This window comes from Neobacillus bataviensis, assembly GCF_019969725.1.
In genome coordinates, this window is the sequence record NZ_JAHXYW010000001.1 from 519,043 (window position 1) to 980,415 (window position 461,373).

The window sequence follows — 461,373 nt, forward strand, 5'->3', positions numbered from 1 at the left end:
AAATTGTCATATTCACTTCCTATTTTGTTTAAAAGTTGCAAGCACGGTTCGAGTAAGAATTTCAATTCCGTCTAATAATGATTCCCGGTGAAATTTCATATTTGGATGATGCAAGCCAGGCTGTAAATCACAGCCTAACCCCAGCATGGCTGCTTTCAGATGAGGGCGCTCCTTTGTATAATAATGAAAGTCCTCCGCACCTGGCGTTACCACCGGCGCCTTAACCTGCTCCTCACCCAATGTTTCCGCAATCGCTTGAACCATAATCTGTTGGGCTTCTTCATTTAACACTGCTGCATACACTTTTTCTTGATGGTCAAAATCAATTTTAACCTCATAAAGTGCAGAAACTCGCTCTAAAATATGGTCAACTTTTTTAACCAACGCATTCATCGTTTCATTGGTTTGGGCCCTCAAGTCTAAGTGGAATTGGGCCGATCCAGGTATGATGTTACTGTTTTCACCGCCAGCGCTGACCTGCGTCATTTTAACAGAATAAGAGTCATACGGATTTAAACGGATTCCCTTTAACTGCTCGATTATGGTTCCAACCACTTCAATCGCATTCACCCCTAAGTCAGGCCGCGCTCCATGGGTATCAAAACCTATGATTCTAGCAGAAACAGTTTCCGCTGCCCCATGTAAAATACCAGGTGATGCCGTCCCTTTCGAAAGCTCATGAATAGGACGTAAATGGACGCCATATAAAAAATCAATGTCATCCACAACTAGTTTTTCGATCATTTTTATAGCTCCATTGCCCATTTCTTCTGCAGGCTGGAAAATTAATTTTAAACGCCCTGGCAAATCGACCTGTATTTCTTTTAATAAAAGCAGCATCCCTAAAACCATGGTCATATGGGCATCATGACCGCAGGAATGATTGGCTTGAAACGTCCCGTTGACCTCCTGCCATAACGAATCCATATCAGCGCGGACTCCAACGGTCAAAGAATCCTCTTTTCCATTCCCCCATTCACCGACAACACCGGTATGGTCTGGAAAAATCCTGACAAGACATCCGTTTCTTTGTAAAAAATCGGCGATGTATTCAGTTGTTTTTACCTCCTTCCAACTTAGCTCCGGATGCTCGTGTAGATGGTCAAATAACTGAAAAATAATGGGCCTTAATTTTTCCAACGTTTTTTTCATGATCATTCCCTCATAACTTTGTCTAGTCTTGAAGATGGACTGTCTCTTTTTTAACCGTTAACTCCTGAAGTGTATCCTCCTGCACGTCAACCCCTAATCCTGGCTTACCGCTTAAGTGAACGAAAGGAATTTGATATTCCAAATTGCCAATGTCCTTACTAAATAATAATGGACCAGTCAATTCGGTACTGGTGATATTTTTTCTAGCCATAGCAGTATGATAGCCGGCTGCCGAACCGATGGAAGATTCGACCATCGATCCTACTTGGCAGGAGATTCCTGCATATTCTGCCGTTTTAGCCATATGGATCGCTGGATAGATTCCTCCAGATTTCATTAATTTTATATTGATTTTATCGGCCGCATTTTTCTTGATAATTTCATGAAGATGCGAGCCATTATGAACACTTTCGTCTGCCATAATTGGGATAACCGTTTTCTTTCTAAGCTCTGCGAGCCCATCGATGTCTCCCATATTGATTGGCTGCTCTAGCCAAGAGATACGCAGCGGTTCAAGTAATGGAAGGGCCTGAGCTGCGGTTGAATAATCCTTCCAGCCTTGGTTGACATCCACTCGAATTGGGACCTCATATCCTACCGCATTTCGAACAGCTTTCACCCGTTCTAAATCCATATATAGGTCAAAACCAACTTTTAATTTTAAGGAGCTGTACCCTAGAGCAACAGCATGTTTCGCTTTCTCGGCCATAATTTCAGGTTCTTCAATACTTAACACTTTTGCAAAAGTGAGTTCGTCATGAAATTTACCACCGATTAATTCGTATATAGGCTTGCCCGTATATTTTCCCATTAAATCATAACAAGCGATATCAATCGCCGCTTTTGCTGCCGGATTAGCGTGAATGCGGCTCTCCATAATGTGATGGATTCTTTCCATCGCAAATGGGCTCTCACCCTTAATGGCTGGCAATAATTGATGTTTTAAAATTTCAATCGCGCTAAAAAAGGATTCTCCAGTTACATGTTCATCCGGAACGGCTTCTCCATACCCGATTAAACCATCATCCGTTTCAAGCTTCACAATAACGGAAGGCATGTAATCAAAGGTTTGATAAGAAATTATAAATGGTGTTTTTAATGGCAAGTGGATGCCAACGATGTCTGCTTTAATAATTTTCAAGATGATCTCCCTTTCGTTTTAACGACAATGTCGTTAAGATGTCGTTAATTGTTAATATAATAATATGCTGTAAATTCACAAAAATCAATATTTTTATAAATTCAGCATATTACTTAATTTCTCCGTGATATTATATAGCGCACGAGGACGCCCTTGATCATATGGCTGCTCTTCACCGGTAATGTGTAAATATTTTTGTTCAAGGAATCTTTTTATTATCCGTTCCGCTGACCGCCTGCTTACGGCAAAATAATCAGCTAATTCCTGGGCGGAAAAAGAACGAAATTGATTGATTCTCAGAAAATCAAAAAACCTTAGCAAATTCTTCGCCGTCATTTTCAGTTGTTCAGCTAACAATTGAATTTCTTGATCCTCGTTTTTTAACGTATAATGTTTTTCATTTTCAAATAATGGCCCAATTAATTTTTTATCTTCATCTAATAGATAGACAGTTGTCTTTTCCGATGAATGTTTTTCAGTAAAATACAATGCTTGGTTTGCATGGTTTTCCGCATCATTCATGGTATAACCGTATCCAATTCCGATTTGTATGGATGATTTTATTTTCCCTTCAAGTTCTAAGATATTTTGCAATCGCTCTTTCTGAACAGCTTCCAATGATCCTCTATTGGTATAGATGAGAAAAGGCTGGAAATGATCGTGTGACACCCTTGCATTTAACTGTCTTGCCATATCGTGTAAATGTTGTAGGATTTGGAGTCTAAACACTTGTTCATCCGGATGTGATGGATAGTTATTAACTTTAATGGAAAGAACAGCAATTTGTGAATCTTTAGTTTTCTTTAGCCTTGTCAACGATATGGACTTTTCCAATGATTCTTTTAAAGTTTGTTTAGGCTGAACCATATAAATCGATGGGATACCTAATTTCTGAAGATCTTCATATACTGCGTGAATGCTAGTTAACGCAAATTGTGTTTTTTTCTCTTTATAAAGCTCAGCGTGAAACTGTACAAATTGCGAAAAATCAAATGATGACTTCTCTTCCTCAAAGTTAAAAATCCAAGGATAATCTTTTATAAAATTAGGTCCATTTGAAATCTGTATTTCTTTTAATACATTTTCAATGAAATCCTGCTTCGGTAAATCAATCGAAATCTTTTCCAGCGGTATCTTTTTATGAAAATAAATGGAAAATAATGATAACGAAACCACAAACTCGTGAAAAGGAACATAAGTTGCCACTAGTTTGTTCTCGTTTATTTTTCGTTGACCAAAATAAAAGGCAATAGCTCCAGAAAAAAGTAACGTATCAACCTCTTTTCCTGCTTTATCAATCAAATGGTCAATTTCCCAAGGAGATTCATAGGTATAGTCGACAAACGATACTTCTGGAAATAATGGATAATATTCAGAAATGGCTTCGATAAATAAGTTTGATCCTAAAACACCAATGACGAACATATTTACAACCCCTATGTAAACTTGAACACTTTTTTAAACAATAGTATACCATGGTTATGTGAATCAGTGACGATATAAAAGGAGTTACAGGCTAAATAGGGCTCCAAATAATTTGAAAGCCCTTAGTTTTTTATTTGTAAGGAAAGAATTTGATTGCTTTGAATACCGAAGTGGAATGTATAAGCAGAGGAATTTTTAAGTAATTTTCGGAGCGATAGGATGTTTACTAATAAAATGGATCAATGCTTGATTGAATTCTTTAGCCATTTCTACCTTTGCAAGATGACCCGCTTTATTAAAAATAACTAGGTCAGAATCGGGGATTTGTTTTTTCATACTTATCGGGATTGTAACGGGGATTATCGCATCATAACGTGCTCCTATCACCAGCGTTGGTACTTTTATTTCCGCTAATAAAGAGCGGTTATCTACACCAACAATGGCATCAATAGTTTTAAACATTCCTTTCACATTGGATTTTAAACATTTTTCTATATGTCTAACATTCTCCATGCTCCAAGTTTTAAAACAACTTCTTACTGCGATCATTTTTCGCATAAAAGGTGGAACTAAAAGGGATTGCATTTTAATTAATTGTCCAAAGATTCCTCCTAAATGATTGGAAAAGTATGGTGTTGTACAGGCAAATACTAAGGTTTTACATTTCTCAGGAGCTTGACGGTAAATTTCTTGAGCAACAATTCCTCCCATAGAATAACCACAAATGTGCGCGCTTTCAATATTAAGGAAATTCAATAGAGTTAATACATCCTTCGCAAAATTAACTATGGAAATTCCTTCATACGTATGATTATTGCCATGACCTCTTAGATCAGGAATAATGAGTTCATATTGGTTAGCTAACTCGAATTGTTTAAACCATGCCTCTTTGCAGGAAGAAAAACCGTGAAGCAGAACTAATGGCTCTCCACTGCCCATCCTTAAAAATGGCATTGGATTATTACCCGTTATTGCTTTCTCCAATGGCAATACCCTCCTTTACTAAGGATTTTTCATTTTATTTCCAAGTTATGTGCTTTTTTTATAATTAGACCTTATATGTGTAAAATACATATATGATTTAATCAGCATTATTGAAATTCCATTGGCACTCCCTATTTATAATTGTACTTTCTGTGTTAATAGGGATTGTCCGCTATTTTTGGATGGAGAGATTAAAAGAGCGATTCTCAACTGAGAATCGCTCTAAAACGTTTGTTTCTAAGATAAAAATGATCATTCAATATTTAAAAGACTTTGTTATGATTTCCCATTGTTCCTCGTCAGTAAGTTCACGGTAATCTACTTTTATCGTATAAATTAGATTTTTTAAAGGTTTAATCAAACAATTTCCCATATCAAATTCCCCTCTCCTAGTACAATATTAGCACCTTTTATTACTCCTCTGAATGTACTAAGTTGTTCTTAAAAGCCATTTTGATAGTCTAGGTTTGTTTTAAAAGCGTTGTTTGCATTCACCTATAATCACTATAATTTCAAACGCTTTCAAATGCAACGTAATTTTACGAAATTTCAGAAATTCACCTTTTGGCAATGAGAAAAACCCGCTGTCCCTTTTCAAGCTTTAATTAACAAATTTCTCCTCCAACCACTGTTAGATCTTTTTCATTTAAAATAGCTGCTTCAATGGATAGTTCAAGTCCCTTTACAATCAAATCCAGACTCATACTTGGTTGTCCGGGATTTCGGACAATTTGTTCCGGCAAAAATGGAATATGGATAAAGCCGCCCCGGATGTTCTTTCCGCTTGTATCCAAATAATTCATTAAACCATAGAAAATATGATTGCAGACGAATGTTCCAGCCGTATTCGAAACGGCAGCAGGAATTCCGTTTTCGGTCATATTTTTTACCATTGCTTTAATTGGCAGATTGGTAAAGTATGCAGATGGCCCACCTGGAACAATCTCTAAGTCGATTGGCAGATTATTCTCGTTATCTGCGATTCTTGCATCATCCACATTGATGGCTACCCGTTCCGGAGTGATCGTGGACCTCCCTCCTGCCTGACCCACGCAAATGACAAGGTCTGGAGTGATTCATCAATTGCCTCAATAAGCCTGGTAACTGCCTTGCCGAAAACCGTAGGTATTTCCCATGTAATAACATCATAGCCTCTAATTACTTTTCCATTTAATTGCCTTACTGCTTCAAGCGCGGGATTGACAGGCTCACCGCCAAACGGGTCAAAACCTGTAACCAGTATCTTTTTCATTGCCATTTCCCTCTCAATTAGTCTTGAGTTACTAATTCTTGGATACGTTCTTGATGGGTGTAGACATTAAATCCGTTTTCACGAATAAAGCCAACTGCGGTAATTCCAAGGTCATCCGCCAGACTTAAGGCAAGATTCGTTGGGGCAGATTTCGATAGGATTATGCCCACTCCAATCTTAGCTGCTTTTAGCAAAACCTCCGATGAGATTCGGCCGCTAAAGGCTATAATTTTATCCTTTAGTGAAATTTTATGGATAATGCAATAGCCAAAAAGTTTATCCAAGGCATTGTGCCGTCCAATATCAGTTCTTGAAATGATGATTCCTTCCTTGCTGCATAAAGCAGCATTATGCACGCCCCCTGTTTGCTGAAAATGTGGAGAGCTTTCCTGAAGCTTCTCCATCAATTTGCGGCATTGATGAGGTGTAATCGTCAAATTTGATCTGACGGTTTTTGCCGTTTTGACATCATTATGAAAGTAAAACTGACGCCCTTTCCCACAACAGGAACCAATAAATCGCTTCGAATGAAAATCTTTTTGTATTGAATGTTGGTTAATTAGATCCACATAAGCGAATCCCTTATCCTCATCGATGTGAAGCGATTTGATTTCTTGATAGCTCCGAATCACTCCTTCAGAAGCTAAAAACCCAACCACCAATTCCTGCAATTCAGAAGGGGTGCATACCATTGTGGCAAACTCGTCACCATCTAATATGATCGTTAATGCAGATTCGATAGCTATGTCATCCTCAGCCTCAACAAATCGCTGTCCATTATACCTGATAATGTTTTGCGAGGTAGTGATTTCATTTATCACAGCTCTTTCTCCTTTCCATTAGTATTAACCTACTTCTGTTTCCAGGTCGGGAATTGGATTTTCCAGGTAATCTGTATCTTTTCTAGCATTATATCTCTCTGCTTTTTCAACATTAACCGTGATATTGTAATCCGGAATTCCGGCAAATTTCTCATACCGGCCGCGCGGGAGCAAGAAGTTTCCTTCCGGGAAGTGAACTTCAATATTCCCTGGTGCAATTTCAACGAATTTTGCTTTGCCTTGGAATACGCCAAAACCGTTATATACAACAATTCCTTCACCTTCCGCGATGCTCAGCTTTTTGGCATCAACTGAATTCATGAGAACGTCATACCGGCCAGCACCGTTTAACGGATCTACCTCGTTATATACCATTGAATTAAACTGCTTGCCGCGGCGGGAAGTGACGATAAATTGTTCAGGTTTTTTATTTAAATCTGGAATCTCAACTGGAATCAATGTTCCCTTTCCATCAGAGGTCGGACAAATCCCGTCCTCACATAACCATGCGCCGCCCCACTGGAAGGAGTCTCCCTGGTTTTTCAATTGTTGGATGCCTTCATAATCAGGATTTGCTTTTGCGATTTCTTCCCGGACGGCATAACCATTGGCAAAATTAATCGAATGGGCCGATTCGGGTTTGACACGCTTGGCAAGATCAATATAAATTTTCCATTCTGCTCTTGCTTCTTCGATTCTATTTTTATTGCCGGGTATCTCAGGCGAGAAATATACCATCCGTTCCGTTGATGTACTCGTGCCGCCATCCTCCTGCTCGTATCGTGTTTTTGCCGGCAATACGATAACCGCCTCTTTAGCATCAACCAAGGTCGAGGTGTTTAAAATAATGTCCTGGTGAACACGTACCTCCAATTCAGATAATGCTTTTTCAATAAAATCAGGGTCCGGCATCGTTTCTAAAAAGTTCCCACCGGATAAGTAATACAGCTTGATTTTTCGCTCGTGATCATCCGGGAGCACAATGTTTTCCAGTGTTATCCCCACGATATCTCCCTGCCACGTTGGAAGTTCAAATCCCCAAAGCTTTTCGATTCTTTCTACGTTAATAGAATCCCAGCCGCCGCCAGGTAATACAAATGGATCTGCACCCATCTCGCCGCTTCCTTGTACACTAGAGTGACCACGGAACGGCATCAGACCGGCATGCTTTCGTCCAAGATGTCCCCGAAGCAGGGCCAGGTTTGCCACTTGAGAGATATTGTCTGTTGCAAAGGAATGCATCGTAAGCCCAAGTGCCCATGCATACACAGCATTCTTGCTTTTGGCTAAAATCTCTGCCAGCTCGATAATTCGTTCCTTTGGAACACCTGAGGATTCAACGATGGATTCCCAGCTTTGTTCTTGGACCTTTTTCTTTAGCTCTTCATAGCCATGTACATGAGCCTCAATAAACTCATGATTAATCGCTGAGCCATATTGGTTCTCTTCCATTGAAAACCAATGTTTCATAATCCCATGCATGAAGGCGATATCACCGCCAATGTTGACTTGATAGAAATCATCCGCGATTTTTGTTCCAAACAATGCCGATTCCGGGTTTGAAGGAATCCAATATTGATCCATCGCTGGCTCCCGATACGGATTTACGACAATGATTTTGGTTCCTTTTTTCTTGGCCTCAAGCATATATTTGGAGGATACAGGGGAGGAATTCGATGCAACACTTCCCCAAAATAACAAGACATCAGTGCCAATCCAATCTAAATAATTGCAGGTGGAAGCCCCTACTCCTATAGAACGCTTTAAAGCGGTTTTACTTGGTGCATGACATATCCGGGATGCATTATCGATATGATTGGTCCCGAGAAAACGGGCCACCTTCCCTGCCACATAATAGCTTTCATTTGTTATCCCGCGTGCCGTCAGATAAAAAGCATATTGTTTTGGATTTAACTTACGCATTTTCAGCGCAATCATTTCCATCGCTTGATCCCATGTGAGACGCGAAAATTTCCGTTCCCCTTTTCTCCGGATTAACGGATAGGGGATACGTCCGAGCTTCCGAAGCTCAGAACTGTCAAATTTCCTTAATTCGTCAATGTCTGCATGAAGAATTTCCGGCTTAATCGCTGGCATCGTATTGAGCCTTAACACATTTAAGCGGGTTGTACAAACATGCGGCCCTGTTAATGTCTGGTCATATAAACCGGAAACGCCAAGCGCACAGCCATCACAAACCCCTTTGGTGATAATATTGGCTGCATAACCGAAATTATCTTTATTCTCCCAAGCGACTTTCATAGTATCACGAATATGTTTTGGTTTTATTTTACCGAGACCAAACGGAATGGGACTTACCCAGTGTTTTGGTGCCGGCACCATTGATTTTTTCTGCGGCCCCGGATGCAATGTTTTCCCCATAATACGGTCCTCCTCTAAATATCCTAAATTCCAATAAAAAACCACCTGGGAAAGAATTCATCGCATAAAAGGATGAATGCTCCAAGGTGGTTAGCCTCATACAGGTTCGCTGCCAACTACCAACAAACTGTCATTCGGTAAAAGTTATTAATTAAATTTATTCACGAAACTCCTATGCTTCCTGTTAAACTTGTAAACGATAAATCTTCTTAATATTCACAACTTGTTCACAATTGATGGTTTTTATATTACCATGGAAGCGTATTCAATTCAAGTCATAAACAAACCAAACTCGCTCTCTTGAACTGGCTCCCTTCATTGTTAGAATGAGTCCAACAATTCGGGTGCAATTCAAGATTGGCGAGTTTTTCATTTTCGACCTATTTTAAAGTTGGAGCCAAAGCAACCTCTGGTGATGTAACCTTATCATAAAAATCGACAAATTTATCACGGTCTTCACTATCACGGTACGCCATAGCGACACGTGGATGCTCGTTCAAGACACCAGAAATCATATAAGGAATAATATAGCCCCACTCCCACTTTTGACGCATTTCGAGCATATGCTTTTCGATGATGCCAAGAACTGGCTTAAGCTCATAGCTTGGTTTTTGGATGTAGCTGACCAAAAGCTCTGTGTTGCAGTTACCAGCTGCACGGCCCATGCCATAAACGGAAGAATCCAAAAATGTAACGCCATTTCGAATTGCCGTCAAGGTATTAGCGAATGCCAGCTGCATGTTGTTATGGGTATGGATACCAAGCTGCTTGTTAGGAATCAACTCTTTGAACTTTTTCACTTGGTGGTCAATATCCACAGGATCTAGGCTTCCGAAAGAATCAACGATATAAACAACATCGACAGGACTCTCTTTCACCAATTGAAACGCTTTAATCAGCTGTTGTTCCGGTACACTGGATAGCGCCATGATGTTTAAGGAAGTCTCATAGCCCAAATCATGAAACATTTGAACAAGCTCTAAGCCTTTATCTACTTCGCGGATATAGCACGCTACCCGAATCATATCTAAAACGCTTTGTTCTCTCGGAAGAATGTCGTTTGGATCAACCCGTCCAATATCAACCAAAGCAGAAAGCTTTGTAAACTTTTTCTCAGGAATAATTTCTTTCAGGAAGTTATCGTCAAGAAATCTCCAAGGATTTGGCTCAGTCGCTTTAAGCAGCTTTGGAGAATTTTTGTAGCCAATCTCCATGTATTCAACACCGGCTTCACTTAGGCCATTATACAAGTCTTGAACAAATTCGACACTGAAGTCCCAATTGTTAACCAAGCCTCCGTCTCGAATAGTACAATCTAAAATTTTGGTGCGTTGTTCCATGATCGTTTTTCCCCCTGTTTCCATCAATTAAGAATATTATTTTTAACTTTCATGCTTTTAAGTACTAAAATAACTTATGGTGTTTATATCATAGTTTGTTCAGATAAGTCAATCTATTTACCTAAAATACTCCCTCTGAATCTAGTATGTATGTGTAATGGAATAAAAAAACTGCCCATCATTTTGAGCAGTTCCATTCTATTAATTACAATAATTAACCCGCCAGCTGCAGATTAACCTCGGTCAACGTTCATTCAATCACCTTACTATGGCAGCTTATAAATAGTCATTTTTCGGTGATTTAATATTAATTCGTGTGTTTAACTCATTAGCCAATAGCAATATAAAGTCTTTGCTAAGATTTAACTTAATAGCAGAATTAAATGCTTCTAGCAAATGTTCAGTGCTTAGGTTTTGCATATGTGTCTCACTCCACTTTACTCAAATACCTTCTTTCAATTAAAAATATAAGAAAGGAATACTAAGTTGTAAAATGTCATCAGCCATTGGAACTCATTGTTTATTTTTCAAAAACTTGTGCAATTAAGAATGTGGTTTCTTTTAGATTTGTACTTTATTTACTAGGTGCAACAAGTATTCGCACGCTATCTTCTAATCGTTCAGCAATATTGTGATGAGTTTTCCTAGCTTGTTTTAAATAGTTGTCTGTGACAGCTTCCCAAGCATTAAATGCTTCATTTGTATATTTAGTGAATGACTCGCTATTTTGTTCAACAAGCTTTTCTGATCTTTCCATTAAATCAAAGGCTGTGTTAATTGGAGTTAAATAAAGCTCCTCTAGTTTACTAGCTGCTTCACTTACTTGTCCTTTTAAAGATTCTGTCACTTCTTGAATAGCTTCATTTGTTTTAATAATAGAGTTTTGGAATAAGCCATTACGCAAATCACTATTAAATTTTGTCGCTTGCTCAAAGAGACCCTTTAACGTTTTGCGGTAAACTCCATTGAACTTTGTTGTTTCCTTAATAGCTTTTAAGTAAAGTTCTTGGCGCTGTGCTCTATATTCTCTTGTACGAGTTACTGCACTTTCAATTTGATCCCAAAATGTTTCAATAAATGACTCTGTAACATAACTTGTTTCTTTTTGCTGCTCTACTTTTTGAATTTCAACTTTTGCAACCTCTACTTTTGGAGCCTCTACCTTTTTAACTTCATTTTTTACGACATCTTCTTTTTGAATTACCTTTTGGGCCATCATTATTCCTCCTCATTTACTTTGTAAATTTCTCTATTTTATCCTCTAATTGAAAAAAGAGGTATGTAGAGTTCAAGAATACTAGGTCACGATTATGTTTTACAAAATTACTATATATGTATTTTACACATATAGGTCATGTTTCGTCAATTGCACATCAACAATAAAATAATTAAATTTTATTAATATTATAAAAAATGGGTTTTGAACAATTCTAAAACCACCATGCTTTTATTGACTATATTTTCACTTCACGAAAAGTCACATATATATAACCTATATGAGACACCCCTTATGCATATTACTACCATTTAAACCTTAGAAATCTATTTTGAATGTTTTCATTATTTCGGGAACTACGTTGTTTATGAAATAATTTACTTGTAAATATCTGTGGGGATTTTCCGATTGAATAGGAATAAATGATATTATTGTCTCCCACCAATTTTACTTCCGTTTTTCCGGGATTACCGAAGTCCAGGATATTAAGTTACTTGTTTACTTTTTGGCATTATTATTATCAGAACTGAACCTAACTCTTGATCATATATTAATAAGGGGTGATTGAAATGGATAACCATCTTGAGCAATCATTTGATATTCGTTTTTTGAAAATTGGCCAGATGATCAATAGTGGCGTTCTGCAAATTGGTGTTGGGGCTGGTAAAGCTCAGCGAGTCGCTCCTGTTGGATATACAACAGTTGGAACTACATTAGTTCCACTTACAGGTCCTATTGAATTTGCTGTCCCCTTACAAGCAGCTGTTCGTCAGAAATCTTGCAAGAAGTAATAAACAGTGGGAGGTATTTGTTATCCCACTGTTTTTGTTTTTTTAGTAAAATAAAAAACCAGGCAAGATGCCCGGTTCCTGGTTTAGAAAAAATCCTGTATGGTTTACTTTATAGGTTTGTCCTCAAGCAGGTCCTCATAAATCTCATTGTATTTCTTGGCAGACTGCATCCAGCTATAATCTTGACTCATCGCATTTTGCACTAAGCTATTCCAAGTTTCCTTTTGTTGATAAAAATAAATCGCTCTTCTAATTGTATGCAGCATATCATGAGCGTTAAAATTCTTAAATGTGAATCCGTTGCCGCCACCAGTACTTTCATTATAAGAATGCACCGTATCATTCAATCCGCCTGTTTCTCTAACAATCGGGATGGTTCCGTACTGAAGGGCAATAAGCTGCCCTAATCCGCAAGGCTCAAACTGTGAAGGCATTAAAAACAAATCAGCCCCCGCATAAATTTGATGTGCCAACGCTTCATTAAAGCCTAAATAGACCCTTACCTTTTCTGGAAATTCTTGCTCCATTCGACTAAAGAAGTTTTCAAATTGATGGTCTCCGGACCCAAGAACGATGAATTGGACATCCTCCTGCAGCATGCTGTGAAAAACATGGTGGACCAAGTCTAACCCTTTTTGTGCGGTTAAGCGGGTTACCATCGCCATTACGGGTGTGTTTTCCCTTTCCGGCAGTCCGAAATATTTCTGCAGCTCTTTCTTATTTGCCGCTTTACCCTCTATTGAATCTAGATCATAGGAAACCGCGATATCTTTGTCAGCTCTGGGATTGTAGGCAACGTCGTCGATGCCATTTACGATGCCAACAAGCTTATCGCTGTGCTTTCGTAAAAAGCCATCAAGTCTTTCGCCAAAATAGGGATACTGAATCTCCTCTTTATAGGTCGGACTTACAGTTGTTACGATATCAGATGAAACAATTCCGCCCTTCATAAAGTTAACATTTCCGTAGAACTCCAGCTGCTCGCTGTTAAAATATTGATAACTTAATCCTAACAAATTACTCATAACTTCATATGGGAAAATCCCCTGGAACTGCAAATTGTGAATCGTAAATACCGTTTTCATGTCCCTATAAAGCGGATTGAAACGATACTGGGCGTCCAATAAAAAATTCACCATGCCTGTGTGCCAATCATGACAATGAATCACATCAGGGAAGAAATCAAGATGGGGAATGCATTCCAATACTGCCTTCGAGAAAAAAGAAAATCGTTCCCCATCATCATAATGGCCATATAGAGTATCACGATAAAAATAATATTCGTTATCAATTAAATAATAGGTAATCCCGTCATGCTCGAAGGAATAGATGCCACAGTATTGACTGCGCCAACCGAGCTGCACATAAATCGCCTTTTGAAATTGAAATGATTTTCTCAGCTTATCTGGAATTAAACTGTAATTTGGCAGTATAACGCGTACATCTGCCCCTAACTTTTTTAACGCTTTAGGCAATGCACCCGCTACGTCTGCAAGACCGCCTGTTTTCACAAACGGGACACACTCAGAAACTGCAAATAACACTTTCACTTATCCTCAACGCCCCTCTTGAACTGTACCTTTACCTACTATATAAGGTGACACTAAGGTTCCTGTCAAGTGTACACTATTTTCAATCCTGACATCTTTATCGATAATGACTCCATCCAGTACACAATTTTCACCAATTTGACACTTCTGCATGATGATGGAGTTTCGAATCACAGCGCCTTTTCCAACTTTAACAGAACGGAAAAGGATGCTATTCTCCACTTCCCCTTCAATTACGCATCCATTTGCAATCATTGAATTGGCAACCTTGGCTTCCCTCTTATACCGTGTTGGCGGCTCGTCCTTTACCTTCGTGAAAATTGGTTCTTCCTTTGAAAATATTTGCTTCCAAACGGCCGGCTGCAGCAAATCCAAACTATTTCGATAATAGCTTTGAAGCGAGTCAATAATCGCAATAAAGCCTGTACATTCATACAAATTTATTTTAAAGTTATGACGTTTATCATGTACTACATCAAAAATACTGTAATATCCTTGATTCTTGTATTTTTCAAAAAGGGAAAGCAATAAATCTTTGCTCAAAATATAGGTTTCCAGCGATTTCCCATTATTACATACTTCCGTAATATCCGCTTCCGTTTCAATATGATGATCCAATATTTTACAGAAATCAATAGTTCCAATTGTGTAGCAATTGGTGATGACAACGTACTTTTGCTTACTGCGTAAGAAATAGGTGATATTTTTCGAGAAATGTGCAAATGACCCAAATCGTTCGTACCGGGATTTTCCATCTGGCGTGAACATAAACAAACCATCACGCTTTCTGTCCAAATCCCATTGCTTTCCAGATCCTAAATGGTCCATTAAAGACCGTATCTCATGTCCGGTGAAAATCGCTACATTCGTAATCCCAGAGTTCACCATATTTGATAACATAAAGTCAATTAAACGATAACGTCCTGCAAAGGGAAGAGACGCTAAGGTACGATGTGCAGTTAAATTCTGAAATGTATCAAACTCATTGGTTGCATTGATAATGCCAAGCATGGAACATGACAAAGTATCCTCCTACCTTTCCTATTAAGTTTTTGTGACTAATCTTCATCAGCAAACAAAATTACAGCATCTTTGTTATGTGAGGGACGAATAATAGCATTATCTTCCACCACCATACCTGGTGCGACAATCGCTCGCTCGATCACTACATTTTTTCCGACACGGGCGTTCGGCATGACAACAGAGTCCTGAATAATACTGCCTTTCTCCACTGTAACGCCTTGGAACAAAACTGAATGCTTAATCGTCCCTTCTACAATACAGCCCTCATTAATCAATGACTCCTCGATTTGAGCGGTTGGAGCAATATATTGAGGCGGCTGATTTGGATTCACAGAATAAATTCTCCAATTACGATCATAAAGATCCAGGTCCGTATCCTCTTTTAATAAGTCCATATTGGCTTCCCACAAGCTTCCTACCGTACCGACATCCTTCCAATAGCCTTGGAAAGGATAGGCCACGACCCTTTTCTTTTCTTCCAGTAATAAAGGAATGATATCTTTGCCAAAATCATTGCTTGATTCAGGATTTTTATCATCCATCTCTAAAAACATTCTTAAAACCGGCCATTTAAAGATGTAGATTCCCATCGATGCTAAATTGCTTTTTGGCTCTTTCGGTTTTTCCTCAAATTCAATAATTTCTAATTCCTCATTGGTATTCATAATTCCAAAGCGGCTGGCTTCTTCCCAGGCAACCTCAATAACGGAAATCGATACATCTGCTTCTTTTTCGATATGGTAATCAAGCATTTTGGAGTAATCCATTTTATAAATATGGTCGCCAGAAAGGATTAGAACGTATTCTGGATTGTATTGTTTTAAATAATTTAAATTTTGGTAAATGGCATTTGCCGTACCTTTATACCACCTGACGCCTGCCGTTTCCGAATAGGGAGGCAATACGGTAACCCCGCCATTAATTCTATCTAAATCCCAGGCACTGCCAATCCCGATATAGGAATGTAAAACCAGAGGCAGATATTGGGTCAATACACCTACTGTATCTATTCCTGAGTTTGTACAGTTGCTTAACGGAAAATCAATGATTCTATACTTGCCTCCAAATGAAACGGCCGGCTTGGCCTTATTTCTTGTCAATGCACTAAGACGGCTTCCCTGACCGCCTGCCAGTAACATTGCTACGCACTTTTTTTTCTGTACCATTATTTATTTTCCCCTTTCTTGTTTTCACTGGTCGTAAGATGGATATACCAAAAGGCGGGATGGTCATCTCCAGATGGCAAGGCTGATTATGAAACGGCTTTTCAATTGTCTTGATTTTCTTTTTATTAACCCTGCCGGAACCACCAAATACTACCGCATCACTATTTAAAATCTCATTGTAATAATTGTAGGAAGGAACTCCCACTTTATAGTTTTCATAAACAACCTCTGTAAAATTGCAAACCATAATAAGAATATTGTCTTCAATTTTCCCTTTTCTAATAAAGGAGAAAATACTTTGATCCTTATTGTCTGCATCAATCCACTCAAAGCCCTCATTATCATGGTCCAGTTCCCACAATGGTTTTGAACGTTTATACAGGTGCATCAATTCTTTAAAGTAATCATGGATGTAGCGGTGCATCTCGAATTCGTGTAATTCCCAATCTAAATCCTCTAAATCCTTCCATTCATCAAACTGACCGAACTCTCCGCCCATAAACAAGAGTTTTTTGCCAGGGTGTGTCATGAAATACCCAAACAATAAGCGAAGCTGGGCAAATTTCCGCCAATAATCACCCGGCATTTTATTTAAAAGGGATTTTTTGCCGTGAACCACCTCATCATGTGACAATGGCAGGACGAAGTTTTCTGAAAATGCATACAGGAGGGAGAAGGTGACTTTATCATGCAATTCCTTACGATTCTGGGGCTCTGCTGACATATATTTTAAAATATCGTTCATCCACCCCATATTCCATTTATAGTTAAAGCCTAAGCCGCCTTCATAGGCAGGTGAGGTTACTAGCGGCCAATCTGTCGAATCTTCCGCCATCATCAAAATGGCTGGATTGGCATTAAAGACAATCTCATTCAGCTTTCGCAGAAACGATACGGCAAATTCATTTTTTTGATACACGCCCCCGGCATGCCAGTACAGCATATTGGCAACTGCATCAATCCGAAAACCGTCAACGTGGTAGTATTTCATCCAGAATAAGGCGTTCGAAATCAAGAAGCTCCGCACTTCAGGTTTTCCCAAATCAAAATTGGCTGTTCCCCATATTTCATTCTCGCGTACGTATGTATCTTCATATTCATATACAGGCTGCCCATCAAACATATACAAACCATGGGCATCCCTGCCATAATGTCCTGGAACCCAATCAAGGATGACCCCTATACCACTTTGATGGCATTGGTCGATAAAATACATTAAATCATGCGGTGTACCAAAACGACTTGTCGGTGAATAATATCCGGTTCCTTGGTAGCCCCAGGAACGATCATAGGGATGTTCAATTATAGGCATGATTTCAACATGAGTAAATTTATGCTCAAGGACATATGGGATCAGATCCTCAGCCAGCTCTCGGTATGAATAAAACTCCCCATCGTCCTTTTTCTTCCAAGAACCTAAATGCACCTCGTAAATGGTAAGTGGTTCTTCATAGACACTTTTCTTTCGTTTATTTTTAAACCACTTTTGATCGTTCCAATCATATCCCTCAATGTTGTAAACGATTGATGCTGTGTGCGGCCTGAGCTCAGAATAAAATCCATAGGGATCTGCCTTTAGGATCGTATCTCCCTCAGCAGTTATTATTTGATACTTGTATATCTCGTGTTCCAGTAAACCTGGAATAAATAATGACCAAATTCCTTCTTCATTTAGTTTTGTCATACCATGCCGGCTTCCAACCCAATTATTAAAATCCCCAACCACGTTGACCTCGGCGGCATGGGGAGACCAGACAGAAAAACGAGTACCCTTAACTCCATTCTGTATTTCAAGATGCGCCCCAAAGACCTTGTAGCATTCATACAAACTTCCTTCGTGAAAAAGGTGGACATCATAATCTGTTGGATGTGTTAAGGTCACAATTCTCACCTCTATGCTGCTGAATTTTCCATCTCCATAATCAAACGCTCTAATTTGTAGCATGTTAAAAGAAGCTGCCCATTATTCTGGACAGCTTTGCAAAATCAAACGATTAAAATAAAATGGTTGATAAAAAAACCACAGTGGTTACGGTAATCATGCTAAGCAAGGTAGACAGCAAAACGACTTGAGCGGCATATTCTGGATGATTTCCATATTCTAGAGCAAATAAAGCACTATTTCTTGATGTTGGGAAGGAGCTGGCAATAAACAACGCCTGTGCTGTAGTTCCATCTAATTTTAAAAGAAAAATAATAAGTAATGCGATGGCCGGTGAAAGAATGAGACGGCCAAATAAACTTAGAAACAGCGGCAAAGAAAATTTGCTAATTTTTATATAGGCACTTTGAGCACCAAGCGTAACGAGTGCTACGGCCAGAAAAGCATCAGAAGTATTGCTGATTGGTGTCCATAGAAAATCGGGTAATTTTATATGAAGGGTGTGGAGAATCAATCCCAATAAAAAAGCATAAATAACTGGATTTTTTAAAAACTTCTTTATAGCTATAATTCCACTTTGATCAACGGAAACCGAATTTATCAGCCCATAGGTGTAGGTAAGTAAGTTCTGAAAAATCATGACCACAATTTGAATGGACGCACCCAATGGACTATGCTGGAAAACAAGCTGGCTTACTGGTAGCCCAAAGTTTCCAGAATTGTTAAGGACCACGCTATTTTTGAAGGTCGACGACAAGCCGTTTTCAAATTTGGCTGCTTTCGAAATCACTGCCGTAATAAGCATTAAACTACTGCATTGTATTAATAAAAAGCTCAATACATGGACAAGTGTTTTTCCGCCAACATTTGTTTGATAAATATTTACAAAACTAACACAAGGCATCAAAAAATAGTTATTTAATTTAGATAATGTATTCATATCAAACTGAAATTTTCGATGTAAAAATACTCCAGCCCCTATTAACGTAAAGACTGGTAAAATGACATTTATTAATATAAGAAAAAATACTTCCATAATATTCCCCTTCTGTTATTCCCCATTAATGAAATATAGTCCAAGAACCCTCAAGTGGAGAGCTCTTGGACTATGGCAAATTTGTTAAAAAGGAATAATGGTCAAAATTACAGCAACTAAAATCATAACTGCTGATGATGCGCAGGCCCATTTTAGGAATGAACGCTGCAGGTCTCCGAAATCTTTACCAACCATTCCCACCAATAAATACGTAGATGGAACTAACGGACTTAACAGGTGAACAGGCTGCCCTAGAAGAGAAGCTCGTCCAATTGCGGCTGGATCGATTCCATATACGCTCGCAGCTTTAGCAAGTAAAGGCAAAACTCCATAGTAGAAAGCATCATTGGACATAAAAAACGTAAATGGTGCACTAATGATAGCAGTAATAATGGCGATGTGTGGACCTAAAGCACTTGGGATATGAGAAATCATAATGTTGGCCATTCCATCCACCATTTTTGTCCCAGAAAGAATCCCTGTAAAAATCCCTGCTGCAAAAACCATTGAAACAACAGACAAAGCATTATCAGCGTAGTGCATGATTCGTTCTTTTTGTTCTTTTAAATTTGGATAATTGATCGTAATGGCAATGGCAAAGCCTATCATGAACAATACGGTTGATGGCAGTACCTCTTGAATAAGTGCAACTAACAATAGAATAGTAAGTAAATAGTTTACGATGATTAATTTTGGACGCTTTAAGTAGTCATCCGCTGTTGTAGCAGCTATTTCTGAAAGAGTGCTATAATCGATTTCTAGGACACCAATCCGTTTCTTTTCTTTTCGTCCAAGGAGGTATGCCATAAACAATACAAACAACACACCGCCAACCATACTTGGGATTACGGGAGTAAAAATATCGCCCATTTCAAGATGTAAGGCTGTCATCGCTCTTGCAGTTGGTCCGCCCCATGGAAGAAGGTTCATAACTCCTGATGATGATACAGCGATTCCAGCCAGTACCAATGGTTTCATTCCGATTCGCTTATACAAAGGAAGCATAGCAGAAATGGTAATCATATAAGTAGTTGTTCCATCACCATCAAGAGAGATTAATAGCGCAAGGACGGCTGTTCCTATTGCAATTTTTACCGGATCCCCTTTTACTAGTTTCAAGATTGTCGAAATGATAGGGTCAAATACCCCTGCATCGATCAATATCCCGAAAAAGAGAATCGCGAACAGGATCATGATTCCTGTCGGTGCCACGCTTTTAATCCCCTCAAGCGCCATTGGCCCCATTTCTTTTCCGAATCCGCCGATTAAGGCAAATACAACCGGTACCACCATTAAGGCGATCATCGCTGAAAGACGTTTTGTCATAATTAATACCATAAATACAATAATCATTAAAAATCCTAAAGTTGCTAACATCGTCTTCACCCCTTTTGTTTGTAAATTAATAATAATCAAAATTTTCTAGAGTGAAAACGTTTGCAAAATAAAGTTATTATTGTAAATAAAGATGTATTTTGTACATATTGTTCACGGATATAAGAAAATCGTAAGCGCCCGTTTAGCGCACGACAGGCCTGGAGCGCTCCAACTGAGATAAAGGAAACACGAAGAGCGTTAGCGCATTCGTGCTTGACTTATCGTAGGGCGGAGAGCGAAGGACACTAGTCGCTGGGCGCTGGAGCTGGACAATTCTCAAAGTCGAATTTTACATTTTTAAATAGGATAATATTTTCTTTCCGGTCTTCCGACGATTCCATAGACCACTTCCGCCTTGACTTCCTTTATGGATGACAGGTATTCCAAATAGCGGCGCGCTGTGATTCGGGAGGCTCCAATTTCATTTCCCACCTCTTCGGCAGAAAGGCCTTGGTTTTTAACCTGTAGAACGTTTTTCACCTTACTTAGTGTAATTTCATCAATTCCTTTTGGCAATCCAGCTTCCTTACCTAGCTTTTCAATTTCTTTATTTCCAAAAAGAAGGTCCACATATTTTTGGTTTATTTCCTGTTCTGAATTTAAAAGAGAGTGCTTTTTGATAAAATCGAGAATGACTTCGTCAAATCTTTCTCTGTTTACTGGTTTTATCAAATAGTTTTCGACTCCATAAGCCAACGCTTTTTCAATGAACGCTTTATCGGTTGCTGCTGTTATCATAATTATATTTACTTTTGGGAATTGCTCGCGGACAATGGGAAGCAAATCAGAGCCGAGCATGTCGGGCATGTACACATCCAATATTAATAAATCCGGTGCATTTTCCTCCAGTAATTGAAGCGTCTGACTGCCATTCAATGCTTTTCCAGCCACTTCAATTTCCTTAAATTTTTTTAAAAATTTTTCGTGGATATCAGCGATCCGAAAATCATCTTCTGCAATAACCGCTTTTATCTTATTCAACTTTTTGACTCCTCTCGTATTCCTTTGGAAGGTATACCGTAAAGACCGTCCCACTTTCAGGATTACTTTGAACTTCAATCATACCATTCATTTCAGTCACAGCCTCTTCTGCATTTGCAAGTCCAAATCCCCTAGGCTCAACTCCAGTCTTTGAAGTAAAGCCCCTATTAAATAGGAGTGGAATTTCTTTCTCACTAATTCCTTTTCCATTATCGGCAATCTCAAAAATGATATCACTTCCGATATCGGTCGTGAACAATTTTACGGTAGGAGATTCTTTACCGTAGACAGCTTCAAAGGCATTATCAATTAAGTTCCCCAGTATAATGATCAGGTTCGAAAGTTTAATATGGGCTGGTAATTCCTCTAAAAAGCTGTCAGCAACAATTTCAAAGTTTATTTTCTTTTCCGAAGCTTTTCCTAGTTTTCCTAATAGAATCGCCTGAACCTTGGTATCTCTAATATGGTTAAAAACAATAGAATTCTGAATCTGCAAACTTTGCGTTTCCGTTTGGATCATCTCGATTGCCTGTTCATATTCGCCGAGCTGAAGCAATCCCATTAACACATATAATTTATTGGTAAATTCATGTGTCTGGGCCCGTAAATCTTCCGAATAACTTTTTACTTCTGATATGGTATTGACCATTTGCTCAATCTCGGTTTTATCCCGGAAAGAAGCTACGACTCCACTAATTCCCGTTTCATCAAAGAGCGGTGTGCAATTGACGATGACGGTTTTATTCTTCCAGACCATTTCTTTATCCTCTTGCGGATTTCCCGTTCTTAGTACCTCATATAGGTAGTCTGAAGGGAACAGCCCGTCCACCTGCAAATGGCGGACAGATCCGTTAATATGTAAAAGTCGTTTCGCTGGCTGATTCATCATCGTGATGAATCCATCTTTATTGATGGCCAGAATTCCTTCCTTAACACCATGTAGGACGGCGTTCTTTTCTTTATAAAGTGACGCTATCTCATAGGGTTCAAGACCCATTGTATCCTTACGGATGTTTCGCCCAAGGAGAATGCTGCCAATAAGCGAAATAATAAGGGCAAAAAGTGAAACAAGAAGCACCTTGGAAAGAGTGTTCATAATTTGCTGCCTTACATCCTGTAGTAGGAAACCTACAGAAACGATTCCGATTACCTCTCCCTTTTCGTTAAAGATAGGAGATTTCCCTCTAATCGAAGGTCCAAGTGACCCATTCGCTTTGGAGACATAATATTCTCCTTTGTTAAGGGCTCTTTCATTATCTCCACCCCTCATTTTCTTCCCAATCTTAGAGGTTATTGGATGTGAATATCTAATACCTTCTTTGTTTCCAATGACAACAAATTCCGCCCCCGTCTCTTTGCGGATCTTCTCTGCAATCGGCTGAATCGTTTTAGATGGATCGGATGTTTCGAATGCTGAAATAATGGGAGGGATAAATGAGACCGTTTTCGAGATTTCCAATGCCATCCGGCCCTTATTTTCCTCTATTTGTTTACTTTCCATATAGCTAAAGAATACGGTCAATAGCAGAATCAACAATAAACCCAACGATAGGACCAGCCCAAATATTTTTGTTTGTAATAATATTTTTTTTGTTTTCAGGCAGCACACCTCCTTTTGAATCTGCATGGATTATGTTTAAAAACCATTATATCCTTAATTGCTGGAAAATTGTTTGTAAATGTTTTCATTAATAAAAAAAACGGCAGCAAACGGCTACCGTAAAATCTTACCTTCATACAATGGACCTTGAACCACTTTTTTGAGTTGTTAATGAATGGTTTATCGTTTCTAATGATGCTTCTAACCGCTCTTTGGCTTCTGAATTTAATTCATAGCGGTTATTTCCTAATTTATTAATTTGATTGTCTAAAATAAATACCCCTTTTAAAATATTGGTTGCTCCCAAAGCAGCAAGTACAGGTTTTAGGGCATAATCAATCATTAATAAGTGACCAAAAGTGCCGCCGACCGCAATTGGTAAAACAGTCTTACCCTCAAGGCCGCTTTGCGGCAGGAGATCCAAATACGTTTTTAATACTCCTGTGAATGATGCTTTATAAACCGGTGTGAGAATTACGATAATATTTGAATCCTCAACCTTCAGATTCGCTTTTTTAATTTCTTCACTATCAAACTTCGCCAGAATTAAATCTTCTGCCGGCAAATGGCGGACATTTATGATTTCCGGAGTTGTCTGTACTCCATGGAAATAATTTAAAACATCATGTAATACACCATTTAATCTCGTTTCCTCTGATGGGCTTCCAGAAATAATTGTAACGTTACTCATTCGTTCGAACTCCCTTTCATAAATAATTTTTTAAATCCAAATTAAACTTAGTTCCGTTTTTGATTAATTAATTGAATCGACCCAAAATCGCTATGAGGATGATTAAGTGAATGGAATCTTTTATATTCGTCTTCAAGTTGCGTCAAGGATAATTCAAAAAGATGTTGATCATCTTTCTTATAGACATTAAAAGCAATGAGTTTGTCGATTAAATTTTTCCGCTTATTTTCCACAGCTTTTCGAAGAATCTCTCCCAACTCAATCACTCCTATATATAGACTTTAAATTCCATCCTTTATAAAAATGGCTGATACTAACATTTCAGTAATTTAGATTTAACAATTCTCTTGATGTTTCAAATAAATAATACGCCGCTTTTATAAGCGCAGATTCATCAAGAGTGAATGCGGGATGGTGCCATTCCTCGGTCCCATTTGTACCAAAAAAAGCAAATGTTCCTGGAATCTCTTGAAGATAGTAGGAGAAATCCTCACCAGCCATAGAGGGTTCCGGATCGATAATATACAACGACTGCTTTTCGGCAGATTTCTTGGCAACCTCTGTGACTGTCTTATGATTGCTAAGTGGCGGCGGTCCTGCAAACCAATCAATTTCCACTTCGTGTGAAAAAGCTCCGGCAATCGCTTCGACAATGTTGTAGAACCTCGACTTTACTTCTTCTCGGATATCCTGATCAAAGGTTCGAATTGTTCCCTCCAGTTTTACTTCCCCTGGAATGACGTTCCACGTACTGCCGCCGATTATCTTCGTCACACTCAGTACGGCACTATGAAGCGGGGACACATTTCGACTGACCACGGTCTGAAGAGCTGTAATAAGATGGCCGGCAGTGAGGATTGGGTCCTTTCCATTTTGCGGTATGGCGGCATGACTTCCTTTTCCATACAGAACAATTTGAAATCGATCTACTGCTGACATTAGTGGGCCTTCTTTTAGACCAATGGTGCCAACAGGCAGGTCTGGTTTATTGTGCAGGCCAATAATCGCCTCAACTCCATCAAACTGTCCGTCATCTATTACCTGTTTAGCGCCTCCTCCTAATTCCTCTGCTGGTTGAAAGATCAAGCGTATGGTTCCATTTAGCTCAGACTGATGTCTTTTTAAAAGACGAGCCGCACCGATAAGTGCCGCTGTATGAAAGTCATGACCGCAAGCATGCATGACCCCTTTATTTTTTGAAGCATATGGCAGGTTCGTTTTTTCCTCAATTGGAAGTGCATCAATATCCGCACGTACCGCCACAATCGGACCAGGTTTCCCTCCTTTTATGTCAGCAAACACACCTGTTTTCAACTCCGTTCTCCGGAGCGGGATGTCTAGTTCTAAAAGCCATTTTTCAATGGACTCCGTTGTTTCAAATTCTTGTTTCGATAATTCCGGGTATTGATGCAAATGACGACGAATCGATATCAAGTACCGCTCAAATTCCTCCTGATTCATAACAAAAATTCCTATCCTATAAATCAAATCGATAGCATTTTACTAAAATATCATTGTTCATAAATTCTTTCGTTCGATCACGCTTAAACCCTAGCCATTCATACAATCGAACCGCTTTTTGCATTTTATCACCGGTGTGCAAATACAATTTATCGGCTCCCTGCGACTTTGCAAAATCTAGACTCGCTTTCAGTAATTCCTGGGCGATGCCGCGCCCCCGCGCCTCTGGATGAACAGCCAATAAGCGAACGATCGGGGAAAAAATTTGTAATTCCGGTCTTTGATAGGCCTTTTCTGATGACAGAAATAACTGTAACGTACCGAGTATTTTGTCATCGCTTTTCGCAATCAAAATCTTTTCCACGTCAGGATTGTCTACAGATCCCTTAATATTTGTTAAATAGGCCTCCCAAACTTGAGGATTTGCATAAGCATCCTCATACTGCTGATAGCTCCCCACTAATAAGTTACGAACTTTTTCTTTTTCATCTTCCACTAATTCTTCTATAATAATTTGGTTAATTGCCATAATCGACACCTTCTCCCAATTTAATTAGTATTTAATTCACCCGTTCTTTTAAAGGGGAAAAAAAAGAGTCACTAGAAATGCGCTGCAAGAATCGACGGGTCCGTTCTTCCTTTGGAGCATGAAAAATTTCTAAGGGTGTACCTTCTTCTACAATCACTCCTCCATCCATAAACAAAACACGATCCGAAACTTCCCTTGCAAAACTCATTTCATGTGTGACCACGACCATCGTAATCCCTTCCTGTGCGATTGTCTTAATAACGTAAAGCACTTCGCCGACTAATTCAGGATCAAGAGCAGACGTAGGCTCATCAAACAGAATGACTTTAGGATTTAGCGCCAGCGCCCTCGCGATTCCTACCCGCTGTTGCTGACCGCCTGATAATTGGGATGGATAGTGATGTAATTTATCTTTAAGACCTACTTTTTCCAGCACCAGTTCGCTTCTGTATCGGGCATCCTTTTTCTTCACTCTTTTCGCGACGATCAGCCCTTCCATTACATTTTGCAACACCGTCTTATGGGCAAATAAATTATAGTGTTGAAAAACCATCGCCGATTGTTTTCTAATAGACAACATCTCCTTTTTCGTTGCCTTTTCGGTATTGACTTGTATATTTCCAATTTGAACCATGCCTCCATCAGGCTTCTCCAAAAAATTTAAGCATCTAAGCAGCGTCGTTTTTCCCGAACCACTTGGACCAAGAATCGTTACCACCTCGCCTTTTTCGATCCTCAAGTTAATCCCTTTTAACACATCCGTTTTATTGAATGATTTTTTTATTCCATTTAAATTAATCATGATACGCCTCCTCGACTATACGATGTCACCCTTTTTTCAAGTAAAAAAGAAATTCCCTCTACCATAACCGTAAGTCCCCAATAGATGATTCCTGCCGCGATAAAAGCCTCTAAAAATTTCAGATTCGTAGAAGCAACGATATTGGCGGCACCCGTCAATTCTTTCTCTGAAACGAGAAACGCAATAGAGGATGTGTGTAAAAAACCGACAACTAGATTAGTAAAATTGGGAATAGACTGCGCCAAAGCCTGTGGAAGAACGATTCGGAACATCGCTTGAAACTTTGTCATCCCCACAGAGTAAGCAGCTTCCAATTGACCAGTCGAAACACTAATGATTCCTGAGCGGATAATTTCAGATAAATAGGCACCTGCGGCTAACGACAAGGCAATCAAAACAAATAAAATAATCGGTATTTTGTTTGTTTGAATGTTTAAATCAAATTTGGATGACACCTGATCAATAAATAATGGGATTCCATAATAAATGACCATAATGTGCATGATGATTGGCGTACCTCTAAAAAAAGAAACATATCCATTCGCTGCCTGATGCAGGAACCTTATTTTATATATCCTGACTTGTGCCACGGCCAATCCGATTAAAAAACCGACCGCCAAGGGAACAAGGGTTAATATTAGCGTAATGGGAATAGACTTAATGATTTCTTTAAAAGCGGTCCAGATAAAAGGAATATCGATCGTCATGTATATCCCTCCTTTTTAGGCAGCTGCTGATAGATCAGCTTTCTGATAACGATTGAAATATTTTTCCATTTTTTTAAATACCTTTTCAAACAATAGAACAACAGAATAATAGATAATCGAAAGAGATATATACACTTCCAGCGCATGGGCGGTTGCTGAAATCAACGTATCTCCTCTCCCCATCATATCCATCACACCAATCGTGAACGCGAGTGAAGTATCCTTTAATGAACCGATAACGGAGTTAGCCACATTAGGAAAGGCAATCCGAAGTGCCTGTGGCAAAACGATTCGAAAAAAGTTCTGAGTGCCGGTCATTCCTACTGAATAGGCCGCTTCCGTTTGCCCTTTATCAACCGCACGTATGGCTCCTCGAAAAATTTCTGAAAATCCAGCTCCATTACTAATCGCATAAGTAATGATTACGAAATAAATAGCCTCCAGTTTTGAAATATCAATATTGATAATCTGAAGGACGGCAGGTAACCCATAAAATACAAGGAATAATTGGATTAGAATTGGTGTCCCGCGTATAAAAGAAACATATAAAATGACCAATTGATTTAAGATAGGTATTTTAAACAGCCTCGGTATAGCGGCTGCTACACCGAGGATAAGTCCTAGAAAAATTGATGCTGCTAAAATCTGAAGAGTTACCCCTAGATAATGAAATAATGTCGGTATAAATTCGATAATTAATGAAGGATCAAATGCTTTCCCCATTTATTAACCACCTCCAAACACTAACTTCCAACTTGTTAAAAGTTGACTGTGTAGTCAGCTCCCAGCCATTTTTTACTCAATTCACTGACTACGCCTTCTTTTTTAAGCTCAACGATTGCTTCGTCGATTCTCTTTTGCAGTGGTGTTTCATCCTTTCTAAGAAGGAAAAAAACTTTTGAATTCAAGAGCGGTTCACCGACCACTTTTTGCTGGGCATCCACAGACTTATTAAGGAAATCTACAGAGAATGGTGTTGTAATCGTGGCATCTGCCCGGCCAGTTTTAAGTTGGTTAATCGTTGAATCTGGCCCATTACCTGCATAGACAATCTCAATTCTAGCGTTATTTTCCTTGTTATACTTTTCTAAGAAAACAGCGGAGTTACTGGTTGCACTTACGATCGCTTTTTTCCCTTTTAAATCTTTAATCGAGTGAATATCATTATTATTTTTATTGACCGTTACATGTAGTGGAAAAATATTATAAGGTTCGTTATTAAAAAGAAACTTCTTTTGTCGTTCTTCATTCACTTCCATTTGGTGGGCGATAAAATCAATTTTATTTGTTTCTAAGCTAATTAAAAGATTAGAGAACTCCATTGTTTTGAATTCAAACTGATATTCTGGCAGCTTTTCATCAATCTTCCGAACTAATTCCACATCATAACCGGTTAATTTTCCATTCTTATCAATAAAGCAGACATTCGGAAACTGCGTGCCTGTGCCGACTATAATTTTTTGAACCTTTGTTTCACCTTTAGTTGTTTCGGAGCTTGCCTTGGAAGTGTGATTTGTTTCTTGTGAAGAGCATGCACCGAGCGCTAGAGTTAGCAGTACCGTTATTAAAATCGTTAATTTTTTCTTCATATCACTTGCACCTACCCTTTATATTTGCATTAATTTCTATTTGTTTAGTCGGAATTATTTCAATATTTTATGATTAAATTTTTCTAGCACTTTCTCGATATGTTCGATTCCTACTTGTGTGACTCCCTCATATACCTCATCTTTGCCAATTTCAACCACTGGAACATGACGGACACCATACTTGACTTCCAAAACATCTCTGCGATCATCATGGTGGGTAACATCTATTGTTTCGTATTTAATTCCCTTGTCTTCTAAATATTGTTTTACCTCTCCGTAATAGTGGCACCCTTCTTTTGCCCAAACCACAACAGTTAATTCTTTTCCCATTTTATATTCCTCCTATAATTTTCATATATTTTTAATAAAATAGGCTCCCTATTAAAGATAGATCATCTTTTAATAGAGAGCCTCTAGTTGACTAGCCGGCAGATATTCTGATTGTAATAACTATTTTTATTTAGTTTTATCATTGTGTAATCACCTTTTTTGTATAAAGGTTTTCCGGAAAAGGAATTCCTAGGTTTGCGCGTAATGTGTCAGCTTCGTATTCGGTTCTAAATAGTCCGCGTTTTTGCAAAATCGGCACTACATGATCCACAAAATCGTTCAATCCATTTGGAACTGCTGAACCAATAATAAATCCATCAGCACCTTCTTTTTCAAACCATTCCTGAATGAGGTCCGCCACTTTTTCCGGAGTTCCAAAAAATGCAGGTTTTGGTGTTGTTTCTCTTAAAGCTACTTGGCGGAGCGTTAAATTATGTTCCTTAGCTTGTTTTTTTATTCGATTAGTATGACTTTGGAAGCTATTTTGACCTAAGTCTCCCAGATCAGGGAACGGTTCATCAAGTGGATATTGTGAAAAATCGTGATGCTCAAAATATCGGCCCAAATAATCCAGCGCTTTATCAACTGAAACCAAATTAGCAATTTCCTGATATTTTCTTTCTGCCTCTTCCTCTGAATCCGCAATGATTGGTGCGATTCCTGGCAGGATGACGAGTTCCTCCGGATTACGTCCGTATGCTTTTGCTCTATTTTTGACATCCCGATAAAATTCTTGTGCCGCTGCTAATGTTGGATGGCCTGTAAAGATGGCATCTGCTTCTTTTGCTGCAAGGTCTTTACCTGCATCGGAGGAACCAGCTTGAAATATGACCGGTCTGCCTTGCTTTGATCTGCCGATATTAAGCGGGCCTTGCACGGAGAAAAATTCCCCTCTATGATTCAATTGATGTAATTTATCTTGATCAAAGAATACTCCAGTTTCTTTATCCCAGACAAATGCATCATCCTCCCAAGAATCCCAAAGTCCTTTGGCTACCTGCAAATATTCAGCTGCAATCCGGTATCTTTTGGCGTGATCAGGATGTTGTTCAATCGTTTTGCTAAAGTTAAGAGCCGTTTTTTCAAGTGGGGAGGTAACCACGTTCCATCCAGCCCGGCCCTGGCTGATATGGTCAAGCGACGAAAATTGCCTTGCAACATTGAACGGTTCACTATACGAGGTGGATAATGTACCCACGAGACCTATTCTCGAAGTGACCGCAGCAAGGGCAGACAAAATGGTAAGTGGTTCAAAACGATTTAAAAAGTGCGGAATAGACTTCTCGTTAATATGCAAACCATCTGCGATGAAGACTAAGTCAAATTTACCCTGTTCTGCTTTCTGTGCCTGATTGGTATAAAATTCCAAACTTACACTTGCATCTGGTTGAATATTGGGATGCCTCCATCCAGCAATATTTCCGCCAACACCATGAATAATTGCACCAAATTTTATTTGTTTTGGATTAGGCATTTAAGATCCTCCTTATTAACTCCGAGTTATTTTATAGGAATACTTCTATTGTTCTTGTGCTTTATCCTACCATTTAAAAATTGGAAATTCTATACTTTATCTGATAGAAAAATTTATTGTTTTCATTCGGAAATTCTATCAATCTAACTTACACCATGGCTAATATGCTGTTGAACAAAACGTTGGCACTCCTCTATAATTAGCTCCTTGTCATGGTCCAAAGATGCCACATGATAGGAATTTTCCAGAACAATCATTTCCTTTCCTGCAGACCCTATATGATTCATAATATAATCTGTATTTTCCGGCGGAACGACATGATCGACAGCGGACTTAACACCTAAAACTGGACATTTAATATCCGGAATTATTGCTGGTGTTATGTCCATTAAAGTTTGCAGTTGATGAATGGCTTTAATAGGTACTTTTTCGTAAGTGATTTCATTAGCATCTTTTGCCTTAATATCCGGATTTCCTTCATCAATAAATCTTGGAATGGCTTTTCCCCTTAAATGGTCATAAGACGGAAGCGTTAAAGCTGGATTAACCAAGATAATACCTTTTACATCCGGATATTTATAAGCAAGCCAAAGCGCCAGGGTCCCACCCATTGACTGGCCTAATACAAAAATGCTGCTGCAATGCTGGGCTAATTTTTGATATCCCTTTTCCAAAGATTCAAACCACTCTTCGTGTGTGCAATTCTCTAAATCATAATAATGGGTTCCATGCCCTTTTAATCTTTGTGCCAAAACCGAATACCCCAATTGTGCAAGTTTTTCGCCAACGTAATGCACACTTTGTGGAGTACCGACAAATCCATGTGAAATCAGAATCCCAACATTGCTTTCCTTATAAAAAAATTCTTCTGCCCCCTTAATAATAGGAAATCTTTCTTCCATCATTTTCACCCTCCTTTTACTTCAATCCGACTAAACACATTAACTAAGTTGGAATTAGAATAAGAAAAAGGAATTTTTTATTCGGTTATAAAGAAATAAATTGATTGTATTAAGATTCCACCGCAGTGGCTTCCGTTTCCCAAACTGTACTTGAAACCATTTCCTAGCTTGTTTCACAAGTTTTAATGAATCTACTTTATTTTTGGGCGTATTCTTTATTTGGCGTCTCCTTGATATCCTCTTCTGCTTGGTATAACGGGCTTAATAGCTGAAAGGATCGAATTCTTTCTTCATCTTTTTCAATCGGTGTATGTAAAATGAATTCATCCACCTGATAGTTTTTGTGAAGCTGATCTAAGATTTCTTTCACCAAAACAGGGGTTCCTATAATAATATCGGCTTCTTGCTCCGTGATTTCATATGGTTCACCCGCCTGCTTTCCGAACACTTCTGCTTGTTCAAGCGATTGTAATGTCACCGAGCGTCCGCTTTGCAGATGGACTTTTACAATTTTTCTATTGTCTACGAGCGCTTCTGCTTCAACATGGGTAGGAGCGGCAATAACCGCCAGTGAAATGATGAATTTTCCGTTAGGAAAACCTTGCCGATAGGCATTTGCCGCATTTCGAAGTATTCTATCATCACTATTGATAAATTTGGCAAAGACGAATGAGATTCCTAGACTTGCAGCAAGTTCTGCACTATTTACACTTGCACCAAGCAGAAAAATTTCAGGTTTTTCATGGGGAATGGGAGTTGCTTGGATTCCGGCAAGCGGGTGATCATCTTCGACAGAATTTTCAATTATTTTTTGCAATAACGAAATCTTTTCACTAAAGTCATGCACATTATTGACTGTCCCAAATTGTAAGGCTTTGGTTGACAATGGAAGCCCGCCTGGTGCTTTTCCTATGCCAAGGTCAACTCTTCCTGGAGCAAGTGTCGATAAGACATGAAAGTTTTCTGCAACTTTATATGGACTATAATGCTGCAGCATTACTCCACCTGAGCCAACTCGAATAGTGTTTGTTCTTGCCAATAGGTATGAAATCAATACTTCGGGTGAGGAACCTGCCACTTGGTCTGAATGATGATGCTCTGATACCCAAAACCGTGAATAGCCCCATTCTTCAGCTTTTTGCGCCAAGCATACGGTTTTCTGTAATGCATGAGAAGCGGTGGTTCCAGGAAATACTGGGCTCTGATCTAAAATACTTAGTTGATAACTCATTTAATTTCGCCTCCGTTTCTATTCCGATATTACCAATTGGAAAAGTATGTTTTATTTTAATTGTTGTTTATCCTATCACTGAAAATACTGAACTGGCAATACTTTTACTGATAGGAAAATATAGATTATTGATAAAAAAATTCTATCAAAAAAATTTTGTTTGTTTATTCTCTCTACAGTGGTATTATCTTTCCTCCTTGAGCATCATCTTTCAGAAATTCATTCAGTCTTTTTGTTAGACCGCCATGGCCAAAGCGAATAAATTTATGTTTATTTGGCTCGTGCATCTCATCTTTGACAAAATCTAAAAACGCCAAGAGCTGAATTCTTCGGCAATATATATTGTCAATTCCATAGTCATAAAACCACTGATCGATCGTATTGTATATCCCTCGATTGACTCCGTACTGTTGATTACACCAAATAAAAAATGGAAAATCCGGCAAGTTGAGAAACCTGCTGGCAGCTAAGGAACCTACAGTCTTTTTAAATGTTCTGACCGAATTTTTACTTTGAGGTTTCATAAACGTCAACTCCTTATTTACATATAACCAACAATATAAACCCGAATAGTCGGAATTATAGTTTTACTATTCCCTGTTTTAAAATTCGCGGGCTGTTTTATTTAATTGAGATTAATCCTATCACCCAGAAGATGGTAATGGCAATATGTTAACTGATAGAAAAAATCAATCAACAAATAGGAATAATTAATCACATTTGATGCTTTGCTTTTCAAATTCTTTAACAGATAAAAGAATATCATTCCATAGCTGTTGATTTTCGAAATTATTATTTAAGTAGGCGGCATAAATATGCTGATTCAAATAAATAAAATGTGAAACATCGATTTCGATTAGCTCCCCTTGCTCCAATTCTTTTTTTACGCATAGGTAAGGTAAAAATCCTATGCCATTTTTGCTTAGGATGATCGATTTTGCCACTTCAAGATGGTCCACTAAAAATTCAATATTGGGTTTTACATTAGCCACTTCAAATAATTTGTGAATCCGATTCCAGTCAAAAGCACCACACTCGAAAAATACCATCGGTTCCATGGCCAATTGCTGGATAGAAATATTTTTTAGAGAATGAAAGGAGTGATCCGGATAGACAACTAATCTGACGGAATTATTTAAGAGCTCATGCTTTTGAATTCCATGATGTGATATCTCCTTTAAAAAGGCGATATCGACCTGTTTCTGAAGAAGTTTTTCCAGCAATACTTCGTTTGGCGCTGAGATAAATTTAAATCGCAGCTCTGGATGGGATCTTTTCAAGAAAGGTAGGGCAAACGGAATAAAGTATTGTGAGGTAATAATATTTGCCCCTATGACAATTTCCTCTGGATTATCTTCGTTTTTCAATAGTTTCTTTCCTTGATTGTAGGTTTTTATGATTTGCTCTGCATATGGAATAAAGGCTTTTCCTTCTTCCGATAATGTCAAGCTTCTCCCCTTTCGTAAAAATAATTCGATGCCTAAATCCCGTTCCAATGTTTTAATTCTCGCAGTAACGGTTGGCTGAGATAAATAAAGAGCTTCTGCAGCTTTATGGATACTTTCTAAATGAACCACGTACATGAACGCTTCTAGATGATCGATATTCAATTCTTCCAACCCCTTTCCTGATTTAATTATTTACCGAAGCCAATAAAAAAGGCCCCTCAACACACGAAAATGTTGAAGAGCCTTTGGACGACCAATCGGCAGATATGATTAATTAATAAGTTTTCTAAATTTTACTCCAATTAATCCAATGTGTAAAGTAAGAATTTATAAAACATTCTATTATGGCACGCGATTAAGTTGGAACATATTGTTCATTAAAAAAATAAGTTTTCTGTAATATTATTAACTTAATAACTACAAAAATATTTCCTATCAAATAAATCTATCAATATCGGGGGGAGTTTTATGCTTAAGAAGGTTATCTCATCATTATTAACGTGCACATTCATCCTTGCTGGAAACTTTCCTATTTCAATTTTAGAGCCGGAAGAAGTGGAAGCTTCAACCTATAACAATTTAGCGCAGCGCCCATTTATGGGCTGGAGCAGCTGGAGTTCAATTCGCAAGAAGCCGACAGAGGAAAACATTAAAGCAGCTGCTGATATTATGGCAGCAAAATTTAAGTCGCACGGCTACGAATATGTCAATCTTGATGATTACTATCAGCTTGATTGGACGACAACCGTGGACAAGTATGGCAGATGGGCTGTCGACCCTAAGAAATTTCCAAATGGCATGAAGGCAGTTGGGGATTATATCCACAAAAAAGGATTAAAATTTGGTCTGTATGTCACTCTTGGCATTCCTAAAGGGGCGATTGATCAAAACACCCCAATTGAAGGAACACCCTACCACGCAAAAGATATCGTTGACCTGAGTAAAGGGCAAAAAGTAAGTTTTAATTTTGACAATATGTATGCGATCGATTACTCAAAACCAGGAGCGCAAGAATATATCGATTCTTGGGCAAGGCTGTTTGCTTCTTATGGAGTAGATTACCTTAAGATTGACGGAGTTCGCAACCAGGACATTCCTGATATTGAAGCATGGGCAAAAGCTTTGAAGAAAACAGGGAGACCGATTCATGTGGAGTTATCCAATAACTTGGATATCAACCATATTTCGACCTGGCAGCAGTTATCCAATGGCTGGCGGACTGATCACGATGTCGAGGCCTACGGCACACCAACAAACACCAATTGGAAAAAGGTGTCCAGAAGATTTAGTGATGTCGCAAATTGGCAGCCTCATGCTGGGCCAGGCGGTTGGAATGACTTGGATTCATTAAATGTGGCTAACGGAAGTAAGGATGGTTTAACAGAGGAAGAAAAACGTTCGTATGTTTCTCTCTGGGCCATTGCCGCATCCCATTTTGTGATTGGGAGCGACCTGTCAAAACTAGATGACTATGGAATCAGTCTGCTAACAAACGATGAAATTATTGGGGCGAACCAAAGTGGCATAACAGGGAAACGGTTATTCAAAACCGAAGATTTGCAAGTATTCTATCAGAAACTGCAAGATGGTTCATACAACATCGGGCTCTTTAATACTGGAACATCAACTCAACAGGTAACTGTTAATTGGTCAGATTTGGATATTGATGGACCAGCTTTGGTTCATGATATGTGGAGCCATCAAGATTTAGGAAAAAAGGACTCTGGATTCACAGCTAGTCTTGCCAGTCATGATTCCCGGATGATTCATGTAGTATCGGCTTCATCCCCTGCAGTTTCTCCTAATAGCGGGGAAATCGAGGTGGACCCGTCCAATGTTTCGTTGAACTGGGATGCCCAAGCCGGTGCAGACAGCTATCATGTTCTAGTAGCTGCAGATCCTATTTTTAAAAACATTGTATCTGATCAAACCATTTCTTCGCCGTCAATCGATTTAGCTGACTTGGAAACCGATACTCGCTATTACTGGAAAGTATCTTTTGTTTCAGAAGGAACCGAAAAACAGATTGGCATCTATTCCTTTCATACCAAAATGACAACAGCGCCTGATTCACCAGACTGGGTATTAGCCAATAGGAAAAATAAAGATTCTATTACACTTTCCTGGAATCCCACATTCGGGACGGCTTCTTATACAGTCTATCGAAAGGAAATTAACCGTTTAGGACTCAGCAGCAGTTACAAACCAATCGCATCGAATTTAACAAATCCGAACTATGTCGATAAGACTGCACCACAAAGGAAGGGCACACACTACTCGTATGTTGTTACAGCCAAAAATGCTATCGGCGTGAGTGAGAAGTCTCCTGAAGCTCAGACAGACAAACTATCATTTTCAACTTATCTTGCTGTTCTTCTAATAGGTTTTATTTTAGTAATTTCATTAACAATCATTGCAATTGTTATTAAAAAATATAAAACATCTGGACGAAGTAATTTTAGAAAACCGAAAAATTTTGGTCAAGAAGAGGTATGGGACTAACAATTTAAAGAAAAAAGAGTTCGGACCATTGTTCGAACTCTTTTTTTTATAAAACCAATACATACTGGATATGATTGGGCGAAATGGCTGTTACGGCATGAATATGATAGCCAATACTGAGTAATTGAGATAGAGTTTCAGAACAATTGAATCTCGGCGGCTCTGTCGGTGCATGAAAGCTTTTATATAGGCCAATAAATTGGTTATTTGCCGTGCAATGCAGCAATATGACATGTTTACCAGTCCACGCCTGACCTATTATGGGTTGGGGTTGGGTATCTCTATAGTTCATCAATAAAAACACCTTCATAGTTAGATAAACTATTTTATGAAGATATCCTTGTCTATGGTTCTGAAAAAACATAGAATGTTATTTTTTTTCATTTATAATCAGTTTGACTATGACCAAAATATCTATTGCATGACTTGTTCATTTATTAAATAGGACACGAATCGAATCAAGTGACTGATTTAAGATATCTTGCAGCTTCTTTAAAAATGATTGCCCCTCATCAGATTGCATAAATGTCGAGATTTTTTCTGAAGTAGCACTTAATTGTTCTTTTACTTGGTTCCAGTCAATATCCATGTCCTTAAGATCATTGAAGAAGTCTACTAGCATATCTAACTCTGAATCTGTTAATGTAATCCCTAGCTCTGTAGCAGCTTCTTCAATTAATGCACGCAAATCAGATTCTGTTTTCGGTTCATTCTTGGAAATTTCATCTTTGACTTTTCCCATGAGAGCAGCAGCATTATCCGCTCCTATAGAGTCACCGAGCTGTGCAGTTTTCACCATTTCTTCATTCGCCGCTTTTTTGACTTCTTCAGGAATTTCTTTATTGGTTGTCGCTTCATAAGCTTTCATAATTCCTGTTAATGCAGCTGTTCCTGATACAGAATATGGAGCGGAAACGTGAATGGTTGCATCCTTTACACCTGCTGTAATCAAGGCATTTGTATACATTTCATCCGTAACCCAAGTAATATTGTTCGTTTGAACCTTTAACCCGGAATCTTTAGCACCGATTGTTATACTTGCTGATGAAATGGCACGGTTACCAATTTGCGCCTTGGGAATAAACTCCCCTAAATATTCATGCTCTTCTTTATTGGATACAGTAATAATTTGTACGTAATCCGATACCTCTAACTCTGATAACATTTCATTTTTTTGCTGTTCTGTTAGGTTTTCTCCTAAAGTAACAATGACATCTCCTTCTGATGCGTCTGCAAAACAGATTGAAGGTACAGAGAATAGGATTATTATGACAAGAAACATTGCCTGTAATTTTGGTTTCAAAATAAAGACCTCCTTTTTACATGCAATTTTTCACATTAGAATGTTTGACGATAATTCGCATTTTTCAATACCTAAACATTCCACGTGGTTGCAGAAATGGAAAAATTGGCTTTGCATTATCTTAACATAGAGGTTTGAGATTGCATTAAAAGAATTGGTAACATTTATTCTAATAAAATTAAGATTCTTACATGGTAAATAATAATATTACAACCATAAGATTAAACCACAAAAATCTTAATAAATATGACTTTTGTTTTGCGAAGAAAGTTCTTGCTTTTTCATACTCGTCTCTTTGGGGAAATGTTAAAAGACAGAACTGATTGCATCCAGTTCTGTCTCTCTCTAAATAATATATCTTGTTATGCAGGCAATTCTACAATAAACGTAGTCCCTTCATTCTCTTTACTTATCACCTGAATGGAACCGCCATGCAGATCGACAATCGTTTTGACGATGGATAATCCGAGACCCGTCCCGTCGATTGTTCGGGTACGCGCCTTGTCCGCACGGTAAAAGCGCTCAAAGCTCTGTTCTATTTCAGAATTACTCATCCCTATTCCTGTATCCTTAAACGTCACGTAAACAAATTGCCCTCTTTGTTCAAGTGAAAGTTCTATATTACCATTTGGCTTATTGTATTTAATCGCATTAGATAATAGGTTATCCCACACCGTATTCAGTAAGGATGGATCGCCGACAATTTTTATATCTGGCAGAGAGTAACTAAGCATAATCTCTTTCTCGCTTACTGCCCATTGGTAATGTCGTACCAATTCCTTAATTTGCCCGCCAACATTAAATCGTTTCTTTTTTACGATATCCTCATTTCGATCTAATGAAGCGAGAAGCAATAATTGTTTTGTTAAGGTAGACAGCCTCCTAATTTCACCATTAATGATTGATACATACTGTTTTCTATCTTCTAGACTTATGAGTTCATTTTCTAAAAGGCAGGTGTATCCTTTTATATTCGATAACGGCGACTGGATATCATGAGATATATTAGAAATGAATTCCTTTCTCATCTCATCCATTTGTTCTAATTTCCTTGCCATTTGTAAAAAACTTTGTGAAAGCTCTCCTAACTCATCATGGCGGTTAATTTCCAGTTCAACATTAAAACGACCGTTTGCCAGTGATTTTGTTGCTTTAGTCAGGGTGGATATCGGTTTAACTAAGTACTTCGTATTAATAAGGACCATCACAATGGACAACGTAATCGACAAGACCAGGATCCAGCCAAATAGAACATGCATCTCGCCGAAAAGAAATTTTATATCAGGCCGCACAAATAGAGCAAAGGTTTTTCCGTTAAATCTCAAGGGAACCCCAATGGTATTCTTTAGTTCATTGGCAAAAAAGCCTGTCACAAATGTTTGCTGTGGAAAATCAAGAATCCCGTGAAAAACATGACCGTTTAAGACATACTTTTCAGTTGAACCTGACAGACTTTTGTCCCTGAATGGCTCGCCAAAAAAAGTTCTGTATCCCAGAGGATCGACGAGGCATATTTGGTATCCCACTGAAGAGGTGCTATCCAAATACTCTTTCAGGTTAATCTCAGGATGTTTTTCAGCAAAGTCAGCAATGTCCAGCGCGACTTTTGTATTTTTTCTATCATTAAAAGGCTTTAGCTTTTGTTGATAATAGATATTGGAGATGATAAAAGCCAAGATAAAGCTAATCAACATCATGCCAATGGTGATAACAATAAATTTCACATAAAGGGACTTCATGTACGTTGGACCTCCAAAAGATATCCCACACCGCGTACTGTTTTTATTTGAAAATCATCTGTCAACTTATAGAAACGCTCCCTTAATCTTTTAATATGGACATCAACTGTTCTTTCGTCCCCTTGAAAATTCAATCCCCAAATCTGTTCAATGAGATGTTCTCTGGAAAACACCTGCTTAGGATTCGAAATGAAAAAAGCTAATAGTTCAAATTCCTTTAGGGGTAAAAGAAAGGTTCGGTTCCCAATCTGAACCTCATAGCTCCTTTTGTTGATCGTCGTACTGCCAATGCGCAGAATCGATTCATCTGCTTGATGATCATATCGCCGTAACAACGCTTTAACACGATAGCTTAATTCCTTAGGTTCAAAAGGCTTAATAAGGTAATCATCCGTGCCAGCTTCAAATCCTTGCTCTTTGTCCTCAATTTGATTTTTGGCCGTTAAAAGAATGACAGGAATATCGTATTGTTTTCGAATTTCTTTCGTTAGGGCATAGCCATCCATGAAAGGCATCATCACATCGACGACGGCCAGATCACATGCTGCCTTCTTTAATATTTCCAGCCCTTCCATCCCATCTTTTGCCTGGAATACTTGATAACCCTGTTCAGATAAATGAATCGTTACAAGCTGTAAAACATTGATATCATCATCAACAATTAAAATATTGGTCATGAATGCTTCTCCTATAAAAATGAAAATGTCTACAAAAGATTAAACGACACTTTGCAAAATCTGTCCATCACTCATTTTAATGACATGATCGGCAAATGAAAGCATTTCTTCGTCATGAGTGACCATTAACGTCATTATGCTTAGTGTTTTCGTTAAATTTCGGATTAACGCCATCACATCTTTAGAACGTTTTGAATCCAAACTTGCCGTAGGTTCATCCGCGAAGAGAACCTTTGGTTGATGAATTATGGCACGGGCAATGGCAACTCGCTGCCTTTCCCCGCCGGATAAAGAGGACGGATAGGCGTTTTTGCGATGGTCCATTTCCACTAATTTTAGTATTTTGTTAATTTCCTTTTTATGTTTACGTTTATTGATTTTTGATTCTGATACCTCCAACATGAGCATCAGTTGTTCTTCAACGGTGAGAAAAGGAACCAGATGGGCAAATTGAAAGACAAAGCCAAATTGAGTTGCCCGGATTTTTCGCACTTGTTCTGAACTCATTTTCGCTATATTATTTCCTTCGAATAGGACTGCTCCGTCCGATGCGGGCTGAAGACCTGCCGCTATGGTAAGGAGTGTGCTTTTACCAGATCCGGACGCTCCAACTAATGCTGTTACCTCTCCTTCCCTAAGAGAAAGATTCACTCCCTTTAAAATCTCTTCCTCCACTTCACCATTTATAAACGTTTTTCGAACTTGATCGATTGTAAATATCGTCATTTTATCCCTCTCCTTGCTGAATCGCTTGTAATGGTTCTATCTTTTTAATCTGAACACCGGAAAGCGTAGCTCCCATAAAACCGATTACTAGGAAGACAATCGATAATTGTACGGTTGTTTCCTTGGTTAAATGGAAAGGCATTCCTTCAGGCGCCGCCAGATTAAACAATTGGCTCAGGGTAATCGACAGACCAAGCGCAATGATGGTGATCAACACCATTTGGGTCCACATCATTTGAAACAAAGCGCTTGTTTTCACACCAATGGCTTTTAAAATACCATATAAACCAATTTTTTGAACATTCATCATGTAGAAAAAGATCGCAAACAACATTCCGCTAATCACAACTAAAAACCAAATAATCATATTCAGAGACATCTGTTCTGCTTTATAACTCGGAATGGTATTAAGGAACTGATCCTTTGAAAAAGCTTGTAGACCAGTGTCTTGTTTTGAATCTCCCGGTATGAAAATAAGTTGCATTTGGTTAGTCCGGTAAATTTCTTGGTAGTCCTCCATATTGATATACGCGACGGGTGCATGGCTGTATTTACTGTGATCTACAAAGCCTTTTACAATAAACTTGCCATCGTACTGGTTATTCGTTAACGTATCACCAATTTTTATCCCATCCTCTTCCATAGAACGGTCCAGTACGACTTCTCCTTTTTTTACATGTTGAAACCACTTCGATTCGGTTGACGTAACAAAAGCGACGCTTCGCTGCTTATCATCAGGTTCATTCAAAAAACCCATTTGAATTGAAAAGGCTGCAGCGGTTTGGTGTTTGTCTAGTATTTTCTTTTGGGTGCCGCTATTAATTCTTGATAGATTATAGGTTTCGTCTGCTTCTTTCGTCATATAAAAGTGGCCATTTGGCAAATCTTTAATTAAGGCTGCATTATCTTGGGATAAACCGTTTGCTAAACCAGAGATGATAAACGTTAATAAACTAACCAGAAAAACGATGGAACCTAAAATCAAAAACCTTCCTTTATTTTTCTTCATTTCTTTCCAAGCAATGTTCATCTTCTTCATACCCCCAAATTCCTCTTTGACATCCTTAGTTTATAATCCGTTTGTGAACGGACGATGAACAGGAAATGACATTTATCTTTAGATTTTCTAGCACACTGAATTAGGTATGTAAAAAGGATTGGCGGTAGAATTCGCCAATCCTTTTATCTATGTGAAAACATCTTATTTTTGGACAAGCATAAGATGAAATAACGATCATTTCTACTGAAAGGGATGTTCAGCCGTGACTTATAATAGATTTAGACTAACCGCTTCACTATATGCCTTAATGTCCATTAGTTTTTGGGGAGTCTCATTTGTATCGACCAAGGCGGTTCTTGGAAAGCTTGACCCCTATTCATTACTCGTTCTTCGTTTTGGAATAGGAGCCTTATTTCTTCTGTCGTTATTACTCATACAGCGTATCCGGCTAAAAGTCTCGATTCAATATATTCCCCATTTAATGATATTGGGCATTCTTGGGGTATTTGTGCATCAAGTCCTACAAGCGACGGCATTGCTGACGATCAATGCGTCTTCTGCTGGATGGCTCATTTCACTTTCCCCCATCTTTACGGTTATCTTGTCCATTCTCTTTTTGCATGAGAAGATGAGTATGACTAAGGCTGCGGGTATGGTGCTGGCTATAACAGGTGTGTTGCTGGTCACAACGACAAGAAGTGGACAATCCTTTCACATTACCCTGAACATTGGCCTTTTTCTCATGATTCTGAGCACATTGAACTGGGCTGTTTATTCGGTGCTAATAAAATCTTTAAAAATTCCTTATTCCCCTCTTTTAGTGACATTTTATTCTAGTTTACTTGGCTTGATTCTTACCACTCCTTTTATCATCCGGAACAGAGGGTGGGAATCCCTTTCACTCCTAACCCATACTGAGTGGGCGCACTTATTGTTTCTGGGGGTTTTTGTTTCTGGCGTTGCCTATTGGTATTGGGGGAAGGCACTTGAAATATTAGAAGCTTCAAAGGTTTCGATGTTTTTATATTTAGAGCCTCTCTCTACTTTAATTGCAGCGGTTTTGCTTTTAGAGGAAAAAGTTTTATTCATAAGTGCTGCCGGAGGAATCATAATTATAATTGGAGTCATTGTCGTTAATGGTCAGCTTGTGCCTCTGTTGTTCAGCCTCTTTAAGAATAAACGCCCATAGGAGGATAGCTTTATGACTTTGACAAGTAGGATTAGGAATGTGTTGGATCCCTTAAAATGCCCATCAAAAGCCGAGTTGAAAAAAGCTTTATTACAATTAGATCTGAAACTTGATGATCTTGCTGGCTTACCGGAACCATCCGAGGGAAAGCCTTACAATAGGAAGCTTCTTTATAAAAATGAAGAAGTCGAGATGCTCGTGATGAATTGGTCTCAGTTGGAATGCGCCCCCCATGATCATGGCAATTCCCACGGCTGGATACAAGTCCTCTCCGGCACCTCCCTGAATTCGGTTTATGAGGTGAAAGGAAATGGCCTGCCATTTGAATTGTTCCATGAATACCATCATAAAGGGAAACATTTTTATGCACCGAAAAAAGCCATCCATAAAATGAAAGCTTCTAACTATACCAATTTGGTCACTCTCCATCTTTATTCCCCTCCCATTACCGGTATGATTGTCTATGATTTAAAAAAATGTGCGGCTTGCGTTGTTTCTGACGACTGCGGAGCATGGTGGCCTGACGAACAATATCAGAAAGTAAAAGAGATAAAACTAAAGATTGATGCTGTATTTGATAAATGACTAGGAGAAGAAGGCAACTACACGAGCTTTAAGGGCACCCCAATTGTTCAACACGACAAACAATTGGGGTGTCTTTTTATCGAGAATCGTTCATCCGATATGAACGATTCTCTCTTTTGCTGCCAGATACTCTTGATATAGCTTGTCAACGAATTCTCCTGCACCAGTGACCTCATTAATGACTCCGATTCCCTGGCCGGATCCCCAGATTTCCTTCCACGCTTTCGGCTTTGATGATCCATCGGAGAAACTCATCTTAGATGGATCGCTTTCTGGAAGGGCCTCAGGATCCAATCCAGCTTTCCGGATGGATGGAGCCAGATAGTTTCCATGGACACCTGTAAACAAATTACTATAAACAATATCGTCAGATGTAGAATCAACGATTGCCTGCTTATATTCATCAACAGCATTCGCTTCATGGGTCGCAATGAAAGGCGATCCAATATAAGCAAAATCAGCCCCCAGCGCTTGGGCTGCTAATACCGCATTACCATTGGCAATCGAGCCGGACAAGGCAAGGGGACCGTTGAACCATTGGCGGATTTCTTGAATCAATGCAAATGGGCTCTTCACGCCAGCATGACCGCCAGCACCGGCAGCAACAGCAATCAACCCATCTGCCCCTTTCTCGATTGCCTTGTGTGCAAACTTGTTATTGATCACATCGTGCATCACAATTCCACCGTAACTATGTATGGCGGCATTAACATCCTCACGAGCCCCAAGGGAAGTAATAATGATCGGAACTTTATACTTCTTACACAATTCCACGTCATTCTCGAGCCGATCATTAGACCTGTGCACGATTTGATTAATCGCGAACGGGGCAGCAGGCCGGTCCGGATTCTGTGCGTTGTACGCTGCCAGTTCTTCTGTGATTTCTGCTAACCATTCATCGAGCATGGATGCAGGCCTGGCATTTAGTGCCGGCATAGAGCCAACAATTCCTGCCTTACACTGTGCAATGACTAGTTTCGGATTACTTATGATAAAAAGAGGTGCGCCGATTACAGGAATACGCAACCCTTTAAGTATTGATGGAATATTTGACATGATCACATTGCCTCCATTTGAAAATTTATTTTCTTAATACTGATGCTGTACTAAACTGACCATCCGTTATGATTAATGCATTTAGCTGTCCTCCAAAAGCACATCCTCCATCGATGCCGATTACTCGGTTCGGACCAAAATATACATTATTATGATTATGTAATCTTCTAGTTGGTGTATGGCCGAAAATGATCGTTTCACAACCTTTATACTCATAAATAAATTCATCACGAAGATTGAGAAACTCAACTTTGGTCGTGCTTTCCAATCCTTTTTTTGGATTAATTCCTGCGTGAACAAAAATCAATTCTGACTCCTTTTTATATAATGGGAGCGATTGTAAAAAGGAAATTTGTTTACGAAAACAATCTATGATGGTGTTTCTTACTTCATTTTCTTTTATTTGGTTATGCAGCAATTGAGAATATTCAACACTGTCCATTCCAAGTCTTTGCAGGCAGCTATTAATCGTAGCCATTCCGCCAATTCTGCCATAGTAGAAAATGATTTCTTTATCATCCAGCCATCGTAAAAATAAATCATCATGATTGCCTAGTAATGCCGTTGCACCTTGGCCGCACCAATCTATTACCTTATCTACTACACCCATACTATCTGGTCCGGAGTCAATATAGTCTCCTAGAAAAATAACTTCATCTGGTCGAGCTTTGGTCTTTTGCAAAAGAAGATCAAGCTCCGTTGAACAACCATGAATATCCGATATGACTATTTTCCTCATTTTTCACCTCTCTTAAAAATTGCTAATTTATTGAAAAAAAGGGTGAACCATAAATTAACTTTGATTTATTATTTCAACATAATAGGCATGAATTCCTCTGAATTTTCTAATTTTTATTTAGGAATCGATGTTTACATTTTGAACGGGGCCTTAGTAAAAAAATAAAGATGAGGCACGTAAGCCTCATCAATGCATAATATTTATTGAAATCCTTGGCGCTCCAAATCAAGGAGTTGTATCTTCATCTCTAATCCGCCTCGGTAGCCGGTCAACGAGCCATTTTTTCCAACAACACGGTGGCATGGCACGGTAATTAACACCGGATTAGCACCAATTGCCGCGCCAACTGCTCGAACAGCGGCGGGTTTATGGATATTGTTTGCAATGTCAGAATAGGATTTTGTCTCTCCAAACGGAATATCACAAAGTGCGTTCCAAACAGCGACTTGAAACTCTGTACCATGAATATCATACGGGACAGAGAAATTTTTTCGTTTCCCCTCAAAATATTCCATTAATTCGGCTGCATAAGGCACTAGCTTTTCCCGATCCTCCACGAGAGAGCTGCCTGGAAATCGTTTTCCTGCCCAAGCAACCAACTCCTCAAACGGTTTATTCTGTGAGCCAACGAAACAAAGTCCTTTCTCTGAAGCCGCAAGATTTAATTTCCAATCTTTAAATATAAACTGTGACCAATATATGGGGGTTTTAATTTGAGCCTTCATTTTTGAGGTACCTCCGAATTACTTTGAAATTGTCGATATTGGGCAGGAGTGTATCCTATCGCTTTTTTAAATAAGGTAACAAAATAGGGGATATTAGGTATCCCTACCGCTTTTCCAATCTCAGCAATTGCTAGGTCAGACTGAAGCAATAAATTTTTCGCTGTATTTAATCTGATATGCTGGATATATTCTACAGGAGTTATGTTGGTAATCCTTTTAAAAGTCCGATGCAAATGATAGGGGCTACCATGGCTCATTTCTGCCAATGTTTCTAGCGTCAGCTTTTTAGGATAATTCTTATCAATGTATTCTGTAATGAACGCAATCCATTCGTTATCAGGTAATCGCTCATTTGTCGGCTTGCATCGTTTACACGGACGAAAATGGGCCGATAGTGCTTCTTCTGCGTTTTGAAAAATTCGGACATTTTCCTTTTTAGGAATGCGCGATTTGCATGAAGGCTTACAGAAAATCCCTGTGGTTTTAACAGCATAGAAAAAGTGATTATTATACGATGCATCGTTACTGATTATGGCATGCCACTTTTCATCGGTTATCATTTCACCGTTTGAATCCTCATTTTTCATATTGTCCTCCACCAGCGTTTTGTTAATATCAATATAACTCTTTTTCGATTTAAAAAAAGCATATTTGGATATAAAAGCAAGATAATGAAATTAAAAACGCACTGGCGGAAATTTCTCCAGTGCGTTTACTTAGAATATTAAAGTTTTTTCTTCATTTGAACCTTAAATTCCAATCGTTCAATTCAGATCTAGAGGCCGTAAATTTTCTTCAATTTCTTTTCGACTAGGCTCTAAAAATGGCGGTAATGCTAAATTTTGACCCATTGTTTCCATAGGTTCATCGGTTGCAAACCCTGGTGTATCGGTTGATAATTCAAACAAAATACCATTTGGCTCTCTGAAATATAACGCTTTGAAATAAAAACGCTCTACCTTGCCTGAATTTGGCAGACGGTTATCCTTTAGGCGCTGAGCCCATTGATCGTATTCTTCTTCATTCGGAACCCGAAAAGCAACATGATGGACTCCTCCACGGCCTAACCGAGTTCTTGGCAAATCGGGCCTTGTCTCAATATGAACTTCTGCTCCGCTGCCTCCTTCTCCAGTTGCATAAACCAGGATTTCTGGGAACTCCCCTTCAAGAGATGGATAAGAACCGACAAAACGAAAACCCATGACTTCCGTAAGGACTCCAATCGTTGGTTCAGAAATTCCAACAGTAAGTGTTACTGGCCCTAAACCTATAATGGCATGTTCTGTTGGAATATCATCCCGCTGCCAAGGAATACCTCCTCTTACACCTTTTTCACCGTTATCTGCAACAAGCATTAATCGAGTTTCATCAAAGTCTCTGAAAGCTAAAGTATCACGTTGAGCTCTTTTTTCAATTTCACCATGTTCAATTCCATAGTGGCTAAAACGTTCCTTCCAAAATTCCAATGAATTTGTACTTTTAACTCTTAAAGCGACTGTAGAAATTTCAGAAGTTCCTCTGTAAGAATTTCCAAGTCCAGGGATGTCAAAAAAGGTGATCTCCGTACCAGGTGTTCCTTCTGCGTCTGCATAAAATAGATGGTATGACTTTGTGTTATCCTGATTGACTGTTTTTTTCACCAGCCTCATTCCTAAAATTTTCGTATAGAATTCATAATTTTTTTCGGCTTTCCCGGTCATAATTGATATATGATGTAATCCTAATAGTTCCATTATTTTCACTCCTTCTTAGATATTTATTTTATTTTTTCGTTTTAGATTTAGTAATTATTTAACTCGAATTAAAATATCTTGAATATGAGATAATAATAATACGAATAAACTTTTGTGTCAATAGGTATTGATTCTTTTTATTCAATTTCATTAAATGAAACGACAAAAAACGTTCCAATCTTTGTTTTTCGATAATAGATTTGCTCATAAATACTCAACAAAAGGGAATATCCATCGGATTTCATAAGAAAGTGACGATGAAAACTCAGCATACCTTGAAAGGAAAGTAAAAAAAGATATTGAATTTATAAACCTATACAGGGAAAAACCCTATTACAAAATCGGAAAGGTTGTGAGTTTATGAGACTTCTGAATGTACAGCCTAAGAAAAACTTCAGCTACATCTTCGTTCAATTTCCAGGAATGAACATGAATGTCCCAATGCTCTCGAACGATGAGGGAAAGGCGGTGAATGATGATGTTGCTTTATGTATCCAATTAACTAGCAAAGGGAAGGTTGCTGATTTATATCTCGTCCGCACCCAAAGTATTAGACCCTTTGACTTTGAAGAAATTGGAGCAAAAGCAATATTTCGAGTCATCAAGCAACAAGAAATCTCTTCAGACTCACAAACGAACAAATCCGAAGAATTCGTCACGTTTATCACGGATGAAGCAGCGGTTGTCCAGAAGAAATCGGAGACAGGCTATCACTTCGTCTTGGTATTAAATAAACGTGAAATCGGGATTGTCGCTTCGATTGAAGAAGAAGTTCTTCAGACGGAGATGAATTTATCGCAGCTTAACGAGAAAGTAGAAGTGCGCAATATGGAACGCACTGTTAGTAAAAAAAATAAGGCTGTCCTAGAAAGGAGAGTCAAAAAGAGGATTTTCTTGGGAGGCAGTGTCTTCCAGTCTGATGTAGTTCTTGATCAAATCCGAATACTTTTGGAGGGCGTAAAAAGAAAAGTTATAGTATTTTCTCCTGCCGCGTTAGATTTCATCGGTCCAGGTGATCAGAACCATCCAATTTTAATTATGAGGAGGTGTTGATTAGCATTATCCATTACGGAATAAAAACTTCATATTATTAATAATATCGAAACACAAGGATTAATAGGATAATCCTTCTCGATAAAATATAAATGAGAAAAGAAATTAGGAAAGGGACAAATAAGTGAGAAATTTAATATAGAGACTTAACCATGGGGTTAAGTCTTTTTTACTTTAATTGAGTACTAACAAAAATCCCGCTTACCATGAAGCGGGCTTTCTGTTATGAGGTTTGAGGACGAAGCTTTGATTCTCGTTTTTTCCTTAATATTCTTTTTTCTATATAATAGGTAGGAATGATGATGGCTGCCCATATTGCAAAATAGTTAAGGACGACGAGAAATGGATTGCTGCTGCCCCCATGTCCCTCTTTTCCATGGAATTTTCCTTCACGAAAATCTCCGTTAGGCGGTGCTTGATTTGTATTCGTTGTCGTTGTATTCCCTTGGTTCGTTGTGTTCCCATTATTGGTTGCCTGCTCACTTTGCTGCATTTGTTTCGGCATAAATTCACCGTTGCTAGGCGTTGCAGTTGAGGCAAACCATTGAATTCCACCCGCCAAAATAGCAAGGGATAGAATAACTGATGCTAAAACACCCTTCCTAAGTTTTCCTTCCTTCGATTTAAACGCTTTTTTACAAATACTCATGATCCATTGCCAATGTACCCCAACATGTAGACCAACTAAAGCTAATGTTACATCAGCAAAAAAACCGTGAAGTTCACGGATTGTATGACTTCCTTCAATGGCGAGACTTGGTAAAACCACCCTAGAAATAAGTATCCCTGTTACAATGACAGCTGCCATTGAAATTAAAAGGAGGATATTTAATAAGAAACTAAATCGCGTTTTTTTTGGGAGTATTGGATCTAATATTTTTTTGGTTGTATTGATCACCCATTGGTAGTTCAAACCTATATGGACAAGGATTGCAACTCCTATTACCAGACCAGCTATTTCATGAATCGGTAAACCGTCTAATACTCTTGGATTCATTAGAAGCACAAACGTAATAGCCATCAACAAATCAAGGACAATTTTTGTATAATTCTTTTTCATAATTAATCCTCCGAATTTAAATAGTAACCTTTAACTGATTCCCATTATATTTGGATAACCTTAAGATAAACTTAAATTCAAAGTTAATTTTCGGTTAAAAAAGTGAATTAAAGGACGTTATGTGACTGAAACTTGGGTCAAAAGAGGATTTCGGTAACGCAGAAAGGGTCTACGTGACTGAACTCTTAAACAAAAGTGGATTTCGGTAACGTAGAAAGGTGCTACGTGACTGAATACGGAATCAAAAATGGATTTGGGTTACGTAGAAAGGTGCTACGTGACTGAACATCGAATCATAAGTGGATTTCGGTAACGTAGAAAGGGTCTATGTGACTGAATACGGAATCAAAAATGGATTTCGGTAACGTAGAAAGGGTCTATGTGACTGAACATCGAATCATAAGTGGATTTCGGTAACGTAGAAAGGGTCTATGTGACTGAAGACCGAATCAAAATTGGATTTCGGTATCGTAGAAAGGGTCTACGTGACTGAACACCGAATCAAGAGTGGATTTCGGTATCGTAGAAGGGATCTACTACGAAACTGAATCTAAGATTGTAAAGTTTTCTGCCCTCGCAGCAAAAAAAAGCGACTTTATTGTCCGCTAATTCCGGAATAAAGCCACTCTTTTGGAAAATAATTACTTAAATTTAATACACATCACGCTGGTAGCGCCCTTGACCCTTCATATCATCCAGATAAGCCTGAGCTTCATCACGAGTCATGCTTCCTTCCTTTTCTATTACGGTAAGAAGCGCTTCGTGGACGTCTTTTGCCATATATTGCTTATCTCCACAAACGAAGAAGTAAGCTCCACTTTCCAGCCAAGCATACAATTCCTTACTGTTTTCAAGCATTTTATGCTGAACATATACCTTCTGTTCAGAATCACGAGAGAACGCAGTATCTACTCTTGTCAATACTCCATCTTTTTGATATTTCTCTAACTCATCTTGATAAAGGAAATCTGACGCTGCATGCTGGTCTCCAAAAAACAGCCATGATCTGCCAGGAGCTTTATTCACTGCACGTTCCTCGATAAAGGAACGGAATGGGGCAATTCCTGTACCAGGACCAACCATAATGATATCTTTCTCTTGGGACTCTGGAAGATGGAAGTGTTTATTTGGCTGAACAAATACTGAAAGCGTATCCCCTTCTTGAACACGTTCTGCAACTAAAACTGAACATACCCCTTTTCTCTCGCGGCCGTGAGCTGTGTACCGAACTGCGCCGATCGTTAAATGCACTTCACCAGGATGAGCGGCAATGCTGCTGGCAATGGAATAAAGACGCGGAGTCATTTTTCTTAAAAGTGAAACAAACTCTTGTGCTGAAGCTTTCCATGGACCGAAATCACGGAACATATCAAGCAGATCGCGACCATTGGTATATTCTTTCAGCTGATTCGCATTTTCCACTAACACAAGCTTTTTTAGCTCTTCATTTTCTGTAAAGTCAGCTGCCTGTTGCAGGATTTTTTTCGATAATAGTGTGATTTCAAAATAAGATGTCAAAGCTTCTTTAAGTGGAAGTGTTTCACCCTGTTTATTAATGATTACACTTGCTTCTTCATCCCACGCCATCTCGTCTATTAAAGAAGCCACTAGTTCTGGGTCATTCATAGGAACAATACCAAGGGCATCACCTGGGACATAAGAAAGGCCTGATCCCTCTAATGATAGCTCAATATGACGCGTTTCTTTACTAGAACCTGCTCCATTTAAATTTACATTGTTGAGAACTTTCGCTTGAAATGGATTCGTTCTTGAAAATGGTGCTGCCGTTTTATCTTTTGGGTTTTCTAAAGTAATTTGCATAATCCTCACCTCAAAAAGTTTGCATTAAAAATTTTGTTAGATTATCATTCAAATTTTTGTTCGGTCCCCATTTGATCATTCAATTGCATTAAATAGGCATCCATCAACAGTATCTTATACATTTTCTAATAAAACAACTAATATATTCACATTTCCATTAAAAAGCTATTATTCTTATTTTACAACTAGATTTTTTAATTGAATGTGTCCTACATCACATCAGTGCTTTTGACTTTTCTTTTACTATACTTCCGCAAGTGTGTTCTTAATATCATAGTCCTTTTTCTTTTCCTCAAGCCATGTTGAATACTCTGTTTCAATTTTTTGCTCCAGTAATAACTCTTTGATTTCCGCCTTACTAACATCATAATTTGCTTCTTTTGCTTCCTTTTTAGCCTCTACCTTAATTATATGATACCCATATTCGGTCTTCACTGGGTCACTAATTTGGTTTACAGGGAGCGAAAAGGCAGCATTATCAAATTCTGTTACCATATCACCTTTTGAAAAATATCCAAGCTCTCCGCCTTGATCCTTCGTACTATCATCAGTGGAGTATTCTTTCGCTAGTGCCGTAAAATCACCGCCATTCTCAAGCTTTTGTTTGACTTCCTTGGCAGTCTTTTCATCGGCAACGAGGATATGGCTTGCTTTTACTTGCTCAGCCTGGGCAAACGAATCTTTATTCTCCTCAAAGTAGGTTTTTATTTCCTCTTCCGTAATCTTGATTTCCGGTTCGAGTAACTTCTTAATCGTCAGGTAATTTTTCATTTCTTCTTTAACTGCTGAAAGTTCAGTATTATTGCTTTCTAGAGCCGAGTTAAAAGCCTCCTCGCCTCCATATGATTCTTGTAATTTTTCAATCTGTTTATTTACATCACTTTCAGAAACGGTAATTTTTTGGTTTGTTGCCTCTGAAGCAACAATTTTATTTGCAATTAATTGGTCAACCGTTTCTGAACCATATTGTTTTACCATTTCATTATATAAATCATTTTTTGTTATAGCCTTTCCATTAATCGTTGCAATGGCATCGTCTTTTTTCAGAGCAAAACTAAGTATAATTGCTGATGCTGCAATTACTGCAATGATAACTAGTAAAATCTTTTTATTTTGTTTTATTAACGACATACCTTAAGTTCTCCCTTTCTTATTTGATTTCTATTTTTCTCTTACATCAATTGATAGTCTTATAATGAAGGGGATTCCTTAAGTTTCACTTAATAAAAATGGAGACAGAAAAAAACTGTCCCCCCAAAAAGAGACAGTTAATGTTTCCCAATTTTAGCGATTAAGGTTTTGCCTAAATGAGCAGTAACAATCCATTAAGGTTTTGCCTGCAATATTAGTAGCAATCCTTCATCTACTGATTTAATTATATTAATGATTATTCATTACATTGTTAACTTGTTTTAGTGTTAAATATCCAATTTGCGGGTACCAATCCATTTTACCATTTCAGGATCTCTATGTGAAAAGAACAAGCTCTCTTTCGTATCTAACGCAGCAATCCTCTCCATATCCTCAATGCTTAATTCAAAGTCAAAGATAGTAAAGTTCTCGATGATTCTATCCTTACGAACAGACTTTGGAATCGCAACGACTCCTTTTTGTGTCAACCAACGTAAAATCACCTGGGCAACGGATTTATTATATTTTTCCGCTATTGATACTAAAATTTCATTCTGGAACATGTTATTTCGTCCTTCAGCAAATGGGCCCCATGACTCGATTTGAACATTGTTCTCTTTCATAAATTTAGCATTTTCTATTTGCTGGTTGAACGGATGTGTTTCAACCTGATTAACAGCAGGGATTACGTCATTATGAATGATTAAATCAATCAACCGGTCTGGATGAAAATTACTTACTCCGATAGCCTTGATTTTACCTTCACGGTACAATTCCTCCATAGCACGCCAAGAACCGAATACATCGCCATATGGCTGATGAATTAAATATAAATCCAAATAATCCAATTGCAGTCTTTCCAGAGATTTAGCGAATGCTTTCTTCGTGCTCTCATAGCCAGTATCCTGAATCCAAAGTTTCGTGGTAATAAAAAGTTCTTCTCTTGGCACGCCACTTCGTTTGATCGCTCGGCCGACTGCTTCTTCATTTAGATAAGAAGCAGCGGTATCAATCAGACGATAGCCAGCTAGAATAGCCTCATACACACTTTGTTCGCATTCTCTTGCATCTTGAATTTGATAAACACCGAAGCCTAGAATAGGCATCTCAACACCATTGTTCAAAATTACTATTTGCATACAACATTCTCCTGTTTTATTTATATTTTCTGCTTTTATTTGCCCACTCTACTTGCGTATTCTCCTGGGTAGCGATCTCCCGCAATCTCAATCTTCGAGAGCGCATCATTCAAATCACTTAGTTCCTTAGGAGTCAGCTCTACTTCAGCTGCACCAAGATTTTCTTCCAGACGCTCCAATTTACGCGGGCCTGGAATTGGAACAATCCAATTCTTTTGGGCAAGCACCCAGGCTAGGGCGATTTGAGCCGGCGTTAAGTCTTTTACTACAGCAATGTTTTGGATCAATTCGACCAAAACCTGGTTCGCTTCGAGATTCTCCGGCTTAAAGCGAGGTACAATGTTGCGGAAGTCCGAGTTTACGAATGTAGCATTCTTATCAATTTTTCCGGTTAGGAATCCTTTTCCTAGCGGACTGAATGGAACGAAGCCAATTCCTAGTTCTTCGAGCACAGGCAGCAGTTCTTCTTCAGGACTTCTCCACATCATGGAGTACTCACTTTGAATGGCCGTCAGCGGATGAACGTCGTGTGCCCGGCGAATTGTTCCTACTCCTGCTTCAGAAAGTCCCCAATGCTTCACCTTGCCTTCCGTGATTAGGTCTTTGACGACTCCCGCTACTTCCTCAATTGGCACACTTGGGTCAACACGATGCTGATAGTAAAGATCGATCGTATCAACTTTAAGGCGTTTAAGCGAGCCTTCGACTGATTGCCTAATGCGCTCCGGTTTGCTATCAAGCATCTGCTTGCCGTTTTCCATTTGGATACCGAATTTTGTGGCGATGACCACCTTTCCCTTAAATGGTGCTAGGGCTTCGCCTACCAGCTCCTCATTCACAAATGGACCATACACTTCGGCGGTATCGAAGAAATTCACGCCCTGATCAATCGCCTTATGGATTAGGGAAATCATTTCTTTCTTATCTGCCGCTGGGCCATAACCATGACTCATCCCCATACAACCGAGCCCTATCGCAGAAACTTCTAATCCACTTTTTCCTAATTTGCGCTTTTGCATTATTTATCTTCCTTCCTTTTCTATTTTCAGTTGATGTTCATTTGTTCTTTCTACTCACTTATTATCCATCAAAGAAAATCATAATCGGTATCCCATTCGTCGCAAAAGATTGCCTAATCCTCTCACAACCACTTACGCATATAATAACGAGGCATTATAATAGAAATATGAAAACAATGAAATTAGGAGGATCGTATGTCTGAAAATTTATTTAAACAGCAGGATGAACTCGCTAAGCTTATTGAACGCCATTCAGGCATGGACGGTGTTCATGCTACCGATATTCCCTCTTTATTTTTCATTCGAGAGTCTAATGTTACCGAACCAGTTTACAGAGTATACAAACCTTCCCTTTGCATTATCGTTCAAGGCGTGAAGGAGGTATCTCTTGCGCAGGAACGCTTTCGGTACAGTCCTGCCGATTACCTGGTTGCATCCGTTGACTTGCCGGTTACCGGCCAAGTAATAGAAGCTTCCTCCAACGTTCCGTATTTAGCTATTAAGCTTGAATTTACACCAAGTCAAATCTTAGAGGTATTGAGTGATTCCGAAATTCGGGTTGGCCCAAAAGAAAGTGCAAAACGAGGTATGTTTGTCAGCAGGGTCGAGCCTTCTTTGTTGGATGCAGTAATCAGATTAGCTTTATTACTAGAAAATTCTAAGGATATACCGGTACTTGCTCCTCTTTTCAAAAAGGAAATTCTCTATCGGGTTCTGCAAGGGCAGCATGGATCTGTATTGGGGCAAATAGCAATAGAAGGAAGCTCTACTTTTCAAATTAGTGATGTTATCCAACATATCCTGGATAACTATGAGAGGGCTTTTCGCATTGAGGAACTTGCGGAAATAGCAAACATGAGTGTTTCTTCACTTCATAGACATTTTAAAGAAGTAACCGCGATGAGCCCGATACAGTTCCAAAAACAACTGAGACTGCAGGAAGCCCGTCGCTTATTATTATCCGAGTCAACAGATGCCGCTGATGTGGCATTCCGAGTAGGCTATGAAAGTCCATCGCAATTCAGCCGTGAATATTCCCGTATGTTTGGTTTTCCACCTAGAGAGGATATTAAGCGCCTTAGGGGGAAATATGACGATAAGATAAATATAAATGCATGAATCCATGCTCTTATGGTTAGACGAAATTCCATATCTTATTAAACAACATTAAGGAAATCCAAATGAAAAAAGAAATCGAGAGGAGAATTTTATGACAGAAACAAGTACAAAAAAAACTTCCTCAAAAAAGAAGAGAAAGATAACACATTTTCTCGACAATTTAAATTTCTTGCGTTTACTTAAATTAATCTTTCTTATTTTCCTATCCCTACTAATTGTCTATCTCTATTATTTGCATACAAAAGGAATTTTGATTTCCAATTTAACCTTACTGTGGAAATTACATAAGAAGGTTATTATGATTATTTTCGGGTTTGTATCATATAGTTTGGGTGTTTATTATTTGGGTTTTAGGAAAGGGAGAAAAGGCTAAAAGGAATGCAAATAAAAAGGGACGAATTGTCCCTTTTACGATTTTTTGCAAGATAACCCCCACAGCATCTGCTCTGGGGGTTATCTTATTTTTATAAAGCAATATAATTCCTATTTTTATTTATTACAATAGCAGCTACCTGTTGAATATTCAGCGGGTTGGCGAACGATTCCATTTTAGAATTATCGGACCAGGATTTTGCATTTCCGGCCCATGTATTGGTTGTTCCACAATAGGTTACTTGCCCGCCATGGCGGACAAATGTCTGTGCCCATTCCAACAAATTTTGTGGATGGTCGCTATGGAGAAAATCAGGTATGGACATCCCTAATTGTTCTGCAATCGTTGTTTCCGCCTCAGGATTGCCAATCATGGTTGCCAGTCTTCCTTTAATTAATCCATTCACACCCTCTCCATTAAAAAACATTGTCACTGGAGTTCCGTACCGCTGCAGGTATACCGCGGTCACAAAAGCTGAAAAGAAGTTAGGGTAAACCGATGTCTCAAAATTTGAAAAGCCGTTTCCTGCACTGTCTGGACCAGAAGATACATGTATTAAAAGTGGCTGCTGACTTTGAGCAGGTAAAAAATAACTCACTATTTCCCCTCCCGAAATTTAGCCTATTGCATTTTATGTGAATAGCTAATCATGGGTGTTTGGGAAAACTCTATTAATTGGATTCTTGTTATGAGTTATTCTTCACATTTAATTCAATAATTTGCACTAGTTCCTCAATAATATCGTTCAGTTTCATCATGCTTGTATCTTTCTTAAGAATATTAGAAGTTTTATACAGCAATATTTCCTCTTGCTCACTCACAAAAATGCCCCCATTCTTAAAATGATGAACTTTTCATTCCTAATGACCTTTAATACTCATATATGTAATTTACAGATATTATACATCATGCTACTTGTATATGTAAATTACATATATAAAATTTTTGCAAGAATTCAGAATAATGATAAATATCAAAAAAGGCCACTAATCAGTGACCTTTCATCAAGACAAAAACATGAAGTTAGTTAATTCCCTGCTCAATCATGGCATTTGCTACCTTTAAGAAACCTGCTATATTGGCACCGACAACCAGATTTCCTGGGGCATCATATTCTTCTGAGGCTTTCATACTCTTACTATATATATCTTTCATAATCACTTGTAATTTCATATCCACTTCTTCTTGTGTCCATGCTAACCTTGCACTATTTTGGGCCATTTCTAACGCTGAAACTGCAACACCACCTGCATTTGCAGCTTTGGCAGGTGCGAATAAAACATTATGCTCCATAAAAGTATCAATGGCTTCTAAGGTGGTAGGCATATTCGCTCCTTCTCCGACAGCCTTTACCCCATTCAAAATTAACAGTTCTGCTGCTTCCTTATTTAACTCATTTTGAGTTGCACATGGTAATGCAATATCGCATGGGATCGTCCAGATTTTTGAACATCCTTCTTGATATACTGCATCTGGATGTTCCTTGACGTACTCATTTATTCTTTTATTCTCTACTTCTTTTATTCTTTTAACCGTATCCAGGTTAATGCCATTTGGATCATACACATAGCCGTTTGAATCGCTGCATGCTAACACTTTAGCACCGAACTGTATGGCTTTTTCGATTGCATAAATCGAAACATTCCCCGAACCAGATACAACAACCGTACTTCCTTTAAAGCTTAATCCCTGAGAATTCAGCATTTCTTCTACAAAGTATACCGTTCCGTATCCTGTCGCTTCTTTCCGTCCTAAGCTTCCTCCATAACCAATGCCTTTTCCTGTCAGTACTCCTGCTTCATAAGCACCTTTTAACTTTTTATATTGTCCGAACATATAACCGATCTCTTTAGCCCCAACACCAATATCACCAGCAGGAACATCGATATCCGGCCCGATATGTCTGCTTAGCTCTGTCATAAAGCTCTGGCAAAAGCGCATAATTTCTAAATCAGATTTACCCTTTGGATCAAAGTCTGAACCGCCTTTTCCGCCTCCAATTGGCTGTCCTGTTAGTGAGTTTTTAAAGATTTGTTCAAAACCGAGAAATTTTATGATGCTTGCGTTAACAGAAGGGTGAAACCGCAGCCCTCCCTTATATGGTCCAATCGCACTACTAAACTGAACACGAAATCCACGATTCACTTGTACATTCCCTCTATCGTCCACCCATGGGACTCTGAAGATTATCATTCGCTCCGGTTCCATCATTCTTTCTAAAACTGCTAGTTTAATATAGATAGGATTTTTCACTAAGACAGGTACTAAAGAGTCAAGGACTTCTCTTACAGCCTGCTGAAATTCCCATTCATTTGGATTACGCAGTTGAACACTATTAATTAAACGATTGACGTATTCCTTTACAATTTGTGTTTGATTCTCTTCCACTCTTTCCATCATTTTCATATGTTTTCAGCCCCAGGTTAGTTTTAAAATTAAGAAAATTCCTTTTCTTCAATATGTTTTCATTTTATAATTTATTAATTAATAGTTACAATCTTAATATTCGATGAAATGCATGCGTTTTACGCATTAAATGGAGTGATTTAAAAATGGAGACAAGGCAAATTCAGTATTTCATAGAGGTGGCAAAAAGAGAGCATGTTACAGAGGCAGCAGACGCCTTGCATGTTGCCCAATCATCCGTAAGCAGACAAATTTTCAATTTAGAAAACGAATTGGGGGTAAAACTTTTTATACGTGAGGGAAGAAGTGTAAAGTTAACTCCAATAGGAAGAATTTTTTTTGAAAGAATGAAGCAAGTATGGAATCTGATGGAGGATGCAAAGCGAGAAGTAGAAGAAAATTTAAATCCTGAAAAAGGAACCGTTCGAATTGCATTCCCAATAAGCATGGCGGCCCATACCTTGCCGTTCATCATTTATGCTTTTCGCACCAGGTACCCAGAAGCAAAATTTCAAATGAGCAATGCCCTTTATTATGATTTAATAGACGGTGTTATAAATGGTGAATTTAATTTGGCCATGATTGCCCCCATGCCCAATCCGGAAAAAGAAAAAAAAATAAAAGGTGCTACTCTATTTACGGAAAATATCGTTGCTCTCATCCCTCTTCATCATCCGTTATCTGATCGGAAATCGATAAGGTTACGAGACTTAAAGGATGACCCATTTTGTGTTCTTCCGGAAGGATTTGTTTTTCGCGAACAGGTTGTTGGGGCTTGTAATGATGCCGGTTTTCCGCCCCAAATCGCCTTCGAAGGAAAAGATATTGATGCATTAAAAGGATTAGTCTCAGCAGGTCTGGGTGTAGCTTTGATGCCTGAGATGACTTTGGTGGATAATACACCCCGCTCCACTGTCATGATCCCATTATCTGATGAGAATCTCACACGATCAGTCGGTGTCATCTACCCTGCCCAACGGAAACTTCTTCCTACCGAAGCCTTGTTTTATGATTTCCTGCTTGAAACCTATGAACGATTACATGAATTTAAAAAATGAATGAACTTAAAAAGGAACCTGAGTCAGGTTCCTTCAACTATACTTTTCGCCGCTTTTCTGGCTCTCAAAAATCGGACTACATTTAAAACAATGGTTTTTAAAACAGCATACGTTGGGACAGCCAAGACCATTCCAAGTACGCCTGCCAGATTGCCTGCAGCCAAAAGAATAATGATAATGGTTGCTGGATGCGTATCCAATGATTTCCCTAAAATCATCGGAGACAGGAAGTTCCCTTCAATTTGCTGGGCAACTAGGATTACGACGATTACCAATAAAGCTTTAGTAGGTGAATCAAAGAATCCGACGAGCACTGCCGGCGCACCGCCAATGATCGGCCCGACATATGGGATTATGTTGGTGAAGGCTACAATCAGCGCCATGATTAATGCATAGCGTAAACCGATAATTAAGTATCCAATAAAGGCTAATGTACCGACAGCCAGGGCAACCACCACCTGCCCCTGAATGTAGGCGGATAGGGTCTCTCCTGTTTCTTTTAAAATTTTTAAGCTCTCATCCCTGTAATCGGAAGGAATGAACTTTGATACTGCTCTAGGAAATTTTTGTCCATCCTTAAACATATAAAATAATAAAAATGGAACTGTCACAAGAATAATCGCAATATTAGTGACGATGCCAAAAAAGCCGAGAAGGATGTTAGTCAATTTGTTTGGAAGTGTATTGGCATACGCCAATAACCGCTGCTGAACATTATCAATCATTTCACTTTGCTGGTTCCTAAAGTTTTTAAACTCTGAAGACTTGATTACATCATTAACATAATCAGTCGTCTTATGAGCAAATCCAGGGAGATCATTGGCAAGCTCTGTCGCCTGTTTGGAAACAGCAGGGACGAGGCTTCCGGCTGCCAAGACAAGAAGACCAGCAAACACAACATAAAGGACCAAAATGGCTGCTACCCTAGGGAGTTTTTTACGTTCCAGAAAATTCACAACCGGATTCAAAAGGAAATATAGGAATCCAGTGATGAGAATTGGAAAGAAAACCGTCGAAAAAAACACCCCTATAGGCTTAAACATAAATGAAATCTTGGTTGAAACGAAAATAATCGACAAAACAAGCAAAATTTGAATCAGCCAGAATTGTATTTTAGATTTTGACACGGATATGTACCTCATGCTTCAAATATTTGGATAAAGTATATCAAAATCTTGGAGAAATATACAGTAAATATCAAAGTTTTTATTGAAGTCCTACCTACATTTATAAAAATTCAAATAGATAATTAAGAAAAAAGCCAATTCTTTCTTTATAAATAGAAAGTAAATCGGCTTTTTATTTTGAAGTTAAGTCCTTACTACTTTTTCCTCTATGCTTACTTCATTTTCCTTTTTTCTAGAAGATAAATTTGCTAACGCACCTGGAAGGGCAATCATCGCCGGCAAAAAGATTGGAAGAAGCACAAAGCAAAGTACAATCAGTCCTGTAATAACTGCTACAGCTAACTGATATAAAACCATAATTCCAGCAGGCATTAGTGTCGCAAAAGTGCCTCCTAGTATAATGACGGCTGCAATAATGACTCCGCCTATATGTCTAGAAGCCACCACGATGGCGTCTTTCTGTGACATATGAGGGTATTCCTTAAAGCGCATCATTAAGAATATACTATAGTCTACTCCCAAGGCGACAATAATGATAAAGGAGAAGAACGGAACGAAGGAAGATACCCCTTCATACCCCTTCAAATCTATGAAAATATAGTTAATCACGAACATGGCTGCATAGTACGCTCCCAAAAGGGATGCCGTGATGAATACCGGTGTCCAGAAAGATCTTATAACAAAGAACAACACGAGCAATACTCCGATAATGACGATCGTTGTCGTTCTATTCAAATCCCTGCTCAATATATCATTCGTATCATTTGTAGTCGCGCTTGGTCCAGCTGTACCAAACTTGGCATCGGAAAGCTCTGTTCCTTTAAGTCCATTGGAAACCGTTGCATTTATTTTATTAATGGTACTTAAAGCTTCTGGAGAATAAGGATCCGCTTTTAAAACAACCAACATTTTTGTAATCTTTCTATCATTGGACATGAAAGCGTCTAATGATTTTTCAAAGTCCTTGTCCGTCAAGGCTTCTTTCGGCATAAAGAAAGTTTTATTTCCTTTATATTGCGTTAAGAAACCGTTCGTTTGCCCGAGCCCATCAGATATTTGCTTAAGCCCGCCGTTTACATCCGATAGTTTTTGCCCAAAGACACTGAAACCATTGAGCCCGTCTGCCAGCTGCTGCTGACCCGATTTCATTTGGCCAAGACCATCTGTTACCTTGTTCATATTTGTTACGATTGTGCCTATTCCTGAAGAAGTTTTGCCAAGTCCACCTTCAATATCTTTCAAGCCAGCTGCCATTTGTGATAAACCACTGCTCATGCCTGAAAGATTTTTATTGGCTTCTGCAAAACCGGCCGTTACGGTATTGTAATTATCATTTAATGCTTTAATACCTTCAGGCGTAATTTGACTCAAATTTGATAATGAGTCATCGATTTCTTTCTTTAATGCCTGGTAATTCTCATCACTATTGGCATTTGCATCACTCTGACCAAGCTTTGTTACCAATGATTGCATTTGTACCAGCGAATCTTTTACATTAAGAAGTTTCTGCGCATCAGCTTGGTATTGGGTCCCCATCCCTTGGAAACCAGCCTGCATTTTTTTATAATTTTCAGCTAACACGGCAACACCGCTGCTCATCTTTGAAAGATTTGTTTCGATGTTTGCTATACCATTGCTGATTGTTTGTGAATTACTTGACCCATTATCGATACCAGCTTGTAATTGCTTTAATCCATTGGTTAAGGCGTTCATCCCATCTTGAAGCGTTGCTGTACCCTCAACCATTTGAGTGACCTTCGAAAAGTCAGCTGATCCGAGCTTTTCTTGCGCCTGCTTTAAGCCATCATTGATTTGATCCACACCATTTTGCGTTTTGGAAATGCCATCCGTAACCGATCCCATTTGACTATCGACATAAAAACCATCAATTGGTTTCCCTTGAGGCTGTGTAACCGAAGAAACCTGCTTCACTCCCTTAATAGCCTTGATGCTTTCCGTTACGTTATCAACAACTGCAAGCGATTCATTATTATTTAATGCTGAACTATTTTCAATGACAACAGTCGCAGGCATTGCCTGGCCCTTGCCAAAATGGTCCGCAATGATATGAAAGCCCTTTGTAGAAGGATAGCGATTTCCAAGTTCTCCAATTGTATCAAAGTTAAGCTTTTGTTGGTGGAAATACACCATTGGCCCCAGGATTAAGACGATAAGGATCACCGTTATGAATGGACGCTTTGTCGCAAAAGTTGATGTTGCTCCCCAGAATTTGTTTTCCTTATGCCCGCCGCCTGCATTCTTGGACGGCCAGAAAAGTTTATTGCCAAGAACTTTCATCATGAAAGGTGTTAAAGTCAGAATTTCTAGCAATAGGATCGTTACACCGATTGCTACAACCACACCAGATTTATAGATTGGTGACTCCGCAAAAACAAGGGCAAGGAATGCAATAAACACCGTGAGAATACTATAAGCAATCGTCTTTCCTGCCGTTTTATAGGTTCTGATGATGGATTCATCTATCGAATGCCCATGGGATAGTTCCTCCCTAAATCGATTAAACAGAAGGATATTGTAATCCGTTCCGATACCAAAAAGGATAAGCACTAAGAGCATTTGGGTGAGACTTGTAATCGGAAATCCTGCCTTATCAATTAATTGAGCGGCAATTCCCATGGAAACTAGATAGGAAAAGGCCACCGTTACTAAGGAAATCAAAGGCGTTACTACTGACCTAAACGCAATAATTAGCACAACTAAAATAAAGATTACGGTCAATGCAGCGCTCTTCTCAACTCCGGACACAGAAGCTTTTAGATAATCATTATTGATAAAATCTTCCCCGCTAAGATAGTACTTAACAGGTACTTTTTTAAGTTTGCTATCAAATTCTTTTTTAATATCATCCACTTCTCTTGATTTCTTATCAAGCTTAAAACTCACCATAAGAGTCGTGCCATCTTTAGAAACCAAAGAGCTTTTTGCTTCTGGCGTACTAAAAGGATCAATCATATCGGTAATACCAAGCTCTTTGCGGCTATCGCTTATCAATTTTACCTGATCCCCGATTTTTTTCATTTCTTCTTTAGAGATTTTATTTTTATCATAAAATACGATAAGGTTGTTCGTACCCTTGATAGTATCCATCTTTTTGAGGATGTTGTCCGCTATGACCGAAGGGCTTCCATTTCCCGTTCCTTGCTGTCCTTTTTGCCGCAGGATGGCATTGATGTCAGGCTGAATGACTGTAAGCAATATTGTTGCAATCAGCCATAAAGCAAATATAGCCCAACGGCCTTTTATGATTGATCTCACCTTACTTGTTCCCCTCCTATTTTGTTTAACATGTTTATTTTTCCTGTTGGTCTACTTTCAGAAAAAACAAAACATCATCGAATTCCCTCTTCACATTAGTCACTATAACAAGGGAATAGGAAGGGTTCAAAAAGCAAAATAGAACGAGTGAATCAAAATAATACATTATTGTCATTTTGTATTATTACAACATGACTTGGTTGAAGATTTCGAACAGCTCCTCTTTCTTATAATTATATTCTTTACTAACCCAATTCTGTAAGATGGTTATAAAGGAAGTGGCATATAAGTCACACATGACCTCAGGATACTTCGACTGATTGATTTTTGTTGAAATTGGATCATTCTCTGTTTTTGAATGTTCACGTAAAATATCACTGGCAGTTTTGACCATACTTTTGAAAAAGATATGCCCATCCGATCCTAATAACGTATTTTCAAATAACACAAAATGTTCATCTACATAATCGACCAGTAATTTAAACGTGTCAGTATTACATTCTTTATTTAATTTAATAATCTCTTCAGATAAATGATAAATAAAATCTCTTAGCAGGCTGTATTTATCTTCATAATACCGATAAAAAGATGTGCGATGAATTAACGCATCATCACATATATCTTGAATCGTGATATGTGAGAATCGTTTCGTTTGTAAAATGCGCATAAAACTTTGTATAATTTGGCGCCGTGTGCGCTCAGTCGTATAGTTCATAGTACACATCCCTTTCATGAATTCAAAAGCTATTATGCTCCCATACTGGAGTAATTTCTGTAATAATTTCATTATTTAATATATGTTGCAGCTCGTTTTTCTTTTGTTTGGCTACTGTTACTTGATGGAGATCAGAAAAGAAAATGTAGGATTGATTTTTATATAGCTGACCTTCTCTTGCTGTTGGGTCATGTAAATCAAAAAACAATTCTACTAGTTCATCATAAGATACTTTCCACGGATTAAACCATAATTCTACTATCTTTACATTTGAGTCTTTTAGATATCCTGTTCGAGCCTTTTCAATCCCACGAAATCCTGTAATAAATGCTTTTTGACTAAAAAATTCGCTTGCACCAAACACTGCTCTTTCCATTTAATATCGCTCCTCTTGAGCGATAAGCCTTCTTCCCATTCAAAAAACCTCTCTTTGTTTAAAAGAGAGGTTAGTATGATGAAATACTTTCCTCTCATCTTTCAAAGGTTTATACCTTTGCAGGAATTAGCACCGTTTCAAGTCAATAGTTTGACTGATGGTTGCCGGGTTTCATAGGGCCTGTCCCTCTACCACTCTGGATAAGAAGTTTATCGCTATTTATTTTTAATAACAATAACACCCACTGAACTGAAATTCAAGTAAAAAATCTCGGGGATTGCCTTCAGCGGAATGGATCAAAAAGGCAGGAAATGATTGTTATACTACGTACACAAACCCACTAAGCACACTATTGAAGAACTTTCAATATAGAATCTTTATGTTCCATTACATATTTTTCCATATGAAATTTCCTTATATTTTAATATTTTTTTTTGCAATTTTAATTATTCGGATAATTCCTTTATCCTATTCATAATGAATTTAAAATCTTTAAATTAAGGACATAAAATAAAGGAGCGAAGGAGACATTTTATGTGGATTATAACTCTTTATTCAGATTTAAATATTACCTTGTTTGAAATGGAGACAGAAGAAGAAGCAAGAGAGGCATTCAAAAAAATGAAAGGCTGTAAAATTCTTTCAGAAATTGTTTACTTCAATTATCCCCAGCTAGGTACTAATTGAGGTAATTTTCAGGATAAAATGATCCATTTTTATAAAAAAGCCATTCTTAAACCGGAAGATTGGATAAATAGGGAGAATATGTATGAAAGCAAAATTTTGTAGAGAATCAAGAGTTATACGAACAAGTCGTGTATTTCCAAATGACGTAAACAATCACAATACATTATTTGGGGGACGATTATTGAGTGATGTGGACCAGGTAGCGTCTATTTCCGCTGCTCGACATAGTCGCAGGGAATGTGTTACTGCTTCAACCGATTCAGTTGACTTCTTATGTCCTATTCACACATCAGATTCAGTTTGTTTTGAATCCTATGTGACATGGACAGGTACATCATCCATGGAAGTTTTTGTAAAGATTATTGCTGAAAATTTAAAATGTGGAGAACGTAGAATTGCAGCTACTGCTCTACTAACCTTTGTTGCACTTGATCAGAATAAACGTCCGGCACATGTTCCCCAGGTCATTCCTGAAACAGAAGAAGAGAAAAAATTGCACGAAACTGCACCAGAGAGAGCAAAAATGCGTAAGGAAAGAAAACAAAAGAGCAAAGAATTAGCCACTTTCTTAACAACAAATTAATTAGCTTAGCTTTGTAGCCAGGTTGGACAGTAGACTTCACGGGCGTTAAGTCATTTAATGAGCTGCCTGGTTGTTCCTTCTTAATGGCTATGTTAGATTAGCACATTGATTTCCTATTAATCAAAATGGTGGCAAAAAAAAAATAAAAAAACCCTTATTGTATAAGAAATTTACAGAAATAAGGGTTTTTTAGATTCATATTTATGAATACAGCAGCGCCAGCATATGACTGGAAGTGATCTTCGCCTATAGATTCACGAGAGGAGTCTGGCAAGCCGGAGAAACGTCCCCCGTGTTACCTTACCTTTTCTCTAGATAAAGCAGTTTTAAATTGTTCGATTAGAATAGGAACGATTTCAAAGGCGTCGCCAACGATTCCATAATGGCAGTTTTGAAAAATGGGGGCTTCTTTGTCCTTATTAATGGCAATGATTAAGCCGGAATTTTTCATTCCCACAATATGTTGAATCGCACCGGAGATCCCAATTGCAAAATAAATTTTCGGCGTCACGGTCACACCGGTCTGCCCTACTTGATGTGCGTGTTCAATCCAGCCGGCTTCCACCACATCCCTACTGGCACCGACCGCTCCTCCAACGGTTTCCGCCAATTGGTGAATTAACTGAAAGCCCTCGAAGCTCCCTAATCCTTTTCCGCCGGCAACAATGATGTCCGCTTCGTCGATTCTTACTTTTTTAACGGTTTCCCTTACAATTTCCAAGACTTTTGTACGAATATCTTCTTCCTTTAAGGATATAGTTTCTTCCACGATCTTCCCTGTTCTTCCTGGCTGAGAAGGCAGCGCCTTCATGACCTTGGAACGTACAGTCGCCATTTGCGGCCGGTATTTTTTACATAAAATGGTCGCCATAATATTTCCGCCAAATGCCGGTCTGCTCGCTAAGAGTAACCCTGTTTCCTCTTCCACATCCAGTTCGGTCGTATCCGCCGTCAAACCAGTCGGCATATCGGTGGCGACCGCGCTTGCCAGGTCTTTTCCCGTTGAAGTGGCACCGAAAAGGATAATTTCTGGTTTATATTTTTCCGTACAATCCAGCAGCGCCCTCATGAAGGATTCGGTTCGATAATGCTTAAAGATGGGTTGGTCATAGACATATACTTTATCTGCTCCAAATTCAAATACGGTTTGTGTTAAATGTTTAACATTTTCCCCGATTAAAATGCCGGCCAATTCCACTCCCCGTTTGTCTGCCAACTTTCTTCCAGCACCCAATAGTTCAAGAGAAACGGAAGCAACCGCTTCATCCTTCTGTTCGATGAAAACCCAGACTCCTTGGTAATCTTGGAAATCCAATTACTTTTCCCCCTTCACTTCAAACAGTTCTCGCTTTTCGAGTACGACAGAAAGCAACTGCTCCACTTGCTCCCGTGGGTTGCCTTCAAAGAAAGTTCCCCCTGCTGGTTTTTGCGGAGCCCATACTTTAGAAACAATCGTTGGGGATCCCTTCAAACCTAGCTGCTTAATATCAACCCCTTCCAGGTCATCAACAGACCAGATATGCGGTTTGTATCTAGCAGCTTTAATCATGTTTGGAAGCGGAGAATACGGCACTTCATTGATTGTTTTTTCAACAGAAAACAAACACGGCAATGTGGACTTGACGACTTCATAACCGTCCTCCAATTTACGGTGAACAATGGCATAACCTTCTTCTTGATTGATTTCCTCTACTTTATTTACAGAAGTCAGCGGTGGAATATCAAGCCTTCTTGCAATTCCAGGTCCGACTTGCCCGGTATCACCGTCGATGGACATTTTACCGCAAATAATCAAATCCACGGGCCTCGTCTTGGCAATTTTTTCAATCGCCTTCGTCACGGCATAGCTCGTTGCCAATGTATCCGCACCCGCAAACCGTCGGTCGGTGATTAAATAGCCCTCATCAGCGCCTATTTCAATACACGTTTTGATCGCGTTAACCGCTGGTGGCGGCCCCATCGTGACAACGGAAACGATTCCGCCATACCTTTCCTTTAGACGAACGGCCTCTTCAACCGCGTGTGCATCATATGGATTCAAGATTGCAGGCGCTGTCCTGCGGTCCATTGTATTTGTTTTTGGATTCATCTTAATAATTTTGGTGTCAGGTACTTGCTTGATACAGGCTACAATATGCAGCATTTTACCCCTCCCTATACTTGCCAGCTGTTTTCGGCTAGTAAGCCTTTTTACGCTCGTTTACTATTACTTTATTTATTGAGATGTCCTAACATTCGAAATTTCTGACAAATATCTCTATAAATAATGCTAATAAAGACCAAAACAAAAAAACGCACGAGTGGCAGAGAGGAGCCATACTTGAAAAATTTAAATAATTTTCTGTTCTGCCACTTGAGGGATTTTTTGCCTGCGGGATATAACGAAGTAAACAGCAATCAAGCCGATTAATTCACCAGTCGAAGCTGCAATAGCACCTGCACTGCCATTTAGTGCCGGATTCCAAAATACTAACGGAATAATTACGAGGACCACAGTGACCATATTAAAAATTTGCGGTTTTAATAGAGACTTTGTACTTTTTTGAAGCATAAGAATGCCCCCAAAGTAATCCACCCAAGGGAAGACCATCGTTTTAATGATAAAAAATTTCAATACACGCAGACTTTCAGCTGCCAATGTCATGTCAGCACCAAGCAATGTTCTCATAAACCAAGGGCCGGCAGCTGTAAAACTAAGAATTGCCAGCAAAACAGATGGAACGATACTGAAAACAATCACGCATTTTATAACCATTCGTTTGTCTTTTTCATAGAATTGCAAGACAATCTGATGAGTGTACATAAAAAAGCTGAGTATCAAGTTGGTAATGCTAAAAGCCAATGCGAAGGAGGCAATCCCTAAATGTACATCTTGAATTTTGCCAAGGAATGCGTAAATGATCGGAATTAAAATTGTCTGGAAGGATAAATAAATAACTAACGGAAAATAAAAATTAGAAATTTCTTTTTGTCTCAATGTTGTTTCCGTTTCCTTTTCGTTTTCTTTAACAATCGAATTCCCCCGCCAGACACTTATGAAGCACTCGATTCCCATACCTGCTAAAAAGATAATCGCACCTGCGGCACTTGTATTTGCATGATTAGATAAATTCAAATATGCGGCGACAGCAAACATACCTGCCAGCCGAACAACAACGCCAAAGGTTAACCATTTTGTTTCCAGCTTATTAATAATCATTCCCTGATATAAACAGCGGAGGCCGGAAACTAAGATGACGCCTGAAAGAACGAGAAAGGTTACCCTCAAGGAGGCCATAGAATCCGCTTCGGCATTAAAGCCATATATAAACACCAAGTCTCCAAGCCGAGTGAGACCAATTAATGCACATAGGGCTGTTATTGCAAGTGAAACTTTGATAAAAAAAGCCGCAATTTTGTTGAAGGAAGCTTTCCCTTTTGCTAAAGCTGAGCTCGTTTGCCTAAAAACTAAGAGCGGCCGTTCAAGGATTCCAAATAAAGAAAAGGCAATAGCGTAATTGGCAATAATGACCTCGGCATGGTCGGCCCGGCTTAAGGTTCCATTTATAATGACATGAGAAATGGACGTTAGACTTGCGGATACGGCCAATGGAATAAAAAATATTAGTATCCTAATAAAACTGGAATCCTTCAATATCTTTGACAAAGTAAATTTTTCACCCCTTTTCCCTTTCATCTCCATTTTTTTACAGGGTCATTTATTTTTATCACGAGTTCCGAAATAATATGACTATTTTAGCTTTTTAAATTCGATTGGAGAAAAACCCGTGTATTTTTTAAAACTGCTGCTAAAATATTGGGGATTTGAGTATCCTATCCTTCCTGCTACCTCATAGGTCTTCAAATCTGTTTTTTGAAATAACTCCATCGCCTTCTCCATCCTCGTTTCAAGGAGAAAATCCCCAAAGTTGAAGCCTTTCTCTACTTTGAAAAGATTACTTAGATAGGCCGCGTTCACATGAACTTCTTCTGCCACTGTTTGGAGACTTAAATTGGCCACATGGTAATTGTCACGAATAAATTCAATCGCCTTGTTAACCAATGTGTGCTTTCGATTTCCATTTAGCCTTTTTGCAAAGTCAGCTAAATCGGAAGCAATTATTTTAATTTCGGAAAAGATCTCATCGATGGTCTGCAATTTTAATAGCCTGCTCTCGAAATTTCCGAATTTTGTATAGTCCCAGTTTTTTGCTATTTTAGATGATTCATAAAAAATTAATCCAATAAGCCTAACCGCGAACAAAACCATTTCCTGCAGGGATACTTTTTTATTAGTCAGAAGTTCATTTTTGGCATTCTCTAATAGCTCCGTCACTTTTTCCGGAAGTCCCAGGAAAATATATCTAAAAAAATCTTCTTCAATTTTTAGGTGTTCAGCCACTTCTGCACACTCTAAAGTTTCAATTTCTTCAATGGAATAAGCTCGATTGATACCTACCATATGACGAAATTCCATCGCTTTTACTGCTTCTCGAAAGGCGCAGCTAAGGTGTGCCAATTCATGATTGATTCTTCCCCTTGTAATCGTTATGGTCGTATGAAGGTTTTCTTGTACTGTTGAAAGGAATTCACTGGTTATACTGGTTATTGAATGTGTAAAATCCTCTGCCAGTAATGTGGAACCAAATAGAAAGACAGCAAAATGCTCCGTTTCAGCGTTAACAACACGGCCTTTAATTTTATAATGATCAAGGATATTTCTGCAGTACTCCATAATACAGTCCTTCACTGTCTCCATTTTGTGGAGGGAGCCAAAATCTGTTTGGTCCAGTTTGACATACAGTACCGCAACAATGGTCTCCTTAGGCTCCATTCCTACTATACTTAGCTCTTTAACTATTTCATCAATCGTCAGTTCGTTAAGACTTAACCTTTTAAGTAATTGCTGCTGGAAATAATATTGACTTTCGGTGATATAATTTTCTTTCCTCAGTTCCAGCTCTAATTCGATTGCAGCTTGTTTCAGCTTTTCAATCAATTCACTAGTTTCCACTGGTTTAAGGAGATAATCATAAGCTTTTAACTTAATTGCCTCATGAGCATATTTAAAATTTTCATAACCCGTCAAAAATATCACTCTTGTTTTGGGATTATGTTCTTTGATCACCTTAGTCATTTCTAGTCCATTCATAAAGGGCATTTGAATATCGGATATAACTATATGTGGATCATGCTCTTTGATAATTTCCAGACCTTGTTCACCATCGGCACCTACTCCAACCAAGTCAAATCCATATTCCGTCCAGGGTATAACACTGGATAATCCTTTACGGATAATTCGATCGTCATCAACTATTGCTACTTTATACATTATCTATGGCCTCCAGATATTTTTAGGACTGGGAATAGGTCCTCCTTCCTATCCTCAACATTCCAGATAAAACAGCTAGAACCCATAATCATTTTATGGGTTCTTTACCGTCTATTTTAGTTTGCCAGTACCAGCCTTAGCTTTTACCAGTGCTGGAACAGCCTGTGTCGGATCAATTCTTGTAAATAAGGATGGTTCCCAGCCAACATTTTCATTTAGCTGCACTGTATGTGTTTGATTAAAGGCATCGACTAGATCGACTTCATTCGCGGAGCTTTTTCCATTGACAAAAGATCCACTTTCATAAATAGTGGTGCCCTTCCAATCTTTGATAATTTCTCCAGGATCGACATCAAAATCGAAATTAAAATAATTGTTCTCTGCATAAATTTTTGAGTTTACGCCAACTCCAAGGGCATAATCAAACTCATAATCTGAGTCTTTATTAAACTCATAATAATTGTTGTAAACATGGACTTGACCATAACGGACCCTTGGCAGACGCTGTGTGAGGTTTTTGTAATAGTTATGGTGAATCGTGACCTTTAAGTGCTGCCCGTCGCTCGTTCTACTATCACTGGAGCCGATCAGCGAGGTCTTGTCATGGTCCTCTAACACATTGTAAGAAATCGTTACATAATCAGCACCGTTAGTTACATCAAGCAAACCGTCATGCTGCTGGTAGGTTCTTCCGAAAACTTTCCCAAAGTCTTCATCATGATGTTTTCCATCTGTAAACTTATTATGGTCAATCCAGACATTGTGCGAGTTATTTGTTACCGTTACATTATCATATTCGGAGTTCCATTCACCAAACTCACCGTCTGTCGGATCCCATTGCGGGAAGAAATCAACAGGTGCTTCAAATTCGATATTGCGGATAATAATATTTTCCACTGCGCTCATGATAAAGCTGCCGCCAATGATTTTAGCATCATCGCCCAGTCCAATAATGGAAGTGTTTGAGCCGATATTCACAACTATCTGCTCTTTTTGTTTCTGAGCGGAGCGGGCACGTGCATCCTCGAGCGGGCCAGACACTTCATCTTTGTGTCCCCATATAGCAGGATTATAGGCTTCGAGGTAGGCATTATAATCATACGCCGGATCTGCATAAAACTCAGGTCCGATTGGATTATTATTCAAATCTACATTAAAGTCAATCGTACCTTTAACAAAAATAATTTTAGGGTTGTTATCCTTGCCGCCGTCAAGAGCCTTAAGAAGCTCGGCTTTATTTGTTACGGTGAACACATGGCTTGCATCGGCCTTTGCTCCGCCAGTTGTTCCCTCCCCATAAGAAGCCCAGCCATCTTTCGGTGCCAGTACTTCCGTTCCTAAATCGGATGAAGCTGCTGAAACCGTGGTAATACCCATTGTCAACAAAGAGACTGCTAAAAGACTGCTAAATGTTTTTTTCATCCTGAACACTCCTTAATTTATTATTTAATGAAGAAATATCATTAACTTCAATGCTGCCTATTTAATAGTGGATCCTCATTTCTTGCCTTTTATTTTATCCGAAAACGCTTACACGAGGAATTCAATATCTTTAGCTGTTTGTTTGATATTTTTAGATGTTCGAAATATTTTAAATATTATTTAAGAGTGCACGACAAAAAAAGACAGCTTTGAAAAGCTGCCTTCTTTTACACTATCCGTTTATTTTAATCCTGGGGGCATTTGTTTCACATGGATGTCAAGCTTTGCCTCCAATCCATGGTAAGAAGCAGTAACAGAAGTTTTCCCTTTCTCCCCTGCTCGAAGATTGCCTCCCCGGTCTACTGAAGCAATCGAGATATTACCACTCTTGAACTGAACTCCTGAAGCTAAAACTTTTTCAGAGCCATCAAAGAATCTAGCAACAACAACCAGTTTACCTGTCTCCCCTTCTCTTAGAGCGTCAGGGCCTTCCAGGCTAATGGACACAGGATCTGCTGGAAGTGCGCCAACATAGCCTTTATTAAGGCCTGCGCTATTTAGGAAACTATCAGGAGTGATACGAAGAAAGCTGCCATAGAGGATATTACCATCTATATCTCTATCAAACTGGCCTGGTATCTCAACACTGACAAAGTCCTTAGAAGTAACGACGGTCCCCTCTTTGTTGGATGTTTTGGAACCGTCAAAGAAGAAATTCGTGTTATCATTGTTACCTGAAATAAAATCTTTTACCGCACCAGAAGCAGATCGATAGGAAAGGTTGTTTTTAAAAGTCCCCTGCTCTTCAGCGTTGAAATATGGATTGATTCGGAATACATAATTAAACCTTTTATTATTAAAAGCTGTGTTATTTTCAACAACCATCTTACCTGGATTAAAATTGTCCGTAAAACCGTCCATATTATTGTCAAAGGCAATATTGTTTCGGACAATATGGGCCACCGGCATGCCTTCCCCACCAAGCTTAAAACCATTACCAGCGTTTCCATCTTGATTATAGCCATTGCTCAGTTTACCGTTCGAATAGGCAATGTTTCCTTCTAGTGTAATCGGCATATTGGCGCCTTCATTCGTCCGGTTATATAAATCCCAGCCATCATCGATATTGTGATGAGCGATGTTTCCTCTGAAGACATTTCCGACACCGACCCCAAGCTTGGCGGCGAATCCATCTGCATTTTCATCGGAAAGGTCGCGGTTATCATGGGATTCACAATTTAAGATTAAGTTATATTTCGGCCATAAATCCGGATTGGAACCACTGCCGCTAATTTGCAGTCCCGTATCTCCGTTATAGTTGAACAGCATCTGCTCGACAACATTATGGTCACCGCTTACCCGCATTCCGGTTGAGGACGCCTTCGTGATCTGGATACCAAACAAGTGCCAGTAATCTCCATTTAATTGCAGGACACTTCCAAGTTTCCCTTGTCCGTCAATCACTACTTTTTCACCATTGTAAGCCATTAACGTTTTCACTTTTTCTTTAGAACCGCTATATTCCTTCTTAATATTAACTATAGAAGACGGAGTATATGTACCCTCGCGCATGTAAATGGTTTCACCAGGTATAGCGAATTTAATGGCCGTTTCCAGGTCAACTGGATCATTAATTGTTCCTTTGGCAGAACTAGTTCCCTTTGGTGATACAAACAAGCCTGCCCCGTTCGTATAAATTTTCTTAGTTACGGTAAGGTCCTTGGTGATGGTTGCAGTGGATGGTCCTTCACTTGGTGTAAAGGTAACGGTAAAATTGGTGGTTTCGTTATCCAATAATGTACTGAACGAATAAACTTGATCCCTTTGGACCGATGCCCCGCTCACTACTTCTTCCCCATCTTTTAATACTGATAACGTACCTTTATAATTGGCAAGTGCTTTCAGATCAAACTGGTGTGAACCAGATTCCGGCGCCGAAAGTAAATTCATTGCTGGTTTATCTGGAACAGAATCCGTTGGCGGTGTGGGTACAGTATATGCCTCACTAAGAGTAAGCTTTGCATTTTGAATGGTCATTTTGGCATTTCTGGCTGCATAAAAACCAACATACATATGATCCTTGTCCATCATTTGAACAAGATCAGCTCCTTTGATTCTTTGTTCAAATGTTTTTTCTTCAGCCAAATGAGTGAAGGTAGCAGACATGATAAATTCTGTGTCAGTACGCTCCAGCCTTACCTTAACAGGTGTACCAACAGGAAGTTTATATTTTGAATCTGTTGTAAAAGGAGAGGCTTTTAATTGGCTTCCGAGATTTCCCCATGGATAAACAACACCTGTCCTGTAAATAGGTGCTACACCATTGCGCATCATCCCGACCCCAAAAACATTGGAAGCTGCCGGAACCTCTTCATAACCAAGGATCATGGGGTCTTGCCGCGGGGCACCAATCGTGTCCCTGACCATAATCCCGGCACTTTCCTGTCCATTTGGTCCAGCCCCAGTTTCCGGACCGAACTGTTCAATGGTCATGTCCGCTTCCAAGACAAAGTTATCGATATTAGGATTGAGCTTTGTATAATAGAATGTCAACCCATCGTGTCCAGGAGCCAGCTTCCCTCCCCTGCTCTCCAAGGTAATATTTCCTTCAATGGTGCCTGGCTTTTCTGGTGCTGCATAGTTTGTCCCAATTTTTTCAGGCAGAACATTCGCGGCAAAATTCAAATCGGTTGACTGGCCAAATGTAACGCTTTGCCACACTAAATTCTCACTTTGGGCGGTGCCCTCCTTACCGCCTGTTTCTTCTGCATATGCAGCAGGAATGCTGCTGCATATGAAAAGCGAGGCAAGAAATACACTTCGAATTTTTGTTAGTGCCTTCAATTTTCTCACTCCCTATTTATTTTATAATGTGATTACGTACCGGGACTAAATGAGATTCCTCGATGCCCTCAAGAACAAGACGTGCGATCGCTTCCGCACCAGCTTCCTGAAAATGTGTATTATCCTGAACACCATTTGGATAGTTCACATGCTCACCAGCATCAAGGAAAAGAAAAAGATCCTTTGTCCCTTCTGGCCCAAGCTCTTGGAATAACGCCTTGCTTTTAGCCGTGAGGTCGATAACTGGTACATTTTCTTCCAGTCCAAGCTCTTTCATGGCTACAGGGTATTCGCCATGCGAATCACGAGCAATCCCTTCTTCTGTAAAACGGCGGCGCTCAACAGGAGTAACGAGGACAGGTGTTGCTCCCTTTACCCTTGCACCGTCAATATATTGCTTTAAGTAACTTTTATAAGTGGAATGCGGTTCAGTATAACGAGTCGGATCCTCCACTTTTTCGTCATTATGTCCAAATTGAATAAACAGGTAATCTCCCTTTTCGATTTGATTTAAGATAGAATCGAGCCTCCCTTCATCAATAAAACTTTTTGAGCTCCTTCCAGAGGGAGCCTCATTTTTGACAACGATTTTATCGTCGAAGAATCGATCAAACACTTGTCCCCATCCAGCTCTTGGCGCTAAGGAGTCCTCATAGTTAGAAACCGTTGAATCTCCTGCCAGATAAACCGTTATTCGGTTTTTGTGAGTGTTATCCTCGTTAGCAGCTTTAGATGGAAGAGCACCCAAAAACGAAGAAACTGCTAAGAAAAACATGGTTATCAATAAAATTTTTTCTTTTAGCTTTTTTCTCATCATATTCCTCCTCTATATTCTCATTTTTTAAAAGTTACTCTTTAGGATCCCAGCCTTTCAGAACATTTTCAATGTTGTACAGTTTGGCCTCTTCGTCGGACAGTTGCCTGCGATCCTCATTGATGACAGCTCCCGGGCCATAATTTTTATATTCATTAAATCTCGCGTCTTTGTAGGAAAAACCTGACATATCAGTCCAGCCTTGCTCAATGATATGTGGCCCGAGATAACTATTCATAAAAACTACACTTCCGATGGCATTAGGATCGCCGCTTGGATGCCAAGGCCTGCCCAAATAAACGGTACCTGCCGGAGCATTGCTTAACAGCTTTGAGTTCAGGAATAAGTATCCATAAGGCTCCGTAATCAATGTACTGGCAGCAGTTACAAATCCATTATTCGTGGACGAGCCGCGGTCAAGAGAAAAAATCTCACATTCTTCGAAGACGGCACTTGAACGCCCAAAAATGAAATCAACATCACCCTCGATATAAGATTGGTAGAAATATTGTGTTCCGCCATTTACATACAAGGTGTCCTGATTCCCAATAAACCGGGAATTTTTAAACGTTTGCCGGTCTCCTCTAGCGTAAACCGCAACAGCCTGCTTATTGTTAACATTCACACTTTGCTCATCAAATGAATTTTCAAACGTAAGGTTCTCAGCGGTAAAATCATCTCCATAGATATAAACGCTGGCACTTCCGGTTGTCCCATAGGTTCCGCCTTCAGGCTTTGCCCTACCAGAGTAGTTATCATAAGTTATGATGGTTCCGGAAGCGTTTTCACCTTTGAGGTGAATAAAAGGCTTATCCTTAGGAATGGTCACAAGCTCCTTGTAAACACCATTTTCGATAAACACTTCCACTTTTTCGGTATTATTAGCAGGAACCGCGTCAATTGCACCCTGGACCGTAGTATAATCCGCCAGGCCGTCCTTGGATACGGTCAATAAATTCGGTATTTCGTTCAACTGCGTTGTAATATCTTTGAGCTTTCTGTGATCATAAATCTTTAAAGTATTTCCACTGATATCTTTGGAGTCTTCCTTAACTACTGAGGCAACAATTTTGTCTTCCATGATGAAGGATTCTGAATTAATGGGGGTTTCGGATTCATAAAAGATGACAGTTTGACCTTCTTTTCCTTCAGCGATTGCGGCTCTTTTCACTTCAAGACTTTCTCCATTTTTTAAAAAAGAGACGTCATTTACGTTAATGGATTCTAGCTTTCTGTCAAAAGTTACCGCAATCAGGTTATGACCAATGTAATCTACTTCTTTGATTTTAACTTTATTCCCTGGCGGATAAACTTTCGGAGTTTCTGTTTCCATCCCTTCCGCTGCTATCCCTAACATTTTTAACTTTTTCATATGAAGTCCGCTAATTAATTAAGAAGCATCTATCACGTTAATCTTGGTTTCAGAAGCAGCAGCGGAGGATTCCATATAGTTTGGTGATTCCACAGCTGACTCAGCAAAACTGTAAACTGGATGAAAACCACTTAACATTGCGGCCAATGTCACTGAAGAGAGCACCATTTTTTTATTTCGCTTTTTAAAATCGTCCAATTCTATTACCTTCCTTTCGCAAAGTCTAAGTGTTATTATGCAAGCGAGTTCCTTTTTTGAGAATACAAAATTTTTAGATAATTGTTTTATATTTTTTACTTTTTAAAAATCAGTAAAATAGTTTCAGTTTTACTTCTTCATATTTTCTAGATTTATAGTAACAATTACTCATGAAATTTCCTGAAGACAAAAACACCACCACATCCCTTATTTGGTACTGATAGAACTGTTCTAGTCATATTCTTATAAAAGAAAACAATAAGAAGGAGTGGAAAGCCGGGTGAAAAAAGTGAAGGTTCGTTTACGTCCGATTGTCAGTAAGATCAATTTACCCACTGTTTTGAAAACAACTATCCTTCCGGGTGACACAACTGAACGATTATTTATTGCAACGCAGGTAGGTGAGATCTTTTACATAGCAAACTCAAGTTTAAGTACTTTTTTAGATATTCGTCCTCAAATCATTAAACTTGGGGAGTCCGGGGGTGGTTATGATGAAAGGGGATTGTTGGGCCTTGCGTTTCATCCCCATTTTTATTATAACGGTCTGTTTTTTCTTCATTATTCACTCGCTGGAACACAAGGTCCAGGTGCAGGTGCACCAACTGAGGGTTTTAATCCTAACCCGTGTGATCCCAAAACCTTAAACCTAAAGTGGGAAAATAGAGAATCTCAATATGATCATATTGATACAGTAGAAGAATGGGTTTTACAATCGAATGGGCTGCCTCAAAAACGACGGACATTACTTAACATAAGAAGACCATTTATGAATCATAATGGGCTCAATAGCTTAAACTTTTCACCTGAAACAGGGAAACTGGTTTTAACAACCGGGGATGGCGGGTCGGGCTATGATCCATTCAATTTAAGTCAGGACGATATGGAAATCGCCGGGAAAATTATTGAAATTGATGTAAGTAAAAATACATTTATCAATAAACCACCAGTAGTCACACGTTTTAATGAACTGCCCGTACCAATTCAGGAAACGCTTACGGTTATGGCCAAAGGGGTCCGCAATATACCAGGCATTTCCTTTCAACGATTTTATAATCAATTTATCAAATATGTGGGAAATGTCGGACAGGATTTGGTGGAGTCGATTTTTTCATTCTTACATCATAAACCAATACCGGTTCCGCAGCTTGTTCAAGCTTCTTTAATGAATATGGAACCAGATCCAGAAGGATTTATTAACTTTGGCTGGCGAGGCTGGGAAGGTGCTTTTCCTACATCGATCATTAGGAATTGCACTAATGCCCAGGGTTTAGACGAGAAAACAATGGCTTATTACGATGAAGCAATCAAAGTTTCAGTAAGGCGTCTTCAGCCTCTAACCAGTTATTTTCATAAAGACCAAAGGCCCGATAAGTTTGGAGGAACTGCACTTACAGGGGTGCAAGCCTATTTGGGAAATGGAATCCCCGATTTAATGGGAAGCGTTGTGTTTACCGATCTTGCCCGAAAGGAAGAGTCTCGCCCTCCTGTTAGAGGGGTTTTAGCTTATAGTAGGGTAAGAACAGATGGTAAACTAAATGATTATAGTGTGATCGAAACTGATTATAATTTTGGATCTCAATCATCTTATTATGTTAATTTGGGAACGAACCTTGATCAAACCAGACTATATTTAGGGGTTTATGGCTCAATGAAAGTGACTGATTTTAACCAAGGAACTGTTTTTGAAATTGTCCCATGAATTAAATTACGTTAGAGTTTTTCTTTTTTTCACGTAATAAATCGTTTCTATTCAATATGGCATTTAATTTTTCAGAACCTAATAACATGATGGCAACAAACCCTGCAACGACAAATGGGAAGATTCCTATTGTTGAGTGTGCGGCAATGAAACCAAGAATTGGCGGCAGGAACGTACTGCCTGTATAGGCAATAGCCATTTGATACCCCATTATGGTCTCTGAATGTTCCTGTCCAAATCGTTTTGGTGTTTCATGTAACATACATGGGAAAATAGGTGCTAATCCTAATCCAACCATAATAAAACCAACTAGTGAGATCGTGGACGGCAATGGAAGAAATAGAAGTGCCGCACCAAATAATGCTAGTAATTGTCCCATCCGAATAAGAGTACGGTTTCCTATTTTTAAAGTAATAAAGCCTGTTATAAATCTACCTATGGTTATTCCTGCATAGAAAAAGGAAACCCATTTTGCTGCTGTCTCTACGGATAAATCTTTAACATTTACTAGGAAACTACTTCCCCAGAGACCCATTGTTGCCTCTGCGCCACAATAAAACAAGAAAGAGATCAAAGCTAGTTTAACTCCCCTAATTTGCATGGGTTTTTGATTTTTAGCATCTGCTCTATTCAATCCACTATTATGTTTTTCTGGATCATTAGCTAAGATAACCTGACTGTTTCCACCTACCTTATTCCATAAAGGCAAAGTGAAGAATAGAATAATAACTAATGCAAACTGAAGACCAGCAATGGCAAGATACCCGCTTCTCCATGAATGCTGCCCTGAAATAAATTGAGCCATAATCACTGGACCAAGTGTAGCCCCAACTCCCCAAAAACAATGAAGCCAGCTCATGTGGTGTGCTTTGTAATGGGAAGCTACATAATTGTTTAATCCCGAATCAACGGCCCCTGCACCTAATCCAAGTGGTATAGCGAAAATAAACAACCAAAATAGCGATGGAGCAAAATGAAACCCAAGCAGTGCTCCAGCTGTCATGAAACAACTGAAAAATGTAACAATGCCCGTTCCGAAGCGTTTAAGTACTGCTCCGCTAGCAAAACTGGAAATGATTGTTCCTCCAGCGATTGTCATAAAAAGCAATCCTGCAGTCTCAAGCGGTGCCCCAAATTCCGATTGCATCATAGACCATGACACTCCCAATAAGGAATCAGGTAACCCCAAGCTGATAAATGCCAAGTAGATAATTACTAAAAAGAATGTAGCCATGTAAAACCCCGCCTTTTTTTATAAGTGTCTTAGCTGCTTTTTCCGGTGATCATGAGACCAAGACCAAGACTTTGTAATCCAAATAGATAGTCTTGTTTCCAATCACTCATTTTAAGATCCGGAAGATGCTCTGCAGGAATATATCTAGAGCTTCGTTCTGCAATATGGTCTAGAATCAATTGATCGACTTCATCCTCGCAAAAAATAATGGAATGAGGGTTTATGATTGCAGTAAATGAAGCGATTAACCTACTAATAGCGTCAATCTCGTATTCCTCAGATATAGATGCTTTCTTCGTCCCGACTCCAGTTTTCAAAGCCTGCCCGAAATTTCGGTAATCATATTGTGGGACGAATGAAACCTCTCCTGAAAAATTTGTGCTGCCTCGTACAACAACTCCATTTACCATAATGCCGGCACCTGGACCATTTTGACCAGAATATAAATAAATGAGCGATCTAATTTTCTTTGCCTTTCGATCGTGATAGCCAAGGACTGCCGCATTCATATCGTTTTCTATTACTACAGGTATAGAGAAACGATATTCTAAGTATCCCTTCAAATCAAAGTTTTGAAGATGGTCATAACCTGGTATATAAATAATCCGTCCATTATCAACGGAACCAGGTACACCAATGGCTATAGAACTGATTTTAGGATACTTTTTGATTAACTCTTCAACACACTTGGTTAATGATGTTAACTCATCATCGATTAATGCACTTGAGGTTTTCCCCTCGTCTTTTACTTCTCCTAAACAGTTAAAGACAATATAATTGGTTTCTGTTTTTTCCAAAAAAATGGCCAGCCCTAACATATATTCCGGATTGTATGTATATCTTTTTGCCCTTCTACCACCACTTGAATCATCAAGGCCAACTGAAATAAGTTCACCGTTCTTTTCCATTTGGCTTAAGAATTTACTTATTGTAGGGAAACTAATTCCTAATTTTTCGCTAAGTTCAACTTTTGTTGCACTTCCTATTTCTAAAAGAGATTTACGAATACCGCGAAGAATTTCCATTCTCATGGATTTTACAGTCGTATTCACAAAAGTCACCGCCTATTAACATAAACTTATTAAAGACGTTTAATAAGTATTCATTAAAAAACTTATTAAACGTCTTTAATAAGTGATGCTGGTAATATATCATAGAAAATTACCAAAGAGCAACAGAAAGAACCGTCCCTGTTCCATATTTTATACCCACTGAATAAATCCAAACTCAAAAAGTAAATAAGGCAATAAAAAAGCTTCTTTCGCTTGTTCAGCAAAAGAAGCAATATATAGTTGCCGATTACCTCTTTAACGAATTACCTTACTGTGAAAGGTCTTTCAAATGCTCAACAGCACGAACAAGAAAATCAGGTTTACCAAAACTTCCCGATTTTAAGACAATTAACATTGGACGTCCCAATGCCAATCCAGACGGTAAACCAGTCTCAATCTCTTTAAGAACATAGTTTCCTCTTATGCCTAATTTCCGGCTGACAGTTCCGGAAGTGTCCCCGCCTGCTACCACCAATCTCTTTAAACCGGTGGAATTTACAATCTTCTCTGTAACATCGGCCAACATCGCCGACACCATTTTACTTATTGTCAAAGAATCAATATTTTGCTTCAAACCAATTTCTTTTGTCTCCAATACCACTTCTTCTTGATTATTTGCCATAATTAATACGTCTTTGCCTTGTTTCAAAAATAGCCGAGTTTCCTCGAAAACACGCCTTACTTCTTTCTCTTCATCATCTTGGTGCTTTCAAAAATAAATAATGAACATACTGCCACTAAAGCTAAACTTAAACATCTGTCAAACGCTTTGTTCAAAAATATCCCTCCTATAAGAATGAGTGAGAAAGAGGTGATCTCTTCTCACTCATAATAAAATGCTAAACTCTTATTTTTTAGCTTAGCCAAGTTTTTTATATAATTTTAGATAAGACGCTTCTTCAGATTCCATGGAGGCAATTAAATCCTTAGAATTCATGTAACCATCCTGAATTCCTAGTCTTTCTAATTCAGCCTTCCACTAGCTTCTTTTGACATATCCTTCGGACCATATAGGCCGCGCCAGTTCTCTTTCACTACGTCAAAGCCTTGTTCCTTATATGTTGGAATGTTTGAGTATTCCCCAGTAATTCTTTCAGTAGAACTAATTCCTAACACTCTTACATCTCCAGATTTCAAATATTCAGCAACACTGGATAAGTCAGACGTGAGAACATCCGCATTTCCGCCAAGCAGCGCTGTAACGGCTTCTGAACCGCCATCATAAGCTGTATACTTCACCTTCTTGCCATCAATTCCATAGGAATCAGCAACAAGAATGGCATTCAAGTAATCCCATGTTCCTGGTGCCCCGCCGCCAGAAACAGTCAAGGAGGTAGGATCTGCTTTGATTGCATCCATAAGCGATTTCAGATCTTTATATTTTGAGTCAGCTTTTACGGCAAGAACCCCATAGTCCACCTGCAATCGGGCCAGAGGTGTCACATCACGGAAGGAAACAGTAGCTGTTCCTTCACCCTTAATGAAGTTAAGAACGAACGGAGTAGAAGCAAGCATAAGTTTAGTGTCATTTCCCACTTCCTGCGTAGCAAATTCGGTCGTACCTAGAACTTGTCCACCGCCTGGTTTATTCTCGACCGTAATCGGCTGGTCTACTAAGCCTTTTTCATTGGCAAGTTTGGCGACGATTCTTGCGGCTGTATCAATTCCGCCCCCAGCCCCCGATGGAGCCATAATTGAGATCGCCTTTTCAGGTTTGTATTCTTTCTGTTCTTTTTTAGAATTTCCACCTGATGTTTTGTCCGTTCCTGAACAGGCTGCCAAACTAAAAGCCAGAAGACCTGTCATCACGACCATTAGCCATTTCTGTTTAAACATTTGATCCCCTCCGTTATTTTTCATATTTGTTATCGCTTTCATCATTAACTTTAAAATAGAATACTATTAAAATAAAATTCACTCTTTTTATCTAAAACCATAACTTTTTATTATGCAATTATTCTATATATTAATTACTTGCAAAATATTTAGAATTTTCAATTGATTAGAGTAGGATAATCGATTAAACTATTTTTGATTCCTTCTAGTTATATTTATCCATTCCTTTTTACTATTATGGAATGTACAAAGTATTAGGTAACATAAAAATATACTCTATAAAAATAGTAAAGGAGCTAACCATGAGCGAAATTGTTTCAGCATTTCAAGAAATTCCAACCACCTGTATTTCTGACACCATGCAAGGGCTAAATAATATGGATCCATCCATTAAACCATTAAAAGAAGAATACAGAATGGCAGGCCGCGCCTATACTGTTAAAATGCCTGTCGGAGATAATCAATGTGTTTTACGTGCTATTCGTGAGGCCAAGCCAGGAGATATTATCGTTGTAGATGCCAAAGGTGATACCTATCGAACCATCGCAGGGGATTTCATCCTTGGGCTGGCGCAAACATTAGGCATAAAAGGGGTCGTAACCGATGGGGTTATTCGAGACATCCTCGGGGTAAAAATGCTGAATTTTCCAGTTTTCTGCAAAGGTACCACAGTTGCCTCAAGTGCTAAGGGCGGCTGGGGTGAAGTCAACGTCCCGATTTCTTGCGGCGGCACCTCAGTAAGTCCAGGAGACATCATTGTCGCGGATGCTGATGGGGTTGTAGTCGTTCCGCAAGCAATTGAGGAAGAAGTTTTAAGGAAAGCAAAAGAAAAACTTGTGAAAGATCAAGAACGGGATGAGAAAGTTTCCGGTAAACCAGATGAAGTAATCCGTTATTTAGATAGTATGTTGAATAATAATAGTAAAAGCAGCCGCTAATGAAGTGATCCCGTAAAGTTAGACACGTATTTCGGGTTAGGCAGCGAGTTAGGCATGAGTCCGGTATTGTACTGGGCTCATGCCTATTATTTTTGCCTTAATTCGTTTGTGATTATAGGGAATAGGTTGGTCTTGCAATATGTAAAAAGAAGCTGCTCATCCCATTTTTGAAAATACTTATTTTATTCTGTTTTAATGAATATCTTTTTTCTTAAATCGACCACCATATACGGAAGATACATCAGTAGCAATGATAAATGCTTGGGGGTCTAGCTCCCTAATGATATCTTTCATCTTGGTCTCCTCAAGCCTTGTAAAAACACATAATATAACTCGTTTATCTTCGCCGCTATAGGAACCCTCTCCGTGCAAATAGGTCACGCCCCGACCTAAACGCTCTGTTATCGCATCCGAAATCTCGTCAGTATTATCGCTTATGATATACACGGATTTCATATCATCCAATCCTTTAACAACAACGTCAATAGTCTTGAATGCAATATAATATGTAAGCATTGAGAATAAAGCATTTTCTAAAGAGTAGACAAAAGCTGCAATCGTGAAGATAATCACATTTACAAACATGATAATTTCACCTACAGAAAACGGGAGTCTTTTCTCAACTAAAATTGCCAATGTTTCTGTACCATCTAAAACTCCACCATTTCTGATTGTTAAACCTACCCCTAAACCTAAAATTAAACCACCGAAAACAACTGCCAGTAACTCATTATTTACGATAGGTTTTACATGATGCATAAAAGAAGTCGCCACAGAGAGAGCTACAATTCCATACAACATGCTAATCGCAAAGGTTTTACCGATTTGTTTATATCCTAAGAAAAAGAAAGGCAAGTTTAAAATAACTAAAAATATACTTAGATTTATGGCGGTCACATGACTCAAAATCATGGATAAGCCCGTTACACCACCGTCGATCATATTGTTTGGAATTAACACTGCTTCTAAACCATAAGCCATAATGATGGCACCAATAGTAATAAATACCGCTCTTTGGACAATATTCCTTAAGGTTAATCTTTTGTGTTTTATTCCCTTTTTTGCTTCAGGTGTATTCATTAAATCTCTCCCTTCCATATTTATTATTGTTTCCCTATTGTTAACAATTCAAATAATATGCCCATTTTATAATCATACGAAAAAGCTAGTCGGAAACTTGACCAGCTTTTTCACAAAAGTACCTGTCCATTTATAAATGATCGGGTTTCTTCTATTTAATTCGTTTAATTCTGTTTTCCTTTTTGGCTTTCATGAGTTTTTGCTTTTTGACCATTTTCCTTCTAACTATTTCTTTGGAACAATCTTCACTCCATGAAATTAATTCTTCATCAGACATTGTTGGTATTCTTTCAATTATTTCTATTAATAAATCCGATTTAATCATGTTCAAAAATCCCTTCTTATGATTATGGAGATAGTCTTTACCTGTTGTAATGCCGTTTATACTAAGAGTGTTTGGATTTCCATGATATAAAATATTAATTCTGTTTATCACTTTTTATAATTTGTTATAATCAAGTAAGTCTAGTTATAAATATTATGCTTTTTAGTATTTTACTCAATTTAGAAAGGGAAGAATTTATCATGGTAGAAGTAAGAACCCCTATTCAAATTGGAGAAGCAGTTGAAAAGGTCATGAGTTTTGCCCGCTTTGGGGAAGCAGAGGAAGTAAAGCTTGAACAAGCATATGGAAGGTACTTAAGCGAAGATTTAATTGCAGACCATGATGTACCTCATTTTGATCGTTCTGGGTATGATGGTTTTGCAATTTGTTCAAAAGATTCACTTACAGCTAGCAGAAGCAATCCTGTTGTTTTTGAGGTCATTGAAGAAATCGGTGCTGGTTATGTTGTAACGAAAGAAGTGAAACCATTTCAAGCAGTCCGTATTATGACAGGTGCACAAATGCCAGATCACTGTGATACGGTTGTCTTACTTGAGTTAACAAAGGAATTTGAGAAAAGCGGAAAAAAATACATATCTATAGAACGATCCTTTCAAGCAGGTGACAATGTATCTTTTAGAGGAGAAGATGTAAAAAAAGGAAATGTACTAGTTCCAAGAGGTACCTATATTAATCCTGGTGTTCAAGCGTTACTGGCAACATTCGGTTACCACCAAGTTGAAGTTGTAAAAAAACCTCTTATTGGCATTTATGCAACAGGAACTGAACTGTTAGATGTAAATGAGGAACTTCAACCTGGGAAAATTAGGAATAGTAATGCACATATGGTTCATGCACAAATTGAACGTGTGGGTGCTATTCCTGATTATTTTGGAAAGTTAGCCGACAATTTTGAAGACTGCTATAAAGCTATTTCAAATGCAATAAACGAAGTAGATATTTTGATTACAACAGGTGGTGTATCTGTTGGTGACTTCGATTATTTACCTGCTATTTATGAGAAGCTTGGTGCACGTGTATTATTTAACAAAATTGCGATGCGTCCAGGAAGCGTCACGACCGTTGCGGAATTGAACGGTAAATTATTATTTGGTCTTTCAGGGAATCCTTCAGCTTGTTATGTAGGGTTTGAGCTTTTTGTAAGACCCATAGTTAATACATTATTTGGCTCAAAGAAGCCTCATTTAAAAAAAGTAAGAGCCAATTTACAAGCAGATGTTGCCACTTCAAATGCATTTACTCGATTTGTGCGAAGTTATCTGTCCTTTAGCGAGAAAGGGTTACAAGTCGAACCAGTTGGATTTGATAAATCAAGTATGGTGTCAACACTAGCAAGAGCAAATAGTTTAATGGTATTGCCAGGTGGGCCAACAGGTTTCAAAGAAGGTGCGGTAGTCGATGTGCTGCTCCTGGAAGATGTGGAAGGCAGCGAGTGGCCGTGGTAAGGAACACTGCTAGCTGTTCCAAAAAAGAGGGCTGCTGAATTTTCCAGCAGCCTTTTTTATAAGGTCTCATACTTCATTTTCCCTGTCTGACTTAAATTGCTGGGAAGATAAATTTCTGTTTTTATAACTATAATTAGTTTTGTTTGGTTATATTTCGTTTGAAAGGGAGAGCTTGATGAAAAAATTATATCTTTTATTTTTTACGGTGATGCTATTATTAGCCTTATCTGGATGTTCAACAAAAGAACAGAAAGAAGCAGCTTCTGAAAAGAAAGTGGAATTAACAATTTCAGCAGCAGCAAGTTTACAAAATGCCTTAAATGATATTAAAGCAGATTTTGAAAAAAAACATCCAAATGTCATTATAAATTATAACTTTGGAGCATCTGGGGCACTTCAGCAGCAAATTTCCCAGGGAGCACCTGTCGATCTATTCTTCTCTGCTGCTGAGGACAAATTTCAGAAATTAGTACAAGATGGACTTATTGAAAAGAAAAACGGAACAGATTTAGTAGGAAACGATCTTGTCCTGATAGTACCAAAGGATTCAAATAAAGAAATTAATTCATTCGAAGATTTAACAAAAGCTGATAAGGTAGCACTTGGTACCCCTGAGTCCGTTCCAGCAGGGCAATATGGTAAGCAGACCTTAGATGAGCTAAATGTTTGGAAGTCAATTGAAGGAAAAGTAGTATATGCAAAAGATGTTCGACAAGTGCTTACGTATGTCGAGTCTAACAATGTTGACGCAGGTCTTGTATATAAGACAGATGCTATAACTTCTCAAAAAGTTGAAATAGTTTCAACCGCGACAGAAGACACACATGATCCGATTATATATCCTCTAGGTGTAATTAAGAATAGTCCACATCAAAAAGAAGCCCAACTATTCTACGATTATCTTAAAGGTGACCAATCAATGAAAACGTTAGAAAAGTATGGATTTAAGAAACTAAAATAGGTAAAAATGGCACCAACTTTTGGTATTACACAAAGGATCTGCCGTAAAGGACACTAACAAAAAACTAATATTGGTCAAAATTTCCATATTAAGTTCATAAAATTTTTTGCCAGAGTCCAAAAAGATATGATATATCAATAACATAGAAGTTTAAAAAATATACATAAACAGGGGGAATTCTAAAGACATGACAGTTCTACAAATTTTAAGTTTAATAGGAATCGATATTTTGTTATCGGGTGATAATGCGGTGGTTATTGCATTAGCTGCTAGTAAAGTCCCCCAGCATTTGAGAAATCGGGCAATTTTTGGCGGGACATTAATGGCTATTGTATTAAGGATTCTAGCAGCAACTGTTTTAATTCAGTTTCTAGGAATCCCCTTCGTGCAATTAGTGGGCGGTTTAATCTTGTTACGTATCAGCTACAATTTAATCGCAAATAAAGAAGAAGAAAACGCAAATATCAAACCATCAGATCAAGTTCTAGCAGCAATCAAAACGATTGCGATTGCCGATTTTGCAATGTCTATTGATAACGTTATTGCGTTATCAAGCGTTGCGGAAGGAATTCTGCCGATTGCAATTGGAATCCTCATCTCCATCCCAATCATTATTTTTGGCAGCAAATTATTAACGAGTTTAATGGAGAGATTTCCTATTATCGTTTATGCTGGTGCGGGTTTACTAACCTTTGCTGCAGGTAAAATGATGGTTGAAGATAAAGGCTTAGAAAAGGTCCACATCTTAATTCCAGAATCACTTCATTTAGTTATTCCAATTGCTATGGCTATCATTTTGGTGGTAGCAGTGTTTGTAAAGAACAACGTAGGAAAAGAAGCAAAAGCTACAATTTAATCATGGGAAAGCACCGTTGAAAATCGGTGCTTTTTCTTTGCCAAAATCTCAATAATAAAAGGCTCTGTTAAACTTGGTTGTTGATTTTGCTCGTTTTTCATACCTCCACATTATGAAGGACATTTCTCTAGTTTTCATGATGGGATCGGGTATTAAAAACTCTTTTTATTTACCGTTCACCTGATTACTAGATCGGTTTTGTCTTTCATTTACCCTTTGATGGACATTTCTCTCACTTCCCGGATGGGTTAGGGCATTATGAACCCCTTTTATTAACCTTTCACCTCTTTTAAGGATCGACTTTGCCCTTTAATAGAGTCTGTGTTTACATGGCCCGGCTTTGGTTTCTCCAATGTATTTTCGATCTGCTTGTCCATTGATAGGTATGCTTCGCGAACATTAATATTTTTATTGAACGCCTGTAAATATAATTTATGAAATTTAATAAAAGACTTATGCCTTCTATATGCTTCTTGGTTAAAATGTCCTCACACGGTCCCATAATACTGACTACAATAGACTGTTACTTTTAAAAACAAGTAGGAAAAATTAGAAGTTTATAGAAGATTATTAGTATTTAGTTTTTAGGAGTGTTCTGTCATGATGAAGAGAGATCTAAACAAAAATTTGTTTAAGGCAAAAAATCTGTATGGGCAATTGGAAGCCCTTCGTGGGTCTTTTCTTCCCCCCTGGGAAATTTTCGCTGAAGGAGTGTTGTAAGTGTCTAATAAATATTGTCCTCTTTGCAGGGAGGAAAACAAATGCACAAAAGATGCGAACTGTTGGTGCAATAACGAAGAGTTCCCTAATGAGATTTTCGAAACCGTCCCTGCAAAAAGCATAAGAAAAGATTGTATATGCCAAAAATGTTTACGTAATTTTAAGGAGAAAGTCGATAAATAATGGTTTTCCTCCGGGATATTATGATGAATAAAGAGAAGTATCAAACTCGTTCAACCACAGTTTCGTTTACACTTATACCTTTGTCATATCCACAAATTTAAGTATATATTAGAATTTACTTAACATTTGGTCTAGTAGGAGGGTTCCTACCTCCTACTAGACTAGTTCGATTAGCTACCCAACACACAAAAATTTTTTAATAATCATGATTAAACATATTAACCAATAAAATTATATTTGTTAAGTTACTTTGAAAAATTCTCATTTTTCCTTCCAGCTTTCTGCCTATCACTCACCCGACTAAGCGGCATATGGACGATCTTTGTTTTTCCTTTTATAAAATCATTTACCAAGAAGTGCTTGATTTTTTTTATTAAATGTCTTTAAGAAAGGTATTGAGTAAAAGATTTTAAAATTTGCTTCTTTTTTACAAAAAGAACAGTTGCTTTTGAAATTTTCAACTTTAACAACATGAGGAATATCAAGTCTGTTGAGAGCCTTCTTAACATGGTATTTACAAACTAACACTTTTACAATCCCCTTTCATTAAATTTCCTTAATGCAATTTAAGAAAATCAAAAAAAGTGTCATCGTCTTCAAGAATTTCTACTTCACATTGTTTATTTAAAGGACATTTCACACATTGATTAAATGAATTCATCTTTTTATATCGGCTAGGTTTTTTAATCCAATCCTTTATAAATCCAAGATATTTCAACCCTCTAGATATTTCTTGTTCAGTCGGATAGAAAATGTACTTTTTTCCTTCTAAAAGGCTTATCAATTCTATTCTTTCGGGAAGAACACCAAATGCTTTATATGAAAAAACAGTGGATAAATACTGATATAGCATGATTAAACTATCATCACAGTCGAGGAGATATTTTTTTAAAATAAAAGTATCTTTTGACCATTCTCCTACTTCAAATGTTACTGATATTGCTGATTCTAATTCCGTAATATAGGTATGTACTTTTTCGTAAAGGAATAATGGAGGGGTTACAGTCTCATTGGATGATAATAATCTGAGTAAATGATCGGTTATTTTTGATAAGACAATATAATATTGAATTTTATTGTCAAAGATATTTACATTAATGGTTTTCCAATTTTGTTCTATTAACTTTAATAAACCTAAATTATTTTGTTCTTTAATTGAAAGATGAAAATAATCCTTTACAATTTTATTAATTACCTTCTGAACCACCTGTCTCCAATGAATTGGGAGGTTAGGTTCATTTAAAATATATTGATTATAAAATCTGTACGGACAATTAATAAAAGATTCCAAATGATAATCAGTGAGAGTTTTTATTGAAACTTCATAACTATTTTTTACCATTGAAATACCCCTTTATATAGGACTTCTCATCGCACTTTATTAGTTCCTGACATCAATTGAGAACCATTATCAATATATATCTAGATTATAATTGAAAATGATTATCAATGTCAACAAAAAAAGCGACTTTCATGTGAAAGCAGCGATATCTAAAATAGTGGGTGGGAACGGGCTTTTTGATATGTACTTCATCAGATTTTACAGTACTCGGTTGTAATCCATTCCACTTAGGGATTTTATTCATAAATTTTTTTGCAAATAAAAAAATTCCGCTAAGATATTGATTAGCGGAAAAAAATAAATATTTTTCTTTCTAGACTTTAGCAATCAGTTCTCAAGCAGGTTTGATTCTTGCTGGCACTTATTTTTTTAGTTACTTGATGTACCATCAAGTACCGATAAATCAAGCTTTCTTGATTCGTTTTATTTTGATTTGTAATTTTAAAAACTTGGGCCCCCTGACCCCCACACTAGCCCTTTTGGTTCTTTCTTACAGTCAGGCTAAAGTTGTTGCGGCACTGCATCAATCGATGTTACATGTACACCTGGCCGCCGCCCGTGGTTCCATTTTCCATTTAGTGCGCGCTCGATTTGGGCTCCCAGCTGCAGTAGCAATCCATCGTCTCCTTGCCGTGTAAGCGCATGAATTCCAAGCGGCAGCCCGTTCTTAAGTTCAGCCATCGGCAACGAGATGCCCGGAAGGCCACAAAGGTTGGCAATCGGAGTATACGAGAATATCCCCCAGAGGTTTCTGAACCAGTCGTAGACTGAAGGATTATCACTTATTGTCAGATACTCCTTCGTTCCAACCAATGGCGTAGGCAGGGCAATCGTCGGGGTCAGGATGATATCCCAGTCTTCAAAGAAGGCGGCTACCCTGCGGGAAGTGTCGTTGAACTTCGCCTGCATCTTGGCACGTTGCGTATACGAGGCGGAACGGCCTTCTTCCCAGACCCGAATACACAACGGTTCAATAAGATTGGCAGGTGGCTTTTCCAAGCCTTTTTGCTCCAATAGACCCTGAATAGTTTGTGTAAAGTTCATGATATAGCACTCGGTTTGTGCCTCGTATGCGGTATGAAAGTCAATGTCCGGAATCACCCACTCGACGTGATGGCCAAGTGCTTCGAGAAAGCGGGCCGCCCGCTCCAATTCAGCAACTATGTGTGGTGTGGACGAGTAATCTCCCCACTCATGTGAAACGGCGATACGAAGTTTTTTCGGATCCCGGCGTATCAGCTCGGAGTAAGGCTCCGGCGGCATCCAATATGGCATGAACTCGCCTGGTGCTCCACCCCTGCAACTGTCCACAAAGGCTGCGGTGTCACGTATTGTGCGTGAGTGGCAGCCCTGAGCAGAGACAACACCCATCAAGTCAGAACCGTAAGGGCCAACCGAAAAGACGCCACGGGATGGCTTCAGACCAATGTTGCCGTTAACACCCGCAGGAATTCGAATTGAGCCGCCTCCATCAGTTGCATGTCCGATTGGAATGATTCCTGCCGCAACCGAGGCTGCCGTGCCCGCAGAAGATCCGCAGGTTGTATAGTCAAGATTCCACGGATTTCGCGTAACATAGACTTCTGGATTCTCGGCTGAACTGCAGAGCCCAAACTCAGGTGTTGTCGTCCGCCCGATGATATTGAGACCTGCTTGGCGAATGCGACTGGTAAGGAAGCTGTCGGCTGAAGCACGATTTCCTCGCATCAACAGAGAACCCATTTCCTGTAGACGCCCTTTAACAGTGGGTCCTAGATCCTTAATCAGAAAAGGTACTCCCGCAAAGATCCCGGCAGGGTTCGTTCCGTCTTTCATGGGGTCATTGACCGCATCATCGAAGACCTCTATGACGGCGTTGACCGAAGGATTTAAGTCGCCGATAGCAAGGGCAACCTGTTCGGCCACCTCTCGCGGGGTAATCTGACCCTTCCGCATCAATTCGGCGAGACCGATGGCATCAAAGTTAGACCATTCATTCCAGCTCATAACTAATTTCAAAAAGTCTCACTCCTTCACATTTGTTCGGATTGGATATTTTTATCCACATAGTTATTTACAGCGACTTATTACAGCTCTGATTTATCTTTATTAAATAAATCTTTATGAGCGATAATTCCTTCAATACTTTCTGCTGATTTAACCGCGTTAATGATCGCCATCTCCATGACCTTTGCTGCAAGCCCGCCAATCACATCTACTGGAACCCTGTCTCCTCCGGTAGCCACGGCAAAAATGGTGTCCCCATCAAACAGAGTATGAGCTGGATAAATCGTTCTTGCGTACCCGTCTTGAGCCATTTGGGCAACCTTCGTTGCCTCCGCCTTCGTTAAATCCGCATTGACCGCAATAACGCCAATTGTGGTATTAGACCCAACAGGAATAGTAGGTTGATAGTTTTTTTCAAGAAGCTTGATACTATCAACAAGCTTCCCTTCTTTATAAGGTCCTGCCAAAATTTCTCCCGTGGAAGGGTCGCGGACATCACCAGCAGGATTGACAGCCACTATCGCCCCTATCACCACACCATTTTCTAAGCGGAGTGACGCACTACCGAGACCGCCCTTCATACAAAAGCCAGGACCAGCCAATTTTCCAACGGTAGCACCACAGCCGGCTCCGTAATTTCCTGTGCTAAACATTTCTGCTGTTGCCGCCTTTGCAGCCTCGTAACCCATCTGTTTATCGGGTCGAATTTTGGGGTCGCCGTACGGCAGATCAAACAACACAGCTGCTGGAACTATTGGAACCTTAGCGACACCCACATCTAAGCCGATCTCCTCATTCTCTAAGAATTGCATTACGCCGGAAGCGGCATCCAAACCAAACGCACTTCCACCGCTTAAACAGATGGCATGAACTTTATCAACTAAATTAACCGGGTCTAAAAGATCGGTTTCCCGGGTTCCGGGAGCGGACCCTCTTACATCCACCCCCGCTACCGCACCCCTTTCAAAAAGAATAGCGGTACAACCGGTCAATGCCTGTTGATTTTCTTTATTGCCAACTTTTACTCCCGGCACATCTGTAATTTGATTATGCATCCCTTATAAATCCTTAGAAATCTTTGATTTTTGTGTTTTGCCAATCTGTTTCCAAGCTAATACGACCGCTAATGTAACAATAGTACCTACAATGGCTTCAGGAATTCCGTTTGTGATTCCGACGGTCCAGGCTACTCCCGCGGTTAAATAATGGCGGACTACAGCCATCGTTAACACAAGTACAGTATTCGCTAATGTCCCGATAAATGCAGCAGCACCAACCGCTATGTATTCATTTTTGCGGCGGAGTCCAACATATATTAGCCATGCAGCCACACCGATAAAAAGCCGCGGTAAAATCGCTACTAATGGATCCTTAAAGAGAGGGACTGTTGCGTTTAGGAATGAGGATATTCCAAAAATCGCGCCAACAATTAAGCCAACCAATGGTCCCTGCATAATCCCCCCAATAATAGCGGGAATGTGCATGATTGTGGCATTTCCAGCTGCTGTTGGAACTGGAATATACCCCAATCGTGTTACCCCTAATAAAATGGCAACTGCACCTAACACCCCAGCGATGACAATATCACGAACTGTTAAAGATTTTTTCATTCAAATACTCCCCTTTTGTTTTTGGATTTTTTAAACAGGCTCTTTATTTGCTAAAAGATTGTGTTTTTTTGATTCGCCGATAAACATTCGAAAACAGCCTTTAATTAAAAAGGAAACGGATAAAAAAGTAATAGTAATGAGAAAAGCAGTCCAACCAGTAGGACAAGATAGTCCTTCGTAATTGCTTTATATACGGAGTAGGAACTCCTTTCGCCTCCTGGGGTATAGCAGCGTGATTCCATTGCAAGAATCAAATCCTCCGCCCTTGATAAGGCGATATTAAATAAAGGGATAATGATTGGAAACATTTCTTTTGTTCTTTGAACAATTCTCCACCAGCCGCCAGTACCAAAGTCAGCTCCTCTTGAGGCTTGTGCTTTCATCATTTTTTCCATCTCGATGGCGAAGGTTGGGACGAATCGAATTGCAATCGTTGTAATTAATGAGATTTCGTGGACAGGAAACTTAATTTTCTTTAACGGGCTCAATAAGCTTTGAATGGAATGTGTTAATTCTGTGGTGGAAGTTGATAAGGTGAGAACACTGCTTAAGAAGATAATTTCAATAAATCGAACGGCAGATACAACTACCAAACGAATGCTTTCACTGGTGATTAAGATAAAGCCATAATCCACATACACCCTGCCATCAGAAAAGAGCTGTCCTTGAAAAAGCAGCTGTAAAACAGCTAATATGACAATAAATGGAATGGCTGGTTTCACACCGGATAAACCGTAGCTGATTGGGATTTTGGATGCCCAGAATAAATAAAGAGATAAAACTAGACCAATGGCATTTCCGAAATAACTCGTATTAAAGGCAATCGCCACCACGAGAATGACAAAAACAAGAAGCTTTATTCTTGGGTCTAATCGATGAATAAATGAGCCTGTTGGTACGTATTGACCGATTGTAATACTACGGGATATTTCAAATTCGCTGGACATGTTCTGAACCCTCCTTCTTGCCGGCAAGAACCTTCATAATTTCCTCTGCTGCTTCCATGACGGAAAAAGCTTCCGTATTTACCTGGTATCCAAGATCAGTTAATTTATAAAGAACCTGTACTGTTTCGGGGGTCCCTATTTGATGATTCTGCAGTTTTTCTTTATCCGTAAAAATTTCTTTCGGGGTGCCTGTTAACACGTCGGTTCCTTCTGCCATCACATATACTCGGTCTGCCAGCATGGCAACCTCTTCCATATTGTGTGACACAAAAACGACCGTTAATTTTTCTTCCTTGTTTAACCGTTTAATTTTATCCAGCAATTCCTTTCTTGACCTCGGATCCAGACCAGCTGTAGGTTCATCAAGAACTAATATCTTCGGTTTTAAGGCTAGAATTCCTGCTAAGGCTACCTTCCGTTTCTGACCGCCGCTTAACGCAAAGGTCTGTCTGTCCTTCATTTCCTCAAAATCTAAACCAACCACGTCCATCGCCCATTTGACCCGCTCCCTCACCTCCTTAAGTGGAAGACCTAATTTAAAGGGCCCATAGGCAATGTCATCACCTATAATTTTTTCAAAAATCTGATCCTCCGGGTTTTGAAAAACAAGTCCCACTTTTTGCCTCAGTGTTTTCAAATCCACCTTTTTCTTCGATAAATCTTCCCCATCAATGATTACTTTTCCAGATTCCGGACGCATCAGTCCATTGAAATGCTGGATTAGAGTCGACTTTCCGGATCCTGTATGGCCAATGATGGCTATGCATTCACCTTCTTCTGCATAAAGGTTGGCTCCTTTTAAGGCAACATGCTCCATTGGGGTTCCCTTCATATACGTATGGGATAGGTTTTCTATTTCGATGATTGGCCTGCCCGTCATGTTCCCACCTCCTCTTTGTGAAATTTCTCCACTTCTTCAATAAACTCATTTTCCTGAATGATGTCCTTTGAAAAAGTGTTAAATTGGCTGTGAATCACTTCGGCCATTTGGCTCACTGAAGGCACTTCTAATTGCAGATTTTCTAATTCCAGCTTATGTTTAAAAATTTCAAGCGGCGGACCATCCATGACAATCTGCCCGCCTTCAATGACGATAATCCGGTCAGCTTCCGCCGCTTCCGACATATGGTGTGTAACGGTAATAATCGTCATTCCCATATTGTTCATTTTCCTCATCACCTGAAGAACTTCTTTCCGGCCAAAACTGTCTAGCATACTTGTTGCTTCATCAAAAACAATGCAATCTGGCTTCATAGCCAGCACCCCGGCAATCGCGACCCTTTGCTTCTGTCCCCCGGAGAGGTGATGCGGCGGTCTGTGGCGGAACTGAGACATTTTGACAACATTTAAAGCTTCATCTACTCTCTTTTTCATTTCTTCTCTTGGCACGCCAATATTCTCCAGGCCAAATGCTACATCTTCCTCCACAATCGTCGCAACGATTTGGTTATCTGGATGTTGGAATACCGTGCCAACCGCTTGACGAATAGATCGTTTCTTGTTGACATCCTTTGTGTTATGCCCGTGTACCCAGACATCCCCGCTGTCTGGAGTCAAGATCCCGTTAAGGTGTTTGGATAAGGTAGATTTTCCTGATCCATTGTGGCCAATTATGGCTACATATTCTCCAGGGAATATGGAAAAGGAGATATTCTTAAGAACGGATACTTTCGTTTTTTCATTGATTTTGTATGAAAAAGAAACATTTTCTAAACGAATAATGGACTCCATTTCATGCTCCTTTCATTTTTCTAATACTTAGAAATATTGGCTTTTCGAATGGTTTATTAATTGCTAGCATTCTACTGAAACAAAATCCCGTCATTACTGTCAAACTTACGCCCTTAATATTTCAGCGCCACGTTTTTTAATTGAGTATAATTTCGGAGTGCCTCTAGCCCTTTCTCCCGGCCAAAGCCGCTTTTTTTGTATCCGCCGAATGGCTGGGCGATGCCTCCACCTGCCCCATAGTGATTGATGAATACTTGGCCGCATTGGAGCTGGCTGGCAACACGGTGAGCTCGCCCGCCGTTTTCAGTCCAAACACCGGCAACAAGTCCGTACGGTGTGCCATTTGCGATTTCGATTGCTTCTTCTTCTGATTCGAAAGTGGTTACTGTCAATACAGGGCCAAAGATTTCCTCCTGTGCAAGAAGATGGCTTGCAGGAACATTATCCAAGATGGTTGGCTGAAGGTAGTAGGCTAATTCTTTCCCTTCTATTACCTCACGCTCTCCACCGGTTACAATCCTAATTCCGTCTTGTTTAGCCAAATCAATAAAACTTTTAATACGATTAAATTGCTTTTCAGAGAGCACTGGTCCGAGATCATGATTGTCCATACCAGGACCGATTGAAAGCTTCTCCATAGCTGCCGCAAGCTTCCCTACGAAATTTTCTTTTATTGATTTTTCAATTACCAAACGGGACCCTGCAGAACAAGTCTGGCCTGCATTTTGCACAATGGACTTAAGCACCCACTTAAGTGCTTCCTCTTCATTACAATCTGCAAAGACAATATTTGGGGATTTTCCTCCAAGCTCAAGGGTAACGGGTACAATATTTTGGGCAGCTGACTCCATAACTCTTTTCCCTGTCTCTACGGAACCAGTAAAAGTAATATGGTTTATATCAGGGTGACTTGAAAGCGCAGCACCTGCCTCATGGCCGTAGCCTGTAACAACATTCAAAATACCTTTTGGCAGCCCTAAAGGCTCTATTAATTCAACTAGTTTAAGAGTCGTTAACGGAGTATCTTCTGCTGGCTTCAAGATAGCAGCATTCCCGGTTGCAATAGACACAGAAATGCTTCTTGCTGCAATTTGCAAAGGATAATTCCACGGAATAATATGTCCGACAATTCCGATCGGTTCACGAACAGTGTAATCAATGATTCCTGGTTCAACTGGAATCGTTTCTCCAAGAATTTTATCTGCTATTCCAGCGTAATATTCAAAATAACGTACAGCAATCTCAACATCCACAGCAGATTGATTCAGTGGTTTTCCGACATCTAGCGTCTCTAACTTTGCTAATTCTTCCTTATTCTCACGAATGATTTCCGCTGCCTGATAAAGAAGCTTCCCCCGATTATAAGGACTAAACGTCTTCCATTCTTTTGAATGAAATGCTTTTTTTGCTGCATTTACTGCAAGGTCAATTTCCTCCTTGTCCCCTCTTGGAACAAAAGCTAAAGTTGAACCGTCTCCTGGATTTTTCACTTCTATTAATCTCTCTTTTTTAGGGACTATCCATTCACCATCTATGTAACATCCTTGAATTTCTACATTAACTGCCGTCACTAGTTAAATCCCCCTTCCACCATCTACATTTAAGACAGAACCTGTCACAATAGACGCTTCCTTTGAACACAAATAGACAAGGGAATTAGCAATATCACTAGGACTAATCAGCCTTCCCAATGGAACACTTTTCTTAAAAACACTTTCCTTTGTTGCCTCAATATCTGTATTCTTCGCTGCAAAATCCCCAAGCATATTCGTATCTGCCGGACCTGGGTTCACAACATTTACTCGAATCCCGTAATCGGCTAATTCAATAGCCAATGCTTGCGAAAATGAAACGGCAGCTCCCTTTGAAGCGATATAAGCATTTAAGCCGGGCCGAGGCCTCACCATGGAAATAGAAGCGATATTAACAATCACTCCACCACCATTGTTTTTCATATAAGGTACCGCAGCACGGCAAGTTAAAAAGGGGGCTGTAGCGTTTACACTCATAATCTTCTCCCAATCTGCTAAGCTCACTTCTTCAATCGGTGTTGCTGGCTGGGCGATTCCTGCAATATTAACAAGACCGTCGATCCGCTCAAATTTCTTAAATGCAGCTGAAAAAACATTCGCAACTTCCTCTTCCTTTGTTAAATCCGCAGCAATCGGCAGTAGTTGATCGCTTTCCTCTACTCCATCCACATTTAGATCAACAGCTACCACTAAAGCTCCTTCTTCTAAAAATCGTTTAACCGTTTCTTTCCCCATTCCGCCCTGTGCACCTGTAACAACAAACACTTCATTTTCTAATCTCAACATTATCGCCCCTCTTTAACAAATAGTGAGTGTTGTATAGCATCACAAATCGCTGAGCCCAACTCACTGGTCGTTGAATTGCCGCCTAAATCAGGTGTTTGTACTTCTTTTTTTACAAGTACCTTTTCAATTGACTCCAAAATGACTGCCGCTAAGTCCTTTCTACCTAAATGCTCAAGCATCAGTGCTGCCGACCAAATCTGTGCAATCGGATTAGCGATGCCTTTACCGGCAATATCAGGAGCAGAACCATGGACAGGCTCGAACATGGAAGGGAAATCTCCTTCCGGATTTAAGTTTGCAGATGGGGAAAGCCCAAGCCCACCGACAACCGCGGAGCCTAAATCACTTAATATATCCCCAAACAAATTGGAAGCAACAACTACTTCAAAATCCTCTGGCCTAGAAACAAAATAGGCTGCTAGAGCATCAATATAATAGCTTTGGAGATTAATAGCCTGAAAATCTTCACCAACCTCATTAACAGCCTCGTCCCATAGTTTCATTGAATGGATGATCGCATTAGATTTTGTCGCGCTTGTAACTGTCCTCTTACCATGGTTTTTAGCATATTCAAAAGCAAATCTTGCAACTTTTTTCGTACCTGTTCGTGTGATAATAGTATTTTGAACAGCAATCTCCTGTTCTGTGCCTGGATACAATCTGCCTCCACTATTTGAGTATTCACCTTCAGCATTTTCCCTGACAATGACAAAATCGATATTTTCACCTGTATACCGGCTAGGCACTCCCTTCAATAGTTTAACCGGGCGTAAATTAATGTACTGCTTGAAATTTTTCCGTATTGGCATAATTAGCTCCCATACCGTTACATCATCAGGGACCCTTTTATCGCCTATCGCTCCGAATAAAATAGCATCATATTTTTTTAATGTATCGAGAGCGTCATCTGGCATCATTTTTCCATTCCTAAGATAATACTCACTGTTCCAATCAAATGTATCAATTTCGATTTGAAGTGAAGGGTCCAGCTTTTTGAGCAGTTCAATTACTTTTACTGCTTCGTTCACTACCTCCGGGCCGATACCATCCCCGGGGATAACTGCAATCTGATAGTTAGTCATATTTTCCACCTCTTATTTATTGAAATAAGATACGATCAAACTTAAATAAAGCGCTTACAAGAGTAGAATGGATTAAGGACATTTCCATATTTAATTTTCAGATTCATCTATTTTTGCTGAAAAAACCTTTTCTGGTAATTCAAGATGGTTACGCATTATTAAAGAAGCCTTACTGCTATTTCCATTTAAAATTTGAAAATAAATGCTTTCATGCTCCATTAATATCCTTTCAATAACGCCTGGAACCTGAAAAAATTTGGATATCTCTGAACGATAACTATCAATAAGAAGCGTAGTAATTTTTTGCAATACTTGATTATTTGAAGCTTTTGCTACAGCAATGTGAAATTCAACATCCCACTTAGCAAAATGTTCATAATCGTTTAAGCTTTCCTTCATACCCTCGATCGTTTTTTCAATTTCTAAAAGATTGTAATTTGTTCTCCGTTTTGCGGCTAATGAGCTAGTTTCACTCTCAACGATTTGTCTCGCCTCCACTATTTCAAGAAGGTTATTGATATTATGGAAAATTAATGATGAAAATTCTGGAGCAACAAACGTTCTTTCTTCTGATTTAATTAGGTAAGTACCTTTTCCTTGATGAAAACTTATAATCCCTACTGCAGATAATTTAGTTAAAGCTTCTCTAATAACAATTAAGCTGACCTGATACCGGTTTGCCAATTCCTTCTGGGACGGCAATTTATCACCGTATAAATATACTCCGTTTTCTACATCTTTTAAAAAGACATCAACCACATCATCGACCAGGGATTTACGTTTTAATGCCATGTTTTCCACCCCCTTAACTCTTCATATGATATGATAACTTAAGTGTATTTTATATACACAATTCAGAATTGTCAATATATTTAAAATTATTTTATTACTTAAATAATTGATTACTTTGATATAGAAAAGTGTGTTAAAGTGGTCTGTATTTGTACTTTCTCCAAGAAAAAAGCCCCAAACGGGACTTCATGTATGACTTATTATCCTATTTATGGTGGATAATTCTAGAAACTTCATTATTAAAACTTTTCTTTTTGCTATTCAAAACATCAACAAACACTCTTACTTGACTTGGATTATTATGGACACTAAAATTTAACAGATAACAGACTTATAGGAATAGAAAATTGATATCAGAGGGAAGTGGAATCCTAAAATGAAGCAATACAATACGCGTGCCATTATGGCGTCGCTGCTCATCTGCGGTTTCGTTGGCATGTTCAGTGAAACAGCTCTCAACATTGCGATTAGTAATTTAATGGTTGTGTTCCAAATTTCGGCCGCGACCGCACAGTGGTTGACGACAGGATTTCTGCTTACTCTCGGCATTTTGATGCCGATGACTGGGCTCCTTCTGCAATGGTTTACGACGAGACAATTGTTTATCGGTTCATTAGCGAGCTCGATCGCGGGCACACTTATTGCGGCGCTCGCGTTCAATTTTGAAATGCTTATGATCGCTCGCGTTCTTCAGGCGGGCGGCATGGGCCTGCTGATTCCGCTCATGTTCAATACGATCCTTGTCGTCTACCCACCGGAGAAGCGTGGAGCGGCGATGGGTTTTGTCGGACTTGTAATTATGTTCGCACCAGCGATTGGTCCGACAGTAGCAGGTCTTCTAATTGAATATTTTACATGGCACTACATCTTCTGGCTCTCGCTGCCGTTTTTAATGCTAGGGCTGTTGGTAGGGCTAAAGTATTTGGAAAATGTTACGGAAGTCACGAAGCCTCGTATCGATCTACTGTCTGTCGTATTATCAACGATTGGCTTCGGGGGCGTTGTTTTTGGCTTTAGCAAGGCAGGCGAAGGAGTAGAAAGCTGGACCAGCCCGGTCGTTCTCTCGTCCATCATCATCGGACTTGCGGCACTTGTGTTGTTCACATTAAGGCAGGTGTTTATGCGTGAGCCAATGATGGATCTTGGCGTCTTTAAATACCCCATGTATAACGTGGGGCTGCTTATGGTATTGGCATGTATGATGATCATCTTGTCCAGCATGATTATTCTGCCACTGTTTCTTCAAAACGGGATGAAACTTTCCGCTTTCACTGCTGGGCTTATGCTGTTGCCAGGCAGCGCGCTGAACGGCATCCTTTCGCCGCGCATGGGGCGTTTGTTCGATAAATATGGACCAAAGTGGCTTGTTATTTCCGGCCTCGCCGTCGTGGCGATCATGTTGTGGTGTCTCTCCAGCATATCGTCCCAATCTTCGATTGCATATATTGTCGCCTTGCATATTGGATTAATGGTAGGTATCTCCATGGTCTGGATGCCGGCGCAGACGAACGGCCTGAACCAGCTTCCGCCTGAGCTTTACCCACACGGTACGGCAGTCATGAACACGCTGCAGCAGGTTGCGGGTGCAATCGGAACAACGATTGCGATCATCATACTAACGAGCGGTATGGATAAGTATATGCATGAATCCCCTGCTCCAACCAAACCGACCGAGATGGCTAATGCGATGACGCTCGGCTCACAGCACGTGTTCTTGTTCGCCATGATCGTGACGCTGTTCAGTCTTGTTCTAGCGTTCTTTATCCGCCGTGTCATCGTTAACCATGCTGAAATGAATCCAATGCATTAATTTTTTCAAAGGGAGCCCGCGACGGGCCCCCTTTTTTTCTTACAGCAGATTAAACTCATAGCATTGCTTTATAAGTATATGATCCTTTATATAGCTGTTCCCACTGTTCATGTAGCCTTTCCGCTGTCTGATAGTCATCGAAGTCCACTTTTGAATCTGCCTGTAATTTCTCTTTTAAATGGCGGCAGGATTCTTCCCATTCCTCTAAACTTTTAATATCAATAAGTTTTGCAAACCTTGGTCTCATACTTTCCCAATTAGAAAACATGTTATTACACCATTCAAGCAAATATTCATGGTATTGCTGTTGTTCCTCTATATCCAACCATTTATCTAATTCAACCTTAATCTCCTCTTGTAAAGCTTCCGTTACCAAAAAATCTTCATGGAGTTGTTTTTGCTCTTCCAATTCCAAACGTTGATCAGACTCGACTTCAATCACTTTTTGATAAGCATTCGATTCTTTGAATAGCTGTTCCCACTGTTCATATAGCCTTTCAGCTGTCTGATAGTCTTCGAAGTCCACTGTTATATCTGCATGTAATTTCTCTTTTAAATGGCGGTAGGATTCTTCCCATTCCTCTAAGCTTTTTATATCAAAAAGTGTTGAAAACCTTGGTCTCATACTTTCCCAATTAGAGTAAATATTATTACACCATATCAGCAATTCTTCACGGTATTGCTTTTGTTCCTCAGATACCATCCAACTATCTGATTCATCCTCAATCTCCTCTTGAATACCTTCTATTTCCCAAAATTCTTCTTCATGGAATTGTTTTTGCTCTTCCAATTCCAAACGTTTATCAGAATTGACTTCAATCTCGTCTTTATTAGCTTCTGTTTCCAAAAATTCTTCATGGAATTGTTTTTGCCCTTCCAATTCTAAACGATTATCATAATTGACTTCACTCTCTTCTTGATAAGCATTTGATTCTTTGAATAGCTGTTCCCACTGTTGATATAGCCTTTCAGCTGACTGATGGTTCCCGACTTCCACTTTTAAATCTGCCAGTAATTTCTCTTTTAATTGACGGCAATATCCTTCCCATTCCTCTAAAATTATTATATCAACAAGTTTTGAAAACCTTGGTCTCATACTATTCCAGTAAGAATAAATGTTATTACACCCTTCCAGCAAATCTTCACGGTATTGATTTTGTTCTTCCATTTTGCTGCATTCCCCTCACAAAGGTTAATTATTTTTTTATTATCCTGAATATAATGACACCAAATTTAAATTAATTTTCCACAATTGTCCTAGGCTTAGGTATTCATGTATATATAAAAACAATATGACGTTACTAATAAATCGGAGAGGGCTATTTCACCATTTCTAAAAAGAATTAATCTTAATCAAAATAATTGCTTCTCTAAAACAACATTGTATTCCCTGTCTTCAATATCCTTACGTTATTATATAAGTAGTACATGGAGGTGCTTATCATTGATAAACCCATTTGAAAACAATGAAATTCCTATTCTTGAAACAGAACAGTATCTTATAAGAGGTCTAACACTTGAGAATGCTCCGGCATTATTCGAATTTATAAGCGATGCGGAGACAATGAAATTTGTCACTCCTCACCCTATAAAAACACTTAGAGAAATGGAAAAGAAAATAAAGAATCATCTTGCAAACTTTCAAATGGAGAAAGAAATTCCTTGGGTGATCATCGAAAAAAGCAGCTGTGAAGTGATTGGACTGTTTCGACTTCATAAACTCCACATGTGGCATAAAAAAGCAGAAATGGGGGCCTATTTGCACCGAGACTATCACAAAAAAGGCGTTATGACCGAGGTCTTAAAGACCATTTTACCTTTCGTATTTAATGAACTTGGACTAAATCGCATTGTCGGAGATTTATTTGCAGAAAATCAAGGTTCAAAAAAGCTTCTTGAAAAATTCGGCTTTCACCAAGACGGAATCCTTAGGCAAACAGACTTTGATGGTTCCAAATTTCACGACACCATCGTCTACTCATTATTAAAAAAAGAATTCAACCAATAAGCCTAGTGGGAGGTTCTTTTGGCTTTTTTTACTAGTAAAGAAGTAGAACGAACTCGCTCCGCAATGATAGAAAAATAGTAAGTAATTTCCTTATTTGGGTCATGTTTTTTATATAATCTATTGTTAAAAGATTACATAAAAAAATTTACTATTTTTCCATAAAAAAAACGCTTATAGCAGCTGTAAATTATCTTATTTTCCCAAGGCACTTCTCCTATCCATATTAATTTCCCATTACATATTTTTCATTTATTTATCATTTACTATTAAACTACATAAACCGACCTGTATATTTCGAAAATTTTGTTGAGGAGTATCACAAAAGGGGGAAATTATGAAAAATACCGATCAATAAAAGCATATTGAACAGATTGGGGGAATAGACAATTAATTCTGAAGAAAAGTTAGAAGAATTAGTGGATTACATTGCCGTTTTGAAAGATTACTATTTGACTGTTTTATCACAGGAAAAGGAGGATTATAACAAAGCGTTTATTAAAGGTAAGTTAAATGTATTAGATGATATTAGAAAAAGACTAAAAAAATTGGATATAACAAAATAGATATTTACGAAAATAAGTTTTAACGAAAACCTTCTCAATTAGAATTAGAGGGTTCTTTTTTGAGGTGCTTATCTGGATATTTACATAGCAAAGAAAAAAGAGCTCTACCACCATAAAATTGGAAGAGCTCTTTTAGTTAATTCGTAGTATTTATTTCATGTTTTTGACTCTTAGAGTAAAAGCTTATAAAGATAAATGAAGCGAGTAAGAAGAGGAAAAGAATGACTCCCACAATTTCGAAATCAATTTCTGCCCAAGGATTAAAGAACGTAAATGCCAGATAGAAGGAAACCCCGTAGGCCAAGACGACAATCACCCAACCCATTAGTCTTGAGGCAGCTTGACCGATTTTGCTGGACTGGTTCACCATTTTATAGATAATCAACGAATCAATTGTATCTGTAATCATCATGCCAAACATAAAAACTAGCCCTAAAAATAAAGGAGTATATTTACCTGCATTTCCTGCCGCCAAAGACCATACAGCCGTTTGACTTACTGTCTCGGCAGCCAAGGCAAACAAAGCGCCTACTAAAATAATAAGAAATGGATTTGTAGTCCCCTTTGCAATTTTTGGAATAAACTTTCCCTTTAGTCCGCTCAGTTGAAACTCTTCGTGATTGTTTCTAGTGCGTAACAGATTATACGTATTTAACGTTCCAATAAGGAATAAAGAAATAATCGAAACCCATGATGCAATATTATCAAAATAAGCTGGGAATGAGAAATTCTCTATCACCATTCCTAAAATACCTGCTGTTAATGCTACCATTCCCCCGTGACCCAATGAAAATAACGTCCCCACCCAACGTGCAAACGAACTGCCCATTCGCCAATTATAACGGGTTTGTCCATCAATAAAGGCAAGATGATCCGCATCCAATCCATGTCGAAGCCCCAATACAAAAACAAGTAAAAACAGTGATACTGCTTCCATTTAATAATTCCTCCCTTTTATAAACAGTTGGAACATAAAAAATCAATCTCTTGGGATGATGATTACAGACACCCTAGATTCGATCGATTTTTTCCTGATTCCCCCATTCCTCAAAAAATATTAGATTCCGAAGAGTTCTTCTTTTCTCCCAATTCGCTTCCTCTAGAATGGGAGCGGATGGATATTCATTGGTGTATCCAATCGAAATTAAGGCGACTGGATCAATATGAGGCGGAATCTGCAAGATATCCCTGACATCATTTTTCTTATAAAAACTTACCCAGCCCATCGCTAACCCCTCTGCAAATGTCGTAAGCCACATGTTTTGGATCGCACAGGCTACCGAAAGAATATCCGTTTCCGGTATCGAGTTTCTTCCTAATACATGGGAGCCCCCACGTGTAGAATCACAGGTGACACAAATGGTTAACGGTGCCTGTTTGATGCCCTCAACTTTCAGTTCTAAAAATTTTGTTTTTCGTTCATCCTCATAGTGGATGGCCAATGCTTTTCGTTCCTTTTCTGCCGCCCAGGCCAACCGTTCTTTTATTTCGTCTGAAGAAACGATTATAAAATTCCAGGGCTGCATAAACCCTACGGATGGCGCATGATGGGCCGCTTGAAGAACTCGTTGAATCACCTCAGGGCTTACCGGATCTGGGAGAAAAGTGCGGACATCTCTCCTTTTATAAATGACATCGTAAATCACTTCTCGTTCCTCTTGACTAAACATGTTAACCCCCTTTTGAAGTCAAACTTTGAGAATCTTTCAAATCATTTTCTATTCCTTGCTTTTATAATGAAATAAATTTATAGGAACACCCTTGAATGCGAGTGACATTTCCCTAATTAAGTGTGAAACCACCAATTTACTGTTTGGAAGATTTCCATCTAGTAAAATACCCGCGACCGTTCCACTGTGGGCGACAACGATTCCGCCCTGATAGCGATGGGCCAACTGATCTAATAGAGGAAAAACAGGCTTTGGCAATATTTTTTGATTCACCCGTGCACTGAGGGTTGCCGCCTCCGCAATATAAGTTATATTTTTTTCCTTAAACCCTTTTGTAACTAGATCAATAGCTTTAATAAATTGTTGTTGATCGTCTTGGCTGTACTCTTTCGGAACTTCATTAAATTCTATTGTGTTGATCATTCCCCCAAGGTCGATACCAACGAGAATGAATGGGGGTAAGACACCAAAGCTTGCAATCAGCTGACCGTGAATATATTCATAGACCACGACTTCCTCATACATTACCCCATCGGTAGGCTCCACCTTTGCGGCAATCATCGAGATCATTTCATTGGTGAGCGGAAGACTATAGCTGTCAGCAATTGCTCTTAATGCAGCAACAATATCAGCCGAACTGCTGGCCATTCCCTTGCCTGCAGGAATATTGGAATGTATTTCGAGATACCCGCCTCCTCTTATCCCAAAAAGTTGGAGTAACAATTCTCCCGCTTTCTTTGCTTTCATTTTGGAATTTACGACCCTTATCCGGGAAATGGCTGTGTCTGGAACAAATCTAGCCTCACTTTGTAAACTCGGGATGGGCAAAGTGATTAAAAACGGGCGCTCCTCCATAATTCCTTGGACTAATTCTCCAAATGTGCCATTGCAGCTTCCTTTTCCTAGTTTCATTGTTCAGGCTCCTATTCCCCTACTTCAAGCCCAGTTCCACTACTATCGAAAGGACCAAAAATAACACGACACAGATAATGGAGGTTGTTTTCATAACCGTTACTGTATGCAAAATATCATCTGCTTTGATTTTCCGTAATGGTTCACCCATCTTTGCCCGTTCAGAGGCTTTACCGAAATAATAATTCGTTCCTCCAAGTTGTACTTGAAGCGCCCCTGCGATTGTCGCCTCTGGGTAACCGCTATTTGGACTCGGGTGAAGTCTGGCATCCCGTTTCATCATTCTCCATGCGCCTTGTACATCAAGACTTTTGATCGAACATGCAAGCAGCATTAATCCAACCGTTAACCGGGCAGGCAAATAGTTTAATAGATCATCTAGTCGGGCCGAGGCCCAGCCTAAGTTTTGATATTTCTCATTCTTATATCCAACCATCGAATCTAGCGTATTAACCGCTCGGTACAACATTGCAAGCGGGGCACCCCCGATCAGGGCAAAGCATAACGGTGATATAATAGCATCGACAATGTTTTCGGCTACGGTTTCCACAGCCCCCCGTGAAATTTCACTTTCCTCAAGGTTTTCCGTATCTCTTCCGACAATCATTCCCAGACTATTTCGTGCAGCCCTTAAATCCTGATGTTTCAAGTGTCGGAATACTTCCAACCCTGCATCAGCCAATCCTTTTGTCGCGATAGTTGTTGAAATTAACCAGATTTCCACAATGACAGCAAGAAAATGATTCAGCTGATTGAGTCCGTAAAGCAGCACAGTAACGATTAAATAGCTGCCGCCAGCAATCAGAATAGGAAATAAGAGTCCTGCCAGTTTCAAATACCTTTCCTTTACGGTGAAAGAACGAATGGCTTTTTCCAAAAGACTAATAGACTTCCCGATGATGACCACCGGATGTGGCAGCTTACGGGGGTCACCGATGATTCGATCAATAAGATAAGCAATAACAATATAAATAGCATGAACTAACATCGAATTCTCAGCCCTCCTGATTCCTTACTGCTTCACATGTGGCCTCATAAACAAGGCAGCCGATCGTATTCCCAATGGTGGTGGCGGTACCGGCAAAAAGATGGGTTGGAAGATAGTCTGCTTGACTGGCAGCCAAGACAACCGAATCGGTGGTCGTTCCGGTAGCAAACTCTCCAGATTCCAATTTTATTTGTAAATCTTGCAACGCTGCGGCCTTTGCCTCCGTTGCAGTGATAATTCCGTTAATCATCGCAGCTTCTGTCAGTCTGCCATCAATAAACAAAAAGGTGTTAATCGTTCCGCATTGGTACGCTGAATAGGACTTCCGCTTTCTTCCTGCCCTTTCTCGATTTCCTACACCTGCGGTGACACAGCAGACAATCCGAAACTCATCACCATATTCCTCGTGGATGGAGGCACAATGAATTTTAGCCGCTGTTTGTAAGCCTGCGGTCTGTTCCAACGGGTATTCCCATTCGATGATTTTTTGTTTCATTAGTAGAATGGGGTCATTGGAGGCATAGTCCAATGGGACCTGCCAATTGACAAAGTGGCTGACCTGTTGGAAGCCCCCGCCATGAACGGCACTACTGAAAGCAGCCAATCTCCGTGGGAACTCAAATAAGAGATGGTCGTCTTTTTTCACCATCGTTATTTCCGGCCATATTCTCGATGTAAACTGATTCTGCTTGCGAAATGGCTGCACCTTTTTCTCCTCGCTCTTATCACTAATTTGATATCGTAAACAACTTCGTCTGGTCATGCCACTCCATCACCATAGCTTTTCCGTGTCCGAGTCCTTCGACGTTCCAAAATTCGTTTGAATCACCTTTGACCCATTTACTTAGAAACCATCGAATGGGCCCTCCATGACTAACGATGACAATCGTTCCAGCTAGTTTTTTAGTGGTTAAAAAGGTCTCCAACCAATCATCGACCCTTTTCCCCAACTGTAGCAGTGTCTCTCCATTTGGAGGAGCGACCAAATAGGGATTGCGGATCCACTTCTCGAGCCTTTCTGATTCTTTCTGCCTAATTTCTTCATAGGTCTTGCAGTCAAAATCACCGAAGTGTAATTCTCTAAGGGCAAATATCGGTATTGGTTTTAACTGAAATTCATTTCCAATCAACTGAGCACTTTCGACAGCCCTGATTAGATCACTAGTATAGATGGCAGAGATCGGTTGAGTTTCTGTCCTTCTTAAAATCTCGCTCAAGTTCTTTAGCTGCATCCGTCCCTGTTGATTTAATGCTGCATCATAATGTCCTAGATAACGTCTTTCTGCATTTTCATTCGTTTCACCGTGCCTGACTATAATGATTCTCATTCCATCAGCCTCCCAATCGCCAAGGCCAGAAATAGAGAGACACATTCGCTCCATTCCACAATGGCACCATAGCAATCCCCTGTTAGCATGTTTAATTTCCGGTAAATGTTTAAAATAAACAGTAACGTCAGAAGGCTCGTCATGAATAACAACATAATCCCGTTTAATCCTGCTGCCCAATAGCTAATCAGCAAAATCAAAATCAGATGGATCAACATAATAGGGTACGATAAAAAGGCTGATAGACCGGAACCAAGTCCTGACTCGTTTCGATACGGCCAGAATTTGATCGCACAAATGAGCAAAAATCGAGCCATCCATGGACTTAAAACAAGAATCAACGGCTCATGAATTTCAACTACTTCATACACCGCGACGATTTTTCCTGCAATTAAGCAAATAGCAGCAATCACACCCATCGCACCCACGCGACTATCCTTCATGATTTCGAGCATTTGCTCACGGCTTCGATTGCTGCCCAATCCATCCGCTAAATCCATCCAGCCATCGATATGTAAACCACCTGTGATCCATATCCAGACGAGAACAATTAAAAATGCATTAACAGGAGCCAGAAACAACTTTCCAAATCCAAGCATAGCCAGACATAGCAAGCCACCAATCAATAAACCGATCAACGGAAAATAAACGGGGCTTTTTTTCCAATCGGTATTTGAAACCTCTATCTTCGGAATGGGGATGCGCGTAAGGAACATCAGGGCTGCTAGGAACGCTTTCATTACTTCAACCTCAGTGGCAGACCGGAAAAGACGGCGTAAGCTTCATTTGCTTCGGCTGCCACTAATTGATTGATTTTTCCTAGAACATCCTGAAAAAAACGCCCTAACGACGATAAAGCCACCCCGCCCAAACCGACCTCATTCGAAACGACTATGACATGCTGATGATTTTCTTGTACCCCCTTAATCCAGAGTTCCACTTCCTCTATTAAACTGGTTTTCTTGTTTTCTTCCTTCAGTTCCTGCTCTGTCAACCACATGCAATGATTGGCCAGCCACGAAGAAATACAATCAACTAAAATGACATCGTAGTCTTGATAGACGGTTTGAACGGAAGTGAGTTCGTTCGGCTCTTCTAATACGCCCCATTCACTTGGGCGCCGCTTCTTATGACTATCGATTCTTTTTTCCATTTCTTGATCGGCTTGAACCCCGAACGCAACATAAAGGACTCGGCCTGCATGACTGAAGGCCAAGCGTTCGGCAAATTCACTCTTTCCAGAGCGAATTCCTCCAGTGACATAGGTTAAGGTCATGATGGTTTCCCCTCTTTGCTTACTTCAATTAAGGCTTGGATCAAGCATTGATTTTCCTCTTCGGTTCGAATCGCAATCCGAAAATCCTGATCTGATAGCCCCGGGTACATGGCACAGGAGCGTATTAAGATTCCTTTATGACCCATGCGCCACTGTAATTCAGCCGCCGTGATGTCAGCTTTTATCCTAACTAACAGAAAATTCGCTTGTCCCGGAAAAACCTTCCACCCAAGCTTCTCTTCAATTGCTAGTTTGACATAGCTTCTTTGCCCCTGAATCAGGGTAATCGTTGCTTCCTCGTATACCTTTTCGTCCAGGACCGCTTCACCAGCCAATAGGGCCATTTGGTTGACACTCCAATTTACTTGTTTCGCCTGCAGCTTTAAAATCAGGTTTGGATTGGCCACCATATACCCAAGCCGGAGACCAGGGATCGCATAGAACTTTGTCATCGAGCGAACCAGGATTACCTGTTTCCATCGTTTCAAATCTTTAAGAAGCATAATTTGTGTTTCGATCGGAAGAAAATCAATAAATGCCTCGTCTATGATCAAATATGTATTTGTCTTCTCTGCCTGTCCTGCCATCTCGACAAGTTCTTCCTTCGAATACGTGACACCAGTGGGATTGTTGGGATGTCCAACAAATACAAGATCGGTGTTCGCTATTAATTGTAGAATTTCCGATCGATCCGGCTTAAAATCATTTTCTTCCCTGCCAAACAATGGTTTGATGCATGCCCCAAAAGCTCTAGCAAGCTGTTCGTATTCCGAAAAGCATGGATAGATGACTCCCACTGTCTCAGGCTGCAAGCCTAAAATCGTAAGAGCGATACACTCTGCTGCCCCATTTCCAATTAAAATCTGTTCTGGTGAAACGGAGTGCTTTTCCGCCAGTTTTTGTTTGAGAACACGATGGGCGGGATCGGGATAATGGACGATTGACTCCAGCTGCTCCTTTATCAACTCCATTACCCTAGGAGGTGGACCGAGTGGATTGATATTCGCACTGAAATCTAATAGCTGAGCAGAATCTTTACCAAACAACTGTCGGGCCGTCAGTAAATCGCCGCCATGTCCAAATTTTTCAATATAGACCATTAAAACTCAATTCCCTTCACGGCAGGAATTCCTTCGTTATAATAATGCTTAACGGGCCTCATTTCGGTTACTAAATCCGCACAAGCGATGATTTCCTCTTTTGCTGACCGTCCGGTAATCACTAAATGCATCCCCTTAGGGCGCTGCTGAATCAACTCTATTACTTCTGTAAACGGAAGAACATCGTCTATCGGGAATTTATCAATCGCGAGCACATTATTTAGTTCATCTAAAATGACAACATCATAGCCGCCAAACTGTACCTTTTCTTTTGTAAAAGCCCACGCTGTTTTGAGGGCTTCCCGATGTTCCTCCGGTGTTTTCGTCCACGTAAAGCCGACTCCTGTCTGCACGATTTCAATCCCCAATTTTCCGAACGTAATTTTTTCCCCATATGTTCGATCAGGCGATTTGATAAATTGAATCATCAGCACCCGTTTTCCCCGGCCGGAGGCACGAACTGCGAGCCCAAGGGCTGCCGTCGTTTTCCCTTTTCCATCACCGGTATAAACTAATGTAAGACCGCGCTTTGCTTTGTTTTCTGTTACCTCTTCCATCCGATTCACTCCTCGTTACAACCAGACTGTTTTTTCTTCAAAGGATGTCCGGGCCGGCACCTTTGCCTTTTTTATTACTTCTGGATCGGGATAACCGATAAACAAATTTCCGATTATTTTCTTGTTTTCGGGTGAGCCAATAAACTCATACATTCGTTGGTCACGAACAAGTCCGACGCCCCTTGTCCGCCAGACCAGACCTAATCCTAATTCTTTGGCGGCAAGCCACATCGAATGGATCGCACAGCATACGGCATATTCATTATCGGCAGATGCCTCTTCATCTTCTTGAACGATGTCAGCGGTAACGACAATATGGACCGGAGTGGTTTTTAGTACCTTTAAGGAGCTTTCGATTAAATTTGGTTTGGTTGGAAAGCGTTCCTGTAGATATTCATAGGCCAACGCTTCATAGCGTTTTTTTGCTTCGCCTTTAATCACATAAAAGCTCCATGGCTCCCGCATCCGGTCATTCGGTGCCCAAGTCGCTGCTTCTAATAAGGTGTGAATTTTTTCGTCTTCGACCTCTCGAGCCGTATAATCACGGATCGCTCTTCGATTTTTGATTTCCGCAATAATCGACATCTTAGTCCCTCCCTACTCCTACCTCTTGCTTTTCTTCTGCTTCTTGAAACCATCGTAATTTCTCGCGCAGGCCGACCACATCACCCACTAGAACAATCGCCGGATGAGTAATCCCATCTTCAAGGGCCCGTGCTTCGATATCCTTTAAACTTCCAGTCACCGTCTTCTGCTTGGCCGTCGTCCCCCATTGGATGATGGCGGCTTTCGTATCAGGGCTTTTTCCGTTTTCAATTAATTTCGAAACAATATAGGGTAAATTCCCAATACCCATATAAAAGGCAATCGTATCGATTCCTTGAGCGAGGGCTGGCCAATTTAATTGATCCTCATCCTTTTCCGCTCGGCAGTGGCCAGTGACGATCGCGAAGGAGGAAGCATAATCACGGTGGGTCACAGGAATACCGGCATAAGCAGGTGCTGCAATACCAGATGTAATCCCCGGCACCATTTCATAGCAAATCCCATGTTCTGCTAGAATTTCCGCTTCTTCACCGACACGGCCAAAAATACAAGGATCGCCTCCTTTTAATCTCGTAACCGTCTTGCCCTGACTTGCTTTTTCAACTAATAGCTGGTGAATTTGATCTTGAATGATCTGATGTCTTCCTGGCTGTTTGCCACAAAAAATGAGCTCTGCCTCCGCCTTGGCATATTTCAGCAGTTCCTCATTTACTAAGCGGTCATATAAAATCACATCCGCCTGCTGGATACACTCCATCCCATAAACCGTAATCAGCTTAGGATCTCCCGGTCCAGCACCAACAAGATACACTTTTCCATTTGTCATCTTCTCGCTCCTTTCCTACATTATTCATTTGAAATTCCAGCCGATGCAAAGGTGGCCATTTCTTTCAGCATTAAGGCCGCTGATTGTAAGATAGGAAATGCTACTGCTGCCCCGCTTCCTTCACCCAGCCGCAAATCTAAATCAAGGAGTGGCTTCTTGCCTAATAACTGCAGCGCAATTTCATGTCCTGGCTCGACGGAACGATGGCCGACAATCATATACTCCGCTGCTGTCTCACAGATTTCTCTTGCCAATAGAGCAGCGATTGTGCAAATAAATCCATCTACCAATATCGGGATTCGGTTCCGCGCGGCGGAGAGCATTGCACCCGTCATCCCGGCAATTTCCAAACCGCCAATTTTTGCTAAGATATCGATGGGATCCTTCCGGTTAGGGTTTCTTTCCTTTAGTGCCCGTGTGATGACCTCTTGTTTATGACGAATTTTTTCTGGTGCAATCCCTGTTCCTCGGCCAACAAGAGTACCGATGTCCAGTCCGCTTAAAACCGCGGCAATCGCACTGCTTGGCGTCGTATTGCCGATCCCCATTTCACCAACAATTAGGCATTTGATTCCCTGTTGAATCATCTGTTCCGCCCGTTCATAACCAACAGCGATGGCTTGTTCGGCCTCTTCTCTTGTCATTGCATCCTGCTGGCAAAAATTGTTGGTACCATAGCGAATTTTCCGATTCACAAACCCGTCAGCCTCAATATCTGCAGCCACACCGATATCGACGACTTCAAACATGGCTCCGATTTGCCGGCTAAAGACATTGATGGCCGCACCGCTGTTTAAAAAGTTCATGACCATTTGCACGGTTACTTCCTGCGGGAATGCGGACACCCCTTCTTCGACTACGCCATGATCAGCGGCAAATACGATCACACCGGGCGGTGACACGACCGGGAAGGCTTCAGATGTCATTTCCGACAGATGAATGGCTAATTCCTCTAATCTCCCCAAACTGCCCGGAGGTTTGGTTAACGTATCGATATACGCACGAACTTGCTGTCCCATTTCTCTATCAAGAGGCTGGATTGCTGTTTTTACGCTATTCATTGGGTGATCCCCCTTTTTTGGTAATCCTTCATTAAATGTTCAATGACATCCAGTTTAACGTGTCCCCTTACATGTTCTGCCAGCCGGTCAAACGCTTCTTCCCGCAATTGGTTAAAAGATGGGCGCTTGTGGATGGGCTCCAATCCCTTTTTACGGCGGAGCTGATTAAGCAATTCCTCACGAAATTCATCATTATGGAATATCCCATGAAAATAAGTGCCAATGATGTTTTCGTCCGGGGAATGACAGCCATCCCATTTTTCATTCGTAAAAATAAGCCCTTGGGACGCTCCTGTCGCCACGGTTTCACCCATATGAATCTCGTAACCTGTCACATGAAAGTTTTTTCCGAAAATATGCAACTTCCCATTTGATAGGATCGTCGTCTTTTCTTTCGTAATGGTCGTTTCAATTGGCAGTAACTGAAGGCCTTCGATTGCTTGATGGAGCGACTCGATCGCTAACGGATCCTCAATTTTATCACCAAGCATTTGATAGCCGCCGCAGATCCCGAATAGAACGGTTTGTTTCTTTTTCTGTAATTCTGCTATTTTTTGAGCGATGCCGCTCTTTCTTAAAAACAGCAAATCTTCAATTGTATTCTTACTGCCGGGGAGAATGACTAAATCCGGATAGTGTAATTGATCCGCTCTCGTTATGAAACGGACATGACAATCCGGCTCGGCAAAAAACGGGTCGATATCGGTGAAATTGGAGATTTTCGGATACTGAATCACCGCGATATCCAATTCTTTTTCAGTATTTTGAGTGGCTGTATATTGATTTAAAATCACGGAATCCTCGGCATCAATATTTAGATTTTCCAAATAAGGGATTACGCCGAGAACGGGTTTACCTGTATACTCCTCAAACCAAGTTAATCCGGATTCTAGCAGGCGGATATCGCCGCGGAATTTATTGATGATTACACCAATCACTCTGTCGCGGTCCTCTGGTTCCATCAGCTGAAGGGTTCCTACTAAACTAGCAAACACTCCGCCTTTTTCGATATCCCCAATTAAGATCACAGGGGCATCCGCCATTTTGGCGACCCGCATATTAACCATTTCACGGTCATTCAGATTAATCTCGGCCGGACTGCCAGCCCCTTCAATGATAATCCGTTCATAATTTTTGGACAGGGTGGATAATGATTGTTGAATCAGTTCCAATCCCGTTTGAAAGAATTCCCTGCGGTACCTTCCTGCTTCCATATTCTTATATGGTTTACCATGGACGACAATTTGGGATTGGTTATCCCGGTTCGGCTTTAGTAGAATCGGGTTCATATCGGTGGTTGCCTGAATCCCTGCGGCTTCGGCTTGAACTCCCTGTGCTCTGCCGATTTCTTTTCCATCCACGGTGATATAGGAATTTAACGCCATATTTTGTGATTTAAACGGAACCGTTTTATATCCGTCCTGGGCGAAAATCCGGCAAAAGGCGGTGACGACAACACTTTTGCCGACATCTGAATTGGTACCTTGAAACATAAGCGGAAGAGCTTTAGCCATTTTCTTTGAACTCCTTACATTTCTTGATTTAATTTTCGACCAGCCTATTCTCTAATTATGGTGATGGTGATGATGATGTTCATACCCATGTTCTTCAGCATATTTACGGAAATTTTCTAAATCTTGCATTCCCGTGGATGTACCGTTTATGGCCTGATTCATACGTTCTAACAGTACTGTTCTTAACTTTGGATGATAGCCAAAATACTGAGCTATATCAATTGTTACATGCGGATAAGTCTCTTTAAACTGATCGGCCATTTTATTCATTCTATCCATTAAAATTCCCGTAAATAAAAAATACGGGAGCATGATAATTTTTTTTGCGCCTAATTTTATACAGCGTTCCATCCCATCCTGCACAGTTGGCTTCGTTACCCCCATAAAGGCACTTTCAACGATAGTTACATTTAATTTCTCCCACAATAATCTGCTGATTTTATAAAAATCACCATTAGCATATGGATCGCTGCCGCCACGTCCAATTAATAAAATAGCCGTATCCTCATGTTTTTGATCTACTTCAAAACCTGCTTCAGCAAGTCTTGTTTTTAAAATTTCAAAAACTTCCTCATGAACACCTATCGTTTGGCCATAAGTAAATCGAACATCTGGGAAATGCTCTTTAGCATGTTCGATCTCTGCAGGAATGTGCAGTTTTGAGTGTCCTGCATGTAATAAAATGATGGGAATTACATGGATTTCATCTGCACCTTTTTCAACACACAACTGAATCCCATCCTCAATATTTGGTGATGCAAATTCTAAAAAACATGTTTCTACTAAAAGGGCTGGATCAATGTATTCTTTCATTTGCCCGACAAATTCGCGAACTTCTATATTCCCTGCCTCCCGCCTGCTGCCATGTCCAACAAATAATACAGCTTTTTTCATCGGTCCATTACCTTTCTTGTATTTTTCAATACCTTTTATGCGATCTTCGCTGCGTTTCCGCACACCGTGCTCCATTGAATAAATGATCGCATCTTCTTTAACTTCATCATGAACAATATCACGTGCAGTTTCTTCATGTTGAACCGAATACCATGTCCCTTTTGGGTAATCAATTACGACGCATTTATCTTTACAGCGGCCGTTACATCGTGTACGCGATGTATGAATATGCTCATCTAATTGGTTTTTTCGGATTTCATCTCGAATTTGCTGCGTGACCTCCTCAGCTCCTGCTCCCATACAGGTTGCCCCATTGCAAATGAGTAAATGACGCTGCATTTGCGTTAAATTCCATGTTGTCATAAAGCGACCTCCCCTCTCCCATCATCTTGTAACCACTATGTCTATTTGTTTTATCAACAGTGCCCCCGATTAAAGCCCCTTTTATTAATGTCAAAACGAAACTTAGTCATGTAACTTCACAGGCTCCCAACTAATGATCGCAGCATAGAATGAATAACGGTATACATACTGGCCATCCTCCATTGCTATAAAGCGTGCGAGTGATGCTTTCACATGTGCCATATCAAACCGAGGTGATAAGATTTTTTTGCTCTGTGCTTCATATAATTGCTGCAATGTATCATAACGATACTCACGCTCCAGCTTAAGCATTTCACAATTTGCATAAATCCCTAACTGATACAGCATATTGACGATGGTAATATAATCACGGCGAGGATGTTTAATGTCATAGCCAAACTGCTCATCTAAAATAACGTAATGCGGTTGAATAGGTCCTGTTGTTAAACCAATGATGGCGCGCTTTTTGGCAAGACTGTTCATTTTTTTCAGCGCCGCATTCATTTCATACATACGATAAAAGCAGTTCACCCCAATAACAAAATCATGCTGCTCAATTTGCGCTTCTTCCCATTTACTATAAACGAACTGAACATTTGTATCGTTTTCAAAGTATTGTTTTAAATAAGCAAGCACACTTTCAGAACCATCCACTAAAGTTAAACTTTTGACATCTTGATGGAGTTGGAAGGTGTAGTTGCCCCATCCCGGCCCAATTTCAATACAAGTTGAATTTTTAGGGATATGTTGTTTCATTTTTTCGTAAATTTTTTTTGCATAGTTATCTGTTTGCTTGTATGTTTTTTTCTTCATCGACTGAGCCCAATATGCTTCTTCCAGCACATCATCGATCATTCTTTCTGGCATCTTGCCATGCCAGTCTAACATGCCTTCTTTCCACAGCTTTTCAAAATCAAATTGTAAAGGGGAACCTTTTATCATTTAATTTTCTCCTCAATCTCGACAACATAAATGGACAATCCTTTTCTGGTGAATTGGGTACCAGTTTATGTTTTAACATGGCGTCCTGGGTGCTTAAAACACAAGCCCCTTCATCGCTTTGACATCCTGATCAGAATAATAATATTTTATGGCATCAATCGTTGACACAAAATCAGCATCCTCACCGATTTTCTCCTATACGCTGCTCCAGCCACGCTTCACATTTTTGTTTTTCACCCTGCTCCATCCATTGTAATAACTGTGGATCCAGGAGCTCTGCTAATAGCTGTTTTTTCGCATCCCCCGTAAACAATTGTAAAATTCGCTGACGCGCTTCCTTTAAAAATGAAACATACTGCGTGTAATGTACTCCAAATTGCTCTTCTAAATCCGTCTTTACTTGGCGTGTCAGGCCTGGACTTGCCCCGGACGTCGATACAGTCAATACGAAATCACCACGGCGAACGACTGCTGGATTGATGAAATCAACGCGTCCTTTTGCATCCGCACGGCTTAGTAATTGCCAATGCTGTGCCGCTTCTTCCACTGCATTATTTACCTCTTCGTCATTTGTAACGGCGAAAATCAGTGCTGCATCATCTAAGTCAGCTGGTACAAATGCTTTTTCTTTCCATGTCACAAGCCCTTCATTGATGTATTGCTGCAATTTTTCGGTTACAGCTGGGCTTATCACTGTTACTAGTGCCTTTGTTGGCAGCAGCGCTTCTACCTTTTGACGCGCTACATGTCCGCCCCCAACAATAACAACCTTTTTATAGTCAATATTCATTAATAGTGGGAAATAATTCATTGTTTACCTCCAAACATGCTTTCAGCCAATTTTTCACAAGCTGTGGATTCGAAGCAAAATGAAAGTGTGTATAGCCAGCAACAATATTTTTATGTAGATAACCTTCCTTCTGAGCACGAAAACGGCCTTTACTAAAATAAGCTGGTGATGTATGCTCCCCTTCATACCTTGAGTAATGGAACTCATGCCCTTTTGCCTGCTCCTCTGCATTGATTAGAAAGTTGCCAGGAACACCCGTAATTTCCCTGTATCCAAGTGCCGCTAATTTATCTTGCATCCGCACACGTCCTGGAATGATCCCGAGCATCGGAAATACCTGTCCTTGACGATTCACAATTTCCTCTGTTAAATACATAAAACCGCCGCATTCCGCTAATGTTGGTACCCCTTGCTCAAGCGCGGCTCTTATTGATTGCTTCGTTTCCTCATTTTTCCCCAATGCTTCAGCAAACTCTTCCGGGAAACCACCGCCGATATAAAGCCCCTGCGCATTTTCTGGAACTTCCTCATTTTGTAAAGGAGAGAAGTAATGCAATGTGGCACCATATGTACGGAGTAATTCTAGATTTTCTTCATAATAGAAGTTAAAGGCGGCATCCTTTGCAACTGCAATATGTACTTCTTGTCTTTGCGGCTGTGCATCAAAGATAGATTCAGAAACCTCTAATGGTTGTGTTTTTGTAATTTCCAGCAGTTGTTCAACATCCACTGTTTCTTCGATTGCTTCTGCAAGACTATCAAAATATGAATCTAAATCACCACGTTCTATGGCTGGTACTAAACCTAGATGACGGCTTGGCATCATTGGTACAGCTCCTTTCGGCAAATAACCAATGACGGGAATTCCACATTCTTGTTCAATTGCTGCTTTGACAATTTCAAAATGGCTTTTACTTCCTAATTGATTGGCAATAATACCAACAATATTGGAGCTTTCCTCTAACATTTGAAATCCTTTGACAATCGCAGCCGCACTTCTTGCCATACTTGCTGCATTGACAATTAAAATGACGGGACTATTTGTGATCTCACTAATATGAGCAGCAGATCCTTCATTTGATAATGGGGATTTTCCATCATAAAAGCCCATCACTCCTTCAATAATAGCTGCATCTGCATCTTGGCTCGCTCTTGCGACAATTGCACGGACTGTATCATGGGACATCATGAAACTATCAATATTACGAGAAGGGCGTTTTGTGACTGCTGTATGATACGTTGGGTCAATATAGTCCGGGCCGCATTTAAAGCCCTGGACTGTTAATCCACGCTTCATAAGCGTACGCATGATGCCAATTGTGAATGTTGTTTTTCCAACACCGCTTCCTGTGCCGGCTAGAACAAATCGATTCATCGTACTTCCTCCTCAAAATTGACACGTGCAATCGATATAGTCACATTTCCGCTTTTCTTTTTCTCCAGCAGTAACTCTTTCGCATTCGCATAATGCAATGCGGCCGGCTCACTGACCCCATATGCACCTGTATATTTAAAGACTGTTTCTGATGGGTTTTGCATCGGTATTTCATTTAGCTGGTCAGGTGTGTAAGTTACAAACGGCCAGTTATGTTTAGCAGTTAATTCAAGCAGGCCTGTTTCGTTTTTCTTTAAGTCGATGGTCGCAACTGCTTTGACACTTTTTTTACTTAAACACAGCTCAGCTAATGTTTCATCTATGACTTGTTCAATTTCTTCCATTGCCGTACCACGATTACAGCCAATGCCAAGTACAATTGATTTTGGACGATACACAACTCCGTTCTCGAGCAGCACCTTTTCATGTGCCTCAATTAAACGATCTGTAATAAGCAGTGCCGCTTGTGGCTTTGCCATGATCGCTTCATCTATCGTTGGATAAATTTTTAAATTGTCAGGCATTGAGCGATCGTACATCCACCAATTTTTTTCACCCGTTTCCTGCACAATCGCAACATGCTCTTCATTGACAACCGATGCACTAACAGGTGTTAATTTTTCTTCACTATCCCACATCCACCCAAATTGGGCGCCAAATAAATCCACAGGAATCGTTTTTTGAACATCTGAAGCTGTTGTTACAACTGGTGCAGCATCAATCGCTTTTGCAAATTCATGGGTTAAGGCATTGGCACCGCCAATATGCCCCGATAATACGCTGACGACATACTGACCTTTATCATCCACCACTAACACGGCAGGATCTTTCTTTTTATCAATCAAAAGCGGAGAAATCATGCGGACGACAGCACCGAGGGAAATGATGCAAATGATTCCTTTATACCGCTGGAACAATGCGGGCAATAGTAGGCGAACCGTACCATCAAATAACTGAATTTGGCGCGTTTCTTCGTCACCCTGCTCGAATTTCTTCATATAATAAAGGTCCACATACGGAAATTTTTCCGCGTAGCTTCTTGCATGTTCCACCCCATGTTTCGTTATGGCAACGAGGGCATATGGTTTGCGCTTTACAATAACAGGAATTTCACCTTCACGTAAACTAATCATTTGCTTTCACACCTTTGCGGAAGCCATGAGTAAAGGTTTTGTCATAGAGCTTCGAACGATAATTTTTTTCATGGATATGCGGGTCTAATGCCCAGCCTGCTAGAATCATCGCATGCTTGCGAATGCCGTTGACACGCATTGCTTCATCTAATTCAGCCAGTGTTGTCCGCACAATTTTTTGGTCAGGCCACGAAGCACGCTGCACAACAGCAACTGGTGTATCATCTGCCCAGCCTGCTTCCTGTAATTCTTTGGTAATTTTCTTTGTTAATGTCGCACTTAAAAACATTGCTATCGTACAGTGATGGCTTGCCAGTGCCTGTAATTTTTCTAGCTCTGGCACAGGTGTACGCCCTTCAGCCCGCGTTAAAATGAGCGTTTGAGTTAAATCAGGAATCGTCAGCTCCGCACCAACTGCTGCTGCAGATGCAAAAACAGAACTTACACCTGGAACAACTTCATAGCTAATATCATGCTGCTTCAGCATTGCCACTTGCTCCATCGTTGCACCGTACATCGCCGGGTCGCCTGTATGTAAACGTACAACCTTTTTGCCTGCATTGACACGCTCGACAATACAATCCACCATTTCCTGAAGATGCATCCCTGCTGTGCGGATAATTTCTGCCGACTCCTTCGCTTCCGCTACTAACGTTTCGCTTACGAGTGAATCAGTATACATCACAACATCTGCTTCTTTTAATAGCTTTAGACCTTTCACCGTGATTAAATCCGGATCTCCCGGACCTGCTCCGATAATCCAAATTTTCTTCATTATTTGCGCACCACCATACATGACAAGTAATTTAATTCTGCACCCCGTAGTTCATTGATCTTCCAAATTATCTCTTCATCAGATGTAACTTTTGTAACGACATGTGTTTTTTCTAACAAATTCATTTCCTCCAGTAGATTGAGCATTGCATCTATAACTTTTGCTACTTTGATAAAGACGATCGCATCGTGGTTTTCAATTACTCGGCGCATTTCTTCCATATCCTCCGTAGCAGGAATCATGGCGACATGATCATCACCATCAGCCAATGCAATCCCTAAGCGATTAACAGAACCATTAAACGAAGAAATGCCAGCTACCGTTTCAATTGGAACATCAGGGTACATTGATTTCATTAAGTTCATTAAATGTATAAATGTGCTAAACAGCATCGGATCCCCTTCAGTTACAAAAGCTACATCTTTTCCTTGACTTAAATAGCTATAAATAGTTTCAACAGATTTTGTCCACTCAGTACGCAGGGTATCTTCATCTTTTGTCATGGGGAATACCAAACCAAGCATCTCTTTTTCTGCCGGATTAATATAAACTTCAACAATACGATGGGCATAAGATTTACTGCCCTTTAATTTTTTGGGATAAGCAATGACCGGGCTTTCCTGCAATCTGCGAAATGCTTTTACTGTGATTAATTCTGGATCTCCTGGCCCAACACCTAATCCAAATAAGGTTCCTATTCTCATGATTCTTTTCCTTTCTTTGCTGTCACTATATAGATTGGATTTAACGGTTCAAATCGTGTTAAATTTAAGATTGGCTTACTTTTTGAAATTTGTGCCTGTAATATCGATACTTCACAGCCTAATATTTTTAGATGCTGCAGCGCTTCTGCCAGATTTTCGATCGTTGCAATATTCATAACAAGGCGTCCATTTGGCTGTAAGCGTGAAATACATGTTTGCAATAAATGCTCCATATTTCCACCGTTACCGCCAATAAAAATCGCATGTGGATCTGGAAATTCAGCTAGACGGTCAGGTGCCTTCCCCAGCACTGCAACAAAATCTGTACGATGTTTTAATTGATTTTCCAGACAGTTTTTAAGGTCACCATCATTTTTTTCAATTGCATACACGGCACCTTCCCGAGCCATTTTCGCTGCTTCAATCGCAACAGATCCTGTGCAGGTTCCTATATCCCAAACAATGCTATTTTCCTTAAGTCCCAACTCCTGTAGACAAAGAGTCCGAATTTCTCTTTTAGTAATCAATCCTTTATCCGGCTTTCGCTGAAGAAATGCATCATCCGGAATTCCAAGAGAAGAACGTTCCACTACCTCACGCTGTTTTAAAATCACAACATTCAATGGAAAAAAGGAGGATTGCTCCATTTCGTCCAATGTGAAACTGCGGCAGCGCTCGTTTTCACCTTGTAGATTTTCAGCAACGAAGGCATCATATTCTGTCATGCCAAAACGCTTTAAATATGTTGCAATTGCTTGCGGACAATTCGTTTCATCTGTTAATACAGCAATTTTTTTACGTCCATCAATTCTTTGTGCAAACCCTTTAATGGAACGACCATGTAAGCTGACAATATACGCATCCTGCCAGCTTTCCTGCATTTTAGAAAAAGCGAGCTGTACCGAGCTGGTATAAGGATAAATTGTTAATGGAAGCTTCTTCGCAAGTACACCGCCAAGTCCATAAAATAGCGGATCACCGGACACTAAAATAACGACATTTCGTGTTTCTTGCTGTAATTCAGCTGTTAATGCTGACAAACCGCCTTTGATTACTTTTTTCTCTTTTTTAAATTCCGGGAAAAATTGTAAATGCCGCTCCCCGCCTACAAGTACATCACTTTCATTGATCCACTCAGCATATTGGGGGAGCAATCCTTCCGCGCCATTATCCCCTATACCAATCATCTTCATCCAATTTGTCAATATTCTCAGCCTTTCCTAAACAGTCTCCATTCATGGCATACAAGGTTGTCGACACTTTGATGTCAGTATTCATATGATTCAAAGCATAGTAGCAGCAGTTTTTGCAAAGTGCTGCAAAGAATGCCTCGTTTCCCTGAAGCATATCTCCAACTTGTGAAGCTGTATTCGCCTGTAAAATTTCTCGCTGCGTCTTCTCATCAACACCTGCTTTATTGGCAATACCTGCTAAAAACTCAAAACTAATAGGTGCACTCTTTGAGTGAACCATCATAACGCCTTGGGCAACTTTTGAGAACTTCCCCATCATCCCTACTAACGAGACTCTCGGAATCTTCTTCCGTGCAATATTTTTTAAGGTAAAACCAACAAAATCGCCCATTTCTATAAATGCTTCTTCTGGTAAATGAGGATATTGCTGCATAGCATATTTTTCACTGCGCCCACCCGTTGTAATGACTAAATGCTCACATCCTGATTCTTTTGCTACATTAATCGCTTGTACGATACTTGCCATATAAGCAGAACTTGAAAATGGAACCACTGTTCCCCGTGTCCCTAATATCGAAATTCCGCCGATAATGCCTAACCGCCCATTCAATGTTTTTTCAGCAATTTCTTTACCATCTGGTACAGAAATAATTACTTCAATTCCGCAATCCAATTTAAAGTTTTCAATTGCTTCTTGTACAACCCCATATATCATTTTACGTGGTACGGGGTTTATCGCTGCTTGACCAACTGGTACAGGTAGTCCCGCTTTTGTCACTCGCCCTACACCAACCCCGCCATCTAAATGAATGCCTTTTTCTTTTGAATAACTAACGGTACTCTGAATTCGTGCTTGATGCGTAGCATCAGGATCGTCCCCGGCATCTTTGATCGTTTCGCACATTACCCTGTCTTCTGACACTTGAAATGCGGATACTTTAAATGTTGCATACTGGCCAGCCGGTAAATAAATCGTGACTTCATCTGGTACCTTTCCTACGACAAGAGCTTGCAATGCTGCCTTTGTCATCGCTGTTGCACAAGCTCCTGTCGTATAGCCGTGGCGCATTTGTGAAGGGTCTTTTTTATTTCGTTTCTTTTGCTCGTTCATCCGCCATAATCGAAATGGCATTAAGTGCTGCGACTGTCACTGTACTGCCACCCTTTCTCCCTGCGTTCGTAATAAATGGAATTCCTTCCAGCAATGCTAACTCCTCTTTCGACTCTGCTGCTGATACGAAGCCAACTGGCATTCCAATAATTAAATCCGGTTTTGCCTCACCTTCTTTAATTAAACGAATTAACTCCAGCAGCGCTGTTGGCGCATTGCCGATGGCATAAATTCCTCCTTCATGTAAACGCGTTGCCTTTTGCATGGAAATAATAGCCCGTGTTGTTCCTTGAGCCTTTGCTTCCTTTGAGACATCGTCATCTGCAATATAACAATGCAAGTCACCGCCATGCTTTTGGAATCGCTTGCGGCCAGAACCACTTTCAATCATTTGTACATCGGCCACTACATGACGGCCCGCTAAAATGGATTGAATCCCTGACTCAATGGCATCAGGCGTAAAAATCATGCTGCGGCCTAACTCAAAATCTGCTGAAGCGTGAATCACCCGCCGAACAACTAACCATTGCTCATCTGTAAATGTATGTTCGCCCATCTCTTCTTTGATAATGGCGAAACTGTGATCATAAATCTTGTCCGGATCGACCGTTACAGGAATAAATTTTGTATTAAAGTTCATGTTTGCCATGAAAAAAACCTCCCAATAGTTGAGTTACTTCTTCGAAAGAAGTACAAAAATTTTCATATTCAATCGCTGGCCGCTTTATTAAAATTACAGGAATCCCCAATTGCAGAGCAGCTGTCATTTTTTCATCTACAGATCCCACTTTGCCGCTTTCTTTTGTAATCATTAGAGTCACATTATATTGCTCACATAGTGCTTTATTTAATGATTTTGAAAATGGACCCTGCATCGCAATTATGTCCTTTTGTTTAATGCCTAACCTATGGCACTTTTCCATGTTCCCTATATTTGGAAGCATTCTACAAATAAGCCGAATTTCATCACGCATTAAATATTCCGTAAATATTTCCAACGTTTTGCTGCCTGTTGTCAGCATAATCGTTCCTTTATGAGATTGAGCTAATTTAGCTGCATCTTCATAACTTTCAACTTCTGTAATTAGTGGAGAAATAAACTGCTCTTCTGGCCTTTCATAACGAATATAGGGAATATTAAATGCTTGTGCTGCTGCCATTGCGGTTTTCGACGCTTCTTCCGCATATGGATGGCTGGCATCGATGACACAGGTCATCTTTTGCTTTTGAATAAGCGCCATCATATCATCAACTGATAACCGCCCTACTTGATAAGGAATATGGTGGTCATTTAAACTTTCGGCTGCAGATTCTGTGACAACTGTTGCTAATAAAGGATAGCCTTGATTTTGCAATTGAATGGCTAATGCTCTCGCATCACTTGTGCCTGCTAAAAATAAAATCATGTGTTCCTCCTAATCTCCACATGGTGCCGGCTCGACTTCAATTTTGGAGCTCATATCTTGATAGTTAAAATACTGAATTTTTTTCACTCTTTTAAAATATTTAAAAAGGCGTTCATTTGGATGGGCATTTTGTTTGTACTCTTCTATAATTTTCGTTAATAACGGCAGCAGCTCATCTGGTTCAATTCCTTCTGCTACTGGCTGAGCAGCATGAGCTGTACGGCCAACCGGCTTTGCGCCAATAAATAAATCAAATCTTTTCTTGCGGTAAACGATCCCGATATCATCGAATACTGCCCGATAACAAGCCATACCGCAGCCGTTGAAACCAATATGTAATTCTTTTGGAAGCTTTAAGCCCCCCAATTTTGCTGCTATTTCTTCTGCATATGGGATCGATTCTGCTTTTTCACCGTAGCAAAAATCACAAGCTTTTACATTTAAAACATCGCCTACAGGCATGACAATTAAATCATTTTGTTTAAGTCTTTTAACAATCGATTCAGGCTGATTTGTTGGAATCTTTAATAAAAACCGATGATCCGGTGTATATTCCATGGTGCCTGTCTCGCCAATAGTTTCTGCCAATACGCGCATTTGGTCTGGCTTAATAAATTTATTGGCAACACCAGGTGAAACAGCAAATTCAAATATATCTTCAACTGCTTGTTGTACTAACAATGGATTTACTATTTCAGTTTTAGTCACCATAGATAAAGCCTTTAAAGCCAAATCTAATGAGCTAACTTCTTGTTTTTTTCGTTCAATTTGCTCATAACCAGCTTGCGCTTCCCCTGTTTCTTGATTTAATGCCCATGGTTCGGCTTCCTTTTTCAAACGCTGATGCGGTTTTAGGCTTTGTTTTTCTTCACCTAACGTATATTTACGCTGATAACCTCGAGGGGTAATGATTTTATTGTCATAAAAAAAAGTAGAAGAATTCCCGATAATAACCGTTGTCAGCATTCCGATATCATGTTCAAGCATTTCAGACAGTGTTGTCAGCACTATATTTTGATTTTCACGATAAGCACTTTTCACAAGACCCACCGGTGTTTCAGGTGAACGATATTTTAATAGAATATTTTGCGCCTCTACAATTTGGCGTGTCCGTCTACCGCTTTTCGGATTATATAAAGCTATAACGAAGTCCGCCATCGCAGCTGCTTCAATGCGCTTTTCTATTACAGTCCAAGGCGTCAAATGATCACTTAAGCTGATCGTGCAGGAATCATGCATGATTGGCGCACCCAATAAACTCGCACAAGAATTAATGGCTGAAATACCTGGAACAATTTCTACCGCAATTCCTTCTTTTTCAGTCCAGCCCTTTTCAATCAGCACTTCATACACTAATCCAGCCATACCATAAACGCCTGAATCTCCGCTGGATATGACTGAGACAATATTGCCAGCTTCAGCTTTCTTTACTGCATCCTGTGCACGTGACACTTCTTCTGTCATACCCGTACTGACAATGGATTTTGCTTTTAAGAAAGGTTCAATTAGCTCCACGTATGTTTTATAGCCAATAATACAATCACTTTGCTGTAAGGCATCTACAGCACGTTTTGTAATGTGCTCACGATCACCTGGACCAAAGCCAACAACAAAAATTTTTCCCTTATTCATAGGCTTACCTCCAAATAAAAAATGCCTGCACTCCTTTTAAAAGGAATACAGGCATGATGTGAAATAGCAGTATAAATTAAGCATACTGAAACACAAAAACAATAAGTATAATTGTCCCGCCTATACTTCTCCCTCCGAAAAGCAAGTGTCGTTTAAATAAGCAGGTTTCCTGACTTAAGCTTCTTTTTACTCTTACACCTTCCCGATTTCTCAGTGGCATTGTAATTTCATCAGCTCTTACAGTAGCGGGGGCTGTACTAGACTTTCACTAGTTTCCCTTTTACCTCACAAATGTGAGCACTTATTTAAAGTATTTTATTAAATTTTTTATAACTATACCATATAATCTAGAAAGTTAACATACTATTTTTTTTTGAAAATTAATAAAATCTTATTTAGAACAACTCCTTTTGTTGGAAACTAAATGAACCAAATATAGATTTGCCATAAACCTATTTCAGCCATCCAAAGCACCTCTAGCTCTTCTTGATAAATAGGTGCTATGGAAAATAAAATGGCGACCAAGCTTGTCATTAAGAATACAAAAGGGACGAAAAGCTATAAACGGGATTTTAGCCTTGATAATACCCCTATACTCATTAAAGTAAAGGTAAAACAAGCCACCAAAGGTAGGAAGTGCATGCCACATAAGTTAGCTGTTGCTTGAATTGGACGTGTTAATTCACTCATCTGCAAAGATAACGATTTAAGACTCCCAATTTGATCAAGCTCGCTTTTGTGCCACAAAACCTTGGTTAACTATCTTTTTATTATTTAAGAAACGTGATAATCCAAATGTTGTAATACTTGCAAATACAACACTTAACGCACTAAACCATGTAATGGAGGATAATGATATTTGCCCCACAATTAATCCACCTAAACCTGCACCAACCGCAAAACCTAATTGCATCATCGATTGGTTCAGACCTAACAGCACATCTGAAGATTCAGGGGATATCGTTGCTAAATTATATTGCTGAGTTGCACCTGATGACCATCCTGCAAATGACCAGACTAACAATATAATAAATACTGCAATAATTGTATTGTTTATGCAATCAGCGAAAATCCTCTAGGTCCATACATTTTCAAAGGGAAAATCCTGACCCCTGTCATTGGCTGGACAACCCATCATTCGATTGTTCATTTTGAGGATAAATGGTATTTTTGTTATCATGACTGCTCCCTATCCGACGGAGTTGACCATAAACGTTGTGTTAAATACACCGAACTAAAATACAATGAAGACGGAACAATTCAAACAATCTATCCTTACTCTAACTGAGCATGGAAAGTCAATAAATGACAATAAATAGGCCTTGAAAAGGCTTATTAGCCTCCAAGGGCTATTTACTAACACAGTTGCCTGAAAGTGAAAGTCTCAAACCCATCTTTCATTAAGGCAATTTTCGTAAAGATTGTTGTTTTTCGTATATGTTCATCAACCCGTATAAAATGATTCTTCGTGGCATCTTTTCGTAAGAACATTTGCGAAAATTGCCTAGAAACTTTGTAAATGACCCTTAATAAGTTCTAAAAGCAACAAAGGTTACGAAAAGAGCCTTCATTAATTGAAAGTCTTGGAATCCACAAGGAATTTTTTTATCATAAACGAAGCAGCTCCTAGGGCGGCAGCATTTCTGTTGAGTTGGGAAATGAAAATCTCATTTTTTAGCGGTATATACCTTGAGACCCTTTTTGAAACCGCCTTCTTAATCGATTTTAAAATGATTGGATTAGCCTCAATCAAGTTGCTTCTCAAGATAATCGCGTCGGGGTTGAAAGTATTGATCATATTTGTTAAACCAATTCCTAAAAAATGACCGAATTTTTCTATTTCCATCAATATATCCCGATCGTTTTCCAGAATCATCTTATTGGCCTTTTCATGTGTCATTTCCACTCCATTTTTTATCTTGGAAAGATTCTTGAAAAATGCACTTTCAGATGCATACAGCTCCCAACATCCTTGGTTTCCGCAGCCGCATTTTTTTCCATTGAATTCAATACTCATATGTCCCATTTCGCCTGAAACTCCATCAGATCCGCGGTAAAGCTTGTTATTTACAATGATCCCGAGACCAATGCCAGTTCCTACGCTTACATAAATGCTGTTATCAGAATTCTTGATTTCACCATACAATTTCTCGCCAAATGCACCGGCATTTGCTTCATTATCAATAAATACAGGAAAGGTAAATTGTTCTTCCAGCAAATCTTTTATGTCGACTTTGTCCCAATTTGAGTGGGGAGTAAATACTACCGTTTGATTCTCATTAACAAATCCGTGAACCCCAACCCCGATTCCAATAATGCCATACGGAGATTCCGGTGCGTGATTAACCACCATCCTAATTCTTTCAATTAAAATTGAATTAAGCGTTTCCATTGACTCGTTTACAAATTCAAAGTAGTCCGAAAAAACCTTATTCCCCTCTAAATCAATTAAAATCGATAAAATGTAATTTGCCGCAAGTTCAACTCCTATAGCATATCCGGCATTTTTATTAAAAACTAGCAATATAGGTTTTCGGCCCCCGCTCGATACTCCCATCCCAATTTCGGATATGAGATGTTTTTTGATTAATGAATGCGCTTGCAAAGAAACGGTTGCTTTGTTCAGGTTTGTTATTTCCGAGAGTTTTGCCCTGGAGATGGGGTAGTTCTTAATAATTGTACTCAGAATTATTTTTTGGCTATGCAATTTAATATCGTTTTGATCTACTAATTCCACTTATTCTCCTCCTCTCTTTATTTGTTTTCCAATTCAAACGAAGTGCCTATTCCTTTATTTGATTGTTTTTATTATATCGCAAAAATTCACAAATTTATATATTGTTCATTTTAAACATATGTGTTAGCATTAAATCACAACTTAGTTTATCCTATAAACAAACTAAGTTTAGAATGGTTTTGATTTTTAGACGATAAAAAATGTAGACGATTTCAAATTTTAATTAATAGTTAAAGAGGTGAAAACAGCTTTAAACGCAATATATTTAAAGTTTTCCAGATTTTAAGTTTTGTTTAGGATATTTTAATTTAGTATAAACATATTGTTAGTTTATTTATGAAAACAAACTAAGTGAACAAATGATTATTTTCATCAAATAAGAGATTCCTTATATGGGAATATTTTTAGTTAGGTGTTGAATGCAACAATCCACTTTATAAAGTATTTACCGATTTTTACACGGATTGGCTTAAAGGGTTTCTAAATTTTTTAACCACCACTGAAAGCGGTTACCCCTAATTTTTTATCTATAAAAAATCGAGAGGCTCATACTTTCAAATAAACGATTTTACCAATGTCTAAAATGTAAGCGGATAAATCGATTTGAAATTTAACTAAAAAGGAGATCTATGATATGGCTTTAAGGGAATCAACAGTTCAACAAATGAACGAAAACACACAAAACATTCAACAAAACGAGTATCATAAGCTCAACCTTTCTGAACGTATCGGTTACGGTCTCGGGGACTTTGCCCAAAACCTCGTATTTGGTACAGTCGGAGGGTTTCTGGCTCTCTATCTTACTACCGTTAATGCCATAGGTACAGCAGCAGCTGGATTCATCTTCTTGTTTGTCCGTATCGTCAACGTATTCTGGGATCCAATGGTTGGTACCTTCGTCGATAGACATACTTTCAAAAACGGAAAATATCGTCCTTGGCTTCTGATTGCAGGTATTCCACTTGTTATCTTAGCAGCGATGCTCTTTGTTCCATTTCCAGCAATTCGTGGTTCAGTGCCAATTGCCTTTATCACTTACTTCTTGCTCGACTTGGTTTATTCTGTCGTCAATATTCCTTACGGTTCGCTAAATGCTTCACTGACACGTGACCCTGAATCCGTAGATAAAATCACAACTACTCGTATGATGCTGGCTAACATTGCTAACCTCTTGGTTTACACACTGTTTCCAATGTTTGTCCAAATGGCAGCACCAAAAGACCGCTCACTCAAAGACACAGGTTTCTTCGGTCTAAAAATCAACATGGGTACTTATACGGATGCATCTGCAAGTCATGCTTGGTTTTGGGTTTACATGGTTTACATGATACTTGGCGCTGTGGCTTTGTTCTTCTGCTACCGTCTCACAAAAGAACGCGTTGTCGCTACTAGGGAACAATCTGCCAAAGTGAAAGCTACCGACCTGTTCCTTGAATTGAAGAACAACAAACCACTCGTTATTCTTGGTTTCTTCTTTATGCTTGCATTCACCTTCATGTTCTTCATGAACACAGTGAATGGATTCTTTAACCAATACACGGTCAACCACTCAGACTGGATGGGTGCAGTAGGTCTCATCGCCTCTATCCCTGGTATCGCTTTCCCAGTCTTCTGGCCAAAATTGAGGAAAATCTTTGGTAAAAAGGGATTCTTCCATTTCTTCCTTGGTATGTTTGTTGTTGGTGAAATCCTTACTTGGATATGGTCGTTAGATGGCATGCACGATTCACTCTTCCTTGCTTATGTTTCAACCTTCATCAAACAATGGGGTCTCACTTCAGCAACAGGTTTCATGTGGGCACTCGTTCCTGAAGTTGTCTCATATGGTGAAATGAAGTCTGGCAAACGTAACGCTGCTATCATCAACGCTATCATGGGTCTCTTCTTCAAGATTGGCTTCACTCTTGGTGGTGCCATTCCGCTCTGGTTCCTTGCTGCCTACGGCTTCAATGGAAATGCGGTGAAGCAAACAGCTAGTGCTCTTTCCGGTATCAATATAACAGCTATCTGGATTCCTGCAGCGCTTGCTATCGTTTCGATGATTGTTATGGCTCTTTACCCTCTTTCAGATAAAGACGTCGAAGATATCAATAAGCAGCTCGATGCTTCTCGTGCCAAAGCAAAAATCAGCTGAATAAGATATTAGCATTAAAACTCGTGAACATAAAAGTTCACGAGTTTTTCTTTTTGTTAATGTTTATCATTTCAATTACACATATACTTTACCTATAAAAAAGAGGCGGACCACAATGGTCCTGCCTCAAAAAAATGAAAGTTATTGTTCCTGTAAATTCAGATGCCCTTGCTGCCGTTTAAATTTCGCTATAAAAAATGTTAATGTAGCAGCCAGGAATAAAACAAGGAATATAGCAATATGCGCAATGTTCTCCCACATAAAACCGAAGTCTCCAGTTGAAATAATCGCCCTAAAACCAGAAACCGAATAGCTCATCGGCAAATAATGATTGATCGTTTGCAGGAATTTCGGACTAAGTTCTATCGGGAACGTTCCTGCACTGGATGTTAATTGTAAGATCAAGATAATAACAGCAATAAAGCGTCCAGGATTATCAAGAACCGCAACAAGGAAATGAATAATAGCCATGAATGTCCAGCTAGTAAAGATACTAAACATAATAAAGTAAGGAACACTCTTCACTTCGAGCCCCAGTCCCATGAGCAGCACCGCATCCGCGATTAATGCCTGAGCAATTCCTACTGCTAAAATAACACCGGCTTTTCCGAGAAACCAGCTAATTCCGTTCTTCGGTTCTGTGGCTGGTTTATACATTGGAAAAATAACGGAAAGCATCAGAGCACCAACGAATAGACTTAATGCCAAGAAATAAGGCGCCAATCCGCTGCCGTAGTTTGGAACTTGGTTCATTTTGTAATCTTTAACATTGACTGGCTTTGCAAACATATCATATACGATGTTGTTGGCCTTTACATCACTGGCATCTTTTGCCCCGTCACTTAATTGATTACTCAATTCCATTGAGCCATCTGTAAGTTTAGCCATTCCTTCCTTTAAATCAGTCGAGCCATTTGCAAGACTGGTCATTCCGTCCTTTAGGTCAGTTTCACCCCTATAAAGGGAATTGGTACCTGTGGTTAATTGAGTCGCTCCCTGTGCCAGCTTATTCGTTCCATCTTTCATAAGAACAGAGCTGGATGCCAATTGACCTAACCCAGATGTAAGGCTGCTTGAGCCACTTTTAATTTGACTGAATCCTTTTTGTGCTTCATCTAAATTCGAACCAAACTGGGCAAGACCTTGAGTTAACTGTTCTTGGCCAGTTACTACCTGTTTCGCCCCGCCTGATAATTGGTTGATACCATTAGCCAATTTCTGCTGTCCTTGGTTTAACTGATCAGCACCATCTGCTAATGAATCAGAGCCTTGCTCTATTTGCCCGGCACTCTTTGCCAAGTCACCTACGCCAGAAACAACCTGCTGGTTTCCGTCCGATAATTGGTTCAAGCTATTAATCAGTTTTTCCTTCTCGGTAGGATCAATCGTACTATCTGACATGGCATTTACTTGATCAAGCAATTGCTTCAGCCCAAGGCTTACTGAATCAGCACCGGACTTTGCTTTAACTGCTCCTGCCTCCCATTGTTCTAAGGAAGCAGACAGCTGTGAAGAACCTTCTGAAAGCTGCTTTGATCCTTTCTCAAGTTCAGGCAGACTTTCTGCAGCTGATGCTAAGCCATCAGACAATTGCTTTGTGCCAGCTTCCGCTTGGTTTGCACCTGCTAACAGCTTAGTGTTCCCGTCTTTCATTTGCGTCAGGACAGTATTAAATTGTTGTAATCCGTTATGAATCTGCTCTGAACCATTTGAAGCAGATACTACCCCATCTGAAAAAGCAACCGATTTAGCTGCCAATGTTTCAAGTTTTTGCTTGATTGACTTGGCGCCGGAATCAACTGATTTAGCGCCATTTGCTAACTTTTCTGCACCGCTGTCAGCAGATGCAATTCCATCCGCTAGGCTGCCGGTACCATCTTTGGCTTCAGCGATTCCGTTATAAAGTTCACCTGCACCGTTACTTGCTTTTTTCAACCCACCAGCTACATCTTTTAAACTATCAAACATGGATTCCGCATACGTCTTCGTAACCGAGGCCGCCACTTCCTCCTTAATTTTTTCAATGGCTGAATCACCGATTTTCGATGATAGATAGTTATTGCCTTCATTTACGGTATAGACCAGATTTAGTTTCTGTGGATTGGTGCTTTGTAACGTCGTTGCATTTTTTGAAAAATCTTCAGGAATTTCAATCATCAAATAATAATCTTGATTCTTCAAGCCATGCTTTGCTTTATTTTCACTGACAAAGTCCCAATTAAATGTTTTCTTCTCTTTCAAGTTATCAACTAAATCCTTACCAATGGCCAACTGCTCTCCATTGTATCTGGCACCCTTGTCATTATTAACAATCGCCACTGGCATTCTGTCCAAATGGGCATATGGATCCCAAAATGCCCACAGGTAGGTTGCGCTGTATAGGACAGGAATCATCATCACACCGATAATGGCGATAAGCAATTTGCGCGTACGAATAATTTTTAGAAATTCGCTTTTCATATTTGCAAAAGCTTTCATGTTGTTCACCCCTAAAATATGTCTTTTTTCATAAAATGACTAATACTCTCATTTGGTCATTCGATTCTAAAAAAATCCTCACTACTTGTTGACCATTTTAGTATTTTAGTCATTTTTGATAAAATGACTATATCACATCTTATTATTGGGGTTCAACATTTTTGTTTAAAAAAACATTTCATAAGATCACTGAGGAAAATTATAAAAGGGTCCTATAAAGAGAAAACTTTTTTAAAGGATTGTAAGATGAGAAAAAAGATAAACATTAATTACCATGAAATGAACGATAATAATTGATATCCATAATGACATTTTAGATTTAAATTAAACGATTCTTTCAAAACTCGAATTCGTGTCGCATGAAATGGAACAATTTCCGTGATTTTTTGAAACCTTTTCCAGTTCACAGAACAACCTAAATAAGGAGAGAGGACTCCAATAGGAATAGGCCACTCTCCTTATTTAAAGCTCTCCCCAATTTATCAAACATATCCTAATTGATGATCAATTCATATAGCGATATTCTCTCAGATTATTCAAAATAGAGATTTCCTGTAATAATTTCTCTCCAACATTCGTTTCTTTAACCTTTTTTCTCTTTAATTCTTTATCCACCAATCTTTTTATGGATAAAACATCTGTCCCGTTAAGCAAAACATCTTCTTTTGAATTAAAATGCTTATGGGCGACCAGTTGCATACCGTAGGAATTATACAGTAACGTATATCCTGCTATACCTGTTGTTGATTGATAAGCTTTGGAGAAACCTCCATCGATCACGATCATCCTACCATTTGCTTTAATTGGATTTTCTCCCTCAATTTCTTTAACAGGTGTATGGCCATTTATAATATGACCCTGGTCAGGATTCAGATCAAATTCTGTTAGGATTTTGCGGCATATTTCTTCATTTTCACGTAAATGGTAGTATGGGTTCTTTCTCTCTCTATGGGTTGCCTTGTCCTTAATAAAGTACCTCTCAAAAGTTGTCATTTCTCTTTTACCAAAGAGTGATGAATATTCTCCTGTCCATAAATACCAGACCATATCTGTCGCAAGATCATCTGTCTCTTCGGGATGTGCAAAAGCATGCCGTAAATAATGTTCAAAAACATCAAGTAAATCACGGCCTGAATAAGTTTTATTTTCAATAACCATTTTTTCCATATTCCCTTTTTCATCTAAAGGAATACAACCATGTATTAATAGGTTCCCGTTATATTTTAAATACAGACTCCCTTTCTTCATAAGGAAATTCATATGTCTGGCCAGCTTTTCTGAATGCTGGACTGAAAATAATAATCTTTCTATAACCTGCTTTTCTTCTTCTAATAATTGATCCGGCTGCTCTGGATTTACCGTTGCAAAGCAAATATTTTTTAGAGGGTAGGTTTTCCCATAAATCGTTATTTCGTTCTTGTCATAATCAATTTTCTCAAGCAAAAGCCTTTCTGACATATTAAAATACGGGCGTCTCTTTATAATAGGCATTTCGAGTTTGAACTGAATCATCGCAATTGCTTGATGAATTTTCGTTATTTGTAATTTTTCATGATCAGATTGTTTCTTATCTGAATGTACCTTAGGTCTGAAAGCTGGATTGTCCTCATAGTATTTCTCCGCAAGATTCAGCAGGGGTCTGAGATTGATTCCATATATATCTTCAATAATATCCAGATTGTCGTATCTTGCGCAGATACGAATGATATTAGCGAGACAAACCATTGAACCAGCAAAAGCGCCTAGCCATAGTACATCATGGTTTCCCCACTGAATATCAACGGAATGATAATTAATCAGAGTATCCATGATTTTATCAGGTTCGGGTCCACGATCATAAATATCCCCAACTACATGAAGATGATCGACAACCAATCTCTGGGTTGTATACGCAAGTCCTGTTATGAGTTTATCAGCTTGACCTAAGGAGATGATCTGCTGGACAATTTCTGTATAATATCGCTCCTTATTTGTAGATTGATTCGTTTTGTATAGCAGTTCTTCTATTATAAACACAAACTGACTCGGCAATGCTTTTCGTAATTTCGAACGTGTATATTTGGAGGAAGCTTTAGAAATAAGCCTTATCATCCGCTCGATGATTACTATATACCATTGGTTTAATTCTTGTTCATTGCCAAAATGATTTTTCATTAATTTTAACTTTTCTTCAGGATAATAAACTAATGTCGCAAATTCATTAATTTCTTTTTCAAATAAAACATCTTGAAACAAGTCCCTGATTTTCTCTTTTACATTTCCTGAACCATTTCTTAACACATGTTGAAAAGCTTGATACTCCCCATGTAAATCACTGACAAAATGTTCTGTCCCCTTTGGTAAATTAAGAATGGCTTCCAGATTAATAATTTCAGTTACCACTTTTTCTTCACAATCATATTTTTGGACAAGTAAATCTAGATATTTTGAGTTCAAAATCATGTATCCCCTTTCAAAATTCACCATTCAATTTCTATCTAATAAATTGAGATTAATTATTAATATTATCAGACAAAACTTAAATAATAGTTATTTTACTATTTAGAATCTCTCTGTCAACAGATCAAAAAACCACATATAGGATATAAGAATAAAAATCGTTAATCTTTGCGTAAACTCATTACCTAAATAAAAAGAGGAGAATATTCCCCTCTTTTGGACTAGAATTTAGTATGATTTTATTTTACTAATAAGATTTGTTACCATGATATAACTTTTTCCCATAGTTAGGGTAACAAACGACAATTTGATCAAGCTCTCTGTTGTGCCGCAAAATCTTGGTTGATTACCTTTTTATTATTTAAGAAACGTGATAATCCAAATGTTGTAATACTTGCAAACACAATACTTAACGCACTAAACCATGTAATGGAAGATAATGATATTTGCCCCACAATTACTCCACCTAAACCGGCACCAACCGCAAAACCTAATTGCATCATCGATTGGTTCAGACCCAGCAATACATCTGAGGATTCAGGTGATATCGTTGCCAAATTATATTGCTGAGTTGCACCTGATGACCAGCCTGCAAATGACCAGACTGTCAATAAAATAAATACTGCAATAATTGAATGTGATATGAATGAAAGCACGACTAAAGATGTTACATTTACAAGTAACCCTCTTTTTAATGTAAAAATTACGCCTCTTTTATCTGCACTTAATCCACCTAGTTTAGAACCAAATAAGCTTGCAACTCCAAGAACAAGTAATGTAATACTTAAAAGATGATCACTCATACCTACAGTATTTACAAGGAATGGAGATAAATAAGTAAAAATAATCCCGTACCCTGTCATTAAAAAGAAGGTGATTGATAAAGCTAAAGCAATTTTTGGTTTTTTGAACATAGCAATTTGTCTCGTTAAAGGGATGGAAGCCTCACCATTCATTTTTGGTATTGTATTTAAAACAATAAAAATGACAAGTAAAACTAATAATGCGATACCGATAAATACAAATTTCCAGCCATACGTGGAGGTAATAAAACGTCCAATAGGAACGCCAATGATTAATGATGCGGTAAATCCCATGACAACTGTTGCAATAGAACTTGCCTTTTTATTAGCAGGTGCAATCTTTGCTGCGATACTTAAAACTGTAACGACCGCTACACCTGTACTTAAAGCCATAATAATGCGAGCAATCATAAAGAATCCATATCCTGGAACAATCACTGAAAGTAAATTTCCTACAATAAAAACAAATAACGTATAGATTAGTAATTTACGTCTTTCGATTTTAGCCGTTAATACCATTAATATAGGTGTACCAATTGCATAGGCTAATGAAAAGACTGTTATTAATTGACCAGCCGCTCCAATTGACACTCCTAGAGCATCTGCCATTTTATCCAAAATACCTGCGATGATGTATTGCGAAGTGCCAACTAAAAAACTTATCAATGCTAAAATATAAATCTTTGTTGTATTTGACATTTGAAATTTTCTCCTCAATATCACTTTAAATTTCTATATTTCTATAAACACTGAAATAGTAGTCAAAATGAAAGAAGCTATTTTAAGCTTCTTTCTATTCTAATGCTTTAAATTAATGTATTAAGATGCTTCTTAGCATCGTAAACTTCCAATTCTTCACCATTTTTTAAACGATGAATAAAATCAGGATTAGAAATCAATGGACGTCCGAAAGCAGCGACATCAATTATTCCTTCTTCAATCGCATGATTCGCCATTTCTGGATTTAATGTACCTACCCCAATAATGACACCATCCCAGTATTTTCGGACTAATTGATGCATCGTTTTCCCATCTGCAAGCACTCGATCAAATTGCATAATCGATGGGTGAATCATGGTTGCACCCGCTTCCTTAAATGCCTCAACAAATGTACGAATAGCCATTTCTGGATCTTCCCACATGTAATTTGGAATATCGGCTTTATGAGCAGAGAATCGGATCATTGTTCGTTCTGTACCGATTGCATCGATAACTGCTTTAATTACTTCCTTCATGAACGTTAATCTTTGAGCAAGGTCACCACCATATTTGTCTGTACGATGATTTGTTATATCTGAATTAAATTGGTCAATCAGGTATCCGTGGGCACCATGAATTTCCACACCGTCAAAACCTGCTGCTATTGCATTTTTCGCAGCTTGCGCATATTGATTGATGACTTCATTAATATCTTCAATTGTCATTTCTTCCGGAACATCATATGGCTTACGGAAACGTGAGACAAGGCCTTCTGCTGGAATAACTGATGGTGCTTGTGGAGGCAGATTTCCAGCAAGCTCGTGATGAGATAAACGACCAACATGCCATATTTGAGCGATCATTGTGCCTCCCTCTTTATGCACAGCATCCGTTACTTTTTTCCATCCTTTAATTTGTTCGTCTGAATAAATGCCTGGAATTCCAGGATAGCCTTTGCCACGAGGACTAATGACCGTTCCTTCTGAAATGATTAAGCCAATTCCATCGGCAGCACGTTTTCGGTAATATTCAACAATATCCTCTCCTACTACGCCCGTTTGATTATCTGCAAAGGATCTTGTTAACGGAGCCATTGCGATACGAGAGCGTAAATTCAAAGCACCGATTTTAATCGGTTCAAACAATTTACTTTCTAAACCATTTTTTAAATTTCCCCAAGAATTTGTTTCTCTGATAATTTGAGCCATATTTTTTTCCCCCGTTCATTTATTCGGTATTTCTATAAATACTGAAATTGATTTAAAAATTAATCCGCTTTAACATTAAAGTAAAGCGGGAGCATATTGTGCAAGGACTTCTCGTTGTAAACTGTAATATCTGAAGGTTCCCTCTCTGCGAACGGCTAATAATCCGCAATCGAGTAATGGTTTTAAATGATGTGTCAATGTTGAATTGGCAGGGACTTTTAATTGATTTGCCATTTCCAGGCATGCTAACTCTGATTGTTGAGCAAGTAATTTTACGATTTGTAAACGAGTCGATTCACCTAGTGCCTTATAGACTTTTACTGCAATATCATCATTCACCGATAAAAACCTCCTTTCAGCAATCTTTATTTCAGTATTTCTAGAAATATTGTATTTAATTAAAGATGCTCTGTCAAGTGATTGCTTTTCCATTTTTTAATTCAAAGGCTGTTTTGCTATTACAAAATAAATTATTATTTGACTCTGATTATAATGATCTTGTTTTAGTATTTGCTCAAAAAACGGTAAACCATTTCAACAACCGAAATAGCAAGGAATTATCGTAAGATGGTAAACAAAAGCGGCTTACCTATATTAGGTTCCATGATCTAAGACACACCCATGCGACATTAATGATGCAGCAAGGAGTACATCCAAAGGTTGTTTCTGGTAAAAGTGGTAGGTGACAAACAGTACTCCATTGCAAATAAAAAATTCCGCTAAGATATTGATTAGCGAATAAAATAAATATTTATCTATTTAGACTTGCGCACTCAGTTAATCTTGCAAAAAATTGCTGCAAGGAAAGTGGAATGCTATCGCCGATTTCGGAATTACCATGTGGGGAGTGGTGTTTAAGTGCTAGTTTTACTCCTATTTCAAAGAATAAATATGCTCAGCCATCCTATTGTTTCATCTTGCTCCTTGTTCAAAGAGTGTCAAATCATTTTACCGGGACATTCCTATTTTAATCATGAATTGAAAGCCTGCACCAGTAGTTGAAAAGAAATGACATTTTTCCCTCGTTAACAATCATATATTATTCTCACAGGAAGATATTTCTTTCAAAATAAACAATAGTTTAATAAAATTATATTTGGGGAATATTTTCTAGTTTATAGTTCTGGAGGAAAAATTTTTCTCTACTAAATTAATACAATGCGGGAGGAGCAAAACGAATGCAAGAAAATGGTAACATTGGAAAGTGCCCGTTTCACGGCAGCGCTACTAGTACAAAATCTAGTGGTACATCAAACCGGGATTGGTGGCCAAATCAGTTGAACTTAAACATTCTCCATCAGCATGACAGAAAATCAAACCCTATGGGAGAAGAATTTGATTATGCAGAGGAATTTAAAAAGTTAGACTACAATGCGCTTAAGCAAGATCTCCGCGAGCTCATGACAGACAGTCAAGATTGGTGGCCTGCTGACTATGGCCATTATGGACCGTTCTTTATCCGTATGGCTTGGCACGCTGCAGGTACATATCGGACAGGCGATGGCCGCGGTGGTGCTGGAACGGGTAACCAACGTTTTGCTCCTCTTAACAGTTGGCCGGATAACGGGAACCTTGATAAGGCCCGTCGACTGCTATGGCCAATTAAGCAAAAGTATGGAAACAAGATTTCCTGGGCTGACTTGTTCGTTCTAACAGGTAATGTCGCAATAGAATCCATGGGTGGTAAGACATTTGGTTTTGGAGCAGGACGCGCTGACATTTGGCATCCAGAAGAAGATATTTACTGGGGTACTGAAACTGAATGGCTTGGAGATAAACGATACACAGGAGATCGTGATCTTGAAAATCCACTGGCTGCCGTACAAATGGGGCTTATCTATGTTAACCCTGAAGGTCCAAATGGCAAACCAGATCCCCTTGCAAGCGCTCGTGACATTCGCGAAACCTTTGCACGTATGGGAATGAACGATGAAGAAACAGTGGCTCTAATTGCTGGTGGCCATACTTTCGGTAAGGCACACGGTGCCGGAGATGCAGCCCTTGTAGGTCCAGAGCCGGAGGCGGCTCCGATTGAAGCGCAAGGCTTAGGCTGGTTAAGCACAAACGGCAGCGGTAAAGGCCGTGATACCATTACCAGCGGTATTGAAGGTGCTTGGACTGCTAATCCGACACAGTGGGATAATGGTTACTTTGATCTTTTGTTTGGTTATGAATGGTGGCTTACAAAGAGTCCTGCAGGTGCATGGCAGTGGCTTGTGGTAGACCCTGCAGAGGAACATCTTGCACCCGATGCAGAAGATCCATCCCTTAAAGTACCTACGATGATGACCACCGCCGATATGGCATTGCGTCATGATCCGGTATACGAAAAGATTGCCCGCCGATTCCATGAAAATCCAGAAGAATTTGCCGAAGTGTTTGCCCGTGCCTGGTTCAAACTTACTCACCGTGACATGGGTCCTAAAGCAAGATATCTTGGTTCGGAGGTTCCCGAAGAAGATCTTATCTGGCAAGATCCTGTACCTACTGTCGATTATGAATTAACAAATATAGAAGTAGCTGCGCTGAAAGAAAAAATCCTGAACTCAGGACTTACGGTCAGCGAACTGGTCACAACTGCTTGGGCTTCCGCCAGTACCTTCCGCGGCTCGGATAAGCGAGGCGGTGCTAATGGTGCCCGCATACGTCTTGCTCCACAGAAGGATTGGGAAGTAAATCAGCCGGAGCTGCTTGCAAAAGTCCTCCATGTACTCGAAGACATTCAAAGTACTTTAGATAAGAAAGTCAGCCTTGCCGATTTGATTGTCCTAGGTGGCAGTGCTGCGGTAGAAAAGGCTGCACGTAATGCGGGCTTTGATGTTACCGTTCCTTTTGCTCCAGGACGCGGCGATGCAACACAAAAACAAACGGATGCGGAAAGCTTTGAAGTATTGGAGCCTGTTGCTGATGGGTTCCGTAACTACCAGAAGCAGCAGTTTAGTGTAAGTCCAGAAGAGCTTCTGGTAGACAAAGCACAACTCTTAAACCTAACTGCACCAGAAATGACTGTACTTATTGGCGGAATGCGTGTTTTAGGTACTAACTACCGAGGCACTAAACACGGAGTTTTCACAGATCGTGTTGGCACACTTACGAACGACTTCTTTGTTAACTTGCTTGATATGGGAGTAGCTTGGACTCCTGTAGAGGGAGGCGTATATGAAGGACGTGACCGCAAGACAGGTGAAGTAGTGCGGACAGCAACGAGAGTAGACCTCGTGTTCGGTTCCAACTCTGTTCTCCGGGGTATTGCAGAAGTGTATGCTCAAGACGATAACAAAGAGAAGTTTGTGCGCGACTTTATCGCGGCATGGGTGAAAGTAATGAATGCTGACCGCTTCGACTTGAAGTTGAAGAAGGCTGTGTTAACTGGTAAATAAATTAATAAAGCGTGTAACTTAATTAATAACAATAAACTTTAAGGAGAGTGAACTTTCACTCTCCTTTTTACATCCGAAACTGGTCCTAATTTTATTTGCCCTGTCCTTCCTTCAAGTCCTATCAAATCGGCGAAAACACATATACCTGCATGACACCAAGGCACTCAGTCACATTTTTTTGTCTCTATGATTGAAGGTTAACTAAAAAAATCTTCATTTTAAATACTTGGTACCAGTACTTCCTTTTTAATTGTCAAATTTAACTCAGGAATATCTAAAAACTTCTTTATTGCTATGGCACAAGCGCCCATTACGCAAGCATTCGTACCGAGATCTGAAATGAATATTTCTTTATAATTACTAATTGAAGTTTTTAAGTTTAATTTAATGGTGTTCATGGCATCAGGAAGCAATTTCAATAACTCACTATTTAACACCAGTATCTCAGGATTTAGTATATTAATTATATTATTTAGACCAATAGATACATACATTATATACTCATCCATTTGAGTCATAACAGCTGAATTTCTGGCAATAACAAGACTTTTTATATCCTGGTAGGTCAATTTTGGTTTATCAATTATCTCAGAAAAATTATTAAAAAAACTGGCTTCAGAGGCATATAACTCCCAACAACCGTTTTTCCCGCAATTACAAGGCTTACCATCAGGAGAAATGATCATATGACCCATTTCCCCTGCAAATCCATGGTACCCTTTTATCAGTTCCCCGTTGAACAAAAAACCGAGACCTATACCTGAATACATACTTAGGCTGATTGAGTCGTTACTTTGATGGAAGTGAAATACTTTTTCTGCAAATGCACATAAATTTGCATTATTTTCAACATAAACTGCTGTATTTACACTTTTCTCTAAATCACCCTTTAAGTCCTTGTTATACCATTTATGATGTGGAACAAATGAGATAGTTTCGTCCTTCTTCACAGTTCCATGAATTCCCAATAATTTTACTTAAGATCAAGCTTTTGTTTATCTTTTTAAGATAAGCAGCAACACCAATTTCCATAAAGCTCATCACTATTCAAACAAAATATTTATATCAAACAACAATTTATGGGCTTAGGATAGGCTAGGTTTTATCCCTTATAGTGAAAATCAGGTATTTCTGTCCAACGTCTTCGCAGCTCATGTGCAGCATATTTTGGTTTCCGGTCGCGCGTAAAAATGCCCTTTTTGTTTCCTTGAACCCGAACAATTCCTTGGCCAGTTGCAAAATCAGCAAAGTTCCATACCTGTTCACCAACGAAATGATCAAATTCATCAAACACTTCATGGTTTGCTTTATAAAATGCTACTTGATATTCTTCCGTAAACATGACAGGTTCTACATCGTGTAGTCCTGCTACCGTATCAGCGCCATACTCAGTCATCATAATTGGTTTGTTCGGGCACCTTTTAAGCCAGCCATTAAACTCAGCACGAAGCTTTTCTTTAGCTGAAATTAAATCGCCGCCATCCACATACCACCCGTAGTATCGGTTAAAGGCGAGGATATCCAGTAATTCCGCAATTTGATCCTTTTCAGGTGAAGATTGAATTTCAGTCACAATAGTTACAGGACGTTTTTGAGGGTCCAGTTCTTTTGCCTGCTCGACTAGCGGCTTAAAGTATTCATACGCACCTTCTTCTTCCGTTGCAGCTTCGTTGGCTATATTCCACATAACCACTGAAGGATGGTTTTTGTCACGCTTGATAAGTTCTTTGATCACCTGTTGATGATGCTCGAAAGTTTTAAGCTCCTTCCAGGTATCCCGTTTAGGCCCACCCAAAAAGACCACCATCATGTTCAAGTGCAAACCAACTGCAGGTACTTCATCTATGATGACAAAACCTTCGCGGTCAGCAAGGCGCATGATTTCTTCTGAATATGGGTAATGGGCTGTACGGAAGGAGTTTGCTCCCGTCCATTTCATCAGGTTGAAATCCATCACATTAGCGGCCTCATCAAAGCCTCTTCCATGGATCGGTGTATCTTCGTGCCTGCCAAAGCCTTTGAAATAAAATGGCTTATTATTAATAAGGAACTTCCCATCTTTGACCGCTACTGTTCTAACACCAAAGGGCTGTTCATATATATCAACGGTTTCCCCATCCTTTTCCAGCTCAACTTGAAGTGTGTACAAATAGGCATTTAAAGGCTCCCACAGCCTTACATCTAGGATGTTGATAGTGCCATCAGATCCTTCTGCCTCACCTACTACGTTTCCAGATTCGTCTATGGCCTTTACTTTTACTTGTACTGTGCCGGCTGCCTCAATCGAATAGTGAACCTGGCCATCTATATCCGTTACAATCGTTACATCCTTAACATAAATAGTCGGTGTTGTATAAATTTTCACTGGTCGGTGCAAACCGGAGTAGTTGAAAAAGTCAAAATTCGGCTGATTGCGTTTTACTTTGCCAACACCAGGAATATCCTTTTCTATTACTGTTCCAACCGGTAACGTCGAATAATCGACAATATTGTTGACAGCAACTGTTAAGCGATTTTTCCCTTTTTGTAAATACTTATTTAATTCTGCCTCAAACGGTAAGAAGCCACCTTTATGCTCGACAACAAGCTCTCCATTGACATATACCTTTGCCAGATGGGTTGCCGAACCAAATCGCAATACCACACGTTCTGACTGAAGTATAACCGGAACAGAAAATTCCCGTTCATACCAAACCCAGCCAACATGATCGCGTATATTGGCATTTACTCCAATGTCATTAAAAGAGGAGGGAACAGCCATGCTCATAGCCTCGGTTAATTTTGTATTTTGCCAGTTTTCCTGAAATCCATTTCCCGAATCAAGTTTAAATTTCCAAACCCCGTTCAAGTCAATAATACTCCGTGTTTCAGTAACGATAGGATATAACATTTTCAGTCTCCTTTTTTTTAAATCATAGATATGTTCATCAAATTTTTGATTTAAATTTATAGTTTTATAGGGCTACTTCTTCTTGAACATTATCTAAAACTTCATTCAGTTGCATTAGGAGAGCGTTTAACATATCTTCAGTAAATTTGTCTGGATTGAAAGCAACCATTGCACGTAAAGGCATAAATTTCATCATCGCCTGAAACATTTCAAACGAATCCGAGTCTTCGGACATATTTGCAAATGGGCCTCCTTCATTTGCCCTTGTAAGGGTCTCTTGTACAATCGGTGAAAGAATTGGATCAGCGATGAGATCCCCAATTGTTGTATTTCTATGGACTGATTTTTTAATAGTAACAGTGGAGTTCACTTTAATACTGCCTCTTAAAATGATTTCAGCAGAAGACTTACCGACTAGCACTTCAAACAAACCACTTTCCACATGCCAGTCATGAATGTCAACGTTGTAATATGCAAATGCTCTTTTATCCAAGATAAAGGTAACGTCTTTCTCCTCTCCTGGTTGTAAATCGACCTTTTCAAAGCCCTTCAGTTCTTTTTCGGGACGGATTACAGTACCTTCCACATCCCGAACATATAACTGGACTATTTCCTTACCGACCACTTCACCTGTATTTTTCACCGTAACCGTCACTTGTACGGTTTCCGTATCATCCATTTCAGACTTTTCTATTTTAAGGTTTGAATAGTCAAAGCTTGTATAGCTCAAACCATAACCAAATGGAAATAACGGTTCAATTGCTTTAGCATCATAATAGCGATAGCCGACAAATATTCCTTCCTTGTATTCTACTTTGTCTCCTTCGCCTGGGAAGTTGAGGTAAGAAGGATTATGACGTAATTCTTTAGGGAACGTTTCTGCTAATTTTCCACTTGGACTTTCAATTCCAAAAAGTAAATCAGCAATCGCTCCGCCTAGTGCCTGACCTCCCAAATATCCCTCAAGCAGGCCTTTTACTTTACCAAGCCATGGCATTTCAATGGGTGCGCCATTACTTAATACCACAACTAAATTAGGTTGAACATTCGAAACTGCTTCTATTAAAATCCGGTGATTATCCGGAATTCGCAGATGCTCCCTGTCATATCCTTCTGATTCATAGCGATCCGGAAGGCCAACAAAAAGGATTGCCACATCTGACCGTGCCGCAGCATCTTTTGCTTCTTCTAACAATTTATCATCGATCAAATCAGTTTTTAGATCGTACCCTTGCGAAAAAAGTAAATTTGCATTTGATGCACTCTTCTCAATTTCGTCAAAAATATTATCTAGTTTAGTAGGTTTAATATGAGAGCTTCCTCCGCCTTGGTATCTTGGTCTTACAGCAAATTCTCCAATGATGGCAATGTTTCCTTCCTTTTTTAATGGGAGGATTTGATCCTCATTTTTTAATAAAACCATACTTTCTCTTGCTACTTCTCTAGCTAAATGGTGGTGTTCCTCTTTATCATAGACAGCGTTTTCTTTTTTGTTATCAACAGCCATAAAAATAATATTTAATAATTTCTCAACGGTCCTGTCTAGAGTATGTTCAGAAAGCTTACCACTTTTTACAGCCTCAATTATTTTCTTATCACCAATTCCATTGCTTGAGGGCATTTCTAAATCTAATCCGGCTTCTACCCCTTTTGCACGCTCATTTACGGCACCCCAGTCTGAAACGACAAATCCTTCAAAGCCCCATTCATCCTTTAAAATATCCGTCAATAATGTTTTATTTTCTGAAGCATACGTCCCATTTACTTTGTTATAGGAACACATTACCGTCCAAGGTTGTGCTTTCTTAACTGTATTTTCAAAACTAGCAAGATAAATTTCTCTTAATGTACGTTCATCAACGATAGCATCAACAGACATACGACGATGCTCCTGGTTATTGACTGCAAAATGTTTAAGGGAAGTCCCCACTCCTTCGCTTTGAACACCTGTTATATGACTTGCAGCCAATTCGGAAGATAGATATGGATCCTCTGAAAAATATTCAAAGTTTCTTCCGCAAAGCGGTGAACGTTTAATATTTGCTCCAGGACCAAGAAGAATAGCTACATTCTCTGCCTGACATTCTTCGCCCAAAGCAGTTCCTACTTTTTCAATAAGTGAACGATTCCACGTACTAGCAAGACCAACTGCTGATGGGAAGCAAGTTGCTGGAACACTATCATTAAGTCCTAAATGATCAGCACTTTGTTGCTGCTTACGAAGACCATGTGGACCATCTGTAACAAAAATGGATGGAATCCCCAATCTCGCTATCCCTTTTAGTTCCCAGAAATTCAAACCAGAGCAAAGGCTCGCCTTTTCTTCAAGTGTCATTTTTTCAATTAAATGTTTGATATTTCTTTTCATAGAATCCTCCTTAAAAATGTTTAACGCTTTCATAATTTCATTTTAAGACACAGGCATTGTTTCCACTATTCGAATTACGACTACCTATTTTCATTAATCCGACTTTTGGTATTTTGTGAATGTATAATTGCATAAAGTCATTAGTAAAAATGCAGGGACACTTCCACTAAAAAAAGGAATTATTCCAGGAAACTTAAATGTTATAAAAAAGAAAATTCCTGTAAACACAGCCATTATTAAGGTTGCGATTGGATTAATTGTCATAAGGATGACTGCATTTTTAATGACTCCTTTAACCCCAACATGGAAATGTACTAGGACCGGAAAAATATAAAATAATGTAAGTAAGAAAATTAAAATCAAAATAACATTGGGAATATAAAGTAATTTGAGTATAGGCATCGATATGACTTCTATTATCTTTATATTTGAGTATAGGAAACTTCCTAACGCGATCAGAATCAAACCGACCCAATTACTTTTTATAAATTCACTTTTATAAACCGTCCAAAATGTTTGAAATACATAAATATCCTGCTTCATTACCCACTTTCGGACAACGGCGAACATCGCTGTTGTGGCAGGAAATAAACCTAGAATAACCAAGCCAAGAAACGTAAAGACAAGCCAAAGCAGGTTTACATACATTAATCTCAAAACCCACACGGAAATACGATGAATGCCGTTCATAAAGCCTTCCATTAAGAATGACTCCTTCCTGTATCGCTGCTATGAATAAATAATTTTAAGGAAAATAGCCCTTATATAGGGCTATTCTTCTAAAAAACTATCATCCTTTGACAGAACCTAACGCAATTCCTTTTACCAGGTATTTTTGGAAAAATGGATAAGCAATTAAAATCGGTAATACCCCAACAACAGCAATCGCCATCCGTACACCTGTTGAAGGAATTTCTGAAGCTGCCTGACTGGCGTTTGAACCCAAATCACTTGTCGCTAAAAACTGTATATCCGCAAGCATCCTGTTTAAAATGTTTTGGATACTGAAAAGTTGTGGGTCGGTAATATAAATGAGACCGTTAAACCAGTCATTCCAATAATGAATCGTTTGAAGTAATCCGATCGTTGCCAAAATGGGCAACGATAAAGGCAGGATGATAGAGAAAAAGGTCCTAAATTCACCTGCACCATCCATCCGTGCTGATTCAATCACAGGCTCCGGAATGGACGTTATAAAAAATGTCCTCATTAATAATACGTTAAAACCATTCATAAGCAGACCAGGTACGATTAATGCCCAAATCGTATTCTTTAAATCAAAGATTTGTGTGTATACAAGATAGGTTGGGACGAGCCCACCGTTGAATAATAAGGTAAAGAATACAAAGAAAGCAAAAACATTTCTATAAGGTAAATCTCGGCGTGATAGTGCATATGCCAAAAATGCAGTTATCGCCAAACTAACAACGGTTCCAAATACAGTTACGAAAATTGTAATACCGTAGGCCCTTAAAATACTTGCAGAATTATTCAATAAATACTCATAAGCGGCAAAGCTAAATTCCCTGGGAAAAAAAGAGTAACCATCCTTCAATATGACTTTTTCTCCTGTAAGAGAAGAAGATAAAAGAATGATAAACGGAATGATGCTGCCTGCCGCAAGTACGATTAAAAAGATATGGGAAACCAATTGTGTGATTCGATCTGATTTATACATTCTTCTTTACCTCCAGCTTAAAATAATGCATTGTCTTTACTTTTTCTGCGGACAAGATAATTGGATAACAAGACCAGAACAAATCCAACGATAGATTGATATAGACCGGCTGCAGCGGACATCCCGATATCTCCTAACTGCATCAAACCTCGGTAAACATAAGTGTCAATAACATTCGTGGTATCGTAGATTGCCCCTGAATTCATTGGTACTTGATAAAACAAGCCAAAATCCGAATAGAAAATTCGTCCTATTGACAATAATGTCATCATGATAATGACTGGCATAATCGAGGGAATGGTAATATGAATAATTTGATGCCATTTATTCGCCCCATCTAAAGTGGCTGCTTCATAGTACTCCTGGTCGATTCCGATAATAGCCGCCAAGTAAATGACACATAGGAATCCGACGCCCTTCCATACATTGATTAAGGTTAATATATAGGGCCAATATTTTGCTTCGTTATACCACGAAACTCCATCCAGCCCAAGTAAAGGCAGAATCGTTTTATTCAAATACCCCACATCTTCGCTTAAAAAGGCAAATCCGAGATAACTGACAATAACCATCGAGATCAAGAATGGCATTAGAATAACACTTTGATAAAAGCTCTTCGTCAGCTTATTTTTGATTTCATTGAGCATAATGGCTATTCCAATTGCCAGTATAGTATTTAAGATAATAAATCCTCCGTTATAAAGAATGGTATTTCGGGTAATAACAAAGGCATCTCTTGAACTAAATAAGTACTCAAAGTTTTTAAAGCCGATCCAATCACTTGCGAAGATACCTTTCGCATAGTTAACATCTTTAAAAGCAATGACCAAACCGAACATCGGTAAATAATTGTTGATCAGTAAATACATTAATCCAGGTACCATCATGATAAAAAGAGGTAAAAACCTTTTAAATTTGATCATCCTGCTATTTACCTTTTTAGCCGGTATCGCTTGGATGCTTGCTTTCATTTTCTTTACTGTCACTTCTGACATACTTTTTCCCCCTCGCTGAGTAAATTGTTTCCGCTTACAAATAACTTTCATTTCGTTCTATAATTTTATTTTATTAGACTAGTGTTATTGGTACTATCCATAAAACGACTTCTTATTTTCGTTAATCCGACTATTAGCAATATGGTATTCATTTCAAACAATAAAAAAAGAGAGCTAGCATTAGCTCTCTTCCTTGACCTTACTTCTTATTCCACTTGTCAAATTGCTTTTGTTTTTCCGCAATAATTTTTTCAAGACCTGATGCTTTAAGCTTACTATTAAATTCTGGCAAGCTCTTCTCTGGATCCAGAGTACCAGATTCAAGTCCCAGCTTATACTGATTTAGTACGTTTGTAGATGCAGCAATTTCAGTTTTTACTGGATCTGGATTGAACGTAAAGCCAAATGCCGGTGAAAAAACAGCTGATTCGTTATGTTTTTTCATTATATCCCAGTAATTTGCAGGGTTTCCTTCCCAAGGATAAGTTAAGAAGTTATTTCCAATTTCCCACTGGTTAAATACATATTTTGATTCCTTAACGCCTTCCGGCAATTTAATGGTGCCATCCGTATTTTTCACATAATGTTTACCTTCCACACCAAGATCTAGCAAATTCATAATGTCTTTATCAGTATAAAGTAAATTGATAAATTCCATTGTTTTTTCAGGATTCTGACTGTTTCGCGCAATCGACAAATTGAAGCCCGTGGCTGCATCTGTGAAGGAATAAACATCCGTTAATTTTACTGAAACCATTTCATGGCCAGTTATTCCCGTCTCTTGTACATCAAAACCTGGCTTCATTTTAGCAAGATAGCCAAATCCTTTATTTGCTTTTACAAGATTAGCCGCAGATTCTTTTGATGTTGCTGAATCCTTAATGATATACCCCGCCTTGAACCACTTTCGCGCTAATTTAACAGCTTCAACATATTGCGGGTCATCAAACAGATTCACAATATTCTTATCTTTAAATGACACCACTCCAAGGTTGTCCCCTAGCACATCAAATTTTCCAGCTGTGAGCGCTGTAGCGACGGATGTTCCTGCTGTTGTGTTGACTACTGGTGTCAATGATGGTTCATTTTCTTTGATGACTTTAAATACATCTTCCAAATCCGTAAATGTTTTGATTTGAGAAAGATCAATCTTATATTTATCGACTAAATCCTTTCTCATAGCAAAACCATAATAAGAACCCCAGTCTCTTATACTTGGAATACCATATATTTTCCCGTTAACTTTATTACCTTCTAAAAGATTTTTAGGAACTACTTTTAAAACTTCTTGACCATGTGATTGGAGCAAATCATCTAATGGTAGGTATTGACCTTTTGCAGCTTGTGTATTGTAGCCATAGAATGATGAAGACATGATTAAATCCAGTTTTTCGTTACTTGTTAACATTAAATTTTGTTGTTGTTGCCATGCTGCACCACTAATTGGTACTAATTTAACAGTGGCATTGATCTCCTTTTTAGTAATTTTATTAATTTCCTCTTGAACCAAAGGAAGATCATCGACCTTTGAACTTGTTGTTAAATAAGCCATTGTGATTTCATATGATTTATTCTCGGAGCTACTACTGTTGCTTGAACTGCTTTCCTTTGAACTGCACCCAGCCAAAACTAAAAAGACGGACATAATGATCATTAAAAACCTTGTAACTGACTTCAATCTCTTCATCTTTCTTTCCCCCTTATTCTTTTTGATTTGTTGAAAACTCTCCTTGAAAGCGTTAACAACTATCTGAATTAAGTATAGAGGATGGGTAAAAATAGACTTACTAAAAATACGACATTTTATTTTTGTTATTACGACTTATCTGAGGAGAGCGCCATTTTTCGATATTCCATTGGATTTAATTGTGTTGCCTTTTTGAATATAGTAGAGAAATAGGAAAAATTCGAGTATCCAGCAGATAAAGCCACTTCGCTTACAGGTAAATTGGTTCCTGTCAATAGCTTTTTTGCATATTCAATACGTTGCTGTTGCAAGTATTCGGATATAGATACCCCGGTTTGTTTTTTAAAAAGTCTTGTTAAATAATCAGGATTGAGATACACATAATTTGCAATTTCTTCTCGTGTTAACCGCTGTTCACCAAGATGGTTTTGAATATACTGTTTAACCATATTAACCACAGAACCTTTTTCTTGAGGAACATGAAGCTGGCTCATGGCTACATCAGCTATATAAATGACCCACTCTTGGAGAGAATTCAACGATTTCAATACTTTTACAGGCTTTTCAGTCAGCAAGTTTTGTGAATAGACCTGATTGGCTTGAATGCCCTTTACCTGTAGTTCATAGAAAACCAATTGCAAGAAATCTTGATAAAAGAAATGGAGGGATTGTGCGGTTATATCATCATCAGATTTTTTCCATTTCTCAAAATATTGATTGATGGCACCCAATAATTTTTCCTTTGGACCGTTTTTCATTAAGCTCGACCAATCGACTGGTAGCAATGGAATCGAGCAAGAATCCTTTTTTTCATTTTTATAAACAATGGTCTGGTTACTCTTGGTTACATTGTTACGATCAAGTTCCTGCAACTTGTGAACCGTACTTACAACTTCCTCGATAGGAACCTGATTGCCAATATAACAACAAAGTTCGCATAAGAAATATAATGCAAATCGAGAGATAAAATCATTAAAATTACATGTAAGCTCCTCAATGTTTGCTGCTTTTACCAGGGGCAAAATGACCAAAATATAACCAGTTCCCAAATTTACTACATGGGCATCCATAATGGATTTTGCAATTTCTTCATTCACGGCGTTTTGAAGGGCATTCTCCCTTAATTTTTCTTCATGGACCGACAGTTCCTTTTTCCAACGTTGAACATGAAATAAAATGGGAAGAAATGTTGTGTGCTCCGTATATGACAAATGATGGTACTTCATATGCTCAAATATCTTGTCAATGGTAGAAGGGACAACTTGGTGAATGAGATCTAACCAGAATCGTTCCTTCATGACAGATTGGTGAGATTTTTTCAGTTGATGGTAAGACTCCTCCACCAGTTTTGTATCCTGGTCCTTTATAATTTTTTCCAAGGCATTGTGAATAACACCTTCCAGCTCTTGATAATCGACTGGTTTGAGTAAATAGTTGAGACTTTTCAATTGCAATGCTTGTTTTGCATATCCGAAATCTGAATGACACGTTAAAAAAATCGCTTCCGTACTTGGGTAATGTTCCCTGACCCATTTTAAAAGGTCAATTCCCGATCCTTTAGGCATTTCAATATCACAAAGCAAAAGATCCACCCTATTATTTAAAAACACCTCTTGAGCCTGCCTCATGTTATTGGCTGTATAAACAGTAGAGATATGGTGTTTTTCCCAATCAACACCAGCCTGAACCCCTCTAATTGAATGAATTTCATCATCAACGATAAGTACATGAAACTGATTCATCATCATACCCCTTTCCTTTATTGAATTTTTTATATCGGTACCTTCATGCGGACAGTTGCACCTTTTCCTTGTTCGTTTGAAAAGTGTATATGGGCATACCCTTCATATAACAAATTCAACCTTCGCTTAACATTCCAAAGGCCAATACGTTCCCCTTCCTGGTTTGTAAGGGATTCATCATTTTCCAAACTACATAAAACCTCTTCAGGGAATCCTTCACCAGTATCCTGGATTTTAATTTCCATAAAACCGGGGTCTTCATTGTCTTTTTTAACAGTTATTTTAATTTCAATCGGTTCATCCATATTAAAAGCATGTTTAATAGAATTTTCAGCAATCGTTTGAATCACCAAAGGCGGTATATTGCATTCCATCAAATCTGACGATGCTTCAACCTCATAATTAATAGCTTCTGGAAATCTAAGTTGTTGAATCTTTATATAATTTTCCGTATGTTTTAATTCTTCTTCTAAGCTAACGAAATACGAATTACTACGAAACATAAAACGAAAGTAATTGGCCAGGCATTTGGACATTTCTTGAATGATGGCAAAATCTTTAACCGTTGCAAGATTATAAATGATGTTTAATGAGTTAAGGAAAAAGTGCGGGTTAATTTGTAATTGTAAATGCTTTAGTTCCGCCCTTTGTAAATTTAACTTTTCTTCGTATACATTGATTTTCAAGTCTTTTATCTCGGATATCATATGGTTGAAGGTCCCATTCATGACTTCAAACTCCGTAGAATTATGGTTCATGGGAAGCCTTACTTCCATATCACCCTCACGAAGCTTTTTCATAGCTGAAACAATCCGTTTTATAGGTTGAAGAAAAACCTTTCTCATGATAAAGATAAATAGAAATAAGAACAAAACAGCTCCAATAGAAATAACAGATGAAATTCTTTGTAAAAAAGGAAGTTTCTCTAAAATTTCACTTTCTGGTATCAAAGCTAAAAGATAAAAATCACCACTAGATGATTTTTCCTTCATTACCATAAAGCGTTCATTATCCCCAGAAACCGCAAACTTATTTCCCTTAAAGGTTAAGTCTAATTTTTCATCTTCTATAAATTTTTTATTGGTAATCGGCTGCAGCTTAGAAGTTGTAAGCAGGGCTCTGCCGGTTTCTCCAAAATCAATATACTTAAAAGGCTTAACCAAATTGTTCATATTTACCCAAGCCCCAACATAAACTCCATCTATATTTAAATAGTATAGTAAATAATAGTTTTTCTTTCCCTTCCATAAGTTCCATTTGCCCTCGCGAAGATTTTCCGGTTTATTCTCAAGCAAATCGTGGATTTCATCCGTTGCATTCATGCGGTCTGTAAAATTTTCATCATTTTTCTGAGTATAAAGGAAATCTTTATAGGATGATGAATAAAGAAAAATCGAGTCAATTGCGGTATAAAAGTAAGATTGATTATTTATAGAATTAGATAATCGAATTTTAGCCTCTTCATAATCGTTAAGATCAAAGTTTTCATGATATTGAAGAAAATATAAATCGGTATTTGCGGAAAGTTGAAATATATAATTTCCGACACCTTCCAAACTCTTATCGATTTGATCCATATAAATATTCAGCATATTTTTGTTAGATTGAGCCACTTGGTTTCGAATTACTTCATTGGCATAATAATTATTAATAATGTGAAAGATGATTAATGGACCGATTATGAGGAAAATAGTCAAAAAGAGCTTAAACATTAATGAATTGATAAGTGGTTTAAGCGGTTTCATAAGTGTTCCTCCTGATATATAACTTTACTAAAATAATATATCTATTATACATTATCGTTGTTAAAATATTGAGAAAATATAAAATTAATAAAACATCAATAATTGGAAGGTATTTTTATAAAGAGAGCCATGAAATTGGTAAGGAAATGGAACTGAATGGTTAAAAATATATCTTTTTCGTTTGAACTTTTTCTTTCCTTTTCCTATAAAGTTATCTAAACACCTGTTTAATTAATATAGAATAACTGAAAGCCCTTTCCTACTGTAAAAACGACTTTTTTTATCAAATTTCCGACTTTTTTTCCTGAGAAGGGTGAACACATCAATGTTCTCGAATACCTTTTCTCAAATAAAAAAAACTCCAAATTTGAAGTTTAATAAAGCGTTCAGTGATGGCATTTTTTCTGGATTCATATTCACCTCCCGATTGGAGGGAACTCTCTCCTCTGCCTTCCCGGTACCCAAGGTCTTCACTAGTTTCGAATATGCCCGGATGAATTGCCCCTTTTTCAAAGGAACCCTCAGAATATAGCTGCTTTAAATAAAATAAAATGGTGTAAAATCTTTACACCATTTTTCCAAAGCTTTTCAAATACTAGAAGCATGATATAAAATGAATAAAATTACAAGCCCAATCCCAACAACATAAGCAAGAAAAACTGGATTTAGCAAAATAGGATGTCTTCGAGTCTTTTCATTGATTTCGGCATCAAACTCGCTTTGCCTTGCAGTTACAAATCTTCCAGTTGTTAGAGTGTATAATAGTCCTCCTACCAATATTAACAATACCAAACCAGACAAAATAAAATACAAGTCAAACAATGTAATAACCACCTTTTTTCCATATTGTTTGAGAAAACATGTTGTAATATTCATCAATTTTTCTTTCACAAAAAAACAACAGTGCAAATTAAATTGCACTGCTGTTTGAGGAACCTCTTTTATACCCTATTCGAATGCTCCTTAGTATCTTCAATTATGGACTGCAATCTTACTATCTCTCGTTTTTTCAACAACTACGCCATCAAATGCAGCTTTATAAATGGTATAGATATCTTCTTTCAATAAAGGCATTGGACTACGAGCTAAAATACGTTTTTGCTCAACCGCATCATTCGTTAAACTTTTAAGTGCATCTTCAGCAATGTTAAATCCTTTTAAAGAAGATGGAATATTTACATCTTCAACTAATCGTTTTAATTCAGCTACACATCTGTATGATGCTTCCTCTTGTGAAAGATTTGCAGAACTAAAACCCATTGCATCGTAGATATCCTTCATCCGTTTTTCACAGCTTTGGCGGATATAGCCAAATACATATGGAAGCAATACTGCATTTGAGTCACCGTGTGCAATGTGGAATTGGCCTCCTAGAGGGTAAGCTAATGCGTGAACACCAGCAACCCCGGCATTGAAGAAAGCAAGACCTGCAAGGTAACTTCCGTAGCTCATATCAGTACGAGCTTGTTTGTCTTGACCGTTTGATACAGCCGTACGAATTGAGTTGCTGATTAGGCGAATCGCTTGCAATGCTAACGCATCAGACACAACACTCGCATTTTTAGAAATATAAGCTTCCACCGCATGTGTAAGTGCATCAACGCCTGTTGCAGCTGTAACTTTCGGAGGTAATGAAATCGTTAAAGCAGGATCAACAATCGCTACATCAGCTAATAAGTAGTCATGCGTTACAACATCTTTAGTCGTTTCTAGTGATAAAACGGAAATATTAGTCACTTCTGAACCGGTTCCTGAAGTTGTAGGTATTAAGATTTTAGGAAGACCTTTTTTTGTAATCTTTTTCGTACCAGTTAAGTTTAAATAGTCTTCTACTTTACCTTCATGTGAAGCTAATACTCCTGCAAGCTTCGTTAAATCTAACGCACTTCCCCCACCTACTCCGATGACCATGTCGAATTGATGATCACGTGTGTAGGCAACCAATTTTTCACCGATAGCCAATGGAGGCTCGGGTACAACATCGGTATAAATTTCTGTTACAAAGCCTGCTTCTTCAAGCGGATCTACAACCTTAATTGTTAATCCGATATCAAATAGGAATGGGTCAGTTATGACAAGAATTTTTTTCACCTCAAAGCGTTTTACTTCATCTAAAAGGTGTGCTAGCGAATCCCATCCAGTATAACTAAGTGGTGTAAAAGTAATTTTTTCAGACAATCTTGGTCACTCCTTAATTTTGATTCCAAACGACAAGTTTCGTTTCAGTCATTTCATGGATTGCATATTTTAATCCTTCTTTACCCGTTCCGCTTTCTTTTACGCCTCCGTATGGCATTTGGTCTACGCGGTAAGTCGGGATATCGTTAATCATGACACCGCCGACTTCAAACTCTTTTGAAGCTTTGAATGCTGTTTGAATATCATTTGTGAAGATCCCTGCTTGCAGGCCATAATTGGAATCATTAATGGCTGCAATCCCTTCTTCAACAGAAGAAATACGATTGACCACTACAATTGGCGCAAAAACTTCCTGGCAGGATACTTTCAGAGCAGGTTCTACATTCGTCAAAATCGTTGGCAAGAAGACTCCATTTTCAATCACGCCGCCTGTCACGATTTCAGCACCGTTCTGGGCAGCTTCTTGTACCCAGCTTAGTGCCCTTTCTTGTTCATCAGGATTGATCATCGCAGAAATATCCGATGTTTCTGCAAGCGGGCTGCCAATGACTAACTGCTTTGCAGCAGCTGTAAATTGTTCAATAAATTCATCGAATAATTCATCTATTACATAGGTGCGTTGCAATGAGATACACACCTGACCTTGGTTTGAAAAAGCTCCAGCAACACATTTAGGAACGATTTGGGACAAATCAACATTTTTATCAATAATTAAACCAGCATTCGAGCCCAGTTCAAGAGCAACTTTTTTCAAGCCAGCTTTGTTGCGGATCCCAATCCCAACAGAAGGACTGCCTGTGAATGTGATCATTTTTACTTTGTCACTGGTAACCAATGTATCACCCACGGTTCTGCCACTACCAGTAATCACGTTAAAGGCACCTTTAGGCAAAGCTGTTTGATCAATTAATTCTGCTAAAAACAATGCTGAAAGAGGCGTTTGTGATGCCGGCTTAAGAACGATTGTATTTCCTGCTGCAATCGCAGGTCCCACTTTATGTGCGACTAAGTTTTGCGGAAAGTTAAATGGAGTGATCGCCCCAATGACTCCAAGTGGCTGCTCGATCGTGTAACCGAAGCGGTTTGCCCCGTTTTTCGCTGCATCCATTGGAATCATTTCCCCAGTTAAACGTTTGGCTTCTTCAGCCGCAAATTTATAGGTTTCAATCGTACGATCGATTTCTCCTAATGCGAATTTCATCGGTTTTGCTGCTTCTAACGAGATAATTTCAGCGGCCTTTTGTCGATTTTCAATAAATAATTGGGCAATATGTTCTAAAATCGCTGCACGCTCATAGGCAGTCAGTTTCTCCATTTGTTTTCTCGTGTTGTAGGCGATTTCAATTGCTTGGTCTACTTCCTCACGTGTTGCTTGTGGAATTTGAGCGATTACTTCTTTAGAGTATGGGGAGTGGAGATCTGCAAAATTCTCTGCAGTCTTCCAATCACCGTTTACGTAATATTGCTTTTTCATTTAACTTACCTCTTTCATTTCTTCTTTTTTAGATGATTCCACGGAATCTTTGACGAATGTATGATCAACTTCTCCTTTGAAGAAGTCTTTACCATAAATTAAGAAGCAAAGCAGAATTCCAACTGCAAATGCCCATGAAGCACCTTTGATGACAAGGAGGGCAGCCACAATTCCAGCTATTCCTAAATCACGCTGGCTCCGTGCCTGCATGATCCCAATCCGGACACTTACATAACCTTGGACAAGCAATGTCAAAGCTAAAGCTACACCTAAAATCGGTTGAACTAAGCTGACGATTGGCAATAATAAAAGGGCTGTATTTGTACCCCAACGGAAAGAGCCAATTCCCCCAAAAAACGAATTCATCGCTTTTTTTCCTTCTTTAAAGCGTTCAATGGCGACCACCTGCATCGCGGCCCACATTGGACCACACATGGTAATATCAGGACCAATCATACTCATCAGTGTGTTTCTACCACCAAAAATTAAATGTGCCCGGTTTGGATTGTAATCCACTTTTTCATCGGTTCTAACTGCATCAGATTCTGAAAGCAATGCTTTCGTTTTAAGAACATCACCGAATACCACTAGATACGTAGCCAGCACGGCAGGGATTGCTTTTAGAAAAAAGGCGACCGCTGGAAATCCTAATCCGAAAACAGTGTACTCCGCAAACAGGGTCGCAAAATCTGGTTTACTAAATCCCCATTGAATATTAGGCCAGTTTGCTTCTCCAAATAGTGGGGCAACAATAACTGCGAGAAAAATGGCCGGAAGAATGCCTAGATTACCTAATAGAGTGAATAAAAATCCTTTATTATTTTTTCTAATGCGTTCAAATGACTTTGAAAAAGTAAGGAAAAAGGCAAATCCTATACAAATCGAAATGGTGAACGGGAATTTTTCAAATTGTCCGCCTGCTCCAAAAACGGAAGTGACTGCTCCAATACCAGCCCCAAGTATGATTCCTGTTTTAATTGCATTTGGAACCATATGGACAACTTTACTTGCTAAGCCGGTAATACCCAGAATGATGGATAAAATACCTAATGTTAACTGAAAGGCGACGAGGGCATAAACCCGATCTGGTCCCTCTTCAAATTGAGTAACAAACAAGACAATTAGCGGAATCGCTGGTGTAATCCATCCTGGAATAACGGGATCACCCAATATATGGTGAAATAAATAAAGCAGCCCGTTTAATACAACAACCGCTAAAGCAACCTCAAAAGGCATGTGTAAATGTTGGCCTAATAGAGTAATAGCCCCCAAGTCAACTGCACACATTAATAGACCTTGAACATAATCTGGCCATTCAAACCGATAATGAATAAAAGGCAGCCTAATCTTAAAAGGCCCCGCTGGCATGAATGGTGATTCATCCCCATGTCGACGATTTTTCCATTTCATAAATTATTTCTCCCCCTTTGGTTGTAACCCCTTACAAATTTTTGTGAATATACTACCCCTTCTGTAAATTCACTTATGAATACGTAACCATTTTTGAGAAAAGTAAATTTATTCTTGTGACCGCTTTCCTCCAAGGAAAAGGGTCACAAGAATTTTTTTAAGTAATGAACATTGCACAAAATGGTTACGTATTCATTTTTCGCAAAATAGAAAAACTAAACATTATTGTTTATTTTCTATTTTTCTAGTTGTTCTTCTGTTGAATATTTTAACAGGTTCAGTTATTTTAATGCAATCATTTTTTTTATTTTCTATCATTTCAATTAATTCAGAGATTGCCAAGAGTCCTAGATTTTGCTGTGAGATACTGCCTACAGTCGTCAATTGGATCATTCCATGCTGACTAATGTCTACGTTATCAATCCCAATAATACTTAAGTCATCCGGTACTCTGAAATCTTCCCCAATGGCATCGTCTAATAAATTTAATGCCAAAGAATCCGCACCAGTACAAATGGCTGTAGGACGACGCTCCAGTTTCATTAAGCGGTGAAAAGCAGTTGAAATTTCTTGTTTAGAAGTATCAGTGTTGAAGATATATTGTTCGGACAATGGTAGTTTATAATCTTTGATTGCTTGAAGAAATCCAGAATAACGGTTTTTAAATGAACTGACAGTCAAAGGTCCTCCAACCCATGCAATGGTTTTATGACCCAGCTCAATCATGTGTTTTGCCGATAAATATCCAGCTTGAAAATTGTCAATTTCAACAAAGTTTTCATTTTTTTTATGCTTTCGATTGTATGTAATGAATGGAACATCCATTTGTTTAAGCTTTTCGAATATTGGATCATCAATCAAAATACACGATAGAATGATACCATCCACTTTATTTTCAAAAGCAGTCGCATATGCTTCAGGCAATTTATGATCGTTTACGTACTGTACGTTTACCCGGTACCCCATTTCATTAGCATAATTTATAATCGCGGATGTTGTATCAACAAAAAATGGGTTGTGCAGAGGTCCGGATAAAAGAGCAATTGTATTTGTTTTATTTTGGACAAGTGATCGCGCATGAGCATTAGGTATATAGTTCAACTCGTCAATTGCTTTCATAACTTTATCAAGGGTAGGTTTTTTAACAAATTCTGGCGTGTTTAATACGCGAGAAACAGTTGTTTGGGATACGCCTGCGTGTTTTGCGACGTCTTTCGATGATACCAAGGCGGTACCTCCTTTTTGTATAAAGATTAATTAAACGCCAATGTATTGGTGAAGACGGATGACCATGGAACTCCACGTTTTTTACCATTTAGATAATTATATAATATCTAGAGGCATTTTTCTTGTCAGTTTCTAATAATACTCATCCTTACTGATGTATTAATAGCTGCATTCAGTCTGTTTGATTCCCAAACATTCACCTTCGTTTCGGAGATACATTAATAAAAAAGACCATTTTCGAAAAAATGGTCACATTTTACTTTATTTAATTGTCTATGATTACCTACTTGTTCCTATTAATATAGATTTCTAACACAGCTACATTGCCATATAATAACTATCAACCTTCAACATACATCGAAGATAGCCCTGCACGAACTTCAATACCCTCTGTTACGAGTGCTGAACGAATTTTGCGGGCAAATTCAAGGGCGTGCAGTCCATCCCCATGAATGCAAATCGTATCTGCTTGTACTTTGACGAGATCCCCTTGCACTGAGCGGACGAGACCTTCTTTTACCATACGGATAATCTGTTGGACAGACTCTTCGTCATTGGTCAGTAAGGCATTGGCTTGTCTTCTCGGCGTCAATGTCCCATCTGATTGGTAGGTTCTGTCTGCAAATACTTCATGGGCCGTGTGCAGCCCCAGTTTTTCTCCGGCTTTGACAAGCTCACTACCTGCAAGGCCAAACAAGATTAAACCTGGATCTGCCTTGTAAACAGCTTCAGCAATCGCCACCGCTAGCTCTGGATTTTTGGCTGCCATATTATACAATGCTCCATGAGGTTTGACATGCCGTAAGCTTCCACCTTCTGCATGGGCAAAAGCATGGAGAGCTCCGATTTGGTAGAGAACGATATCATAAGCTTCCTGTGGAGAAATATCCATGTTCCTGCGGCCAAATCCTATTAAATCCGGCAGTCCGGGATGAGCACCAAGCGCAACGCCTTTTTCCAATGCCATCTTAACCGTCTCTCTCATCGTTGAAGGGTCCCCGGCATGAAAACCGCATGCTATGTTGGCGGACGTTACATAATTTAAAATTTCTTTGTCATTTCCTTTTTGATACGTGCCAAAACTTTCACCCAGATCACAATTTAAATCAACAAACATCTTCATTTCCCCCTGCCTTGATACTGTAATAAAATCGCCAAGCCCGCCTTAAAATACAAAAAAGCGTCTCCTATTCACGAGCGAGTCGCATTGCGGGTGATCAAATCGATTCCTCGGGAGAACGTTTTAATCATTCCCTCTACTTTCATCATCTCTTGCTGTGCTTCCATCAAAGAAATTTCCTTAAATCTGATTGTTGTTCCAGGTTTTCGCTGAGCTAAAATCGGTAAATCAACAGATGCAACGAAACCCAGCTTTGGATAACCACCCGTGGTTTGCCTGTCTGCCATGAGGATGATTGGCTGGCCATCAGACGGGACCTGAATCGTTCCTGCCGTTACAGCCTCAGAAAGGAGTTCGAGCGGCTGCTCCAAATCCAGCCTGGAGCCGGATAACCTGTAGCCCATTCGATCAGATTGCGGAGTAATTTGGAATTCTTGTTCAAAAAAGGCGCGTCTGCTTTCTTGTGAAAATTGATCGAACTGTGGCCCTCGAATGACACGAACGGTTGATTTTTCATAAGAAGGAAGCATGGTTTCACCAATGTACCAGTCTGCAGCCACAAACGGGATCCTGTCACGTTTATTTGCTAGCAGCCCAATAAGCTGCATGCTGTTGTCATTAGGCTGGTTCATTTGCAGGTGATCGCCTTTTTTTAGTGGACGCCCTTTATATCCTCCAATTCCTGCCCGTAAATACGTGCTCCTGCTTCCAAGGACTTGGGGAACATCAATACCGCCAGCAAAGCTAATATAGGCGCGACAGCCTTTTTTCGCTTGACCAAACTCGAGGACACACCCTCCTTTCACCCAGACGGGACGCCAGGATGGGACCGGTTTTCCATCAATCATTGGGGCGAATGTCCCGCCGCATATGGCAATCAGCTGGTCTTCATAAAACTTTAATTTCGGTCCAAGAAGAGTGATTTCCAGGGCAGCATCGTTCTCAGGATTACCGACAAGTCGGTTAGCAAGCCTTAATGCGAGTGTGTCCATCGCACCGCTCACGATGACACCATGCTGTTGATGTCCGAATCTCCCCATATCTTGTACGGTAGTGCTTAGTCCTGATTGAAGTACTTCCACACTCATCAATCTGCCCCTCCCAATGCAACGTATTCTTCCTGTGTAACCGACCTGAAACGAACAATGTCTCCGGCTCGTAGTAAGCTTGGCGGATTCTCTTCTGGCTGAAATAAGGCCAACGGGGTTCTCCCGATTAGCTGCCAGCCGCCAGGACTTTCAATGGGATAAATCCCTGTCTGTTCCCCGCCTATTCCCACACTCCCTTCAGGAATGGCTAAGCGTGGCGAACGACGGCGGGGTGTACTGATCCGTTTGTCCATGCCTCCTAAATATGGGAATCCGGGGGCAAAGCCGATCATATAGACAAGGTATTCAGTCTCGGAATGAATGCGAATCACTTCGTCTGGTGTTAGACCATTATGGTTGGCGACTTCCACCAAATCCGGGCCGAAATCTCCACCATAGCAAACCGGAATCTCCACCCTTCTTGCTTCTCCTGCCTTCCTGCCCGCGAATTGTGAGACCCTCTCCTTCAAATTGCCAAGGACCCATTCATACGGAACCGAGACCCCTAAGTGAAGCAACCGGATGGGGTCATAAAAAACGGACACCGTCGTAAAGCCGGGGACAATTTCAACCATCCCCTCAAAAGGATGTTCCTCTAAATAACCTGATAATGCCATTACTTTTTCATGTGTCCTACTGTCAATACCATCGCCCAGCGTGACAACAATTCCCGAATCTCCAAGCGGACAAAATGGGTCGAAAGCCATCCAATCCCCCTCCTTTGTCCTGTTGCATAGAATGAACTAAAAAAAGAGGAGTTTTGCATCCCCCTCATTTATTAGCTGATTTGACCGCCAAGAGCAACGATGTCTTTTTCAAAAGTTACAGCTGTCTCGATTGCTGCCTTTAAACCATTTACAATGGTTTCTAACCCCATACTTGGCTGCCCTGGATATTTCACCGCCTGTTCAGGAAGGAACGGTATGTGAATGAATCCTCCAATAATGGCATGATTTAATGATGCAAGCTGATGCATTAACCCATAAAACAAGTGATTGCACACAAACGTTCCAGCTGTTTGTGATACGGAAGCAGGAATCCCTTTATCCTTCATCTCTTTTACCATTGCCTTGATCGGTAAAGTAGACCAATACCCAACGGGTCCATCCTCCACGATTGCCGTACCGAGAGGCTGGTTGCCTTCATTGTCCGGAATGCGGGCGTCATCGACATTGATCGCCACCCGTTCGACCGTAATATCGGATCGTCCACCCGCCTGCCCGACACAAATGACGATGTCAGGCTTTGTTTCAGCAATTGTTCTTGCTAAATGATCAAGCGATTTATAGAAAACCGTAGGAATTTCAGAGACTAAAATTTCATATTTTTCCGTAACGGTTCCTGCCAGTTCTTTAACAGCTTCTAACGCTGGATTGACAGTTTCACCACCAAACGGATCAAAGCCAGTAACTAATACCTTTTTCATCCTTCTCCCTCTTTCTTTGTTGATTGCAGGATTATTGGTTTCCTTCCCGGTAGCCCAATTGGGAAGATATTTCCCTTGCAGCATTCTTGATTAAGTCAATTAATTCCGGTAGGCGATCGGCCCCAAAGCGTGAATCAGGACCAGCAATGCTGAGTCCGGCTGCTAGAAAGCCGGTATGATCAAAAATCGGTGCCGCAATGGAAACCGTATCATTTTCCAATTCCGAATAACTGATGGTATACCCAGATTCTCTTGCTTCTGCCAAAACCTCCTTCATTCTTTCCATATCCGTAATCGTCCCATTGGCCATGGCCGCCAGTTCCGTTTCTTGTAAATAGTGTTCTTGCTCTTCTTCAGTTAAAAAGGCAAGGATAATTCTCGAACAAGCCCCTGCATATAACGGGGATCTTCGGCCAACCTTGGTATAAAGCCGGACAGGATGGGGCGTGTCCAATTTTTCGATATAGATGGCATCATTACCATCCTTGATAATCAAGTTAACGGCCTCTTTTGCCGTATCCCTAAGTTCTTTCATGATGGGCAAGGCGAGCTGCCGGATATCCAATCGATCAGCAACTAATTGGCCAAACTGTAAAAATTGCAGCCCAAGCAAATATTTGCCCTCATTGTTTTTTTGCAAAAAACCCATCGTTTCGAACGACCCGACCATACGATGTACAGATGTTTTTGGCACTCCCAAAAGGTCGACCATTTCATTTAATGACAGTTCCGAATGTTGTAAAAAAAGATTCAACACATCCATCGATTTCACAACGGTTATATTTTTGTTTTGCATCCCTTACTCCTCTATTTAATCGATCTCATTTTATTATAGCGAGAATAAATACATTAACAGAATATTAACTCCTAAAATAATCAGTGCAGTTGGAACTTGTACCTTAATGACTTGATATTTATCCTTTAAATCCAGTAAGGCGGCCGGAACAATATTAAAGTTTGCACCCATAGGTGTCATCAAGGTTCCACAATAACCGGCAAACATTCCGATTGCTGCCACATGGTTGGCGTTCACGCCAAACTGATTGATCAGTAGAGGTACGGCAATTCCGGCTGTCATGACCGGGAAGGCGGCAAAGGCGTTCCCCATAATCATGGTAAACAAGGCCATTCCAATACAATATGCAAACACGACCCAGAAAAGAGAATGGGTTGGAATCACATTGCCTACCAGCTTTGAAACAACGGTTCCCACACCAGCCGTTGTAAACACAGTTCCTAACGTAGCCAGCAATTGCGGAAGTACAGCAGCCCAGCCAATCGATTCCATCAATCTCCTAGACTCCTTAATAGCAGTGCCAGGTTTGTTTTTTGTCATCACCAGGCCGACAATGAGCGCAATGAAAGCAGCAACCCCTAACGATACAAGGGTCAGACTCGTTTGATCAAGCACAAATGTGCCGCCTATTTTGACTCCTTTTAAACCTACTGATCCCGCCACCGTTAAAATTGGAATTAATAGTGCAGGAATAAAGAGCTTATTGCCTAAGCGTTTACGGTTATTCTGTCTTTTTTCCACACTTGCCTCATTGTAACTGCCAATCTTTAATCCGCCGAAGCCCGCAATTAAAACAAGCCCGATTGCAAGAAGCCCCATATAAAAAGGTGGAATGACCTTTCCAAATAGTAGCGTTACCCCATATAGGCAATAGAAAAGTCCTGATGTGATACGACGTGGATTTTTACGGTCCAAAAAGGTATAAATACTTCCTGCGATTGTGATGATTCCTAGAAAAATATAAACATCTTCAAGAGAAATAAACATGGATTACGCCTCCTTTTTCTTCGGAGTATTTTTGCTTGCTTTGTTACCAAGAGTGCGATCGAGTGAGCGATCCAATAGGTATAACCGAATGGCATGGACGATTAATGCTGCAATCGCGGTTGGAATCGCCCATAGGGCCATCTTCAATGGATCCGAATGAATATGGTTTTGTTCAAAGAATCCTTGCATCAATAAAATGGCACCGACGGCGACAAACACATCTTCCCCGAAAAAGACACCGATATTGTCTACTGCAGCAGTATGGGCACGGATTTTGTCCCTTACTTCATCAGGAACCTCTCCATATTTAGCCTCGGCAGCACCTTCTGCCATTGGCGCAACAAGTGGACGAACCATTTGTGCATGACCGCCAATCGAAGTAAGACCAACGGCTGCAGCCACTTCACGAATAATAAAGTAAACTGTCAAAATGCGTCCTGTCGTTGCTGCTTTTATTTTGGCCACCACATGTTCAGCTTGATCACGCAAACCATTACGTTCCAACAACCCGATAATCGGAAGCGTCACAATAAAGACCGCCATATAGCGATTGGTCGTAAACGCCTGACCAAATTGCGTAATAATCGAATAAAGGGACTGATGGGCAACAAGTCCTGTAACAAGGCCTGCCACTGTAACAACTAATAAAGGATTTAAACGGATAATAAAACCAATAATAACGATGACAACTCCTATTAAAACCATCTTTCCAACTCCTCTGCATTATTTTTTCTTGTTGTTAAAACTATGTTCCTTGCTATAGGCGCTAAAGCGGGCGAATTCGTTCAAGCCCGATTCGGATTGTTCCATTTTTTATTGGTTCAGTCCTGAGCTGAATGTTCACCGCTCTTTCGTTCATCCAGTCAAGGATTGCCTGATGAACGACATGGTGGGCATGCTTGCATGCAGCCAATTCTTTGTCATATACCGTTTCGTCATTCACTTCAGTCATTAAATCCGCAGTTATCCACTGACTGAATCGTTCAATGAAATCATACGATTCCTGATTTGATTGGCTTTCTCGTGTATACGCAATACTTCGATGTGATAATTCCACAGGGAAATGGACAGCATCGAAATCGTTCCCCCAACGTCTGTACGTGCTTACCCACATAGCATTGTCTTCTGCCACGGTTTGGTCTTCATCCAGTCTTTTCGTTACGAATGAACGAAGAGAAGCATGTGCCTCACGGTGGTGAGGGGCAGCGTCCGGCAATTCACGCCAAATTGTATACATCCTACTGATTGGAATCCAATAGGAGACCGGAAACCTTGGCGGGCTATTATAGCCGCTGAAAGGCTGGATCCATTCATGGGATGGAATCCCATGGTCATCGAGCACAACATCCGGCGACCAGCGCTGCCATACGATTGGATAAACCCTTGCTTCGCCAAACGGGGCATCCGGCTGGAAGCGATACTTTGCATACTCCAACCCGCACGCATTATATCGGGCGGCATGCAGCTTCCAATAAGGATGCTCGGCTGCCATTTCAGCATGTAACGCAGCTCCATCGACATTTTCAAGCGGAACAACGACAAGGTTGATACGGTTTAATAGCTTTGGGTCATCTGCCAGCTGCTCAATGAATTGAAGTGCGGCATTCGTGCTTGAAACCTCATTGGCATGGTGCCGAGCATTAAGGAAAAAGGTCGGTTTGTAAAGACTGTGCTTTTGGAAGGAGGAGATCGTTTCCCCTGTTCTCCCCTTCGCAAACAGCTCGACAAGCCAAATCCATTGCCCATTAAAGGAGAAATCAATCGGGACAGCTTGTCCAGGCAGCCGCGATTTCCGTGCCTCTAACCATTTTTCAATATCTTCGTTCACGAATACATCGGTGTCGAGCGACTTTTCGTTCAAGCTTTCTGCAGATCTCGTAGACTTTTGAAGGCCCGGCACTGCATTAGCCAGCCACTCTCCACACGATTTTTCCAATTGAGCATCGGGTAATCCACTAAATAAAAAGGACAATTTTTCCCTAGACTTCGTTACCGCCGTAACTCTCCCCTGTTGCATGATATCGGGAGGATATGGTTGGATCGTCAGTTGTTCTCCATTTTCGTATACAAGCACCGCTTTATGTTCAACGGGCATTGCGTATAAAGCAATCTCCGCTTTCGGCTTCCCGCCAATTTTTTCATGCATGAAGGGGAAAATGCCTCCAGGTGCATCCCAGCCTGGATCTCTAACCCGTTTCCCATGGTCATGTAACGCATGGAGAGTGAAGAAATAAATATCTTCATGCAATGCTTCCAAAACTGAGCTAACTTCTTCAAGGTGCGGAAGCCTTACATCTACCGCATCCATTTCGATGTGGCACACAAGACGGGAAAATTTAGGAACACCTTCGTGATTCCCAATTTTCTTGATCAACTGCGGCAGCACAATCTCCTGGTACCATATCCAGAATCGATAAGGATTGGTTTGGAAGGATTGACCAGCAAGTATTTTGTCCTCTTCTTTTCGATAGATCCGGCATCCTGCAAAAGGAACCATCACATTTCCACGTTCAGGCTGATTCAGCATATAAGGGCAGCTCTCGACCCAACCTTCCCAGCTAGACGAAATCAGTTCCCGGCCTTGCTTGTCTCTAGCAACCACTTGAAACATGGGCGCTGAGCGCTCATCGTTTAATTGCAGCTGAATTCTTTCTAACGGCAAAGACAATTCCGCAGACAAAATCGCATCAAACGGATACAGCTCTTGTAAAAATCGGTGAACAAGATCAAGGTGCTTTTTCTCCGGTTGAAAGGCCCTGGCCTGGATTTCAATACTATGAATCTCTTTTTCTTGTTTTAGCTTAGGCAATACCTCTTCCATCGCCCAATGCAAGCCGGATTTATTGGCATCCCGAAAAATAAACTCTGCTCGAATTCCCAAACGGTCGTTTAGGATGGTTTTTAACTGATGACTCCACTCATGGAAACTATCTCGACTTACCGTTGTTGTGATTTCAATAAAAAGCCGCTTGTCTTCTTGATCGAGCTGTCCAAGGGTTTCCAACAAATAGGCTTCCATATCCGCCAATTCCCCGGAATCCTCCCATTGGGCGGTCCAAATGGGCTGATCTTCTGTAACGGATAAAGTAACGGAAGGAGACCCGCTTCCCTTTTCAGTTAAATACCGATTCCACAGCTCAGAAGGATAGGCCAAATTTTCAGAGATATTGAACCGATTGACCTTTCTGAATTTTAATTCTGCAAAAGCTTGCATTCCCAGCTGAGCCCTGGAGCTGATGTCTTTATTCAAACTTTTAAGTGCATTAAATCGCTGTGTCCATGTATCTTGTTCTCCACCAATTGATGGAAACCATTCATGAATCAATTCCCGGGCTGCTGGAACGAGTTTGTCGGCATGGGCACGTATACGAAGCGCCGGAGTGCCCGCCAACTCGGCAAGTTCCCATTTGGTTTGATTACTGGCGTGGTCTGTCGTTTCAAACGAAATGAAGAATCTCCCGCCAGTTTCCTCACCCATACATCTTGTCATCGGAAAACACACATATCCCGCTGACAGAGCCAGTCTTGCTGCCAGTTCAACATTAGCAATCGTTTGATCTATATGAGAATTATTTATTTTTAATAAAACATCAAGGGTAGGAAGTATTTCTCCATCTTTCTGCTGATAAAGCCCCTCCGCTGTAAAAAGCGTATGTAGCGAATAGGTCTCAAGTTGTTTCACACTTTGCTTTAAAGAAGATTGTGGTAAAACATTCGTTTCTTTCGAAATAAATAGAAAAGACTCTCCTTCTTTATAAGCTTCCATAAAATGATCTGTTACTAGTGATCTGGCAGCATGCAAAGTCATTTCTGGTGAGGTACCAGTAATGACAAGCAAAGTCTGATCTTCGTAGTGACTAAGATATAAAATTCCTGACTCCTCTAGATGTTCATTTCGGACGGTTAGAAGCGCCTCTGACCTTTTTCCGAGAACTTGAGCTAAGTATTCGCTTTCATAACCAATCACCAAATGAAGGCTTGAAGTTCCTCCGGCAGGTGCAGGATCTAATTGATCAACGATAAACAGGTGGTCGAAAATCGGAAGGGGTAACTCAGTTAAATGCAAGCCAATTCTTCCGGCTATCTCCACCATAGCAGCAGTCTCCCAGCTTGTTCGATGAGATGAAACAGTAATTCGCGCTTGAATTCCAGTTGGAGCTACTTGCTCATCAATGGAATATAAGAGTCCGTTTATACTCCATAATTGTCGAATATCTTTCATGTTCCACCCAACTTTCGTTGTTCCGTTTTTCGGAATTACTGTTCCGAATTATTATTTAAATCATAATATTTATAAAATTAAAAATCAACATGATTTGTTATAAAAATAAGAAATGGATAGAATTACACAATCTTAGAAGCTAATAGACTATCTATTATGGAAAATCATCGTTGATAAATTTGAGTTCACACATCAAAAAAACTCACAACCGAATCTACCATGAGTTCTTTTCCATACATCTCTTAATTACTTATTGTATGTTTCGTTTCTATACAAATTAAGAATAAAGAGACCCCTTCACGATAATATCCGCGAAGGGGTCTTTACACATTTTTGTAATTTTCACCGTTTGTTATATGCTAAATTAATGTGTTTTTATTTAATTGCTGTTGGGTCAGGAGTCAGAGTCTTTTTCCAATCATCAGCGAATTTTTCTATGCCTTGATTCGTAAGCGGATGCTTTGCAAGTTGCTCAATGACAGCATAAGGAATCGTTGCAATGTGTGCACCAGCCATAGCGACACGGGTTACATGATCTGGATGCCGAACAGAGGCTGCGATAATTTGAGAGTCCAAGTTATGGACACGTAATAACTCAGCAATTTTCTCTACTAATTGGACACCATCTTCAGAAATATCATCTAAGCGTCCTAAGAATGGAGAAACATATGTAGCACCGGCACGAGCAGCTAATAGCGCTTGGTTTACAGTAAAGATAAGTGTAACGTTTGTTTTAACACCTTTATTTGCAAGATAGCGGCACGCTTCCAAACCATCCAACGTCATAGGAAGTTTGATGGTTACCTTCTTATCACCACCATTTATAGTAATCAACTCTTCTGCTTGCGCAATCATTTCTTCAGCCGTCACAGCATCTGGAGTTACTTCCGCTGAAACCGATTCAACCTCTGGCACGGCTTGACAAATTTCTGCTATGCGATCTTCAAATTTAACTCCTTCTTTAGCGACCAAGGAAGGGTTGGTTGTAACACCAGCTAACACACCAATTCTATAAGCTTTTTTGATATCCTCAATATTTGCAGTATCAATAAATAATTTCATAAAGAACTTCCTCCAATTTTAATAGTTTAATAGATTTTTTGTCGTTTGAACCACATTATCTACGGTAAATCCAAATAACTCCATTACCTCAGCTCCAGTTCCAGAAGCTCCGAAGGTTTCAATTGATAGTACTTTTCCTTCTGCACCTATATACCTTTCCCAACCTAGGGAGATTCCCATTTCAAGTGCCAGGCGCTTTGAAACAGACGATGGCAGAACAAACTCTTTATACTCTTTCGATTGACGATTAAACAGTTCCCAGCTTGGCATGGCTACCACACGAACCGATACCTCTTCTTTTTCCAATTCAGCTTTCGCGTTAACCGCCAATGATACTTCAGATCCTGTCGCAATCAGAATAACATCAGGATTCTCATTCGTTTGGGTTAAAACATAAGCCCCCTTAGAAAGGTTCTCGATATTTGCTTTTGTCTCCTCAAACACTGGTAAGTTTTGACGGCTTAGCACTAAGGCGACCGGACCATGTGTTTGTTGAAGAGCGTACGCCCAAGCACTTGCTGTTTCATTTGCGTCCGATGGCCGAATGACGCTAAGTCCAGGAATCGCACGAAGAGAAGCTATATGTTCAATTGGCTCATGGGTTGGACCATCTTCTCCAACAGCAATCGAATCATGTGTAAAAACATAAGTGATTGGAAGTTTTTGCAAGGCTGCGAGACGAATTGACGGCCTGAGATAATCATTGAAGACAAAGAATGTACTTACAAAAGGTTTTATCCCCCCATGAAGTGCCATACCATTGCCAGCAGCTCCCATTGCATGTTCACGAACACCAAAGTACACATTACGACCACCGAATGATTCTACTGCGAATGCTTTTTCTTCTTTCATATCTGTCATAGTAGAATGAGATAGATCTGCACTTCCTCCAAAAATAGAAGGAACTGATTTTACAAAGTGGTTAATTGCTTCCCCACTAGCTACGCGAGTCGAAATAGCTTTTCCAGTATCAAAGGTTAAAATATCTTGCGCATTGATAAAAAATTCACCGGTAATGGCACGTTCAAGTTCATCTGCTAATTCCGGATATGCTTTTCGATAAGACTGGAATAATTCCTTCCATTGATGTTCTTGATTAATCCCTCTTTGTTTTAGCTCTTCAAAATGAGCTTTTACTTCTTCCGGTACAAAAAATTCTTCTTGATAATTCCAGCCATACACCTTTTTGGTTGCTGCTGCTTCTTCTACTCCGAGTGGATTCCCATGTGCCTTATTTGTGCCAGCCACTTTTGGACTACCGTAACCGATAATGGTTTTAATTTCAATAATAGTTGGTTGATCCATATTTTGTTTTGCTAATTCAATTGCCTTTGCGATATCTGTTACATTATTTCCATCTTCCACACGTAAATATTGCCAATGAGCAGATTCAGCTCGTTTTTTAATATCTTCTGAAAAAGAAAGGTTTAATGAACCGTCCAAAGAGATGTCATTTGAGTCATATAAAGCAATTAATTTTCCTAGTTTCATATGACCAGCCATAGACATAGCCTCATAAGAGATTCCTTCCATTAAATCTCCATCACCAATTAGAGCATATGTATAATGATCGATTACAGAGAATCCGTCTTGGTTAAACTTCGCAGCTAAATGAGCTTCAGCCATTGCTATCCCTACAGAATTCGCAATTCCTTGTCCTAAAGGTCCCGTTGTAGCTTCGACCCCATCTGTATGACCAAATTCTGGATGGCCCGGTGTTTTGCTATTTAGCTTTCGAAAGTTTTTCAAGTCTTCTAGAGACACATCGTACCCAGCTAAATGAAGCATACTGTATAACAAGCTCGAACCATGTCCTGCAGAAAGAACAAATCGATCTCGGTTAAACCATTTTGCGTTACTAGGGTTATGTTGTAAATGATTTGCCCATAGTGCATACATCATTGGAGCAGCTCCCATAGGAAGACCGGGATGACCAGAATTAGCGCGATTGATAGCGTCAATGGATAAAGTCCGAATCGTATTAACAGCCTGTGTTTCAATGCTATGCATCGATTTATTTCCTCCCTCACAATGTAAATCCTCTGTTAAAACAAGGATATCAATTTTGTTTTTCTCGTTTTTACGTTAAAAATCATCTTTTTTCTTGTTTAATGATATAATATAAATAAAAACAAGAAAAAACAAGAATTTTTTTAAAAATTCCCTCATTATTTTTTTTAAATTTGTACATTCAAGAAAAAAAATTATACTATAAGAAAAACCATGCAAATTCATGGAGGTCTTGTATTATGTTAAGAAAAGAAAGACATAGAGAAATTCTTAATATACTTGAAAAAGAAGGAAAAGTTGTTGCTAAAGAACTTAGTATTATGTGGGATGTTTCCGAGGACACAATAAGGAGAGATTTAAGGGAAATGGATTCCTTAGGTCTTCTCAAACGAGTTCACGGAGGGGCCTTCCCTGCTTCTTCAGGCCCTATTACCTTTTCTGAAAGAACAGAAGAAAACATAGATGAGAAAAAAGAATTAGCTCAAAAAGGGGTCAAACTTATTAAAGATGGTCAAGTTCTTTTATTGGATGGAGGAAGTACATCGAATCTCTTTTTGGCACAAGAAATTCCTTACGATTTTAAAGGAACCATTATTACGAATAGTCCCTCCATTAGTCTGACATTATCGAAACATCCAAATGTTGAGGTTATGCTCTTGGGTGGTACATTCTTTAAGGAATCGTTAGTTACTGTAGGATTGGATGTCGTTGATACACTTAAAAAAATTAGAGCTGATCTTTGTTTTTTAGGGGTATATTCTCTACACCCAGACTTCGGTATCAGTATTCCACATTTACAGGAGTCCTATGTCAAACGGCAAATGATTAATAGTTCAAATAAAATCGCTAGTCTTGTAACAAGAAGTAAACTTAATACAATTTCCAATTACTTAGTGGGGCCGGTTTCGGTACTTGATTACATGATTACGGAAGAAGGATCACATAGTTATAATTATAATAAGTATAAGGAATTAGATATTGAAATCATTTGATATAGTAAAAGGCACCTGGGCTAGATAATTATTTTGTTCATCAATTTGAGGTATATTATTAGCCCCTAAATCAAACACATTTTCTTTTTGAAAGAGGATCGTCTTCCCAAAAACAAATTGGACAAATATCATAATCTCCTTTACTACTATTGTAAAATTTGAGCATGAAAGAATTAGAGAAGCAGACTTAAGAAATTTGAAATGGCCCAGTTAAGGTACTGGGCCATTTAAGTTAATTAAATCTATATAAGTTCATTATTAAAACTTTTATTATTGCTATCCAAAACATCAACAAACATTCCAATTTCCCTCGCAAACACCATCTTAACCATTCCAACCGGGCCATTTCGTTGCTTAGCAATCTCAATTTCAATAATCTTGTTTTCTTCATTTTCTCTATTGTAGTACTCATCCCTGTAAAGGAGCATAATCACATCCGCGTCCTGTTCGATGCTGCCAGAGTCTCGGAGGTCAGACATTCGGGGGCGTTTATCAATTCTTTGTTCCACTCCCCTGGATAATTGGGACAGCAGAATAATCGGAACCTGATATTGTTTGGCAATCCGTTTCAATTCTTGTGTGATACTGGCAATCGCCAAATCATGCCGGTCATGTTTCCCAGTTACGGTAATTAGCTGAAGGTAATCAATCACGACAAGATAATCGCTGTCTGGATATTCCCGCCTAGTCTTTTGGATCCTTGCACGGATGTCGGAGACCGTTTGGTGGGCATGGTCATCGATTTGGAAATTCCATTTGTAATAGATCTCAAGCGCTGTCGTTGCTTTTGCTTGGTCTTCCTCAGTAAAAAGCCGGTAAGAATTCCTCCATTTGGCGCCGTCTATTCCCGTAAGGCCGCTTAACATCCGTTTAACGAGCTGCTTGTTAGGCATTTCAAGGGAAAACACGTCAACAACACCCCCTTTTTTACAGCAGTTCATGGCCAGGTTCAAAGCAAAAGCCGTTTTCCCCATTGAAGGCCGTGCAGCCAGGATAATTAAATCCCCTTTGTTCCATCCACTTGTCATTTGATTCAGCGACACATACCCTGTATCGATTCCCTGAAGATCATCATGGTCTTCATACATTTCATCGTAAATTTCCATAATGACATCCTGTTTCGTATCCTTGTGCACCCGGCCGAGTTCTTGCATGTGGAGATAGGTTTGGTAGAAGCGTTCCGCGTCCTCCATATTTCCATTATTTAAAAAGTTAGCAGCGGCCCGCTTCAGCTCTCGATTTTTATAATATTCTAGGACAATCCTTTGGTATTCTTCGACATTAGCAGCCGACGGACATATAACGGCCAGCCGGGATAAGTAACTGATGCCGCCAATGGCTTCCATTTTCCCCGTACCTAGTTGATCGAGCATCGTAATCATATCAATCAGCCGATCTTGCCGCCGTAGTTCCAACATCGCTTTAAAAATGAACTGATTACTTCTCTGGGAGAAATGTTGTGGTTCAAGAATAAGTTCATGTATGATAGAAGGCTCCAAAAAGACCGCCCCTAAAACCATATTTTCTGCCTCAAGCAATTCAGTTTGTTCATCGGCATAATAGCCATTGAGGCAAAGGTTTCCTAACTGCAAATTGTTTGTCCCGTTCAATCCGCTCCCTCCCTTCCTGTTCCCATTGTTTCATCTTATCGAGAAATGAATTTCTTTTTTCACAAAAAGCAGCAATGTCTGAAATGGTGGGTGGGAAAGGGCTTTTTGCTATGTACGACATGAGATTTTGCAGAACCCGGTTGTAATCCATTCCACTTAGGGATTTTATCCATAGAGTGATCGTTTCATCACTGATTCTAAACTGGGCATAGATAGATTCAATTTTTTCTAGGATTTGAATTGCCTCCATATGATCCATCATCAGCACCCCTTACCCCAGTCGTCCCTGTTCTTCTAGGCGCTTTATTCTTTCCTGCAGCGTTTCAGATTTACTATGTTTTTTCACTTCACTTTTATGTATTCGTGTTAAAATCGCCGTTTCGTAATATGCCATGCTATTAATCGTTCCATGTGGGTTATTTTTTATGTAATTTAAATACGTCTCATCCATCCAGTCTAACAGCATTTCTAACGCAATATTTTGCTTAGCAACTCTCTCCAATGCATTAATGTCCTTTGCAGACAAGACCCTGCCCCGGTTTCGAAGTTTAATAAACCGTTCAGTAATGGCATTTTTTCTCGATTCATATTCCCCTCCCGTCTGGAGGGAACTCACCTGATCATCTTCATTTTTTTCTTTCTCTTTATTCTCTATTTCTTGATTTAGTTGCACATTCGTTTCGTGCATGTTTCCCGGTTGTTGCATCATCGTTCCGCGAATGGGAGGGCAAAAAAAATCAATATTTCCGCCATTTTGAATGTCCTCGTACCGCAGCACGGTAAATAGAGTTCCAATGCTTAACTCTTCTGTGGCGATCAAGCCTTTTTTGACCAGTTTATCAGCAGCCCGCTTAATTGTACTTTTTGAATACAGCTTCTCACCTCTGCCTTCCCGGTACCCAAGGTCTTCTACTAGTTTCGAATATGCCCTGATGTATTGCCCTTTCTTCAAAGGAATCCCACAAACCCTTTTTTCATCTTCCCGTGATGCCTGTATCAACAACAGCAAAAATAATCGAAACGGAACAACCTCTTGCCACAATTCTGTCTCCAGCACATCCCGATATAATTTCACCCAACCGCACATATCCTGTCACCTCTTATTTCTTATTTCATTACCTATATAGAAAAGTAGAGGGGAAATGGTCAGGGTTACGGAAAATATTTTTTTGACCTTTTTGTGAACTGGTGAAAGTGTTAGCCAACAAACAGTACTACATTGCACATGAAAAAATTCCGCTAAGATATTGATTAGCGGAATAAAATAAATATTTATCTATTTAGGCTTTCGCACTCATGTCTCAAGCAGTTTTGAAGTTTGCTTACATATGTTTTTCTAGGACCTTGATGTATCCTAAAGTATCTTTTATCACCTTGTCGAATCTTCATGGGGGATTCGAACACAAATCTATTTTGTTTCGGCACCAATGGGTTTGGCGCGGGTAAAATAAAAGACTACAAGTTACTTTAATTATAATATTTCACGAACTTTTAACAAAAGTTGTTTCTCTTTAGGAAATGTCTTAATATTCAAGTTATATATTTAAACGCTTGCTTTGGTGATTGGCTCCTTTATTTTCGGGAATAATGTTGTAAATTGTATAGATTGAAAGCATGATGGCTGTTGCAATTGAAAGAACCAGGAGATTGTAGATTGGGTTAATGGTTAGCCCAAAAACACGATAATTTGTTCCCCAGTTATAAAATGTTTCCAATGGAGTTCCAGGCTCAGGTATTACACTGTAGAAATAAAATGAAGGCACACCATGACTAATGAAGATGTTATTGAGGACGATTGTAATCAAAAAGTAAGCTGCTAAAATCGCAAAACTTTTCAAGAAATCTTTGAAATTAATTTTTGGTCTGTAGATATATATCAAGTACAGGGCACCTATTACGATAAACACATGTAATATCACGTAACAAATGGCACTCACTTCAAATAAGCTAGAGTAATGGACTAATGGATCGGCGAATACTAATGAAATATAGCCAGCTGGCAATGACAACGTAATGGCAATCAATGATAAATATCTGTTTCTGGTAAAAATCGCTCCCGGTACAATCAACCAAGCAGACAAATGGCATAATTGCAATGGGATTAAATCGGATACCACATTCCCCATAAAGAAATTATTTATATTCCTAATGACCATAAATAGTATTAAAATACCAGCCATTACCTTGCCAACTAAATGCTGTTTTTCAAAACTTTTCCCTCTCATCACTTTGATGATGACACAAGTAATAATAATCGGAGAAATCATTAAGATGTAATGCGGCCAAGTATACATTTCAAAATGCATAACCTTTCCCCCTTCACCTTAAGGTAGAGCCGATTTCATTTCAAATTTACTGTTGCACATTTAGCTGATCAATTACCTTGCTTCAAAAAACAACTTTTCCTTCACTATTTAGTTTATTTATGATTTTAGAATTATTATGCCTACATACAAGCTCAAAACATGCTAGAACGAAAATCACAGATATAATTACCCTTGTTAAGTCTTGACCAAGGCAATCTTATAACCATAGAAAGTGAATCTGATACCCTTAAATTGTACGAGTGGCTTAACTCTCAGACTGCTTAAACCACATAAACCGTTCAAACATCCAACTCATTTTTTTCGATAGTGTAACTCTTCCATGTTTCCTTAGACCCTTATCTATGCAAAAACCCCCAAATATAATATTTGAAGGTTCTGAACACACACACTTTTGGCTTCTCAGTTTCTCATAGTTTCGTTCAAAACGAGCAAAAGACCGTGGTGGTGAGAAGTTATGTAATTGATTGAAATTGTTTTTTGGCGGGACATCGTATTAGCCCTCCACCAATTTTATATAGAAGAAAAAACCCTCTTCATAAGAAGAGAGCCCGTTTCCTTATTATATCTACTTTTCAAAAATTACCTTGAAGGTTGCCGGGCTTCATCGGGCCTAATCCCTCCGCCACTCTGGATAAGAGAATATAAAACTCAATTATTTTGTTTGCGGCCCAATCTCTTTTTATTAAACTCTCGTACCTAGAAGGTTGCACTTAGTAACTCATTGGCTCTGCAACATGCGCAGAAATGACTATTTCCAAAATCCTTGAGCTCTAGATCTTGTCCTACACATTTTTCCTGAGCATACAAACATCGTTTTGCAAACCTACAACCAGGTTCTGGATCAATTGGACTTGTAAGTTCTCCAATCAGTTTTACTCGCTGCATCTTTTGACGTATGTTTGGGGCGGGTATTGCAGAAAGCAATGCTTGTGTATAGGGATGAACAGTCTTTTTAAACAATTCATCTGATTCTGCAATTTCAACAAGCTGTCCAAGATACATAACCGCTATCTTGTCTGAAAAATATTTTACGACGGATAAATCATGGGTGATAAATAGATAAGTCAGCCCATATTCAGCCTGAAGGTCCTTAAGCAAATTCAGAACCTGGGCCTGAATCGAAACATCCAAAGAAGATACTGGTTCATCGCAAACAATAAACTGTGGATTCAAGGAAAGTGCCCTTGCAATTCCAACACGCTGCCGCCGTCCCCCATCAAGTTCGTGGGGATAAGAATTGATAAATCTTTTACTTAATCCAACAACATCCATTAAACGTCTGACTTCGGAATCAAGTTCCGCCCGCTTTACTTTTTTATAGATTAAGAGCGGTTCTCCAATAATTTCACCAATGGACATCCTCGGATTTAGTGAGGCAAACGGGTCCTGAAAAATAATTTGTAGATCTTTTCGCAAGTCATGAATCTGCTTCTTATTCATTTTACAGATGTCTTGCCCATTGAAGAGTATTTCCCCGCTTGTCGCTTGATGAAGCCCTAATATTAAGCGTCCTATTGTTGACTTCCCGCAGCCTGATTCGCCTACAAGCCCCAATGTTTGACCGCGCTTAATACTGAAAGAAACATCATCGACGGCATGAAGTGTTCCGTTTTTCGATTTAAAATGCTTTTTAAGGTTCTTAACCTCCAGAATATTATCTGACATAATTGACTTCCTCCATAAACTCAGTAGAATCAAGCTTGCCCTCGTGGATAAGACATTTCACTATATGAGTTCCGGCAACATTCGTCATTGCCGGTTTCATTTTCGTACAGACTTCATTCATGTGCGGGCAACGCGGATGGAATTTACAACCCGACGGCAAGTTTGTAGGATCCGGCATCTGCCCTTTTATCGGCTTTAATCTATCAACCTTTTCATCCAGCGTAGGAATGGATCTAAAAAGGCCTATCGTATATGGATGTTTTGGACTTTCAAAAACTTCTTCAACCGTTCCGATTTCTACAATCTCACCTGCATACATAATGGCGACTCTGTCACATACCTGAGCAACGACCCCAAGGTCATGCGTAATGAGAAGAAGCGAAGTGTTTAACTTTACTTTCAAATCATTCATCAATTCCAGCACCTGTGCCTGAATCGTTACATCCAGTGCAGTCGTTGGTTCATCCGCCAAAATAAGCTTTGGTGAACATGCGATACTCATGGCGATGACAACACGCTGCTTCATTCCCCCTGAAAATTGATGTGGAAATTCATCAAAACGATCCTTAGGAATACCGACCATTTCCAACATATCAGCGGCCTTTTGCTGCGCCTCGACTTTACTGCATTTCTCATGGAGATAAATCACTTCCGCAATTTGGTCGCCAACGGAATAAACAGGATTAAGGCTTGTCATAGGATCTTGGAAAATCATTGATATTTTATTACCTCGAATATGACGCAGAAAATCCTTTTTTGCTTTTAGAAGGTCTATACCTTCAAAAAAAATTTCACCGCTGGTTGTTTTGCCTGGGGGGTCAGCAACAAGCTGCAAAATGCTGAGTGCTGTTGTTGACTTGCCTGCGCCTGTCTCCCCCACCAGACCAAGGCTTTCTCCGGCATTTAAACTCAAATCAAGGGAGTTAACTGCATAAACGATCTCATCATCCGTTCTATACTCAACATTAAGATTCTTAATTTCAAGTAGTTTACTATCAGTCATAGTTACCTCCTAATTTTTCAATTTAGGGTCCAATGCATCACGCAATCCATCCCCAAGTAGATTGAGAGAAAGAATGGTTAACATAATCGCTATGCCGGGGAAAGCGCAAATCCACCATGCATATCGTATATACTGCCGGCCCCCACTGAGCATGGCGCCCCATTCTGGAGCAGGAGGTTGAATACCGAGGCCGATGAAGCTTAAGGCGGCAATTTCTAATATCGAACCAGCAATACACAAAGTTGCTTGAACGATTACTGGGGCCATAGAATTGGGAATGATGTGTTTAAAAATAATTCGCACATCATTTGCACCAATCGCTCTAGCCGCTTCAATAAACTCTTCGTTACGAATGGACAAAACAGAGGCCCTTACGATTCTAGCAAATGGAGGTATATTTGCTATACTTATAGCAATTAACAAATTCCTCAAACTTGGGCCAAGCGCAGCTACAATGGCAATAGATAATAAGATACCGGGGATGGCTAGAAAAATATCCATAATCCGCATGATAATATTGTCGACCCTTTTACTCCCATAACCAGAAATGGCCCCAATTAAACCACCTACAACCGTTGCAATTAGTATGGTTGTAAACGCGATTGGGATTGAAACTCTCGCTCCATGAACGATTCTTGCGAGAATATCTCTCCCTAATTCATCAGTCCCAAGCCAATGTTTTGCTGATGGTGGTTGCAGCCTCTCTGCGGCGTTTTGTTGAATCACTACTGTGTTATAATCAAATAAAACATTTGCAAAAGCGGCCGAAAGAATGATAAAAGTTAATATAACTAAGCCGGCAACTGCCAGTTTATTCTTCCTCAAGCGTTTCCAGATAGAAACCAACTGGGACTTTTTTTTCTTTTCCGGTAATATTTCAGATCTTTGGTTCTTACTCGGTATTATGGTTGTATTCATTCCCTACACCCTCTTCGCCTTGTACTGTGCTCTAATACGCGGATCAAAAAATGCGTACATGATATCAGTGCCTAGATTAATAACCGTAAACATTGCTGCTTTAATAAGGACAAGTGATAATACAATAGGCGTATCTTTTAATTGAATTGCCTCAACTAGAAGTCTTCCAATTCCAGGCCATGAAAAAACAGTCTCTATAACCACAGCGCCGCTAATAAGAAAACCAAACTGCAACCCCGAAATGGTAATAATCGGTATCATCGCATTTCGAAGCGCATGTTTAATAATTACTTTATACTCCTTGAGTCCCTTGGCACGTGCTGTTCTGACATAGTCCTGCCTGATTGTTTCCAAAAGGGAAGAACGTGTCATTCGTGTAATTATGGCAAGCGAGTTTGTACCTAAAGCAATTGCCGGTAGAACCAAGGACTTTACCCCACTGAATTCTGAAGATGGAAACCACCCTAAACCTGCGGCAAATATTATGATTAACATTAACCCAAACCAAAAGTTTGGCATTGAAACTCCTATTAAAGCTGTAAATGTTGACGTTGAATCAAATATTGAATTTTGCTTAGCTGCTGAAATAGTTCCCAATATAATTCCTACCACAATAGCAAAAATTAATGCAGCGATGGCAAGAACGAGGGTATTTGGAAATCTCGCCAGAATTTCATCAAGTACTGGTTGCTTTGTTGAATAAGAAATACCAAAATCACCTTGAACAGCATTTCCAATATAATTTAAATAACGGACAATAAATGGCTTATCGAGACCGAGCTCTTTCGTCATCTCAGCATGCGCCTCAGGTGTATAGTTATCACCTAAATACATCTCAACAGGATCACCAGGAGTAAGATCCATAATGGAAAATACAATGAAACTTACTCCCAATAATACTGGAATCAGCATGGCAAGCCTGCGTAGAATAAATTTATGCATCTGGCACCCCCTAAAAATCTAATTGACGTACCTGAAAAAATAAGCTTTTACGAGATTGATAGTTTTTTAGTTACATGCCGATAGGATATCGGCATGTAACTTAGAACAAACCTTATTTACCAAAATACGTCCCATAAATGTAATGCGTTTTTCCAGGATATAAGCCGAAGCCGTTAACTTTTGACTGCATACCTGCATTTAAATGCTCAATGGCGATTGGGATAACGGGAACTTGGTCAGCCACAATTTTCTGTACGTCTGCATAAAGCTGCTTAGCTTCGTCGGGATCTGTTGTTTCACTTGCTTTATCTAACATTGCATCGACTTCTTTCGTTGCCCAGAACGAACGATTGCCTGAAAGTCCAAAGGCTTCAGAATGATAAATAGCTCTAAGCATACTATCAGGATCGATAGATGTTTTTGTCATAAAGAACAGGTCATGTTCACCCTTTCCTGTAGAAGAATAGAATGTTCCTGACTGCATCAACTTGATTTCAACATCAATCCCAATCTTACTAAGCTGCCCCTGAACTACTTCCGCAGCACTTTTTAGAACCTGGGTATCAGGAACCCAAAGCGTTGTCTTAAAGCCATTTGGGTGCCCAGCTTCAGCGAGCAAGCTTTTCGCTTTGTCTAAATTGTAATCATACTTAACGGTATCGGGCACAGAACCAGAAAGGTTTGGTGGAAGCATGGTATTATGAGCCGGAGTTGCGGTACCATTAAAAACGATATCGATAATGTCCTTAGTGTTAAGTGCATAGGCGATTGCTTTTCTGACGCGAACATCATCAAGATTAGGCTTTTTGGTATTGAATCCAAGATAATTTACCGTTGTACTGGTAACTTCCTCCACTTTAAGATTTTTGTTATTCTTGACTTTATCCAAATCAGTAATTGCCAAATCATAAGCTAAGTCAATTTCGCCAGTTTCAAGACCGATAGATCTGTTGATTGCTTCAGGAATATGCTTGAAAATCAATTTCTTAATTTTGGGTTCGCCCTTGTAATAATCAGGAAATGCCTCTAAAACAACATCTCCACCTAGATCCCAAGAGACAAACTTATATGGACCGGCACCAATGGGATGTTTATTAAAATCTTTATCACTCGTAGCTGCCTTTTTGCTTACTATTGCAGCTGCATCAAGTGTCAGCCTGTACAATAGAGCATTAAAAGGTTGTTTTGTCACAAGCTTAATTGTGTAATCATCAACAATAATGATGTCTTTGATAATGAGGTAATTGTAATTTACACCAGGACTTGCTATAGTTCGTTCAAGACTATATTTCACATCTTCAGCTTTCATTTCTTCCCCATTATGAAACTTGACACCCTTACGAAGATGGAAAACGGTTGTTGTTTCATTTTCTACTTCCCAAGATTCTGCAAGGGAAGGTACAATCTTCATATTATTATCAAGAGATACAAGACGGTCAAAAATCTGCGTTGTTATACGGTATGTACCAACCGCGGCTTGAATCTGAGGATCCATATAAACTGGCGCATCTGGAACTCCAATCGTTAGAGTATCCTTTGTACTATTTGTGTCTTTTGCACCATTTCCAGCTTGACTAGAACAACCGGCAAGAACACTGCCAAATAGAATAAGAACGATTAGCAAAACTGACATTTTTCGTCCCATTTCTTCATCCCCTTCTTTTTCTATTTATTTTGAGTTTCATAGATTCTAAATGGAATCTTGCAAAATTTTTGTTTGTCCTGTTAAAAACTTGGTAACGGAGCGTATTCGTTCATCTATATTTCCCACTAGTGACTGCGGTGACTCGCAAAGTGGACTTCCCTTCGAAATCCATATTGCCAACTCAGTAATATCGATATCTGGATGATGTTCAAACCAACCTTCGTTCCGAAACGGTATATCTAGTTCAGCACGGTGGATCTCTCCCCAATACCAGGCATCTGGATCACTTGCACTAATTCTGCTTATCAGGGCCGACCAGTCGATACACCCTTTTCCTATTGGAGAAAGTACTCGGGAGAATCCGCGTCCATTCCAAATAAGGCGTGCATCGTCAACATGGACTTGTCCAATGAGACCCGCAAGACGGTCTGCCGCTGCAATTGGATCCTCCATGCGGACGATAAGGTTTACGGGATCGAATGCAACGCAGAAAAGATCGGGATCGAGTACTTCAAGGAGTCGCCGAACCTCCCAAGAAGTGATTTCCTCGTGTGTCTTAATGAGCACTCGTGACCCTAGAGAACGGAGGTCGGGTTCAAGTCGTTTCAAAAAAGAGGAAACCTCTGCCAATTGATCTGACCAGGCAACCGAACGATTAAAGCGGTCTTCTTCCATACCAACAACCAGCATCACATTGGGTTGTCCGAGCTGGTGAGCTGCCTCCGTTAACTTTAGCAAACCTTTTGCAAGGTTCCCGTTTCCGACTTTCAATGCATCTGAGGATCGCTCTGGCCGGTATGGATTAACCATCCCGATTTGGAGTCCAAGCATGATGCCTGATTCCTGTGCGACTTGCCGGATGTCATCCAATTCCGACTGATCCAATGTCGGACTGGCATTCCGGGCGGTCCCAATGAAACAACCTTTCAGTCCATGATGGAGCGCTTCCTGAATCGAATCCCGTACATCAAATGATGAACCGCAGAAATCCTTCGCGAATATTCCAACTTTCTTAGGCAACTTGTCAAGCATGGGCCCTATCCCCCCTTCTAATACCAAGCTCCTGACAGATATTTTCAATGTGCTGTCTTGAATACTCGATACACTGGATGGCTTCAGGGTACTCAAAGTTCTCTGAATGATGCTGCTGCCAAGTTTTGACCATTCCCTTACGAATACGTTCAGTGTAGTCACGAACGAGTTCAAAATAGGCTGCAAATTCTTCTCGTGAAAGGTCAGGATGCCCCGCGATCCATTCTGGGTTATAAAGTTCTAGAAAGTGCGGCTCACCTTTTACCGCGCCCAATCGTGGAGGATCACATTCAATTGTTAAGTTAAGGTCAGGGCGATATTTGTTCAGTTCAGTTAGCACCGCAGTAAAATCGACAAGACCTGATCCGATCATACGTGACTGGTAATATGCACCATCTCCTATAAGTTCAACATAAGCGTCCTTTAGGTGTGTCTGACGTACGTACGGAGCAATGCGCTTAGCGGCATAGACCGGATGCTCACCCCGAATATGGATGTTACCTGTATCAAAGACTATCCCTACAACATCCTCACCGACAGCTTCAATAAGTCGGAGAATTTCAAATGTTGTAATCTCCTCGTGTGTCTCAAGATTCAAGTGGATCCCGAGGTCCAAAGCAATGGGCTTAAGCTTCATCATAAAGCGCCGTGTGGCCTCTAGTTGCTCTTCCCAGGACACATCAGTTCTGAAGCGGTCTGTAGTGAATCGACCTCTATATTGTTGTTTTATCCCGGCAGTGGAAATCCAAAGCTCTCTAATATCGAATTCTGCGCAAGCTTCCATCATTCTACGAAATCCGAGTAAAGTATCCCCATCTCCGATATCTCGTATCTCAGGTGTTTCGGGAAGCGCAAAGGGATTTACCTTACCAAGACCTGCTTCAAGATAGAGTCCGAGCTCGTCGGCACGCTGACGGACATCACGGATCACAGATTTGTCAAGTTTCGGACTAACATCTAGGATAGTTCGGAAAAACACTCCTTCCATCCCAAGACTTTTGGCATGATCGAGAATGCCTACCGGTCCTCTAAACTTCGCCTCAGGTATTTTTCTACCATCAATTCCAATACGCATTGATATAACCCCTCTCATTTTTAAAATGAATTCAGAATATTCTGATTATTTTACAGAAATTTCGACAACTATGTTGCCCCGTTACTGCAGCCAATGCACATCAGATAGATTAATTTTCCCACCTCCTTTTCCAGTTATTGGCGGATCGGTATCGTTTCAAAATTAGAATTGACCTTCTCCGTTTGAACGATTTTGAACTACTGAATTACCTGTAAGGGTAGCTCTATTACTTGGTAAGTACTTCCTGACAATGGCTTTTCTACTAAAGCCTGCTACTAGACTAGGAAAAACTTGCACCATTAGGCTTAGCACCATGACAAGAAGCGCAAGAATGGTATCTTTCCCTTTTATTGCAAAAAAAGGCTCCGATAAAGGCTACAATTGGGACAATTACCTTTGCAATTTTAGTAATAGCGGCTTCAGAAGGTTTTTGTAAGCCTTTTCAATTTAAACTGCCTTAATGGTGCCATTCATATTTACAAATGTGTTCTTTTCTGTTTTGATAATAATATAAACTATGAAAATTGTGAAATTACCTTTTCTAATACGGGTATTAGCAATTGTTATAATCATGTTGAAAATAATTCAATATAGAAAGGACCTCAAAGATGGATTTTGAATTGAAAGTTTTCTTGGCGGCAGCAGAACTCTGCAATTTTTCTAAAGCAGCAGAAAAATTAAATTTGACTCAGCCTGCAGTCAGCCAGCAGATTAAACACCTTGAAGACCAATTCGGAACTTCTTTATTCATACGTTCGAACAGGCTTAAATTAACACCATCCGGAGAAGCATTAATCCCTTATGCAAAAAAAATCCTTTCCCTTTATAACGAGGCTTTTATCATTGCCACCGAAAAACAATCGGGAAATAGCCCGATTAATATTGGCGCCAGTTTTACCATTGGGGAATACATTCTTCCCGAAATCATCGCTTCCTATAAAAACAGGTTTCCTGACAGTTTCATAAAGGTTCGAGTCAACTATACAAAGGAAACCATCCAAAAATTAATGGATGATCAGATTGATATTGCTTTGGTTGAAGGAGATGTAAAAAAATCTTTCTTGATAGTTGAACCCTTTTGGGAAGATGAGGTTGTCTTCGTTATATCCTCCAAACACCCTTGGGCAAGTAGGGCCGAATTAAAGGTGGAGGATTTAATAAATGAACATTTTATAATTAGAGAGGCCGGCTCTCACAAGTTAGCGGAACAAACGCTTGGTATGTTGGGAATTCATTTGAATGGTTACAACACGACAGAAGTTGGTAGTACTCTAGCAATCAAAAAGTTTGCAGAAATTGAAATGGGCATCGCCATACTTTACTTATCGACAGTAAAAAACGAAGTCAGACAAGGTACTTTAAAAGCTTTACGACTTGCCGGACATCCAATGACTCGTCATTTCCGCTGGGTTATGAAACCAAATAAATACGTAACCAAAAATATAAAAGAATTAAAAAAGGTGGTTTTTGAACCTGAAAGCTGGCTAAATGAAAGTCTCTATAAATAGAAACCAAGGAAATCTGCATTATTGGCATTGAACCATCAAGAGATCCAATTGACCGATAGCTTTATACATGATGACGTCGAAAAAAGCATCGAAAACTTCTGCAAGCTTGTAAATGAAGGCACACGGAATACTGATGAAGTGATTTTAAAACTAATGCTAGAAAAATAATAGTTTCTTAAAAATAGCGAATTTCACTCTCAATTCATAGGGTAGAAACATTCGCTTTTTTTTGTCAATAAAATTAAAAGCGGGTTATTTTTTTTGATAAACACTCCAAATTTTAATCGATGATTCAAAATGTCTGTCTTCGCTATTTCCAAGACGGAATAAATATTAATACCTTTTTGAGGGTTCTTTATTGGGAACAAAAATCTTGGACACCTACGGCGATATTTATCCAATGTAAGTGTATTTAATATCTTTTTAGTACTTTTGCCAATACTTTCTCCACGTTTGTATTTTCGAACAGTTTTCACTTGCATAAAAATAGCCCCCTATGAATTAATATAGGTGACTAAGAGTAAATGTCCTCCACAGTTTCGCTAAACAGTCTTCAACAGTCTAGTCAATTTTGACCGTTTAGACTGTGGAGGGGAAATTTTATTATAAACGTTGAAAGTGTTGCCATGTCGGGACTGCGTGGGAATCGAACCCACCAGACCTGGCACGCAGGTCTCAAGCAGTTTTGAAGTTAGAGGCAAGATATCTTTTTTGGTTCCATTCAGTTTTATGTAATGCTGTAAAGTCTTAAATTAATACACTTTTTAAAATATCATAAATTATTTAGTTTTATCTATTAAAATATAATCTGTGATCAAAGGTGTCACCAGTTTTCTTATATTATTTAAAGGATTAAACAAGTAATTGAGGAGGTTTATTCAAATCTCTTCATCTACCATTTTTCACCCAAAGGTAGCTTTTTCATAATTTAACCAGTGACCTCAACCCTGTCAATTATGGATTTACTTTTAGGATTATAACAGTTTAATTATTAAAAGTATTGATATAATGAAGTTTTAATTAGTTACTTTATGATTGAGTTTTTATTCGGACTAATCTTACACAATTTCATTTTTTATCCAATAATAACTACCTATACTTAAATATTTCCTCTGAATTCAGGCGTTTCACTTCATAAAAAAATACTTGAATGAATTTTTTGGTATTTACTCGAGTTTGAGTTGCTTGTATTGTTGTATTTTTTTGCAATTCCTTGATCCTTTGGTGGACGACGGTAAAATCAAAAAATTTTGAAGCATAATTTTCAAACTTTGGATTTGAAAAATCTGTTAAACCTATAGACGCAAAATGATTTAACGAATGAGTAATCGCCCTGCGAATGCGTTGTTCGGAAGCTTTTATCTCTCGATTAATATCAACTTGTGCAGCTGATAGTCCAAGTTTTTTTTTCGATATTTGTACAAATATCTCTTTAAGGGTTGGAAAATGTTGTTCAAAAGTATGTGTAAGTTCATACTTAAATAAATATTGAAGAATTTCTATTAAATCTTTATGCCCATTTTCTCCTACGATCCCTAATTCAGCCAACAGAAATTCCCCGACCTCTAGAATTCTTTTTTCATTTAAAATATTGGATTTGTCAACTTTTGGCTGATTCAAATTTAATAAACTATTTAAAGAGGTTTGGATAACATTAATCGATCTTTCTAAATTGATCCGTTCTATTACTTTTCGAATAACTGTTAATACTTCAATCCGATTAATTGGTTTGCTAATATAATAATCGATCCCGAGAGAGAAAGCTTCACCAATTAGTTCTTTTGATTCAACTTGTGAAATCATGATAACTTTTCCAGAAAACTCACCTTTTATATGACGAATTGTTTCAATACCATCGCGGATTGGCATTAATAAATCAATAAATAAAATATCGATTTGTTTTAAATTCAAAATGTTTCCTTCTAATAGGCAGCCATCTTCCGCTTCCTCCACCACTTCTCCCAGATCTTCGTCTTCAATTATTTGGCTTAAGATTGAACGAATAGCACTATCATCATCCGTTATAAAAAAACGCATGGAACCACCCTTACCCTTTCTGTATCAAATTAATAATTGGTAACTCGATTGAAAAAACAACGCCGTTGCTATGATTATTCTGGAATAGGATCTCTCCTCCAAGGTCTTTCACTACTTCTTTTACATATGAAAGTCCAATCCCTGTTGAAGGTGTTCCTAAATGATCATACTTCGAGGTAAATCCAGGCTGAAAGATAGCATTTTCATATTTTCCAGGGATGCCAGGTCCAGTATCAGCAACTTGAAATACAACAGTATCACTAAGTTCACGCAGACTTAAACGAACGCTTCCCTTTTCTATAATTGCTTCCACTGCATTCGCTACTAAATTATTGATGAGAGATAACACGGTATAAACATGATAATTGGGATGGTTCCCTTCTACGGAATATAAAAATTTAATCTCTTTTCCTAGTGAGTCGGCATATTTTTTATTTATTTGTATAATTAATTGAATTAATTCAGCAGCATTCATATAGTCTTGAAAACTCTCATTAGTAATTAATTTTGAGAGCCCTGCAAAAATTCGTTGGTTATCTTTTTTAACTTCATGAATTTCACCAGCAATACGTAATAACTTTTGACTAAACTGCTGGTTTAATACATGATGTCGTTGTTCCTGTTCTTTTAAATTGCGATATAAATGATAAGATTCCTTTGTTATATTCTCTACATTTTTTAATGTTTTTTTTAAATAAATCTTTTCTTCATATAAATTGGAAATAAGCATGAGCATATGTTCATTTTGTTTTCTAATTTGTCTTTCCCTCTTCTGTACTTCATACAATTTCATCATATTGAAAAAGCTAAGAACAATAAAACTGTGGGTGAACGCGATCATGATTATCTCACTTAGTTTCGTGAAGGTTATCGTTGTTTCTAATACGAAATATTGAATCATTAGTTCAACCATGTCGGACAAAATTTCGATTAAAAGGCCAATAAATCCGATCATTAAGGGTCTATTTTGAAAGCGGTTGGTTTTCACTAAAAAAAAGAGCAAAGAATAAGTGAAATAATAGAAAAAACTGGGATATTGGGCTTGGAAGGAGGATGTCCAGTCAAAATTCTCCTGCTCAATAAGGTCTAAAAGAATACGAAAATGAACAACCGCTGTTCCTGTTAAAAAACCCGGTAAAACTGCTGGTGTTTTCTGCAGCAATAACAAAAAAAAGAAAAATGCCGGGGCACCTAAGCTTACTCGAAATGTTTCATTTAAAGGATAAAACTTTATTTCACCTGCCAGTGGAACGGTTAATACCATTAGAACAAGAATATAGACGTCTTTTTTAACTAAAGTACTTAGGTTCAAGGAGTCACCTCCCTAGTTTTATTTGAAATCAGTATACAGTCTCAACGACCTCAATACAACGCTAAAATGATTTATAAGAAATCTCTTACTAATTGGGCTCATCTTATTTTTGAAATATATATTTTAGTTTTTTTGTAGTTTTCCGTCAGATTATATAGTTCCAATCATAAATTAAAGATACGTTTTTATGGAAATATTCTGAAAGCGCTTAAAAGTATTCCATTTTTATGTCTTTATACCAGTTCTGTAGAAGGTATTAAAGGCAGGAAGTTTTCATTCAAAAAATAAGAGAGGTGGAAGGATATGGTTGAAGGGATGATTATAGAGCAAAACGATAAGCTTTATAGCCAAAGGAGTGCTTTCTTAGATGAATGGGTTGCACATTATAGATCCTATGCTACTAAAGGGAAAACCGCCAATTATATTCCTGCTTTAAGAACGAAAAACGTATCGCATTTAGGCATTTGCATCATAAAACCGGATGGAACAGCAATAAAGTCAGGGGATTATGAAGTATCTTTCACATTGCAAAGTATATCAAAAGTGCTCAGTTTTATAGCCGCATGCTTGAGCTGTGGAATTTCTTATGTGTTAGAGAGAGTTGATGTAGAACCAACTGGGGATGCCTTTAATTCCATTATTCGTTTAGAAATGCATAAGACGGGAAAGCCGTTTAACCCAATGATTAATGCTGGAGCGATTACCATAGCTTCACTCCTGCCAGGAGAAACTTCACACCAAAAATTAGAAGTTCTTTATAAATTAATCGAAAAATTGATAGGAAAACGCCCAGCCATTAATAAGGAAGTGTATCAATCTGAGTGGAAAACATCTTACCGAAATAGAGCTTTAGCATACTATTTAAAGGAAACGGATTATTTAGAATCGGATGTAGAGGTAACTTTAGAGGTTTACATGAAACAATGTTCGATAGAAGTAAACACTGAAGACATAGCCTTGATTGGACTGATTCTAGCACATGATGGATATCATCCTATTCGTCAAGAACAAGTCCTGCCTAAAAAAGTAGCTAAATTAGCCAAAGCCTTGATGCTTACTTGTGGGATGTACAATGCTTCGGGTAAATTTGCGGCATTTGTCGGTTTGCCAGCCAAAAGTGGTGTATCTGGGGGCATTATGGCACTAGTTCCTCCAAACGTCAGAAGTGAACTGCCTTTTCAAGACGGATGTGGTATTGGTATATATGGACCAGCTATTGATGAATATGGGAATAGCCTAACAGGTGTTATGCTATTGAAACATTTAGCACAAGAATGGGATCTAAGTATTTTCTAATAAGCATCTGCAGAAACTTTGCTTCTGCCAAGTAATAAAAGGAAGACACTAAGTCGCTAGATTTTTATATTTTGATATCAAACTACTAAACTTTTACTGGAGTGATAAACATGCAACAATTACTACATGCCATTATTAGCTTTTCAAATGATTTTCTATGGTCAAAGTTATTGATTATTATGCTAGTTATATTCGGTCTTTATTTCACATTTAAATCGAAATTTGTACAGTTTAGAATGTTGAAAGAAATGGTCCTTGTTTTAATGGAGGGGAGAGCTGTTTCTAAAGAAAGCATTTCCCCATTTCAAGCGTTCTGTGTTGGAATGGCGGCACGCGTTGGAACAGGTAATATCACAGGAATTGCCATTGCAATTGCCTTAGGCGGTCCTGGAGCAGTATTTTGGATGTGGATTATTTCAATTATTAGCTCAGCATCCAGCTTTATTGAAAGTACGTTAGCACAAGTATATAAAGTAAAAGATAAAGACGGTTTCCGCGGCGGCCCATCCTATTATATGGATAAAGGATTAAACAAACGCTGGATGGGAGTATTATTTTCCATTTTAATTACGCTTTCTTTTGGTCTTGTATTCAATTCTGTCCAATCAAATACGGTTACATTTGCTTTTGAAAATGCATTTGGTACAGATCGTTTAACTGTAGGGATTATCATGGCACTTGTTTTCGCTGCGATCATCTTTGGCGGTGTGAAGAGTATTGCAAAACTGGCTGAATACAAGGTTATGCTTTTAGCTGTGTTATACCTTGGTATTGCATTGTTTGTCATAGCTGCAAACATAACAAAAGTTCCGGAAATTCTTACTCTAATTGTGAAAAACGCGTTTGGCTTTGAACAAATGGCAGGTGGTTCACTTGGAGCTGCGCTGATGAATGGAGTTAAACGCGGCTTATTCTCGAATGAAGCTGGTATGGGAAGTGCGCCAAACGTTGCAGCAACAGCAACAACAAGTCATCCGGTCAAACAAGGACTTATTCAAGCTTTTGGCGTATTAACTGATACACTGATTATCTGTACAAGCACAGCATTTATTATTTTACTTTCTGATGCTTACAAACAACCAGGGCTAAATGGTATTGCACTTACACAAGCAGCATTAAGTGAACATATCGGTTCATGGGCATCAGGCTGTCTTGCCATCTTTATTTTACTATTCGGATTCGGTGCGTTAATTGGTAACTATTATTACGGGGAAACAAACATTCGTTTTTTACATACAAGTAAAGCATGGTTGATGCTCTACCGAATTAGTGTATTCGCCATGATTATATTCGGTTCAGTTGCAAAGATTCAACTTGTATGGGATTTAGCAGATTTATTTATGGGCTTCATGGTGATTGTAAACCTAATTGCCATTCTTCTATTATCAAAAGTGGCATTTAGTGCATTAAACGATTACATGAAACAGAAAAAGGATGGTAAAGATCCGGTATTTTATAAAGATACGATTAAGAATCATGAGAACATTGAATGTTGGGAACTCTCTCAAGTTGATTCAACCTTAGAAAAGGAAAAGGCTATATAATCATAAGACGTTTAAACACATGATGGTCTGAATATCTTTAGATTTTTTCTGATAGAATCCTGCGTATTTATCTAAAACAAATCCACTACTTTGACATTCAAGTAGTGGATTTTCTAGTTATCATGATAAGGTTCTTAAACAGCAGTTGAAGCAAAACATGGATTATTATAATAAATAATCTCGGAAAGAATCTTGCATCCTTTCATATTCTTGAAAGCTTCCCTTGCCTCTTTTTCTGTAGTAAATTCGAACATCGACGTATTTCCGTTTGAATAGAGAGTGATGATCCACATTAAGAATTCCCCCAATAAAAGATTACTGTTCCTCTTTTTCATTGACTGATAGATAACTTCTAATACTGTAGCTTAAATTTATAATAGGACCTACACAATCATACAGAAGAATACACTTTTTTGTTAATCCAAGAGCTAGTATGTTAGTTAAAAAAGAGGCTAGTTCTTTATTTTTGTTTTCTTTCTTTATGATTAATCGTTTTCATATTTCCTTTTAACCAATCGAGTAAGTTTTCGTGACGAAATTCTTTGTTTCTATAAACCTTTTCGCATTATATCCAACCCCGGTAACGCGAACCTTCAGCCGGTTTTCTTATTCCAACCATATATGCTGCTAAACGCATATCAACTTGACGAGTCTGTGATGTTTGATAAATTTCTTCAAAGGAAGCGACCATTACGTTTCTCAGTTTTTCAGCAACCTCATCCTCTGACCAATAATATCCTTGATTATTTTGAACCCATTCAAAATAAGAAACGGTGACACCACCTGTACTTGCCAGTATGTCCGGTACAAGGAGGACTCCTCTTTCATCCAAAATTTTTGTCGCTTCAAGGGATGTTGGTCCATTCGCTGCCTCCACCACAATCGCTGCTTTAATACGATCAGCATTTTCTGCTGTAATTTGGTTTGAAATGGCAGCTGGTACAAGAATGTCACATTCTTTTTCAAGCAATTCTTGATTCGTAATGACATTAGTAAATAAATTTGTTATTGTACCGTAACTATCGCGCCGTTCAAGTAAATAATCAATATCAAGTCCTTCTGGATCATATAGAGCACCATTTGCATCTGAAATACCAATCACCTTTGCTCCGGCGTCATGCATGAATTTGGCCAAAAAGCTTCCTGCATTTCCAAAGCCTTGAATGATGATTCGTGCACCTTGCAATTCAATGTTTCTTTTCTTTACAGCTTCTTCAATACAAATTGTTACGCCGCGAGCTGTTGCTGTTTCACGACCTAGTGATCCCCCTAATACAACCGGCTTACCCGTAATAAAACCAGGAGAATCAAATTCACGAAGACGACTGTACTCATCCATCATCCACGCCATGATTTGAGAATTTGTATACACATCGGGTGCCGGAATGTCTTTTGTCGGGCCGACAATTTGGCTGATTGCACGAACATATCCTCGACTTAATCTCTCCAGTTCCCTAAACGACATGGTTCGCGGGTCACAAATTATACCACCTTTTCCACCGCCGTAAGGGAGATTTGCAATCCCGCACTTTAGACTCATCCAAATCGATAACGCTTTTACCTCAGCCTCATTGACTTCAGGATGAAAACGTACTCCACCTTTTGTCGGACCTACTGCATCATTATGTTGTGAGCGGTAACCGGTAAATATTTTAATAGACCCGTCATCCATTCGTACTGGGATACGTACCGTGATCGTTCTAAGTGGTTCTTTAAGCAGCTCATATACATCATCGGTATACCCTAATTTTTGAACCGCCTCTTTTATGATCAACTGAGTTGAACTTAATAAATCTATTGTTTCACTTTGCTTTTCACCTGGCTTTTGGATTTGTTCACTATTAACAAGTACTGTCATTTTTCTTTGCACCTCTTAGTCTATAAAATGGTTAATTTGAACCCAATCATCTAATAGAATTCTTTCATGCTGAAGTATGAAATTTGGGAAATCCCCACCTCTTGAATCCTAAAAATGAAATGAACAAAAAAGTATTTGAAGCCCTGTTTTCTTCACCTGCTCTACTCAGGTTAACTCTTCACTATTATCCAAAATATTAAACGCTTTCACATTTTCTTTATTAAAAACGTAGCTTTACTTTATAATAGGAACTACATAATGATACGGAAAAATACAAAAATAGGATGAATTTTTTTTTAAAAGTCTCCCTTTAATTTCGAGTTAAATAAATACTTTTGTCCTAAAACCGGTTGCCTATTTTTACGGAATCTTAAACATTCATATCAGGATATAGTGCATCAACCTCTCCTACCCATATACCAAGCAGTTCCTTAAAGGCACCTGGATATCCACCAATTCTTACACTATCATCTTCATCAACAATGCCACTAAAGAAGGTTGTTATGAATGTACCGCCCCTACTTACAAATTTATTAATATTTTCTATTGAGGCATCACTAACCATATATAAAAGAGGAGCTATTACTATTTCATATTTTGATAAATCTGAGGTAGGTTCAACTATGTCTAACGGTATATTTAAATCATATAAGGCTTTATAATATTTCATTATTCTATCAATATATGTTAAATCTACACTAGAACCACTTGAATATTCAACTCCCCACCAATTAGCCCAATCCATAATTATTGCTACCTTTGATTCAGTTCTAGAATCAATTATTTTATCCTGAAGGTATTGTAATTCCTTGCCTAATTTGCTTAGTTCTTTTCCGATCCGCGTATTTTCATGTCCAACATGAGGCACCATAGCAGCATGAAATTTTTCACAGGCTCCTAGAGATTGCCTCCATTGAAAAAACATTATTCCATCTGCACCGTGGGCTATACATTGATAGCTTAACAGCCTCATTACACCTGGTCTTTTTTGAGCATTAAAGGCCTGCCAATTTTGCTGACTAGGGGTTTGCTCCATCAATAAAAAGGGTTTTCCTTTTTTTAATCCTCTTATCACATCATGTCTAAAAGCAATTACACTTGGATGATCTTTATTGGACGGATAACTATCCCAAGAAGCAACATCACATTGTTCTCCCCACCTAAATAAGTCTAACTCATGGCTAATACTCCATATATTAGTAGTATAGATGTTTCTTTATGATATTTTCTTATTTCCTGCACTTCTCCATTAAAGCATTCTAACAAACCATGATCAGGGTTATGGAAAATATCTTTTCTCATAACTGGTGAAAGTGGTAGCCGACAAACAGTACTACATTGCAAATAAAAAATTCCGCTAAGATATATTAGCGGAATAAAATAAATATTTGTCTTTTTTGACTTGCACATTCTGTTCTCAAGCAGGTTTGAAGTTGGTGTATTTCTATATTTGTTAGTTAATATTAGTTATTGAAAATCTTTGGACAGTCCTCAGACTACCTAATCCAAACCCCGTTCTTATCAAAGAGATAGGATATGCGGCCGATGGTTAAAGTGCCTGTTGCCATGACGCCGTTACTGTTGAAGTAGAACCAGACATTGCCGATTTTCAACCATCCGACCTGCATCACACCGCTGCTCTTAAAGTAATACCAATTCATTCCGCTCTTCAACCAGGCCGTCTTCATGGCTCCATTATCAGCGAAGAAGTACCACACCGAACCAGCTTTCATCCAGCCGGTGGCCATCACGCCGTTGCCATTAAAGAAGTACCACACCGTGCCAACCTTCAACCAGCCAGTAACCATCGCACCACTGCTGTTCATGAAATACCAGTTCGACCCGTCCTTTACCCAACCGGTTTGCATCGCACCCGTGCTATCAGCAAAATACCAGGTCGAACCGACCTTATACCAGCCAACCTTCTTCTGGAAGGTCGTAGTGTCGTAATAAACCCATTTACCATTTTCCTTAACCCAGCCTGATTTCGGCTTTGGTGGTTCTGGATTTACTACTTTTGAATTAACATACAATCTTCCTTCAGTCATCATGGTCATTTCATTTCCATTATTATCCTCAACTATAACCTCTACCTGTCCGCCGTTTAGTACAATGTCCTTTGCCTTTGGAACAATCCATTGTCCAACATAATGACCTGTACCTTTTCCAGCTGCATCTAGTTCCTCTTTCATTGGCATTTCAATGGCAGAACCAGTTGTTGTTTGTATACCCTTAGGCTCATTTACATTACCTATAGGTGAAATAATTCTAAATACTGCCCTCTTTAATTCTGATTCTGAATCAAATTCAACCTTAACTACATCATCAGAATTTAATTTTAAATCTTGATCTGGTTTCAAATTAGTAATACCTGTTATTGAATATTTTACATTTACAGTTGCGCTCTTATCTGTTTCATTTCCTGCCTTGTCTCTAGCAACAACATTTATTACATTTTCCCCTTCCTTGGACATAAGCTTTGCTGCCCATTTCCCATTTGAATCTATGCCTGTCTTTGTTCCGTTAACTTCAACATATTCTAAATAATCATCTTTAGCTGTTCCTGTTACAGTTATAACCCGATCATTTATATTTGCGTTATTATGTGGGCTTGTAATTTCTAAAACTGGTGCTGTCTTGTCTACTATAACCTTTATTTCCTTCGAATAAGGAGTGGATCCGATATCTGTAATAGTTTTCGCCTTCAGAATATTAACTCCCTCTTGAAGTACAGCATTAATTAAGAAGCTTCCATCATCATTTGTCTTTCCATTTGCTATATCTTCATCTTTGCTAAATATATGAACGTCCATTCCTGGAGCTGCCATACCTTTTATTGTTACGTTTTCATTATTAAAATATGAGTTGTCCGCTGGTAAGGTAATAACTGGAGCTAGTGCTTCAAGCTTAATTGTTGCTCTAATCATCATGTTTCCAAAATCTTTATTCGCTAAAGTGAAGGGGCCTCCCTTTACAAACTGCCATGATCTTTGTGCTGCTATTGAATTTTTATCCAACATAATTGCTGGGCTTAGAGGAGCTATCTTATCCTGTATAAAAACCATATAAAAATCGCCTGTTACCACAATTTGCTCCGAGGTTAAATCAACAACTGTCCATTTTCCTTCCTCTCTAGTAGTAGTTGCATTAAATGGCCCTGCGATTATTTTTCCAGGAGCGCCATCCTTTCCACTTGCATCATAAACTGCCACCTTAAATGTATTTCCACCTGGTATTGGCCACTTTGGATCAAACATAAATAACCCAGAAGTTACTATTGCTGAGGTCTGTCCCTCTGGAAGTGACATTCTTACCGCATAGCCGCCTCCTGCATCCCATTGATTCACTGAATATTCTGGTGTTCCATCATCATAGCCTATCTCTCCTGGAAAATTTATAAATGGTTTTAGCTGAATATCATGTGAGACATTTTCATTACCCGTAATATCTACAGTAAATTTCTCATCAAAATAGTTCTCTGCTGTAACCTGTACTGTATATTTACCTTCATATGCAGTTATTGAGTAATTACCCTCTGCATCAGTTGTAACTGGTGCTACTGCTGCATCCTCAATTACGTAAACTTTAGCACCTTTCACAGGTTTTCCTGTTTGGGCATTAATGATTTTACCTTTTAATGTTCCCTTAGGTATTGGAACCATTGTAAAGTTTGCATTTTCAAGAACTTGGTTTTCTGTTACTTGAAGCTTCTGATCCTGTGGATAGTATCCATAGGTTTCAGCTCTTAATGTATACTCTCCTGCTTTAACCTTAAAACTATATGAGCCGTCTAGCGGATTTGTTTTTGTTGAACGACCATTTTCAACAATAGATACTGTAGCTGGTAATGGAAGTCCTGCTATATTAGCATTTGTCTCTACAGAATTTATTATTTGTTCTTTTGGGCTGTTGCTTAAAGCTGATGTGCCACCTGATGCTGCGAATAGGTTTGTTAATCTATTCATCAGTTCTTTAGGGATGTTGCTTAAATTTGATGTGCTGCCTGATGCTGCAGATTTATTTGTTAATCTAACATCATCTATAAACCATCCCTGATGATTATTGGCGTCAGCAGACATAAATAAAAATACGATATTTATTTTCTTTCCTGCATATTGGCTTAGATCTATTTCCTCATTTGAATATCCTCCTGTCGTAGTGCCTACATATGCTGCTGTTAATTGAACATCCTCAGAGCCGTCAGCTACAACCCCAACACCTGCAAGGGTATTTTCTCCTATATCATACCAATTTTTAAACTGTAAATAAGCCTTCCCTTCCGGCAGGACAATATCAGGCGTTTTCATTGCCATAACTTGATTTCCTGAATACGTTCCTTCAAGATTAGTAGCTAAAACCTTTTCTCCCGAGGCTGCTGCCTTAGGTCCTGTTGTTGGTTTTCCCCACTTCCATTGATTCGGCGCTCCGGGAATGTTTTCCCATCCTGTCATGTCTGTTTCAAAATCATTAAAGTATCCTATTGTAAGTGCAGGTTTAACAATTATTGTATAGATATCACTTGTAACCTCGTTCTTTCCAAAGTCAATTATTCTCCATCTGTAAGATAGATTTGATTCTACTACTCTATCAGCTGGAATTACAGCTTCATAGCTTCCTGACTTGTAGTCCCCACTCTTCCTTTCAGCTGCAACCGTTGTCCACTCATCCGATGGATTATTTCTATATTGAAGCTCAACTGTCTCAACGCTTACATTATCCTGTACATCTATTTTTAAATCTTGTTTCAATCCTTCATATGTCTCTGTAACAGGTATATGTTTAAATGTTGATGGAATTGTATCCTCGGCTTCTTGTGATACTTGGCCTTTAATCTCAGAAATTCCTTGCATAACTGATGTTACAGCCTTAAAAGCATTTATAACACCATATCCATATCCATTGTTAGGGGTATTAGGATATTCAGAGTCAGTACAAGGAGTTGCTGTTTGCTCTATTATTTTTTCTATTTCATCTACAGTTAAAGATGAATTGGCTTGTCGAAGTAATGCAACAAGTCCTGATGTATGTGGACCTGCCATCGAGGTTCCATTCCATCCACCCTCATATTTACCACCTGGAACAGAAGATCTTATATTAACTCCAGGTGCTGAAATTTCTGGCTTAATTATTCCACCATATGGTGATGGCCCCCTTAATGAGAAGCCAGCTAACTTGTTGTTTATGTCAGTTGCTCCTGTTGCAAAGGATTCTGGATAGTTTGCAGGATTAGCAACTGATCCTGGTCCACCAGAATTGTAAGGGGTTGTATTTCCTGCTGAAAATTCTGGAAATATATTTGCTGCTCTCCAGTTTGTTATAATTGTTCTATACCAATCATCTATTCCAGGGCTGCCTCCCCATGAGTTATTAATAACATCAGGAGCCATTTCTGGATGTGGTACTCCATTTCTATCTTTAGGAGCAAGCATCCATTCACCAGCTTCTATTAAATCAGCATCTTCTCCACCCTCTTCTGTAAATGCCTTAGCAGCTATCCACTTTGCTCCTGGCGCAACACCTATCTTATTTGTTCCATTTGGTTCTGAACCAACCATAGTACCCACTGTATGGGTTCCATGACCGACATCATCGTACGGTACTGAACCGTTAGTTTCAGTTGCATCAAACCAATTGAATTCATGATTTGGATTATCTGGATTAGCTGGGTCATATCCTCTATATTTTGTCTTTAATGCCGGGTGATCCCACTGAACTCCTGTATCTATGCTGCCAACGACTATCCCTGTTCCATCTATTCCCAAGGTCCAAACGTCAGGCGCCCCAATTTTTTTAAGACTCCATTCTACATTATCAACCGCTTGAACAGCAGCTCCAGTAGTTTTTTCAGGCTCGATTAACTTTGTAATTCCATTAGGTTTTATACTTTCAACCTCAGGCATAGCTGCTATGTTTTTCATAACTTCCTCTGTTGCTGTAACTGCCATACCATTTACTATGTAAAAAGATTTAATATCCTTTACATTTCCGTTATTTTTTTCTTTTTCTAAATACTTCTTCAAATTACTCTGTGATGAATCTGCTTTAATTCTTAATTCAGAAACGATTGATGAACGAACTACTAACTCTTTTTTTACATTTGATAGTTGCTTATTCTTAGCCTTAGCTTCATTAGCAACCTTTACTGTATCTACCTGATCCTTAAATTTAACAAGAAAGGTATTTTTAGACTTGTTGGCAAATTCTTTTTCAAGTTCTGGACTTATTTTATTCTCTATTACTTCTTTAGATTCCTGGTTATAGCTATTCATATTATTTTCATTTGCATAAGCCTTAACATATTTTCCAGCAGGTGCAGCAAATGAACTTATGGTAAGTAGGAAAGCTATCGACAATGCAAGCCATTTTTTGTAGATTTTTATCATGTTTATACCTCCATATTGGATCCGGTCTTAGTGTCATATCTGGATGAGACGGATCAATCCCCGTATCAATGACACCAACAACCATTCCTTTTCCATCATAACCTGTATTCCAAGTTTGAATGGCTTGTACCATAGCTTTACTAGTCAGCATATTGGGTTTTTCTTTTGGTCTTTCATATTCATTTACAAGATTTACAGATTCTACATTTGGTAAACTCTCAAGTTCATCAATCTGACTAAATTCGATTTCTCCACTGACACCGTTAACAACTGTTGTAAATGTGTTTTTAACTTAAAAATTAATTTCCTCTTCTTTAACATCTGTTAAAAACTCCTTTTGCTCGACTTTAATTTCTGTTTGCAACACTACTTTTTTTGCTTCTGGTAAATCTTTATATTTTACACCTTTTTCAATAGAATAGGAGCTTGCTGCATCTCCTTCTAACTCAACGATAACACGAACTTTGTCGTGTTCTTTTAGTTCTGTCGGTACTACCGCAGTCTCTTGATCTGAGCGGTCTCGTCTAATCAGTTCATCAGGTTTTACCAATTCTACCTTTACAGTTTCTACACTTGCAGCACCTGCAAAAGTCGCTGAACCTGAAATGGTTAATAATGATGCCAACCCTATCGCTGTGAACTTTTTCAATTTTTGACGTTTCTTTAATCGCCTCTCCCCTTCTCTTTATTTTTTGGCAATAAAAAAAAAATGTCCCCCCTACAAAAAACTCAAAACATTTCCCATACTGATCATTACTTTTTTTATAGTAATAGTATCAGTATGTCTAAGATTTAGAGATTCATTGCAAGTGCTTAGAAGTTCTTGCACCACAATGAAAGATTAATATAAGTTGCTTTTAGTTCGTGTTCTTGGCTGCTGCAACTTATATTAAAAATTTTAAATTTTTATGAATTTTTTGTAAAATCACGAAATGTTATGGTAACCATAACATTATTTTATTGATATTCAGCACTATACTAATATGCACCAGTCCAAAAAATCTGGTTATGGTCTACAGATATAAAAAAAGAATAAAGCGTATTTATTCTCTAGAGGAATCGCATCTTATACTACAACTTAACAATCGATGGAAAACATACTAAAAAGCCAAGGCTTTTTTCAAGAAGCACTTAGCTGATACCGCGATCTTTTATCGCCATTACGTTCATCTCCTTCGTATATATTATACGCGAACAAATGTTCTATATGTAAATAAAAATTAAAACGCCACCCGTTAAGGTGACGCAATGGTTATTTAAATACGTTATTCAACGGAGAGTGCGCGCTGTTCTGATTCTGTATGTCTATGTTTGTCATTTTTACATAACGTCGCAACATATTCATATGAGAGTGCCCGAGTATGCGCTACAAGCTAAACGGATCGCCTCCGTTTAGTTTCGCAGTCCTTGCGGATATCGGAACCACATGGCCGACTCGAGTCTTCGTGTCCGCTGCTTCGGCCGCATCAATCTACGATATTCCTCAACGGTGAACGCCTCAACGACATCTATTGGCGCTTTAATCGGCTTAAAGCGTTTATGTATCGCCTCATGAATCCACGCTTTATCCTCGTAATAATAACGTAAGAAAGCACGCATAGTCCTAACGCGAATATTAACTGTACCTGGAGTGTAATTCATTTCTTCGATCATATACATAATCCATCCGACGAATAATTCGGTAGTCATCTCATCCGCTGATATTTCTTTTCCGATATAAGTCTTAAAATATCCAAAATTATTATAGTGCTCTTGGATCGTCCGTTTTGGCACCCTTCGCCCTTCTTTACGAGCATAAACTCCTCCAACATCTCCGTAATAGTTAGCATGACTTCAACCGGAACCGGCCATTTTCTTCGAGTTAAACCTTTCCGCATCATAAATAAAAATCCCCTTCCGCAAAAATTAATAGCGTAAGAGGACGAACAGTTTTCGGCTACTATCAAAACAGTTTTAACCGAAAGTCTTTCACCGTCTTGCAACGGGACTGGGCGGAAACTTGTAAGTTAACGGTTCAATCAACGGCAACAATCACCGATTCAATCAGCGTCAAACCCTTGCGGGAGTAAGAACGTTGGCGGGACTGCGTGGGAATCGAACCCACCAGACCTGGCACGCAGGTCTCAAGCAGTTTTGAAGTTTGCTGGCACCTGTTTTTCTAGTACCTAGATGTACCTTGAAGTATTGATATATCAAGGTTTATTGATCACTAGTGTTTTCTTGTGATCTGTAATTTTAAAAATTTGGGCACCAAGCATGGCACCAGAACACCTTACCACTAGTGATATTTTTATATGATATATCTAGTTGGCGAGAATCCCAAAAAATCACACTAGTGAAAATTTCACCAGTGCGTCTGATATGTCATGATATTCATTTTGACATTTGAGTCTAAATAAACTGGGACAATCGAATCCAATGACGATGGTATCCACAACTGGGCAAGAGCTGGAGACAAGAAATGTTTTACGATATATTTGCTATCTACAATTACTGCTCAACCTATCCCGTATCAACTTCATATGATTTTTTTTATAATTAATTTTTTTAGCAAATAATCTTGCTGATCTGTAATCTAGCATATTATTTCTCCGGCCAAATTTTTACATTTGTCTCCAATAGCCATTTATGTTCTTCTTCAGTAACATGAACAAGTGTTATACTATGTTAGATGGTTAGTTGTTAGGGAGAACATTGTTCTATACTTCTTAACCCGCTTCTTTGGTTTATTCCAGGAGCGGGTCTTCTATTTTTCTGAGTTATTCCTCTGATTACCTAGGCTGAACCTTTTTTATTCTTATGATTCTTGATTATATGTTCTGCTTTTACTCTCGTACTGTTGCTGTTGAGTCTATCCATTTCCTTACGTATGTTACTTATCTCATCATCTGTGATGATGGTTCCTGATGATTCATGGCGTTCTATCATCTTTTCCAGTTTTTCGATAAACTGCCTGATTTGTTCTTTTTCATTTTCTATTCCTTTTTCCACACTTACCTGAATCATTTTCTCCCGTTTTTCTTTTCTTTTTTCATCTATTAAGTCTGATATCCTTACATAAAGAAGGACGATGAAAGCAATGCCGGATGCGATCGATAGTATTCCGAAAACAGCCCCTAATAACGGAAGCGGACCTAATACCCTTTTCCGTTCATTCAAAATTTCCTGATCATTTTTGGTGTAATAAACCTTTGATTCGTCTTCGACATCTCCCGGCAGACCGGTTGAGGAATAGTAGTCTTCAATGACTTTATAGGGCTTGATATCCCCCGAAAACAAATCGGCGTGTTGTTTTTCGATATTGCTGACCGCGACGGAAAAGCCGCCATAAGAAAAAAACGAGAATAAACTGATGAATAAAAAGAGTAACGGTTTTCGCACATGCATCCCTCCGTACCGTTGATATAAGGTCATTGTACCAAACATGCCGGAAGAACAGCGTCGAAATTTTGCGAGAAAGAATAAAACCGCCGGACCGGCAGGTTCGCACCCTATTTAATAATGTCATTATGTTTTACGATATTTTGAAATCATGTGCACAGGTCTTTCTTTATGTCCAAATCCGGGTTTGGATAAAATGTCTTCCTGCACTAGGCTATATGTATCCCCGTTCTAATTACTCCATCACCAGTTTGATGAAACTCCTGCGCTGCTGTTTAAATAGACCTTATTCTTCTCTGTTTTTACCTTTTCGTGTTACTTTTGAGTACAAAAAAATTAAGTTATAAATATAAAGCAAGTAAATAAATAATAGATAAACATTACGAAATGGGGAGGAATGGCAGTATGAATTGGGTTTCATTATTTCATTCATAGCTAGCTGGCAACATGCTGATGAAAAGATACGTCGAAATAGAAAGTATTATGAAATAGTTTTCTATGAAGCAAAACGTCCAGATAGTTGGTGCTTTTATATATGGTCAGACGTTCCTATAACAAACGAGGAAATGCCAAGAGTACTAAAAAGAGATTTTTTAGGTGTTAGTGGTTTATCTCAACAACACATTGATAATATATACGATGTCTATGAAATTACAGCAGAACAATTTACTTCACGTTGCGGCATCAAAGCATAATAGCTTATCCTTTATAACGTACGGGTCTTACGGTAACGCACTCAACCCGCTCCTTTGGTTTGTTCCAGGAGCGGGTTCAACATTTTTGTAAGTTATTTCTTTGCATATGTACCTGAAAATTGACTATGTTTCTTTTTCTGAGAAAAGGTAAATATAACAAGGTTACTGTCATGATTTGCTACTTTACGGTCTATGACAGCAACCCTGTGACTGGCCTACTAGATTATTTTAACCCTAATTTAGTTAATACATCATCTAACGTTATACCTTTATACGAACTCTTTGCTTTTGGTGCATCTGAAACTGTCGTATTTTGTAATCCAAAATTCTTAACAACAAAATCCATATCCTTTTTATCAACTACTTTATCGAAGTTCAAATCTGATCCCAATTTATTTGTTCCCCAATTATTTTGAATCTCAATTGCATCTAAAATATCAATAACATTATCTTTATTTACATCACCTGCTTTAGCTTGAGTTAAGCTAAAACCTAATCTTCTACCAAGTGTTTCTCCTCGAACTTCATCTGAAATCACCAAAGACTTATACATTGTAAAATGACCTGGTACATCAACTTTGATTGTATATGGTTTTGGATCGGCATTCAGTTCGTCTGCAACATAATTTCCATTTTTATTTATAAAGAAAGCATCTACAACATTTTTTCCATCATATGAAGTAACAGTCACTTTCGCACCAATATTTTGTTGATCTAAAGCCCAATTCGTCTGACCAGTTTTAGGATCAATCGCCCCTTCTAATCTCATTTGACCCTCTAATCGAGAATAATGAGTTTGTTTTAAATCAAATGCTTCCATATAAGTATAAACATTATTTTTTACTACATTGGATTGATCAATTGTAGTTGCAGTAAATTGCATGTCCCACCAGTTTGCGGGAAAATCCTTCCAATAACGATTGGCTGTTACTAAGTCGAAATTAACTAACTGCATATCTTCTGGTAAAGACTCATTTCCTAAATAATTAAATGTAATAGTATATGTTTTTACATTAGTTGTATCAGTAGATGTTACAGTTACTTGAGCATCACCGTATTTCTTTACAGCATCACTTACAACGACATTTTTAATTGTGGCTAAGTCTTTATTATCTACTTTTAATACTGGAACTATTATCTTCGCAGTTTTTAAGTTTTTCATATTATTTGAACGAAGTGAATAATTGATTGTATCTCCAGTCGAAGCTGTTTGTTTATTTGCTTTTAAGTAATAATAAGAATAAGTTTCAGGCACAAACACTACCCTTAACTTTGCTGTATGATTTGACGTAAAGTTTCTCGCAGCATCATTCGCATAAAAACTTATTTTATATGGTATTTTACCCTTTGGTACAAGTATTTGATCTTTGTAGTTTCCATTTTTATCTGTGTTTCTTGGAAGCTCTGGCCAACCCTCATTGTTATATGGAACAACTTGATTACTTGACTGATCAATTGGAATTCCAGCTCGATTTGCTTCATCTACTTCTGGATCATTTACATTGATATTAAAGTCATACAAAAATTGTCCGTTTGAATCAAATTGACTGTCTTTATATTCAATAACCTTTTGATCTAACGAATCAAAGCTCGAAGTCATTGTTGGTGCGCCTTTTTCATAAATGAAATCGGCTGATTTCGAGAATGTTTTCCCCTGATCATTTGTCCCAATCATTTTTAATTTATAGTGACCTGTTTTGGCAAGAACAATGGAATCACTTATTGGTTTTTTTGGATCCCCTGTGAATGGAAAGTAAGCGCCGCTAAACCCAGTTGTAATTCCGTAAACTAGGTTTTCATCTATTAAACGTCCATCCAATGTTCCAATTAGACCTACATCTTCTCCAGTTTTTGCATCTTGGACCACCACATCTATATTTTTCATATGTGATTTTAACGAGAAATTAAATGATTGTGCTGGTAATGCTCTATCCGGTATAGATATATCACCAGAATACATAGGGTTTGCGATCGTAAGGGTATCAATACCTTCATTTACTACTCGAGAACCAAATGGAATTTGATATGTTTCTGTTGGATCTTCTTTATTTGTAAATACGATATATCCCTCATATGTTCCTTTTTCAGCTGTTTTTGGAATTGACAAATTAAATTTGATAACACGCTGACTATTCCCTTCAATATTAACAAAACTTGGTCCATCTAATGTCACATTATTTAAAGCTGCATCCTTTGAACCTCTTAAGCCCGTTTGGAATTTTACATTTACATCAAATGTTTTTGATTTTTCACTACGGTTTTTTAACATAACATTACGTTCATCTGTAATATCTTGATTATCAAATCCAAACGTGCCAAAGCTAATGCCACCTGTTAATTCTCTAACCGATTTTTCATTTTTATTCTTGACCATTGGCGTGCGATCATCTACTTGAATCTCAACATTTGAATGAATCGCTTCATATGCATCGACTCGACCACTACCGATTTCAAATACACTATAATCCTTTGATAATGGATCAGCCGTATTCATTAAGATTGATTTAATATCTGCTGGATCAAGATTTTTATTTGATTGAAGTAAAAGTGCAGACACACCTGCAACATAAGGTGTTGCCATTGATGTACCTGATAGGCGTTGAAATGCATATTGATAATCTTCAGTATGTGTTCCATCTACATTTTTATTATTAATATAAAATGGAACAGTTGACATGATTGATACGCCAGGAGCAGTTACCTCTGGTTTAATATCATAATTTACTCGAGAAGGTCCACGGGAACTAAATGCTGCTAATTCATCCCCTGGTGTCTTTACCTTTGTATAATCTCCAAATGTGAAGCTTGCATCACCTGCATTGATGGCTGCTAATATTGCTTTTCCATCAGCATTTGAGACTGAAAATGCTGGAATTGCATCAATCGATTCTCCTAAGAATGACTGAATTGGTCCTTCAGCACTATTTGTTTCATCATTGTACATAAGTACACCAATTGCCCCTCGTGCTTTGGCATTTTTGATTTTATCGATTAACGCGTTCGTGCCCCGTTTAATGACAGCAAATTTTCCATTTAAATCCTTGCCATTAAAATCAGCTGCTGTTCTAGCTAGTCCAACATCAACCAGCTGAACTGATTTTCCCTTTAATTGAGAAAGATCGTCTGAATAATTTCTTGCTAACTGTCTTAATGAATAATTATTGCCATTTTGCACACCTGAGTATTGATAGACATCAAGTGAAATTGTTGATGCACCAACTGTTAGAGCTAATGCGGCCGCTCCAGGTGAACCTAATGTGTAATTTCTATCTCCACTATTTCCAGCCGCAACCACTGTCGTTACACCACTTAAAACGGCATTGTTTACAGCAATTGAAGTTGCGTAAAGTGGATCGTTTAATGTATTACCTAATGACAGATTTAGTACATCCATACCATCTTGGACAGCACGATCTAATCCTGCGATAATCGCATCCGTCATTCCACTACCATATGGTCCAAGAACTCGATAGGCATAAAGGTCAGCTTCTGGTGCTGCACCAAGTGAACTATATTCACTATCCGATACACCTCGTCCACCAATAATTCCCGCCACATGTGTACCATGTTCGGTATAGTAAGCGTTTCCATTACTGATTTCAGCTTTACCTGATTTTTTCCAATCGGCATAGGTTGTTTCCATTGGATCATTATCATTATTAACAAAATCATAGCCCCCCTTATAGGCATCGGCTAAGTCTGGATGATGATAATCCATACCTGTATCAAGTATCCCTACTTTAATTCCTTTTCCAGTGTAACCTTCTGCATGTAGACGATCTAGTCCATCATATGGCATAAAATTCGCAACATTGGCTTCATCCGCTTTTAATTGAACACTGTCCTGAGGAGGTGGATCAATTGAAAATGTTTCATTGCTCCATACAGATTTAACTGCTTTTGATTTTAATAGATTCTTAATTTGATTTGCTGGCAGCTCCATAGAAACGCCATTAAAAGCCGTTTTATAGGAATGCTTAATCTTATAATCTACCGCTTGATTTTGGTCGTCTGTTAAAATTTGTCCTAAATCTTGTATAAACGTATCATGATCTTTTTGCACTAAATTGGTAGCATCTTCGTCAGATAATTGTTTTCCTTCTACACTTGCCAGCATTCGTGCCACTTTAGCCGGCTTATTGGCGAATTCAACAATAACCGTAGTATGTTTAGTAGAATTTAAATCAGTATCCGCAGAAAGTTGGAGACCTGATGTTTCATTCGTAGAAAGTTGATTAAGTGCCGCTCTTTGTTCTGCTGTTAAACTAGCAAGTGTATTTTCAGCAGAAAAAGTAAACGCTTTTGTTACTTTCGGAACTGGTCCAATAGAACCTAAAATAAAACTGGTTGATAGAGTTGCTAAAGCTAAGCTTTTTACAATCTTACTTTTGATTGCTTTTTTCCCCATTTTACTTCCTCCCAATCTTTTTATTACATATGTAAGTGCTTTGAATTAATGTACTATGAATCGAAAAGAAATTAATTATTATTTGTCTTCCTTTTCTATCGTACGGTACCAATACAGGTTACTTATGCACTTACAATTATTAAGAATAGGGTCAATTTTGTAAATTGGGGGAATATTAGGTGAATAATGTTGTATATTTGATTTAAAAGACTTATATTACCGATTAACGATTTTGAAGATTTGTGTCGGTTATTCAATTTTTTTGGTGAACAATCACTTATCCCAAGTTAATTTATACTTAACTAACGTCCTTTTTTGTCTTTTATTAAGAGGATAAATATTATCAAAATTGGGGGAATATTCAAAAATTACTTTTAAATCTGAGGCAATTGTAACCGAATTTTGATTTTTCTAAATATTAATTAAGGGGATCTTTATATAATTTTCCGAAATTTACCTCCAAAATAAAAAGTAAGAGGAAGACCTCCAACCTTTTTGGTGAAGCATATCTAAATTTAGAGTAAAATTTTCGTTTGAATCTATTTACGCTTAACAAAAGTTCGTAGTTCTCTACGTAAGATTTTACCCGTGCTATTTTTAGGCATTTCATTAATAAATTCTATTTCTTTTGGTACTTTATATTTAACTAAATGGTTTTTACAAAATACCAACAAATCATTAGTACTAACCATTGGAAGAATATTCAAGTGATTTTTATGGAGATTTTGAAAAAGTGGTTGAGACCCGGCTTAAACGGCTACTGAAAAAGGCTGGGATCAAAAAAACATTACACCTCATTCTTTCCGGCATACCCACACCTCCCTATTGCATACCCCTTTTCTTGCGTTATAAATATTTCCTTCTGTAAAGGCCTGATAACCTTCTGGTTCTTTCATAATTACAGTTTTGATACACTTTATTTTCAAATTTTCAACCCTCCACAATATTTCTCAAGTCGTGCAGCTCTATCATCGAAAATATTCACTTTTAATGTTGTTTACTTTTCCAATGGAAATACCAATTAATTGGTATTAGAGCAACTAATAAAGGCCAGATAATTTTTAATATATCTAAAATATTTTCAAACATATTTGTCACCCTTTTTGCTCAAGCCATGTAGCATATTCTCGTAAGGTTCACTTTTTCACTGACTTCTACCTCGGGGCAAGCCCATCGGGTTTTCTTGGTGTGTATTTCTTAACCTATTTGGAGAATACTAACCAAAATATACCTATGAGGTGCACAATGAAACGCAAAATTATTTTTCACCCAAACTTTAAGAAACAACTTGACCTTGTTTCTCAAAAAGCCATCCAAGATGTCTTGAAAGAATATAAAATAAACCCTAATAAAGTCTGTAAATAGATTGGTTATTGTTGCGCATGGCAAAAGTAACAGTGTTTGCAAAAAACAGACTTTTATTTTTACACATTTTTTATCCAATAAACCCTTTTAGTGAAAGTTTCTTAATCTTTCCTTCCTTGGCAGATAAGTTATAATCAACAATCTCTATCCAGTCGGCCTCTGTAAAACTTAATACAATACAACCATTAGGATAAATTAGTTTAATTTTTCTCTCCAATAAAAATATGCTAGTCGTTACGATGTTAACTGAATGTTGAAGTGCCGGACGTTGCTCGTTTTGAATCGCTTGAATCTCACTACTTCCCCTCGGTGTGTAAAATGAACATTGTAATGAACTGACTTTTTTGATAAAACAGTATTCAAAATAAACGCCCCCTAAAATTTCTTTCTATAGAAAAATGTATCTGCAGTTTCAAAACCATAGGACTCTGGATTAAATAGTGTTCCGTGCTTCCTACAAACAGAATTCCCCCAGGCCTTAACGCTTCACTAAACTTCATATACAATAAGTGTTTCGCTTCTTCCGTGAATTAAATAATTACATTACGACATACAATTAAATCGTTTGATTTCTCAAAATGATCCCCAAGAAATTTAACGTCCAATTGAACTATAATTGCTAAAAAAAGGAGATAAAAATGATTTTATATAAGGTGTCCAAAAGCGGTAAATATCATATTGTAATGGATTTATTAGATAAGAAGTCAAAGTGTGGTCGTTATTTAATAGAAACGATTTAAATGAATTTAGAAAAAATGATTTTCATGAAATATGCAAAAACAAATTGGTTTGTGAGTTACCAAAGCTACATAGGGAGATAATGTTAAAAGGATAACTATCGTATAGGCAAATTGTACATATACAAGAACTTAATCAAGCATAAAATTTCCTAAAAAAAATAAAGCATAAAGTTTCCAAACGGAAATTTTATGCTTTACGTCATTCACTGTGACTTGAATCATATTTTTGCCCGATATTGAACCATATTTTTGCCCCCCTTGGTATTACAGTCTTTTTACCTTGCATATATGAATAATTAGAAGTGCTCCTAAAAAGACAATACTTCCTGCACGCGGTGCATCTAAATCTTGTGTGATCATCATTACCCGTTTTCCCCTATATAAGGAAGATCTGCACCTTTTCTTTGGCTTGAATCTTCTTGTTTTTTTATAAAACTTTCCATTAAAGAAAAATAAGAAAGATTTTTATTTTTTAATTCCTTCTTTATTAGTGATAGGGTGTATTAATATCCTCCTTTTCCCCAATTAAAAGCTGTCTTTTGGGTAAATCGTTTCTTCGATTGTCAGCGCTTTTTCCTAAAAATCAATACTCCTTATATCAAAGTCATACTTTAACCATAGAAATGTATATTAAAATGCTTTTAGAATACCAAAAGCACCTATCTACGTTTGAGGAAGAAATAGATGCTTTAGCAAAAGAAATTCAAAGAATATAAGATTATTCAATCGATCCCTGGTATCGGAGAAAAAATCGCGGCAACAATTATTTCTGAAATCGGCGAGATTGATCGGTTTAATCACCCTAAAAAGGTCGTAGCTTTTGCCGGAATTGACACAAGTATATTTGAATCTGGTAGATTTAAGGGAACGGTCAATCGTTTCAACCCGTTCTTTCACCGCTACTTTCTTCAACGACCTCCTCCCTTATAATTTTATTGTCTGATTAATTTTGAAAAATACACTCTGTTACAAACCAGTTTTCGCTTAGAAGTTATCTTAATGAATCTATTAATCTAAACATAGATTCTATGTTAATTTAATTGATGGATTTTTATTTCCTTTTCATAATGTAAAATTAGCGCAGGATTTACCATTCCCGTTTTAATTTCCAAAGTATTCAATAACCCCATTAAAACACTGCGTAAAAAGAGATACTTTCCCTGATATCCTAACATTAATCCAGCAGCAAAACCTGCTACTGTAGCATCTCCAGAACCAACAGGGTTTATTGGTTTGATTTTTGGAATAACAACACGAAATAGCTGTTCTCGATGCTTAATGACGGCTCCTTGATCTCCAAGAGTTACCATTATATAAGGAACAGGAACTGGAAACTCCTTAAGCTCATTTATCAACTCTTCTTTGGAGTTTAAAGTTTTTCCAATTAACTGTTCAAATTCAGAAATGTTAGGTTTAATCATGGTTGGCAATGAACATAAAGATTCTTTCATTGCAACCCCACTTGTATCTAGTAAAAAGGGCTTTTGAAATCGATGTGCCATATTAATTAATTCCTTATAAAACGTTGTAGGAAGTCCTAATGGTAAACTCCCCGATGCTACAATAACAGAGGCTGCCTTAAATTGTTCCTCCATTGCCTTTAGGAATGTAATTTTTTCTTCCTCTTTAATTAATGGTCCCTCTTCCATCACTTCGGTTTGAACTAAATCATGCAGAACAGCAATACAATTCCTTGTATCTTCTTTAATCGGAATAAAGGAGTTGGATATCCCTTCACGTTCCAATTCTCTTTTAATATAATGGCCATTGGTACCACCCATGAACCCAGTAGCCTTAACCGTTAAATTTAAACAATTAAGAACCCTGGTCACGTTTAGCCCTTTACCACCGGCTGTTTTCATTGTGGAATTACATCGGTTTGCTCCACCTAATTGAAACCCCGATATTTGATAATTAATGTCAACTGATGGGTTTAGCGTTATCGTTAAAATCATGCTTTACCGTTACTAAGGCACATCTTGATTTTTTCGATAGCAATTTGTTTCATTGCTGCCTTTGCTGGTGCCATATATTTTCGGGGGTCACTTTCATTTGGGTAATTAATCATGAAATCCCTTAGGGCTTTAGAAAAAGGAATTTTCAGCTCCGTAGCAATATTCACTTTGCAGCATCCCAGAGCAATACATTTCCTTACGTCATCAACTGAAATTCCTGATGCACCGTGTAAAACTAGAGGAATGTCTAGTTTCTTCTGGATAATAGCCAGACGATCAAAATCTAGTTTAGGTTCTGATGCATACAAACCATGAGCAGTACCGATTGCAACGGCTAAAGAGTCAATCCCTGTTTCTCTCGCAAAAACGACGGCAGCATCCGGATCCGTGTAGAAGGAATCCTCTTTTTTCACGATAAGGTCATCTTCCTGACCTCCAAGTCGTCCAAGTTCCCCTTCAACTGAAGCATTATAATGTCTTGCCAGCTCAACGATTTCTCTTGTAATTTGAATATTTTCCTCAAAAGGGTGGTGAGAGCCATCTATCATGACTGATTTTACACCTAACTGTAAAGAAAACTCGATATCAGTTCTTTTTTCATGGTGGTCCAAATGAAGGGCAATCGGAGTTGAATATCGAGCTGCAGCAGACTCCACAATCGCTTGTATATAATCTCTTCCAGCATAAGCAAATGTTCCAGGGGTAGCAGCCAAAATAACAGGAGAGCTTAATTCTGCTGCAGCTTCAGTAACAACTTGAATTGTTTCTAGGTTATGAATATTGAATGCCGGAACGGCATATCCTCCCTTTTGAGCTTTAGTCAGCATTTCCTTTGTATTGACTAGATTGGAAGTCTTAACACTCATTTGAATTCCCCCTACTATTACAATGAATGGATGGTAACACCTTGGACTACCCTGTTTACCATTCCATTTATACTGGGGTTATCAACTTTTAATCCTAACTGAATCGATTTTTTAACAGCAAGTGCCTGAGCAAAAAGCACATAAATAAGTCCGAGATAAATGTCTTCTAGTTCCCCATCACTATTAACAATTAGTTGCCAATCAGTTGTTTGCAGTACTTCATGATCGTAACAATTATCTATACTTACAATCTTTAAATCTAGATTTTCTTCATACAACTCTTTTAGAAGATCTCTATCATATCTCCGAGTATAAGAATCTCTTGAAAGGAATAGGACCACCAATGTCTGGTCATTCAGAATAGATTTTGGCCCATGACGGAATCCTAGGGGAGTTTCATGCATAGAAATGACTTGACCAGATGTTAATTCCAAAACCTTTAATGCTGATTCGCGTGCAATACTTCCTAAAATACCAGAACCTAAGAAAATAATACGTTCGAATTCAAACTGAAAAATATGACCAAGATCATTCGAAAGTTCATTTAATAAAGATTCGCCAGAAGTCGATAAATTATCAACAATACCTTTTAGGGATTCTAGTTTTTCATATTGGAAGACTAATAAACTTGATAGCATCATACAGGTAAAACTACTAGTCATAGCAAATCCTTGATCGTTTGATTCAGCAGGCATTATAAGAAGCAGCGCTTTGGAATCGTTCCTTACTTTTTCAGCCAAATCCCCTTTTTCATTACATGTAATGACGATTTGATAAAAATCACTAATTATTTTTTCACCTAGTTCAACTGCAGCTACGCTCTCAGGACTGTTACCTGAGCGAGCAAACGAAACTAGAACAGTTGGAATATCATCTTGAAAATAATAAGTGGGGGCCGAAACCAAATCAGTTGTTGCTATTGCTTGAAAATCAAATCCCTTATTTGAATAGTTTTTTCTTAAAAATGGAACAACCGTTTCTCCAATAAAAGCTGAAGTACCAGCGCCTGTAAATACAAAACGAACTCGCGAATGCTCAACAGAAAGATGTTTAAAAAACTGTTCAATTTTGTCTTTTTGTTTTAAGACCAGCTCAAATACTTTTTTCCAAAGTTTTGGCTGCTGCATGATTTCATTAACTGTATTCGCTGCACCCAATTGTTCAATATGTTCTTCTGAAAATGGTAGAAACATATTATTACCTCCATTTATGCCAATTTATCAAGCAATCTATAATATAGTTCAACTACATTCATAATCATGGCTCTTTGTCCGTGAAATGGAATTCTTTTAAGTGGAAGTTTTTCTAGATGATGTTTTAAGCAATTTTCCTGAGTAATATTCTGTGCTAACACTTTTCCTAGTAATGTTGTGATGGCAGCTCCATGCCCAGCACAGCCTACAGCATAGTGGGTACCATCCTCTAATTGACCAATATGTGGAAAAAAATCATAAGTCATCCCTAGGAAACCTCCCCACGAATAATCAAAACCAAACTCTTTCAATTCAGGAAATACTTTTACTAAATCAGCTAAGACCTCTCTGTATGTCTCAATACTTTCATTACCCCGAAGACTATCTTTCCCACCGAATACTAGTCGAAAATCTGGTGTTAGTCTGAAGTAATTAAGAAAGTTTTTGGTGTCAAAAATCATGCGGTTATTTGGAATTAACTTTTTTGCTAGTTCTTGTGGAATTGGCTGTGTAGCAATCATATAGCTCGCAACAGGTAATACAGACTTGGTTAATTTTTTCTTAAGGCCATCTGTATAACCATTGGTAGCAATTACAATATGTTTTGCTTTTATTTTTCCTAAGGGAGTTTTTACGATGGTGTATTTTGAAGTATGTTCTATAGAATCTACCCTTGAATGTTCATAAATAGTTCCATTTAAATCCTCAACTGCCTTTGCTAATCCAAGAGCATAGTTGAGTGGATGGAAAGAAAAGCTTTGTGAATCTAATAGGCCGCCATGATAAAGGGAGGAATTGAGTTCAGCATGCATTTCATTTTCCTCAATAATTTTTGTTTTATAATTACCATACGCCTCTAAAAATTCCTGTTCTCGTTTTAACGCATTCAAATGCATAGGTTTATATGCTGCTATAAAATGGCCGCTTTGTTTTAAATCACAATCAATGTTTCGTTCTTGTACGATAGACTTCACAAGATTAATCCCATCTAAAGAGAATTCAAACATATTTTTTGCAACGGAATTACCATATTTTTTAGATATTATATTCATTTGATGGTGATAACCTGGAAGAATCATGCCGGCATTACGTCCACTAGCCCCCCAGCCAACCTTGTGCTGCTCTAAAACAACAGTGTTTACCCCTTTTTGTAAAAGATGGTAAGCTGTTGAAAGTCCCGTATAACCTCCACCAATAATGACTACATCCGCTTCTTTTTCCCCTTGTAATGTCTCTTTTTGTGTACGATTATTTGAAGTTGCTTCCCATAAAGATATTGATTTCATCTTAAGTACACTCTCCTAGGAGTATTTTCGTAATTCACTAAGAGTAGGATAAGTTTTTCGATCTCTTTGGGTGATGACGCGGGATGCTAAATTGTTGGCGAAGGATAATCGGTTTAAAGGATTCTCCTCCCAACGACTTGCGTATAAATATCCCATGTCAAAAACATCTCCTGCACCGGTTGTATCCACTGCAGTTACCTTTGTTCCGGCCTCTCTGATGATTTTCCCCTCTTTACAAAAGGCAGCACCTTTCGATCCAAGCTTTACAACCACTTCACAACAATATTGACTCACAATATGAAGTGCATCATGCCAATCTTCTTTTCCTGTAAGATTACAAATTTCAGTTTCATTTGGCATGTAAACATCCACATATTTCAAAATTTCTAGAGTTTGAGAAACGGTCTTTTCCGACCATCCATTTGGGTCCCAGCTTGGATCAAAATAAATCTTCTTCCCTAGTGCTCTTTGTTCTTTTGCCACAACTAGTGCATCTTCCACTGAAAATTTAGGGAGTAAATACGCACCGCAAATAACAATTTCTTCACACTCATTTAATAAGTGCTTTTTACTATGGTACATTTCCAAATCAAAATAGTCATGCGCACCGGAAACTGTTGTGATGGCCCGTGATCCATCCTTGTGAACAATAACAAACCCTACACATGTTTGTTGATTCGGCAACTTAACTATTCCTTGTGTCTCTAAACCTCGTTTAAGAAGGGCTTCTATTAAAAAGTCACCATATTCATCGTTTCCAACACTAGAAAGAATTATTGAGGGGATACCTAGACTATGTAAAGCTAAGGCCATATATCCAGCTGTTCCTGCGATACGCTGTTCAAATCGATCAGCCAAAATTTCAGTATCCCATTTGGGTGCTTCTTTTACACTTCCAATGATAACATCTATATTATAGTTTCCAATGATACCAACTGGTTTTACCATCACTTTTTACCCCGATTCATTTCTTGGTATTCAATTTCTTTTTTATCAAATGAGATGAACGACAACACCCGAATCATATTGATTCCAACTATTAGTGGGTTGATGGGTCAACCTCATGTGGAGAATAACCCTCAAAAAAATTGAGGGTATTATAAAAGCTCTGTATAAAAGCGGCAACGGTCGCCTCGGATTAATGACCGGCAAAACTCAACAGGGATCCCTTGATTGTCATATGCTATACGTTCTAAAAGCAGAGCTGGATTCCCCTCTCCTACTTGTAGAATCATACTTTCATGACTACGGATTAGAACCGGTTCAAAAACCTCTTTAGCCTTTGTTACATAGATCCCATACTCCTTTTGCATTACATCATATAAGGAGTTATTTTCTAACATTTTCGCTGTCAGGTTGGGAAACAATTGCGTTGGAATATAGGATGTTTCTAATATAATGGGTTCATCTCCACTGCACCTTAATCGGTTTAATTCAAATACTTGATTGTTTTCAGTAAGCTGTAGTTTTTTTGCTACACCAACTCTTGCTTCGTTTTCTTTAAGGCTGAGAATAATGTCTTTAGGATTTAATCCTCTGCTTTTCATCACCTTGCTAAAACTATAAAAATTGGATAATGATTGATCAATTTTCGGCGCTGACACAAACGTCCCCTTACCCTGAATTCGATTTAGCATCCCTTCTTGGACAAGTTCATCTATCGCTTTTTTAACCGTATTTCGGCTAATATTATATTCGTGCTGTAATTGGATTTCAGAAGGAATCATGAAACCAGGATTCCAAGTTCCAGATTCAATATTTTCCAATAAGATTTCTTTTAATTGGTAATAAAGTGGAATAACACTAGAAGTATTTAGTTTTTTCTCCATTTATCAGTCACCTACTTTCATATTTGAAATTTACTTAACCATTTTGTTTTTCATAAGCCTCCGGGGCAGCACACGAAATGAATTCAGCCACATGTTGATAATCAATATCTGCTGCTTCAAAAACAGCATAAGGAACGACACCGTGAGCTGCATCTGTATGTCCAGATAATTGATTACTTGCTGCTACTCGTCTCATTCTATTTTTTATTGCTTTTATCCTATCAGTCCCGAGTTCTTGTCTTGCTTGTTTTAATTCCGAGAATCCATTAAAATCTAATCTTTCTTCTAGTAAAGAATCTAGAGAAATAAATTGAATCTGTTTCCCCCTTAAATCAATATAAAGTAAATCACCTGTTTGCAGATATAGAATTCCTCCACCATGCAGGGCTTCCGGTGTTACATGACCAACAGCCGCCCCAAGAGTAACACCTGAATATCTTCCATCACTAATAACAGTTACCAGCTTTCTAAGTTTTCGATTCGCATTGATATGCTGCATCGGTGTATACATTTCGGGCATTCCAAATGCCGCTGGGCCCTGGCCAGAAATAACAACTGTAAGCTTTAAGGCACCATTGTCGGCCATTTGATCAAACAATTCACTATAAGGTAATTTACATAGTTTAGAGTAATTTTCTCTATCATTATGTTTTAAAACGGCAAGCAAGTGTTTATGACTGAATGTTTTATTCAACTTAATATTTTCTAAAAAATTCGAATCAAGTAAGCTTTGATTTGCAGTTTCTTCATTATCAAAATAAAGAGTGAAATTAACTTTTTTATCAAATGAATTTAGTTGAGGTGTTGGCATTCCACTAATTTTAACAACTGCACTTTCAAAAAAGTTCCCTGTTAAGACATCAACCCCGCTGAAGGAACGTCGTGGTGAAGAAAGAATGACTTGATCCTTCTGAACGTGATTTGCGGATAAATTCTGCTTTCCTGCTAGTCTTTCTTCCCATGTTGTTCCTGTTACTGTAGGAGCATCTACATCCATAGGAACTCCATTATTTATCAATTCATAAAATAACGTTTCCATCCCTTTACTAGTGCCACTACAGCATTGATTAGCCAATGTAAAAATGTCTCTTCCCTGCGTTAAACTATAATCGAATAAATCAGGAATAGGATATTCCTGGCGAATTCGTTCATAGTCCCAAAGGGTAAAGTTAAATCCTCCATAGAGCATCCCTGCTACAACATGCATCATTAGATTCGTCGAGCCACCTGAGGCACTGTGAATGCGAATAGCATTCTTAATATTTGTTGCTAACAAATTCGTAACACTAAACTTAGGATTATTAATTAATAGGGCCATGCTTTCTACCGCTTGATGGAGTTGTTCTTTTGAAGGGGATTGGGTTAACAGCTCCAGTGCCGGATGGACAAGTCCCAGACCAGAAACCACATGCCGTGAACTATTCCCTGTTCCGTTAAATGCACATACACCGCCATCTTTACCACAGGTACTTACAGCAAGTCGTTTTTCAAAATCTTTATGTTCAATATCCGTGATTATTCCTCTACTTCTTGCTCTTTCAAACACCCCTTGAAATGATGTATTTGTTGAACAGACCAATACATAACTCAATGTATCACGAATATCTTCTGCGATATCCGATGCCCCTAAAAAATCAGCACGGTCTGCAACACTGTGTAATTCTTCGATCAGTTCATCAGGATAGCTTCCGCCACTCATTACATGCGCTGGTGCAAATGTTGCAAAGAACGGTGCCTCCCCTCGATGCCGTCGGACCCGGTCCACTTGAGCTAAAGCACTAACTACACCTAAAGGTTGCTTGTCACACCCCTGAATAACAAACGCGCCATGATAACTGTGGGCTTCGATTTGATTAACTATCATTTGTGCCACAGCATTACGGCTTTGAAGAGAATAACTCATCCCTTGGTTATCCTGTGCAGTTCCATCACACATTACTGGTGTAGAAAACTGGAAGGGTACCCCTCCGTTTTCCCAAATTCTAAGCGCCGTAATTGCAATCGTATGGTAATCCATGATATGGGCAGGGTGATCCGGAGACCCTCCAATAATGGCAATACGAGGGGCATTTGCTTCCAAACGATCATAAATATTTTCAAGAGTCCAATCAGGGCTTGGTCCATCATATGAAGAACTCAATACTTGTTTTGAACGATCTAACAGACCCGCAACAGTGATAGGCTCATTAGATTTCCCAATAACTGTATCACGATAGGGATTAATGGTATTTTCTATTAGTGGAAATTTGACTGTCATAGAACAATTCTCCTTATTTATAATGCAATTCTATGAATCTTACTGTTTCCAAATAAATAACGATACCCTGCGTTTTTAATAATATCTGCCGCAACTGGGTTTTGATTAAACTGCGCTCCCCCAAGCCAGCAGAAAATATCAACTTCTTGCTGAAGCTTTTCTTCTAAAATAGTTTTTGATTCAACAATTTCGCGTTTCATTACCTCTTCAGGGGTGTCTAATGAAATCCTGTAATGGCTGCGTGTATGGCTACAAATTACATGATTTTTTGCAACCTCCCGAACCTCATCCCATGTCATTGCATACCGCCCGTCATGACTATATTCATCGAATTGGTCAATATCAATGCTATGATTTTTGGCAAATTCCTTCTGTAATGGTACAGGAGTATCTACAAAATCAGTGATTATATGGTACCATCCAATAAATCCATATTTTTCAAGTAGTGGCAATGCCACATCATAATTGTTTCGATATGCTTCAAACATAGAGATTATGAGCCCTGGTTTTTCCTTTTTCCACTCTTTTGTTACAAAAAACTCTTCCAAGTCTTCCTTTGAAACTGGTGAAAAATTCTGTTGATAGTATTTCAGCTCTCTCTCAAGCTTACCTTGGTCGACAAAATGGGTATTATGATAGTTTATTGCACGGATATATTGACCACGAAGTAAATTTTCCTTTACATCCTTAACCAATGTATTCTCCAAAATATTCCACTCCTTCCATTGTACATCATGTCCAAGCATACATCGGGTTTTGCACACAAAATTTCCCACCACTTATTTCTATATGGGTTCCTGTTATATAAGACGATGCATCAGAAGCCAAAAATGCAACTGCAGAAGCTACATCCTCTGGTTTCCCCAACTTTCCAAGGGGGATAGTTTGGAGCATCTTTTCCATGTTTTTCTCAATCAAAGGACCAGTCATAGGTGTTTCAATTACACCTGGTATATAAGCGTTCACTCGAATATTTGCAGGAGCAAGTTCACCAGCTAATGTTTTTGTCAAACTTAATATTGCAGCCTTGGAAGCTGCATACGCTCCGCTTCCTGCGGAAGGGATAATGGCCGCAAATGATGCGGCATTTAGAATAACTCCACTCCCATTTTCTTGCAAGTAGCTCGAAGCAACCTTAGTACCAAGCCACACTGATTTCAAATTAATATGAAAGACAGAATCCCAATCATTTTCTGTCATATCTAACAGTTTTTGTTGCGGATAGATGCCAGCATTATTGATCCAAATATTTATTCTCCCAAAACGTTTAACTGTATTTTCAGCAAAGCGACTTACTTCTTCATAGTTTGACGCGTCTGCACTTTCGAAATGGATGTTGAGCCCTTCTTGTTCGAACTCTTTTAAAAGGTCCACACCTTTTTCTTTGTTCCTTCCGCAAACACTTACGTTACAACCCTCTTCAAGGAGTTTCCTTGCAATTGCTTTACCAATTCCTGAAGTGCCGCCAGTGATTACTACTGTCTTTCCCAGCAATCCTAAATCCATTGTTTCACCTCTTATAAAAGCTAATTAAATGGTCTTTTGAATAGTCTTCTCTCCAAAAAATTGAGGTAAGTATTGTTTGTGCGCTTGAAGCAGTTCATCTGTAAGCTTTTCTGCAACTTCTTCACTTGTTACCGCGCCATCAAGGAGCATCGCTTCAATCACAAAGTCTCGATTACCGGTAATTGCTGCTTCAACAGTGAGATCAACCACAGAGAGACGCTTTCTAATAATGGATGCGAGTGTTTCAGGGAAATCAGGTACGAACATTTGATAAAAGCCATTTCCAGTAGCAACAGCTGGCATTTCCAATACAGAATTAGCAGGAAGATTAGGTACAGCACCTTTATTTGGACAGTTAATATAAAAGGTTTTACGTTCATCGTGGTAAAGAGAACGGAGGATTTCTACTAACTGTTCATGTTCACCCTCTGTCCGATTGAACAATTCGCTATTAAATTCGAGTTCGCCTTCAGCCTGACCTATCATATTGCTGTATACACGATCGCCACGTTCAATTACTGCCTCAAATGGAAATGCATTTTTGCCCAGGGTATGGTTGTAATACTTTCCTTCGGGAAAACGTTCAGGGAAAAACTCAACTACATGCCTATCTAAAACGGCTGGAACAGCACCATATTTTTCATAGAACGCCCAAGAAAAAGGATTATCCATAAATTGCGGAACCTCTGAATCCTCAAGCATTGGATTAAAGAAATTATATTCGTGACCTTCTTTTGCCACTTTTTTCTTTTGTTCTTTAAGTACTTTATTCACAATCGGCCAAGCATTCTCTCCGTCAACACGAAGGTCATACAGGAAAGTTAGATGGTTTAATCCAACACCAATCGAAGAAATTTGTTCTACGTCTACACTTAAGAATCGAGATAAATATTTTTCTAGATATATAGAACCGTGACAGAGACCAACAACAGGAAAATCCACTACTTTTCTAACAGCAGAAATAATAGCCGTCATTGGGTTCGAATAGTTGAAGAAATATGCTTCAGGACAAAGTTCATTTACATCCTTTGCTACTTCAATCATTGTTGGAATCATTCTTAGGGCTCTTGATATCCCCCCTGGCATAGTAGTATCACCAACAGGCTGGTAAATTCCATATTTACGTGGAATGAATACATCATTCTCCCAAGCACGGCGACCGCCAACTGCAATAGTCGTAACTACTACATCCGCACCGGGAAGCAATTCACGTCGATCTTGTGAGGAGCTAATAACGATGTCTACATTCATCTTGTCAACCATTTTTTGTGCTAATAAGGTAATAGAATCTAAGGCTTTTTTATCAATATCTACTAATCCAACTTCCCAAGAGCCGAAATCTTTTGCCTGAATAAAGTCAGCAAGCAAACCTTGTGTAAAAACAGCACTACCTGCACCAATTAGAACAATTTTTTTTCGATTCTTTGACATTTTTATTTTCCCCCTTCAACTGAAAGTGCATTAACAAATGCTTCACAAACTCTGTTAAAAAATAAACGTAATAACTCTTTTTGCTTGTCAGCATCAGGCTCTTCCATAATCCCCTTATGTTGCAGCGGAGTGAGAAAAAGCTTTACAAAAGGAGCTTCTTCCTTATTTAAGTCATAATGTTCTGACATTTGAATGTATTGCCAGACTTGATTAAAAAGTTCTTTATTACTGTTTTGATCCACTTCTGCGAAAATACCAGCCTGCTTTTTATAGCTGTAAATAGCACCAAAGTAGATATAAAGTTCTTTTTGATTCCTTTTATTCTTTAAAAAACAGCGATAGCCTGCTGCGTATGAACCAAAATTATCTCCTGCCTGGTGATCGAGCCTTACTTCAAAGGAATCGCCTTTAGTTGTTTCAATTACTTCCTTGACTGTTCGAGTCAAGTTAAATAAAGATAAGAGGTCTTTTAGCTCAACTTTAAATTTCTGTAATTCAACTGCGTTCCTCATAGCTTCTCCTTTCTTGCTGCCGCTAAAAGTGCCTCACAGCAGGAAACAAAATAATCTTGAAGAAACTCCGCTTGTTTTACAGCCGATTCAAACTCCGTTACCTGGCTTAATATGTCATCGGGAAGAAATAATTTTAAATAATCACTTTCTTCTTTATTGATATGATAAACAGAGGAAGGACCAATCTGATCCCAGACCCTTTCATAAACATCAAGGTTATTGTTTCTATCAAGTTCAACCATTAATCCTACCTTCGTACTTGGCAGGAATATAAAACCAAAGTGAATGTATAGGGATTTATTGCTTTGCAGGTCCTTTATGTAACAACGGTATCCGAACCAATGTGGGCCGTTATTATCTTTCGCCTGATAATTAATTTCGCAATAAAATCGATCCTTAGAAACCGATGATGCAACATACTCAAGGACTTCATTGCATTTGTGAAAAGAAAGCAAAGTTGGAATATCCAACTGAAAAGCTTTTTGTTCCGTTACGTTCACCATGTGTTCACACACCTCTATTTCCAATCTTCTCTATTTTCAGATTACTGAAGAGATATTGATATCCTGCCTGACGAAGATATTTTGAAGCGGATGGGTTTCCTGAGAATTCCTTCCCTCCAAGCCAAGCAAACGCAGATATTTCGGACTGTATTTGCTCCTCGATTTCAATCTTAGAATCAATAATTTCCCTAATCATATCCTTATCAGTTGAAAACTCAGTTAGTTCACTGTGTGTTTTAGTATGACTGGCAATGACATGACGTTTGCTTAGTTCACGTACTTCCTCCCAAGATAGAGCAAAACGTGAATCGTCATATTCATTTTCGCCAAGCAACAAAGTATGGGCTGCGGCATATTCCTTTTGCTGATTAGAAGGTACACTTAAAAACTCTGTTGCTAAAAAAAACCAACCCACAAAACCATACTTCTCTAAAATGGGATACATAATATCAAAGTTATTCCGATAGCCGTTATAAAAATTGATAATCAACCCAGGCTTCTTTTTGTTCCACCTTTTGGCCTCAAAAAATTCATCTAAATCCTCTTTAGAAACTGGCTCAAAATGTTCCCGGTAAAAAGCAAGCATTCTATCGTATTCTTCTATCCGGCAATTAGGAGTGTTATGGAAATTGATTGTTCGAATATAACTTCCATTAAGTAGAGATGGGTTTACCTTTGAAAGTGTCATATTTATCACCTTATTTTGGAGTTCCCGAATTGAACGAAAAATATTTTTCAGCAAGTAATTCAAACGCCTTGGCAACATCAAGCTCAGTCAACTCGTGACCTTCTGTCGTAAGGTGAGATATTAATTCATTTGCTGCCTTAGCTAAGAGGAAGTTAAACATAGGATCTCCTGATTGAATGGATAGAGTATCATCTTGACTATTAGTTAAATCATCAAGCATAAGGTAAACAGGAATACCTTCTTCACCATAGTTTCGATTACTACAAAAATCATATAGAGTTTTAAACTCTTCCTTTGTAAAAATTAGTTTTTCTAATTGTTCTAACAGAATATCTGATGTAACTTCAGTACCCATTTTAATTCACCCCATTTAATTGAAAATTTCATCACTACTTAGAACCTGTAAGTGAAATTCCTTCTATAAAGCTCTTTTGTGCAATTAAAAAAATGATGATCATTGGTAATACAGACATAACTGATGCGGTAACCAGTTGATCAAATCTTCCAAAATGTTCACTTAAGAATGAGTTCAGACCAATTGGCAGCGTCATGTACTTCTCTGAATTGACGGAAATTAGCGGCCATAAAAATGAATCCCAGCTTTCCATAAAAAGAAGGATACTTAACGTTGCAAGAGCCGGTCTTACCACTGGCAAGACGATGCTGAAAAAAATCCGAAAATGTGAACATCCATCCATTTTTGCAGCTTCGATTAGTTCATTCGGTACATCTAACATAAATTGCCTCATTAGAAAAATTCCAAATATGTTAAAAAAATACGGAACTGTTAATACTGCATATGAATCAATCCAACCAAGATCCATCATGATAGTAAACAAGGGAATCATAAGGACTTGATAGGGGATAATCATCGTCGCCAAAATCATTGAGATGACATATTTTCGTCCCCAAAAACGATATTTTGCAAGCACATATCCGACTAAGGAGCTGGTTAAGACACCCACAAATGTATTTAAAACTCCAATAAAAACACTATTTGAAAGGTAATGCCAAAATGGCATAACTTCCAATACTTCTTTATAATTGGCCAGTGAAAAGCTTTTCGGAAACCATGTTGGTGGAACTTGCAGTAATTCGCTCGCAGGCTTAAAAGAAGACAACATCATCCACCAGAATGGAAGCATCATAATCATTGCGCCTAACAACAACAGTGTAAATTGCAGGATTTTGAACCTTTTAAACCGAAATGTCCTTTGCACCATCTTGTCTCCTTTCTAATAAACTGTGATCAATGTATACCCTCATTTTTATCCGACCGAGTTAAAAACCATTGAATTAGTGTAATGAATAAAACGATCACAAACATGACAACAGCTATCGCTGATGCATAGCCAATTTCCGAATTGGTAATCCCTTGCCGGATAATATACAGAACCAGAACCATCGTACTATTTCCAGGGCCGCCATCGGTTATGACTTTAATAGGATCAAATATTTTGAATGCTCCAATCGTTGAAACAATCCCTACAAAGATTAAAATTGGTTTCATTAAAGGCAACGTAATGTATCGAAAAATATGGAATCTATTAGCCCCATCTACCGTAGCTGCCTCATAATACGTTTTAGGAATAGTCCTTAACGAAGCTAGTAAAATTACAGTGTAAAAGCCTACATCTTTCCAAATCTGAATGACACTTATAGATGGCAAGGATTGCTTAGGCGATGTGAGAAACCCTTGTGTAGGGAGGCCCAATAAATTTAATAAGTAGTTAAATAGTCCGTAACTTGGATTGTATAACCAAGACCATACAATACTTATAGCAACCATTGAAGTAACTACTGGCAAAAAGTAGAATAAGGTAAAAGTTTCTCTAATTTTCTTATTAAATGAATTAAGTAATAGCGCTGCTGTGAGAGATAGAGCAATAGTAGTTGGCACAATATACAGGACGGCGAAAATTGTATTTTTCAGGGCAATATGAAAGGAAGGATCACTGAGCAGTCTTTTATAATTTTCTAGTCCAATAAAACTCTCATCGTTGTAAGCTAAATTGGCATCTGTAAAACTATTTTTAAAAGTAAGAAAAATAGGATAGAACATGAATGTAAAAAACCAAACTGCGGTTGGAATTAACACGACCAAAATAAAAAATTTACTTTGAAACCTATCATGTTGAATAGTAGATTTTAACTTTGAAAAAGCTCCCACTTTATCTATCTTCCTCTGAAGCTCTGTTTTCCCAATTTGCTCCGATATTCTAGTATCATTCAATCATTGCTCCCTCCTTTTTAAATAATGAGAGGGAATAAAATTTCCCTCCCATTTAGTTAAGGTAATTTCCTGTTACTTCCTATTGTTCCTTTCAATCATTTGATTCGCTTGGTCTTCCATATTTTTCAAGCCTTTATCAATGGATACTTCTTTTTGTAAAATAGCAGCAAGATTTTGACGAACAATAGTCCAAATTAATTGGCTTGTATCTCCAGTATAAGCGCCGGCATCACGACCATCATTAGTAATCTTTGAAGAGATAGCAATCGCTTTTTCTACTGAACCCACTGCAGGATCATAATTTGTGTTTACAGCTGCATCTGTTCTGGAAGAAATAGAACCAACCTCTTTTGTCCAATAATCCTGATTATCCTTTTGAAGTAGGAATTTCACCAGTTTCCAAGATTCTTCAGGATGTTTTGATTTTGCACTTACCAGATATCCCCAACCGCCTTCTGTTACAAAATACGGCTTAGACCCATCAACAAATGGAGGTAAATTGAAATACTGGTATTTAAAATCTTTAACATCCGAACTGATACTTGCTGCATACCAAGGTGCTCCGATTGTCATCGCATTGGATTTTCCAACAAAACCATCAAATCGTTTACTAAACCCTTTATCATGAACTCTATGGTCACCTGATATCAAGCCTTGTATAAATTCAATTGCTTTTTTTGCCTCTGGAGATGTAAAGTTAACTTTTCCATTTTTCTCATCTCGATATTCTCCACCATACTGCCAAATTAATGATAAAAACATTGCCTCTTCCTGACCGCCAATTACACCTAAACCAGCTTGTTTCATAACACCGTTCTCAATCACTGTTAATTTTTCTGCAAAATCCCGAAGCTCTGCCCAAGATGCGGGTCCATTATTTTTTACCCAGGACTCAGGAATTGTTAATCCTGCTTTTTTAACTAAATCTTCATTGATCAATAATCCTGGAGACTCCATCGAAATTTCATTAGGAAGACCATAATATTTTCCTTTATAAGTTCGGTTCTTTAAACTATCAGGAGTAAAAGTCTTTTCAATTTCCGCTTTACTCATAACACTTTCTGGAACAGGAAGGACCTTCCCACCTTGAGCTAATTTAATAGAGCTTCCGAACATTTCTAGAACGTCAGGAGCGTTCCCAGTATTAAAAGCAGTACTTACTTTGGTTGCATACTCCGGAAAAGATTCTAATTTAACCTTAATGTTTGGGTTTTCTTTTTCAAACTTGTCTATTAACGTTTGTGCTGCTTTCTTATAAGTTGGATCTGATTGTGTCCAAAATTTAATATTTACCTGTTTTCCGCTACCATTTCCGGAACTAGCGGTATCTTTAGAACACCCAATTAAAATAGTAGAAATCAAAACTACAGTTATTACAGTTGAAAGAAACCATTTTACCTTTTTTCTCATAACCCTCACCCCAAATATATTAATTTATTGAAACGCTAGGATTTACTATATAAGGGACCTCTTCCCCTTTAAAAAAGGATACTAAGTTTTTTGCAGCACCTTCCGCACATGCAAAGATTTGCTGATCAGCCAAACCTCCTATATGTGGTGTAAGAACAACATTCTTTAGTGAAAAAAACTTACTTTCTGTTAAAGGTTCATCTTTAAATACATCAAGTGCAGCTCCAGCAATATTCCCTTTCAATAAAGCTTGATAAAGGGCATCTTCATCTATAATTTCCCCCCTCGAACTATTAATGATAAAACTAGAATCTTTCATTAAATTAAGCTCTCGTTCACCAATCATATGAAAAGTTTCATCACTTAAGGGGCAACAGATAACTACTATGTCAGAATGGAATAATAATTCTTCCTTAGAAACAAATGTTAAATGATATCTATCGACCAACTCATGTCTTTTCGTTCGTACATTTGCAAGAATATTCATGTCAAACCCAATGGCTCTTTTAGCTACTGCTTCGCCAATCGAACCCATTCCAATAATACCAATAGTCTTTCCTGATACAGCGGTACTTTTCTCTACACCACTTACCCATTTACCTGAGCGAATAGCTCGGTCCCCTTTAACAATTTGACGCATTACGGCTAGAATTTGACCCCAGATAAAATCTGCAACCGCATTAAAACTTAATCCAGGCATGTTAAAAACAGAAATCCCTTTGTCCGTGGCAGCGCTTACATTAACATGATTAAAACCAGTACAGTTCAAAGAAATTGCCTTTAAGTTATCAGCGTTTGCAAGAACCCGTGATGAAATAATGTGGTCTCCTCCGAAAATAGCTCCATCAAAACCTTGAATTGCTTTAGCTAAGTCCTCCTCCGTCCAATTTTTTCTTTCATTAGCTGGGATTGTCACTACCTCACAGTTTAATTCTTCTAATACTTTGTAGGCATCTTTTTCTGTCTCAAATGTGTTGGAAGCTATAAGTATTCGTTTTTTTTGCGGACTTTCCGTCATTCTTCCCACCCTTTAATAAGATTAAGTTTGTTTTCCTGTTTGGTGAACTAATTGAAATTTGTTGATTCTGAGGCGTAAACATTGCAAAGTTGGAGTTTGTTGAACAAGTTGAAGTGTAATTGTAATGGCTGAATCTAATTTAAAATGTAACATACACGGGTTGTTGGGTCAACCCGTTTTTTTAATTTTTTGAATATTATTCTTATAAAATATTTATCTTTATATTTTAGTTTACTTTGTGTTTTATTTAAGATTAAATATCTCTTTTACTTGTATGTAATTCCCAGCTAATCGTCCTACTGGCTGTAATTTAATTAGATTAAGTTTACCATTTTGATAGTATTCATTTTTAAGGTGGATATGAACAACCTTACCAATAACTAAATGGTATTTCCCTAAAGGGACAATTTTATCGAGCTTACATTCAAATTGAATAGGTGACTCTTTTACACCCGGCGGTTTTACTATAGTGCTATTCAACTGATTAACGCCAATTTCATTAAATTCATCAACATCAGGAAGGTAATCTTTTGAACTTTGTTCCATCTCTTGAATTAAATTGAATGGTACAAAATTAAAAACAAACTCATGTGTATCACGAATATTAGTTAAAGTGTCTTTGAATGTCCCTTCTCGTTCCCCTTCTCCAGGCCCGATCGAAAAACAGATCATTGGCGGTTCTGAAGAAACAACTGTAAAAAAGCTAAAAGGAGCCAAATTAAATCTACCTTCTTGACTCATTGTGGAAATCCAGGCAATCGGTCTTGGTGAAACAGCTCCACTAAGAATTTTATATAATTCACTTTCGGATAATGAAGAAGGATTTAGATGCATTTTTCATCCTCCATAAATTTCAAGTTCATTAACAGTTTATTAATGTCATAAAGCTGCTAAAACTAATCTACCATACAGGGGTTGATGGGTCAACGTAATATTCCGAATTTTACTAATATTAAGTATTTTCTTCACTTGAAATCCAATGTGCAAAATTTAGTCGCTCTTATCGACCATCTCCTCCATTTTTTGTGCTGGCCGAAAAAAGTAATGGGGAATCGTCAAAAGGTACAAGACTAAAAAGAGATTTGTTTCAAAGTTCTTTTAGCTCAAAAGTAAAATCCACCGGTATACTGTGGTTTAAATGTTTCGGTCATTCTCTCTTGTTCCCGTGATAGATGATGGTAATGACATCCCCTTTTTTTAGGGTGCCTAGAGTGGTCCGGATCCTGCGTACCTTGCAGCAGTCCATGGCAAGGTACTCATAATACTAATCCCCGTCTTCTTCAATCGAATCGCTACCGTGACTGTTAGTAAAGACCGGGAGGTCTCTTCCCTTGAATTTGGCATCCGCGACTCCGTAATAGGATAGCTCGTATTCCATCCGCCGAGCGTCCGGCGCGTATGGTGCATAGAATAATTATACCAATGGAGTAATCTTTTGTAATTTGGGGGAATTTGACCTTTTTCACACCACTTTTGCCACCGAGGTATATTCATCCCCTCACTTACAAAAATGTCAACCGTGATTTACAATTTAGTAAGAAATATTTTACAAGTGGTGATTTTCAATGAACGAGTTTGGTGAATATTTAAAAGCCTTAAGAGGTAATAAATCAATAAGAGAAGCAGCAGAGGGAATTGGAGTAAGCCATACTTATCTGACTACATTATAAGAAGGATTTGACCCTCGTACTAAAAAAACAAGAAAGCCAACACCAGACGTAATTAATAAGATTGCTTCTTATTACAACATTCGAAACAAACGGTGATTTAGCCATTAAAGCTGGCTATGATCCCTTTGAATATGTCCATATATCTTCAGAATTTTATAAGAATCTGGAAGTTCAACATTTATTAAAAAACAAAGAAGCAGTCTACTACAATGGTAAATTGCAAACAGGCGAACAAAAAAAGCGAGCTGCCGATATTTTGGATGCGCTTTTTTAAGAATAAAATAAGGCAGCCACAAAAGGTGACTGCCCAAACCCAATTTACGCTTTATACTAAATTATTGATAGGTGAAAATTTCTTATGTTGTCCTTGGACATCCATATTGCTCACCTGAATATTTCGAGTGTTTTGTAGTATCACTAAATTTTTATAAATGGGCACCAAACTCGGCACCGAATTTTTTCTAAGATGGATACCATGATGTATAAATTTAAATCATGGAAGATGGGATCATTTTGACATCCCTAGAACAAATTAAATATGATTATCAAGGACTAGGCTGAAAGAATAAAATATTTTTTGTTTCTTTAAACATTAGTAACTGTTGCACCCAATACTAAAATGTTTTTTCCAATTCGATAACAATCACAAATCGATGGGATAGACACCATATATATTATCTTCTAAATGCAATAGTGGAGATTCTGCAACACCTCAGTAGTTTTGAATTACAATCATCGCTGGAAGAAGTACATGTAACCATCCATAAACTAGGAAAAAAATATAAAGTTAAAACAATAACGATAACTTAAAAAGAAAAAGGATTTCTTAATTAGGAGCTCATTCTATATTGCGAGCACATTTTTAACTAAATGGACGTTAGGTGAACAAGACTGTTTTTATGTCAAGAAAACATATGAACTATCGCAGGTTTAGAAGCCGCAAGGGCAGAGTGGTAATATTCAATCGATTCGAAGATTTAATTATTCCGCCTCATAATCGTCTATAATTGGCCTCCTTAAATCGATTTGATATCTCAAAAGCTTAACACTTTAGTCTAGTTTACTGAAGTTAACATTTACAATTAAGTCCTGTAAACTCCTATTGTTTTCTTTACAGAAATTATATAAGCTTTCCAAAATTTCATTCCGGTCGGAATCAAAATATTGAAGAATAAGGACTTCATCATATTCCAAAGTGAATGTGTCAACTAATTCTGCATAACAAAGGATATCAATTTCCTTCCTCAATTCCTCAGGAGACAAACTTAACTGTCCCTGTAATAGGGATAAAATAACCTGTATTCCTGAACCATACGACTTCACTTTATACGTTTTCATTGCATAATATATAAATCTACGAGTGTTTTCTGGTATTTGGTTAAATATAGGCAAATTTCTGCAAATCTTTTATAAATTCTTTATATTGACTTGGTTCAACATCAAAATATTTAACAAATGACTTTGCCGTAAATCCCATAATCTTTGTAGGTTCAAAATTATAAAAAGGCTTTTTGATATGTTCAACATACTTATTAATATTTTCATCAATATAATCATGTATTTTTGTCAGCTCATCACAATCTTTGTCGTTAATGGTTAAAAGTAAATCGTAAATATCCTTAATGATGATTTGAAATTGATATTTACCATTTTTTACATTTGGTTGGTATTGAAGGTTCATGACCGATATGACCGCCAATGACACGTATAATTTTTGTCGCAAAAAGCTGACTAAAGAGAGAGTGAGCGTCTATAGGAGGGGTATTTTCTTGTGAGTTTACAGGCGGTATGGTCGGTATTACTATACAAAGTCAGGATTATATTCCATTGCGTAAATAATGCGTAAGTCGAACTCTTCTGCTTAATGCTCGTCAATGATTGGCTTCCTTCCCGCTTAGTATCACGCCAAAAATCCTTCTGAGTCTTCGCTAATTCTGGCAATTGAAATGCTGCCTGCCATTTAACCATACCGCGATCACGTATCGCCATATAATCGCCCCCTTTCTTAATATTATATAAGAACCTATGTTCTGTATGTATACATAAAGGTATATAAGGAACAATATTAGGAATCCTCCATATGAAACCATCCCTTTAATTCAAGGGTGGTTTTTTTATATAAGCTCCATGTTTGTCCATGTCTTTATAAGACAACCCTCATAATATATTAATATCCCTTGATTAAAGTAAGCATTTACAAGAGCGTCTTTTGGCGCTTTTTCTTTTTTCGTACAAAAAAAGCCACCCGTTAAGGTGACATTATAGTTTATCGCTTTATCTTGCGCGGTTTATTCAGCTTCCAGGAAAATTGTCGCTGCAATATGACGGAATAAATGCGGATGTAAATTCTTGTTATCCCTGCCTACACAGCGTAGCCATTTAATCTTTTCGGAAATGCTCGCAGTTGACGAAATGACTGTCCTTTATTATGTACATTTTGTTTAATTAATCACTTTTTATCGGTAGATTCCATTCGGATGAAAGTAATGCATCCAATTTTTCACTTTCTTAAAGTGCTTATCATCCATAACAAATGATTTTACCTCAGTTCCAAAAAGATGCTAATGATAAGCTTTAAATTGTTCACATCCTCTTAAAAGCTCAATTGCGGCTTCTTGCCCCATTCTTGATGTGGTTCCAGCCACAATAAAAGGAATATCCTCTTCATAATGAAGTAATACCTTGCCCCCAAAATAAATGTTGTCCAGTTCAGGTAATTCCTCTTTCATCGCCACTTCCATAATAACAAGTCGACTCATTTCCTTCACCTCCTTCTTTTAATAATTATGAAGTTTTTTTTATCATTCGAATGGAAAAATTATGAATTTGATTTGAATTTTATCGACTGCAACTATTAGCCTCCTGACATTAGGAGATGATTCCAATAACCTCCTAATTTCTGTAATCCATTTCCATAGTATAATTGTATAGAGGTGAAAAATATGTTTATAAGCCCAATGCTCCTCCATAAATCCGAACAGCCTTTTAACAATGATGATTATGTTTCAGAACCGAAAATGGATGGGTTCCGACTCATCTATTCCCATATAGAAGATAAAAAGCTTTATACACGCCATAAAACCGATGTTACCAATCGTTTTCCTGAACTATTGAATTTAGACATTCCAAAGGGAACCGTTTTGGACGGGGAAGTGATCGTAACAGATATTTCAGGTAAACCTGATTTCGAGGCAGTCATGAGTAGGTTTTCGGTGTTCAATTCGGAAAAGGTGAAACTGTTGGCAAAACTGGAACCAGTGTCTTTCGTGGCATTCGACGTACTGTATTATAAGGGTGAGAAGGTAACTCAACTGCCATTATATAAGAGAAAAGAAATCCTAGATGCGATAATACCAGTTAATACCCCCCTTTTAACCAAAGTAATGAGTATAGATGGGAACGGTATTACCCTCTTTAACCTAATCAAAGAACAAAACCTTGAGGGAATTGTACTTAAGAAAAAGGACAGCCCTTATGAATTGGGAAGCGGTCATACTCCTGGCTCAAGGTCATTAATTACCAATATCTAAATGTAATAGTGATGGGATATCTTAAAGATGAATTTGGTTGGCTATTATCCTCCGAGGAGGGTCGGTATGCGGGGATTAAAAATGAAAACCCTTGAGGCGGAATAGCTGAATTCATTGTTGGAAACTGCAAAAGAAAAATCATTCGTGTATTATCCGATCATCAAAACGTCTATTCACACTGGAATGCGAAAAAGTGAATTAATCGGATTGAAATGGGATTACGTGGATTTTATTTAGAGCCAATAAATTTTATATTTGCGAAACCATTACGGAGGCGAATGGAAAGTATTTTTTCAATGCACTCCCCAAAGGAAAAGAACCAAGAGGAGTAAAATTAACAGCTAAATTAGTAAAGTTATTACAATCTCTTAAAGCCGAACATGACCATCGAAGAAAAATTCTTGGTGAAACGTACAATCCGCATAATCTTGTCTTTTGCAATTCAAAAGGAAATATAATGGCTCCTTCTGAAATTACGAGGGCTCTAAAGAGAGCATTAAAAGCTGCTGGACTCCCAGATATCCGGTTCCATGATCTGAGACATTCTCATGCGACCATTTTGCTTAAAGAGAATGTAAATGCAAAAATAGTCAGTGCTCGATTAGGTCACTCAAGAATCAATGTTACATTGGATACCTATTCACATGTAACAAATTCGATTGAAGAACTAGCTGTTAACACCTTGGATGAAATTCTTCAGTAACTTCAATGGTACAAAAATCACAAACGGCACTTTTGGGCACTTAACATAAAAAAAGACCGAGTGCCCTCAGGTCTATGTAAGAAAGGAATTCGCTGGAACCCTTGATATGACTGGATTGGCGGGACTGCGTGGGAATCGAACCCACCAGACCTGGCACGCAGGTCTCAAGCAGTTTTGAAGACTGTGGAGGGCACCAGCACCCCAATCAGCCCCATTCCATAATCTATTATTCGTAATCATAATACCTTGGTATATTGTATTTTACAATAGGATTGCCTTATTTGTCACTTTTTCGACAACTATCTACTCCTACACCAATTGCCAACCAATTTACATAGCACAAACTTAAAAGGAGTTAACTTGTCATTATTGTCAAAAACATACTATAATAAGTTGAAAAATAGTTTTTTGTAGGTGAATAAGATGCTTCATGGTTGGTTTTTATGGTTTATCCTTTTCTGGGTCGTTTTCCTGGTTGGTTCATTTGCCATCGGGGGATATTTTATGTTTCGAAAGTTTTTGAAGAAGATGCCGAAGGAAGATGGCAAATCCGTAATGGATTGGGAAGAACATTATGTAAATGAAACACGTCATTTGTGGAGCGGCGATGAGAAATCCCTTCTAGAAGATTTAGTTAGTCCAGTGCCCGAGCTTTTCCGTGATGTGGCGAGGCATAAAATTGCCGGTAAAATTGGCGAACTGGCTTTAAAAGAAAATGCTGCTAAAATTACCGAAGAACTGGTCATCAGAGGCTATATACTTGCAACACCCAAACGAGATCATAAATTTTTGCGTAAAAAACTGTTTGAAAATAGAATCGATGTTGCTCCATATGACCACTTATTTTAATCCGTTCCATTCTAGGAACGGTTTTTCTTTTGACCACAAAAAATTGCCCTGACAGCATAGCTGCCAGGACACAATTCATGTGTATTTCATCGAATTCCAACCATATCTAGACTAATATGGAGATAATACCTTGAACCTTCATAGCTCAACCAGCTGGATACCAATCCATCATTATTGCCTAGATAATATCGATTTCCTGAAAATGTTACCCACCCGTTCCTTAGTGGTTCGGGATTTTCATAGAATTTTAACTGGCTCATGACAGGTGTTGCTGCCGTGTTCATCACACCATTGGTATCTTGATAATACCATTTGCCCTTAAAATTAAACCAGCCTGTATCCATTTCTCCTCTCTGATTGAGATAATACCACTTGCCTTCGACTTCCACCCAGCCCGTTTTCAAGATTCCGTCCTGGTCAAAATAATAGCTTTTTTCTCCTGATGACAGCCAGCCGGTTTTCATCTCTCCAGTTTTCGGATCAAGATAATACCACTTGCCATTTTCCTCAAACCAACCTGTTTTCATCACCCCTGTTAGATCAAAGTAATACCTTTTGCCGCTTTCTTCTACCCAGCCTGTTTGCCTAACCCCTTTTCCATCCAGATAATAAGTCTTTCCGCCAAGAGACATCCAACCTGTCTTCATGACTCCCTTATTATCAAAATAATACGATTTACCGTTAACGGACTGCCAGCCGGTTTTTGCCGTCCCATTAGTATAGTAATAGGTTTTACCGTTCGTCACTACCCAGCCATTAATCGGTGCAGGATTCTCATTTTCTATTCCACCACTTGCAGGAACGCTCACACCATACCCATTTGCTTGAGCAATCGTGTCGAAGCTGCTGTTCGAATAGGTGATGACCACAGTTGTAAACATTTTGACCTGGTCAAACAGCCAGCGCACTTCCTCATTATGCATTCGGACACAGCCGTGACTGACATATTTACCAATTGAATTTTCATTATTATTGCCATGTATCCCATAGGTGGTGCCGTATGTACCTCTCGCTTCCAGTCCCATCCAGCGGTCTCCTAAAGGATTCCTAGGGTCTCCACCCGCTATATGGCCCGTATAATAGGGCCGATTTTTGATCTTGTTGACAATCCTAAATTTCCCTTCTGGCGTCAAACTTCTTGTTTTTCCCGTTGCCACTTTAAAGCTTCTAACCAAATGACCGCCATCATAAAAGGCAAGCGTATTCGTCCTTTTGTTAATGATAATAAACTGGGAATTGCCTGCCGCTTCTATTTGAGTTGCGGGTAACAAAAGACCTAGGAACAGAACAAAAATAACCGATACTTTTCTCATTGGTATCTCCCCAATCACGTAGTCATCCATAAAACACATGAGATATCGGAGGATTCTGTTAAACCAACACGAGACAATAGCAAAAGTAGTATGCAAAAAAAATAAGCTTAATAATTTTTATTAAGCGATTTCACTTTATATTCATTAGCAGAGCATTAAAAAAACACTGACTCGGGAAGAGACAGTGTTTATCCATGTAATTGCTTATAGAGTTTTTTATAATCCCGGTACATAGCCACACGCCATGGCACAATCATGCTGAATGCAAGCAGGAAGAACATGCCGCTAAGCTGGCCAATATCAATTGTACTGCTTAAAATCGTTTTTAAAACAACGCGGAGTACTAATAATCCGACTAAAATAAATATAAACGCCTTTGATCGCTTTAAATAAATATCATTGTCACGAATTTCAAATTGTGAGGTTTTAATCAACAATATCGAAAAAAGCATTCCGACAATGACCGCTTCTAATATTTCCATCGGTGTTAACCGAAATTGTGGGGCCAGATACATTAGGGCACCGCTGGACATGAAAAAAGGCGGCAGGATAATCTTCTTAAGATTTGTGGGTTTGTTTGCTGCCTTCATTCGTATGAATAAGACAAAAAAGCCCATAAAAACTGCTCCGATTGAAGAAACAACAACGTAGTTCATAGGATTCTCTTCCTTATCTAAGAATTTACTTACATATTATACATCAGAATATAAAAATTGAACAAAATTTTTATATGAAATTAGAATCCAGTAAAGCCCCCAAACAAACGGGAAAACAAAATAATGATTTTGGTCATCCAATCAAAGAAAAGTACAATCCCCATGACAATCATGATATAGCCGCCAATCTTCATAATCCTGCCGCTGTTCTTTTTAATCCATTTCATCCGTCCTACAAAGAAGGATAAAATAAAAAATGGGATTGCAAATCCTAAGGAATAAGCAAACATGTATAACACACCTGATTCAGGATTTGATCCAGCAAGTAGAATAACAGATGATAGAATCGGTCCTGTACATGGGGTCCAGCCAGCTGCAAAAGCCATACCGATTAAAATGGATCCTAAAAAGCCCGACGGACGATTCTTAAACTCGAAGCGGCGATCCTTCATCATAAACTCAGGTTTGAATACACCCACGATAATTAATCCGAAGAAAACAATAAAAATTCCGCCCAATTGACGTATGAGGTCTTTGTAATTTGAGAAAAAGCTCCCAAGAAAAGATGTCCCAAAGCCGATGGCAATAAAAATAATCGAAAATCCTAATAGGAAAAACAAGGTGTGAAGCAAACTTCGCTTTTGCAGTAAAGCATTTTCACTTTGTAATTCCCCTACCGACATTCCAGTGATGTACGATAAAAAGGCGGGATAAAGCGGCAGACAGCATGGTGAAATAAAACTCAAAAATCCCGCACCTAAAGCTAAAAATATATTTACATCTGACATATTAACACTCCCACTATAGTCGATACCCTTTCATTCTAACAAAACTTTAACCTAAAAGATAATGATTATCATGAATATTTTGTGACTCTGACTACTTTCTGTCCCTTCAACATACTCTCTATTTTCAAAATTTATGTCCGTCGAGATTGGATAATTTCTTACAATTTCCTTTGAAATTATTTACATCATAGGTTATACTAGTAAAACAATGCCTTTTGGTAGTTTAGTATTATTTTTCTACCAAAAAAATTGGAGATTATCCGGAAAGGAACTCGCCCGTGATCAAACAAGATTTAGTAGTCCTTATTGAAAAAAAGCGAGCTGAATTAATTCAAGTCGCGATCACTAACGGCTTGACCTCCTCCGTTGCCATTCGCTACAGCCAGGAGCTAGACAATCTATTAAATGAATATAATCGAATGTATATAAAGAAAGTATCACACTCTACTTATTAAATCATGCAAAAAGCCTGGCAGCACGCCAGGCTTTTTTTCTATAAATTCATGACATCCTCATATCTTTCGACTGCTCCATTTTGCAGAAGGAACATTTTGTGATACAACCCGCCAAGAGCCAGCAGCTCTTGATGCGTGCCCCGCTCTACGATTTCTCCCTGATGCAGCACAAGAATGAGATCCGCATCCTGGATAGTTGATAAACGGTGGGCAATCGCAATGGTCGTTCTGCCCTTTCGCATTTTGGACAGCGCTGTTTGAATCGCTTCTTCGGTTTCTGTATCAATATTGGCCGTTGCTTCATCCAAAACTAGTATTTTCGGATTCGCGGCAATTGTCCTCGCAAAGGCGATGAGCTGTCGTTGACCGCTTGAGAAGGTTGCGCCCCTCTCTACTACCTTATGGTTAAATCCGTCATCTAGTTTTTCAATGAAGGTATGGGCCTGGACAAACTTTGCCGCCTCCATTACCTGCTCATCAGTCATGTCTTGATTATGAAGGCGGATATTATCCTTGACTGTTCCATAAAACAAAAACGGATCCTGGAGGACAAGCCCCATTTTTTCACGCAGTTCCGGTTTTGTATATTGGCGAATCGATTCCCCATCAATCAAAATCTCACCCTGTTCATATTCATAGAAGCGCATCATTAAATTAATAATCGAACTTTTTCCACTTCCGGTATGACCAACGAGGGCGACTGTTTCGCCCGGATTGGCAGTAAAGGAAATCTTTTTTAACACATTCCGCTTACCGTCATAGGAAAAACTCAAGTCTTTAAATTCTATTTTTCCCTTTTCGATTGTCATTTCTTTTTCTTCGTTCTGAGCCGGTGCCAGCTCCTGTTCATCTAGTAATTTAAAGACTCGAGAACCAGCCACTATGGCTTGCTGGTATAAAGAGAGTCTCATCATCATTTGATTAACAGGCTCAAAAAAACGGTCCAAATAATTGATAAAGGCATAGATGACACCAATTTCAATGCTGTGTTGGAAGGAAGTAATGCCGAAGTAGCCCAGTACAATGATAAGGGCAAACGTATAAATCAGGTCAATGGCCGGCCTTAACAGCAAACCGTCAATTTTTATATTTTTCATTCCTGCACTGTAGTGCTGATTGTTAATCTCACCGAACTCATAGCGCAGACGTTTTTCCTGGCGAAACACTTGAATAATCGACATTCCCTGAAGTGACTCTGCCAGCTTCGCGTTTAATTGGCTCAGTCTCTCCCGCATGGCAAGGTAATAGCGTGAACTTAATTTTCGGTACAAGGCCATGACGTAGATAAGGATGGGAATGATGATGACGCAAAACAAGGCTAGCTTTACATTCAAAATGAACATCGCAATGAATATACCTGACAGCAGGAATCCGCTTTGAATAAACGTGGATAGGACCGTTACAAACATCTCTTTAATGGCTTCCGTATCATTCGTTACCCGTGACACAATGCTTCCGGCCGGCGTCTTATCGAAATACTTTAAACCAAGTGCCTGCACCTTGGAAAAAACATCAATTCGCAGCTGCTGAATGATATAAAGGGCGATCTCCTGAAACTTCACTAATTGAAAAAAGAACAGGATTGCTTTTACTATCTGGATTCCCATGTAGATGGACCCCAGAATGAGTAAAGGCCGAAACGCAAGCTTCCCTGGCGTCAAATAATCATCGATAAAAATTTTAACCAGGATTGGGAGAACGATATCTCCTATCGTTGTTAACAGTAGTAAGATAAAGGCAATCCCGATGATTTTTTTATGCGGCTTTGTATAGGAAAGAAGGCGGTATAAGACTTTTCGTTGCTCCCGTTCGGAAAGCTGTACTTTCTCTTCCATATTAATGCCCCCCATGCTCAACCAACTCTTCAAGCTGCTGGTGTAAATACATTTCTTTGTACCATCCGTCTAATTCCATGAGTTCTTCATGGGTACCTTGCTCGATAATTCGGCCATCCTCAAGAACTAGAATCAGATTGGCGTGTTGGATGGCACTCAAGCGGTGTGAAGTAATGATCGTGGTTTTTCCTTCTCGGTTTTGCTTTAATGACGAAAGGATCGCTTCCTCTGTTTTGGCATCTACCGCTGATAAAGAATCATCAAGAACCAATACTTCCGGATTCATTAAGAGTGCTCTGGCAATGGAAATACGTTGCTTTTGCCCGCCGGATAACGAAACTCCCCGTTCTCCGACGATCGTTTGATAACCATCTGTAAATTGAAGGATATCTTCATGGATATTAGCTAAGGCTGCGGCCTTTTCAATTTCCTCTTTTTCTGCTGAAGGATTGGTAAAGGCAATATTTTCTGCCACAGTCGCTGAAAATAAGAAATGATCCTGTGGAACATAACCGATTGCTTCGCGCAATTTTGCTAGTTTATAGTCTTGCAGTGTTTTTTCCCCAAAAAGGATTTCCCCATGATACCCTTCAAACTCGCGAATAAGCAGTTTTAACAAAGTTGTTTTTCCTGCACCCGTTTTTCCTACAATCCCCAGGGTTTCACCTTTATTTAAAGAAAAAGTGATATCTTTTAGGATGGGGCGTGATTCACCAGGATAAGTAAATTCTGCAAGTCTGTATTGAATATCACCGCACGGAATCATGTCCACAGCATCCTCTTTATCGGTGATTTCTACTTTTTCTCGAAGAAGTGCCGCCACCCTGTCATAGGAAGCACGGCCGCGTTCCACGATGTTAAATAACCAGCCGAACGCTAGCATCGGCCAGATTAATAGGCCTAAATAGGTCGTAAATGAAATTAATTCCCCAATCGTTAACTCGTTATTGAGAACATATTTTGCGCCAAACACAATGGATAGGAAGAAGGAAATACCGACAATAATCGAAATGGTAGGGTCATAGAGGGAATCTATTTTTGCCACTACAATGTTTTTTTGTACAACGTCTTCCGATTGTTTGCGGAAATCGTCTATATCTTCTTGTTCCTGACCAAATGTTTTGATGACTTTGATTCCTGTTATACTTTCCTGTGTTTTATCGTTTAGTGATGAGAAGGCTTCCTGAGCCTTATGAAAGCTTTTATGTAACATGGTCCCGAACCAATTGGTTAAGATCGCCATAATCGGCATGGGAATCAAGCAAATCAGCGTTAATTTCCAGCTGATCGTAAATGCCATGGCGATGATGACAAATCCACCGGTTGAAAGCGAGTCAACCAGCGTTAAAACGCCGGCACCGGCTGTTTGTTGAATCGCTTGGAGGTCATTTGTTGCATGAGCCATTAAATCACCAATTCGGCTTTTTTGATAAAAGGCTGGCGACATTTTCGTAAAATGCTGAAACAAACGATCCCTTAGTATCTTGCTTAGTTTGACGGACGAACCAAAAATCATAATTCTCCAAAAATATCGTAGAACATACATCGATAGACCTGTGCCTACCAGGACCAACATCCATTGAAGCAGGATCCCCTTTGTCATTGTTCCATCGTGAATATGGTCTGCAATAATACCGATTACTTTCGGCGGGACCAAGGTTAAAAGCGCTACCAACATTAAAAGAAAAATCCCGAATATGTATGCCTTTTTCTCCTGCTTAAAAAACCAGCCTAATTCTAAAAATACCTTCATTCAAACGCCCCCAAAGGATGTTGTTAAAAATGACCATCCGACATGCTGAAGTTTTATTTTATCAAATATTTGTAAAATAATAAAGATTAGAAATAATCGCCTTTTTTGCATAAAAAAAGAGAGGATCCCTCTCTCCTTCGTCATATTTCCAATCAAAAAAAACACTTAATAGTTGAGTGCTAAGTGTTCTCGATTCATTATTTAAATTTAGTCCAATCATACATGGTTTGCTTTTGTTTTCTAATTCTTTCAAGTTTCTTGCTTTCCACTTGTTTTTCTTTAGTAAAGTTCATGATATAACCACATTCTTCGCAAATATAAGAAAATAAGTTTACTCTCTCGGGAATTCGGTTTAATGGATTGTCCTCTTCAGATTCCAAATAAAACTGCACCCCTGCTTCAGTCTTAACATTCCACTTAATTTTCTCATCAAATTTTTCGTAGTTGGCAACAAAATATCCTTTTCGAAAATGTGTTCCTTTACAGACAAGACATTCAATTTCACTTACATGCTTTTTCACTTCCAGCACCTCCAATAAATTTTATGAAGGTTCGCGACTTCTAATAACACATAAGCAGAAAAAGGTACATAGGTTTAATTTATAAGACTAGTATTTTGTGTGTGCATTTTTTTGCTTATCAAATTTCACAAAAGTCCGTTAGCCAAAGTAAAGTCTGTAATGTTTGTGATCTAGACTTGCCTGAAGTATTCCTTGACAGGAATATTCTACTTTGGGTATATTAAGAAAGAATATTGTTTTAAAGGAGTTGGGAAAATAAGGGATGGATTATACGACAATCTTAAGCGCTCTTGCAGAGCCTAATAGGTTACAGATTGTTGAATTACTTCGTTTGGGCCCTTTAACAGTGGGGGAAATAGCAGACCATCTTCATATTCGCCAGCCTCAAGCATCTAAACATCTCCGTGTATTGTATAAAGCAGGAATGGTGGAGTTTTCCGTAGAAGCGAATCGTCGAATCTACAATCTGAGGTCAGAGCCCTTTAAAGCCTTAGATTTATGGCTGAAAAAATACCGCGACATTTGGGAAGAAAAATTCGACAACTTGGATCGTTATTTGCAAGATCTACAAAAGAGAGAAAATAAAGAGAATGAAAACTAAAATTATTGGAGGAATCACCATGTCCACTCAAATCAAAATCACACATACTTTCAATGCTCCACGTGAACTTGTGTTTAAGGCATTAACTGAATCAGAACATCTAAAGAACTGGTGGGGGCCAAAAGGTTGGACATTCGAGGTTTCTAAATCAGATTTCCGTCCGGGCGGTGTCTTTCACTACAGCCAGAAACCTGCAGACGGCAACGTAATGTGGGTTAAATTTGTATACAGTGAAATTATTGCACCAGAGAAAATTGTTTACACTAGTTTCTTTTCTGATGAAGAAGGTAACATTGTACGTGCACCCTTTGACGCAAATTGGCCTATGGAAACCCTGAATACCATTACGCTAACCGAGGATGAAGGAAAAACAAACCTTACAATGACTGTGGTTCCCGTATCCCCGACAGCGGATGAGATTAAAACCTTCGAGGATTCAAAAGAGATGGCTCAAGAAGGATATACCGGAACCTTTTATCAATTAGATGAATACCTACCAAAGATATAAACCGTTAAAATTTCCACAGCAAAAACACCGACCACCGGTGTTTAACTAATAAAAAGAGTGGCCATTTCCAGCCACTCTCCATAAATGTTTTGAATTAACCTACTTAATCCAAGCACCATCTGATCCCAATCTATACTTACCAATCCAGGTACTGTAGGCCATTTTGCCATTGCTATATAAATAGTACCACTTTGTACCGACTTGAACCCAGCCAGTTGCCATCGCACCGGATGATTTTAAGTAATACCAACTTCCACCATCTTTCAGCCATCCTGTTTTCATAGAACCATTAGTGTTTAGATAGTACCACTGACCACCCGTGTAAACCCATCCTGTTTTCATCACTCCAACACTATCTAGGAAATACCATTTACCACCATCCAAAACCCATCCCGTTCTCTTCTCGCCAGTTTGTTTATCAAGGAAGAACCATCTACCATTATCCAAATACCAACCCTTATCTTTTACTCCATTTGTATAATGATAAGATTTGCCCCCCTCTACAAACCAACCATTAAGGACAGAACTAACAACACGAACAGTGGTTACTGTACTTGCATTTCCTGCTTGGTCTGTTGCAGTAACATTAAATACTGTTCCAACTGGATAAGCACTAGGGAGATAAACACCAAATTTACCATCTGTACCAGTAACAGCACTGCTAATTACTGTTCCAATAGTCGATACTTCAATTGTAGAGTTTGATTCTGCTGTTCCTGTCAAAATCGTATCATTGTCATCAATACGATCAACTTGTGGTGCTGATGGAGGAGTGACATCTTGAGATGGCAGTTGATCTATGTAATCCCAAGCAATAGCATATGCATCATCTGTTACAAATTCCCCTATATTTAGGGCACGAATAAAATACACTCCTGCTGGCAGATTATACCCTGCTATCATTTGGTGATCATCAAATTGTGCTGCTTCAGAATCAATAATATTGTCGTATTCATCTGTTAGAACAAATCCAATATCAGATAGTGAATCCGTAGGCATTGCTCCAATGATCCCAATTGTACCATTTTGCGGAAGCTCTATTGCATAAGTGTCAAGGTCCATATCATGGTAAAACGTACCTAACATTATATCTCCTCTTGGTAGATAGTCAGCTTCATCAACGAAATCATTTGGCTCAACTTCGCTTAGATAATTTCCTGTCAGTTCTTGAGTTGAATACCCCTTGGAAAATTTTTGAGCTTTTGATATATCCGATTTTTGAGATTTAAATAATCCCTTAGTCTGTTGTGAATCTAACATTCTATCAAGCTTAGAATTGTTAAAGCCTTGTACAACATGACTTTGGGCTTTTTCTTTATCAAGTTCCCCCTTAAAAGAATCATAAGGTGATTCAGCCTTTGCATTAATTCCCCCTAGCAACATAATTCCCGCTGATAAAGCTACTAAACTCCCTAACCTTTTAAATTTCATGCTATTAGCTCCCTTTTTTGTATTTACTAGGAAATTATAGCACTATATACCAAAAATAATGGAAATTTCTCTCAACATTTTATCCCATTTTATGACATTTATCCTACTTTTATAAAAATATGATTGGCCCTACCCGAGTCACTCTTAGTTCTAAATTGTCTTATGTGTAACATTTCTTACCTCACAGTGATTTATGCACTCACTCAATTATGACATCTTCCAATAACACAAAAAACCACCCTCCATTGGATAAGCTACCAACAGAAAAGATGGTTTCGGATTAGTTTGATGAAGATTAAGCAAAAATAATACAAATTTATGATGAAAAATTCACTCAACAACAAAATGTTGTACAAAAACTTGTCCTATATTTGCTTATAAATTATGTTCAAACCGTTGATACGAGTGGGTTTTATTTAGATTGCTGCTTGTTCATTGCAGCCATCATTTGGTTGATCTTCTTCTGAGAAGGCTTCATACCCATTTGCATCATCATCATTTTAAGCATTTGCTCATTGATTGGCGGATTTTTCTTTAAATAGCTCATCATATATCGGCGAGCAATGAAAAATCCTAGTGCTACACCAGCAACTAATGCTAGTATACCAACTAGAACGTACATCATAAAACTTCCTCCTTCATGTTGTCTACCATACTACAGTGTACTAAATAAAACGGCATAAAACAATATCCTCTTGCAATTAGATTAATTTTCTTTCCTTAATCGGCTTTAACCAGCCAAAGCGTTGATGTTCAAGGTCAATCGCCAAAAAGGAAGATTCACATTTTCGAAGCACTTCGAAATAAGCTGTCTCTGCCTCATAGCTTCCTTGCGCCTCGACTGTTATTAAATCTTGAAAAACTTCTAATTTTGCCGTACTTAGTTTTCCACTTAATTCAATATAGTATGCACCATGATCGGCTCTAAATCCTTTAATTCTCCCCAGCTGCTTTTGAATCAAATTGTGGATTTTTAATACCTCCACTTTTTTGGTTATATAGTCAATTTGTTTTTTCGTTATAAATTGAAGCTCACCTTTAGCATGTTGATGTTCCTGAAAAAGCTGATAAAACAGCCTCTCTCTTCCGAAGTAATGGGCGGCAAATTCATCTTCTATTAAATATAGTTGATATTTTCTCACACAAACCTCTCCTTCGCTGTCAACCCTTTTATCTATTATAAAAAATCAGAAACAAAACATTTGTCTTACGGTGGCAAAAACTTTCACTATTTTTGTCGATTGAGAGTTTCCTTACCAATTTTATGAATTCGGTAATATTTTTAACTTTCCTTTTTAATTTTAAAAAGTTCAAATTTTTGTAAAAAGTAATATTGTGATTTCTGATACAAAAAAAGAGAACGGATTAATCCGTCCTCTTCTAATAAAATATTTTATTTATGCAAAAGTGCTTTCACGCGGGCAACTACGTTACTCACTGTGAAGCCGTATTCTTCCATAATCTTTTCACCAGGTGCAGATGCTCCGAATTTGTCGATTGCTAATACATCGCCTTCATCACCAGTGTATTTGTGCCAGCCGAAAGATGCACCTACTTCGATACCAAGACGTTTTTTCACATTCTTAGGAAGTACGGAGTCCTTATATTCTTGGGTTTGCTTTTCAAAACGATCCCATGATGGCATGCTTACAACAGAAACGTGAACACCTTCACCTGCTAAAGCTTTTTGGGCTTCAACTGCAAGGCTTACTTCAGAACCTGTTGCAAGTAATAATGCATCTGGAGTTTCTCTTTCTGATGGAGAAACTACATAAGCACCTTTTGAAACGCCCTCGTATGCGTTAGTGTCCGTACCCTTTAATGTTGGTAGATCTTGACGTGTTAAAACAAGTGCTGTAGGAGTGTTTTTAGATTCAACAGCTAGCTTCCATGCTGCAGCAGTTTCATTTCCATCTGCAGGACGAATGATTGACAAGCCTGGCATAGCACGTAGTGCAGCAAGCTGTTCGATTGGCTCGTGTGTTGGTCCATCTTCCCCAACCGCAATACTGTCATGAGTAAATACATATGTGACAGGCAAGCCCATTAATGCCGCTAGACGAATGGCTGGACGTAGGTAATCAGAGAATACGAAGAAAGTACCTCCAAATACTTGTACACCGCCATGAAGAGCGATACCATTCAATGCAGCACCCATTGCGAATTCACGAACACCAAACCAGAAATTACGGCCATCGTAAGAACCTGGCATATAATCTTTTGTTCCCTTGATCATCGTTTTGTTGGAACCGGCAAGGTCAGCAGATCCACCAATAAAAGTAGGCAGGTTTTTGGCAATTGCATTTAAAACTTCACCAGAGGAAGCTCGGCTTGCAAGGGCTTTGCCTTCACTATAAACTGGAATGTCCTTATCCCAGCCTGCAGGTAGTTCTTGATTTAATGCCTGCTCAAGTTGACTAGCCAATTCTGGATATTCATTCTTATATTGTACGAAAAGGTCATTCCATTCTTTTTCCTTTTTCTCACCTGTTTCCACAATTAGCTTTTGGAAGTTATCATATACTTCCTGTGGCACATGGAAATCTTCTTCAAATGTCCACTTGTATGCTTCCTTAGTCAATTTTAACTCATCAGCACCTAGTGGTGATCCATGAACGCCAGAAGTACCGGCACGGTTTGGTGAACCATAACCGATTACAGTTCGAACTTCAATCATAGTAGGGCGGTCAAGGTCGCTTCTTGCTTCTTCTAGCGCCTTTGCGATTTCTTCAAGATTGTTGCCATCTTCTACACGTACATACTGCCAGCCATAAGATAAGAAGCGGTCTTTTACACTTTCAGAGAATGATTTATCTAAGTCACCATCAAGTGAAATATCATTTGAATCATAAAGTACAACTAAACGTCCTAATTTCAAGTGACCTGCAAGAGAAGCAGCCTCGGCAGAAACTCCTTCCATTAAATCTCCGTCACCACAGATGCTGTATGTATAATGATTCACAAGTTCAAAATTGTCTTTATTGTAAACACTTGCTACGTGACGTTCTGCCATGGCCATACCGACTGCCATTGCGATACCTTGACCAAGCGGACCAGTCGTTGCTTCAACACCTTCAGTGTGGCCATATTCTGGGTGTCCAGGAGTTTTACTTCCCCATTGACGGAATTGCTTTAAATCTTCCATAGATAAGTTGTAACCGGATAAATGAAGCATGCTGTATAACAATGCAGAACCGTGGCCTGCAGATAATACAAAACGATCGCGGTTAAACCAATGTGGATTCTTCGGATTATGGTTCATGAAACGAGTCCACAATGTATAGGTCATAGGGGCAGCACCCATCGGCATTCCCGGATGACCTGAATTTGCTTTCTCAATCGCATCTATAGACAGAGTACGAATGGAAGTAACGGATAAATCATCAATAGTATTAAACATGAATTACATCCTTTCTGCATCACTTGAATACATCTTAATATTATATTGCTACCGAAATTAATTCAACCAATAAACTTAATAAATGAAATTAATTTTCGTTTTGTTTCTTATTTTGATCCATATAAAAAAGGAATACAAAAAATAGTATTCCTTGAATTAATGAAGATTATTTTTCTTTCTTTCTTTAAGTTTTTCTGGTGTGACATCGTTTCCTAATGGATCAACGAACTTTGTATTGGTTAACGTTTCAAGCATATTGGAACGAAAAGTTGCTAGATACTCACTTCTAAGTTTGGATTGCTCTTTTGCTTCTAATTCCGTTAATCCGGTTGTTTTCGCTTTCCTCGCAAGCTCATTGATTCTTGCCATTTTCTCTTTGGACAGCATTTAAACACCAACTTTCATAAAAAACTGTGTACATAGCAACTGATTTTACTAAAAAATAGACCTTCTGACAAGGCAAAAGGTCTACTCATCTTGTGATTCCATATATTCCTGGTATCTACGATGAACCGTGGCTTTGGAAATATTATACCCAAATCCTCTTAAAACAGCGGCTATTTCATGAAAAGTTAAATTGTTCTTTCTTAATCTTATAATTTCCTCAACTGGAACTTCAATTTTTTCTCGGCCTGAAGCTTCTCCAAGGTTTTTTAAATTTTTTTGGGGGTTATAGCCCTGTTCAACAGCCCTTCTCATTCCACGCTTAATTTTTACATTATGAAGCTTTCTTTGATACTCTTCCACCATACTAACAATTTTCAATACCATAGAATCCGACTCTGAAAGCTGTAATTCACCATTATGAGAAATGCTATAAAGTTTAATTCCCTCTTTTAAGATACAGTGCAAGAGTGCAATTTTGGCGTTCCCCCTTCCAAGACGTGTTTCGTCTTGAATTAGAAGGGCTTGTACATTTTTATCCTTTATCCGTTCCAAAACATGAAGGATCCCATCTCTTTCAAAGTCATAGCCGCTTGCCTGTTCTTTGATTATTGAATCAACTTCAAAATGATGCTGTTTTGCAAGTTGTATAAGTTCTTCTTCCTGACGCTGTAATGAGGTTTCCTGCGTTTCTTTATTTGTGCTAACCCGGCAGTAGATGATTGCATTCATACCATTTATTCCTCAATGGCACTTGCAAATTGTGTTGTATCTGGAGCTTCATTGCTGACTGGGATCATAATTTTATCGCCGGGGAAAATTTGATCGTCCACATTTTTATTGTGCTTTTTCACCCAGCTGACAAACTCTTTATTGGATAGTGAGTGCTGGCCGGCATATTGGTCGGATAGCTCCCAAAGTGAATCTCCTTCAGAGACAGTTACTTTTATAAATTTATCCTTTTCATTGGCATTTGACTGAATAGATAAGATTAAGGCAAATGAACAGCTTATAAACATTAGAATAATAGCAAATGAGTATTGGTTCCAAATCTTTTTCATGATTAACACCTCTAATTAGAATATATGTTCGCTTTTGATAGATTTATTATAATTCGAACATTTGTTTGTTGTCAACCAAAAATTCGAACTTATGTTTGTATAAAAAGAGCGAACATGATATAATTAAGACAACATTAACCAGGCGAGGTGCATTTTATCATGGTAAAAATATCAAAGCGGCAGCAGGATATCCTGGATTTCATAAAAGGTGAGGTTAAGAGCAAGGGCTATCCTCCATCCGTACGTGAAATTGGCGAAGCGGTTGGACTTGCATCCAGTTCCACTGTACATGGCCATTTAGCTAGATTAGAAAGTAAAGGTCTTATTAGACGGGATCCAACAAAACCTAGAGCAATTGAGATTTTGGAAGTAGATGAGCTTGCTCATATCCCAAGAAACAATGTTGTCAATGTTCCAGTGGTTGGTAAGGTAACAGCGGGATTACCTATTACTGCCATTGAAAACGTGGAAGAATATTTTCCACTTCCAGAAAGACTTGCACCTGCTGATGAACACGTATTTATGCTAGAAATCATGGGTGAAAGTATGATAGAGGCTGGAATTCTTGATGGAGACTATGTCATCGTCAAACAGCAGCAAACAGCGAATAATGGGGATATTGTTGTAGCGATGACAGAAGATGATGAAGCTACGTGTAAGAGATTTTTTAAAGAAAAAGATTTCATCCGTCTACAGCCGGAAAATTCATCTATGGATCCTATCATTTTACGAAATGTTTCTATTCTTGGAAAAGTTATCGGAGTATATAGACATATTCATTAAAAAAGAGTCGGCATTTCACTTGCCGGCCCTTTTTTTCACTGAAATAATTGTTGGGAAAATTTTCGATAAATAATTTACATGATGCACAAATTTGGAAAATTCAGTATTTTTTCCCATGCTCAAGAGTTTCCAAGTTTAGTATAATGGTAATACACCAAGATTTACCTTAGGTCAAAAAAATCCAGGCTTAAGGAGAGTGAGAAAGAAGTGTTCATTGACATTATTTTCTCTTTAGTGATTGGTGGGACGGTTGGGATTATTGGACATGTTCGTAAGCATGGTAAAATTATTATGCCTCGGAAAACAAAAAAATTCCTTTATCTCGGTTTTCTAGAAGAAATGCTTCTAGGTGCAGTTGCAGCCCTTCTCCTCGTTTTGTATACAGCTCCAAATTCTTATGTTGAGAATATTATTTTTTCACTTGTTGCCGGGATTGCAGGTGATGCTGCACTTTCGGGTTTTAAACTGATTAAACAGAATAGTGAAGAGAAGTAAAATTGGATTATAAACCAGCATCTGAATGATAAGATGCTGGTTTTTTGTTTAGAGAAGGTCTTGTTTATTTTCAGTTTGGACAGTTCATTGACGGACTTGCATGAAAATGTATTCTTCGGTAAATGAAAGAGCCATTCATTGCCCAATGTACATGAAAAAGAGCTTCAACGGTAAATGAAATGGCAATTCATTGACCAAAATCCAATAATCTGTGCCTCCAAGGTAATTGAAGTCGGTTTCCGTACGAAGGCTTCTTTTTTAATAAATAAAAAAGTCTTGACGCTATAAAAGCGACAAGACTTTCCAATCTTAATACATTGACATATACTGATCGCGTTCCCATTGGTGAACGACGGTACGGAACATATCCCATTCGATCTCTTTTGCTTCTACAAAGTGTTCTAAGATGTGCTCGCCAAGACCAGCTACGATTACTTCGTCTGACTTTAATTGGTCTAATGCTTGAGCAAGAGTTGCAGGCAGATCGATGATGCCTTCCTCTAATCTTTCTTCCCTGCTCATGACATAAATGTTGCGGTCTACTGGTGCTGGAGGAGTTAAGTTGTTCTTAATTCCGTCAAGACCCGCTTTTAATAGAACAGCCATAGCAAGGTATGGGTTAGCAGCTGGGTCTACGCTACGTACTTCAACACGAGTGCTTAGTCCGCGGGAAGCCGGGATACGGATTAATGGTGAACGGTTTCTAGCAGACCATGCAACATAACAAGGTGCTTCATAGCCAGGAACTAGACGCTTATAAGAGTTTACAGTTGGGTTAGTAACCGCTGTAAAGTTAGGAGCGTGCTTTAGGATACCTGCGATGAATTGACGTGCAGTGTCGCTCATTTCAAGATCGCCAGTTGGCTCATAGAATGCATTTTTGCCATCTTTGAATAAAGAAAGGTTGCAGTGCATACCTGATCCGTTAACACCGAATAATGGCTTTGGCATGAATGTTGCGTGTAAGCCGTGCTTACGAGCGATTGTTTTAACAACAAGCTTGAATGTTTGGATTTGGTCACATGCTGTTAAGGCATCTGCATATTTGAAATCGATTTCGTGCTGACCAGGTGCCACTTCGTGGTGGGAAGCTTCAATCTCGAAGCCCATTTCTTCTAGTTCAAGAACGATATCGCGACGGCAGTTTTCCCCTAAATCTGTTGGAGCAAGGTCAAAGTAACCGCCTTGGTCGTTCAATTCTAGTGTTGGCTCACCTTTTTGGTCTAATTTAAATAAGAAGAATTCTGGCTCAGGTCCAAGGTTAAAGTTAGTGAAACCAAGGTCTTCCATTTCCTTTAACACTCTTCTTAAGTTGTTACGCGGGTCACCTTCAAAAGGTTTTCCTTCTGGAGTGTAGATATCACAGATTAAACGGGCAACTTTTCCTTTTTCAGCTGTCCAAGGGAATACTACCCAAGTGCTTAAATCTGGATATAGATACATGTCAGACTCTTCAATACGAACAAATCCTTCGATTGAAGATCCGTCGAACATCATTTTGTTATCAAGTGCTTTTTCTAATTGGCTAATAGGAATCTCAACGTTTTTAATTGTTCCTAGAATGTCAGTGAATTGTAGACGAATAAATTTAACATTTTCTTCTTTAGCAAGACGTTGAATATCTTCTCTTGAATACTTTGGCATTTTTCAATCCCCCTAATTTTTTCATAAAAAAATTTTAATGGAAAAAGCGTGACATATCACCTTGACGAAGTGAGGAACGATTTAATCTATTAGAATGAATCAATTCGTTTCGCAGCAATTTTCTTAACTGATCATCTGTTAACTCGCGTTTTGCCTTTTCAGCATGCTGCTCAAGGACATTGGCTTGTTCTTGTTTGACCAAGAAAAGCTGTTTGATTCCTGCCATATTGACTCCTTGATCAATTAAATCTTTCACTTCTAAAAGCCTAGCAATATCATTCAAGCTAAATAGCCGTCTATTCCCCTCAGTTCTTGCTGGAGAAATCAATTGGTGTTCTTCATAATAACGGATTTGCCTTGCTGTCAACTCAGTTAACTGCATGACAGTTCCGATGGGAAACAACGGCATGGAACGGCGAATTTCCTTTCCACTCACCAAATTTCTCCTCCCTTACTATCTATCATATTGTCATTATATTTGACGTTAGATAATATGTCAATCTTATGTAAGGAAATCTAACATGATTTTTGAATTATTATTATAGTTACGTCTGCGGAACAGTTTTAATTTCAAATACTTTGATTTATTGGGTTTAAGGACGGGCATTATTATCTTCGCATAATTACCGTTTTGATGATTTTTCCGCGCTTACGGGCATTAGGAACCTCTCCTAATTACCGCCCTGGGAGTTTTTTCTCGCTAAAGGACATTAAGAACTTCTCCTAATTACCAGTCTGATATTTTTAACGCTCTTAAGGGCATTAGGAGCCTCTCCTAATTACCGGCTTGAGGTTTTTTCCGCCCAAAAAAGCATTAGGAGCCTCTCTTAATTACCGGCTTGAGGTTTTTTCTGCCCAAAAATGCATTAGAAGCCTCTCCTAATTACCGACTTGAGGTTTTTTCTGCCCAAAAAGGCATTAGGAGCCTCTCCTAATTACCGACTTGAGGGGTTTTCCTCCCAAAAAGGCATTAGGAGCCTCTCCTAATTACCAGCTTGGTTCTTACTTAGGCTTGACTCATGGAACTGCTTTCTTGTATATTTTCCTACTTCACTTCAATTAATCCTTTTTCAATTAATTGATCAATTGCCAGACAAACTGCCATTTTTACATGGGCATAGGTTAAACCGCCCTGGACATAAGCTACATATGGCGGTCTGATTGGGCCATCTGCGGTCAGTTCAATGCTTGCTCCCTGTATGAAGGTTCCCGCCGCCATAATGACGTCGTCTTCATACCCAGGCATGTAGCTTGGATGTGCGGTGACGTATGAATTAATCGGGGAGGCAAATTGGATAGCCTGGCAAAAGGCGACCATTTTATCGCGGTCATCAAATTGGACCGATTGAATCAAATCTGTCCGCTTCACATCCCACTTCGGCGATGAATTCATTCCCAATTTTTCAAGCGTGGCAGCTGTAAAAACAGCTCCTTTTAGTGCTTGAGCTACAACGTGCGGTGCTAGAAAGAACCCTTGATACATTTCCTGCAGGCTATAAAGAGAAGCCCCTGCTTCGGCTCCAATCCCAGGGGAAGTCATCCGGTAAGAGCATGCCTCGACCCACTTCTTCTTGCCAACTATGTATCCTCCCGTTTTCACGATGCCGCCGCCAGGATTTTTAATAAGGGAACCTGCTATCAAATCAGCTCCGACATGACATGGCTCTATTTCCTCAACGAATTCTCCGTAACAGTTATCTACAAATACCACAACGTCCTGCTTGATTTCCTTTACAAACGAGATCATTTCACCGATCTCAGGAACCGTGAACGATGGACGGGTAGCATAACCCTTCGAGCGCTGAATACCAATCATTTTTGTGTTCGGTTTGATTTTCTTGGCCACTTCATCCCAATCAATTCCGCCCTCATTGGTCAAGGAAACACTATTATAGGAAATGCCAAATTCCTTTAAGGAACCGACACCATTCCCGCGAATCCCTACGATTTCTTCAAGCGTATCATAGGGTTTACCCGTGATATAGAGAAGTTCATCACCTGGGCGAAGGACGCCAAATAACGCAATCGATATCGCATGGGTTCCAGAAATGATTTGCGGACGGACAAGACCTGCTTCACCGCCAAACACATCCGCGTAAATGGATTCCAACGTATCTCTGCCAATATCATCGTACCCATATCCGGTTGAAGGGATAAAATGCGAGTCACTTACTCTGTGTTTTTGATAGCTTTTTAAAACGCGAAATTGATTGGTTTCCGCTCTTTCGTCGATTTCTTTGTGTACCCCAGCGATTTGCTGTTCCACTTTTTGAACAAGCGGCTGAAGCTTTTCCCCATTCATTAACTGTTGAAACATGGTGTAACCCCTATCTACATTTTATATTTCTGTAACTGCCCTGTTATTTGATGGTCTTTTAATGTGTAGCCCTTGCATCGATACAACTGGTCTTCTTCCTCAAAGGACAATTCTTTTAAAATCGTCTCATTTTTTAGTTGTGAAAGAAGTTTTCCTTCTGTTGAAGGTACCTTTACCTCATAAGAATCCATCATTTCGATGATGGTCTTTTCCATTTTCACCTTGAGGGCATGGCGGTCTTCTTCATTAAATGCACTAATAAAAGCCGTCGGTGTGTCGGCAGTCGGAACAAAATCAGGATGCTGGATATCCTTCTTATTATAAACCGTTAATTGCGGGATATCTTTTACATCCAGATCCTCGAGCAGTTTATTAACTGTTTTTTCGTGTTGAAAATAATCCGCATTCGACATATCCACAACATGGAGAAGCAAATCTGCTTCTTTTACTTCTTCAAGTGTCGAGCGAAATGCAGCGATTAGAGCTGTAGGCAAATCCTGAATAAATCCAACTGTATCGGTAATTAAGGCTAAAAACCCGCTTGGTAAAATTAATTTCCGGGTCATTGGGTCAAGTGTGGCAAACAATTGATTTTCCTCATAAGACTCCGCTTCAGACAGACGGTTAAACAACGTTGATTTGCCAGCATTGGTGTAACCGACAATCGCTACTTGAAAAGCTTTATTTTTCTTTCTTCGTTCCCGATATCGTTCCCGGTGCTGGACGATGACAGCGAGCTGGGTTTTAATATCATCGATTCGGCGGCGGATGTGACGGCGGTCGGATTCTAATTTGGTTTCTCCTGGCCCTCTTGTTCCGATACCTGCCCCCAGCCTTGATAATGCGATTCCCTGTCCTGCTAAACGGGGAAGTATGTATTGAAGCTGCGCAAGCTCGACTTGTAGTTTTCCTTCTTTGGATCGTGCTCTTTGAGCAAAAATGTCTAAAATAAGCTGTGTCCGGTCGATAATTCTGGCATCGATTTCAGAGGCAAGATTCCGCTTTTGACTCGGAGATAGCTCATCATTGAAGATAACGATATCAGCTTCAAGCTCTTCCACTAAAGCGACAATTTCTTCCACCTTTCCCTTGCCGATATAGGTTGCCGAGTGAAGACGATCTCTTTTTTGCACTACAGACACTAATACTTCACCCTGCGCGGTTTCTGTTAATGAGGCTAACTCTTCCATCGAATATTGAAAACGCAAATCATCATAAGCTATCGTTTGACAGCCGATCAGAATTGCTTTTTCTTTCGTATCTTTTTGTTCCAATCAACATCCTTCCCTTCACAAAAAGCTCTACGTCTCATCATAACAAAAAAGCTTTTTAATCTCTATTTTTCCCTATAACAACCTTATTAAAAATAATTGTTGTATTTTTCTTTATGCGTGGTAAAATTTTAGTATTTCATGAAAGACAACAAGGGGAATATGATTATTATGACATGGGAAGTTTTAAGTATGATTGGCACAATTGCTTTTGCGGTCAGCGGCGCGATTGTGGCCATGGAAGAGGAATATGATATTTTAGGAGTTTATATACTAGGAATTGTTACTGCCTTTGGCGGAGGGGCTATTCGAAACCTGTTAATCGGTGTACCCGTTTCGGCTTTATGGGAGCAGGGATTATTTTTTCAAATCGCTTTATTATCGATTACAGCGGTGTTCTTATTTCCATCAAATCTCCTTAAGCACTGGCAAAAATGGGGCAATTTGTTTGATGCCATAGGGTTATCTGCCTTTGCCATTCAAGGTGCGATTTACGCGGCAAATATGAATCATCCACTCAGTGCTGTGATTGTTGCTGCAGTCCTAACCGGAATCGGCGGCGGGATCATTCGCGACTTATTAGCCGGTCGAAAGCCAATTGTCTTAAGATCGGAGATTTATGCCGTTTGGGCAATTCTAGCGGGCGTAATCATTGGCCTTAAAATCGCTTCAAGCTCATGGGAATTGTATACACTATTTATCCTGGTTACCGTATTGCGCGTTCTTTCCTACACCTTTGATTGGAAACTGCCGATACGGAGGCTGGGAGCACATTAAAAAAATCGACGGTGACTGACCGTCGATTTTTTTTAATCTTCTTCAAACACCAAATCATTGCTTCGCAATGTCATCAAATCATGCCTATCATAGCTATTTAGCATTAAAAGCCTCATGGCTTGAGCACGAATCGATTTTTCAATAATATTGCGGACATAGCGGCCATTTGAAAAACTGCTCGGACTTAAAACGGCTTTTACCCAGATTAAATGCTCTTTTAACTTTTTTTCAGCCTCATGACTAAAGGTGTATTCTCGTTCTACTATCATCCTGCCCGCAATTTCCATCAGCTGCTCAATATTATAATCAGGAAAATCAATGACCAACGGAAACCGTGAATGGAGACCGGGATTTAGCGTTAGAAAATAGTCCATTTCTTGTGAGTAACCCGCAAGGATGAGAATAAATTCATGCTGTTTATCTTCCATATGCTTGACAAGTGTATCAATTGCCTCTTTTCCAAAATCCTTTTCCCCGCCGCGTCCTAACGAATAAGCCTCGTCAATAAATAAAATGCCGCCTTGAGCTTTTTTGATCAAATCACGTGTTTTTTGGGCGGTATGTCCGATATATTCACCAACGAGATCGGCACGTTCCGCCTCAATTAAATGACCTTTGGACAAAACACTCATTTTTTGAAACAGCTTGCCAATTAACCTGGCAACGGTCGTTTTTCCGGTTCCGGGATTTCCTTTAAACATCATATGCAGCGCTTGTTTTCTAGCCTTTAAGCCCATTTCCTCGCGTTTCTTGTTTACATAAATCCAGGCATAAATTTCCTTTATCATTCGTTTCATTTCATCCATACCAACCAAAGCTACCAGCTCTTCTTCAATTTCTTTTAAGGCTGTATGCTCTGGGGGAATGACCTTTGGAACAACTTGAAAGTCAGGTAACTCTTTCGTTACAGTTTCTCTTTTTTGAGAATTGAGAACAACTTTTATTTGGCCGTTGCTTTTCATTCGCATACGTTGGTCCAAAGCTTTCACCTCTCATTCTGCAGACAGTATACGTTTGGTAGGATTTTTGTTAGCAAATTTTTCACTAAAAGTTTTTCTTTTAATAAATTGGGATACATAATCCTTCATTTTATGTGTATTCAATGCCTTTGCATTTCATTAAATAAAGTTGAAAAATAAAAAAGAGCCCTTCCAATATGGGCTCAGATTTACGAGAGAGATTATTGATTATCCAGATCAAGCTGCACATTACGCTGAGGTGCAAATGTTGAAATAGCATGCTTAAATACTAATTGCTGTTTCCCCTCTGACTCAAAAAGAACTGTAAAGTTATCAAAGCCCTTAATTTGGCCTCTTAATTGGAATCCGTTCAATAGGAACACCGTAACGTGTGTGTTATCTTTACGGCACTGGTTTAAAAATTGATCTTGAATGTTAATTGTGGTTTTCATTTGTATATCCTCCTCTTTTATCTCTACTAATATGTATTCGATTTTACTTGAAGCTTTCCTTCAACATAATGTGAAATTTCCGTTATTTTTTTCGTGAAATCGTTCACATCTGTCATATCAAACCATTTTACATCCATTTTGTTACGAAACCAAGTTAATTGCCTTTTGGCATATCGCCTGGAGTTTTGCTTTAAGGTTTCAACCCCATCATCAAGGGAAACTTTCCCATCCAGGTATTCATAAATTTCTTTGTAGCCAATGGCCTGAATGGATTGACAATCCCGAAGGCCTTGGTGATACAGGCTTTTTACTTCATCTAAAAGTCCTTGTTCCATCATTAAATCTACGCGGGCATTTATCCGCTCATAAAGCATGTCTCTTTCCATTGTCAGGCCAACGAGTGCCGTATCATACATTAGATCCGGCTCCTGAGTCCTTTGGAATTCTTGCATCGTCTTACCTGTAAGATGGTAAATTTCTAAGGCGCGTATAACTCTTCTGACATTATTGGGATGGATTTGAGCTGCGCTTTCTGGATCCACTTCAGATAATTCTTTATAAAGTACCTCATTGCCAATTTCTTTTGCTCGTTGTTCTAACTGCTGGCGAAATTGTTCATCACCTGAAACATCGGAAAACTGATAATCATAAATGACCGATTGAATATAGAGTCCAGTTCCACCGGCAATAATAGGAAGTTTTCCCATTTTGGCAATCTCTTCTATCTTTGCCCTGACAAGCGATTGGAATTCAGCAACGGAAAAATTTTCGTTAGGCTCCTTAATATCAATCAAATGGTGGGGGATTCCCTCCATTTCCTCTGGAGTTATTTTAGCCGTTCCAATATCCATGCCACGATAGATTTGCATTGAATCACCGCTGATAATCTCACCATTAAACTGTTTAGCCATTTCAATACTCAGCTTGGTCTTTCCAACAGCGGTTGGTCCGATGATGACTAATAATTTTTGTTTTGAATCCAATATTTTCACACTGCCTTATACCTTTTTTAAATGGAAGGAGTTCATTCGTTGACCTTCCACCACTTCATCGTAACACAATTTTGAAAAGCAGTTGAACATCAAATAAGTATATACAAAAAATTTCTTTTCTATGCGTGTTGGGTCGAATGAATATATTTTTTTCAGTTTGATTACAATCTGATGAATTTTTCGTCCAAATTTACAAAACGATAACGGTTCATTTACAAATCGCTTTTCACCCCCAAATTCATGTTAGGCTTAATCGTACACTATTTTGTAAAAAAAACTCGCAATTTGTCATGCGGGTGTTACGTAAATATTTATAAATTAGGAAATTAGGTGAATAAAATGCTATCAAATTTATCAAATTATGATATTGGTATTGATTTAGGAACTGCAAATATATTGGTATATAGTAAGCATAAAGGGATTGCGCTTAATGAGCCATCTGTAGTCGTGGTTGATACCACTACTAAAAATATTGTTGCCGTCGGCTCGGAAGCATATGAAATGGTCGGAAAGACTCCAGAAAAATTTGTCACCATTCGTCCATTAAAAGATGGTGTTATTGCCGATTTCGACATTACCACCGAAATGTTAAAGAATATCTTGCGAAAGGCTTCCAAAAAGCTTGGTTTCGCTCTACGTAAGCCAAATGTTGTCGTTTGCATCCCTTCTGGTTCTACTAGCGTAGAAAGAAGAGCCATTCATGATGCAGTGAAAAATGCAGGCGCTAAAAAAATCACCTTAATTGAAGAGCCAGTTGCGGCCGCGATAGGCGCTGGGATGCCAATTGATGAACCTGTTGCCAATGTCGTGGTGGATATCGGCGGCGGAAATACTGAAGTCGCGATTATTTCCTTTGGCGGCGTCGTATCTTGTCATTCCATTAAAGTCGGCGGAGACCGCCTGGATGAAGATATTATTCAATACGTTCGTAAAGAATACAATGTGTTGATTGGAGAAAGAACGGCCGAAAAAATCAAAATGGAAATTGGTTACGCCTTAATAGATCACGAGGAGCAATTTAAGGAGATTCGCGGACGTGATTTAGTATCTGGATTGCCAAAAACTATTAAGCTATCATCCTATGAAGTTAGAAATGCTTTGAAGGAACCTTTATTGCATATTTTAGAAGCCATCCGCGCCACACTTGAAGATTGTCCCGCAGAACTAAGCGGCGATATTGTCGACCGTGGTGTTATCCTTACAGGAGGCGGTTCATTATTGAACGGCATGGAGGCATGGTTAAGCAAGGAGATTGTAGTTCCAGTACAATTGGCAGAGAATCCGCTTGAATCTGTAGCAATCGGAACCGGAAAAGCAATACCATATATGAATAAGCTGCAAGCTGCAGTAAAATAGTTAAAAACAGGCTGTTCGACAGCCTGTTTCTTTTATACATTTTGTTGTTTTCGCATTCGGTTGAAGTATAGGAAAATCGGAAAAGGTATAACGATGAATCCAAGGCTTTTAATGATTTGATTTTTTGCACTTTCCTTAACTCGGTTTTTTTCATCTTTAACTGTTTGTTCGTACCTTGCTCGAAGCTCCTTCTCCGTCAGCACCTTCTCGTCTTTCACTTTATTATCTTCTCTAATTTGTTTAAAATCTTCATAGCTCTGATAATAACTTGGCGGACTAATTAAATCGGCTGCCGCCATAAAGATGGATATTCCACCTCCAATGACCATCATTAGAGTAGCAAATAAGACTAAATACGTATAAAGATGGCGTATCACTGCTTCTTCCCCCTTTTCTTTATTTTTCACGGCATAAACAATAACAAAAATAATGATAACGATGGGTAAAAATGCACTTAATAGGCTTAATGCGATCAAGGACTCATCCTCCCCTCTTACCAACATTATACAATGATTAGTGTAATTTTACACCTTCAATTATTGGTTATTTATTGATAGAAAACAACAATTTTTTACAAACTCAGCGATTTTAGTTTATGTGCCGAGTTGCCATTCTCGAATGGTTTTCGGACACGTAGAACCTCTCCACGTTACCTAATTCGCTTCCTCGGAACATTTTCAGGCACATAGACCCATTCTACGTTACCCAATTCGTTCCTTCGAACGCTTTTCGGGCACGTAGAGCATTTCTACCCATCAATTGATAATAAAAAACAAATTTATATGTTGACAGGGATGCCAAATGTAACTATTATAGTTACAGGTAATCAATTTAATTACAATCAAAAAATTAATTTATAAAAAACATACATTGGAGGAATAAGCTATGAAAATGCTTGTTACAGGTGCAACAGGGAAATTGGGATCGAAGGTAGTAGAAACGATTTTGAATACTGTTCCAGCAAGTCAATTGGCGGTAAGTGTCCGCAATCCGGAGAAAGCAGCCGGATTACAGGCTCGGGGAGTTGAAGTTCGACAAGGAGATTTTGATCGTCCAGAAACATTGGATGCGGCTTTTGCAGGTATTGACCGTTTATTACTTATTTCCGCGGATGGGGACAATGAAACTAGAATTCGTCAGCATACGGATGCGGTTGCGGCGGCAGAACGTGCAGGGGTAAAATTCATTGCTTATACTAGTCTGGCGAATGCAAGTGAAACCACGATGTTCCTTGCCCCTCCACACGTTGCGACAGAAGAAGCGATTTTGAAAACTGGTATTCCTTACTCCTTCTTACGCAATAACTGGTACTTAGAGAATGAAATTCCAAGTATTCAAGGTGTCCTCGCAGGAGCTCCATGGGTGACATCCGCTGGTTCTGGCAAAGTCGGCTGGACACTTCAACAAGACTACGCAGAGGCAGCGGCAGCAGTACTGGCTGGAGAAGGCCACGAAAATACCATTTATGAGCTTTCTGGCAAGCCATTGTCACAGGAAGAACTGGTTTCTGCCCTAGGCACTGTATTAGGGAAAGAAGTCCCTGTTCAACAGGTGGATGACGCCACTTATGCTGATATCATGAAAGGTGCTGGTTTACCGGATTTCCTCATTCCATTCCTAGTTGGCATCCAGAAAGGCATCCGCAACGGAGCATTAGAAATCGAAAGCAATGATTTCGAAAAGCTTCTTGGCCGTCCGGCTACGCCAATAAATGAGGCATTGACTCAGATTGTTAACGGAATCTCTTTAGCTAAATAATAGAACATACTTAAAACCGACCTTTCGAATGCAAAAAAGGTCGGTTTTTTTATATGAACGGCAGTTCATTACCCAATTTATTCAGAAGAAGGCTCCTCCGGTAAATGAAAGATCGTTTTTAAACACAGAAAAGGCACGTAGCTCATCACTACGTGCCTTTTCTGTGCTTCAATGCAGTTTCTCCATTATTTACATGACCCGTTTAAACATCTTCTCCATTTCATATACCGAATAATGCACAATAATCGGTCTTCCATGCGGACATGTAAACGGATCGGATGCCCTACGCAAATCATCCAGCAGCGCTTGGATTTCATCGTTGCGTAAATGGCGGTTTGCTTTAATCGAAGCTTTACAGCTCATCATAATGGCTGCTTCCTCACGAAGCTTTTTGATATCCACTTTTTTCATCAAAAGTAACTGTTCAATCATCTCTTCAATGATTTGTTTTTCCTCACCCTTAGGAAACCATTGCGGGTGGGAGCGGACGATGAAACTATTCATGCCAAACTCCTCGAGAAAAACGCCAACCTTTTCTAGCTCACTCGAGTATTCATTTATCTTCAGGTATTCGTCAGTTGAATACTCAAACGTTAATGGCACGAGCATTTCCTGAAGCTCGGACTGCACCTGCCCCACTTTTTCACGGAAGTATTCGTACTTAAGTCGTTCCTGAGCAGCATGCTGATCGACGATATAAAGACCATTTTCATTCTGCGCAAAAATATACGTTCCATGCATTTGTCCGATTGGATACAACCGAGGGACCCGGCTCTCATCTTCAACAGGCTCTGGCTCTGGCACAGTTTGTGGCTCAACCGGAGATTCAATTCGTGTTTCAACCAATCCAGAAATAGGATCATCCATATCCTCATAAGTATCTGCAGGTACCTCACTAAAAGGATCAACGGACTCCCAGGTTTTTAATTCAGAAATCGATTCTTTTGGTTCGAAAGTATAAGGTCGTTCTACTGTTACTTCAGGCGCTTTATAAATGACAGGCTCCTTCTTCACAAACGATGTATTCGATAGAGGAGTACCCTCGTCCAAAACCAAAGAAGTTTGTTCCGATTTTGGCGTTTCTTTTTTCACAGGGGTATAGGCAGTCGGAATTAATACCTTCGATTTGAAAGCCTCTTTAATGATAGAAGTTACGAGTTCATTCAATTCCGATTCCTTACTGATGCGGACTTCCATTTTCGATGGATGGACATTTACGTCGACAAGCAAGGGATCCATATCGATATTCAAAAGCACAATCGGGAACCGGCCAATAGGAAGCAAGGTATGATACCCTTCCTGTATCGCTTTTGCCAATGGATAGTTTTTGATAAACCGACCATTGATCATGGTTGAGATATAGTTTCTCGATGCTCTTGTTACTTCTGGCATCGAGGCAAATCCAGTAATTTTATAATCAAGCGACTGACCGGAAATGGGCACGAGCTGTTTGGCAATACTCATTCCGTAAATCGCCGCTAACACCTGACGAACATCGCCATTCCCATTTGTCTGCAGCAGCTTCCGCTCATTATGAATCAGGCGGAACGCTACCTCTGGATGCGATAGCGCCAACCGGTTCACCACATCCGTGATATTTCCAAGCTCTGTGTGAATGGTTTTCATATACTTCAGACGTGCAGGCGTATTGAAAAATAAATCGGTAATCGTAATATCCGTGCCGCGTCTGCTGGATGCTTTTTCAAAGGTTTCTACCTTGCCGCCTTCAATGACGACCAAATTTCCAGCACCCTCGCCAGTAGAGGTCTTCATTTCAAGCCTGGAAACAGAAGCGATACTTGGCAGGGCTTCGCCGCGAAATCCAAGAGTGCGAATCCGGAATAAATCATTTTCATTTTTGATTTTAGAAGTAGCATGCCGCTGAAAAGCAAGCAGCACATCATCCTCTTCAATTCCGTTCCCATTATCAGTGATGCGGATCTTCGCGAGTCCTGCTTCTTCTACCTCAATTTCGATGACCGTGCTGCCGGCATCAATGGCGTTTTCCACTAATTCCTTCACGACAGAGGCAGGGCGTTCGACTACTTCTCCTGCCGCTATTTTATTTGATAAGGCGTCATCTAATTGGATAATCTTACCCACCAGCAATCGCCTCCTACTTTAATTTCTTTTGAAGCTCATACAGCATGTTAATTGCTTGAAGTGGTGTTACATCTAATAAATCCAGTTCTTTGATTTTATCCAAAACTTTTTTCTCTTTAGTAGAAAGCTCAGGCTTTTTTGGTTCCTGCGGTTCATCGAAAAAGGATAACTGCGCAGGCTTTTCTACCACTTTTGCTTCCACTTTTACTGGAACGATCTGAACCGCTTCAGGCTGTTCAAGTGCTGTTAAAATTTCATTGGCCCGGTCAATTAATTCAGCAGGCAGCTCTGCCAGCTGAGCGACATGAATACCGTAACTCTTGTCAGCAGGGCCTTCCTTTATTTTATGAAGGAAAACAACCTTGCCATTGTGCTCAATCGCACTGACATGGATGTTTTTTAACTTCAATAGTTCTTCTTCCAATACGGTTAATTCATGATAGTGGGTTGAAAACAGTGTTTTCGCCCCAATCCGGTTATGAATATATTCAATGATGGCCTGTGCAAGAGCCATCCCGTCATACGTTGATGTTCCTCGTCCAATCTCATCAAATAAAATCAAACTGTTTTGCGTTGCGTTCGCAATTGCATTTTTCGCTTCCAACATTTCGACCATAAAGGTACTTTGGCCTGAAATCAAATCATCGGCCGCCCCAATTCGGGTAAACACTTGGTCAAAAATCGGCAGCACCGCTTCATCAGCCGGGACATAACATCCGATTTGCGCGAGGATGGCGGTCAAGGCAATCTGGCGCATGTACGTGCTCTTACCGGACATGTTTGGCCCCGTGATTAACAGAACTTCCCGGTCACTGTCCATAAAGCAATCATTTGGTACATATTCCTGGGCGTTTAACACCTTCTCAACAACCGGGTGACGTCCATCTTTAATTACCACACGGCGTTCCGTTGAAAATTGTGGTTTCACATAACGGCGTTCCTCACTCACTTGTGCGAAGCACTGGAGCACATCGAGCTCGCTGACGGTTTTCGCAAGTGCTTGCAGACGTGGAATTTGTTCTTTGACGATTTCACGAATTTCCGTGAATAACTCATACTCGAGCTCGCCGCACTTTTCTTCCGCTTGTAAAATTAACGCCTCTTTTTCCTTTAATTCAGGGGTAATAAAACGTTCCGCATTGGTTAATGTTTGTTTGCGCTCATACTGACCTTCCGTTAAGAGGTGGAGATTGGCCCGGGTGACTTCAATATAATAGCCAAATACCCGGTTATACCCTACCTTCAACGATTTAATCCCGGTTTTCTCTCTTTCCTCACGCTCTAGTTGGGCAATCCATGTTTTCCCGTTCCGGCTGGCATCGCGATATTGATCTAACTGGGCATTGTAGCCGTCACGAATCATATTTCCTTCTTTTAAGGAAAGCGGCGGATTCTCCACAATAGCCTGTTCCAATAAATCAGTCACTTCTTCACAAGGATCTAGAAGATCTGCGATTTTATTCACTTCTTCATTCTGCATACTGTTTAAGATTTGTTTTAAAAAAGGTATCTGAATTAAGGAACGTTTTAATTGAACCAAGTCGCGTGCATTCACATTTCCAAAAGCAACACGGCCTGCTAAACGTTCTAAATCGTACACTTCTTTTAATTTTTCACGAAGTTCCTGACGCTCAAAATAATGGTTCATTAGCACTTCTACTAATTTATGGCGGTATTCAATTTCGTCTTGGACAATCAATGGACGGTCAATCCAGTGCTTTAACATCCGGCCGCCCATGGCGGTCATGGTTTCATCCAGCAGCCATAACAGTGAGCCTTTTTTTCCTTTTGAGCGAATCGTTTCGGTTAATTCCAAGTTCCGTTTTGAGAAATAATCAATTTTCATAAATTGATGAATTTGATAGGTTGTTACTGGCTGTAGATGATCAAGGCTTCTTTTTTGCGAACGATATAAATAATTAAACAATCTTGCCACCGTTTGCTTGAGCTTGTCCTGATTTAACCCTTCGAGCAAATGAGTAAAATTTAAATCTATTGAACTATTATCTTCAAACGAAATCGCAAGGACATCGCGTTCACGCATTTTCTTTTGCAGGTCGCCATCAAAACTGCTGGCAACGACCACTTCCTTTGCACCTAAAACGGCCAATTCATTCAATACTTCATCAAAGTTATTGGATAACAAGGTTACTCTGCTTTCACCTGTGGAAATATCGTTATAGGCAAATCCGTACGTTTGGTCGTCAAATGCTGTAATCGATGCAATATAGTTATTCTCTTTATCTGATAACCCTTTGCCTTCCATGAGCGTTCCTGGAGTGATCAATTGGACCACTTCACGCTTTACCATACCTTTTGTTAGTTTGGCGTCTTCCATTTGCTCGCAAATCGCTACTTTATAACCTCTTGAAACGAGCTGTTCGATATATCCAGGGGCTGAATGGTAGGGAACACCGCACATCGGGATCCTGTCTTCCGAACCACCTTCACGGCTTGTTAAGGTTATCTCTAATTCTTGTGATGCCTTAATTGCATCCTCAAAAAACATTTCATAAAAATCGCCTAAGCGAAAAAATAAAAAGGCATCTTGATAATCTGCCTTTACGGTTAAGTATTGCTGTATCATCGGCGTATAACCAGCCATAATGACCTCCACTGTTTTAATCTTTCGAGTATCTTCGACAAACTATTATACCATAAATGAAGGGTGAGGCACTCAGCGATTACTTCCAATTCTTTAAGACAAAAAAAGAGCTTGAGTTAAACTCAGCCCTTTTCAATAACCTATTCTTCTCTAATTTTATTTTCTCTCCCAAACAGTCCTTCTTGCCATAGTTGATATATGTAAAGAGTGATTGAGATTAGAGTCATATACATAATCCCTTCAAGAGGTGACAAGTTTCCCCCACTAGTAGTAATTCCGAGTTTCTTCCATAAAGCTCTGAAACCGAAAGAGTAGATACAATCTGTAATCAAATTAACAAGGAAATAAATCCAAAATTTACGGAAGGTAAAATAAAAAATCCAGATCGTCCCTACCAAAAATACACCATATACGGTATGTACTTGTGCTACCTTATCCCACGAAAAAAGAGTTTCTTTGTATTTCCACCAGCCATAAGTCCAAGCAATTTGGTAAAAGATTGTGTTAATAACCGTTGCAAACAAGGCAACCGGCATATACCTGCGAATAGCCGAGTTTTTTAAAAAGAATAGAGAAAGCCATGGTACTAAAAAGAAGGCCCAAAAAATGAGGTTTATCATCACTGAAATCTCCTTTGGTGTATTGTTATAAAATACCCAAATTCCATTGATTAATTCTTCAAATATATAATGTTGTCATCAAAGAAAATAATTTTTTAAATATTCCGATTAATCTATCCCCATCTTTTACCATACCATGATATTATTTAAATAAGGGTGGTGAATTTATGGAGTGGTTTGGCCGAAGTAATACAAATTATGATTTTGATATGTTTTCAGTTAGTCACTTTGTTATCATGACCATCTTATTTCTGGGTGCCATTTTGATTTTTCTTTATCGAAATAAACTGAAGGATGAGAAATGGCGCGGTGTGGAAATTGGGATTGCTGTTTCATTAATTTCAATTGAAGTAACCTATCATTTTTGGATGGCTATCAATGGAAGCTGGGATGTAAGTCATGCATTTCCGTTGGAATTATGCAGCATCAGCTTGATCCTAACGGTCATTTTATTGCTGACTAGAAAAAAATTAATCTATGAGATTTTATTATTTACGGCATTATTAGGTGCCACTCAGGCAATATTCACTCCATTATTAAATTATGAATTCCCACATTTTCGGTTTTTTCATTTCTTTTATACTCATTTAATGGAGATTTGGGTTCCTTTGTATTTCACTTGGGCAAAGGGATACCGCCCGACCATTTGGTCCGTTTTGAAGCTGTTTGTTTTCTTGAATATTTTAATGCCCATTATTATGTTGATTAATAAACTAACAGGCGGAAACTATATGTTCTTAAGCCATAAACCAGATGGTGCCAGTTTATTAGACGTTCTGGGTCCATACCCTTTCTATATCCTCTCAATGGAGGGGTTATTAATCACCCTTAGTCTTTTCGTCTGGCTTATTTTCCGTGAGAAATCACCCAAAAAGCTGGAGGCAGACCGGGATTTGTCCATTCCATAAACAATCCAAATTAAGAGAAACCGGGCATTGCCCGGTCCTTTTTTTGTCAAGCGAATATCTCCTAAACCTTTCCTCTCTGTTCTTTTTTAAAAATTTCTGAATATTTATTGTTTTTAATTTTAATTTGTGCTATTTTTATATTCATCAAAAAGAAGTTTATACTTCATTTTATGCATAATTAAAGGAGAGACTTCATGAAAGAACAAACCATCAAGGACAGGATTGAACTGTATTTTAATGAACTATCGAAGGCACAGCAAAAAGTGGCAAACTTTGTGCTGAAAAACCCAACCTTTATCGGTGTCCATTCTGCAGCCGAAGTTGGGGACAAGGCTGGCACAAGCGAGACAACAGTTATTCGCTTCTGCTATGCAATAGGGCTCGAAGGATATACCCAGCTGCAAAAAGAAATTACCCTATTTGTATTTAACCATACATCTGAAAGTACACTGGGGAATTACGTATCCTCTAAAAAAGAGCTTTTCAATGACCAGTGCCTGGTCGAAAAAGGAATGAACAAAGATAGCTCTAAAATTATCAGAATTGCCAAACAAATTGATAAGAAACTATTTAATGATGCAACACATAAATTACATGAAGCGAAAAATATTTACATTGTGGGTGCCGGTGCATCGGAGTTTGGTGCTCAGTGGCTGCATTTTACGATGAATATTCTTAGGCCTAATGTCAGGCTTATCCAAACACAAACAGCAGAACTGATTCGAACCCTCCAGGAAATCGATGAACAAGCGGTGGTAATTGTCATTTCACTACACCGTTATTTTAAAGAACCAATACAAATAGCCAAGGCACTCCATGAACGGGGTATTACGATTCTGGCCGTTACAGATTCTAAACTTGCTCCTATCAATAATTATTGCTCCTACGCTTTTATATTAGAACAACCTGAGCTATCAACCATTGATCTTATGCCTTCTCTCATTTCCTTTTTAAATATATTAGTTACAGGGATGATGACATTTGATCCAGTTTACTACAACAATCAAAGGGTTAAGTACGATGATTTTCAATATAGCTTTATTTCGGACAGGTGGAGTTGACAATGGTGACAGAACAAACATTAGCTGAACGTTTAAGTTCAATTTTCGAACATTTACATAGGAATCCGGAGGTCAGTTGGGGGGAAGTTGAAACAACCGCATTTATTGCAGACTTTCTTCGAAAAGAAGGTTTTGAACCATATACATTTGAAAATATGACTGGATTATATGTAGATATTGGCGAAGGGACTCCCATGGTTGGATTCCGTACAGATATCGACGCTCTATGGCAGGAAGTGGACGGTCAGTTCCGCGCCAATCATTCATGCGGACATGATGGGCACATGACAATGGCACTTGGCACCATTCTTTTATTAAAAGAACTTGCCCCAACACTTACAGGAGCCGTGCGTATTATATTTCAACCCGCTGAGGAAAAGGCACAAGGGGCAAAGGCACTTGTGGAGGAAGGCGTTGTTGATTCGCTTCACTATCTGTTCGGGACACATGTAAGACCGCATTTTGAACTACAAGACGGGACGTATGCGCCGGCACTTTATCATGGGGCTGCAAAACTTTTGACCGGAACCATAAAAGGAGTGGAAGCACACGGATCCCGGCCTGAAAAAGGGGTAAACGCAATTGAGGCAGCAGCCGCTTTAATTGACGGGTTAAAACGGGTTTGGATTAGCCCGGCTGAAACTGCTTCTATTAAAATGACACAGCTTCAAGCAGGCGGCACCTCAACAAATATCATCCCTGGTAAGGCAACCTTTAGTATTGACGCAAGGGCTCAAAATAATGAAACGATGGAGGCATTAACTGCCGGGTTTGAAAAAGTTATCACTGCCGTGAGTATGATGTATGGAGCTTCGATTGATTACCAAGTGGATGCCCATATTGCCGCCGCTCAAGTGGATGAAACGGCAAAAGCGATTATGCAACAAGCGATTATCGATGTAGCAGGCAAGGAACATTTAGCACCGGAAATTGTCACTCCAGGCGGAGAAGACTTCCATTTTTACGCTTATAAAAGACCAAAACTAAAAACAACGATGCTTGGACTTGGCTGCGGGGTCACCCCCGGGTTACATCATCCACATATGACATTTAATCGAAAACGGCTCCCGATAGGGGCTCAAATCATTACAAGAGCCTTAGTATTGGCATTACAACCAATAGAAAGGAGCGAGAATTAATGATTATCATTCGAGAACTGAAAACAATTGAGGAAATGGAACAAGTTCAAGAACTGGAATGTAAAGTTTGGGAAATGCCCCCCACTCCAACACACCAAACGTTAACGGCAGTAAAAAACGGCGGCATTATGGTCGGTGCCTTTGACGGAAACCGATTAATCGGTTTTAGCTATGGCTTTGCCGGCTTCCGTGATGGCAAAAGCTATTTATGCTCACATATGCTCGGAATTGACGAGGATTACCGTTCACACGGCATAGGTGAAAAACTTAAGCTTGAACAACGTGAAATTGCCATAACGAAAGGCTATGACTCAATGCACTGGACATATGACCCGCTTGAAACCCGAAACGGATATTTAAATCTAACCAAGCTTAATGGGATTTGTGACACTTATGTAGAAAATTGCTACGGTGAGATGAAGAACGTCTTCAATCAAGGACTGCCGTCAGACCGTTTTGAAGTGCATTGGCATTTAACCAGTCGTTATGTTGTTGAAAAACATTTACCAAATATAGATTGGCCTGCAGCTATAAACACCATTTCATTTAATGAAGTAGGCCTGCCTGTTTACGTTGGGGGCATTGAGCAGGATCTAAACCGCCCTGCCTATTCATTGGCTGTACCAAAGGATTTTCAAGCCTTAAAAGCCGCTAGCCAACCACTGGCGATGGACTGGCGAATACAGACGCGAACACAGTTCCAACGCTTATTCAAAGCGGGATATGCCACTGTTCGATTACAGCCAAATGAAACACACAATAAATACATTTTTGTAAAAAAAGATACGTTAGCACTAGGAGGAGAAACAAAATGAAGATTACAGACATTACGATTCGCCATTTAAAAATGAAATTAAAAGCACCCTTTACTACTAGCTTTGGAACATTTACAGACAAAGACTTTCTATTACTAGAAGCAAGAGACGAAGACGGAACCATTGGATGGGGCGAGTCGGTAGCCTTCCATTCCCCTTGGTACAACGAAGAGACATTACAAACAAATTGGCATATGTTAGAGGATTTTTTAATTCCGTTACTATTAAAGAAGGAAATGAACCATCCTGATGAAGTGAGTGAACTTTTTGCCCCCATCAGAAAAAATAATATGGCAAAGTCGACCATTGAAGGTGCCATTTGGGATATTTATGCACAGCAAACCAATCAATCTCTTGCTTCTGCACTCGGTGGAAAAAAAGAAAAAATTGAAGTTGGGATTAGTATTGGCATTCAAAAATCAATTGACGACTTAGTAGCGTTAGTCGATGAATATGTAAAGGAAGGCTACAAACGGATTAAAGTGAAAATTAAGCCGGGCTGGGATGTTGAAGTCATGCGAACATTGCGCGAGAAGTTCCCTGACGTTGCGATTATGGCAGATGCAAACTCGGCATACCGTTTGGAGGATGCAGAGCTTTTAAAAAAGCTGGATGAGTTTAACTTAACGATGATTGAACAGCCTTTAGCATCGGATGACATCATCGATCATGCACAGCTGCAAAAAATACTAAAAACTCCAATTTGTTTAGATGAAAGCATTCATTCTGTTGAGGATGCGCGTAAAGCGGTAGAACTGGGCAGTACAAAAATTATTAATATTAAAATCGGACGAGTCGGCGGTTTGACGGAAGCAAGAAAAATCCATGATTACTGTGAGGCAAATGAGATTCCAGTATGGTGCGGCGGCATGCTTGAGTCCGGGATCGGACGAGCACATAATGTTGCATTAACTACTTTATCAAACTTTATTTTACCTGGCGATACAGCAAGCTCGAATCGTTACTGGGAAAAAGATATTATCCTGCCCGAAGTTGTGGCGGAAAACGGATATATTCAGGTACCTCAAACTGCCGGAATTGGCTATGAAGTGGATCTGGATGCAGTAGATGCATTTACAGTAGCGAAAAAACATTACAAATAATGGGGTGAATAGGATGAAGAAAAGCTTACAAATTGGCGGAGCGTTCGTCGGTTTAATTGTCGGGGCCGGCTTTGCTTCAGGGCAAGAAATTATGCAGTATTTTACCAGCTTTGGTATTTGGGGAACCGTTGGAGGAATTATCGCTGCTGTGGCGTTCGCATTTTTAGGCTACACCCTGGCACAGTTGGGCTCTGACCTCCAGACATCATCTCATAAAGAGGTTATTTACTATTTAGGCGGTCGTTATATTGGGTTCATTTTAGATGTTATCATTACCTTCTTTTTATTCGGTGTAGCTGTTGTTATGTTTGCGGGTTCAGGCTCGACATTCAAGCAAATGCTCGGCATTGATCCCATGATAGGCAGCGTGATTATGGTGGCTGCCACCATCTTAACTCTATTATTAAACGTAAAAAATATTATTAATTTAATTGCAATCATAACCCCTTATTTAATGGTCATTATATTTGTGATTTTAATATATTCTATTTTTACCATGGATATATCTTTCACTGAAGCAAATTCATTAGCAAAAGAACAAAGTTCCTCAACTTCAAACTGGATTATGGGTGCACTGCTATATGTATCCTATAATATCGCCGCGGGTGCCGCATTATTGATTGTTATGGGCGGTACCATTAAAGACCGTAAAGTAGCGGGACTGGGCGGTATTTTTGGCGGAATTATGCTTGGTATATTGATCATCTTAATTAATCTCTCAATGTTTGTAAAAATGGATATCGTAGGCGGTGTGGATATGCCAACACTTGAACTCGCCGCACAGATTCACCCGGCAGTAGGCATTCTAATGGCGATTGCTTTACTTGGTATGATGTACAACACAGCAGTGGGTATGTTCTACGCCTTTACAGTCCGTTTCATTAAACCAGAAAGTAAATCCTTCAAGCCGGCCGTAGTAGTGACCGGGTTACTGGGATTCGGCGCCAGCATAATAGGGTTCACTACACTTGTAGGAAAAGTATACTCCACAATGGGCTACCTAGGCTTTGCCCTAATCTTAGCAATCTTGATCGCCTGGGCAAGAAAAGGAAAAAGTCATAAGCCTGCTATAACGGCATAATAGATGTAGCTTGGTTCTAATCTTACAAAGGACCAAGCTTTTCTATGGATTTTCCCCATGCATTAACAATTTATTATTGACCTTTTTCTATTAACTAATTATAATAAGGAACGTTCCTATAAAAATTTTCTCAGTAACTCAGCACGTCCTGAAAATAAATATTCTTTAACTTGTCCCGATAGCTCAGCAGGATAGAGCAACAGTTTCCTAAACTGTAGGTCGGAGGTTCGAATCCTCTTCGGGACGTCAAAAAGCCTTGATTTTTCAAGGCTTTTATTTTTCTTAAAAATATGCATCCTATAATGATTGAAAAAACTTACCATAACAATAAAATGTTTTTGGATACTATTTAGTTTCAACCAAGACAATTTCGTTAACAATTGGAATTTCCTTTGTTAAGAGTGTTAACAGAGTTTCTTCGACATGATTATCAATTTCGCAAATTGTGATTGCCGGACCATTTATTTTTGAACGTTCATTCGCCATCCGAGCGATGTTAAATCCGTTTTGGTAAAGAACAGCTGATAATTCGGAAATAACCCCTTTTCGGTCTTTATGGCGGATCACAAGTGTCGGCCGTTCGCCGGAAAATTTTAAAGGATAATCATCCAGTTCCTGAACCTCCACCTTGCCCCCACCTAAAGAACTGGCCAACACCTTTACAGTACGTGAAGCCCCTGATAATTCTACAAGAACGGTGTTAGGGTGATAACTTCCAAGCACCCTTTTCGTAAATTCATATTGTAAGCCCTGTTCTTCGGCAATTGCCTTTGCATTTGGGATGCCATCATCTAGGGTCGATAATCCCATAACACCCGCTAACAGCGCTAAGTCTGTTCCGTGTCCTTGGTAGGTTTCAGCGAAGGATCCCATTAATGAGAACCTCACATATAATGGTTTTTCATTCAACAGCTGGTAGGCAATGTTCCCAATTCGAACAGCCCCGGCCGTATGCGAACTTGAAGGGCCAACCATTACAGGGCCGATAATTTCATAGGCACTTTGGTATTTTGCCGGGCCGCAGCCACTGGCTTTTTCATTGAATATCTGTTCTTTTAATTTCTTGCCTGTTGGAGTTCCGGCAAGACCGCCTATCCCTGTTTCTCTCAATGATTCTGGCATTTGCTGTCCTACCTCATGCATCACATGGACTACCTCATCCGGAGGGATGATGCTGACTACCCCTGCTAACGCCATATCTGCTGCAGCTTGTGCGGTAATCGCATGTAAACCGTTACGGATGATGCACGGGATTTCCACCAGCCCGGCCACTGGGTCACAGACCAACCCTAGTGAATTTTTCAAGGCGATTCCAACGGCATTTCCAACCTGCGTCGGTGTTCCACCGGCCAGCTCAACAAGGGTGCCGGCTGCCATTGCTGTTGCAGATCCGACTTCGGCCTGACACCCGCCGGCAGCCCCTGAGATTGATGCTTTATTCGCAATAACCAAGCCAAGGGCGGAGGCAGTAAACATGGACTGAACAATTTGCTTACGGGTAAATTTTCCGCTATCAAGGGCATGAACCAGTACAGCCGGCAGGATTCCTGCTGAGCCTGCTGTCGGTGTTGCCACAATCCGCCCCATCGCCGCATTTACCTCTGAAACCGCGAGCGCAAACGCTGCAGCATTTAATGTTATAGGGTTTATAAAGGAATTCCCATTTTCGGCATATTGGTGAAGGCGGTGACCGTCCCCGCCTGTCAAACCGGTCCGGGACATAACAGGCCTCATCGTTCCTTTACGGACAGCCTCCTCCATCACTGCAAATTGCTCAGCCATTTTTTCAAGTATCGTTTCTCTAGGATCACCTTTCTGTTTTACCTCTGTATCTATCATTAATTCCGCAATAGTTGTTTTCTCATTTTCAACAAGTTCCATTAATTCACTTAAACTCGTAAAAGACATATGCTCACTCCCTTTAAAGAAGAAGGTCCTTACGCCTGAAGCATAAGAACCGTCTCTCTGTTTCCTACTTACTTAGGAAAAATCCGCATAGATTGCGATTTATCAAATCCACTCCTGAACTCTATATTGTTTGATACACCTTTTGTTTATATATCGGAGGTGTAAGCTCTTTCGGGATTAGCGACTCATAGGTTTCTCCTTCAAGCCTTTCTATCAATTCCTTTTTAGCCTTTTCAAGTAATTCCGGATTTTCAAGAGCCGAAATAGCTGTACACGCAATGGCTTTTCCCGCTAATAACATGGCATCATGGGCATAGCTTTCTTTACCTTGCGCGACAGCCTGCCAAGTATGAAACGGTGTTCCAAACGCCCAGGTGGAAGTAACACATTGCGCCGTTGGTACATTCCAGCTAACATCGGCAACATCCGTAGAACCTCCCATAAATGTTTCTTTTTCAGAAAATGGGGCGATAAAGTCGGCAATAGGCCGTTCGGCTAATTGAGAAGCTCCCTGTTTTCCCGCTTGTAAAGCTGCCGCACGCTTCTCCTCGTCCGTCAATGTTTCATAAATGATTTTTGCATAGTTTATATTCTGTTCTGAAGCAAGGGGAGCTCCAATTTCTTGCATATATTGGTGCATCACTTTTTCAAGAGTTAAGTTAGGAATTAAATTATGGCAGGAGCCTTGAATTTCGTAATCTACCTTCGTTTGCGTCATAAGTGCTGCACCACGGGCACAGTCTACTACCCTGTCATAAAGCTCTTTTACTTGATATGGTTTCGGTGCACGGATTAAATAAGTCACTTCCGCCTCTGCCTGAACAACGTTTGGAGCCAATCCACCTGTATTGGTTACAGCATAATGAATCCGAGCTTCATCAATCATGTGTTCTCTCATATAATTGACACCGACGTTCATAAGTTCGACTGCATCTAATGCACTTCTTCCTAAATGTGGAGATGCACCGGCATGGGCACTTCTCCCTTTAAATTTAAAGTGTGCATGGATGACCGCATTTGCAGTGGAATTCATGACAGCATTCATTGTGGCAGGATGCCATGAGAAGGCGGCATCCACATCTTTAAAAAGACCGTCTCTTGCCATAAATGTTTTCCCATATCCACTTTCTTCTGCCGGACAGCCAAAATATTGTACGGTTCCAGCAAGCTTATGTTCTTTCATATAATCCTTAACCGCAATAGCAGCCGCTAACGATCCTACCCCCAGTAAATTATGTCCACAGCCATGGCCGTTTCCATTTTTCATAATGGGTTCAAACGTATAGCTGCTCGCTTGTTGGCTTAGCCCTGCCAAAGCATCATATTCACCAAGAATCGCAATGACTGGATGACCCGATCCATAGGAGGCAATAAAGCCTGTTTCAAGACCAGCTATCCCCCTTTTTACGGTAAACCCTTCATCTTCCATTGCTTCGCAAAGCAAATCAGCTGAACGAAATTCCTCAAATCTGGTTTCTGCAAACTCCCATATTTGATCACTTAGCTCTTCAAACAATGGACGTTTTTCATCTATTAAACTAGTAATTTTTTCTGATAAAGCAGTCAATTTTTCCATCTCCTAACTTGCATTTTTTTTGAAAGAAGGAACCTCTTTCTTAGAGCGAATCAAAAATAAAGATCCCGCACACAATAGTGCAAACATAATCAGCATAATAAAAGCCACTGTATAAGAACCGTCAAAAGCATCGACTAAAAACCCTATTAACATCGGAGTAAGAACCCCAGCGAATTGTGCACCTGTATTAATAAAACCATTTGCCGTTCCTACAACCTCTTCTGATAACATTTTTAATGGCGCTGAGATGATTAAAATAATATTAAACGACATGAATACAGTAACAACACTTTGATAGACAGCAAACATAGCTATGTTTGGTGCAAAAGCCATTAAATAAAGAAAAACCGCCGTTAATACTGCAAATATCGCTGCTATTACCTTATCTTTCCCTTCAGGTAATTTATCTAAAATATAGCCACTTGCAAGCATCGCGATAATTCCTGCAACCGCTGGAATAGCTGAAATATACCCAACAGATGTTAAGTCCAGATGTCGTGCCTTAACTAAATAGGTTGGCATCCATGCCATTAATCCCCATTGCACGGCATAAATCGCAAAATAGGCAATGAACAAATTCCATATAATCGGAGTTTTTAAAACATTTCTTAATGGCGCTTTATTTTTGGAAGGGTTTTCAAACTTGCCTACAGTTGAACCTTTCCGCTCTTTTAAGAAAAAGACGTAAAGTAAGGTAAATATAATGCCAATAGCACCCGCAATATAAAAGATCATTCTCCAACCGATCGTTTGCATAGACTGGGTACCCAAGATTGGTGTTATTACTCCCATTATCGTACCGGAAGTAAGCATGAAGGACATAGCCCGGCTCCGTTCATTTTGCGGAAACCAACTCGCAATACCTTTTGATGCAGATGGAAAAAAGCTTCCTTCTCCAATTCCAAAAAGAAATCGAATGAGGATTAAAGACATGAATGACCATGCCATTCCGGACAAAATCGTGAAAACGGACCAAGCAAAAACAGCCATGACAATGATTTTTCTGAAACCAAAACGATCTGCGAGCCATCCACCTGGAATTTGCATTAAGGCATAACCTGCAAAAAAGCTGCTTAAAACAATTCCTGTCTGGGAGGCACTTAACTGGAGATCCTTTGAAATACCTAAAATCGCATAATTCATGAAAAATCGATCAAAGTTTCCAATTGACCATCCTAAAAATAGCAAGATGATAATGACATACTTCCAGTTCTGCGATAATTTGGATACCATAACGTTCCTCCTTGCGAAATTTGTTGAATTCTATTTAAGTATAAAAAATTTGAACTATTCAAACAATGTTCAGTCCTATATAATATTTACATATATTATGTTGAGTTCTACATGTAAGTCCTATAGGGGGAGTGTAATAGTGGATACCTTGATGAAAATCAAACAATTTTTAATAGATAACTGCTCCCTCTCACATTTTGAGGTGTGGCAAAGTATAAAGGGATTAGATTTTTCACTCGTATTATCCCATCATATTGACAAAGAAACGCCGGTACCAAGAAGATTTTTCAATGAAGAAATACTAACACATGAAAATTTCACCGATATTTACTACCATTATTCCAATCATACAACTATAGTTATCAGAATCAGTAAATCTTCCGTACTAAACAATGAGAGCAAGCAGGAACTTAAACCGATCATAGATTTACATTACTTGCAAGTAATGCTAGATCGAGAAAAATATATTAGGAACAAAATGATGGAGAGTATCCGTGATATCTCCGTACTCGAAGATTTAAATGACTTGTTAAAGAAAATATTAGGAAATGCCATATCTGTTATTCCTGCAGCAGATATGGGAGTTCTATGGATGTACGAACCAAGCTTAGATGTGCTATTTCCTAAAGCTTGGACGGGCGGACCTAATGAAGAAATTAAAAAAATGAGGATGAAGATCGGGGAGGGAATTATTGGGAAAACGTTTAAAGATAATAAATCTTTTATTCTTACAAATATAGATGATATTATCTCAGAATCCTCTAACATTTCGGCAGATAATCTTTTTTATCTGTATAATTCTGTCCAATTTGACGATTTAAAATCCATTATTTCGGTTCCAATAAAGGTTGAGGAGAGTACTTTATGTGTATTGATTGTCTATCAAAATGGTCCTTATCCCCTTTTAACGAAAGATGATCAACAACTGTTAGAAAGCTTTTCTGATCAGGTCTCGATTGTATTAAGAAATTCGAAACTTTACCAAAATCTAAAAAAACAAAATGATCTTTTAATTCAACGAGATACCATACACAATACGTTAATAAAACTGTCGCTTCAAAATAAGGGTTTACAAAAAATCGCAAATGAAATAAAAAAGATGATAAACCATCCATTAATGATTGTAGACTTAACAGATCATCAACAATACTCAAGTCCAACCCAACGGAAATGGGAACTTCCTCTAGAGATAAATACAAAATTAAAAACTCAATCTTTTTTTACTAAGTCTTTAAATAATCAGTCATTGTATATTCACCCTATTATTGCGATTGATGTACCGATTGGAATAATGGCAGTGGATATGGAGGAGGATGAACTTTTTCCTTTAAACAAAATGATTATTGAACAGGCAAGTTCTGTGATTGCATTAGAGATTATCAGAAATCAAACATTAGTGGATTCTTATTATCAAAAAACAAATGATTTATTTAATGATTTTATTCAGTGCCGAGAATATAATCTGATACGAAAGAAGGCCATGGAGCTTAGAATTGATGATCATCCCTATTATTTGGCAATCGCAATTCATATACATCCTCATGCGGACTTTCACTTTCTTAATATGCAAGTGCATAAACTAATTGCCCAAATAAAAAAACATTTAGGAATATATGTTTCAACCGTTTTTGGTTATGGACATAAAGTGACGTTGGTATGCCAATTTAATCAATATGCAGATCAGGATTATGTAAAAAAGAAAGTAGAGCTTATTCATTCTAATTGGATGAATTTCCATGAAGAATCGCTAAAAATAGGGATTGGTACTTGCTACCCAAGTATGGATAATATAGCAAAAAGTTACTCCGAAGCGGATAAAGCCCTTTCTTTTCTTATCTCGAGGCAGCTTAAAAGCATCGTAAATTATCAAGATATTGGCATTAATCATCTATTTATTCACCAACCTATGGATGACTTGAACTCTTTTATTAATGAAATTTTTAATCCGCTCCAATCTGATAAAGATGGTTCGTTAGATTTAGAACAAACCCTGCTTGTCTATATGGAAAACGACCGTCAAGCTACACAAACAGCTAAACTTTTGCATATCCATGTTAATACCTTATATCAAAGGCTAAAAAGGATCGAAGAAAAACTTCAAATTTCCTTTTCGAACCCAGAAGACATTTTAAAACTACAGCTTGCATGTTATTTAAGAAATTCAATAGTCTGACTTAGCAATTACAGCAAGATAGGCCCGTAATTTATGCAGCATTTATACTTTTTACCTTTGTAATGCTTTAGTAAATAATACGGATCAAAAGTTAATGAACAACAACAAAAACATTTTTATAAGCAAAAAACACGCTGAATCGATTATCAGCGTGTTTTAGCATTTATTAATGCTTAGATTTTAAATTAAATGACATAAAGCTTGATGATTAGGGGAGACTTTCCTTAACTCAGGAATAACCTCGTTACATTTATCCATTTTTACTGGACATCTTGAATAGAAGGCACACCCTTTTGGCGGATTTTTGGCACTCGGTATATCCCCTTCTATATTTATTCTGTGCTTCATTTTTTTTTGTTTCGGATCTGCTATGGGAACAGATGATAGCAGTGCCTTTGTATATGGGTGCTGTGGATTATTAAATATTTCCTCACGAGTTCCGGTTTCGACAATTTTCCCTAGATACATGACCGCAATTCGATCGCTAATATGTTCAACAACACTTAAGTCATGTGAAATGAAAATTAATGTTAAACCTAATTTTTGTTGCAGTGACTTTAGTAAATTTAAGATTTGTGATTGAATAGAAACATCTAATGCTGATACTGGTTCATCACAAACAATGATTTGTGGATTTAGAGCCAAGGCCCTGGCAATTCCGATTCTTTGCCGCTGTCCGCCTGAGAATTCATGGGGATATCGATGTAAATGATGAATATCTAAACCTACTAATCTCAAAAGTGAGATTATCTTTTCTTCTAATTCTGTTTTTGAGAGCGTTTGATTAATAACAAACGGTTCACTTAAAATCTTTTTTATACTATGTTTAGGATTTAGGGAACTATATGGATCTTGAAAAATTACCTGGATATTTTTCCTGTATTCTTGCATTTCATATTTTTTCATTTCTAAAACATTTTTTTGGTCAAATACTATTTCCCCTGAAGTAGCATCTGTTAACCGCAGCAAGGACATGCCCGTTGTACTTTTTCCACAGCCAGATTCACCGACAATACTAAAAGTTTCCCCTTTTTTTACTTGAAAAGAAACCCCATCCACTGCCTTAATGACTTCTTTGGACTTACCGAAAAAGTTACCTTTTATTGGGTAGTATTTGGTTAAGTTTTTCACATCGAGCAGTATTTCTGCCTTTACATGTGCCAACAGCGGACCCTCCTTGTTTGTCCTATTACCTCCAGTTGAGGTTCTTTTTCAATACATTCGATTGTCGCAGCCGGACACCTTGGGTGAAACCGGCATCCTTTCGGCATGTGATCAAAGTCCGGAACTGAGCCTTCAATGGCATATAATTCTTTTTTAGGATCTCCTAATTTTGGAACGGAGAGCATTAATGCCTTTGTATAGGGATGTTTTGGTTTTTCAAACAATTCTTCTACTTGTGCTTCTTCAATCACTTGACCTGCATACATGACAATTGCTTTATGACAAGTTTCAGCAACAACCCCTAAATCGTGCGTAATCATGATGACTGTCATATTTAACTTTTGTTGTAGTTCGTATAATAGTTCAAGTATTTGAGCTTGAATGGTAACATCTAATGCAGTTGTTGGCTCATCGGCAATTAAGATTTTAGGCTTACATGCAAGTGCCATTGCAATCATAACCCGCTGTCTCATACCACCTGAAAGCTCATGAGGGTAAGCTTTCAATTTTTCTTCGGCGTCAGGAATTTTCACTTGGTTTAAAACTTCGATGGATTGTTGCTTAATCTCTTTTGCAGAAAGATTAGTATGATATTGAAACACTTCGGCCAATTGATTTCCAATCGTAAAGGAAGGATTTAAAGAAGTCATAGGCTCTTGGAATATCATCGAAATTTCCTTGCCGCGAATTTTGTTTAGCTCTTTTGCCGTCATTTTTGTCAGGTCTTTTCCGCAATAGGCGATGCTGCCTGAGCCAACTTCCATTTCCTTAGGTAAAAGACCCATAATCGACAAGGCCGTCATACTTTTTCCACAGCCGCTTTCCCCAACGACCGCGACGAATTCACCTTCATCAATGGCGAAATTTACATTTTCCAAAATGGCGCTAAACCCATCCCTACTTTTTCTGCCGACTCTAACATTCTTCATCTCTAAAATTGTACCCATATCCGCTCCCCCTATTTTCTCTGTTGTTTAATATGGGGATCAAAAGCATCACGGATTGCATCCCCCATTACATTAAATGCAATTGATACTAGTAACAAGGCCAATCCTGGAAATAGTACTAAACCAGGTATAGAGGTAATATATTCAAAGCCTTCTTGAATCATATTTCCCCAAGTAGGAGTAGGAGGCTGCACTCCTACTCCTAAAAAGCTTAAACTGGCTTCAATCCGGATTGCTGATGACATATTAAGTGTAGAAATAACAAGGAGCGGTCCTAAAATATTGGGAAAGATATGTTGGATAATCACACGAAAACTGCCTGCACCTAATGATATGGCACTCTTAATATACTCTTTCTCTTTGATTTCCATTGCCGATCCTCGTGCCATCCTGGCTACACCTGGAATTAACCCGATGCTTATTACGATAATTAATGTTGTCATGCTGGAACCGAGAGCTACGATGACCATTAATCCAAATAATAGAAGAGGAATCATCATAATGGATTCAAGTGCTCTCATGACGATATCATCAAGCCAGCCTCCCTTATAGGCTGCGGTCATTCCAAGAAATCCACCAATAATCGTACTGAAGGCGACAGAAATAAAACCGACAAAAAGGGAAGTTCGCGAGCCCCAAATAAGTCGGCTTAAAATATCTCTTCCAACAACATCCGTCCCAAGCCAATGTTTTGCAGAAACTCCCTGAGCCCGGCTAGTTATATCCTGTACAAGCGGGTCATAAGGCATAATAAATGGAGCAGTTAAAGCGAGTAACAACATGAAAACTAAAAAAAGAAGCCCAATCATGCCTAATTTGCTTTTTTTAAAAGCAGTCCATTCTGCAGATTTTTTCCGTCTAGCTTTTGTTTTTTCATTGCGAGGCAGTTCTGTGATCAGGTTGGATCCTGTTTCTTTCGGTAATGGCTGCGTCATCCCGGCATCTCCTTTCTATCTGGGTCTAATTTTTGGATTCACTAATGAATAACTGATATCGACTACGAGATTTACTACAATAACCAATACAGCAAACAGGATTAAACATCCTTGAAGAATGGTAAAGTCCCTTGTGAAAATGGCTCCAACCGCGAGACTCCCTAAACCTGGACGACTAAAAATGGTTTCGATAATGACAGTACCGCTGATTAATGCCGTTATATCAATTCCAATTACAGTAATGACAGGAATCAGACTATTTTTCAAAGCATGTTTAAAAATCACAACCGTATTCGGAATTCCTTTGGCTCGTGCTGTCCTTATATAATCCTGGTTAACTTCATCCAACATGCTTGCGCGCGAGAATCGCATCATTACACCTGATAGAATGATTCCCAAAGTTACTGCAGGAAGGACTAAATGATACAAACTTCCCCAAAGACCTTCCCCAGGTCCCATTGATGGAAAAATATTCATCTTTAATGAAAAGCCTAAGATTAAAAAAATCCCGAGTAAAAAAGGAGGAGCTGATAATCCAATCATGGAAAAAACTCTGACGATTGTATCAATCCACGAATTGGGCTTTAATGCTGAAAGAATCCCAATTGGTATTCCAACTACACAACCAATAACGATACTGGCAAACGAAAGCGCGAAAGTAGGAGTTAAATTCTTCGCAATCAAAGTCATGACCGGTGTGCCTGAAGAAAGTGAGTCTCCCAGGTTTCCTCTTAAAAGATCCCCCAAATAATGTACATATTGCTGCCAAATCGGCAAATCAAGGCCCATTTGCACCCGTAAATTATGTATTGATTCTTTACTGGCATTTTCCCCTAATATCACGGAGGCGGGATCGCCAGGCAAGACCCTAAGGGTGAAAAAAATGATACTAATCGTAAGAAAAATGGTAGGAATCGCTATTAATACCCGACGTAAAAGGAATTTTATCAATGAAATCACCCCGCAATTTGATAGGTGTAGAAGGAGTGAGAAAAGCTTCACTCCTCCTTTTAAATCATTTCTTTATTGCAAGTCAGTTGTTTCATATATTGGATAGGAATAAACTAACGTCCCTTTAATATCATAGCCTAGATTGACTTCTGTCCTTCTGAAAAGAACATTATTTGTTTCAATTAAAGGAATCACTGCATAATCAGCCATAATTTGTTTTTGAATATCTGCATACAATTCTTTTGCCTTGTTTTTATCCATCTCCTGAGTAGCCTGGACGATTAAGTCGTCTGACTTATTGTAATGTGAATAGTTTGTGCTACCAATTGATGAACTAAGAAAATCGGAAAACGCAAAAGATGCAGACTTGAAAGTACCCGCCTTCAAAACGACATTGTTTAAACCTTTGCGAATATTTGCTTGATAGGTAGGAATATCAGCTTGCTTTAATTCCATTTTGATGCCTACTTGTCTTAGTTGTTCCTGGATGTAAGTCATCAATTTGAAATAGGCTGGGCGAGTATTGACGAAGTTCGGCGGCAGCTCCAGCCCATTCCGATAACCCGCTTCTTTTAATAATTTCTTTGATAATTCAGGGTCGTATTTATAAACACCTAAATCTGTATGTCCATCGAGGTTACTTGCTATCGGTCCTGATGCTAACATAGCGACTCCCGGATCAGTAACCTGCTTCACATATTTGTCCATATCAATGGCATGTGCAATTGCTTCCCTAACACGTTTATCATCAAGCGGTTTAATAGATGAATTTAGATGCAAAAGCCAGTTTATAGGCGCTCCCGGAAAGTCAATTTTTAAATCCTTTTTGGTTTTCATTTTTTCCAACCAAAGTTTATCGCCACTTCCAGTAGCCAACTGAATCTCGCCCTTCTCCATGGCAATATCAACGGCATTTTGGTCTGTCATTGTCACAAATTCGATCTCATCCAACTTCGGTTCGCCGCGGAAGTAATTTGGGTTTTTTTCTAAAACTACTTTTTCATTTAATTTATATTCCTTTAACATGAAAGGCCCAGTTCCGACCGGCTTTACCATCGAATCTTTACCGGCAGCCTCGATTGCCTCTTTCTTTACAATCGCACCGCCCATGTCATCCACCAGTAAGCGTTGCAGAAAAATGGGATCCGGCTGATTTAATTGGAAAACGACCGTATATTTATCTGGAGTCTGAACCTCTTTAATTACTTTTAGATCCTCCGTATAAGCTGAACCTGTTTTAGGATCCAGCAATCGATCAAACGTATATTTTACGTCTGCGGATGTGAATTCTCCATAATCAAATTGCCATTTGACTCCTTTGCGGAGATGGAAAGTCCATATCGTTCCGTCAGAATTATTTTCCCACTTTTCGGCAAGATCTCCTTCAATGGCATTCACATCAGTTGTGCCTGGTTTAAAGTGGACAAGGCCATTATAGATGGGTTGATTGACAGTACGATCAGGGCCAGAGCTGCTGAATGCTGGGTCTAAATGGGTTGCGTTGCCTGGTACTGCAACCTTTAGAACTTTTGGCCCTTTATTTGTTTCTTTTTCTCCGGCAATATTCGATTTTTCCGTTGTTTTCGATGTTTGACTTGACGAGCAGCCTGCTAAGACAAGAACTACACACATAATAAAAACTACTCCAATATTTATCCATTTAATTGAGTTTCGCATTGAAACCCCCCCTATTAAAAGTTACTTGTCTTCTAAACTTCCAAAAGCATATAATTAAAAACATATTTAGTTCAAATATTCAGCGACCGCCTCAAAAACATTTGCAAACAGTTTCGATGTTTCATTGCTGTGACCCGGGTGAGTCGAGAATTGGACAGCCACCATCTCAGCTTGAGGGGCAATATGAACCCGTTGTCCATACAGTCCGTTCGCCTCAAATGACTCGAATCTATTGTGAGTAATCCACCATTGATTATGATATGAAAAGCCCGGTCTTGAATTGGTTTTATCACTCAGTGCAAACAGTTCCCGATTCCCCCCCTTACGAATTTCGTCAATAACCGCCTTTGGTACAATCTCTTGTCCATTGAAAAATCCATCATTACGTATCATCTCCGCGAAGCGGGCCATGTCTCTAAGAGTAGCATTGAGCCCGCCGCAAGCCTGTTCAGTGCCATGTCCATCAACAATAAAGTAGGCGTCCTCTTCCGCTCCCAATTTCGACCAGATCTCTTCGCTTAGAAGATCTGAGAGAGATTTGCCGGACACCCGGCGGAGAATCCAACCCAGTACTTCGGTAGGACCATTGCTGTAACAAAACAATGAGCCATGTTCGCCGGATTTCCTTATCACGTCAAGAAAATCATAGATTGATTTTGGCCCCTTATACCCTTCGTTTGCTGGTGTTGTCCCCATTGCGGTTAATAATAACTTCCGTTGGTTGTCAATGTAGTTATCATTTGGAAATAAAATAGGATAATCACAAACTACCTGCATGTCAAGAAGCTGTTGAATAGTTGCATCACCAAAAGCACTTTCTAACAGTTCAGGAATGTACATGTCAACCTTATCATCAGCCTTCAGATTTCCTTTGTGCAGCTCCATAGCGACGAGCGTACCAACAAATGATTTAGTAACCGAAGCAAGTCCATGCGGTTGATGAGGTTTCATGCCTATAAAATACTTTTCATAAACAATCTTTCCCCTGTGCATGACAAGGAAAGCGTCCGTGTTACTCTGAATTAATGTTTCCTTAAGTGTAGTAGACTGACCCATGTCATCAACAAACACCAGCTCATCCAAATTCTGTGGTACACTGTCCAAATAGGCCGGTATGCAGTTACCACGCCGAACGTTAACACTAGGCTGTAACTGGCGGGAATGATGCATAGCCCAACGCAGGTAAGGAGATTTGTACCAATTTCCACGCGTAACCGTTTTCTCTTTTGATGGTGGAAACCCATCCATTAGCCCGATTACTTCGGGATCAGTTTTGTGGGCATCCGAGAAGTTTTTGCTTTGGGATATAACGTTCTCTATGCCGATAAAATGTTTGTTTGTGTTGTTTGACATTTTTTACACTCCTAAGAATTTTATAGTTTTCTATTTTTAATATTGATTATTCTAAAAAACTATTTTTCACGCGGATCATCTAATTCCACTTGAACTTTTATACCCGTAACCTTTTCTATCGATTTTGCGAGCATCATTTCCAGCGTTCCCTTCGGTAATACGCAATCCATACATGAAGTTTCCTCGAATGAAATTTTTAATTGAATAAGTTCGTTTTCTATATTGGATATTTCCAATCCTACCCCATCTGCCTCCATGGCCGGGCGGTATTGATTGAGCACATTCTCTACACTTTTTTTTATATCAGGCATGGTTCCACTCCATTTCTCATTCTGTTTTCCCATAAAGAAGGATGCTTTCAATTCTTTTAGCAGCTTCTATTGCCCGTTCTTTTAATAATTCATCCGTTAAACTGCCGATTGGATGTTTCACTAAAACAAAGGGATAATCAGGTATCCCTTGAAGCTCCGCCATCATTTTAGAAGTCATTTCAAATGGTTCCGTGCAGATAACGGCCGTAGGAATGCCATATTGTTCAAGAGTGATCCCATCATGCAAACTGCATGAACTGCATGAGCCTCAATCGCCGATAGCCGTTAAAACAGCATTACACTTTTTTAGAATCTGAATTTCGTTTAATGTTACCTTTTCACTAGGATGCTTTTTCGCTAAAGAAATCGTTTCTTTGATAGCATATTTTTTTCTTAAATGTTCAATTGCCATTTCCATAAGCATGTCCGCTTTATGTTTTGAGTTGGTTAACAGACCGATAATCGTGCCATCCAATGTTCTTAATCTTGGCGCCTTTTCTTTGTTATCCTGTGCAACATCAGTGATGGTTGGGTTTAAAAGCTGAATCATTTTACCAGTGTTCATCTTAATCCTCCTCTTTTTCGAATTGGTTTTGTTACCATTACATTTCCTCTGCCTCGGCTCCATGAAGGGAAAAATGAGGAATGTCCACCAGCATCGCCGCCTCCAACAAGGACAACAATATCATCAGGAGATAGCCCGCGATGTGCCCATTTATTTTCGTCACCAACTTTCATTTGCCCGGCAATCTTCCCAGTTCGTTTAAGGTCAGCTATAGTCCTTTTGGCATTTTCATATAGAAATTCTTTAACCTGCCATTTTGACCATCCATCATTCTTTACATATTGGACATGCTCCGGAGCTAATACGACAAGGGATTGCCCTTTACTAAAACTCCCCGCTGCAGACATAGCATCAGCCGCTGTTAATAATATCCCTTTAGCATCATTACTATGGTGGTTCAAGATATTGTGGGGAGCCTCACTTGCAAAAATGGTAATAGTACTTTCATTGGGGTCATAACCCAAATCGACATGATAAGGGTTCCAAGGACTCTTTTCTTCTAATTCGCCAAAACAAATAGAATACTTTCCAGGCCACCCCTGTGTTGATTTATCAAGAACTCCAGGTTTTGCATTCAAACAATTTAAATAAATTAAGCGAATTGCACGGCCAATCGTTGAATTCGCCCGCCAGCCAGGACCAAATAAATTTACGCCGCAGTTTATCTCTAATTCCTTCCTGATGGGTCCATTGATAAAAATAAGTGATGCTGCACCACCAGTGCTAGTAACCGGGGCATGGAGAGAATACTTAGGATCACTCATAGCCGAAAGCACAGCTTCAATTACAGGTGCATAGCTGGGCAAACATCCCGCCATGATTATATTAATTGCAATTTTTTCGGCAGTTACTTTTCTCCCTCGCACTGGTTCCGTTAATAAAATTTCATCCGGATCCCAGCCGGCTTGATCCAGAAAAAGGTCAAGCAATTTCCTAGTTGGCGGAACGACAGGAAGTCCATCCGTCCATCCCTGCTGATAGCAAAATTCAATTCCTTCCCATCCATCATTCACTAATAACTCTTCCAGTTTTATCATAGATACCTCCTGGTACGACTCATTAAATAATCAGCAATCTCGAAAAATAGTTTATGAAACAGGTTATAACTTACCAATATTCCTTACAATTCAAAATCAATATTTTAATAGCGAGAACATTTAACATACTGCGGGCTCAAGGGGAAAACGCTTACAGTTAGAGATACGGACACCGAGGGAGTGGGAATGAACATAGTGAAAGTTACTACATCGATGAAAGTTAGGAATAATATTTGAAAATCGATGCAAAACGTGATCTCTATTGATTTCGATTTTAATGATCGGTTACATTCGTGAATATTCGTAATATTAAATTAATTATATTTATAAATTTAATTTAAGTAAAATAAGCATTTTTGATATTAACATAAACAAAAGTTATGTTTAAAAAACATAGCTATATATCTTCGTAGGCTATAAAATACAGCCTTAGGGTTTACTTAAGATATGTATTAATGCAAAAATAATGTAACCACTTTCCAATATTTCCACTAGATTTGTAGTAAAGATTCCTTTTAGCGAAAAAACTCGCAACAGTTTCCTAAATTGTAGGTCGGAGGTTCGAATCCTCTTTGGGATGTCTAAAAAAACCTTGATAATTCAAGGTTTTTTTTGTTTAGATTAATTGCAACATCTAAGTAAGTCTTTTTTTCTCTATACTGCCAATTTGCCTTGTCCATAATCTTCTGCCCCGAATATATTATAGAACCAATCATCTTAAGGTAAGGTGAATCGCATATTATGGAATTTTCCCCAGATAAACTCCTCATTTGCTTCCGTACCCATGTTTCTAGTCTGAAACGCCTTGAAATCCATCAAGAAATTGGAGCGACGTTGATTGACCATATTACAGAGTTGAATGTCGATGTTGTCTCTGTTAAACCTGATCAATTGACTGCAAGTTTGTGTCGTTATTCCGCTTGTAATGAAGTGGAGTATGTAGAACGCAACTGGATCGCGAAAGCAACCAGCAAGCTTAATGGAAATTCCCCCAACGACTCTCTTTCTCCTCTGCAATGGGGACATTTAAAAATTCAGGCTCCGCAATCCTGGAGTAGAATTCCATCTGAAGTCCTCAATCCCAATCTTTCACATAATCGGGAGTTAAAACCGGTTGTTGTAGCGGTACTAGATTCAGGAATAAATAAGCATCATCCTGACTTGTCACAAAAAGTCGTGCTGAATAAAAACTTCTCGAATTCCTCTTCAATGGATGACTTGTATGGACATGGCACTCATATCGCTGGGATTATTGATGCAATTACGAATAATAGAATAGGTGTGGCTGCTGTTGCCTTTAATGCGGTAAAATTGATGAACGTGAAAGTATTGGATGATAATGGACAAGGTACCATCAGTCGCACTGCGAAAGGAATTATCTTTGCTGCTAATCACGGAGCAAAAGTTATAAACATGAGTCTTGCCTCTCCAGAAGCAAATGAAACGTTACACCGTGCTGTACGATATGCTACAAAAAAAGGAGTAGTGTTGATTTCATCTGCAGGAAACTATGGAACAAGTCAGAAACACTATCCAGCGGCTTTTCCTGAAGTAATTAGTGTGGCTGCAACCGATGAAAAAGATCAACTTGCAGGCTTCTCCAACTATGGAGGGTCATGGGTGGATGTTGCAGCACCTGGTGTTTCTATTTGGTCGACACTTCCTACTCATTCTAATCCTATGGGAAGTAGGGATACAGGACCTCTTAGCGGAACATCCCAGGCATCTTCGTTTGTAAGCGGACTGGCTGGTCTAATCTTGGCCATTAATCCAAAATCTAAAGTAAACGTAAGGCGAATAATAGAATCGAATACAGACCCAATCCCAGGGCAAGGCACTTTATATAAGTTTGGACGAATCAATGCATTTAAAGCGGTCAAAAATGTGCCTTAAATTTCCCAGATCCACTAAATTGTGCTATAAAGGTTGGATTGGATATGAATAACAATAATCCATGTATTTCTATATTTATAAAAGAGCTTCAAGCATTACTTCATTCTGAAAAAATATTATTATAGTTTCATTTTTCTAAAGAAACAAATAAGAATCGAGGTTGACTCAAAAAGTCGTTAAATGACGGCTCTTTTGAGTCAGTCTTTTATCTTTGTACTACTTTCTGCAGTAAAAAACAGAAAATACGGTCGAACTACCACACCATTTTTGAATTTCATTTGCGGAAAACTTCTACCAGCTATCTTTGCATAAAAAATAGCCCCCTAAAATTATTTATAGGCGGCTACCTCAATCGGCTTAACCTAAAATTTAGCCCTCTTAAATATTGCTTTTAAGAGCATACCTATGACAACTCCTGGAATCACGCATAACATTGGAAACCAAACTGTTCCCAACAAAACTCCAAACAACTTCACTCTCGCTGAATACATAAGTCCAACAGTCACAAAATAGGCGGAGAAAACAAACGGCAAATAAGAATAGGGTTCCCTGCCTCCACCAGCATCTTTATAAGCGTCCCACATTGCAAAAAAGTAAACACAAGGATAAAACATGAGCCATTTATATTCAGTATGTTCAATGGCTTTCAAAATTTCACCATTAAAACTATGTAAGATTAATTCATTAAAATGAGATTGAACATTAATAACAAATTCTAATGTAATAAATATAATCCCTTTCAGGTAATTTCCATTAAGTAATTGACCAAATCCAGGGAGAGCAATACTCCATAACAATTTTTCTTTTGGATTCACATCTGTCTAACCTTTTTCTTTTAGAATTTTAATACAAATGCTTTGCTGATGATTACACATCATTTGATAACTTATTTCTCTCAACTGCATAGGGCAGCTGCTCCATCCAGCCGTTCTCCACCATTAGCTTTGCTGCATCTTCAACAAATCTTGAAATGTTCATTAATGATTTTGAGTACATGAGTGCCAAATCATGTCTTCCATTTACTGCCTCAGAATTTCCAAATGCCCTAATTTTCATGGCGAACATGTCCATCTTATGAAACAACATTAATTTATCTGAAAATGGAGAAAATGTTGATTTTGTTACCAAATGATCATGAAGAGATGGTGCGGGCAAATCACTTTCATGAAGTTTTCCCATGTATATTTCAATGTGTTTATGAGTAAAATTTTTCCCTTGTATAAACAAATCCCGAATCTTTTCTGATTTAACGACTTGGCTAAATGCCATAATGAGTGCTTTGCTTGTTGTGTTATTTTCAATATTATCGTAAAGATGAGTAATTTCTAATGCGTGTAATGGTCGTACATCTCCTAAAAAGCCATTTAAAAAATCTTTGTGAACAAATTCCACTTTATCGGGGACTGGAATAATAGGTGGTTTGATAATAAGCCCTTTCCCCATTAATATATCTTTGATTTGTTTCATCAAAGCCATGGTAGACTCCATACAATTAATAAAAAACTCTTCTACATCCTTTCTATAAACAAGCGGTACAGCAACGTTATAAATACTCATCCCTGCTTTGGCAGCATATTTTAAGTAATGTACGTAGTATTCATCTTGAAACAAACGAGGAGCCCCAGCATTTAGATCTTCTTCTTCTGAAAAACCTTTCGGAATAGGAAATTTATCTTTCTCAAAAATCCCTTTTGTTGTTCTTAGGAACTCCGTACTTAATTTTAATGCATTTTCTAACAAAGTTTTAATATCTGGGTCTTCAACATGTTGAAGAAAATACTTTAAAATACATTTTGACATGCTATTTCCCATATAGGTGGCCCACAGTTTCCCCATTTCAGCTGCTGTAAGTTCTTCACTTAAATCCGATTTTGCTGAATTAATATTAATAGGTTTAAGTGTGTACATAGAAAAATCTCCCTTTTTATGTTTTGCTTAGTATTTTCCTCATTTCAAAATCATATTCTGCATTAGACTTATACCAAAAATGAGAAAATCTCTAGGACGTACAAAAACCCTTGCTCTGCAAGGGTTTTTCGTTTTAGACCATAATATTTATATATTTAAAATAGACAGTTTACCGCCAATTTTCTTATTAGATCGTTCTACCTTTTTGCACCTGCTTGAAGGAGAATCTTCTCAATTTCTACGAAGTTTCTTTCTCTCGCATGTTGAAGAGGTGTTACTCTCTCGGAATCGGGTATGTTAACATCTGCCCCGTGGTCAATTAATAGCATGATGGTTTCCTGCTGTTTCTTTCCGCCATCATTTAGAACAATAGCCTCCATTAAGGCTGTCCAGCCTAAATTGTTAATATGATTGACATCAATTTCTGTTTTTTCTAGCAGTACTTTTACCACTTCTACATATCCATGTTCGGAAGCTGGAATGAGGGCTGTTCCACCGAACCTGTTTAAAAGTTTTGGATTGGCCCCCGCCTCAATAGTAAGTCTTAAAATCCCAATATAACCCTCTGCACCAGCATAAAGGAACGGATTATTCTTCATATGATCCTGAATATTAACATCCGCCCCCTTTTCAATTAAGGCTTTGGCTGTTTCTATATCATTAGCATAGGTAGCAATCATGACCGCTGTCCTTCCCATACTATCTTGGCTATTTATATTTACTCCCTTATTTAAAAAACTATTAATCTCGTCTATTTTTCCGTTTTCTACAGCCTTAAAAAATTGATTTTTCATATTTACCTCCTTTTCAATCGGAACTTCACTTGACTTTTCAACAATTTTGGGATTTTGACAACCTGCCAAAATAAGGAACATAATACAAAAAGAAAGTAATTTACGTTTCATAAACAAACCATTTTACTAATCAATCGATAATTGGATTAGTTTATTTGTTCTTTTTTCGTTTGATAGTCCAACTTGTTCATAGATTTTTTTTGCTTGCAATGCAAGAGGATTTCCTTCCATCGGATTGGCGAAATAAATCTTATTCATATTTGCAAGGTAAATAGCGCTTAAACACATTGGACACGGTTCTCCGCTTGCATACAATTCACATTCCGATAAATCTTCTGTCCCTAATGAACGTGAAGCTTTACTGATGGCCTGCAGTTCGGCATGTGTGGTTGGATCGTGTGTTGCCAGGACATCGTTAACTCCTTCAGCAATAATTGCTCCATCTTTTACAATAACCGCCCCAAATGGCTTTCCGCCTCTATCCGCATTATTCTTTGCTAGATTGATGGCATATTCCATCCATTTTTTATTACTCATTGAAAACCACTCCAATTAATTATTTAGTTTATTTCTGATTATATTAAACCGATATCATATATCCTGCGCCCCAAACTGTTTCGATAAATTGAGGATTAGAGGGATCTTTCTCAATTTTGCCGCGGATTTTTCTTATGTGCACTGTGATCGTGGTAATATCCCCAGAGGAATCGAGGCCCCAAATGGTTTCGAAAAGATCTTCTTTGCTAAAGACACGATTTGGATGCTGTGCTAAGAAAAGTAATAGATCAAATTCTTTCGCAGTTAAAGCGACCTTCTGATTGTTCACATAAACCTTTCGAGCCATTTCATCAATGACTAGCCCTCGGATGCTTATTTCCTTTTTGGTTGTATCAGAACTCCCTAGTAACCGCTCATAGCGGGCCAAATGGGCCTTCACTCTAGCAACAAGCTCGCCAGGACTGAACGGCTTAATAATATAATCATCGGCTCCAAGACCCAAACCTCTTATTTTATCAATATCTTCCTTTCTAGCCGAGACAAATAAGATGGGGATATTCTTTACAGCTCTAACTTGTTTACAGATCTCGAATCCATCTACCTCTGGCAGCATGACATCGATAATTAATAAGTCATAATCTTTACTTAGTGCCCGTTTTAACCCTTCTTTGCCAGAGGTTTGTAATTCAACATCATAACCATTAATCTCAAGATAATCTTGTTGCAGTTCTCCAATATCAAGATCATCTTCTACGATTAAAACTTTTTTCAATGTATTCACCACTCTATTTCGCCTTCTTTAATGTAAAGAGGATGCTCGTCCCTGCTCCTAATTGACTTCTCACCGAAATATCGCCGCCATGCTCCGTGATAATCTGCTTTGAAATGGCAAGACCTAGTCCGCTTCCGCCGGTAGATTGATTTCTTGATGCGTCCACACGATAAAAACGCTCAAAAATATATGGAAGAGATTTAGGCTCGATTCCAGAGCCATTATCATGGACCTCAATTTCAACAAAATCTTCCTCTTCATTTATTAGAATGTTTATGATTTTTTCTGGTTTTTTCATATGCTTTACGGAGTTATCAATGATATTGGTCATTACCCTCCTTAATTGATCACGGTCAGCAATTACTATCGCAGCATTATCCATCCGATTTTCTACAGTAATCTTAATCCCTTTTTCCTCTAAATCAAAATTTATTTCCTCAACAAAGTTTTTTATATAACGGAATATATCAATGTCCACAAAGGCAAACGGAAGTTTTTTTAAATCAAGCTTTGAAAAAAGAAATAAATCATCAATTAATTGATCCATATCTGCCGCTTTTCGTTTAATAGTAGAAAGGTATTTCTCCAATTTCCCTTGTGACACAGCAACGCCATCCTGAATACCTTCAATATAGCCTTTAATAGAGGTTATCGGGGTTTTTAAATCATGAGAGATATTGGAAATTAATTCCTTTCTGCTTTCCTCATATTGAAGTTGCAGGTCAATGGATTCTTTAAGTTTTATCCTCATTTTGTCAAATGCATCGCTAAGCTGGCCAATTTCATCCTGTCTTTTATTATCAATCTTTACATTTAAATTACCTTCTCCCATTTGTTCTGTTGCCTTTTTCAAAGAAAATAACGGCTTAATAATACTCTTAGATACAAAATAACTTAATAGACCATTTACAAGAATTAAGGAAAGAAATAATAATCCGAATATTAACGGAAACAAACTTCTGGACAGTTCAACAAAAGGACTAACTTCCCTCATGATGACAACACTGCCTTTTTCCTGATCAGGAAAATAAAAATCAAACTTTACATATAAAAAAAATTGATGATTTATACTGATGGTGTCTCTTACTTTAATATTTTCTGGTTCAAATGAAGGGAGCTTTTTTACGTCCTTTATAGAATTTATAATCTTTGAGGAATGAACAATTTTTTCACCTTTACGGATGATTAATCCAGAAGTAACAGAATCTAACTTTTGATCAAATTGTTTAAGCAAGGTTTCATTTAACAATTGATTTGGTTGTTTTTTAGCTAAATATTTAACATCCAGGAATACATTTTCCTCTGGTTTTGTTAAAGGCTTAAGCGCATATTGACGTGTATACAAATCTTTAATACTGCGGACATCACCTGTAATCGCCACTGGTATTAACATAGCGCTTATTATGAATAATACAAGAGTTACGATTAGCATTGTTGTATGTGAAATTAATAGCCGCCACCGAATGGACATAAGCGTGCCTCCAGATCCGAGGTACAGTTTTAATAAATTTACCGAAAAGGGAACAAGGTTGTCACCTGTTTGTAGACAACCTTGTTTCAAATTCTATTGTTTCCTTAAAAACCAAATTTTGGTTTTAGATTACCTTGATATGGTTCATGTTCCACGAATATCGTAATGTCCTTACCATCTTTGTCTTTACCCGTTCTTTTATAGGTAAATTTCTTTTGATTAAGCTCTGTAAGTTCAAGAGCGGCACCATACTTCCTATCTCCAATTGAAACATGTGCTCTTATTTTATTTCCGTGGAGAACATCGAAGTAGCCATAATCACCGCGGCTTTCGCCTGTTTCCGCATTGAAAAACTCATATTTATTTGTCTTAGCATCAAATTTTGCCAGACTTATAAAATTTGAATTATACATTGTAACATCATTGCCTTTTTCATCTAAAACCTTTGTTCCGTGCCAAAGGGTGCTGCCTAAAATTTTATCTCCATCAACGTTTTTAACAATATCTCCTGTACTAGTGTTCAACTGCTTGTCTGGATCAGTAAAAGATAAATCTTTTTCTTTATAGGGAACATGTTCAACGAATACTTCTACATCGTTACCAACAGCATCTTTCCCCATTCTTTTATAAGTGAAAACATCTTTATTTAGTTTTACCATATCGACAACCGCTTGGTAATTCATTGATTCCGAAATTAATATTCTTTTCTTTCCATCATTTGTGATAAAGAACGTTCCTTTATCGCCGCGACTATTACCCGTTTTAGCATCAAAAAATTCATATCTTCCTGATTTCGCATCATATTTCGCAAGACCAATGAAGTTTGCATTTTCTTTTGTTAAGTTATTCCCATTTTTGTCGTATACTCTTGTACCTTGCCATTCTGTACTGCTAAGTATGTTGGCCATTTTCTGACCTTTAGTCAGTTTATGTTCTGATTGCTTTTGTACTGCTGTTATCTCTTTCTTTTGCTCACTAGCGTTAACTGGCGTACTTGTACTAATAGCTGCTATTGCTATTGTCACCCCGAGTAAAGATGAGATTAATTTTGCTTTATTGATCATTTTTTTCATCTCCTAATTATGACTTCGTCGACTTAAATTGATTGTACCTGACAGAACTTAACTCCCTATATAAATAATATTAACAAAGTCTTAACTTTTAAGTTTTAAACCTTAAGTCGTTGTTTATTTCCGTTTTCGCTGGTTTGATTTTTTTATTTTCATTAACTTTGTTGGCGGCTGCTTTCGAATCCATTTAACGAAGCGGTTTAGTTGCTTATCTTCGCGAAGCTCCTTTAGGGTTGACAAACGGGCAGCAATTTCCTCATTTGTATATAGTGCATGAATTTGTTTATGACATGGTATACACAGATTGGCAGTGTCCCCGAAGGTTCCTCCCATTTCTTTAGGAAGGAGATGGTGAATTGTAATTTCAACCTCACTTCGCCCGCATAACTCACATGTACCCACCTGACTACCTACTTTCAAAAATAATCTTTAAGACCAGTTGCAGTTAAAGGAAAAACCTACTTACCCGAAAGTAAGTAGGTTTTTCCTTTACTATTCACTGTCTTGGGTGGTATTAAAAAATTCTCTCTGATCTTTTTCGTCAGCTTTTACATTATTATTGGCCTTACCCATTTTTCCATCTGATTCATAACTTAAATTTTGCGGTGTTTTTATATTTTTTTCCATAATAATCTCCTTTCAAAACTAGTATGTTCTCCATCATTTTATTGTCTGATTACGGTTGAAAAATATACTCTATTATAAAATACTGTCGCCTCCTGTTTTTTAGTCCTAATGGGTTTAATGAACTGCTCTTATCGATCCTCATCTCTATTTTTTTGTGCTGACGGGCTTTATAAGCTGTTTCTGGGATATTTGAATATCAAATATCACTTAATAAATAAAAAAAAGCGCCAACCCCGATTAACCAAGGTTTAACGCTCCCCGCCTTTAACTGTATTAAAATCTCAGTCCATGACCAAGTTTATAGACATTCCCATCGCTATCCTTATAGGCATATTGAAGTCCTTCAGGCATGTATTGGTCCTTGTCGTAACCTGGTACATCGTTTCTTGATACACACTTACCATCTTCACCTACTGCAATCACTTCTTCACTCGCAGGCAATGTCAACGGTAATACCCCAACTGGACGGCTATTGCCAGCCATGACTTCATACTGTGCCTTATAGTAGGTATCGTATCCAGCGATCAATACATCTGCAAGAGGTTCAACATTTCCAAGAATCCACGGCAGAATGAGATTTACGCTTATAATCACTTTTCCTCCACGGATATGAATACTGTCCGCTACTTCCTTGAGATGATCCATTCCAGTCAAAGTCGTTTCTTGATACGTAGAACCGTCTAAAGCAGTTAAGGTTTTATCCTCGCATATTTCGAGTTCTAATAGTCCAGGTGTCGCGTTGAAATAAGCGCCGGATTTTGGACTTAAAAACAAAATAGCGGTGTCAGCTTCTTCATAGTTATCTGTTAAAGTAAACTGCCCGAGCTCTTGGCATTCTTTTCTTGCTTTTTCAGTGTACAAAGCTGCCCGCTCTGGTTCCTTGTGAAAAACTTCGATATAAACCCTCTTATTATCAAGCTTTTCAGCTGTTAATGGCAACGTCTGATTGTGATTTTTTAGAACAGTTACTGATTTTTTATGGGCTTCATAGGCAGCATCCCAGTTAGCCTGATCACTAACTACTTCAGCAGCATGTTCTGGTGAAACGTAGGTACGATCATCGAATAGACCTAAAGCAAACATTTCTGTAAGGAGTCGTACATTTGCTTCATTGATGCGTTTTTCACTAATCCAGCCGTTTTCGATTGCTTTTTTAAGATTTTCAACATCATTGGTATCTGAAACAAGATCTGTCCCGGCATTAATCGCTTTTGCAAAACGTTCTGCTTCGCTTAAGGTTTCAACGCCCCAGCTCATTTTATTTGTAACGCCACTGTCACTATTGATATAACCTTTAAACCCAAGCTTTCCTCTAAGGATATGATTTAAAAAATAATGATTAAATGTAAAGCCCACCTCTTCAAAAGGGATGTCTTCACCTTGGAATTCTTGAACTACACTTTTTTTGATGCTTGGAATGGAATAATATGGCATAAATGATGAAGTGCCATGGTCTGCCGCTGCCTGAAACGGAGGCAGGTGATACTTTTCTAAGCTTCCTGGCGTTGGGTATAGATTCCACTTTCCTTCTTCATAATGAGGATCAAATCCATTTTCCCTTGCTCCTCCGCCTGGAAAATGCTTGGTTGTCATCGCAATACTATGGTTTCCTAGTTCCTCGCCTTGGAATCCATCAATGAGACGGCCGATCGCATCCGAAATAAATTCCGGGTCTTCGCCAAACGTACCATAGATCCGTTGCCATCTTGGGTCTGTGACGGTATCAGCCATATACATATATCCCTTTCTAAGCCCTACCGCATCCCACTCATCATGGGCTATTTTGGCAAATTGGCTGATAAGGGAGGAATCCCCGCCATTTTTAATCTCCCCTTGTGCTGCAGCAGCAAGGCCTAGCGTTCCCGGCCAAGTTGAGAAAATCCCAGCTGCATCATTCATACCAAAGATAAATTCTGTATTTTCATTTCTTGAATTCGATGCGATTAAACAAGGTATACCAAGACGTGTTCCCTCACATACCTCATTCATGGTATTGACCCACTCTGCCATTTCGGCCGGGCTCCAATTATCGCGTAGAATGAAGTGCCGCAAATTCATGTTTTCAATGGTATGGGTTGTTCCCCATATTTTTGAAGCAGCAAAAATATTTTCACCCTTCTCCACAATACTTTCATCCAGCACGCCATCATGGCTTGTCTTGCTCTTATCCTTTTGAGAAAGGCCCATCTGACGGGTATTGATAAGCATCATGCCGACCTTTTCATCGATATTCATCAATGAGACTAGATTCTCCGCACGTTCTTTCGGGCTCAACCGCCAATCCTTATATGGATCCAGTTTTCCATTTCCGTTCAAATCTTTAAACTTTAATCCGTCAACTTCAATAATATTTTTGACTCTGACTTCTAGATCCGGCTGTTTATGTGTTTGTTCCATAATTAACGCCTCCTAAGCTTGATGCATATCCCTTAAGATTCATATTAGCGTTTTGATCACGGTTTCACACCCAAAATTGCTGACTTTTATATAAAATCGCCTACTGGTAATAAATATTTTTCTATTTATGTACCGCCTTGATAAAATCTGAAGCGGTCATTCCTTTTACCCCTTTAAATATTTTACAAAAATAGTTATAGCTGCTAAATCCCACTTGCAAGCCAATGTCAGTGATGGATAACCGCCCTTGTTCCATAAGAAAAACGGCCTCATTTATTCGCTTTTGATGAAGATAATCAATCAAACTAATATTCATTTCTTCTTTAAATTTCTGCGCGAGGTAGGATCGATTAAACCCAATTTCATCTGCTATCCTTTGCAAATTAATGGGTTCCTGAAAATTGAGATTGATATACATTAACGCTTTCCTTACCACTTTGCTGTGCCCTTTAACAGAAAAATTCTTAACCGCCTCACAATATTCATCTACCATATTGAAGCTCAGCTTATCTAATTCGGCCATTGTAACCGCTGCCTCAATCTTAAGGGCAAATTTTTCCGAAATCGCGTGTAAATACTGAGGTTCCACACCTCCTTTTGCAGCAGCCAACCGGTTCATCGTATTGCTTGAAAAGCTAAGATTCTTTTTCGCCCTCAAAGGATTCCCCGGAACTCTGTAGGAAAAATCACCTGTAAAATCTATCAAAGCTTTCATTGCATTTTCTTTATCTCCTAATTCGATAAAATGCAAAAATTTCTTCTCTGCCTCATACCTTAATTTAACTTCAAACCCATTCATATCATAATTCTGCGGCTGTACGTCTGGCTGATATTGCTCACTGCCTTTTTTCGTCGTAATGAATTGAGAAGCAACCCTTGGGTTAACTAATAAATTTACAATCAGCTCTCCGATTGCTAAGTAGGATTGTCCCAAATTGGGTAATGATTTATAAAATTTCTCAAATGGCTTTAACCAACTATTATCAAGATGATTTACCTTCAGGACATTCCAGATAAATTGGTCCGTTACCCGCTCATTCAAAAAAGGTCCTGCTAAAAATATCCCCTGAAATTGTCCTTCCACATGCAGGCCAACTGCCAAATACGAAAGTTGAAAAGAATCTGTATGAAAACAAAAACTATATTGATTTGACTCTTCTACCGCTTTTTGAACATCCACATACATTTTTTTTCGGCTTTCAATAAATATGTAGGGCTCACTATCATCTGATATGTGCACTATTGTTTGTAATTGAGGATCCACCACTTGTACATCTAGTTTAAAGGCATTTTTAATTAGCCAGCATTTACTTATTAGTTCATCCACTTTCATCATCCTTCAAATTCTTTCCTACCTCTTTATAATGTGAAAAAAAGCAAGGAAAATTTCTCCTTGCTTTTTCAATGACGAATAATTTTATGTGTCTACCCCATATGGCCTGATTTTTTTACTTTCGTTTGTAAGTATTTTTTATTGTACTCGGAGATATCCCCCCAAAGAGGAGTTCTTCCGGATACGGGCAGCCCTGCTGCTTTCAATGCTTTAAGTTTTTTGGGATTATTGGTAATGAGTGTTACCGGTTTTGTTCTTAACGCTTTAAGGACTTCGATGGCATCATCGTAATTCCTTGAATCATCCGCAAAACCAAGCTCCTCATTCGCCTCTACGGTATCGAAGCCATTTTCCTGTAGAATATAGGCTATTGCCTTACTAAATAAGCCAATCCCTCTGCCTTCATGGTTGGCTAAATAAAATAATGCCCCTGTTCCATGTTCAGTAATCATTTTCATTGATTGTTTAAGCTGATAGCCACAATCGCAGCGCTTGCTGCCAAAGATGTCTCCAGTATGGCAGATCGAGTGCATTCTAATTAATGCTTCCTCGTCATATTCAAAATCCCCGTAAACTAGCACACTTGATTGCTGATAATCCGCTAGATTAGCAGATGATAGTTGATTAATTACACGCTGAAAATCTTCCGTTGCATTTTCGCTCTTCAGCCAACTATACCATTTAAACTCGACTGTTTTCCCATATAAATTAACAGGCAGCTTGATTGGTCCAACCAGATAAATGGCTTCACTGCCTTTCTTTATCATTTTTATTTTATCTTCTAATAAAGAGAAAACATTTGAATTTAATTGTACTTGTTCCATTATGGTTTCCCCCGATTTCATATATTTATAGATTATAATACTAAACGACAAAATTATCTTGATACGTTCTCTCTTTCACAAACTGCTGCATCTGTAGTCGTTCGACTTCATCACGGCGAGTCAATTCAAACTGTTTTAATTGAGCAGCTCTTACATCCTGTTTATCCAGTACCTCTCTAAGGACATCTGCTAAAACATCCGCATCCATTAAGGCACAATTGATGCCAAAGGCTCCAGTTGGACTCATCGTATGGGCTGCGTCCCCCATAATGACCACTCCGTCCTTCACCCAAGTTTGACATTGACTGCTTTGAACCTTTAATAAAATAAAATCGTTCCAGGATTGAATTCGCAATCGCAGCGTTTCCGTTAACTCTGGAAAAGCCGCCATTACTCGCTCAATAAAGGGAGCGAAAGATTGTTTTTTCAAAGTTGGATACGAGTTCTCTTCAATATTCCAGCCAATTTGGATAAACCCGCCTGCCTGGGTAAATAATGCAAGCTGCTGTCCATCGATAAGGGCATTTTTAATGACCGGCTCCCAACCTTCAGGGCTTGGGATTTTTGCCCATAGCAGATCATACCCGTGTTTTATCGTTGTAAAGGAGAAATCTGCAAGTTTTCTTACAGACGAAAATCGCCCATCCGCACCCACAACAACCTTACTGCGAATGGTCATTTCTTCGTCGCCATTAATCGCTTTCAAACCGGCAACACTGCCAGCTTTATCAAACATTAATTCAGACACCTTTGTCCCCATCATCAATTTGTAATTGGTAAAGGATTCAGAAGCTGAAATCAATGCACTTAACAGATTCTTTTGCGGAACATGGATCCCAACATGCTTCTCTCCATCAGCTGGTGTGACGGTTTTGATTACCTCTCCGTTGTAGCTATATTCGATTCGGTCCATTAAAAGAAGTCCAGCTTGCTCGACTTGATGATAAAGACCATGTTTTTTTAAAATTCGTTCTCCGTCCTGGTTAAGATGTTCGCCCCTGAATTCCTTGTCTATTCCCTCATGACGTTCGAGAACAATCGTTGAAATACCTTTTTTCGCAAGCAAATATCCTAAAAGGGCGCCGCCGGGACCTGCACCAACAATGCAAACATCCGACTTCATATTCATGATTGAAAACCCCTTTTTTCATTATGTTAATGACATATTGATAAAATCAATTGGTTAGAGTAAAATGAAATTGGTTAGTTACTTTATGTAAGTAATTATATTTTTAAAACTTACTTATGTCAAATTAATTTGTTATGTATTGTAATTATACAATTAATAGTAATATACTAATAAAGGGTGATGAACAATGAATCAGTCTATCATTTGTCCTCGATTCGAAAAAGCGATGGGAATTTTGAGCCAACGGTGGACAGGTCTTGTCCTTTATCAGCTTTTATCAGGTCCGAAACGCTTCTGCGCATTAGAATCTTCTATGGGAATTAGTGGAAGAGTTCTCTCAGAGCGACTTAAGGATTTAGAAAATCTTGATATCGTTAAACGCGAAGTATTCCCGGAAACACCAGTACGAATTGAATATTCCTTAACCGAAAAAGGGAAAGCTTTACAGCCGATTATTAAAGAAATAGAAAAGTGGTCCCAAACCTGGCTGCCTATAGAATCAAATCAATAATAATAAAGGATGAATCTAAATAGGCTTGCGCCCTAAAGATTCATCCTTTCTTCATTCCAACGGTTTAAAACCTTATAGGTTTGCCGCTTTAAAGGTATCTCCACCTTCAATTGTTCCATTTTCAAATCCCTTATTAAACCAGCGTTTTCTCTGCTCTGAGGTTCCGTGGGTAAAGCTTTCAGGAACGACATATCCTTGTGCTTTCTTCTGAATATTATCGTCACCGACAGCCTTTGCCGCATTCAGTGCCTCTTCAAGGTCTCCTTTTTCAAGATAGCCTTTCCCTTCTGCATAGTGAGCCCAAACACCCGCCAAATAATCGGCTTGCAATTCAAACCGTACAGAGTACTCATTCGTTCGTTTCTCTGCTGCGGAAGGCTGGTCCCCCAAATGCAGGAGGGTTTGGACGTGGTGTCCTACCTCATGGGCGATTACGTACGCTATCGCAAAATCGCCGGGTGCCTGGAATTTTTGTTTTAGTTCTTCATAAAAACTTAAATCAATATAAAGTTTATGGTCAGCTGGACAATAAAACGGCCCAACTGCTGAACTGGCCGACCCGCAGGCCGACTGGACACTGCCCCTGTACAAAACAAGCTTAGGATTTTCGTATGTCAGCCCTCTCTTCTTAAATTCATCTGACCATACATCCTCTGTATCAGCCAGGACAACAGATACAAAGCCAGCTTGTTCCTTCTCTTGTGCTGATTCATCTTTTGAAACATTTAAATTTGAATTAGTATTAGATGGTGTGTTACTAATAATATCCCCAGGATTTCCTCCGAGCAGTGTAAAAAGGATGAGAATTATTACTCCGCCAATACCACCGCCAATCATGGTTTTGCCGCCAACACCCATACCCCTTCGATCTTCTACGTTCGTGCTTTGCCGTCTTCCCTTCCATATCATATTTTTACCTCCCTAAGCGTTGAGAATTAACTTTAACTATTTCCATTTTGTTATTCCCACATTAAAGAGAAATAAAAATGTTTATATTCTGGTAATTACCTTATTAAAATAAAAACCGCCTCCTAATTTTTTTAGGAAGCGGTTTTTTTTAAAGTATAGATAAACACAAAATAATTCCTTAGTTATCATGAACAATTGGCTGGTCAATCACATCAGTATCTACTGTGGTGGTTGAACTAGGTCCATTAAAATTTAGGATATTAACACCAGTATTTGAAGCTCCTGAACCATGTGTACTCTTCAAAGCATTTTTTGGGGAAACAAACACTGCCCCGCCAAATTGTACAACTCCACCCGACACTGTATCAATTTTAACCTGAATTGGAAAACCGGACATATTAGACCATCCTTTAAAGTTAAGTTCCTTAAATCAAAGTATGCCAGGTTCTACCATTTTGTTCATGCGTATAAATTAACACTTCCTAATCTTGATTCCCTCTTTTGGATTAGCTTGAGAATACTTTATGTTTATTTTTAGAAAGCAGCGGTCGGTTATTGTCCCAAAAGACATTGACAGGAAGCTCGAAGAAGTGAGTGAGATTTTCACTTGAAATCATTTCTTCTGTATTTCCCGCTGCATAAACCTTCCCTTCTTTCAATAATAGCGTTTTATTGAAAACAGGCAGGATTTCCTCCACATGATGAGTAACGTAGATAATGGTTGGAGCATCAGGCTGTGCCGCAATACTTTCGATCGATTCCAACAGCTGCTCTCGCGCAATAAAGTCCAATCCGTTTGTTGGCTCGTCCAGTATGAGCAAGGATGGATCAGCCATTAGGGCACGGGCAATGAGAACCCGCTGCCTTTCTCCTTGAGATAATGTTTGATAATTTCGGTTGGCATACGCGTCGCAGCCAAGCACCTCTATTAGAGAACCTGCCTTTTCTCTCATTTCATCTGTTGGGATTTCGTACAGTCCAATGGAAGCAAATGCTCCGCTTAGAACCACTTCAAAGGCATTATCTCCGGAATGGAATTTTTCTTGGAGGGAAGACGAAACAAACCCAATTTGCTTTCGAAGCTTCTCACCGAGGTAGGTTTTTCCGAATTCCATTCCAAGTACATTTATCCTCCCTGTTGTCGGGAAAAAGTACGCGTTAAGGAGATTTAAGATGGCTGTTTTACCGGAGCCATTTAATCCAAATAATACCCAATGGTCCCCCTTTTCAATTTGCCAGTTCACATTTTGCAATATCCACTTTCCATCCCGTTTTAACGAGACGTTATCTAGTTGTACAATCATCTTGTTTCTCCTTTCCTTTCCTTTCTTTTTATAATCCTATTATTCCACTAACTGAATTTTTTGAAAATAAAAAAATACAGGGGAATCACATTGGATTCACCCTATATTATTAAACAAGCACTTTTTTTAGTTTTTCCGTTAGGGATGGAATTACAGTTTTATAATCGGCAATAACGCCAATATTGGCCCGTTTAAAAATCGGCGCTTCTTCGTCTGTATTGATGGCAACAACGGTTTTCGCAGTTGTAATTCCTGCCAAATGCTGACTTGCCCCCGATATTCCTACTGCAATATACAGGTCCGGAGAGACAACGGCACCTGTCTGCCCTACCTGAAGGTTTGATGGAACCCATCCGGCATCGCAGGCAGCACGGGATGCTCCTATAGCACCACCTAGTAAGCTTGCAAGAGCTTCCAGTTCTTTAAAGCCCTCAGGTCCGCCGAGGCCACGGCCTCCGGAAACAATGATTCGGGCATCCTCTAGGCGAATGTCCGACAATGCCGCCTGAATTTTCACCACAAGCTTCGTAACGGCCATCTCTTCCGGAACTGTATAATCAATCGGAATGATTTCACCAATACGGCTCTCAACTGGGTTTCCCTCATCTTGGCTTTTTTGTCGAATCCCCAAAACAATTTTAGAACGAGTGGTCGAATACTCGCCGAAGGCTTTATCGCCATAGATTGGACGAATCCAGGTCAGTTTATCATCATTAATTTTATAATCGACTACCTCTGTTAGAGCAGATGCGCCCATACGTGTGGACAGTCTTCCTGCTAAATCCTTGCCGATTTTGTCAAAGGAAAGAATAAAAATGTCTGGTGTCGTTTGCTCAATTACTTCAAAAAGGCTATTTACGTACAATTCAACATCAAATTCGTCTAATAACGGGTTAGAAACGGTGTAAACGATGCTTGCCCCGCAGGCAATAGCATCCTTAGCAACCGAAGCTGCTACTGGCCCAAGCAGGACAGCGCGTACTTCTCCGCCAGTGGAACTAGCCAAGCGGGCACCAAATGCCAGTGCTTCACGGGCACCAGAGCTTAAGTTTTCACCCAAGTGATTGGCAAATACAAGAATTTTTGTCATGGGGAATACCTCCTAAAAAATCTTGAGCGCCAATAGCTTGTCAGCTAATTCGCCCGCAAGTTCCGCTCCATCATTTCCTGCCAAAAGCTCGCATGGAACTTCCTTGTTTAAAACGAACGCCCGCTCAAGCTTAACCCCTGGCAGACACCGCTCATCATCAAGTTCAAGGTCCTCTGACTCGAATAGGGTGATTGGTTTGGTTCTTGCCAGCCTGATATCTTTGACCTTCGGCAGCCTTGGCACGTTTGTCTCGGTGCTAATAATGGTAAATACAGCTGGAGATGGGACACTGACAACAGCATAGCCCCCCTCTGCTTCAACAGTGGCCTTTACATTTTCTGTTTCCACTTCAAGCTCGGAGACAAGCGTAACACAAGGAATGCCGAGTTCTTCAGCTATGACTGGCCCAACTAACCCTTCTTCGATGTCACTCGCTTGATATCCAGTTAATACAATCTGTGCTCCGCCCAAGGTTTTGATTGTTTGTGCCAGTATATGTCCTACTGCCTGTCCGTCAAGACTTTCCCATTCTGAATCCCAAACGCGTACCGTCGCATTGGCTGTAAATGCCAGTGCCCTTCGGAGGACACCCTCCGAAGATTCGTCTCCCAAACAGAGAGCTGTTACGGTAGCTCCCGGCGTTTTATCGCGCAGCTGGATAGCCAGCTCTAGTGCGTTTTCAGCAAAGGAGTCAAGTACCAGGTCAGTGTCGGCATTCTCTGGTCGATTCGTTTCCGGATCAATTTTAAAACACTTTGGGGTTATTTCCGGGTCTAAAACCTGTTTTAGACACACGACGATATGCATTTCTCAACTCACCTCACAATTTTGAAATTTAGCTATTCAGCTGAGTTCCACTTCCCCTTACGGCAAGACCCTGGTCATTTTTTGGATCTGGAGAAGGCTCTAAATGATATAATTCTCGTAATCTTGCAACTGCTTCTGCAGGTGGTTTGGCGTTGAAATACCCTTTGCGTGTCATGTAGACACCAGAATGTTTACTGAGGTCAACTAACGACTCGCACATCTTGATACCCGCTGCAAAGGAATCAATGACAGGAACGTCGCCAATCCGCGAGATTCCATGGGTTGCCAAGAATACGTTCATCGGCCCTTCTCCAGGTACAATCACATCGGCGCCTTGAGAAATGGCCGTCTCAGCCGCTGTTTTAAACGCAGCAATTACGTGTTCTGGATCATTAAATCCCGCTAATACAGCGTCAAAGCCTGCCTCAGTCTGGACAATTGGTCCCAATTTACTGCCAAGTCCGTAGCGGGCCGCATTTTGCCGGAGTTCATCAGCAAGTGGTCCTAGGAAATTTACTACCCCTATACAATCCCCAAGCATGGAGGCCATATGGAAAGACGCCTGACCATAGCCAACAACAGGGATATCAACCAGTGTCCGTGCTTCTAAAAGGCCTACATCTGGAATAGTTGCAATGAACATTGCGTCATATCCTGCTTTTTCTGCCATCAGTGCAGCTCTAATAAACTGCTCCCGGTGCAGGTTTTGCAAGTATGCATGAGTAATAAAAATTCCTGGATAATGGGTCGGATAGGTCTCTTCTGTCATTCCATGCAAAACGACTTCGACGTCCGGGCGGGCAATTCGGTTTACGTGATATACGATGGCATCGCGATATTGCGGAATTCTGTCAATCGTAGTGAGACTTTGATGCCAGATTTTCATAGGTGGGGCCTCCTTTTTTATGTTTTTTTAGAATTAATCTATCAAACTCGTATTTTTCTTTAAAAAATTGCTCTATTTTTATGGTTTGAAATTTTATCAGCGAATTTTAATGATTTTTTTATGATAGAGTCTATCAAACTGGTATTTTTCCTTCAAAAATTGCTCTAATTTTACGGATTAGAAATTTTATCGGCGAATTTTACCAGTTTATCGGCGAATTTTTGATTTTATCAGCGAATTCGACCACTTTATCGGCGAATCTTCAATTTTATCAGCGAATCTAACAAAGTAACCATTTTTAAGTCTTTTTAATTGTGAATTAACAAAAATATTTACCTGAACATGTAACTCAATTAACAATTGTTCTCACAACTGCTGCTTTCGAAGCCAACCGGCCGAATACCGCTGCCTTCCCTAACGAGCTGCCAGTCATATAACCAGCCCCATGGAATCCGCCTGTTACCTCTCCTGCCGCATACAATCCCGGAATCGGCTCGCCAAACGAATTTATGACCTGACCAGCTGGATTCACAGACACACCAGCGTAAGTTGCCAGCATCGCAACTGTCGATTCAAATGCATAAAACGGTGCCTGTTCAATCGGTGTGGGTTTGCCGTAATTATGTGTTAACGTTTTCCTGCCAAAATCAGGGTCTTCTCCGTTTTGTATTCCCTGATTGTACTTGGAAATAGTCTCTTCCAACACTTCCAGAGGCACATCAATGCAGTCAGCCAATTCCTCCAAAGTGTCAGCAACGTATAGAAGGCGGCGGCGGCGAAGCAATTCAAAATCGTAGAGCGGATCATCAAACACACTTTTATCCATTACGGTTTGGTCCCAAACCTGATAGGAGATGCCTTCAGGCTGCTCGAAGGCTGCCCTGCCCAAAAGCTTATAGGAAATAGATTCATTTACAAACCGCTTTCCAAGCTGATTGACCATGATCGCACCCTTGTAAAATGCCAATCCCTGAGACTTCACCGCTCCAGATGCCGTTGGGTGGAAACCATATGTTCCATTTAGATACGGCAAATCTTGAACCCATGCCCCATGCTCCCAAGCCATTCGAATGCCGTCTCCCTGATTCCCGGCCCCGCCAATTCTGAGAGCATCCTTTAATTGCGGTGCAAACTGGCCAAGAAATTCTTCACTTTTTGCAAAACCGCCAGATGCCAGGAGGATTCCACCTGCAGCTATAACGGTCTGTTTCACTCCATCAAATTCGTAAAGAACACGATCAATTCGGCCTTCAGCATTTTTCAAAAGTCTTTTCACCGGTGTATTAAAACGAATCGTCACATTTGGCAGCTTTTTGACCGTTCGATACAAAGATTGAATTGCCTGATGAGGATCAATAATGTGCCCGCGGGGAACACTGTGACCACTGACCGCTTCAAGGGCGCGAAACTCCACACCGTGCTCAACCAGCCATTTATAGGTTTCAAGCTGATGCTGGCCATAGGCTGCCACTAATGCTGGATCATTCACCCCGCCGCCTACCTCTATCATGTCCTCTAAAAGAGATTTAGTAGAGTCCGTAATGCCGGCATCCGCTTGCATATCGGTCTCGGCGAATGCCATGTAACCAGAGCTTAGAACGGTGCTGCCGCCAAGCTCCTCCAGTTTTTCGAGAAGAAGGACAGAGGCACCCAGTTCACCTGCCTCGACAGCTGCGCACATTCCTGCGAGTCCCCCGCCTAAAATAATCAAATCATAGGTTTCCATTGACACTCACGCCCTTTTACTCGAATGTTTTTAACAAATCTAAGGCCGCCTCGCATACCTGCATATCATGAGAATAATGTCCGCCGCTTACCCCAATACCGCCGATCAGCTCGTCATTGATTTTGATCGGATAGCCTCCTCCAAAAATAATCAATCGTGGAGTATGAACAATGCCATGCAGTAATGGTGCATCATCCTTAATTCTGTCGTACCATTCATGTGTCGCTCTGTTATATGTTGCCGCAGAGAAAGCTTTGTTTTGGGCAATTTCTAAGCTTAAAACAGGTGCACCATCCATCGCGGCAAAGGATTTTAAATTTCCAACCCGATCGACAATGGCAATACTAAATGGGATTCCGAGTTCTTTTCCTTTAACTAAAGCTGCTTCTAGCATTTTATTTGCCAATTCTAGACTAATATTTTTTGATTCAATCGCTGTAACGAACTTTTCCATCTTTTATTACCCCTTTTTATTTTTTTAAAGCCCCACCGGCCGGCCATAACCAAATGCTTCAATCGCTGAAGCAGTTACTGCTCGCATTTTTGGCAAACATAAATCAACCACAACCTGAGCGAGATCGATTGGCTGAAGCCAATTTTCTTTATTCACATCAGGTGCAAGCTCTTCCATCATCTTTGTATCAACTGGTCCTGGACAGACCGCATTCACTCTCACTTTGTAAGGCTTTAATTCTTCTCCTAATGCTTTCGAGAATCCAATCAACGCATATTTGGAGGCAATATACGCACTTCTGTCGGGACCACCCTTTGTTCCCCAAATTGATGATAGATTGATAATCACACCGTCTTTTTTTTCAATCATTTGCGGTACAATGGCCCGGGTGCATAAATAAACGCCGCGCATATTTACATCCTGTACAAAGTCCCACTCTTCAACTGTCGTTTCTTGAAATGGTTTTAGGAGCATCACACCTGCGTTGTTTATTAAAATATCAACAGAGCCTAACTTTTCTTGTGTTTCTTGTACGGCTCGATTGATATCTTCTTCCGAGCGAACGTCCCCAGTCAGTGGAATCGTTTCGACGCCAATCTCTTCTCTTATATAATGGGCTGTCTCTTCACTTTCTGCTTGATGGTTGGAAAAAACAGCTACCTTCGCGCCTTTCTTTGCTAAGAGAATACAAGTTTCTTTGCCAATCCCTCTGCCGCCTCCAGTAACGAAAGCTACTTTGTCTTTTAATTCCAATTAGGACACCCCTTAAATTACACCTCAAGTTTTTTTGAATCTGCTACGTAAGAAACTGCATGTTCACCTGCACGGCGGCCAAATACAATCCCTCTTAACACGGAGGTTCCGCCGGGATATTTCCCGTAGTAGAGTCCAGCGGTTTCACCTATTGCGTATAGACCCGGAATGGGATCGTCATCTTGTGATAAGACGCGGCCATTCGTGTCAGTTGCTAACCCACCGTTTGTGAAAACATTGGAGCAGACGATTGGATAGGCAATATACGGTGCTTTGTCTATAGGGATGGCCCAATTGGACTTTGGAGGTGTAATGCCCGCTGCTTTTTTTCCGTCCTTTTTATCCCAATGGAATTCTCCAGGCTGAACAGCAGCATTGAATTCGTTGACTGTAGCCTTTAACTGATCTTCCGGCACACCGATTTTTTCGGCCAATTCTTCAAGCGTGTCAGCGATAATCGCTGGTTTATCCGTTTCCAATGCTCGCTCATAATTGGGGATATCGTACATTTTTTGATCGCCAATCATATAGGCGACATGTCCAGGAAGATTGTAAAAAATAGTCCGGGCCACTTCTTCGTATTGTTCATCGATGGTGGTTTTTCCCTCATCTACGAAGCGTTTTCCATTTTGATCAACCAAAATGAAGTAAGGGTAGGTCATAACAGCCGCTTCTTCACGCTTACTTCTTGGATCGACCGGTTCTGCATGGAAAGAATCAAACTGACCGGCTGTTTTTGCGCCAAGTGCCATCGCCATCCGAATTCCTTCGCCCTTGTTGAATAAACCGCCCTCGGCGACTGTCGGAATTTTATGGGCATCCCTGCCGATATACTGGGCCATCATTTCCTGATTTCCCTGGAATCCTCCCGATGCCAGCACAACCACGCCCACTTTTAATTGAAGCGAGTTGCCGCCTTTCACTCGGACCAAGAGGCCATTTACCGCGCCGTCTTCGTCGAGCAGTAATTGCCAGGCTGTTGCTTCGTATATAATCTCAACACCTAATCCGCCTGCCCGGCGCGACAGGGTGTCAACAATGGCACGTCCGCCGCCAACCGGCAGCAATCGAGGCTTTGATGATGTTAAAAACATGGTTGGAAGGTAGTCAAAATCTACTCCCTTTTCTTGCACCCAGCGAAGCGTACTGCCGGCGTTCTGAACGAGAGTTTCTATGTACGCCCGGTCGGAATAGTTATCTGAAAAAGCCAGCATGTCTTCGACAAAGTTTTCAGCAACTTCATCTAAATTCTTCATCCTCATATAAGAAGCTGTCCATCTTGAGTTCCCGCCTCTGTGGTCATAGTCGGCTCGTTCCAAAATAGCAATTTTTAAATTCTTCCCTGCTTTCTTAGCCGTTTCCGCTGCGGACAAGGCAGCTGATGTTCCGGCCACCCCGCAGCCTATTACTACAATGTCATAATCCAGATCTTTTGCCATCTCAGCTTCCTCCTTTAAATAAAGCCTGCTTTTCCGAATATTTTTCTTCCCACACTTTGATTTGATTGAGCTTAAACAGAGATTGCCTCTCTTCCCATGTACAGATCAAATCGCGGACATTTTCTTGTGAGCCTTCTGCTTTTAATATTTTTAAAGATTCAGTGATTCCTTTAATCGCTGAACGTAATACGGTATTCGCACAAAGGATGATTTTAAAACCAATTTCTTCTGCTTCATTTAAAGAGATGAGCGGGGTTTTACCGCCTTCCACAAGATTGATTACCTGCGGGATTCCCTTTAAAGAGCTGGTTATTTGCTTCAGCTGTTCCAATGTCGTCGGCGCTTCCACAAAAATAATGTCGGCTCCAGCCTCTGCATAGGCATGTGCCCGCTCTAGAGCATTTTCGATCCCATTTACGGCCAAAGCGTCCGTTCGGGCCATAATGGCTAAATTTTCATCGTACCTGGAATCCAAGGCAGCCTTTATTTTTCCTACCATTTCTTCTTTGGAAATGACATCTTTCCCATTGAAGTGCCCGCATTTCTTAGGGGAAACCTGGTCTTCCAATTGAATGGCTGCCGCACCGGCCCTTTCAAATTCTCGTACAGTGCGCATTACGTTTATGGCATTGCCAAATCCAGTGTCTGCATCAACGACAATGGGAATCGTGGTAACATCGGTCATCCTTGCAACAATATCAGCCACTTCCTTTAAGGAAGTCAGGCCCACGTCGGCCCAGCCTAATTGGGCATTGGATATGCCGGCTCCTGTGGCGTAAATAGCCTTAAAGCCTGCCTCTTCTATTAATCTAGCTGACATGGCATCATAGCCTCCAGGCAGGATAAAGGAACCTGGCTGTTTCAAAAGTGCTTGGAACTGGTTGGTTTTCGTCACTTGTACAATCCCCTTCTTTTATTAGTTCACCCACTGTAGATAAAAGCCTGATTGAAAAAATGGGTTTCCCGATTTCCATAGTGGGGATATTCTTGTTTTGTTAGGACCTGCCTGTGCCAGATTATGTTTAGATGATCATCGTGGGCGGCAGGTAACTCTAATTCCATTTGAGGAAGAAGCAATTCTTGTTCTGCTGTAACGGTTATTTGCACTGCTTGCGATTGACCTCCTGCTTGTATCGTCACGACATAACGGCCAGGGGCCGGCAAGGTATAGTAAGGTCTTACCTTTAATGCCCTACCGTCCCACTCACACCCCACTTCGTAGTGACGTCCTAATAACGCAGGCAATTCCTCTACATTTCCATTTGCTAATTTTTCTCTGATGCAGGTTGAACTAATTTTCTCACCTTGGCATTCTACTTTTTCGACTTTCGTGACTGCCAGGATACCGCCGGAGTCGTTTTTTAACCGGTCCATATTTCCCTCCCCCCGAAAGCCATAGGTATAATCAAAGCCGGCAACAGCATGGACGACACCAAGATCAATTAAATATTTAGCTGCAAACTTTTCTGGAGTTAGCGAAGAAAACTCTTTGTCAAATTCAACAATATAAAAAATGTCCACTCCAAGTTCACTAAATAATTTCTCTTTTTCAGAAAGCGGCATCAGATACTCTACCTTTGTTTTTCCATTGGATAAAACCGTTTTGGGATGAGGAAAAAAGGTCATAACAGATAATAATAGATTCTTTTCCCTTGCTTTCTGAATAGCTGTTTGAATGACCTCACGGTGTCCTTTATGAATTCCATCGAAAAATCCTAGCGCCATGACGCTCGGTTTTGCCTCTTGCTGCCAGTACGTCAGATTTTCGGGATTCAAATAAATCGTTTCCATGCAGCTGCCTCCTCGTTAAATATTCTTGGTACTACTAGTAAGTCCACAGAGAACCCGGCCGAAATTTTCTTTCGAGGTAATCGGCGACACCGTTCTGTGCGTGTAAAGAGCTGCAAAATCACGGGCGATGCGCTGCATCGGATTTCCATTGCCAACATAGGCAGAGCCTGTTGCAAGAACTAAAATATCAATGGCTTCTTTACAGGCTTGAACAGCATAGCCGATGTTCGCCAAAGCTTTTACTCGATCAAACTTACTCATATACTCGCCGCTGGCAGCGCTTGAATCGAGATTATCGGCAACTTGATAAAAATGCATGGCGGCGGTTTCAATTTTGAGGGCTGCTTCCGCTGCCTGATGGTGAGTAATGGCTGCATCGCTTAAATATTGGGTGCTTAAATTGGCTGCCGGGCGATTCGGCAGTTTTTCCATAAATAACTCGAGTGCTGCTTTCGCCATTCCTAAACCCGGCACTCCGATTGACATGGCCAGTGCCGGGAAAAGGGCCGTATTATAAAGTGGAATATCACGGAAATGAGTGGATTGGAATTTACCGTTGATCGCATCTGTAAAGGAGACAACCCGGTGCTCCGGTATAAAAACGTCTTTCATATTGATGCTGTTACTACCCGTCCCTCGTAACCCCATTACATGCCAGTCGTCAGCAATTTCCACTTGACTCATTGGTAACGTAATTAAGCCCTGGTCAATGATATTTCCTTCCTCATCCACTATCGGCATCCCGAAATATCCCCAGGAAGCATGAAGAGAGCCTGAGCAAAATGGCCAATAGCCTTCTTCGATGATGTAACCGCCTTCAACTTTTTTCACTTTAATTTTTCTTGGTTCAAATACACCGGCAAAAACGATATCATCACTAGAGTCATAAATTTCTTGATGTGTTTTTTCGGAAAAAGATTCCGAAATCATTAATTCACGAAGACAGCATAGAGCAACGACCCAGCCGGTGGAACCGCAGCCACCGGAAATTTCGGTAACGATATCGGTATAGGTTCTCATGTTGGTTTGGTAGCCGCCAAATCGTTTTGAACGAAGAATATAAAAAAGGCCTGATTCTTTTAATTCTTTAATGGTCGCTTCTGGGATTCGGCGGAATTGCTCTGTTTCTTTCGCCCGTTCGCGTAATCTTGGAACAAGCGATCGTGCTTTTTCCACAAGTTCAGTGTTTAGATCCAATAATTCACTTGTTAACATGACTTCTCATCCCTTCGGTTTGGTTTCTTGAGTAAATTTTAGAAAATTCGGTCACTTCAATCTAGAGTAAAAATAGTTTGAGTTGGAGGAGTTTTTCGTTAGTTTTTATTGGTTTTTTTAAGGTGCTGGTTGATTAAGATGTCGGGAGTGATGTTTATCCATAAAAAAACACCTAAAAAATGATTTTAGGTGTCTCTCTAAGCTATTGAATCTTCTTTCTCTCGGATAGCATCCTTTTATTCTCGGATAAGATTATTTAACACTCGCATAACCTATTTTTACTCGCGGATAAAATGATTTTACTCTCGTATAGCATTGAATTACTCTCAAATTAATATCTAAGCGCGTTCGACTCTAATCCGGCCAACACTCGCCCATAATTTTCTTTCGTAATCGTCGGTGAAAGCGATCGGTGCGAGTATAACGTCATAAAATCGCGGAAGACTCTTTGCAGTGGATGTCCTTCATAGACATATCCAGATCCACTCGCCAGCATCAATATATCAAGAGCCTCTTTACACATCTGATTAGCATACCCAATATCGGCCAAGGTCCTCACTCTTGCATGACGCTCCATATGCTTGCCGCTCTCTGCCCATGAATCAAGCTCATCAACCACACGGTAATAATGCATGGAAGCAGTGTCAATTTTCATCGCGGCATCAGCAAGCAATAAATGGGTGCTGGTGGCATCCTTTAAGTATTCCACTCCGATATGGCTGGCTTTCCGGTTTGGTAAAAACTCTTGGAAAAAATCTAAGGCTGCCTTCACCAATCCTAAACCTGGCAAACCCAAGGATAAAATCAGAGAGGGAAAGAGAGCTGTGTTGTATAACGTGATATCGCGAAGATGCGAAGAATTAAAGTTTCCCTTCAACACTTCTGAAAAGGACACAACCCGATGGTCAGGAATGAAGACATTTGTCATTTTAACACTGTTGCTTCCAGTTCCCTTTAAGCCCATCGTATACCAATCATCCATGATGTCTAATTCCGCAAATGGCAATGTCATCAAGGCTTGGTCAACCAATTTTCCGTTTTCATCGGTGATCGCCATACCGAAATATCCCCAGGTTGCATGCAGAGAGCCAGAGCAAAACATCCAGAACCCTTCCTCCACCAAATAGCCGCCATCTACTTTCTTGACAATGCATTTTCGTGGTTCATAGACTCCGGCAAACAGAACATCCTCCTCGTTCTCCCCGAAAATCTCCAGATGCGTTTTTTCGGCGAAGGATTCTGCTACCATTAATTCACGAATGGCACATAATGCTACGATCCATCCCGTTGAAGCACAGCCGCGGGAAATCTCGACAATACAATCTGCATACGTTCTCATATTGGTCTGCAAGCCTCCATACCGTTTAGGGCGAAGCAGCTTAAACAGTCCAGCGTCTTTTAATTCCTTCATTGTCGCTTCTGGGATTCGGCGGATTTCTTCCGTTTCCTTCGCTCTTTCTCGCAATCTTGGAATAAATGAACTGGCCTTTGCTACTAAACTATTGTCGATTTCTTTTGCTAAAGTCATCAAACCATCTCCTCTTTTTCTTTTAATTGGTGGATATAACGTGAGGCATTTTCCCCGGCGATCTTTCCGAAGACAGAGCCAGCTGTTAAACCGGTTCCGCCTGGGTAGTTAAAATAGAATAGCCCTCCCACCAACTCACCAGCTGCATACAATCCAGGAATCGATTGCGACAATAAATCTTGAACTTCCGTTTTATCATTTATTTTTAAACCGCCAAAGGTGAAGGTAATGCAAGAGGTAACGGCATAGGCTTCAAAGGTCCCTTCGTCTAACGTATTGGCCCAATTGGATTTCCGAACCGTTAATCCTTCCGTGCAACGCCCATCCTTCACATTAGGATTAAAAGGAATGTCTTTGCGGACGGCTGCATTGTATTCTTTCACCGTTTCTAAAAATCCTTCCTGATCAACACCATCCAATTTTTCAGCTAATTCTTCTAGTGTATTCGCTTTTACCTTCGTAACCCTTCTGCCCCGATATTCATCTCTTAAAAGGTGTGCCACCTTTTGATCGAAAATTTGCCAGGCAAACTGTCCGGGCTGTTCGAGTATGATCTTGCCTATTTTTGCATAGGTGTAATTGCGAAAGTCCGCTCCTTCATCTACAAAGCGCTTTCCTTCTGCATTTACAATTATTCCAAACGGATAACTTAACTTTTGTGAGCCTTCACCGAATTCCGGTGCATATCGATCGCCGCCGACTGCATGAGCGCCTGACCAGTTGCCACAGGCTTGTGCCCCAATATTTATGGCCATTTGAATCCCATCACCCGTATTAAACCGGCTTCCTCTTGCCTTGGCTAGGTCCCATTTCGGTCCCAAGTAGCGCGTACGCATTTCCACATTGGCATGAAATCCTCCGCTCGCCAAAATGACCGATTTCGCCAAAACCTTGGTTGTTTTCCCTTTATGTTTAAAAAAAACACCATGTACGCCTGAATCATCATGAATAATCTCAGTTGCCATCGCATCATAAAGAACCTCTACTCCCAGTCGTGATGCTTCATCATGCAGGGCGTCAACTAACCCTTGACCGCCGCCGACTGATTCGATTATCATTCCGCCCCAAAATTTGAATTTGCCGTCCACCTTAAATGCTTGCCGGCCGTAAATGGGCACAAACCTTACTTTATGATTCGTCAGCCATTTCATTGTTTTAAAGCTCTTGCTCGTTAAAATCGAGGCTAATTCCGGATCCGTTCGGTAGTCCGTAATCCGGCACATATCTTCAAAAAATTCTTCCTCCGTATAACTACCGAAGTCGGAACTATCGATTTCTTGCTGAGAAAGTTCTGGCATAACTTCCTTTAAATCATCGATTCCGTTATAAGCAAATCGGACAGATCCATGGGTATAGGCACTGTTTCCCCCTTTTTCTGCTGCCGGCGCTTTTTCTAATACAATGACCTTTGCTCCATTTTCTCTTGCTGAAATAGCAGCACACATGGCTGCATTTCCAGCACCTACAACTACTACATCGGTTTCATATACTCTGCCTTCAGTCAAAATCTCACCCTCCCTTTCAAAAAAGCCGACTCAGGTCACTGTTGAGTCAGCTTTCTTGATTAAGCCTCAATGGTAGGTTTATTCATTTCCTTATCACTAACCGTTTCACCCCAATAGGTGTTTGCAATGGAGTGATCTTCTTCGGTCCACTCCACTGCTTCCCAATCCGGTTCAAAAATGAGATAGCCGCCGCTGAATAATTCAACCCGGCATCCGCTTCCAGGGTCTAATACATACAGGTAAAATGCCTGTGAAACCCCATGCTTTCCCGGACCGATGAAATTGATCCCGTTTTCTTTCAAAATATCAGCAGCTCTCAAGATATCTTGAGCATTATCATGCCAATAGGAAATATGATGAAGCTGGTTTGGTGTTGTCGCCTCAGGTCTTGAAATAACTGCAATATCATGCACTAATGGGGTGACGCTCATCCAGCCGGCAACAACTTTTTCTTCCTGGTACTTTACATATTCACGAAGCTTAAACCCTAACTGACTGCCTAAGTAGTCAAGAATGTCACCGACATTCATAGAAGTTGCGATATTCACATGGTCAAACCTTCGTGGTGAGCAGCCGCGGGCCCAGGCTTTATAGGTTTGATTTTTTAAAACAGACCGTCTTTTTTCATCAGCTTTTGGTTTTTCGACATCATAGTAGATTTCAAAGGAGTGCTGGCTTGGCAGTTTAAAACGAATGGCACGGCCCTGCCCGGTTTCTTCACCCGCCTCAATCCACTTGACTTCGGTTCCTGCTTTTTCAAGCAGCTGGGCAAATCCCTCTACATCTTCAGGGCGCTTGGTTCTCCAGCCGATGTGATCCACATATCCGCGGTCACCTGCTGTTAAGGAAAGGGAGTGATGCTCAAAATCACCCCATGCTCGAAGGTAATAAGTTCCATTTTTTTCTTCCGTCACTTCCAAGCCAATGACATCTCGGAAAAACCAAAGTGATTTTTCTAGGTTGGGTGTCACAAGAGCAACGTGGCCCAGTTTCGCAATTTCAGGTAAAGTCATCCTTAAATCCTCCTTTAAATTTTTTTAGAAAAATAATCTTTGATTAATTGATTAAAGCTATCTTTCTGTTCAATTTGCGTCCAGTGACCAGTTTGACCGTAGACATGGAGCTGAACGTTCGGTAAATACGAAAGCAAATAATAGCTTGATTCAATCGAGCAAACCATGTCATCCCGTCCATGGACAAGTAAAATTGGATTTTGAATTCGTTTTAGGGCTGTCACTGGAACGGGAACAGCAGCAGTCGCAAAAATGGCATCATTAGACCGTTGAATTTCCGGCCTCATCGCCAACTCATAACGAGTTTCGGCAAGGGCATCGATTTCAGGTGCTAACTTTTCGGCATCATACACAAACCAGCTCATGATTTGGCGCATTTTCTTTTCCGATGGATTGTCATAGAACCCCTTGGCACGGGCAAGCTCTGTGCTAAGCTTCGTATTTGGAGTTCCGCCAGGTCCCATTAGAACTACCTTCTCAAATCGTTCAGGATATTCCAGTAATAATTCGAGCGCAATGGAACAGCCTAAAGAGTTTCCAACAACATGTGCTTTTTGAACGCCAAGTTCGTCCAGCAGTTCAATCAGCTGATTGACCCAATGATCCATCCAGCCCTGCCGATTCTTTGGCAGTGAGTCAGGATGGCTGCTATTACCGAAACCGAGGAGATCCGGTGCAAGACAGTCAAATTGTTCGTTACAGGCATTCAATGCATAGCGCCAATTGGCCCATGCAAACACACCAGGACCGGATCCGTGTAAGAATAAAATGACTTCCGAATTTCCCTCACCAGAGCGATTTAAATAAGTTTCATAGTTTTTCGTTTTGATTAACTTTTGTGTAATATTTGGCATGATTTGCTGTTTCCTCCTTATTCCGGGATTGTGAAAACCCTTTCAATAATTTGTCTTATTTAAATTTTAGAAAATTCAATTATCTCTTTCTAGAGAAAAAATTATTCGAATCCAACTACTTTTTCGGTAAAATTTATTGGTTTTTTTTCTAAAAATAAAGAAAACCGGGCAGTGAAAACCCGGTTTTTCCAATAAAACATATGAAAATTTAACTATATCACTTTTGCAATCCGTAGAGTGTCAATCCATCTTCTTTAACTTTAATTCTCCACACTTCGTTTTTCGAAGATTCGGTTATATATAAGTATCCGTTATGGAAAGCAAGGTTCGTTACGAAGGTTCCTGCGCTCTTAGGTAAGCGAATGATACCACACTTGAATCCACTGGCGTTTAAAACGACAATTTCACCAGCTTGGAAATGGGCTACATAAAGATTTCCTTTTTTATCTACAGCTAATCCATCTGGCCCGATTCCACCTTCAAATTGTCCAAAAACAAATGGGGTTTCCGGTGAAGCTATAGCATTTTTTGATGGAACAGAAAGAATTCGATTTTTATCAAATTCAGAAATATATACGCGCTGTCCGTCCGCTGAAAGGGCTACTCCATTTGGATAAGCAATATTTTCTGCAAAAAGGACCGGTTCAGAACTGTTAGGTGGTAAGTAAAATACACGACCAGTTGGATGTGTTGCACTTGAACCTATCGGCTCTGTAAAATAAATTCCGCCTGATTCATCAAATACTAAATCATTTAGTCCCTTAAAAGGACTACCATTGTAGGTTTTAACAATAGTGGTTCGCTCACCTGTAGAAGGATTGTATGCATACAGTTCTCCTTTTACATCGGTTATAAATAGACGTCCGTCCTTGTGAAACTTGGCCCCAACAGGCATATTATATTTCTCGCCAACAGTAACAACTTTGTCCCCTTCGACAGTCATGATTTCTCCAGTCATGGGACTAACCATCCAGATGTTACCATTACGGTCGAAATTTATCCCCTCCATGAATCCGTGCCCAGTGGCGATTTTTTCCCATTTAGTACCAGGTTGAATAATTTCTGAAATTGAGTGTCGATCTTCTGGCGGTACGGGTTTTGATTCATATAATGCCTTAGCTCCTGCAAAGGTTGCAGTAACAAGTGAGAATATTAGAATTAATGTTAATACGAATCCCTTTTTTTTCATGTTTCGCCTTCCTCCCTGATTTAACTAAGATTCACTAGGAAAAATTAGTGTGTTTATCCATTCGTTATCTCTACTGGCCCTGCATCAACTAAATCCTTCTGATTATTTTTTACTAGTTTTAAAGTGAAAAGAGTGACGAGACTGATCAGCAAGAATGCAGCAATTATAAACATCGCTTGTTTGAAAGTTAAAACCCCCATAATATATGGCCCTACAAAACCGCCCAAGGAAGATAGGGTACTTACTAATGCAATGCCGGCAGGAGCTGTTGTTTCCGAAAAGAAGAAGGTTAAATAGGCATAGAACGTTCCGGAAATACCATATAATCCTGCTGATGTAATGGAGAGCATAAGGACCATAAGCGGTACCGTTGATACGAAGGCACACCCAATGAAACCAATCATGGCAACCGTTACACATATTCCTAAATGCAATTTATGGGAATTGGTTCGGTCCGCATTCCAGCCTGTAAAAAGAATCGAAGGTATCGCAATAATATTAGGGATCATTGCAAGCCAGCCTATCTGCAAGTTTGTCGTGGAAGAAGCAGATAACGATTTAATGATGGTCGGCATCCAATAAGAAAGAGCATTCACGGCAATAAAACCTGCAATATTAAATAACGCTAGCTTCCAAAGCTTTGAATCTTTTAGCATTCCAGAATGGGAGGTTTTGTTTACTTTCCCGCTTACCTTTCTTTCCTTCTCTAACTCTCCTTCAAGCCAAGTTTTTTCTTCAGAAGTCAGCCATTTTGCATTTGCAGGTTTGTTTGTTAAATAAAGGAGGGCGACAATCCCTAAAATTACAGCTGGAATCCCTTCCATAATGAACATCCAGCGCCAGCCTGCCAAACTGCTCCAGGTTATATTATCCATAATCCAAGTTGACAAAGGTGCACCAATTAGCCCGCTTACGGGAAGGGCAACAAAGAAAAGGGCCGTTGCTTTACCTCTTTCCCGCGCTCTGAACCAATAGGTTAAATATAGAACAATCCCAGGAACAAAGCCTGCTTCAGCTGCTCCTAATAAAAAGCGTAATATATATAAGTGTGTCGCAGACTGAATAAATCCAGTTAAGATGACTACGATTCCCCATGTAATCATAATGCGGGCAATCCATAAACGGGCTCCAACTTTATTTAGTATCAGGTTGCTTGGAACTTCAAAGAGAAAGTAACTGATAAAGAATAAACCAGACAATAAACCAAATGCTTCTGCCGTTAATGCCAAATCAGCATTCATCTGCAGGGCCGCAAAACCTAAATTGATCCTGTCCAAAAAAGCGATAACATAAAGGAGTAAAATAAAGGGCAGTATTCTTCTCATTGTTTTCTTTACTGTACTTCTTTCAACAGCTGTTACCTGGCTCAAACAAACCCCTCCTAAAAAATCAATTAAAAATGCTTACATTTATAAATTTTAGAAAATTCTGTATTTTATTTCTAGAATAAATTTTACTTGATTTTTTACTATTTTTAGGTAGATTATATTGGTTTCTGATTTTCGGTAATTTTTATTGGTTTTTTCCATATTTACACGTAAAAAAGAGCACTCCAAAACGGAATGCCCTCAAATCTAAAGATTTTATTAAATTAAATTTCCAGCTCGCCCAAAGCAATCAGAGAATCTAAGATTAGCAAAAGTTGATAGCTTTGTGATGAATCGCGTAGATCTTTTTGAATCAGATTTTCAATCTTGTTGATTCGATACATAAGGCCGCTCATTGATAGAGCTAGGTCATCCATCGTTTGTTGGAGTTTCCCGCCATTCGCTAAAAAAACATAAAGAGTTTTTATCAATTCTTTCTGTTTGCTATCACTTAATTTATAAAGAGGGCCCAGCTCTTGTTTGGCAATTTTCTTTATTCCGCTGACATTTTTTGAATTGATCAGTACACCGACAATTCCTAAATCGCTAAATTGAATAAGTTTCTTTTCGGTAGCCATTCGTAAAGCAATTAACGATTCTTCCAAGTTATCTAAAACACTTTCAATTTCTTCTGATTTATCACTGATTCCGATTTTATAATGGTAAGCGGGATAGGTCGTTTCAATATGTTTAAGAATTTTTTCCATCGCACGCAAAATGTTGGCCATTTCAGGTATCAGCATGATAAAGTTTCCTTCATATTGACCTATTAAGGCTTTATATCCCTGAATATCCAGATATTTAGCGATCGATTCTAAAAGCTGTTCAACATGATCTGTTTGTTTCTTTGCTGCCTTCCCATTTTCTTTGTAGTCAATTGCTGCAATATAAAAGGGATTTTCAAGATCCATTCCCATATATCGCCCGCGATTGATGATTTCCTCTCTGGAAGAGTATTGTTTCTTTAGAATTTGCTCTAAAAAATATCCCTTCATTTTTTCTAGTGCTTCAAAACTTGTTTTCTCATTTAAAAGGAGCAACGACGCAGCATTTGCGACACGCTCAATAAACATAATATTATTCTCAGCGCTTTTCTCACAATCTCCCGAATAAAGAAAGGTGCAATAGCCAATTACTTTTTTCTGCACAATGATCGGTGTAATAAGACGTTCCTGATGTTCTGTTTTTAATCGGGTTGTTTCATTAAATAGGAGCAAACTATTTTTCTTCCTATTTTTTCGAATTAAACTTTCTTTTAGTTCTTTACTGAGACGGCTATATTCAACGTCATCCAATCCAGCATAAACAATTTTTTGAAAGCTTAAATCCTCTATAGATAAGGGAATCCGTAAAAGTTTAAATGTTGTATTAGCAATTTCCTGAAGATTGCTGCCATTTGATACGCTTTCCGTTAATTTTTTATGAAAGATCGATACCTTTTCGATATAATTCCGCTGCTCCAGCAATTGCTCATAGGTATACTCTAATTCTTCAATAATATTGGTTTCATGATAGAATTTCAACTCATCCTGAATATCGCTTCTCCAATCCTCCTGAAGCCTTGCTTCAAAGCAGCATTCTGCATCCCCTTTGGCAATACAACTCGTTTCTTTTACAATGACACTTTTCTTACAAACGGTCGACATATAGCCGCTTGCATAGCCGGTTAAGGTATGACATGCTGGCATATCTGCTAAACCGTGATTTTTAAGGTGTTCATTTGCTTCAAATGAGTCAATCCACTTCCCTTTTCCAATAATCGATTTAATCGTTTCTGAATCACTCATTTCTATAACTCTTTCAGACTGTATATCTTTTATATGACCAGTACTGAGATGAAGGATGGATGCTTGTTTAAGAAGGTCGTCAATCGAGGTACTTGTTAACATGGCCTCTTCTGCATCACTGACACCCAAGCTCCATCCATAGCGAAGCAGAAATCCCTTGGCTCTTCTTGTCCCTAAGTTCTCTATGATTCCTTTACGCAAAAGTCCAAAGGCCGAGGTAGTCGTGAGAATTTTTTTATTTCCTTCTTCTGAATGGTGTGGTTCCAGAATATTAACCAGGTTCCCCTTCATGATCTCACCTTTTTCCTAATACGGATTCAATTCAAGTGTGAATAGGGTCTATTTTGAACTAACAAGGTTTTGGCTCTTTACCACTTTATTTGTTTGCTCGCCAAGATCAATTTTCCCATTTGTACTTTTTATTTGGCAGCGAATGGTATCCCCATCGTTTAGGTATTTACCACCCTCTAATTGCTTCTCCGCAAGTAAGTCCAGCTTTTGCTGATATGGGACAGACAAGTTTGATAGCAATGCATTTACTTCTGGTGAAAGATTCAGTGCAACCCCGCCGCCAGTGCCGGTTACGATTAAATCCCCTGGAGATAGATCCAAAACCTCTGAGAGTTCAGTTAGTGTTTCTGCAGGTTTGTATAGTAGTTGACTAGAATTGCAGGACTGCCTTAATTCATCATTTACCCAAAGATTGAGCTGAAGGTCGTGAATCAGTGGCAGTTCATCTTTTTCAAGCAAGTAAAGATAAGGGCCAACAGGACAAAAAGTCCGAAAGCTTTTTCCTTTTAGCCATTGGCCCTGAGGCAATTGAACATCACGGGCAGAAACGTCATTAACAATCACTAGACCAGCAATATAATGATGAAGATTTTCGTCTGTCACTTCCAATTGCTCCGTGATATCCGCTCCGATTACCAGCCCTAATTCAAGTTCATAGTCCAGCAGTTTTACATTCAAAGGGCGAATAATTTCACTATATGCACCGCACAAAGAACTATCGGCCTTACTAAAAATCATATTAAAAGGCGGCCTTGCTGCTTCCATTCCTGTTTCGGAACGATGTGTAGCGTAATTTACTCCCTGACAAATTATTCTCGCTGGCTTAGTCACCGGACTCAACAATGTTACTTCATTTAATGAAAGGCTCTCTGCCTTTTCCTGATTTTTTATTTTTACTGCTTCCTCTTTCCCCTTTTCCAAAAAGTCAGCTAAGCTGTTAAATGTACCTTGTAATACACGGATTATTTCGCCAGATAGAACTCCCCATCGTTCTTTTTTGTCTTTTTCAAATCTTACAACCTGTATCCCCAAATTCCTGTCCCCTTTCAATAATCAAAATTTAGTTAATATAAAGACTCCTTACATTCTGCATACAAGGAGTCTCCCATTTCATTTTCTATTTAAACGTTGCAGATACTGAACCAAGATGATCAAATTCTGCGGTGAAAATGTCACCGGGTTCGATGACAACTGCCTTTGAAAGTGCTCCGGCTAGAATGAATTCTCCTGCATGAAGAGAAATTCCGTAGCTGCCAAGCGCATTTGCGAGCCAGGACACCGCCATGGCCGGATGTCCCATTACCGCTGCTCCGATTGCCGAATCTAGAAATTCACCATTTTTATAAACTCTCATCCCAATTCTAGCAAGGTCATGACCATTGATTGGGGTCGTTTTTTTACCAATTACCGCTCCGGCTGATGAACCATTGTCAGCAACTGTGTCCTCGAACTTGATTTGCCAATCCTTTATCCTGCTATCGATAATTTCGAGTGCCGGAACAACATAATCTGTTGCATCGATTACATCCTTTAACGTAATCCCAGGGCCTTGTAAATCTTTTTTCAAGACAAAAGCCATTTCAAATTCGACTTTCGGCTGAATAAATCGATCTAGCGAAATGGTCTCACCATCGTCAAAAATCATGTCATTTAGGAGATGTCCATAATCAGGTTGATTTACATTAAACATTTCCTGCATGGCTTTACTTGTAAGGCCAATTTTCTTTCCAACTATCACCGAACCATTTTCTACCTTCCGACGGATTTGCTGAAGCTGGATTTGATAGGCATCATCAACAGAAATAACTTCTGGTGATGATGTGAAAGGCTCAATCGGTTTTTTGTGGATTTCCGCCTCCAATAAGGCAGTTGCTGCTTTTTGAATATCCATTAGTGATGCCCTCCATTAAAACTTATGACTAAACTGTAACAGTTTTTTCTTCAGCTAATGCGCGGTAACTTCCGCTGTAAAAAATAAGCGGTTCTGCCTCTTCTAGATGAATATCAGTAACTCGCCCGATAAACAAGGTATGGTCACCTTCCACATGCTCTGCCGAAACCTCACAGGCAATTTGGGCGACAGCGCCGGCCAAAACCGGTTTTCCATCCAAACGGTCAAACACCACTTCACGTGGTTCCTTTATTTGACCTGCAAAAATCATCGAAAGTTCCTGTTGATCGGCTGCTAAAATATTGACGGAAAAAGATTTGCTTTGCTTTATTTTTTCAAGAATGCGGGCTTTTTCCCCGATAGAAACAACAACTAGCTTTGGACTAAGTGATACCGACATGAAGGCATTGGCTGTCATGCCATGTACATCACCATCAAGGTCAGTAGCGATTACCGTTACACCCGTTGCAAATTTTCCCATTGCTGTTCGGAATTGACGATCATCCATATTTATAACCCCTCTTTGCTATTTGATTTATGCCTCAATGGTTGGATTGTTCTCTGGCTTAGTATCCATCTGGTCGCCCCAGAAGGTAAAACCGATATCCATTTCATCTAACGTCCATTCAATTGGTTCCCAATCTGGTTCAAAGATCAAATACCCATTTGTGAATAATTCGACTCGTAAACCGCTTCCAGGATCGATGGCGTAAATGTACATTGCTTGCGAAATTCCGTGTTTACCTGGTCCTTTAAAGAAAATTCCGTGTTCTTTTAAAATATCTGCTGCTCTAAGGAGATCTTGTGAATTGTCCAACCAATAAGATATGTGGTGGATTTGATGTGTAGTTGGTGAGAATGGGTCATGGCTGACGGCAATATCATGAACTAGTGGCGTGACGCTTAACCAGGCTCCGATTAGGGAATCATCTGGTGCTTTTACGTATTCACGCATTTTAAATCCAAGCTTTTCTTTTAAATAATCAGAAATTACATTTGCCTTTAATGAAGTGAGGATATTAACATGGTCAATTCTTCTTGGAGAAACACCGTGTGCCCATGATTTGTAGGTCTGATTCTTTAACACCGAACGTTTAGAAGGCTCCGCTAGTGTTTTTTCCATGTCATAGTAGATTTCAAAGCGATGTTCACTTGGCAGCTTAAAGCGAATCGCTTGTCCTTGTCCTGCTTCCACACCAGCTTCAATCCAAGTGACTTCTGTACCTGCTTCTTCAAGAAGCTTGGCAAATCCCTCTACATCCTCAGGACGTTTTGTACGCCAAGCGATATGATCAATATGCGGTTTATCACCAGCTGTTACTGATAGAGTATGATGCTCAAAATCTCCCCACGCACGTAAATAATGAGTACCTTCCACGACTTCTGTTTCTTCTAATCCAATGATTTCCTTAAAAAACCACAGCGATTTCTCAAGATCAGTCGTAACTAAAGCAACATGCCCTAGCTTTGCAATTTCTGGCAGAATCATAGAATGGACCTCCTGAATTTCATAATATTATAAATACACACTCTATATCAAATAATCAAAATACTTTTTTTACAGAAATATTGGTTTACGAGGTTAATTAAACAAAATAAGTATTCGGTTCCTGTCCAGATAAAACTCTTCCATATGTTTCAATTAAACTAGAAGGTGTAATGAATCCATGTAAATGCATCGCCAAGAAGTCTCGATATACTAATTGAAGGGGATTATTATTGTAAGTAAACATAGAGCCAACGCCAGCAACAAGGAGATCAATGGCTTCTTTACATAATTGGTTCACATAACCAAAATCGGCTTTCACCTTTATGACTTCAGCTGTGTCCATTACTTGGCCGCGCTCTGCATAATCGTCGATCTTATCTACGGCACGATATAGATGCAATTGTGCGGAATCTATTTTCAACTGGGCTTGGGCAACCTGTAGATGTGTAATCGGTGCTTCAGCTTGTTTATGATAGAAGGTATTACCAATACCAGCCTTTGGAAGCCTTTCCATATAAAGATCCATGGCAGCCTGTGCAAGACCAAGTGCTGGACCCACAATCGACAAAGTCAAGGATGGAACAAATGCGGAGCGATATAGACCAACGTTTTTAAGCGGCTCAATTAAATAATGGCCTTTGCTTGCTAAACGATCCAATGAAACGCGGTGCTCTGGAACAAACACATTTTGAACTCGGCAGCTGTTACTTCCGGAACCCTTTAACCCCATAACATGCCAGTCATCAAGAACTTCTATTTCTTCGCGAGGAATGACCATGATGGCAAATTCTACTCCGCCTTTATCATCGACTAGAGGGAATCCAAAGTAGCACCAGTCAGCATGAGGACTGCCCGAAACAAAGGGCCACTGCGCCTCTTCCACTAAATATCCACCGTCGACCTTTTTTATATTGCACTTGATTGGTTTAAAATTCCCGGCCAATACAACATCTTTGCCTGTACCATAGATTTCATTCAGTGCTTTTTCTCCAAATGTGTAGGAGATCATGTAGTCACGAATATTACTTAAGCACACGAACCAGCCAGCAGATCCATTGCCGCGGGAAATTTCCGTCACCACTTCGGTAAAGGCCCTCATATTGGTCTGATAACCGCCAAACATATGGGGTCTTAGAACTTTTAAAAGCCCCTCTTTTTTTAGATCATCCACAATTTCATCGGGGATTCTGCTTTTAGTGTCAATATCTTGACTATACTCTCTTAATTTAGGAATGAGGGCTCGAGCTCTTTCTACCAAAACATTTTTTGTTTCTAAAACACTTTGTTCCATAGAATAACCTCCCTTTTTTAGTCCGAGAAATATGATTAATTAAATACTCGATGCTTTAAATCAACATTCTGATATTTTTCACCTACTAATTGGGCTACCCGTCTCATATGTTTTTCCATTAAACTTTTCGACATTTTACTATCCTTTTCTTTTAGATAGTAATAAATCATCCAGTGCTCTGATTGGGACTGCTTTCTTCGCTCTGGGGTAAACAATTCCTCCGGGTTCCCAACAAAATTTAGGTAATCCCAAAGCTGTTTTGCTAGATTTAACGTATAAGTTAATTTAGATGCTTCATAAATGGTCCGATGAAAGTCAATGTTAAGACTGGAATAATCGTCTGTAGATAAATCCGGATTATCCATTTTTGTTAAAATGGTTTCCATATACGCAAATTCTTCATTGGTTAAAGATAATGCAGCCTGCTCCGTCATTAAGGCATCCAGATTGGCACAAACTAATAGTCGTTCGATTACTTCTGCCGGGTCTGGCCTTTTCACATATACTCCTACTTGAGGAATAATAGAAAGGAACCCTTCCTGTTCTAGTTTTGATAATGCCTTGTGAACAGGGGTGCGGCTAATATTTAACTTTTCGGTTATTTCATTTACATTGATGGCGGTCTCGGGTTCCCAGACACCTTCTATTATTTGTCTTTTTATATAGCGATAAGCCTTATCAATTTTCATCTCATACACCTGCAACTCTCTCTTGGATTGGTTATCCCTATAATATGGCAATTCTCAAGTGAAAGTCTATCATCACTTTAAGAAATACTAGTTTTATCTACTAAAATAGGGAATCAACGGTGTATTATGGAGATTCATTTCTATAATTCACCACTGAAAAAATCCGATGTAAGTTTGATAAATCTTTCCTTTTGTTCTACCTGTGCCCAGTGGCCGCAGCGCTTGAAAACATGCAACTGGGCGTTTGGCAAATGATTCATGACGTAAAGGCTGCTTTCGAGTGGAACAAAGCGGTCCTCATGACCATGAATAAGTAAAATCGAATGATCCATTTCTTTCAGTGCTGAAGGAGGGACCAGCATATCAGACAAATGGGATTTTGAAAAATTCTCCTCGTATGATTTGCGGACTTCCGGTCTCAAAAATACCTCTAACCTCTCAGCCACTATTTTTTCCAATTCATCCTCAAGGATTCTTTTATCATATAAGAACCAGCTTAATAAATTTTTAAATGCAACAGGATCAGGATCTTTATGGAAGTTTGCTAATTTAGCAAGCTCTGGAGTTGGTTCAGTTAATCCTCCGCCTGCACCCATTAATACTACCCGCTCAAATCGATCAGGAGCGTACATGAGAAGATGAAGGGAGATGACACCGCCTAGTGAGTTTCCCACCAAATGGGCTTTTTCCACTCCTAGATTATCCATCAAATCTAAAACCTGCTTAACCCTTACTTTCATCCACTCCGCACCATTTTTCGGGTACGTTTCGGGATGGTCGGTATTAGCAAACCCAAAGATATCCGGCGCCACTACATGAAATTTTTCTTGGAGATGTGGTAATATGTGCTGCCAGTTTGATTTGGCACTCACCCCTGGCCCGCTCCCATGAAGAAAAATGATTGTTTCAGAGGCTTTATCCCCGCCTTCATAAATAAAAGTTTGATAGTTACCAGTTTGAACCTTTTTTGCTAAAACATCTGCCATTCGTCGAACCCTCACTTTGTAAAAATATTTTGGTTTAGGAATAATTCATCTAACTAAAATTTTAGTTTTGTATTTTTAATACAAAAGTAGTAATAAAAAGGGTAAAAAAGCGCTTTCTTTTATTAACTATAATTTTACTCTTCGATATTTATCCTTGTCAATGAATTCAGAAAATTATTTTTACTCGAACTTTATGTAAGGGAAATTGTTTAAATTTAAGAAGCTAAAATAACGAAAGTTGATTTCATCATTTTAGCTTCATTTTTCAGAGGAATATCATTGACCGATGGTAACTTCCAAATCGCTCTTCGGTGCCCTTACGCTAAGCGCCCAAATCAGTGCAAGTACAATGAGTCCCACGGCACTTACTGCTAATGGGAATCTGCCGATACCCTGGTTAAAGATGTTTTGGACAACTTGAAATCCAAAGGGTCCCAAGATTCCGCCCAACCCTTGACCAACTACTACTAATCCTACAGCTGATGCGCCTGCAGGGGATAGTTCAAAAACTTTAGCAAACACTCCAGGAATCCCAATTCCCATTGCAGCACCGCCAATCAGACTTCCCACAAAAATCATCGGTAAGTTTGGAGAAAAGTAACAAACAGCCATCCCTGCTCCAGTAAATAAAACAGCTATAGGTAAATAATAATTTGGAAGTTTGTTTTTTATTTTTCCAAAAACAAAGCCGGCAAGCAGTGTTCCAAAGGTAAAGACAGAGATTGCAAGGCCGGCCTCAGTTGCAGTCCCCAGTTTATCCGCTTGAATGACAACTGAAATGTTTGTTACATACCCATAAATTAATCCAGAATAGATTACCTGCCCCAAGCAAACCCAATAGATTGCTTTTGGCAGTCTTGGCTGTTGAACTGCCTGAGTTGTTTCCGCCTGCTGTTTCTTTTCAGGCTCTGGAAGGTAGAGAATAGTAATAGCAAGGATCCAGATTGGGAATAAGTAGGTTAGGAAACCATACTGCCAGCCAAAAGCATCCGCTAATATTCCGCCGACTAACTGGAAGAAAATCGCTCCAATACATGCAATAGAGGCAGTTCCAAGTCCAATTAAGAAATCTCTTTCTCTGCCGTCAAAGAAATCCGTAATGATATCAACTGATAAAGGCATTGTGATGCCAACGCCAAGTCCTAAAATTCCTCTCATCACAATGATTAATGGCAGGCTGTCAATAAATGTTGGCATTATTCCGCCGATGATGAAAAGCGCTAAACCAGTAAATAATAGAGTTCTTTTCTTGAAAGTTTTGGAAAGTTTACCGTAAAAGAGTGCAGGAATGATTTGAATTAATCCCGGGAAGGTAGCAACTAACATGACGATGGTGGGATCATATTGTGGGAAAGCTTTAATGATGTCAGCCATGATGGATCCGGCTACCCCTGCAGCAACATCTTGGAATGCAAGAATAACAACTAAAAACTTAAGGAAATTTCTGCTGATTGACTTTACAGCCATTTTATTACCTCCCCAAATTAAAAAATAAACTATGAATCCGCTTTCACTATTAACACTACAAAACTTGTCGTTTTCGTGGCCAGCAAAAACAACAGACTAAAATTCCAGTTAGAAAACGGGACTGAAATTCTAGTTAAGGGGTTTTTCTTAGAAAAACTATAAAAAAAGCGCTTTTTTTAATAACTGTAATTCTACATTCGCGCAAGTATACTTGTCAATATATTCGAAATATTTTTTATTTTTAAAAATACCATCATTATTTCGCTAAAACACAAAAAATGCGCCTGATTTCTCGGCGCATTTTTCGGAATTAGGTTTCAGGTAAAATTATAGTTGAAAGACTTTTTCTAAAATAGAGATTATTCCTCTGTTAATTTCCGGTACTTTCCACTGAAATAAATAAGCGGCTCAGAATCCTCTATTTTAATTTCTTTTACTTTCCCAATAAAAAGAGTATGATCACCTTCTACATGAGCAGCTGAGACTTCACAGGTAATTTGGGCAAGCGACCCATGTAAAACGGGTATTCCTCCCAGCCAGTCAAACTGTACTTCACGATGTTCTTTCAGTTGTCCGGCAAAAATCATCGACAGCTCCTGCTGATCAGCAGTCAATATATTCACCGAAAACGATTTGCTTTGTTTTATTTTTTCCAGCATATGTGCTTTTTCAGCTATTGAAACAACTACTAGTTTTGGATTAAGGGAGACAGACATGAAGGCATTTGCTGTCATTCCATGCACTTTGCCATCCACTTGTGCTGCTACCACTGTTACACCTGTAGCAAATTTCCCCATTGCGTTACGAAATTGACGATCATCCATCTATACCACCACTCCCTGTTTACATACTATTTAATGAATATGTCTACAGTGATATGGAAATGATTATTTAATCAATTTACGTCCTCATTGTACAGACACTTTACGTACCGTTCTTATCGACCGTTATGGCGAAAATTCTTTGCTGACGGGATTTATGAACCGCTCTTATCGACCGTCAAGGTGATAATTCTTTGCAGACGGGCTTTATGAACCGCTCTTATTGACCGTCATGGCGATATTTCTGAGCTGACGGGCTTTATGAACCATTCTTATCGACCGTCATGGCGATAATTCTAAGCGGGCGGGCTTTATGAACCGCTCTTATCGACTGCCATGGTGATTATTCTAAGCGGGCGGGCTTTATGAACCGCTCTTATCGACTGCCATGGTGATAATTCTAAGCGGGCGGGCTTTATGAACTGTTCTTATCGACTGCCATGGTGATAATTCTAAGCGGGCGGGCTTTATGAACCGCTGATGCCGGGCACACTTTAAAAAGCAGGCACAAGGAAACTGTACCTGCTGCATTACTTGTCATCAAACTATATATTGGAAATGAGGATTCCAAAACATGCGGAAAATAATAAAATATTTAACCCAATCCCAATTAATGCACCTTGGCCCATCCGCTTTTTTCCCTTCGTGAAACATACAATTGGAATCACCAAAAGGGCGATTGCAGCTAAACCTACATAACCAAGAAAAAAAGGTGACCCAATTAATAATACTAGTAACCCAATAAGATAAATTCCGAGTGTGATCCCTATTCCAATCCATAGGTCTTTTAAGGAGCCGCCCTTCTGATTCCCCTGATTTTGACTCAAATACGTCCACTCCCTTTTTATTCAGCGTTAATGAAGGTTTTCCCCTCAAGCTCAGCTCGAATTTTCATAAGCTCCAGCTCTTTATCATCGCGGTAAAATAAATTATAGGTGTCAAACGGAATGATTCTGCCATCTGGATGGGCTATATGAACACAGGATTTCTTGACTGAGCGGACATCGAAATTATAGGCATCTAAAAATTGCATAATGATGACGCGGAACACATTGTCATAGCCAATCGGTCCAGGCATTGCTACCTTTGGCAGACAGCATAATAAATCTTTCAGTGACAATGCCGATGAATCTGGTGAATGATTTAAAGAGAACAATTTAAAAATCATATTTTTAATATTATCGTCCTGCTCAAAAACGATTGTATTCCGCTCTCCTTCAAGCAGAATGTTTGGATCAATTAATCCTGTTAACGGGGTTACTGTATCATTGAGTTTGAGCGCGTAACCCATGGCAAGACAATCCGGGTGACATGGAACAGGAATGATATCCTTTGAGCCAAACACATTTGATTGGTCGATAATCATTTGCCTGACTTCACTTAACGTTAAGCGATTGGTTGACGGATCATAATCTTCCAACCTGCCGGCTGCTTGAATTGGTTGGAAAGTGACTCCTCTGACACATTTTTGTTTCAGACCATATTGAATGATTTTTCCTACTTCCTGGTCATTTAACCCCTTTTTCAAAGTCACAACTAGCGTCGTCGAAATATTATATTCATTTAAATTCTCGATCGCTTTTTGTCTAATATCTCTTAAATCTACTCCCCTTAATTCCTCAAGTGCTTCTTTTTCAAAACTATCAAATTGAAGATAGATTTCAAAACCTGGAGAATAGGCGGCCAAACGCTTCACAAATTCTTTATCATTTGCAATACGGAGCCCATTAGTATTCACCATAATATGCCTGATTGGTCTTGATTTTGCCATATCAAGTATTTCAAAAAACTGCGGATGTATCGTCGGTTCTCCGCCGCTAATCTGGACAATATCAGGATTGCGTTCATTTTTAATAATATTATCAAGCATAAATTCAATTTTTTCTAGACTGCGGAAGCCGCCTTTATGGGGAGATGACTCGGCATAGCAAATGGGACATTGGAGATTGCATTTCTCGGTAATTTCTAGCAAGGTCAAACAGCTGTGCTGTTCATGGTCTGGGCATAGGCCGCAATCATACGGACAGCCATATTTAATTGGGGTATTCCAGCGGTACGGCATTTCCGAAGGCTTGATGAATTCACGGCACCATTTATAATATTCAACATCCGTTGAAATCAAAACCTTTTCTCTTCCATGGTGGATACAGTGCTTCACGAGGAAGACTTTTTCGTTTTCAATAATAACTTTCGCTTCCACCTTCCGTAAACAAGTCGAGCAAATACTGTTTGTTAACTCATAAAATAAATAAGGACGGTTAGGCATGGATTTCTCTCCTTTTTTCTGTTTGTTTTTTATGTATAAGCCAAATGTAATATGCGATTCCTAGTAAACTGGCAAGCTGAATATTGTTAAGGATCCAATATGGATGCGGAGTTGGTTTGATAAAATCAATCATGAAGCGAAACATGAGGTAACTTAACATGAATAGCTGGTACAGCAATCCTTCCCAGCCGATATTTTTCTTTTTCATTTGAAAAAGCAGCAAGGCTACAATCCCCAGGAAGACAAGCTCATATAATTGAGTTGGATGGCGCTTGATTCCATCCCCAAAGTCAACACCGGTTATCCATGACGTAGCAATCCCATAAGTATGGTCATCCAAACCAGTTAAAAAGCAGCCAATTCTTCCAATCATCATTCCAACTGCTAATGGGAGAACAAAATCATCACCAGTGGAACGGGTCCATCCAATCCATTTTTTCGCTGTTTCAACCCCTATTAATCCACCTAACAAACCACCCACAATGGTTTTTCCTTCAATTAGATAAACAAGATTATCCCAGTTTTCCAATGTTTTGTTCGGATCCTCCAGCCAATAGAGAAATTTCGAACCAACGGCGGCACCTAAAGTGGCACCAACAATAACCCATAAGGCTTTATCCATTGGTATTCTTTCTTTATTTCGTGTGTATAAATACACACGAAAGCCAATAAAGTACGCTAATGATTCAAATAACCAATGAGGATGGATGCCGAAAATATAGAAAGGAAAATTCACATTTTCCCCGCCTTTCGAAAAAATTTCCTGTATAAACGGTACCCTTTTCTAATACCATCCACAACATAAAAAGGAATCGAAGGATGGTATTTTTTAAGAAAAGGTCTATAAATCTTGTAATACGCTTTTTTCAAATCATCCCACTTACTGCAATAGCCCTGCTTGTAGAAATCTGACACATCCACGATATATCCGCGTCCGTTTGACATGACGACATTTTTGCCGTGAACATCGAAGGGGTTCAAACCGACCGATCGAGCATATTCCAGCCCATTATCAATATCCTCAATTACACTTTCAGGAATTGGTACACCCTTTACTAAAGCGTCAAATAAAGTAATCCCGTCAATTTTTTTTAAAACTAAATAGCTGTCACTGTAAGCATAGAGATGGGAGTATGCTTTATGGTCCCCTAGTTTTTTATAGACTTCAATTTCCTTTTTTAGCTCATCAGGATCTCTTCCGTAAACCTTTACAACCAATAAAGGATTCAAATCGTTCGAAAAAACTCCAGCGTAATTACCGCTTCCAACCGTTTTCCAAGAGCTTGAACGATTTTCGACAATGATGGGATCGAAAGGGCTTGGAGTCGTTAGAAAAATCTGCGGTAATAACTCGGTCTCTATTAATGATATATATTTGCCTATCTGCATTTACACACCCTCAATCCAAGAAAAAATAAGACTGGCATCATTTGTTAAAATTATTTTCTCATCTTATCTTACCTTCAAGCAAGAAAAAATGTTATTCCTAAATTGATAATATCTTTATTTTTAATACCTCACCCATTACACTGATACATAAGGGGTGATAACATTTGGATTTTCCCACTTTAGGAACGAAAAGACTGAAATTAATTGAAATAACACATAAGCATATGGATAGGATTTATGAAATTTTATCATTAGAAGAAGTTACGAGATTTTATGGGACCGACCCCTTCATTTTACAGGCGGAAGCTACACGATTAATTGACATGTTCCAGAAAAACTTTCATGAAAAGCGCGGGATCCGTTGGGGAATCAAACTGAAGGAAAATCAAAGGATTATTGGTACAATCGGTTTAAATGTCCTGAATTTGAAAAATAAACGCGCCGAAATCGGCTATGAATTGCATCCAGCCTTTTGGAAAAAAGGGTATGCCTTCGAGGCAATTAATGAGGTACTAAGATTTTCATTTGGCCAGTTGGACTTATATCGAATCGGGGCCGTTGTATATCCAGAAAATGAGGCATCCTTACATCTCCTAAGAAAAATCGGCTTTACGAATGAAGGGTTGCTGCGGGGCTACATTAGACAAAATGATCAAAATCATGATACATATGTTTTGTCATTGCTAAAATCAGAATGGACAAAAAGCCAGGAATAAAGGTATCCTGGCTCCTCTTATTCTTCGAAATATTCCTTAAATGCTTTTGGATTTTTTACGTCCTCATTATGATAATATGGATTATTTTCGGTTGGGTCCTTCGGGTCAAGATTTGTTTTGATGACTAGCATTGGCTCTGATGAACTTTCTGCGATTATTCTGTCATTTAACTGATCAAAATCAGCTATTTTCTTATTTCCGGGCTGTCTTGGTTCCATTTTTTTGCACCTCCTAGAATTAAGGTGCATCCTTTTGCTGGAAAAAATTCACGTTTAAAAAAGAAAAAAACTAGGAAGTAAAAACCTCCTAGTTCATGTTATTCTTCTTCCCCGCCGACTAAGAAATCTGGATTTAATTCTTCAAATTCCTCGTCGTCAACATCCGGTCCCCAGTCATCGTCATCACATTTATGGCTTTTAGAGACGGCAACACAAATTTTTGTTTCGCCAATCACTTCAACAAGGAATTCCCTTTCCACATGTACAATGATGCGATTGCCATTTGGGGAGATGACTGCTTCCGTACAATTCGGCTGCTGCAGCACGCGAGCAACAATCTCATTGTCATCCAAGCAGTCATGATCACGGTACTTTAACTTAATGACATCTGTATAAGTAACACGTTCAGTTACTACTTCTGTTTTGGTGTTATCGTTAAAAGAGTACCAAACGTTGATGTCATACGAGCCGTGTATCTCTACAGTCTTGCCGACTTTCTTCGCGTTGTATTTATGGTTGATAATCCAACAGCCAAGGATGCTGGTTGGACTGTGTGCCGGGCTTATTGTATGATTGGACTGGGTAAATTTACGTCCTTTCGCTACGACGGCTTTTGCAAATATCTCTCTGTAATCTCCCATTTCGCGCGAACCCTCCTCATTCAGTTTCAATTCATCCTATGCTAATTTATAGACTAGTGTGATATATAATTTTGGAAATACTGGTTAAATGTTTAGATATGATTCATTTTATGCGCGTTATATAGGTATGTGCCTTTTTGCCTTGTACTTTAAAAAAAGGTAAAAAAATAGAGCCGGCTTATTATATAAGCCTGGCTCTATTGATTAATGATCGTGATCGCAGTCGTCGTGGCCGCCGCATTCGCCGCCATGTTTCATGCTGGCACCTGTTTCGCCCATCAATACATTCCCACCAGTGGAAATGATGATTTCGTCAGTTACAGTATTCGAAATGGTTGAAGCAATAATCTGGAGCAATTCATTTACATCCATTTGAGATTGCTTAAAGTCTTGAACAACTGGAATTTCATCCAACTCTTGTTCGATAGATGCAATTTTGTCTTCCACCTTTTTCAATGCTTCTGGTTTCCCATAATGTTGAAGGTTTACTGCTTGCTTTTGCAAACCTTTAATATCTGAAATTAATGTTTTAACCTTTGGGTTTTCATGAATCTGTGCTTCTGCTCGTTTAAAAAAGTCCACTTCTTCTGTTTCTGCAATCATGCGTGCTAATTCTGTAGCACGAGCGACGATATCATCTTTAGTATACTTCGCCACCTTATTTCACCTCTGCTGCTTCTAATTCTTCAACCATTTCTCCGTTTAATGACCATGTTTTGGCTTCTGTAATTTTTACTTTGATGATTTTTCCGATAGCTGTTTTAGGCGCTACGACGTTCACAAGCTTGTTTCTTGAAGTGTAACCAGCAAGGACATCAGGGTTATTCTTACTTTCGCCTTCGATAAGTACATCAAGAACCTGACCCTCGTGCTTTTTCATCGCTTCGAGTGAAAGTTCATTTACAAGAGCATTTAAACGCTGTAGACGCGCTTTCTTTACTTCCATTGGAACATTATCCTCCATTTTGGCAGCAGGAGTTCCTTCCCGTGGAGAGTAAATAAATGTATAGGCTAATTCATAACCAACTTCTTTATAAAGAGACATTGTTTCTTCAAACTGTTCATCCGTTTCGTTTGGATACCCAACAATAATATCTGTAGTCAAAGCAACATTTGGAATGGCTGCTTTAATCTTTTTAACAAGCTCTAAATATTGCTCTCTTGTGTATTTACGAGCCATAATTTTTAATACATCTGTTGATCCAGATTGAACTGGTAAATGGATATGATCCATTAAATTTCCGCCCTTAGCAAGAACTTCAATCAAGCGATCATCAAAATCACGTGGATGGCTCGTCGTAAAACGAATTCTTGGAATATCAATCTTACGCAATTCATCCATCAAGTCGCCTAAACCATAGTTCATACCATCTAAATCTTTACCATAAGCATTTACGTTTTGACCAAGTAAGGTAACTTCCTGGTAGCCTTGTGCTGCCAGATGGCGCACCTCTTGGATAATTTCCTCTGGACGACGGCTTCTTTCTTTACCACGTGTATACGGAACAATGCAATACGTACAGAATTTATCACAACCGTACATAATGTTAACCCATGCTTTGATATTTCCGCGGCGGACTTTTGGAAGGTTTTCAATAACGTCTCCTTCCTTAGACCATACTTCAATTACCATTTCCTTTGACATATACGCTTCATGCAAAATATTTGGTAAGCGGTGAATATTGTGAGTTCCAAAAATCATGTCAACTTGTTGATACGTTTTCAAGATCTTATTAACTACAGATTCCTCTTGAGACATACATCCGCATACACCTAGTAGTAAGTCTGGCTTTTCCATTTTCAATGCTTTTAAGTGGCCAAGTTCGCCAAATACTTTGTTTTCCGCATTTTCACGAATAGCACAAGTATTTAGAAGGATAACATTTGCATCCTCTGTGTTGTCAGTTGGTTCATAGCCTAATGCTAAAAAGATTCCGGCCATAACTTCTGTATCATGCTCGTTCATTTGGCAGCCATATGTCCTAATATAGAACTTTCTGCCTTCACCCATTCCTTTGAATTCCTCAGGAATAGAAAAATCATTATGATATTTAACTTCTTCTTTACCACGCTTTTTTGCATCTTTTAAAGAAGGTGCGGTAATGACTTGCTCAAAGTATTTGCTGTAGTCCTTGGCGGATTTTTTGTCCGAAGAATTAGCAGCTGCTACTTGCTGACCTTCTAATCGTTGCTTTTCATTCATGTATAAAGACCCCTTTCATTTAAAATAAAATACGTCTATAAGATTATTTTTTGTAATTATTTACCTGTGCTATAAAGATAGGATGCCGATTGCTCTATCTGCACATTATTATAGTATAAAGGTTTACAAGACTGAAAACAATAGTAATCCCTGTAAACACGCTGATATATAGTCAATTATGTATTCAAAATAATGCCGCCAAATAATAATGATAATGGAAGACTGTCATTTTATATGTGACGTTTTTCACTTAATTAATGAAAAAAATCCCGAGAAATACATTTTCCCGGGATTTTCATTATTATTACATAAATTCTGCAACTAATTTATCGAAGTGTGCTTGATCAAGGTTTAATTCTGCATCCACTAACGGAGCTTCTGAGTATCCAGTAAGTAATTCTTGATAAGATGGACGCTCTGTGTTTTGGTAAATAAGTCCAGTAACTAAGCCGTTATGCTTCATTAATGTCTGCATTGCCATTTCACGGTTTGATGCATCATATCCCTCAACATCACTTAGTTTTGTTAAGTTTTCTTTAAACCAGTCGTAGGTGTTTACTTTATTATAGGTTACGCACGGGCTAAATACATTGATTAATGAGAAGCCTTTGTGTTTAATCCCCGCTTCAATTAATGCTGTAAGGTCTTTTAAATCAGTAGAGAAACTTTGTGCAACAAAGGTTGCTCCTACTGTTAAAGCTAATTCCATAGGTGAAATGGATTGTTCAATTGACCCCATCGGAGTAGATTTTGTTTTAAATCCAACTGCCGAACGTGGAGATGTTTGTCCTTTTGTTAAGCCATAAATTTGGTTATCCATAACAACGTAGGTAATGTCAATGTTACGGCGAATGGCATGAACGGTATGAGCCATACCAATTGCATAACCGTCACCGTCACCACCAGAAGCGATAACTGTTAAATCACGATTGGCCATTTTAACACCTTGGGCAATCGGAAGTGAACGGCCATGGATTCCATGGAAACCGTAAGCATTAATATAACCAGAGATACGGCCTGAACAGCCAATCCCTGAAATGACGGCTAAATTTTCCGGTACTAGACCAACATTTGCCGCCGCACGTTGCATTGCAGCCTGTACGGAGAAGTCGCCACAGCCTGGGCACCAGTTCGGTTTAACATCATTTCGAAAGTCTTTAAAAGTGGCCATTTAGAACAACTCCTTACATTTTGAATGAACTTCGTGAGGTAAAAATGGATTTCCATCATATTTTAAGAATTTAGTAATTTTTTCAGCATGACCAATATTCATTTTCATGATATTTGCTAACTGTCCAGTTGCATTGTTTTCCACTACAATCACTTTTTTGGCAGAACGAACGAGTGGAAGCACTTCGTCTGAAGGGAATGGATGAATTAAACGAATTTGAGCATGGTTGACTTTTAATCCATCTTTTTCTAAGCGTCCCATCGCTTCTTCGATCACACCACGTGTTGAGTTAAAACCAACGATTAACAGATCTGCATCCTCGTGTGGCGCATTTTTATAAACAGGTGTGTTAAAACGAATATTTTCAACCTTACGGAAACGTTTATCCATTTGAGCATTACGATTTGTTGCAGATTCAGATGGTTTTCCTGTTTCAGCGTGCTCAACCCCAGTAACATGGTGAATACCATTTTTCATACCTGGGATTGTACGTGGAGAAACACCATCTTCTGTAACTTCATAACGCTTAAAATAACCTTTGTTTTCAATTTCAGGAAGTTCTTCACTTACGAGCTTACCGCGTCTAATTTCTACTTTAGAGATATCAAGCGGTTCAACTGTCTGCTTTCCTAATGATAATTGAAGGTCAGATAAAACGATGACTGGGCATTGATATTCTTCTGCAAGATTAAACGCTTCTGCAGTATCATAGAACGCCTCTTGAACAGTACTTGGAGCCATAACGATTTTCGGAATTTCACCATGTGTACCATAAATCATTGCCATTAAATCTGATTGTTCTTGTTTTGTCGGAAGCCCTGTTGATGGACCACCCCGTTGAGTGTCCACAATAACAAGCGGAGTTTCTGTAATACCAGCTAGTCCAATTGCTTCCATTTTCAATGATAATCCAGGACCTGAAGAAGCAGTAAGAGCACGTACCCCACCGTAGCTTGCTCCAATTGTCATGGTAGCAGCTGCGATTTCATCTTCTGTCTGGATAACTGTACCGCCCACAGCAGGTAATTTCTTAATTAAATATTCCATGATATCTGATGCAGGTGTAATTGGATATGCAGCCATGAAACGGCATCCAGCAGCCATCGCGCCTAATGCAATCGCATCATTTCCAATCATAAACATACGGTGTTTGCCATCTGCTTTTTCTAGTACCATTGTTGGGACATTTGCATCCATTTTTTCTTTCATATAATCAAAGCCCGCTTTAATGGCATCCATGTTTTTCGCAACAACTTGATCGCCTTTTTTGCCAAAAATCTCACGAACTACTACTTCAAATACATGAATATCTAGGTCTAATACTGCAGATGTTGCACCAATTGCAACCATGTTCTTCATTAAAGAAGTCCCTAGCTGAGTAGCAATCTCAGTGAATGGAACCGCATACAGAGATGCTTCTGTATCTTCAGGCTTTTTTGGATCAAATTTTGCATCAGCAAGGATTACACCTTTAGTGTGAAGTTCTTTGTAATTCAAATCAATTGTTTCTTGGTCAAACGCGACAAGGATATCAAGATCGTCAGAAATGGAACGAACTTCTGTTGTGCTCACGCGAATCTTATTGTTCGTATGGCCGCCTTTGATACGAGATGAAAAGTGACGATAACCATACAAGTAATATCCCAGGCGATTCAGTGCGATTGCAAAGATTTCCCCAGTACTTTCAATACCTTCCCCTTGTTGTCCGCCAACTTTCCACGAAAGTTGATTGATCATGACTTACACCCCTTTGGATATGTAAAAAATAAGTAATTAAACATTAATAGTGTAGCACTTTTCCGAGTAAATCACTAGAATTTTGTTTATTTAATGCTTTAAAGACTTAAAATCTAGAAAAATGGATACGTACTAAACGCTTTCAATTCTAGACCTATGGACTCAAAATTGCAACCCTTTCAAGCGAAATATTGTCTAAAATATGTATATTTTTTTATTATTTTAACTTTGATATTTTCTACTACCTTAGTCACATGAATAACAACAGTTCAATCCTCTTTTTTTATGCAGTTTTCGATTATATCCACTACTTAAAGTACATTCCAAATGGATATTTCAATCCTTTGTTGACCTATATCAGAATAATAATTTTATAATTGTAATAGCAAAGTATCAAAGTAGAAAATTAGTATCCAATTTTGTAAAAAAATAGAAATAAAAAAACCTGCTGGATATAACCCAGACAGGCATAGGTAATGGTGCTTCGTTTTCTCCGCGTTTTGTATACTGAACTTCCTTTTAACGCGGCTCCACAATTAACTTTATAGCTGTGCGTTCTTCCCCGTCAATCAAAATATCTGTAAACGCAGGGACACAGATCAAATCAACTCCGCTAGGTGCTACAAATCCTCGAGCAATGGCTACTGCCTTTACGGCTTGATTTAATGCACCCGCACCAATGGCCTGTATTTCCGCTGCACCTCTTTCACGCAGAACTCCGGCAAGTGCACCAGCTACAGAATTAGGATTAGATTTTGCTGAAACTTTTAATATTTCCATTCCTAGCTCCCCCTTGTAAAATCCCGATCCCGCATGAGCAGTTTCATGAACAAATCAGGTATATAGCATTCCACTGCTACTATATTCAATTTGAAATTGACATATTCCGGCTTGGACGATAAAAAGGAAAATAAAAAGAGCAAATTGGGTAATTTGCTCTTAAGAATACAACGGATGATCATCATTTATTAGTATTGGTTGTATCTTTTTAGCTAGACCTGTTTTTCGGTCCAAATCAATTAAAACAGCACTAAGCTGGTTTCTTCCTCCGGAAGGCACTTCAAACCGGACTGGAAGGCTGGTTAGGAAGCGTTTGAGGACGGCTTCTTTTTCCACCCCTAAAATGCCGTCATATGGGCCAGTCATGCCCACATCTGTTAAATAGGCCGTTCCCCCAGGCAAGATACGATTATCAGCCGTCTGGACATGTGTGTGGGTCCCCACAACTGCAGATACCCTTCCGTCTAAGTACCAGCCCATTGCCTGTTTCTCACTTGTTACTTCTGCATGAAAATCCACAAATATAAAGGGAGTTCTTGCTTTTGCAAGGGTAACGAGTTCATCTGCTTTTTGGAAGGGACAATCAATAGGATTCATAAAGGTGCGTCCCTGCAGATTAATGATTGCCACTTCTAACTCATTTATTTTTAGAAAAACAATACCTTTCCCAGGTGTATCTTTTGGAAAGTTTGCCGGTCGGACCAAATATTTGGCTGTATCAATAAACTCAAAAATTTCTCGATTATCCCAGGCATGGTTCCCCAATGTTACAGCCTGAGCACCTTGTTCTAAAAACTGACGGTAAATTTTTTCAGTAATCCCTTTTCCACCTGCTGCATTTTCACCATTGATAATCGTTAAATGAGGTCGATATTTTTCTTTAAGCTTTGGCAAGTACTCCTTCACCATATCTCTTCCAGGTGAACCGACAACATCACCGATAAATAATAAATTCATGTTATTGCCCTTTCATAAATAAAAATAGTATTGATTAAATTGTATCACAGTTCCTTAGTATTTAATCGCATAAGAGTCCTCAAAAAATAAAAGCGGTGCATGCGCACCGCTTTATTTTGCATATTCTACAGCCCGTGTTTCGCGGATAACTGTAACTTTAATATGTCCTGGATAATCGAGCTCTTCTTCGATGCGCTTGCGAATATCGCGTGCAAGACGATGTGCTGCAAGATCGTCAATTGTATCTGGTCTGACGATAATCCGCACTTCACGACCTGCCTGAATAGCAAAGGATTTCTCAACACCTTCATAGGATTCTGAAATCTCTTCAAGCTTTTCAAGACGACGAATATAGTTTTCAAGCGTTTCACTACGAGCACCTGGTCTTGCAGCTGATAAGGCATCAGCAGCAGCAACTAAAACCGCAATAGTTGAAGTTGGCTCTGTATCACCATGATGTGAAGCAATACTGTTGATAACTACAGGATGCTCCTTGTACTTCGTTGCAAGTTCTACTCCTATCTCAACATGGCTTCCTTCCACTTCATGGTCAATTGCTTTACCAATATCATGAAGCAATCCCGCACGTCTCGCTAATGTTTCATCTTGACCAAGTTCAGCGGCAAGCAAACCGGATAGCTGTGCCACTTCCATGGAATGCTTAAGCACATTTTGACCATAGCTTGTACGGAACTTTAAGCGGCCAAGAATTTTGATAAGATCAGGATGGAGTCCATGAACACCCACTTCAAATGTGGTTTGTTCACCCACTTCACGGATATACTCATCCACTTCGCGACGAGACTTCTCAACCATTTCCTCAATTCTTGCAGGGTGGATACGGCCATCTTGTACAAGCTTTTCAAGTGCTAAGCGGGCCGTTTCACGACGAATAGGGTCAAAGCCTGATAGAATAACAGCTTCAGGTGTATCGTCAATGATTAAATCAATTCCTGTTAATGTTTCAAGTGTACGGATGTTTCGACCTTCACGGCCAATGATACGGCCTTTCATTTCATCATTTGGAAGGTTGACGACAGAGACTGTCGTTTCCGCAACATGGTCAGCAGCGCAACGTTGGATTGCTAACGAAAGGATTTCCTTCGCTTTTTTATCAGCTTCCTCTTTTGCACGATTTTCGCTTTCCTTGATCATAACCGCAGTTTCAACGGATAGTTCTTGTTCCATGCGGTCTATTATGATCGACTTAGCTTCTTCGCGAGTTAAGCTCGAAATTCGTTCAAGTTCTGTTTGTTGTGTTCGTACCAACTCGTCCACTTTGCTTTCCATCTCTTCAATATGCTGTTGTCTTTGGTTTAGAGAATCATCCTTCTTTTCTAATAGAATTTCACGCTTATTTAACGCTTCATCCTTTCGATCTAAATTCTCTTCTCTTTGCAGTAAACGGTTTTCTTGTTTTTGCAGTTCATTTCTTCGTTCACGAACCTCACGCTCCGCTTCAGTTCGAAGCTTGTGAATTTCATCCTTTGCCTCTAACAGGGCTTCCTTTTTTAATGAATCAGCATCACGTTTCGCATCTTCAAGAATCTGCTCTGCAGCATTCTTTGCTCCTGCTATTTTTGCTTCAGCAATGGATCTACGAATAAAATAGCCAACAACGGCACCGACGATAAGGCCAAGCAAAATGGAGATGATAGTAATTGGTTCCATCGTTACACCTCCTCTTGCTATGAACTTTTGTTACATTTTTTAAGTGTCGGCATGTACATTGTTTAGACTCAACATACAGCAAGCACTAAGGCTTTTCGAATTGTCATATTTCCAAAAATGTAAAATATACATGTTAATTGTAATTGTGGGAATATACATTGTCAAGGTTTTGTCCAAATAGCTTTTTGAAATATTTCGAATTCGTCATCTCTTCTTCATTCTTATTGGTTGGCATTGGATTTATAATTATTAATTTTTATGTATATTTATCCAATTTGTTTAAAAAGAGCAAAACCCTTTTCTGGGTTTTGCTCTTCATTTTATTGATCTAGTAACTCAAATTGCTCGTCATCATCAGCTTCAGTCACTGTTTTATCGCCATCTAAGCCATAGTGATCACGGATCTTTTGTTGAATTTCAAGGCGGACACTAGGATTTTCCTTTAGGTAAAGCTTAGCATTTTCACGGCCTTGGCCTAGTCTTTCATCGTTATAAGAATACCATGAACCGCTCTTAGAAACGATATCTAGTTCGGAACCTAAATCGATGATTTCGCCTTCTTTTGAAATTCCTTCTCCATACATAATATCGACTTCTGCTGTACGGAATGGAGGGGCAACTTTGTTCTTTACGACTTTAATTTTTGTTTTGTTTCCGACTATGTCATTGCCTTGCTTTAGTGCTTCAGCACGGCGTACTTCCAGACGGATGGTGGAATAGAACTTGAGGGCGCGGCCTCCTGGAGTTGTTTCCGGGTTCCCGAACATAACACCGACTTTTTCACGAATCTGGTTGATAAAGACAGCGATTGTTTTTGATTTATTGATTGCACCTGATAGTTTACGAAGTGCTTGAGACATCAAACGAGCTTGTAAACCTACGTGTGAGTCTCCCATTTCGCCTTCGATTTCTGCTTTTGGTACTAGAGCAGCTACAGAGTCAATAACAATAATATCGATTGCTCCGCTTCGTACTAGTGCTTCTGCGATTTCTAGTGCTTGTTCACCAGTGTCTGGCTGGGATAATAATAGTTCATCAATGTTAACGCCTAATTTTTGGGCATAAGCTGGGTCCAGGGCATGCTCAGCGTCGATAAATGCAGCTTGTCCGCCTTTTGCTTGGACTTCAGCGATGGCATGAAGGGCTACGGTTGTTTTACCAGAGCTCTCTGGCCCATAAATTTCGATTATACGACCTCTAGGATATCCTCCTACCCCAAGTGCGGTATCAAGTGCTAATGATCCAGATGGAACAGTTGAAATTTTTGTTTCTGTTTGCTCACCCATTTTCATAATTGAGCCTTTACCAAATTGCTTTTCGATTTGTTTTAGCGCCATTTCTAAGGCCGCTTTACGATCACTCACGAATTATTTCCTCCCTTATCTATATAAACAGAAGCTTATTGCCTAAATCTATCAAGTAAAACCTATTAATAATATAACCTCTTTTTGGGTATTTGTCGAGCAAAAAGTCGAACATTCATTCGACTTTTTTCTAAACTATTTATACTGGAAAAACAGACAAATATACCCATCATAAACGGTTTTTCTTGATAATTTTGCAGAGAAAACTACTTTTCATGAAGTTATCTGAAAACTGATTCAAAGGTGTAAGATCTTTCATTTACCTTCTGACCACTTTTCTTCAGCTCCCAGGCAATGAAACGCCAACTTAACCCCCAAAAAAATCACAGAACCTTATTAAGCATTCTGTGATTCTTTCAACTTCTTTATTAAATAATAGCATCCATACTTAACAGCACGGACCCTGTTTGCTTCCCGAGTGCCAGCAAGCACAAGCTTTTCAACAGCGGTTGGCATTCCCTTTATCGCGATCCCAATATAAACCGTACCTACCGGCTTACCCTCTAACTCATCAGGACCGGCCACACCGGTAAAACTAATCCCAATATCCGCACCAAAAATCGACGCTGCATTTTCCGCCAATTCCAAAGCACATTGTTCACTTACGGCGCCAAACTTATCAAGTGTCTCAACCGAAACCCTCAAAACCTGATGCTTTACTTCGTTTGAATAGCAGACTACACCGCCATTAAAAACAGAGCTAGCTCCTGATACCGAGGTAATTTCCTTTTGGAACATCCCGCCTGTTAAACTCTCAGCAGCCGTTATCGTTAACTTTTTCTCTTTTAACATTTTGGTCAATTCATTCAAAAGAGAAGTATTGTCATAGCCATATAAAAACTCGCCAACGCGCTGATTTATCTTACGTTCCACATCATCAAGCATCGAACCTGCAACAGTTTCATCCACATTCTTAGCTGTTAGCCTTAAGGTAACCTCTCCATCCCCGGCAAGAGGAGCAATCGTTGGATTGCTTTGCGCGTCAATTAAATCCACTATCTCCGTTTCCAATGCCGCTTCCCCTATACCGAAAAACCGCAAAACTCTTGAAACAATCTTCTCATTGGAGTCCCCATCAGGAGAAAGTGCGATCCTTCCATAATGAAGGAACATCGGCTCCATTTCCTTTGGAGGCCCTGGCAGAAGCATATATATATGTGCGTCCTGTTCGAGTACCATCCCTGGCGCCATGCCATGATCATTCGGAAGAATATGCGACCCTGCTAATACAAGAGCCTGCTTTCGGTTGTTTTCAGTCATCACCCGGTTTGTCCGCTTGAAGTAATCCTCGATCGAAGCTAAAGCCGTTTCATCCATTTCAAGTTCTTTGCCTAAATGGCGGGCAATCGTTTCCTTCGTCAAATCATCCTTAGTCGGTCCGAGACCGCCAGTAAAAATAATGATTTGCGAACGCTTTTCAGCAATTTCAATCGCGCTCTTAAGCCTGTCCGGATTATCACCAACAACCGTATGAAAATAAACATCCACACCGAGCCCAGCTAATTGCTGAGACAAAAAGCGCGCATTCGTATTCACAATTTGACCGAGCAACAGCTCAGAACCAACCGCGATAATCTCAGCATTCATTATAAACAGCCCCCAAATCTATTTAGAATTTTTTAAAACATGACTGTTTTTAGCAAAATAGTCCCAGCCGGACCAAATCGTAAATATCATTGCAACCCATAACGCAACGATATCAAAACGAAATGGAATCATAGCAAAAATAATATTATGTAATAAAAGCGAAGAAATCGCGATAATCTGCGTCCAGGTTTTAATTTTTCCCAGCATATTTGCTGCCACTACTTCCCCTTCTCCTGCAAGCAAGAGGCGTAGGCCTGTTACAGCAAATTCCCTGCTGATTATAATGATGACAATCCATGATGGTGCATAGATATCATTAAGCTCAACGAGAACAATAAGCGCTGCTGAAACAAGTAATTTATCAGCAAGCGGATCAAGAAATTTCCCCATATTCGTGACAAGGTTCAATTTACGGGCATAATGACCATCAACCCAGTCGGTAGTAGACGCAATGATAAAAATCAACGCTCCAACAAAATGAGTTACAGGCATGTCTGCTCCAAGAAAGGTCATATCACCCCAGTCAAAAGGGACAAGCATGATAATCAAGAACAATGGAATAAGCAATATTCTTGAAACCGTAATTTTATTTGGTAAATTCATTTGTGTATCCTCCTATATAAGAAACCGCAACAACCATTAGGCACGCCAAAAATAGTCATCACTAGATGACTATTGGGTTTTGGGAACATATTGAATCGTAATGTTCTGTACATTTTGCGTCGGTGCGATAGCGTACTCGAGTTTTTGGTCATTCACATAGATTTCAACGCCCGCAGCGTTCCCAACCCGAATAACAGCATTGCTTTCTGCTGTCAAATCTACTGTTTGGCTTGGAAGCTTATCTTTATCAAGAGTCCATTGATTAACCATTTTCCCCGTGCTATTTTTAACACCAACCCAAGATTTCCCGGTTGCTACCAATTTCACAATAAACTTTTCTGCATTTTTTAAGGAATAAGTAGAATTCCTTCCTTGTGATTGAACAACTGTTATTTCCTGTTTAGGTGCTTCAACAACAGGAGTCTTCTCTTCTTCTTTTTTGGTTTCCTTCACTTTTTCAGAATCTTTCTTCTCAAGCTCATTGGCTTTTGCTTTTTCGAGATTCTCTGATTTAACGAATTTAACTTGTTCGTTATCTTTGCTTAACGATTCATTGGAATCCTTACCAGCATAATTATAAAGAAAATAATATAATAGACCAGCAACGCCAATGACAAAAACACCAATTAATACTTTCGGAAGGATATCAAAGATTTTTGAATTCCCTTCCGAAATAGCTTTATGGGTTTTAACCCTAGAAAGTTGAGGGATTTCATCATTTAAGCTTGCAGGAATTTCACTTTTATATGTTTCAAAAATTTCATCAGGATTTAGGTTAAGTGCTTCTGCATACTGCTTAATGAAAGCACGGACGTAAAAATTCCCTGGCATACTTGAATAGTTGCCTTCTTCAATGCTGATTAAATATCGTTTTTGAATTTTGGTCATTGTTTGTAAATCATCTAAACTAAAACCTTTTTCTATTCGGGCTTCTTTTAGTCGATTCCCTAGTTCAGTCACTTTATTAACACCTTCCAATTTTTAAAAATCAAAATCTCCAAAATCAGATCCGGAGAATAAATTATTTTGGTCCACTACCTCATATGTAATCTCTTCATCAACATTATTCCTCAACTCGATAATATAGTCAAAATCATCGAGGGTGTACTCGGAGTTTTGGACAAAGATATCAGGGTGTTCTATTACTTTAACAGATGGTAATCGCATAATTTCACGAACAAGCTGCCAATGGCGTTCGTTTGCCCGTCGGGTAGAAACGATTCCGTCTAGAATGAATAGGTTGTCAGCATTGTACTCATCTTCAATTAGTTGATTCCGAATTGTTTGTTTTAAAAGGGTAGAAGAGACGAATAACCACCTCTTATTGGCACAAACACTTGAGGCTACAATTGATTCTGTTTTTCCGACACGAGGCATGCCGCGAATGCCAATTAGCTTATGCCCCTCCTGCTTAAACAATTCTGCCATAAAATCAACTAATAATCCAAGTTCATCCCTTACAAAACGGAATGTTTTTTTATCATCTGCATCTCTCTGAATGTATCGGCCATGTCTAACAGCCAGCCGATCTCGCAGTTTTGGTTCCCTTAGTTTTATTAATTTTATTGTGTCCATTGTATTTAAAATTGACTCAAGTCGTTTAATTTGATCGTCATCTTTTGCTAAAATCAAAAGACCGCGTCTGCCTTCATCTACTCCGTTGATGGTTACAATATTAATAGAAAGCATTCCTAAGAGGGATGAAATGTCGCCTAAAAGTCCAGGCCGATTTTTTTGAATCTCATATTCTAAATACCATTCTTTTTTCATAAACTGCTTACCCCCTAAAGAAGTTTCGACAAATTTTTCATATATCTTTATCTAAACCTTATCATAAATGATTTTGATGTAAGATGAAAGAAAAAACATGGAATATATTTCTGAAATAAAAAGAGAGGAGCTGCCTCCTCTCTTTTTAATGATTATCCATTATTCTTAATAAGTTTAACCATCATATTGGCAATTGCCTGCTGCTCTTGTGGGTCAGCAACTGACCAGAGGTCTGATAAAATTCTTTCTTGCTCATTTTTTGGCTCGACTTGGTTTGCTAAATAATCACCGATTTGATAAGCAAGTTTACTAATTGCACCCTCACTCATTCCCTCATCTTGTGCATGATGGAGACGATTAGCAAGAAAGTCTTCCCACTGTTTCCAGTTATCTAAAACTGACATAGTAAATTACCTCCTTTAAAATGGTACACGGTTATTTTGTGATGGGGAAGCATGAACTATACATCGAAACTTGTGAACTTTTATGTATACCAGCCGCCATTAACGGCAAGGACTTGTCCGGTGATATAACTCGATTCATCTGAAAGCAAAAAGGCTACACATTTAGCAATTTCCTCAGGCTGCCCTAATCTTCCCATCGGAATTTCAAATTCAATTCCTTTTAGCTCATCCTCTGAAAATCCTTCCATCATTGGCGTATTAATTGCTCCAGGGGCAATGCCATTAACTCGAATGCCATTTAAGGCTACCTCCTTACTAAGCGCCTTTACAAAACCAATCTGAGCACCTTTGGCAGTTGAATAGGCTACCTCAAAGGCAGCACCTGTTTGCCCCCAAATAGAAGTAATGACAATAATACTGCCTAACCCTTTACTTAAAAGTTTGGGGAGAAGTTCTTTAGTCAGCATTAACGGATTAAGGACATGTACATTAAATAAGGCTTCAGCATCCCTTTGTTCCAAATCAACAAGGAGGCCGTACTGACTGTTCCCGCCGCAATGGATCATCGCATCCAGCGAAAAGATGTGCGGGCAAATTTGTTTATAACCATCCGGTGTAGAAAGGTCCGCACTAATCGGCATGTATTCACCGCCAAACGGAACGAGCTTGTCTAATAGTGCTTTAATTGAGTCTACATTCTGATTGTAATGCAAGTATAAGCTGTACCCATTTGCTGCTAGATTATATGCCACCGCTTGGCCGATTCCGCCGCTCGCCCCCGTGATCAATGCATATTTTTTCATTCTCGTCACTCTCTCTAAATAATTGACAAAGCGAAAAAGCGCCTGCTTGTGCGGCGCCTCCGCTTTTCTTATTTCTTGTTTTTCGGAATTACTTGACATACAGAAAAACGTTCTTCCGAAATAACCTCTGATGCCAGTGATTGTACATCTTTTAAGGTGATTTTTTCAAGCGTTGGGACGACATCAAATAAATTCATATCGTTAAATGCATATCGTGTAAATTGATTTGCAATGTATTCTGGTGAATTGACGGCACGTAAAAATGCTCCGATTTTTTTCTTTTTGGTCCTCTCTAACTGTTCTTCCGTGTAAGCTGCTCCATTCTTTGCCTCAATAAGCATTGTTTCTAGCTTTTCAGCAAGCTTATCAGGTTCGCCAGTATCTCCGCCAATCATCGCAAAGCCAAAGCCTTGTTCCTGGGTATAATCATAGGAAAACGTTTCATCAATTAACCCTTCATTATAAAGTTGATCAAAATTTGCTGAGCTTTTGCCAAACAGCAAATCAAGGAGGACATTCATCGTTAATTCATTTTTTAACATTTCATTTCCTGATTGATCCACGTGAAGCGCTTTAATTCCCACTAAACATTTAGATGTTTGCACATTCATTTGCAGCACCTGTTTTTTCTCTGCTGCATCTGATGGTTCTTCATCAAATTTACGCTTGATTTCTGGCATATCTTTGTATTCTTTTTTGGCCTGGTTTTCTCTTACCTGGGTCATAAAGCGTTCCGGGTCCACTGGCCCGACAATAAACAGCAGCATGTTGCTTGGATGATAAAAGGTATTATAACATTCATAAAGCCAATCCTTTGTTATATGAGAAATCGATTCGATCGTTCCGGCAATATCAATTTTAACTGGATGATTCTTATAAAGGTTTTGAATTAAACCAAAATATAAGCGCCAATCAGGGTTATCATCATACATGGTAATTTCTTGACCGATGATTCCTTTTTCCTTTTCAACTGTTTTTTCAGAAAAATAAGGATCTTGAACAAAATCAACCAGTGTTTCTAGGTTCTTTTCGACATCTGATGTACTTGAGAATAAATAAGCCGTTCGGGTAAACGAGGTAAAGGCATTGGCAGAAGCTCCCTGCCGGCTGAATTGCTGAAATACATCCCCGTCTTCCTTTTCAAATAATTTATGTTCTAAAAAGTGAGCAATTCCATCGGGAACTGTCACAAAATCATCTTTGCCCAGTGGGACAAAGGTATTATCGACCGAGCCGTACTTTGTCGTAAAGGTCGCATAGGTTTTATTAAAACCCTTCTTTGGCAAAATATAGACGTTTAAGCCATTGGGCAATTTTTCATGATAAAGCTCTTCCTGAAGCTGGTCAAAATTAATTTTTTCCATTATGCACCCGCCTCCGATCCTGTTAAGAAATAAATCGTATCAAGCTCAATTTTTTTCGCTACCGCAGTAATCTCTTCCTTCGTAGTCTTTTGCATTTCAGAAAGCCACGTGTCAAGACTAATATCTGAATCCGAAATGACATTATGATATAAAATTTCCGTTAACCCTCTAGAGGTATCAATGGTTTCGAGAATTTGATTTTGGATGACAGCTTTCGTTTGATCCAATTCCTGATCCGTAAAATCTCCATTTTTCATAGCTTCCATTTGTTCGTTAATAATTCCAACGGCTTGATCATAGTTCTTTAAATCAATCCCTGACATAACCATCATCAAGCCTTTATGACTTTCAAGCCGGCTTGCTGCATAATAGGCAAGACTTGCCTTTTCACGGACATTGATAAACAATTTGGAGTGTGAAAAGCCACCGAAGATGCCATTGAACACTTGCAGGGCAAAATAATCAGGATCACCATAGACAATATTGGTTCGATAGCCCATATTTAGTTTCCCTTGCTTTACATCCTGCTGTTCCTTAACCTCATTGACCTTTTCAGTTTTTGATACTTCCTGTTTTGCACACTCTTTTGGCTTCCGATTTTCAAATTGAAGCAGTTCTGAAGCAAATTTTTTAACTTCTTCTTCTTTTACATCACCAATAATATATAGGTCCATTTCATCCTCTAAAAAGACTTGTTTATAAAACTCATATAAATTTTCTGGAGTAATTGCATCAACATCCTGGGCTTCCCCATTTACCTGAAGGGCATACGGTTCACCCTTGCACATTTCCTCTAATAACCGAACATTCGAGTACCGCATTTTATCATCATATACGGATTGGATTCTCTGCTTTAGGGTCCGCTTTTCTTTTTCAACGGTATCTTTATCAAAGGCGTTACCTGAGGTGTTTGGTTTTGTTAATACTTCCGCCAATAATTCAAATCCCTTTTTTAATAAAGGCTCTGAATCACTTAAGAATTTCTCATTGGCGATTTCCAAAGAGAAGCTCATTACATGGTATTCGCCTTTCTTGGCTAAATCCACGAACAAAGTGGCACCATATAGTTCATCTAAATAAGAACGTAAGGCTGTCGTGGAAGAATATTGGGCCGTGCTGCTTTGTAAGACCTGTGGCAGAAGCGCCCTTTTTGTCACATCCTCTTTTGTTAAAGGAGCTTTCATCCTCCATACAAAAGTATTGGTTTTATATTTATCTGTTTCAACAATGTGGAGTTTATATCCTTGCATTTCGATTACTTTTTCAACTGCACCCTCCATTAACTTTCCTCCTTAATATGTAAGAACAGTTTTCTTTATATCTTTTCCTTTCAAAAGAAACCTATACTTTTTACTATAATTTGCCAAGCTTGGTCAATTCAAGCGTTAACTCTTATTTCTTAAACTTTTATGTTGATTTGCGCTCCAATCAACATGTTTCAAACTCAAATATGTTCTTTAACTCAGCCTTTAAAAAAATAAACCCACAGTTCGCATGGAACTGTGAGTTTGAATTTGTTTTAACGGCTTCCTTTAATATAGTGTGTACCAACTGCTTTTGGTGCATCGGCACGACCGATGAATCCTGTTAATGCTAAGATGGTTAACACGTAAGGAGCGATTAACAAATATACATTTGGAATTTCTTTTAGGAATGGCAAACTTGAACCGATGATACTAATACTTTGTGCGAAGCCAAAGAATAATGCCGCACCAAGAGCACCAAGAGGATGCCATTTACCAAAAATCATAGCTGCGAGCGCCATGAAACCCTGACCACTAATCGTAGAGTGGCTGAAGTTTGAAGTAATGGATTGTGCATAAACAGCACCCCCAACCCCACCAAGTGCTCCTGAAATGATAACGCCAAGATAGCGCATTTTAGTAACGTTGATTCCCATTGTGTCTGCTGCCATTGGGTGTTCACCGACAGAACGAAGACGAAGACCGAATGGAGTTTTAAATACGATATACCATACAATGATGGCAACAATTATTGCTAGAAAAGATGTCCAATACGTATTTTGGAAAAAGATTTTTCCGATAACAGGGATATCCTTTAAAATCGGGATATCAATCTTTCTGAAACCTTGGCTGATAATGCCAGTTTCACCTTTATCATAAATTAATTTGACCAAGAACAGGGTAAGTCCTGTTGCAAGTAAGTTAATCGCAACACCCGAAACGGTATGGTCAGCACGGAATGTGATTGATGCAACGGCATGAAATAAGGAAAATACCGCACCTGCTGCCATGGCAACGATTAAAGCAATCCAAGGAGTTGCACTGCCGAAGGTATCTACAAAGGTTAAGTTAAAAACAATCGATGAAAAAGCTCCGATTACCATTAAACCTTCAAGTCCAATATTAACTATCCCTGAACGCTCCGAGAAAATTCCGCCTAATGCAGTGAAGACAAGTGGAGCTGCCCACAACAACGTGGATGGAACAACAATCATTAAGATATCCATTAAACTCAACTTACTTCACCTCCTTTTTACTGAATCGATCAAGAAATATTCTTATGATGTAGCTTGATGCTACGAAGAATACAATTAAGGCAATAATGATACTTACAAGTTCATTTGGTACACCCGCTTCAAGAGGCATGTTCAAAGCTCCAACCTCTAAAATACCGAATAAGATAGCGGAGAAAAATACACCTAGAGATGTGTTTGCCCCTAATAAAGCAACAGCAATTCCTTCAAAGCCGACACCTGTAAATCCGCCTTTAACTGCAGCATAGCCGAACGTGCCTAGCCCTTCCATTGCACCCGCAAGGCCTGCAAATGCACCTGAAATTAACATGGAAAGTATAATATTTTTATTAACACTCATCCCTGCGTAATGTGCTGCATGCTGGTTAAATCCAACAGCCCTTAGTTCAAAACCTCTTGTTGTTCTTTCAAGTAAAAACCACATAATAATACAACAAACAATTGCGATAATAATTCCCCAATGAAGACGTGAGTAATCCGTAATACTTTGAAGAAATTCTGAACGCAGTGATGCGGACTCATGAATTTGTTCCGTTTTGTCACCGCTTTTTGCAGCAAGTACGTTTCTAATAATATAGTTGGTTGTATGAAGAGCTACATAGTTCATCATGATTGTCACAATTACTTCATGAACACGGAAACGTGCTTTTAAAAAGCCAGGAATAAAGGCCCAAAGTGCACCCGCAACCATCGCTGCTAAAATAGCAAGCGGCAAATGGATAACACGCGGAAGATCAAACGATACACCGACCCATACTGAAGCCAGCCAGCCTACAATAAATTGTCCCTCAACCCCGATATTAAATAAGCCTACACGGAAAGCAAATGCTACCGCTAAACCAGCTAAAATATATGGAGTAAATTGTCTGATTACTTCCCCAACATAATACGTTTCGCCAAATGCCCCATTCCATAAGGCAGTGTAGGCGTCTACGGGATTATACCCGCTGGCTAGCATAATAATCGTTCCGACAATAATACCTAATAAAACTGCAATAATTGGCGTTAAAATGCCTGTTAAGCGTTTAGACATGCGTTCCTTCACCCGCTTCCTTTCTATTCGATCCAGCCATCAATAATCCTAATTCTTGTTCAGTTGTTTCTTTTGGATTAACAACAGCTACGATTTTCCCCTCGTATATAACGGCAATCCGGTCGCTGACATTCATAATTTCGTCTAATTCAAAGGATAGAAGCAAAACTGCTTTTCCATTATCCCGCTGTTCAATTAAGCGTTTGTGAATAAATTCGATTGCACCAACATCCAAGCCCCGGGTAGGCTGTGCAGCAATTAGCAAGTCTGGATTGCGGTCCACTTCACGTCCGATGATCGCTTTTTGCTGGTTTCCTCCTGAAAGAGCACGCGCTAAGGTATATTCACTTGGAGTTCGAACGTCAAATTCACTAATAATTTTCTTAGCTTGTTTATATATTTCTCGGAAGTTAAGAACTCCATTTTTGGAATATGGTTTTTTATAATAATTCTGTAAAACTATGTTCTCGCCAATTGGATAATTTAAAACCAGTCCATGTTTATGGCGGTCTTGAGGAATGTGACCAACACCAGATTCAGTAATTTTTCTCGGTGTCAGATTCAATAATTCTTTTCCATTTAACTTGACGCTGCCACTTTCTGATTTGCGCAGTCCAGTAATGGCCTCAATTAATTCTGATTGACCATTTCCATCAACACCTGCAATTCCGACAATTTCTCCAGCTCTTACGTCAAGAGTTAAGCCGTTAACAATTGATACCCCGCGGGTATCCTTCACGACTAGATCATTTACTTCCAGAACATTTTGTTTTGGTGCTGCTTCCTTCTTTTCCGTTTTAAAGACAACCTCACGCCCTACCATAAGGCTTGCGAGTTCATTAGGATTGGTTTCACTTACATTTACCGTTCCAATCCCTTTACCTTTACGAATAACGGTACAGCGATCCGCCACTTCCATAATCTCTTTTAACTTATGGGTAATGAGAATAATGGATTTTCCTTCCTTTATAAGCGTTTTCATAATTTGCATTAATTCTTTGATTTCCTGAGGAGTTAATACAGCGGACGGCTCGTCAAAAATGAGAATTTCCGCACCACGATAAAGGGTTTTTAAAATCTCAACCCTTTGCTGCATACCAACAGTAATATCAGAGATTTTGGCTTGCGGGTCCACCGCTAACCCATATCGTTCAGAAATTTGCCGTACTTCTTGTTCTGCTTTTTTAATATCAATCCGGCCGGCAGTTGTAACTTCCCGTCCAAGGATAATATTTTCGGTAACGGTAAAGGTATCCACAAGCATAAAGTGCTGGTGCACCATTCCAATCCCTAAATCATTCGCGATATTAGGATTGGTAATGTTAACTGGGTTACCTTTTACTCGGATTTCACCTTGTTCTGGCTGATAAAGTCCAAATAGCACGTTCATTAAAGTGGATTTACCCGCTCCATTTTCACCGAGTAAAGCATGAATTTCTCCCTTTTTCAATTGAAGGGTAATGTTATCATTCGCAACAAAGCCGCCAAACTCTTTACGGATGTTAAGCATCTCAATTACATATTCCATTTTTTCTCACTCCCTGTGATAAAGGTAAAAGGAAATTTCGACCAAGAGTAGTAAGAGGTCAGACCTTTCAAATGTTTTAAAAAAACAGGGAAATTTTCCCTGATAAAATCTTAAATGAAAAGTAGAATATCATTCTACGCTTCAGTTAGGATTTTCATTAAGAAGGAATAAGCAGGAAGGTTTTTATCCCACTTATTCCTTTTATGTCAATTATTTTGCGCTAAAATTCTTTAATTCATCACGAGTTCCAGGAACTTTTACAGCACCTGATTTAATTTTTTCAGACCAATCTTTAATGGCTGCTTCAATTGCATCTTTGTTGGAAGCTTTGCTGTTGATTGGGGCTAAGCCTACACCATCCTCAGCCATACCGTAAAGTGCGATTTCACCGCCAGGGAAATTGCCATCCATAGCCTTCTTAGAAAGGTCTTGCACCGCTACGTCTACACGCTTAAGAGCTGAAGTAAGAACTACATCTGGACCCATGTCGTTTTGGTCACGGTCTACACCAATGGCCCAAATTTCTTTGCTAGGGTCTTTTGCCTTACGGTCAACTGCTTCTTTGAATAATCCGTTTCCAGTAGCGCCAGCTGCGTGGAAAATTACATCCGCGCCAGAAGAATACATTTTAGATGCGATGGATTGTCCAAGTTCCGCTTTATCAAATGCACCGGAATATTGAACATCCACTTTAACCTCTGGTTTAGCTGCCTTTACACCAGCTAAGAAACCAGATTCAAAACGTTCAATTACAGGGATTTCCATACCACCGATGAAACCGATGTGGTTAGATTTTGTTTGAAGTGCAGCTGCTACACCAGCAAGGAATGCTGCTTCTTGCTCTTTGAAAAGTACGCTCGCAACATTTGGTTGTTTAACTTCAGCATCGATGATGGCGAATTGTGCATCCTTTTGCTGTTTCGCGATTTCTTCAACTGCAGCCTGCATTAAGAAGCCGATTCCGTATACTAAATCGAAATCTTGACGTACAAGAGTGTTTAGGTTTGTAGAGTAATCTGCGTCAGATTTGGATTGAAGGTAATCATAGCCGCCCTTACCTTTTTTCATTCCGTTGTCTTGACCGAATTTTTGAAGACCTTCCCATGCAGATTGGTTAAAGGATTTGTCATCGACACCGCCGACATCAGTAACCATTGCTACAGAGAATTTCTTTGCCTTTTCTCCACCTTTAGATGTTTCGGTACCTTTGTTATCATCACTTTTTCCACAAGCACCTAAAAGTGTTCCAGCAGCAAGAACTAATGATAGCGCCATTCCAACTTTACGCATTTTCAAGGTATTGTACCCCCTAAGAAATTTTTGATTGGTTTTTAGTAGAAATGTCCGAAAAGCAAGACTGTTTGCGTTTTCATGATCCTGCAAAAAAATTTTAAGTTCTTTTTCTTAAGACATGAAAACTAAACTTATCAGCTTTAAAATAGTTTACCGAAAATAGGATAGGTTCATCCATTTCATCGAAATGCATTTGTTTTAAAACCAACAATGCTGTTTCCGGATCACATTCTAGAATAGGAGAAATTCGTTCATGATAGCCTATTGGCTCGATTTTGGCAACGGCATATGTAATCCTGCGGTTTGCTTCTCCATCCAATATGTTGAAAAGAGATTCTTCACCATGGGAAAAGGTATCTGGCAAAATACGTTCAGGTACTTTGTCGATACAATAAACAACAGGTTCCCCATTTGCCGTCCTGACCCTTTCTATCACGACCATTTCCTCGTCAGCAGAACATGAAAACCGACGAATATCCTCTTCGGTTGGACCCTGTGTTGATGAACTTAAGAAAATCGTTCCAGGTTTCATACCAGCCTGTTTAATCATGTCAGTGACACTATTAAGCTGTTCAATCCCTGAGGTAAACAATGGCTTTGCATTAACAAAAGTGCCAACCCCATGGCGCCTGATAATAACGTTTTCCTCTTCAAGGATGCGTAGTGCTTCCCTGAGGGTCGCCCTGCTTACACCAAGTTGTTTCGCAAGATCAAATTCAGAGGGTAACTTTTCTTTTTCTTTATATTCCCCTCGTTCAATATCCTGCTTTAAACGATCGATCACTTGCAAGTATAAATGCCGGTTATCTGACTTTATAGACATTGCTGTTTCCTCCAGCTCTTTTCCTAAGACATCAGACCTCTGATATCATTCCTACTAATCGAAATTTATATTAACATTTTTTAAGTGATAAATAAATAGATATTCAAAATTTTGTCGAAAAAAGGCATGAAGATTAAAATTGTCACAAATTCACCTGAAAACACGGGAAGAAATCTGATATAATAAATATCTTCAATTTGGATAATAGGAAATTTTTAGGCAAAAGATAGGAGATTTTTCTTAGACCAATGAAAAATGCATCTACTACTATAGTATCAAATATTTCTCAAACTACTATAAAAAAAAGAGCCCTGGGGCCCTTTTTTAAGAACTCTGTTCCTCTTTAGGTTTTGACTGCAAAACAGCCCTTGGTTTACTTCCTTCATAAGGGCCTACTACTCCCCTTGCTTCCATCTCATCTATCAGACGGGCAGCTCGAGTATAGCCTATGCGAAAACGACGCTGCAGCATCGATACAGATGCTGTTTGCATATCAATAATTAATTCAACTGCTTCATCATATAATTCATCCTCTACGGCACCTGTTACCTCCGGAATATCATCTGGAATCATTTCTTCTTGGTATTGTGCCTTTTGCTGTGAAATGACAAATTCAACGGTTTCTTCAACCTCTTGATCCGATAGGAATGCCCCCTGCACACGAACAGGCTTAGAAGCACCCACTGGTAAAAACAGCATATCCCCTCTGCCGAGAAGCTTTTCAGCCCCTCCCATATCTAAGATCGTTCTTGAATCTGTGCTGCTCGAAACGGCAAAAGCAATTCTTGATGGAATATTTGCTTTGATTACCCCTGTAATGACATCAACTGAAGGCCTTTGGGTAGCTATGATTAAATGAATACCTGCCGCACGTGCCATCTGAGCCAGCCGGGTAATCGAATCCTCTACATCGTTCGATGCTACCATCATTAAATCGGCTAACTCATCTACGATGACAACAATATACGGTAATAGCGGTTGTTTATCATTCTCTTCAAGGTTATGGCGTTTAACATGGTCATTATATCCTTCAATGTTTCGAGTTCCCGTATAGGAGAATAGTTCATATCTTCTTTCCATTTCACTTACTACCTTTTTTAATGCCTGAGACGCTTTTTTAGCATCTGTCACAACAGGAGCAAGTAAATGAGGAATTCCATTATAGACATTTAATTCAACCATTTTTGGGTCAATCATCATTAATTTGACTTCATGCGGCTTGGCACGCATCAAAATACTGGTGATAATTCCATTGATACAAACACTTTTTCCACTTCCGGTTGCTCCGGCAACAAGCATGTGGGGCATTTTATTTAATTCAGCAAGGACCGCTTCTCCTGTAATATCTCTGCCCAAGCCAATCAGCAATTTCGCTTCTGGCTTGTCATTTTGGGTTGCCTCAAGTACCTCCCTGAGGGATACCATCGCTACTTCTGAATTTGGCACTTCAATTCCTATGGCTGATTTACCTGGAATTGGCGCTTCAATTCGAATGTCCTTTGCAGCAAGTGCTAATGCTAAGTCATCACTCAGGCTGACAATTTTACTTACTTTAACCCCTACATCTGGATGAACTTCATATTTCGTTACAGCAGGACCTAAATGTACTTGGGTTACACGGGCTTTAACTCCAAAGCTTTGAAAAGTTCGTTCAAGCTTGGCAGCATTTGCATGAATGAGTTCATATTCTCCGCTTTGATCGGTCTTCTTCGGATGTTTAAGAAGTCGTAAAGGAGGCAGTTCATAGGCTGCATTTTCGACTTCTGTGAAGGTTATTGGCGGAGAATTGTCATCATCGTCTTCTTTTTGTGCTGTTGTTTTTCTTTTAGACTCTTTTGGATTTCTTTGATTCGTTTCCTCTTCGACATATGCCCGGTCAGCAAAACTGGATATAATTGGTTCTGGAATAATCATTTCTTCTTCTACAGACTGAGGCTGTGCACTTATAAGAGGCTGACTTTCGGTTTGAGGATTTTCTTGCTGCTGCCGTCGTTGTGTCTTCCTCTCGTTCCGGCGCTCTTGTTGTTTTTGCTTCCATTCAGACATATCCGTTGTAAAAGCTTCCCATTGATTTTTTGTAAAACCAAACAAAGTAACCATAATTTTTCCGACAAAATCGCCAAAGGATTTACCGGTCAATAAAATAAATCCGATTAATATAAAGATAAAAGCGATAATTTTTGTACCGGTTTCTGCGAATAAGTAATGAAATAACGCAAATAAAATAGCTCCTAAAATTCCGCCTCCAAGATCGGTTGTACTCGTTTCCCCTTTTAAGTCCATCTTAAATAATTCCCATGTGTTACTAATGACACTTGGATCATTAAATTTCCCATCATTCGTTAACAAATGAAAAAGGGTTACATGACTTAAAAGCAAGAGAGCTGAAATAATAAAATAGCTCCCCACTAATTTAATATGGAAGAAAAAAGGAAGCTGACGTTTCCACATTAAATAAATGCTTAATAAAACTAAGCCGATTAAACCAAGCATATACCATTCACCCATCCAGAATCGGAAAAAGAGAACGGTCGCTTTTCCAACTGCTCCCAGCTTTGCAATCGAAATGATCGCTAACGCTAATAGGGCTAATGCTGATAATTCATATTGTAGTGTTCGTTTAATTTGATTATCTCTTCTTTTAGGTTGTCTTCTCTTTTTTTTAGCCATCTGATCACCTTGTATATAAATTATGGAATATTTAGAACGGTAAAAAGGAAGAAAGCAGCCTGATTGGCTGCTCTTGTCTATTTAACCTGATTATACCATAACTTCTTTAGAAAGCGGACAATCCTTCAAGGCTGGAAATAGAAATTTTTGAACCAGGGCATATTCTCTCATCTAAATAGTGCTGTGGGTCACTGCTTAAAATACGAACAACATGGACATTTTGTTGATCCGTAAATTCTACTAAAAGCGGGATCCCTTGATAAGTGATCATCTGCTGCTTCTGGAACGGTTCTGTTTCATAGGGAAAAATAAGTTCCTGCGGCATCATCGTGTATAAGATCATTGAATCAACCCTTCGCTTTTTTCTTTATTCATATCAATCATTTCATTTAATTTCTTCATTGCATGCCCAAGTCCGCCAACTTCATCAATTAATCCATATTTTACAGCGTCGACGCCAATGACATTTGTTCCAATGTCTCTAGTTAGGTTCCCCTTTGCAAACATTAAATCTTTAAAAGTTTCCTCGGGTATTTTGGAATGTTTTGTTACAAAATTAACAACACGTTCCTGCATTTTGTCTAAATATTCGAAGGTTTGCGGCACCCCGATTACCAAACCCGTTAAACGGATAGGATGAATTGTCATTGTAGCCGTCTCGGCAATAAACGAATAATTACAGCTAACCGCAATAGGGACTCCTATCGAATGACCGCCGCCTAATACAATAGACACAGTTGGTTTTGATAGAGTTGCTAACATTTCTGAAATGGCTAATCCAGCTTCCACATCTCCTCCAACCGTATTTAAGATTATTAAGACACCTTCAATTTTAGGATTTTGTTCAATTGCGACCAGCTGGGGAATGATGTGCTCATATTTGGTTGTTTTATTTTGCGGCGGCAGTGCCATATGCCCCTCTATCTGGCCAATAATGGTCAAACAATGAATTCGTGAATCATTAGAAAGCTGGGGAACGTTTGTCTGACCAAGCTGTTGAATTTTCTCTATTAAAGGAGAAGTAGATTTTTCCTCTTTTTGAGGCTCTGTACCTTCCCCATTGCCATTTTCATTTTTTTGAAAATTATTCATCCTAATACTCCCTTCAAGCATGATATATTTTAGTATTTACCTCCTATACAAAATCATGCCAACAGAAATTCCTAAATTAAAAAGACACTGGTACCCCAGTGCCTTTTCTGTGTTTATTTAATTATACTTCCATAATGATTGGGAGAATCATGGGACGTCTTTTGGTTTTTTCAAATAAAGAACGATTTAAGTCATCTCTTATTTCCTGCTTTAGGCTGGCCCATTCAAAGGTGTCCTTGGCAATATTTCTTTCAACGATATCACGGACTAATTTTGTGGATTCCTCCATCAATTTTTCCGATTCACGGACATAAACAAAACCTCTTGAAATGATTTCAGGTCCTGCTGCTATTTTCTTTTCTTGTTTGGTTAAGGTTACAACGACGATTAGAATACCATCTTGTGATAATAGTTTTCGGTCACGCAGTACAATGTTTCCTACATCGCCAACACCGATTCCATCGATCAGGACATTCCCAGAAGGAACCTTCCCAGTGATCGCTAGTTTTTCTTCCTTCAGTTCAACTATATCTCCACGGTCCGGGATTAAAATTTGTTCATCTTTAAGGCCACATTCGAGCGCCAATTTTCGGTGAGCCTTTAACATTCGATATTCCCCATGAACAGGAATAAAGAATTTTGGCTGCATAAGGTTAATCATAAACTTCAATTCTTCTTGACTGCCGTGACTCGAGACATGTATTGTCCGTTTGCCGGAGATAACATTTGCTCCCGCTCTGAACAGCATATCCACCGTTTTAAATAAAAACACTTCACTTCCGCGAAGCGGGGATGCCGCGATAAGTACCGTATCACCAGGTTCTATGTTCACTAGCTTATGAGCTTGCTTGGCCATTTTTTGCAGGGCTTCGATTGGCTCTCCCTGGCTTCCTGTCATCAGAACAACAATCTCACGATCAGGGTAATCCTTTATTTCTTGGATGGGAATGATTAAATCCTCTGCAACCTCTAAATACCCTAAATCGAGGGCGATATGATAAATTCGTTCAAGACTTTTGCCAACCACCGCAACTTTGCGCTTGTTTTCTGCAGCGGCATCAAAAATATGCTGCATTCGATTAATATCCGAGGCAAAGCAGGCTGCAATAATTCTTCCTGGAGCATTATAAAAGGCATTGGACATTTCCCGCTCAACAATGGCTTCAGAAGTAGTATAACCAGGTTTTTCTGCTTCGGTGCTATCAGACATTAAGCAGAGTACACCCTGTTCCCCGATAGAAGCCATTTTTCCAATCTCAGGCTTGTACAGCTTAGTGGCAGCTTGGTCAAATTTAAAATCACCTGTATAAACGATAATACCTTCAGATGTATGGATACAAACACCAACCGAATCAGGGATACTGTGATTAGTCCTGAAAAAGCTTACATTAACTGAATCTAAATCTACAATTGTATTTGAATCCACCTCAATGAAATTTGCTTTTCCATTAAAGTCTTGCTCTTTCAATTTCGCATTTGCAAGAGCTAAAGTTAGTTTTGTGCCATAAACCGGTACGTCGATTTGTCTTAGCACATAGGAAAGTGCGCCGATGTGGTCCTCATGTCCATGTGTTAAAAAGATTGCTTTTACCCGATCCTTATTTTCCTTTAAATATGTAATATCAGGAATTACCATATCAATGCCAAGCATTTCTTCCTCGGGGAACATTAAGCCGGCATCAATTATGAATATGTCTGTGTCTACTTCAACAAGATACATATTCTTTCCGATTTCTCCAATACCACCAAGTGTTATAAACTTGATGGAGTTATTTTTTTTCTTTATCACGTTCCGTTTCCTCCTATGCTGAGTTGACCCGATCGAAATCAGTTATGATTATTATACTTGAAATTAGAAAACCTTTACAACATAAAAAAGCGAAAGCACCTTGAACAGGAAAAAAGCAGTTCATTTTACCCTAGGCGCTTTCGCTGAATTTCTAAAAAGAAAAGCCAACCGAACTCATCTTTCGGCTGGCTTAAAAAAGTTATTTATTCTGTAAAATTGAAATTAATGTTGCTCGTTCTTGTTCTGTTAATCCCACTAGTGGCAGTCGTACAGATCCGACGTCCAATCCTTTTAACTGCAACGCTGTTTTAACGGGAGCAGGACTAGGAGCGGCAAACAGCCCCTTCATGATTGGCAGCAGTTCCTGATGAAGTTTGGCAGCTTTTTTATTTTCGCCTTCAAAGAACGCTGCAATCATTTCTTGCATTTCATTTCCGATTACATGGGAAGCAACCGAGACTACACCTGTACCTCCAATAGCAAGCACAGGAAGAGTTATGGCATCATCACCGCTATATAAGAGAAAATCATCATCCGTGTTAGCAATAATGTGTGTAATGGCATTTAAATCGCCGCTTGCTTCCTTCACTGCAACAATATTAGATATTTTTGCAAGGCGTATAATTGTCTCTGGAAGTATATTAACAACCGACCTTGCAGGAATATTATAGACCATTACCGGCAGGGAAGTCGCCTCAGCAACAGTTTTAAAATGCTGATATAAGCCTTCTTGATTGGGTTTATTATAATACGGAGCAACCACCATAATACCATCAACACCAAGCTGCTCTGCTTTTTTAGTTAATTCCACTGAAGCATAGGTATTATTGCTTCCTGTACCGGCAATTACCGGAACACGTTTATTAACCACCTTCACCACATGAGCAAACAGGGCCAATTTTTCCTCTTTTGACAGAGTAGGTGATTCACCAGTAGTACCAGCTATTACAAGTGATTCTGTACCATTTTCAATTAAATAATTAACTAATTGTGTAGTTTTGGCAAAATCTATATGCCCTTTATTATCAAAAGGAGTAACCATTGCCGTGGACAATCGCCCAAAATGAACCATTTTCTTTCTCCTTTCAAACCCCTAGTAAGAAATTATAAATCCGAAAGTTTAAATTCAAGGGACTCTTCTTCTAATTGAAAGGCATCATGTAATGCATTTACTGATTTAACTAAGTCATCTTGTTTGACTAAAACCCAAATTGTAGTATGGCTGTCTGCAGATTGTAAAATTCGAATTCCCTGATCGGATAATGCCGTTACGATTTTGGAAGTTACCCCTGGAACACCTGCAATTCCTGCTCCAACAACGGATACCTTTGCGCAATGACGCTCCACTTGCGGGTCATGACCCATTTCCTTTAATACCTTTATGGCCAGATCCGTCATTTCATCTGTAACCGTATAGACAACACCATTTGGCGAGATATTGATAAAATCAACACTAATTTTTTCATTGGCCATTGCTTTAAAGACTTCTGCCTGCAAGTAATATTGATCTTTCTTTGCAAACACCTTTATTTGGGTGACATTTGAGACGTGGGCAATCCCCGTAACAGTCCGTTCTCTTATGTCACTGCCGCGATTATCCTTATTTAACGTTGTCACCAACGTACCCAAGGTATCAGTATAGGTTGAGCGAATCCGAATTGGCACTTTTGCCTGCATCGCAATTTCAACTGCTCTTGGATGGATGACCTTTGCACCCTGATAGGCCATATTACAAACCTCTGTATAGGTGACAACAGAAAGTGGGCGTGCATTTTCAGCGATGCGCGGGTCTGCTGTCATGATCCCTTCTACATCAGTAAATATATCAATCCATTCTGCATTTAAGGCAGCACCAAGAGCCGCTGCTGAAGTATCACTTCCGCCTCTGCCAATGGTTGTTACATCCCCATTTTTAGCGGCACCCTGGAAGCCGGCAACCACAACAACATCGTTATTTTCTAATTCTCTTAAGAGACGGTCGCATTTCATTTCGTTAATTTTTGCATTGGTGTGGTCATTATTAGTTTTGAACCCTGCTTGAGCCCCTGTTAAGGCTGCTGCATTTATACCGCTTTCCAATAGCATATTCGTAAACACAATACTCGAAATTACCTCTCCGCAGGACAATAATAAATCATGTTCCCGTTTTGAGATTTTGCTTAAGTTCCCGCCAATTAATGATAAGAGAGTGTCAGTCGCATAGGGATCTCCCTTTCTCCCCATCGCTGAAACCACTACTACCACTTTATAGCCTTCCGCTAAAGCTTTCTCAATATGTCTTTGAGCATGTTTTCGGCTTTTCTCATCCTTAACAGATGTCCCGCCAAATTTTTGTACAATAATCTTCATGTAACACCAAACCCTACCTTTTTTGAGGTAACTTTATTTTACTAGACCTAATTTTACTAAGCTTTCGGCAATCTGGACTGAATTCCAGGCAGCTCCTTTTAGAAGATTGTCAGAAACTACCCACATATGGAAACCGCGGTCTTCATCGATATCCTTTCTAATCCGTCCTACAAATACATCATTTTTCCCGACACAATGAGCTGGCATTGGATAAATTTGATTTTCAGGATCATCCTGCAAGATTACCCCTGGTGCGTCCTTTAAAAGTGCTTTAATGTCGTTCGCACTTACACCCTCTGCCTCAACTTCAAAATAAACGGATTCAGAATGCCCTACTGCAACTGGCAGACGTACACAAGTAGCAGATACCTGCAGCTCAGGAAGGTGCATAATTTTCTTCGTTTCATTAATCATTTTCATTTCTTCATAGGTATAGCCATTATCTTGGAATTTATCAATTTGCGGAATCGCGTTAAAAGCAATTTGATAATGATTTTTATCTGATTTTACAGGTAAAATAGCTGGATCATATGACTCTTCATTTAAAATAGCCTTTGTTTGATCCATCAATTCTTGAATTGCTGCTGCACCTGCTCCGGAAACAGCTTGATAGGTTGACACAATAACTTTTTTCAAGCCATATTTTTGACGAACAGGTTCTAATGCTACTACCATTTGTATTGTGGAGCAGTTTGGATTCGCAATAATTCCATTATGTTGATGCAAATCAGCTTCGTTTACTTCTGGCACAACTAGCGGAATATCTGTATCCATCCGAAACGCACTAGTGTTGTCCACGACGATGGCGCCTCGTTTTACAGCTTCGGGAGCAAGTTCCTTGGAAACACTGCCGCCCGCACTGAAAAGAGCAATATCTACACCTTCAAAGCTTTCAGGCTTTGCTTCCTGAATTGCTATTTCTTGACCATTGACCTCTACTATTTTTCCTGCAGAGCGTGCAGAGGATAGTAAGGATAATTTTCTAATAGGGAAATTTTCTTTTAATAAAGTTTGGATCATTTGTTGTCCAACCGCTCCTGTTGCCCCTACCACCGCAACGTGATATCCATTTTGATTCATGCTAGTTCCCCTTTCATATCGACTGGCGGGTTATTTCCTTCATTTAGTTCTTTAGCCAGCTTGTCGTAATATAGTATTGTTAAACTCGAGCAGTGGGTTAATCTTTTAACCCACTGCCAGAGAGATTAATTTATTTTATCATATTCCCAGAAAGAAATAACCTTTTTTGCCGAAAGAGGTCAGTTATTTAGTCACCATCTTTATATCGTTCCACTAGCACCGGTTGAATTTGTCTACCTTCGATAGCTGCTTCCACTGTTTCCGATAGCATCGTCATTCGTGCCACCATGGAATTAGGCTTCTTAATAGGATCATCTTGACCATATGGTATAAAAAAGATATTTTTCGTGGCCATTAATCTCATTAAGTTTACTCCATTTAATCCTAGAGCATCATTTGTAGAAATTCCGAGAACCACAGGCTTTAGGTTCCTTAATGTTGCTTTCGCAGCCATTAATACGGGGCTGTCATTCATTGCGTTGGCAAATTTACTCATGGATACGCCAGTCAATGGAGCAATAACCATGCAATCTAAAGGTATTTTTGGACCTAACGGTTCAGCCTTAACGATCGAATCAATAACCTTGTTACCCGTTAAATCTTCAATTCGCTCTACCCAATCTTCACCTTTTCCGAATCGGGTTTCTGTATTTTTTACAGTAAAAGTCACAACTGGCAGTACCTCTGCTCCCGCGAGCACCAGCTTTTCAATTTCTGGAAAGACAGCATCGTAAGTACAATGGGAGCCGGTTAAACCAAAGCCAATTCTTTTACCTCTTAAACTCATTTCACTTTCCCCTTTCGCCCGTCTAAATCTTCTTGCAGCAGTTGAGCAAGGACATTTGCCAGTATTTGACCTGCTGTTTTTGGTGCGACAATACCAGGAAGCCCTGGTGCAAGCAAGGCTTTGATACCTCTTTTTTCGGCATACCGGAAATCAGTTCCACCCGGTTTTGAGGCAAGATCAATAATGAGCGTGTGTGAAGGTAATTGTGATATCACCAAAGCTGTTACGATTAAATGTGGTGCTGTATTTATCAGAATATCGGTATCCTTCACTTTATTGACAAGATCGTTTAAATGGAATGGAGTTAAACCCATTTCTGTGATACGTGCCAAATGCTCGCTTTTTCTTGCTCCAACCTTCACCTTTGCTCCTAGTGCTGCAAAGGTTCTTGCCACACTCATACCACATCTTCCGAGTCCTAAAACGGTAATATGGGACCCGTGAATGGTAAAGTCCGTATGCTGAATGGCCATCATAATGGTTCCTTCTACGGTCGGAATTGAATTATAGATAGCCACGTCATCCCGTTCGAATAATTGCACGAGAGGTCGTTTGCTTTGTTTGGTAATTCCATTCAAATAGCCGTTGCTAATTCCTGAATAAATCGTACAGTGTTCAGGTGTTTTTCCAAGCATTTCTTCTGTGAGAACAACCTTTTCATTTGAAAAGATCGTTTCCACCTGTCCTTCTAAATTTGTCCCGGGCACCGGTAAGATGATTGCGTCTATATTTGAAAAATCAACTTCATCCAATTTTTCCTTAACCGCACCAGTAAAGGCATGGTCAAGCTGCTCGAAACCAATTAGCGATATTCTCGCATCTAATTCAGTTAACTTTCGGATGATTTCCAGCTGTCTGGCATCTCCACCAATCACGGCTATCTGCATCCCTGTCAGCATGAAAACATTCACCTTCTTTTTAAAAAAATCCCTTTAGGATTCCTTTTCTTCTTATCACTTCAACATCTTATGTAAGTTGCTTAAAATCGGTGAGTTTTCCACCCATAGTAAAATAAAAAAAGCCCAAGCAAGGTTTTATTTGCTTGGGCTTTAAGAATATCTATTCATTTTCTGGAACATCAATAATGATCATATCCGACCCTATTTTTTTAATATGGTCCCAGGGGACTCTTATTTCTTCACCTTGTTTGCGAAATCCAAACCATTTTACTGACGGAATGAGAAGTGCTTGGATTTGTCCTGTACTTACATTAATTTCTAAATCGGTTTGACCAAGAACACCGAGGCGCTCTGCCTTTTTTACATCGACAATTTCTTTTCCGCTTAATTCACTTAACCTCATTTAAAAGAACTCCCCTCTTCTCCCTTTACTAATAGTTTATAGATGGAGTCCTTTATTTAGAATAAAGAAAAAACAGTTCGTACAGGAACTGTTTTTTAAGCAAGTTTATTTGGGAATTCTCCATCTGGACTAATTAAGGTCACAGAATACTTATCATTAAATACTTGTCGGGCCATTTCATCGACACTGTTTTTTGAAACTAGATCAATTTGTTCGATAATTTCATCCAATGAACGATGGCGTTTTAACAGCAGTTCATTTTTACCATTGCGGCTCATTCTGCTATTGGTACTTTCTAAGCTTAACATCAAGCTTCCTTTTAACTGTTCTTTACTATTAATTAATTCTTTTTCGGTAATGCCGTTTTGTTTCAATTTATCCAGGGTTTCTTGGATCGTCTCAAATAACACATCCAGTTGTTTCGCTCCAGTTCCACCATATACCGTTACCACGCCGCTATCCTGATAGGCTGAGTGATACGAAAAAACGGAGTAAGCTAAGCCTCGTTGTTCACGAACTTCTTGGAACAATCTTGAACTCATGCTGCCGCCTAATATATTGTTCAGGGTAATAAGACTATAAATGTCTTCATGTCCCACCTTTAAGCCTTCAAATCCAATACATAAATGAGCTTGCTCTGTTTCCTTTTTTCGCGAAATTCGATTGGAATGAAAAGCGGGAATATTCTCTGGGGTTTCCTTGGCCCCTCCTTGATACGAGCCGAAATAGTTCTCAACTTCTTGAATAAATGCTTCTGATACATTACCTGCAATTGAAATAACAACGTTTTCAGGAGTGTATCTTTCTTTAATATATTCTTTAAGTGTCTCACCACTAAAGGTATTTAATGTTTCTTCCGTACCTAAAATGGGGTATCCAAGCGGATGATCTTCATATATAGCCCTGCTTAATAAATCATGAACAATATCGTCTGGTGTATCTTCATACATTTTTATTTCTTCCAAGACAACATTTTTCTCTTTCTTTAATTCCTCTTCCACAAAAGTGGAATTAAAAAACATATCTGCTAATACATCTAAAGCAAATTTGGAATGGGTATCAAGAACCTTTGCATAATAGCAAGTGTACTCCTTTGAGGTAAAGGCATTAACCTGGCCTCCAATGCTGTCAAAGGACTCAGCAATTTCCTTAGCAGTACGTGTAGATGTTCCTTTAAAGAACATGTGCTCCAGGAAATGAGAAATACCATTTCTCGCAGGATCTTCATTCCTAGAACCAGTTCCAATCCAAATTCCAATTGCAACAGATCGTACGGTAGGAATATTTTCTAATACAATTCTTACTCCATTTTGGCAAGTGTATTTATTTATCATCGACTTCCTCCTGTCTCTAAACAGCAGATGTTACTATCCAATTGTTAATTATACTTTTAATGTCTATTTTCTCCAAACTTTTGGAACTCTTACTTTATTTATTTTATGATTCTATTTTCACTCATTAACTCCGAAACCGTACCAATCTTTAAATTTTTTTGTTCAATTAGCGTGATTAAACGATCCAGCGATTTTGCGGTGGATTCAGTTGGATGCATGAGAACCATAGAACCATTATTAATTTTTGTTATGACCCGATTAATTAATACTTCAGGGGAAGGCTTTTGCCAATCAATAGTATCAACAGTCCACATGACTGTTTTCATGTGTAATTCATTGGCTACTTTTACTGTTTCATCCCTGTAACTTCCGCTTGGAGGAGCAAACCATTCACTTTTTTCACCAGTAGCTGCTTCAATCACTTCATTTGTCCTGATTATTTGCTGCCTTGCCTGAGCGGCGGTCAGTCTTTTCATATCTGGGTGGGAATAGGAATGATTGCCTACCTCATGACCAGCACTGACTATCATTTTTGCAAGCTCTGGATTGTTTTTGACCCAATTACCTTCCAGAAAAAAACTGGTGGAAATATGATGTTCTTTCAGCGTTGCGAGCATTTGTGATAAATATTCATTGCCCCAGGCAACATTGATGATAAAGGAAACCATCGGTTTATCTGGGTTGCCTTTATAAATCGGGGAAGGCGGCAAATCATTAAGGTGAACCTTTGGTTTAATTTGTGTAAAAACCAGTTTATTTTTATCAAAAATGCCTTTTGATTTCATATTTTTATATGAGGCTGCAATATTTACCTTCAGTCCATTATATCCAGGAATGGCCTTCCATACTGGATCTATTTTGGCATCGGAAGGTGAAATTTCATATGTAGGCGCCTTTTTCTCAATTGTTTGATAAAGAGAATCGGTCTGTTTTGCTGCCGGAAGTGATGTTTCCGTCAATTTGGTAACATATCTGTTTACAAATGGATTGTTGACTGATATCCATGCAATTAAAATAATAATCATCAAAATAAATGACTTTCTCATCAGCGCTCTTCCCCCTTCCATAAAGAATATGTACAAAGAGGACAAGGTAGAACGAAAAGCGAAAGCGCCTTGATCAGGGAAAAAAATAGTTCATTTTTTCCTAGGCGATGAAGCTAGACATACATACGAAAAGTCAGGAGCGCCCCCCTGACTTTCCTATTTATAAATGTATTATTTTGATTCTTCTGCTTTTTCCTTCTGTTCCTTTAAAACGGCCTTTCGTGATAGGTTAACCCGGCCTTGCTTATCTATTTCTGTTACTTTTACTAACAGTTCGTCGCCGATTTTTACAACGTCCTCGACCTTGCCCACACGCTCTTCGGCAAGTTCAGAAATATGGACCAAACCATCTTTTCCGGCAAAAATTTCGACGAATGCACCAAATTTTTCAATCCGCTTCACTTTTCCTAGGTACATCTGTCCAACTTCCACTTCGCGAACAATATCCTCAATGATTTTCTTCGCTTTTTGGTTCATTTCTTGGTTAGCAGAGGCGATGAAGATCGTACCATCCTGTTCAATATCGATCTTAACACCAGTTTCTTCAATAATTTTATTGATTTGTTTTCCACTTGGTCCAATAACATCACGAATCTTATCAGGGTTGATGGCCATCGTTAAGATTTTTGGAGCAAATTGTGAAAGTTCCGCTCTTGGTTCCGCTAATGTAGCAAGCATGGAGTTTAAAATATGCATTCTTCCAACCTTCGCTTGCTGCAGAGCCTCTTCTAAAATTTCACGGGAAAGACCTTCAATTTTTATATCCATTTGCAATGCTGTTACGCCTTTTGCAGTTCCAGCTACCTTAAAATCCATGTCTCCAAGATGATCTTCCATACCTTGAATATCGGATAAAACGGTATAATGTTCCCCGGACTTCACGAGACCCATCGCAATTCCTGCTACAGGTGCTTTAATTGGCACCCCGGCATCCATCATTGCTAATGTGCTGGCACAAATACTTGCTTGGGAGGTTGAACCGTTGGATTCAAGAACCTCAGATACAAGACGGATTGTATAAGGAAAATCCTTTTCTGAAGGTACGATTGGTTCAAGTGCTCGTTCTCCAAGTGCACCGTGACCAATTTCACGGCGGCCTGGTCCACGGATTGGGCCAGTTTCCCCAACACTAAAGGATGGGAAGTTATAATGATGCATGAACCGTTTCTCTTCCTCTATTCCTAATCCATCAAGGATTTGGACATCACCCATTGCACCAAGCGTACAAATGCTCAAGGCTTGGGTTTGACCTCGAGTAAACAAACCTGAACCGTGAGTACGCGGCAAGATGCCTACTTGAGAAGATAACGGACGAATTTCATCTATTTTACGGCCGTCAGGACGGACCTTTTCAACAGTAATTAAGCGGCGAACTTCACCCTTAACCATCTTGTCCAAAATTTGTTTCACTTGTTTCAAATCTTCATCTGTTGCTTCTTGTTCCTCATATTTTGCAATAACTTGATTTTTTACTTCTTTTATTGCATCTTCACGGGCATGCTTTTCTTGAACTTGAATGGCATTTACCATATCGGCTTCACAAAGTTCTCTAACTTCAGCTTCAAGTTCTTTATCAATTTCATAGAGAGTTATTTCTCTTTTTGGCTTGCCAATTTCAGCGACAATTTTTTCTTGGAATTCAATCAAGCGTTTAATCTCTTCATGACCAAACATAATTGCTTCCAGCATGGTTTCTTCCGGCACTTCAAGCGCACCAGCTTCCACCATGTTAATCGCATCCTTCGTGCCGGCTACCGTTAAGTGAATATCGCTTTTTTCTGCCTGCTCGACAGTTGGATTGATGACAAATTCATTGTCAACACGACCAACTACAACACCGGCAATTGGACCTTCAAATGGAATATCTGAAGTGCTAAGTGCCAAAGATGAACCAAACATTGCAGCCATTTCTGTCGAACAATCTTGATCAACACTCATCACAATACTAATCACTTGAACATCATTACGGAATCCATCAGCAAAAAGCGGGCGTATCGGACGGTCTATTAATCGGCTCGCTAAAATCGCCTTTTCACTTGGACGGCCTTCGCGTTTAATAAAGCCCCCTGGGATTTTACCAACTGCATATAACCGCTCTTCGTAGTTAACTGTTAATGGAAAAAAGTCTAAATTTTTAGGTTCTTTTGAAGCTGTTGCAGTACTTAGGACTGCTGTATCCCCATAACGAACAAGGACTGCACCATTTGCCTGTTTTGCTAATTGTCCAATTTCAACAGATAACTTGCGGCCAGCCCATTCAATGGAGTACTCGTGTTTCGTTTGTTCCATATTTTTACCCCTCTCTATCTAAATCACTTAGGAGGATGATGCGAAAGAATTTCTTTCACTGTAATCATCTTACTAAATCTTTTAATTATAAAAAAAGCCTAAAAAGCTTATGTTATCAAGTCAATCACATATAATAGTATGCACAAATAAGTCCAGTCTTAAAATATGTATAAAAAATTCTTTATTTTTTATTCTTTAAAAAAACCTAATAAAAAAGCGGGAAAAATCCCGCTTCTGTAGACTAACGACGTAGGCCAAGCTTATTGATTAACTCACGGTAACGTTGTACGTCTTTGTTACGTAGGTAAGTCAAAAGATTACGACGTTTACCAACCATTTTCAAAAGACCGCGACGTGAGTGGTGATCTTTCTTGTGAGTACGTAAGTGCTCGTTCAAATTGTTGATTGATTCTGTAAGGACAGCGATTTGAACTTCTGCAGATCCAGTGTCGTTCTCATGAGTTTTATACTCATTGATTAGTTCATTTTTACGTTCTTGAGTGATTGCCATCCAGTTCACCTCCTAAATTTACAAATCCCCATTTACCGAGCAAGCGTTGGTGATTCGACTTGCCAAGCAAAGGTTATTTTTAATACGTATTTAAGAATACAACCTTTTCCGTCAAAAAGCAAGCTAAAACCTTAATATAATGTAGGAAAAACTCTAAGAACGACCAAACTTAAAAAGAATGTCGATTTCTTTCAAAGTAGGCTAATGCCGTTAGCTTGTCTCTTTCAATTTGGGCAACAAGCTCCTCAATTCCGGAAAATTTTTGTTCCTTTCGAAGGTATGGATGCCACTCGATGACCACTTCTTCTCCGTAGATCTCTTGATTAAAGTCAAACAAATGAACCTCAACGGAAACTCTTAAAGATTCTTTATTAAAAGTAGGCTTATATCCCACATTACACACACCGTTAAACCAAAGATGCTTAACCATCATTCTTACTGCGTAGACACCAAGCGGAGGGATAATATATTCTTCATTAACTCCTATATTAGCAGTAGGAAAACCAATGGTTCTTCCCCTTTTGTCTCCATGAATCACTATTCCAGAAGTTGTATAAAACCTTCCAAGTAAATTTGGCAGATCCTCCATATTCCCTTCCTTTAACATCATACGGATTCTTGTTGAGCTTACCTTTTCATTCCCTTCTGAAAACTTGGGAACGATGGTATAGGAAAATTCCTCTCTAGAATGGAAGGGCAAGGTTTCCATTGTCCCTTTTCCCATCCGGCCATAAGAAAAATCAAATCCAGCTACAACATGTTTTACATTAAGACCAATCACAAATTGATCAATAAATTCTTGAGGTAAAAGATTGGCAAATTCAGCCGTAAAATGGACGATAAATAGGTAATCAATCCCTAATCCCTCAATAATTTTGATTTTTTCTGATAACGGAGTAATGTATTGTACATGCTGTTCACCTTTCCCTAACACAACGGAAGGGTGGGGGTCAAAGGTCATGACCGCACTTTGAAAACCTTTATCTTCAGCCTGTTTTTTTGCCTCTAATATGACCTGCTGATGACCGCGGTGTACACCATCAAAATACCCCAAGGCCATCGCAAGAGGCGGATAATCGTGTTTTTTTAAATTGAATGGAAAACTAAGCTTCTTTACTTCCAAATGAAACTCACCTTTTCTTATACCGTAACCTTTACACTATCTCATTTCTTAAGACTTTAACTGGTTTAAGCAGCTCTGGCTTAGTTGGATGCTTGGAATAAATTGCAAGAGCCAGTCCCTCTGTAGTTTCAGCGATAATAGGTCCGTTACTTGTTTTTAAATGTTCTGGTATTTTTAATAGTGCACCATTTTTAACTTTCTCTGCTACTGTATCATTAATCAGTAATTTCGGCAAATGAGAAAGCGCGGTTTCTAAAGGCTTCAAAATCTCTTCGATTTTTCCAGCTTCCATAAACTGTTCTATTTCATCAAAGGTAAAACAATCCTTTAATTCAAAAGAGGCCGATTGGATTCTAGTAAGCTTAGACATATGCGCTGGGTATCCTAGGGCTTCCCCAATCATTACTGCTAACGTGCGAATATATGTCCCTTTGCTGCAGCTGACTCTAAAGCGGAACTGGATCGTCTCCCCAGAAAATTCATTCCGATCATCGAGGAGGTCAATGGAATAAATATTTACCTTCCTGGTCGGCCTTTCCACTTCTATGCCTTTCCGTGCATATTCATAAAGACGTACTCCCCCTACCTTTACAGCAGAATACATTGGCGGAGTCTGTTCAATTTCGCCTGTCAGCGACTCAAGGACCTTCATAATTTCTTCGCGGTTAATGGTCCTATCTAATTGCTTCTGTTCAACTATATCTCCAGATGCATCTTCAGTTGTTGTCGAAAAACCAATAGTTACTTCCCCTTCATAAGCCTTACCGGCATCTGTAATATACTCGGCAACTTTGGTTGCCTTTCCGATACAAATAGGAAGAACCCCTGTCACATCTGGATCAAGTGTTCCCGTATGTCCTACCTTTTTTGTTTTTAATATCTTTCGTAATTTAAAAACACAGTCATGAGAGGTTAATCCTGCTGGCTTAAATAATGCTAAGATTCCTTCCAATTAATTCTCTCCGATCTAAAATTAATAAATTGAAAAAAGGATAGACAAATGTCTATCCAGTTATTCTTCTTCATGTTTTTCCATTGGTTTATCGCTGTCGTGTAATTGATGAAGAAGCGTTTCAATTCGATTTCCATAATCGATTGATTCATCAAATTCAAAAATGATTTCAGGTGTTTTACGCAAACGAATACGATGGCCAATTTCAGTCCGGATAAACCCTTTTGCTTTTGCCAGGCCTTTTAACGTATTCTCTTTTTGCTCGTCATCACCTAAAACTGAAATAAAAACTTTTGCTTGTTGGAGATCTCCTGTTACTTGAACGTCTGTAACGGTAACAAAGCCAATCCGTGGATCCTTGATTTTACGGCCGATAATGTCACTTAGTTCTTTTTTCATTTGTTCTCCCACACGATTTGCTCTGTGGCTCATGAAATTCACCTCTTAACTTAAAGCCAATCTATATCGGTGATCGTTCTTTCTATTTCAGGAAAAGAGTCGATTAGTTTTAATGCGGACTGCAATTCCTGTTCAGTTGAAACCCTATTAGAGGTGACCGCAACGATAGCAATTTTTGTCCGCTGCCATACATCTTGATGGTCCACCTCTGATACGGATATATTATATTTTTGTTTTAAGCGGGATATTATTCGCTGTAAAACGGCTCGTTTCTCTTTTAAAGAATGAGCATCATATATGATACATTCACAAACGGCCGAGCCTATTATCATTTACGCTCAATTTCTTCCATAACGAAAGCTTCAATGATATCTCCTTCTTTAACATCATTGAAGTTTTTAATGGTAATACCACATTCGTAGCCTTGCGCCACTTCTTTGGCATCATCCTTAAATCGTTTTAGGGCATCGATTTGTCCTTCAAAGATAACCACACCGTTACGAATTAAACGAATACCGCTGTCTCGGGTAATTTTACCATCGGTAACATATGAACCAGCAATTGTACCCACTTTGGAAACCTTGAAGGTCTGACGAATTTCTGCCTGCCCAATAATTTTCTCTTGGAATTCTGGGTCAAGCATTCCTTTCATTGCGGATTCCATTTCTTCGATTACCTTATAAATGATGCGATGAAGCCTTACATCAACCTTTTCTGCTTCTGCTGCACGCTTGGCATTTGCATCAGGACGAACGTTAAAACCAATTACAATCGCATTTGAAGCAGCGGCAAGACTAATATCAGATTCATTAATGGCACCAGCGCCACTATGAATAATCTTAATGTTAACACCCTCAACATCAATTTTTTGCAAGGATGCTGCAACAGCTTCTGCAGATCCTTGAACATCAGCTTTTAAGATGATGTTTAGATCCTTCATTTCCCCTTGCTTTAATTGATCAAAAAGAGTTTCCAGGCTAACAATTGATTTTTCGCCGCGTTGAGCTGCCAATGCTGATTGAGCACGAGCTTCCCCAACTTGACGAGCTGTTTTTTCGTCTTCAAAAACAACAAATCGGTCACCGGCTTGTGGAACGTCATTAAGTCCGGTAATTTCAACAGGAGTTGATGGGCCAGCTTCCTTCACACGTCGTCCAAGATCATTGACCATTGCACGAACACGGCCATAAGTATTTCCAACAACAATTGGGTCTCCTACTTTTAACGTTCCATTTTGAACTAATAAAGTAGCAACTGACCCACGGCCTTTATCTAACTGTGCTTCAATAACCGTACCGACAGCTTTCCTATTTGGATTTGCTTTATATTCTTCCACTTCACCTACAAGAAGAATCATTTCAAGGAGATTGTCAATACCTTCTCCTGTTTTTGCAGAAAGAGGAACAAAAATGGTTTCCCCGCCCCATGCTTCAGCAACTAATCCATGTTCGGTTAATTCCTGCATAACTCGGTCTGCATTTGCAGCTTCTTTGTCCATTTTATTTACCGCTACGATAATTGGTACTTCCGCTGCTTTGGCATGGTTGATTGCTTCCACTGTCTGTGGCATAACACCATCATCGGCAGCTACAACTAAAATGGTAATATCGGTAATTTTTGCACCGCGTGCACGCATTGTTGTGAATGCAGCGTGTCCCGGTGTATCAAGGAAGGTAATTTTCTTACCATTCTCCACAACTTGGTACGCACCAATATGCTGTGTAATACCGCCTGCTTCGCCTTCTGTCACTTTTGTGTTTCTGATGGAATCAAGCAAAGTTGTTTTCCCATGGTCAACGTGACCCATAATCGTTACAACTGAAGGTCTTTCCACAAGTGATTCAGCTGAGTCTTCTGTAAAGTATACTTCTAGGTCAGTTGTATCAACCTTAATTTCTTCCTCAACCTCAACGCCATACTCACTTGCAATCAATTCAATTGCATCTTTATCTAAAACTTGATTGATTGTCGCCATGACGCCTAGTAAAAAGAGCTTTTTAATAATTTCTGATGGCTCACGATATAATTTCTTAGCAAGCTCTGCAACCGTAAGTGATTCACTAAAGGTAATTTTAGCAGGAAGCTCTTTTTCCTTTTTCTTTTGAGGTTGTTGTGTTTGCTGAACATGAGTATTATTTCTCTTTTTATTATTATTATTGTTATTATTACGATTTTGATTATTGTTGTTATTAAAAGGCTTATTCTTAGCTTTTCCAGAATTAAAGGCTTTATTTTCTTTTGACTGATATTCCTGATCATGCTTTTTGCCTTCTTTATTCTTTGGCGCTGTCACTACTTTCACCTTACTAGGCACAACCGTTTTATCGTCATCATCCTCAAATGCTTTAGGTGTCGACTTTACCTGGACTTGAGGCTTATTAGTTTGCTGCTGCTGTGCAGGGCGTCCGTTTGTTCGGTTTGCCTGCGATCCCGATCCATTGTTCTGCTTTTGCTGCGAGCTATTTCCCTGCTTTTGCTGCTGTGCATTCTCTTTATTATTGTAAGTAGCGTCCAGCTTTTTAATGTCTGAATCCTCTAAAGTTGCCATATGATTTGAAACCTCAATATTCATTTCTTTTAGTTTTGTAATAATTTCTTTACTTGAAATATTATGTTTTTTTGCATATTCATAAACGCGTAGTTTACTCATTTTTTTTCACCCCCGCAAGATTTAATCGAGCAACGTTACCAGTTTCTTTGCAAATCCATCATCCATAACAGCTACAACAACGCGGGCTTCTTTGCCAATCGCTTGACCTAGGAGAAAACGGTTCTCCACTAATTTATATGGAACCTCATATGAATTACATTTGTCTGTAATTTTTTTAGTTGTATTTTGAGATGCATCTGCGGATAATAAAATGAGTTTTGCTTTACCGCTCCGTATCTCCTTCACAGAAAGCTCCTCACCCGATATGATTTTGCGCGCTCGATTGGCCAAGCCAAGCAATGACATCCATTGATTTTGATTCATTTGGATAGTCAATTCTCCTTCTCTACTAGCTCAAGTAATTCATCATATATCGAATCATTTATTGTAACCTCTAAATGATTTGATAAGGTATTTTTCTTCTTGGCTAGTAAGATTGCTTCTTTGTCCTTAGAAAGGTATGCCCCCCTGCCGGATTTTTTTCCCGTCAGGTCGATGGAAACTTCCCCTTCTTTAGAGCGAACGATGCGAACGAGTTCTTTTTTCGGTTTCATTTCACCGGTTGCCACGCATTTGCGCATAGGAACTTTTTTCTTATTGTTCACGATCATTCACCTCTACTTTATTCCAATTCTTCATCATAGTTGAAATCATCATCAACTTGATCGTCAAAAAGTCTTATTGTTTCTTCTCTTGGATAAATCCCAATTTCTCGAGCTTCGGTTTCAGATTTGATATCAATTTTCCAGCCAGTCAGCTTGGCTGCCAAACGGGCATTTTGTCCGCGTTTCCCAATTGCCAGTGATAGCTGATAGTCAGGAACAACGACAGTGGTTGCTTTCTCATTTTCATTTACCATTACATCTAAAACTTTAGATGGGCTTAATGAATTGGCAACAAAGACCACTGGATCATCAGACCATTTTACGATATCAATTTTTTCACCTTTTAATTCATTTACAACCGCTTGTACCCTGGTTCCCTTAGGACCAACACAAGATCCTACTGGATCGACCTCATGGTTTTCGGAATGAACAGATATTTTTGAACGATCCCCAGCTTCTCTGGCAACCGATTTGATTTCAACAGTTCCGTCATAAATTTCAGGAACTTCAATTTCAAATAAGCGTTTGAGTAATCCTGGGTGGGTCCTAGATACAAAAATTTGTGGACCTTTTGTCGTTTTTTCTACCTTAGTAATAAATACTTTAATCCGATCATGCGGCTTATATCTTTCATTCGGCATTTGTTCATTTACCGGCAGCAAGGCTTCAATTTTTCCAAGGCTTACATAAATAAATTTGGAATCAAGACGTTGAACAATCCCCGTCATAATGTCTTCTTCACGGTCGATAAATTCTGAATAAATAATTCCGCGTTCAGCTTCCCTTACACGCTGAGTGACCACTTGCTTTGCCGTTTGAGCAGCAATTCTGCCAAAATCCTTTGGTGTTACTTCCATTTCAACGACATCTTCAACCTGATAGTTCGGATTAATCCTTCTTGCATCTTCGATTGAAATTTCGAGTCGCGGGTCGAAAACCTCGTCAACCACTTCTTTTCTAGCAAACACACGCATAGAGCCTGTTTGTAAGTTTAGATCAATTCTAACGTTCTGCGCTTGATTGAAATTTCGGCGATAAGCCGAAATCAATGCGGCTTCAATAGCTTCAATTAAAATATCTCTGGAAATACCTTTTTCTCTTTCCAGTATCGTAAGAGCATCTAATAATTCGCTGCTCATCTGTTTGTATCCCCCTAATCCTCTTCAATTTATTGCTATGAAAAAATTACAGCCAGTCTGGCACTTGCCACTTTTTCATAGGGAATTTCAATAGTATTCTTTCTTGTTTTGATTTTCACTTCGATTTTTATGGTTTGACCATCAAATTCTAAAAGCTGACCTTCGAAGCTTTTTTCACCATCAATTGGCTCATAAGTTTTGATAAAGACATTTTTGCCAATCGCTTTTTCGAAATCCTTCGCTTTTTTTAATGGTCGTTCCGCCCCTGGAGACGACACTTCAAGAAAATAGTTATGTGGGATTGGGTCCACTTCATCAAGTTTTTCACCTAACTTTTCACTGACCACTCCGCAATCCTCTATATCTACACCAGTCTCTTTATCGATATATACGCGAAGAAACCAACTTTTTCCTTCTTTGACATACTCGATTTCGACTAATTCTAAACCAAGTTCTTGAAAAATTGGTGCAGCAAGCTCTTCAACTACTTCCGTTACTTTGCTCATGCTATACCTCCCTTTCCAATTATTTCACCCATATTTTATGTAGTTCACGGAAAGTTTTATCAAGTTACTCTGTAAAAAACCTTTATAACAAAGACGAAAGAGTGGGAGGATTCCCACTCTTGTACACGAGAGTATTTCTTAGTATTTCCAATAAAACTATAACATAACCATGATTGATATGCAAACCAAAACCAAAAGCGGAAGCGACTTCGGAACAAGCTAAGCTTGTTCCTGCGAAGCTTATTCTCTAAGAAGCTTTCCTTAGTGTACAGGGGCGGCAAGCATAGGACAAGCACTGACAGAAGGCGCTTTTTGCCTTCCGAAGTGATTGGCTTATGTCTCGAGCCCCTAGGCGCTGCAGCTAGACGTTAAAAAAAGTTAGAAAAGTGATAACTGGTTTTGTTCCGGTAGAGATTTTAAACAGCCTTGTTTATCTAAATACTCCAGTATGGTTTTTGATACCTTGCCGCGCTGCTGCAGGTCTTCTTTTGATAAAAACTCTCCATCTCCTCTTGCCTTCACAATATTAAAGGCCGCATTCGTTCCAAGTCCAGGAATCGAATTAAACGGTGGAATTAGTGTATTTCCTTCAATGATAAATTCTGATGCATCAGATTTGTATAAATCGTAATTTTGGAAGGAAAAGCCTCTTTCAGTCATCTCAAGTGCCAGTTCCATTACGGTCAATAAGTTTTTCTCCTTGTTAGAAGCCTCTAGACCCTTTGCATTGATTTCTTCGATTTTTGCCTTAATGGCTTCTGAACCGCGTGACATAGCCTCAATGTCAAAATCCTCCGCACGGACTGTAAAATAGGCAGCATAATAAAGGAGAGGAAGATGAACTTTAAAATAAGCAATTCTGACAGCCATTAATACATAGGCTGCAGCATGGGCTTTCGGGAACATGTATTTAATTTTCTTACAAGAGTCAATGTACCACTCCGGCACTTCATTCTTCCGCATTTCTGCTTCCATTTCTTCGCTTAAGCCTTTACCTTTACGAACTGATTCCATAATCTTAAAGGCAAAAGACGGCTCAAGGCCTTGGTAAATGAGATAGACCATGATATCGTCACGACAGCCGATTACTTCACTCAAATTACAGATCTTATTATGGATTAACTCCTGGGCATTTCCCAGCCATACATCCGTTCCATGTGATAGACCTGAGATTTGGACCAATTCTGAAAACGTCGTTGGTTTCGTATCCTCAAGCATCTGACGAACAAAACGTGTACCGAATTCAGGGATACCAAGTGTTCCTGTTTTACACATGATTTGATCCTCGGTTACACCTAATGATTCCGTACCGCTAAAGATTTTCATGACTTCTGGGTCATCAGTGGGAATCGTTTTTGGATCCATTCCGCTTAAGTCCTGAAGCATCCTAATGACCGTAGGGTCGTCGTGACCAAGGATATCAAGCTTTAAAACATTATCATGGATGGAATGGAAATCAAAATGGGTTGTTTTCCATTCAGAATTTCTATCATCGGCAGGAAATTGAATCGGTGTAAAATCATAAACATCCATATAATCCGGAATAACAATAATACCGCCGGGGTGCTGACCCGTTGTTCTCTTTACTCCTGTACAGCCTGAAGCGAGGCGTTCCACTTCCGCACCGCGGATTTGCAGATTATTGTCTTGCTGATAAGCTTTAACGTATCCAAATGCCGTTTTATCCGCAACCGTGCCAATTGTTCCGGCACGGTAAACATATTCTTCACCGAACAAGACTTTTGTATAGTTATGAGCACGCGGCTGATATTCTCCCGAGAAGTTCAAATCGATATCGGGAACCTTGTCCCCCTTAAATCCGAGGAAGGTTTCGAACGGGATATCGTGACCATCCTTACGGTATTTATCACCGCAATTTGGACAATTTTTATCAGGCAAATCAAAACCAGAACCTACAGATCCATCATTAAAGAATTCCGAGTGTTTGCAGGTTGGGCAGACATAATGCGGCGGCAATGGATTTACTTCGGTTATTTCGGTCATGGTTGCGACAAAAGAAGAACCGACGGATCCTCGAGAGCCTACAAGGTAGCCATCATCTAAGGATTTTTTCACGAGTTTGTGTGAAATCAAATAAATAACTGCAAACCCATGGCCGATAATACTTTTTAATTCTTTTTCAAGTCTGGCTTCCACGATTTCTGGAAGGGTATCCCCGTAAATTCTTCGTGCCATGGCGTAACTCATCTCACGCATTTCCTCATCGGCACCTTCAATTTTCGGGGTATATAAATCGTCTTTAATAGGTTTTATAACTTCAATCATATCAGCAATTTTATTGGTGTTTGTCACGACAATCTCTTTTGCCTTCTCTTTGCCGAGGAACGAGAATGCTTCGAGCATTTCATTCGTTGTTCGGAAATGAACGTCCGGCAGTTCATGACGATTAAGAGGATTAGCTCCCCCCTGTGAATTAATTAATATTTTTCGATAAATTTTATCATTTTCATTTAAATAATGGACATTCCCGGTTGCAACAACTGGAATCCCTAATTTATCACCGAGTGCGACAATTTTTGAAATAATATCTTCCATTGCCTTTTCATCACGGACCAATTCCATTTCAATCAATGGGGCATTAACTTCCTTTGGCATAACTTCAAGATAGTCGTAGAATCCAGCAAATGCCTCTACTTCTTCAGGAGACTTTTGCATCATCCCTTCAAACACTTCGCCTTTATTACAGCCAGAACCAACAATAATACCTTCTCGATATTTTTGAAGAACAGACCTTGGAATACGTGGAACTCTATAAAAATATTCAATGTGAGAAATTGAGATGAGTTTAAATAAGTTCTTTAAGCCAAGTTCGTTTTGTGCTAATAAAGTGCAATGATAAGGACGAGCGCGCTGATAGGCATTTCCTTTCCCCATATTATCGTTAAATTCATCATGATACTCAATTCCTTTTTCAAGGGCATCCTTTAACATTTTTAATAACAAGTATCCAGTTGCTTCCGCGTCATAAATTGCACGGTGGTGCTGTGTTAATTCAATATCAAACTTCTTTGCTAACGTATTTAAACGATGGTTTTTTAATTCTGGATAAAGGAAACGACCAAGCTCGAGTGTATCAATAACTGGGTTTTTTGCTTTCTCCAAACCAATTTGTTTATAGCCTACATTCAAAAAACCCATATCGAAAGAAGCATTATGGGCGACAAGGACCGAATCTCCAACCCAATCATGGAATTTCCGCAATACCTCTTCTACCTCAGGAGCATTTTGCACCATATCATCGGTAATTCCAGTTAAGTTGATTGTCGTTGCTGAAAGCCGGTGATGCGGATTAGCAAACGACTCAAACCGATCAACGATATCCCCATCCTTCACTTTAACGGCCGCAAGCTCGATAATGGTATCATAAACAGCAGAAAGTCCAGTTGTTTCAACGTCAAAGACAACAAACGTATCTTCAGCCAATAGTCGGTGGGCATCATTATAAGCGATTGGTACACCATCATCTACTAGGTTCGCTTCTACACCGTATAAAATTTTGATATCATTTTTCTTTCCGGCGCCAAATGCCTCTGGGAAGGATTGAGCAACGGCATGATCCGTAACAGCAATAGCCTTATGGCCCCATTTTTTTGCCTGGGCAATTAGCGTACTAACAGGTGTAACAGCGTCCATTTGGCTCATAGGTGTATGCAGGTGAAGCTCTACACGTTTTTCCCCTTCAGGAGCAGTATCTTTCCGCCCTTCAGGTTTAATTTCATTAATATCGTTACCAATCATGACGAGGTCACGGACAAAGGTGTCATTTTGAATACTTCCGCGTACTCTTACCCACATTCCTTTTTTTACAAGCTGGAACAGCGCGGCATCCTCTTTGTCACGCGAGAACATTTTTACCATGATTGAGCTGGTATAGTCGGTAACTTTAAAGGTTAACAATGAACGACCGCTTCTCAATTCACGAATTTCAGCATTAAAAATGTAGCCTTCAACCGTGACTCTTCTTTCTTCATCCACGATTTCAATCATGCTGCGAAGGTCGCTGTCATCCTTGATTGTAAGTCCAATCGAAAGCGGTCCTTCCGGAACTTCTCCGCCCGCTTGTTCCTTTTCCGCTTCTTTCTTCTGCAATTCTACCATTGCCTGAAGTCCGCGTTCCTGGTCTTCTTTTTGCTTAGCTAGCAAGAATTGTTGATATTCTTCATTTTTATCTTCACTTTTTATTTCCGTCTCAATCGATAAATTCGGAAAACCATAGGTTTGAAAAATATCAGCGATGATTCCACCGTATTTTCGTTTTAATGCTTGACCTTCTGTATCATTACGGACAGAAATAGTTATCTTATTTCCATTCACTTCTGGAATTTGTTCATTTAATAGCTTTATTAACGGGGGAGCAATGCCATCTATTTGCTGAATGCCGTAACTCCAATAGTCTCGTATTAATTCTGCCGTTATGGTTTGGTCGATTACGCGAATTTCATGTGAGATGGTGGCAATATTTGCAAAGGTTCTTTCGAGTTGTGAAGCGAATAAAACATATACATTATATGGAAGGATTTTCTCGAATAAAAATTGAAAATGCCACTTCCTTGCTTTTTTTTCAACTAATAATCGTTCAATTTGGGCATTGTTGAAATGCACTACTACAGCATCCTCGATCAATTTCAGCTGCTGGAGCAAGAGTTGGAATCGCTCTTTTTTGCCTAAGGCATGTTCGCTCATCGTACCCTCTCCCATCTATTAAAAATCATTTTATCTCTTTGTCAAAAAATAATTATATCACATCACGGAAAACTATTCGGCTTTATTCGACAGAAAACTTCATCCATTTTGTATCTACTTTTACCAAAAAAATTAGGACCGTAATTACGGTCCCATTGATTATTTTAAGAAAAATCTTTGAATGTCATTCCAAGTCACGACGAGCATGAGTAACATGAGGAGGGCAAATCCAATAAAGTGGACCATGCCTTCTTTTTGTCTGTCGATCGGCTTCCCTCTGACCGCTTCAACAGCAAAAAACATTAATCTTCCGCCGTCGAGGGCTGGAATAGGCAATAAATTCATGATTCCTAGGTTTATGCTTAAAATCCCTGCCCATTTCATTAAATAATAAATCCCCGATTTAGCAACTTCATCAGTAGACTTATAAATTCCTACAGGACCTGAAAGAGCATCAATGGAAAACTGCCCTGTAACTAATTTTCCAACCATCACAAAAATTTGCTTTGTCCAGAAATACGTTTCCTTTGCACCGGCAGTAACTGCTTTTACTGGAGATTTTTCAAAGGGACTGTAAACACCAATTAGCCCCATTTTTTTCCCTTCAACCGTTTTTTCAAGAGGAGTTACTTGAATTTCTTTCTCTTTTCCGTCACGGATAATTGAAAAATCCAATTGCTCATTAGGGTTTTTTCTAATGATTTCAACAACATCAGACCAGCTTGAAATTTCAGAGCCGTTGATACTTTGAACAATATCTCCTTTTTGTAGGCCGGCTGCTTTAGCGGCGCCATCAGGTGTGATTTCCCCTAATTTCGGTTCATTAGTCGGTACACCCTGTAATAATGCGATAAGGGAAAAAACAATAAATGCTAGAACAAAATTCATCATAGGTCCTGCAAAAATCGCCATAAATCGCTGCCCTAACGTTTTCGAACCAAATTGACGGTCAATAGGGGCAATTTGCGATTCCACGCCGTTTTCCACGATTACAGCCTGTGGATGAATCGTAAAGGTTCGCATGTTTTCATCATCATCTTCTGGAAAACCTTTAATAATTAGTTCTTTTTCAATATCCGCATATTCTACTTCAACAATCCGGCAATTTGGATATTTTTCTTTATTATTCAAAATTATTTTGCTTACTTTATCTGCTTTATCAAATAATAGTCCAATCCGGTAGCCTGGCTTAATTTCAACCATCTCTGGATCTTCGCCTGCCATCCTGACAAAACCGCCGATGGGTAGTAAACGAATGGTGTAAGTAGTTTCACCTTTTTTATGAGTAAATACTTTTGGGCCCATACCGATCGCAAATTCACGGCAGAGGACACCTGCTCTTTTAGCAAAAATAAAATGACCTAATTCATGAAAGAAGACGAGTGCGCCAAAAATCACAATAAAGGCAATAACAGTACTCAATAATAAAACCACCTTTTTTATAGAAGTGAACGTACATATTCTCTCGTTTCTTTATCTACCTGATGAATCGTTGTTAAGCTTGGATGTTGAATCGTTTGATGAGCGCTTAGTGCTTTCTCGATCAAATCTTCAATTTGTAAGAAACGAATTTTACCTTCCAAAAATGCAGCCACAGCTACCTCGTTCGCAGCATTTAAAACGGTCGGCATCGTTCCGCCTTCTTCGCCTGCTAAGTAGGCAAAATGCAAGCATCGGAACCGTTTAACATCCATTTCCTGAAAATGTAGTTTTCCTATCTGAGCCAAATTCAACCGATTTGAAGACGGAAGCGGCAGCCTGTCTGGGTAAGTGAGCGCATATTGAATGGGCACTCTCATATCCGGTGTTCCTAATTGGGCGATTATACTGCTATCATGAAATTCGACCATGGAATGGATAATACTCTCTTTATGCAGCAGCACATCAATCTTTTCATAGGGCATTTGAAACAGCCAGTGGGCTTCAATGACTTCTAATCCTTTATTCATCATCGTAGCCGAGTCAATCGTAATCTTAGCCCCCATGGACCAGTTTGGATGATTTAATGCTTCCTTAACGGTAACATTTTCTAATTCCTCTCTTGTTCGGTCGCGAAAGCTGCCACCGGAGGCAGTTAGAATTAATCTTTCAATATTCTTCTCCCTCTCACCTTGTAAGGCTTGGAAAATAGCTGAATGCTCACTGTCCACAGGAAGAAGCTGGACATTATTTCGTTTTGCGGCCTCAATTACTAAATGCCCAGCCGTAACAAGTGTTTCCTTATTGGCAATCGCAATGATTTTGCCGCATTCAATCGCCTGTAAAGTAGGATTTAAACCAACACTTCCTAATACGGCATTAACGAGAATGTCTGCCTTCTCGTAAGTTGCAACCTCTATTAGCCCTTCCTCACCATAGGTGAATTTCACGGCCGGAAATTCTGCTTTTAATGTATTAAAATCAATATGTTCTTGTACAGAAACCAGCTTTGGCTGAAATTCAACAATGATTTTCCTAGCGAAATCAATATTTTTTCCAACAGAGAAGGCTGCTAATTTAAATTCAGTTGGGTGCTCACGAATGATATCTATGGTTTGAGTGCCAATTGAGCCTGAGGCACCCATTAAACTTATGGTTTTCAAAAATGAATCACTTCCTTGCTTAATACCAAAGGTGGAATAGATGTAACAACGGCCAAACAAATAACAGACTGTCAAAGCGGTCAAGAATGCCACCGTGGCCAGGCAGGATATTCCCCGAATCTTTCACATTAAAATGGCGTTTAAAGGCCGATTGAACAAGGTCGCCTATTTGTCCAAAAACAGAAAGAACAACTGTTATTCCCATCAATGGAAGCAAGCCGACATTGATATCTGAAAGGAATTTAAACAGGATAGCGACAATAACAGCACAAACGACACCACCTATTGATCCCTCAACAGTCTTATTTGGACTAATTTCCGGCCAAAGTTTGTTCTTCCCAAGTGCTTTTCCGATAAAATAGGCACCAGAGTCCGTTGCCCAGATAATAAATAAAGAATAAAAAATGAATACAAGTCCGCCTTCATCGCGGGTTTCAAAAAAGAAATAGAAGCCGATGCCCACATAAATGGCAGAAAGTAGAGAAAAAGCGGCATCTTCAAATGTATATCGATTTTTTGTAATCACAGTATACGTTAGTAACAACATGATAAACACAATACAAAGCTCTGTTTTGGAATAATAAAAGCTATCGATAATGTGATTATATTTCTCAGGGAAAAGAATGACCCAGAGAAACAAAAGAGATAGTAATCCATGAACGGAAAAAATGTTAAGATTTTTCATTTTTAACAATTCATATAATCCAATTGTCGCTAAAAAATAAGATAATATTACAACTGGAAGCCCGCCATAAAAGACGATTGGCAGAAAAAGGGCTGCAGCTATAACTCCTGTAATAATTCTTTGCTTCATTTAATAGTTCAACACCTTTATGATCTTTGAGGTCTACAATATTCCACCAAAACGGCGCTGGCGTTTTTGGAATACTTCAATGGCTTCTAATAAATGTTCTTCACTAAAATCAGGCCATAATACATCCGTAAACCAAAACTCAGAGTATGCCAATTGCCAAAGCATAAAATTGCTCAAGCGGATTTCACCACTGGTTCGAATTAAAAGATCCGGGTCGGCGAATTCTGATGTCATTAAATAGGAAGAAAATACTTGTTCGTCCAGCTCGTTCTCCTTTAATATACCACTTTTGCTATCATTTAAGACCTGTTTTACTGCATCGATAATTTCAGCTCTGCTTCCATAATTTAAGGCAAAGTTTAAAACTAGTCCATTATTATGTTTTGTTTCTTCAATAGCTTTTTCAATCGCATGAAGTGTATGTACTGGAAGCTGATCTTTATATCCCATCATTTTTACTTGAACATTATTTTCAACTAATTCAGGAAGAAAGGTGCCCAAAAATTCTTCAGGTAATTTCATGATATATTCCACTTCGTTTTTTGGACGTTTCCAATTTTCTGTTGAAAATGCGTATAATGTCAACGTTTTAACCCCTAGATCATTTGCCAGCATTGTTGTTTTTCGGACAACCTTCATGCCTTCATGATGACCGGCAATTCGTGGCAGGGCTCTTTTTTTAGCCCAGCGACCATTACCATCCATAATAATCGCTACATGTTCAGGTACAGGTAATTTTTTTATTGCTTCTATTTTATCTCGGAGTGTGGAAGAGTTATTTTGGTTCTTCCAAAGCCTAATTTTATTAAACATAACATTGCTCCTCCAATTAATTAATCAGTTCCTCCGATATAAAGTGAAACTTCATATGTATGTATGCTTTAAGGTAGTCTGCTATTATCATACCAAAAAAGCAGGAATATATCTCTATTAAATACCTTATGTAAAATAAAAGGAATTAAGAATAATGTTATCCCTAATAAATAGTGAAAAAAACCCCCTTTACAGAGGGTTCAATATATGTTTTATCTTACACTTCCATAATTTCTTTTTCTTTGTCTTTTGTGATTTGATCAATTTTATTGATATGTTCATCGGTTAACTTTTGAATATCATCAGAATATCCACGGAGGGCATCTTCTGTAATTTCCCCGTTTTTCTCAAGCTTCTTCAAATCGTCATTTGCATCCCGGCGAATGTTTCGAATGGCAATTTTAGCTTCTTCAGATGCCTTTTTTACCACTTTGACAAGCTCCTTACGGCGCTCTTCTGTTAATTGCGGGATGGCAATACGAATAATCGATCCGTCATTGCTTGGATTTAAGCCTAAATCTGATTTAAGAATGGCTTTTTCTATCTCACCAAGAATGGATTTGTCGTAAGGCTGAATCACAAGTAATCTTGCTTCTGGTGTTGTGATCCCTGCCAACTGATTCACAGGGGTTGGTGCACCATAATAGTCAACAGTTATTCTGTCTAATAGAGATGCACTTGCTCTTCCTGCACGGATGCTGGCAAGCTCACGAGTATAGGATTGAATACCTTTTGTCATTCTTTCTTTCGTCTGGCTGATGACTTGTTTTGGCATTAGTTTTTCCCCCTAACTATTGTTCCAATTTTTTCACCCATAACGGCTTTTTTAATATTACCTTTTTCCATAATCGAGAATACAATAAGCGGAATATCATTATCCATACATAAAGAAGAAGCGGTTGAGTCCATAACTGCTAATCCTTCCTTTAGTACATCAAGGAATGATAAATCATCATATTTAACAGCATTTGCATCGATACGCGGGTCTGCAGAATATACTCCATCAACATTATTCTTTGCCATTAAAATAACTTCCGCATCAATTTCAGCTGCACGCAGAGCAGCAGTAGTATCTGTTGAGAAATACGGATTTCCTGTGCCTGCTGCAAAAATAACAACCCGTTTTTTCTCCAAATGTCGGATTGCCCGGCGTCTAATATACGGCTCAGCAACCTGGCGCATCTCGATTGAAGTTTGCACACGTGATTCAATACCAAGGTGTTCTAAACTGTCTTGAAGCGCTAATGAATTCATGACAGTAGCCAGCATTCCCATATAATCAGCAGTTGCCCGATCCATCCCCATTTCACTGCCAATTTTACCACGCCAAATGTTGCCGCCGCCAACTACGACTGCTACTTCAACACCTAATTCTGCTATTTCTTTCACTTGTACTGCGATCGATTTAATAACAGAAGGTTTAATTCCAAAGCTCGATTCACCTGCAAGTGCCTCACCGCTTAATTTTAAAACAACGCGTTTGTACTTAGGACCGCTCATATAAACCTCCGTAATTATGTAAATTAGCTTAATCTTTAAAAATAGGGAACACAACGTGTCCCCTATTTAAAAACTATTTCTGTAACTTTGACTATTGTTTATTAACTTGATTCATAACTTCTTCAGCAAAGTTATCTTCACGCTTTTCGATGCCTTCTCCTACTTCGTAACGAATGAACTCACGAACAGTAGCACCTTTTGATTCAACAAATTGACGGACCTTTTGGTCAGGGTTCTTAACGAAAGTTTGGTCAAGTACACAAACATCTTCAAAGTACTTTCCAAGACGGCCTTCAACCATTTTAGCAACAATATTTTCAGGCTTGCCTTCGTTAAGTGCTTGTTGTGTTAGAACTTGACGCTCGCGCTCAATTTCATCCTGTGAAACTTGGTCACGAGAAACATATTTTGGATTTAATGCAGCAATATGCATGGATACGTCTTTTGCTGCACTTGCATCAGTTGTACCCTCTAGAACTGTTAATACAGCGATACGGCCGCCCATGTGAAGGTATGCACCAAATGCATCGTTATCTGTTTTTGATACTAGAGCAAAACGGCGAAGTGAAAGCTTTTCACCAATTTTTGCAATCGCTGCATTGATGTGCTCTTCAACAGTTGTTCCGTTTTCCATTTTTTGAGCTGTAGCTTCTTCAACAGTAGCTGGCTTGTTTTTAAGAAGGTGTGCAGAAAGCTCTTGAACAAGAGTTTGGAAACCTTCATTTTTCGCAACGAAATCTGTTTCAGAGTTTACTTCAAGGATAACTGCATCGTTACCTTCCACAGAAATAGCAGCTAATCCTTCAGCAGCAATACGGTCTGCCTTCTTAGCAGCTTTTGAAATCCCTTTTTCACGTAACCAATCAATTGCTTGATCCATATCTCCATTAGTTTCTGTTAGCGCGTTTTTACAATCCATCATACCTGCGCCCGTTTTTTCACGAAGTTCTTTTACCATTTGAGCAGTAACTGCCATAATTTATTTCCTCCTTTAATTACTATGTACTATACTCATATCTTAGCCATTCAAACTAAAGATAAACATTCTTTAAAAAAAGGTGATAAAGGGTCTCCCTCTTATCACCTTTTAATTTGATCACTTCATTTAATTAAGCTTCAACTGCTACTTCTTCGCCTTGTTTTGCTTCAAGGATCGCATCAGCCATTTTACCAGTTAAAAGTTTAACCGCACGAATCGCGTCATCGTTCGCAGGGATAACTACGTCGATTTCGTCTGGATCACAGTTAGTATCAACAATACCTACGATAGGAATGTTTAACTTCTTAGCTTCAGCAACTGCGATGCGCTCTTTACGAGGGTCAATGATGAATAATGCATCTGGAAGCTGCTTCATATCTTTGATACCGCCTAAGAATTTTTCAAGGCGTTCTTGTTCTTTCTTTAATTGAACAACTTCTTTTTTAGGTAATACTTCGAAAGTACCGTCTTCAGACATTCTTTCGATATCTTTTAGGCGGCCAATACGCTTTTGGATTGTTTCGAAGTTTGTTAATGTACCACCTAACCAGCGTTGGTTAACATAGTACATACCAGAACGGCCAGCTTCTTCTTTAACAGAATCTTGAGCTTGTTTCTTAGTACCAACGAAAAGAATTGTTCCACCGTTACCAGCAAGTTCCTTCACCCAGTTATAAGCTTCTTCAACTTTCTTAACTGTTTTTTGAAGGTCGATGATGTAGATACCGTTACGCTCAGTGAAGATATATTTCTTCATCTTAGGGTTCCAACGGCGAGTTTGGTGTCCGAAATGTACACCAGCTTCAAGCAATTGCTTCATTGAAATTACTGACATTTGTTTTTCCTCCTAGTGGTTTGTTTTCCTCCGCTTGTCTCATTTTTAAACAGAAACTGTAATTTACAGCACCATCTGCTTAAATCAACAGGCGTGTGTATTAACACCATGAAATAATATAGCATATGTACCATCTACAATCAAGAGAAAGTTTATTAAAATTAAAAATCCCCGGCAGAGACCGGGAATTTTTTATCTATTTAATTAGATTTTAATTTATCAAGCTCAACAAGAAACTTATCATTTAACACTTTGATGTAAGTTCCTTTCATTCCAAGGGAACGTGATTCAATTACTCCAGCACTTTCAAGCTTTCTTAATGCGTTAACAATCACAGAACGAGTAATCCCAACACGATCTGCAATCTTGGAGGCAACTAATAAGCCCTCATGACCATTAAGTTCTTCAAAAATATGTTCAATCGCTTCAAGCTCACTGTATGATAATGAACTAATCGCCATTTGAACAACAGCTTTACTTCTTGCTTCTTCTTCAATTTCTTGTGATTTTTCATGTAAAATTTCTGTACCAACAACAGTTGCACCATATTCTGCAAGAATAAGATCTTCATCATGAAACTTCTCATGTAATCTTGCCAGTATTAAAGTTCCTAGGCGCTCCCCACCACCAATAATTGGTACAATCGTGGTTAATCCTTCACGGAATAAATCTCTATTTTCAACTGGGAAAGCAGTATATTGGCTTTCAATATCAAGGTTCGAAGATGTTTCTTGAAGATTGAATAAGCTGTTTGTATATTCTTCAGGAAATTGACGATCCTCAAACATCTTTTTCATTCTTTCATTTTCAATTTGCTGATAAATCGAATAACCCAGAAGCTTTCCGCGACGACTAACGATGTAAACATTTGATTCAATAATTTCACTTAAAATTTCCGACATTTCCTTAAAGTTTACAGGCTTCCCTGCTGCTTTTTGCAATAAAACATTAATCCTTCTTGTTTTTGTAAGTAAATCCATCTGTTTCTTCCTCCTAATTAACTACAACCATTATTAAATTTTATTTGTTAAACGATTATTGCAACATATTAGGCAATTCGTTCTAAAGAATAAATTGACTTAAATCTTTATTTTTAGAAATAGCTCCAAGCTTTTCTTCTACATATTGCGGCGTGATGGTGATTTTCTCCATCGAGATTTCTGGAGCTTCAAACGAAAGGTCTTCTAAAAGCTTCTCTAAAATCGTATGAAGTCTTCTTGCCCCAATATTGTCTGTATTTTGATTCACTTCGTAAGCTACTTCGGCTATTCTACGAATAGCATCGTCAGAAAATTCAATTTGTATACCTTCTGTTTCCAATAATGCTTGATATTGCTTAATTAATGCATTATCTGGCTCAATCAGAATCCGGAAAAAGTCCTCAATCGTTAATTTTGTCAACTCAACGCGGATTGGAAAACGTCCTTGAAGCTCGGGAATTAAATCTGAAGGCTTTGCCATGTGGAAGGCGCCCGCAGCAATAAATAAAATATGATCGGTTTTAATCGATCCATATTTTGTTACCACAGTGGATCCTTCAACAACAGGCAAAATATCCCTTTGAACTCCTTCTCGTGATACATCTGCGGAAGATCCCCCTGAATTCTTACTTGCAATTTTGTCGATTTCATCGATGAAAATAATTCCTGTTTGTTCAGCACGATAAATAGCTTCGGAGGTTACTTCGTCCATATCAATTAGCTTTGAAGCCTCTTCATTTGTTAAGACTTTTCTTGCTTCACGAACAGTTAATTTTCTTTTTTTACGTTTCTTCGGCATAAAGCTGCTTAAGGCATCCTGCATATTCATTCCCATTTGTTCGATTCCTGAGCCTTGAAGCATATCAAACATCGATGGAGCCTGCTCTTCAACTTCAACCGTAACGATTTCTTCCTCAAGCTGTCCGAGTGCCAGCTTTTCTTTCACAATTTTCCGCTTTTCTTGATTAGAATAATCTTCTTGTTGATTTTCCTGCTCTCCAGATGAACTTCCGCCTCCGAATAACATTTCCAGAGGATTCTTATAGTTATTAGACTTTTTTGCAGAAGGAACAAGCAAATCGACAAGCCTTACATTCGCATTTTCTTCGGCACGTTCTTTTACACTATTCATTCGATCTTCTTTTACCAAACGGACAGATGTTTCAGCTAAATCGCGGACCATTGATTCCACATCACGGCCGACATAGCCTACTTCGGTAAATTTAGTGGCTTCCACTTTGATAAATGGTGCACCCACCAATTTAGCGATTCTTCTTGCGATTTCGGTTTTACCAACACCAGTAGGACCAATCATCAAAATGTTTTTAGGAATAATTTCATCACGAAGCTTTTCATTCAATAAGCCTCGTCTGTATCGGTTCCTTAACGCAACTGCAACTGCCTTCTTAGCATCCTTTTGCCCAATAATATATTGATCCAGTTTTTCAACAATTTGTCTAGGGGTTAAATTAGTTGTTCGTCCCATTTATTTCAAGTCTCCTTTCCGTTATAGCTCTTCCACGATAATATTGTGGTTCGTGTAAACACAAATTTCAGCAGCTATTTCTAAAGAAGCTTTGGCAATTTCTTTTGCAGATAGATGCTCTCCAGCATATTTCTTTAAGGAACGTCCTGCAGATAAAGCGTAATTTCCACCCGAGCCTATGGCAAGAATCCCATCATCAGGTTCGATTACTTCTCCAGTTCCTGAAACAAGCAGTAAATTTTCTCGGTCCATGACAATCAGCATAGCTTCAAGCTTTCTTAAAATTTTATCGCTTCTCCACTCTTTAGCAAGCTCAACAGCTGCCCTTTGAAGATTGCCGTTAAATTCCTCCAGTTTCCCTTCAAATAATTCAAAAAGAGTGAAAGCGTCTGCAACTGAACCCGCAAAACCGGCTAATACTTTTCCATTAAATATCTTTCGCACTTTTCTTGCTGTGTGTTTCATCACAACAGCATTTCCAAATGTCACTTGACCATCACCAGACATTGAACATTCCCCATTATGATGGATAGCAAATATAGTTGTCGCATGAAATTGATTCATACCAATCATCCTCCTTCAGGAGTAGTCAGAAATACATAAAATAAAAAATAATTATGTAACTGTAAATACATACGCAAATAACCTATAGGAAATCACTGATATCATGATGATAATGTTCAATTTTATATTGTGCGTAATTCCTCTTTAATTGTAAATACTCCTTAAAAAACTTTAATAAAAGATTCACAATTGCTTTTCCATAGGGCTTACTTCACAAGGGCTACTAAATAGTAACATACTTCAATAGCCCTTGCAATAAATTTTACAAAACTTTCACAAAGTTCTGAATTGTTTCTAACGCACGATTTGCATGTTGTAAATTTCTTTCCTGCTTTCCTTTTATCTTAACAGGCAGCTCCGGAAATAATCCAAAGTTCGCATTCATCGGCTGAAAATTATCTGGATTTGCCGTTGTGATATAACGAGCCATACTGCCGATAGCAGTTTCTGCAGGAAACTCGATTGTTTCCATTCCTTCTACAAGACGAGCGGCATTTATTCCAGCAATTAATCCGCTGGCAGCCGATTCCACATATCCTTCTACTCCCGTCATTTGACCAGCAAAAAATAAATCTTCGCGATTTCGGAATTGGTAGGTAGCCTTTAATACCTTCGGTGAATTAATAAACGTATTCCGGTGCATAACTCCATAACGGATAATTTCTGTATTCTCCAGGCCTGGAATTAATTGAATGACTTCCTTTTGGGCCCCCCATTTTAAATGTGTCTGAAAACCGACAATATTGAAAAGAGTTCCGGCGGCATCGTCCTGCCGCAGCTGTACAACTGCAAATGGTCTCTTCCCTGTTTTCGGATCCTCAAGCCCAACTGGTTTTAATGGTCCAAACAGCATGGTTTTCTTTCCTCTTGAAGCCATGACTTCAATCGGCATGCAGCCTTCAAAAAAGATTTCCTTTTCAAATTCCTTCAATGGGACCGTTTCTGCAGTAATTAACGCTTCATAAAAACGATTAAACTCTTCCTCTGTCATCGGGCAATTTAAATAGGCAGCTTCTCCCTTATCATATCGGGACTTCAAATAAACTTTCTCCATATCAATGCTGTCTTTTTCAAGAATAGGGGCTGCTGCATCATAAAAATAAAGATAATCTTCACCTGTTAAGTTTTTTAACTGCGCTGAAAGGTCCGGGCTAGTCAGAGGACCGGTTGCAATTACAGTTGGACCAGATGGAATCTCGGTTACTTCTTCATTCATAACGGTTACGTTTTCATGGTTTTTCACCATTTCCGTCACTTTCGCAGCAAATTCATGGCGGTCCACTGCCAGGGCGCCACCCGCCGGAACGGAGCAGGCATCTGCAGCCGCAATAATGACAGAATCCAGCTTCCGCATTTCCTCTTTTAACACACCCACTGCATTTGTTAATGTATTCGCTCTTAAAGAATTGCTGCAAACTAATTCAGCGAATTTATCGGTATGATGTGCAGGGGTCTGTCTAACAGGACGCATTTCGAATAAACGCACCTTTATTCCTCGTTTTGCAATCTGCCATGCAGCTTCACTGCCAGCCAGACCCGCACCAACTACGTTAACTGTAACATCTTTCATATATAAACCTCCTGAAATCTTGCTGATGGAATATGTATATCAATAACCTTCCCTCATTTAAGTCCAACTTGCATTGTACTATACGAATCAAAAAGAAAAAAGTTTTAAATACCAATAAAAATAAAAGAGCGGGCTTTGCCCACTCTTAGCTTTGCGGTTCTTCCTTGTAATCACAACTTACACATTGAACTTGGACACCCTTTTTTAATTTCTTTTCTACAAGGAGTCCTTCGCATTTAGGACAAGTTCTTGGCAGTGGTTTATCCCAGGAAATAAACTCACATTCCGGATAATTGGTACATCCGTAAAACAGCCTTTTTTTCTTGCTTTTACGTTCGATAATTTGCCCTTCTTTACATGTAGGACAAGTTACCCCGATTTCTTTTACAATTGGTTTTGTGTTGCGGCAATCAGGGAAATTGCTGCAGGCCATAAACTTTCCGTAACGTCCCATCTTAAAAACCATCGGACTGCCACAGTTCTCACAATCCTCGCCTGCCGGTTCGTCTTTTATTTCTATTTTTTCCATTTCCTGTTCCGCTATTTTTAAATGTTTCTCGAAATCAATGTAAAATGCATCTATCAGTTTTACCCACTGCATTTTTCCATCTTCAACATAGTCTAATCCTTTTTCCAATCTGGCTGTAAATTCCACATCTATGATTTCTGGGAAAAATTCCATCATCACTTCATCGACAATTTCTCCAAGCTCAGTTGGGACAAACCGTTTATTATCAAGAGCAACATAACCGCGTTTTTGAATCGTATCTAATGTTGGAGCATATGTGGACGGTCGTCCAATTCCGAGCTCCTCTAACGTTTTAACAAGCCTTGCTTCTGTGTACCTTGGCGGCGGCTGCGTAAAATGCTGTTTAGGGTCAATATCCTTTTGAAATATTTCGTCCCCTTCTTTTAGGTCAGGAAGCATCTTATTCGGACCATCCACTTGATCATCGGTTCCCTCGACATAGACCTTCATAAAGCCCGGAAACTTTATTTTTGAGCCAGTGGACCGGAATAGGACATTGCCATTTTGCAAATCAACGCTCATCGTATCCATTACTGCTTGAGCCATTTGGCTTGCTAAAAATCGGTCCCATATTAACTTATATAACCGAAATTGATCGCGTGAGAGAAACTCTTTTATGCTATCTGGGTTCCTATAAGTACTTGTTGGACGAATCGCTTCATGTGCATCCTGGGCATTGGCAGATTTTTTTTCTTTCTTTTGCTCATCTTTTAAATAATTCTCACCAAATTCTTCTTTAATATAATTTGCTGCCTCAGTTTGAGCCACTTCGGAGATTCGAGTGGAGTCTGTTCTCATGTATGTTATGAGACCAACCGTTCCTTCTTTGCCAAGCTCGATTCCTTCGTATAGCTGCTGCGCAAGCATCATTGTTTTCTTAGCACGAAAGTTTAGCTTTCTTGCGGCTTCCTGCTGCAGTGAAGAAGTAATAAAAGGAGGTGCTGGATTACGTTTCCGCTCTTTCTTAGTGACGGAGATAACCTTAAACTTATTCCCATCGATTTCCTTAAGGACCGTTTTGACATCCTGCTCTGATTTAAGCTCTGTTCGTTCCCCGCCAACAAGAGAATGAAAACCACCACTAAAATGATCTTTCCCCTTATGAAATTCAGCTTCAATTGTCCAATATTCTTCAGGAACAAAAGCTTTTATTTCTTTTTCCCGATCAATAATCAGTCGGACAGCAACAGATTGAACCCGTCCAGCACTTAGCCCCTTTTTGACTTTTTTCCACAAGAGAGGGCTGATATTATATCCGACAAGACGGTCTAATATTCTTCTCGCTTGCTGGGCATCAACTAAATCCATGTTTATTGGCCGGGGCTGTTTAAACGATTCCTTAATCGCATCCTTTGTGATTTCATTAAAAACTACACGACAGTCAGAGTGAATATCGACATCCAAACTATGGGCCAAATGCCAGGCAATTGCTTCCCCTTCGCGATCAGGGTCGGCCGCCAGAAAGACTTTTTTTGCTTTTTTAGCTGCTGTCTTTAATTCTTTTAAAACGGGGCCTTTTCCGCGTATGGTAATATATTTTGGTTCAAAATGGTTTTCTGCATTTACACCCATTTGGCTTCGTGGTAAATCCCGTACATGCCCCATGGATGCTTTTACTTTATATTTATTCCCTAAATATCGTTCAATCGTTTTCGCTTTTGCTGGCGATTCGACGATTACAAGAAAATCTGCCATTCAAATATCCTCCTTAGAGGGAAGTATGAAAGCGCCTTGAAGACGGCAAAAAGCCAGTTTCTAAGAGGCTTACAAGTTGAGTAGTTTTTCTAAATTCCAGTTATGCCAATTTAACCGGATAAAATACTTAATAAAACTGCCCTATCCCATGTTTTTCAATTCTATATAAAATGAATTCTATTTATACTTATTTTAATTTATTCTTTTTTCGAACGTCTGATGGAAAATGTATAACATATTAGAAATAATTTCAACCTTTTTTAGCTAATTTCTCCATTAAGCAATAAAAAACCTGCAATTATCTAGAATTTAATTCTAATTTATCTAAAGTTTAATCTTAATTCTTCTAAAATATCCTCAGCTTTCGTTACAAGTTTTGCCCCATGTTGGATTAATTCATTCGCACCTATTGAGTATGGATTAAAAATACTTCCTGGCAAGGAGAAAACATCTCTTCCTTCATTCACTGCATAATTGGCTGTAATTAAGGACCCGCTTTTTCTCTTTGCTTCTATTATAAATGTTCCATTTGAAAGTCCACTAATGATTCGATTACGTGCAGGAAAATGCCATCTTAGCGGCTTTGTGTCCGGTGGGTATTCCGAAAGGACAAGCTGTGTTTTCATCATTTCTAATGCCAAATTCATATTATCCTTTGGATATATATGATACAATCCGCCTGCTATGATGGCAATTGTATTCCCCCCGTTTTTAATTGCATATTCATGCGCAAGTGCATCTATTCCTTTAGCTAGTCCACTAACAATAAGGACATCATTTTCAATTAATTCAGGGAATAACAGTCTAATAGCATTTTTTCCATACTGTGTTGCTTGGCGTGAACCTACTACTGCAAGCCTTGGTTCTTTTTTTAGCAGCGATAAATCCCCTTTTGCAAATAGTGCCCAAGGCGGCTGAAAAATTTCTTTTAAATTCGAAGGATATTCTTTATCAAAAATCGTGATGACTGAAATATCGTTTGTTTTATATTGACGGATTTGTTCGTGAATAGTTTCAGAATGAAGGTTTAGGGTAGAAGATTTTGCAGAAGGTTCAGCAGGACATGTATGTGGGAATAAATACTTTTCAAATGATTGCAACCCGGTATTTTCCAAAGTTTGAAGTGTGGGATCTTTTTTTAGTAATCGAAAAACAGTATTCCATGAAATATCCGGATAATGAAGTAATGCAACTAGTCTTTCTTTAAAATCATCCATTTTGAAACTACCTCCATATAATTTTTTTATACGCTTTCTTAAATAGTTGTTGATATACGCTCTATTCAACAGTTTTTAAACATCAACAATTTCCTTTAAAAAAGCCTTTTTATAAAGAAATAGCCCCTCATTGTATGAGGGACTCTCTGTTAATCTCTTGGTGATGAATATTAGTGTGTTTTACACTTTTCGTATAAACCTTGTTCTTTAAGGACTTCAATTAATGTTTCACCCATAACAGACGGAGTATCTGCTACTTTAATGCCGCATGCGTTCATAACACGGATTTTTTCGTCTGCAGTTCCTTTACCGCCAGAAATGATCGCACCAGCATGGCCCATACGTTTTCCTGGAGGTGCAGTACGTCCGCCAATGAAGCCTACAACTGGTTTCGTCATATTAGCTTTTACCCACTCAGCCGCTTCTTCTTCAGCAGTTCCACCGATTTCGCCAATCATGATAACGGCATATGTTTCTGGGTCTTCATTAAATGCTTTTAAAACATCGATGAAGTTAGTTCCGTTAACAGGGTCTCCGCCAATACCAACAGCCGTTGTTTGGCCGATTCCAGCTTGTGTTAATTGGTGAACTGCTTCGTATGTTAATGTTCCAGAACGTGATACGACACCAACATGGCCTTTTGTATGAATGTAACCAGGCATAATACCGATTTTACACTCATCTGCCGTAATAACACCTGGGCAGTTAGGACCAACTAAACGAGTCTTTTTGCCTTCCATGTAACGTTTAACCTTAACCATATCTAAAACTGGGATATGCTCAGTGATACAAATTGCAAGATCTAGTCCAGCATCTACTGCTTCGATAATGGCATCTGCTGCAAATGGAGCAGGAACATAAATAACTGAAGCATTTGCGCCAGTTGCTTCAACTGCCTCTTTTACAGTATTAAATACAGGCACGCCTTCAACTTCCATGCCGCCCTTGCCTGGAGTTGTACCTCCAACGATTTGTGTACCATATTCAAGCATTTGTTTTGTATGGAATAGGGCTGTTGCACCTGTAATCCCTTGAACAATAACTTTCGTATCTTTATTAATAAAAACGCTCACGTTAATTCCCCTTTCTACGGATCCTATTTCACTAATGAAACGATTTTTTGTGCACCGTCAGCCATGGATTCTGCAGCAGTAATGTTAAGTCCTGACTCAGCCAAAATCTTCTTACCTAAGTCAACATTCGTTCCTTCTAAACGAACAACTAGAGGGATATTCAGTCCAACTTGCTTCGCAGCTTCTACAACACCCTCAGCAATAACATCACACTTCATGATTCCGCCGAAGATATTAACAAAAATACCTTTTACGTTTGGATCAGAAAGGATAATTTTAAATGCTTCTGTAACCTTTTCTGCTGTGGCGCCGCCTCCAACATCAAGGAAGTTTGCAGGGTCTCCGCCGTAGTGTTTTACGATATCCATTGTTGCCATAGCAAGTCCGGCACCGTTAACCATACAGCCGATATTTCCATCTAAAGCGATATAGCTTAAATCATATTTTGAAGCTTCGATCTCTTTTGGATCCTCTTCTTCAAGGTCACGATACTCTAATACGTCTTTTTGACGGAATAAAGCATTAGAGTCAAAGTTTAATTTTGCGTCAAGTGCCATAACTTTTCCGTCACCTGTTACAACAAGCGGATTAATTTCAGCAATTGAGCAATCTTTTTCAATATAAGCATTGTATAAGCCCATCATGAACTTAACAGCTTGATTGACTAGTTCCTTCGGAATGTTAATATTGAAGGCAATTCGACGTGCTTGGAATGGCTGAAGGCCAATAACCGGGTCGATTTCTTCTTTGAAAATTTTCTCTGGTGTTTTTTCTGCAACTTCTTCAATTTCCGTTCCGCCTTCTTCAGAAGCCATTAACGTAACTCGAGAAGTAGCGCGGTCTAATACTAAACCTACATAGTATTCTTTTTTGATGTCGCAGCCTTCTTCAATTAGGAGGCGTTTAACTTCTTTTCCTTCAGGGCCTGTTTGGTGTGTTACCAATGTTTTACCTAAGATTTCATTAGCATATGTACGAACCTCATCAAGGTTTTTCGCAACTTTAACACCACCGGCTTTCCCCCGTCCGCCTGCATGGATTTGCGCCTTAACTACACATACTTGTGTTCCTAGTTCTTTTGCCGCTTCCACTGCCTCTTCAACAGTAAAGGCCACTTTTCCATTAGGAACCGCTACCCCGTACTTTCTGAGGATCTCTTTGCCTTGATACTCATGGATATTCATTTCCCATCCTCCTATCAAACTCTTCTAAAATTGACTCCGTTTTCATTTTATATAATGACACATACCTTGTCCACCATTATGCTGAAAAAATTAATTCCTCATTAAATAATTATATATTTAGCTGTTGATTTGCGCTCCAGGCACTTCGCTTTCCGCGGGCGGTCCGGGGAGCCTCCTCGGCGCTTAAACGCCTGCGGGGTCTCTCTTGCCCCGTTCTCCCGCAGGAGTCTCGCGCCTTCCGCTCCAATCAATAATTAAAAATGACTTTTAACAAGGTCAATTTTTATGAATAGTAAATATTTACAATAATAAAAAACAGGTCGGTGACCTGTTTTTTATTATTGTATTTATTTATATTTTCATACTTAATTGTTCGTTTATATTTCTTTCAAACATTTCCTTAACAGGGGAAAAGCTTTTTCTATGATACGGAGTTGTTCCATGCTGATGTAGTGCTTCAATATGTTCTTTCGTTCCATATCCCATATTCTTTTGAAAACCATAGGCAGGATATTGCTTTGAAAGATCTTTCATTAGTTCATCGCGGGCTGTTTTAGCAATAATGGAAGCGGCAGCAATGGATACACTTTTTGCATCACCTTTAACGATCGATTCAGAAGGAAGGGGTGTTCGGAGCTTCATTGCATCAATCAGTAAAAAATCTGGTTCTAGTTTTAAAGAAGCAATACTTGAAGACATCGCTTTTTTGGTCGCTTCATAAATATTGATTTCGTCAATTTCCTCGGCCGAAATTATTGAAATGCTATAGGAAATCGCCTCTCTCCTTATAATGGCATCATATTCGAGACGTTTTTTCTCTGTTAGCTTTTTAGAATCATCTATTCCTGCTAAGAAAAAGTTATCAGGTAAGATTACTGCCGCTGCCACAACAGGACCTGCAAGTGGTCCTCTGCCGACTTCATCCACACCTGCAATGAATTGGAAGCCCTGTCCCTTCATTTTCCGCTCATACTGGGTCATTTCAAAAAACTTTTCTTCCAGGGATCGTTCTAGTTCTCTCTGTTTCTTCCACTTGGCCAAACAAGATTGAACCCCTTTCCGTTCATCTTTCTCGAGCTCTAACAAAAAGGGATCCGTTTCTGTTAAAATGGAGGATAATTTTTCTACTATTTCAGAAATCGCTAACTTTTTCATATTTGTTCACCCGATATCATTAATAAAGCTCTCCGTTTGGAGAGCTCAATCATTTTAAACATTCTGTTCAGATTGCTGAAAGTCCTTTGGTCTTTCAAATGTAAGTGGCCCGAATTTCTCAGAGCGAATTTCCCTGATAACCAGTTCTGCCACTTTGTCATAATCAACCATGCCGCCGCCCATTAAACAGCCCCTGAGCTTACCGATGTGGTCAAATAGCTCTACTACGTCTTCCGGAAGTTCAGTTAGTTTATAACGCTCCTGCAGACGCTCTGGGTAGGCACGTTCTAAAAATCTTAACGAATATACTGTAAGGTCCTGCAGGTTTAAAAGTACATCCTTAATCGCGCCTGTTATCGCCAGTTTCATTCCAACCTCTTGATCCTCAAACTTGGGCCATAAGATTCCCGGCGTATCCAGCAGTTCCATTTCTTTTCCAACCTTAATCCACTGCTGTGATTTTGTCACCCCTGGAGTGTTTCCTGTTTTGGCGATATTCTTTTTTACAAGGCGATTAATTAGCGTTGACTTTCCAGCATTAGGAATTCCAACGATCATTGCACGGATCGCTCTAGGCTTAACTCCTTTTGCCCGTAAGCGATCAAATTTTTCCTTCAGGATTTCTTGCGATGCCTGAGCAATGTCTCTCATTCCCTCACCGGCATGAGAATTGATGGCGAGTGCTTTAATTCCCTTATCAGCGAAAAAAGCAATCCATTCCTTTGTTGCCTCTTTATCGGCCATATCCGATTTATTTAATAAAACTAATCTTGGCTTATGCTGAATAATTTGATCAATCATTGGATTTCGAGAAGAAAACGGTATTCTCGCATCTACCAGCTCAAAAATGATATCGACTAACTTTAATTTTTCCGTGACCTCTCTGCGAGCCTTGGCCATATGGCCAGGAAACCATTGGATCGTCAAAGCAAGTCACCTCCTTTAAAAGCGGAAGCGCCTTGTTCAGCCCCGACAAGCATAAGCCAATCCGGGGCTAGGCGCTGGAGCTAGATAATAGTACTATTTCACTGTAACGATGTGTGCATCGTTTAATGGCCAATATACAATGCTTGTCTTGCCAATTACTTTACTCATTGGAATCGTTCCAATGTGTCTAGAATCTTTACTGAAACGGCGATTATCTCCCATGACGAATAATTCCCCAGGAGGAACTGTTTTACGCCCTACTGCTGTTTCTTCTAACTTAAACGAGCTTGTTAATGGACCATCATTTACTTGTTTCTTATATTCATCTAAATAAGGTTCTTTATACGCTTTACCATTAACATATAAAACATCATCTTTATATTCAATGGTATCTCCCGGAAGACCAATAACACGTTTTATGTAATCCTTATGTTCTGGTGCATGAAAAACGATGATGTCGAATCTCTTGGGTTTTCCAATATCATAACTAAACTTGCTCACAATCATACGGTCCTGATCCTTTAAAGTCGGCATCATCGATAAGCCATCCACGACAATTGGAGCAAAGAGAAAGTAACGAATTAATGCAGCTAATATAACAGCTATTAATAGCGCTTTTGTCCATTCCCAGAGTTCATTTTTCTTTTTTACCATTTGTGTCCCCACCAATCTTAGTAACAAAATATCTTATAAAGCCTATTTTACATAACTTCAGCCTTTTTAACACGATGGGAAAATGTTTTTTAATCAAACTTTAATAAATTGATTAAACTTTATTAAAATCTGTATAAAAAAAGAGCTGCTCATGAGCAAGCTCTTTTCTTTTCATGTTATCGAATCTCTTTAATTCTTGCTTTTTTACCGCGAAGGTTACGCAAGTAGTAAAGCTTAGCACGGCGGACTTTACCGCGGCGAATTACTTCAAGCTTCGCAATTTTTGGTGTGTGTACTGGGAAAGTACGCTCAACGCCTACTCCGTAAGAAACTTTACGAACTGTAAAAGTTTCGCTAATTCCACCACCACGACGCTTAATCACTACACCTTCAAATAACTGAATACGCTCACGAGTACCCTCAACAACTTTAACGTGTACACGTACAGTGTCACCAGGACGGAACGCAGGAAGATCAGAACGAAGTTGTTCTTTTGTGATTTCTTCGATTAATTTATGCATCGTTTTCAACTCCTTCCAACAGATGCTCATGCACATCTACTAACAATTACATTGCAGCGGAACATCGTTATAAGACTAGATTCTGAAAAGGTTCAGCTCAAGTCACAAGAAGTATCATACCATAATTGTCGTTCTCCCGCAATACTACTTGTATTCTTTTTTTATTTCAGCTAACCATTTTTCCTGTTCTGATGTAAGTTCGATTTTATCAAATAAGTCAGGACGCCTTTGTAGTGTTCTTCTCAATGCTTCTTTATTGCGCCATTCTTCAATTAACTTATGATTACCTGACATTAGTACATCAGGGACCTTCAGCCCGCGGAAATCTGCAGGTCTTGTATAATGCGGATGTTCTAAGAGGCCTGTGCTGAAGGAATCCTTCATATGTGATTCCTGATTTCCTAATACCTCCGGCAAAAGGCGAACGACACTGTCAACAACGACCATGGCTCCAAGCTCACCACCGGTCAAGACATAATCCCCAATCGAGATTTCATCCGTAACCACATGCTGCCGGATTCGTTCGTCATAACCTTCGTAATGACCGCAAATAAATATCAAATGTTCTTCTTGAGCTAATTCTTCGGCTTTTCGTTGATCGTAACGCTTGCCTTGAGGACAAAGGAGGATTACCCTTGGATCCTTACTTTTTGCTTTTTCCTTGAGAGCACTTACACCATCAAAGATGGGCTGAGGCATTAAAACCATTCCAGCTCCTCCTCCGTATGGGTAATCATCAACAGAGGAATGCTTGTTATCAGCAAATTCACGAAAATTGACAACATTATATTGGACGGCCTTTTTCTCTGCCGCTTTTTGTAAAATAGACTGGTTAAACACCCCGGAAAACATTTCGGGGAAGAGCGTAAGGATGTCAATCTGCATCATGAAAGCAGCCCTTCCATCGGCTCAATTAAGATGACTTTTTCTTTAACATCCACTTTTTTAACAACATCATGAATGTAAGGAATTAATAAATCCTTTCTTCCCTTCCCTTTAACAACCCAAACGTCATTGGCACCTGGTGATAAAATTTCCGTAACTTTTCCAAGTTCTTCCCCTTTTGTTGTCGCAACGAGGCAGCCGATAATTTCATGGTAATAAAATTCATCCTCTTCCAAGGTATCCAGCTGTGATTCAGGCACCTTGAGAATTCCTTCTTTAAACTTTTCAACTTCATTAATATTATGAAAACCTTCAAATGTCAATAATTCAAAATTTTTATGGGTTCGATGGCTTTTTACTGTTAGCTCAATCGGCGTTTTGGAATTTGGCATAAACAAATACAATACATTTCCTGCTTTATACCGCTTTTCAGGGAAATCCGTTTTTGAAATGACACGCACTTCTCCTTTTATTCCTTGGGTATTTACGATCTTTCCGACATTAAACCATTTTTCCATACGATTATTCACCTTCTCTTATTTCCTCAATGATTCCATCTTTAATTATAATAACAGGTTGTCCAAGTTGTTGACTCCAGGAATCGCCCACTTTTATTTCAATTAGGGCCTGAACTTCCTTTTCCTTTAATTCACTGCCTAAAGGTAGCATATGTAATTGTTCAATTTGGAACTCTAGGAGTTTTTCTTTTTCTAATCGTTTATTGATTTCTTTTTCAAAATGACTTTTTAATTCTCTTTGCGAAAAGCTTTTGGTTTTCTCCAATCGTTTTAATTCAAATTGAAGCTGACTGCATTCTTTTTGGAGCTGAAGCTTTTGGTGGTTGTATTGTTCAAATAATTTTTCTTTGCTTTTTTCCGTTAGAATTTGCTTTACCACAACTGTTTGGATAATTTGCATAAAGATGGCTCCTTTCTTTTCTTATAGCAAAAAAGGGAGGAATGTTGATTCCCCCCTTTCATCTAGATGCAAAAAGCTATTCACCAATTTCGAGAAAAATTTTCTTTTGTTGTGATGATCCTGCTGCATAAACAACAGTTCTAATGGCCTTTGCAACACGCCCCTGCTTGCCGATTACTTTTCCCATATCTGTTTTGTTAACAGAGAGCTGATAAGTAACGCGGTTGTTGTCCTCTGAGACGTCAACGCGGACGTCTTCAGGAAAATCAACTAGAGGCTTAACAATCGTTTCGATTAATTCTTTCATAGTTACCTACGATTACTTGCTTAATTTTGCATTATGGAATTTTTCCATGATGCCTTGGTTTGAGAAAAGGTTACGAACTGTATCAGATGGTTTTGCACCGTCTTGTAACCACTTAAGAGCTAATTCTTCGTTGATTTCAACAATTGCTGGTTCTGCAACTGGATTATAAGTTCCAACTGTTTCGATGAAACGTCCATCACGTGGTGAACGAGAATCTGCTACTACGATACGATAGAAAGGAGTTTTCTTTGCTCCCATACGCTTTAAACGAATTTTAACTGCCATTTTAAATAAGCACCTCCGAAATTGTTTCACACAAGATAGTATATTATCAATTAATATATCATTTGTAAAGTGTTTTTTCTTTACATACATTATTACCAATACTTTACACATTAAAACGGTTTAAATGGGAATTTAAATCCGCCTTTTTTCTTTGATTTCATTTGCATGCCTGTCATTTGTTTCATCATCTTTTTCATGTCTTCAAACTGTTTTAACAGACGATTTACCTCGGTGACAGGCCGCCCGCTTCCTTTCGCAATCCGGCGTTTCCGGTTTGCATTTAAGATCTCGGGATTATTTTTTTCTGCCTTCGTCATGGATCTTATAATGGCTTCAACATGAGCAATTTGCTTTTCATCAATCTGCAGATTATTTAAGCCCTTAATTTTGTTTGCGCCAGGCATCATTTTTAACAACTCATCAAGGGGACCTAAGTTACGAACTTGTCCAAGCTGTTCCAAAAAATCCTCCAGTGTAAACGAAGCTGTCCGCATTTTTTGTTCTAATTCTTTTGCCTTTTGTTCGTCAACATTGGCTTGAGCCTTTTCAATAAGCGTCAAAACATCGCCCATGCCTAAAATTCTGGATGCCATTCGTTCTGGATGGAATGGCTCAAGAGCATCCATTTTCTCGCCAAGACCAACAAATTTAATTGGGGTCTGGGTTACGGCACGTATGGAAAGTGCTGCTCCACCCCGGGTGTCCCCATCAAGCTTCGTCAAAACAACGCCTGTTAATCCAAGCTGTTCATTAAAGCTTTGGGCCACATTTACAGCATCCTGACCAGTCATAGCATCTACGACAAGGAAGATTTCATCAGGCTTTGTTAGTTCTTTAATGTCCTTTAACTCATTCATTAACGCTTCATCGACATGGAGCCGGCCAGCGGTATCGATGAGGACATAATCATGATGCTCTTCCTTTGCTTTCGCAATTGCCTGCCTGGCTATTTCCACCGGGCTGACTTGATCGCCAAGGGAAAAAACAGGCATATCCAATTGTTTTCCAAGCGTTTGAAGCTGTTTAATTGCGGCTGGACGATAGATATCAGCGGCAACGAGCAGCGGTTTACGATTATACTTCTTGCGAAGCAAAAGCGAGAGCTTTCCAGTGGTAGTGGTTTTACCAGCACCCTGGAGACCGACCATCATGATGACAGTTGGCGGGCGGTTTGAGGCCGCAATCTTGCTCTGCTCGCCACCCATCAGCTCCGTTAATTCCTCGTTAACAATTTTAATAATTTGTTGTCCGGGTGTTAAGCTTTTAAGGACTTCTTGTCCGACAGCACGCTCGCTGACTTTTTTCACAAAATCTTTGACAACTTTGAAGTTAACGTCTGCTTCGAGTAGTGCAAGACGCACTTCGCGCATCATTTCTTTTACATCCGCTTCATTAACCTTTCCTTTTCCACGGATTTTTTGAATCGTATTCTGCAGTCGGTCGGCTAATCCTTCAAATGCCATTCATGCCGCCTCCTAATCTAATTTTTCAAGCTCGGCAATTGTCTCATACATCGCCTGTTTTGAAGGTGTCTCCTCTTTAAGCAACACTTTTACTTGCTTTAATAGCCTCGCACGCTCTTGAAATTTATGAAATAATAAAAGCTTTTCTTCATATTCCTCGAGCATTGCTTCCGTCCGCTTAATATTATCATATACGGCCTGGCGGCTGACATCATACTCTTCAGCAATTTCACCCAATGAGTAATCATCTAAATAATAAAGAGACATATAGCTTTGCTGCTTTGGTGTTAACAACGAATAGTAAAAATCATAAAGATAGTTCATTCGTGTTGTCTTTTCAAGCATCATACTTAAATGCCCCCTTGTTAAGTGAAATGCCTTTACAAAAGTAAGTTTACACAGTAAGACATTATCTGTCAAGATAATACCTTTACATCTAATCTTCGGTCTTTTCTACTTGATCTGCAAATAATCCATACACATACTTTTCGGCATCAAATTCCTGCAGATCATCCATTTTCTCTCCTAAACCTACAAATTTAACTGGAATCTTTAATTCGTTGCGAATTGCGAGAACGATTCCGCCCTTTGCTGTCCCATCTAATTTCGAAAGTACAATGCCACTGACATTGGTTACTTCTTTAAAATTCTTAGCCTGAATAAGCGCATTCTGTCCTGTTGTCGCATCAAGGACAAGGATTACTTCGTGGGGTGCTCCGGGAATTTCTCTTTCGATGACACGTTTTACCTTTTCCAGCTCTTTCATCAGGTTCACTTTATTTTGTAAACGACCGGCTGTATCACACAATAAAATATCAGCTTTGCGGGATTTCGCTGCCTGAATCGCATCATACATTACGGCAGCAGGGTCAGATCCCTCTGCCTGCTTGATAACCTCGACACCGACTCTATCCCCCCATACTTCAAGCTGTTCAATAGCTCCAGCCCGGAAAGTGTCGCCTGCAGCCATCAAAACTTTTCTTCCCTCACTCTTAAACTTATGTCCTAGTTTACCTATTGTCGTTGTTTTTCCGACACCATTGACACCGACAAAGAGGATGACGGTTAACCCATCCTCCTGGATGTTTAATTTTGAAGACTGTCCTTCGCCTGCATTATAGATGTCGACAAGCTTTTCAGATATAACACTTTGAACCTCCTGAGGGTCTTGGATGTTCCGCCGTTTCACTTCCATCTTCAGCTCATCTATTAACTGCATAACGGTGTCAAAACCAACATCGGCCTGAATTAGGATTTCTTCTAATTCTTCAAAGAAGTCTTCGTCGACTTTTCGGTATCTCGCCACAAGGTCATTGACTTTTCCAGAAAAACTGTCCCTTGTCTTCGTAAGACCTTCCTTAAACTTCTCTGTAACTGTATCCGTTGATTTTGTAATCTTCTCTTTTAATTTTTTAAAAAAGCTCATTCTTTCACTTCCCTTAAATTAAGATTTAACAAGCTCTTTTGTATCGTCTAAACGAACTGATACAAGCTTTGATACACCCGATTCCTGCATGGTGACTCCGTATAAGACGTCTGCTTCCTCCATTGTCCCTTTACGGTGTGTAATAACAATGAATTGAGTCTCTGAGCTATATCTCTTTAAATACTGGCTAAAACGGTGGACGTTTGCTTCATCGAGTGCCGCTTCCACTTCATCAAGAATACAGAAAGGAACAGGACGTACTTTTAATATCGAAAAAAGCAGGGCAATGGCCGTTAATGCTCGTTCGCCACCCGATAGCAGCCCTAGATTCTGAAGCTTTTTACCCGGAGGCTGAGCAACGATTTCCACTCCTGTATTTAATAAATCCTCCGGAGCCGTTAATACAAGGTCCGCTCTTCCTCCTCCGAAAAGTGCCCTGAAAACTGGTTCGAAATGTTCTCGAATCCCTTGGAAGGTTTGCTCAAAGCGTCTTTTCATTTCCGTATCCATCTCTTCAATCACCTGGAAAAGTGTATCCTTGGCTTCTTGAAGATCTGTCCTTTGTTCATTTAAAAATTCATACCGTTCGGAAACGCGCTCGTATTCTTCAATAGCTCCAATGTTGATATTACCAAGCTCCTCGATGGCCAGTTTAATCAGCTTGACCTTTTTGCGGGCTTCTTCAACTGGAACAGTTAGCGGATACTGTTCCTTAGCTCCTTCAAAGGATAATAAGTATTCTTCTCTTAGATGAGCTAGTCTGTTTTCAAGCTCCACATCCAAGCGGTTTAGTTTTACCTCTTCATCCTTTAGTACCGTTATCAAACCTTTATGAATTCTCTTTAATTCCTTAGCTTCAAGCTCCAAATCTTCCAGCGAAACCTGAAGCTGGACCCGTTCTTGCCTTCTTGTGCTAATTAGATTTAGTGTTGCAGCCTTGTCTTCTTGTTTTCTTTTTGCAGCAGTCTCTAATTGTTCTTCACCCGAAGAGCTATTCGTCATTTCTGATGTTAATAGGCTGAGGTCTTCAGTAAAGACAGCAAGCTTTTGCCTGCTTTCCGCTAAATCTTCATTAAGATTCGCGAATCGGTCCTTGGTGTTTAAAAATTGCTCGTTTTTAGCCGCAAACTCAACCTTTAACTCATTTATTTCGGTTACCAAGGCTTCTTTAGATGTAAGATCATTGGTCTTTTGTTCAGTCAGTCTTATAATTTGACCGTCAAGTTCCGCAATTGAAACCTTATAATTTTCCATTGCTGATTGTAACTCTATTTTTCTAGTTAGCAATGTGGTTTGTTCTGTCGAAAACTGCCCTTTTTCAAGATCGTAAATGGCTAATCGGTCATTGATATTCTTTTCTTCAAACTCCGCTTCTCGTAAGTCACCCTTAACAGACTGTTCCGATAGTCTTAGTTCTTCACCATTTTTACGCATTGCCTCAAGGTCTGACTCTGCCGTTTGGACATCTTCTTTTAATGATTTAACCTGCTTCTCCAAATCCGCTGTTTTCTCTTCCATAATGACAAGCTTACCCTTTAATTCATCAAGCTCACCTTTTCTTGTTAATAGCGAGGATGTTTTTTGTTTTACGGCTCCACCTGTCATCGAACCGCCGGGATTGACGATATCTCCATCGAGGGTAACTAATCGAACACGATATTGGAGTATTTTCGCCAATTCATTGGCACCCTTTAGATCCCTTGTGATAACAACGTTACCCAAAAGGTTTTGAAAAATCTCGGCATACTTTTGTTCAAACTGAATCAGGCTGACGGCAGTACCCACCAGAGAAGGGTGATTTTGAATCGAAGCCATTTGAGCTGATGATAAGGGACGTCCCTTTACAACACTTTGTGGTAAAAAGGTTGCTCGTCCAAAAGAATGCTGCTTTAAATATTGAATAGCGGCACGGGCATTTTGTTCAGTATCAACTACGATATGCTGTAAGGCACCACCAAGTGCGGTTTCCATGGCAATTTCATATTCTTTAGGAGCAGAGATTAGTTCGGCAACGGCTCCTTCAATACCATGGAGTTTTTTTCCGCGGGCCTTGAGAACTTCCTTTACACCTTGGAAAAAGCCAGAAAAATCCTCTTCCATTTCTTCAAGCATATCTTTTTTGGACTTTGCCTGCTGCAGAAGCTGATAGGCTTGATACAAGGTTTTCTCTTGTTTTTGATAATTGTTTTTTACCGTATCCAGTTTACGTTGTTGCTCACGAAAGGCAACAACTTGTTCACTTAGCTTCTTTTGAAGTTCATCTAATGAAGCTTGAATTTTCCTTTTTTTGCTTTGGGCAATTTCTCTTTCTTGAAGATACTTTTCATTTTCCGCATCAAGACGTGAATTTTTTCTATCCTGCTGCTCAAGCTGCTGGTCAATGTATTTTAATTCGTTTTTTGCACCAGCTTGGTCATTTAACAGCTCAATATATTCACTTTTTAAGCTTTCGATTTTTTCGTCAATATTTTCTGCAAATAATTGCAGCTTTTCTTGTTTTTCCTTTAACTGTGTTTGTAAGGTTTTTACCTGCTCACCAAGCAGCTTAACCGATTCGGCTAAAGAGTCTCTATTGTTTTGAAGTTGGCTGATTCGGTCCGTTAATTCAAGGATGTTCATTTCCAACTGCTCTTTATTTTGTGCAGCATTCTTTTTCCGCTCTTTTAGAACTTCTTTTCGTCCCTCCAGCTTTTCAAGCTCCTCACTGGCATGAAGCAGGACATTCTGCAGGTCTGAAATCGATTCATCTAAGGCCGTAATCTGGTCTCTAGTTTCAACGATTTTTGCTTCTTTGACTTGCAATTCGGAAGAAAGCTTCAATTCCTCATGTTGGTGTTCTTCCAGCTGTTTGGAAAGATTCCCCCATTTTTGATGCATGTCTTCAATTTCATAAACGGTTAGAGCTACTTCAAACTTTTCAAGCTCCTCTTTTTTCTCTAAAAAATCCTTTGCTATCGACGCTTGAATTTTTAATGGCTCTACTTGGCTTTCAAGCTCATGTAAAATATCATTTACCCGGTTAATATTGTCTTGTGTCTCGGCAAGCTTGACCTCGGCTTTTTTCTTTCGGTTTTTGTATTTTAAAACACCTGCAGCTTCTTCAAATATTGTTCGGCGGTCTTCTGCTTTACTATTTAAGATTTCTTCTACTTTCCCTTGGCTTATAATGGAAAATGCTTCCCGTCCCAGCCCGGAATCCATAAACAAATCTATAATATCCTTCAAACGGCACGAGTGTTTATTAATAAAGAAGTCGCTTTCTCCTGAACGGGAGACTCTTCTTGTAACACTTACTTCATTATAATCAACCGCTAATCCTTGATCTTGGTTGTCCAAGGTCAGCGTCACCTCAGCAAAATTAACAGCCTTTCTAGTATCACTTCCAGCAAATATAATATCTTCCATTTTACTTCCGCGAAGTGATTTTGCTGACTGTTCCCCTAATACCCAGCGGATTGCATCTGTAATATTGCTTTTCCCGCTGCCATTAGGACCTACTACGGCCGTAACCCCAGGGACAAAATCCACACTGATGCGGTCAGCAAAAGATTTAAAGCCAATAATGTCCAACCGTTTTAAAAACATTCCTTTTTCCTCCCTAAAATGCCCGGGATTACTCCTCTAAAACATTTGTCATATCTAGGTTGTTTTCGTTTTAAGTACATCCAGCGCCATTTGAGCCGCATGCTGTTCCGCCTCTTTTTTGGATCTTCCCGTCCCTACCCCTAATTCTTCGCCATTTAAGGAAACCTTTGACACAAACTCTTTATTGTGAGCAGGTCCTTTTTCTTGTAGAACACGATATTCAATTACTCCTGAACCATCTCTTTGAATGAGTTCCTGTAATTGGCTCTTAAAATCCATCACATGAGAAAAAGCACCAGCATTTATTTTTGGGAAAATAACTTTTTCAAGAAAATCTATGACTTTTTCAATTCCTTGGTCTAAATAAAGTGCGCCAATGAACGCTTCAAAGACATCGGCGAGAAGTGCCGGCCGCTCTCGTCCGCCCGTCATTTCTTCCCCTTTGCCGAGCAAAATTAATTTTCCAAATCCTAATTCATTCGCAAATGCTACGAGTGACGGCTCACATACAATGGCCGCTCTTAGTTTGGTTAATTCTCCTTCTGTCATCATGGAATATTTCTTAAAAAGGAATTGTGATATTGTCAGTTCAAGTACAGCATCTCCCAAAAATTCGAGCCTTTCATTATCTTCAAAAGGCTTTCTGCGATGCTCATTCACATAGGATGAATGAGTAAAAGCTTGCTTTAATAATTTTTCATTTTCAAATTGAATTTCAATTATCTTTTGAAACTCTTTAAATTGACTTTCTTTTGCGCGATTGTCCATTTCTTTTTCTTTCCCATTTCTGCGCATAAGTTCTCCACCTTGCATTTAATTTACACATGACTATAATACTGAGTTTAAAAAAATTTTGATAAAAACGCAAAGAAACTTGGCAGCACTAATGGAACTGCCAAGTTCTATTCTACAGAATAAAGCCCCGTTTGAAAACGGAGCTTTGTGAATAATTCCAACGATTACTTCGTGCTATTTATGTAATTAACAGCATCACCAACAGTGCTGATTTTTTCAGCATCATCGTCAGAAATTTCCATATCGAACTCATCCTCTAATTCCATTACTAGTTCAACTACGTCAAGGGAATCAGCGCCAAGATCATCTTTAAATGAAGCTTCAAGCGTAACTTGAGACTCATCAACACCTAAACGGTCAACGATGATTTTTGTAACACGTTCTAATACCTCTGCCATGCTCGTTCACCTCCCCTCAAGCTATTATAGAGTATTTCTTTCAAATAATAAATGAAGAAATAATAAAAATGCACATTAACTTTGAGAAATGTCCAGCACCAGCGCCTAGGGGCTCGAGGTCATAAGCCAATCCGTCGAAAAGGTTAAAAAGCAACCTTTCCGCCGGCTCGTCTTATGCTTGTCGCCCCTGGACAAGGCGCTTCCGCTTTTCTGTTTACATTACCATGCCACCATCAACGTGGAAGGTCTGCCCTGTGATATAGGATGAATCATCAGAAGCAAGGAATGCCGTGATTTTTGCGATATCTTTCGGCTCACCTAATCTTGCTAACGGAATCTGTTTTAGCATTTCGGTTTTTACTTCTTCTGACAATTTGTCTGTCATATCAGTGGTGATAAATCCTGGGGCAATCGCGTTAACGGTAATATTTCGTGTCGCAAGTTCTTTGGCTGTCGTTTTCGTTAAACCAATGACACCCGCTTTGGCAGCTACATAGTTTGCCTGACCTGGGTTTCCGCTTACGCCGACAATGGAAGCAATATTGATAATACGGCCCACTCTTTGTTTCATCATTTGTCTCGTTACGGCTTTCGTTACTAAGAAGACGCCTTTAAGGTTGATATTAATGACATCATCCCATTCTTCTTCTTTCATTCTCATTAATAAATTATCTTTTGTAATTCCAGCATTATTAACAAGAATATCAAGCTTCCCAAAACGATCAATGGTCGCTTTCACCATTTCTGCAACTTCTTCTGTATTTGAGACATCGCATCTTACAGCAAATGCATCTAGGCCAAGTGCTTTGATTTCATCCACGACTTCATTCGCTTTTGCTTCACTTCCAGCAAAATTAACAGCGACATTGGCTCCCTGCCTTGCTAGTTCAAGCGCAATTTCCCTGCCTATTCCTCTTGATGCACCAGTTACAAGGGCTGCTTTACCTGTTAAATTCATAGCTTTTCCTCCTTTAATGCGTCGATAACGGACTGACAGGTTTCCTCATCAGAAACAGAATAGGTTTTAACGCTGCGATTAATCTTTTTGATTAAGCCAGACAGCACTTTGCCCGGTCCAATTTCGATAAAGGTATCCACACCTAACTCAATCATTTTTTCAACCGAATCCTCCCATAATACTGGAGAATAAAGCTGCTCTATTAATTTTTCCTTTATTTCAGCAGAGTCGCTCATTACGTCTGCAGAAACATTGGCTACGACTGGAATTTCTGCATTCTTCATATTCAGACTGTCTAAAACAGCACGCAATTCACTGGAAGCAGGCTTCATGAGAGAAGAATGGAACGGTCCGCTAACTTCAAGCGGAATGACGCGTTTTGCTCCGGCCTGCTTCGCTTTTTCACCGGCAAGCTCAACACCTTTTGACGAACCGGAAATGACGATTTGACCTGGGCAGTTAAGATTGGCAAGGGAAACAGGAAAACCTGAATCATCCACTGCTTTTGTCACTTCAGCAAGTTTTTCACGGTCTAAGCCAAGAACAGCTGCCATTGTTCCTTCACCATTTGGAACTGCCTTTTCCATATACTCTCCTCGTTTACGGACAGCATAAACACCTTCCTCAAAAGTTAAGGCGCCCGCAGCAACAAGGGCCGTATATTCTCCTAAGCTGTGACCAGCAACAAAATCAGCCTGAATTCCTGATTTTTGAAAGAAATTTAACAGTGCAATACTCGTTGTAAGTAAAGCTGGCTGAGCATTTGTTGTTTTCGTCAGCTCCTCTTGGGGACCTTCAAAAATGAGGCTGCTTAGGCTGCTTTGTAATCTTTCATCTGCCTTTTTAAAATAATCCATCACTTCTGGATGCTCATTTGCAAGCTTTTGACCCATTCCAACGACTTGTGACCCCTGTCCGGGAAAAACAAATGCAATTTTACTCATCTTAACACTCCTTACTAGAGTTCAATTTTGGAAGTATTCGTTTCTTCTACTGTTTTTTGAATTTGTTCGATGACATCTTTTTCGACCATTTCCCGTGTTTGCCGAATGGCGCTGAAAATGGACTGAGCATTAGAGGAACCATGAGCTTTAATAACTGGAGCCTTTAACCCAAATAGGGCCGCTCCCCCATACTCCGAATAGTCCAATTTATTTTTCAATGTCATTAAGTTTGGCTTTAAAACAGCTGCAGCAAGTTTACTTGTAAAACTGCTCATTAAGGCTGTTTTTAACATTTTAAACATCGATAGGGCTGTACCTTCAATGGTTTTTAACACCATATTCCCAGTAAAACCGTCGGTCACCACGACATCGGCAACACCATCAAGTAAATCCCGTGCCTCCACATTGCCGACAAAATTTAAATTTGTATTTTTTAAAAGGTCAAATGTATTCCTTGTCAATTCATTTCCCTTTTTTTCTTCTGTTCCAATATTCAAAAGCCCTACTCTAGGGTTTGTAATGCCCCTTACCTTTTCACTATAAATCGAACCCATGATGGCATTTTGCAATAAATGTTCTGGTTTAGCATCGGCATTTGCCCCAACGTCAAGCAGGAGAAAACCTTCGCCGCCGATTGTTGGAAGCGTTGGAGCCAAGGCAGGACGATCAATTCCTTCAATTCTTCCAACAACGAACAAGCCTGCAGCCATAAGTGCACCCGTATTTCCTGCTGAAATACAAGCATCAGCATCACCGTCTGTCACTAACTGCGCAGCAAGGACCATGGAGGCATTTTTTTTGCGTCGAACCGCCCTAACGGGTTCATCAGTTCCGAGAATAACTTCGGTTGTATGTAATATGGAAATTCTGTCATGGTTTGTTAATGTTTCTTTAATTTTATTTTCATCGCCCACAAGGGTAATATGTATATCAGGATAGCTATTGACAGCCTTCATCGCCCCTAAGACAATTTCTTTTGGAGCATGGTCACCGCCCATGGCATCGATTGATAGTTTCATTGGTCTCATCCTTTAATGATTTTTCGAACGGTACATTTCAAAGTTTCCGGTAAATACCAGTTCATTATTCACAAAACTTGTCACTTCGACATATGTTCTGAGAGCATTTTCATCGATTTTGATCACTCTTGCTTTGGCAATCACTCGTTCATTCAATTTTACCGATCGATTGAAATGAATATTAGCTTTTGCAGTCAAAGCCAGTTCATCATTTATTACAGCTACCGCTAATGAATTTGCCTGGGCAAAAACATGATGTCCGCGAGCAATTTTATTCCGCTGAAAAACATGTTCTTCTTTCACATCAAAAATTGAAATCGCACTTTGGTCTAATTCAATATCGATAATTTCACCAATGACTTCTTCAATAGGCAGAGAGCGGACTTCATCGTCAAATCTTTTTTCAGCTACTGTTTTAATCCGTTCACGAAGCTCCGGAATGGATAATTCCAACCGATCCAGACGAATTGTTTGCACACTTACTTGAAATTTTTCAGCGAGTTCCTCGTCTGTAATAAAAGGATTATCATTAATGGTTGAGATTAACAATTGTTGGCGCTCTTTTTTGGTTCTTCGCATAATTTTCCACACCGTCCGAAATCTTATGACTAGGTACTAAGAGTAGTATAAAATTTAAAAAAGCAGATTGCAAGGATAAGTTTTCTTCCTTGCTATCTGCCTTCTCCCCTTAACATTGCATTTTTCAAGCGAAAATATTTATTAATCTAACTTTTCTCCTTCTAAAACTCCTGAAAATTCAAGCTGATTTCTTAAGTATTCGTATTCATCAGAAGTCCAAAAGCTTTTCGACTGAATCAGCATTGCAGCATCATTTCTTGCTGTTTCAAGGGCGCGGTAATCATGAACCATATCTGCCACCTTGAATTCCGGCACGCCGCTTTGTTTTCTGCCAAAAAAATCTCCTGGTCCTCTAAGTTCTAAATCCTTTTCACTTAGAACAAAGCCATCGTTCGTCTCTGTCATAATCCGCATTCTCTCTTGGCCTACTTCTGATTTAGGACTCGCCAGCAGGATACAATAGGATTGATTGCTTCCCCGGCCGACACGGCCGCGCAATTGGTGTAGCTGTGAAAGGCCAAATCTTTCCGCATCATAAATAACCATCATGGTTGCATTCGGTACATTAACCCCCACTTCCACAACCGTTGTCGATACTAAGATTTGAACTTCATTTGCACTGAACGCTTTCATGACTGAATCCTTATCATCCGAACTCAATCGTCCATGCATCAGACCCACTTTATACCGATTTTGAAAATAGTGGCTTAAAGTGGTATGCACATCAATTGCATTTTGCACATCAAGCTTTTCCGATTCTTCAATAAGCGGGCAAATGACATACGCCTGGTGCCCACTAACTAATTCTTTTTCTACAAACCCAAGAACACGTTCCAGCATTTCAGGTTTTGCCCAGTACGTTTCAATTGTTTTTCTGCCCGCTGGCATCTCATCGATGATACTAACATCCATTTCGCCAAATACCGTGATCGCCAATGTCCGGGGAATTGGTGTAGCTGTCATAAATAAGACGTCGGGGTTTTCGCCTTTTTCCCGTAATACCCGTCGCTGCTCAACACCAAAGCGATGCTGCTCATCGGTTATCACGAATCCTAATCTTTGAAAGGATACTTCGTCCTGAATCAAGGCATGTGTACCAATTAAAATATCAATTTTTCCTGCCGCTAATTCCTGAAGAATCTCTTTTCTCCGCTTTCCCTTTACTGAACTTGTTAAAAGCTCGCACCTGACTTCAAAGGGTTCAAGCAGATTTTTTAAAGATTCTGCATGCTGCTCCGCCAAGATTTCAGTCGGAACCATTAAAGCTCCTTGGAACCCCGCTGTCACACTTGCATAAAGACCTATGGCCGCAACGACCGTTTTCCCTGAGCCAACATCTCCTTGAAGTAAACGGTTCATCCTATATGGAGATTTCAGGTCCTGGATAATATCATTCACCACTCGTTTTTGAGCATTCGTCAGTGGAAAAGGAAGCTCTTTGATAAATTCCTTCAATTTGTTTAAATCATAGTCTTGAACAATACCAGGTGAATGCTCTCGTTCAAACTTTCTTAACGCTTGCATTTTTAATTGAAACAAGAGAAATTCCTCATAAACAAAGCGGCGCCTTGCCTGTTTGACTTCTTCAGGATTTGAAGGAAAATGCATGGCTTTTATCGCGTCTCTTTTGGTTAAGAGCCGATATTTTTGGATAATAAAAACTGGTAGTGTTTCCTTTACCAGGCCTCCGTATTGTTGAAAGGCTAAGCTAATAAATTTTCGAATCCCTTTTGTTGTTAATTTTCCTCTTAATGAATAAACAGGTTCAAAATCATTGTGTTTGGCATTTGGTCCTGCCTGCATTTCACTTGCTGTAATGGTTTGCCTGTGAGCATCCCATTTACCAGTTACGGTTATCGTTTCGTTCATGACAATTTTATTTTTTAAATAGGGCTGGTTAAAAAAAACTACTTTAATCAGATAGGAACCTACGAAGAGCCGAATCGTCAGCTTTGACTTTTTTCTGCCATAATAGTTAAGAGAAGGCTCGCTATGAACCTTCCCTTCGACTGTGACCTTCTCATCATGCTGTACTTCTGTCAGTTCTTTTAGCGAATAATCTTCATAACGATATGGAAAATATTCTAATAAGTCATTAATTGTAAAGATTTTCATTTCCGAAAAAATTTCAGCCGTTTCCTCACCAATTCCCTTTAAGACCGTGATTGATTGGTTAAGATTTGGATTCATTATTAACAAGCGGTATCCCAAAGATTTTTGCTTCTAGAGCTCTACCTGTAGGTGTAGCCGCCAACCCTCCTTGAGCTGTTTCTCTTAATGACGATGGCATCGATTGGCCAATTTTGAACATAGCGTCAATTACTTCATCACAAGGGATGCGACTTGTAATTCCTGCAAGCGCCATATCTGCTGCAACCATTGCATTGGCAGCCCCCATAGCATTTCGCTTCACACAAGGGACCTCAACAAGTCCGGCAACCGGATCACATACTAATCCAAGCATGTTTTTTAACGTAATGGCCATTGCCTCTGCACATTGCTGTGGTGTCCCTCCGGCCATTTCAACAATAGCTGCTGCCGCCATCCCTGATGCTGAACCTACTTCGGCTTGACAGCCTCCCGCAGCACCGGATATTGATGCATTATTGGCGACTACAAAGCCAAAGGCACCGGATGTAAACAAAAACGATATCATTTGCTCTCTTGTTGGGTTCAGCTTTTTCTTGACCGCGAACAATGTACCTGGAACCACCCCTGCTGAGCCAGCTGTAGGTGTAGCACAAATTGTTCCCATTGCTGCATTGACTTCATTCGTTGCAACCGCTTTACTCACGGCATCGAGAATGGTATCCCCCGTTAAAAAGTTGCCTTTTTCAATATATTTCTGCAGGAGAACCGCATCTCCGCCTGTTAACCCTGAATGAGAGGTAACACCCTTTAACCCTTTTTCAACGGCCTCTTCCATGACGGTAAGATTTCTATCCATAAGGGCGAGCACTTCTTCTCTTGTCCTGCCGGTAACGGTTACTTCTTGCTCGATCATGATTTCTGAGATTTTTTTATTTTGACTGTTAGCCATTTCTACTAATTCAGCGACATTTCGAAACATAGTTTTTTCCCCCCTTAATCGACAATTTTAGTCACTTTTAATATATTAGGAAGCTCTTCAAGCTCAATTAGGATATGATCATTAATATTTTGGTCTACTTCGATTGTCATAAGCGCAAGCTTTCCTTGTTCTTTACGAGAAACTTCCATGTGGCCAATATTAATTTCGTATTTTGCCAAAATGTTGGCTACGCTTGCAATTGCACCAAAGCGATCATTATGAACAACTAAAATGGCCGGATGATTTCCGGATAGTTTAAGTTCAAAACCGTTTAGCTCTGTCACTTCAATTTTGCCGCCGCCAATAGAGATACCCACTAATTCCAGCTCACCATTATGATCACCGATAATGATTCTTGCTGTGTTTGGGTGATCGGTAACAGCATCTTCTTCAATAAACCGAAGTTTAATGCCTTTTTCTTTTGCAATATCTATGGCATTAATAATCCTTACATCATCCGTTTCAAAATCTAATAATCCGCCAACGATGGCAACGTCTGTCCCATGACCTTTATACGTTTTCGCAAACGAGCCATATAAAGATATATTGGCCCATTTTGGCTCTCTGCCAAATAGGCTTCTCGCTACTCTGCCGATTCTTGCCGCTCCGGCTGTATGGGAACTAGAAGGTCCTATCATAACGGGCCCAATAATATCAAATACGCTTCTATATTTCATAAGAATTCTCTCCCTTAGCGTAATTCTCTCTAATAAATTATATTCAAAACATATTTTCTTGTCTCATATGCACAAAAAAAGAAGGGGTAACCCCTTCTTCTATTTTATCTCTTCATTATTCAATTGAAAAGATAAAAGAATATAATGGTTGTTGGCCATTATGGATTTCTATTTCAATATCACCATAATTTTCTTCTACAAAATGTGTTAAGGAATTTACTTCATCTTCCGAAACGTCTTCCCCATAAATAACAGTTAAAATTTCGGAGTCTTCATCTAACATTTTAGAAAGAAGATCTTCAGCCGCTTTTCCTTTTTCCTTGTTTTTTACAACAATTTTCCCTTCGGCAATACCCATGAAATCATCTTTCTCAATTTCTAACCCATCAATTTGGGTATCGCGAACAGCAAAGGTAATTTGACCTGTCTTGACATGCTGAAGCGCGTCCTTCATAGCTGCTTCATTTGCCTCTACCTCAGCAGAAGGATTGAACGCAAGAAGCGCCGAAAGCCCTTGCGGTACCGTTTTGGATGGTATCACGTAAATCTCTTCTTCGGATACATCACGTGCTTGCTCAGCCGCCATTATAATATTCTTGTTATTCGGTAAAATAAATACCTTTTTAGCATTTACTTGTTTGACAGACTTAACAATATCCTCCGTACTTGGATTCATTGTCTGCCCGCCTTCAATCACAGCATGCGCTCCAATGCTTTTAAACAAATCGGCAATTCCAGATCCCATAGATACCGTTACAATTCCATATTCTTTCTGTTCCTGCACCCTTTCTGCCACTAAAGGAGTGTGTGTTTCGCCAACAATATTGGAATGCTGCTGGCGCATGTTTTCAATCTTCATATTGATTAAATTGCCGTATCGCTGTCCATAAGTTAAAACCTCACCCGGCTGTTCGGAGTGAATATGCACTTTGACAACATCTTCGTCCGCAATAACTAATAATGAGTCTCCGTACTTGCTTAAATCATTACGGAATTCACCTTCATTAAATGGATTTTTGGCTGTCTTAGCAGTTTCAAACCTAACCATAAATTCTGTACAATACCCAAATTCAATATCCTCAGTATTGATATGGCCTTGAACGCTTTTATGGTGCTCTGCACTGACCAGTTCATTCATGGTTGGCATGGCACTTGGTGAATCTGGGAGTTTTTCACCCTTTAATTCGGCTAGGAATCCTTCGTAAACGAAAACAAGACCTTGTCCGCCGCTGTCAACCACACCGACTTCCTTTAAGACAGGAAGTAACTCTGGAGTGCGCTTTAGTGAAGCTTTTGCTTCTTTTAAAACCTCTTCCATAATTACAATGATATCATTTGATGTTTGTGCAGCTTGAACTCCCTTTTGGGCGGAATCCTTTGCAACTGTTAAGATAGTCCCTTCTACTGGCTTCATAACAGCTTTATAGGCAGTTTCTACTCCGGCTTCTAGTGCAGTGGCAAAATCTTTCCCTGAGATGGCAGATTTACTTTCTACGGCTTTTGAAAAACCGCGGAATAGCTGGGAGAGAATTACGCCGGAATTTCCGCGCGCTCCCATCAGCAAACCTTTGGAAAGAGCAGCGCCCACCTTTCCTATATGTTCCTGAACATTGTTTTTTACTTCTTTTGCCCCGGAGGTCATTGATAAATTCATGTTCGTTCCGGTATCACCATCGGGCACTGGAAAAACGTTTAAGGCATCGACCATTTTAGCATTTGCAGACAAATGGTTGGCACCCTGGATCACCATTTCGGCAAAACGTTTTCCATCTAATGCTGTTATTGACACAAAACTTCCTCCTCACTACGAGTTCGTCACACGAACTCCTTGAACGTAAATATTTACCGAGTCAACGGCAAGTCCAACTGTCTTATCGAGGGTGTATTTAACCTTTGATTGCACGTTGTGGGCAATTTCGGAAATTTTCGTTCCATAGCTGACAATAATGTACATATCAATATGTAATGCCTCATTTTCCTGGCGGACAATAACGCCCCGGGTAAAGTTTTCTTTACGTAAGATTTCTGTAATTCCATCTTTAATTTGATTTTTAGAGGCCATACCTACGATTCCATAGCATTCGATTGCCGCTCCTCCGGCAATGGTAGCGATTACTTCATTTGAAATATCAATTTGTCCGTACTTTGTTTTTAATTCAATGGACATGAATCGTTCCCCCTTTGGAAAATTGCTCCTTGACTACAGTCATTTTACTATAGTCGGCACAATATGGAAAGTCATACTTACATGTCAAGGTTTTTTTCTTGAAAGGTTTATATACAAGTATTGCAATCACCAACGTTGTATGTTAAATTATTAAGGTATCTCAAGCAGATGAAAATCAGTATATTGCTGTATAAAGCTTTTGGTAGTTAAGGAGGGAAATCATAATGCCACGTAAATGTGTAGTAACTGGAAAGAAAACAACAACTGGTAACGCACGTTCTCACGCTATGAACGCTAATAAGCGTACATGGGGTGCTAACCTACAAAAAGTACGTATTCTTGTTGATGGGAAGCCAAAGCGTGTTTGGGTTTCTGCAAGAGCGTTAAGATCAGGTAAAGTTGAACGCGTTTAATAAGAGTTATAAAGGCCAGAGCATCCATTAAACGGATGCTCTTTCTTTTTAAGTATTTCCCACAGGACAAAATAAAAAGCACCCAAATTTAACGGGTGCCATAACATTCCATTTTCTATTCGTTTTTCTTAAATGCACCAATCATCGCCCGGACAAGTCCGCCTAAAAATCTCGGCAGTTTAATCGTATAAAATTTCATACTGTCCCTCCTCACCAATCTCCCGCTTCTTATTCATCTCAACTTTTTTCGTACGCCCTTACATACTATTCAAACGGACGAAAACAGTACCAAATTGTAAGACCTATTAATCATGGCTTCTTATCACTATTAATATGCCTTCGGAAAATGAAAAAGTACCATAATCACTAATAAGTTCATTACTAATACATAGTGTTGAGCCGAGAGAAATATGCTGATTTTTCAAAGGAAATTTGAAGCCCTCTAGTGTGATTCCGCTGACGGTAAGCGTTAGGGGAACAAAAGAAATATATTTTTCAGCATTCATTTTTTTTATTGTATAAGTCCCTGGTTCTTTTAAAAATAACAGGTTATTTCGATCAATTAAACAGATATCTACTGTTTTTTTTGCTCTTAGGGGATTTAGTAAAAGCTGTACATTTGCGAATAAATGATCAAGTCGTCCGCCCGTTGCACCAAAAATACGAATTTTCTCTGGATTCTGTTCTAATGCCCAATTCAGCGCGAGTTCCATATCCGTTTCATCTTTTTCAGGTTTAAAGCGTTTTAATTCTTCCACTTTGCTTTCAATAAACTGTAATTCCTCTGGTGAAACAGAATCAAAATCTCCAAAAGCAATGACTGGACTTATATTGCACTTTAATAAGTGAAAAACACCCCGATCCACTCCGACCCATATCGTGTTTTCCTCCTCATACTCTTTCAAATCAGGAAGAAGGTCTTCAGGACCTCCTGCCAAAATATTGATAATCATCATGAAAACCCCTTTACTGTATGCAAAAAGCCGACTGTATAAAATCGGCTTATCTTTCTTTATCCTCTTATTGATGAGATGGCTTTTGCGTAATCACTTTCATTGTAAATTGCGGAGCCTGCCACTAATACATTGGCCCCTGCTTCAATACATTGCTTCGCGGTTTCCGGATTTACACCACCATCGATTTCAATCTCAATGTTTAAACCTTTTTGCTCTGCCATTTCTTTCACTTTTCTTATTTTTGGAAGGACCTCTGGAATGAATTTTTGTCCTCCAAACCCCGGATTAACAGACATTAACAATACCATATCAATATCCCCAATGATATGTTGTATGGTTTCAACTGGTGTCGCAGGATTTAAGACCACCCCTGCCTTTACACCAAACGATTTAATCGCTTGAAGCGTTCTGTGCAAATGACGGCAAGCTTCCACATGGACCGTAATGTAATCTGCTCCTGCCTTGGCAAAAGCCTCAATATATTGATCAGGATTCTCAATCATTAAGTGTACATCAAGCGGCAGTTTTGTAATGGGTCGAATGGCCTCAACAATGAGCGGTCCAATCGTAATATTCGGAACAAAATGGCCATCCATTACATCAACATGTATGTAGTCTGCTCCACCTTTTTCAACTGCTAAAATCTCTTCCCCCAGTTTTGAAAAATCGGCTGAAAGAATGGAAGGTGCTATTTTCACCATGGTTAGTACCTCGGCTTTCTATCTTTTATTTCTTGGAGGAAATCAACATAATGTTCATAGCGATATGCTGGAATTTCCCCTGATTCAACAGCTTGTTTCACACCGCATTTAGGTTCGCTAATATGGAGGCAGCCGCGAAATTTACAATTTTCGCTCTTCTGCAGCAATTCTGGAAAACATGCAGTTAAGTCTTCTGCCTCAATATTGGTGAATTCTAATGAGCTAAATCCAGGTGTATCGGCAACAAGCCCTTCGCCAATTTCAATTAGCTCAACATGCCTTGTCGTATGCTTTCCTCTTCCTAAATGTGATGAGATATCATTTGTTTTTAGCTCCAGATCAGGTCTAAGAACATTTAGTAATGAGGACTTTCCCACACCAGATTGGCCGGCAAAAACAGAAATTTTATGGTTAAGATGCGGATTCAACTGTTCAATTCCGGACTCTGTTTCCGATGAAGTAAGAATGACTTCATATCCAGCCGATCTATATTGCTGAGCATATTCCATAATCAATTTGTTTTGCTCATTGTTTGTCAGGTCCATCTTAGTAATACAAATGAGTGGCTCAATATGATTAAATTCCACTAATACTAGAAATCGATCTAAAAGCACGGTGCTGAAGCCAGGTTCTACAGCTGAAAAAACAAGAATGGCCTGATCAACGTTCGCAATTGGCGGGCGGACTAATTCATTTTTCCGTTCTTTTACTTCAAGAATATAGCCTTCCAATTCGTTTTCTGCTTGAAAAACAACCTCATCCCCAACCAGAGGGGTGACTTTATTCTTTCTGAATACCCCTCTGCCCCGGCATTGAATTAATTCCTCATTATGAAGAACATAGTAAAATCCACTTAATGCTTTTACAATTTTCCCTTCAGGCATAGCCACACTCCTTGCCCTTAAACTTCACAAACGGATGACTTCTATTAAAATTTTTACGAGTGCTCTCATTTTTATTCAAATGTAAAGCCATCCATTATATTATTCTGTATCATCATAGCTTATCGTTTCATCCGCGATAACCTGCAAATCACGCATAACTTTATAGCCGGCCTTTTTTCCGTACGGAATCAACAATTTAATTTGCTTTTTCGTCGTCTGTGTAATGGTAAATTTTTCAGCCGGCTCTGTCATACTGTGCGTCATATCCTCTATATAGATTATGACCTCTTGTTTTTGTCCTGGCTCACCAGGTAAAGGCGGTTCATATTCGATGGTAATTTCTTTAATTACCTCTTTTGGCGGTTTTTGCTCTTTTCCTTTTGAAATCACAACCGAAACCTTGTCACCTTTTTTCAATTCTGTTCCCTCTGCCGGTGATTGCGAAATGACCATACCTGACGGAATATTTTCATCATATTTTTCTTGTGAGGCATCTAATACCAGCCCTACTAATGTTGCATAGTCCTGTGCACCCTTTAAATTATATTGGGTTAAGTCACTTAAAACAATTTTTTCCGGTCCCTTACTGACCTCAAATTCTAATTCAGTATCTTCTGGAACCACTTTTGTACCTCCAGGTGGATTCTGGCTTAAAATGGTACCTGGTTCACTATCGTCGTTTTTCTCCACTTTATTTATAGCTTTAAAATTCTCCTGCTCTAATAGACGGACCACATCATCATATTGACGGCCAACATAATCAGAAAGATCATATTTTTCTTTTCCAGAGCTAATGTATATAGTAATCCCCGCATTTTCCTTAACTGTAGTCCCGGCCTCAGGGTCGGTTTTAATTACTTTCCCTTTTTTAACATCCTCATCTGGTATTTCAATTTGGTCGGTGACCTCGAGTCCTTTTAATTTTAGCTTGGAAATTGCGTCATCTACATTCATTCTGCTTACATCTGGAACTTTGACGTCCTTTGCAGATAATAAATCAGGTAAAAATGTAAAAGTTAATATTCCTAGAATGGCCAGAATAAGAAAAGTAGATATTAAAATTATCGGCCACTTTATCCGTTTTTTACTTGTTTTCTTTTCTTTATTTGCATCATTTTCTTGTTTAATCGCCGGCTTTTCATTGCTGTGCACTAATGTTTCATCAAGGTTTTTTAAAGGCTTATCATTCGTGATAACTGGAATTGCTTTTGTTGCCTCGTCATCAACTGGTATAGAAAATTTAGGTTCATCATCCCTCTCAGGGTCGAGAGCTGTTCGAAGGTCCTCCTCCATTTCATCAACCGTATTATACCGATGGAATGGATCTTTGGCCGTTGCCTTAAGGACAATATTTTCGACGCTTTGCGGAATTTTGGGGTTCCATCTTCTTACAGAGGGTGTTTCTGATTGCAGATGCTTCAATGCAATCGAAACGGCGGATTCTCCTGAAAACGGAAGCCGGCCTGTCAATAGCTCAAACATGACAATCCCTAATGAATAAATATCTGATTTTCGATTGGCCATTCCTCCGCGGGCTTGCTCAGGTGATAAATAATGGACAGAACCCAAGACGGAATTTGTCTGCGTGATGCTTGTTGCACTAAGCGCCATTGCAATACCAAAATCAGTAATTTTCACGTATCCCTCTCGGTCAATTAAAATATTATGAGGCTTTATATCGCGATGAATAATATGATTTTGATGTGCATGGGAAATGGCAGATGTTAATTGCATCATTATGTCTAGCGCTTCTTCCACTCGAAGTGGTGATTGCTGCTGTATGTATTGTTTTAAGGTTTGCCCGTTTACATATTCCATAACAATATAATATAGGGAATCCTCTTCACCAACATCGTAAATGCTAACTATATTCGGGTGAGCAAGACTAGTAGCTGATTGAGCCTCTCTATGAAAGCGTTTAATAAATTCCTCATCATTTACAAAATCTAGCCGAAGCATTTTTACGGCAACATCTCTATCTAGAATCATATCATGGGCTAGATATACATTTGCCATACCGCCTCCGCCAATCATTTCGAGGATTTTATAGCGGCCGCTTATTCTTTTCCCAATGATCATTTTTCATCACCCTCTTTCATTTTCATTATTAAACTCTAGAATGATTAGGGTAATGTTGTCTTCTCCGCCATTATCATTTGCCATGATAATGAGTGATTGTGCTTTTTGTTCAAGCGTAGTTTGATTCTGAAGAATTTGAACCATTTCTGTGTCACTTACTTTATTGGATAACCCATCTGAGCAAATAAGCAGATAGTCTCCTTCCTCGAACATAATGGTTTTAATATCAATCTTCACATCTTGTTCAGTCCCTAAGGCTCGTAATATCCAATTTTTCCTTGGATGATGCTCCGCATCCTCTTTCGAAATTTGTCCTGTACGGACTAATTCATTGACCCAAGTATGGTCATCCGTTAACTGTTGGAATCCGGAATCATTTAAAATGTAACAGCGAGAATCGCCCACATGGGCAATCGATGTAAAATTGTCTGTAGCAATCACCGCTTCGATCGTTGTACCCATTCCTTCACATTCCTCATTGCTCCTGGCATGTTCATACAACAATCGATTAACCTCAAGAATATTTGACTTCAACCATTCTTCAGCTTGGTCAGCAGTATTTAACCCTTGAGCCTGCTCCCATTTTTCCTGTAAGTATGTCACTGTCATTTTACTTGCAACATCACCGGCACGGTGACCGCCCATGCCATCTGCTACAATGGCTAGGCGATGTCCGTCCCGATTGACAAAAGTTCCACCATTATCCTCATTATTTTGGCGAACTTTTCCTTGGTCCGTTTTAAAAACAGCCTTCACATTCTGTCACCTCGTCTCTTCCTTCCGCTCCTTTGCACGAAGTTGTCCACATGCTGCATCAATATCATGACCGTGCTCTCGGCGAATTGTCACATTAATTCCACGTTTTTTTAGCGTTTTTTCAAAGGCAAAAATTTTATCTTTAGGTGTACGGACATAATCTCTTTCAGGTACATAATTTACCGGTATCAGATTCACATGGCATTTAATCCCTTTTAATAGGTCTGCTAATTCCTCAGCATGCTCTGTCGAGTCATTTACACCGCCAAAAAGACCATATTCAAAGCTTATGCGCCTTCCTGTCTTATCGATATAATACCGTACTGCTTTCATTAAGTCATCAAGTTTATAGGCTTTGTTGATCGGCATCAGTCTTGATCTTAATTCAGTATTTGGAGCGTGAAGTGAAATGGCAAAATTGATTTGCATATTTTCATCAGCAAATTGATAAATCTTCGGAATGATTCCGCTAGTCGAGACGGTAATATGGCGGGCACCGATATTCAGCCCTTTATCATGATTAATAATTTTTAAAAATGAAAGCATATTATCGTAGTTATCAAACGGCTCCCCGATTCCCATAATAACAACAGAGCTTACACGCTCCTCCGTTTCATCAAGAGCTTGCTGGACTTTGACCACTTGCGCAACAATTTCTCCCGCCTCAAGGTGTCTTTTCAATCCACCTAGGGTTGACGCGCAGAAGGTACAGCCAATTCTGCAGCCCACCTGCGTTGTTACACACACCGAGTTTCCATAATCATGGCGCATGAGAACGGTTTCGATTGAATAGCCATCGTGAAGCTCGAAAAGAAACTTAATTGTTCCATCGGAAGAGGTTTGTTGAATGACTGTCTTTAAAGGTGTAAGTTGAAAATGACTTAATAGTTTTTCACGGAGTCCTTTAGAAACATTACTCATATCCTCAAAAGAGGTAATTCTTTTTTTATAAAGCCAATCAAAAATCTGCTCAGCGCGAAATGGCTTTTCACCATTCTCCGACAGCCATTCCTTTAATTCATGAAGCTCCAATGAATAAATTGATTTTTTCTTCATCTCTACTGCTGTGTTCGTCTCAGTTGTATTTAATTGTTCCAAAAACTACACCTTCTTTCTTAAAGCTGCAATATAAAATCCATCAGATCCAAATTCCTGAGGAAAAATTTGTAAATCAAAGCCGGTAATCAACGGCTGAACGGCTTCAGGCATCCTATCTTTAAAAGAAAAATCCCCTTCAAATTCTTGATTATTTTCTAAAAATGTTTTGACTGTATTTTCATTTTCTTCTTTATCAACGGTGCATGTACTATATACCAGAATGCCGCCTTTTTTCAATAAAGGAGCAACGGAGGTTAACAGATTTTGTTGAATGGTACTTAATCGTTCTAAATCTTTTTCGGTTTTCGTATATTTCATATCTGGTTTTCTTCTCATTACCCCAAGGCCAGAGCAAGGAGCATCAAGAAGAATTCGATGGAAAGATTCATTGTTAAATTTTTCTTGTAAATGTCTTGAATCAGAGACATTTGTTTTTATATTTGATAATCCTAAACGGCGGGCATTATCATTAATTAATTTAACCTTGTGCTGGTGAAGATCAACGGAAATCACTTCACCCGTATTATTTAGTTTTTCAGCAATATGCGTGCTTTTTCCTCCAGGAGCTGCACACGCATCAAGGACAAATTCTCCTTCGGATGCACCTAGTGCATAGGTCGCAAGCATCGAGCTCTCGTCTTGAATCGTAAACATTCCATATTTAAAGGCAATGGTAGAAGCTAAGTTTCCCTTTAATGACCTTATCGCCTCAGGAATGATTGGGCTTTTTTCAATTTGAAACCCATCTTCCTCAAGCAGCGAAACACATTCATCTCTAGAAATCTTTGTAAGATTAACTCGTGCTGTTTGCATAGGCGCTGTTAAGTTAATTTCACACATTTCTTTTGTTTTATCATAACCAAATTGATTCACCCATCTATTCACAAGCCAAAAAGGGTGGCTGGTCTCGAGTGAAAGACGTTCAATAGGATCAACCACTTCACTTAATGCAGGGATTCCTTCTCTTTGAATACTACGAAGCACTCCGTTTACCAGACTGGCTATCCCTTTATGCCCGCGTTTTTTGGCAATTTCTACCGCCTCAAAAATGGCGGCCCGGTCAGGTATTTTATCAAGGTAAACCATTTGATAAAGAGTCATTCTTAGTAAATGATGAATCCAATCCGCTAATTTCTTATTATCTTTGACAAATGGCTTTAAATAGTAATCCAGAGCCATTCTCCTTTGCAATGTTCCATATGTCAATTCAGTAAGTAATCCGACATCTTTTGGAGATAATTCGTTTTTTTCTATGGTGGTATTTAGCAGCAAATTGCTATATGAATGGTTTTTCTCAATGGTTGTCAAAAGATCCATTGCGGTTTCGCGAACATTGTTTTTCTTTGATGTCATGTTATTCTCCTAGTAGGCTGCCTAGTGAAATTTTTGAGCCTGCTCCTCTTAAAAATTGTTCACTCATCATTTTCGTTTTTCCAGAAGGCTGAAGTTCAAGGATTTTAATAGAGGTATCATTCCCAGTACTCACTGTAATGCCATCTGATTCTAGTTTTACAATGGTTCCAGGCACTTGGCTCTTTATACCTAAAACCTTTTCTGCACGCCAAATTTTTAATACTTGTCCATCCATCGTCGTAAAAGCAACAGGCCAAGGGTTTAATCCGCGAATATGATTGTATATATCTTCCCCGGTTTTCCCCCAGTCAATCTTTTCCTGTTCTCGTTTAATATTCGCAGCGAAGGTCGCTTCTCCATCATTTTGCGGAATTGGTTTAAGTTTTCCATCCAATAATAACGGTAATGTTTCTGAGAGCAGCTTTGCTCCCGCCTTACTTAACTTATCATGGAGCGTACCAACATTGTCATCTTCCGCGATAGGCACTTCTACTGACTTTAAAATATCTCCTGCATCTAGTTTCTCTACCATATACATGATGGTTATTCCTGTTTTCTTTTTCCCTTGCATAATCGCATAGTGGATAGGCGCTCCGCCGCGCAATTCTGGAAGAAGGGAAGCATGAACATTAATACAGCCATGTGCAGGGGCTTCTAACAGCTTCTTTGGCAGAATTTGGCCAAAGGCAGCCGTTACAATTAAATCTGGGTTTAGTGAGAGGATCTTTTGAAGCTCTTCTTCCTGACGGATTTTTTCCGGCTGAAAGACGGGAATCCCTTGTTTTAAGGCTTCCACCTTTACTGGAGGAGGTGTTAAAACTTTTTTTCTTCCTACCGGCCGATCTGGCTGGGTCACAACCCCAATTACTTCATACCCATCCGCAAGTATTTGTCTAAGTACCGGAACGGAAAAATCAGGTGTCCCCATAAAAACAATTTTGGTCATTCACTTTCTACTCCTTTTAACTCATCTTCCTCAAGGTATCTTGATACTTTTGTGGTGAATAATATCCCATCAAGATGGTCGATTTCATGCTGAATGGCTCTAGCAAGAAACTCCTCTGCTTCTAGCGTGTAATGTCTCCCTTTCCGATCGAGAGCTTCTATTTTTACATAATTTGGTCTGGTAACTTCACCATATAATCCTGGAAAGCTTAGACATCCTTCTGGTCCTGTTTGCTCTCCTGATGTAGATAAAATCCGAGGATTAATCATTTCGATGGTTCCTAACTCATCATCAATATCAACGATTGCAATTCTAGCATTTAAGCCTATTTGCGGGGCAGCAAGTCCAACCCCATCATATTCAATCATCGTGTCGTACATATCATCAAGCACTTTCGCTAGCTTTCGGTCAAACTTGTCTACTTCTTGGCATTTTAGCTCGAGAATGTCGGCAGGATAAGTCACAATTTTTCGTATTGCCAAAGCTTTTCCTCCAATATTTATCATGGGTATGGTTTTTATTTTATTTTTTCCACTATTACATTAAGATAAACGGGTTTACGTCAATCGAAACCTGAAGCCCTTTTGCTGCATCCTTTTGATGCTGGTCAAGAATGATCTTTAGTGCCGCATTCAGGTTCGGTTCCCGCTTGTATTTTATCAGACATTGATAGCGATATCTATTATTTATCCTTGGTATGGGCGATGCTGCTGGCCCAAGTACAACTGCTTCGTTTGAAACCTGTGAGCGGACATAGTTCACAATCTTTTCCGTCGCTGCTACAACTGTCATAAGCTGCTCATGACTGACAGTGATCAATGACAGATAATAAAAGGGCGGATAATGATGCAATTTTCGTATCATCATCTCACGTTGATAAAAAAGGTCATAGTCTTGCTTACCGGCAAGTTCAATACTGTAATGCTCAGGCGTATAGGTTTGAATAATTACCTCCCCAGGCAATTGATGCCGGCCAGCCCTTCCGCTGACTTGTGTTAACAATTGGAATGTTTTTTCCGAGGACCTAAAATCCGGCAAATGAAGCATCGTATCGGCGGAAAGAACCCCAACAAGTGTTATATTAGGAAAATCTAAACCTTTGGCAATCATTTGGGTCCCTAGTAAAATATCAGCCTTTCCATCCTGAAAATCCTTTAATAACCGTTCATGCGACCCCTTTTTCCCAGTTGTATCGACATCCATACGAATGACCTTTGCTTCAGGCAATATTTTCCCCAGCTCATCCTCCACCTTTTGTGTCCCCGTTCCAAAATAGCGGATATACTCACTTGAGCACTCGGGACAGACCTTTGGAACATAGGTTTCGTAACCACAGTAATGACATTTCATTTGCCCGCCGGCACGATGGTAGGTAAGGGAGATGTCACAGTTCGGGCAATTTACCACATATCCGCAATCCCTGCACATAACGAAGGAGGAATGTCCGCGTTTATTTAAAAATAAAACAGACTGCTGTTTTTTCTCAATCCGGTCTTTTAACATCTCAAAAAGCTTTCGAGAGAACATCGAACGATTCCCTGAGCGAAGCTCTTCCCGCATATCAATGATCTCAACAGAAGGAAGCGTCTGCTTATTCATCCGAGATGGAAGCGTTAAAAGCTGGTACACCTTTTTTTGCGACCTGGCAAACGATTCAAGAGACGGAGTGGCACTTCCTAATACGATTGGACAGTTATAGGTCTTTGCCCTTTCGATTGCCACCTCCTTTGCATGATAACGCGGCATTTCCTCTTGTTTATAGCTCGTTTCATGCTCTTCATCAATAATGATGATGCCAAGATTTTCAAATGGGGCAAAAATGGCTGACCTGGCCCCGACTACCACCTTTACTTCTTTACGCTGAATTTTTCGCCATTCATCATATTTTTCCCCGGCAGACAACCCGCTGTGCAACACTGCAACCAAATCGCCAAATCTTCCTTTAAACCGATTTACCATTTGCGGTGTGAGAGATATTTCCGGGACAAGAACAATTGCTTCCTGACCTTTTTCAATGACCTGTTGAATCGATTGAAGGTATATTTCTGTCTTGCCGCTTCCTGTTACACCATAAAGTAAAAATACCTCATGACTATTTGTTTCGATAGCATTCAGAACCGGTGCAATGGCCTTCGTTTGATCCTCAGTTAATGGCAGGGCTCGAGTTCGTTCAAAAATTCGATTTTCATATGGATCGCGATAAACCTCCATCTCACTCTCTGTCAGCAGATTCTTATCAATCAAGGCTTTAACAGTTACAGATGAGATGTTAAGGTTTGCAACAAGTTGACTTAATTCGATGGCGTTATTCTGCTCTAGAAAAAAGGCAAGAACTTTTTTTTGTTTTTCTGCATTTCCGGGTAAACGGTCCATTTCTTCTTTTAACGTATCAGGTGGAACATGCGGCTGAACATATCTTACTTTTTTTTTCTTGACCCTTTCCTTAACCTCGTAAATAACTTCGAGATGCCCCTTTGCTGATTCCCGTTGAAGAAGTGAAACGATTCCACTTTTTAATGCTTCCTCCCAATTCAGCATTCCATTATGTTTAAAATAAGAGTGAAGCCCTTCAGGTAAATCTGATATTACAGCACCCGGAGCAAGCTTTACCTTTTTTTCATATTTTGCTTTTAATGCCGCTGGCAGCATGGCCTGGTAGGCAAATATTTTAAAGCAAAGAGTATTTTCCGTTAACCAGTTTCCAAGCTCTAATAATTCTTGATTTAAAACGGGCTTAAGGTCCATAGGCTCAATGATTTCCCGGAGCTGATTAAATTCTGATTCAGCTTTTATTTCCGTAACAAAACCTTGAATATTCCTTGGTCCAAATGGAACAACGACTCTCATCCCAGGCTGGATTGTTTCCCTCCATCGCTCCGGGATGAGATAATCGAAGGCTTTATCCGTTTGTTTAGTTGGCACATCAACGATTACAGCAGCAATTTCCATTTCATTTCATATCCTTCAGAAGTGAAGTTGTTTCTTCAATAATTTTTTCGGCCACCGCTGTTTTTGACATCATCGGTAATGTTGCAACGGAGCCATCCCGTTTAAATAATGTAACAATGTTGGTATCCGTTCCAAAACCGGCGCCTTCTGTTTTGACATTATTGGCAACAATCATATCCGCATTTTTCGTTGCCAATTTCTTGCGTGCATATTCTTCTACGTTATCTGTTTCAGCAGCAAACCCAATAAGCAACTGATGCTTCTTCCTTTGGCCGAGTTCAAATAATATATCCTTCGTTCTCTCTAATTCAATGCTCGAGTCTCCGTCCTTCTTTTTCACTTTATGGTCAAAAGTTGTTTTAGGGCGATAGTCGGCAACGGCTGCTGTTTTAATTACGATATCAGCTAGTTCATAAAAGCTGAGAACAGCATCGTACATTTCTTCTGCACTTTCTACCCTCACTACATTTATTCCAGCTGGTGCAGGAATTTGTACTGGACCTGATACCAAGATAACTTCGGCACCTTGCTTTTTTGCTTCTTCAGCAAGAGCATATCCCATTTTTCCGCTAGAGTGGTTTGAAATAAAGCGGACAGGATCAATTTTCTCTCGTGTGGGTCCCGCCGTTACGATAACCTTCTTACCATTAAGTGGTTTTATTTCTTTTTTTGTAAAAAACTCTCCCACCAATTCAACTATTTTTTCAGGCTCTTCCAAACGCCCTTTTCCGATATAACCGCAAGCCAGAAACCCTTCACTCGGTTCAATAAATTGATAGCCGTATTGGGCTAAAATCGATATATTATTTTTCACCGCCGGATGGTCGTACATATGTACATTCATGGCTGGGGCAATCCAGACTGGTGCCGTTGCAGCAAGCAGGGTAGTTGTAATCATATTATCGGCAATACCACCAGCAAGTTTTGCAATCGTATTGGCTGTTGCAGGAGCAACGAGGATAAGATCGGCCCAGTCTGCAAGGTCAATATGGGCGATTACCTGCGGATTTTTTTCATCAAAGGTATCGGTATAAACCTCATTTCTAGATAATGCCTGGAAGGTTAATGTGGTAACAAATTTAGAAGCCGATTCGCTTAAAATCACTTTTACTTGCGCCCCTGCTTGTACTAGCTTACTGGTCAATGCCACTGCCTTATAGACTGCAATACCTCCGGTCACACATAGTAGTATTTTTTTTTCATTTAGCATGTTTAAACCCCCACTTCAAATCCAACACATTTCATCTCTTTCATTATGCTAGAATATAAGCCATTTTTCAAAATAAAAAAGGCTGACCGTTAAGGTGTTAGCCCTTCCAAAGTCACGCCTTCATTAAGTCTTCATTTTTTTACTCAGCAGGAGTTTCTGCTTTCTTCGCAATCCGATAAGTCAGCTCGCCGCTGTAAATTTCCTCTAGTGCTTTGCCAACATATTTATAAGAAACATACTTCGGCAATCTTTCATCTCTTGCTTGGGACATCGCGCGGGCACGCTTCGCGGCAACCGATACAAGCGAGTATTTTGAATCAATTTTTTCAAGCAAAGAATCAATAGAAGGATATAACATTTTATTCAACCTCCAGTAATTTTTTATAGCGATGTTCGACTCGTTCTCTGCGGCAATGTTCGGCTACGACAATAGCTTTAACCCGTTCACAGGCACGTTCGACTTGATCATTTTCAACGACATAATCGTATAATTCCATCATTTCAATTTCTTCGCGGGCAGACAGCATCCGATTATGAATAATGTCTTCTGTTTCAGTTCCTCTTGTCACAATCCGGTTTTTTAACTCCGACAAGCTCGGAGGCATTAAGAAGATGAATAACCCTTCAGGAAATTTCTCACGGACCTGCCGTGCACCCTTAACTTCTATTTCTAAAAATACGTCTTTTCCGGCATCCAAAGTTTCACGAACATAATCAACAGGAGTGCCATAATAATTCCCAACAAATTCGGCGTACTCTAATAACTTTCCTTGGTCAATTAATGTTTCAAATTCTTCTCTTGATTTGAAAAAATAATCTACCCCATCGACTTCACCAGTGCGCGGCTTTCGGGTTGTCATCGAAATAGAATACTCAAATGCCGTATCCGGATGGGAAAAAATCTCTTTGCGAACCGTTCCTTTACCAACCCCGGATGGCCCTGAAAGCACGATCAATAATCCTTTTTCCTTCATTAGCAAAAATCCTACCCTTCCTCAATTGATTCATCACGGTCCGTTAAGCGATGTGCAACCGTTTCTGGCTGTACGGCAGATAAAATGACATGGTCACTATCCATTACAATCACTGCTCGGGTACGTCTTCCGTATGTAGCGTCTATTAATGATCCCCGATCCCTGGCATCTTGAATGATTCTTTTTATAGGAGCAGATTCCGGGCTTACAATGGAAATAATTCGATTTGCCGATACAATATTTCCAAAACCAATATTAATTAACTTAATCGACATGGTAATCATCCAATCATCAATAATATATTTTGACCGTGTCAAACTGTTTCTAAACAAGGCCTATTCGATATTTTGAACCTGCTCTTTTAACTTCTCGAGTAAGCTTTTCATTTCAACCACCATTTTGGCAATATTTGAATCATTTGCCTTCGATCCAATTGTATTTGCTTCTCTGTTCATCTCCTGAACGAGAAAATCCAGTTTTCTTCCGATGGGTTCCTGGTCGGTTAAGGCTTGCAAAAATTGTTGGATATGGCTCTTTAATCTTGTAATTTCCTCATTAATGTCAGCCTTATCGGCAAAAACAGCTACTTCCGTTAAAATCCTGGTTTCATCTAATTGTCCATTCACGAATTCCACCATTCTTTTTGTTAAGCGCTCTTTAAACGACTGAACAACAAGAGGTGCAAATTTCTGAAGTTCAAAAATAATTGATTCCAATTGGGAGATGATCGCAATTAAATCTTTTTTTATTTCTTCCCCTTCAGAAGTCCGCATTTGTTTCAATAAAAGTACTGCTTCCTCCGTTGCGGCAAGGACTAAATTTTCTAAATCCTCATTCCCAGCTTCACTTTCTTCAATATGTATAAGATCCGAACGATTTAGCAAATCCTGAAGTGTTACTGTACCTTCAATACCATACTTTCCATGTACTTCCTTGATAAATTGATAATATTCTTCAATTAGCTTCCAATCAACATGGAGTTTCCTGGTTACAGCACCTTCGCCCTCTAAGCTTACATAAACTTCTACTCTTCCACGGCGAATATGCTGATTGAGCTTCTTCTTGATTTTATCTTCTATTTTTAAAAGCTGTCTTGGCATGCGAATATTCATTTCACAAAATCGGTGATTTACCGTTTTTACCTCAACGTTCACTGAGAAAGAACCTGAATCAGCCTTCCCTCTTCCAAAGCCTGTCATACTTATAACCATCATTTGCACATCCAATCTTTGAAAAAATGATCGGTTCTAAAAACTTAAATAAACACAAAAGGTAATAGAGGGTTCTATTACCTTTTGGATTATAACATACTTTATTTTGTTTTTCTTAACAAAAATGATCCAGCTAGTAAAAAAGTTGGTATTGATGATAACCCGACAATCAACAGCCAATCTTTTGCCGCGATCGGCAGCGTATGGAATATTGGCTGGAATGGCGGATAGTAAATGACCACAAACATGAGGGCAAGAGAAGATATGACTGCCCATACTAAATACGGATTTCCAAACGGGTTTCTTGATAGCACTGATTTTTCACTGCGGCAATCAAAAACATGGATTAGCTGTGCCATAACAAGTGTTGCAAAGGCTACCGTTTGTGCATATTTCAATTGGCTTGGATCATTATGATAAACAACGATAAAAGCAAGTAAGGTCACAAGTCCAATCAAAAATCCTCGGGATACAACCTTCCAACCTAGACCACGCGAAAAGACCCCTTCATTCGGGCTCCGCGGCCTCCGTTTCATCACATTTTCTTCCGGGCGGTCAAGACCTAGCGCCATGGCTGGCAATCCATCCGTCACCAAATTTACCCAAAGAATTTGAATAGGTACTAACGGCAGGGGCAGTGCTAAGATCATCGCAAACAACATAACCAATATTTCTCCGACATTGGAGGCAAGCAGATAGCGGACAAACTTTCGAATATTTTCATAGATATTCCGGCCTTCTTTAATGGCTGCTTTAATTGTTGCAAAATTATCGTCCAATAAGACAAGGGCCGAAGCTTCCTTCGCTACATCTGTACCGGTAATTCCCATGGCCACTCCAATATCTGCTGCTTTGATAGCAGGCGCATCATTCACCCCGTCGCCTGTCATGGCCACAATATGCCCTCTATTTTGCAAGGCTTTGACAATCTTCAATTTATGTTCTGGTGAAACCCTGGCAAAGACTGATACATCATCGACGATTTCCTCAAGCTCCTCAACGGACATATCAGACAATGCTTTCCCATCAAGAACCTTACTTTTCTGCGTTAGAATTCCTAACTGAGAGGCAATCGCTTTTGCTGTGATGACATGGTCACCGGTAATCATCACCGTTTTAATTCCAGCCTCTTTACATTCTTTTACGGCTGCTTTAACCTCAGGTCTTGGCGGATCGATCATTCCCTGTACGCCGATAAAAGTTAATTTTTTCTCAGCTTCTTTTTCACTTAAGATAAGTGTATTAGCTGAAACAGGTTTAAAGGCAATGGCAATTGTCCGCAGTGCCTGTGAGGCAAGTCCATTAATCGCATCCTGAACCTTCACTTGCGTTTCTTTGTTTAAATATTGAGTCCGTTCATCCCAAAGAATGGATTCACTAATTCCTAAAATGACATCAGGTGCTCCCTTCGTGACGATGAAGTGCCGCCCTTGTTTGTCCTTTACGTGAATACTCATCATTTTTCTGGCCGAATCAAATGGAAATTCATTAATAATGGTAAATTCATCTAATAACTTCTTTCTTGCAAAGCCTGCTTTCATTGCACTTACAAGCAATGCTCCTTCAGTTGGATCCCCGTCGAGAATGTAATCATCATCCTTCATTACTAAATCCGAATGGTTGCAGAGCATCCCGAATATCAGCATTTGCTGCAAGGCTCTCTCGTCTTTTGGCTGAACAGTTCGATCATTCCGATAAAAATTTCCTTGCGGCTGATAGCCCACTCCATCTACTGTCCAAGTATTTCCCCCGCTCCATAAATGGGTAACCGTCATTTTGTTTTGCGTCATGGTTCCCGTTTTATCAGAACAAATAACCGAAGCACATCCGAGCGTTTCGACCGCCGGCAGCTTCCGGACAATGGCATTTTTCTTTATCATTTTTTGCACACCAAGAGATAAGGCCACCGTCACAATCGCAGGCAATCCTTCCGGTATAGCCGCAACAGCCAAGGATACTCCAGCTAAAAACATCGTGTAAAGGTCATGTCCCTGAATTACACCGACCGCCACAACCAGCACGGTCAAAGCTAGAGCGACTGTTATTAATATTTTTCCAAGCTGCTCCAAGCGGCGCTGAAGTGGTGTTTCTTGTGATTCCGCACTCTGCAGTAAATCTGCAATTTGTCCCATTGCCGTTTTCATTCCTGTAGCAATGACAACCCCGGCGCCGCTTCCCCTTGTAATCATCGTTCCCATGAAGGCGATATTCTCCATATCACCAATACCTGGGTTAGGATTCGTTAAACACTCTATATGCTTTGAAACAGGCACTGACTCACCAGTAAGTGCGGATTCTTCAATTTCTAAACTTCTTGATTCTATGATTCGTACATCTGCGCCAATTCGGTCACCGCTTGAGAATTTTAAAATATCGCCGCTGACAATTTCTTTCGAAGGTAATTTAATCCACTGTCCGTCCCTAAGGACAGAAACCTGCGGCGCGGATAATTCCTTTAATGCCTCTAGCGATTTTTCCGCCCGCCTTTCTTGGAAAAATCCAAGAAACCCATTTATGATCACGATCGCTATAATAGCAATGGCGTCAATATACTCTCCTAACAAACCGGAAATCAAGGTCGCTGCCAGCAGCACTAAAACCATAAAGTCTTTAAATTGACTAAAAAATAAGAGTAAAGCTGATTGCTTTTCTCCTTCGTCCAATTCATTTAATCCGTACTCT

Annotated in this window: 419 protein-coding genes, 2 tRNA genes, 5 pseudogenes and 2 riboswitches (1 of these 428 only partly in view); of the genes and pseudogenes, 51 read left to right on the forward strand and 375 right to left on the reverse strand. The window is 39.2% G+C overall.

The features are described from left to right. Positions 1-12: 12 nt before the first annotated feature. The 10 genes and pseudogenes from LC455_RS02605 to LC455_RS02650 all read right to left on the reverse strand — a co-directional run bounded on the left by LC455_RS02605 (position 13) and on the right by LC455_RS02650 (position 11,716). Positions 13-1,152 carry a M20 peptidase aminoacylase family protein gene (locus tag LC455_RS02605; RefSeq protein ID WP_223587994.1) on the reverse strand — a complete coding sequence of 380 codons (1,140 nt, stop codon included), beginning with the start codon at positions 1,150-1,152 and terminating at the stop codon, positions 13-15. A gap of 22 nt (positions 1,153-1,174) precedes the next feature. Next, positions 1,175-2,293 (reverse strand): mandelate racemase/muconate lactonizing enzyme family protein, encoded by a 1,119-nt coding sequence (locus LC455_RS02610; RefSeq protein ID WP_223587995.1) that lies wholly within the window; start codon positions 2,291-2,293, stop codon positions 1,175-1,177. Positions 2,294-2,386: 93 nt separating this feature from the next. Further along, positions 2,387-3,718, reverse strand: coding sequence for a hypothetical protein (locus LC455_RS02615; RefSeq protein ID WP_223587996.1), 1,332 nt, complete (start codon positions 3,716-3,718; stop codon positions 2,387-2,389). Between the two features lie 195 nt (positions 3,719-3,913). After that, positions 3,914-4,702, reverse strand: a complete 789-nt coding sequence (locus LC455_RS02620) for an alpha/beta fold hydrolase (RefSeq protein WP_223587997.1) — start codon at positions 4,700-4,702, stop codon at positions 3,914-3,916. A gap of 605 nt (positions 4,703-5,307) precedes the next feature. After that, positions 5,308-5,954: pseudogene (gene pcp, locus LC455_RS02625) on the reverse strand (pyroglutamyl-peptidase I). A gap of 17 nt (positions 5,955-5,971) precedes the next feature. Next, positions 5,972-6,775, reverse strand: a complete 804-nt coding sequence (gene fdhD / locus LC455_RS02630) for a formate dehydrogenase accessory sulfurtransferase FdhD (RefSeq protein WP_223587998.1) — start codon at positions 6,773-6,775, stop codon at positions 5,972-5,974. Between the two features lie 24 nt (positions 6,776-6,799). Next, the gene (locus LC455_RS02635; protein ID WP_223587999.1) at positions 6,800-9,157 is read right to left on the reverse strand and encodes an FdhF/YdeP family oxidoreductase; all 2,358 of its coding nucleotides are present in this window, start codon (positions 9,155-9,157) and stop codon (positions 6,800-6,802) included. A gap of 380 nt (positions 9,158-9,537) precedes the next feature. Further along, positions 9,538-10,497, reverse strand: a complete 960-nt coding sequence (locus LC455_RS02640) for an aldolase catalytic domain-containing protein (protein ID WP_223588000.1) — start codon at positions 10,495-10,497, stop codon at positions 9,538-9,540. 276 nt (positions 10,498-10,773) lie between these two features. Beyond that, positions 10,774-10,917: a sporulation histidine kinase inhibitor Sda gene (sda, locus tag LC455_RS02645; protein ID WP_223588001.1), complete on the reverse strand. Its 144-nt coding sequence runs from the start codon at positions 10,915-10,917 to the stop codon at positions 10,774-10,776. A gap of 154 nt (positions 10,918-11,071) precedes the next feature. After that, positions 11,072-11,716, reverse strand: coding sequence for a hypothetical protein (locus tag LC455_RS02650; protein WP_223588002.1), 645 nt, complete (start codon positions 11,714-11,716; stop codon positions 11,072-11,074). Positions 11,717-12,282: 566 nt separating this feature from the next. Here LC455_RS02650 and LC455_RS02655 point away from each other — a divergent pair. Beyond that, on the forward strand, positions 12,283-12,504 hold the full coding sequence (locus LC455_RS02655) for a hypothetical protein (protein ID WP_223588003.1): 222 nt from the start codon (positions 12,283-12,285) through the stop codon (positions 12,502-12,504). Between the two features lie 104 nt (positions 12,505-12,608). Here the strand turns inward: LC455_RS02655 and glgA are convergent, their stop codons facing one another. From glgA to LC455_RS02765, 22 genes are all read right to left on the reverse strand, one after another. Continuing rightward, entirely contained in the window at positions 12,609-14,054 is a 1,446-nt protein-coding gene (glgA, locus tag LC455_RS02660) for a glycogen synthase GlgA (RefSeq protein ID WP_223588004.1), read from the reverse strand. Between the two features lie 6 nt (positions 14,055-14,060). Next, complete coding sequence (locus tag LC455_RS02665) at positions 14,061-15,077, reverse strand: sugar phosphate nucleotidyltransferase (protein ID WP_223588005.1); 1,017 nt, start codon at positions 15,075-15,077, stop codon at positions 14,061-14,063. A gap of 35 nt (positions 15,078-15,112) precedes the next feature. Next, positions 15,113-16,243: a glucose-1-phosphate adenylyltransferase gene (locus LC455_RS02670; protein WP_223588006.1), complete on the reverse strand. Its 1,131-nt coding sequence runs from the start codon at positions 16,241-16,243 to the stop codon at positions 15,113-15,115. Continuing rightward, positions 16,182-18,188: a 1,4-alpha-glucan branching enzyme gene (glgB, locus tag LC455_RS02675; protein WP_263297655.1), complete on the reverse strand. Its 2,007-nt coding sequence runs from the start codon at positions 18,186-18,188 to the stop codon at positions 16,182-16,184. Before glgB ends, LC455_RS02670 begins: the two co-directional genes overlap by 62 nt. A 49-nt stretch (positions 18,189-18,237) precedes the next feature. Next, positions 18,238-19,161: an AEC family transporter gene (locus LC455_RS02680; protein WP_223588007.1), complete on the reverse strand. Its 924-nt coding sequence runs from the start codon at positions 19,159-19,161 to the stop codon at positions 18,238-18,240. An 84-nt stretch (positions 19,162-19,245) separates the two neighbouring features. Then, positions 19,246-20,538, reverse strand: a complete 1,293-nt coding sequence (locus LC455_RS02685) for a CitMHS family transporter (RefSeq protein ID WP_263297656.1) — start codon at positions 20,536-20,538, stop codon at positions 19,246-19,248. 297 nt (positions 20,539-20,835) lie between these two features. Then, the gene (locus LC455_RS02690) at positions 20,836-21,519 is read right to left on the reverse strand and encodes a response regulator (RefSeq protein WP_223588009.1); all 684 of its coding nucleotides are present in this window, start codon (positions 21,517-21,519) and stop codon (positions 20,836-20,838) included. Then, the gene (locus LC455_RS02695) at positions 21,512-23,146 is read right to left on the reverse strand and encodes an ATP-binding protein (RefSeq protein WP_223588010.1); all 1,635 of its coding nucleotides are present in this window, start codon (positions 23,144-23,146) and stop codon (positions 21,512-21,514) included. Before LC455_RS02695 ends, LC455_RS02690 begins: the two co-directional genes overlap by 8 nt. A gap of 106 nt (positions 23,147-23,252) precedes the next feature. After that, positions 23,253-23,810, reverse strand: coding sequence for an NADPH-dependent FMN reductase (gene ssuE / locus LC455_RS02700; protein WP_223588011.1), 558 nt, complete (start codon positions 23,808-23,810; stop codon positions 23,253-23,255). 47 nt (positions 23,811-23,857) lie between these two features. After that, positions 23,858-24,076 carry a Fur-regulated basic protein FbpA gene (locus tag LC455_RS02705; RefSeq protein WP_440446372.1) on the reverse strand — a complete coding sequence of 73 codons (219 nt, stop codon included), beginning with the start codon at positions 24,074-24,076 and terminating at the stop codon, positions 23,858-23,860. Between the two features lie 55 nt (positions 24,077-24,131). Then, positions 24,132-25,271: an amidohydrolase gene (locus LC455_RS02710; protein WP_223588013.1), complete on the reverse strand. Its 1,140-nt coding sequence runs from the start codon at positions 25,269-25,271 to the stop codon at positions 24,132-24,134. A 16-nt stretch (positions 25,272-25,287) separates the two neighbouring features. Beyond that, positions 25,288-25,800, reverse strand: coding sequence for a GNAT family N-acetyltransferase (locus tag LC455_RS02715; RefSeq protein WP_223588014.1), 513 nt, complete (start codon positions 25,798-25,800; stop codon positions 25,288-25,290). A gap of 31 nt (positions 25,801-25,831) precedes the next feature. Further along, positions 25,832-26,602, reverse strand: a complete 771-nt coding sequence (locus LC455_RS02720; RefSeq protein WP_223588015.1) for an amino acid ABC transporter ATP-binding protein — start codon at positions 26,600-26,602, stop codon at positions 25,832-25,834. Beyond that, positions 26,599-27,309: an amino acid ABC transporter permease gene (locus tag LC455_RS02725; RefSeq protein WP_223588016.1), complete on the reverse strand. Its 711-nt coding sequence runs from the start codon at positions 27,307-27,309 to the stop codon at positions 26,599-26,601. The genes LC455_RS02720 and LC455_RS02725 overlap by 4 nt, the downstream gene beginning before the upstream one ends. 15 nt (positions 27,310-27,324) lie before the next feature. Continuing rightward, on the reverse strand, positions 27,325-28,032 hold the full coding sequence (locus tag LC455_RS02730) for an amino acid ABC transporter permease (RefSeq protein WP_223588017.1): 708 nt from the start codon (positions 28,030-28,032) through the stop codon (positions 27,325-27,327). Between the two features lie 35 nt (positions 28,033-28,067). Further along, complete coding sequence (locus tag LC455_RS02735) at positions 28,068-28,898, reverse strand: transporter substrate-binding domain-containing protein (protein WP_223588018.1); 831 nt, start codon at positions 28,896-28,898, stop codon at positions 28,068-28,070. A 54-nt stretch (positions 28,899-28,952) separates the two neighbouring features. Then, the gene (locus tag LC455_RS02740) at positions 28,953-29,228 is read right to left on the reverse strand and encodes a glutaredoxin family protein (RefSeq protein ID WP_223588019.1); all 276 of its coding nucleotides are present in this window, start codon (positions 29,226-29,228) and stop codon (positions 28,953-28,955) included. A gap of 139 nt (positions 29,229-29,367) precedes the next feature. Then, positions 29,368-30,702, reverse strand: a complete 1,335-nt coding sequence (locus LC455_RS02745; protein ID WP_223588020.1) for an LLM class flavin-dependent oxidoreductase — start codon at positions 30,700-30,702, stop codon at positions 29,368-29,370. Between the two features lie 143 nt (positions 30,703-30,845). Then, positions 30,846-31,607: an alpha/beta hydrolase gene (locus LC455_RS02750; protein WP_317851393.1), complete on the reverse strand. Its 762-nt coding sequence runs from the start codon at positions 31,605-31,607 to the stop codon at positions 30,846-30,848. Between the two features lie 193 nt (positions 31,608-31,800). Beyond that, positions 31,801-32,835, reverse strand: a complete 1,035-nt coding sequence (locus LC455_RS02755) for an LLM class flavin-dependent oxidoreductase (protein WP_223588021.1) — start codon at positions 32,833-32,835, stop codon at positions 31,801-31,803. 173 nt (positions 32,836-33,008) lie between these two features. Next, a complete protein-coding gene (locus LC455_RS02760) occupies positions 33,009-33,359 on the reverse strand; it encodes a hypothetical protein (RefSeq protein ID WP_223588022.1) in 351 nt (116 codons plus the stop codon). Between the two features lie 186 nt (positions 33,360-33,545). Then, a complete protein-coding gene (locus LC455_RS02765; RefSeq protein ID WP_223588023.1) occupies positions 33,546-34,445 on the reverse strand; it encodes a LysR family transcriptional regulator in 900 nt (299 codons plus the stop codon). Between the two features lie 306 nt (positions 34,446-34,751). Between LC455_RS02765 and LC455_RS02770 the strand changes: the two genes are divergently transcribed. Further along, positions 34,752-36,785 (forward strand): alpha-galactosidase, encoded by a 2,034-nt coding sequence (locus LC455_RS02770; RefSeq protein ID WP_223588024.1) that lies wholly within the window; start codon positions 34,752-34,754, stop codon positions 36,783-36,785. A 46-nt stretch (positions 36,786-36,831) separates the two neighbouring features. On the opposite strand, the gene LC455_RS02775 is transcribed toward LC455_RS02770, so the two are convergent. The 6 genes from LC455_RS02775 to LC455_RS02800 form a co-directional block, all read right to left on the reverse strand. Then, positions 36,832-37,077 carry a hypothetical protein gene (locus LC455_RS02775; protein ID WP_223588025.1) on the reverse strand — a complete coding sequence of 82 codons (246 nt, stop codon included), beginning with the start codon at positions 37,075-37,077 and terminating at the stop codon, positions 36,832-36,834. Between the two features lie 138 nt (positions 37,078-37,215). Then, positions 37,216-38,067: a DUF1002 domain-containing protein gene (locus LC455_RS02780; protein ID WP_223588683.1), complete on the reverse strand. Its 852-nt coding sequence runs from the start codon at positions 38,065-38,067 to the stop codon at positions 37,216-37,218. Between the two features lie 383 nt (positions 38,068-38,450). Then, the gene (locus LC455_RS02785; protein WP_223588026.1) at positions 38,451-39,827 is read right to left on the reverse strand and encodes a sensor histidine kinase; all 1,377 of its coding nucleotides are present in this window, start codon (positions 39,825-39,827) and stop codon (positions 38,451-38,453) included. Continuing rightward, positions 39,824-40,504: a response regulator transcription factor gene (locus tag LC455_RS02790; RefSeq protein WP_223588027.1), complete on the reverse strand. Its 681-nt coding sequence runs from the start codon at positions 40,502-40,504 to the stop codon at positions 39,824-39,826. Before LC455_RS02790 ends, LC455_RS02785 begins: the two co-directional genes overlap by 4 nt. A gap of 39 nt (positions 40,505-40,543) precedes the next feature. Further along, positions 40,544-41,230 (reverse strand): ABC transporter ATP-binding protein, encoded by a 687-nt coding sequence (locus LC455_RS02795; RefSeq protein WP_223588028.1) that lies wholly within the window; start codon positions 41,228-41,230, stop codon positions 40,544-40,546. Position 41,231: 1 nt separating this feature from the next. Next, positions 41,232-42,260, reverse strand: a complete 1,029-nt coding sequence (locus LC455_RS02800) for an ABC transporter permease (RefSeq protein WP_223588029.1) — start codon at positions 42,258-42,260, stop codon at positions 41,232-41,234. A gap of 232 nt (positions 42,261-42,492) precedes the next feature. On the opposite strand from LC455_RS02800, the gene LC455_RS02805 reads away from it, so the two are divergent. Together LC455_RS02805 and LC455_RS02810 are read left to right on the forward strand one after the other, a co-directional pair. After that, entirely contained in the window at positions 42,493-43,419 is a 927-nt protein-coding gene (locus LC455_RS02805) for a DMT family transporter (RefSeq protein ID WP_317851394.1), read from the forward strand. Positions 43,420-43,431: 12 nt separating this feature from the next. Beyond that, a complete protein-coding gene (locus LC455_RS02810; protein WP_223588030.1) occupies positions 43,432-44,004 on the forward strand; it encodes a cysteine dioxygenase in 573 nt (190 codons plus the stop codon). Positions 44,005-44,094: 90 nt separating this feature from the next. Here LC455_RS02810 and LC455_RS02815 read toward each other — a convergent pair whose 3' ends face one another. The 5 genes from LC455_RS02815 to LC455_RS02835 all read right to left on the reverse strand — a co-directional run bounded on the left by LC455_RS02815 (position 44,095) and on the right by LC455_RS02835 (position 48,257). Continuing rightward, a complete protein-coding gene (locus tag LC455_RS02815; RefSeq protein ID WP_223588031.1) occupies positions 44,095-45,060 on the reverse strand; it encodes an NAD(P)H-dependent flavin oxidoreductase in 966 nt (321 codons plus the stop codon). Positions 45,061-45,085: 25 nt separating this feature from the next. After that, entirely contained in the window at positions 45,086-45,799 is a 714-nt protein-coding gene (locus tag LC455_RS02820) for a metallophosphoesterase (protein WP_223588032.1), read from the reverse strand. Positions 45,800-45,999: 200 nt separating this feature from the next. Then, entirely contained in the window at positions 46,000-46,524 is a 525-nt protein-coding gene (locus LC455_RS02825) for a methylated-DNA--[protein]-cysteine S-methyltransferase (protein ID WP_223588033.1), read from the reverse strand. Continuing rightward, positions 46,521-47,111: a bifunctional transcriptional activator/DNA repair enzyme AdaA gene (locus tag LC455_RS02830; protein WP_223588034.1), complete on the reverse strand. Its 591-nt coding sequence runs from the start codon at positions 47,109-47,111 to the stop codon at positions 46,521-46,523. The genes LC455_RS02825 and LC455_RS02830 overlap by 4 nt, the downstream gene beginning before the upstream one ends. Positions 47,112-47,288: 177 nt before the next feature. Beyond that, a complete protein-coding gene (locus LC455_RS02835) occupies positions 47,289-48,257 on the reverse strand; it encodes a ring-cleaving dioxygenase (RefSeq protein WP_223588035.1) in 969 nt (322 codons plus the stop codon). Positions 48,258-48,617: 360 nt separating this feature from the next. On the opposite strand from LC455_RS02835, the gene LC455_RS02840 reads away from it, so the two are divergent. Next, a complete protein-coding gene (locus LC455_RS02840; RefSeq protein WP_223588036.1) occupies positions 48,618-49,310 on the forward strand; it encodes a hypothetical protein in 693 nt (230 codons plus the stop codon). 223 nt (positions 49,311-49,533) lie between these two features. On the opposite strand, the gene LC455_RS02845 is transcribed toward LC455_RS02840, so the two are convergent. The 5 genes from LC455_RS02845 to LC455_RS02865 form a co-directional block, all read right to left on the reverse strand. Continuing rightward, positions 49,534-50,370 carry a DUF4405 domain-containing protein gene (locus tag LC455_RS02845; RefSeq protein ID WP_223588037.1) on the reverse strand — a complete coding sequence of 279 codons (837 nt, stop codon included), beginning with the start codon at positions 50,368-50,370 and terminating at the stop codon, positions 49,534-49,536. A 651-nt stretch (positions 50,371-51,021) separates the two neighbouring features. Further along, positions 51,022-52,191: a sulfite reductase subunit alpha gene (locus LC455_RS02850; protein WP_223588038.1), complete on the reverse strand. Its 1,170-nt coding sequence runs from the start codon at positions 52,189-52,191 to the stop codon at positions 51,022-51,024. A 243-nt stretch (positions 52,192-52,434) separates the two neighbouring features. Further along, positions 52,435-53,322 carry a peptidylprolyl isomerase gene (locus LC455_RS02855; RefSeq protein WP_263297657.1) on the reverse strand — a complete coding sequence of 296 codons (888 nt, stop codon included), beginning with the start codon at positions 53,320-53,322 and terminating at the stop codon, positions 52,435-52,437. Between the two features lie 287 nt (positions 53,323-53,609). After that, a complete protein-coding gene (locus LC455_RS02860; protein ID WP_223588039.1) occupies positions 53,610-54,461 on the reverse strand; it encodes an aldo/keto reductase in 852 nt (283 codons plus the stop codon). Between the two features lie 35 nt (positions 54,462-54,496). Then, on the reverse strand, positions 54,497-55,480 hold the full coding sequence (locus LC455_RS02865; RefSeq protein WP_223588040.1) for an aldo/keto reductase: 984 nt from the start codon (positions 55,478-55,480) through the stop codon (positions 54,497-54,499). 195 nt (positions 55,481-55,675) lie between these two features. On the opposite strand from LC455_RS02865, the gene LC455_RS02870 reads away from it, so the two are divergent. Beyond that, positions 55,676-56,599 carry an AraC family transcriptional regulator gene (locus LC455_RS02870; RefSeq protein WP_223588041.1) on the forward strand — a complete coding sequence of 308 codons (924 nt, stop codon included), beginning with the start codon at positions 55,676-55,678 and terminating at the stop codon, positions 56,597-56,599. A 464-nt stretch (positions 56,600-57,063) separates the two neighbouring features. Here the strand turns inward: LC455_RS02870 and LC455_RS02875 are convergent, their stop codons facing one another. The 3 genes from LC455_RS02875 to gdhA all read right to left on the reverse strand — a co-directional run bounded on the left by LC455_RS02875 (position 57,064) and on the right by gdhA (position 59,369). Next, positions 57,064-57,570 (reverse strand): hypothetical protein, encoded by a 507-nt coding sequence (locus LC455_RS02875; RefSeq protein ID WP_223588042.1) that lies wholly within the window; start codon positions 57,568-57,570, stop codon positions 57,064-57,066. 88 nt (positions 57,571-57,658) lie between these two features. Further along, positions 57,659-57,793 carry a hypothetical protein gene (locus LC455_RS31280; RefSeq protein ID WP_263297658.1) on the reverse strand — a complete coding sequence of 45 codons (135 nt, stop codon included), beginning with the start codon at positions 57,791-57,793 and terminating at the stop codon, positions 57,659-57,661. Between the two features lie 202 nt (positions 57,794-57,995). Next, complete coding sequence (gene gdhA, locus LC455_RS02880) at positions 57,996-59,369, reverse strand: NADP-specific glutamate dehydrogenase (protein ID WP_440446379.1); 1,374 nt, start codon at positions 59,367-59,369, stop codon at positions 57,996-57,998. 155 nt (positions 59,370-59,524) lie between these two features. Here gdhA and LC455_RS02885 point away from each other — a divergent pair, with 155 nt between their 5' ends. After that, the gene (locus LC455_RS02885; RefSeq protein WP_223588044.1) at positions 59,525-60,436 is read left to right on the forward strand and encodes a LysR family transcriptional regulator; all 912 of its coding nucleotides are present in this window, start codon (positions 59,525-59,527) and stop codon (positions 60,434-60,436) included. Between the two features lie 23 nt (positions 60,437-60,459). On the opposite strand, the gene LC455_RS02890 is transcribed toward LC455_RS02885, so the two are convergent. The 4 genes from LC455_RS02890 to LC455_RS02905 all read right to left on the reverse strand — a co-directional run bounded on the left by LC455_RS02890 (position 60,460) and on the right by LC455_RS02905 (position 65,930). Next, a complete protein-coding gene (locus LC455_RS02890; protein ID WP_223588045.1) occupies positions 60,460-61,563 on the reverse strand; it encodes an AI-2E family transporter in 1,104 nt (367 codons plus the stop codon). Between the two features lie 183 nt (positions 61,564-61,746). Next, positions 61,747-64,839 (reverse strand): MMPL family transporter, encoded by a 3,093-nt coding sequence (locus tag LC455_RS02895; protein WP_223588046.1) that lies wholly within the window; start codon positions 64,837-64,839, stop codon positions 61,747-61,749. Between the two features lie 184 nt (positions 64,840-65,023). Next, positions 65,024-65,554, reverse strand: a complete 531-nt coding sequence (locus tag LC455_RS02900) for a TetR/AcrR family transcriptional regulator (protein WP_223588047.1) — start codon at positions 65,552-65,554, stop codon at positions 65,024-65,026. Between the two features lie 22 nt (positions 65,555-65,576). Then, complete coding sequence (locus LC455_RS02905) at positions 65,577-65,930, reverse strand: peptide-methionine (S)-S-oxide reductase (protein WP_223588048.1); 354 nt, start codon at positions 65,928-65,930, stop codon at positions 65,577-65,579. A 91-nt stretch (positions 65,931-66,021) separates the two neighbouring features. Further along, positions 66,022-66,137: riboswitch (SAM riboswitch) on the reverse strand. A gap of 327 nt (positions 66,138-66,464) precedes the next feature. On the opposite strand from LC455_RS02905, the gene LC455_RS02910 reads away from it, so the two are divergent. Both LC455_RS02910 and LC455_RS02915 read left to right on the forward strand, forming a co-directional pair. Next, entirely contained in the window at positions 66,465-66,617 is a 153-nt protein-coding gene (locus LC455_RS02910) for a hypothetical protein (protein WP_223588049.1), read from the forward strand. An 82-nt stretch (positions 66,618-66,699) separates the two neighbouring features. After that, positions 66,700-67,200 carry an acyl-CoA thioesterase gene (locus LC455_RS02915; protein WP_223588050.1) on the forward strand — a complete coding sequence of 167 codons (501 nt, stop codon included), beginning with the start codon at positions 66,700-66,702 and terminating at the stop codon, positions 67,198-67,200. A 295-nt stretch (positions 67,201-67,495) separates the two neighbouring features. Here LC455_RS02915 and LC455_RS02920 read toward each other — a convergent pair whose 3' ends face one another. The 9 genes from LC455_RS02920 to LC455_RS02960 form a co-directional block, all read right to left on the reverse strand. Beyond that, positions 67,496-68,515: an electron transfer flavoprotein subunit alpha/FixB family protein gene (locus tag LC455_RS02920; protein ID WP_223588051.1), complete on the reverse strand. Its 1,020-nt coding sequence runs from the start codon at positions 68,513-68,515 to the stop codon at positions 67,496-67,498. Then, the gene (locus tag LC455_RS02925) at positions 68,516-69,343 is read right to left on the reverse strand and encodes an electron transfer flavoprotein subunit beta/FixA family protein (RefSeq protein WP_223588052.1); all 828 of its coding nucleotides are present in this window, start codon (positions 69,341-69,343) and stop codon (positions 68,516-68,518) included. A 186-nt stretch (positions 69,344-69,529) separates the two neighbouring features. Then, complete coding sequence (locus LC455_RS02930; RefSeq protein ID WP_223588053.1) at positions 69,530-70,846, reverse strand: multi antimicrobial extrusion protein MatE; 1,317 nt, start codon at positions 70,844-70,846, stop codon at positions 69,530-69,532. An 84-nt stretch (positions 70,847-70,930) separates the two neighbouring features. Beyond that, positions 70,931-72,511 carry a response regulator transcription factor gene (locus LC455_RS02935; protein WP_223588054.1) on the reverse strand — a complete coding sequence of 527 codons (1,581 nt, stop codon included), beginning with the start codon at positions 72,509-72,511 and terminating at the stop codon, positions 70,931-70,933. 111 nt (positions 72,512-72,622) lie between these two features. Further along, a complete protein-coding gene (locus tag LC455_RS02940) occupies positions 72,623-73,933 on the reverse strand; it encodes a pectate lyase family protein (protein WP_223588055.1) in 1,311 nt (436 codons plus the stop codon). Positions 73,934-74,173: 240 nt separating this feature from the next. Next, a complete protein-coding gene (locus tag LC455_RS02945) occupies positions 74,174-76,777 on the reverse strand; it encodes a right-handed parallel beta-helix repeat-containing protein (RefSeq protein ID WP_223588056.1) in 2,604 nt (867 codons plus the stop codon). A gap of 16 nt (positions 76,778-76,793) precedes the next feature. After that, a complete protein-coding gene (locus tag LC455_RS02950) occupies positions 76,794-77,591 on the reverse strand; it encodes a rhamnogalacturonan acetylesterase (protein WP_223588057.1) in 798 nt (265 codons plus the stop codon). A 34-nt stretch (positions 77,592-77,625) separates the two neighbouring features. Next, entirely contained in the window at positions 77,626-78,963 is a 1,338-nt protein-coding gene (locus tag LC455_RS02955) for a pectinesterase family protein (RefSeq protein WP_223588058.1), read from the reverse strand. 18 nt (positions 78,964-78,981) lie between these two features. Then, positions 78,982-79,161, reverse strand: coding sequence for a hypothetical protein (locus tag LC455_RS02960; RefSeq protein ID WP_223588059.1), 180 nt, complete (start codon positions 79,159-79,161; stop codon positions 78,982-78,984). 280 nt (positions 79,162-79,441) lie between these two features. Here LC455_RS02960 and LC455_RS02965 point away from each other — a divergent pair, with 280 nt between their 5' ends. After that, the gene (locus tag LC455_RS02965; RefSeq protein WP_223588060.1) at positions 79,442-80,863 is read left to right on the forward strand and encodes a PQQ-dependent sugar dehydrogenase; all 1,422 of its coding nucleotides are present in this window, start codon (positions 79,442-79,444) and stop codon (positions 80,861-80,863) included. Between the two features lies 1 nt (position 80,864). On the opposite strand, the gene LC455_RS02970 is transcribed toward LC455_RS02965, so the two are convergent. The 4 genes and pseudogenes from LC455_RS02970 to LC455_RS02985 all read right to left on the reverse strand — a co-directional run bounded on the left by LC455_RS02970 (position 80,865) and on the right by LC455_RS02985 (position 84,985). After that, positions 80,865-82,097, reverse strand: coding sequence for an MFS transporter (locus tag LC455_RS02970; protein ID WP_223588061.1), 1,233 nt, complete (start codon positions 82,095-82,097; stop codon positions 80,865-80,867). A 29-nt stretch (positions 82,098-82,126) separates the two neighbouring features. Continuing rightward, entirely contained in the window at positions 82,127-83,128 is a 1,002-nt protein-coding gene (locus LC455_RS02975) for an ROK family transcriptional regulator (RefSeq protein ID WP_223588688.1), read from the reverse strand. 289 nt (positions 83,129-83,417) lie between these two features. Beyond that, positions 83,418-83,840, reverse strand: a pseudogene (locus LC455_RS02980) (nucleotide-binding domain containing protein); the annotation flags it as partial. Between the two features lie 272 nt (positions 83,841-84,112). After that, on the reverse strand, positions 84,113-84,985 hold the full coding sequence (locus tag LC455_RS02985) for a Bug family tripartite tricarboxylate transporter substrate binding protein (RefSeq protein WP_223588063.1): 873 nt from the start codon (positions 84,983-84,985) through the stop codon (positions 84,113-84,115). Positions 84,986-85,287: 302 nt separating this feature from the next. On the opposite strand from LC455_RS02985, the gene LC455_RS02990 reads away from it, so the two are divergent. Continuing rightward, positions 85,288-85,923 carry an RraA family protein gene (locus LC455_RS02990; protein ID WP_223588064.1) on the forward strand — a complete coding sequence of 212 codons (636 nt, stop codon included), beginning with the start codon at positions 85,288-85,290 and terminating at the stop codon, positions 85,921-85,923. A 48-nt stretch (positions 85,924-85,971) separates the two neighbouring features. On the opposite strand, the gene LC455_RS31855 is transcribed toward LC455_RS02990, so the two are convergent. The 3 genes from LC455_RS31855 to LC455_RS03005 form a co-directional block, all read right to left on the reverse strand. Then, complete coding sequence (locus LC455_RS31855; protein WP_223588065.1) at positions 85,972-86,061, reverse strand: IS3 family transposase; 90 nt, start codon at positions 86,059-86,061, stop codon at positions 85,972-85,974. Positions 86,062-86,115: 54 nt separating this feature from the next. After that, a complete protein-coding gene (locus LC455_RS03000; RefSeq protein WP_223588066.1) occupies positions 86,116-87,003 on the reverse strand; it encodes a YitT family protein in 888 nt (295 codons plus the stop codon). 151 nt (positions 87,004-87,154) lie between these two features. Continuing rightward, complete coding sequence (locus tag LC455_RS03005) at positions 87,155-87,334, reverse strand: hypothetical protein (protein WP_223588067.1); 180 nt, start codon at positions 87,332-87,334, stop codon at positions 87,155-87,157. A 194-nt stretch (positions 87,335-87,528) separates the two neighbouring features. On the opposite strand from LC455_RS03005, the gene LC455_RS03010 reads away from it, so the two are divergent. The 4 genes from LC455_RS03010 (at position 87,529) to LC455_RS03025 (ending at position 91,514) form a co-directional block, all read left to right on the forward strand. After that, the gene (locus LC455_RS03010; protein WP_223588068.1) at positions 87,529-88,794 is read left to right on the forward strand and encodes a molybdopterin molybdotransferase MoeA; all 1,266 of its coding nucleotides are present in this window, start codon (positions 87,529-87,531) and stop codon (positions 88,792-88,794) included. A 175-nt stretch (positions 88,795-88,969) separates the two neighbouring features. Next, a complete protein-coding gene (gene modA / locus LC455_RS03015; RefSeq protein ID WP_223588069.1) occupies positions 88,970-89,755 on the forward strand; it encodes a molybdate ABC transporter substrate-binding protein in 786 nt (261 codons plus the stop codon). Positions 89,756-89,942: 187 nt separating this feature from the next. Then, the gene (locus tag LC455_RS03020) at positions 89,943-90,611 is read left to right on the forward strand and encodes a YjbE family putative metal transport protein (protein WP_223588070.1); all 669 of its coding nucleotides are present in this window, start codon (positions 89,943-89,945) and stop codon (positions 90,609-90,611) included. A gap of 720 nt (positions 90,612-91,331) precedes the next feature. Beyond that, the gene (locus LC455_RS03025; protein WP_223588071.1) at positions 91,332-91,514 is read left to right on the forward strand and encodes a cysteine-rich CWC family protein; all 183 of its coding nucleotides are present in this window, start codon (positions 91,332-91,334) and stop codon (positions 91,512-91,514) included. 556 nt (positions 91,515-92,070) lie between these two features. On the opposite strand, the gene LC455_RS03030 is transcribed toward LC455_RS03025, so the two are convergent. The 11 genes from LC455_RS03030 to LC455_RS03080 all read right to left on the reverse strand — a co-directional run bounded on the left by LC455_RS03030 (position 92,071) and on the right by LC455_RS03080 (position 103,322). Further along, positions 92,071-92,856, reverse strand: coding sequence for a hypothetical protein (locus LC455_RS03030; RefSeq protein ID WP_223588072.1), 786 nt, complete (start codon positions 92,854-92,856; stop codon positions 92,071-92,073). A 501-nt stretch (positions 92,857-93,357) separates the two neighbouring features. Next, complete coding sequence (locus LC455_RS03035) at positions 93,358-94,854, reverse strand: amidase (protein ID WP_223588073.1); 1,497 nt, start codon at positions 94,852-94,854, stop codon at positions 93,358-93,360. 68 nt (positions 94,855-94,922) lie between these two features. Further along, positions 94,923-95,897, reverse strand: coding sequence for a P1 family peptidase (locus tag LC455_RS03040; protein ID WP_223588074.1), 975 nt, complete (start codon positions 95,895-95,897; stop codon positions 94,923-94,925). A gap of 3 nt (positions 95,898-95,900) precedes the next feature. After that, positions 95,901-96,452: an ECF transporter S component gene (locus tag LC455_RS03045; RefSeq protein WP_223588075.1), complete on the reverse strand. Its 552-nt coding sequence runs from the start codon at positions 96,450-96,452 to the stop codon at positions 95,901-95,903. A gap of 104 nt (positions 96,453-96,556) precedes the next feature. Beyond that, positions 96,557-97,399, reverse strand: coding sequence for an energy-coupling factor transporter transmembrane component T family protein (locus LC455_RS03050; protein ID WP_223588077.1), 843 nt, complete (start codon positions 97,397-97,399; stop codon positions 96,557-96,559). After that, complete coding sequence (locus tag LC455_RS03055) at positions 97,383-98,279, reverse strand: energy-coupling factor transporter ATPase (RefSeq protein ID WP_223588079.1); 897 nt, start codon at positions 98,277-98,279, stop codon at positions 97,383-97,385. Before LC455_RS03055 ends, LC455_RS03050 begins: the two co-directional genes overlap by 17 nt. Beyond that, positions 98,276-99,130: an energy-coupling factor transporter ATPase gene (locus tag LC455_RS03060; RefSeq protein ID WP_223588081.1), complete on the reverse strand. Its 855-nt coding sequence runs from the start codon at positions 99,128-99,130 to the stop codon at positions 98,276-98,278. The genes LC455_RS03055 and LC455_RS03060 overlap by 4 nt, the downstream gene beginning before the upstream one ends. A 113-nt stretch (positions 99,131-99,243) precedes the next feature. Then, complete coding sequence (locus LC455_RS03065; protein WP_223588083.1) at positions 99,244-100,701, reverse strand: aldehyde dehydrogenase family protein; 1,458 nt, start codon at positions 100,699-100,701, stop codon at positions 99,244-99,246. A 3-nt stretch (positions 100,702-100,704) separates the two neighbouring features. Continuing rightward, positions 100,705-101,445 (reverse strand): SDR family NAD(P)-dependent oxidoreductase, encoded by a 741-nt coding sequence (locus LC455_RS03070; RefSeq protein ID WP_223588690.1) that lies wholly within the window; start codon positions 101,443-101,445, stop codon positions 100,705-100,707. Positions 101,446-101,447: 2 nt separating this feature from the next. Continuing rightward, complete coding sequence (locus LC455_RS03075; protein ID WP_223588085.1) at positions 101,448-102,530, reverse strand: tartrate dehydrogenase; 1,083 nt, start codon at positions 102,528-102,530, stop codon at positions 101,448-101,450. Between the two features lie 90 nt (positions 102,531-102,620). Then, the gene (locus LC455_RS03080; RefSeq protein ID WP_223588087.1) at positions 102,621-103,322 is read right to left on the reverse strand and encodes a FadR/GntR family transcriptional regulator; all 702 of its coding nucleotides are present in this window, start codon (positions 103,320-103,322) and stop codon (positions 102,621-102,623) included. 376 nt (positions 103,323-103,698) lie between these two features. Here LC455_RS03080 and LC455_RS03085 point away from each other — a divergent pair, with 376 nt between their 5' ends. Beyond that, entirely contained in the window at positions 103,699-105,132 is a 1,434-nt protein-coding gene (locus LC455_RS03085) for an MDR family MFS transporter (protein ID WP_223588089.1), read from the forward strand. A gap of 55 nt (positions 105,133-105,187) precedes the next feature. Here the strand turns inward: LC455_RS03085 and LC455_RS03090 are convergent, their stop codons facing one another. Beyond that, positions 105,188-106,300, reverse strand: a complete 1,113-nt coding sequence (locus tag LC455_RS03090; RefSeq protein ID WP_223588091.1) for a hypothetical protein — start codon at positions 106,298-106,300, stop codon at positions 105,188-105,190. A gap of 276 nt (positions 106,301-106,576) precedes the next feature. Between LC455_RS03090 and LC455_RS03095 the strand changes: the two genes are divergently transcribed. Continuing rightward, the gene (locus LC455_RS03095; RefSeq protein WP_223588093.1) at positions 106,577-107,140 is read left to right on the forward strand and encodes a GNAT family N-acetyltransferase; all 564 of its coding nucleotides are present in this window, start codon (positions 106,577-106,579) and stop codon (positions 107,138-107,140) included. A 699-nt stretch (positions 107,141-107,839) separates the two neighbouring features. Here the strand turns inward: LC455_RS03095 and LC455_RS03100 are convergent. The 27 genes from LC455_RS03100 to LC455_RS03230 all read right to left on the reverse strand — a co-directional run bounded on the left by LC455_RS03100 (position 107,840) and on the right by LC455_RS03230 (position 132,823). Beyond that, entirely contained in the window at positions 107,840-108,640 is an 801-nt protein-coding gene (locus LC455_RS03100; protein WP_223588095.1) for a HoxN/HupN/NixA family nickel/cobalt transporter, read from the reverse strand. 73 nt (positions 108,641-108,713) lie between these two features. Beyond that, a complete protein-coding gene (gene bluB / locus LC455_RS03105) occupies positions 108,714-109,373 on the reverse strand; it encodes a 5,6-dimethylbenzimidazole synthase (RefSeq protein ID WP_223588096.1) in 660 nt (219 codons plus the stop codon). Between the two features lie 48 nt (positions 109,374-109,421). Continuing rightward, entirely contained in the window at positions 109,422-110,285 is an 864-nt protein-coding gene (locus LC455_RS03110) for a GHMP family kinase ATP-binding protein (RefSeq protein WP_223588098.1), read from the reverse strand. A 19-nt stretch (positions 110,286-110,304) separates the two neighbouring features. Continuing rightward, positions 110,305-111,273 carry an adenosylcobinamide-phosphate synthase CbiB gene (gene cbiB / locus LC455_RS03115; protein WP_223588100.1) on the reverse strand — a complete coding sequence of 323 codons (969 nt, stop codon included), beginning with the start codon at positions 111,271-111,273 and terminating at the stop codon, positions 110,305-110,307. Positions 111,274-111,280: 7 nt separating this feature from the next. Further along, positions 111,281-112,036, reverse strand: a complete 756-nt coding sequence (locus LC455_RS03120) for an adenosylcobinamide amidohydrolase (protein WP_223588102.1) — start codon at positions 112,034-112,036, stop codon at positions 111,281-111,283. Further along, positions 112,002-112,601, reverse strand: coding sequence for a histidine phosphatase family protein (locus LC455_RS03125; RefSeq protein ID WP_223588104.1), 600 nt, complete (start codon positions 112,599-112,601; stop codon positions 112,002-112,004). The genes LC455_RS03120 and LC455_RS03125 overlap by 35 nt, the downstream gene beginning before the upstream one ends. Next, positions 112,598-113,341 (reverse strand): adenosylcobinamide-GDP ribazoletransferase, encoded by a 744-nt coding sequence (cobS, locus tag LC455_RS03130; protein WP_223588105.1) that lies wholly within the window; start codon positions 113,339-113,341, stop codon positions 112,598-112,600. Before cobS ends, LC455_RS03125 begins: the two co-directional genes overlap by 4 nt. Continuing rightward, positions 113,341-113,877 (reverse strand): bifunctional adenosylcobinamide kinase/adenosylcobinamide-phosphate guanylyltransferase, encoded by a 537-nt coding sequence (gene cobU, locus LC455_RS03135; protein ID WP_223588107.1) that lies wholly within the window; start codon positions 113,875-113,877, stop codon positions 113,341-113,343. The genes cobS and cobU overlap by 1 nt, the downstream gene beginning before the upstream one ends. Further along, positions 113,874-114,977, reverse strand: a complete 1,104-nt coding sequence (gene cobD, locus LC455_RS03140) for a threonine-phosphate decarboxylase CobD (RefSeq protein WP_223588109.1) — start codon at positions 114,975-114,977, stop codon at positions 113,874-113,876. Before cobD ends, cobU begins: the two co-directional genes overlap by 4 nt. Further along, complete coding sequence (gene cobO / locus LC455_RS03145) at positions 114,977-115,534, reverse strand: cob(I)yrinic acid a,c-diamide adenosyltransferase (RefSeq protein ID WP_223588111.1); 558 nt, start codon at positions 115,532-115,534, stop codon at positions 114,977-114,979. The genes cobD and cobO overlap by 1 nt, the downstream gene beginning before the upstream one ends. Positions 115,535-115,549: 15 nt before the next feature. Continuing rightward, positions 115,550-116,119 (reverse strand): nitroreductase family protein, encoded by a 570-nt coding sequence (locus LC455_RS03150; RefSeq protein ID WP_223588113.1) that lies wholly within the window; start codon positions 116,117-116,119, stop codon positions 115,550-115,552. 1 nt (position 116,120) lies between these two features. Next, on the reverse strand, positions 116,121-116,906 hold the full coding sequence (cobA, locus tag LC455_RS03155; protein WP_223588114.1) for a uroporphyrinogen-III C-methyltransferase: 786 nt from the start codon (positions 116,904-116,906) through the stop codon (positions 116,121-116,123). Positions 116,907-116,926: 20 nt separating this feature from the next. Next, on the reverse strand, positions 116,927-117,967 hold the full coding sequence (cobT, locus tag LC455_RS03160) for a nicotinate-nucleotide--dimethylbenzimidazole phosphoribosyltransferase (protein WP_223588116.1): 1,041 nt from the start codon (positions 117,965-117,967) through the stop codon (positions 116,927-116,929). Next, positions 117,964-119,481, reverse strand: a complete 1,518-nt coding sequence (locus LC455_RS03165) for a cobyric acid synthase (protein ID WP_223588117.1) — start codon at positions 119,479-119,481, stop codon at positions 117,964-117,966. The genes cobT and LC455_RS03165 overlap by 4 nt, the downstream gene beginning before the upstream one ends. Positions 119,482-119,532: 51 nt before the next feature. After that, a complete protein-coding gene (locus LC455_RS03170) occupies positions 119,533-120,738 on the reverse strand; it encodes a CbiX/SirB N-terminal domain-containing protein (protein WP_223588118.1) in 1,206 nt (401 codons plus the stop codon). 102 nt (positions 120,739-120,840) lie between these two features. After that, positions 120,841-121,680: a methyltransferase domain-containing protein gene (locus tag LC455_RS03175; RefSeq protein ID WP_223588119.1), complete on the reverse strand. Its 840-nt coding sequence runs from the start codon at positions 121,678-121,680 to the stop codon at positions 120,841-120,843. 181 nt (positions 121,681-121,861) lie between these two features. Continuing rightward, a complete protein-coding gene (locus tag LC455_RS03180) occupies positions 121,862-122,491 on the reverse strand; it encodes a precorrin-2 dehydrogenase/sirohydrochlorin ferrochelatase family protein (RefSeq protein ID WP_223588121.1) in 630 nt (209 codons plus the stop codon). Next, complete coding sequence (locus LC455_RS03185) at positions 122,460-123,845, reverse strand: cobyrinate a,c-diamide synthase (protein WP_223588122.1); 1,386 nt, start codon at positions 123,843-123,845, stop codon at positions 122,460-122,462. Before LC455_RS03185 ends, LC455_RS03180 begins: the two co-directional genes overlap by 32 nt. Continuing rightward, entirely contained in the window at positions 123,842-124,978 is a 1,137-nt protein-coding gene (locus LC455_RS03190; RefSeq protein ID WP_223588124.1) for a cobalt-precorrin 5A hydrolase, read from the reverse strand. The genes LC455_RS03185 and LC455_RS03190 overlap by 4 nt, the downstream gene beginning before the upstream one ends. Then, on the reverse strand, positions 124,971-125,753 hold the full coding sequence (gene cobM / locus LC455_RS03195) for a precorrin-4 C(11)-methyltransferase (protein ID WP_223588126.1): 783 nt from the start codon (positions 125,751-125,753) through the stop codon (positions 124,971-124,973). The genes LC455_RS03190 and cobM overlap by 8 nt, the downstream gene beginning before the upstream one ends. Next, positions 125,753-126,457: a precorrin-2 C(20)-methyltransferase gene (cobI, locus tag LC455_RS03200; RefSeq protein ID WP_223588128.1), complete on the reverse strand. Its 705-nt coding sequence runs from the start codon at positions 126,455-126,457 to the stop codon at positions 125,753-125,755. The genes cobM and cobI overlap by 1 nt, the downstream gene beginning before the upstream one ends. Next, positions 126,454-127,650 (reverse strand): precorrin-6y C5,15-methyltransferase (decarboxylating) subunit CbiE, encoded by a 1,197-nt coding sequence (gene cbiE, locus LC455_RS03205; protein ID WP_223588692.1) that lies wholly within the window; start codon positions 127,648-127,650, stop codon positions 126,454-126,456. The genes cobI and cbiE overlap by 4 nt, the downstream gene beginning before the upstream one ends. Next, positions 127,625-128,761: a cobalt-precorrin-5B (C(1))-methyltransferase gene (locus LC455_RS03210; RefSeq protein ID WP_223588130.1), complete on the reverse strand. Its 1,137-nt coding sequence runs from the start codon at positions 128,759-128,761 to the stop codon at positions 127,625-127,627. The genes cbiE and LC455_RS03210 overlap by 26 nt, the downstream gene beginning before the upstream one ends. After that, the gene (locus LC455_RS03215) at positions 128,736-129,410 is read right to left on the reverse strand and encodes a precorrin-8X methylmutase (RefSeq protein WP_317851396.1); all 675 of its coding nucleotides are present in this window, start codon (positions 129,408-129,410) and stop codon (positions 128,736-128,738) included. Before LC455_RS03215 ends, LC455_RS03210 begins: the two co-directional genes overlap by 26 nt. Continuing rightward, positions 129,391-130,167 carry a precorrin-6A reductase gene (cobK, locus tag LC455_RS03220; protein ID WP_223588131.1) on the reverse strand — a complete coding sequence of 259 codons (777 nt, stop codon included), beginning with the start codon at positions 130,165-130,167 and terminating at the stop codon, positions 129,391-129,393. Before cobK ends, LC455_RS03215 begins: the two co-directional genes overlap by 20 nt. Before the next feature lie 9 nt (positions 130,168-130,176). Beyond that, positions 130,177-131,799 carry a precorrin-3B C(17)-methyltransferase gene (gene cobJ / locus LC455_RS03225; RefSeq protein ID WP_223588133.1) on the reverse strand — a complete coding sequence of 541 codons (1,623 nt, stop codon included), beginning with the start codon at positions 131,797-131,799 and terminating at the stop codon, positions 130,177-130,179. 142 nt (positions 131,800-131,941) lie between these two features. Beyond that, positions 131,942-132,119: riboswitch (cobalamin riboswitch) on the reverse strand. Positions 132,120-132,523: 404 nt separating this feature from the next. Beyond that, complete coding sequence (locus LC455_RS03230; RefSeq protein ID WP_440446373.1) at positions 132,524-132,823, reverse strand: hypothetical protein; 300 nt, start codon at positions 132,821-132,823, stop codon at positions 132,524-132,526. 21 nt (positions 132,824-132,844) lie between these two features. Between LC455_RS03230 and LC455_RS03235 the strand changes: the two are divergent. Further along, a pseudogene (locus LC455_RS03235) lies at positions 132,845-133,087 on the forward strand (alpha-N-arabinofuranosidase); the annotation flags it as partial. Positions 133,088-133,369: 282 nt separating this feature from the next. Here LC455_RS03235 and LC455_RS03240 read toward each other — a convergent pair. After that, the gene (locus tag LC455_RS03240; protein WP_223588135.1) at positions 133,370-134,536 is read right to left on the reverse strand and encodes an ROK family protein; all 1,167 of its coding nucleotides are present in this window, start codon (positions 134,534-134,536) and stop codon (positions 133,370-133,372) included. Positions 134,537-135,170: 634 nt separating this feature from the next. Here LC455_RS03240 and LC455_RS03245 point away from each other — a divergent pair. Next, positions 135,171-136,670, forward strand: coding sequence for an MFS transporter (locus tag LC455_RS03245; protein ID WP_223588137.1), 1,500 nt, complete (start codon positions 135,171-135,173; stop codon positions 136,668-136,670). A 141-nt stretch (positions 136,671-136,811) separates the two neighbouring features. Here LC455_RS03245 and LC455_RS03250 read toward each other — a convergent pair whose 3' ends face one another. The 5 genes from LC455_RS03250 to LC455_RS03270 form a co-directional block, all read right to left on the reverse strand. After that, positions 136,812-139,148: a YhgE/Pip domain-containing protein gene (locus tag LC455_RS03250; protein ID WP_223588139.1), complete on the reverse strand. Its 2,337-nt coding sequence runs from the start codon at positions 139,146-139,148 to the stop codon at positions 136,812-136,814. Positions 139,149-139,652: 504 nt separating this feature from the next. Then, the gene (gene fbp, locus LC455_RS03255; RefSeq protein ID WP_223588140.1) at positions 139,653-141,584 is read right to left on the reverse strand and encodes a fructose-1,6-bisphosphatase; all 1,932 of its coding nucleotides are present in this window, start codon (positions 141,582-141,584) and stop codon (positions 139,653-139,655) included. 314 nt (positions 141,585-141,898) lie between these two features. Then, complete coding sequence (locus LC455_RS03260; RefSeq protein ID WP_223588142.1) at positions 141,899-143,089, reverse strand: MFS transporter; 1,191 nt, start codon at positions 143,087-143,089, stop codon at positions 141,899-141,901. 107 nt (positions 143,090-143,196) lie between these two features. Further along, positions 143,197-144,297, reverse strand: coding sequence for an alkene reductase (locus LC455_RS03265; RefSeq protein ID WP_223588143.1), 1,101 nt, complete (start codon positions 144,295-144,297; stop codon positions 143,197-143,199). Positions 144,298-144,372: 75 nt separating this feature from the next. Beyond that, entirely contained in the window at positions 144,373-144,636 is a 264-nt protein-coding gene (locus tag LC455_RS03270) for an ArsR/SmtB family transcription factor (protein ID WP_223588145.1), read from the reverse strand. An 839-nt stretch (positions 144,637-145,475) separates the two neighbouring features. On the opposite strand from LC455_RS03270, the gene katG reads away from it, so the two are divergent. Then, complete coding sequence (gene katG, locus LC455_RS03275; RefSeq protein ID WP_223588147.1) at positions 145,476-147,677, forward strand: catalase/peroxidase HPI; 2,202 nt, start codon at positions 145,476-145,478, stop codon at positions 147,675-147,677. 218 nt (positions 147,678-147,895) lie between these two features. On the opposite strand, the gene LC455_RS03280 is transcribed toward katG, so the two are convergent. The 24 genes from LC455_RS03280 to tkt (LC455_RS03395) all read right to left on the reverse strand — a co-directional run bounded on the left by LC455_RS03280 (position 147,896) and on the right by tkt (LC455_RS03395) (position 179,743). Further along, positions 147,896-148,645 carry an ROK family protein gene (locus LC455_RS03280; RefSeq protein WP_223588148.1) on the reverse strand — a complete coding sequence of 250 codons (750 nt, stop codon included), beginning with the start codon at positions 148,643-148,645 and terminating at the stop codon, positions 147,896-147,898. Positions 148,646-148,779: 134 nt separating this feature from the next. Then, entirely contained in the window at positions 148,780-150,567 is a 1,788-nt protein-coding gene (gene uidA, locus LC455_RS03285; RefSeq protein ID WP_223588150.1) for a beta-glucuronidase, read from the reverse strand. Positions 150,568-150,631: 64 nt separating this feature from the next. Further along, positions 150,632-152,935, reverse strand: a complete 2,304-nt coding sequence (locus LC455_RS03290; protein ID WP_223588151.1) for a glycoside hydrolase family 3 C-terminal domain-containing protein — start codon at positions 152,933-152,935, stop codon at positions 150,632-150,634. 93 nt (positions 152,936-153,028) lie between these two features. Next, a complete protein-coding gene (locus LC455_RS03295) occupies positions 153,029-153,637 on the reverse strand; it encodes a YesL family protein (protein ID WP_223588152.1) in 609 nt (202 codons plus the stop codon). 88 nt (positions 153,638-153,725) lie between these two features. Beyond that, the gene (locus LC455_RS03300) at positions 153,726-154,613 is read right to left on the reverse strand and encodes a carbohydrate ABC transporter permease (RefSeq protein WP_223588153.1); all 888 of its coding nucleotides are present in this window, start codon (positions 154,611-154,613) and stop codon (positions 153,726-153,728) included. A 17-nt stretch (positions 154,614-154,630) separates the two neighbouring features. Then, positions 154,631-155,584, reverse strand: coding sequence for an ABC transporter permease (locus LC455_RS03305; RefSeq protein ID WP_369075751.1), 954 nt, complete (start codon positions 155,582-155,584; stop codon positions 154,631-154,633). Between the two features lie 223 nt (positions 155,585-155,807). Further along, positions 155,808-157,295, reverse strand: a complete 1,488-nt coding sequence (locus LC455_RS03310; RefSeq protein ID WP_223588155.1) for an ABC transporter substrate-binding protein — start codon at positions 157,293-157,295, stop codon at positions 155,808-155,810. 128 nt (positions 157,296-157,423) lie between these two features. Then, complete coding sequence (locus LC455_RS03315; RefSeq protein ID WP_223588156.1) at positions 157,424-159,037, reverse strand: response regulator transcription factor; 1,614 nt, start codon at positions 159,035-159,037, stop codon at positions 157,424-157,426. A gap of 29 nt (positions 159,038-159,066) precedes the next feature. Next, entirely contained in the window at positions 159,067-160,782 is a 1,716-nt protein-coding gene (locus tag LC455_RS03320) for a sensor histidine kinase (protein WP_223588157.1), read from the reverse strand. A gap of 588 nt (positions 160,783-161,370) precedes the next feature. Next, positions 161,371-161,604, reverse strand: coding sequence for a hypothetical protein (locus tag LC455_RS03325; protein ID WP_223588159.1), 234 nt, complete (start codon positions 161,602-161,604; stop codon positions 161,371-161,373). Between the two features lie 150 nt (positions 161,605-161,754). After that, entirely contained in the window at positions 161,755-162,960 is a 1,206-nt protein-coding gene (locus LC455_RS03330) for an iron-containing alcohol dehydrogenase (protein ID WP_223588160.1), read from the reverse strand. 13 nt (positions 162,961-162,973) lie between these two features. Further along, positions 162,974-164,395: an aldehyde dehydrogenase family protein gene (locus tag LC455_RS03335; RefSeq protein WP_223588162.1), complete on the reverse strand. Its 1,422-nt coding sequence runs from the start codon at positions 164,393-164,395 to the stop codon at positions 162,974-162,976. Then, on the reverse strand, positions 164,396-165,805 hold the full coding sequence (locus LC455_RS03340) for a hypothetical protein (protein ID WP_223588163.1): 1,410 nt from the start codon (positions 165,803-165,805) through the stop codon (positions 164,396-164,398). A 222-nt stretch (positions 165,806-166,027) separates the two neighbouring features. After that, positions 166,028-167,032, reverse strand: coding sequence for a LacI family DNA-binding transcriptional regulator (locus LC455_RS03345; RefSeq protein ID WP_223588165.1), 1,005 nt, complete (start codon positions 167,030-167,032; stop codon positions 166,028-166,030). Between the two features lie 340 nt (positions 167,033-167,372). Continuing rightward, the gene (locus LC455_RS03350) at positions 167,373-168,155 is read right to left on the reverse strand and encodes a LamB/YcsF family protein (RefSeq protein ID WP_440446374.1); all 783 of its coding nucleotides are present in this window, start codon (positions 168,153-168,155) and stop codon (positions 167,373-167,375) included. Between the two features lie 68 nt (positions 168,156-168,223). After that, positions 168,224-169,240, reverse strand: coding sequence for a biotin-dependent carboxyltransferase family protein (locus tag LC455_RS03355; RefSeq protein WP_223588169.1), 1,017 nt, complete (start codon positions 169,238-169,240; stop codon positions 168,224-168,226). Further along, positions 169,240-169,947, reverse strand: a complete 708-nt coding sequence (pxpB, locus tag LC455_RS03360; protein ID WP_223588170.1) for a 5-oxoprolinase subunit PxpB — start codon at positions 169,945-169,947, stop codon at positions 169,240-169,242. The genes LC455_RS03355 and pxpB overlap by 1 nt, the downstream gene beginning before the upstream one ends. Before the next feature lie 71 nt (positions 169,948-170,018). Then, positions 170,019-170,666: a pyroglutamyl-peptidase I gene (gene pcp, locus LC455_RS03365; RefSeq protein ID WP_223588172.1), complete on the reverse strand. Its 648-nt coding sequence runs from the start codon at positions 170,664-170,666 to the stop codon at positions 170,019-170,021. A 31-nt stretch (positions 170,667-170,697) separates the two neighbouring features. Next, positions 170,698-171,462 (reverse strand): IclR family transcriptional regulator, encoded by a 765-nt coding sequence (locus LC455_RS03370; RefSeq protein WP_223588174.1) that lies wholly within the window; start codon positions 171,460-171,462, stop codon positions 170,698-170,700. A gap of 33 nt (positions 171,463-171,495) precedes the next feature. Continuing rightward, complete coding sequence (locus tag LC455_RS03375; RefSeq protein WP_223588176.1) at positions 171,496-172,449, reverse strand: DUF979 domain-containing protein; 954 nt, start codon at positions 172,447-172,449, stop codon at positions 171,496-171,498. A 3-nt stretch (positions 172,450-172,452) separates the two neighbouring features. Beyond that, positions 172,453-173,154 (reverse strand): DUF969 domain-containing protein, encoded by a 702-nt coding sequence (locus LC455_RS03380; RefSeq protein ID WP_223588177.1) that lies wholly within the window; start codon positions 173,152-173,154, stop codon positions 172,453-172,455. Between the two features lie 61 nt (positions 173,155-173,215). Then, on the reverse strand, positions 173,216-176,671 hold the full coding sequence (locus tag LC455_RS03385) for a M14 family metallopeptidase (protein ID WP_223588179.1): 3,456 nt from the start codon (positions 176,669-176,671) through the stop codon (positions 173,216-173,218). A gap of 375 nt (positions 176,672-177,046) precedes the next feature. Then, the gene (gene fsa, locus LC455_RS03390; RefSeq protein WP_223588181.1) at positions 177,047-177,733 is read right to left on the reverse strand and encodes a fructose-6-phosphate aldolase; all 687 of its coding nucleotides are present in this window, start codon (positions 177,731-177,733) and stop codon (positions 177,047-177,049) included. Between the two features lie 18 nt (positions 177,734-177,751). Continuing rightward, the gene (tkt, locus tag LC455_RS03395; RefSeq protein WP_223588183.1) at positions 177,752-179,743 is read right to left on the reverse strand and encodes a transketolase; all 1,992 of its coding nucleotides are present in this window, start codon (positions 179,741-179,743) and stop codon (positions 177,752-177,754) included. 239 nt (positions 179,744-179,982) lie between these two features. Between tkt (LC455_RS03395) and LC455_RS03400 the strand changes: the two genes are divergently transcribed. Continuing rightward, the gene (locus LC455_RS03400; protein WP_223588185.1) at positions 179,983-180,735 is read left to right on the forward strand and encodes a DeoR/GlpR family DNA-binding transcription regulator; all 753 of its coding nucleotides are present in this window, start codon (positions 179,983-179,985) and stop codon (positions 180,733-180,735) included. A 70-nt stretch (positions 180,736-180,805) separates the two neighbouring features. On the opposite strand, the gene LC455_RS03405 is transcribed toward LC455_RS03400, so the two are convergent. The 12 genes from LC455_RS03405 to LC455_RS03460 all read right to left on the reverse strand — a co-directional run bounded on the left by LC455_RS03405 (position 180,806) and on the right by LC455_RS03460 (position 192,952). Further along, on the reverse strand, positions 180,806-180,901 hold the full coding sequence (locus tag LC455_RS03405; protein ID WP_223588187.1) for a CPCC family cysteine-rich protein: 96 nt from the start codon (positions 180,899-180,901) through the stop codon (positions 180,806-180,808). A gap of 76 nt (positions 180,902-180,977) precedes the next feature. Beyond that, entirely contained in the window at positions 180,978-182,345 is a 1,368-nt protein-coding gene (gene dnaB / locus LC455_RS03410; RefSeq protein ID WP_223588189.1) for a replicative DNA helicase, read from the reverse strand. Beyond that, the gene (locus LC455_RS03415; RefSeq protein WP_223588191.1) at positions 182,284-182,607 is read right to left on the reverse strand and encodes a hypothetical protein; all 324 of its coding nucleotides are present in this window, start codon (positions 182,605-182,607) and stop codon (positions 182,284-182,286) included. The genes dnaB and LC455_RS03415 overlap by 62 nt, the downstream gene beginning before the upstream one ends. A gap of 9 nt (positions 182,608-182,616) precedes the next feature. After that, entirely contained in the window at positions 182,617-183,432 is an 816-nt protein-coding gene (locus LC455_RS03420; protein ID WP_223588193.1) for a hypothetical protein, read from the reverse strand. Positions 183,433-183,880: 448 nt separating this feature from the next. Further along, entirely contained in the window at positions 183,881-184,651 is a 771-nt protein-coding gene (locus LC455_RS03425; RefSeq protein ID WP_223588195.1) for a TMEM164 family acyltransferase, read from the reverse strand. Between the two features lie 717 nt (positions 184,652-185,368). Further along, positions 185,369-186,337, reverse strand: a complete 969-nt coding sequence (locus tag LC455_RS03430) for an ABC transporter ATP-binding protein (RefSeq protein ID WP_223588196.1) — start codon at positions 186,335-186,337, stop codon at positions 185,369-185,371. Next, entirely contained in the window at positions 186,327-187,340 is a 1,014-nt protein-coding gene (locus tag LC455_RS03435) for an ABC transporter ATP-binding protein (protein ID WP_223588198.1), read from the reverse strand. Before LC455_RS03435 ends, LC455_RS03430 begins: the two co-directional genes overlap by 11 nt. Before the next feature lie 9 nt (positions 187,341-187,349). Beyond that, positions 187,350-188,258: an ABC transporter permease gene (locus LC455_RS03440; RefSeq protein ID WP_223588200.1), complete on the reverse strand. Its 909-nt coding sequence runs from the start codon at positions 188,256-188,258 to the stop codon at positions 187,350-187,352. Between the two features lie 3 nt (positions 188,259-188,261). Next, entirely contained in the window at positions 188,262-189,200 is a 939-nt protein-coding gene (gene nikB, locus LC455_RS03445; protein WP_223588201.1) for a nickel ABC transporter permease, read from the reverse strand. 112 nt (positions 189,201-189,312) lie between these two features. Further along, positions 189,313-190,845: an ABC transporter substrate-binding protein gene (locus LC455_RS03450; RefSeq protein WP_223588203.1), complete on the reverse strand. Its 1,533-nt coding sequence runs from the start codon at positions 190,843-190,845 to the stop codon at positions 189,313-189,315. A 45-nt stretch (positions 190,846-190,890) separates the two neighbouring features. After that, complete coding sequence (locus LC455_RS03455; RefSeq protein ID WP_223588205.1) at positions 190,891-191,877, reverse strand: sugar phosphate isomerase/epimerase family protein; 987 nt, start codon at positions 191,875-191,877, stop codon at positions 190,891-190,893. Further along, on the reverse strand, positions 191,870-192,952 hold the full coding sequence (locus tag LC455_RS03460) for a sugar phosphate isomerase/epimerase family protein (protein WP_223588207.1): 1,083 nt from the start codon (positions 192,950-192,952) through the stop codon (positions 191,870-191,872). Before LC455_RS03460 ends, LC455_RS03455 begins: the two co-directional genes overlap by 8 nt. 620 nt (positions 192,953-193,572) lie before the next feature. Here LC455_RS03460 and LC455_RS03465 point away from each other — a divergent pair. After that, entirely contained in the window at positions 193,573-194,460 is an 888-nt protein-coding gene (locus tag LC455_RS03465; protein ID WP_223588209.1) for a LysR family transcriptional regulator, read from the forward strand. A gap of 197 nt (positions 194,461-194,657) precedes the next feature. Here LC455_RS03465 and LC455_RS03470 read toward each other — a convergent pair whose 3' ends face one another. The 3 genes from LC455_RS03470 to LC455_RS03480 form a co-directional block, all read right to left on the reverse strand. Continuing rightward, complete coding sequence (locus LC455_RS03470; protein WP_223588211.1) at positions 194,658-194,942, reverse strand: hypothetical protein; 285 nt, start codon at positions 194,940-194,942, stop codon at positions 194,658-194,660. Positions 194,943-195,549: 607 nt separating this feature from the next. Next, positions 195,550-196,497, reverse strand: a complete 948-nt coding sequence (locus LC455_RS03475; protein ID WP_223588213.1) for a response regulator — start codon at positions 196,495-196,497, stop codon at positions 195,550-195,552. A gap of 10 nt (positions 196,498-196,507) precedes the next feature. Beyond that, a complete protein-coding gene (locus LC455_RS03480) occupies positions 196,508-197,761 on the reverse strand; it encodes a sensor histidine kinase (RefSeq protein WP_223588696.1) in 1,254 nt (417 codons plus the stop codon). 363 nt (positions 197,762-198,124) lie between these two features. Between LC455_RS03480 and LC455_RS03485 the strand changes: the two genes are divergently transcribed. Continuing rightward, entirely contained in the window at positions 198,125-199,105 is a 981-nt protein-coding gene (locus LC455_RS03485; RefSeq protein WP_223588697.1) for a glutaminase, read from the forward strand. A 110-nt stretch (positions 199,106-199,215) separates the two neighbouring features. Next, positions 199,216-200,649, forward strand: coding sequence for an alanine/glycine:cation symporter family protein (locus tag LC455_RS03490; RefSeq protein ID WP_223588215.1), 1,434 nt, complete (start codon positions 199,216-199,218; stop codon positions 200,647-200,649). Between the two features lie 134 nt (positions 200,650-200,783). On the opposite strand, the gene LC455_RS03495 is transcribed toward LC455_RS03490, so the two are convergent. From LC455_RS03495 to LC455_RS03530, 8 genes are all read right to left on the reverse strand, one after another. Further along, positions 200,784-200,942 (reverse strand): hypothetical protein, encoded by a 159-nt coding sequence (locus LC455_RS03495; protein ID WP_223588217.1) that lies wholly within the window; start codon positions 200,940-200,942, stop codon positions 200,784-200,786. Between the two features lie 272 nt (positions 200,943-201,214). Next, the gene (locus LC455_RS03500; protein WP_223588219.1) at positions 201,215-202,507 is read right to left on the reverse strand and encodes a Glu/Leu/Phe/Val family dehydrogenase; all 1,293 of its coding nucleotides are present in this window, start codon (positions 202,505-202,507) and stop codon (positions 201,215-201,217) included. A 370-nt stretch (positions 202,508-202,877) separates the two neighbouring features. Then, positions 202,878-203,717 carry a beta-galactosidase gene (locus LC455_RS03505; RefSeq protein ID WP_223588699.1) on the reverse strand — a complete coding sequence of 280 codons (840 nt, stop codon included), beginning with the start codon at positions 203,715-203,717 and terminating at the stop codon, positions 202,878-202,880. Between the two features lie 286 nt (positions 203,718-204,003). Beyond that, on the reverse strand, positions 204,004-208,890 hold the full coding sequence (locus LC455_RS03510) for a S8 family peptidase (protein ID WP_223588221.1): 4,887 nt from the start codon (positions 208,888-208,890) through the stop codon (positions 204,004-204,006). After that, complete coding sequence (locus LC455_RS31860; RefSeq protein ID WP_369075749.1) at positions 208,799-209,041, reverse strand: S8 family serine peptidase; 243 nt, start codon at positions 209,039-209,041, stop codon at positions 208,799-208,801. Before LC455_RS31860 ends, LC455_RS03510 begins: the two co-directional genes overlap by 92 nt. 141 nt (positions 209,042-209,182) lie before the next feature. Further along, complete coding sequence (locus LC455_RS03520) at positions 209,183-209,539, reverse strand: hypothetical protein (protein WP_223588223.1); 357 nt, start codon at positions 209,537-209,539, stop codon at positions 209,183-209,185. A 743-nt stretch (positions 209,540-210,282) separates the two neighbouring features. Next, the gene (locus tag LC455_RS03525; RefSeq protein ID WP_223588224.1) at positions 210,283-210,663 is read right to left on the reverse strand and encodes a phage integrase SAM-like domain-containing protein; all 381 of its coding nucleotides are present in this window, start codon (positions 210,661-210,663) and stop codon (positions 210,283-210,285) included. Positions 210,664-211,665: 1,002 nt separating this feature from the next. Continuing rightward, the gene (locus LC455_RS03530) at positions 211,666-212,271 is read right to left on the reverse strand and encodes a hypothetical protein (RefSeq protein WP_223588226.1); all 606 of its coding nucleotides are present in this window, start codon (positions 212,269-212,271) and stop codon (positions 211,666-211,668) included. Between the two features lie 410 nt (positions 212,272-212,681). On the opposite strand from LC455_RS03530, the gene LC455_RS03535 reads away from it, so the two are divergent. Then, a complete protein-coding gene (locus tag LC455_RS03535; RefSeq protein ID WP_223588227.1) occupies positions 212,682-212,966 on the forward strand; it encodes a hypothetical protein in 285 nt (94 codons plus the stop codon). Between the two features lie 223 nt (positions 212,967-213,189). Here LC455_RS03535 and LC455_RS03540 read toward each other — a convergent pair whose 3' ends face one another. Together LC455_RS03540 and LC455_RS03550 are read right to left on the reverse strand one after the other, a co-directional pair. Beyond that, positions 213,190-217,374 carry a S8 family serine peptidase gene (locus LC455_RS03540; protein WP_317851397.1) on the reverse strand — a complete coding sequence of 1,395 codons (4,185 nt, stop codon included), beginning with the start codon at positions 217,372-217,374 and terminating at the stop codon, positions 213,190-213,192. 1,740 nt (positions 217,375-219,114) lie between these two features. Then, positions 219,115-219,329: pseudogene (locus tag LC455_RS03550) on the reverse strand (CheR family methyltransferase); the annotation flags it as partial. 740 nt (positions 219,330-220,069) lie between these two features. Here LC455_RS03550 and LC455_RS03555 point away from each other — a divergent pair. Continuing rightward, positions 220,070-220,358, forward strand: a pseudogene (locus LC455_RS03555) (transposase); the annotation flags it as partial. A gap of 152 nt (positions 220,359-220,510) precedes the next feature. On the opposite strand, the gene LC455_RS03560 reads toward LC455_RS03555, so the two are convergent. From LC455_RS03560 to LC455_RS03655, 20 genes are all read right to left on the reverse strand, one after another. Then, complete coding sequence (locus LC455_RS03560) at positions 220,511-221,434, reverse strand: 1-phosphofructokinase family hexose kinase (RefSeq protein WP_223588229.1); 924 nt, start codon at positions 221,432-221,434, stop codon at positions 220,511-220,513. Beyond that, on the reverse strand, positions 221,431-222,300 hold the full coding sequence (locus tag LC455_RS03565) for a tagatose-bisphosphate aldolase subunit GatY (RefSeq protein ID WP_223588230.1): 870 nt from the start codon (positions 222,298-222,300) through the stop codon (positions 221,431-221,433). The genes LC455_RS03560 and LC455_RS03565 overlap by 4 nt, the downstream gene beginning before the upstream one ends. Before the next feature lie 17 nt (positions 222,301-222,317). Next, a complete protein-coding gene (locus LC455_RS03570) occupies positions 222,318-223,493 on the reverse strand; it encodes an SIS domain-containing protein (RefSeq protein ID WP_223588232.1) in 1,176 nt (391 codons plus the stop codon). A gap of 14 nt (positions 223,494-223,507) precedes the next feature. Then, complete coding sequence (locus tag LC455_RS03575) at positions 223,508-224,779, reverse strand: NAD(P)/FAD-dependent oxidoreductase (RefSeq protein WP_223588233.1); 1,272 nt, start codon at positions 224,777-224,779, stop codon at positions 223,508-223,510. Positions 224,780-224,794: 15 nt separating this feature from the next. Then, positions 224,795-225,727: a carbohydrate kinase family protein gene (locus LC455_RS03580; protein ID WP_223588235.1), complete on the reverse strand. Its 933-nt coding sequence runs from the start codon at positions 225,725-225,727 to the stop codon at positions 224,795-224,797. 149 nt (positions 225,728-225,876) lie between these two features. Further along, positions 225,877-226,608 carry a GntR family transcriptional regulator gene (locus LC455_RS03585; RefSeq protein ID WP_223588237.1) on the reverse strand — a complete coding sequence of 244 codons (732 nt, stop codon included), beginning with the start codon at positions 226,606-226,608 and terminating at the stop codon, positions 225,877-225,879. A gap of 34 nt (positions 226,609-226,642) precedes the next feature. Then, complete coding sequence (locus tag LC455_RS03590; RefSeq protein WP_223588239.1) at positions 226,643-228,865, reverse strand: dihydroxy-acid dehydratase domain-containing protein; 2,223 nt, start codon at positions 228,863-228,865, stop codon at positions 226,643-226,645. 17 nt (positions 228,866-228,882) lie between these two features. After that, positions 228,883-229,572 carry a polysaccharide deacetylase family protein gene (locus tag LC455_RS03595; protein WP_223588240.1) on the reverse strand — a complete coding sequence of 230 codons (690 nt, stop codon included), beginning with the start codon at positions 229,570-229,572 and terminating at the stop codon, positions 228,883-228,885. A 25-nt stretch (positions 229,573-229,597) separates the two neighbouring features. Further along, a complete protein-coding gene (locus tag LC455_RS03600) occupies positions 229,598-230,371 on the reverse strand; it encodes an SDR family NAD(P)-dependent oxidoreductase (protein ID WP_223588242.1) in 774 nt (257 codons plus the stop codon). A 24-nt stretch (positions 230,372-230,395) separates the two neighbouring features. Continuing rightward, positions 230,396-231,802, reverse strand: coding sequence for a family 4 glycosyl hydrolase (locus LC455_RS03605; RefSeq protein WP_223588244.1), 1,407 nt, complete (start codon positions 231,800-231,802; stop codon positions 230,396-230,398). Between the two features lie 2 nt (positions 231,803-231,804). After that, entirely contained in the window at positions 231,805-232,314 is a 510-nt protein-coding gene (locus LC455_RS03610) for a hypothetical protein (protein ID WP_223588246.1), read from the reverse strand. Next, positions 232,311-232,817 (reverse strand): hypothetical protein, encoded by a 507-nt coding sequence (locus LC455_RS03615; protein WP_223588247.1) that lies wholly within the window; start codon positions 232,815-232,817, stop codon positions 232,311-232,313. The genes LC455_RS03610 and LC455_RS03615 overlap by 4 nt, the downstream gene beginning before the upstream one ends. 4 nt (positions 232,818-232,821) lie before the next feature. Next, complete coding sequence (locus tag LC455_RS03620) at positions 232,822-233,505, reverse strand: polysaccharide deacetylase family protein (RefSeq protein ID WP_223588249.1); 684 nt, start codon at positions 233,503-233,505, stop codon at positions 232,822-232,824. Positions 233,506-233,515: 10 nt separating this feature from the next. Beyond that, on the reverse strand, positions 233,516-233,860 hold the full coding sequence (locus LC455_RS03625; RefSeq protein WP_223588251.1) for a hypothetical protein: 345 nt from the start codon (positions 233,858-233,860) through the stop codon (positions 233,516-233,518). Between the two features lie 34 nt (positions 233,861-233,894). Continuing rightward, the gene (locus tag LC455_RS03630; protein WP_223588253.1) at positions 233,895-234,728 is read right to left on the reverse strand and encodes a carbohydrate ABC transporter permease; all 834 of its coding nucleotides are present in this window, start codon (positions 234,726-234,728) and stop codon (positions 233,895-233,897) included. Positions 234,729-234,754: 26 nt separating this feature from the next. Next, the gene (locus LC455_RS03635) at positions 234,755-235,738 is read right to left on the reverse strand and encodes a carbohydrate ABC transporter permease (RefSeq protein ID WP_223588255.1); all 984 of its coding nucleotides are present in this window, start codon (positions 235,736-235,738) and stop codon (positions 234,755-234,757) included. A gap of 72 nt (positions 235,739-235,810) precedes the next feature. Then, complete coding sequence (locus LC455_RS03640; protein ID WP_223588257.1) at positions 235,811-237,148, reverse strand: ABC transporter substrate-binding protein; 1,338 nt, start codon at positions 237,146-237,148, stop codon at positions 235,811-235,813. Positions 237,149-237,167: 19 nt separating this feature from the next. Beyond that, positions 237,168-238,166 (reverse strand): 2-hydroxyacid dehydrogenase, encoded by a 999-nt coding sequence (locus tag LC455_RS03645; protein WP_223588258.1) that lies wholly within the window; start codon positions 238,164-238,166, stop codon positions 237,168-237,170. A 243-nt stretch (positions 238,167-238,409) separates the two neighbouring features. Continuing rightward, entirely contained in the window at positions 238,410-239,000 is a 591-nt protein-coding gene (locus LC455_RS03650; protein WP_223588260.1) for a flavin reductase family protein, read from the reverse strand. A gap of 372 nt (positions 239,001-239,372) precedes the next feature. Then, positions 239,373-239,660, reverse strand: coding sequence for a hypothetical protein (locus tag LC455_RS03655; RefSeq protein ID WP_223588262.1), 288 nt, complete (start codon positions 239,658-239,660; stop codon positions 239,373-239,375). Between the two features lie 71 nt (positions 239,661-239,731). Between LC455_RS03655 and LC455_RS03660 the strand changes: the two genes are divergently transcribed. Together LC455_RS03660 and LC455_RS03665 are read left to right on the forward strand one after the other, a co-directional pair. Then, the gene (locus LC455_RS03660; RefSeq protein ID WP_223588264.1) at positions 239,732-239,836 is read left to right on the forward strand and encodes a helix-turn-helix domain-containing protein; all 105 of its coding nucleotides are present in this window, start codon (positions 239,732-239,734) and stop codon (positions 239,834-239,836) included. 61 nt (positions 239,837-239,897) lie between these two features. Further along, entirely contained in the window at positions 239,898-240,110 is a 213-nt protein-coding gene (locus LC455_RS03665; protein WP_223588265.1) for a hypothetical protein, read from the forward strand. 1,104 nt (positions 240,111-241,214) lie between these two features. On the opposite strand, the gene LC455_RS03670 is transcribed toward LC455_RS03665, so the two are convergent. The 3 genes from LC455_RS03670 to LC455_RS03680 all read right to left on the reverse strand — a co-directional run bounded on the left by LC455_RS03670 (position 241,215) and on the right by LC455_RS03680 (position 242,595). Next, positions 241,215-241,517 (reverse strand): hypothetical protein, encoded by a 303-nt coding sequence (locus tag LC455_RS03670; protein WP_223588267.1) that lies wholly within the window; start codon positions 241,515-241,517, stop codon positions 241,215-241,217. Between the two features lie 50 nt (positions 241,518-241,567). Next, on the reverse strand, positions 241,568-241,825 hold the full coding sequence (locus tag LC455_RS03675) for a hypothetical protein (protein WP_223588269.1): 258 nt from the start codon (positions 241,823-241,825) through the stop codon (positions 241,568-241,570). Between the two features lie 572 nt (positions 241,826-242,397). Further along, positions 242,398-242,595, reverse strand: coding sequence for a hypothetical protein (locus tag LC455_RS03680; RefSeq protein WP_223588271.1), 198 nt, complete (start codon positions 242,593-242,595; stop codon positions 242,398-242,400). Positions 242,596-242,778: 183 nt separating this feature from the next. Between LC455_RS03680 and LC455_RS03685 the strand changes: the two genes are divergently transcribed. Together LC455_RS03685 and LC455_RS03690 are read left to right on the forward strand one after the other, a co-directional pair. Further along, positions 242,779-243,366, forward strand: coding sequence for an ATP-dependent DNA ligase (locus LC455_RS03685; RefSeq protein WP_223588273.1), 588 nt, complete (start codon positions 242,779-242,781; stop codon positions 243,364-243,366). 265 nt (positions 243,367-243,631) lie between these two features. After that, positions 243,632-244,069: a tyrosine-type recombinase/integrase gene (locus tag LC455_RS03690; RefSeq protein ID WP_223588705.1), complete on the forward strand. Its 438-nt coding sequence runs from the start codon at positions 243,632-243,634 to the stop codon at positions 244,067-244,069. A gap of 116 nt (positions 244,070-244,185) precedes the next feature. Here LC455_RS03690 and LC455_RS03695 read toward each other — a convergent pair. Further along, a tRNA-Sec gene (locus LC455_RS03695) sits at positions 244,186-244,282 on the reverse strand. Positions 244,283-244,492: 210 nt separating this feature from the next. Here LC455_RS03695 and LC455_RS03700 point away from each other — a divergent pair. Beyond that, positions 244,493-244,918, forward strand: a complete 426-nt coding sequence (locus LC455_RS03700) for a DUF2621 domain-containing protein (protein WP_223588275.1) — start codon at positions 244,493-244,495, stop codon at positions 244,916-244,918. A gap of 86 nt (positions 244,919-245,004) precedes the next feature. On the opposite strand, the gene LC455_RS03705 is transcribed toward LC455_RS03700, so the two are convergent. The 3 genes from LC455_RS03705 to LC455_RS03715 form a co-directional block, all read right to left on the reverse strand. Continuing rightward, positions 245,005-246,231 carry a L,D-transpeptidase family protein gene (locus LC455_RS03705; protein WP_223588277.1) on the reverse strand — a complete coding sequence of 409 codons (1,227 nt, stop codon included), beginning with the start codon at positions 246,229-246,231 and terminating at the stop codon, positions 245,005-245,007. Between the two features lie 188 nt (positions 246,232-246,419). Beyond that, positions 246,420-246,887, reverse strand: coding sequence for a CcdC family protein (locus LC455_RS03710; protein WP_223588278.1), 468 nt, complete (start codon positions 246,885-246,887; stop codon positions 246,420-246,422). A gap of 80 nt (positions 246,888-246,967) precedes the next feature. Beyond that, positions 246,968-247,675 (reverse strand): cytochrome c biogenesis CcdA family protein, encoded by a 708-nt coding sequence (locus LC455_RS03715; RefSeq protein ID WP_223588280.1) that lies wholly within the window; start codon positions 247,673-247,675, stop codon positions 246,968-246,970. A gap of 278 nt (positions 247,676-247,953) precedes the next feature. On the opposite strand from LC455_RS03715, the gene LC455_RS03720 reads away from it, so the two are divergent. Further along, entirely contained in the window at positions 247,954-248,130 is a 177-nt protein-coding gene (locus LC455_RS03720) for a Spo0E family sporulation regulatory protein-aspartic acid phosphatase (protein ID WP_223588282.1), read from the forward strand. A 38-nt stretch (positions 248,131-248,168) separates the two neighbouring features. On the opposite strand, the gene LC455_RS03725 is transcribed toward LC455_RS03720, so the two are convergent. The 3 genes from LC455_RS03725 to LC455_RS03735 form a co-directional block, all read right to left on the reverse strand. Then, positions 248,169-249,965, reverse strand: a complete 1,797-nt coding sequence (locus LC455_RS03725; protein ID WP_223588284.1) for an ABC transporter ATP-binding protein — start codon at positions 249,963-249,965, stop codon at positions 248,169-248,171. Position 249,966: 1 nt separating this feature from the next. Further along, a complete protein-coding gene (locus tag LC455_RS03730) occupies positions 249,967-251,718 on the reverse strand; it encodes an ABC transporter transmembrane domain-containing protein (RefSeq protein ID WP_223588286.1) in 1,752 nt (583 codons plus the stop codon). Positions 251,719-251,915: 197 nt separating this feature from the next. Next, the gene (locus tag LC455_RS03735) at positions 251,916-252,239 is read right to left on the reverse strand and encodes a hypothetical protein (protein WP_223588287.1); all 324 of its coding nucleotides are present in this window, start codon (positions 252,237-252,239) and stop codon (positions 251,916-251,918) included. Between the two features lie 262 nt (positions 252,240-252,501). Between LC455_RS03735 and LC455_RS03740 the strand changes: the two genes are divergently transcribed. Both LC455_RS03740 and LC455_RS03745 read left to right on the forward strand, forming a co-directional pair. Next, positions 252,502-252,840: an ArsR/SmtB family transcription factor gene (locus LC455_RS03740; RefSeq protein ID WP_223588288.1), complete on the forward strand. Its 339-nt coding sequence runs from the start codon at positions 252,502-252,504 to the stop codon at positions 252,838-252,840. Between the two features lie 19 nt (positions 252,841-252,859). Next, positions 252,860-253,348 carry an SRPBCC domain-containing protein gene (locus tag LC455_RS03745; RefSeq protein WP_223588289.1) on the forward strand — a complete coding sequence of 163 codons (489 nt, stop codon included), beginning with the start codon at positions 252,860-252,862 and terminating at the stop codon, positions 253,346-253,348. Between the two features lie 99 nt (positions 253,349-253,447). On the opposite strand, the gene LC455_RS03750 is transcribed toward LC455_RS03745, so the two are convergent. The 7 genes from LC455_RS03750 to yneA all read right to left on the reverse strand — a co-directional run bounded on the left by LC455_RS03750 (position 253,448) and on the right by yneA (position 259,624). Further along, positions 253,448-254,779: an Ig-like domain-containing protein gene (locus LC455_RS03750; protein ID WP_223588290.1), complete on the reverse strand. Its 1,332-nt coding sequence runs from the start codon at positions 254,777-254,779 to the stop codon at positions 253,448-253,450. A gap of 412 nt (positions 254,780-255,191) precedes the next feature. Further along, the gene (locus tag LC455_RS03755) at positions 255,192-255,404 is read right to left on the reverse strand and encodes a YneF family protein (protein ID WP_223588292.1); all 213 of its coding nucleotides are present in this window, start codon (positions 255,402-255,404) and stop codon (positions 255,192-255,194) included. A gap of 76 nt (positions 255,405-255,480) precedes the next feature. Beyond that, positions 255,481-255,921 carry a sporulation inhibitor of replication protein SirA gene (gene sirA, locus LC455_RS03760; RefSeq protein ID WP_223588293.1) on the reverse strand — a complete coding sequence of 147 codons (441 nt, stop codon included), beginning with the start codon at positions 255,919-255,921 and terminating at the stop codon, positions 255,481-255,483. Positions 255,922-256,172: 251 nt separating this feature from the next. Continuing rightward, the gene (tkt, locus tag LC455_RS03765) at positions 256,173-258,179 is read right to left on the reverse strand and encodes a transketolase (RefSeq protein ID WP_223588295.1); all 2,007 of its coding nucleotides are present in this window, start codon (positions 258,177-258,179) and stop codon (positions 256,173-256,175) included. 156 nt (positions 258,180-258,335) lie between these two features. Next, positions 258,336-258,566 carry a DUF896 domain-containing protein gene (locus tag LC455_RS03770; protein WP_223588297.1) on the reverse strand — a complete coding sequence of 77 codons (231 nt, stop codon included), beginning with the start codon at positions 258,564-258,566 and terminating at the stop codon, positions 258,336-258,338. An 81-nt stretch (positions 258,567-258,647) separates the two neighbouring features. After that, positions 258,648-259,295: a YneB family resolvase-like protein gene (locus LC455_RS03775; RefSeq protein ID WP_223588299.1), complete on the reverse strand. Its 648-nt coding sequence runs from the start codon at positions 259,293-259,295 to the stop codon at positions 258,648-258,650. Between the two features lie 5 nt (positions 259,296-259,300). Further along, on the reverse strand, positions 259,301-259,624 hold the full coding sequence (yneA, locus tag LC455_RS03780) for a cell division suppressor protein YneA (RefSeq protein WP_223588301.1): 324 nt from the start codon (positions 259,622-259,624) through the stop codon (positions 259,301-259,303). A 159-nt stretch (positions 259,625-259,783) separates the two neighbouring features. On the opposite strand from yneA, the gene lexA reads away from it, so the two are divergent. Next, positions 259,784-260,407: a transcriptional repressor LexA gene (lexA, locus tag LC455_RS03785; protein WP_223588303.1), complete on the forward strand. Its 624-nt coding sequence runs from the start codon at positions 259,784-259,786 to the stop codon at positions 260,405-260,407. 207 nt (positions 260,408-260,614) lie between these two features. Beyond that, entirely contained in the window at positions 260,615-260,902 is a 288-nt protein-coding gene (locus tag LC455_RS03790; protein WP_223588305.1) for a DUF4257 domain-containing protein, read from the forward strand. Positions 260,903-261,211: 309 nt separating this feature from the next. Here the strand turns inward: LC455_RS03790 and glnA are convergent, their stop codons facing one another. The 4 genes from glnA to hflX form a co-directional block, all read right to left on the reverse strand. Further along, positions 261,212-262,546: a type I glutamate--ammonia ligase gene (gene glnA, locus LC455_RS03795; protein ID WP_223588306.1), complete on the reverse strand. Its 1,335-nt coding sequence runs from the start codon at positions 262,544-262,546 to the stop codon at positions 261,212-261,214. A 34-nt stretch (positions 262,547-262,580) separates the two neighbouring features. Continuing rightward, complete coding sequence (locus LC455_RS03800; protein WP_223588707.1) at positions 262,581-262,955, reverse strand: MerR family transcriptional regulator; 375 nt, start codon at positions 262,953-262,955, stop codon at positions 262,581-262,583. Positions 262,956-263,591: 636 nt separating this feature from the next. After that, positions 263,592-264,863, reverse strand: coding sequence for a methionine gamma-lyase family protein (locus tag LC455_RS03805; RefSeq protein WP_223588308.1), 1,272 nt, complete (start codon positions 264,861-264,863; stop codon positions 263,592-263,594). A 14-nt stretch (positions 264,864-264,877) separates the two neighbouring features. Further along, the gene (gene hflX, locus LC455_RS03810; RefSeq protein ID WP_223588310.1) at positions 264,878-266,137 is read right to left on the reverse strand and encodes a GTPase HflX; all 1,260 of its coding nucleotides are present in this window, start codon (positions 266,135-266,137) and stop codon (positions 264,878-264,880) included. Positions 266,138-266,305: 168 nt separating this feature from the next. Here hflX and LC455_RS03815 point away from each other — a divergent pair, with 168 nt between their 5' ends. After that, positions 266,306-266,911: a trimeric intracellular cation channel family protein gene (locus tag LC455_RS03815; protein ID WP_223588312.1), complete on the forward strand. Its 606-nt coding sequence runs from the start codon at positions 266,306-266,308 to the stop codon at positions 266,909-266,911. A gap of 32 nt (positions 266,912-266,943) precedes the next feature. On the opposite strand, the gene spoVK is transcribed toward LC455_RS03815, so the two are convergent. From spoVK to miaA, 3 genes are all read right to left on the reverse strand, one after another. Beyond that, a complete protein-coding gene (gene spoVK, locus LC455_RS03820; RefSeq protein WP_223588314.1) occupies positions 266,944-267,891 on the reverse strand; it encodes a stage V sporulation protein K in 948 nt (315 codons plus the stop codon). A 200-nt stretch (positions 267,892-268,091) separates the two neighbouring features. After that, positions 268,092-268,322 (reverse strand): RNA chaperone Hfq, encoded by a 231-nt coding sequence (gene hfq / locus LC455_RS03825; RefSeq protein WP_223588316.1) that lies wholly within the window; start codon positions 268,320-268,322, stop codon positions 268,092-268,094. A 26-nt stretch (positions 268,323-268,348) separates the two neighbouring features. Then, entirely contained in the window at positions 268,349-269,305 is a 957-nt protein-coding gene (gene miaA / locus LC455_RS03830; RefSeq protein ID WP_223588318.1) for a tRNA (adenosine(37)-N6)-dimethylallyltransferase MiaA, read from the reverse strand. A 348-nt stretch (positions 269,306-269,653) separates the two neighbouring features. Between miaA and mreBH the strand changes: the two genes are divergently transcribed. Then, positions 269,654-270,670, forward strand: a complete 1,017-nt coding sequence (mreBH, locus tag LC455_RS03835) for a rod-share determining protein MreBH (RefSeq protein WP_223588319.1) — start codon at positions 269,654-269,656, stop codon at positions 270,668-270,670. Positions 270,671-270,702: 32 nt separating this feature from the next. On the opposite strand, the gene LC455_RS03840 is transcribed toward mreBH, so the two are convergent. After that, positions 270,703-271,146, reverse strand: a complete 444-nt coding sequence (locus tag LC455_RS03840) for a hypothetical protein (protein WP_223588321.1) — start codon at positions 271,144-271,146, stop codon at positions 270,703-270,705. Between the two features lie 409 nt (positions 271,147-271,555). Here LC455_RS03840 and LC455_RS03845 point away from each other — a divergent pair, with 409 nt between their 5' ends. Beyond that, entirely contained in the window at positions 271,556-272,428 is an 873-nt protein-coding gene (locus tag LC455_RS03845; protein ID WP_223588323.1) for an SDR family oxidoreductase, read from the forward strand. A 189-nt stretch (positions 272,429-272,617) separates the two neighbouring features. Here the strand turns inward: LC455_RS03845 and mutL are convergent, their stop codons facing one another. The 3 genes from mutL to LC455_RS03860 form a co-directional block, all read right to left on the reverse strand. Beyond that, positions 272,618-274,531, reverse strand: a complete 1,914-nt coding sequence (gene mutL / locus LC455_RS03850; RefSeq protein WP_223588325.1) for a DNA mismatch repair endonuclease MutL — start codon at positions 274,529-274,531, stop codon at positions 272,618-272,620. A 13-nt stretch (positions 274,532-274,544) separates the two neighbouring features. Continuing rightward, positions 274,545-277,136 (reverse strand): DNA mismatch repair protein MutS, encoded by a 2,592-nt coding sequence (gene mutS / locus LC455_RS03855; RefSeq protein ID WP_223588327.1) that lies wholly within the window; start codon positions 277,134-277,136, stop codon positions 274,545-274,547. Between the two features lie 140 nt (positions 277,137-277,276). Continuing rightward, a complete protein-coding gene (locus tag LC455_RS03860) occupies positions 277,277-277,756 on the reverse strand; it encodes a hypothetical protein (RefSeq protein ID WP_223588329.1) in 480 nt (159 codons plus the stop codon). Positions 277,757-277,923: 167 nt separating this feature from the next. On the opposite strand from LC455_RS03860, the gene LC455_RS03865 reads away from it, so the two are divergent. The 7 genes from LC455_RS03865 to LC455_RS03895 all read left to right on the forward strand — a co-directional run bounded on the left by LC455_RS03865 (position 277,924) and on the right by LC455_RS03895 (position 284,109). Further along, positions 277,924-278,664: a YwaF family protein gene (locus LC455_RS03865; protein ID WP_223588331.1), complete on the forward strand. Its 741-nt coding sequence runs from the start codon at positions 277,924-277,926 to the stop codon at positions 278,662-278,664. A 194-nt stretch (positions 278,665-278,858) separates the two neighbouring features. Next, a complete protein-coding gene (locus LC455_RS03870) occupies positions 278,859-279,725 on the forward strand; it encodes a MurR/RpiR family transcriptional regulator (RefSeq protein ID WP_223588333.1) in 867 nt (288 codons plus the stop codon). A gap of 2 nt (positions 279,726-279,727) precedes the next feature. Continuing rightward, entirely contained in the window at positions 279,728-280,864 is a 1,137-nt protein-coding gene (locus LC455_RS03875) for a M20 peptidase aminoacylase family protein (protein WP_223588334.1), read from the forward strand. Next, the gene (locus tag LC455_RS03880) at positions 280,864-281,679 is read left to right on the forward strand and encodes a GNAT family N-acetyltransferase (RefSeq protein ID WP_223588336.1); all 816 of its coding nucleotides are present in this window, start codon (positions 280,864-280,866) and stop codon (positions 281,677-281,679) included. Before LC455_RS03875 ends, LC455_RS03880 begins: the two co-directional genes overlap by 1 nt. Beyond that, positions 281,676-282,782 (forward strand): o-succinylbenzoate synthase, encoded by a 1,107-nt coding sequence (gene menC, locus LC455_RS03885; RefSeq protein ID WP_223588338.1) that lies wholly within the window; start codon positions 281,676-281,678, stop codon positions 282,780-282,782. Before LC455_RS03880 ends, menC begins: the two co-directional genes overlap by 4 nt. 13 nt (positions 282,783-282,795) lie before the next feature. Next, positions 282,796-283,863: a YkvI family membrane protein gene (locus LC455_RS03890; RefSeq protein ID WP_223588339.1), complete on the forward strand. Its 1,068-nt coding sequence runs from the start codon at positions 282,796-282,798 to the stop codon at positions 283,861-283,863. A gap of 172 nt (positions 283,864-284,035) precedes the next feature. After that, positions 284,036-284,109: transfer RNA gene (locus LC455_RS03895), tRNA-Arg, on the forward strand. A 99-nt stretch (positions 284,110-284,208) separates the two neighbouring features. On the opposite strand, the gene sdaAA (LC455_RS31645) is transcribed toward LC455_RS03895, so the two are convergent. From sdaAA (LC455_RS31645) to LC455_RS03915, 3 genes are all read right to left on the reverse strand, one after another. Beyond that, positions 284,209-285,771 (reverse strand): L-serine ammonia-lyase, iron-sulfur-dependent, subunit alpha, encoded by a 1,563-nt coding sequence (sdaAA, locus tag LC455_RS31645; RefSeq protein WP_317851399.1) that lies wholly within the window; start codon positions 285,769-285,771, stop codon positions 284,209-284,211. Positions 285,772-285,892: 121 nt separating this feature from the next. After that, the gene (locus LC455_RS03910) at positions 285,893-287,338 is read right to left on the reverse strand and encodes a M20 family metallopeptidase (protein WP_223588341.1); all 1,446 of its coding nucleotides are present in this window, start codon (positions 287,336-287,338) and stop codon (positions 285,893-285,895) included. Positions 287,339-287,350: 12 nt separating this feature from the next. Then, the gene (locus LC455_RS03915) at positions 287,351-288,580 is read right to left on the reverse strand and encodes an MFS transporter (protein ID WP_223588342.1); all 1,230 of its coding nucleotides are present in this window, start codon (positions 288,578-288,580) and stop codon (positions 287,351-287,353) included. A 139-nt stretch (positions 288,581-288,719) separates the two neighbouring features. Here LC455_RS03915 and LC455_RS03920 point away from each other — a divergent pair, with 139 nt between their 5' ends. After that, on the forward strand, positions 288,720-290,753 hold the full coding sequence (locus LC455_RS03920) for a helix-turn-helix domain-containing protein (RefSeq protein ID WP_223588344.1): 2,034 nt from the start codon (positions 288,720-288,722) through the stop codon (positions 290,751-290,753). A gap of 180 nt (positions 290,754-290,933) precedes the next feature. Here LC455_RS03920 and LC455_RS03925 read toward each other — a convergent pair whose 3' ends face one another. From LC455_RS03925 to LC455_RS03970, 9 genes are all read right to left on the reverse strand, one after another. After that, positions 290,934-291,917: an ABC transporter ATP-binding protein gene (locus LC455_RS03925; protein WP_223588345.1), complete on the reverse strand. Its 984-nt coding sequence runs from the start codon at positions 291,915-291,917 to the stop codon at positions 290,934-290,936. Further along, positions 291,905-292,864, reverse strand: a complete 960-nt coding sequence (locus LC455_RS03930; RefSeq protein WP_223588347.1) for an ABC transporter ATP-binding protein — start codon at positions 292,862-292,864, stop codon at positions 291,905-291,907. The genes LC455_RS03925 and LC455_RS03930 overlap by 13 nt, the downstream gene beginning before the upstream one ends. Positions 292,865-292,875: 11 nt before the next feature. Further along, positions 292,876-293,799: an ABC transporter permease gene (locus LC455_RS03935; protein ID WP_223588348.1), complete on the reverse strand. Its 924-nt coding sequence runs from the start codon at positions 293,797-293,799 to the stop codon at positions 292,876-292,878. Between the two features lie 15 nt (positions 293,800-293,814). Beyond that, entirely contained in the window at positions 293,815-294,750 is a 936-nt protein-coding gene (locus tag LC455_RS03940; RefSeq protein WP_223588350.1) for an ABC transporter permease, read from the reverse strand. 72 nt (positions 294,751-294,822) lie between these two features. Then, positions 294,823-296,427 carry an ABC transporter substrate-binding protein gene (locus LC455_RS03945; RefSeq protein WP_223588352.1) on the reverse strand — a complete coding sequence of 535 codons (1,605 nt, stop codon included), beginning with the start codon at positions 296,425-296,427 and terminating at the stop codon, positions 294,823-294,825. 66 nt (positions 296,428-296,493) lie between these two features. Further along, positions 296,494-297,780 (reverse strand): serine hydrolase domain-containing protein, encoded by a 1,287-nt coding sequence (locus tag LC455_RS03950; RefSeq protein WP_223588354.1) that lies wholly within the window; start codon positions 297,778-297,780, stop codon positions 296,494-296,496. Positions 297,781-297,839: 59 nt separating this feature from the next. Next, entirely contained in the window at positions 297,840-298,091 is a 252-nt protein-coding gene (locus tag LC455_RS03955) for a NifU family protein (protein ID WP_223588356.1), read from the reverse strand. 16 nt (positions 298,092-298,107) lie between these two features. Then, positions 298,108-298,719, reverse strand: a complete 612-nt coding sequence (locus LC455_RS32055) for a UGSC family (seleno)protein (RefSeq protein WP_440446375.1) — start codon at positions 298,717-298,719, stop codon at positions 298,108-298,110. Beyond that, positions 298,653-299,693, reverse strand: a complete 1,041-nt coding sequence (locus LC455_RS03970; protein WP_223588361.1) for a hypothetical protein — start codon at positions 299,691-299,693, stop codon at positions 298,653-298,655. The genes LC455_RS32055 and LC455_RS03970 overlap by 67 nt, the downstream gene beginning before the upstream one ends. A gap of 741 nt (positions 299,694-300,434) precedes the next feature. Here LC455_RS03970 and LC455_RS03975 point away from each other — a divergent pair. Then, complete coding sequence (locus LC455_RS03975; RefSeq protein WP_223588363.1) at positions 300,435-301,586, forward strand: S8 family serine peptidase; 1,152 nt, start codon at positions 300,435-300,437, stop codon at positions 301,584-301,586. Positions 301,587-301,948: 362 nt separating this feature from the next. On the opposite strand, the gene LC455_RS03980 is transcribed toward LC455_RS03975, so the two are convergent. The 13 genes from LC455_RS03980 to LC455_RS04035 form a co-directional block, all read right to left on the reverse strand. After that, positions 301,949-302,401 carry a hypothetical protein gene (locus LC455_RS03980; protein WP_223588364.1) on the reverse strand — a complete coding sequence of 151 codons (453 nt, stop codon included), beginning with the start codon at positions 302,399-302,401 and terminating at the stop codon, positions 301,949-301,951. Between the two features lie 52 nt (positions 302,402-302,453). Continuing rightward, positions 302,454-303,494, reverse strand: coding sequence for a DUF3231 family protein (locus tag LC455_RS03985; protein ID WP_223588365.1), 1,041 nt, complete (start codon positions 303,492-303,494; stop codon positions 302,454-302,456). Between the two features lie 197 nt (positions 303,495-303,691). Further along, positions 303,692-304,399 carry an ankyrin repeat domain-containing protein gene (locus tag LC455_RS03990; protein ID WP_223588367.1) on the reverse strand — a complete coding sequence of 236 codons (708 nt, stop codon included), beginning with the start codon at positions 304,397-304,399 and terminating at the stop codon, positions 303,692-303,694. Between the two features lie 15 nt (positions 304,400-304,414). Further along, positions 304,415-304,825: a nucleoside deaminase gene (locus LC455_RS03995; protein ID WP_223588368.1), complete on the reverse strand. Its 411-nt coding sequence runs from the start codon at positions 304,823-304,825 to the stop codon at positions 304,415-304,417. 43 nt (positions 304,826-304,868) lie between these two features. Next, positions 304,869-305,567, reverse strand: coding sequence for a response regulator transcription factor (locus tag LC455_RS04000; protein ID WP_223588711.1), 699 nt, complete (start codon positions 305,565-305,567; stop codon positions 304,869-304,871). A gap of 4 nt (positions 305,568-305,571) precedes the next feature. Continuing rightward, positions 305,572-307,029, reverse strand: coding sequence for a sensor histidine kinase (locus LC455_RS04005; protein ID WP_223588369.1), 1,458 nt, complete (start codon positions 307,027-307,029; stop codon positions 305,572-305,574). Between the two features lie 104 nt (positions 307,030-307,133). Then, entirely contained in the window at positions 307,134-308,093 is a 960-nt protein-coding gene (locus LC455_RS04010) for a DUF4822 domain-containing protein (RefSeq protein ID WP_223588370.1), read from the reverse strand. A 123-nt stretch (positions 308,094-308,216) separates the two neighbouring features. Beyond that, the gene (locus tag LC455_RS04015; protein ID WP_317851400.1) at positions 308,217-308,501 is read right to left on the reverse strand and encodes an HNH endonuclease; all 285 of its coding nucleotides are present in this window, start codon (positions 308,499-308,501) and stop codon (positions 308,217-308,219) included. 90 nt (positions 308,502-308,591) lie between these two features. After that, complete coding sequence (locus LC455_RS31285) at positions 308,592-308,726, reverse strand: hypothetical protein (RefSeq protein WP_263297661.1); 135 nt, start codon at positions 308,724-308,726, stop codon at positions 308,592-308,594. A 273-nt stretch (positions 308,727-308,999) separates the two neighbouring features. Further along, positions 309,000-311,123, reverse strand: coding sequence for a glycoside hydrolase family 3 protein (locus LC455_RS04020; RefSeq protein ID WP_223588373.1), 2,124 nt, complete (start codon positions 311,121-311,123; stop codon positions 309,000-309,002). 121 nt (positions 311,124-311,244) lie between these two features. Continuing rightward, positions 311,245-312,450, reverse strand: coding sequence for a helix-turn-helix transcriptional regulator (locus LC455_RS31650; RefSeq protein WP_223588374.1), 1,206 nt, complete (start codon positions 312,448-312,450; stop codon positions 311,245-311,247). A gap of 98 nt (positions 312,451-312,548) precedes the next feature. Further along, the gene (locus LC455_RS04030) at positions 312,549-313,280 is read right to left on the reverse strand and encodes a GTP cyclohydrolase II (protein WP_223588376.1); all 732 of its coding nucleotides are present in this window, start codon (positions 313,278-313,280) and stop codon (positions 312,549-312,551) included. Between the two features lie 40 nt (positions 313,281-313,320). Next, on the reverse strand, positions 313,321-314,409 hold the full coding sequence (locus tag LC455_RS04035) for an FAD-dependent monooxygenase (protein WP_223588377.1): 1,089 nt from the start codon (positions 314,407-314,409) through the stop codon (positions 313,321-313,323). Between the two features lie 187 nt (positions 314,410-314,596). Here LC455_RS04035 and LC455_RS04040 point away from each other — a divergent pair, with 187 nt between their 5' ends. Then, positions 314,597-314,920, forward strand: a complete 324-nt coding sequence (locus LC455_RS04040; protein WP_223588378.1) for a winged helix-turn-helix transcriptional regulator — start codon at positions 314,597-314,599, stop codon at positions 314,918-314,920. Positions 314,921-314,992: 72 nt separating this feature from the next. On the opposite strand, the gene ypfJ is transcribed toward LC455_RS04040, so the two are convergent. The 33 genes from ypfJ to LC455_RS04205 all read right to left on the reverse strand — a co-directional run bounded on the left by ypfJ (position 314,993) and on the right by LC455_RS04205 (position 349,117). Further along, positions 314,993-315,829, reverse strand: coding sequence for a KPN_02809 family neutral zinc metallopeptidase (gene ypfJ / locus LC455_RS04045; RefSeq protein ID WP_223588380.1), 837 nt, complete (start codon positions 315,827-315,829; stop codon positions 314,993-314,995). A 178-nt stretch (positions 315,830-316,007) separates the two neighbouring features. Next, positions 316,008-316,226, reverse strand: a complete 219-nt coding sequence (locus LC455_RS04050; protein WP_223588381.1) for a spore germination protein — start codon at positions 316,224-316,226, stop codon at positions 316,008-316,010. A 109-nt stretch (positions 316,227-316,335) separates the two neighbouring features. Next, positions 316,336-317,133 carry an ABC transporter ATP-binding protein gene (locus LC455_RS04055; RefSeq protein WP_223588382.1) on the reverse strand — a complete coding sequence of 266 codons (798 nt, stop codon included), beginning with the start codon at positions 317,131-317,133 and terminating at the stop codon, positions 316,336-316,338. A gap of 109 nt (positions 317,134-317,242) precedes the next feature. After that, complete coding sequence (locus tag LC455_RS04060) at positions 317,243-318,223, reverse strand: electron transfer flavoprotein subunit alpha/FixB family protein (protein WP_223588384.1); 981 nt, start codon at positions 318,221-318,223, stop codon at positions 317,243-317,245. Between the two features lie 12 nt (positions 318,224-318,235). After that, complete coding sequence (locus tag LC455_RS04065) at positions 318,236-319,030, reverse strand: electron transfer flavoprotein subunit beta/FixA family protein (protein WP_223588385.1); 795 nt, start codon at positions 319,028-319,030, stop codon at positions 318,236-318,238. A gap of 28 nt (positions 319,031-319,058) precedes the next feature. Further along, the gene (locus tag LC455_RS04070) at positions 319,059-319,916 is read right to left on the reverse strand and encodes an aspartate/glutamate racemase family protein (RefSeq protein ID WP_223588386.1); all 858 of its coding nucleotides are present in this window, start codon (positions 319,914-319,916) and stop codon (positions 319,059-319,061) included. A gap of 349 nt (positions 319,917-320,265) precedes the next feature. Further along, positions 320,266-321,642, reverse strand: coding sequence for an FAD-dependent oxidoreductase (locus LC455_RS04075; RefSeq protein WP_223588388.1), 1,377 nt, complete (start codon positions 321,640-321,642; stop codon positions 320,266-320,268). Between the two features lie 16 nt (positions 321,643-321,658). After that, positions 321,659-322,096 carry a GlcG/HbpS family heme-binding protein gene (locus tag LC455_RS04080; RefSeq protein WP_223588389.1) on the reverse strand — a complete coding sequence of 146 codons (438 nt, stop codon included), beginning with the start codon at positions 322,094-322,096 and terminating at the stop codon, positions 321,659-321,661. Between the two features lie 24 nt (positions 322,097-322,120). Next, positions 322,121-322,849 (reverse strand): SDR family NAD(P)-dependent oxidoreductase, encoded by a 729-nt coding sequence (locus LC455_RS04085; protein ID WP_223588390.1) that lies wholly within the window; start codon positions 322,847-322,849, stop codon positions 322,121-322,123. 17 nt (positions 322,850-322,866) lie between these two features. After that, a complete protein-coding gene (locus LC455_RS04090; protein WP_223588392.1) occupies positions 322,867-324,288 on the reverse strand; it encodes an FAD-binding protein in 1,422 nt (473 codons plus the stop codon). A 1-nt stretch (position 324,289) separates the two neighbouring features. After that, a complete protein-coding gene (locus LC455_RS04095; protein WP_223588393.1) occupies positions 324,290-325,183 on the reverse strand; it encodes an isocitrate lyase/PEP mutase family protein in 894 nt (297 codons plus the stop codon). Positions 325,184-325,209: 26 nt separating this feature from the next. Continuing rightward, positions 325,210-326,079 carry an FAD synthetase family protein gene (locus LC455_RS04100; RefSeq protein ID WP_223588394.1) on the reverse strand — a complete coding sequence of 290 codons (870 nt, stop codon included), beginning with the start codon at positions 326,077-326,079 and terminating at the stop codon, positions 325,210-325,212. A 15-nt stretch (positions 326,080-326,094) separates the two neighbouring features. Then, complete coding sequence (locus LC455_RS04105) at positions 326,095-327,294, reverse strand: acyl-CoA dehydrogenase family protein (protein ID WP_223588396.1); 1,200 nt, start codon at positions 327,292-327,294, stop codon at positions 326,095-326,097. A 331-nt stretch (positions 327,295-327,625) separates the two neighbouring features. Then, the gene (locus LC455_RS04110) at positions 327,626-328,822 is read right to left on the reverse strand and encodes an acyl-CoA dehydrogenase family protein (RefSeq protein WP_223588397.1); all 1,197 of its coding nucleotides are present in this window, start codon (positions 328,820-328,822) and stop codon (positions 327,626-327,628) included. Further along, positions 328,822-330,327, reverse strand: coding sequence for an FAD-dependent tricarballylate dehydrogenase TcuA (gene tcuA, locus LC455_RS04115; protein ID WP_223588399.1), 1,506 nt, complete (start codon positions 330,325-330,327; stop codon positions 328,822-328,824). The genes LC455_RS04110 and tcuA overlap by 1 nt, the downstream gene beginning before the upstream one ends. A 59-nt stretch (positions 330,328-330,386) precedes the next feature. Beyond that, entirely contained in the window at positions 330,387-331,340 is a 954-nt protein-coding gene (locus LC455_RS04120; protein ID WP_223588400.1) for a VOC family protein, read from the reverse strand. A gap of 14 nt (positions 331,341-331,354) precedes the next feature. Further along, the gene (locus LC455_RS04125; RefSeq protein WP_223588401.1) at positions 331,355-332,194 is read right to left on the reverse strand and encodes an alpha/beta fold hydrolase; all 840 of its coding nucleotides are present in this window, start codon (positions 332,192-332,194) and stop codon (positions 331,355-331,357) included. A gap of 217 nt (positions 332,195-332,411) precedes the next feature. Then, positions 332,412-333,383 carry an SMP-30/gluconolactonase/LRE family protein gene (locus tag LC455_RS04130; RefSeq protein WP_223588403.1) on the reverse strand — a complete coding sequence of 324 codons (972 nt, stop codon included), beginning with the start codon at positions 333,381-333,383 and terminating at the stop codon, positions 332,412-332,414. Positions 333,384-333,436: 53 nt separating this feature from the next. Continuing rightward, positions 333,437-334,753 (reverse strand): MFS transporter, encoded by a 1,317-nt coding sequence (locus LC455_RS04135; RefSeq protein WP_223588404.1) that lies wholly within the window; start codon positions 334,751-334,753, stop codon positions 333,437-333,439. A gap of 221 nt (positions 334,754-334,974) precedes the next feature. After that, entirely contained in the window at positions 334,975-336,828 is a 1,854-nt protein-coding gene (locus LC455_RS04140) for a V4R domain-containing protein (protein ID WP_223588405.1), read from the reverse strand. A gap of 48 nt (positions 336,829-336,876) precedes the next feature. Next, positions 336,877-337,860, reverse strand: coding sequence for a fumarylacetoacetate hydrolase family protein (locus tag LC455_RS04145; RefSeq protein WP_223588407.1), 984 nt, complete (start codon positions 337,858-337,860; stop codon positions 336,877-336,879). 85 nt (positions 337,861-337,945) lie between these two features. Beyond that, positions 337,946-338,719: a 2-keto-4-pentenoate hydratase gene (locus LC455_RS04150; protein WP_223588408.1), complete on the reverse strand. Its 774-nt coding sequence runs from the start codon at positions 338,717-338,719 to the stop codon at positions 337,946-337,948. Between the two features lie 28 nt (positions 338,720-338,747). Continuing rightward, positions 338,748-339,227, reverse strand: coding sequence for a flavin reductase family protein (locus LC455_RS04155; RefSeq protein ID WP_223588410.1), 480 nt, complete (start codon positions 339,225-339,227; stop codon positions 338,748-338,750). A gap of 27 nt (positions 339,228-339,254) precedes the next feature. After that, complete coding sequence (locus LC455_RS04160; RefSeq protein ID WP_223588411.1) at positions 339,255-340,208, reverse strand: VOC family protein; 954 nt, start codon at positions 340,206-340,208, stop codon at positions 339,255-339,257. A 97-nt stretch (positions 340,209-340,305) separates the two neighbouring features. Beyond that, a complete protein-coding gene (locus tag LC455_RS04165; protein ID WP_223588413.1) occupies positions 340,306-341,499 on the reverse strand; it encodes an acyl-CoA dehydrogenase family protein in 1,194 nt (397 codons plus the stop codon). 35 nt (positions 341,500-341,534) lie between these two features. Further along, positions 341,535-342,188, reverse strand: a complete 654-nt coding sequence (locus tag LC455_RS04170) for a GntR family transcriptional regulator (protein ID WP_223588414.1) — start codon at positions 342,186-342,188, stop codon at positions 341,535-341,537. A gap of 140 nt (positions 342,189-342,328) precedes the next feature. Next, positions 342,329-343,174 (reverse strand): alpha/beta fold hydrolase, encoded by an 846-nt coding sequence (locus LC455_RS04175; RefSeq protein ID WP_223588415.1) that lies wholly within the window; start codon positions 343,172-343,174, stop codon positions 342,329-342,331. A gap of 276 nt (positions 343,175-343,450) precedes the next feature. Then, positions 343,451-344,641 carry an MFS transporter gene (locus LC455_RS04180; protein ID WP_223588417.1) on the reverse strand — a complete coding sequence of 397 codons (1,191 nt, stop codon included), beginning with the start codon at positions 344,639-344,641 and terminating at the stop codon, positions 343,451-343,453. A gap of 359 nt (positions 344,642-345,000) precedes the next feature. Further along, positions 345,001-345,465: a flavin reductase family protein gene (locus LC455_RS04185; RefSeq protein WP_223588418.1), complete on the reverse strand. Its 465-nt coding sequence runs from the start codon at positions 345,463-345,465 to the stop codon at positions 345,001-345,003. Positions 345,466-346,007: 542 nt separating this feature from the next. Continuing rightward, positions 346,008-346,289: a hypothetical protein gene (locus tag LC455_RS04190; RefSeq protein ID WP_223588420.1), complete on the reverse strand. Its 282-nt coding sequence runs from the start codon at positions 346,287-346,289 to the stop codon at positions 346,008-346,010. 17 nt (positions 346,290-346,306) lie between these two features. Beyond that, positions 346,307-347,728: a radical SAM protein gene (locus LC455_RS04195; protein WP_223588422.1), complete on the reverse strand. Its 1,422-nt coding sequence runs from the start codon at positions 347,726-347,728 to the stop codon at positions 346,307-346,309. Further along, positions 347,721-348,464, reverse strand: a complete 744-nt coding sequence (locus tag LC455_RS04200; RefSeq protein WP_223588424.1) for a prolipoprotein diacylglyceryl transferase — start codon at positions 348,462-348,464, stop codon at positions 347,721-347,723. Before LC455_RS04200 ends, LC455_RS04195 begins: the two co-directional genes overlap by 8 nt. Then, positions 348,461-349,117 carry a serine/threonine protein kinase gene (locus LC455_RS04205; protein WP_223588426.1) on the reverse strand — a complete coding sequence of 219 codons (657 nt, stop codon included), beginning with the start codon at positions 349,115-349,117 and terminating at the stop codon, positions 348,461-348,463. The genes LC455_RS04200 and LC455_RS04205 overlap by 4 nt, the downstream gene beginning before the upstream one ends. Before the next feature lie 164 nt (positions 349,118-349,281). Here LC455_RS04205 and LC455_RS04210 point away from each other — a divergent pair, with 164 nt between their 5' ends. Further along, entirely contained in the window at positions 349,282-349,833 is a 552-nt protein-coding gene (locus tag LC455_RS04210; protein WP_223588428.1) for a GNAT family N-acetyltransferase, read from the forward strand. Between the two features lie 17 nt (positions 349,834-349,850). Here the strand turns inward: LC455_RS04210 and LC455_RS04215 are convergent, their stop codons facing one another. From LC455_RS04215 to LC455_RS04645, 87 genes are all read right to left on the reverse strand, one after another. Further along, positions 349,851-350,051, reverse strand: a complete 201-nt coding sequence (locus LC455_RS04215; RefSeq protein ID WP_223588430.1) for a hypothetical protein — start codon at positions 350,049-350,051, stop codon at positions 349,851-349,853. 98 nt (positions 350,052-350,149) lie between these two features. Further along, positions 350,150-350,692, reverse strand: a complete 543-nt coding sequence (locus LC455_RS04220; protein ID WP_223588432.1) for an outer spore coat protein CotE — start codon at positions 350,690-350,692, stop codon at positions 350,150-350,152. A 204-nt stretch (positions 350,693-350,896) separates the two neighbouring features. Continuing rightward, a complete protein-coding gene (locus tag LC455_RS04225) occupies positions 350,897-351,349 on the reverse strand; it encodes a RicAFT regulatory complex protein RicA family protein (protein WP_223588434.1) in 453 nt (150 codons plus the stop codon). Position 351,350: 1 nt separating this feature from the next. Then, positions 351,351-352,895 carry a tRNA (N6-isopentenyl adenosine(37)-C2)-methylthiotransferase MiaB gene (gene miaB / locus LC455_RS04230; RefSeq protein WP_223588436.1) on the reverse strand — a complete coding sequence of 515 codons (1,545 nt, stop codon included), beginning with the start codon at positions 352,893-352,895 and terminating at the stop codon, positions 351,351-351,353. Between the two features lie 304 nt (positions 352,896-353,199). Further along, positions 353,200-354,066, reverse strand: coding sequence for a 2-oxoacid:ferredoxin oxidoreductase subunit beta (locus tag LC455_RS04235; RefSeq protein ID WP_223588438.1), 867 nt, complete (start codon positions 354,064-354,066; stop codon positions 353,200-353,202). Next, the gene (locus LC455_RS04240; protein WP_223588440.1) at positions 354,067-355,803 is read right to left on the reverse strand and encodes a 2-oxoacid:acceptor oxidoreductase subunit alpha; all 1,737 of its coding nucleotides are present in this window, start codon (positions 355,801-355,803) and stop codon (positions 354,067-354,069) included. It abuts the gene before it with no gap. Between the two features lie 519 nt (positions 355,804-356,322). Then, a complete protein-coding gene (gene spoVS, locus LC455_RS04245) occupies positions 356,323-356,583 on the reverse strand; it encodes a stage V sporulation protein SpoVS (RefSeq protein WP_038541258.1) in 261 nt (86 codons plus the stop codon). Positions 356,584-356,742: 159 nt separating this feature from the next. Then, on the reverse strand, positions 356,743-357,540 hold the full coding sequence (locus tag LC455_RS04250) for a TIGR00282 family metallophosphoesterase (protein ID WP_223588442.1): 798 nt from the start codon (positions 357,538-357,540) through the stop codon (positions 356,743-356,745). A gap of 111 nt (positions 357,541-357,651) precedes the next feature. Further along, a complete protein-coding gene (rny, locus tag LC455_RS04255; protein WP_223588444.1) occupies positions 357,652-359,211 on the reverse strand; it encodes a ribonuclease Y in 1,560 nt (519 codons plus the stop codon). Positions 359,212-359,531: 320 nt separating this feature from the next. Continuing rightward, positions 359,532-360,575: a recombinase RecA gene (recA, locus tag LC455_RS04260; RefSeq protein ID WP_223588445.1), complete on the reverse strand. Its 1,044-nt coding sequence runs from the start codon at positions 360,573-360,575 to the stop codon at positions 359,532-359,534. Between the two features lie 336 nt (positions 360,576-360,911). Next, a complete protein-coding gene (locus LC455_RS04265; protein ID WP_223588447.1) occupies positions 360,912-362,162 on the reverse strand; it encodes a competence/damage-inducible protein A in 1,251 nt (416 codons plus the stop codon). An 18-nt stretch (positions 362,163-362,180) separates the two neighbouring features. Continuing rightward, positions 362,181-362,765, reverse strand: coding sequence for a CDP-diacylglycerol--glycerol-3-phosphate 3-phosphatidyltransferase (gene pgsA, locus LC455_RS04270; protein WP_223588449.1), 585 nt, complete (start codon positions 362,763-362,765; stop codon positions 362,181-362,183). Positions 362,766-362,834: 69 nt separating this feature from the next. After that, positions 362,835-363,725 carry a helix-turn-helix domain-containing protein gene (locus tag LC455_RS04275; protein WP_223588451.1) on the reverse strand — a complete coding sequence of 297 codons (891 nt, stop codon included), beginning with the start codon at positions 363,723-363,725 and terminating at the stop codon, positions 362,835-362,837. Positions 363,726-363,746: 21 nt separating this feature from the next. Further along, positions 363,747-364,535, reverse strand: a complete 789-nt coding sequence (locus LC455_RS04280) for a DUF3388 domain-containing protein (RefSeq protein ID WP_223588453.1) — start codon at positions 364,533-364,535, stop codon at positions 363,747-363,749. Positions 364,536-364,687: 152 nt separating this feature from the next. Beyond that, entirely contained in the window at positions 364,688-364,939 is a 252-nt protein-coding gene (locus LC455_RS04285) for a DUF3243 domain-containing protein (protein WP_223588455.1), read from the reverse strand. Between the two features lie 80 nt (positions 364,940-365,019). Beyond that, a complete protein-coding gene (ymfI, locus tag LC455_RS04290) occupies positions 365,020-365,742 on the reverse strand; it encodes an elongation factor P 5-aminopentanone reductase (protein ID WP_223588713.1) in 723 nt (240 codons plus the stop codon). Between the two features lie 68 nt (positions 365,743-365,810). Continuing rightward, on the reverse strand, positions 365,811-367,106 hold the full coding sequence (yfmH, locus tag LC455_RS04295; RefSeq protein WP_223588457.1) for an EF-P 5-aminopentanol modification-associated protein YfmH: 1,296 nt from the start codon (positions 367,104-367,106) through the stop codon (positions 365,811-365,813). Continuing rightward, a complete protein-coding gene (gene yfmF, locus LC455_RS04300; RefSeq protein ID WP_223588459.1) occupies positions 367,106-368,386 on the reverse strand; it encodes an EF-P 5-aminopentanol modification-associated protein YfmF in 1,281 nt (426 codons plus the stop codon). The genes yfmH and yfmF overlap by 1 nt, the downstream gene beginning before the upstream one ends. 239 nt (positions 368,387-368,625) lie before the next feature. Next, entirely contained in the window at positions 368,626-369,585 is a 960-nt protein-coding gene (locus tag LC455_RS04305) for an ABC transporter permease (protein WP_223588461.1), read from the reverse strand. 1 nt (position 369,586) lies between these two features. Beyond that, positions 369,587-370,636, reverse strand: a complete 1,050-nt coding sequence (locus LC455_RS04310) for an ABC transporter permease (protein WP_223588462.1) — start codon at positions 370,634-370,636, stop codon at positions 369,587-369,589. Then, positions 370,629-372,164 (reverse strand): ABC transporter ATP-binding protein, encoded by a 1,536-nt coding sequence (locus LC455_RS04315; RefSeq protein WP_223588464.1) that lies wholly within the window; start codon positions 372,162-372,164, stop codon positions 370,629-370,631. The genes LC455_RS04310 and LC455_RS04315 overlap by 8 nt, the downstream gene beginning before the upstream one ends. A gap of 210 nt (positions 372,165-372,374) precedes the next feature. After that, complete coding sequence (locus tag LC455_RS04320; protein ID WP_223588466.1) at positions 372,375-373,460, reverse strand: BMP family lipoprotein; 1,086 nt, start codon at positions 373,458-373,460, stop codon at positions 372,375-372,377. A 94-nt stretch (positions 373,461-373,554) separates the two neighbouring features. Next, on the reverse strand, positions 373,555-374,280 hold the full coding sequence (locus LC455_RS04325) for a GntR family transcriptional regulator (RefSeq protein WP_223588467.1): 726 nt from the start codon (positions 374,278-374,280) through the stop codon (positions 373,555-373,557). A gap of 324 nt (positions 374,281-374,604) precedes the next feature. Beyond that, the gene (locus LC455_RS04330) at positions 374,605-376,950 is read right to left on the reverse strand and encodes an FtsK/SpoIIIE family DNA translocase (RefSeq protein ID WP_223588469.1); all 2,346 of its coding nucleotides are present in this window, start codon (positions 376,948-376,950) and stop codon (positions 374,605-374,607) included. Positions 376,951-377,056: 106 nt separating this feature from the next. Next, positions 377,057-377,293, reverse strand: coding sequence for a YlzJ-like family protein (locus tag LC455_RS04335; RefSeq protein ID WP_223588470.1), 237 nt, complete (start codon positions 377,291-377,293; stop codon positions 377,057-377,059). Continuing rightward, on the reverse strand, positions 377,290-378,042 hold the full coding sequence (locus LC455_RS04340) for a ClpP family protease (protein ID WP_223588472.1): 753 nt from the start codon (positions 378,040-378,042) through the stop codon (positions 377,290-377,292). The genes LC455_RS04335 and LC455_RS04340 overlap by 4 nt, the downstream gene beginning before the upstream one ends. A 121-nt stretch (positions 378,043-378,163) precedes the next feature. Further along, positions 378,164-379,831 (reverse strand): ribonuclease J, encoded by a 1,668-nt coding sequence (locus tag LC455_RS04345; RefSeq protein ID WP_317851401.1) that lies wholly within the window; start codon positions 379,829-379,831, stop codon positions 378,164-378,166. A gap of 199 nt (positions 379,832-380,030) precedes the next feature. After that, complete coding sequence (dapA, locus tag LC455_RS04350) at positions 380,031-380,903, reverse strand: 4-hydroxy-tetrahydrodipicolinate synthase (protein ID WP_223588474.1); 873 nt, start codon at positions 380,901-380,903, stop codon at positions 380,031-380,033. Positions 380,904-380,935: 32 nt separating this feature from the next. Next, positions 380,936-382,180 (reverse strand): aspartate kinase, encoded by a 1,245-nt coding sequence (gene dapG, locus LC455_RS04355; protein ID WP_223588475.1) that lies wholly within the window; start codon positions 382,178-382,180, stop codon positions 380,936-380,938. Between the two features lie 33 nt (positions 382,181-382,213). Then, the gene (gene asd, locus LC455_RS04360) at positions 382,214-383,260 is read right to left on the reverse strand and encodes an aspartate-semialdehyde dehydrogenase (protein WP_223588477.1); all 1,047 of its coding nucleotides are present in this window, start codon (positions 383,258-383,260) and stop codon (positions 382,214-382,216) included. 187 nt (positions 383,261-383,447) lie between these two features. After that, positions 383,448-384,047 (reverse strand): dipicolinate synthase subunit B, encoded by a 600-nt coding sequence (gene dpaB, locus LC455_RS04365; protein WP_223588478.1) that lies wholly within the window; start codon positions 384,045-384,047, stop codon positions 383,448-383,450. Continuing rightward, on the reverse strand, positions 384,044-384,946 hold the full coding sequence (gene dpaA / locus LC455_RS04370; RefSeq protein ID WP_223588480.1) for a dipicolinic acid synthetase subunit A: 903 nt from the start codon (positions 384,944-384,946) through the stop codon (positions 384,044-384,046). The genes dpaB and dpaA overlap by 4 nt, the downstream gene beginning before the upstream one ends. Before the next feature lie 160 nt (positions 384,947-385,106). Next, positions 385,107-385,349 (reverse strand): YlmC/YmxH family sporulation protein, encoded by a 243-nt coding sequence (locus LC455_RS04375; RefSeq protein ID WP_223588482.1) that lies wholly within the window; start codon positions 385,347-385,349, stop codon positions 385,107-385,109. A 95-nt stretch (positions 385,350-385,444) separates the two neighbouring features. Beyond that, positions 385,445-386,683: a M16 family metallopeptidase gene (locus LC455_RS04380; RefSeq protein ID WP_223588483.1), complete on the reverse strand. Its 1,239-nt coding sequence runs from the start codon at positions 386,681-386,683 to the stop codon at positions 385,445-385,447. A gap of 98 nt (positions 386,684-386,781) precedes the next feature. Further along, entirely contained in the window at positions 386,782-387,729 is a 948-nt protein-coding gene (locus tag LC455_RS04385; protein WP_223588485.1) for a polysaccharide deacetylase family protein, read from the reverse strand. 171 nt (positions 387,730-387,900) lie between these two features. Next, the gene (pnp, locus tag LC455_RS04390; protein WP_223588486.1) at positions 387,901-390,018 is read right to left on the reverse strand and encodes a polyribonucleotide nucleotidyltransferase; all 2,118 of its coding nucleotides are present in this window, start codon (positions 390,016-390,018) and stop codon (positions 387,901-387,903) included. Positions 390,019-390,259: 241 nt separating this feature from the next. Continuing rightward, positions 390,260-390,529 (reverse strand): 30S ribosomal protein S15, encoded by a 270-nt coding sequence (gene rpsO, locus LC455_RS04395; RefSeq protein WP_223588488.1) that lies wholly within the window; start codon positions 390,527-390,529, stop codon positions 390,260-390,262. 169 nt (positions 390,530-390,698) lie between these two features. Next, positions 390,699-391,652 (reverse strand): bifunctional riboflavin kinase/FAD synthetase, encoded by a 954-nt coding sequence (ribF, locus tag LC455_RS04400; protein ID WP_223588490.1) that lies wholly within the window; start codon positions 391,650-391,652, stop codon positions 390,699-390,701. Between the two features lie 31 nt (positions 391,653-391,683). Continuing rightward, a complete protein-coding gene (gene truB / locus LC455_RS04405) occupies positions 391,684-392,604 on the reverse strand; it encodes a tRNA pseudouridine(55) synthase TruB (RefSeq protein ID WP_223588491.1) in 921 nt (306 codons plus the stop codon). Positions 392,605-392,664: 60 nt separating this feature from the next. Next, complete coding sequence (gene rbfA, locus LC455_RS04410) at positions 392,665-393,036, reverse strand: 30S ribosome-binding factor RbfA (RefSeq protein WP_223588493.1); 372 nt, start codon at positions 393,034-393,036, stop codon at positions 392,665-392,667. 17 nt (positions 393,037-393,053) lie between these two features. Further along, the gene (locus LC455_RS04415; protein ID WP_223588495.1) at positions 393,054-393,335 is read right to left on the reverse strand and encodes a DUF503 domain-containing protein; all 282 of its coding nucleotides are present in this window, start codon (positions 393,333-393,335) and stop codon (positions 393,054-393,056) included. Continuing rightward, on the reverse strand, positions 393,332-395,653 hold the full coding sequence (infB, locus tag LC455_RS04420; protein WP_223588497.1) for a translation initiation factor IF-2: 2,322 nt from the start codon (positions 395,651-395,653) through the stop codon (positions 393,332-393,334). The genes LC455_RS04415 and infB overlap by 4 nt, the downstream gene beginning before the upstream one ends. 21 nt (positions 395,654-395,674) lie before the next feature. Further along, a complete protein-coding gene (locus LC455_RS04425; RefSeq protein WP_223588499.1) occupies positions 395,675-395,977 on the reverse strand; it encodes a YlxQ family RNA-binding protein in 303 nt (100 codons plus the stop codon). 8 nt (positions 395,978-395,985) lie between these two features. Next, entirely contained in the window at positions 395,986-396,258 is a 273-nt protein-coding gene (gene rnpM, locus LC455_RS04430; RefSeq protein WP_223588501.1) for an RNase P modulator RnpM, read from the reverse strand. 17 nt (positions 396,259-396,275) lie between these two features. Further along, positions 396,276-397,397 carry a transcription termination factor NusA gene (gene nusA / locus LC455_RS04435; protein ID WP_223588502.1) on the reverse strand — a complete coding sequence of 374 codons (1,122 nt, stop codon included), beginning with the start codon at positions 397,395-397,397 and terminating at the stop codon, positions 396,276-396,278. A 35-nt stretch (positions 397,398-397,432) separates the two neighbouring features. Next, positions 397,433-397,903: a ribosome maturation factor RimP gene (gene rimP, locus LC455_RS04440; protein ID WP_223588504.1), complete on the reverse strand. Its 471-nt coding sequence runs from the start codon at positions 397,901-397,903 to the stop codon at positions 397,433-397,435. Positions 397,904-398,281: 378 nt separating this feature from the next. Then, entirely contained in the window at positions 398,282-402,607 is a 4,326-nt protein-coding gene (locus LC455_RS04445) for a PolC-type DNA polymerase III (protein ID WP_223588505.1), read from the reverse strand. Between the two features lie 159 nt (positions 402,608-402,766). Next, positions 402,767-404,029, reverse strand: coding sequence for an RIP metalloprotease RseP (rseP, locus tag LC455_RS04450; protein WP_223588507.1), 1,263 nt, complete (start codon positions 404,027-404,029; stop codon positions 402,767-402,769). Between the two features lie 17 nt (positions 404,030-404,046). Then, entirely contained in the window at positions 404,047-405,189 is a 1,143-nt protein-coding gene (gene dxr, locus LC455_RS04455) for a 1-deoxy-D-xylulose-5-phosphate reductoisomerase (protein ID WP_223588508.1), read from the reverse strand. A gap of 19 nt (positions 405,190-405,208) precedes the next feature. Beyond that, positions 405,209-406,003, reverse strand: a complete 795-nt coding sequence (locus LC455_RS04460; RefSeq protein ID WP_223588510.1) for a phosphatidate cytidylyltransferase — start codon at positions 406,001-406,003, stop codon at positions 405,209-405,211. A 33-nt stretch (positions 406,004-406,036) separates the two neighbouring features. Next, positions 406,037-406,816: an isoprenyl transferase gene (locus tag LC455_RS04465; protein WP_223588512.1), complete on the reverse strand. Its 780-nt coding sequence runs from the start codon at positions 406,814-406,816 to the stop codon at positions 406,037-406,039. Positions 406,817-407,033: 217 nt separating this feature from the next. Next, positions 407,034-407,591 carry a ribosome recycling factor gene (frr, locus tag LC455_RS04470; protein ID WP_223588514.1) on the reverse strand — a complete coding sequence of 186 codons (558 nt, stop codon included), beginning with the start codon at positions 407,589-407,591 and terminating at the stop codon, positions 407,034-407,036. Further along, positions 407,591-408,316 (reverse strand): UMP kinase, encoded by a 726-nt coding sequence (gene pyrH / locus LC455_RS04475; protein ID WP_223588516.1) that lies wholly within the window; start codon positions 408,314-408,316, stop codon positions 407,591-407,593. Before pyrH ends, frr begins: the two co-directional genes overlap by 1 nt. A 91-nt stretch (positions 408,317-408,407) precedes the next feature. Further along, a complete protein-coding gene (gene tsf, locus LC455_RS04480) occupies positions 408,408-409,292 on the reverse strand; it encodes a translation elongation factor Ts (protein ID WP_223588517.1) in 885 nt (294 codons plus the stop codon). 133 nt (positions 409,293-409,425) lie between these two features. Continuing rightward, positions 409,426-410,130, reverse strand: a complete 705-nt coding sequence (gene rpsB / locus LC455_RS04485) for a 30S ribosomal protein S2 (RefSeq protein ID WP_223588519.1) — start codon at positions 410,128-410,130, stop codon at positions 409,426-409,428. Positions 410,131-410,330: 200 nt separating this feature from the next. After that, complete coding sequence (gene codY / locus LC455_RS04490) at positions 410,331-411,110, reverse strand: GTP-sensing pleiotropic transcriptional regulator CodY (protein WP_223588520.1); 780 nt, start codon at positions 411,108-411,110, stop codon at positions 410,331-410,333. Positions 411,111-411,192: 82 nt separating this feature from the next. Further along, on the reverse strand, positions 411,193-412,596 hold the full coding sequence (hslU, locus tag LC455_RS04495; RefSeq protein ID WP_223588522.1) for an HslU--HslV peptidase ATPase subunit: 1,404 nt from the start codon (positions 412,594-412,596) through the stop codon (positions 411,193-411,195). 21 nt (positions 412,597-412,617) lie between these two features. Then, positions 412,618-413,160 carry an ATP-dependent protease subunit HslV gene (gene hslV / locus LC455_RS04500; RefSeq protein ID WP_223588523.1) on the reverse strand — a complete coding sequence of 181 codons (543 nt, stop codon included), beginning with the start codon at positions 413,158-413,160 and terminating at the stop codon, positions 412,618-412,620. 262 nt (positions 413,161-413,422) lie between these two features. Next, on the reverse strand, positions 413,423-414,730 hold the full coding sequence (gene trmFO / locus LC455_RS04505) for an FADH(2)-oxidizing methylenetetrahydrofolate--tRNA-(uracil(54)-C(5))-methyltransferase TrmFO (protein ID WP_223588525.1): 1,308 nt from the start codon (positions 414,728-414,730) through the stop codon (positions 413,423-413,425). Positions 414,731-414,875: 145 nt separating this feature from the next. Continuing rightward, the gene (gene topA / locus LC455_RS04510; protein ID WP_223588526.1) at positions 414,876-416,954 is read right to left on the reverse strand and encodes a type I DNA topoisomerase; all 2,079 of its coding nucleotides are present in this window, start codon (positions 416,952-416,954) and stop codon (positions 414,876-414,878) included. Between the two features lie 320 nt (positions 416,955-417,274). After that, positions 417,275-418,171, reverse strand: a complete 897-nt coding sequence (dprA, locus tag LC455_RS04515; protein WP_223588528.1) for a DNA-processing protein DprA — start codon at positions 418,169-418,171, stop codon at positions 417,275-417,277. A gap of 170 nt (positions 418,172-418,341) precedes the next feature. Further along, the gene (gene sucD / locus LC455_RS04520; RefSeq protein ID WP_223588529.1) at positions 418,342-419,244 is read right to left on the reverse strand and encodes a succinate--CoA ligase subunit alpha; all 903 of its coding nucleotides are present in this window, start codon (positions 419,242-419,244) and stop codon (positions 418,342-418,344) included. A gap of 23 nt (positions 419,245-419,267) precedes the next feature. Further along, complete coding sequence (gene sucC / locus LC455_RS04525) at positions 419,268-420,428, reverse strand: ADP-forming succinate--CoA ligase subunit beta (protein ID WP_223588531.1); 1,161 nt, start codon at positions 420,426-420,428, stop codon at positions 419,268-419,270. Between the two features lie 351 nt (positions 420,429-420,779). Beyond that, a complete protein-coding gene (locus LC455_RS04530; protein WP_223588533.1) occupies positions 420,780-421,583 on the reverse strand; it encodes a ribonuclease HII in 804 nt (267 codons plus the stop codon). A 54-nt stretch (positions 421,584-421,637) separates the two neighbouring features. Further along, entirely contained in the window at positions 421,638-422,510 is an 873-nt protein-coding gene (gene ylqF, locus LC455_RS04535; RefSeq protein WP_223588535.1) for a ribosome biogenesis GTPase YlqF, read from the reverse strand. A 93-nt stretch (positions 422,511-422,603) separates the two neighbouring features. Further along, positions 422,604-423,164 (reverse strand): signal peptidase I, encoded by a 561-nt coding sequence (gene lepB, locus LC455_RS04540; protein ID WP_223588536.1) that lies wholly within the window; start codon positions 423,162-423,164, stop codon positions 422,604-422,606. Positions 423,165-423,340: 176 nt separating this feature from the next. Then, positions 423,341-423,685 carry a 50S ribosomal protein L19 gene (gene rplS, locus LC455_RS04545; protein ID WP_223588716.1) on the reverse strand — a complete coding sequence of 115 codons (345 nt, stop codon included), beginning with the start codon at positions 423,683-423,685 and terminating at the stop codon, positions 423,341-423,343. A 144-nt stretch (positions 423,686-423,829) separates the two neighbouring features. Further along, a complete protein-coding gene (trmD, locus tag LC455_RS04550; RefSeq protein WP_223588538.1) occupies positions 423,830-424,573 on the reverse strand; it encodes a tRNA (guanosine(37)-N1)-methyltransferase TrmD in 744 nt (247 codons plus the stop codon). Continuing rightward, positions 424,570-425,088 (reverse strand): ribosome maturation factor RimM, encoded by a 519-nt coding sequence (rimM, locus tag LC455_RS04555; RefSeq protein ID WP_223588539.1) that lies wholly within the window; start codon positions 425,086-425,088, stop codon positions 424,570-424,572. Before rimM ends, trmD begins: the two co-directional genes overlap by 4 nt. A 4-nt stretch (positions 425,089-425,092) precedes the next feature. Beyond that, the gene (locus LC455_RS04560; RefSeq protein ID WP_223588541.1) at positions 425,093-425,488 is read right to left on the reverse strand and encodes a YlqD family protein; all 396 of its coding nucleotides are present in this window, start codon (positions 425,486-425,488) and stop codon (positions 425,093-425,095) included. A 76-nt stretch (positions 425,489-425,564) separates the two neighbouring features. Further along, entirely contained in the window at positions 425,565-425,795 is a 231-nt protein-coding gene (locus tag LC455_RS04565) for a KH domain-containing protein (RefSeq protein WP_223588542.1), read from the reverse strand. 12 nt (positions 425,796-425,807) lie between these two features. Next, positions 425,808-426,080, reverse strand: a complete 273-nt coding sequence (rpsP, locus tag LC455_RS04570) for a 30S ribosomal protein S16 (RefSeq protein WP_223588544.1) — start codon at positions 426,078-426,080, stop codon at positions 425,808-425,810. Between the two features lie 110 nt (positions 426,081-426,190). After that, positions 426,191-427,543, reverse strand: a complete 1,353-nt coding sequence (ffh, locus tag LC455_RS04575; RefSeq protein ID WP_223588545.1) for a signal recognition particle protein — start codon at positions 427,541-427,543, stop codon at positions 426,191-426,193. Positions 427,544-427,555: 12 nt separating this feature from the next. Continuing rightward, the gene (locus LC455_RS04580; RefSeq protein ID WP_223588718.1) at positions 427,556-427,888 is read right to left on the reverse strand and encodes a putative DNA-binding protein; all 333 of its coding nucleotides are present in this window, start codon (positions 427,886-427,888) and stop codon (positions 427,556-427,558) included. A 91-nt stretch (positions 427,889-427,979) separates the two neighbouring features. Beyond that, positions 427,980-428,969, reverse strand: a complete 990-nt coding sequence (ftsY, locus tag LC455_RS04585) for a signal recognition particle-docking protein FtsY (protein ID WP_223588547.1) — start codon at positions 428,967-428,969, stop codon at positions 427,980-427,982. 18 nt (positions 428,970-428,987) lie between these two features. Continuing rightward, positions 428,988-432,554 (reverse strand): chromosome segregation protein SMC, encoded by a 3,567-nt coding sequence (gene smc / locus LC455_RS04590; RefSeq protein WP_223588549.1) that lies wholly within the window; start codon positions 432,552-432,554, stop codon positions 428,988-428,990. A 54-nt stretch (positions 432,555-432,608) separates the two neighbouring features. Continuing rightward, the gene (rnc, locus tag LC455_RS04595) at positions 432,609-433,349 is read right to left on the reverse strand and encodes a ribonuclease III (RefSeq protein WP_223588551.1); all 741 of its coding nucleotides are present in this window, start codon (positions 433,347-433,349) and stop codon (positions 432,609-432,611) included. 164 nt (positions 433,350-433,513) lie between these two features. Further along, a complete protein-coding gene (locus LC455_RS04600; protein ID WP_223588553.1) occupies positions 433,514-433,747 on the reverse strand; it encodes an acyl carrier protein in 234 nt (77 codons plus the stop codon). Positions 433,748-433,961: 214 nt separating this feature from the next. Next, positions 433,962-434,705: a 3-oxoacyl-[acyl-carrier-protein] reductase gene (gene fabG / locus LC455_RS04605; protein ID WP_223588555.1), complete on the reverse strand. Its 744-nt coding sequence runs from the start codon at positions 434,703-434,705 to the stop codon at positions 433,962-433,964. Next, on the reverse strand, positions 434,702-435,649 hold the full coding sequence (fabD, locus tag LC455_RS04610; protein WP_223588557.1) for an ACP S-malonyltransferase: 948 nt from the start codon (positions 435,647-435,649) through the stop codon (positions 434,702-434,704). The genes fabG and fabD overlap by 4 nt, the downstream gene beginning before the upstream one ends. Before the next feature lie 14 nt (positions 435,650-435,663). Next, a complete protein-coding gene (gene plsX, locus LC455_RS04615; RefSeq protein WP_223588558.1) occupies positions 435,664-436,668 on the reverse strand; it encodes a phosphate acyltransferase PlsX in 1,005 nt (334 codons plus the stop codon). A 12-nt stretch (positions 436,669-436,680) separates the two neighbouring features. Beyond that, positions 436,681-437,247 (reverse strand): transcription factor FapR, encoded by a 567-nt coding sequence (gene fapR, locus LC455_RS04620; RefSeq protein ID WP_223588560.1) that lies wholly within the window; start codon positions 437,245-437,247, stop codon positions 436,681-436,683. Between the two features lie 141 nt (positions 437,248-437,388). Next, positions 437,389-439,437, reverse strand: a complete 2,049-nt coding sequence (gene recG / locus LC455_RS04625; RefSeq protein WP_223588719.1) for an ATP-dependent DNA helicase RecG — start codon at positions 439,435-439,437, stop codon at positions 437,389-437,391. Further along, positions 439,421-440,317, reverse strand: coding sequence for an L-serine ammonia-lyase, iron-sulfur-dependent, subunit alpha (gene sdaAA, locus LC455_RS04630; RefSeq protein ID WP_223588561.1), 897 nt, complete (start codon positions 440,315-440,317; stop codon positions 439,421-439,423). The genes recG and sdaAA (LC455_RS04630) overlap by 17 nt, the downstream gene beginning before the upstream one ends. A 14-nt stretch (positions 440,318-440,331) precedes the next feature. After that, positions 440,332-440,994 (reverse strand): L-serine ammonia-lyase, iron-sulfur-dependent subunit beta, encoded by a 663-nt coding sequence (sdaAB, locus tag LC455_RS04635; RefSeq protein WP_223588563.1) that lies wholly within the window; start codon positions 440,992-440,994, stop codon positions 440,332-440,334. A gap of 115 nt (positions 440,995-441,109) precedes the next feature. Beyond that, a complete protein-coding gene (locus LC455_RS04640) occupies positions 441,110-442,783 on the reverse strand; it encodes a DAK2 domain-containing protein (protein ID WP_223588564.1) in 1,674 nt (557 codons plus the stop codon). 15 nt (positions 442,784-442,798) lie between these two features. Beyond that, positions 442,799-443,161 (reverse strand): Asp23/Gls24 family envelope stress response protein, encoded by a 363-nt coding sequence (locus tag LC455_RS04645; protein ID WP_223588566.1) that lies wholly within the window; start codon positions 443,159-443,161, stop codon positions 442,799-442,801. 224 nt (positions 443,162-443,385) lie between these two features. Here LC455_RS04645 and rpmB point away from each other — a divergent pair, with 224 nt between their 5' ends. Then, positions 443,386-443,574 carry a 50S ribosomal protein L28 gene (rpmB, locus tag LC455_RS04650; RefSeq protein WP_007087786.1) on the forward strand — a complete coding sequence of 63 codons (189 nt, stop codon included), beginning with the start codon at positions 443,386-443,388 and terminating at the stop codon, positions 443,572-443,574. 115 nt (positions 443,575-443,689) lie between these two features. Here rpmB and spoVM read toward each other — a convergent pair whose 3' ends face one another. The 17 genes from spoVM to LC455_RS04735 all read right to left on the reverse strand — a co-directional run. Continuing rightward, a complete protein-coding gene (spoVM, locus tag LC455_RS04655; protein WP_007087787.1) occupies positions 443,690-443,773 on the reverse strand; it encodes a stage V sporulation protein SpoVM in 84 nt (27 codons plus the stop codon). Between the two features lie 106 nt (positions 443,774-443,879). Further along, positions 443,880-444,530 carry a thiamine diphosphokinase gene (locus tag LC455_RS04660; RefSeq protein ID WP_223588567.1) on the reverse strand — a complete coding sequence of 217 codons (651 nt, stop codon included), beginning with the start codon at positions 444,528-444,530 and terminating at the stop codon, positions 443,880-443,882. 56 nt (positions 444,531-444,586) lie between these two features. Beyond that, positions 444,587-445,231 carry a ribulose-phosphate 3-epimerase gene (gene rpe / locus LC455_RS04665; RefSeq protein ID WP_223588569.1) on the reverse strand — a complete coding sequence of 215 codons (645 nt, stop codon included), beginning with the start codon at positions 445,229-445,231 and terminating at the stop codon, positions 444,587-444,589. 2 nt (positions 445,232-445,233) lie between these two features. After that, positions 445,234-446,115: a ribosome small subunit-dependent GTPase A gene (gene rsgA, locus LC455_RS04670; RefSeq protein WP_223588570.1), complete on the reverse strand. Its 882-nt coding sequence runs from the start codon at positions 446,113-446,115 to the stop codon at positions 445,234-445,236. A gap of 99 nt (positions 446,116-446,214) precedes the next feature. Continuing rightward, positions 446,215-448,194, reverse strand: a complete 1,980-nt coding sequence (gene pknB / locus LC455_RS04675) for a Stk1 family PASTA domain-containing Ser/Thr kinase (protein WP_223588572.1) — start codon at positions 448,192-448,194, stop codon at positions 446,215-446,217. Between the two features lie 6 nt (positions 448,195-448,200). Continuing rightward, positions 448,201-448,950 (reverse strand): Stp1/IreP family PP2C-type Ser/Thr phosphatase, encoded by a 750-nt coding sequence (locus tag LC455_RS04680; protein ID WP_223588573.1) that lies wholly within the window; start codon positions 448,948-448,950, stop codon positions 448,201-448,203. 6 nt (positions 448,951-448,956) lie between these two features. Then, positions 448,957-450,048, reverse strand: coding sequence for a 23S rRNA (adenine(2503)-C(2))-methyltransferase RlmN (rlmN, locus tag LC455_RS04685; RefSeq protein WP_440446376.1), 1,092 nt, complete (start codon positions 450,046-450,048; stop codon positions 448,957-448,959). Positions 450,049-450,051: 3 nt separating this feature from the next. After that, positions 450,052-451,401 carry a 16S rRNA (cytosine(967)-C(5))-methyltransferase RsmB gene (rsmB, locus tag LC455_RS04690; RefSeq protein WP_223588575.1) on the reverse strand — a complete coding sequence of 450 codons (1,350 nt, stop codon included), beginning with the start codon at positions 451,399-451,401 and terminating at the stop codon, positions 450,052-450,054. Position 451,402: 1 nt separating this feature from the next. Beyond that, positions 451,403-452,347, reverse strand: coding sequence for a methionyl-tRNA formyltransferase (fmt, locus tag LC455_RS04695; protein WP_223588576.1), 945 nt, complete (start codon positions 452,345-452,347; stop codon positions 451,403-451,405). Continuing rightward, on the reverse strand, positions 452,344-452,829 hold the full coding sequence (def, locus tag LC455_RS04700; RefSeq protein ID WP_223588577.1) for a peptide deformylase: 486 nt from the start codon (positions 452,827-452,829) through the stop codon (positions 452,344-452,346). The genes fmt and def overlap by 4 nt, the downstream gene beginning before the upstream one ends. A gap of 55 nt (positions 452,830-452,884) precedes the next feature. Next, the gene (priA, locus tag LC455_RS04705) at positions 452,885-455,296 is read right to left on the reverse strand and encodes a primosomal protein N' (protein ID WP_223588578.1); all 2,412 of its coding nucleotides are present in this window, start codon (positions 455,294-455,296) and stop codon (positions 452,885-452,887) included. Position 455,297: 1 nt separating this feature from the next. Beyond that, entirely contained in the window at positions 455,298-456,506 is a 1,209-nt protein-coding gene (gene coaBC / locus LC455_RS04710) for a bifunctional phosphopantothenoylcysteine decarboxylase/phosphopantothenate--cysteine ligase CoaBC (RefSeq protein ID WP_223588580.1), read from the reverse strand. Positions 456,507-456,645: 139 nt separating this feature from the next. After that, positions 456,646-456,864, reverse strand: coding sequence for a DNA-directed RNA polymerase subunit omega (rpoZ, locus tag LC455_RS04715; RefSeq protein WP_223588581.1), 219 nt, complete (start codon positions 456,862-456,864; stop codon positions 456,646-456,648). Position 456,865: 1 nt separating this feature from the next. Next, the gene (gene gmk, locus LC455_RS04720; RefSeq protein WP_223588582.1) at positions 456,866-457,480 is read right to left on the reverse strand and encodes a guanylate kinase; all 615 of its coding nucleotides are present in this window, start codon (positions 457,478-457,480) and stop codon (positions 456,866-456,868) included. A gap of 11 nt (positions 457,481-457,491) precedes the next feature. Then, the gene (gene remA / locus LC455_RS04725; protein ID WP_223588583.1) at positions 457,492-457,755 is read right to left on the reverse strand and encodes an extracellular matrix/biofilm regulator RemA; all 264 of its coding nucleotides are present in this window, start codon (positions 457,753-457,755) and stop codon (positions 457,492-457,494) included. A 60-nt stretch (positions 457,756-457,815) separates the two neighbouring features. Next, entirely contained in the window at positions 457,816-458,691 is an 876-nt protein-coding gene (locus tag LC455_RS04730; RefSeq protein WP_223588722.1) for a YicC/YloC family endoribonuclease, read from the reverse strand. A gap of 101 nt (positions 458,692-458,792) precedes the next feature. After that, on the reverse strand, positions 458,793-461,373 hold the 3' portion of the coding sequence (locus LC455_RS04735) for a calcium-translocating P-type ATPase, SERCA-type (protein WP_223588585.1). It continues 98 nt past the right edge of the window; 2,581 of the gene's 2,679 nt are visible here — the last part of the coding sequence; its start codon lies beyond the right edge, outside the window; its stop codon occupies positions 458,793-458,795.

What these genes read in the sequence shown, in the direction of transcription:
- LC455_RS02605 (WP_223587994.1), bottom strand. Translation starts at nt 1,152, where the DNA reads ATGAAAAAAACGTTGGAAAAATTAAGGCCCATTATTTTTCAGTTATTT.
- LC455_RS02615 (WP_223587996.1), bottom strand. Translation starts at nt 3,718, where the DNA reads ATGTTCGTCATTGGTGTTTTAGGATCAAACTTATTTATCGAAGCCATT.
- LC455_RS02635 (WP_223587999.1), bottom strand. Translation starts at nt 9,157, where the DNA reads ATGGGGAAAACATTGCATCCGGGGCCGCAGAAAAAATCAATGGTGCCG.
- LC455_RS02640 (WP_223588000.1), bottom strand. Translation starts at nt 10,497, where the DNA reads ATGGAACAACGCACCAAAATTTTAGATTGTACTATTCGAGACGGAGGC.
- sda (WP_223588001.1), bottom strand. Translation starts at nt 10,917, where the DNA reads ATGCAAAACCTAAGCACTGAACATTTGCTAGAAGCATTTAATTCTGCT.
- LC455_RS02650 (WP_223588002.1), bottom strand. Translation starts at nt 11,716, where the DNA reads ATGATGGCCCAAAAGGTAATTCAAAAAGAAGATGTCGTAAAAAATGAA.
- LC455_RS02655 (WP_223588003.1), top strand. Translation starts at nt 12,283, where the DNA reads ATGGATAACCATCTTGAGCAATCATTTGATATTCGTTTTTTGAAAATT.
- LC455_RS02670 (WP_223588006.1), bottom strand. Translation starts at nt 16,243, where the DNA reads ATGGTACAGAAAAAAAAGTGCGTAGCAATGTTACTGGCAGGCGGTCAG.
- glgB (WP_263297655.1), bottom strand. Translation starts at nt 18,188, where the DNA reads ATGCTACAAATTAGAGCGTTTGATTATGGAGATGGAAAATTCAGCAGC.
- LC455_RS02680 (WP_223588007.1), bottom strand. Translation starts at nt 19,161, where the DNA reads ATGGAAGTATTTTTTCTTATATTAATAAATGTCATTTTACCAGTCTTT.
- LC455_RS02685 (WP_263297656.1), bottom strand. Translation starts at nt 20,538, where the DNA reads ATGTTAGCAACTTTAGGATTTTTAATGATTATTGTATTTATGGTATTA.
- LC455_RS02695 (WP_223588010.1), bottom strand. Translation starts at nt 23,146, where the DNA reads ATGCAGATTCAAAAGGAGGTGTGCTGCCTGAAAACAAAAAAAATATTA.
- ssuE (WP_223588011.1), bottom strand. Translation starts at nt 23,810, where the DNA reads ATGAGTAACGTTACAATTATTTCTGGAAGCCCATCAGAGGAAACGAGA.
- LC455_RS02710 (WP_223588013.1), bottom strand. Translation starts at nt 25,271, where the DNA reads ATGAATCAGGAGGAATTTGAGCGGTACTTGATATCGATTCGTCGTCAT.
- LC455_RS02715 (WP_223588014.1), bottom strand. Translation starts at nt 25,800, where the DNA reads ATGGCAATTAACCAAATTATTATAGAAGAATTAGTGGAAGATGAAAAA.
- LC455_RS02720 (WP_223588015.1), bottom strand. Translation starts at nt 26,602, where the DNA reads ATGATTAATTTAAATGGAATAAAAAAATCATTCAATAAAACGGATGTG.
- LC455_RS02725 (WP_223588016.1), bottom strand. Translation starts at nt 27,309, where the DNA reads ATGACGATCGATATTCCTTTTATCTGGACCGCTTTTAAAGAAATCATT.
- LC455_RS02730 (WP_223588017.1), bottom strand. Translation starts at nt 28,032, where the DNA reads ATGGGGAAAGCATTTGATCCTTCATTAATTATCGAATTTATACCGACA.
- LC455_RS02735 (WP_223588018.1), bottom strand. Translation starts at nt 28,898, where the DNA reads ATGAAGAAAAAATTAACGATTTTAATAACGGTACTGCTAACTCTAGCG.
- LC455_RS02740 (WP_223588019.1), bottom strand. Translation starts at nt 29,228, where the DNA reads ATGGGAAAAGAATTAACTGTTGTGGTTTGGGCAAAAGAAGGGTGCCAC.
- LC455_RS02745 (WP_223588020.1), bottom strand. Translation starts at nt 30,702, where the DNA reads ATGCCTAATCCAAAACAAATAAAATTTGGTGCAATTATTCATGGTGTT.
- LC455_RS02750 (WP_317851393.1), bottom strand. Translation starts at nt 31,607, where the DNA reads ATGATGGAAGAAAGATTTCCTATTATTAAGGGGGCAGAAGAATTTTTT.
- LC455_RS02755 (WP_223588021.1), bottom strand. Translation starts at nt 32,835, where the DNA reads ATGAGTTATCAACTAAGTATTTTAGATCAGAGCCCAGTATTTCCTGGA.
- LC455_RS02760 (WP_223588022.1), bottom strand. Translation starts at nt 33,359, where the DNA reads ATGAAACCTCAAAGTAAAAATTCGGTCAGAACATTTAAAAAGACTGTA.
- LC455_RS02770 (WP_223588024.1), top strand. Translation starts at nt 34,752, where the DNA reads ATGCTTAAGAAGGTTATCTCATCATTATTAACGTGCACATTCATCCTT.
- LC455_RS02775 (WP_223588025.1), bottom strand. Translation starts at nt 37,077, where the DNA reads ATGAACTATAGAGATACCCAACCCCAACCCATAATAGGTCAGGCGTGG.
- LC455_RS02780 (WP_223588683.1), bottom strand. Translation starts at nt 38,067, where the DNA reads ATGTTTCTTGTCATAATAATCCTATTCTCTGTACCTTCAATCTGTTTT.
- LC455_RS02785 (WP_223588026.1), bottom strand. Translation starts at nt 39,827, where the DNA reads ATGAAGTCCCTTTATGTGAAATTTATTGTTATCACCATTGGCATGATG.
- LC455_RS02790 (WP_223588027.1), bottom strand. Translation starts at nt 40,504, where the DNA reads ATGACCAATATTTTAATTGTTGATGATGATATCAATGTTTTACAGCTT.
- LC455_RS02795 (WP_223588028.1), bottom strand. Translation starts at nt 41,230, where the DNA reads ATGACGATATTTACAATCGATCAAGTTCGAAAAACGTTTATAAATGGT.
- LC455_RS02800 (WP_223588029.1), bottom strand. Translation starts at nt 42,260, where the DNA reads ATGAACATTGCTTGGAAAGAAATGAAGAAAAATAAAGGAAGGTTTTTG.
- LC455_RS02810 (WP_223588030.1), top strand. Translation starts at nt 43,432, where the DNA reads ATGACTTTGACAAGTAGGATTAGGAATGTGTTGGATCCCTTAAAATGC.
- LC455_RS02815 (WP_223588031.1), bottom strand. Translation starts at nt 45,060, where the DNA reads ATGTCAAATATTCCATCAATACTTAAAGGGTTGCGTATTCCTGTAATC.
- LC455_RS02820 (WP_223588032.1), bottom strand. Translation starts at nt 45,799, where the DNA reads ATGAGGAAAATAGTCATATCGGATATTCATGGTTGTTCAACGGAGCTT.
- LC455_RS02825 (WP_223588033.1), bottom strand. Translation starts at nt 46,524, where the DNA reads ATGAAGGCTCAAATTAAAACCCCCATATATTGGTCACAGTTTATATTT.
- LC455_RS02830 (WP_223588034.1), bottom strand. Translation starts at nt 47,111, where the DNA reads ATGAAAAATGAGGATTCAAACGGTGAAATGATAACCGATGAAAAGTGG.
- LC455_RS02835 (WP_223588035.1), bottom strand. Translation starts at nt 48,257, where the DNA reads ATGGAACTATTAGGATTACATCATATATCAATTATGACCGGGAAAGCC.
- LC455_RS02840 (WP_223588036.1), top strand. Translation starts at nt 48,618, where the DNA reads ATGAGACTTCTGAATGTACAGCCTAAGAAAAACTTCAGCTACATCTTC.
- LC455_RS02845 (WP_223588037.1), bottom strand. Translation starts at nt 50,370, where the DNA reads ATGAAAAAGAATTATACAAAAATTGTCCTTGATTTGTTGATGGCTATT.
- LC455_RS02850 (WP_223588038.1), bottom strand. Translation starts at nt 52,191, where the DNA reads ATGCAAATTACTTTAGAAAACCCAAAAGATAAAACGGCAGCACCATTT.
- LC455_RS02855 (WP_263297657.1), bottom strand. Translation starts at nt 53,322, where the DNA reads ATGTCGTTAATAAAACAAAATAAAAAGATTTTACTAGTTATCATTGCA.
- LC455_RS02860 (WP_223588039.1), bottom strand. Translation starts at nt 54,461, where the DNA reads ATGCAAATAGTAATTTTGAACAATGGTGTTGAGATGCCTATTCTAGGC.
- LC455_RS02865 (WP_223588040.1), bottom strand. Translation starts at nt 55,480, where the DNA reads ATGCAAAAGCGCAAATTAGGAAAAAGTGGATTAGAAGTTTCTGCGATA.
- LC455_RS02870 (WP_223588041.1), top strand. Translation starts at nt 55,676, where the DNA reads ATGTCTGAAAATTTATTTAAACAGCAGGATGAACTCGCTAAGCTTATT.
- gdhA (WP_440446379.1), bottom strand. Translation starts at nt 59,369, where the DNA reads ATGGAAAGAGTGGAAGAGAATCAAACACAAATTGTAAAGGAATACGTC.
- LC455_RS02885 (WP_223588044.1), top strand. Translation starts at nt 59,525, where the DNA reads ATGGAGACAAGGCAAATTCAGTATTTCATAGAGGTGGCAAAAAGAGAG.
- LC455_RS02900 (WP_223588047.1), bottom strand. Translation starts at nt 65,554, where the DNA reads ATGAACTATACGACTGAGCGCACACGGCGCCAAATTATACAAAGTTTT.
- LC455_RS02905 (WP_223588048.1), bottom strand. Translation starts at nt 65,930, where the DNA reads ATGGAAAGAGCAGTGTTTGGTGCAAGCGAATTTTTTAGTCAAAAAGCA.
- LC455_RS02910 (WP_223588049.1), top strand. Translation starts at nt 66,465, where the DNA reads ATGTGGATTATAACTCTTTATTCAGATTTAAATATTACCTTGTTTGAA.
- LC455_RS02915 (WP_223588050.1), top strand. Translation starts at nt 66,700, where the DNA reads ATGAAAGCAAAATTTTGTAGAGAATCAAGAGTTATACGAACAAGTCGT.
- LC455_RS02925 (WP_223588052.1), bottom strand. Translation starts at nt 69,343, where the DNA reads ATGCTGCATATTGTAGCCTGTATCAAGCAAGTACCTGACACCAAAATT.
- LC455_RS02935 (WP_223588054.1), bottom strand. Translation starts at nt 72,511, where the DNA reads ATGTATAAAGTAGCAATAGTTGATGACGATCGAATTATCCGTAAAGGA.
- LC455_RS02940 (WP_223588055.1), bottom strand. Translation starts at nt 73,933, where the DNA reads ATGAAAAAAACATTTAGCAGTCTTTTAGCAGTCTCTTTGTTGACAATG.
- LC455_RS02950 (WP_223588057.1), bottom strand. Translation starts at nt 77,591, where the DNA reads ATGAGAAAAAAGCTAAAAGAAAAAATTTTATTGATAACCATGTTTTTC.
- LC455_RS02955 (WP_223588058.1), bottom strand. Translation starts at nt 78,963, where the DNA reads ATGAAAAAGTTAAAAATGTTAGGGATAGCAGCGGAAGGGATGGAAACA.
- LC455_RS02970 (WP_223588061.1), bottom strand. Translation starts at nt 82,097, where the DNA reads ATGGCTACATTCTTTTTAGTAATTATCTACTTGGCATTTATCAGCTTG.
- LC455_RS02975 (WP_223588688.1), bottom strand. Translation starts at nt 83,128, where the DNA reads ATGAGAATGGAAATTCTTCGCGGTATTCGTAAATCTCTTTTAGAAATA.
- LC455_RS02985 (WP_223588063.1), bottom strand. Translation starts at nt 84,985, where the DNA reads ATGTTTAAACAGAAATGGCTAATGGTCGTGATGACAGGTCTTCTGGCT.
- LC455_RS02990 (WP_223588064.1), top strand. Translation starts at nt 85,288, where the DNA reads ATGAGCGAAATTGTTTCAGCATTTCAAGAAATTCCAACCACCTGTATT.
- LC455_RS03000 (WP_223588066.1), bottom strand. Translation starts at nt 87,003, where the DNA reads ATGAATACACCTGAAGCAAAAAAGGGAATAAAACACAAAAGATTAACC.
- LC455_RS03010 (WP_223588068.1), top strand. Translation starts at nt 87,529, where the DNA reads ATGGTAGAAGTAAGAACCCCTATTCAAATTGGAGAAGCAGTTGAAAAG.
- modA (WP_223588069.1), top strand. Translation starts at nt 88,970, where the DNA reads ATGAAAAAATTATATCTTTTATTTTTTACGGTGATGCTATTATTAGCC.
- LC455_RS03020 (WP_223588070.1), top strand. Translation starts at nt 89,943, where the DNA reads ATGACAGTTCTACAAATTTTAAGTTTAATAGGAATCGATATTTTGTTA.
- LC455_RS03030 (WP_223588072.1), bottom strand. Translation starts at nt 92,856, where the DNA reads ATGGTAAAAAATAGTTATGAAGTTTCAATAAAAACTCTCACTGATTAT.
- LC455_RS03040 (WP_223588074.1), bottom strand. Translation starts at nt 95,897, where the DNA reads ATGCATAATCAAATTACAGATGTGCCGGGAGTAAAAGTTGGCAATAAA.
- LC455_RS03045 (WP_223588075.1), bottom strand. Translation starts at nt 96,452, where the DNA reads ATGAAAAAATCTTTAACAGTTCGTGATATTGTCATCGCTGGGGTGTTA.
- LC455_RS03050 (WP_223588077.1), bottom strand. Translation starts at nt 97,399, where the DNA reads ATGTCCAGCGAATTTGAAATATCCCGTAGTATTACAATCGGTCAATAC.
- LC455_RS03055 (WP_223588079.1), bottom strand. Translation starts at nt 98,279, where the DNA reads ATGACGGGCAGGCCAATCATCGAAATAGAAAACCTATCCCATACGTAT.
- LC455_RS03060 (WP_223588081.1), bottom strand. Translation starts at nt 99,130, where the DNA reads ATGGAGTCCATTATTCGTTTAGAAAATGTTTCTTTTTCATACAAAATC.
- LC455_RS03075 (WP_223588085.1), bottom strand. Translation starts at nt 102,530, where the DNA reads ATGACTAACTATCAGATTGCAGTTATCCCCGGGGATGGTATCGGCCCG.
- LC455_RS03080 (WP_223588087.1), bottom strand. Translation starts at nt 103,322, where the DNA reads ATGGCATTAAAACGTAAATCCCTGGTCGATGATGTGGTTGATGTCTTT.
- LC455_RS03085 (WP_223588089.1), top strand. Translation starts at nt 103,699, where the DNA reads ATGAAGCAATACAATACGCGTGCCATTATGGCGTCGCTGCTCATCTGC.
- LC455_RS03090 (WP_223588091.1), bottom strand. Translation starts at nt 106,300, where the DNA reads ATGGAAGAACAAAATCAATACCGTGAAGATTTGCTGGAAGGGTGTAAT.
- LC455_RS03100 (WP_223588095.1), bottom strand. Translation starts at nt 108,640, where the DNA reads ATGGAAGCAGTATCACTGTTTTTACTTGTTTTTGTATTGGGGCTTCGA.
- bluB (WP_223588096.1), bottom strand. Translation starts at nt 109,373, where the DNA reads ATGTTTAGTCAAGAGGAACGAGAAGTGATTTACGATGTCATTTATAAA.
- LC455_RS03110 (WP_223588098.1), bottom strand. Translation starts at nt 110,285, where the DNA reads ATGAAACTAGGAAAAGGAAGCTGCAATGGCACATTTGGAGAATTAGTC.
- cbiB (WP_223588100.1), bottom strand. Translation starts at nt 111,273, where the DNA reads ATGTTAGTTCATGCTATTTATATTGTTATTGCTTATCTTATTGATCGA.
- LC455_RS03120 (WP_223588102.1), bottom strand. Translation starts at nt 112,036, where the DNA reads ATGACCAGACGAAGTTGTTTACGATATCAAATTAGTGATAAGAGCGAG.
- LC455_RS03125 (WP_223588104.1), bottom strand. Translation starts at nt 112,601, where the DNA reads ATGAGAATCATTATAGTCAGGCACGGTGAAACGAATGAAAATGCAGAA.
- cobS (WP_223588105.1), bottom strand. Translation starts at nt 113,341, where the DNA reads ATGAAAGCGTTCCTAGCAGCCCTGATGTTCCTTACGCGCATCCCCATT.
- cobU (WP_223588107.1), bottom strand. Translation starts at nt 113,877, where the DNA reads ATGACCTTAACCTATGTCACTGGAGGAATTCGCTCTGGAAAGAGTGAA.
- cobD (WP_223588109.1), bottom strand. Translation starts at nt 114,977, where the DNA reads ATGGTCTATATTGAAAAATTTGGACATGGCGGCGATTTACTGACGGCC.
- cobO (WP_223588111.1), bottom strand. Translation starts at nt 115,534, where the DNA reads ATGGAAGAGGTAACAGAAAACAAAGCAAAGCGCGGTCTTACATTAGTT.
- LC455_RS03150 (WP_223588113.1), bottom strand. Translation starts at nt 116,119, where the DNA reads ATGTCGATTATTGCGGAAATCAAAAATCGAAGAGCGATCCGTGATTAT.
- cobA (WP_223588114.1), bottom strand. Translation starts at nt 116,906, where the DNA reads ATGACAAATGGAAAAGTGTATCTTGTTGGTGCTGGACCGGGAGATCCT.
- cobT (WP_223588116.1), bottom strand. Translation starts at nt 117,967, where the DNA reads ATGAATAGCGTAAAAACAGCAATCCAGCCTCTTGATAGAGAAATGGGA.
- LC455_RS03165 (WP_223588117.1), bottom strand. Translation starts at nt 119,481, where the DNA reads ATGGCTAAAGCTCTTCCGCTTATGTTTCAAGGTACCAATTCAGATGTC.
- LC455_RS03170 (WP_223588118.1), bottom strand. Translation starts at nt 120,738, where the DNA reads ATGACAACATGGAATTTAACGCAAATGCAGCGTCATTTACTCATTTGC.
- LC455_RS03175 (WP_223588119.1), bottom strand. Translation starts at nt 121,680, where the DNA reads ATGATAAAAGGTTCCCCTTTACAATTTGATTTTGAAAAGCTGTGGAAA.
- LC455_RS03180 (WP_223588121.1), bottom strand. Translation starts at nt 122,491, where the DNA reads ATGAATTATTTCCCACTATTAATGAATATTGACTATAAAAAGGTTGTT.
- LC455_RS03185 (WP_223588122.1), bottom strand. Translation starts at nt 123,845, where the DNA reads ATGAATCGATTTGTTCTAGCCGGCACAGGAAGCGGTGTTGGAAAAACA.
- LC455_RS03190 (WP_223588124.1), bottom strand. Translation starts at nt 124,978, where the DNA reads ATGATTAGTTTACGTGAAGGTGAAATTCCTGTTATTGTAAAGCGCAAA.
- cobM (WP_223588126.1), bottom strand. Translation starts at nt 125,753, where the DNA reads ATGAAGAAAATTTGGATTATCGGAGCAGGTCCGGGAGATCCGGATTTA.
- cobI (WP_223588128.1), bottom strand. Translation starts at nt 126,457, where the DNA reads ATGAGAATAGGAACCTTATTTGGATTAGGTGTTGGGCCAGGAGATCCA.
- cbiE (WP_223588692.1), bottom strand. Translation starts at nt 127,650, where the DNA reads ATGAAGATGATTGGTATAGGGGATAATGGCGCGGAAGGATTGCTCCCC.
- LC455_RS03210 (WP_223588130.1), bottom strand. Translation starts at nt 128,761, where the DNA reads ATGAACGAGCAAAAGAAACGAAATAAAAAAGACCCTTCACAAATGCGC.
- LC455_RS03215 (WP_317851396.1), bottom strand. Translation starts at nt 129,410, where the DNA reads ATGGCAAACATGAACTTTAATACAAAATTTATTCCTGTAACGGTCGAT.
- cobK (WP_223588131.1), bottom strand. Translation starts at nt 130,167, where the DNA reads ATGATTTTATTTTTAGCAGGCACAAGTGATGCGAGAGCATTAGCCATT.
- cobJ (WP_223588133.1), bottom strand. Translation starts at nt 131,799, where the DNA reads ATGAATAAGGGAAAAATTTTTGTTGTTGGCTTTGGTCCAGGTGATCGT.
- LC455_RS03245 (WP_223588137.1), top strand. Translation starts at nt 135,171, where the DNA reads ATGGCTTTAAGGGAATCAACAGTTCAACAAATGAACGAAAACACACAA.
- LC455_RS03250 (WP_223588139.1), bottom strand. Translation starts at nt 139,148, where the DNA reads ATGAAAGCTTTTGCAAATATGAAAAGCGAATTTCTAAAAATTATTCGT.
- LC455_RS03260 (WP_223588142.1), bottom strand. Translation starts at nt 143,089, where the DNA reads ATGTCAAATACAACAAAGATTTATATTTTAGCATTGATAAGTTTTTTA.
- LC455_RS03265 (WP_223588143.1), bottom strand. Translation starts at nt 144,297, where the DNA reads ATGGCTCAAATTATCAGAGAAACAAATTCTTGGGGAAATTTAAAAAAT.
- katG (WP_223588147.1), top strand. Translation starts at nt 145,476, where the DNA reads ATGCAAGAAAATGGTAACATTGGAAAGTGCCCGTTTCACGGCAGCGCT.
- uidA (WP_223588150.1), bottom strand. Translation starts at nt 150,567, where the DNA reads ATGTTATATCCTATCGTTACTGAAACACGGAGTATTATTGACTTGAAC.
- LC455_RS03290 (WP_223588151.1), bottom strand. Translation starts at nt 152,935, where the DNA reads ATGAAAAGAAATATCAAACATTTAATTGAAAAAATGACACTTGAAGAA.
- LC455_RS03295 (WP_223588152.1), bottom strand. Translation starts at nt 153,637, where the DNA reads ATGGAAGGCTTTATGAACGGCATTCATCGTATTTCCGTGTGGGTTTTG.
- LC455_RS03300 (WP_223588153.1), bottom strand. Translation starts at nt 154,613, where the DNA reads ATGTATAAATCAGATCGAATCACACAATTGGTTTCCCATATCTTTTTA.
- LC455_RS03305 (WP_369075751.1), bottom strand. Translation starts at nt 155,584, where the DNA reads ATGAAAGCAAGCATCCAAGCGATACCGGCTAAAAAGGTAAATAGCAGG.
- LC455_RS03310 (WP_223588155.1), bottom strand. Translation starts at nt 157,295, where the DNA reads ATGAAGAGATTGAAGTCAGTTACAAGGTTTTTAATGATCATTATGTCC.
- LC455_RS03315 (WP_223588156.1), bottom strand. Translation starts at nt 159,037, where the DNA reads ATGAATCAGTTTCATGTACTTATCGTTGATGATGAAATTCATTCAATT.
- LC455_RS03320 (WP_223588157.1), bottom strand. Translation starts at nt 160,782, where the DNA reads ATGAAACCGCTTAAACCACTTATCAATTCATTAATGTTTAAGCTCTTT.
- LC455_RS03335 (WP_223588162.1), bottom strand. Translation starts at nt 164,395, where the DNA reads ATGAAAAAGCAATATTACGTAAACGGTGATTGGAAGACTGCAGAGAAT.
- LC455_RS03340 (WP_223588163.1), bottom strand. Translation starts at nt 165,805, where the DNA reads ATGAAATGGAAAAATCGTCGACATGGGGATGAATCACCATTCATGCCA.
- LC455_RS03350 (WP_440446374.1), bottom strand. Translation starts at nt 168,155, where the DNA reads ATGAAGATGTTTGTTGATTTAAATTGTGATCTGGGTGAAAGTTTTGGC.
- LC455_RS03355 (WP_223588169.1), bottom strand. Translation starts at nt 169,240, where the DNA reads ATGAGTGTGGAAGTACTTCAATCAGGACTAAGCACTACCGTACAAGAT.
- pxpB (WP_223588170.1), bottom strand. Translation starts at nt 169,947, where the DNA reads ATGGCTTTCGACCCATTTTGTCCGCTTGGAGATTCGGGAATTGTTGTC.
- pcp (WP_223588172.1), bottom strand. Translation starts at nt 170,666, where the DNA reads ATGAAAAAGGTATTAGTTACTGGCTTTGATCCGTTTGGTGGTGAAACT.
- LC455_RS03370 (WP_223588174.1), bottom strand. Translation starts at nt 171,462, where the DNA reads ATGCAAAACAAAAATATAACCGTTGTGAAATCGATGGATGTGTTGAAT.
- LC455_RS03375 (WP_223588176.1), bottom strand. Translation starts at nt 172,449, where the DNA reads ATGTTTATTTCTCTTGAAGATGTTTATATTTTTCTAGGAATCATCACA.
- LC455_RS03380 (WP_223588177.1), bottom strand. Translation starts at nt 173,154, where the DNA reads ATGGTTTTAATAGGAGTTGTCATCGTTATTATTGGTTTTATTATCCGT.
- LC455_RS03385 (WP_223588179.1), bottom strand. Translation starts at nt 176,671, where the DNA reads ATGAAAGATATTCGACAATTATGGAGTATAAACGGACTCTTATATTCC.
- fsa (WP_223588181.1), bottom strand. Translation starts at nt 177,733, where the DNA reads ATGAAATTATTTATTGATACTGCAAATATTGAGGATATCAAAAAAGCT.
- tkt (WP_223588183.1), bottom strand. Translation starts at nt 179,743, where the DNA reads ATGCATAGCATTGAAACACAGGCTGTTAATACGATTCGGACTTTATCC.
- LC455_RS03400 (WP_223588185.1), top strand. Translation starts at nt 179,983, where the DNA reads ATGTTAAGAAAAGAAAGACATAGAGAAATTCTTAATATACTTGAAAAA.
- LC455_RS03405 (WP_223588187.1), bottom strand. Translation starts at nt 180,901, where the DNA reads ATGCTCAAATTTTACAATAGTAGTAAAGGAGATTATGATATTTGTCCA.
- LC455_RS03415 (WP_223588191.1), bottom strand. Translation starts at nt 182,607, where the DNA reads ATGATGGATCATATGGAGGCAATTCAAATCCTAGAAAAAATTGAATCT.
- LC455_RS03420 (WP_223588193.1), bottom strand. Translation starts at nt 183,432, where the DNA reads ATGTGCGGTTGGGTGAAATTATATCGGGATGTGCTGGAGACAGAATTG.
- LC455_RS03425 (WP_223588195.1), bottom strand. Translation starts at nt 184,651, where the DNA reads ATGCATTTTGAAATGTATACTTGGCCGCATTACATCTTAATGATTTCT.
- LC455_RS03430 (WP_223588196.1), bottom strand. Translation starts at nt 186,337, where the DNA reads ATGTCAGATAATATTCTGGAGGTTAAGAACCTTAAAAAGCATTTTAAA.
- LC455_RS03435 (WP_223588198.1), bottom strand. Translation starts at nt 187,340, where the DNA reads ATGACTGATAGTAAACTACTTGAAATTAAGAATCTTAATGTTGAGTAT.
- LC455_RS03440 (WP_223588200.1), bottom strand. Translation starts at nt 188,258, where the DNA reads ATGAATACAACCATAATACCGAGTAAGAACCAAAGATCTGAAATATTA.
- nikB (WP_223588201.1), bottom strand. Translation starts at nt 189,200, where the DNA reads ATGCATAAATTTATTCTACGCAGGCTTGCCATGCTGATTCCAGTATTA.
- LC455_RS03450 (WP_223588203.1), bottom strand. Translation starts at nt 190,845, where the DNA reads ATGGGACGAAAAATGTCAGTTTTGCTAATCGTTCTTATTCTATTTGGC.
- LC455_RS03455 (WP_223588205.1), bottom strand. Translation starts at nt 191,877, where the DNA reads ATGCTTGACAAGTTGCCTAAGAAAGTTGGAATATTCGCGAAGGATTTC.
- LC455_RS03460 (WP_223588207.1), bottom strand. Translation starts at nt 192,952, where the DNA reads ATGCGTATTGGAATTGATGGTAGAAAAATACCTGAGGCGAAGTTTAGA.
- LC455_RS03470 (WP_223588211.1), bottom strand. Translation starts at nt 194,942, where the DNA reads ATGCAAGTGAAAACTGTTCGAAAATACAAACGTGGAGAAAGTATTGGC.
- LC455_RS03475 (WP_223588213.1), bottom strand. Translation starts at nt 196,497, where the DNA reads ATGCGTTTTTTTATAACGGATGATGATAGTGCTATTCGTTCAATCTTA.
- LC455_RS03480 (WP_223588696.1), bottom strand. Translation starts at nt 197,761, where the DNA reads ATGGTATTAACCGTTCCACTGGCAGGTGAAATAAAGTTTTATCCTTTA.
- LC455_RS03485 (WP_223588697.1), top strand. Translation starts at nt 198,125, where the DNA reads ATGATTATAGAGCAAAACGATAAGCTTTATAGCCAAAGGAGTGCTTTC.
- LC455_RS03490 (WP_223588215.1), top strand. Translation starts at nt 199,216, where the DNA reads ATGCAACAATTACTACATGCCATTATTAGCTTTTCAAATGATTTTCTA.
- LC455_RS03495 (WP_223588217.1), bottom strand. Translation starts at nt 200,942, where the DNA reads ATGTGGATCATCACTCTCTATTCAAACGGAAATACGTCGATGTTCGAA.
- LC455_RS03500 (WP_223588219.1), bottom strand. Translation starts at nt 202,507, where the DNA reads ATGACAGTACTTGTTAATAGTGAACAAATCCAAAAGCCAGGTGAAAAG.
- LC455_RS03510 (WP_223588221.1), bottom strand. Translation starts at nt 208,890, where the DNA reads ATGATAAAAATCTACAAAAAATGGCTTGCATTGTCGATAGCTTTCCTA.
- LC455_RS31860 (WP_369075749.1), bottom strand. Translation starts at nt 209,041, where the DNA reads ATGCTGACTAGTAAAGCTATGGTACAAGCCATTCAAACTTGGAATACA.
- LC455_RS03540 (WP_317851397.1), bottom strand. Translation starts at nt 217,374, where the DNA reads ATGGGGAAAAAAGCAATCAAAAGTAAGATTGTAAAAAGCTTAGCTTTA.
- LC455_RS03560 (WP_223588229.1), bottom strand. Translation starts at nt 221,434, where the DNA reads ATGATTTTAACGATAACGCTAAACCCATCAGTTGACATTAATTATCAA.
- LC455_RS03565 (WP_223588230.1), bottom strand. Translation starts at nt 222,300, where the DNA reads ATGAGTGTTAAGACTTCCAATCTAGTCAATACAAAGGAAATGCTGACT.
- LC455_RS03570 (WP_223588232.1), bottom strand. Translation starts at nt 223,493, where the DNA reads ATGTTTCTACCATTTTCAGAAGAACATATTGAACAATTGGGTGCAGCG.
- LC455_RS03575 (WP_223588233.1), bottom strand. Translation starts at nt 224,779, where the DNA reads ATGAAATCAATATCTTTATGGGAAGCAACTTCAAATAATCGTACACAA.
- LC455_RS03580 (WP_223588235.1), bottom strand. Translation starts at nt 225,727, where the DNA reads ATGGTAAAACCAGTTGGTATCATTGGAAACTATAATATAGATGTTATC.
- LC455_RS03585 (WP_223588237.1), bottom strand. Translation starts at nt 226,608, where the DNA reads ATGGAGAAAAAACTAAATACTTCTAGTGTTATTCCACTTTATTACCAA.
- LC455_RS03590 (WP_223588239.1), bottom strand. Translation starts at nt 228,865, where the DNA reads ATGACAGTCAAATTTCCACTAATAGAAAATACCATTAATCCCTATCGT.
- LC455_RS03600 (WP_223588242.1), bottom strand. Translation starts at nt 230,371, where the DNA reads ATGGATTTAGGATTGCTGGGAAAGACAGTAGTAATCACTGGCGGCACT.
- LC455_RS03605 (WP_223588244.1), bottom strand. Translation starts at nt 231,802, where the DNA reads ATGTCAAAGAATCGAAAAAAAATTGTTCTAATTGGTGCAGGTAGTGCT.
- LC455_RS03610 (WP_223588246.1), bottom strand. Translation starts at nt 232,314, where the DNA reads ATGAGGAACGCAGTTGAATTACAGAAATTTAAAGTTGAGCTAAAAGAC.
- LC455_RS03615 (WP_223588247.1), bottom strand. Translation starts at nt 232,817, where the DNA reads ATGGTGAACGTAACGGAACAAAAAGCTTTTCAGTTGGATATTCCAACT.
- LC455_RS03620 (WP_223588249.1), bottom strand. Translation starts at nt 233,505, where the DNA reads ATGACACTTTCAAAGGTAAACCCATCTCTACTTAATGGAAGTTATATT.
- LC455_RS03625 (WP_223588251.1), bottom strand. Translation starts at nt 233,860, where the DNA reads ATGGGTACTGAAGTTACATCAGATATTCTGTTAGAACAATTAGAAAAA.
- LC455_RS03630 (WP_223588253.1), bottom strand. Translation starts at nt 234,728, where the DNA reads ATGGTGCAAAGGACATTTCGGTTTAAAAGGTTCAAAATCCTGCAATTT.
- LC455_RS03640 (WP_223588257.1), bottom strand. Translation starts at nt 237,148, where the DNA reads ATGAGAAAAAAGGTAAAATGGTTTCTTTCAACTGTAATAACTGTAGTT.
- LC455_RS03645 (WP_223588258.1), bottom strand. Translation starts at nt 238,166, where the DNA reads ATGACGGAAAGTCCGCAAAAAAAACGAATACTTATAGCTTCCAACACA.
- LC455_RS03650 (WP_223588260.1), bottom strand. Translation starts at nt 239,000, where the DNA reads ATGCATCTAAATCCTTCTTCATTATCCGAAAGTGAATTATATAAAATT.
- LC455_RS03655 (WP_223588262.1), bottom strand. Translation starts at nt 239,660, where the DNA reads ATGAATATACCTCGGTGGCAAAAGTGGTGTGAAAAAGGTCAAATTCCC.
- LC455_RS03660 (WP_223588264.1), top strand. Translation starts at nt 239,732, where the DNA reads ATGAACGAGTTTGGTGAATATTTAAAAGCCTTAAGAGGTAATAAATCA.
- LC455_RS03670 (WP_223588267.1), bottom strand. Translation starts at nt 241,517, where the DNA reads ATGAACCTTCAATACCAACCAAATGTAAAAAATGGTAAATATCAATTT.
- LC455_RS03675 (WP_223588269.1), bottom strand. Translation starts at nt 241,825, where the DNA reads ATGGCGATACGTGATCGCGGTATGGTTAAATGGCAGGCAGCATTTCAA.
- LC455_RS03680 (WP_223588271.1), bottom strand. Translation starts at nt 242,595, where the DNA reads ATGAGTCGACTTGTTATTATGGAAGTGGCGATGAAAGAGGAATTACCT.
- LC455_RS03685 (WP_223588273.1), top strand. Translation starts at nt 242,779, where the DNA reads ATGTTTATAAGCCCAATGCTCCTCCATAAATCCGAACAGCCTTTTAAC.
- LC455_RS03700 (WP_223588275.1), top strand. Translation starts at nt 244,493, where the DNA reads ATGCTTCATGGTTGGTTTTTATGGTTTATCCTTTTCTGGGTCGTTTTC.
- LC455_RS03705 (WP_223588277.1), bottom strand. Translation starts at nt 246,231, where the DNA reads ATGAGAAAAGTATCGGTTATTTTTGTTCTGTTCCTAGGTCTTTTGTTA.
- LC455_RS03710 (WP_223588278.1), bottom strand. Translation starts at nt 246,887, where the DNA reads ATGAACTACGTTGTTGTTTCTTCAATCGGAGCAGTTTTTATGGGCTTT.
- LC455_RS03715 (WP_223588280.1), bottom strand. Translation starts at nt 247,675, where the DNA reads ATGTCAGATGTAAATATATTTTTAGCTTTAGGTGCGGGATTTTTGAGT.
- LC455_RS03725 (WP_223588284.1), bottom strand. Translation starts at nt 249,965, where the DNA reads ATGGAAGAGAAAGTACAGCTTTCCGAACGGGAGCAACGAAAAGTCTTA.
- LC455_RS03730 (WP_223588286.1), bottom strand. Translation starts at nt 251,718, where the DNA reads ATGAAGGTATTTTTAGAATTAGGCTGGTTTTTTAAGCAGGAGAAAAAG.
- LC455_RS03740 (WP_223588288.1), top strand. Translation starts at nt 252,502, where the DNA reads ATGGATTATACGACAATCTTAAGCGCTCTTGCAGAGCCTAATAGGTTA.
- LC455_RS03745 (WP_223588289.1), top strand. Translation starts at nt 252,860, where the DNA reads ATGTCCACTCAAATCAAAATCACACATACTTTCAATGCTCCACGTGAA.
- LC455_RS03750 (WP_223588290.1), bottom strand. Translation starts at nt 254,779, where the DNA reads ATGAAATTTAAAAGGTTAGGGAGTTTAGTAGCTTTATCAGCGGGAATT.
- LC455_RS03755 (WP_223588292.1), bottom strand. Translation starts at nt 255,404, where the DNA reads ATGATGTACGTTCTAGTTGGTATACTAGCATTAGTTGCTGGTGTAGCA.
- tkt (WP_223588295.1), bottom strand. Translation starts at nt 258,179, where the DNA reads ATGTTTAATACTATTGATGATTTATCCGTTACTTCCATTCGTACTCTG.
- LC455_RS03770 (WP_223588297.1), bottom strand. Translation starts at nt 258,566, where the DNA reads ATGCTGTCCAAAGAGAAAATGGCAAGAATCAATGAGCTTGCGAGGAAA.
- LC455_RS03775 (WP_223588299.1), bottom strand. Translation starts at nt 259,295, where the DNA reads ATGAATGCAATCATCTACTGCCGGGTTAGCACAAATAAAGAAACGCAG.
- yneA (WP_223588301.1), bottom strand. Translation starts at nt 259,624, where the DNA reads ATGAAAAAGATTTGGAACCAATACTCATTTGCTATTATTCTAATGTTT.
- lexA (WP_223588303.1), top strand. Translation starts at nt 259,784, where the DNA reads ATGGTAAAAATATCAAAGCGGCAGCAGGATATCCTGGATTTCATAAAA.
- glnA (WP_223588306.1), bottom strand. Translation starts at nt 262,546, where the DNA reads ATGCCAAAGTATTCAAGAGAAGATATTCAACGTCTTGCTAAAGAAGAA.
- LC455_RS03800 (WP_223588707.1), bottom strand. Translation starts at nt 262,955, where the DNA reads ATGCCGTTGTTTCCCATCGGAACTGTCATGCAGTTAACTGAGTTGACA.
- LC455_RS03805 (WP_223588308.1), bottom strand. Translation starts at nt 264,863, where the DNA reads ATGTTTCAACAGTTAATGAATGGGGAAAAGCTTCAGCCGCTTGTTCAA.
- LC455_RS03815 (WP_223588312.1), top strand. Translation starts at nt 266,306, where the DNA reads ATGACATGGGAAGTTTTAAGTATGATTGGCACAATTGCTTTTGCGGTC.
- hfq (WP_223588316.1), bottom strand. Translation starts at nt 268,322, where the DNA reads ATGAAAACCACAATTAACATTCAAGATCAATTTTTAAACCAGTGCCGT.
- mreBH (WP_223588319.1), top strand. Translation starts at nt 269,654, where the DNA reads ATGCTATCAAATTTATCAAATTATGATATTGGTATTGATTTAGGAACT.
- LC455_RS03845 (WP_223588323.1), top strand. Translation starts at nt 271,556, where the DNA reads ATGAAAATGCTTGTTACAGGTGCAACAGGGAAATTGGGATCGAAGGTA.
- mutS (WP_223588327.1), bottom strand. Translation starts at nt 277,136, where the DNA reads ATGGCTGGTTATACGCCGATGATACAGCAATACTTAACCGTAAAGGCA.
- LC455_RS03860 (WP_223588329.1), bottom strand. Translation starts at nt 277,756, where the DNA reads ATGATAAACCTCATTTTTTGGGCCTTCTTTTTAGTACCATGGCTTTCT.
- LC455_RS03865 (WP_223588331.1), top strand. Translation starts at nt 277,924, where the DNA reads ATGGAGTGGTTTGGCCGAAGTAATACAAATTATGATTTTGATATGTTT.
- LC455_RS03870 (WP_223588333.1), top strand. Translation starts at nt 278,859, where the DNA reads ATGAAAGAACAAACCATCAAGGACAGGATTGAACTGTATTTTAATGAA.
- LC455_RS03875 (WP_223588334.1), top strand. Translation starts at nt 279,728, where the DNA reads ATGGTGACAGAACAAACATTAGCTGAACGTTTAAGTTCAATTTTCGAA.
- LC455_RS03880 (WP_223588336.1), top strand. Translation starts at nt 280,864, where the DNA reads ATGATTATCATTCGAGAACTGAAAACAATTGAGGAAATGGAACAAGTT.
- menC (WP_223588338.1), top strand. Translation starts at nt 281,676, where the DNA reads ATGAAGATTACAGACATTACGATTCGCCATTTAAAAATGAAATTAAAA.
- LC455_RS03890 (WP_223588339.1), top strand. Translation starts at nt 282,796, where the DNA reads ATGAAGAAAAGCTTACAAATTGGCGGAGCGTTCGTCGGTTTAATTGTC.
- sdaAA (WP_317851399.1), bottom strand. Translation starts at nt 285,771, where the DNA reads ATGTCTTTTACGAGTTTAAGTGAATTAATGGAACTTGTTGAAAATGAG.
- LC455_RS03915 (WP_223588342.1), bottom strand. Translation starts at nt 288,580, where the DNA reads ATGGTATCCAAATTATCGCAGAACTGGAAGTATGTCATTATCATCTTG.
- LC455_RS03930 (WP_223588347.1), bottom strand. Translation starts at nt 292,864, where the DNA reads ATGGGTACAATTTTAGAGATGAAGAATGTTAGAGTCGGCAGAAAAAGT.
- LC455_RS03935 (WP_223588348.1), bottom strand. Translation starts at nt 293,799, where the DNA reads ATGACGCAGCCATTACCGAAAGAAACAGGATCCAACCTGATCACAGAA.
- LC455_RS03945 (WP_223588352.1), bottom strand. Translation starts at nt 296,427, where the DNA reads ATGCGAAACTCAATTAAATGGATAAATATTGGAGTAGTTTTTATTATG.
- LC455_RS03950 (WP_223588354.1), bottom strand. Translation starts at nt 297,780, where the DNA reads ATGTCAAACAACACAAACAAACATTTTATCGGCATAGAGAACGTTATA.
- LC455_RS03955 (WP_223588356.1), bottom strand. Translation starts at nt 298,091, where the DNA reads ATGCCTGATATAAAAAAAAGTGTAGAGAATGTGCTCAATCAATACCGC.
- LC455_RS03970 (WP_223588361.1), bottom strand. Translation starts at nt 299,693, where the DNA reads ATGATAAAACTGGAAGAGTTATTAGTGAATGATGGATGGGAAGGAATT.
- LC455_RS03975 (WP_223588363.1), top strand. Translation starts at nt 300,435, where the DNA reads ATGGAATTTTCCCCAGATAAACTCCTCATTTGCTTCCGTACCCATGTT.
- LC455_RS03985 (WP_223588365.1), bottom strand. Translation starts at nt 303,494, where the DNA reads ATGTACACACTTAAACCTATTAATATTAATTCAGCAAAATCGGATTTA.
- LC455_RS03990 (WP_223588367.1), bottom strand. Translation starts at nt 304,399, where the DNA reads ATGAAACGTAAATTACTTTCTTTTTGTATTATGTTCCTTATTTTGGCA.
- LC455_RS03995 (WP_223588368.1), bottom strand. Translation starts at nt 304,825, where the DNA reads ATGAGTAATAAAAAATGGATGGAATATGCCATCAATCTAGCAAAGAAT.
- LC455_RS04005 (WP_223588369.1), bottom strand. Translation starts at nt 307,029, where the DNA reads ATGTCCATTCGGTGGCGGCTATTAATTTCACATACAACAATGCTAATC.
- LC455_RS04010 (WP_223588370.1), bottom strand. Translation starts at nt 308,093, where the DNA reads ATGATCAATAAAGCAAAATTAATCTCATCTTTACTCGGGGTGACAATA.
- LC455_RS31285 (WP_263297661.1), bottom strand. Translation starts at nt 308,726, where the DNA reads ATGGAAAAAAATATAAAAACACCGCAAAATTTAAGTTATGAATCAGAT.
- LC455_RS04020 (WP_223588373.1), bottom strand. Translation starts at nt 311,123, where the DNA reads ATGGAACAAACACATAAACAGCCGGATCTAGAAGTCAGAGTCAAAAAT.
- LC455_RS04030 (WP_223588376.1), bottom strand. Translation starts at nt 313,280, where the DNA reads ATGGAACAAGTACAATTAAATTCAAATGTTTTCTCTTTATTAGAAGAT.
- LC455_RS04035 (WP_223588377.1), bottom strand. Translation starts at nt 314,409, where the DNA reads ATGAATATGAAGTCGGATGTTTGCATTGTTGGTGCAGGTCCCGGCGGC.
- LC455_RS04040 (WP_223588378.1), top strand. Translation starts at nt 314,597, where the DNA reads ATGAATCAGTCTATCATTTGTCCTCGATTCGAAAAAGCGATGGGAATT.
- ypfJ (WP_223588380.1), bottom strand. Translation starts at nt 315,829, where the DNA reads ATGATATGGAAGGGAAGACGGCAAAGCACGAACGTAGAAGATCGAAGG.
- LC455_RS04050 (WP_223588381.1), bottom strand. Translation starts at nt 316,226, where the DNA reads ATGTCCGGTTTTCCAATTCAGGTTAAAATTGATACAGTGTCGGGTGGA.
- LC455_RS04055 (WP_223588382.1), bottom strand. Translation starts at nt 317,133, where the DNA reads ATGATTGTACAACTAGATAACGTCTCGTTAAAACGGGATGGAAAGTGG.
- LC455_RS04060 (WP_223588384.1), bottom strand. Translation starts at nt 318,223, where the DNA reads ATGACAAAAATTCTTGTATTTGCCAATCACTTGGGTGAAAACTTAAGC.
- LC455_RS04065 (WP_223588385.1), bottom strand. Translation starts at nt 319,030, where the DNA reads ATGCATATCGTCGTGTGTCTAAAACAGGTTTTAGACCCGGAAATAACC.
- LC455_RS04070 (WP_223588386.1), bottom strand. Translation starts at nt 319,916, where the DNA reads ATGAAAATCTGGCATCAAAGTCTCACTACGATTGACAGAATTCCGCAA.
- LC455_RS04075 (WP_223588388.1), bottom strand. Translation starts at nt 321,642, where the DNA reads ATGGAAACCTATGATTTGATTATTTTAGGCGGGGGACTCGCAGGAATG.
- LC455_RS04080 (WP_223588389.1), bottom strand. Translation starts at nt 322,096, where the DNA reads ATGGAAAAGTTCGTTACAGCGATTGAATCAAAAAATATTAGTCTAGAA.
- LC455_RS04090 (WP_223588392.1), bottom strand. Translation starts at nt 324,288, where the DNA reads ATGGCAAAAGATCTGGATTATGACATTGTAGTAATAGGCTGCGGGGTG.
- LC455_RS04100 (WP_223588394.1), bottom strand. Translation starts at nt 326,079, where the DNA reads ATGGAAACGATTTATTTGAATCCCGAAAATCTGACGTACTGGCAGCAA.
- LC455_RS04105 (WP_223588396.1), bottom strand. Translation starts at nt 327,294, where the DNA reads ATGTTAACAAGTGAATTATTGGATCTAAACACTGAACTTGTGGAAAAA.
- LC455_RS04110 (WP_223588397.1), bottom strand. Translation starts at nt 328,822, where the DNA reads ATGACTTTAGCAAAAGAAATCGACAATAGTTTAGTAGCAAAGGCCAGT.
- LC455_RS04120 (WP_223588400.1), bottom strand. Translation starts at nt 331,340, where the DNA reads ATGACTTTACCTGAAATTGCGAAACTGGGCCACGTTGCTCTTGTGACA.
- LC455_RS04125 (WP_223588401.1), bottom strand. Translation starts at nt 332,194, where the DNA reads ATGCCAAATATTACACAAAAGTTAATCAAAACGAAAAACTATGAAACT.
- LC455_RS04130 (WP_223588403.1), bottom strand. Translation starts at nt 333,383, where the DNA reads ATGAAAAAAAAGGGATTCGTATTAACATTAATTCTAATATTCTCACTT.
- LC455_RS04140 (WP_223588405.1), bottom strand. Translation starts at nt 336,828, where the DNA reads ATGAAGGGGAACCTGGTTAATATTCTGGAACCACACCATTCAGAAGAA.
- LC455_RS04150 (WP_223588408.1), bottom strand. Translation starts at nt 338,719, where the DNA reads ATGGATATTCAAAAAGCAGCAACTGCCTTATTGGAGGCGGAAATCCAC.
- LC455_RS04155 (WP_223588410.1), bottom strand. Translation starts at nt 339,227, where the DNA reads ATGGATGATCGTCAATTCCGAACAGCAATGGGAAAATTTGCAACGGGT.
- LC455_RS04160 (WP_223588411.1), bottom strand. Translation starts at nt 340,208, where the DNA reads ATGATTCTGCCAGAAATTGCAAAGCTAGGGCATGTTGCTTTAGTTACG.
- LC455_RS04165 (WP_223588413.1), bottom strand. Translation starts at nt 341,499, where the DNA reads ATGGAACAAAGTGTTTTAGAAACAAAAAATGTTTTGGTAGAAAGAGCT.
- LC455_RS04170 (WP_223588414.1), bottom strand. Translation starts at nt 342,188, where the DNA reads ATGAAAATTGATAAGGCTTATCGCTATATAAAAAGACAAATAATAGAA.
- LC455_RS04175 (WP_223588415.1), bottom strand. Translation starts at nt 343,174, where the DNA reads ATGGCAGATGTTTTAGCAAAAAAGGTTCAAACTGGTAACTATCAAACT.
- LC455_RS04180 (WP_223588417.1), bottom strand. Translation starts at nt 344,641, where the DNA reads ATGGCTGTAAAGTCAATCAGCAGAAATTTCCTTAAGTTTTTAGTTGTT.
- LC455_RS04185 (WP_223588418.1), bottom strand. Translation starts at nt 345,465, where the DNA reads ATGGATGATCGTCAATTTCGTAACGCAATGGGGAAATTTGCTACAGGT.
- LC455_RS04195 (WP_223588422.1), bottom strand. Translation starts at nt 347,728, where the DNA reads ATGCCTAACCGTCCTTATTTATTTTATGAGTTAACAAACAGTATTTGC.
- LC455_RS04205 (WP_223588426.1), bottom strand. Translation starts at nt 349,117, where the DNA reads ATGCAGATAGGCAAATATATATCATTAATAGAGACCGAGTTATTACCG.
- LC455_RS04215 (WP_223588430.1), bottom strand. Translation starts at nt 350,051, where the DNA reads ATGGAACCAAGACAGCCCGGAAATAAGAAAATAGCTGATTTTGATCAG.
- LC455_RS04220 (WP_223588432.1), bottom strand. Translation starts at nt 350,692, where the DNA reads ATGGGAGATTACAGAGAGATATTTGCAAAAGCCGTCGTAGCGAAAGGA.
- miaB (WP_223588436.1), bottom strand. Translation starts at nt 352,895, where the DNA reads ATGAATGAAAAGCAACGATTAGAAGGTCAGCAAGTAGCAGCTGCTAAT.
- LC455_RS04235 (WP_223588438.1), bottom strand. Translation starts at nt 354,066, where the DNA reads ATGGCCACTTTTAAAGACTTTCGAAATGATGTTAAACCGAACTGGTGC.
- LC455_RS04240 (WP_223588440.1), bottom strand. Translation starts at nt 355,803, where the DNA reads ATGATCAATCAACTTTCGTGGAAAGTTGGCGGACAACAAGGGGAAGGT.
- spoVS (WP_038541258.1), bottom strand. Translation starts at nt 356,583, where the DNA reads ATGGAAATATTAAAAGTTTCAGCAAAATCTAATCCTAATTCTGTAGCT.
- LC455_RS04250 (WP_223588442.1), bottom strand. Translation starts at nt 357,540, where the DNA reads ATGAATTTATTATTTATCGGTGATGTTGTCGGTTCACCTGGAAGAGAT.
- rny (WP_223588444.1), bottom strand. Translation starts at nt 359,211, where the DNA reads ATGGAACCAATTACTATCATCTCCATTTTGCTTGGCCTTATCGTCGGT.
- LC455_RS04265 (WP_223588447.1), bottom strand. Translation starts at nt 362,162, where the DNA reads ATGAATGCTGAGATTATCGCGGTTGGTTCTGAGCTGTTGCTCGGTCAA.
- pgsA (WP_223588449.1), bottom strand. Translation starts at nt 362,765, where the DNA reads ATGAATTTACCAAATAAAATTACGGTTTCAAGAATATTGCTTATTCCA.
- LC455_RS04280 (WP_223588453.1), bottom strand. Translation starts at nt 364,535, where the DNA reads ATGAAAAAAGAATGGTATTTAGAATATGAGATTCAAAAAAATCGGCCT.
- LC455_RS04285 (WP_223588455.1), bottom strand. Translation starts at nt 364,939, where the DNA reads ATGTCAGTTTTAGATAACTGGAAACAGTGGGAAGACTTTCTTGCTAAT.
- ymfI (WP_223588713.1), bottom strand. Translation starts at nt 365,742, where the DNA reads ATGAAAAAATATGCATTGATCACGGGGGCGAGCGGCGGAATCGGCCAA.
- yfmH (WP_223588457.1), bottom strand. Translation starts at nt 367,106, where the DNA reads ATGGAAAAAATTAATTTTGACCAGCTTCAGGAAGAGCTTTATCATGAA.
- yfmF (WP_223588459.1), bottom strand. Translation starts at nt 368,386, where the DNA reads ATGGAGGGTGCAGTTGAAAAAGTAATCGAAATGCAAGGATATAAACTC.
- LC455_RS04310 (WP_223588462.1), bottom strand. Translation starts at nt 370,636, where the DNA reads ATGTCTAAACGCTTAACAGGCATTTTAACGCCAATTATTGCAGTTTTA.
- LC455_RS04315 (WP_223588464.1), bottom strand. Translation starts at nt 372,164, where the DNA reads ATGGAATATGTAATTGAGATGCTTAACATCCGTAAAGAGTTTGGCGGC.
- LC455_RS04325 (WP_223588467.1), bottom strand. Translation starts at nt 374,280, where the DNA reads ATGTCTATAAAGTCAGATAACCGGCATTTATACTTGCAAGTGATCGAT.
- LC455_RS04330 (WP_223588469.1), bottom strand. Translation starts at nt 376,950, where the DNA reads ATGGCTAAAAAAAAGAGAAGACAACCTAAAAGAAGAGATAATCAAATT.
- LC455_RS04335 (WP_223588470.1), bottom strand. Translation starts at nt 377,293, where the DNA reads ATGATCTTATACACGATGATGCCGCAGGAACTTATTTTTCCCTATGAA.
- LC455_RS04340 (WP_223588472.1), bottom strand. Translation starts at nt 378,042, where the DNA reads ATGAATAATTTTCAAAAAAATGAAAATGGCAATGGGGAAGGTACAGAG.
- dapA (WP_223588474.1), bottom strand. Translation starts at nt 380,903, where the DNA reads ATGGTTCATTTTGGGCGATTGTCCACGGCAATGGTTACTCCTTTTGAT.
- dapG (WP_223588475.1), bottom strand. Translation starts at nt 382,180, where the DNA reads ATGAAGATTATTGTACAAAAATTTGGCGGGACATCTGTTAAGGATGAG.
- asd (WP_223588477.1), bottom strand. Translation starts at nt 383,260, where the DNA reads ATGAATCAAAATGGATATCACGTTGCGGTGGTAGGGGCAACAGGAGCG.
- dpaB (WP_223588478.1), bottom strand. Translation starts at nt 384,047, where the DNA reads ATGAGTTTAAGAGGTAAAAGAATTGGCTTTGGTTTAACCGGCTCCCAT.
- dpaA (WP_223588480.1), bottom strand. Translation starts at nt 384,946, where the DNA reads ATGCTGACAGGGATGCAGATAGCCGTGATTGGTGGAGATGCCAGACAG.
- LC455_RS04375 (WP_223588482.1), bottom strand. Translation starts at nt 385,349, where the DNA reads ATGAGGTTAAGTGAATTAAGCGGAAAAGAAATTGTCGATGTAAAAAAG.
- LC455_RS04380 (WP_223588483.1), bottom strand. Translation starts at nt 386,683, where the DNA reads ATGATAAATAAATACACTTGCCAAAATGGAGTAAGAATTGTATTAGAA.
- LC455_RS04385 (WP_223588485.1), bottom strand. Translation starts at nt 387,729, where the DNA reads ATGAGAAAGTCATTTATTTTGATGATTATTATTTTAATTGCATGGATA.
- pnp (WP_223588486.1), bottom strand. Translation starts at nt 390,018, where the DNA reads ATGGAACAAACGAAACACGAGTACTCCATTGAATGGGCTGGCCGCAAG.
- rpsO (WP_223588488.1), bottom strand. Translation starts at nt 390,529, where the DNA reads ATGGCAATCACTCAAGAACGTAAAAATGAACTAATCAATGAGTATAAA.
- rbfA (WP_223588493.1), bottom strand. Translation starts at nt 393,036, where the DNA reads ATGAGCCACAGAGCAAATCGTGTGGGAGAACAAATGAAAAAAGAACTA.
- LC455_RS04415 (WP_223588495.1), bottom strand. Translation starts at nt 393,335, where the DNA reads ATGATAATAGGCTCGGCCGTTTGTGAATGTATCATATATGATGCTCAT.
- infB (WP_223588497.1), bottom strand. Translation starts at nt 395,653, where the DNA reads ATGAGTAAACTACGCGTTTATGAATATGCAAAAAAACATAATATTTCA.
- LC455_RS04425 (WP_223588499.1), bottom strand. Translation starts at nt 395,977, where the DNA reads ATGAATCAAAATCAATGGATGTCATTGCTTGGCTTGGCCAATCGAGCG.
- nusA (WP_223588502.1), bottom strand. Translation starts at nt 397,397, where the DNA reads ATGAGCAGCGAATTATTAGATGCTCTTACGATACTGGAAAGAGAAAAA.
- rimP (WP_223588504.1), bottom strand. Translation starts at nt 397,903, where the DNA reads ATGAGCAAAGTAACGGAAGTAGTTGAAGAGCTTGCTGCACCAATTTTT.
- LC455_RS04445 (WP_223588505.1), bottom strand. Translation starts at nt 402,607, where the DNA reads ATGAGCGAACATGCCTTAGGCAAAAAAGAGCGATTCCAACTCTTGCTC.
- LC455_RS04460 (WP_223588510.1), bottom strand. Translation starts at nt 406,003, where the DNA reads ATGAAGCAAAGAATTATTACAGGAGTTATAGCTGCAGCCCTTTTTCTG.
- LC455_RS04465 (WP_223588512.1), bottom strand. Translation starts at nt 406,816, where the DNA reads ATGTTTAATAAAATTAGGCTTTGGAAGAACCAAAATAACTCTTCCACA.
- frr (WP_223588514.1), bottom strand. Translation starts at nt 407,591, where the DNA reads ATGCCAAAACAAGTCATCAGCCAGACGAAAGAAAGAATGACAAAAGGT.
- pyrH (WP_223588516.1), bottom strand. Translation starts at nt 408,316, where the DNA reads ATGAGCGGTCCTAAGTACAAACGCGTTGTTTTAAAATTAAGCGGTGAG.
- tsf (WP_223588517.1), bottom strand. Translation starts at nt 409,292, where the DNA reads ATGGCAGTTACTGCTCAAATGGTAAAAGAACTTCGTGAAAAAACGGGC.
- rpsB (WP_223588519.1), bottom strand. Translation starts at nt 410,130, where the DNA reads ATGTCAGTAATTTCAATGAAGCAATTGCTTGAAGCTGGTGTACATTTC.
- codY (WP_223588520.1), bottom strand. Translation starts at nt 411,110, where the DNA reads ATGGATTTACTTACAAAAACAAGAAGGATTAATGTTTTATTGCAAAAA.
- hslU (WP_223588522.1), bottom strand. Translation starts at nt 412,596, where the DNA reads ATGGGACGAACAACTAATTTAACCCCTAGACAAATTGTTGAAAAACTG.
- hslV (WP_223588523.1), bottom strand. Translation starts at nt 413,160, where the DNA reads ATGAATCAATTTCATGCGACAACTATATTTGCTATCCATCATAATGGG.
- trmFO (WP_223588525.1), bottom strand. Translation starts at nt 414,730, where the DNA reads ATGAAAGATGTTACAGTTAACGTAGTTGGTGCGGGTCTGGCTGGCAGT.
- topA (WP_223588526.1), bottom strand. Translation starts at nt 416,954, where the DNA reads ATGGCAGATTTTCTTGTAATCGTCGAATCGCCAGCAAAAGCGAAAACG.
- dprA (WP_223588528.1), bottom strand. Translation starts at nt 418,171, where the DNA reads ATGGATGATTTTAAAGAAAGACTAGTTGCATTACTTCATTATCCGGAT.
- sucC (WP_223588531.1), bottom strand. Translation starts at nt 420,428, where the DNA reads ATGAATATCCATGAGTATCAAGGCAAAGAGATCCTCAGAAAGTACGGG.
- LC455_RS04530 (WP_223588533.1), bottom strand. Translation starts at nt 421,583, where the DNA reads ATGAAAAAGTTAGCGATTTCTGAAATAGTAGAAAAATTATCCTCCATT.
- lepB (WP_223588536.1), bottom strand. Translation starts at nt 423,164, where the DNA reads ATGGTAAAAAAGAAAAATGAACTCTGGGAATGGACAAAAGCGCTATTA.
- rplS (WP_223588716.1), bottom strand. Translation starts at nt 423,685, where the DNA reads ATGCATAAATTAATCGAAGAAATCACAAAAGAACAACTTCGTTCTGAT.
- trmD (WP_223588538.1), bottom strand. Translation starts at nt 424,573, where the DNA reads ATGATGCAGATTGACATCCTTACGCTCTTCCCCGAAATGTTTTCCGGG.
- rimM (WP_223588539.1), bottom strand. Translation starts at nt 425,088, where the DNA reads ATGGAAAAATGGTTTAATGTCGGAAAGATCGTAAATACCCAAGGAATA.
- LC455_RS04560 (WP_223588541.1), bottom strand. Translation starts at nt 425,488, where the DNA reads ATGCAAATTATCCAAACAGTTGTGGTAAAGCAAATTCTAACGGAAAAA.
- LC455_RS04565 (WP_223588542.1), bottom strand. Translation starts at nt 425,795, where the DNA reads ATGAAAGAATTAATCGAAACGATTGTTAAGCCTCTAGTTGATTTTCCT.
- rpsP (WP_223588544.1), bottom strand. Translation starts at nt 426,080, where the DNA reads ATGGCAGTTAAAATTCGTTTAAAGCGTATGGGAGCAAAGAAAACTCCT.
- ffh (WP_223588545.1), bottom strand. Translation starts at nt 427,543, where the DNA reads ATGGCATTTGAAGGATTAGCCGACCGACTGCAGAATACGATTCAAAAA.
- LC455_RS04580 (WP_223588718.1), bottom strand. Translation starts at nt 427,888, where the DNA reads ATGCTTGAAAAGACAACACGAATGAACTATCTTTATGATTTTTACTAT.
- ftsY (WP_223588547.1), bottom strand. Translation starts at nt 428,969, where the DNA reads ATGAGCTTTTTTAAAAAATTAAAAGAGAAGATTACAAAATCAACGGAT.
- smc (WP_223588549.1), bottom strand. Translation starts at nt 432,554, where the DNA reads ATGTTTTTAAAACGGTTGGACATTATTGGCTTTAAATCTTTTGCTGAC.
- rnc (WP_223588551.1), bottom strand. Translation starts at nt 433,349, where the DNA reads ATGCGCAGAAATGGGAAAGAAAAAGAAATGGACAATCGCGCAAAAGAA.
- LC455_RS04600 (WP_223588553.1), bottom strand. Translation starts at nt 433,747, where the DNA reads ATGGCAGAGGTATTAGAACGTGTTACAAAAATCATCGTTGACCGTTTA.
- fabG (WP_223588555.1), bottom strand. Translation starts at nt 434,705, where the DNA reads ATGAATTTAACAGGTAAAGCAGCCCTTGTAACTGGTGCATCAAGAGGA.
- fabD (WP_223588557.1), bottom strand. Translation starts at nt 435,649, where the DNA reads ATGAGTAAAATTGCATTTGTTTTTCCCGGACAGGGGTCACAAGTCGTT.
- plsX (WP_223588558.1), bottom strand. Translation starts at nt 436,668, where the DNA reads ATGAAACTATCAATCGATGCCATGGGCGGTGACCATGCTCCAAAAGAA.
- fapR (WP_223588560.1), bottom strand. Translation starts at nt 437,247, where the DNA reads ATGCGAAGAACCAAAAAAGAGCGCCAACAATTGTTAATCTCAACCATT.
- recG (WP_223588719.1), bottom strand. Translation starts at nt 439,437, where the DNA reads ATGAATCCAAATCTTAACCAATCAATCACGGTCTTAAAGGGAATTGGT.
- sdaAA (WP_223588561.1), bottom strand. Translation starts at nt 440,317, where the DNA reads ATGTTTCGAAATGTCGCTGAATTAGTAGAAATGGCTAACAGTCAAAAT.
- sdaAB (WP_223588563.1), bottom strand. Translation starts at nt 440,994, where the DNA reads ATGAAATATAGAAGCGTATTTGATATTATTGGGCCCGTTATGATAGGA.
- LC455_RS04645 (WP_223588566.1), bottom strand. Translation starts at nt 443,161, where the DNA reads ATGTCCATTGAATTAAAAACAAAGTACGGACAAATTGATATTTCAAAT.
- rpmB (WP_007087786.1), top strand. Translation starts at nt 443,386, where the DNA reads ATGCCACGTAAATGTGTAGTAACTGGAAAGAAAACAACAACTGGTAAC.
- spoVM (WP_007087787.1), bottom strand. Translation starts at nt 443,773, where the DNA reads ATGAAATTTTATACGATTAAACTGCCGAGATTTTTAGGCGGACTTGTC.
- LC455_RS04660 (WP_223588567.1), bottom strand. Translation starts at nt 444,530, where the DNA reads ATGATGATTATCAATATTTTGGCAGGAGGTCCTGAAGACCTTCTTCCT.
- rpe (WP_223588569.1), bottom strand. Translation starts at nt 445,231, where the DNA reads ATGGTGAAAATAGCACCTTCCATTCTTTCAGCCGATTTTTCAAAACTG.
- rsgA (WP_223588570.1), bottom strand. Translation starts at nt 446,115, where the DNA reads ATGCCTGAAGGGAAAATTGTAAAAGCATTAAGTGGATTTTACTATGTT.
- pknB (WP_223588572.1), bottom strand. Translation starts at nt 448,194, where the DNA reads ATGATCATTGGGAAAAGAATAAGCGGCCGCTATAAAATCCTCGAAATG.
- rsmB (WP_223588575.1), bottom strand. Translation starts at nt 451,401, where the DNA reads ATGACATCAAAGAAAAACAATGTTCGCGAAACCGCAATGGATCTTTTG.
- fmt (WP_223588576.1), bottom strand. Translation starts at nt 452,347, where the DNA reads ATGACCAAAATTGTTTTTATGGGGACACCTGATTTTTCCGTTCCGGTA.
- priA (WP_223588578.1), bottom strand. Translation starts at nt 455,296, where the DNA reads ATGGAAATTGCTGCTGTAATCGTTGATGTGCCAACTAAACAAACGGAT.
- coaBC (WP_223588580.1), bottom strand. Translation starts at nt 456,506, where the DNA reads ATGCTAAATGAAAAAAAAATACTACTATGTGTGACCGGAGGTATTGCA.
- rpoZ (WP_223588581.1), bottom strand. Translation starts at nt 456,864, where the DNA reads ATGTTATATCCTTCTATTGATTCTTTGCTTGAAAAAATTGATTCAAAA.
- gmk (WP_223588582.1), bottom strand. Translation starts at nt 457,480, where the DNA reads ATGAAGGAAAAAGGATTATTGATCGTGCTTTCAGGGCCATCCGGGGTT.
- remA (WP_223588583.1), bottom strand. Translation starts at nt 457,755, where the DNA reads ATGTCGATTAAGTTAATTAATATTGGTTTTGGAAATATTGTATCGGCA.
- LC455_RS04730 (WP_223588722.1), bottom strand. Translation starts at nt 458,691, where the DNA reads ATGGTTATAAGTATGACAGGCTTTGGAAGAGGGAAGGCTGATTCAGGT.